Origin of the sequence: Kosakonia sp. CFBP8986 (assembly GCF_034044935.1) — a bacterium.
In the GTDB taxonomy this organism is placed as follows: domain Bacteria; phylum Pseudomonadota; class Gammaproteobacteria; order Enterobacterales; family Enterobacteriaceae; genus Kosakonia; species Kosakonia cowanii.
In genome coordinates this window covers 230,687-567,991 of record NZ_JAXCXB010000004.1, presented here as the reverse complement: position 1 = coordinate 567,991, position 337,305 = coordinate 230,687, and the positions used below count along the sequence as shown (strand labels likewise).

The window sequence follows — 337,305 nt, the reverse complement described above, 5'->3', positions numbered from 1 at the left end:
CCCCATGCCGAACTCAGAAGTGAAACGCCGTAGCGCCGATGGTAGTGTGGGGTCTCCCCATGCGAGAGTAGGGAACTGCCAGGCATCAAACAAAGCAGAAGGCCTCGTCAAAAGACGGGGCCTTTTGTCATTCTGGATCCAGCTAAACCCGACGATAAAAAAGGCCACCCATTGGGTAGCCTTAACAGGAAGCATGCGGCAATCAGTGAATAACCTGCGATAAAAACGCCCGCGTACGCTCTGATTTTGGCTGTGCAAAGAACTCATCGGGCGCTGCCTGCTCTACGATCTCACCGCGATCCATAAAGATCACCCGGTCCGCCACGGTGCGGGCAAAGCCCATCTCATGGGTCACGCACAGCATCGTCATACCCGACTGCGCAAGCCCAATCATGGTATCAAGCACCTCCTTCACCATCTCCGGATCCAGCGCCGAGGTGGGCTCATCGAAAAGCATAATTTTCGGCTTCATACAGAGTGAGCGCGCAATCGCGACGCGCTGCTGCTGGCCGCCCGAAATCTGCCCCGGGAACTTATGCGCATGCTCTGCAATACGTACCCGCTCCAGATAGTGCATTGCCAGCGCTTCCGCCTCTTTCTTCGGCATCTTGCGCACCCATATGGGTGCCAGCGTACAGTTCTGCAGAACCGTCAGATGGGGAAACAGATTGAAGTGCTGGAAAACCATCCCCACTTCCTGGCGGATCTTCTCGATATTGCGAATATCCTCATTCAGCTCAATACCGTCGACTACAATACGCCCCTGCTGATGCTCTTCCAGGTGATTGATACAGCGAATGGTGGTCGACTTTCCTGACCCCGACGGGCCACAAAGTACAATCCTTTCCCCTTGCTTCACATGCAAATTAATATCTTTCAACACATGGAATTGCCCGTACCACTTATTCACATTTTCGAGCGTGATCATCGCGTCGCCAGATTGCATTGTTGTATTACTCATCATCATCCTCAGTGCGGTGTACGCCCGGTGTTAAAGCGCTTCTCCAGATGCTGGCTGTAGCGCGACATGCTGAAACAGAAAATCCAATAAACTAACGCAGCAAACACATACCCTTCCGTCGACATCCCAAGCCAGGCGGGATCGACCGTCGCTTGCTGCACGCTGCTAAAGAGATCAAACAGGCCGATGATGATCACCAGGCTAGTATCTTTAAACAGCGCAATAATGGTGTTCACCAGCCCCGGGATCACCAGTTTTAACGCCTGCGGCAGGATCACCAGCCCCTGCGTTTTCCAGTAGCCCAGCGCCAGCGACTCGGCCGCTTCGTACTGCCCTTTCGGCAGGGCCTGTAAACCGCCGCGAACCACTTCCGCCACATAAGCAGACTGGAACAGGATCACTCCGACCAGCGCACGGATCAGCTTATCGATGGTGGTGCCTTCAGCCATAAACAGCGGCAGCATCACCGACGACATAAACAGCACGGTAATCAGCGGTACGCCGCGCCAGAACTCAATAAACATCACCGACAATATCCGCACTACCGGCATCGTCGAGCGTCGGCCCAGCGCCAGCAAAATTCCCAGCGGCAGGGCGCCGGCAATGCCGACCGAGGCGATAATTAGCGTCAGCGTCAGTCCACCCCACTGGCGGGTCTCAACGCGCTCCAGGCCAAGAAAGCCGCCAAACATCAGCCACCACACAACCAGCGGGTAGAGCACCGCCCAGCAGGCAATGTAGCGTCCGCGTCGCGGCATCCCTTTCCAGAACATCGGCAGGATAGAGAGCAGGCCAACAATCAGCGCCAGGTTGATTCGCCAGCGCTGATCGTGTGGGTAGAGCCCATACATAAACTGGCCGAAGCGTTGATGGATAAATACCCAGCAGGCGCCCGCTTTGGTGCAGTCCGCGCGAGTCGAGCCGACCCAGTTCGCCTGAAACAGCGCCCACTGCAGCAGCGGCGGAATAAGCTCCCACATCATCCACAGACAAAAGAGCGTCAGCAGCGAGTTTGACCAGCTTGAAAAGAGATTTTTACGCACCCACAGCAGCATGCCGTTATTTCCCGATGGCAGCGGGCGCGTGGAGGGCGACACAATAGCTTTTGTCATCATTGATCCTCAGCGCTCAATCAGGGCAATACGGCGGTTATAGATATTCATCAGCAGCGAAATGGAGAGGCTGATGAGCAGATAGACCGACATGGTAATGGCAATGGTTTCAATCGCCTGGCCGGTCTGGTTCAGCACCGTACCGGCAAACAGCGACACCATATCGGGGTAGCCAATTGCCGCCGCCAGCGATGAGTTCTTTGCAATATTGAGATATTGGCTGGTCAACGGTGGAATGATTACCCGCAGCGCCTGGGGAATAATCACCTGTCGCAACGTGACCGGATGAGGCAGTCCAAGTGAGCGCGCTGCTTCATGCTGCCCGTACGGCACCGACTGAATGCCGGCGCGAATAATCTCAGCAATAAACGCCGAGGTATAAACCGAGAGCGCGATAGTTAGCGCCGCCAGCTCCGGGATCAGCACCATGCCGCCGCGGAAGTTAAAACCGCGCAGTTGCGGAACTTCCCAATGCAGCGCCGCCCCGAACAGCGCATGCGCCATCAGCGGTAGCACAATGATCAGCCCCAGCGCAGTCGGCCAGGTTCGCCGCAACTGGCCGGTTTTAATCTGGTGTTTTTTATTGAAGCGGAACAGACCAACGATGAGTACCGCCGCCAGCACCAGCGCGCCGACAAAGGCAAACATTCCTTCACCCATTTGTGGCGAGGGGATATAGAGGCCACGGTTGCTGAGAAAGACCAGCTCCATGGCATTTACCGCCTGGCGCGGACCGGGAAGGTTGCGCAGCACCGCAAAGTACCAGAAGAAGATCTGCAACAGCGGGGGAATATTGCGGAACGTCTCGATATAGATTGTCGACAGCTTTCGCAGCAGCCAGTTTTCAGACAGCCTTGCAAGACCAAGGAAAAAGCCCAGCAGTGAGGCAAAGACAATACAGAGCGCCGAGACCAGCAGCGTATTGAGTAAACCGACCAGGAAGACCCGTCCGTAGGTGTCACCCTGCTCATAATCAATCAGATGCTGAACAATGCCAAAACCGGCCGCGCGGTCGAGGAAGGCGAAGCCGGAGGTAATACCCCGGTTGTTGAGGTTAGTCACCGCGTTATGGAGCAAATAAAGGGCAACAACAACCACGGCGATAATCGCCAGGATTTGAAACAGCCAGGCGCGAACCGCAGGGTTTGAAAGGGAGAGCGCGCCTTTCACGGTTGGGCGGCGATGGGGCATAGAGAAAACCTCAGTAACCATAATTCTGGACTGGGCGTCACCGCAGAGTGACGCCCGTTACGGCAGTAGCGGATTAACGCACCGGCGGAGCGTACTGAATCCCGCCGTTGTTCCAGAGGTTGTTCTGGCCACGTTTAATTTTCAGCGGGCTTTCAGAACCGACGTTACGTTCGAAGACTTCGGAGTAGTTACCGACCTTCTTAATAATGTTGTAAGCCCACTTGTTATCGAGTTTAAGATCTTTGCCGAAGTCGCCCTCTTTGCCGAGCAGGTGCGCCATATCTGGTGTTGCGGGGTTAGCCACTTTCTCATCGACGTTCTTCGAGGTAATGCCCATCTCTTCGGCATTGAGCATGGCGAAGAGCGTCCAGCGCACGATGGCGAACCAGTCATCATCACCGCGGCGAACCACCGGGCCGAGCGGCTCTTTGGAGATCACTTCCGGCAAGACGATCCACTCTGCCGGGTTGCTCAGCTTAATCCGCAGCGCATAGAGTTGAGACTGATCGGAAGCCAGCGTATCGCAGCGGCCGGATTCCAGCGCCTTCGCCGACTCGTCAGAGCGGTCAAACGTCACCGGGGTGTAGCTCATTTTGTTGGATTTAAAGTAATCTGCCACGTTCAGCTCGGTATCCGTCCCGGCCTGAATACAAACGGTTGCGCCATCAAGCTCTTTAGCGCTCTTCAGGCCCGCCTTGTTATGGGTCAGGAAGCCGATGCCGTCATAGTAGGTCACGCCGGTAAAGGAGAGCCCCATACCGCCATCACGCGAAGAGGTCCAGGTGGTATTGCGCGAGAGCATATCCACTTCGCCGGATTGCAGCGCTGTAAAGCGCTCTTTCGCCGTCAGCGGGGTATATTTCACTTTGCTGTCGTCGCCAAACAGGGCGGCAGCAACGCCACGGCAGATATCCACATCGATACCGGTAAATTTCCCGTTTGCATCCGCATAAGAGAAACCGGGCAGACCATCACTGATCCCGCACTGAACAAACCCTTTCTTTTTGACAGCATCAAGCGTTGTACCTGCGTGCGCCTGGCTGGCGACAGCAAACAGCACGCCGGCAGCGGCCAGGCTGGCGATCATCATCTTTTTCATAATGCATCCTGTGTGGCGAAAATTATCGTTATATGGGGCGTCCGGGTAACGCCTGAACCTGTCTGTGGCGAAGGCCGCAGTGGATATAGCAAAGGTGATGCCAGGTTGGTGTATGCAGGGTATTTAAGGAATCAAACAGGTTTCAGGATGAGTGTAGACAGGAATGTAGAGAAGCAATGCCCCAGGCTGGTGCAAAAATAGAACGCACTCCACAAAATGGAGCAAAACAGCGTCGTTAATTCGCTATTTCTGCCAGACAAGTTTCGCAGGTGAATATAAGCATTAAATACGATGGGGTTGATTTGTGAATGTAATCACGTAAGAGAAATAACAGCGTCGGAATAGCATTATGAAATATAAAAAAGTGATGCTTGTAACTGGAATTGATGCACGTTTTCGATAGCAAAAGTGGCGAAATGAAAATTTACTGCACCGTTATAAAGCAAAAGCGCGGAAAACCGCGCTTAAGAGAACTATTTAGTGAGGGCCACAATACCGAGCGTTAAGCCAGCCAGGGCGGCCGCACCGCCGGCAATCGCGCCTGCTGTTTCCCAGTTATCCTGCGTGGTGCCTTTCACACAGGTGTTGGTATGCACCAGGCGGCCCTGATCGTCATAGACCGGTACGCAAGGTGAGTCGTGTGCACAGCCCGCGAGGAAGGTTGCCAGCAGGGCGACGGAGATCATTTTTTTCATTGTAATTACCTCTATGTAACCGCGACTCTTGATATCAACAGTCGCAATGTCTGGTCAGTATCTATTGCTTGATTTTATCATTCAGCAAAACAGATTCATCGGGGCAATAATGTCCAGATATGTACTTTGTAAACTTGATGAAGTTAAAAAAGGTATTTAAGCGAAATCGTGCAGAAATTATGGAGGCGAGATAAATAAAAGTGAGATTCAGAAAAAAGGAAGACAAAAGCGCGCGTTAAAAAGCGTAAACAGCGCTTAAGGGCATGAGAATAATCTAATTTGTCACTGACGTAAAATAAAAGCGTCCGTAGACGCTTTTATTAAATCCTTAAAAATTCAGTTTACCGTTTCAGTGGGGGTGAGGTTTTTCTCCTGAGCAGTAATCGTTTCTGCACTCACTGGTTTCCCCAGGAGATACCCTTGCAGGGTATTGCAGCCCAGCTCGGTGAGAAATGCCTGCTGTTCTTCCGTCTCGACGCCCTCTGCCACCACTTTGAGGTTCAGCGTTCTGGCTAACGCGACGATCGCGGAAACAATCGTGGCATCTTCACCCTCCTGGCCCAGTTCGCGGACAAACGCGCGATCGATCTTCAGCTCGCACGCCGGCAGACGCTTAAGGTAAAGCAGGCTCGAATAACCGGTCCCGAAATCATCAATTGACGCTTTCACGCCCGCATCGCTCAGCTCGGTCAGCACCCGCACGCTCTCATCGGGGTTACTCATCGCGGTCGTTTCAGTTACTTCCAGAATTAGCTGCTCAGGCGGAACATTATGTCTGCTTAGTGTGCCCAGAATGGTTTCTACCAGCGCGCTATGCTCAAACTGTAACGTCGAAAGGTTAACGGCGATTGTCCAGTCCATGTGCCCCTGCTGGCGCCATTCGCTGAGCTGGCGGCAAGCCTCATCGATTACCCAGTCACCGAGCGGGACAATCAGGCCGGTTTTCTCCGCCAGCGGCAAAAAGAGGTCCGGACTCAGCACACCCTGCTGGGGATGATGCCAGCGCAACAGCGCTTCAAACCCGACAACCGGCCCGGAAGGCGCCTGGAATTTAGGTTGGTAAACGAGGCGGAACTCTTTACGCTCCAGCGCCATCCACAAATCATTCAGCAGCTGTAACTGGGTTTGCGCCAGCCGGTTCATCGAGGGCTGGAAAAAGTGATAGCCGTTACGACCCATATGCTTGGTGTGATACATCGCCGCATCGGCGTTGAACATCAATTCGCGCTCATTTTTGCCATCGTCAGGGTAGAGCGCGATACCGATACTGAGGGTCACCATCACATCATAGGGATCAATAGTAAAAGGGCGATCGACAGCGCGGATAAGCGAACTGGCGATCGTGGCGGCATCGTCCGGCGCGGCAATCTCAGCCAGCAGCACGAATTCGTCGCCACCAATGCGCGCCAGCGTATATTGCCCCTGCAGTTGCTGCGTGAGCCGCTCGGTCACCGCCACCAGTAACTTATCGCCGACATCATGTCCCCACGCGTCGTTGACCGTTTTAAAGCCGTCGAGATCCATAAACATCAAGGCAAACGCGCTCTCTTCACGGCGCGCTTTATTGATCGCCTGCTCGATGCGATCTTCCAGCAGGACGCGGTTTGGCAGACGCGTTAAGGTGTCGTGCAGTGCCAGCCTCGCCAGCTCGCGGTTTGCCGCCGCAAGCGACGTGGCCAGCAGCGACGTCCGCGCCTGTAAACGTGCGTCGAACATCGAAACCAGTAAGGTAATGCCGAGCACGGAAAAGGCCATCATGCTGACCAGCACGGCCAGCCAGTTGTTATTGAAGCCGTGATGCACCATTGCAATGTGATGGTGCTGGAAGGGGATCTGCGCTGCCATCATTCCGGTGTAGTGCATGCCGGTAATAGCCAGCCCCATTAAGATGGCTGCGCCAAAGCGCATAAGCGCAACCTGTGCCGCTTCGTGGCGCAGGCGGAAGGTGAGCCATAACGCAGCGAAAGAGGCCGCCAGGGCAATTACTATCGAGAGGGCGATCCAACCTTTATGCCAGATAATCGGCGGCGAAACCTGTAGCGCCGCCATACCGGTGTAATGCATCGCGGCAATGCCAAGCCCCATTACGACAGAGCCAGGAATAAGCCGACGCAGGTGCAGCTTCGGCGCGCTAACCAGCCACAGCGCAAACAGCGAGGAGCCAATGGCGATCGCCATCGATAAACCGGTGAGAACCGGCTCGTAGCGCATGTTCATCGACATATTCATCGCCAGCATGCCGATAAAGTGCATCGCCCAGATGCCGATGCCCATCGCCACGCCGCCGCCGCTCAGCCATACCCAGGATGAAGCACCGCTGCTGGTGGAGACGCGTCCGGCCATATTCAGGGCGGTATAAGAGGCCAAAATGGCTACAACAAACGAAACAACAACAAGGATATAGTCGTATTGGCTAACCAGCATGATGTCATCAACTCATTCACTAAGGGCGTTACGTATTGCTACGGTCGTAGAGGCGAAAAGGGCTGAGACATTATCACTGTCTGGGAAGGACTCAAATCGATTTAAATCCCTGCGTTAATCAGGGCGATCGCTGCATTTTTACCAAATATCGCAGCAAGCAACCACTTAGAGAGAATCGCAGTTAACCAGTTTGAGTGGATTGACGGAATTCATATTGCGGCATTTATTAATGTCAGTGATCAGATACTCGATCCACTGCATGATTAAGCCATCCAGCGCAAAGATCGAGAGAGCGAAAACCAGCAGCCACCCATATTTGCGAATCATTCCGTCTCTCCCTTTCTTGCAACCATTTGCGGAAAATATACACGATTTTGCGCTGAGGTAATGCCGATGAAAGCGCTCTTTTTAGCGTCATTTCAGGCAATAAAAAAGGCGCTTACCCATGCCGGTCAGCGCCTTTTTATCAATACCACTCACTGACGAATCAGTTCATGCCGTATTTTCAAAACCTACGTTTTACATGGTTCGTACTGGTTTAGTAGTGCTTACCCATCTTTATGATATGAAAGTAAAAATTATCTTTTTCTGCTCGCCTTTGTTCATTGTTGTTCATGGGGTAACATTGAGATGTGTAGTCAGTGGTGTAGTCAGTCCTGCGAATGAACTGAGGTTTTTATGGCTGGTGGTACGAACAAATTAAGCGATACATCGCTGCGTAAGATGGTCGGAAGGGAGAGTCCCGGCGACAACTTTTACGCTGATGGAGACGGCCTGAGCGTGAAAGTGTCGAAGGTTGGCATCATGACCTGGTATTACACGTACCGTATCGGCGGACGAACTACAGCGCCGCAGCGTATGAAGCTGGGTAATTACCCAGATCTGTCTCTAAAAGCAGCACGTGAAAAGCGGGAGCAGTGCCGCACATGGCTGGCCGAAGGTAAAAATCCGAAGCACCATCTCAACATCACCACTCAGGAAGCTTTAAAGCCGGTCACGGTAAAAGAAGCACTTGATTACTGGATCCGTGAGTATGCTTCCCGGCGGCGTGCGAACGTTAGTAAGCACGTTGAGCAACTCAATAAGCACATCTTTCCTTATATAGGCGATTACCCGCTTTCCATGTGCGAAACCCGGCACTGGCTGGAATGTTTTTCCCGCGTCAGCAAAGATGCACCGGTTGCCGCCGGCTACCTCTTGCAGATGTGCAAACAGGCGTTGAAATTCTGCCGTGTTCACCGCTACGCATCGAGCAATGCGCTAAGCGATCTGACCATTGATGATGTGGGTAAAAAGCAGGAGAAGCGCGACAGGGAGCATACCCGGCAGGAGCTTGCCGATATCTGGCGCGAGAGTACCGGCCTGAAATTCAAACCTTACTATGCCTCGCTGCTGCGCCTGCTGGTAGTGTTCGGCTGCCGCACCCAGGAACTTAGGTTATCAGCAATTAAGGAGTGGGATCTGCATGACTGGATCTGGACGGTTCCTAAAGAGCACAGCAAGGGCGGCGAGAAAATATTGCGACCGATACCAGGCGCCATGAGGCCATATATCACTTCTCTGATAGAGCAAAACCGGGATAGCGGCCTGCTGCTGGGCGAAATGAAGAAACCGGAAGCTGTCAGCCAGTGGGGGCGGGGTATCTATAAACGTCTTGGCCACGCCGAACCTTGGACGCTTCACGACCTGCGCCGGACTTTTGCCACCACGCTTAACAATATGGGGATTGCTCCACATGTAGTTGAGCAGCTGCTGGGGCATACGCTTGGCGGTGTCATGGCCGTATACAACCGTAGCCAGTATTTGCCGGAGAAGCTGGATGCGCTTAATAAATGGATGGAACGATTACACATTCTGTCTGACGAAAATTCGAATGTTGCTATTTTGAAGGTAAAAAAATGACCAAGAGAATAAAAAGCAAAAGAGATTTGCCGAAGGAATTCGACCTGAAAAAATATGAAGGTATTGAAAATTTATCTGATAAAGACCTTTTCAGGCAGATTTATTGGCGTATGGAATGGAAGGAAAAAACTTGGGGTGACGATCTCGCTACATATTTCTTAGAGCATGGTTGCCAGTTACCATTGTCTGATCATGATCCTTTTGGGGAAATTAAAAATGAATTGCCTTATGAATATTACGACCAGTTCAAGGGTGGTATGGATTTTGTCGATAGGTATCATAGCCATTTAAAGGAAAAGAAGAGACTATCAACAGGATATGGTATTGGTCTGCTAACACGCTTTGAGGTTATGCATATATCTCAGGCTTTAGACCAGAATGGAGATAGGAAAGGGAAACCATTCAGTATATCTGATGAAGAGGTTAATGAGTTATTAAAAGATGATATTGCAAACCATGGCAAGTTATCGTCTTATATCTCTGACCCTGTAAGCTTAATAATGGGTGGCGAACTTTATGTTTCAATTAATCTTGATGTGCCAGATGAAATTTTAATTTCCGATATGAAAAATCTATTACCTAAGTGGAGAAGTGAGTTAGGAATAGACGCAGAAGAAATACAGCTTAATAACTCTTGGTCCGTTATTAGAAAGAAAATTATTGAATATAACGTGCTGCCTTATATTGATTTGCATTTGTGGTCCAGCATAAAGGGAACTTCCATTCCCGGCGGTGTTCTTGCGGTATCTCTTTTCCCTGACGGAGACAAAGAGCAATTTGCTATTGCCCAGACCATCAGACCTTTTATAGACAGATTGATGAACTATGAATCCTTAGAGAAACTCAAAAGGGAAATCTCTAAAGAATAAAGCGCCTCGATCATTCCAACGTAGATTTGGAGATGTTTTTAAGCGGGTGTTTGTGCGATTTATTTAATTAAAGATGCTCTCGAACCTTAACGAACGAGAGTATTTTTTTATGAACCAATTTAAACAATCCCAACCCCCAGCCGAACGAGTGATCCGCGAGGCGGAGTGCCGCCAGTTAACCGGCATCTGCCGCACTACCCGCTACATGATGGAAAAAGAGGGAAAGTTTCCGGCCCGGCGTAAATTGGGTGGCCGTGCTGTTGGCTGGCTATTGTCCGAGGTTTCTGCCTGGCAGCAAAGTCGCAGCAAAGCAGCATAAGGGGTGGGCTATGTCAGATAAAACAAAGGCGGCCCCGCATGGCCGCCAATGCACTACAACGAAACAGGATCAGCATACCAGGCGTTGCGCTGGTGGTCAAAGCCTGACCGTTCATGCAAATACAGGAGCGCTTAACTTCCCCCAATGGAGTGAGTTATTGGGCATTGAAATTTCAGCCGATCCTAACGTCCTTTATTGGAGGGAGTTAGCCGGCGCCGAAATCTCAGAGATTATTGACTTACACCGCTGGTGGAAGTTACCGAGTAAACGTGTTGCAATTTTGCAACTCGCGGCTTGCATACGGCAGGGATATGCACCAGAGCCGCATACGCATCATGAGATTTCACCAATACTGGGGAGTTTGATTCTTAACCAAGAGCGGAATTCCGCCTGCCGGTACTTGGTATTTGGGTATCACTCCTTATCCGCTTTTTTGACCTTTTTACGCTGCTCTGCTTTTAGCTTGCGCCCGCAGGCATCCAGCACCCATGCGGAAAAATTAGCTCCAGAGTTTTCTACTTTCTCTCTTTCTACGCTGGCATCGATTTCCTCAATGAGTTCGTGGGGAAATCGGATGTGTTTTTTAGCCGACTTATTATTGGTATTACCCGTTGCCATAAGTGTCATCCTTAAATTAGGTGTGAACACACCATACACTAAAGAAATGGCAATTAAAACTATTGACATGGGTGCACACCAAAACGTATGGTGGGTGCACACCTTGTTTTGGTTAAGGTGTCTAAATAGCGAAGCCCGGCAGTGCGCTAACACTAACCGGGCCTCTTACCACATACCGTTATTCGAGGTAACAGTTATGGCTGACAATCAGTCTACCCAAACTCGCCCAAAATTTACATGGCGTTTTCTCGCGCTCAACCGCCACGACAAAAAATCCAGACCCTGCCGCCTGTCTGTCGAGGCTGCAAACGAACGTGAAGCCCGCAGCATTCTTTCCCCGCACTTTATCCTTTCACTGGCCGCACGTTTGCCAGCACCGGAGGTGCGCCATGGCTAAGCAGACCATAGAGAGCAATGTTCACTTCACTGAGTTATTGGCACGCTCCAGCCAGGTAGATGCGCTAATGGTGGCGCTTGAGATTGCCTGTAATGAAATGGAGTCGGGTGATATCGAAACAGCTATTGGTGGGATTCGCTCAATCGCTGCTGATATTTTCACGGCCATTCATGCCATGAAAGACGTGGAGGTGCGCAGTGCGTGATATCTACCACCAGCTGGTTAAGCATGCTCCTGATTTCAAAGGCCACAGTGATGAGGATTTATCGGAGTCCAGTGACGTTTATGGCGCAGGAGTCTTTGCCATAACCAGCGTTTTAACACTGATCGGCAATCTGACTCTCGATGCTGTGCAATCAGAGGACTATTCAGACGAAGACGCCCGGAGAGATTTAGTGCTGGTCGGTGATGCGCTGCGCCATCTTCCACGATTAGCCCAGGCGCTGGAGCAAAACAGCACGACGGTGAGTTATGTGCTCAGTAAGCGTCGCGGGGAGGCTCAGTCATGATCAGTAATGTCAAATTTAACGAGCTTGAAAAGCGCGTTGATCTGCTGGTGAACCGGGTGCTGGAACTTGAGCAGCATGTTCGCTCATTAACTGACAGCCAGGGCGGTGAGATCCCGCCGGGAATGACGCCTGTTGTCACGCTGGCGGCCGAGTTTGGAATATCGACCAAAAAAGCCGAGGAGCTGGCTAAAAACACTGGCGTGATGCTGGTCAAAATGAAAGCTGGTGGCTTCATTGCCCCTGATGAGAAATTCAGGGAGGCGGCGCGGCTGGTGCTTCGCAGTGCCAAACGTAAATACGGCTCAGCCTACTGGTTCCATCCTTTGCTTGGTAAGTTCCAGATGAGCGGAGGTATACCGCAATGACTGTTCAACTCGCAGCAATAGAAACAGTATCTGATGCCCTGTTTACCTGCTCCTATCTGTGGGCGCATGGACGAAACTATAGCCGCACGGATGCGGATAAAGCCATCCACCAGCATAAAGATCCGACAACCCGCTATGGCAAGCTGGCGGTGCGGTTAAAACAGATAGTTGAAATGCCGTATGAGGATCTGTGCGATGCCGGTTTTCTCGATACTGATCGAAAGCAGATGATTATCGCTCGCCGTTCTGTGCTTGCAGATGAGATCGGCGAGGACGAGATGAATGCCTGGCTGGCAGATATGCAGCGTATACAGCGCGCTTTTCCTGAGGCCACTACAAGTGAGCGACGTACTAAATTGCCTCTTACCCGTGGCTCTGAAGGATACAACGTCCGGCAGGACTATGTGATAAAGCATATGCTCCCGGCGCAGTCTCTGTGCAGCATATACGGCCCCAGCGGTTCATATAAGAGTTTCCTCGCTGTGTCCTGGGCTTGTCACATCGCTGCCGGCGCCGCCTGGTCCGGCCGGAAGGTAGAGCAGGGAGCCGTACTTTATGTGGTTGGTGAAGGTGGGGTGGGTGTACCGCGACGGATCAGGGCCTGGGAACAGGCGCACGGCCAGCAGGTGGATAACCTCTGGCTGGTGAATCGCCCGGTGTTCCCGGTACGTGAATCTGAGGTATCAGAGGTGGTTGTTGCCGCCAGGCAGATTACAGAGGATTGTGGTATGCCTGTTCGCCTGGTGGTGATCGACACGCTTGCCCGCTGTTTCGGTGGCAATGATGAAAACGATGCCCGCGATATGGGGGCGTTTATTGAGGGCTGCGACGTTATCAAACAGAGAACCGGAGCTACCGTACTGGTGGTTCATCACTCGGGCAAGGATGAGGCCAAAGGCGCGCGCGGTTCCAGTTCTTTCCGGGCAGCACTGGATGCTGAATTTAACGTGAAACGGGAGGGGGAAGGGCAGGCGCTGATCCTGTCATGTACCAAGATGAAGGATGCAGAAGAGCCGGAACGCCGTGCATATGATCTGCGCGCTGCTGAGTTGTACACCGATGAAGATGGAGAGATGGTTTGCTCGCTGGTGGTTCGGGATGTGGCCAGAGACGCCAGAGAAATTGATCCAGAACTGGTGGGGGTGGAAAAGCTCAGTGATAACCACATGGCACTGTGGCAGGCTATACGAAGCCGTATTGCCCGCAATGAGCACTGCAACCGGTCAGTCATCCGTGATGACCTCAAGGCGCTGGGAATTAATACCAAGCACTTCACTCGCTGGATGCAGAAGCTTATTGATGAGGGACTGGTAGTGCAGGATGGTGATTTGTTGTCAGTGCAGTCACTAAGGGAAGTGGGTAACTAAGTGGGGGGCTGGTGGGGAAGGTGGGGAGTTACCCTTATATTTCCCCACTTAGCACCCATATACATGGACGAAGTGGGGAAAAGTCGTGTAACCCACGTCATTACTGGTCTGCGCTCGTATTTATCAAAATACAATGGGTAGCAGGTGGGGAGTTCGTAAAGTGGGGAGGAAGTGGGTGTTATGAAAAAAAAAGATGTACAGGAAAGTAAAAGATTTTTTGATGGCTTCATGGATGCTTATCATCATGTGGCAGAAAAAAGTTCAGGAACCCTTGCTCTGGCCGTTATTCAGTGTGTGGTTACGGCTGCCAGTGTGTTAAAAGCTGGAAGCCTTGACGGTATAGAGAGTGTAATATTATGGGGGGTTGCGGTAATTTCATCTATAGGTTTTTTTGTAGGGGCATGCATAATTGCAGCTCTTATATTGGAGCAGACTTTAAGTAGTCGCATTGGGAAATTAACTTTGCTAGTATTGTTTCTTCCTGTATACACGGGTGTTCTACTCACAGCACTGCTAACCGTCAAATCACTTTGAAAGTAAAATATATGGGTGCTATGCTAACTTCTGAGTACCAGTCGGCCCTGGCTAAAGGAGCCTTGTTATGGATGGAATATCATAATTCTATTCTTAGCACCCTTTTAGACGAAACATTAGTAACAAACAAAAAGCAAGTTTTTACCTTGGTTGAACACCTATTCGAGTATAGGGATAAAATTCCTTATTCTACAACATGGATGAACAAAAGTTGACGTTGTATGGCCTGGTGGAATACCAGGCCATCTATTCAAAGTAAAGTTAACAATGCTGACGCACCAGCGCCAACGAGACTTGCAACAGTACTATTGTTTAATAATTCTTTAAGGATTGATTTAGCTTGAGGATCCTGCGATTGTGCTACCTTTTCAACAAGTTCAGTAATGCTAATATTAACTATCAGATGGTTCCGCTCTCCTATTTGGACTTGTGAACCTGAAACACTTCCAATGTTGAATGTATTTTGGCTATATGACTTAGATTTATGCTCATTAGTAGCTAAATTTTCTACTTTTAAGGTGAGCATATGAGGGTGGTTAGTGCCAGCCTTAAGCGTACCATCCGGTAAGAATGACATATCTAGGACTTTCAAAGATATTTCTCCTTTTCCTAGCTTTTGAGTAATCTCATCGCCAATGCTAATATCTGGTTCTTCGGTATACGGAATGAGCACTTTCTTTTGGGATGTGTCTCGACGACCTTTGTACTCAATACCTGCGATTGTGAATTTTTCAGGGTATGCCATGGCATCAAAATTCATCATTTAACTCCTTTAGATTGCTATATGATTTTCAATATATTAAATACATCTGTCATTAAAAATGGATGTCAATGTTTGATGTGTTTCATTGTCTATTAGCCTTTTAGATAAAGCGGCATCTAACATTTTTTTTGAGAGTGAAATAAGCTCCTTTTCACCAGAGGTTGCAATGATATTAAAAAAATCTATTAAATTTTTATTGTTAATGTTGTTGTTTGTGCCAAATTGAGCGTATTTACTATTAACGGTATCAATGTTGAATATTGTTTGGGTAGTCAGTGGTTTTTTCAATTTCTCTACTTCTGCATGTTCTATGATTTTTTGAGACATGCTTTCTATATGTTCGCTAACGTCCTTTTTTTCAGGGAATTTAAATCCATCACCTCTTAATAGCTGATCTGTTTCAGACATTTCGTGATAAATCCTTCGGACCATTACTAATAATAATGCCTTGGCTTCTTCAATGGATTCCTCTACTGGGAATTGGCATTCTATCGCTAATGCTGAGGTCTGCTCGAGTATATTTATTGAGTTGTTTTCGATATAAGGTTCTATAAATCCATTCCAAAAAACTTGAGCGGGAGAGCCTTTAAACGCCACGCCTTGATAGCAGATTTCCGAGCCATCATATGCCATTACTTTCATAGGCGGCCCTGCCTTGAGAAATCGCCACCTGTGAATGAGTTTTGTTAGTTTTTGATCAATATCTTGAACGGCTTTATATGTCCTTTTTAGCAAAGGAGAAGGAATCATACCTGGGACTGCAAGAATTTCTTTAGTCATTTGTATCGCCGCTGTTTGTACCATTGCTTTTTGTAAATTATTTGTTCGTTATACATCAAGCTCGTTCGGAGTAAAAATGCTTTATTTACATCGACAGTTTGATCCATATCTTAGTTTGTGGCACTCAGACGTGAGCCGCCACTTAGGCCATAAATCCGCCGCGCTTGGCACAGTGATTTTTGGCCTTCCCCTCTCCGCGCTGGTTTCACGTCTCAACGTTAATTGTTACGGAAACCACTCCATGAAGAAATTACTCGAATTACGCCAGCAGAAAGCCGCACTTAAAAGCCAGATGCGATCCATGCTGGAAAAAGCCGACAGCGAAAAGCGCAGCCTGAATGATGAAGAGGGTAAGCAGTTCGACGAATTCCGTGCCCGGGCTGATGCCCTTGAAGTAGACATTACCCGCCTTGAAGCCGTTGCAGATGATCAGCGTAATCTGCCTGGCACGTCTGTTGAAGGTAAAAGCGTGAGCAACAATGAACTGCGTCATTACATCATGACGGGTGATACCCGCTCTCTCAGTACGCTGGTTCCGGCTGATGGCGGTTATACCGTTATCCCCGAGTTGGACAAAGAGGTCATGCGCCAGCTGCAGGATGAAAGCGTTATGCGCTCCATCGCCACGGTGAAAACCACCAAAACCAACGAATACCAGAAGCTGGTTTCCGTGGGGGGCGCGGCGGTTAAACGTGGTAACGAAGGTGAAGAGCGCACCGAAACCGCCACGCCGAAACTTGAACGCGTTGATATCAAGCTGAACCCGATCTACGCCTACCCGAAAACCACTCAGGAGATCCTCGACTTCTCCGAAGTGGATATTCTGGGATGGCTGGCCTCGGAAGTGGCAGACACGTTCACCACTACCGAAGAAAGCGACTTTGTGAACGGCGATGGAGATAAAAAATCTAAAGGGTTCCTGTCCTATCCGCGTGCGGCCACCAGCGATAAAACCCGTCCGTTCGGCACGCTGGAGAAGATGGACGCTGCTACCGTTTCCTCTGATGGGCTGATCGACCTGCTTTATAAGCTGAAGGCCAAATATCGCAAAAATGCCGTATGGGTGATGAACTCCAATACTGCCGCCACGCTGCAAAAGCTGAAAAACGGCAACGGAGATTACATCTGGCGCGATCGTCTTGTCGCTGACTCCCCTGATACCCTTCTGGGCCGTCCTGTTCAGTATCTGGAAACCATGCCGGATGCGTTGCCCGGAAATGTATTCCTTGCCGTGGGCGACTTCAAACGCGGTTACTTCATTGTGGATCACACCACTGGTGTGCGTACCCGTCCCGATAACATTACCGAACCCGGTTTCTACAAAGTGCATACCGATAAATACCTGGGCGGTGGCGTGGTGGATTCCAGTGCCATTAAGGTGCTCGAGCTTTCCGGCTCCGGTTCCTGATGTCACGTTGAAGGGGCTCCGGCCCCTTTTTGCCCTCTGTGGAGTCCCGTAATGAAAACAATCGATTTTGAAATCCGCACGACCGATCTGAGCGCCAGCAACAAAAAGCTGGTGGGCTATGCCGTGCGCTGGAACAGCCTGTCAGAAGTTATCTGGGATGAGTTCCGCGAGCAGTTCGCGCCGGGGGCGTTTAAAGATAGCCTGGCATCCGGTAGTGATGTGCGTGCGCTGTACGAGCATAACTATACCCAACTGCTGGGGCGTACCAAATCCGGCACGCTGGTACTGTCAGAAGATGATACCGGGCTGCGCTTCGAGCTGACCCCGCCGAATACCCAGCTTGGCAACGATGTTCTGGAGCTGGTGGAGCGCGGGGATATCTCCGGCATGAGCTTTGGTTTCCGGGCGCTGAAAGAGGCGTGGGATATCGGCCAGTCTCCATACCTGCGCACAGTTACCTCTGCCGAATTGCGGGAGATTACCGTTACCTCTATGCCCGCTTATCCTGAGTCTGGCGTGGAAATTGCGCACCGTTCTCTGTTCTCCCAACATCCTGAACTGCGCCGCGCTGGTGATAACCGCCGACACTGGGCTGACTTAGCGGGGCTGTGATATGTGGAATATCTGGCCTTTTGGCCGTAAATCTGAGCCATCCGAACAGCGCAGCATGACGATTGATGAGTTTCTGGCGATGGCAGGGATTCCAAATACCGGATCAGGCGAATATGTGTCTGCTGGTACTGCGGAATCTTTGCCGGCGGTGATGAACGCCGTGTCAGTTATCAGTGAGGCAGTGGCAACAATGCCCTGCTATCTCTACCGCGTGCGCAACGATAACGGGCGTGAAGCACGGGAGTGGCTGAGTAATCATCCGGTAGATTTTCTCCTGAACGAGCAACCGAACGACTGCCAGACGCCTTACCAGTTCAAGCGCACGATGATGCGTCATTGCCTGCTGAATGGTAACGCCTATGCGGTGATCCAGTGGGGCCGTGACGGCCAGCCGCAATCCCTGCACCCATATGCGCCGGGGGCGGTTGTTCCTGAGCGTATCGGCCAGCATAAGTACAAATACACTGTTACTGAGCCGTTTACTGGAGCAGTGCGCACCTACCTGCAAGAAGAGATTCTGCACCTGCGTTACTCCACCGATGATGGTTTTCTGGGCCGCTCTCCTATCACTACCTGCCGTGAGGCGCTGGGGTTAGGTCTGGCCCAGCAGCGCCACGGTGCCAGCATTATGAAAGATGGCATGATGGCGGCGGGCGTAGTCACTACTGCTGAATGGCTTGATAGTGTGAAGGGTAAACAGGCGCTGGACGCGCTTGAGCGCTACAAAGGTGCCAGAAATGCCGGTAAAACGCCGATCCTTGAAGGTGGCATGGACTATAAGCAGCTTGGCATGAGCAATCAGGATGCTGAGTGGCTGGCCTCCCGGCGCTTCACCATCGAAGACATTGCCCGCATGTTCAACGTGTCGCCCATCTTCCTGCAGGAATACAGCAACAGCACCTACAGCAACTTCAGCGAAGCAAGCCGCGCCTTTCTCACCATGACTATGCGCCCGTGGCTCGCCAACTTTGAGCAGCAGATCAAATCCGCATTGCTGGTAGCGTCACCCGTACCGGGCATCCGCTATCAGGTGGAATTCGACTCTGCCGATCTTCTTCGAGCCACTCCAACCGAGCGTTACGCAACTTATGAGCGCGGTATCAAGAACGGGATCATGAACCCGAACGAAGCCCGCGAACGTGAAGGGATGCCGCCGCGTGAAGGTGGTGACGAATACAGCCAGGCATGGAAACAGGAAGTGAAGATCAGCAATGACAAAAAGGAAGGTGACGAATGAGAGTTGGAGGACTGAGAAACCGCGTCACGATCCTAACCTTCACTTCATTAAGATCACCTTCCGGACAGGTTATCCAGAAGTGGGAGAACGGGGAAACCATCTGGGCCGAGGTCAAAGGGATCAGCGGTCGTGAACTGGTGGCCGCTGGAGCTGAGATTGCCGAAGCCACTGTTCGTGTATGGGTTCGCTTTCGCCGGGATATCACCGCCGCTAACCGCCTGAAGGTGCTTACCGGCCCGCTTGCTGGCGCAACTCTCAACATCATCGGGCCACCTATCCCCGATTCTGGCATGACCCGCCTTGAAATTCTCTGCAAACAGGGGACTGAGAAATGACAACTGAAATTACCCTGGCTGAAGCAAAGCTGCATTGTCGTGTTGATGGTACTGATGAAGATGTGCTGATTCAGGCGTACATCGATGCAGCGCTGGAGGTCTGCCAGAAGCATATAGGTAAAAGGTTCGATAGTGGGCTGGAGTTCACCCCGGCGATCAAGATTGGTTGCCTGATGTACGTCTCTCAGTTGTACGAGTACCGCACGATGATTAGCGATGTGGAGGCGAAAGAGGTTCCCCTTGCTATCTCCGCGCTGTGGTCTGTCTATCGTGATGTGGGAGTGTACTGATGCCGTGGCAACCGTTACGCCGTTGCACTGAGCCGGGATGCAACAAGCGCGTGAAGTCTGGTAAATGCGATGAGCACAAGCGGGAAGTATGGCGGGCGCAGGATGCCAGACGCGGCCACCGTCGCGCTCGTGGTTACTCTGCTGCATGGGAGAAGTACCGCGCTCAGTATCTGAAACGCTATCCACTGTGCGTTGAGTGCCAGAAGCTGGGCCTCTATGTTCCCGCAAAGATTGTCGATCACATCGTCCCTATCAATGGTGGTGATGATGTTCTGTTCTGGCCTGAGTGGAATCACCAGCCGTTATGCCAGACGCATCATAACCAGAAGACCACGCAGCAAGACCCCATCACCAAAGCCAACCGCAAAGCGGGGATGTACAGCGAACAGGAAGAGCGGGCAGCACAGCGTAATAACTGGATGTATGAGAAAAATGATTTCATCTAAAAACTATTTTTAATGCAATCATTTAAATGATAATTATTATCATTTGGGGGTGGGGGGGATTTTCAGGACAAAACCCCGGGCGCGAGGCACCACCCGCCCCCTCAAATTTTTACGCACGGTGATTTTTTTGAAAATAAAACGCGACGGAAACGAGAAATTTTTATGGCAAGACCACCCAAACCGCCAGCTTACCTTGATGAGTTAGCCGCGCAGCAGTGGAAAGCGAAAGCGAAGCAACTGGCCGAGCGTGGCGATCTGACACCTGCCGACTGGAACAACCTTGAGCTTTTTTGCGTCAACTATTCGATGTACCGCAAAGCAGTGGAAGACCTTGCCAGCCGCGGGTTCAGCATTGTTAACAGTCAGGGTGGCGAGAGCCGGAATCCGGCACTGAGTGCAAAGGCCGATGCTGAAAAAATCATGATTAAAATGTCGTCACTGCTGGGCTTTGATCCGGTAAGCCGCCGCCGTAACCCGGTAGAAACGGAAGAGGAGGACGAGCTTGACCGTCTGGAATGAGTATGCAAATGCGATAAAAACGGGCGAAATTCCGGCCTGTAAGCGCGTAAAACAGGCCGTGGAAAGGTACTTTTCAGACCTGAATGACCCCCGATATGAGTTCGATACGGCGACCGTAGAGCGGTTTATTGCGTTTTCCCGGCTTTGCCCGCACGTCAAAGGGCCGCTGCGGGGGCTGCCAATCGAACTGGAGCCGTGGCAGCAGTTCGCCTTTGCTAACCTGATGGGGTTTAAAGTCAGGAAGTCAGGCCGTCGTAAGTACAGCAGCGCTTTTATAGAGGTGCCGCGCAAGAACGCCAAATCCACGGTGGCCGCCATGCTGGCTAACTGGTTCCTGGTGATGGAGAAAGGACAGCAGGATATCTATACGGCGGCAGTGAGCCGCGATCAGGCCCGCATCGTGTTCGACGATGCCCGCCAGATGTGTTTGCTGTCAAAACCGCTGAAAAAGCGCGTCAATATTCAGGCGCATAAAGTCATATTCCCGAAGAGCAACAGCCTGTTAAAGCCGCTGGCGGCGAAAGCGGCCACCATTGAGGGGACTAACCCCAGCCTGGCGATTGTCGATGAGTACCACCTTCACCCGGATAATGGCGTTTATTCCGCGCTTGAGCTGGGGATGGGGGCGCGTCCGGAGGCGATCCTGTTCGCCATAACTACCGCCGGGAGCAACGTTGTCTCCGCCTGTAAGCAACATTACGACTATTGCTGCCAGATTCTGGCCGGGGAAGAAAGCAACGATTCACTTTTTGTCCTGATCTACGAACTGGACGATGAAAGCGAGGTGGATCAGCCTGAGATGTGGATTAAGGCAAACCCTAACCTGCATGTGTCTGTTGACGCGGCGAAGCTGGAATCCACTATCCGGAAATCACGGGGTATACCCTCGCAGTGGGTGGAGATGCTGACCAAGCGTTTCAATATCTGGTGTCAGGGATCCACGCCGTGGATGGGGGCCGGTGCGTGGAATGCCTGTGCGCTCGACTATACCGAAGAAGACCTGGCCGGAATGGAGTGCTACGCCGGATTTGACCTGTCCTCAACCAGCGATATCACGAGTGTCAGTTACGCTTTCCCGTTCGACAGGGAGATCCGCCTCCTGACCCGTCACTATCTGCCGGAAGCCCAACTGCTTAACGTTGCCAACAAAAACCGCGCCATCTACCGGCAATGGGTGAAAGCGGGCTGGATTCGCACCACTCCCGGAGACTGTATCGACTATGACCGCATCCGTGACGATATACTGCGCGACGCTGAAACCTTCAATATCAGGCTGGTGGGCTTTGATACGTGGAACGCCACGCATCTGCGCACCCAGCTTCAGGGGGCGGGCCTTGATGTGGAGCCGTTCCCGCAAACCTATCTCAGGTTCAGCCCGGTAGCTAAATCCTTCGAGGTTTTCGTTAACCGCAGGGTGGTGCGCCATCGCAACGATCCGGTTCTGGCCTGGGCGATTGGTAACGTGGTGATGGAGTCTGACGCAAACGCCAACATCAAGCCCAACAAAAAGAAATCCTCCAACAAGATAGATCCGGCGGTATCAGCGCTGATGGCGTTTGGCACCTTCCAGGCAGAGCATCAGGATTTTGCTTTCGATATGAGCGAAAATCATAAAATAAGACTTGCTATGTTTAACGGTATTTGAGCTTCTTAAATTTTATTAGCGAGCATAAGCGTGATGGGTAATTACTTCACGCTTATCTATTATCTCGACGGATTTTTAGGTAGTGATTTGAGAAAAGCCTCTTTCGGTTTGCTTTTGTCTACCAGCGCTTTTAAAAAAGCCTTGTCGGTTGGAGCATAAGTGCTCTCTTCTAAAAGTAAGTTACCTAATTTTTGGAGTCTAAGGAACTGTCCTTCATCCTGAATTCTATGCCTGAGTGTGCTGTCATTTTTAATGGTTTCAACAAAAGCAGAAACTTTATTGATGTCGAAGTGCTCAAACATCTCAAGAATTAATGGGGCAGCGCCATTGGAATAGAAGTTCTTCCTGCTATAGTTATAACTTGAACCTGTCCTACCAACATATGTTTTTGTGATCGCAGAAACAAATTCTAAGACATTATCTTCCGGAATAAAGCCAGAAAAAGGCAACAAAGCTATAGTATATTTTTCTTCTTCGGCCCAAGAATCTAAAGAGTCACTAAGTAAATTTATAAGAGGTTCGATAATTACTTTTCTTGATGCTGGGCTAATATACATTAACCCGTCAACTAACAAAATAAATTGTTGAGCTTTCTCAATTTTATTATTGTTGCCTGATAGAAGGTATTTATCAAATTGCTGGCCCACTTTACTTTTATCTTCTTTAGGTAATAATACCCAAAGAATAGGTGCACAGAATTCAATGTTGCTTCTCAGTTCGCTTGATATATTAGCGGAGCAATACGTGCCAAAAAATCTATTGGAAAGTTCTGTTTTATAAACGGCTGGTAAGCTAGAAAACGCTTGTTTGACTGCCAGATCATTTTTATTGAAATCAGCAGAATCCATATCAGATAAATAAGTTGATATATCAATTATGCTAGGAGGGTATTCTTGTGAAAGAACATATCTATTACAATCATTTATAAGGTTTATAACTTTTATTAAGTCTGGCTCGCTACTTTGCGGGTGCCCCCCAAATAAATTTCGAGTTTCTCTTGCTTGATGTAAAAGTTTATGCCCTTCGCGATCGATTACTCCAATCTTGAATGCGCCATCAATGAGATCAAAGTCGATAACATGATCTTGAAAATCTTCATAAGTTTTTATCTCTTTCCTTTGTTTACATTCTTTATTAAAGAGATCTAGGCTACGATGCATAATCTTTTTTCTAAGATCATCAATGACTGCGTTCCAGTAAGCTGTTATTGCGCTCCTATAGCCTTTAACTGGTAATACTCTCATAGCTTCATGAATGTATGGGCAGTCAGTTACTTCTTCACGAACAGTGGATAAAGCTGCTTTTAGCAGGGTTACCTCTGTTGAGGAAAGAGGAACGGGAGGTGCCATTGGTAGGCTTATCTCTGTACGCTTCATCCAGGTTTTTTCCTAATTTTTTGTCTCTATAGCCTCACTTTATTTATTCTTCCAAAGATATCAAGTTTGTTCGTCACAGTACGTCAATGTTCAAATTTTTGTGTAGTCAATAGTGTAGTCAATCCAATAAAAAAGGCGCTTCCCCATGCCGAGTAGCGCCTTTTTAAACAAACACTTAACTGATTAGTATCAGTTCATGCCGTATTTTTTCAGTTTTTTACGCAGCGTACCGCGGTTGATGCCCATCATCAGCGCCGCGCGGGTCTGATTACCACGGGTGTATTGCATCACCATGTCCAACAGTGGCTGTTCTACTTCAGCCAGTACCAGCTCATAGAGGTCATTAACATCCTGACCGTTCAGTTGAGCAAAATAGTTCTTCAGTGCCTGTTTTACCGAGTCACGGAGCGGTTTTTGGGTTACCTGATCCTGAGAGTTAACGGTAGAAACGGTCAGTACGTCAGAATTTACGCGTTGTTCGAACATAGTTCTGTCAGCTCTTTATTTCTGTTTACGCAAAATTTTCGAAGTATGCCTCCAACGCCTCCAGCTGTTCGCTGGCATTCTCAATGGCGTTGAATGTGCGCCGAAACTGGTCATTCGGGGCGTGCTCCTGGAGATACCAGGAGACGTGTTTACGTGCAATTCGGTAACCTTTTGCCTGACCGTAAAAGTCATGCAGTTCCCGAACGTGCGCGCAAAGCAAGCGCTTAACCTCTGCCAGTGGCAGCGGAGCCAGCAGCTCCCCAGTGTCCAGATAGTGCTGGATTTCCCGAAAGATCCAGGGTCTTCCCTGAGCTGCGCGGCCTATCATCAGGGCATCCGCCCCCGTATAGTCGAGCACAGCTCTGGCTTTAAGCGGGTCAGTAATGTCGCCATTCGCGATAATCGGAATGGAAACTTTCTGCTTAACTGCCCGAATCGTGTCGTACTCAGCTTCTCCATTGAACAAACAGGCGCGGGTGCGTCCATGAATGGTCAGAGCCTGAATGCCACACTCTTCAGCCAGTTGGGCAATCTCTACGCAGTTACGGTGCTCAGGGGCCCAGCCTGTGCGAATCTTCAGAGTTACAGGAACATCCACTGCGCCAACCACCGCGGTGAGGATCGATTTCACCAAATCCGGGTGCTGCAACAGGGCGGAACCTGCAAGCTTGCGATTCACCTTTTTAGCCGGACAGCCCATATTGATATCAATAATTTGAGCGCCACTTTCCACGTTAATACGTGCGGCTTGGGCCATCTCTTCCGGGTCGCTGCCCGCAATTTGCACGGTGCGAATACCGGGCTCATCAATGTGCACCATCCGCAGTCGTGATTTGTCGCTTTCCCAAACCTGCGGGTTAGACGACATCATCTCGGATACGGTTAAACCGGCTCCCATCTCGTAGCACAGCGTCCGGAAAGGTCTGTCAGTAATGCCAGCCATGGGCGCTGCGATCAGGCGATTTCTAAGCTGGTGGTGTCCGATGCGCATGAGTTAAGAAATGACCATACTGTGACTGCAAGGCGGCGTATATTACGCATTTTTTGCACGAGATGAAAGGCCAAACTTTGAGCAATCCACTGTTGTAGATCAAGGAATAGCCAGTCCTGGCGAGGCAAACAGGCATTACATCATAATTTTCATTGGGTTATAGCAAAGCTAAAATTTTTAGCTTGCTGATAAATTCACGAGATTTATCGTTTTTAATGGGGCAATAAGCAGCATAACTGCTGATTTTTAAGCCAAAAAAAAGCGGATTTTGCGAACCCGCTCTCATTTTTATGCTGGTATTTACAGGCTGCTACTCGACGACCAGCCGGCCATACAGCTGCTGAGTAGGGCGGTTATTGGCGTGCCCGAGCGCAGATTTGAACGCGTCAAGTTGTTGGGGAGAGAGTGTCAGGGGCTGTTTCATTACCAGCCAGGTGACTCCTTCCGAACAGGGCGGTGTGGTTAGCGACCCGCTAAAGCGCCAGTAGGTCTTATCACGCGGCAGCAGCGCCGCCATATCGATGTTCTGCGCCGTTAGCGCTGTCGAGCCCCCGCGAGTAGGGAGATGCTGCCACAGCGACGCCAGCTCGCGGTTAGCCGCCCCCGTTTCAAACAGCACCGCGACAACGGTGATATCACCCTTTGCGGAGGTGTGAACCAGGTGCATCTCCAGCGGGGCATGTTTGCCATGCAGGGTATGCTCACTGGGAGCGTGGAAGTGGAACTGCTGCAAATGCGAGACAATACCTGCCAGCTCAATGGTATTGAGGTTATTGATAAAATTGGCTTGCAGCGTATGGCCGTTGTTTATCAGCAGCGCAGGGCTTTCGTGGTAGTGGTTGCTAAAGGGCGTGAGGTGAGCAGTGACGATATTATCAATATCAATTGGTGACTGGTTTTTACCACTCTGGCAGGTCTGAAACTCCTGACTTAACTCACCCCAATGTTCCGGCGAGGTTGCGCCTTGATAACTCCAGTGAGCGGAGCAGGCAAATAGAGGAAACAGGCTTGCCACAGCGAAGGCTGTTTTTACTATACGAAGTGACATAGTATTCATCCGATGAATATTTATAAATCAATGATTTACCATCCGTTGATACAGCGGCGGCTCATTATAAACTTCACGGGAAATAAATCACTACAAACGGCAGGGAAATAAAAAGCGTGGCCGGGAGGCCACGCTGTGGGGACTATTTTTTCTGACCCGTAATACGGCACCACTCCTCTTTTTCAACCACCGGATCGAGGTTGAACAGGTTGGTATAGGCTTCACAAACGCTCTCTGCCTGGCTGGCAAGGATGCCCGACAGCCCCAGTAGCCCGCCCGCAACGGGCAGAACGCTAATCAGCGGTGCCAGTTCGCGCAGCGGGCCGGCGAGGATATTCGCGACCACCACGTCGGCTTTCATCTCTGCGGGCTGATCGTCCGGCAGATAGAGTTCAAGGCGGTCTGAGACGCCATTGCGCTCGGCATTATCACGGCTCGCCTGGATCGCCTGCGGATCGATATCGATCCCGATCGCTTTCGCCGCGCCCAGCTTCAGTGCCGCGATCGCCAGAATGCCGGAGCCGCAGCCAAAATCGATCACCGTTTTGCCGTTAAGATCGAGGCCGTCGAGCCACTGCAGGCAGAGCGACGTTGTCGGATGGGTGCCGGTGCCGAATGCCAGGCCGGGATCGAGCATCACGTTAACGGCGGTTTCATCCGGCACATCGCGCCAGCTCGGGCAGATCCACAGCCGCTCGCCAAAGCGCATCGGGTGGAAGTTATCCATCCATTCGCGCTCCCAGTCTTTATCTTCCAGCTGCTCAATTTTATGCGCGAAGCCTTCGCCCAGCAGCGGGTGGGAGGCGAGTTGGGCAACCACGTCTGCCATCTCTGTTTCAGCATCGAACAGGCCGATCACATCGGTATCGCCCCACAGGCGAGTCTCGCCCGGCAGCGGCTCAAACACGGGCGTGTCGTGCGTGTCCTGGAAGGTAATGGAGACTGCGCCTGCTTCCATCAGAGCGTCGCTCAGATCTTCAGCATGCGCGCCGGTGGTGTTCAGTTTCAGTTGGATCCATGGCATGGCGTTACTCTTTATTGATTAGCAGAAAGGGAAGCAGCCTGCGGCACCGGGCGACCAAAACGGTTCCCGACCACAAAGGCTAACAAACTTAGCAGCAGCGAGGGCACAATCGGATGAAAGCCCAGGTACTGAATATTCAGGGTGGCGAGCACGGCATACAGCACGCCGCCGACAATCATGGCGCTAAGCGCGCCTGCGGCATTTGCGCGCTCCCAGTAAAGCCCCAGCACCAGCGGCCACAGGAATACGGCTTCAAGACCGCCGAACGCCAGCAGGTTCAGCCAGATGATCATCTCCGGCGGACGCCATGCGGCCAGCATCATCAGCACACCGAGAATGAGCGTGGTTGCCGTCGAAATACGCTTCAGACTCGGCTCATGACGAATTTTAGTTGGCTGGGCGCTGAGCCACAGATCTTTAATGATGGTGGCAGAAGCCTGTAACAGATGAGCGTTGACGTTAGACATGATCGCCGCCATCGGCGCGGCGAGAAACAGCCCGGCCGCCCACGGTGGCAGCACTTCCACCATTAAAGTTGGGATCACCTGATCCGGCACCGACAGATGCGGCAGCACCGCCCGGCCCAGCGCGCCCGCCAGGTGCATACCGAGCATCAATAGCGCAATCACAATGGTGCCGATAATAATGCCGCGATGCACCGATTTGCTGTCTTTATAAGAGATGCAGCGCACGGCGGTATGCGGCAGGCCAATCACGCCGAAGCAGACCAGCACCCAGAAGGAGGTCATAAAGGCCGGGGTGAGGATGTCGCTTGCGCCGTGCGGGCTGACCAGTTTCGGGTCGATCTGCCGCAGGGTATCAACCGCATGATGCAGGCCGCCCGCCGCGTGGATCACCCCCGCCAGCAGAACAAGCGTGCCGATCAACATCACCATTCCCTGCATGGTGTCGTTCAGTACGCTTGCGCGAAAACCGCCAAACGCGGTGTAGAGCGCAATGGTGATGCCGAAAATCAGCAGGCCAGATTCATACTTGATGCCCGCAGCGGTCTCCAGCAGCCGCGCGCCGCCGATAAACTGCACCGCAATCGCCCCGACAAAGGCCACCAGTAAACTGATGCTGGCAAGCCACACCACCGCCCGGCTCTGATAGCGGGCCATCAACATATCGTTGAGGGTAATGGCGTTATAGCGGCGGGCAAGAATGGCGAATTTTTTGCCAAGGATACCGAGCGACAGCCAGATGGTCGGCACCTGAATCATCGCCAGCAGCACCCAGCCGAGGCCGAATTTATAGGCAGCGCCAGGGCCGCCGATAAAGGAGCTGGCGCTGACATAGGTCGCCGTCAGGGTCATCGCCAGCACAAATCCGCCCATCGAGCGGCTGCCGAGGAAATACTCGCTCAGGAAGGTGCCGCTGCTGCGCTGACGCATAGCATAGAAAGAGAGGCCGAAAACGATGAACAGGTAGATCACCAGCACGGCAATAATTTCAGTTTGCATCCTTATCCTCCAGCGGGATATCACGGAAGATAAAACGCACCATCGCCCAGCAGAGCAGCACAAACACCAGCGGCGTTAACAGGCAGGCCATCTCGAACCAGTGGGGTAAACCGGTGATGCCCTGCGCTGAATCCGGTAGGTAAGCACACACTAACCAGGCAGCAAGATAGAGAAGGGTCAGCCACAGCGCCCAGCGGGCCTCAATGTGTGCCTGAACAAAACGGTTGTCCATTTTATTCCCTTGTGGATGAAGAAAGCGGGGATTGTACCTTAAGGAAAAGATGAGGGGAGAGAAAAAGAAAAAAGGCCGGAAGAACCGGCCTTTTGCGCGTAATCGCGATTATTTTTCCTGCAGACCGAGTTTCTTCTCCAGGTAGTGGATATTGGTTCCACCGTGCTGGAAGTTCTCGTCGGACATAATGCGCATCTGCAGATCAACGTTGGTTTTAATCCCGTCGATGATCAGCTCCTGCAGCGCATTCTTCATGCGTGCAATCGCCACATCACGGCTCTCGCCGTAGCAGATCAGCTTGCCAATCATGGAATCGTAATACGGCGGTACGGTATAACCGGCGTAGATATGCGATTCCCAGCGCACGCCAAAACCACCTGGCGCATGGAAGCGCGTGATTTTGCCCGGGCTCGGCAGGAAAGTGTTGGGATCTTCGGCGTTAATACGGCATTCGACCGCATGACCTTTGATCACCACCTCTTCCTGAGTGATGGAGAGCGGCTGACCGGCAGCGATACGCAGCTGCTCTTTGATCAGGTCAACGCCGGTGATCATTTCGGTTACCGGGTGCTCTACCTGAATACGGGTGTTCATCTCAATAAAGTAGAACTCGCCGTTCTCAAACAGGAACTCGAAGGTACCCGCGCCGCGATAGCCGATATCAACACAGGCTTTCGCACAACGCTCACCGATGTAGCGACGCAGTTCCGGCGTGATGCCCGGAGCCGGTGCCTCTTCAACCACTTTCTGGTGGCGGCGCTGCATGGAGCAGTCACGCTCGGCCAGATAGATCGCGTTACCCTGACCATCTGCCAGCACCTGGATCTCGACGTGGCGAGGATTTTCCAGGTACTTCTCCATGTAGACCATGTCGTTGTTGAACGCTGCTTTTGCTTCCGCGCGCGTCATGGCAATGGACTGCGCCAGGTCGGCGTCTTTGCGCACTACGCGCATACCGCGACCGCCGCCGCCGCCGGAGGCTTTGATGATAACCGGGTAGCCGATGCGTTTTGCATGGGCACGGTTAGCGTCAACGTCGTCGCCCAGCGGGCCGTCAGAACCCGGTACGCAAGGTACGCCCGCTTTCTTCATCGCGTTGATCGCGGACACTTTATCGCCCATCAGGCGAATGGTGTCGGCTTTCGGGCCGATAAAGATAAAGCCGGAGCGCTCAACCTGCTCAGCGAAGTTGGCGTTCTCAGAGAGGAAGCCATAACCCGGGTGAATCGCCACTGCGCCAGTGATTTCGGCCGCAGAGATGATCGCCGGGATATTCAGGTAACTTTTAACGGACGGTGCCGGACCGATACAGACCGTTTCGTCCGCCAGTAATACGTGTTTTAAATCGCGATCCGCCGTGGAGTGCACAGCGACGGTCTTAATGCCCAGCTCTTTACAGGCACGAAGGATTCGCAGTGCGATCTCGCCGCGGTTGGCGATAACAATTTTATCCAGCATGTGCGCCTCGTTACTCGATGACGACCAGCGGCTCGTCAAATTCAACCGGTTGGCCACTCTCGACCAGAATGGCTTTCACCACGCCTGATTTATCGGCTTCGATCTGGTTCATCATTTTCATCGCTTCAACGATGCAGAGGGTGTCGCCCACGTTAACTGTCTGGCCGATTTCGATAAAGGCTTTCGCATCCGGGCTCGGGGTGCGATAGAAGGTTCCGACCATCGGGGAACGTACGATGTGACCACTGATTTCTGCTGCGGCTGCCGGTGCTTCTACTGCGGCTGTCGTCGCGACAGCATTCGCCAGGGCAGGCTGTTGTTGCATCATCGGCGCGGCATAAGCCTGCTGCATCATCGGGAAACTTGCGGCAGGTGCACTGCGGCTAATGCGCACAGACTCTTCGCCTTCGGAGATTTCCAGTTCGGAGATGCCTGATTCTTCAACCAGCTCGATCAGTTTTTTAATCTTACGAATATCCATGAGTGGGTTCCGTACTCTTGTTTAGTGTGATTGTGACAGGCGTTTTACCGCCGTCTGTAAAGCGTATGAATAACCGTCCGCACCAAGCCCGCAGATAACGCCAACGGCAATATCCGAGAGATAGGAGTGGTGGCGGAACGGCTCCCGCGCATGTACATTGCTGAGGTGGATCTCGATAAACGGGATATTCACCGCCAGCAACGCATCACGGATAGCAACACTGGTGTGCGTAAACGCGGCCGGATTAATCAGGATGAAGTCAGTTACGTCTTTAGCCTGATGAATACGGTCGATGATTGCGTACTCCGCGTTAGACTGAAAATGTGCCAGTTCCACATTAAGTGCCGCGCTTTCTGTACTCAAAGAATTAACAATCTCCTCAAGTGTCAGGGTGCCGTACTTCTCCGGCTCTCGCGTACCGAGCATATTCAGGTTCGGTCCGTTCAAAACCAATACATGGAACTTATCAGCCATTATGCTGCTATCTCCTGCGATTCTTCGGCAAAAAACAAAATATACCTTCGATTCGCGCTTGTCACCTTTTCGGAGCTTAAAAAAGTCCGATAAGCGAACCAAAGTCGCACATTATAACCATTTCGTTGCTTTTGGCAGCTAAATACTGGTCTTATCTGAGAAGATTCTAATTCATGTTGCGGGAACGCGTCGCGAAAGGCGCTTTTTCTGCGGGGAACCGCGCAAAAACGGTGGCTAACGCCACCATTGGCGGAATTTTTTGTAACGCAACGCTAACAATACCAGCGCGGCAGCCGCGTAGATAATCGGCTGCGGGGAGAGAATCTTCACCGACCAGAGGTAGTGAACAGGTGCGAGGATCGCTACCAGATAGACGAAGTTGTGCAGAGTTTGCCAGCGTCTGCCCAGTTTACGCTGCGCCCACTGCGTCGATGTCGCAGCCAGCGCCAGTAAGATCAGCCAACTGATTGCGCCAAGGGTTAAATAAGGACGGGTGACAAGCTCTTGTCCGAGCAAAGCCAGGTTATTAATGCCCAGCTCCAGCAGCGTATAGCTCACCAGATGTAAGCTGGCCCATGCAAAGCACCACAGCCCAAGCAGCCGACGCGTACGGATCAGCAGTGGCTGCTTACCGTAGCGCGCCAGCGGAGTGATTAGCAGGCTGGCGAGCAGAAACTTCAGCGCCATTCGGCCGGTGAAATGTTGAATATCTTTTGCCGGATCGGCGCTGAAGTAGCCCTGGTTCGCCGCCCAGAAGAGCCAGAGCAGCGGCAGGAAACCGGCAAGATGTAGCGCAACTTTAAGCCAGGTGATCTGTTTTGCCGTTAACCGCACTTAGAAGTTCTCCCGCAAATCGAGACCGCGATAGAGGGAAGCGACCTCTTCACCGTAGCCATTAAACAGCAGCGTCGGCTGGCGCTTTACGTCCAGCGCGCCGCCCGAACCGATAAAACGTTCCGTCGCCTGCGACCAACGCGGGTGATCGACATGCGGGTTCACATTGGCATAAAAACCATACTCATTCGGTGCGGAGAGGTTCCACGTTGTCGGCGGACGCTGGCTGGTGAGCTTGATACTGACGATAGACTTAATGCCTTTAAAACCATATTTCCACGGCACGGTGAGGCGGATCGGCGCTCCGTTCTGCGGCGGCAGCGCTTTGCCATAGACCCCAACGGTGAGCAGCGTGAGCGGATGCATCGCTTCATCTATACGCAACCCTTCTACATAAGGGTAGGCCAGGCCGCCGCCAATAAAGCGATCCTTCTGACCCGGCATCTCATCGGGCGCATAACGTGTTTCAAAAGCGACATACTTCGCTTTGCTGGTCGGCTCCACCAGCGCCAGCAGTTTATGCAGCGGAAAACCAATCCACGGCACCACCATCGACCAGGCTTCGACGCAGCGCATGCGATAAATACGCTCTTCCAGCGGAAAGCGCGAGGTCAGCGCCGCATGATCGAGTGTCAGCGGTTTCGCCACTTCACCATCAATGGTCAACGTCCAGGGATCGGTCTTCATGCTGCCGGCATTGGCAGCAGGATCGGCTTTATCCAGCCCGAACTCGTAAAAGTTGTTGTAGCCGGTAACTTTCTCTTCCGGCGTCAACGGCAGCTTACTTTGCCATTCGGCAGGCTGGGTGAATGTCAGCGGTTTGCCAGCCGGCGCTTTTGGACGGTCATTGCCTTTAAACCAGTCCAGAAGATCGGCTTGCGCCACTGAAGGGAGTGTGGCGGCCGTTGCACCGATGCCGAGCATCTTTAATACCTGGCGGCGCTGCATAAAAAACACGGATTCAGCGGTGACATCTGCTTCGGTCAATTTTTTCTTCATTTACATCCTCTGAGGGGTGTCGCGGCTGGCGTAGGGAAAACTACGTTAACGCGAAGAAGAGCAAGTTAGCAATTAGTGAAAATTGCGTGTTAAAGACATTCTTTAAGCTTATTGATGATTGGAAAAAAATTTCTGAAGACTATACTCGCTGGGTGAAACGGTGTGCCATTTTCGGGCTTCACCGCAGTGCGCGCGCGTGTCGCGGCGAAGCTCAAAAGTTAGTGCTTACTATACAGACCTTCTTCAGGCGATATCGTTCTGTTCTTTACACGCGCGGAGTTAAATCAGGGATGCGATTAACGACGAAATTTAGTGCTTTTGTAACACTTCTGACCGGGCTGGCGATTTTCGTCACGCTCATCGGCTGCTCACTCAGCTTTTATAACGCCATACAAGATAAAGTCGCCAACCGCGTACAGGCCGTTGCTGCCGTTATCGATACCCGCCTGATCTCCACGCCGCTTCCGCGCCTCTCAACGCAGCTTGATGAGATGATGGTGCCGGTCGATATCACCTCGATTGCCATCAAGCAGGGCCGCCATACCCTTTTAAGCCATACGCGCAAAGGGAATTATCGCCCGGCGGGCAGTAACTACGCGATGCGCGAGATTGAGATGCCGTCGATGAAGATCCCCGGCGTGACCTTTACGCTGGTCTATCAGGATCCGATGGCCAACTACTTCCGCTCCATGATGACCACCGCGCCGCTGACAGTGGCGATTGGTTTTATGATAGTCATTATTTTCCTCGCGGTGCGCTGGCTGCGACGCCAACTCTCCGGCCAGGAGCTGCTGGAACTGCGGGCGACGCGCATCCTCAACGGCGAGCGCGGCGCGCAGGTGCGCGGCAGCATCTATGAGTGGCCGTCGCGCACCAGCAGCGCGCTGGACGTCTTACTCACCGATATTCAGTTTGCCAGCGATCAGCGCAGCCGCATGGATACGCTGATCCGCTCTTACGCGGCGCAGGACACGCGTACCGGCCTCAATAACCGCCTCTTTTTCGATAATCAACTGGCAACACTATTAGAAGATCAGGAAAAAGTCGGCTCGCACGGTGTGGTAATGATGATCCGCCTGCCCGATTTTGACCTGCTGCGCGACAGCGACGGGCTTGCCTCTGCCGCCGAAGAGTATCTCTTTACCCTCATCAACTTACTCTCCACCTTTATTATGCGTTACCCCGGCGCGCTGCTGGCGCGCTATCACCGCAGTGATTTTGCGGTACTGCTTCCGCACCGCACATTAAAAGAAGCGGAGAGTATCGCCGGGCAGATCCTGAAAGCGGTGGATGGTTTACCGCCGACCAAAATGTTGACCCGGGAAGACATTATGCATATCGGCATCTGCAGCTGGCGCGGCGGGCAGTCGACAAGACAAGTGATGGAGCACGCGGAGGCGGCGGCGCGCAACGCGGTGCTGCAGGGCACCAACAGTTGGTCAGTCTATGACGACTCGTTACCGGAGCAGGGGCGCGGCAATGTGCGCTGGCGCACGCTGATTGAGCAGATGCTGAATCGCGGTGGGCCGCGCGTCTACCAGAAACCGGCGGTTAACCGCGACGGGCAAGTGCACCACCGGGAGCTAATGTGCCGCATTTTCGACGGCGAGCAGGAGGTGATCGCTGAAGAGTATATGCAGATGGTGCTGCAATTTGGCCTGTCAGAGGAGTATGACCGGCTGCAGATCACGCGCTTAATGCCGTTCCTCGGCTACTGGCCGGAGGAGAACCTCGCCATTGAGGTCACCGTCGAGTCGCTGATCCGCCCGCGCTTCCAGCGCTGGCTGCGCGATACCTTGATGCAATGCGAAAAATCGCAACGCAAACGGATTATTTTTGAACTTGCAGAGGCCGATGTGTGTCAACACATCAGCCGATTGCAGTCGGTCGTGCGATTGATCAATGGATTAGGCGCGCGCGTGGCGGTGGTTCAGGCGGGTCTGACATTGGTCAGCACCAGTTGGATCAAAGCTCTGGATGTCGAGTTACTGAAGCTGCATCCGGGGTTGGTCAGGAACATTGAGAAGCGCACCGAAAACCAGCTGCTGGTACAGAGCCTTGTTGAAGCGTGTAAAGGCACACGAACCCGCGTCTTTGCGACCGGCGTTCGCACGCGCGGCGAATGGCAGATGCTGGTGGAGCGAGGCGTTGCGGGCGGACAGGGCGATTTCTTCGCGGCGTCTCAGCCGCTCGACACCAATGTGAAAAAATATTCACAAAGATACTCGGTTTGAACTGCTGTTTGAGTCGTTTTCACGTAGAATAACGCGCGCTGCCGTGGTCGGGGGGCGTGCGAGCCTGCCCGCCAGATTGTTGCAGTAAAAATGCCGGTTTGACCTTTGCCAGCTTGCAGGCGCAACGTGCCGGAACGACGGTTTTTTTACGCTTCCGGACAGAGTCATGTCGTTTTGCAACAAAGGAAACAAACTGCACTAATTTTCACCGTAGCTGAGACTTCTTGTGCCTTGTCGCTGCTGCGTGTGGTTGGTAAAGTAAGCGGATTTTTCTTTCCGCCCCAGCTTTCAGGATTATCCCTTAGTATGTTGAAAAAATTTCGTGGCATGTTTTCCAATGACCTGTCCATTGACCTGGGTACCGCGAATACCCTGATTTATGTAAAAGGACAAGGCATCGTACTGAATGAGCCTTCCGTAGTGGCCATTCGCCAGGATCGTGCCGGTTCACCGAAAAGCGTGGCCGCAGTCGGTCATGAAGCGAAGCAGATGCTTGGCCGTACGCCGGGCAATATCGCTGCAATCCGCCCGATGAAAGATGGCGTAATCGCGGACTTCTTCGTGACCGAAAAGATGCTGCAGCACTTTATCAAACAGGTACACAGCAACAGCTTTATGCGCCCAAGCCCGCGCGTACTGGTCTGTGTGCCGGTTGGCGCCACGCAGGTTGAGCGCCGCGCGATCCGTGAATCCGCGCAGGGCGCTGGCGCCCGTGAAGTCTTCCTGATTGAAGAGCCGATGGCCGCCGCGATTGGCGCGGGTCTGCCGGTTTCCGAAGCGACCGGTTCTATGGTCGTCGATATCGGTGGTGGTACCACCGAAGTCGCCGTTATCTCCTTAAACGGCGTGGTTTACTCCTCCTCTGTCCGCATCGGCGGCGACCGCTTCGACGAAGCGATCATTAATTATGTGCGCCGCAACTACGGCTCGCTGATTGGTGAAGCCACCGCAGAACGTATCAAACACGAAATCGGCTCTGCCTACCCGGGCGATGAAGTGCGCGAAATCGAAGTGCGCGGTCGTAACCTGGCAGAAGGTGTACCGCGCGGTTTCACCCTGAACTCCAACGAGATCCTTGAAGCCCTGCAGGAGCCGCTGACCGGCATCGTTAGCGCTGTCATGGTCGCGCTGGAGCAGTGCCCGCCGGAGCTGGCATCCGATATCTCCGAGCGCGGTATGGTTCTGACCGGCGGCGGCGCGCTGCTGCGCAACCTCGACCGTCTGCTGATGGAAGAGACGGGTATTCCTGTGGTAGTGGCAGAAGATCCCCTGACTTGCGTAGCGCGTGGCGGCGGCAAGGCGCTGGAAATGATCGATATGCACGGCGGCGACTTGTTCAGCGAAGAGTAATCCGCGTCAGATACGGGGCCTCGCGCTCCGTATCTGTCTGGCCTGAGAATACGCAAAGCCTATGAAGCCAATTTTTAGCCGTGGCCCGTCACTGCAGATTCGCCTGTTCCTGGCGGTTTTGGTGGCGCTTGGAGTCATCATCGCCGACAGCCGCCTCGGTACGTTCAGCCAGATCCGGACGTACATGGATACGGCCGTCAGCCCTTTCTATTTTATTTCCAATGGTCCCCGCGAATTATTAGACAGCGTGTCGCAAACGCTGGCTTCGCGCGATCAGCTCGAACTTGAAAACCGGGCGCTGCGCCAGGAGCTGTTGCTGAAAAACAGCGAGCTGCTGATGTTAGGGCAGTACAAGCAGGAGAACGCGCGGCTGCGCGAACTGCTCGGCTCGCCGCTGCGTCAGGATGAGCAAAAAATGGTCACCCAGGTGATCTCAACGGTTAACGATCCCTACAGCGATCAGGTGGTTATCGATAAAGGCAGCGTCAACGGCGTTTACGAAGGCCAGCCGGTGATCAGCGATAAAGGCGTTGTCGGCCAGGTGATTGCGGTTGCGAAAATGACCAGCCGCGTGCTGCTGATTTGCGATGCGACCCACGCGCTGCCGATCCAGGTGCTGCGTAACGATATCCGCGTCATTGCCGCCGGTAACGGCTGTACTGACGATCTGCAACTGGAACATCTGCCGGCGAATACCGATATTCGCGTGGGTGATGTGCTGGTGACCTCCGGTCTCGGCGGGCGTTTCCCGGAAGGCTACCCGGTTGCGGTGGTCTCCTCGGTGAAACTCGATACCCAGCGTGCGTACACGGTGATTCAGGCGCGTCCAACCGCCGGTCTGCAACGTTTACGTTACCTGCTGCTGCTCTGGGGCTCCGATCGCAACGGCGCTAACCCGCGCACGCCGGAAGATGTTCACCGCGTGGCGAACGAGCGTCTGCTGCAAATGATGCCGCAGGTCTTGCCTTCTCCGGATACCATGGGGCCGCCTGCACCGATGCCTGCGCCGGCGACCGGCTTAACCCAGCCGATGCCGCAACAATCGTCGGGAGGGCAGTAGTGGCAAGTTATCGTAGCCAGGGGCGCTGGGTCATCTGGCTCTCGTTTTTCATTGCGCTATTGCTTCAAATCATGCCCTGGCCGGATGACATCATCGTCTACCGGCCAAACTGGGTGCTGCTGATTCTGCTCTACTGGATCCTCGCTTTGCCGCACCGCGTAAATGTCGGTACGGGTTTTGCGATGGGTGCCATACTGGATCTCATTAGCGGATCCACCCTTGGCGTACGCGCGCTCTCCCTGAGCATCGTCGCCTATCTGGTCGCACTGAAATTTCAGTTATTCCGTAATCTGGCGCTCTGGCAACAAGCGCTGGTGGTAATGTTATTGTCGCTGGCAACAGAAGTGGTCGTCTTCTGGGCCGAGTTTTTGGTGATCAACGTCTCGTTCAAACCAGAAATTTTCTGGAGCAGCCTGGTCAATGGCGTGCTCTGGCCGTGGATCTTCCTGCTTATGCGTAAGATCCGTCAGCAGTTTGCGGTGCAATAAAGGTTGATATGACAGCTATCTGGCTTGCTTCTGGTTCTCCCCGCCGTCAGGAATTACTGACGCAGCTTGGGGTGTCGTTTGAGCGTATTGTTCCGGGTATTGAGGAGCAGCGGCAGGCCGGCGAGAGCGCCAGGCAGTACGTGGCGCGGCTGGCGCGGGAAAAAGCGCAGGCGGGCGTGGCGATGGCATCGCGCGATCTGCCGGTGCTGGGCGCCGATACCATTGTCATATTAAATGGGGAAGTGCTTGAAAAACCCCATGACTCCTCGCATGCTGCCACTATGCTGCGTCAACTCTCCGGGCAGACTCACCAGGTGATGACCGCCGTCGCTATTGCGGACCGCGAACAGGTGCTGGAGTGTCTGGTAGAAACCGAAGTGACCTTCAGAGCGTTATCAGAAAAGGATATTGCCGACTATGTAGCGAGCGGGGAACCGCTGGATAAAGCCGGTGCGTATGGTATTCAGGGGCTGGGCGGTTGCTTTGTCAGGAAAATTAACGGGAGTTATCACGCTGTCGTTGGCTTACCGCTAGTGGAAACCTTTGAATTGCTGAGCAATTTCAACGCAGTGCGTGAAGGAAGAGATAATCATGACGGCTGAATTACTGGTCAACGTTACACCATCGGAAACGCGTGTTGCCTATATTGACGGCGGCATTCTGCAGGAAATTCACATCGAGCGCGAAGCACGGCGCGGGATAGTAGGCAATATCTACAAAGGTCGGGTTAGCCGGGTGCTACCGGGTATGCAGGCGGCTTTTGTAGATATTGGTCTGGAAAAGGCGGCGTTTCTACACGCCTCCGACATTATGCCGCACACCGAATGCGTCGCCGGTGAAGAGCAGAAGAACTTTACCGTACGCGATATCTCCGAGCTGGTGCGCCAGGGCCAGGACCTGATGGTACAGGTGGTGAAAGATCCCCTCGGCACCAAAGGCGCGCGTCTGACTACCGACATCACTTTACCCTCCCGTTACCTGGTCTTTATGCCGGGCGCCGCGCACGTTGGCGTCTCTCAGCGTATTGAGAGCGAAGCCGAGCGCGATCGCCTGAAAAAGGTGGTGGCGAGCTACTGCGATGAGCAGGGCGGATTTATCATTCGTACCGCTGCGGAAGGGGTTTGCGAAGAGGATCTCGCCTCTGACGCGGCCTACCTGAAGCGCGTCTGGACGAAGGTAATGGAGCGCAAAAAGCGCCAGCAGACGCGTTATAAGCTCTACGGCGAGCTGGCGTTAGCCCAGCGCGTCCTGCGCGATTTTGCCGATGCCCATCTCGATCGCATCCGCGTTGACTCGCGCCTTACCTTTGAAGCGCTGCTGGAGTTTACCGCGGAGTACATCCCGGAGATGACCAGCAAGCTTGAGCACTACAGTGGCCGCCAGCCAATCTTCGATCTCTTTGATGTCGAAAACGAAATCCAGCGTGCACTGGAGCGCAAAGTGGAGCTGAAATCGGGCGGCTACCTGATTATCGATCAAACCGAAGCGATGACCACCGTCGACATCAACACCGGCGCGTTTGTCGGCCATCGCAATCTCGACGACACCATCTTCAATACCAACATTGAAGCCACCCAGGCGATCGCCCGCCAGCTGCGGCTGCGCAATCTCGGCGGCATTATCATCATCGACTTTATCGATATGAATAATGAGGATCACCGCCGCCGCGTGCTGCACTCGCTGGAGCAGGCGCTGAGCAAAGACCGGGTGAAAACCAGCATCAATGGTTTCTCCCAGCTTGGCCTGGTGGAGATGACCCGCAAACGCACCCGCGAAAGCGTTGAACATGTGTTGTGCAACGAGTGTCCGACCTGTCACGGGCGCGGCACGGTAAAGACGGTCGAAACGGTGTGCTATGAAATCATGCGCGAAATCGTGCGCGTGCATCACGCCTACGACTCCGATCGCTTCCTGGTCTACGCCTCTCCGGCCGTGGCGGAAGCGCTGAAGAGCGAAGAGTCCCATGCGCTGGCGGAGGTGGAGATCTTCGTCGGTAAGCAGGTCAAAGTACAAATCGAGCCGCTCTATAATCAGGAGCAGTTTGACGTAGTCATGATGTAATTCGCGGCCATGCTGCGAAACAAGCGGGTCTGATGGGTTTGACAAGGAGAGAGGCGTGAGGCGACTGCCGGGGATATTACTGCTTACAGGCGCGACGCTGATCGTTATCGCGGCGCTGCTGGTAAGCGGGCTGCGCCTTGTGTTACCCCACCTTAATGAGTGGCGTGAGCCAATTCTGGCGCGCATCTCTGCACAAACCGGGCTTCCGGTTAAGGCCAGCGAGTTTCAGGCGCGCTGGCAAACTTTCGGCCCGGAGCTGGAGGTTCGCGATATTCAGGCCACGCTGAAAGATGGCGGCAGCGTTGAGGTAAAGCGCGTTACTCTGGCGCTCGACGTCTGGCAGAGCCTGCTGCACCTGCGCTGGCAGTTCCGCGATCTCACCTTTTACCAACTCGCGGTTAACAGCAATACCCCCCTTGAGAGCAGTGAAGAGGGCAACACCCTCGGCAAGGATCGCATCAGCGATCTCTTTTTGCGCCAGTTCGATCACTTCGATCTGCGCGACAGCCGCGTCAGCTTTTTAACCCCCTCTGGTCAACGCGCCGAACTGGCGATCCCGCAGCTCACCTGGCTTAACGGCGACGATCGCCACCGTGCCGAAGGGCAGGTGAGCCTCACCAGCCTCACCGGGCAGCATGGCGTGATGCAGGTGCGTATGGATCTGCGCGATGATAACGGCCTGCTGAATAACGGCCGCGTCTGGCTACAAGCCGATGATATCGATGTCAAACCGTGGCTCAGCCAGTGGATGCAGGATAAGGTCGCGCTGACCTCCGCCCGCTTTAGCCTCGAAGGGTGGATGACGCTCAACAAGGGCGAAATTGAAAGCGGCGATGTGTGGCTGAAAAAAGGCGGTGCCAGCTGGCTGGGGAATAACACCACCCATCGCTTGACCGTCGACAACCTGACCACCCATATCAGCCGTCAGAAAGCGGGCTGGCAGTTTGACGTGCCGGTGACGCGCATTGCGATTGATGATAAACCCTGGCCGCAGGGGGCGCTCAGCTTCGCCTGGGTCCCGGCGCAGGAAGCGAAAGAGGCGAGCGATGAGCTTCGCGTTCGTGCCACCAACCTTGAATTGAATAGCCTCGACGGGCTGATGCCGATTGCGCAGAAAATTTCCCCGGCGATGTATGACATCTGGAACACTCTGCAACCGGCGGGCAAGCTTGCGCGGCTGGCGGTCGATATTCCATTAAAAACGCCGGAAAAGAGCCGCTTCCAGGCGCGCTGGCAGGATCTCAGCTGGCATCAATGGAAGCTGCTGCCCGGTATGGAGCACTTCGCCGGCACGCTTGATGGGAGCGTTGAAAACGGGCGCTTAACCGCCGATATTTCGCAGGCGAAGATGCCGTATGAGACGGTGTTTCGCGCGCCGCTGGAGATCGAAAAGGGCCTGGCCACGCTCAACTGGCAGAAGAACGAGCAGGGCTTCCAGCTGGACGGGCGCAATATTGATGTACAGGCCACCGGGCTGCACGCGCGCGGGGATTTCCGTTATCTGCAACCGGAAGGCAAAGCGCCGTGGCTCAGCATTCTGGCCGGAATTAACGTCTCCGACGCCGGGCAGGCGTGGCGTTACTTCCCGGAAAACTTGATGGGCAAAGCGCTGGTGGATTATCTCAGCGGTGCGATTAAAGGCGGGCAGACGGAAAACGCCACGCTGGTCTTCGCCGGTAACCCGAGCCTCTTCCCCTATAAGCATAATGAAGGGCAGTTTGAAGTGCTGGTGCCCCTGCGCAATGCCACCTTTGCCTTCCAGCCGGACTGGCCCGCGCTGCAAAACCTCGATATTAGCCTCGACTTCCTCAATGACGGCTTATGGATGAAGAGCGACAAAGTGATGCTCGGCGGCGTGACCGCCAGCAACCTGGCCGCCGCGATTCCGGATTACATCAAAGAGAAGCTGATCATTGATGCCGATATCAATGGGCCGGGCAAAGAGGTCGGCCCCTATTTTAAACAGACGCCGCTGCACGACTCGCTCGGCAGCGCGCTAGATGAGCTGCAAATTGATGGTGATGTGAGTGCTCGCTTACATCTCGATATTCCGCTGGATGGCGAGATGACGCTGGCCAAAGGCGAGGTCGCGCTGAAGAACAATTCGCTGTTTATCAAGCCCATCAGCAGTACGCTGAAAAACCTCAGCGGCAAATTCAGCTTTGAGAATGGCAACCTGAAGAGCGAGCCGCTGACCGCCACCTGGTTTAACCAACCGCTGAATGTCGACTTCACGACTACCGAGGGCGCTAAAGCCTACGAAGTGGCGGTGAATCTCAACGGCAACTGGCAGCCATCACGTACCGGCGTACTGCCGGAGCAGCTTAACGATGCACTGCGCGGAAATGTGACGTGGAAAGGGGATGTTGGCGTGACGCTCCCTTACCGCGGCGAAGCGAGCTATAAGGTCAACCTGGCAGGCGATCTCGGCAATATCGCCAGCACTTTACCGCCGCCGCTTGAAAAGCGGGCAGGCCAAGCGCTGCCGGTGAAGGTGAAAGTGGACGGCAACCTGCACAGCTTTGCGCTGACCGGTAACGCAGGCGCGGATAATCACTTTAACAGCCGCTGGCTGCTCGGCAGCAAGCTGGCGCTCGATCGCGGCATCTGGACCTCGGAGAGTAAAACCACGCCGCCGCTGCCGGAGCAGAGCGGGCTGGAGCTTAATCTGCCGCCGCTGGACGGCGCGCAGTGGCTGGCGCTGTTTAATCAGGGCGCAGCAAGCCATGTCAGCAGCAGCGCTTCGCTGCCCTCGCGCATCACGCTGCGTACGCCCGCCCTGACGCTCGGCGGGCAGCAGTGGAATAACATGAGCATCGTCTCGCAGCCGCAGTTTGCCGGCACCACTGTTGACGCGCAGGGCCGCGAGCTTAACGCGACGCTGAAAATCAATAAAAACGCGCCGTGGCAGGCCGATATTCGTTATCTCTACTACAACCCGGCGAGCGCCGCGAAGACGAAAGATATCACTTCGCCAACCACGCTTTTCAGCGAGAAGCAGCGCATTGATTTCAGCGGCTGGCCCGATCTGCAACTGCGCTGTAAAGAGTGCTGGCTGTGGGGGCAGAAATATGGCCGTATCGAGGGCGATTTCGCCATTAAAGGCGATACGCTGACGCTGGCAAATGGGCTGGTCGATAGCGGCGTGGCGCGCCTGACCGCCGACGGCGAGTGGGTCAACCGCGCGGGCGGCGAGCGCACGTCCATTAAGGGAATTCTGCGCGGCGATAAGCTCGATTCGGCGATGGGCTTCTTTGGGGTGCCGACGCCGGTGCGCGACGCGCCGTTCAACGTCAATTACGATCTGCACTGGCGCAGCGCGCCGTGGCAGCCGGAGGAAGCGTCGCTCAACGGTATTCTGCGCACGCGCCTCGGCAAAGGCAAAATCGATGATATCAGCACCGGTCATGCCGGGCAGATCCTGCGCCTCTTCAGCGTCGATTCCCTGCTGCGCAAGCTGCGCTTTGATTTCAGCGACACCTTCAGTAATGAGGGCTTCTGGTTTGACTCCATTCGCAGCACGGCGTGGATCAAAGATGGCGTGCTGCACACTGATGACACGCTGGTCGACGGGCTGGAAGCGGATATCGCGATGAAAGGCTCGGTGGATCTGGTGCGTCGCCAGCTTGATGTTGAAGCGGTGGTGGCACCAGAAATTTCCGCGACCGTTGGCGTGGCGGCGGCGTTTGCCGTTAACCCGATTGTTGGCGCGGCGGTGTTCGCGGCCAGTAAAGTGCTGGGTCCGCTGTGGAATAAAGTCTCCATTTTGCGCTACCGCATTACCGGCCCGGTAGACCAGCCGCAGATCAACGAAGTGATGCGCCAGCCGCGTACCGACAAAAAGCAATGATTTGACGGCATCAGCGAATTGCCTCAAGCTCCTTGTATCGCACTTTTTTATTGCCCGATGTGGCGGCAACGACGAGAAAACATGATGAGTCTTAATCTGGTGAGTGAACAACTGCTGGCAGCGAATGGCCTGAATCATCAGGATCTGTTTGCCATTCTCGGTCAACTGACCGCGCGTCGTCTTGACTACGGCGACCTCTATTTCCAGTCGAGCTATCACGAATCCTGGGTTTTAGAAGACCGCATCATCAAAGATGGTTCGTACAATATTGACCAGGGCGTGGGCGTGCGCGCCATCAGCGGCGAGAAAACCGGTTTTGCTTACGCAGACCAGATCAGCCTGCTGGCGTTAGAGCAGAGCGCGCAGGCCGCGCGCACCATCGTCCGCGAAGAGGGCGACGGTAAAGTCAAAACTCTCGGCGCGGTTGAGCATCAGAGCCTCTATACCAGCATCGATCCGCTGCAAAGCATGAGCCGCGAAGAGAAGCTCGATATCCTGCGTCGCGTCGATAAAGCGGCACGCGCTGCCGATAAGCGAGTGCAGGAAGTGACTGCCAGCCTGACCGGCGTCTACGAGCTGATTCTGGTGGCGGCGACGGACGGCACGCTGGCGGCCGATGTGCGCCCGCTGGTACGTCTCTCTGTCAGCGTACAGGTTGAAGATGACGGTAAACGTGAGCGCGGTGCCAGCGGTGGCGGCGGTCGTTTCGGTTACGAGTGGTTCCTGCAAGAGGTGGATGGTGAAGTTCGTGCCGACGCCTGGGCGCACGAAGCGGTGCGTATGGCGCTGGTCAATCTCTCTGCCGTTGCCGCGCCTGCGGGCACGCTGCCGGTAGTGCTGGGCGCAGGCTGGCCGGGCGTGCTGCTGCACGAAGCGGTCGGTCACGGCCTCGAAGGAGACTTCAACCGTCGCGGCACTTCCGTATTCAGCGGCCAGATGGGGCAATTGGTTGCCTCCGAGCTTTGCACCGTGGTCGATGATGGCACCATCGCCGATCGCCGTGGTTCAGTTGCCATTGACGATGAAGGGACGCCGGGCCAGTACAATACGCTGATCGAAAACGGCGTGCTGAAAGGCTATATGCAGGACAAGATGAACGCGCGCCTGATGGGCGTGAAACCGACCGGTAACGGCCGTCGTGAGTCTTATGCCCATCTGCCGATGCCGCGTATGACCAACACCTATATGCTGGCGGGCAAATCGACGCCGCAAGAGATTATCGAATCCGTGGAGTACGGCATCTATGCGCCGAACTTCGGCGGCGGCCAGGTAGACATTACCTCCGGCAAGTTCGTCTTCTCCACCTCTGAGGCGTACCTGATTGAAAAAGGCAAAGTGACCAAAGCGGTTAAAGGCGCGACCCTGATTGGCTCCGGCATCGAAGCGATGCAGCAGATCTCCATGGTCGGCAACGATCTGAAGCTTGATAACGGCGTTGGCGTCTGCGGCAAAGAGGGGCAGAGCCTGCCGGTTGGCGTGGGTCAACCGACGCTGAAGGTCGATAATCTGACTGTCGGCGGCACGGCCTAATCCTTACCGTTCACCCTCTTTCGCGCAAAGAGGGTGAATGCTTTCACACCCTGCGCCCCTGCATGCTCTGGTAGACCTTCGCCACCTCAATAAAGTAATCCGTCAAATAGTTGATACAGACCTGCACTTTCAACGGCAGCTTATCTTTCTGCGTGTAGAGCGCGTAAACCGGGCGCGGATCCGACTGGTAGCGCGGGAGCAGGATCTCAAGCTGACCGCTGTTGATCTCATCGATCACCCACATCAGCGGCACGTAGGCGATCCCTGCGCCGGCGGTTAACCAGCGGGTTAAGGTCATCGGATCGTTGGTGACAAACCGCCCCTGCGGGATCAGGCGCGTGGCGATCCCTTCCGGGGCCACCAGCTCAAACTCGTTATCCGGGCGCACGCTGTACTCCAGCCACGAGTGGTTCACCATATCGGCTGGTTTTTCCGGCGTGCCGTAGTGGGCGAGATAGTTTTTGGCCGCGCAGACCACCATCGGCATGGTGCCGAGGCGGCGGGAGAAGAGGCTGGAATCCTGCAATGCGCCCACGCGGATCACCACGTCCAGCCCGTCGGCGATAAGATCCGGCGCGGGGATGCCCGTCACCAGATTAACTGACAGCCCCGGATGCTCTTTCAGCATCTCGGCGGTCATTTTTGCCAGCACATTTTGCGCCATGGTTGAAGAGCTACCGATGCGCAGCGTGCCGATGGGCGTATTGTTAAAGGCGTAGAGCTGCTCGTGCACATTCTGCACCTCATGGAGCATCCTGCGACAGCCCTGATAGTAGATCTTTCCTGCTTCGGTCAGCCCAATGCTGCGCGTGCTGCGGTTCAGCAGCTTCACCTGCAATTCATCTTCCAGCTTCGCCACGGTCTGGCTGATGGACGAAACGCTCATTTGCAACTGACGTGCAGCGGCGGTAAAGGAGCCCAGTTCCACCACTTTGGCGAACACCGACATGCGTTTTAAACGTTCCATTATTCACTCTGACTTAAAAGTGATTTAGATCACATAATATAGATAACAGCATAACAGTTACGCTAATATACTATCTATCCATAATATTCACGTCACTCTCGCCTGGCTCTCCTTGCCCTTTCCTGCGGTGGCGTACGAACGATTTATCACCTGCAAGCGTAAAAAAACCAAGGTCAACATGAGTCTGTTTCCCGTCATCGTGGTGTTCGGTTTGTCGTTCCCACCGATTTTTTTCGAGCTGATTTTGTCGCTGGCGATTTTCTGGCTGGTGCGTCGGATGCTGATCCCGACCGGGATCTACGATTTTGTCTGGCATCCTGCGCTGTTTAACACCGCGCTCTATTGCTGCCTGTTTTACCTGCTGTCGCGTTTATTTGTTTGAGGTAGAAGTGAAAACACTAACAAGAAATATCACCCGTACCGCGATCACCGTGGCGCTTGTTATCCTGGCGTTTATCGCCATTTTCCGCGCCTGGGTTTACTATACCGAATCTCCCTGGACGCGTGATGCGCGCTTCACCGCCGACGTGGTAGCCATCGCCCCGGATGTCACCGGGCTGGTTACCAGCGTTGATGTTCACGATAACCAGTTGGTCAAACAGGGCCAGGTGCTCTTCACCATCGACCAGCCGCGCTACCAAAAAGCGCTCGAGCAGGATGAAGCCGATGTCGCCTATTACCAGGCGCTGGTCAATGAGAAGCGACGCGAAGCCGGTCGTCGTAACCAGTTAGGCGTTCAGGCAATGTCGCGTGAAGAGATTGATCAGGCGAATAACACCCTGCAAACCGAACTGCATCAGTTAGCGAAAGCGCAGGCGACGCGCGACCTGGCGAAGCTCGATCTGGAGCGCACCACTATTCGTGCCCCGGCCGATGGCTGGGTGACCAACCTCAACGTTTATGCCGGTGAGTTCATCACCCGCGGCTCTACCGCCGTGGCGCTGGTGAAACAGAACAGTTTCTATGTGCTGGCCTATATGGAAGAGACCAAGCTTGAGGGCGTGCGCGCCGGTTATCGCGCTGAGATCACGCCGTTAGGCAGCAATCAGGTGCTGAAAGGCACCGTCGACAGCGTCGCCGCCGGGGTGACTAACTCCAGCAGCACCAATGACAGCAAAGGGATGGCGACCGTCGACTCCAACCTCGAATGGGTTCGCCTGGCGCAGCGCGTACCGGTGCGCATTCGTCTGGACAAACAGCAGGGCAACCTGTGGCCGGCGGGCACCACCGCAACCGTCGTGGTTACCGGTAAAACCGATCGCGACGCCAGCCACGATTCGCTGTTTCGTAAAATCGCCCACCGTCTGCGTGAGCTGGGGTAATCGCTATGGGGCTGTTCTCTATCGCCAGCCAGCATCTGCGCTTTGCCTGCAAGCTTGCTGGCGCGGTAGTGCTGGCGCTGTTTGTCGGCTTTCACTTCCAGCTTGAAACACCGCGCTGGGCGGTGCTGACCGCGGCGATTGTTGCCGCCGGCCCCGCGTTTGCGGCAGGCGGTGAGCCTTATTCCGGCGCGATCCGCTACCGGGGTATGTTGCGTATCGCCGGGACCTTTATCGGCTGTATTGCCGGGCTGACCATCATCATTATGCTGATCCGCACGCCGCTGCTGATGCTGCTGGTAAGCTGTATCTGGGCGGGCTTTTGTACCTGGGTCTCTTCGCTGATACGCGTTGAGAACTCCTACGCCTGGGGGCTGGCGGGCTACACGGCGCTGATCATTGTTATCACCATTGAGCCCAACCCGCTGCTGGCACCGCAATATGCCGTGGAGCGCTGTAGTGAGATCGTGGTGGGGATTTTGTGCGCGATTGTCGCCGATCTGCTCTTCTCGCCGCGCTCGGTGAAGCAGGTGATCGACCAGGAGCTCGATAGTCTGCTGGTGGCGCACTACCAGTTGATGCAGCTCTGTATCAAGCATGGCGACAGCGAAGAGGTCGATGCCGCCTGGGCGGCACTGGTTCGCCGCACCGCCGGGCTGGATGGCATGCGCAGCAACCTGAAGATCGAATCCTCGCGCTGGGGGCTGGCAAACCGCCGTCTGAAGGTAATCAACACCCTCTCGCTGACGCTGATTACCCAGGCGTGCGAGACCTACCTGATTCAGAACACGCGCCCGGATCTGATCACCGATACCTTTCGCGAGCTGTTCGACGAGCCGGTCGAAACGGTGCAGGACGTGCACCGGCAGTTAAAACGTATGCGCCGGGTGATTATCTGGACCGGCGAGCGCGACACGCCGGTGACGCTCTACAGCTGGGTCGGGGCAGCGACGCGCTACCTGCTGCTTAAGCGCGGCGTGATTGGCAATACCAAAATCAGCGCCATCGAAGAGGAGGTGCTGCGGGGCGAAGCGGTGGTGAAAGCGGAGTCCGCCGAGCGCCACCACGCAATGATTAACTTCTGGCGCACCACGCTCTCCTGCGCCCTCGGTACGCTCTTCTGGCTGTGGACCGGCTGGACCTCCGGCAGCGGGGCGATGGTGATGATCGCCGTTGTCACCTCGCTGGCGATGCGGCTGCCTAACCCGATTATGGTGGCGAAAGATTTCGTCTACGGCATGCTGTGGGCGTTACCGATAGGCGCGCTCTACTTCCTGGTTATTCTGCCCGCCACCCAGCAAAGCATGCTGCTGCTCTGTATCAGCCTTGCGGTGCTGGCCTTTTTTATTGGCATCGAAGTGCAGAAACGGCGGCTGGGATCGATGGCGACGCTGGCAGGCACCATCAATATTCTGGTGCTGGATAACCCGATGACCTTCAAGTTCAGCTTCTTCCTCGATAGTGCCTTGGGGCAATTAGTGGGCGTGGTGCTGGCGATAACGGTGATCCTGCTGGTGCGCGATAACTCGCAGGCGCGCACCGGACGCGTGCTGCTTAACCAGTTTGTCTCGGCGGCGGTTTCGGCAATGACCACCAACACCGCCCGGCGTAAAGAGAACCATCTTCCGGCGCTCTATCAACAGCTCTTTCTGCTGCTGAATAAGTTTCCCGGCGATGTGGCGAAGTTCCGCCTCGCGTTAACGCTGATCATTGCCCACCAGCGGCTACGCGATGCGCCGGTGCCGATCAATGACGATCTCTCGGCGTTCCACCGGCAGTTGCGCCGCACCGCCTCTGAGGTGATCGCCGCCGGATCCGATACCAAACGGCGTCGCTACTTTACTCAGTTGCTTGAAGAGCTGGCGGTGTATCAGCAGAAACTGCGTGAGTGGAATGCCTCGCCGCAGGTGACGGAGCCGGTCGAGCGGTTAACCGGCATGCTACATAAGTATCAACACGCGCTAACCAGCAATTAATGACAAAGCCGACGCCCTAAGCGTCGGTTTTTTTATGACTATACTTCACTGGAGAATTAACACACCGCAGATCAGGAGAACTCATGAGCACGCAGGCATTGCAGGAGAGTGCGCTTTTTCAGACCGGTTATCTGGCCGATGGCGTCTGGAAAACCCTGGAGACCACCTTTGAGGTTCTGAACCCGGCCAGCGGCGAGGTGATCGCACACGTGGCGAAAGCGGGGAAAAAAGAGACCGAAGAGGCGATAGCCGCCGCGGCGCGCGCCTTTCCCGCCTGGCGGGCAAAAACCGCCAAAGAGCGCTCAACCATTCTCTATCGCTGGTATGAACTGATTATCGAGAACAAAAGCTGGCTGGGGCGTTTGATGACCAGCGAGCAGGGCAAGCCGTTGAAGGAGGCGGAAGGCGAAGTTGAATACGCCGCCAGCTTTATTCAGTGGTTTGCCGAGCAGGCAAAACGCGCCAACGGCGAGATCATTCCACCGGTTAAGCCAGGATCGCGCATTCTGGCGACCCGGGAACCTATCGGCGTGGTGGCGGCAATTACGCCGTGGAACTTCCCGATGGCAATGCTGACGCGCAAGCTCGGCCCGGCATTAGCCGCAGGCTGCACCGGGGTGATCAAACCCGCCAACAATACGCCGCTGAGCGCTTTTGCGCTGTTAACGCTGGCGAAAAAAGCGGGTGTCCCGGATGGCGTGCTGAATGCCGTCGCTGGCACAACCTCTGAGATCAGCGATGCCATTATGGCAAGCCCGGAGGTGCGCAAAATCTCCTTCACCGGCTCAACGGCGGTAGGCAAAACGCTGGTGCGTAACGCAGCCGAGACGATGAAAAAGGTCTCAATGGAGCTGGGCGGCAACGCGCCCTATATCGTCTTTGATGATGCGGATATTGATGCCGCAGTGCAGGGCGCGGTGGCGAACAAGTTCCGCAACGCAGGCCAGGTGTGCGTCAGCGTTAACCGCTTCTATATCCAGGAGGGTGTCTATGACGAGTTTACCCGCAAGCTGAGCGAGGCGGTTAAGGCGCTGAAAGTGGGTAATGGCATGGATGAGGGTGTGGTCGTTGGCCCGCTGATTGAGTCGTCCGCTGTCGATAAGGTGCGTGAGCATGTTGAAGATGCGGTAGCGAAAGGCGCGAAAGTGCTGACCGGCGGCGAACCGCACGCGCTGGGCGGTAACTTCTGGCAGCCGACGGTGCTCGGTGACTGTAGCGATGGCATGAAACTGGCGCAGGAAGAGACCTTCGGCCCGCTTGCCGCCTGCTTCCGCTTCACCAGCGAAGAGGAGGTGATCAAACGCGCCAATGCCACGCCGTTTGGGCTGGCGGCCTACTTCTATACGCAAAACCTGCAACGGGTGTTCCGCGTTTCGCAGGCGCTGGAGAGCGGCATGATCGGCGTGAACGAGTGCGCGGTATCGACCGAAGTTGCGCCCTTTGGCGGTGTGAAGGAGTCGGGTTTAGGCCGCGAAGGCTCCGTGCTGGGATTAGATGAGTTTATGGAAGTGAAAACGCTACATTTAGGCGGCTTATAAACAGTGGAACGGCAGATGATGGAGAGCATGAAAACCTACACCTTCGATTTCAAAGAGATCGCCGATCAGCGCGCCTTCTACCGCGATTTTTGTCGCCAGTTCGCCCTTGAAGAGGAGAAGGTGCACGATCTCGATTCGCTGTGGGATGCGGTAATGGGGGAAGCGTTACCGCTGCCGCTGGAGATTGCTTTTATCCACCTGCCGGAGAAGAAGCGCCGCCGTTTCGGGGCGCTGATCCTGCTGTTTGATGAAGCGGAAGAGGAGCTGGAGGGGGCGCTGCATTTTAATGTGCGCTAACCGCACTCTATTTTCGGAATATATAAATATCACACTGTGCTAGAGTTAATTCGCGGCAGGCAAAGAGCCTGTCGCGATAAATATAATCAGTAGGGGCTTATTACTATATTTTCAATGTAGAGCAATATTTTCTTCTATTACTAAACCAAAGGATGGTTGGTATGAAAAAAATATATTCGCTTGAAGTCACACTATCACTCTGTTTATCTCTCTTTTTCCCTTCCTGCGCACTGCATGCGAAAGCGCGCATTGTCCAACGCTCCGTAGCGAATGCCGATATTCCTTATCAGACCTATCGTGATTTCGCGACCAATAAGGGGGCGTTTTATCCGGGAGCCCGGGACGTGGCCATTTATAATAAATATGGCCAGACGGTTGGCCTGCTAAATCAGGCACCGATGCCCGATTTCAGCAGCGTAAATAACAGGTCGGGTATCGCTACACTTATTCACCCGCAATATGCAACGACGGTGCATCATAATCCCACGTCATATCTCAGAACCCTGGAATTTGGTCATTACCCTTATGAACTGGCGGACAGAGAGAGTATCCGGCTAAAGGACTTTAGCGTTATTCGTTTAAATAAAGTGGTCACGGAGGTGGCGCCCGCCGCGATCTCCCCCTTAAACATGCCGCTCAAAACCCTGCATGACGAGGCGCGTTTTCGTCTCTTTTACCGCATGGGATCCGGCAGACAAAAAGTGAGTGATGCCTCGGGTAAGCGGAGCGATATCCAGGGGGCGTATCGTTTTCTCACTGGTGGGACCATCGGGCAGCCGCGGATTAACCTTTACCAACTGTTAGTAATCAACTCCGGTGATGTTTTTGACCCTAAAAATGGTCCGCTGGCGAGCCACGGCGCACTGGGCGATAGCGGTTCTCCGCTCTACGCCTGGGATAGCCTGAACAACCAATGGATCGTGGTCGGTGCATTAAGCATGCTCTATCTGGGGCCAATTGAGCAGACCGCGTACACCTTTGTTGACCCACAATTCATTCAGCAGACAAGGGATAAATATGCCAGTGCGGCGATAGAAAACCGGCAACGCAATGCGCTGTTTTTCTGGCGATACGATGCGGCAACCGGGGCGGGCACGTTAACGCAGGGGAGCAACACTTATGCCATGCAGGGCAAGGGCCCAGAGGGTACCAGTAGCGGTAACGATCTGGTTTTTCGCGGCGCGAATGCTGTTTTGATGTTGCAGGATAGCGTCGATCAGGGCGCGGGAAGCTTAACCTTTTATGGCAACGCTAGCGTCTCGCCGATGGAGGCGCAGACGTGGATCGGCGGCGGCGTCAATGTCGCCGCTGGCGCAACGGTAAAATGGCTGGTGAACGGCACCGAAGGCGATAACTTGCATAAGGTGGGAAAAGGTACGCTGAGCGTTAACGCGCTGGGCATCAACCCTGGCGGGTTGAATATCGGTGACGGAACCGTGGTGCTCGCCCAGCGCCCCGATGCACAAGGCAGGGTGAAGGCATGCAGCGTGCTGCGCATCGCCAGCGGCAGGCCGTTAGTGGTGCTTCGCGATGGTCAGCAGGTCGATCCCGACTCGATTACGTGGGGCTTTCGCGGCGGCAGGCTGGACGTTAACGGCAATGCGCTCACCTTCCACCAGCTCAATGCCGAAGATTACGGGGCCGCGCTGATTAATCGTGCAGGAAAGCGGGCCGATATCCATCTACGTTATCAGCGCGCGATCGACGCCATCCCTGTCTACGAGTGGTCCTACTCGCGAACCGGGCAGGTCGGCGAGCTGTATGGGTACCGTAATTCCAATACCGGTACTAATGATTACTTCATTCTTAAAACGCCTGAGTATGACTGGTTCCCGGACAATCAGCACAGCAATGAACATTGGGAGTTTGTCGGTCACGATCATCAGCAGGCGATCCGCACCCGTTATGAGCGCCTTAAAGACGAAGACTATATCTATCACGGCCAACTGCGGGGAAATCTTAACTTCACTAACCGTGTCGCACCCGGAACGCGGGGCGCGTTGATTCTCGATGGCGCGGTCGACATAGCCGGCGATTTTACGCAGCAGTATGGCCGGCTGGTGTTTCAGGGACATCCTGTTATCCATGCCTATAACACGCCGGAGATTGTTGAAAAACTGCGTTCGCTGCGGGATTTCTCGCTGCGCAGCGAGCCGGTTTCGTTTACGCAGCCGGACTGGGAGCGCCGCATTTTCCACGTCAATCGTTTAGTGCTCGATTATGCCTCGTTCGATCTGGCGAGAAATGCGTCACTGCTTGGCAACATTGAGGCCAGAGGCTCGGCTATCACGTTGGGCAGTTCTACGCCTTATATCGATATTAATGATGGCAATGGCGTGGTGAACGTGCCGCGCAGGGGCAACTCAACGGGGGCGCTTGATGAGGAACTTAGCCGCTTCTGGGGTCACATTAACCTCTCCGCGCGCTCGACACTCGCCATTCGGGAGAAATTTACCGGCACGGTTTACGGACAGGATAGCCTGGTGACGGTTTCATCGCGGGATGCCACCCTGGACGGATTCAGCCAGTTCAGCCAAACCCCGCTCACCCTTCTGAAGAATGCGCGGCTGACCGCAACGGGCGGCTGGAGCAGTGACGCTACGGTGAGCGTTGGCCCTTCCGCCTCGTTACTGCTGGCGGCCAATCCTGTCGCGCCGGGGCGTGTTACTCCAACACTCTATGCGCTCAAGAGCAGTGCGACGTATGAACTTAATGATGAAAGCACGCTTAACGTGGCCCCCTTTGCCTCACTATGGGGACATATTCACGCCGTCGGCGAGGCGTTCATCCGCTTTGGTGAGAGTGATGTGCCGCGTCTTGTTCAGGGTGTGACACCCGGGCAGAAGGGGAGCGTGGCCAGGCTCTTTGGTTTTCAGAGCAGCTGGATTGGTTCACTCTCTGCGCCGCGCGCACGCTTAAGCCTCAATGCGACGCGGTGGCAGCTACGCCGCGATTCCGGGGTCGGCAGGCTCTCGGCTTCGCGCTCGCTGGTGGGGCTTTCCGCTGGAAGACATCGCTTTAACACCTTAAGAATTGGCGAGTTAGAGGCCAGTGAAACGGGGTTTGCCCTGCGTACGGATCTGCAAAGCAGCGATAAAATCGTGATCAGCCAGCATGCGACTGGGCGAAACAACGTTCTGTTTCTGGATGTGCTTAAGCTCTCACGACGCATCCAGGGGCTGCATCTTCCGTTGATTACGGCCCCGCGCGGCACGCCCGCCTCGCTCTTTACAGCGGCAAAAGCGGTGCGGGGATTTAGCAAACTTGAGCCGATTATCAAACGGCAAGAGGATGCGCTAAGCACGCAGTGGATCCTGACCGGATTCAGCCAGACGCCCGATCCCGCCGCTATTGCCAAGGCCAGACGCTTTTTTGCCATGAGTTATAAGCGGTTCATTACGGAAGTAAATAGCCTGAATAAACGCGCCGTGCAGTTGCGGGAAAGAGGCGGGGGTGAGGGGGCGTGGGCATTCACGCAACGCCATAACGGTACCGGCAAAGGGGGGAGCAGTCATCACGACGCCATGACCTGGTCGGGTATCGACAGAAAAAGCGCCTTACCCGGTGCCGATCTCTTTTCCGGCGTCTATATGAGTTACGCCACCCATCAGTTGAGCGGCGAGAGCATGCAGGGAAGCAGCCGCGATTTCGGCGCAGGCTACTACGCTACGTTGCTGAGCAAGTCCGGTTTCTATCTCGATGCTGGCGTGAAATATGTCCACTCATTCAATCATGATTGGCTGGCGTTTAGCGGTCTTAACGCACGGGATTACCACACCAACAGCTGGTTAGGCGGCGTTGAAGCGGGCTATCACTATCCGCTGACCCGGCATGCCTACATCGAGCCGCAGGCGCAGGTTGTGCTGGGCAAGCTCTCTGGTGCCACGTTTCACTGGCACGATCGTGGTCTCCCTCTCTCCCTGCATCGCCAGAGCGCGATCCCGTGGGTGGGGCGTACAGGGATCGTGGCGGGGGCGCACTTCTGCGATGATGATCGGGCGATTACGCTGCGGGCAGGGTGGCATTATGAGACGGAACTGCGGGCGGATGGCGATATCATCCTTCATGACGATGCAGGCAATATGCGGGTTAAGGCCGAACGTGACGGGCGCATACACTACCATGCCAGCGTTGATGGGCAGGTGAGCGACAACCTCCATCTTGAGCTTGATGTTGCGCACTCAAGGTTTGGCAACATGGATGCGGAGCAGGCTATCAACGCGCAGGTGCACTACTATTTCTGATAAAAAAAAGCCCCTGCCAGGGGAGGCAGGGGCAAGTCGTCGGACAGACGACGAGGGTTTATTTGTACAGTTCAGCCGTCACGTGGGTATGAGAACCGGTGCGGGCTTCAATAATGCGGTAGCTGCTTGCGCCAGCCTGGTCGGCTTTCGCAGAGAGTTCCTGGCGGATATCCATCGGTACACCGGCAATCTGTGAAACAGAGACGGTGCCTACGGATTGCAGGTTGCTGGCCTGATCGCTGTTAACCAGCGTTGCGGCACTTGCGCCGAATGAGATCAGGGAAGCAAGGCCAAGGGATGCGATAATCAGATTGCGTTTCATACTGTGTTCTCCGTAAGAGAGACTCAACGGCGAGAAGGGTTAAACGTCTTTTCTTATGCCTGGTGCCGTTGAGCGATTAATTCATAGGGTTTGGGGTAAAACTTATTTGTAGAGTTCTGCCGTCGCGTGCCAGCGGTCACCGCTGTGCGCTTCAATGATGCGGTAGGAGGATGCACCCTGCTCTTCCGCTTTTTTGCTCAGCTGCGCGTTCATGTCCATCGGTGAAGAGGCGATGGCGCCGACGGAGACGGTACCCAGAGACTGGCGGTCTTGCGCCTGGTCTGCATTGATCATGTCAGCGGCAAAGGCGCCGAATGAGAGTGCTGAGAGGATACCCATAGTTGCGATAGATGATTTGATATTCATAATGCTTACCTCGTCGTATTTTTTTCTTTGAATTTTTTCAGGGGCTCGTTTTGTGACCCCCATCACGAAATCAAGTATACACTAATCACGCGAATAATTAATACCAAGCTAATTATAACTACGCCGAATACATATAACGAAAGGCGCTTTTTATAACGTGTCGGCATAAAAATTTTGCTTAAGTCGAATAATTAGTTAACGAGGATTAATAAAATCAGCGAGATAGATTGCTTTGATTTTTTGTGCGGTGCTATCGGCTGCGGCAGGGTAATGAAACGAAAAATCGCACTATTTGTTAAATGATATGGGGTGAAAAGTTGCCTGAAAGGGGAGAAATGCCGAACATTCCCCCTCAGCGGGAACCGAGGGGAATGCGCGGTTAAAGCTCTTGTTCGAAGAGGACGAGGATCGCTTCGTAGAGATCTTTAACGGTAAAGCCGCGGGCTGGCGTGGTGAAGATGGTGTCGTCACCAGCGATGGTGCCGAGGATCCCCTCCGCTTTACCCAGCGAGTCGAGCAGACGCGCGATCAGCTGTGCGGCACCCGGACTGGTGTGGATGACCACTACCGCGTCGTTGTAGTCGATGTCCAGCACCAGGTTCTTCAGCGGGCTGGAGGTGGTCGGCACGCCCATCTCGATCGGCAGGCAGTAGACCATTTCCATCTTCGCATTGCGCGTGCGCACCGCGCCGAACTTGGTCAACATGCGTGAGACTTTGGACTGGTTGATATTGTCGAAGCCCTCTTCTTGTAAGGCCTGGACAATTTCACCCTGGGAACTGAATTTCTCTTCTTTTAAAAGCGCTTTAAACGCCTTCACTAATTCTTCTTGTTTAGCCGAGCTTCGCATAAGTCACCCGTAATATGGCTGTGAAAACGACATTATTATGCATATTAATGAATTTTTATGCAAACATTCTGCAGATAAATATGCTGAAAAGTTATGGGGAAGGGCGCGGAGTTTAGCAAATTCTTTCGTTAAGGACATCAGCATGTGGCTTACGTCGCAAATAAGAGTAAAAAGTAAATTAAATGTTATAAATATGATGTTATTTTGGTGAATTCTACAGCTATATTATAAACTCGTTAAGTTAGTTGCTTAGCTTGCCGATCTGACGGTCATATTTAACCCTTTTATAAAATCGCTACAGTGGGCTGTGCCGCGTTATTTTGGCGCACTTATTGTCATAATTAGCAGGGTGAATTAAGGTCGCCGCAGCGGAGTAACAATATATTTAGCTAACCATAATAAGGAGTTTAGGATGAAAGTCGCAGTCCTCGGCGCGGCCGGCGGTATCGGCCAGGCGCTTGCCCTACTACTGAAAACACAACTGCCTTCAGGTTCAGAACTCTCCCTCTACGACATCGCACCTGTCACTCCCGGTGTCGCTGTAGACCTCAGCCATATCCCGACCGATGTAAACATCAAAGGCTTCTCCGGTGAAGATGCGACGCCAGCGCTGGAAGGTGCCGACGTGGTGCTGATCTCCGCAGGGGTTGCGCGTAAGCCGGGTATGGATCGCTCTGACCTGTTTAACGTGAATGCCGGTATCGTGAAAAACCTGGTGGCGCAGGTGGCAAAAACCGCGCCGAAAGCCTGTATCGGTATCATTACTAACCCGGTCAACACCACCGTCGCGATTGCGGCTGAAGTGCTGAAAAAAGCGGGTGTCTATGACAAGAACAAACTGTTTGGCGTGACCACGCTGGACATCATTCGCTCCAATACTTTTGTTGCTGAGCTGAAAGGTAAGAAACCAGCAGAGATTGAAGTGCCGGTAATTGGCGGGCACTCTGGCGTGACGATCCTGCCGCTGCTGTCGCAGATCCCGGGCGTGACCTTCAGCGAGCAGGAAGTTGCCGACCTGACCAAACGTATTCAGAACGCGGGCACCGAAGTGGTGGAAGCGAAGGCGGGTGGCGGTTCAGCAACCCTCTCCATGGGCCAGGCGGCTGCACGCTTTGGTCTCTCGCTGGTTCGCGCCCTGCAGGGCGAGAGCGGCATCGTTGAGTGCGCCTATGTTGAAGGCGATGGCGAACATGCGCGTTTCTTCTCGCAGCCGCTGCTGCTGGGTAAAAACGGCGTAGAAGAGCGCAAGGCGATTGGCCAGCTCAGCGCCTTTGAACAGCAGTCGCTGGAAGGCATGCTGGATACGCTGAAAAAAGATATCGAACTTGGTGTCGACTTCGTCAACCGCTAAGCGCGGCTGAGATGAGAAACCGGAGCCTGTGCTCCGGTTTTTTTATGGCCGTCAGTTGGTGGCCGGGTACTCCTGAATCGTGACGTGCAGCGTCAGCTTTTTGTCGTCACGCATCACTTCAACCGGGATCTCTGAACCGGGGCGGATCTCTGCTACCTGGTCCATGGTTTCAAGCGCGGATACCGCCGGCTTGCCGTTCACCGAGGTGATCACGTCGTTGACCTGAATACCTGCCCGCGCCGCCGGGCCGTCTGGCGACACTTCATTAACCACAATCCCCTGAATCGGATCGATGCCGGTGCCCTGAGCGTGCAGCGGGGCAATCTCGCGTCCACCGATCCCGATATAACCGCGGATCACCCGCCCGTCGCGAATCAGCTTATCCATAATTTTTGTCGCCAGCTGGAACGGAATGGCGAAACCAATCCCCTCCGGCGTCTCGCCGTCGTTACTCTTATCAAACGACAGGGTATTGATGCCCATTAACTCGCCCAGCGAGTTGACCAGCGCACCACCGGAGTTACCGTGGTTGATAGAGGCATCGGTCTGTAGGAAGTTTTGTCGACCGCTGGGATTAAGGCCGATACGCCCCGTGGCGCTGATAATCCCCTGGGTAATGGTCTGCCCGAGGTTATAGGGGTTGCCGATCGCCAGCACCACATCGCCAATATGCGGCGTGCGCTTGGCATTAATCGGGATCACCGGCAGCCCGGAGTTAGCGTTCACTTTCAGCACCGCCAGATCCGTCAGGCTATCTGAGCCAACCAATAAAGCTTCAAAGACGCGTCCATCCTGCAGGGCGACGATAATCTGATCCGCATCGTTAATCACATGCTTGTTGGTGATGATATAGCCGCGCTGATCCATGATGACGCCGGAGCCGAGGGTGCGGATTTCGAGGCGATCGTGCGTGGAGCTGTTCAGGCTACGGTTATAGACGTTGACCACTGCGGGCGCGGCGCGGCGCACGGCCGGGTTATAGGACGCAGGTGTCTCATCGGCGCTGTCTAACTGATGCGTCGCGAGCGGGTTATTCTGACGTAGCGACGGCATAGCGGCGATGATCAGGCCACCGACGACAACACCGATTGCAATCGAACGTAAAAGCTTCACATACATGATGGGATAGTCGTTAAAAGAAGGACCGCAGCAGCATACCATGAGTTATCCGGACATCACACGCAGCGGTGATGCCCGGACGAGGAAAGGGTTAACGCAGCAGCAGATAGATGCTGTCGTTACCCCGCACAATGTGCAGTGCCATTATCGACGGCTTGGTCTCCAGCACTTTGCGCATCTCGGCGATGGACTGCACGCGGGCGCGGTTAACGCCGATGATCACATCATCTTTATGCAAGCCGGCCTGTGCCGCCGAACTGCCTTTCTCAACTTCACCGACCCGGATGCCTTTGGTGCCATCCTTCAGCTGCCCGTCGCTCAACTCTGCGCCCTGCAATGCCGGGGAGATCAGCTCTGCGCTGGCGGAAGCGGAGGTGCTCTTATCCAGCGTCACTTCAACGTCGAGCGGTTTACCGTCTCGCAGCAGCCCAAGCTTCACTTTCGCGCCCGGTTCAGTGGTGGCGATGCGCGAGCGCAGCTCCGCGAAGCTGTTCAGGGCCTTACCGTTGAGGCTGACAATCACATCCCCGGATTTAATTCCCGCTTTCGCCGAGCCGGAGTTGGGCAGCACTTCGCTGACAAACGCCCCACGCTGCACATTCAGATTAAAGGCTTTGGCGATATCCGCGCTCATCTCCGTACCTTTAATGCCGAGCAGGCCGCGCTTAATCTCACCAAACTGAATCAGCTGGTGAGAGAGGGTTTGCGCCATATTGCTGGGGATAGCAAAGCCGATACCGACGCTGCCGCCGCCGGGAGCGAGGATGGCGGTGTTAATGCCGATCAGCTCGCCGTTAAGATTGAGCAGCGCGCCGCCGGAGTTGCCGCGGTTAATCGAGGCATCGGTCTGGATAAAGTTCTCCAGACCTTCGAGGTTAAGGCCGCTGCGACCGAGCGCCGAGACAATCCCGGACGTTGCGGTCTGTCCGAGGCCAAACGGGTTACCAACCGCGACGACAAAGTCACCGACGCGCAGCTTATCGGAGTCCGCAATGGCGATTTGCGTCAGGTTGCTGGGGTTTTGCAGCTGCAGCAGTGCGATGTCGCTCTGGTCATCGCCGCCGATCAGTTTGGCGTCGAATTCACGGCCATCATTAAGCTGCACGCTGATTTTTTGCGCCTGGTTGATGACGTGATTATTGGTCAGGACGTAGCCCTTTGCGGCATCAATAATCACTCCGGAGCCCAGCCCTTCAAACGGCTGCGGCTGTTGCGGCTGGTCAGGCGCTTCTTCACCGAAGAATTTTTTTAGCTCTTCCGGGACCTTCTGGCCCTGGACTGCTGTGCCTTCAACCTGCACGCTGACCACGGCGGGAAGCACTTTTTCAAGAACCGGCGCAAGACTGGGTAACGCCCCCTGGCCAGGCACCTGTGACGGCATCGCCGCCGTTGCCAACGGTGCCGAGAGAGATAAGCCGACACTTAACGCGATTGCACTCAACAGCTGGGTTTGTTTCTTCATCGATGCTGGCTCTCAGTAACCTGAAGTGGAAGGATTGATGCCCAAAACAGAGTGATGTTATTGAAATTTCAACCGGGTAACAATGCGAAGAATGACTAAATGATAGCTGGAATGGGGAAGTTGCGACGGGCGCGGGGGACGCGCCCGTATAAATAAGGAGAGTGAGATGCCTTATTTGCGATTGGCGCGACCGCGCAGCAGACCCGATGCGCCTTCAGAGTAGTCACGCGGGATCTGTACCGGGGCCTGATCGTTATTCGCTTCAGACTCTGACAGACGGTTGCGGAACGGATTCTCTTCCGCAGACATTTCCGGCAGCAGGCTGGAGGAGCTCTTCGCCATATGCTGATAGAGCTGACGATAGTCGTCCGCCATGTTGTCCAGAAGTTCAGCGCTGCGGGCAAAGTGGCTCACCAGCTCTTCGCGGTACTCTTCCAGATCTGCTTTGTTTTTTTCCAGTTCATACTGCAAGGCCTGCTGTTGACGCAATTTCCGGTTTCCGAAACGCATGCCCACGGCACCAATAATAATGCCGACAACTAACCCAATTAGCGCGTATTCCCAGGTCATGACTTCTCCCATTGTTGTTCGATTCCGTAGGGGGTGGGCTGCAAGCTTCTTGCCTGCGCCGGAGAGTGCCACTATAACCGCTAAAGGTGCAGAAGTGGAATCCTGACGCTGCATCGCGTAGTGTAGAGCGGCCTTTTTTTCGTCAACCCTGTGGGGGCGGATCGATTTTCAAGGAACAACAATAACACCATGCAAAGCCTTTCCCCGACATCGCGATATCTTACTGCCCTGAAAGAGGGTAGCCATCAGCCGGACGATGTGCAAAAAGAAGCTGTCACCCGGCTGGATACGATTTATCAACAGTTGATTGCCGAACAGGAGCCCGCCGCACAGCAGAGCGGAGGCCTGATGGCGAAATTCAGCAAACTGCTGGGCAAACGCGACAGCGCATCGCGCGAACCGGTGCGCGGCCTCTATATGTGGGGCGGCGTCGGGCGAGGCAAAACCTGGCTGATGGATCTCTTCTATCACAGCCTGCCGGGCGAGCGTAAACAGCGGCTGCACTTTCACCGCTTTATGCTGCGTGTGCATGAAGAGTTAACCTCGCTGCAAGGGCAGAGCGATCCGCTGGAGATTGTCGCCGACCGTTTTAAGGCGCAAACCGACGTTCTCTGTTTCGACGAGTTTTTCGTTTCCGATATCACCGATGCGATGCTGCTTGGCGGATTAATGAAGGCGCTCTTCGCGCGCGGCATTACGCTGGTGGCGACATCGAACATTCCCCCGGACGAGCTCTATCGCAACGGTCTGCAACGCGCCCGTTTTCTGCCCGCCATTGAGGCGATCAAACAGTTTTGTGATGTGATGAATGTCGACGCCGGCATCGATTACCGCTTACGCACGCTGACCCAGGCGCATCTGTGGCTGTCGCCGCTTGGTGAAGAGACCGCGCAGCAGATGGATAAGCTGTGGCTGGCGCTGGCAGGCGCACCGCGCAGCCATGCGCCGGAGCTGGAGATTAACCATCGACCGCTGGCAACGCTCGGCGCGGAGAATCAAACCTTAGCCGTCTCCTTCGCTACATTATGTGTTGATGCGCGCAGCCAGCATGATTACATCGCGCTGTCGCGCCTTTTCCACACCGTGATGCTGTTTGAGGTGCCGGTGATGACCCGGCTGATGGAGAACGAGGCGCGCCGCTTTATTGCGCTGGTGGATGAATTTTATGAGCGCCACGTGAAGCTGGTGGTGAGCGCCGCCGCGCCGCTGCATGAGATTTATCAGGGCGAGCGGGTGAAGTTTGAGTTTCAGCGCTGTTTATCGCGCCTGCAGGAGATGCAGAGCGAGGAGTACCTGAAACGCGAGCATATGCCGTAATCCTTTTTTCATTGCCACCAGGCGCAGAAATCGAACAGCAAAAGACGAAAAGGGGTCGATCTTTGACCCCGACTTCTCTATAATCCTGCGACCCCACGTTACGGGAAAGTTTTTTTTCCCCAAAACTTTCTATGCGCCGGCATAGGCTATTCGAAGGGGTAGGTTTGCCGGACTTTGTCGTGTGAACCTCAACTGACAAACGTTTGGGTGTTCACCAACGTGAAACTAATTATTTGGGTAAGCTTTTAATGAAAACTTTTACAGCTAAACCAGAAACCGTAAAACGCGACTGGTATGTTGTTGACGCGACCGGTAAAACTCTGGGTCGTCTGGCTACCGAACTGGCTCGTCGCCTGCGCGGTAAGCACAAAGCGGAATACACTCCGCACGTTGATACTGGTGATTACATCATCGTTCTGAACGCTGAGAAAGTTGCTGTAACCGGCAACAAGCGTGAAGATAAAGTGTATTACCACCACACTGGCCACATCGGTGGTATCAAACAAGCGACCTTTGAAGAGATGATTGCCCGCCGTCCTGAGCGTGTGATTGAAATCGCGGTTAAAGGCATGCTGCCAAAAGGCCCGCTGGGTCGTGCTATGTACCGTAAACTGAAAGTTTACGCTGGCAACGAGCACAACCACGCGGCACAGCAACCGCAAGTTCTTGACATCTAATCGGGATTATAGGCAATGGCTGAAAATCAATACTACGGCACTGGTCGCCGCAAAAGCTCCGCCGCTCGCGTGTTTATCAAACCGGGCAACGGTAAAATCGTAATCAACCAGCGTTCGCTGGAACAGTACTTTGGTCGTGAAACTGCCCGCATGGTAGTTCGTCAGCCGCTGGAACTGGTCGACATGGTTGAGAAATTGGACCTGTACATCACCGTTAAAGGTGGTGGTATCTCCGGTCAGGCTGGTGCGATCCGTCACGGTATCACCCGCGCTCTGATGGAGTACGACGAGTCCCTGCGCGCTGAACTGCGTAAAGCTGGCTTCGTTACTCGTGACGCTCGTCAGGTTGAACGTAAGAAAGTCGGTCTGCGTAAAGCACGTCGTCGTCCGCAGTTCTCCAAACGTTAATTGTCCTCTGCTTCGGCAGAACGATTGGCGAAAAACCCGGTGCAAGCCGGGTTTTTTTATGGATAAAAATTGTGTTATCCACAGCAATCAATCGCTTATCTCCTCTTTTTCAGCATTTCCGGAATCCCCTCACCACAAAGCGCGCAAAATCTGGTAAACTATCATCCAATTTTCTGCCCAAATGGCTGGGATTGTTCGTTTTTTGTTTGTTTTTTGAACAAGAGAGACAGTGCGCGCGGGTAGCTAACTAACATCTGACCGGTCGATTAAGTCCGGTAGCAGTATTTCTGAATATACCTGGAGGTTTTCATGGCTGTCGCTGCCAACAAACGTTCGGTAATGACGCTGTTTTCTGGTCCTGTGGACATCTATAGTCATCAGGTCCGCATCGTGCTGGCCGAGAAGGGTGTCAGCTTTGAAATTGAGCACGTGGAAAAGGATAATCCTCCTCAGGATCTGATTGACCTCAACCCGAGTCAAAGCGTACCGACACTTGTAGATCGTGAACTCACCCTGTGGGAATCACGCATCATTATGGAATATCTGGACGAGCGTTTTCCGCACCCGCCATTAATGCCGGTTTATCCGGTGGCGCGCGGTGAAAGCCGTCTCTACATGCACCGCATCGAGAAAGACTGGTACTCGCTGATGAACGTCATCGAGAACAACAGCGGTGCGCAGGCCGATGCCGCCCGTAAACAGCTGCGTGAAGAGCTGCTGGCGATTGGCCCGCTGTTTACCCAGAAGCCTTACTTCCTGAATGACGAATTCAGCCTGGTTGACTGCTACCTCGCGCCGCTGCTGTGGCGTCTGCCGGTACTGGGCATCGAGCTGAGCGGCACAGGCGCGAAAGAGCTGAAAGGGTACATGACGCGCGTCTTCGAACGTGATTCTTTCCTTGCCTCTCTGACAGAAGCCGAGCGCGAAATGCGCCTTGGTCGGGGTTAATCATGGATTTGTCGCAACTGTCTCCACGCCGCCCGTATTTACTGCGGGCCTTTTACGAATGGCTGCTGGATAACCAGCTGACGCCGCATCTGGTTGTTGATGTGACGTTGCCGGGCGTACGCGTGCCGATGGAGTATGCGCGTGACGGCCAGATCGTATTAAACATCGCACCGCGTGCGGTGGGCAACCTGGAGCTGGGCAACGACGAAGTGCGCTTCAACGCGCGTTTCGGCGGTGTGCCGCGTCAGGTAGAAGTGCCGATGGCTGCCGTACTGGCCGTTTATGCCCGTGAAAACGGTGCCGGCACCATGTTTGAGCCAGAAACCGCCTACGACGAAGAGCTCGTCAGTCTCAACGATGATGGTGAGATGCCCGAGCAGGAGAACGAGACGGTGATGTCGGTTATCGACGGTGATAAACCCGATCATGCAGTGGATCAGGATAACGATCCGGATGACGATCCGCCGCCGCGCGGTGGGCGTCCATCGCTGCGTGTGGTGAAATAACCTGAGAAAAGCAGAACCCCGGTTCTGCTTTTTTATTGCCCGCAGAATATAAAAAAGGAGGCCGCAGCCTCCTTTTCATCGTTTTCGCAAGATCACACTTCGAGATAGTTGAGGATGCCGTCCGCGGCTTTACGCCCTTCGGCAATCGCTGTCACGACCAGGTCGGAACCGCGAACGATATCGCCACCGGCGAAGATTTTCGGGTTGCTGGTCTGGAACGCGTTATCGCTCCCTTCCGGGGCAATCACGCGGCCCTGCGAATCGAGCTCAACGCTGTGCTTCGCCAGCCACTCCATGCTGTGTGGACGGAAACCAAACGCCATTACCACCGCATCAGCCGGAACAACGTGTTCAGAGCCGGCAACGATCTCGGCGCGGCGACGGCCTTTCTCATCCGGTGCACCCATTTCGGTGCGCGCCATCTTCACGCCGCTCACTTTACCGTTGGCATTCACTTCAATTCCCAGCGGCTGTACGTTGAACTGGAACTCAACGCCCTCTTCACGCGCGTTTTTCACTTCGCGGCGTGAGCCAGGCATGTTCTCTTCGTCACGACGATAGGCGCAGATTACGTGAGTTGCCCCCTGGCGCACCGAGGTACGCACGCAGTCCATCGCGGTATCGCCACCGCCCAGCACCACAACGCGTTTGCCTTCCATACTGATATAGGGTTCTGACGGCGTTTCGCCATAGCCCATGATCTGCTTGGTATTGGCAATCAGGAACGGCAGCGCATCAAACACGCCCTGCGCATCTTCGTTTTCGAGACCACCACGCATCGACTGATAGGTGCCGACGCCGAGGAACACGGCGTCGTACTCTTTCAGCAGATCGTCAATCTGCACATCGCGGCCCACTTCGGTGTTGAGCTGGAACTCAATGCCCATGCCGGTAAAGATCTCACGGCGACGCGTCATCACCTCTTTTTCCAGCTTGAAGGCCGGAATACCGAAGGTCAGCAGGCCGCCAATCTCCGGGTGACGGTCATAGACCACCGCTTTCACGCCGTTACGGGTCAGCACATCCGCGCACGCCAGACCAGCCGGGCCCGCGCCGATAATCGCCACGCGTTTGTCGGTCTGCTTCACGCCGGTCAAATCGGGACGCCAGCCCATCTCGAAGGCTTTATCGTTGATATAGCGCTCGATATTGCCGATAGTCACCGCGCCGAACTCGTCGTTTAGCGTACAGGAGCCTTCACACAGGCGATCCTGCGGGCAGACACGCCCGCACACTTCCGGCAGGGTATTGGTCTGATGCGACAGTTCTGCCGCCTCAAAAATACGCCCTTCATTTGCCAGCTTCAGCCAGTTCGGAATGTAGTTATGAACCGGGCACTTCCACTCGCAGTAGGGGTTGCCGCAGGCGAGACAGCGGTCAGCCTGCGCTTTCGCTTGCCCTTCCGAGAAGGGCTCGTAGATCTCGACAAAGGCAATCTTACGCAGCTTCAGCGGTTTCTTTGCCGGATCGACACGCTGTAAGTCGATAAATTGGTAAACGTTCTGACTCATCTCAATTCCTTACTGCGCCTGCACGCGCAACTCTGCCGCGCTACGACTACGGTGACCCAACAGCGCTTTCACATCGCTGGACTTCGGCTTAACCAGGGCAAATTTGGCGGCAAACGTCGGCCAGTTGGCCAGCATCTCTTCACCGCGCTGCGAACCGGTGTGCTGCACATGCTCGGTAATCAAACCGCGCAGATGCTCTTCGTGGATCGCCAGATCGTCGACGCTCAGCACTTCCACCAGCTCCGGGTTCACGCGCTTACGGAACTCGCCATCTTCATCCAGCACGTAGGCGAAGCCGCCGGTCATGCCCGCGCCAAAGTTGACGCCGGTTTTGCCGAGTACGCAGACGATACCGCCCGTCATATATTCACAGCCGTTATCACCAATGCCTTCAACCACGGTGATCGCACCGGAGTTACGCACGGCGAAACGCTCGCCCGCGCGGCCTGCGGCATACAGGCGACCGCCGGTTGCGCCATAGAGGCAGGTGTTACCGATAATGCTCGCTTCGTGGCTACGGAACGCCGAACCGACCGGAGGACGTACCGCCAGCAGACCGCCCGCCATGCCTTTACCGACATAGTCGTTGGCATCGCCGGTGAGGTAAAGCTCAACGCCGCCCGCGTTCCAGACGCCAAAGCTCTGGCCTGCGGTACCGCTGAAGTAGGCTTTAACCGGATCCGATGCCAGACCCTGATCGCCATGCGTCTGGGCGATATAACCAGAGAGCAGCGCGCCAACCGAGCGGTCAGTGTTGCGGATATCAAACCAGAAGGTTTTGCTCTGGCGCTCATCAACAAACGGTTTCGCCTGCTGCAACAGCTGGGCATTCAGCACGCCATTGTCGAACGGCGGGTTGCTCTCGGTGCAGTAGAGCGCTTTGCCGGCATGCGGTTCAGCGGTCTCCAGCAGTTTGGAGAGATCCAGCTTCTGCTGACGCGCGGTAAAGCCATCAAGCTCTTTCAGCAAATCGGTGCGGCCAATCAGATCCACCAGGCGTTTCACGCCCAGCTGCGCCATCAGCTCGCGGGTTTCACGGGCGATAAATTCAAAGTAGTTGGTCACTTTGAACGGCAGGCCGTGGTAGTGATTCTTACGCAGCTTCTCATCCTGGGTTGCAACACCGGTTGCGCAGTTGTTGAGGTGACAAATACGCAGGTATTTACAGCCCAGCGCCACCATCGGGCCGGTACCGAAACCGAAGCTCTCTGCACCCAGAATCGCCGCTTTGATAATGTCCTGGCCAGTTTTCAGACCACCATCGACCTGCAAGCGAATCTTATGACGCAGACCGTTCGCCACCAGCGCCTGCTGGGTTTCCACCAGGCCAAGCTCCCACGGGCAGCCCGCATATTTTACGGAGGAGAGCGGGCTTGCGCCGGTACCGCCGTCGTAACCGGCAATGGTGATCAGATCGGCATAGGCTTTCGCCACGCCGGTCGCGATGGTGCCGACGCCCGGTTCGGAAACCAGTTTGACGGAGATCAGCGCCTTCGGGTTGACCTGTTTCAGGTCGAAAATCAGCTGCGCCAGATCCTCGATCGAGTAGATATCGTGGTGCGGCGGCGGCGAAATCAGCGTCACGCCCGGCACGGAGTAACGCAATTTGGCGATGTACGGGGTCACTTTATCACCCGGCAACTGACCGCCTTCGCCCGGCTTCGCGCCCTGCGCCACTTTAATCTGGATAACATCGGCGTTCACCAGGTAGGCTGGGGTTACGCCAAAGCGACCGGAAGCAACCTGCTTGATACGCGACACTTTGTTGGTGCCGTAGCGCGCCGGATCTTCGCCGCCTTCGCCGGAGTTGGAGAAGCCGCCGAGGCTGTTCATCGCTTCCGCCAGCGCTTCGTGTGCTTCCGGGCTGAGCGCGCCGATAGACATCGCCGCCGTATCGAAGCGTTTAAACAGCTCCGTCGCCGGTTCAACGTCGTTAAGACTTACCGCGTCACTGCCCGGCGTAATGGCCAGCAGATCGCGCAGCGTTGCCGCCGGACGCTCGTTAACCAGCTTCGCATACTGCTGATAGTCGCTGTAGTCGCCGCTCTCAACCGCTTTTTGCAGCGTGCGCACCACGTCCGGGTTATAGGCATGGTATTCACCGCCGTGAACGTACTTCAGCAAGCCGCCTTGCTCCAGCGGTTTGCGCGCCAGCCAGGCACGTTTGGAGAGGTTCAACAGATCCTGCTGGAAGTCCGGGAAGCTGGCGCCGCCGATACGGCTGACCACGCCCTGGAAGCAGAGCGCTGTGACATCATCGTGCAGGCCAACCGCTTCAAACAGTTTTGAGCAGCGGTAAGAAGCGATAGTCGAGATGCCCATTTTGGACATGATCTTGTACAGCCCTTTGTTGATGCCGTTGCGGTAGTTCAGCATCACCGTGCGGTAATCTTTCTCAATCGCTTTGCTGTCGATAAGCTTCGCCAGCGTTTCATACGCCAGGTAGGGGTAGATCGCCGTCGCGCCGAAGCCCAGCAGCACCGCAAAGTGGTGCGGATCGCGGGCGCTGGCGGTTTCAACAATGATGTTGGCGTCGCAGCGCAGATTCTTATCCACCAGGCGTGCCTGAATTGCACCCACTGCCATCGGTGCCGGAACCGGCAGGCGGTTTTTGGCAATATTGCGATCGGAGAGCACCAGCAGAACGGTACCGGCACGCACCATCGCTTCCGCTTTGTCGCACAGCGCTTTAATGGTCTCTTCCAGCGTCGTTGCCGTGGCGTCGAAGGTAATATCGAGCGTATCCGCGCGATAGTGCTCCTCGGTCATGGTGGTGAGCTGTTTGAAATCGGAGTAGAGCAGAATCGGCGATTTGAAGCTCAGACGGTGCGCCTGGCCTTCCGCTTCGCAGAAGACGTTCATTTCACGGCCGATGCTGGTCGCCAGCGACATCACATGCGCTTCGCGCAGTGGATCGATAGGCGGGTTGGTGACCTGCGCAAACTGCTGGCGGAAGTAGTCATAAATGATGCGCGGCTGGCTGGAGAGCACGGCGAACGGCGTATCATCGCCCATCGAGCCGACCGCTTCCTGGCCGTTCTCGCCCAGCACGCGGATCACCGAGTCCAGCTCTTCAAAGCTGTAGTTAAACTGCTTCTGGTAGCTGGTGAGCAGATCGTCATCCATCTCGCGGATGCCGACTTCGTCGTCGGAGAGATCTTCAAACGGCACCAGGCGACGGACGTTTTTCTCCATCCACTCTTTATACGGGTGGCGGCTTTTCAGATCGTCATCGGTCTCGGCAGAGTGCAGGATGCGCCCGCCGCGGGTATCGATAACCATCAGTTCGCCTGGCCCGACGCGGCCTTTCTCAACCACTTCATCCGGCTGATAATCCCAGATGCCCACTTCAGAAGCGCAGGTGATGAGCTTATCTTTGGTGATGACGTAGCGCGCCGGACGCAGACCGTTACGGTCGAGGTTACAGGCGGCAAAGCGCCCATCGGACATGACGATGCCCGCCGGGCCGTCCCACGGCTCCATATGCATGGAGTTAAAGTCGAAGAAGCTGCGCAGATCCGGATCCATCTCCGGGTTGTTCTGCCAGGCTGGCGGCACCAGGAGACGCATGGCGCGCACAATATCCATCCCGCCCGCTAACAGCAACTCCAGCATGTTATCCATTGAACTGGAGTCAGAGCCAGTTTCGTTGACGAACGGCGCAGCATCATGCAGATCGGGGATCAGCGGCGTCTGGAATTTGTAGGTACGCGCGCGCGCCCACTGGCGGTTACCGGTAATGGTGTTGATTTCACCGTTGTGCGCCAGGTAGCGGAAAGGCTGCGCCAGCGGCCAGCGCGGCACGGTGTTGGTGGAGAAGCGCTGGTGGAACAGGCAGATGGCCGATTCCAGACGCAGATCCGCCAGGTCCAGGTAGAAGCGCGGCAGATCCGCCGGCATACAGAGACCTTTATAGATGTTGACGAGGTTAGAGAGGCTACAGACGTAGAACTCTTTATCCTCCTGTAAACGCTTTTCAATGCGGCGACGGGCAATAAAGAGACGGCGCTCCATATCGCGCGGACGCCAGCCGGCCGGGGCGTTAACGAAAACTTGCTCAATACGAGGCAGTGAGGAGAGGGCGATTTCACCGAGTACGCCTTCGTTGGTCGGCACGTCGCGCCAGCCAACGAGCGAGAGAGTCTCACGCTGAAGTTCTTCTTCTACAACACGACGCGATGCAGCCGCTTTTTCCGGATCCTGATTGAGGAATAGCATGCCGACGGCGTAGTTTTTGGCTAAGCGCCAGCCGCGCTCTTCGGCGACGATGCGGAAGAAACGGTCAGGTTTTTGCAACAGCAGGCCGCAACCGTCGCCGGTTTTACCATCGGCAAGGATCGCGCCGCGGTGCTGCATGCGGGCCAGTGCGTGAATAGCGGTACGCACTACCTTGTGGCTAGGTTCGCCTTCTATGTGGGCGATCAGGCCGAAACCACAGTTATCTCTCTCAAGAGATTTATCGTACAACATATCAGTGAACCTCCCCAGGCTCTGCGAGAGCCCTCCCGATCGTTACGCACAGGCGCAGAAAGAGCATGGCGACGGGGCAATGGCCTCGTATGTCGCCCTCTTCTATTTCCTTTTCGCATCGATTCACAAGTGTTGAGGACTTGCTTAAGAGGGAATCTCAATTACTGCATAAATATGATGAGCAGACTGCTCATCCAGAAAGCTTCCAGCGGATTTCCAACTTATCGGGAATCCGCACACAGGTCAAATGCCGAGCTTATTTATCCAAAAATGTGCTAACAGCTATTCATCCAATTGATTTAAAAGGATGTTTAATCAGTTTTACATTCAGTTATGGTTGCATATTGCAGGGGGAGAGTGTGATCTGACTCACTATAGTTATGCGCTGTTTCCGCTCTTCTGTTCTGACCTGACTTTTATTAGCAGATTATTATCCTGCTTGTGTGGCTGGCGCCGCATAATCCCACTGTTTTTGAGATGGAGACCTATTTCTGCAAATTTACCTTTCAGCATAAGGAAAAGTAATCACCCGGAGGGTGAATGAAATAGCGGTTATGTTGACTGATTATGCAATGGATAAAGCCTTCCCGGGCGATTGATCCAGGTCATCGCCGATGAAAGCTAATAGTGGCAGGCTACGCCCTTTGATTTGGGCGGCCTTTCAGATTATGCAGTTACAGAAATTAGTCAATATGTTTGGTGGGGATCTTGCCCGACGCTATGGCGAAAAAGTTCATAAGCTGACCCTGCACGGCGGCTTTAGCTGCCCAAACCGCGATGGCACGCTGGGCCGCGGCGGCTGTACTTTCTGCAACGTCGCCTCTTTTGCCGATGAGGCGCAGCAGTACCGTTCAATTGCGGTGCAGCTTGCCGAACAGGCGCAGCGCGTTAACCGCGCCCGGCGCTATCTTGCCTATTTTCAGGCCTATACCAGCACATGGGCGGAAGTGCAGGTGCTGCGCGAGATGTACCAGCAGGCGCTGAGCCAGGCCAATATGGTTGGGTTGTGTGTCGGAACGCGTCCCGACTGTGTGCCGGACGCGGTGCTGGATCTGCTGTGTGAATACCGCCAGCAGGGCTTTGAGGTGTGGCTGGAGCTGGGGTTACAAACCGCGCACGATAAAACCCTGCACCGCATCAATCGCGGCCACGATTTCGCCTGCTATCAAAACACCACGCGGCTCGCCCGCGAACGCGGCCTGAAGGTCTGTACCCATCTGATTGCTGGCCTGCCGGGCGAGCGGCTGCCGGATTGCATGGCGACGCTTGAGCGCGTGGTCGAAACTGGCGTCGACGGCATCAAGCTGCACCCACTGCATATTGTGAAAGGCAGCATTATGGCAAAAGCCTGGGAAGCGGGGCGCCTTAACGCCATCGGGCTTGAGGAGTACACCGCCATTGCGGGCGAGATGATCCGCCACACGCCGCCAGAGATCATCTACCACCGCGTTTCTGCAAGCGCTCGTCGTCCGACCCTGCTGGCGCCGCTGTGGTGCGAAAACCGCTGGACCGGCATGGTCGAAATTAATACCTACCTTAATGCACACGGCGGCCAGGGCTCGGCGCTCGGTCGCTGCTGGACACCACCCGCCTGAACCTGGGTCAACCACACATTATTGCCGCATTTTTCGCACAAGCTTCAACGCCTTGCTCAGAATTGAGTATTATTGAGCGGACTTGTTTAAGGAAAACGCTATGAAGCAAATCCGTTTACTGGCGCAATATTACGTCGACCTAATGATGAAGCTGGGTCTGGTGCGCTTTTCCATGCTGTTGGCGCTGGCGCTGGTGGTGCTGGCCATTGTGGTGCAAATGGCGGTCACGATGGTGTTGCAGGGGCAGGTTGAGCGTATTGACGTGATCCGCTCTATCTTCTTTGGTCTGCTGATCACCCCCTGGGCGGTCTACTTCTTATCGGTAGTGGTTGAGCAACTTGAGGAGTCACGCCAGCGCTTATCGCGGCTGGTAGAGAAGCTGGAAGAGATGCGCGAGCGCGATCTTAAGCTCAACGTGAAGCTTAAAGACAACATCATGCAGCTTAATCAGGAGATCAGCGATCGCGAAAAAGCCGAAGCGGAGCGACAGGCAACGTTTGAGCGGCTGAAGATTGAGATGCAGGAGCGCGAGCAGACGCAGATCCAGCTCGAACAGCAATCCTCTTTTTTGCGCTCTTTCCTTGATGCTTCCCCCGACCTTGTCTTCTATCGCAATGAAGATAAAGAGTTTTCTGGCTGCAACCGCGCTATGGAGCTGCTGACCGGCAAAAGCGAAAAGCAGCTGATTCACCTCAAACCGCAGGATGTTTACTCGCCGGAAGCGGCGCAAAAAGTGATTGAGACCGACGAGAAAGTGTTTCGTCACAATGTCTCGCTCACCTATGAGCAGTGGCTCGATTACCCCGACGGGCGCAAAGCCTGCTTCGAAATCCGCAAAGTTCCCTATTATGACCGCGTCGGTAAACGCCACGGGCTGATGGGCTTCGGGCGCGATATTACCGAGCGTAAGCGCTATCAGGACGCGCTGGAGCGTGCCAGCCGGGACAAGACCACCTTTATCTCTACCATCAGCCACGAACTGCGTACGCCGCTTAACGGCATCGTCGGTTTAAGCCGCATCCTGCTTGATACCGACCTCGCGCCTGAACAGGAAAAATACCTCAAAACGATCCATGTCTCTGCGGTGACGCTGGGCAATATCTTCAACGATATTATCGATATGGATAAGATGGAGCGACGCAAAGTACAGCTCGATAACCAGCCACTCGACTTCACCAGCTTCCTTGCGGATCTGGAGAACCTCTCCGGGCTGCAGGCGCATCAAAAAGGGCTGCGCTTCGAGCTGGAGCCGACGCTGCCGCTGCCACACCAGGTGATCACCGACGGCACCCGTTTGCGGCAGATCCTCTGGAACCTGATCAGCAACGCCGTGAAATTTACCCGCGAAGGGCAGGTGACGGTGCGTGTGCGCTATGACGAAGGTGAGATCCTCCACTTCGAAGTGCAGGACTCCGGGATCGGGATTCCGCGCGATGAGCAGGACAAAATCTTCGCCATGTATTATCAGGTGAAGGATAGCCACGGCGGCAAACCGGCCACCGGTACCGGCATCGGGCTTGCGGTCTCGCGCCGTCTGGCGAAAAGCATGGGCGGCGATATCACCGTCAGCAGCCAGCCTGGCAGCGGCTCGCTCTTTACGTTGACCGTCCATGCCCCTGCGGTGGCGGAGGAGGTTGACGACGCTTTCGAAGAGGATGAGATGCCTTTACCGGCGCTACATGTGCTGCTGGTAGAAGATATCGAACTCAACGTGATTGTCGCGCGCTCGGTGCTGGAGAAACTTGGTAACAGCGTCGATGTGGCGATGACCGGCGGTGAGGCGCTGGAGATGTTTGCGCCGGGCGAATATGACCTGGTGCTGCTCGATATTCAGCTGCCGGATATGACCGGGCTGGATATTTCGCGCGCGCTCACCAGCCGCTATTCGCGCGACGAACTGCCGCCGCTGGTGGCGCTGACCGCAAACGTGCTGAAAGATAAGCAGGAGTATCTGGATGCCGGCATGGATGATGTTTTAAGCAAACCGCTGGCAGTGCCGGCATTAACGGCAATGATCAAAAAGTTTTGGGACGCCGGAGATGAGGAGGAGGAACAGGTGGCAACGATAGACAACGACAAAGCGCAAACTCTGCTGGATACCGCCATGCTTGAGCAGTATCTCGAACTGGTTGGGCCGAAGCTGATTACCGATGGGCTGGCGGTGTTTGAGAAGATGATGCCGGGCTACCTGAGCGTGCTGGAGTCGAACCTCACCGCGCGCGACCAGAAAGGGATTGTTGAAGAGGGGCACAAAATTAAGGGCGCTGCCGGATCCGTCGGCCTGCGCCATCTGCAGCAGTTAGGCCAGCAGATCCAGTCCCCGGATCTTCCCGCCTGGTGGGATAATGTCGGCGAATGGGTGGAAGAGATGAAGCAGGAGTGGCGCAATGATGTCGCCGTGCTCAAAGCCTGGGTGGCAGACGCTGCAAAAAAATGACCCCGGATTAACCGGGGTGCGCGAATACTGCGCCAACACCAGGGAAACCGTGGCTGCGCCGTAATTTTTGGTTTTAATTGCAAGGGCGCAGTCTATTAAAATTCGACCACACGCACATAAGATAGCAAATCTTAAATGATTTGTTACAGCAATCAGTGAAATGTGTGAAGCAAGGCTTCCTTATCAAAATTTTTAGTTATTGACCGCAATTCGCAGAAAGGATGTTTGGCATGAAAAGAGTCGGCGTTGTTCTTAGTGGGTCTGGTGTGTATGACGGTTCCGAGATCCACGAAGCGGTAATTACCCTGCTGGCGCTTGCCCGCAACGGTGCAGAGGCCGTCTGTTTTGCGCCCGATAAAGCGCAAAGTGATGTCATCAATCACCTCACCGGCGAAAGCATGGCGGAAAGCCGCAACGTGCTGGTTGAGGCCGCCCGCATTACTCGCGGCAAGATCGCGCCACTGGCGCAGGCATCAGTAAACGATCTGGATGCGCTGATTGTCCCCGGCGGCTTTGGCGCGGCGAAAAACCTCAGCAGCTTTGCCAGCCTCGGCGGCGACTGCGAAGTGGATAGTGATCTGAAAAGCCTCGCGCTGGCGATGCACGAGGCTGGAAAACCGCTCGGTTTTATGTGCATTGCGCCGGCGACGCTACCGAAGATTTTCGACTTCCCGCTGCGTCTCACTATCGGAACCGATGTCGACACTGCCGAAGTTTTGGAAGAGATGGGCGCGGAGCACGTGCCGTGTCCGGTGGACGATATTGTTGTCGATGAAGAGAACAAAGTGGTGACCACACCGGCTTATATGCTGGCGGAAGATATTGCCCAGGCGGCAACAGGAATTGAGAAGCTGGTGACGCGCGTGCTGGTATTGTGCGAATGAAGCGAGGCGGAGGCGGTAAGCTGAAGGCCGCGCTAAAACGTCTTCTTCTGCGTGTTCTGTTAGTGCTGGTGGCCTTCTGGGGCGGCGGTATTCTGCTTTTCAGCTTCTTACCCGTGCCGTTTTCCGCAGTGATGGTTGAGCGGCAACTGAGCGCGTGGCTGACGGGGGATTTTAGCTATGTCGCCCACTCGGATTGGGTCAGCATGGATGAGATCTCACCGTGGATGGCGCTGGCGGTGGTTGCCGCTGAAGATCAGCGCTTCCCCGATCACTGGGGATTAGATGTGGAGGCGATCGAAAAAGCGCTCTCACATAATGAAAAGCATGAGAACCGCATTCGCGGCGCCTCGACACTGTCGCAACAGACGGTGAAAAACCTCTTTTTGTGGGACGGTAAAAGCTGGCTGCGAAAAGGGCTGGAGGCGGGGCTGACGGTAACAACGGAAGCGGTATGGACGAAACGGCGCATCCTGACGGTCTATCTGAATATTGCGGAGTTTGGTGACGGCATATTTGGTGTGGAAGAGGCGTCGCAGCGCTATTTTCATAAACCCGCGAGCCGGCTGACGATGTCGGAAGCCGCGCTGCTGGCGGCGGTGCTGCCGAACCCGATTCGTTATAAAGCGGCAGCGCCTTCAGGTTATGTGCGTAACCGTCAGGCGTGGATCATGCGCCAGATGCAACAGCTGGGTGGCGAAGGCTTTTTGCAGAGTAACAACCTGCACTGATTACTCTTCGTCGAACCCGGCGATAAACAGCGCCACCACCGCGGCCAGCGCTTCCTCTTCCTGAGGGCCGCTGGCTTCGACTTCAATCTGTCGGCCTTTGGCGGAATCCAGCATCAGCAGAGCGATCACGCTGCTGGCTTCCGCTTCGGTTCCCTCTTCATTACGCAGCAGCACTTCCGCGTCAAAGCCCTGCACCAGTTCAAACAGTTTCATCGCCGGGCGCGCGTGCATGCCCAGCTTATTGGTGATCTCAACGGTTTGTTTTACGGTCATGTTTTGCGTTTTTCCAGCGTACGGTGACGGGACTGCACGTTTTTGCCGCGCGAGCGGAAGTAGTCCGCCAGCTGTTCGGCGATATAAACAGAGCGGTGTTTACCCCCGGTACAGCCGATGGCAACCGTCAGGTAGCTACGGTTGTTGGTCTCCAGCATCGGCAACCACAGCTCGAGGTAACTGCGCGTCTGGTAGATGAAGTTATGTACTTCGGTATGCCTGTCGAGGAATGCGGCGACGGGCTTATCAAGGCCGGTCATCGGGCGCAGCTTCGGATCCCAGTGCGGGTTCGGCAGGAAGCGCACGTCAAAGACGTAATCGGCATCGATTGGAATGCCGTGCTTGAAGCCGAAGGATTCGAAGACCATGGTCAGTTCGCGCTCGCGTTTGCCCAGCAGACGCGTGCGCAGCATCTCTGCCAGCTCATGCACCGACATCTCTGAGGTATCAACAATCAGATCGGCACGCGAACGCAGCGGCTCAAGCAGATTGCTCTCTTCATCGATGGCGCTCTCCAGCGACAGGTTTTTGCTTGAGAGCGGGTGCAGGCGGCGCGTGTCGCTGTAGCGGCGGATCAGGGTGTTGCGATCCGCATCTAAAAAGAGCAGCTGCGGCGAAAACGCCTCCGGCAGGTTGCTCATCGCCTGCTCAAAGATCTCCGGCGACTCCGGCATGTTGCGCACATCGATACTGACGGCGGCAGAGATCTGGCGATCGGCGAGGGTTTGCGCCAGTTCCGGCAACAGCACAACCGGCAGGTTATCAACACAGTAGAAACCCATATCTTCCAGTGCGCGTAGCGCCACGGATTTCCCTGAACCCGAACGACCACTGACGATCATCAGGACCATGGGTCATTTCTCCTCAGAACGACTGACAAAAAGAGTCTTTCCCGGTTACGCATCGCCGCGCTCGCCTTCTGTCTGCGTGATGATCTCATAGAGCTCTTCATCACTCTGCGCGCCGCGCAGGCGTCGACAAATGGTTTTATCTGCCAGCCGTTTGGCGACCAGCGAAAGGGTGTGCAGATGCGTTTTGGTTTGATCTGCCGGCACCAGCAGGGCAAAGAGCAGATCGACGGGTTGATTATCGATAGCGTCGAAGGCAATCGGCGTTTCGAGTTGCACAAACACGCCGACGGCGCGCAGTGTATCTTCCTCGAGCTTGCCGTGGGGAATGGCGATACCGTTACCAATGCCGGTACTGCCCATTTTTTCACGCGTAAGAACCGCTTCGAAGACCACCTGCGGCGGCAGACCTAACTGTTTCGCCGCCAGCTCGCTGATAATTTCCAGCGCGCGTTTTTTACTCTGGCAGTGAACGCCGCTACGGGTACATTCCTGGTTAAGCACTGTGCTCAGTTGAAGAGCCGAATCGTTATTCATCATAATTTCACCTAAGCGACGCCGGAGCCAGCACCCAACCGGGTTGCGGTCGGGTGCAACGCGCCAGACGGACGCCCGGACAATTAGTGTTGTTTCAGTTTATCTTTATGCTTCGTGAGCTGCCGCGCCAGTTTATCAATTAAACCGTCAATAGCAGCATACATATCTTGTCCTTCCGCACTGGCATGCAGTTCGCCTCCATTCACATGCAGCGTGGCATCTGAAATGTGCGTCACCTTTTCCACTTTCAACACAACATAAACCTGATTAATCCTGTCGAAATAGTGCTCCAGCTTGGCGAATTTGCTGTTTAAAAACTCGCGCAGGGCATCGGTAATCTCAACGTTTTGTCCGGTGATGTTTAGCTGCATAGTGTCTTCCTTATCGGTTGGGTCACACCAGCTGTTTACGCTGGTTAGACGGCGGAATGGATAAAGATTCTCGATACTTCGCAACGGTTCGCCGCGCGACCATGATTCCCTGATTGGAAAGCAGCGTCGTCAGCTTACTGTCGCTCAGCGGTTTTGCAGGGTTTTCAGCGGCGATCAACTTCTTCACCAGTGCGCGGATGGCCGTGGAGGAGGCTTCGCCGCCGCCTTCGGTATTCACATGGCTGGAGAAGAAATACTTCAGTTCAAAAATGCCGCGAGGACTGTGCAGGTACTTCTGGGTCGTAACACGAGAGATAGTGGACTCGTGCATCTCGACGGCCTGGGCGATATCCGCCAGCACCATCGGTTTCATAAATTCTTCGCCCTGCTCAAAGAACGCCTGCTGCTGCTCGACGATGCAGCGGCTGACGCGCAGCAGCGTGTCATTGCGGCTCTCCAGGCTTTTGATCAACCACTTCGCTTCCTGCAAATTACTGCGAATGAACTGTGTATCGGCGTCGTTACGCCCGCCGCTGCCCATCGCTGCATATTGCTGGTTGATCTTAAGACGCGGAATGCTGTCGGCGTTAAGCTCCACCGTCCAGCGGCCGTTGTGTTTGCGCACCAGCACATCGGGGATCACATACTCCGGCTCGCTGGTCTGGATCGACTGCCCGGGACGCGGATCGAGGGACTGGATCAGATTGACCGCCTCTTTCAGCACATCCTCTTTCAGGCGCGTCACGCGCATCAGCGAGCGGAAGTCATGATTGGCCAGCAGATCGAGATGATCGCAGATAATAAGCCGGGCCTCTTCACACCACGGTGTCGCTTTGGCGAACTGGGAGAGCTGAACCAGCAGGCAGTCGCGCAGATCGCGCGCCGCAACGCCAACGGGATCAAAACGCTGAACGCGCTTTAGCACCGCTTCGACTTCATCCATGCCGATCTCGTCGTTCCCCATGCTCTCGAGGATCTCCTCAAGCGTCACGGTGAGATAGCCAGTTTCGTCCACGGCATCAACGATCGAGGTCGCAATGGCGCGATCCGTATCGGAGAAGGGGGTCAGCTCAACCTGCCACATCAGGTAATCCTGTAGCGACTGGGTGGTTTCGCCCTGATAGATCGGCAGTTCATCATCAATGTAATCGTTACTGCTGCCTGACGGCGTGCCGGCGGTATAGATCTCATCCCAGCTGGCATCCAGCGGCAGTTCGTCAGGCATCTCTTTCTGTTCGAGTGCATCCGCGGTGTCCAGGCCATCTTTTTCCTGAACCTGTTCGCTATCCACTTCTTCGTGAAGATCGGTTTGTTCCAGCAGTGGGTTGCTCTCCAGCGCCTGCTGAAGTTCCTGCTGAAGTTCCAACGTGGACAACTGCAAAAGGCGAATGGCCTGTTGCAGTTGCGGCGTCATGGCTAGCTGTTGGCTAAGCCGTAGTTGCAAACCTTGCTTCATATTCAGAGCAGCACTCTCCGACAAAAAATGTCAATAAACCTTACCCTATCAGAGTCTGAAGTCTTCCCCAAGATATACGCGCTTAACATGTTCGTCTTCAAGGATTTGCTGCGGCGTGCCGTGGGCGATGAGATGCCCCTGGCTGACAATATAGGCGCGCTCACATACGGCCAGCGTTTCGCGCACGTTATGGTCGGTAATCAGCACCCCAAGCCCGCTGTCACGCAGATGCTCGATAATGCGTTTGATGTCGATAACCGAGATTGGGTCAACGCCCGCAAAGGGTTCATCGAGCAGGATAAATTTCGGGTTTGCCGCCAGCGCGCGGGCAATCTCGACGCGGCGACGTTCACCGCCGGAGAGCGCCTGGCCCATGCTGTCGCGCAGGTGATCGATATGGAACTCTTCCATCAGCTCGTTGGCGCGATCTTCACGCTGTTCCGTGGTGAGATCGTCACGAATCTGCAGCACTGCCATCAGGTTGTCATAGACGCTGAGGCGACGGAAGATCGAGGCTTCCTGCGGTAAATAGCCGATGCCGCGACGCGCGCGCGCATGCAGCGGCAACAGGCTGATATCTTCATCATCAATAATGATGTTGCCGGCATCGCGCGCAACAATCCCGACCACCATATAGAAGGTGGTGGTTTTCCCTGCGCCGTTAGGGCCAAGCAAGCCGACGATTTCACCGGAGTTAACGGTCAGACTGACGTCTTCGACCACGCGACGGCCTTTATAAGCCTTGGCGAGATTCTTTGCAGTTAATGTTGCCATAACGGATTAGTTACTCTTCTTTTGCGCCGGGGCCGGGGCGGATTTATTGCTCTTGTCCTGTAACTGCGACGGTACCAGCACAGTAGTCACGCGCTTACCTTTGTCGCTGAACGCCTGCATCTTCTGCTCTTTCACCAGGTAGGTGATTTTGTCACCAGCAATATTGCTGTCCAACTGCTCGAGATAGGCGTTGCCGGTCAGGATGACGAAATCTTTTTCCAGTTCGTAGTGCATCTGCGAGGCGTGGCCTTTAACCGGCTTGCCGTTGTCTTGCATCTGGTAGAAAGTGGCCGGATTGCCGTAACCGTCGATGATCTCTCTGCCTTGCTGGCCGCCCGGACGGGTGACCACCACCTTATCGGCGTTGATCTTAATCGTCCCCTGCGTCACGACGACATTGCCGGTGAAGGTGACAACATTCCCCTGCATATCCAGCGACTGCTGATCGGAGTCGATGTGGATCGGCTGGTCGGTATCCCCGGTCACAGCGAGCGCCGGAAGCGCGGCAGCGAAGAGCGTACTCGCCAGGAGAAGATTAAGGCTGCGTTTGTTTGTTTTGAATTTCATAGGAGCTTCTAACCTTTTCAATCAGCTCGGCGTTTTTGCTGCGTAAATTGCCGCGCATTTTCAGGCCGGTGGAATTAAATGTTGTTCCGTATAACGTAACCTGATCGTCTGAGAAAACATCCTGGGTGACCAGGTTGATCCGGGCGTTATCCGTGGTGATTCTGCGTAATTGTGCGTCCGCAGTCAGCGCGTTAACTTCGACATGTCCATAGAGGTAAAGCATTTTGTCGTCGGTGAGCTTTGCTTTATCCGACTTGATAGACCAGGTCGGAACTTTGTTCTCATCGAAGGTGGTTAACACCGGTTTGGCAAACCAGCTAACGCTATCGGCGGAGTAGTACTCCACATTCTGCGCGATCAGACGATAGTTCAGCGCGCCTTCCGGGCTGTAAACGACAGTATCCGTATGTTGGCTTTTATAAGTCGGATCGGAATTGTTCGCTGCGCTCTGTTCCGGCGCATCCTGAGTGGTGAAGTTAATACCAATCAGAACCAGTGCGACCAGCGCCAGCAGAATAATGACCCAACGTCTGGTTTTACTCATATTGATTGCCCTTTGGCTTCATCCAGCTTGCCCTGTGCCAGCAGCAGTAAGTCACACACTTCACGCACCGCGCCGCGACCGCCGTTAATCCGCGTCACGTAATCGGCGCGCGCGCTGAGCAGCGGGTGCGCATCTGCAACGGCCACGCTCAGGCCAATCTCCGCCATCACCGGCCAGTCAATCAAATCGTCGCCGATATAGGCGACCTGATCCGCCGTCAAATCAAGGCGGGCGAGCAGCTCCCGATAGGCGATCATTTTGTCTGATTGCCCCTGGTAGAGATGGGTGATGCCCAGCGTTTCGCAGCGATCTTCTACCAGTTTAGCGTTACGCCCGGTAATGATCGCCATCTCGATACCGGAGGTGAGGGCGCTGCGAATGCCATAACCGTCGCGAACATTGAACGCTTTTAGCTCTTCACCATTATTGCCCATATAGATGAGCCCGTCGGACAGCACGCCATCCACATCGAGGATCAGCAGGCGAATCTTCGCGGCTTTCTCCATGACTTGCGTGCTTACCGGCCCATAGCAGGTAGCAAGCGACGCGCCAGCATTACTCATTCTTATGTCCTTCTTTACACCACGCCCGCGCGCAGTAAGTCATGCATATGTAACACACCCAGTAACTGCTCACCATCGGCAACCAGTACGCAGGTAATGTGACGGGATTGCATCAGGTTAAGGGCATCGACTGCCAGCGTATTGGGCCGCACGCGCACACCGCCTGGCGTCATCACATCGGCGATGCCAAGGCTGCGCACATCGGCGCCCATATCAAACACGCGACGCAGGTCACCATCGGTAAAGATACCTTCGATCTTCATCAGATCGTCGCAGATCACCGTCATACCTAAATTCTTACGCGTGATCTCCAGTAACGCATCACGCAGGCTGGCTTCTTTGCTGACGTGCGGGATCTCATCCCCGGTGTGCATGATGTCATTCACACGCAGCAGCAGTTTGCGGCCCAGCGCGCCGCCCGGATGGGAGAGGGCAAAATCTTCGGCGGTAAAGCCGCGCGCTTTCAGCAGCGCCACGGCCAGCGCATCGCCCATTACCAGCGCTGCGGTGGTGCTGGAGGTCGGCGCCAGCCCCAGCGGGCAGGCCTCTTTCGGCACTTTTACGCATAAATGGATATCCGCCGCGCGCGCCATGCTGCTCTCAGGGCGGCTGGTCATGCAAATCAGCGCGACCTTGAGGCGCTTCAGCACCGGGATGAGCGCGAGGATCTCATTGGACTCACCGGAGTTCGACAGCGCAATCACGACATCCTGCGGGCTGACCATACCCAGGTCGCCGTGCGCGGCTTCGCCGGGGTGGACGAAAAAGGCGGGCGTGCCGGTGCTGGCGAAGGTTGCCGCCATTTTCCGGCCGATATGGCCCGATTTGCCCATGCCCATCACTACGACTTTGCCAGCACAATAAGCGATGCTTTCGCATGCGCGGGTGAAATCTTCATTAATGTACTGATCCAGCTGTGCGAGGCCTTCACGTTCAATCGCCAGAACTTCTTTGCCGGCTTGTTGAAAGTCAAAACCCGGCTGCAAATCTATTTGCGACATAGTGCGTATCCGATTATCCCGTCAAAAGCGGCGACAGCCAGTAGAGCATCGCCAGCCATATGATAAACCCACCGAACAACAGCCCCCCGACAGCACGACTGATCTGCTTGCGTCGCCAGCAGATCAGCGCGAAAAGGGCGCTGACCAGCACCATTACCCCGTAATCGCGCGTGAACGCCATCGGGTTAAAGCTGCCTGGCGCAATCAGTGCCGGCAAGCCAAGCACGATCGCGATATTAAAAATGTTGGAGCCGATAAGGTTGCCGATGGCGATATCGTCTTCCCCTTTGCGCGCGCCCGCGATGGCGGTGGCAAGCTCAGGAAGGCCGGTACCGATGGCGATAACCGTCAGGCCGATAGTCAGTTCGCTGATAGCGAAGAAGTTCGCCACCACCGTGGCGTTATCCACCACCATGCGTGTCGCCATCGGCATGATAATCAGCGCGACGCCCAGCCAGAGGCAGGCAACCGACACACTTCCCTCTCGCGGCAGCTCGGCCAGCTGCTCGCGCGTCAGGCTATCATTACCCTGGCGTTCGGCCAGACGGGCGATTTTAACAATGAACACCAGCCATAGCACGGCTAATAACAGTAAAAAGATGCCGTCTATGGGCGTAAGCCGCCCATCATACAGTACGACGCCCGCCAGCAGGCTAGCTACTAAGGTTAACGGCAATTCACGGCGCAGAATATCGGAATGCACGGTAAAAGGGTGTAATAGCGCGGCAACGCCGAGGATCAGCAGGATATTGGTGATGTTCGATCCGATGGCGGTGCCGATAGCGAGATCGAGCTGGCCATGCAGCGAGGCGGCGACAGAGGTGATGATTTCCGGCAACGAGGTGCCAATACTGACCACCGTCATGCCAATAATTAATGGCGGAATACCAAGAGCGCGGCAAAGAATGGAGGCGGCAAACACCAGACGATCGGCACTGTAGACCACAAGAAGTAAACCAATTATCAATAGCGCCGTCGCTAAGAGCATCTAACGTCCTTTCTTCAGGTATAATTTCGCCGTTTCGCAGGCCGCTATACCGGGTTAAAACCGGAACTTCCGCGTAGCGTAATGATTCCTAATTTTGACTTTATGCGGCTCAAAAGTAAAACAAATGCCAGCTTTCGCTAACTTGGGCGGGTAATATTCTGTAAAAATGCTGGGTTCGTGATGATATCAAGCGTAATGCTTGCAGCCCACAGGGTGATAAGGAAGAGGAAATGAGCCAGACAGTGGCGAATTTGGTCGATGTTCGTGGCGTCAGCTTCTCCCGAGGTAGCCGCCCGATCTTCGACAATATTTCACTGACCGTGCCGCGCGGGAAAATCACCGCCATTATGGGGCCGTCAGGGATCGGTAAAACCACCTTACTGCGCCTGATTGGCGGGCAGATCCCGCCCGATAGCGGCGAAATCTTATTTGATGGCGAAAACGTGCCGGCAATGTCGCGTTCGCGCCTCTTCACCGTGCGCAAAAGAATGAGCATGCTCTTTCAGTCCGGCGCACTCTTCACCGATATGAATGTGTTCGATAACGTCGCCTATCCGCTGCGCGAACATACCACTTTGCCACCGGCGCTATTGCACAGCACGGTGATGATGAAGCTCGAAGCGGTCGGGCTGCGCGGTGCGGCAAAATTGATGCCCTCCGAGCTCTCTGGTGGTATGGCGCGGCGTGCGGCGCTGGCGCGCGCGATTGCGCTGGAACCGGATCTGATCATGTTTGATGAGCCTTTCGTTGGCCAGGATCCCATAACCATGGGGGTGCTGGTGAAGCTTATCTCTGAGCTGAATAACGCGCTGGGCGTCACCTGTATCGTTGTTTCCCATGATGTGCCGGAGGTGTTGAGCATCGCGGATTACGCCTATATTGTGGCGGACCGGAAAATTGTCGCCCACGGCAGCGCGCAGGGGCTGCAGGATAATAGCGATCCTCGCGTCCGTCAGTTCCTTGATGGCATCGCCGACGGGCCGGTTCCGTTCCGCTATCCTGCTGGTGATTACCAGCGCGATCTTTTAGAAACAGGGAGTTAATACACTCATGCTGTTAAATGCACTGGCTGCGCTTGGCCATCGTGGGATCAAAACGATCGCGACGTTCGGGCGTGCCGGGTTAATGCTGTTCAACGCCCTGGTTGGCAAGCCGGAGTTTCGCAAACACGCGCCGCTGCTGATCCGCCAGCTCTATAACGTCGGTGTGCTGTCGATGGTCATTATCCTCGTCTCCGGCGTCTTTATCGGCATGGTGCTGGGATTGCAGGGCTACCTGGTGCTGACGACTTACAGCGCGGAGACGAGCCTCGGCATGCTGGTGGCGCTATCGTTGCTACGCGAATTAGGCCCGGTAGTTGCCGCGCTGCTGTTTGCCGGACGCGCAGGCTCGGCGCTCACCGCAGAGATTGGCTTGATGCGCGCCACCGAGCAGCTCTCCAGCCTCGAGATGATGGCGGTCGATCCTTTACGTCGGGTCATTTCGCCGCGTTTCTGGGCGGGCGTCATCTCTCTGCCGCTGCTGACGGTTATGTTTGTCGCGGTTGGTATCTGGGGCGGCTCGCTGGTGGGCGTTAACTGGAAAGGCATCGACAGTGGTTTCTTCTGGACTGCGATGCAGAACGCCGTCGACCTGCGAATGGATCTGGTTAACTGTCTGATTAAAAGCGTGGTCTTTGCCATCACCGTGACCTGGATTGCGCTGTTTAACGGTTACGATGCGATCCCGACTTCGGCCGGGATCAGCCGCGCGACAACACGCACCGTTGTGCACTCCTCGCTGGCCGTTCTCGGTCTGGATTTTGTGCTCACCGCATTGATGTTTGGGAATTGAGTTCATGCAAACGAAAAAAAGTGAAATTTGGGTCGGCCTGTTTCTTCTGCTGGCATTACTGGCGGGGCTCTTTATCTGCCTGAAAGCGGCAGATGTCGCCTCGATGCGTACAGAACCGACGTACCGCGTTTATGCCACCTTTGACAATATCGGCGGCCTGAAAGCCAATTCGCCGGTGCGTATCGGCGGGGTGGTGATTGGGCGCGTATCGGATATCTCTCTCGACCCGAAAACTTATCTGCCGCGCGTGACGCTGGATATCGAAGAGCGTTACAACCAGATCCCGGATACCAGCTCGCTGGCGATCCGCACATCAGGCCTGCTGGGCGAACAATATCTGGCATTAAACGTCGGGTTTGACGATCCCGAGATGGGAACATCTATGCTTAAGGAAGGCAGCACGATTCAGGACACCAAGTCCGCAATGGTGCTGGAAGATCTCATTGGTCAGTTCCTTTACAACAGTAAAGGTGGCGACAATAAGAATTCAGGCGATGCGGCGGCGCAAAATGAAGGGAATACTCAACCTGCGCCGTCTGCGGATCAGACGCATTAACGAGGAGAAGTGACGCAATGTTTAAACGTCTCATGATGGTTGCTCTGCTGGTCGTTGCACCGTTGAGCTCGGCTTTGGCTGTTGATCAAAGCAACCCTTACACCGCAATGCAGGGGGCGGCGAAACAGACTTTCGATCGCCTCAAAAATGAACAACCGAAAATCCGCGCGAACCCGGATTACCTGCGCGAGGTGGTCGATCAGGAGCTGCTGCCCTACGTCCAGGTGAAATATGCCGGCGCGCTGGTGCTGGGCCGTTATTACAAAGAAGCGACCCCTGCGCAGCGTGATGCCTACTTCAAGGCGTTCCGCGAATATCTGAAACAGGCATACGGTCAGGCGCTGGCGCTCTACCATGGCCAGACTTACCAGATCGCCCCGGAACAGCCGCTGGGCGATGCCACTATCGTGCCGATTCGCGTCACCATCGTCGATCCGAACGGTCGTCCGCCGGTACGCCTCGATTTCCAGTGGCGTAAAAACAGCCAGACCGGTAACTGGCAGGCTTATGACATGATCGCTGAAGGCGTAAGCATGATCACCACCAAACAGAATGAGTGGAGCGATCTGCTGCGTACTAAAGGTATTGATGGCCTGACCGCTGAGCTGCAGTCTATCTCCCGCCAGAAAATTACCCTGGACGAGAAGAAGCAATGACCCAGCAGCTAAGCTGGTCGCGTGACGGTGAACGCCTGGTGTTGCTGGGCGAGCTGGATCAGGACGTGTTAAATCCTTTATGGGATGCGCGCGCAGAGGCGATGAAAGGGGTAACCATCATCGATCTACAGGGCGTAACACGGGTTGATACCGCAGGCGTCGCGCTGCTGGTTCATCTGGTTGAACTCGGTAAAAAGCAGGGCACGGATGTGACGCTTCTGGGCGTAAGTGAGAATGTGAGCACCCTTGCGGCGCTCTATAACTTGCCGCAAAGTGCCTTGCCACGCTAATTTTTTCAATACGTTACTATTTAAAGCCCCGTCCAGAGAGTGGATGGGGCTTTTTGCTTATTTAAGACCGTCGCACTTTCCTCTAAGATGTGTGACTGTTTTCACTTTTAGATGATATTTACGCCCATGGAAAATCATGAAATCCAGACCGTGCTGATGGAAGCACTCTCTCTCCAGGAAGCCCACGTCACTGGCGATGGCAGCCATTTTCAGGTTGTCGCTGTGGGTGAAGTTTTTGACGGCATGAGCCGGGTCAAGAAGCAGCAAACCATCTATGGCCCGCTGATGGAGTACATCGCGGATAACCGCATTCATGCCCTGTCGATCAAAGCGTATACGCCGCAAGAATGGGCGCGCGATCGCAAACTTAACGGCTTTTGAGCGCTGGCGGTATGACCCGCCGCGCGTGTGAATTCTTAACAGAGATCAGATAAATGGATAAGTTTCGTGTACAGGGGCCAACGCGTCTCCAGGGCGAAGTGACAATTTCAGGTGCCAAAAACGCCGCACTGCCGATTCTTTTCGCCGCGCTGCTGGCTGAAGAGCCGGTCGAAATCCGCAACGTGCCGAAACTGAAAGATATCGACACGACCATCAAGCTGCTGAGCCAGCTCGGCACCAAAATTGAGCGTAATGGCTCGGTATGGATCGATGCCAGCAAGGTGAACGTCTTCTGTGCGCCGTACGACCTGGTGAAAACCATGCGCGCTTCGATTTGGGCGCTGGGTCCGCTGGTTGCCCGTTTCGGCCAGGGGCAGGTTTCACTACCGGGCGGTTGCGCGATTGGCGCGCGTCCGGTCGATCTGCATATCACCGGTCTTGAGCAACTGGGCGCGGAGATTAAGCTGGAAGAGGGCTACGTTAAAGCCTCTGTCGACGGCCGTCTGAAGGGCGCGCACATTGTGATGGACAAAGTGAGCGTTGGCGCGACGGTGACGATTATGTCCGCTGCGACGCTGGCTGAAGGCACCACCATTATCGAAAACGCCGCGCGCGAGCCGGAAATTGTCGATACCGCCAACTTCCTCAATACGCTCGGTGCCAAAATTACCGGCATGGGCACTGACCGCATCACCATCGAGGGCGTTGAGCGCCTTGGCGGCGGCGTTTATCGCGTGCTGCCGGACCGCATCGAAACCGGGACCTTCCTGGTGGCAGCCGCTATCTCCGGTGGAAAAATTGTTTGCCGCAATGCCCAGCCGGATACGCTGGATGCCGTGCTGGCTAAACTGCGTGACGCGGGTGCTGATATTGAACTGGGCGAAGACTGGATTAGCCTCGATATGCACGGTAAACGTCCGAAAGCCGTTAACGTGCGTACCGCGCCGCATCCGGGCTTCCCGACAGATATGCAGGCGCAGTTCACGCTGCTGAACCTGGTGGCCGAAGGTACCGGTGTGATCACTGAAACCATCTTCGAGAACCGCTTCATGCACATCCCTGAGCTGATTCGTATGGGTGCTCATGCAGAGATTGAGAGCAACACCGCGATTTGCCACGGCGTAGAAACGCTCTCCGGCGCGCAGGTGATGGCGACCGATCTGCGTGCATCGGCGAGCCTCGTGCTGGCTGGCTGTATTGCGGAAGGGACGACCTATGTCGATCGCATCTACCACATCGATCGTGGTTATGAGCGTATCGAAGATAAGCTCAGCGCGCTGGGCGCGAAGATTGAGCGTGTGAAGGGCGAATAACCTCGACACCATTAAAAAAGGGAGCGAAAGCTCCCTTTTTTTATCTGCAACATTTTACGCTTCACTACGTTTTTTCCTGATGAATTTGGTTTTATCAAGAAACGCGTGCGTGATGGGATCGTGGTAACGCGAAGGCCATATAACCCAGGGATCGGTATCCAGCGCCCGGGCAATAATCAACTCTCCCTTCGGCCAGGGTCGGGTCAGTGCATTGGCGAGGGTGGAGGAACTCAAGCCATTTTTTCGAGATTCAGCCGCCAGCGACGTACCCTTTTTTCGCAGCCCGGCAATGATATCGGCTTGATGCCAGTCGGTATATTTCGTTTCCATAACATCTCCCTGATGAGAATCGGTTTCAACCATTGTTCGCCAACAACGCAGATCACTATACGCATATGGGAATATTTGTTCTAAAAAGTTCAGGGCGATTGTTATGTTTTCAGATTATGCCAAGGCTTGCGCAGCAAGGATTCGGCGCCTGAAAAAGGATGTTATAAGAGCTTATTGGAACTTTCCCGCGATAAATCGCGGGAAACAGAGAGATTAACGATCGCGCTGAACGGCGATGTGGGCAAGCGCAATGAGCGCATCGCGCCACTCAGAGTGCGGGAGAACCTGCAGCGCGGCGATGGCTTTATCCGCCTCTTCTTCAGCACGGCGGCGCGTCCACTCCAGCGACCCGCACTGCGCCATTGCTTCCAGAACCGGTTCCAGAAGATGGCGTCCGCTTCCCTGTTCAATCGCTTCGCGGATCATCTGCGCCTGCTCAGGGGTACCGTTATGCATCGCATGCAGCAGCGGCAGCGTCGGTTTGCCTTCGTTAAGGTCATCGCCGGTATTTTTACCCAGCGTTTCGCCATCGGCGCTGTAATCGAGCAGATCGTCAATCAGCTGGAATGCAGTGCCCAGGTAGCGGCCATAATCCTGCAGCCCCTTCTCCTGTGCTTCTGAACAGCCCGCCAGTAAACCAGAACACTGGGCGGCCGCTTCGAACAGGCGCGCGGTTTTGCTGTAAATCACGCGCATGTAGTTCTCTTCGGTAATGTTCGGGTCGTTGACGTTCATCAATTGCAGCACTTCGCCTTCTGCAATCACGTTCACCGCTTCTGACATCACCTCCAGCACCTTCAGCGAGCCGAGGCTGGTCATCATCTGGAATGCACGGGTATAGATAAAATCCCCGACCAGTACGCTGGCGGCATTACCAAAGGCGGCGTTCGCCGTTGCCTTGCCGCGGCGCATATCTGATTCATCCACAACGTCGTCGTGGAGGAGGGTTGCTGTGTGGATAAATTCGATTAATGCAGCGATGGTGACATGCGCGTTGCCTTCATAGCCAACTGCGCGCGCCGCCAGTACAGCGATCATCGGACGTATGCGTTTGCCGCCGCCGCTTACGATGTAATAACCCAACTGGTTGATTAATTTCACATCCGAGTTGAGTTGTTGCAGAATCGTCGCGTTCACACCCGCCATATCTTGCGCGGTTAACTCATTGATTTTTTCTAAATTCATCGCAAAAGCCGGGCTTTCAGTCCTGTTTACCACATATCAAAAGTGGGATAACAAAGGGTTACGGGTTTGAATAGTATTGTCGATTGTACTGAAAAAACGCGCCAGATAAACGTTACCTTACACGTTGTGTTTTTTTTCTGCGAGGAGTGACGATCACACTTGTCAACGGCTCGCAATTTGCGTAATATTCGCGCCCTATTGTGAATATTTATAGCGCCCTCTGAATTAATCAGGATAGGTGCGCGGAAGCGGAGTTTTATATGTACGCGGTTTTCCAAAGTGGTGGTAAACAACACCGAGTAAGCGAAGGTCAGACCGTTCGCCTGGAAAAGCTGGACATCGCAACTGGTGAATCTGTTGAATTCGCTGAAGTTCTGATGATCGCAAACGGTGAAGAAGTCAAAATCGGCGTTCCTTTCGTTGATGGCGGCGTAATCAAAGCTGAAGTTGTTGCTCATGGTCGTGGCGAGAAAGTTAAAATCGTTAAGTTTCGTCGTCGTAAACACTACCGTAAGCAGCAGGGCCATCGTCAGTGGTTCACTGATGTGAAAATTACTGGCATCAGCGCCTAAGACCTGAGGAGAGATTTAAATGGCACATAAAAAGGCTGGCGGCTCAACTCGTAACGGTCGCGATTCAGAAGCTAAACGTCTGGGCGTAAAACGCTTCGGCGGTGAAGCAGTTCTGGCAGGTAGCATCATCGTTCGTCAACGTGGTACTAAATTCCACGCTGGTTCCAACGTAGGTTGCGGCCGTGACCACACTCTGTTCGCTTTGACTGACGGTAAAGTTAAGTTCGAAGTTAAAGGCCCGAAAAACCGTAAATTCATCAGCATCGTTGCTGAATAAGTTTTTCGCGTCCCGGTAACGGAAGAAAGCCCCGCAACACGTTGCGGGGCTTTTTACATTAGAAGCCCGGCAAAATTCGGGCAGGGAAGAAGCATGAAACAGCAGGCGGGCATCGGTATTCTCCTGGCGCTGACAACAGCGATGTGCTGGGGAGCGTTGCCGATTGCAATGAAGCAGGTGCTGGAAGTGATGGAGCCGCCAACGGTGGTCTTCTATCGCTTTTTAATGGCGGGCATTGGTCTCGGTCTGATCCTGACCTGGAAACGAAAACTGCCGCCACTGCGTATTTTCCGCAAGCCTCGCTGGCTGCTGCTGCTGGCAATTGCCACCGGCGGGTTGTTTGGCAACTTCATATTGTTCAGCTCTTCTCTGCAGTATGTCAGCCCGACCGCGTCGCAGGTGATCGGCCAGCTCTCGCCCGTCGGTATGATGGTCGCCAGCGTCTTTATCCTTAAAGAGAAGATGCGTATCACGCAGGTGATTGGCGCGCTGATGCTGATAAGCGGTCTGGTGATGTTTTTTAACACCAGCCTGATTGAGATTTTTACCCGGCTGACGGATTACACCTGGGGCGTTATCTTCGGCGTCGGTGCGGCGACGGTGTGGGTGAGCTACGGCGTGGCGCAAAAAGTCCTTCTGCGTCGTCTGGCCTCCCAGCAGATCCTCTTTTTGCTGTACACTTTATGTACGCTTGCGCTGCTGCCACTGGCGAAACCCGCCGTGGTGTTCCAGCTGAGTGACTGGCAACTGGCCTGTCTGGTTTTTTGCGGGCTCAACACGCTGGTTGGCTACGGCGCGCTGGCGGAAGCGATGGCGCGCTGGCAGGCGGCGCAGGTAAGCGCGTTAATTACCTTAACGCCGCTGTTTACACTGTTTTTCTCAGATTTGTTATCAATGGCCTGGCCCGATGTTTTCGCCAGACCGATGTTAAACCTTGTCGGTTATCTCGGTGCGTTTGTCGTGGTTGCGGGCGCGATGTTTTCCGCTATTGGCCATCGTCTTTTGGGACGCAGGCGTAGTCGTGAAGTGGTCGTCACTGTGCCCCGCTCAGGCGAATGAGTTACGGAGAGTAAAATGAAGTTTGTAGATGAAGCTACGATTCTGGTCGTAGCGGGTGATGGCGGTAATGGCTGCGTAAGCTTCCGCCGCGAAAAGTATATCCCGAAAGGCGGCCCTGATGGCGGTGACGGTGGCGACGGTGGTGATGTCTGGCTGGAAGCGGACGAGAACCTGAATACCCTGATTGACTACCGTTTTGAAAAATCCTTCCGTGCAGAACGTGGGCAGAACGGCCAGAGCCGTGATTGCACCGGCAAACGCGGGAAAGATATTACGGTGAAAGTGCCGGTTGGTACGCGTGTGATCGACCAGGGCACCGGCGAAACCATGGGCGATATGACCAAACATGGTCAGCGCCTGATGGTCGCGAAAGGCGGCTGGCACGGTCTTGGTAACACCCGTTTCAAATCCTCGGTAAACCGTACTCCGCGTCAGAAAACGATGGGTACGCCGGGCGATAAGCGCGATCTGCAGCTGGAGCTGATGCTGCTGGCAGATGTCGGGATGCTGGGGATGCCGAATGCCGGTAAATCCACCTTTATCCGCGCCGTCTCTGCAGCGAAACCAAAAGTGGCGGATTATCCGTTTACCACGCTGGTCCCGAGCCTGGGCGTTGTTCGTATGGACAATGAGAAGAGCTTCGTGGTTGCCGATATTCCAGGGCTGATTGAGGGTGCGGCTGATGGCGCTGGCCTCGGTATCCGCTTCCTGAAACACCTTGAGCGTTGCCGCGTGCTGCTGCACCTCATCGACCTCGATCCGATCGACGGTTCCGATCCGGCAGAAAACGCCCGTATCATCGTCGGCGAGCTGGAAAAATACAGCGAGAAGCTGGCTGCCAAGCCGCGCTGGCTGGTATTTAACAAGATCGACCTGATGGATAAAGACGAAGCAGAAGCGAAAGCGAAAGCGATCGCCGAAGCGCTGGGCTGGGAAGATAAGTTCTACCTGATCTCTGCTGCCAGCCAGCAGGGCGTCAAAGACCTGTGCTGGGATGTGATGACCTTTATCATCGAAAACCCGATTGCGCAGGCGCAGGAAGAGCAGCAGCCGGAGAAAGTCGAGTTCATGTGGGATGATTATCATCGCCAGCAGCTCGAAGAGGCCGAAGCGACAGAAGAAGATGACGAAGAGTGGGATGACGACTGGGACGAAGACGACGAAGAGGGTGTCGAGTTCATCTACAAACGTTAATCTCTGCTTCCTCCCCGCTCAGGCGGGGAGAAGAGATAAAAAAATGCCGGGTCAGCATGATGCTTCCCGGCATTTTTTATTAGTTGTTCTGATAGATATCTTTGTAGAGCCGGCTTTCGAAACGCACCAGCGGAATACGGCGATTGCGCTGATCGGCCGGTTCAACCGCATACCCCGAGAGATACTGCACAAACGCCATTCGCTGACCGCTGGCGGTGGTGATAAACCCTGCCAGGTTATAAACACCCTGCAGCGAGCCTGTTTTGGCTGATACCTTACCGTCGACGCCCGCTTCGTGCAGCCCTGCGCGGTATTGCAGCGAGCCGTCATAGCCTGCCAGCGGCAACATTGAGATAAAGTTAAGCTCGGTATCATGCTGGGCGATATATTGCAGCACCTGCATCATGGTTGCCGGTGCGAGCAGGTTATGGCGCGAGAGGCCGGAACCATCCGCAATAATGGTGTTGCCCAGATCGACCCCGGCCTGCTGGCGCAGGATCTGCCTGACCGCATCCGAACCCGCTCGCCAGGTGCCCGGCACGCCAAAGCGCGCATGGCCAATCATGCGAAAGACGGTATCCGCAATCATGTTGTCGGACTTCTTCAGCATGATCTTCAGCAGATCGTGTAACGGCGCGGATTGTTTACTGGCGATAACGGTACCGGGCTGATTGACCTGCGTCTGGCGCAGCAGCGTGCCGGTATAGGTAATGCCCGCCTGCGTTAGCTCCTGCTTGAGAATAGCCCCTGCATAGCTGGCACCATCCTGCACGGCGAAGGCGAGCGGCAACGGATCGGCGCGCTGAGGCAAACAGCCTGTTAACGTGAACCGATTGAGATCGCCCGGCACCACATCCAGTTCGCAATATTGTGCTTCCGACGACCCGCGCGCCAGCGTGCGTACCTGGCTGAACATGTTCACTGGATAGTAAGAGGCGACCCGGATGTAGGCCAAATCACCCGCGTTTTGCGCGCTATACAGCGAAATGGAAAAACAGTTGCGATCGATGATGGCAGCGGCGGGCGGCGCACTAAAGCACTGCGTCATATCGTTCCACGGCCAGCCCGGTGCTTTGTCATGACTGGCGAAGATCGAGGTATCGATCAGCACGTTGCCATCGATTTTTTGCACGCCTGATTTTTTAAGCGTTGCGACCATATTGCGAATATCCTGACGTTTTAGCGTCGGATCGCCACCAAATCGTGCAACTAAGTCGCCTTTTAGCATACCGTCGTCGACAGAACCTTTGCTTTCCAATGTGGTTGTAAAGCGAAAGTCCGGCCCCAGTTGTAGGAGTGCAGCCAGCGCGGTGATCACTTTCTGGGTGCTCGCCGGCAACGCCATCTGTTTGGCGTGATAATCAATTTCGGGAGCCTCGGCGCCGACCTTCTGTACCATCAACGCCAGGTTGGCACCATCCGGAAGCTGGTTGATGTACTCGTCGACATTCGCGGCCTGAACATTCAGGGCTATACTGGTGGACAATCCGATGATAAAGCTGGGAAATCGCATAATCTCGCGCTAACAAGCTGGAAACAGGCCGACATACTACGGCGCATCGACCCGGAAAGTAAACGATGACCCACGGTGAACTTCCGGTTAAAATACGTATCAAATTGAAAAATTGCGCTGACCTGGGGCTTTGTCTCCGGGTCAGTTTTCTTTTGCTCCTGCCCGGCTGTTTACGCCTGAATGCGGGGAGGTAACGCTGACGGGGTGGGGGACTACTCCTAACAGGAATGTTTAAGAGGTATAACAAATGCAAGCTATTCCGATGACCCTACGTGGTGCAGAAAAACTGCGCGAAGAACTGGAGTTTTTAAAAACCGTTCGTCGCCCTGAAATCATCGCCGCTATTGCGGACGCCCGCGAGCATGGCGATCTCAAAGAGAACGCTGAATACCACGCCGCGCGTGAGCAGCAGGGCTTTTGTGAAGGCCGCATTAAAGATATCGAAGCGAAACTGTCGAATGCGCAGGTTATCGATATCTCCAAAATGCCAAAAAATGGCCGCGTCATTTTCGGTTCCACGGTCACCGTGCTGAACCTGGATAACGACGAAGAGCAGACTTACCGCATCGTTGGCGATGACGAAGCCGACTTTAAGCAGAATCTTATCTCGGTGAACTCGCCTATCGCACGAGGCCTGGTGGGGAAAGAGCAGGATGATGTGGTTGTCATTCGCACCCCTGGCGGCGAAGTGGAATATGAAATCATCAAGGTGGAATATCTTTGATTGCAGCGTCAGCGTTAATTGTTGACAGATTGTAAAGATAAGAAAAAGGCCGCATTGCGGCCTTTTATGAACTCCAGGAGCGTGGCATTTTGCTCATCTGCTGGCGGAAACCCCTCGTTTTACACTGATTTTGTGTTCAACTCAGGATATCCTTTAGCGCGGCAGCGAAATTTTACGCTCTGCGGTCGGGCGATAAAGCACCAGCGTTTTGCCGATGACCTGGACATTACAGGCACCGGTTTCGCGAACGATAGCTTCCACGATCAAGGTTTTAGTTTCTCTCTCTTCAGAGGCGATCTTCACCTTGATAAGTTCATGGTGCACAAGCGCTTGTTCAATCTCGGCCAGTACCCCTTCGGTCAAACCATTGTTGCCAAGCATAACTACCGGCTTGAGCGGATGTGCCAGACCTTTCAGGTGCTGTTTTTGTTTAGTACTCAGATTCATCGTATATTTTGCTTACGTTGGGATTGAAAACGGGTCATTCTACCGCCATCTCCTCTGTATCGCCAAATTGCGCGTCGAAATTTCTCGGTGTCGCCGATGAAACCGGATGGAAAGTTAAATGACAGGTAAAAAGCGTTCTGCCAGTTCAAGCCGCTGGCTTCAGGAACACTTTAGCGATAAATATGTTCAACAGGCGCAGAAAAAAGGGTTACGTTCCCGTGCCTGGTTTAAACTTGATGAAATACAGCAAAGTGACAAGATTTTTAAACCGGGGATGACCGTGGTTGACCTGGGTGCTGCACCCGGTGGATGGTCGCAGTATGCGGTCACACAGATTGGTGGGAACGGGCGCATCATCGCGTGCGATCTTTTACCGATGGATCCAATCGTCGGCGTAGACTTCCTTCAGGGCGATTTTCGTGATGAATTAGTTCTGAAAGCGTTACTGGAACGTGTTGGTGACAGTAAAGTTCAGGTTGTCATGTCAGATATGGCGCCTAATATGAGCGGAACGCCAGCGGTTGATATTCCCCGCTCTATGTATCTGGTAGAGCTGGCGCTGGAGATGTGCCGCGATGTGTTAGCGCCAGGCGGTAATTTTTTAGTGAAAGTGTTCCAGGGCGAAGGTTTCGATGAGTACCTTACGGAAATTCGCTCCCTGTTTACGAAGGTTAAAGTGCGTAAACCGGACTCTTCGCGTGCTCGTTCGCGCGAAGTGTATATTGTAGCGACCGGGCGAAAATGATACCCCGTTGATTTCGGCCTTCGGTTTGAATGAAACGGGATATGTTGTATCCTGCCGCTGTTTTTAACACAGTTGTAATATGAGGTTAATCCCTTGAGTGACATGGCGAAAAACCTAATACTCTGGCTGGTCATTGCCGTCGTGCTGATGTCAGTATTCCAGAGCTTTGGGCCCAGCGAGTCAAATGGCCGTAAGGTGGATTACTCTACCTTCCTGCAAGAGGTCAACCAGGACCAGGTTCGCGAAGCGCGTATCAACGGACGTGAGATCAACGTTACCAAGAAAGATAGTAACCGTTACACGACTTACATCCCGGTCAACGATCCTAAACTGCTCGACAACCTGCTGACCAAAAACGTCAAGGTTGTGGGTGAACCACCTGAAGAGCCGAGCCTGCTTGGTAACATCTTCATCTCCTGGTTCCCGATGCTGTTGCTGATTGGGGTATGGATTTTCTTCATGCGCCAGATGCAGGGCGGCGGTGGCAAAGGCGCCATGTCGTTCGGTAAGAGCAAAGCGCGCATGCTGACTGAAGATCAGATCAAAACCACTTTTGCCGACGTCGCGGGCTGCGATGAAGCGAAAGAGGAAGTGGGCGAGCTGGTTGAATATCTGCGTGAGCCGAGCCGTTTCCAGAAACTGGGCGGTAAAATCCCAAAAGGCGTCCTGATGGTCGGCCCTCCGGGTACCGGTAAAACGCTGCTGGCGAAAGCGATCGCTGGCGAAGCGAAAGTGCCGTTCTTTACGATTTCCGGTTCTGACTTTGTTGAAATGTTTGTCGGCGTGGGTGCATCCCGCGTACGCGACATGTTTGAACAAGCCAAGAAAGCTGCACCGTGCATCATCTTTATCGATGAGATTGACGCCGTTGGCCGTCAGCGTGGCGCAGGTTTAGGCGGTGGTCACGATGAACGTGAGCAGACCCTGAACCAGATGCTGGTTGAGATGGATGGTTTCGAAGGCAATGAAGGCATCATCGTTATTGCTGCGACTAACCGTCCGGACGTACTGGACCCGGCGCTGCTGCGTCCAGGCCGTTTCGACCGTCAGGTTGTCGTTGGGTTGCCGGACGTTCGCGGCCGCGAGCAGATCCTGAAAGTCCATATGCGCCGTGTACCGCTGTCGCCGGATATTGACGCTGCGATCATCGCGCGTGGTACTCCGGGCTTCTCCGGTGCGGATCTGGCCAACCTGGTCAACGAAGCTGCGCTGTTTGCTGCGCGCGGTAACAAACGCGTTGTCTCGATGGTTGAGTTCGAAAAAGCGAAAGACAAAATCATGATGGGTGCGGAACGTCGCTCCATGGTGATGACGGAAGCGCAGAAAGAGTCTACCGCGTATCACGAAGCGGGCCATGCGATTATCGGTCGTCTGGTGCCGGAACACGATCCGGTACATAAAGTGACGATTATTCCGCGCGGTCGTGCGTTGGGCGTAACCTTCTTCCTGCCGGAAGGGGATGCGATTAGCGCCAGCCGTCAGAAGCTGGAGAGCCAAATCTCTACGCTGTATGGCGGCCGTCTCGCAGAAGAGATCATCTATGGTGTTGAGCATGTTTCTACCGGTGCGTCGAACGATATTAAAGTCGCGACCAACCTGGCACGTAACATGGTGACGCAGTGGGGCTTCTCGGACAAACTGGGTCCGCTGCTCTACGCCGAAGAAGAGGGCGAAGTGTTCCTCGGACGTTCTGTCGCGAAAGCGAAACATATGTCTGATGAAACTGCGCGTATTATCGACCAGGAAGTGAAAGCGCTGATTGAACGTAACTACAATCGTGCGCGTCAGATCCTGAACGAGAACATGGATATTCTCCATGCGATGAAAGATGCTCTGATGAAATATGAGACCATCGACGCACCGCAGATTGATGACCTGATGTCTCGTCGTGATGTACGTCCGCCAGCGGGCTGGGAAGATCCAGGCGCGAATAACTCTGACAGTAACGGTACCCCACGCGCGCCGCGTCCGGTTGATGAACCGCGTACGCCGAACCCGGGCAATACCATGTCAGAGCAGTTTGGCGACAAATAAGCTTTCTGCAGTTGATGAACTGTTTGTAACGAAACCCTGGGGCCTGCTCCGGGGTTTTTCTTTTCTGTTCAACCGTAATACCTTCAGGGACTTCAGTCATGAAACTTCATGCCCAGGGCTCCACACTTGAGCTGTCTCATCCCCACGTGATGGGGATCCTCAACGTCACGCCGGACTCCTTTTCTGACGGCGGCAGCCACAACACGCTGATTGAGGCGGTCAAACACGCCAACCTGATGATTAACGCAGGGGCGACCATTGTGGATATCGGCGGTGAATCTACGCGGCCCGGTGCCGCTGAAGTGAGTGTTGATGAGGAGCTGGCGCGCGTTATCCCGGTTGTGGAAGCGATAGCGCAGCGCTTTGAAGTGTGGATCTCAGTTGATACCTCGAAGCCTGAAGTGATCCGGGAAGCGGCGCGGGCGGGCGCGCACATCATCAATGATATACGCTCTTTGACGGAGCCCGGCGCGCTTGAAGCAGCGGCACAAACCGGATTGCCTGTCTGCCTGATGCATATGCAGGGTCAACCGAAGACGATGCAGGAAGCGCCAAAATATGAGGACGTCTTTGCCGACGTAAACCGCTTTTTTGTGAAAAATATTGCGCGCTGCGAACGTGCAGGGATCGCAAAAGAAAAATTGTTGCTCGACCCTGGGTTCGGTTTCGGTAAGAATCTCTCCCACAATTATGCGCTGCTTGCCCGATTAGGCGAGTTTCACCACTTCGGTTTGCCGTTGTTGGCAGGAATGTCGCGTAAGACGATGATCGGCCAGTTATTAAATGTCGGGCCCACAGAGCGGTTAAGCGGCAGTCTGGCATGTGCAGTGATTGCTGCGATGCAGGGTGCGCAGATTATTCGTGTCCATGACGTAAAAGAAACGGTAGAAGCTATGCGGGTGGTGGAAGCCACACTGTCAGCGAAGGAAAATAAACGCTATGAGTAATCGTAAATATTTTGGCACTGATGGCATTCGTGGCCGTGTTGGCGACGCACCTATCACCCCGGATTTCGTTCTGAAACTGGGCTGGGCGGCAGGCAAGGTGCTGGCGCGTCACGGCTCACGTAAAATTATTATCGGCAAAGATACCCGCATCTCGGGCTATATGCTGGAATCGGCACTGGAAGCCGGGCTGGCCGCAGCCGGTCTCTCTGCTTCCTTTACCGGTCCGATGCCGACCCCTGCTGTCGCTTACCTGACACGTACTTTCCGCGCGGAAGCGGGGATTGTGATTTCTGCTTCCCATAACCCGTTCTATGACAACGGGATCAAGTTCTTCTCCATTGACGGCACTAAACTGCCGGACGCTGTTGAAGAGGCGATTGAAGCGGAGATGGAGAAAGAACTGACCTGTGTTGACTCTGCCGAATTAGGTAAAGCGAGCCGTATCGTCGATGCCGCTGGCCGTTATATTGAGTTCTGCAAAGCGACCTTTCCGAATGAGCTAAGCCTCAACAGCCTGAAAATTGTGGTGGATTGTGCCAATGGCGCGACATACCACATCGCCCCGAATGTCTTCCGCGAACTGGGTGCTAAAGTCATTGCGATTGGCTGCGATCCGGATGGCGTCAACATCAATGAAAAATGTGGTGCGACGGATGTGAAAGCGCTGCAAGATCGTGTTCTGGCAGAGAAGGCAGATCTGGGCATCGCTTTTGACGGCGACGGCGATCGCGTGATCATGGTTGACCACGAAGGTAATAAAGTCGATGGCGACCAGATTATGTATATCATCGCGCGTGAAGGCCTGCGTCAGGGGCAGTTGCGCGGCGGTGCTGTCGGTACGCTGATGAGCAACATGGGTCTCGAACTGGCGCTCAAGCAACTGGGCATCCCGTTTGCGCGCGCGAAAGTGGGCGACCGCTATGTGCTGGAAAAAATGCAGGAGAAAGGGTGGCGCATCGGTGCAGAAAACTCAGGCCATGTGATCCTGCTGGATAAAACCACCACGGGTGACGGGATTGTTGCCGGGTTGCAGGTAGTTGCGGCAATGGTGCGTAACCATATGACGCTGCACGACCTTTGCAGCGGCATGAAGATGTTCCCGCAGGTTCTGGTGAATGTGCGCTTTACCGCCGGTAATGGCGATCCGCTGGAAGATGAGAACGTTAAAGCCGTGATGGCAGAGGTTGAAGCGACGCTGGGGAACCGTGGTCGCGTGCTGCTGCGTAAGTCCGGCACTGAGCCATTAATCCGCGTGATGGTCGAAGGCGAAGATGAAGCGCAAGTTACCGCGCTGGCAAATCGCATCGCCGATGCGGTTAAAGCGGTTTAACGATTCGGTAAGTGGCTAAAAAGGCAGCTTTTGCTGCCTCTTTCTTCACCATAATGCACGCTTTTGCTGTTTTTTTCCGCACTTGATAAAAAGCGTCAAAATTGCCCTTGCGAAGGTCATTCGCTTTGGTTAGTATTCACACCCGCTTCAGTGGGAAAGCATGAAACATCCCGCGTTATTGGTTTGAAGCATTGGCTGCGGCAACCCCGCAAGGAACAGGTTGATTATGTACGAAGCTCTTTTAGTAGTTTTCCTTATTGTGGCTCTGGCTCTTGTAGCTCTGATTATGCTGCAGCAAGGTAAAGGCGCTGACATGGGAGCCTCCTTTGGCGCTGGCGCGTCCGGTACGCTGTTCGGTTCAAGTGGTTCTGGTAACTTCATGACTCGTGCAACTGCTGTGCTGGCAACACTGTTCTTTATTATTAGCCTTGTGCTGGGCAACATTAACAGCAATAAAACCAATAAGGGAAGCGAGTGGGAAAACCTGAGCGCACCGGCCAAGAGTGAACAGACTCAGCCAGCAGCGCCGGCGAAGCCGACCAGCGATATCCCGCAGTAAGTTGTGAAGAAGTAAGTCGTGCCGAGGTGGTGGAATTGGTAGACACGCTACCTTGAGGTGGTAGTGCCCAATAGGGCTTACGGGTTCAAGTCCCGTCCTCGGTACCAATATTCCGAAAGAAAGACATCGAAAGATGTCTTTTTTTTCGTCTGTCGTTTATGTGCCTGAATGGTTTGGCTACTCAACCGACAATAAAAAAGCGCCCGCAGGCGCTTTTTGTATTTCAGTGGCGGCGATTATTTCTTATCGCTGTGCTCCAGGTTTTCAACCTGCGGCAGGCCATTACCTGCGGTGGTGGAGATCAGGCCAGTCTGTACATAGTTGAAGAGCTTGGCGCGAGTATCGGTGATGTCGAGGTTACGCATCGTCAGCTGACCAATACGATCGTCCGGCGAGAATACCGAGTCGCCTTTCTCCATGGTCAGACGCTCTGCCTGGTAGGTCAGATTATCGGAAACCGTATTGAGGATTGAGTAGTCATTCCCGCGACGCAGCTCAAGCGTCACTTCGCCAGTAATAGCACTTGCCACCCAACGTTGCAGAGCATCACGCAGCATCAGCGCCTGCGGATCGAACCAGCGACCCTGATAGAGCAGGCGTCCAAGCTGACGACCGTGAGCATGATACTGCTCAATGGTGTCTTCGTTATGAATGCCGGTCAGCAGACGCTCGTAGGCGATATGCAGCAGCGCCATTCCCGGAGCTTCATAGATGCCGCGGCTTTTCGCTTCGATAATACGGTTTTCAATCTGATCGCTCATGCCCAGACCGTGACGGCCACCAATACGGTTGGCTTCCATCATCAGTTCGACATCGTCACTGAAGGTTTTGCCATTCAGCGCGACAGGGTGGCCCTGTTCAAAACGTACGGTAACTTCCTCAGCCGGAATCTTCACGCTCTCATCCCAGAATTTCACGCCCATAATCGGGTTAACGATTTTGACGCTGGAGTTGAGGAACTCGAGATCCTTCGCTTCGTGGGTGGCACCCAGCATATTGGAGTCCGTCGAGTAGGCTTTTTCGGCCGACATTTTGTAGTCGAAGCCCGACGCGGTCATGAATTCGGACATTTCCTGACGACCGCCCAGCTCGTCGATAAAGTCAGTATCGAGCCACGGTTTGTAGATCTTCAGCTCGGCATTGGTCAGCAGGCCATAACGATAGAAACGTTCGATATCGTTGCCTTTATAGGTGCTGCCGTCACCCCAGATATTGACACCATCCTCTTTCATGGCCGCAACCAGCATGGTGCCGGTTACTGCACGACCGAGTGGGGTGGTATTGAAATAGGTTAAACCGCCGGTAGTGTTATGGAACGCCCCGCACTGAATAGCCGCGATGCCCTCAGCGACCAGCTGTTTACGACAATCGATCAGGCGAGCATTTTCTGCACCGTACTCTTTCGCGCGACGCGGGATCGCCTCATAGTCATCCTCGTCAGGCTGGCCCAGGTTGGCAGTATATGCATAAGGAACTGCGCCTTTCTGACGCATCCACAGCAGCGCTGCGCTGGTGTCCAGACCGCCTGAAAAAGCGATACCAATACGTTGACCTGCGGGAAGATGCTTGAGAATCGTTGTCATAAAAAAATCCCTGCTTGATAGACTGATGGTGAGAGACTTAACAGCCACGCCACGCTATTTGTACCACTCATTCTTACATCTTTAGTGAATGGTTATGCAAAATAAATGAGTTTTCATTTAATCATCTTTTGGCGCGGACCGGAAGAGAGAAGCGCAATTTTCATTGTATAACTGAAAGAAAAAGCGGCATCTGTGCATAAAAACTCTCTTAATAATATGCAACAACGGCGGAGCATGTGATGCTATAGATGAGCGGTTGACACAACGCGATGTTTTTCAATATACTGCAAGCCGGTTTTACGTCCCGTCTTCGGTACCAAATCCCAGCATTATTTGCAAGTTGACGCTCAATCGAGTAAAATTTGCCACGTTTCAGGCGCGGGGTGGAGCAGCCTGGTAGCTCGTCGGGCTCATAACCCGAAGGTCGTCGGTTCAAATCCGGCCCCCGCAACCACTTTCCCTTAGTGTTCTTTTTCAAATATACTGTGAAGACTTAACGCCTTCTTTAGCGGGATTTGAAAAGAGTTCTTCCGGAAGGTTATCCAGGCCGCAGTTGCGGCTATAGGGTTCAGTTATTTAAAGCCCCGATTTATCGGGGTTTTTTGTTATCTGAGTACGAAATAACTGGGCTATATGCCCTTTTTTTATGTCTTGGGGGTGGACTTGTCCACATTAGAGCAAAAATTAACAGAGATGATTACGGCGCCGGTTGAAGCACTGGGCTACGAACTGGTCGGTATCGAATTTGTGCGTGGTCGCACATCTACGCTGCGCATCTATATTGATAGTGAAGATGGCATCAATGTTGATGATTGCGCTGATGTCAGCCACCAGGTCAGTGCGGTACTGGATGTCGAAGATCCCATTACCGTTGCGTATAACCTGGAAGTTTCCTCACCAGGTCTTGAGCGACCTTTGTTTACGGCTGAGCACTACGCGCGCTTTAAGGGCGACGAAGTTTCGCTGGTGCTGCGGATGGCGGTGCAGAACCGTCGTAAGTGGCAGGGCATCATTAAAGATGTCGATGGCGAAATGATCACCGTTACGGTCGAAGGTAAAGATGAAGTGTTCGCCTTGAGCAATATTCAAAAAGCGAACCTGGTCCCCCACTTTTAACAGTCTGGATTGAGGTGAAAGGCCCCCAATGAACAAAGAAATTTTGGCTGTTGTTGAAGCTGTTTCTAACGAAAAGTCGCTTCCGCGTGAAAAAATCTTTGAAGCGCTGGAAAGTGCTCTGGCTACAGCAACCAAGAAAAAATATGAGCAAGAGATTGATGTGCGTGTAAGCATCGATCGTAAAAGCGGTGATTTCGACACATTCCGTCGCTGGCTAATCGTTGAAGAAGTGACGCAGCCGACGCGTGAAATCACTCTCGAAGCGGCACGTTACGAAGATGAGAGCCTGAACCTCGACGATTACGTTGAAGATCAGATTGAATCCGTGACGTTTGACCGTATCACCACCCAAACCGCGAAGCAGGTTATCGTACAGAAAGTACGTGAAGCAGAGCGCGCAATGGTTGTCGATCAGTTCCGCGAACACGAAGGTGAAATCATCACCGGCGTGGTGAAAAAAGTGAACCGCGACAACATCACGCTGGATCTGGGCAGCAACGCTGAAGCCGTGATCCTGCGCGAAGATATGCTGCCGCGTGAAAACTTCCGTCCGGGCGACCGCATTCGCGGCGTGCTGTACGCAGTGCGCCCAGAAGCGCGCGGTGCGCAGCTGTTCGTTACGCGTTCCAAGCCGGAAATGCTGATTGAACTGTTCCGTATTGAAGTACCAGAAATCGGCGAAGAAGTTATCGAGATTAAAGCCGCAGCCCGCGATCCGGGTTCTCGCGCCAAAATTGCGGTGAAAACCAACGACAAGCGTATTGACCCGGTTGGGGCATGCGTTGGTATGCGTGGTGCCCGCGTTCAGGCCGTTTCTACCGAACTCGGCGGCGAACGTATCGATATCGTACTGTGGGACGACAACCCGGCCCAGTTCGTTATCAACGCAATGGCACCGGCTGATGTTGCTTCTATCGTGGTGGATGAAGATAAGCACACCATGGATATCGCTGTTGAAGCGGGCAACCTGGCGCAGGCGATTGGCCGTAACGGTCAGAACGTGCGTCTCGCGTCTCAGCTGAGCGGCTGGGAACTCAACGTTATGACCGTTGAAGATCTGCAGTCCAAGCATCAGGCTGAGGCTCACGCAGCGATTGATACCTTCACCCGTTATCTGGACATTGACGAAGATTTCGCCACTGTTCTGGTCGAAGAGGGTTTCTCAACGCTGGAAGAACTGGCCTATGTGCCAATCAAAGAGCTGCTGGAAATCGATGGCCTGGATGAAGACACCGTCGAAGCGCTGCGTGATCGTGCGAAAAGCGCACTGACTACTCTGGCGCTGGCGCAGGAAGAAAGCCTGGGGAATAAAGAACCGGCTGAAGACCTGCTGAACCTGGACGGTCTGGATCGTGCACTGGCTTTCAAACTGGCTGCTCGTGGTGTTTGTACGCTGGAAGACCTCGCCGAGCAAGGTGTGGATGACCTGAGCGATATCGAAGGGTTAACTGCCGACAAAGCCGGTGAGCTCATCATGGCCGCGCGTAATATTTGCTGGTTTGGTGACGAAGCGTAATAAACTGTAGCAGGAAGGAACAGCATGACAGATGTAACCGTAAAAACGCTGGCCGCTGAGATTCAAACCTCTGTGGACCGCCTGGTACAGCAATTTGCTGATGCAGGGATCCGCAAGTCTGCTGATGATTCAGTGACGGCGCAGGAAAAACAGACGCTGTTAGCGCATCTGAACCGTGAACACGGTTCTGCGCCTGATAAGCTGACGTTGCAGCGCAAAACGCGCAGCACATTAAATATTCAGGGCACCGGTGGGAAAAGTAAATCGGTGCAGATCGAAGTCCGTAAAAAGCGCACCTTTGTAAAACGCGATCCACAAGAGGCTGAACGTCTCGCTGCGGAAGAAGAGGCGATGCGTGAAGCGGAGGAGAAGGCCCGTCGTGAAGCAGAGGAAGCCGCTGAGCGAGAAGCCGAGGAAAAAGCCAAGCGTGAAGCCGAAGTGCGTCTGAAACGTGAAGCTGAAGAAAAAGCTAAACGTGAAAATGCCGAAAGCACGAAACGCGAAGCTGCGGAAAATAGCAAAGTGAGCAACCATCAAACTGACGAAGTGACCAGGGCAGCCCAGACGGAAAAAGCCCGTCGTGAATCCGAAGCGCAGGAACTTAAGCGTAAAGCGGAAGAAGAGGCTCGTCGTAAACTGGAAGAAAATGCACGTCGCGTAGCGGAAGAAGCCCGTCGAATGGCAGAACAGAACGAAGCAACCTGGACGGCAACGCCAGGCGAAGAAGAAGAGACGACCGGCGATTATCACGTCACCACCTCCCAGCATGCACGTCAGGCTGAAGATGATAACGATCGTGAAGTCGAAGGTGGCCGTAGCCGTACCCGTACCGCTAAAGCCCCGCGTCCGAAGAAAGGCAACAAGCACTCTGAAAGCAAAGCTGACCGAGAAGAAGCGCGCGCCGCGGTTCGCGGTGGTAAAGGCGGCCGTCAGCGTAAAGGCTCTGCACTGCAGCAGGGCTTCAACAAACCGGCCCAGGCCGTTAACCGTGACGTTGTGATCGGTGAAACCCTGACCGTCGGCGAGCTGGCTAACAAAATGGCAGTTAAAGGCTCTCAGGTCATCAAAGCGATGATGAAACTGGGCGCCATGGCAACCATCAACCAGGTCATCGACCAGGAAACCGCACAGCTGGTTGCGGAAGAGATGGGCCACAAAGTTATCCTGCGTCGTGAAAACGAGCTGGAAGAAGCGGTAATGAGCGACCGTGACACAGGTGCTGCGGTTGAACCGCGCGCGCCGGTCGTGACCATCATGGGTCACGTTGACCACGGTAAAACCTCGCTGCTGGACTACATTCGTTCAACGAAAGTGGCATCCGCTGAAGCGGGTGGCATTACCCAGCACATCGGTGCTTACCACGTTGAAACCGACAACGGCATGATCACCTTCCTGGATACCCCAGGCCACGCCGCGTTTACCGCAATGCGTGCCCGTGGTGCTCAGGCAACGGATATCGTTGTTCTGGTTGTTGCAGCAGACGATGGCGTGATGCCGCAGACTATCGAAGCTATTCAGCACGCGAAAGCGGCGAAAGTGCCGGTAGTTGTTGCAGTGAACAAAATCGATAAGCCGGAAGCCGATCCGGATCGTGTTAAAAACGAACTCTCTCAGTACGGGATCATTCCGGAAGAGTGGGGCGGCGAAAGCCAGTTCGTACACGTCTCCGCGAAAGCCGGTACCGGTATCGACGACCTGCTGGATGCAATCCTGCTGCAGGCCGAAGTTCTGGAACTGCACGCTGTCCGTAACGGCATGGCGAGCGGTGTTGTTATCGAATCCTTCCTTGATAAAGGTCGTGGTCCGGTAGCTTCCGTCCTGGTGCGTGAAGGTACGCTGCATAAAGGCGACATCGTACTCTGCGGCTTCGAATATGGCCGTGTCCGTGCGATGCGTGACGAGCTGGGTCGTGAAGTGACCGAAGCGGGTCCGTCCATTCCGGTAGAAATCCTTGGCCTCTCCGGTGTTCCGGCGGCGGGTGATGAAGCCACCGTGGTACGTGACGAGAAGAAAGCGCGTGAAGTTGCGCTCTATCGTCAGGGCAAATTCCGCGAAGTTAAACTGGCTCGCCAGCAGAAATCTAAGCTGGAGAACATGTTTGCCAACATGACCGAAGGCGAAGTGCACGAAGTGAACATCGTGCTGAAAGCTGACGTTCAGGGCTCTGTGGAAGCTATCTCCGACTCGCTGCTGAAACTCTCTACTGAAGAAGTGAAAGTGAAGATTGTTGGCTCTGGCGTAGGTGGTATCACCGAAACCGACGCCACGCTTGCAGCTGCGTCTAACGCTATCCTGGTTGGCTTCAACGTTCGTGCCGATGCCTCTGCGCGTCGCGTGATCGAAGCGGAAGGTCTGGATCTGCGTTACTACTCCGTCATCTATAACCTGATCGACGAAGTGAAAGCGGCGATGAGCGGTATGCTCTCACCTGAGCTGAAACAGCAGATCATCGGTCTGGCTGAAGTGCGCGATGTGTTCAAATCGCCGAAATTCGGCGCGGTTGCTGGCTGTATGGTTACCGAAGGCGTCGTCAAACGTCACAACCCGATCCGCGTCCTGCGCGACAACGTGGTTATCTATGAAGGCGAGCTGGAATCCCTGCGCCGCTTCAAAGATGACGTTAACGAAGTCCGTAACGGCATGGAGTGTGGTATCGGCGTTAAGAACTACAATGACGTACGTACCGGCGATATGATCGAAGTCTTCGAAATTATCGAAATTAAGCGCTCTATCGAATAATCGACGCATTAGCGCAACGTAGGCCGGGAGCGAAGCGCCACCCGGCAAGAGATATCTAAAGGGGCTACGGCCCCTTTTTAGTCTGGAGAAGTAATATGGCGAAAGAATTTGGTCGCCCGCAGCGCGTCGCTCAGGAGTTGCAAAAAGAGATTGCTACTATCCTGCAGCGTGAAATCAAAGATCCGCGCCTGGGCATGATGACCACCGTATCCGGTGTCGAAGTCTCCCGCGATCTGGCGTATGCCAAAGTGTTCGTGACTTTCCTGAATGACAAAGATGAAGAGTCGATCAAAGCGGGCATTAAAGCCCTGCACGACGCTTCCGGTTTTATCCGCTCCCTGCTGGGGAAAGCGATGCGTCTGCGTATCGTGCCGGAACTGACATTCTTCTACGACAACTCGCTGGTTGAAGGGATGCGCATGTCCAACCTGGTCACCAGCGTGGTGAAGCACGATGATGAACGTCGTGTGAACCCGGACGACAGCAAGGAGGACTGATGAGTCGTCCTCGTCGTCGCGGTCGCGACGTGCATGGCGTGCTGCTGCTGGATAAGCAGCAGGGCGCATCAAGCAATGATGTCCTGCAGAAAGTAAAACGTCTCTATAACGCCAACCGTGCGGGTCACACCGGCGCGCTGGATCCGCTGGCAACCGGCATGCTGCCGATCTGCCTCGGTGAGGCGACAAAATTTTCTCAGTATCTGCTGGATTCCGATAAGCGCTACCGGGTAATTGCCCGCCTTGGCCAACGCACTGATACATCGGATGCCGATGGCCAGGTCGTTGAAGAGCGCCCGGTGACCTTTACGGCCACAGAGCTGGCGAGCGCACTGGAGAGCTTTCGCGGTAACACGCAGCAAATCCCTTCGATGTACTCGGCTCTGAAGTACCAGGGTAAGAAGCTTTACGAGTATGCGCGTCAGGGCATTGAAGTGCCGCGTGAAGCGCGCCCCATAACCGTGTATGAACTGCTGTTTATTCGCCATGAAGGGGATGAACTGGAGCTGGAAATCCACTGCTCAAAAGGGACGTACATTCGCACCATTATTGACGATCTGGGCGAGAAGCTGGGCTGTGGCGCGCATGTTATCTATTTGCGTCGTCTGGCGGTCAGCCGCTATCCGATTGAGCGGATGGTTACGCTTGAGCAGTTGCAGGAGTTAGTCCAGCAGGCCGAGCAGCAGGATGTTCCTGCGGCAGAGCTGCTTGATCCGCTGTTGATGCCGATGGATAGCCCGGCGTCCGATTTCCCTGTTGTAAACATCCCCACCGTGGTTGCTGCCTATTTCAAAAACGGCCAACCGGTGCGCGCTTCCACTACGCCGGCCGAAGGGCTGGTTCGCGTGACGGAAGGCGAAGAGGGCAAGTTTATCGGCATGGGCGAAATTGATGAGCAGGGGCGAGTTGCGCCGCGTCGTCTGGTTGTTGAGTATCCTGCTGACTGACGGGCTTACCTTGCGGGAATGCCCGACTACGAGTAGAATATTGCCGCTTAACGCCGGGCTATGTATTTAACATACCCGGCGTTAAATCTGGGGGAGCTGAATTAGAGATCGGCACCCTGTCATTCTTATATCACTGGAGTTGAAAATGTCTCTAAGCGTTGAAGCTAAAGCAAAAATCGTTTCCGAGTTTGGTCGTGGTTCTAACGACAGCGGTTCTACCGAAGTTCAGGTTGCACTGCTGACTGCTCAGATTAACCACCTGCAGGGTCACTTTGCAGAGCACAAAAAAGATCACCACAGCCGTCGTGGTCTGCTGCGTATGGTTTCTCAGCGTCGTAAACTGCTCGACTACCTGAAACGTAAAGACGTTGCACGCTACACCGCGCTGATCGAGCGTCTGGGTCTGCGTCGCTAAGTCTGGCGAGTTTCAAGAAGGGGCCTTTACGGCCCCTTTTTTCAACCAGGCGGCAGCAATTGGCACTAAACTGATGTATTGTTGCCAGGTATGATCTTCATTGCAGAGGTTCGCGCGGCTAATGAGAGGCTTTATCCGTAATGGGCGGGTTAAGGTTGTCATTAGTCGCGAGGATGCAAGAAGGTCCGGTTTAATTATCAGCACGCCCTGGGTGTGCTGATGTTCATTAAGAAAGGATAGAATTTTGCTGAATCCGATCATTCGTAAATTCCAATATGGTCAACACACCGTCACGCTGGAAACCGGCATGATGGCCCGTCAGGCAACCGCTGCCGTGATGGTAAGCATGGACGACACCGCGGTATTCGTTACCGTTGTTGGCCAGAAAAAAGCAAAACCAGGTCAGGACTTTTTCCCGCTGACCGTTAACTACCAGGAGCGTACTTACGCTGCCGGTAAAATCCCGGGTGGCTTCTTCCGTCGTGAAGGCCGTCCAAGCGAAGGCGAAACCCTGATCGCGCGTCTGATTGACCGCCCGGTTCGCCCGCTGTTCCCGGAAGGTTTCGTCAACGAAGTCCAGGTTATCGCGACCGTGGTTTCCGTTAACCCGCAGGTTAACCCTGATATCGTGGCGATGATTGGTGCTTCTGCTGCACTTTCTCTCTCTGGTATTCCGTTCAACGGCCCGATCGGCGCCGCGCGCGTTGGTTACATCAACGACCAGTATGTGCTGAACCCGACTCAGGAAGAGCTGAAATCCAGCAAACTGGATCTGGTTGTTGCCGGTACCGAAGCAGCTGTGCTGATGGTTGAATCCGAAGCAGAACTGCTGAGCGAAGATCAGATGCTGGGCGCGGTGGTTTATGGCCATGAGCAGCAGCAGATTGTTATCCAGAACATCAACGATCTGGTGAAAGAAGCGGGTAAACCGCGCTGGGACTGGCAGCCGGAAGCGGTCAACGAAGCGCTGAACGCGCGCGTTGCAGCGCTGGCAGAATCCCGTCTGAGCGATGCTTACCGCATCACCGACAAACAGGAGCGTTACGCTCAGGTTGACGTGATCAAATCTGAAACCATCGCGACGCTGGTTGCAGAAGATGAGTCCCTGGACGCTAACGAGCTGGGCGAAATCCTGCACGCTATCGAGAAAAACGTTGTTCGTAGCCGCGTACTGGCAGGCGAACCGCGTATCGATGGCCGTGAAAAAGATATGATTCGTGGTCTGGACGTTCGTACCGGCGTTCTGCCGCGTACTCACGGCTCCGCACTCTTTACCCGTGGTGAAACGCAGGCGCTGGTAACAGCAACCCTGGGTACCGCACGTGACGCGCAGAACATCGACGAACTGATGGGCGAGCGCACTGACAGCTTCCTGTTCCACTACAACTTCCCTCCGTACTCCGTAGGTGAGACCGGTATGGTCGGTTCGCCGAAGCGTCGTGAAATTGGTCACGGTCGTCTGGCGAAACGCGGCGTGCTGGCTGTTATGCCGGAAGCTGATAAATTCCCGTACACCGTGCGTGTGGTTTCTGAAATCACCGAATCCAACGGTTCCTCTTCCATGGCTTCCGTGTGCGGCGCATCGCTGGCACTGATGGATGCAGGCGTACCGGTGAAAGCCGCTGTTGCCGGTATCGCAATGGGCCTGGTGAAAGAGGGCGAAAACTTTGTCGTTCTGTCTGACATCCTCGGCGATGAAGATCACCTGGGTGACATGGACTTTAAAGTAGCTGGTTCCCGCGACGGTATCTCTGCGCTGCAGATGGATATCAAAATCGAAGGCATCACCAAAGAGATCATGCAGGTTGCGCTGAACCAGGCGAAAGGTGCACGTCTGCATATCCTCGGCGTGATGGAGCAGGCGATTAACGCGCCGCGTGGCGATATCTCTGAGTTCGCGCCGCGTATCCACACCATCAAGATCAACCCGGACAAGATCAAAGACGTTATCGGTAAAGGCGGCTCCGTTATCCGTGCCCTGACCGAAGAGACCGGCACGACCATCGAAATCGAAGATGACGGTACCGTGAAAATCGCGGCAACCGACGGCGACAAAGCGAAATTCGCGATTCGTCGTATCGAAGAGATCACCGCTGAGATCGAAGTGGGCCGTATCTACAACGGTAAAGTCACCCGTATCGTCGACTTTGGTGCGTTTGTTGCCATCGGTGGCGGTAAAGAGGGCCTGGTGCACATTTCTCAGATCGCCGATAAGCGCGTAGAGAAAGTGACCGACTACCTGCAGATGGGTCAGGAAGTGCCGGTGAAAGTTCTGGAAGTTGACCGCCAGGGCCGTATTCGTCTAAGCATTAAAGAAGCAACTGAACAAACTCAGCCTGTTGAAGCGTCAGAAGCGCCGCAAGCAGAACTGGGCGAGTAAGGTTTGCCTTTGCCCTCCGCGCAGGCGGAGGGCGTATTCTCAGGCAGGACGCCATGTTTGCAGCCGGGGGACAGGACGTTCATCCAATTGTTGTCTTCGGGAGTAGGAAATGAAGCCTTTTTTGCGCTGGTGTTTCGTTGCGACAGCTCTAACGCTGGCAGGATGCAGCAACTCTGCCTGGCGTAAGAGCGAAGTCCTCGCGGTGCCATTGCAACCGACTTTGCAGCAAGAAGTGATTCTGGCACGCATGGAACAAATTCTTGCCAGTCGGGCTTTATCCGATGATGAACGCGCACAGCTTTTATATGAGCGCGGAGTATTGTATGATAGTCTTGGTTTGAGGGCGTTGGCGCGGAATGATTTTTCACAAGCGCTGGCCATCCGACCCGATATGCCTGAAGTATTCAATTACTTAGGCATTTATTTAACGCAGGCAGGCAATTTTGATGCTGCCTATGAAGCGTTTGATTCTGTACTTGAGCTTGATCCAACTTACAACTACGCGCACTTAAACCGCGGCATCGCTCTGCACTATGGCGGTCGTGATAAGTTAGCGCAAGATGATCTGCTGGCGTTTTATCAAGACGATCCTAATGATCCTTTCCGTAGCCTGTGGCTTTACATCGTTGAGCGGAAGCTCGATGAGCACAAGGCGAAAGAAGCACTGAAACAGCGCTTCGAAAAATCGGACAAGGAACAATGGGGATGGAATATTGTCGAGTTCTACCTCGGTGACATTAGCGAATCTGAGCTAATGGATCGCCTGAAGGCGGACGCAACGGATAACACCTCGCTCGCTGAGCATCTCAGTGAAACCAACTTCTATTTAGGTAAGTACTACCTAAGTCTGGGGGATAAGGACAGCGCTACGGCACTGTTCAAATTAGCGGTTGCTAACAACGTCCACAACTTCGTTGAGCACCGTTATGCATTGTTGGAATTATCGCTCTTGGGCCAGGAGCAAGACGACCTGGCAGAATCGGACCAGCAATAGCTGACGACATAAACATCAGCCCGTAATCTTTTTTGATTGCCATCACCTTAACTGGTGAGGGCGTTGTTGTTCGTCAATACACCTACTTTGAGCCGGTTCACACTTTTCAATGAAAATTGCCAAATATTTTCACGATGAGTTATGTAGACTGGCCGCCAATGACATAGAGGCACTTGTACTACATGGCTGAATTCGAAACCACTTTTGCAGATCTGGGCCTGAAGGCTCCTATCCTTGAAGCCCTTAACGATCTCGGTTACGAAAAACCATCTCCGATCCAGGCTGAGTGCATTCCGCACCTGCTGAACGGTCGTGACGTGCTGGGCATGGCCCAGACTGGTAGCGGGAAAACCGCAGCGTTTTCTCTTCCGCTGCTCCATAACATCGATCCGGACCTGCGTGCGCCGCAGATCCTCGTGCTTGCTCCGACCCGCGAACTGGCGGTTCAGGTAGCTGAAGCGATGACCGATTTCTCTAAACACATGCATGGCGTGAACGTGGTTGCTCTTTACGGTGGCCAGCGTTATGACGTGCAATTACGCGCCCTGCGTCAGGGCCCGCAGATCGTTGTCGGTACGCCGGGACGTCTGCTGGATCACCTGAAACGCGGCACCCTGGACCTCTCCAAACTGAGCGGTCTGGTGCTGGATGAAGCCGACGAAATGCTGCGCATGGGCTTTATCGAAGACGTAGAAACTATCATGGCGCAGATCCCGGAAGGTCACCAGACCGCTCTGTTCTCCGCCACCATGCCGGAAGCGATCCGTCGCATTACCCGCCGCTTTATGAAAGAGCCGCAGGAAGTGCGCATTCAGTCCAGCGTGACAACTCGCCCGGACATCAGCCAGAGCTACTGGTCTGTCTACGGCATGCGTAAAAACGAAGCGCTGGTTCGCTTCCTTGAAGCAGAAGATTTTGATGCCGCGATCATCTTCGTGCGCACCAAAAACGCGACCCTTGAAGTGGCTGAAGCGCTGGAGCGCAACGGTTACAACAGCGCCGCGCTGAACGGTGACATGAACCAGGCCCTGCGTGAGCAGACTCTGGAGCGTCTGAAAGATGGTCGTCTGGACATCCTGATTGCAACCGACGTTGCGGCCCGTGGCCTGGACGTTGAGCGCATCAGCCTGGTTGTTAACTATGACATCCCGATGGACTCCGAGTCTTACGTTCACCGTATCGGCCGTACCGGTCGTGCGGGTCGTGCTGGCCGCGCCCTGCTGTTCGTTGAGAACCGCGAGCGTCGTCTGCTGCGCAACATCGAACGTACGATGAAGCTGACCATTCCGGAAGTAGAGCTGCCGAACGCAGAACTGCTGGGCACACGCCGTCTGGAAAAATTCGCCGCGAAAGTACAGCAGCAGCTGGAAAGCAGCGATCTGGACCAGTACCGCGCGCTGCTGGCGAAAATCCAGCCCTCTTCTGAAGAAGAGATGGATATCGAAACGCTGGCTGCCGCACTGCTGAAAATGGCACAGGGCGAACGTCCGCTGATCCTGCCGCCGGATGCACCGATGCGTCCTAAGCGTGAGTTCCGCGAGCGTGATGAGCGTTTCGAACGCCGTGGCGATCGTAACGACCGCAATGACCGTGGTCCGCGTACCGAACGTGCCGGTGAAGACCGTCCGCGTCGTGAGCGTCGCGATGTTGGTGATATGGAACTGTACCGTATTGAAGTGGGCCGTGATGACGGTGTTGAAGTTCGTCATATCGTTGGTGCCATCGCCAACGAAGGCGACATCAGCAGCCGCTACATTGGTAACATCAAGCTGTTCGGTTCGCACTCCACCATCGAGCTGCCGAAAGGCATGCCGGGCGAGGTTCTGCAGCACTTTACCCGCACGCGTATTCTCAACAAACCGATGAATATGCAGCTGCTGGGCGATGCACAGCCGCGTGAGCGCAGCGAACGCCGTCCTGGCGGCGGTGAGCGTCGTAGCTTCGGCGGCGGCGAGCGTCGTGAAGGTGGCCGCGGTCCGCGTCGTGATGGTGCAGCACCGGCTGGTGCAGGCCGTTTCAGCGGTGAGCGTCGTGAAAATCGTGGCCCGCGCCGCGAAGAAGGCACGACCCGTCGTCGTGACGCGTAAACCTTACGCTTCAAACGTAAAGTAATAGATACAGCCCCGATCGAAAAGATTGGGGCTTTTTTTATCTGCAATGTACTCCTGTACTGGTACAATGCATCGGCTTTACTTTCGGCATAGCGCCATTACAGGAGAACGTTTCAGATGTCGACACTGACAACCACCCAGGCTTCCCCTTCGCTGTTCGGCGGAGTGGTGATTATCGGCGGCACAATTATCGGCGCAGGCATGTTTTCCCTGCCGGTGGTGATGTCCGGCGCGTGGTTCTTCTGGTCGCTTCTGGCACTGGTGTTTACCTGGTTCTGTATGCTGCACTCGGGCCTGATGATCCTTGAGGCCAACCTCAACTACCGCAGCGGCGCGAGCTTCGACACCATCACCAAAGATCTGCTGGGCAAAGGGTGGAACCTGATTAACGGGCTCTCTATCGCCTTTGTGCTCTACATCCTGACCTACGCCTACATCTCGGCGAGCGGCTCGATCCTGCACCACACCTTTGCTGAAATGTCGCTGGATGTGCCGCCACGGCTGGCAGGGCTGGGGTTTGCGCTGCTGGTAGCGTTTATCGTCTGGCTCTCAACCCACGCGGTCAGCCGCATGACGGCGATTGTGCTGGGCGCCAAAGTGATCACCTTCTTCCTCACCTTCGGTAGCCTGCTCGGGCATGTGCAGCCGGCAACGCTGTTTAACGTGGCGCAGAGCGACGCCTCTTACACGCCCTACCTGCTGATGACGTTGCCGTTCTGTCTCGCCTCCTTCGGCTACCACGGCAATGTGCCGAGCCTGATGAAATATTACGGCAAGGATCCACGCGTGATTACCCGCTGCCTGGTCTACGGTACGCTGCTGGCGCTCGGGCTGTATGTGATTTGGTTACTGGTGACGATGGGGAATATTGCCCGTCCGGCGTTTATCGATATCGCGGCTAAAGGCGGCAATATCGATGTGCTGGTGCAGGCGTTGAGCGGCGTGCTGAACAGCCGCAGCCTCGATCTGCTGCTGGTGATCTTCTCCAACTTTGCCGTTGCCAGCTCTTTCCTCGGCGTGACGCTCGGGCTGTTTGATTACTTGGCCGATCTCTTTAAGTTTGATGATGCGCCGTTGGGGCGTTTTAAGACTGCGCTGCTGACATTCCTGCCGCCGATTATTGGGGGGCTGCTGTGGCCGAACGGCTTTTTATACGCCATTGGTTATGCGGGTTTAGCCGCCACGATCTGGGCCGCGATTGTGCCAGCGCTGCTGGCGAATGCTTCACGTAAACGCTTCGGCAGCCCGGCGTTTCGCGTCTGGGGCGGTAAGCCGATGATTGTTTTGATCCTGCTTTTCGGCGCAGGCAACGCGGTGGTGCATCTGTTATCGAGCTTTGACCTGCTGCCGGTCTATCACTAATCAAACCCGGCCTGCACAATTATGTAGGCCGGATAAGCGCAGCACCATCCGGCATAAAGACCGCACGATCCCCGTAGGCCGGATAAGCGCCAGCGCCATCCGGCATAAACACCGCACGATCCCCGTAGGCCGGATAAGCGTCAGCGCCATCCGGCATAAAGACCGCACGATCCCCGTAGGCCGGATAAGCGCCAGCGCCATCCGGCATAAAAGCCGGGCAACGTTCTAACCGAACAACTCCTCTTTCACCTGCATCGCCAGCTCAAACGAGTGCAGCCGCGCCTGGTGATCGAAAATCTGCCCGTTAACCATAATCTCATCCGCCTCGGTTTCCCGCAGGATCGATTCAAGACCGTGGCGCACTTTCGCTTTATCACCCACCAGCGACATGCTCAGCGCCTGCTGCACGCCGTACTTTTCAGACGGCGACCAGAAGTGATCCATATTCTCAATCGGCGGCGGAAGCTGGCTCGTCTCACCACGGCGCAGCTTCACAAACGCCTGCTGCATCGAGGTAAAGAGATACTCCGCATCGCGGTTGCTATCGGCGGCAACAATATTGATACACACCATCGCATAGGGTTTTTCCAGTCGCGCGGAGGGCTTGAACTGGGTGCGATAGAGATGCAGCGCCTGGAACAGCATATCCGGCGCAAAGTGTGAGGCGAAGGCAAACGGCAGACCCAATTGGGCGGCAAGCTGCGCACTGTAAAGGCTGGAGCCTAACAGCCACACCGGGATCTTCTCACCGTAACCCGGCACCGGGCGCACGTGCGGGTTCGGATCGTTGGCGTCAAACCAGTCGACCAGCTCCTTCACATCGCGCGGGAAATTATCAACATCGCCGCTCATATGGCGGCGCAGCGCCATCATCGTGCGCTGATCGCTGCCCGGCGCGCGGCCAAGCCCGAGATCGATACGTCCCGGATAGAGCGTATTCAGCGTACCGAACTGCTCGGCAATTACCAGCGGAGCGTGGTTCGGCAGCATCACGCCGCCAGAGCCGAGACGCAGGGTTTGCGTATTCGCTGCCAGGTAACCGATCAACACCGACGTCGCCGCGCTGGCGATCCCGGTCATGTTGTGGTGCTCCGCCAGCCAGAAGCGATCGTAACCGCGCTTCTCTGCCAGCTTCGCCAGATCGAGGGAATGGGTAAACGCGTCACGCGCGCTTGAGTTTTGTGGAATCGGCGCTAAATCCAGCACCGAAAACGCAACGGTTTTCTCAGACATAAACACTCACTTTGCTACAGCATCGTCATCAGATTGAAGGTCTTCTTCCAGCCTGGCGCATGGAGCCGCGTCAGGCCAGAAAAGCTGCAACTTTCATACTGCATGAACGGGCGACGATTGCTGTTAACAAAGCGAGCCTTTTACGCCTCGAGCATCAGCCCCGGCAGCCTGCGCCAGTAGCCATTGCAGTCGCTGTTCGACGCCAGCGGCAGTGGCGCGCTGCCGGTTTCATTCGCTTTAAACGCCTCCAGCATGGTGAAGGTTTCACTCCCCATCGGCGAGAGCCGTACCACATCGACCAGCCCCTGCATCGAAGTCAGCTCATTACCGAGGTTGTAGACATAACCGCTCATGGTCTGAATGCCGTTGAGCACGAAGACCTGCTGATCCTCCTGGGAACGCATGCTGCGCCCGGTCGGGTATTTAATGCAGCAGGTTTCGCACTCATCTTTTGCTCGATTCTCCGAGCGCGCGGTAAAGCAGCGGGCAGAGTAGGCGAGAGGCAGATGGCCGTAGCTCAACACTTCGACTTCAAACTGCTGGCGAATACCGAGCGTGTCGCACTGATCGAGCAGGTTTACCAGCCAGTCGCGGGAGAGCTCCACCGGCATGCACCAGCGCACCATTCCCTGTTTCAGCAGCAAGCGCAAGGTAACGGCGTTATAACAGTTGAGGGCATGCCCGGCGACAAACGGTAGCTTGCGCTCGGCGCACAGATTCACCACCCCGAGATCGCTCGCCTCCAGCAGAAACTCGCCGTTATCGACATAGCGCTTCAGTTCGTTGAGTTCCGATGAGGCCTGCACCAGCGCCAGCGTCGAAATCACCACCTGTTTGCCGCTGTCGGCCAGCGCTTTCGCCATCGCCAGCCAGTCACCCACTTTGGTGGCGCGGCGTTTGCTGCACACCGCTTCGCCGAGATAGACCACATCAGCGCGGCTGTTTGCCGCCTGCTGATAAAAGTCCTCAAGCGTCTCTTTTGACCAGTAGTAAAGCACCGGCCCTAATGAATATTTCATGGTTTACCTACTGCCATTTACGGTGATACGCGCCGAGGGTGGTCTGGGTGCCTTCTGACATGGCACCGAGTGTCTCCATCCACGCCGGTTGCGGCACAAAATCCTGCGGGGAGGCGATGCAGCGATCGATCGCCTGTCGCCACACCTTTGCCACCTGGCTGACATACGCCGGGCTGCGCTGGCGTCCTTCAATCTTCACCGAGGCGATATTCGCCGCCAGCAGATCCGGCAGCAGCTCAAGCGTATTGAGGCTGGTCGGCTCCTCCAGCGCGTGGTAGCGCTCGCCATCCACCCGATAACGCCCTTTGCACAGCGTCGGGTAACCGGCGTTTTCCCCCTCCTGATAGCGATCGATCAGCACATCGTTGAGGCGAGATTCCAGCCCCTGCGGCGTCTGCTGCCAGCGCACAAAGCGCGCCGGAGAGCAGGCACCAACGGTATTCGGCGACTCGCCGGTCAGGTAAGAGGAGAGGTAACAGCGCCCCTCGGCCATGATGCAGAGGCTGCCGAAGGCAAACACTTCCAGCGGCACCGGCGTCACGCGGGCAAGCTGTTTGACCTGATGAATGGAGAGTACGCGCGGCAGCACCACGCGGGCGACATCAAAGTGACGGTGATAGAAGCGGATCGCCTCTTCGTTGGTCGCCGAGGCCTGTACGGAGACGTGGCGCTCGATGTGCGGATAGCGCGCGGCGGCATACTCCAGCATTGCGATGTCGGCCAGAATCAGCGCGTCCGCACCAATCTGCGCCGCCATATCCACCGCACGCTCCCAGCGCTGATAGCCATCCGGGTGCGCAAAGGTGTTGATAGCAATATGCAGCTTGCGGCGGTGCTGGTGGACGAAACTGACCGCTTCCTGCAGCTTCTTCTCGGTAAAGTTGAGTCCGGCAAAATGGCGGGCGTTTGTGTCATCTTTCAGGCCGATATACACCGCATCGGCACCGTTTTCGATGGCCGCTTTCAGTGCCGGTAGGTTCCCGGCAGGGCAGAGCAACTCCATAGTCTTTCCTGCAATCAGGGGCGCAGTGGCCCGGGCGTACCCCGAAGGGTCACTGAATTGTTAATGAACTGGGATTCTAGTTAACCTGTCAGCGACAATTTTTGATTTGAGGCAGTTAAATGCGTATTGATGACGGCAATAATCGTTGCCCATTTATTCCGTAATTGTTGATGTGCGCCGTTATGCACATTGCTGATTGTGGCAAAATAGCCCGCATTATCACTTCAGGGAGTCATCGTCGTGTTGGAAAAATTGCGCTCACAGCTTGTTCATCTTGGCCCGTCACTGCTTGCTTTTCCGGTGAAGCTGACGCCGTTTGTGCTTAAACGTCAGGTACTTGAGCAAGTGCTGCGCTGGCAGTTCCAACAGGCGCTGGCGGAGGGTGAGCTTGAGTTTCTCGAAGGGCGCTGGTTAAGTATTCAGGTACGTGATATTGGCCTGACGTGGTATACCTCTGTTGAGGATGGGCAGATGATCGTACGTGAATCTGCCGACGCGGATGTCAGCTTTAGCGCCGATGCCAGCGATTTACTGATGATTGCCGCGCGAAAACAGGATCCGGATACGCTTTTCTTCCAGCGTCGCCTGCTTATTGAAGGGGACACGGAACTGGGGCTGTATGTTAAAAACCTGATGGACGCCATTGAGCTGGAGCAGATGCCAAAACCCCTGCGGGTGATGCTGCTACAGCTGGCGGATTTTGTTGAGGCGGGCCTGAAAGCGCCGCCTGCAACGACACAACCTTCTGTAGGTGAGCCATGCTGATTAGAGTTGAAATTCCCATTGATGCACCCGGTATTGATGCCCTGCTGCGCCGCAGTTTTAACGGCGAGGCTGAAGCGTCACTGGTGCACGATCTGCGTGAAGACGGGTTGATCACGCTGGGATGCGTTGCCACGGACGATGAAGGGCAGGTAGTGGGCTATGTGGCATTTAGCCCGGTCGCTGTCGCAGGTGAGGAGTTACAGTGGGTCGCGCTTGCGCCGCTGGCGGTAGACGAGGCTTACCGTGGTCAGGGCATCGCCCGCCAGCTCGTCTATGAAGGGCTGGATTCCCTCAACGAATTTGGCTACGCCGCTGCGGTAACGCTCGGCGATCCTGATTTCTACCAGCGTTTGGGCTTTGAGCGCGCCTCGCAGTACGATTTACGCTGCGCCTGGTCGCAAAGCGAAGCCGCATTCCTGGTACATCGCCTTGCTGACGATGCCTTCAATGGCGTCAGTGGTCTGGTGGAGTACAGCGATCACTTCAATCGCTTTTAACCGCTGACGTCAGTAGCGTTTCCCGTAGCGCCTCGAAGATGCCCTCTCCGGCAACGAGGCGCTCTTTCTGGTGCTTGGTCAACTGCTTAATGCGGTACTCAAGGCGTAGCGCCAGCGAACGCTCACCAACCTGCGCCGAAAAGACCAGTTCCAGCGCGCCCTTACCGCGCAACGCTTTTGCTCCCTTTCCCGTTTGATGCTGCGTAAAACGCCGTGCAACATCGGTCGTAATACCGGTGTAGAGCAGGTTGTCGCGCGTGCGGATGAGATAGAGAAACCAGGGCGTCATGGCAATCTTCGCTGTGTTAAGGTGGGCGAAAAATAGCATGAGAAGGAGAAAAAATGGAGTCCCTTGCGGCGATTAACCGCTGGCTGGCAAAGCAGCATGTCGTGACCTGGTGCGTGGCAAAAGAGGGCGAACTCTGGTGCGCCAATGCGTTTTATATCTACGATCCGCAGGCCGTCGCCTTCTATGTGCTGAGCGAAGATAAAACGCGCCATTCACAGATGACAGGCATACAGGCTAAGGTTGCCGGTACGGTTAACGGGCAGCCGAAAAGCGTTGCCTTGATTCGCGGCGTGCAGTTTTCCGGTGAGATAAAACGGCTGGAAGAGGCGGAAAGCGCGGTGCTGCGCGAACGCTACAACCGACGCTTTCCGATAGCCCGCGCGCTGTCAGCCCCGATGTGGGAGGTTCGCCTTCGCGAAATCAAATTCACCGACAACACGCTGGGGTTTGGCAAAAAATTTCACTGGTTACGCGACTCAGGCACCGAGTAGACGCAGCGCTTCGCGGTTAAATGCCGGTAAGTCGTCAGGCGTACGGCTGGTGACCAGCTGATCGTTATCGATTACCACTTCCTGGTCGAAGAACTCCGCACCCGCGTTTTTCACATCAATCACAATCGGTTTCACCGCCGTCAGCTTGCGACCGCGAATAACATCAGCGCTAATCAGCAGCTGTGGGCCATGGCAGATGGCGAATACGGGTTTACCGGAGTTAACAAACTCGCGGGTAAAGGTGACAAAGCGATCATCGCCGCGCAGGGAGTCAGGGGAGTGGCCGCCTGGTAGCAGCAGGGCGTCAAATTCATCCGGGCTCACCTCATCAATGGCTTTATCGATCTTAACTTTTGCCTCGCCCTGTTTGCCGGTGACGGTTTTTCCGGCCTCTTTCTCAATCGTCACAACCTCATGCCCGGCCTTGCGATACGCTTCTGCCGGAGAGGTGAATTCTGAATCTTCAAACTCGTCGGTGATCAAGACCGCTATTTTCTTGCTCATACTTCCTCCGTTGTTTTGGCTTCAGAAAGGGAGTTATCCATACTGTAACTCACCAGTAACCGTAAGCCTGGTTCACGAGGCTGACATTGCAAGGCAGATTCGTCTGTAAAGGGGAAAGGATGGAACGGGTATTAATCACCGGTGCGACCGGTTTAGTGGGTGGGCATCTGCTGCGGTTGCTGATGGCGGAACCGGGCGTCGACGCCATCTTTGCGCCAACGCGTCGCCCACTGCAAAGTGCCGAAGGCGTCATTAATCCGCATGATCCGCAACTCAGCGATGCGCTGGCGCAGGTCACCGAACCGGTTGATACGGTCTTCTGCTGCCTGGGCACCACGCGGCGCGAAGCGGGCAGCAAAGAGGCGTTTGTGCTGGCCGATTACACGCTGGTGGTGGACACGGCGTTAACCGGCCAGCGGCTGGGTGCCAGACAGCTGCTGGTGGTGAGTTCAATGGGCGCTAATGCACATTCGCCCTTTTTCTATAACCGGGTGAAAGGGGAGATGGAGGCGGCGCTTACCGCTCAACAGTGGCCATCGTTGACGCTGGCGCGCCCGTCGATGCTGCTTGGGGAACGTGAGAAAAAGCGCGCTAACGAATCATTGCTGGCACCGCTTTTTCGCCTGCTGCCGGGTAACTGGAAGTCGATTGCTGCGCAGGATGTCGCCCGCGCGCTGCTGGCCGCTGCGCGTTCTGGCGACAATCGCGGCGTTGAGATTATCGAATCGGCCCAGCTGCGGGCGATGGCCGCTCAGAGCCCGTTTGCAAAATAGCAATTCAGGCGTACTATGCCGGGGCTAAAAACTACACTATCCCCGGGGCATGTTATGGCTGGTCAGTCTTCACCTCATGCGGCGACACCGATCCAATGGTGGAAACCCGCGCTGTTCTTTCTTGTTGTTATTGTTGGTCTCTGGTTCGTGAAATGGCAGCCTTATTACGGCAAAGCCTTCACCGCCGCCGAGACGCACAGCATTGGTAAATCGATTCTTGCCCAGGCTGATGCCAGCCCGTTTAAGGCGGCGCTGGATTACGCCATGGTCTATTTCCTCGCCGTCTGGAAAGCCGCCGTGCTTGGCGTGCTGCTCGGCTCGCTGATTCAGGTGCTGATCCCGCGTGATTGGCTGCTGCGCACGCTCGGACAGCAGCGCTTTCGCGGCACGCTGCTCGGCACGCTCTTCTCTTTACCGGGCATGATGTGCTCCTGCTGCGCGGCACCCGTCGCGGCCGGTATGCGTCGCCAGCGTGTTTCGATGGGCGGTGCGCTCGCCTTCTGGATGGGTAACCCGCTGCTTAACCCGGCCACGCTGGTGTTTATGGGCTTTGTCCTCGGCTGGCACTTCGCCGCCATTCGCCTGGTGGCAGGGTTGGTGACGGTGCTTGGTGTGGCGATGATTGTGCAGAGCGTGGTTAAAGAGAGCCCGCAGCAGGCGGAAGCCGTGGATATCACGCTGCCGGAGCCGCAGGGCAGCTTTATGGCTCGCTGGGGCCGGGCGCTATGGCAGCTCTTCTGGAGCACCATCCCGGTCTATATTCTTGCGGTGCTGGTACTTGGCGCAGCGCGCGTCTGGCTCTTCCCCCATGCCGATGGCGCAGTGGATAACACGGTATTGTGGGTGGTGGCGATGGCGATTGCCGGCTGTCTGTTTGTCATTCCAACGGCGGCCGAGATCCCGATTGTGCAGACTATGATGCTGGCAGGGATGGGCATGGCGCCTGCGCTGGCGCTGCTGATTACGCTGCCGGCGGTAAGCCTGCCGTCGCTGGTGATGCTGCGCAAATCCTTCCCGGCAAAAGCCCTGTGGCTGACCGCCGCGCTGGTGGCGGTGTGCGGAATGTTGACCGGCTTTGTCGCGCTGGTGTAACGCGTGAAGTGAAAGAAAAAAGCCCGGTTGATACCGGGCTTTTTCATTATTTGAGCAGGGTAAAGGCGGTGGTGACGTGCTTGACGCCGCTGACGCGGCTGGCGATATCCGCCGCGGCCTGGCCTTCACGCGCGGTCACCAGACCCATCAGGAACACTTCGCCGTTCTCGGTGGTGACTTTCACGTTAGAGGATTTCACCTGGTCGCTGCCAAGCAGCTGCGAGCGCACTTTGGTGGTGATCCAGGTATCGGACGAAGCCGTTCCCAGACCAATCGGCTGGCCCGGACGGATCTCGTTAAAGACTTCCGTTGCGCCTTCCACGCCGATGGCAATCTGTTTCGCCCGTGAAGAGAGTTCGGTATTCGGCGCCTGGCCGGTCAACAGCACTTTCCCCTGATAGGCGGTGACGTTAACACGCGCCTCTTTCTTCAACTGCTGATCTTTAGACAGTGCGCTGTTGACGCGCAGCTCCAGGGTGCCGTCATCCACCTGGGTGCCCACGGTGCGGGGATCCGTCGCGGCTTTGGTGCCAACGGCGGCAGACCCGACCACCACTGCGCCAACGCAACCCTGTAGCAGCAGTGCGGAAATAAGGACTGCGAGGGGCGTAAATGCCTTCATGTGTACTCCTTAATCATCCTGGTGAGGAAAAAGCGTGTTATCAATCAAATCGCACAAGCAATTCACCGTCAGCATGTGCATCTCCTGGATGCGCGCGCTGCGGTGAGAAGGAATACGAATTTCCACATCCTGCGGGCCCAGCAGGCCAGCCAGCTCGCCGCCGTCATAACCGGTCAGCGCGATGATCGACATATCGCGCGTCACGGCCGCTTCCACGGCTTTTACGATATCGCGGCTGTTACCCCGGGTGGAGATCGCCAGCAAAATGTCGCCGTTATGGCCCAGGGCGCGCACCTGCTTGGCATAGATCTCGTCATGCAGACGGTCATTCGCTATCGCGGTTAAGACCACATTATCGGTATTAAGTGCAATGGCAGGTAAACTGGGGCGCTCTGTTTCGAAACGGTTGATCATGCTGGCAGCAAAATGCTGTGCGTTGGCGGCGGAGGTGCCGTTGCCACAACAGAGGATTTTGTTGCCGTTGAGCAGGGAGTGCACCATTGTCATGGCTGCGCGGGAAATCGCATCGGGCAGCGCTTCCGCAGCTGCAATTTGAGTTTGAATGCTTTCCGTAAAGCAGACTTTAATTCGTTCGAGCACGGTAATCCCTATGATTGAGCAATTATGCGTGGCCGCCAAAGGCGTTCTGTAGCCACTCAACGTCATTTCCGGTGAAGGCTACCACATCAAACCGGCAATCCACAGTATCAAAACTCCCATTGTGCCGGGCAAGCCACAAATGGGCGGTATGCAGCAGTTTGCGCTGCTTGGCGAGGGTTACGCTGCTTGCCGCGCCGCCAAAACGCGCCGAGGCGCGGTAGCGCACCTCGACGAAGACGGTGGTGCTACCGTGGCGCATAATCAGGTCGATTTCGCCGCCGCGCTCGCGCACGTTGGCGGCGATAAAACGCAATCCCTTGCTCTGCAGAAAACGGCGAGCCTCCATCTCCCAGGCGTCGCCGCTCTGTTTGCGGGTTAGTTTGCCGGGACGATCTGCCCCTGCTGGTATTTGAGCCATGACAACTTCCTGTTGATCACGCAATCCTGGGTGGCGGTGAGGTCGCCGGTGTTGCCGTTCAGCTCAAAGCCCGGCACCTGACGCATTTGCGAGAAGTTATTCGCCAGCGACCATGCATCCGCGCCCATCGCGTAGAGACGCGCCAGCGAGTAGTCGTTATTCACACTGCGCAGCGCTTGCTGCATCAGGGAAGGATTCGCGCCTGCGAGCATCGGGATCTCATTGTATTGCAGCCCTTCCATCTCAAGGCGGAAGTCCGGCCCTGCGCCGCCCTGCGCGCTGCGCGAGCTGGCGTAGAGCATCACACCGCTCTGGCTGCCGGTGCGTAGGGTGATCATCGGTTTGATCAGCGCAATTTCATCCTGCGTCGCCAAAATATAGACCGCATCAACTTTGCCGCCGCCGCTAATCTGCGCATCGCTCGGCGGTGCCGGAATATTGAGGCCGCCAATGGTTACGCCCTGCTGCTGTGGCAGGCTAGCGGAGACCGGGCTGCCGGTCATTGAGATGCCGGAGCGGCCGTTCAGCCCCATACGCAGCTCGGCGGTGGAACCAAATTTCTGCGCCAGCACAACGCCGCCGCCGATTTTCTGCCACTCGTCAGCAAACGCGGTGCTGACGCGATCGCCCAGCGCACTGCGCGGGATCAGCAGCAGCGGTGCCTGACGCCCCTGATCGTGAATATGGCGCGCCGCGTCGCGGGCTTCATCTTCCGGCGACAGGGCGAAGTAGCAGATGTTCGGGCGGTTCTCGACCTGCTCCGGCTGGTTAAGCGCCAGCACATTGAGCGTGGTATGGCTGCGCATCAACTCTTCAACATGGTTTTTCAACAGCGGGCCGACGACGATGCTTGCGCCATCCTGCTGCACCTGGTTAAGAATCTGATCCATCGGCTGCGCGCTGGTGTCATAGATTTTCAGCTCCGCTCCCGAGTTAGATTGGGCGGTAACGGCGACGGGCTGAGATGGCGTGGTTTGTGGTGCCGTCGCCGCAGGCGTTTGCTGCGCGCTTTCAGCAGGCTGCTCGTTATTGGCGGCTGGCTGCTGTGCATTTTCCGCAGGCTGCGTTTCATCGGCAGGGGCGCTTTGCGCCGCGCTATCCGGTGCCTGTACCGGCTGGGCAGTCGGTACAGCAACGTTCGGCTGTGCCTCGCCACTGGTCAGGTCGGCAACATTCGCCTGCGAAGGGCTTACCACGTCAGAGGTGGCCGCTTGCGCTACCTGCTGTGGAACAGCCGGGCCGGAGACCGGCGAAGCGCCATTTTTCGCCGCTTCAAAACCCTGCTGAATAGCGCGACCAAACACCGCCGCCTGGCCGTTTAACGGCAGCAGCAGGGCAATTTTACTGGTCGATGCCGGTTTGAAATTTTGCAAATTGGAGAGCTGAGTCGGCAGCATTTTCGCCGCCGGGTTCTGCGGGTAGCGGGTCTGCCAGTCGCTGATACCGGCTTTCAGCATTTTGGCATCGTTGCGGTTGTCGAACCACATACGCTGCAGATCGAGCCAGCCCTGTAGTGTCACTTCATCGGCGTTGATCACCAGCGTTCTCGCCTGATCCTGGGTCATGGAGGAGAGCGCCTGCCAGGTGGCATCAATATTTTTCTGCTGCTCTTCCGGCGTCGTCAGCAGCGGCTGGCGGGCGATAAGAGCGCGCAGCAGCGTCAGGGAGGGTTTACCCTGTGCGGCGGCAATGGCGATCTGCCAGTAACGCGCCTGCTGATTCTTCTCAAGCTCAGCGGGATCGATCTTATCAAGCAGCGCCTGCGCACCAGCTACATCACGCTGCGCCAGCTTCATTTCGGCGGCGAGCAGCGCGTACTCTTTACGCTGCGTATCGTTCAGATCCTGCGGCAACTGACCAAACAGCTCGTCGGCGTGCTGGGTTTTGCCCTCTTTGAGCAGTGCACGAATGGCGAGTAATTGCCAGTTGGTCTTGCTATCATCTGTGCTTTGCTGCATCTGATGCAGGTAGTAGGCAGAATCAGCCTGCGCTGAGCCCTCCATATGCGAGGTGCTCTGGTCTGTTGACTGTGTGCCGCAGCCCGCGAACAGCAGGGCGGCCAGCACCACAGGCAGGCAGCGCGTGGCTTTCGAACGAAGAAATTTTGACGGTAGCATACTGTATCCAGTGATATTTTTTACGCAGTGCTCAATATTAAATCGGCAATACGGATGAAACAATGAAACAACACGAATCGGCGGAGAATTCTCAAGGTCAGCTTTACATTGTACCTACTCCCATCGGGAATTTGGCTGATATTACCCAACGCGCATTAACCGTGTTGCAAGACGTTGATTTGATTGCCGCTGAGGATACCCGCCACACCGGTTTACTGCTGCAACATTTCGCCATCAACGCGCGGATGTTTGCCCTTCACGACCATAACGAGCAGCAAAAAGCGCAAATGCTGGTGGCGAAGCTGAAAGAGGGACAGAACATTGCCCTCGTCTCGGATGCGGGCACGCCGCTGATTAACGATCCCGGCTATCACCTGGTGCGTACCTGCCGCGAAGCCGGCATTCGCGTTGTGCCCCTGCCTGGCCCCTGCGCGGCGATTGCCGCCCTCAGTGCGGCAGGGTTGCCCTCCGATCGCTTCTGTTATGAAGGCTTTCTCCCGGCGAAATCTAAAGGTCGCCGCGACGCGCTTAAAGCGATTGAGGCCGAGCCACGCACGCTGATTTTCTACGAATCGACCCATCGCCTGCTGGAGAGCCTGGAGGATATGGTTGCGGTTTGGGGCCCCTCCCGTTACGTGGTGCTGGCGCGCGAGCTGACCAAAACCTGGGAGAGCATTCAGGGCGCGCCGGTTGGCGAGCTGCTGGCATGGGTGAAAGAGGATGAGAACCGCCGCAAAGGCGAGATGGTGCTGATTGTCGAAGGCCATAAAGCGCAGGAGGACGCACTACCCGCCGATGCGCTGCGCACGCTGGCGCTGCTGCAAGCCGAACTGCCGCTGAAAAAAGCCGCCGCGCTGGCCGCAGAAATCCACGGCGTGAAGAAAAACGCCCTCTATAAGTACGCACTGGCTAACCAGGGGTAACACCGATGAGCCGCTATGTGCCTCCCTTTACCATCACCGCCGCGATCCTCAATCAGGTCGTTGAGATCGCGGAGTTGCTGGGGCACTGGGCGGCGCAATCCGGGCGCTCTTCACCACTACTGCGCAAGAATAACCGAATTCGTACTATTCAGGCTTCGCTGGCGATTGAGCATAACAGCCTGACGACAGAGCAGGTTACCGCTGTGCTGGAAGGGAAGCGCGTGCTGGCACCGGCAAAAGATATTCAGGAAGTGCGCAATGCGATAAACGCCTATGAGTCCATGACTCGCTGGAAAAGCGGACGTGTTGCCGACTTGCTGGAAGCGCATCGCCTGCTTACGTTTGGTCTTGTGGATAATCCCGGCCATTTTCGGCGCGGCAATGTCGGTATCTATCGTGAAACGCAGTTAATCCATATGGCGCCGCCCGCCTCACGGGTTGCGCACCTTATGGATGAGCTTCTGGAATGGCACGCCACCACGGATTTGCATCCGTTAGTCGCCAGTTCAGTTTTCCATTACGAATTTGAATTTATTCACCCCTTTGCCGATGGTAATGGACGCATGGGCCGTTTATGGCAGACGCTTATCCTTAGCGAGTGGCGCTCCGAACTGGCCTGGCTGCCGGTAGAAACCATCATTCATTACCAGCAAGACCGCTATTACCAGGTGCTCGGAGAGTGCGATAAAGCCAGTGACTGTACGGCGTTCGTCGCCTTTATGCTCTCGGCGGTCAACGCGGCGTTGATCGAGGGGCTTAATCCGTCATTTACCTTGTCGGATAACGTGTCGGAAGAGATGTCGGAACAAATTTTATCCTGCAGCGAGGCGGAGCGCGCGGTATTAAGCCTGCTTAACAGACGGCCTGATCTCTCTGCAAAGGCGCTCGCCAGCGAACTGGCGGTGAGCGCACGCACGGTGGAGCGCTACCTGCAATCGTTACAGCAAAAGGGAAAGCTGCTACGTGTCGGTGCGAAGAAAGGGGGCTACTGGCAGGTAACGTGACAGCAGCCCGCTTGCAACGCCAGCAGGGTATTAAACCACCCGAAGTTCCTTACCCAGTTTTCGTAAAGCCGCTTTCTCTTTCTCACCAATCCCCTCGTCGGTGATCACGCAGTCGATCTTCTCCATTGGCAGTACCTGATTAAAGCCGCGGCGGTTAAATTTGCTGGCGTCCACCACTGCCACAACCTTATGCGCCGCCGCTGCCATGACACTGCTGATGGAGTAGCCTTCATTAAAGGTGGTGATGCCATGGGTCGGATCGATGCCATCTGCACCGACAAACATGATATCGGCGCTGATACCCTGTAGCGATCGCTCTGCAATCGTGCCGTGCATCGAATGGGTTTTATGCCGCAAGGTGCCGCCACACACTACCAGTGTGATGTCCTTGTTTTCCGACAGGGCAAACGCGGCGGGGAGGTTATTGGTAATAACGGTGATATTGCTTTTTTTCGCCAACGCTTCGGCAATCAGCATGGTGGTGCTGCCGCTGTCGAGGATAATCGTCATCCCCTCATCGATCATCGCCGCCGCTGCCTGAGCGATACGCTTCTTCGGATCGCTCGCCAGTTTGTAGCGATCTTCCAGCACCACTTCCTGATTTTCGCTGTCGAGCATGTAGCTGCCCGGTTTCGCTGCGCCGCCGTGAAAGCGCGTCACCAGACCTTTCTCTTCCAGCAGCCGGAGATCGGCGCGGATAGTGACTTCTGAAATCCCAAAGCTATTCGAGAGGTCAATGACCAGCACACTTCCCTGCGCATTCACCAGATCGACGATCTTATTCCTTCGTTCAAATGAGTTCATTTTGATTTGCCTGCGAATTAACTCCCCGTAGTGTAATCGAAGGTTTGTGAAACGTGAACGTTAACTTTCGAAAGGAAATGTGAGCCAGCGCAGGTTGCTGGCTCTGTCGTTTAATCAAGGCGCAGCAGTATTTTTCCCTGCATCGGTTTGCCATTCAGCGCCTGTACCGCGCGCGCGTAGCTTTCGGGGTCACCACGATGAGCAATCAGCGGCTCGAGGGCGAGACGTTTTTCCGTGAGCAGGCGCGCCGCGGTATGCCACTCCTCCCCAGGCCAGGGGCCAGAGTAGTTCATCCAGCTGCCGATAAGCGTCAACTCTTTACGCAAAATCAGCCCAAATACTGTAGCAGTAAGCGTGAGTTCGTCATGCAGCGTCCCTACCAGCGCTACCTGCGCACGCGGCCCGGCAATTTCGATGGCCAGCGAAACCGTTTGTGGTGTGCCAGCCGTTTCCAGCACAAGCTGATCGAAGCACTCTGCCTCCAGCCCGGCGAGTATGTCAGCCGCGCTCTGCTCGCGGCTGTTAAAGGTGCGGGTGGCACCAAGCGCAGAAGCCAGCGCTAATTTGTCAGGGTTGATATCAATGGCGGTGACGCTTTTCGCCCCTAAGGCTCGTGCACACTGCATTGCCAGCAGCCCGATAGTGCCAGCCCCGACGATCACCACGTTTTTATCTTTACAGCCAGCGGCGAGGTGAAACGCGTGCAGGCCAACGGTTATCGGTTCAATAAACGCCCCATCTTCAATGGGCAGATCCGCAGGTAAGCGAACCAGGTTGGGCCGCTTAACGACAATGTATTCGGCATTGCCGCCGTCGCAGCGCGAGCCGATAAACTGATAGCGTTTGCACAGCGAGTAGTAATCCCGGCGGCAGGCAGGGCAGTCAAAGCAGGGCAGCAACGGCACGCAGGCCACGGCGTCGCCAGCGTGCAGATCGGTGACCGCCGGGCCACAGGCTTCGACATAACCGCTGAACTCATGCCCAAGGGTAATGGGGTAGAAATGCGCGCCGTTAGCGAAGATGCGCGGAATATCTGAGCCGCACAGGCCGGAGCTGACTACTCTCACCTTCACTTCATCCTCATGCTGCAACTGAGGTTCGGGGCGATCTTCAACGCAGACGTTGCCCTCAGCATGAATAACCACTGATTTCATAACACTCTCCAGGATGTAACAGGGGAGCGAACGCTCCCCAACGATCACGATGCGGGCTGGCTTTCCGGCGTGGCTGCCGCTTTCTCTGCCGCTTTAAAGTGGCGCGCTCTGCGCCAGGTAAGCAGGACACCGGTCAGGTAAATCGCGGCGATAACCACGAAACCGACCAGATTTTGCCAGGTAAAGAGTTGAATGAGCAGCCAGGTGACCGGAGAACCGCCCTGGTCCATCGAGGCCACCATCCCGCCCGCTTTTAGCGCGCCAGCGTTGGCGGCCAGCTGCGTATGCAGGCCGATGGTTTGCGTGGCGATCCATAGGGTCATGCTCATAATAATGACTCCGGAGATCAGCGTGCGGAACAGGTTGCCCTGATGCACCGCAACAGCCATCGCCACAAAGAAACCAATGGTCGCCAGGTCACCGAATGGCAGCACCTGGTTACCCGGCACCAGCACCGCAATCAGAATGCTCAGGGGGATAAAGATCAGGCTGGCGGAGACCACCGAGGTATGGCCCAGCAGCAGCGCCGGATCGAGGCCGATCAAGAACTCCTGGGTGCCGAACTTCGCCTGCAGACGTTTACGCGCCTGTTTCGCGATTGGCGTCAGGCCATCCATAATCGGTTTGATCACTCGCGGCATTAGCAGCATCACGGCCGCGGTTTTGACTGCCAGTTGCAGTACGCCTTTCAGGTCATAACCGGCCAGCAGCCCAATCACAATCCCCATTACAAAACCGACGGTGACCGGTTCACCGAACGGCCCAAAGCGTTTCTGAATATCATCGGCGCTGAAATGAATACGCCTGAGGCCCGGGATTTTATCAATGAGGGTGTCCACCAGCACGGCAACCGGCCCCAGCCAGGCAGAGGTGCCATGGGGAATGGCGATGCCTTCGAGGCCAAAGAAGTCCCGCGTATCTTTGGCAAACCAGTCGCCCAGTTTATAGACGAACGCCGCGTGCGCCGTCACGCCAAGGATGCCAATCCAGTAAGAGCCAGTGGCGAGATGCAGCATCGCGCCGGTAAAGGTCATGTGCCAGATATTCCAGATATCCACGTTGACCACGCGCGTCATGCGCGTTACCAGCATGATGATATTCACGGCGATAGCGACAGGGATGGCAACCAGCGCAATTTGCGATGCCCATGTCATCGGTGACGATCCGGGCCAGCCAACATCAATGACCTGAAGGTTGATCTGGAAATGCTCCGCCATGGCTTTAGCCGCTGGGCCGATTGAGTCGAGCATCAGACCGATCACCAGGCCAATGCCGACAAAGCCGATGCCAATATGCAGACCGGATTTAAAGCAGTCGCCGAGTTTCATTCCCAGCAGCTTCGAGAAAATAATGATCACCACCGGCAGCATAACGGTAGGACCTAAGTCGAGGATATAGCGCATTATTTCGCTAAACATAGCGTTACCCCACGAGAATGGTCAGGATTTTTTGCTGTAGCGCCTCAATGCCCACTCCCGAAACGAAGGGCATACCGTGCACAACAGGAATATCGCCGAAGGCGCGATCCACTTTTGCGGTGGTGCAGATGAGATCCGCGCCGTCCATATAGGTTTCGATCTCATTTACCCGACACTGCACAAGATCGAGTTCGATGTGGTGCGTATCGCACAGCTCTTTGATCTCTTCTGCCGCCATCGTGGAGGTGGCGACCGCACCGCCGCAGGCGACAATCACTTTACGTTTCATAGGGTACTCCTTTTTATTATCAGTATGTTATTAAGCCTGTCCGCACGTTTCAGGCTCCAGGATCGTCTCCCGAAAACATCTCGCCAGATCGTCATCCGCGGCGTTCAGCAGTGCGTCCAGCGTGTTCGGGTTTTGTAGCTCACTAAACAGTTTTCTCAGTAGCGTCAGCTGCGCCGCCGGGTTTTCAACAATCAGGGCAATAATCAGCGATGCGGCAACGTCGCCATCATCATCAGCCTGTTGAAAAAAAATAGGTTTGCGCGGACGAATCAGATAGAGCGCCGGTGAGAGGGCGTGGCTCGCCTCGCAGTGGGGAATGGCGATCCCATGACGCTCCAGCGCGATGCCGGTTGGGTAGTTTTCCTCGCGCGCCAGCAGCGCGGCGGGGTAGCTTTCATGGACGACGCCTTTTGCCAGCATCTCCTCGCCAATGTGTGCCAGCAGTTGCTGGCGCGAGGTAAAATCCACTCCGGTTCGGACAAACAGTTGGCTCATACACACTCCGCTTAACAGGCAGTTTCAGGGGCGCATCCGTAGCGATAGACACGCAATACGTCCTGTATTTTGTCAATAATCAAGCTGCGTGGCGTTGTGACTATCTCGTTTAGCGACGCGCGTTCCAGTTGTAGAGGCATAAACTGGCTAATCAGCCCCAGCGGCAGCCTGACGGTGTCGAGATTCGCGAGCAGTTTTTCCACCGCCTGGCGGATGCGCGGGTGGGGCCAGTAGTAGCGGATGCGGTCAGAGAGACTGAAGTGGATATCGACCATCGCCTGGCTCCAGGTGGGGTGGTAATACTTCTTCCAGTAGTCCGGCTCGTTGAGCATCACTTCGTCAATCACCTCCAGCACCCGGCTACGACTCTCTGGAGCAATCAGCTCGTTTTCCATCTGCGCGAGGGCGAAAATCGCTTCGCGCAGGGCAAAGGTCAGCGCCGGGCCAACTTTCAGGATGGCGAAATGATCGCGTACCAGCGCGCGATAGGCGTGGCGGGACTGGTAATCCGTCGAGTGGGCCTCATAGACCATTGGCGTCTGACGGATCCAGCCGGAAAGCGCTTCGGCGGCCTGAGGCTGATAATGAATCACCTGCGTATGATCGAACTCCACGCCGGGCTGAACCACAATGGCGATAACCCGCTTCATCGCTGCTTCCAGCCCCAGCGCCTTGAAGGCGACACGGTGAGTTTCCAGCGTGCGCGCGGCATCTTCCACATGGGTAACGTGCACCGCGCTGATGCTGCTGGCCTCGCCGCCCGGCACCGGTACTTCCGTGCCGATGACATAGGTCAGCGCCTTTTTCTGCGCCTCGCTTGCCGTCTGCTCCGCAGCCAGACACAGGCGCGCGGCGCGCTCTGCCACCACCTGCGGATCCAGCGGAACGGGATCGTCCGCGCAGGACATTGAGGCATCAAGGTGGATCTTGCTAAACCCGGCGGCAACGTAAGCTTCGATCAGCGCGATCGCTTTCTCCATCGCCGCGTCGGCATGCTCGTTCTGCCAGCAGTTAGGCCCGAGATGATCGCCACCGAGGATCAGCCGCTCCAGCGGGAAGCCGACCTCGTGGGCAATGGCATAGACAAAGTCGCGGAAATCGGCCGGCTGCATGCCGGTATAGCCGCCAAACTGGTTAACCTGGTTGGATGTCGCTTCGATCAGCACGCTGTTATTCGTATGCAAATCGAAGCGCAGCGCGGCTTCAATCACTAACGGATGGGCCGAGCAGACGGAACAGATACCAAGGTGCTCTCCCGCTTTATGGCGGGCAATAATCTCTTTCACGTGATTCTCCGGTTAAATGGGTGGGCTTACAGCTTCCCTTCACAGCCGCAATCGTGGATGACTTTGCGTACCACCTCTTTCATGGCGGCTTTGGCCGGAACCATGTAGTGGCGCGGATCGCTGGCATTCGGGTGCGAGAGCAGGTACGCCTTAAGCGCATCGGAAAAGGCGATTTTGAGTTCGGTGGCGACGTTGACCTTGCAGACGCCAAGGCCGATAGCGCGGCGAATATCGGCCGCAGGCAGGCCGGAAGCACCGTGTAACACCAGCGGAACCTCGACGGCCTGGCGAATCTCCGCCAGCCGATCGAAGTCGAGCTTTGGCTCCTCACTGTAGAGGCCGTGCGCGGTACCGATCGCCACCGCAAGTGAGTCGATACCCGTCTTTTCGATAAAATCCTGCGCCTGCTGCGGATTGGTAAAGCGCGTGTCTTTGGCGTCGACGATCAGATCGTCCTCCTGACCGCCAAGACGCCCCAGCTCCGCCTCAACGCTGACGTCATAGCGATGGCAGAAGTCGGTAACGGCTTTTACCACTGCCACATTTTCCGCGTAAGGGAGATACGAACCGTCGATCATCACCGAGCGCACGCCGGCGTGTACTTTGCGCTCAATATCGGCAAGCTCTTCATGGTGATCGAGGTGGATCGCCAGCGGTTGGTTGTAGGTTTTTGCCAGATCGGCGGCAATGGCAACAATATTGCCGATCCCGGCGTAGCTAAAGGTCCCTGGTGTACCCGCTACAATCAGCGGTGAGCGCAACTCGGCGGCAGTCTCAACGACAACCTGAAGCGTTTCGAGGTTATGGATATTAAAAGCAGGCACCGCGTAGCCTTCGCGCTGCGCCTTACTGAGCATGGTTTTGGTGGAAATGATAAACATCCTGCCTCCGAACCCTTTCGTTTATTTTCTTCGAAAGAAGATATAGTCTTTCGGAATGCTTTTTTGTGATTTGAATCGTAAAAGCGAAACTTTCGAAAGGGAGGGAAAGAGAATGAAAGGGAGAGGGGCAAAAAAAAGCATGGCCGGAGCCATGCTAAGGGTGAGGTTTATACATCTTCTTGCGAGGATCAGGTGACCGGCGCCGGGTTAAACACTGCCAGCTGGTTATGCAATCCCCATTGATCGGAAAAGGTTTTTTTACGCCCGCTGGCGACATCGAGAATAAAGTGGAACAGCTTCCAGCCCACCTCTTCAATGCTCTCTTCGCCGGTGGCAATGGTGCCCGCATTAATATCCATTAAGTCATACCAGCGGTTTGCCAGCTCGGTACGGGTCGCCATTTTGATCACCGGTACCGCCATCAGCCCATAGGGTGTGCCGCGACCGGTGGTAAAGACCTGCACGGTAATGCCGGAGGCAACCTGCTGGGTGCCGCACACGAAATCACTGGCCGGCGTGGCGGCGTAGATCAGGCCGCGTTTAGTCGGGCGCTGGCCGGGGGAGAGCACCTCGGAGATGGCGCTCTTGCCTGATTTGGCAATCGAGCCCAGCGCTTTTTCCACCACGTTAGCCAGCCCGCCCTTTTTGTTTCCGGGCGACGGGTTAGCGCTGCGGTCGGTTTTGCCAAGGTCGAGGTAGTTATCGTACCAGGCCATCTCTTCAAGCAGGCGTTTGCCCACCTCTTCGTTGATAGCGCGGGGGGTGAGCAGGTGGATCGCGTCGCGCACTTCCGTCACTTCCGAGAACATCACCGTGCCGCCGCAGCGGATCAGCAGATCGGAAGCAAAGCCCACCGCCGGGTTAGCGGTCACGCCGGAGAAGGCGTCGCTGCCGCCGCACTGCATGCCGACTACCAGTTCCGACGCCGGGCAGGTTTCGCGTTTACGCTGGTTGAGTTTGATCAGATGCCGCTCGGCGACTTGCAGAATGTCATCCACCATCGAGCGGAAGCCCACATGGTGCTCATCCTGCAAACGTACAATGCTGGTGCCGTCAGCCGGGATTGCCTGCACATCATCCGTCCCCTGTAGCAGCCGTTCCGGCTGTAATTTTTCACAGCCGAGGCCAATCACCATCACTTCACCGCCGAAGTTCGGGTTGAGGGAGATGTTGTGAATAGTGCGAATTGGGATCACCGCCGCCGGGGCGTTAATCGCCACGCCGCAGCCGTAAAGGTGATTAAGGCCAACCACGCCGTCGACATTCGGGTATTTTGGCAGCAGATCGCGCTCAATCAGCTTCACCACATAATCCACCACGCCAGCGACGCAGTGCACGCTGGTGGTTAAGCCGAGCAGGTTTTTTGTGCCGACGCTGCCATCCGCATTGCGGTAGCCTTCGAAGGTGTACCCCTCCAGTGGCGGCAAGGGTTCGGGAACTTTGGTTGCCAGCGGCAGGGTGTTGAGCGGAGGGGCCGTCGGCAGCTCAACGAGGGATTCATCGATCCAGCTGCCGCGCGGGATCGGGCGCACGGCGTAGCCGATCACTTCGCCATAGCGCACGATCTCGCCGTGATGAGGAATATCGACCAGCGCGACTTTATGCCCCTGCGGAATATGCTCAATCAACTCCAGACCATCCGGGAAACGGGTGCCGGCTTTTAAGCCGTTGTCGTTAACGATAATCGCGACATTATCGGTGTCGTGAACCTTAATATAAAATGCGCCAGGCACTTGCTCTCTTATTTCAATGTCGGACATTATTAATTTATCTCCCGCTCACTGTACGCTGCATCACTCACAATAGAGAAACCCGTTCTTTACTCTGGAATTAATATCAGCAAGAAAATTCTTGTTTACTGGAAATAAGAATGTCAGGTGTTCAATCATTAAAATGTGACACATATCACTTATTAACGCCGGGCCGCACCCTGCGCGGCGGCATAATGCAAGAAGTGTGCATCAGCGCCCAGCTTTATGGGCATATGCTCAAAATATTCTTTTGGAATAGTTAAAAAATTGAGCAAGATTACAATGTGTGCTCTCCCGGCGCTGCTTATACTGAGGGCTAATTAAATCTCTGTATCTGTTATCTGAATTAACTCTAAGTCGTTAAATACCATCAGATAAACCACCCAAATAAATATATTTAAAAGTTAGCGGTGTCCGAGGAAATTAAAATGGCTATTGAACAAACCGTCGAAGCAAAACGGGCGATTCCTACCCGTTATTTAATTTTGCTGATTATATTTATTGTCACCGCAGTCAACTACGCTGACCGTGCCACGCTCTCTATTGCCGGAACCGATGTCGCCAAAGAGCTACAACTCGATTCCGTCTCGATGGGTTACATCTTCTCCGCCTTCGGCTGGGCCTACCTGCTGATGCAGATCCCCGGCGGCTGGCTGCTCGACCGCTTCGGCTCCAAACGCGTCTACACCTACAGCCTCTTTTTCTGGTCGCTCTTCACTTTCTTGCAGGGTTTCGTCGATGTATTCCCCCTCGCCTGGGCCGGGGTGTCGATGTTTATCATGCGCTTTATGCTCGGTTTTTCTGAAGCGCCCTCCTTTCCGGCGAATGCGCGCATCGTTGCGGCATGGTTTCCGGCGAAGGAGCGCGGCACCGCCTCGGCACTCTTCAACTCGGCGCAATACTTCTCGCTGGCACTCTTCTCGCCGCTGCTCGGCTGGCTGACCTACGCCTGGGGCTGGGAGCACGTCTTTACCGTCATGGGCGGGATCGGTTTTGTGTTGACCTTCGCGTGGGTGAAATTTGTGCATAACCCAACCGACCATCCGCGTATGACCCGCGAAGAGCTGGAATACATTGCGGCGAACGGCGCGGTGGTTGATATGGACCACAAAAAAGCGGGCGACGACAAGAAAGCCGGGCCGAAGCTCGATTACATCAAGCAGTTGCTGAGCAACCGTATGATGCTGGGCATCTTCTTTGGTCAGTACTTCCTCAACACTATTACCTGGTTCTTCCTCACCTGGTTTCCCATCTACCTGGTGCAGGAGAAGGGGATGTCGATCCTCAAAGTGGGCTTTGTGGCTTCCATCCCGGCGTTGTGCGGCTTTGTCGGCGGCGTGTTGGGCGGGCTCTTCTCCGATTACCTGATTAAACGTGGCTCATCCCTGACCGTGGCGCGTAAAGTGCCAATCGTGATGGGGATGCTGCTCGCCTCCAGCATTATCCTCTGTAACTACACCGACAATACCGCGCTGGTGGTCGCGCTGATGGCGCTGGCCTTCTTCGGCAAAGGTTTTGGTGCGCTCGGCTGGCCGGTGATTTCCGACGTTGCGCCAAAAGAGATTGTCGGCCTGTGCGGCGGCGTGTTTAACGTCTTTGGTAATGTGGCCTCTATCGCGACGCCGCTGGTTATCGGCTACATGGTAAAAGAGTTGCACTCCTTCAACGGTGCGCTGGTATTCGTCGGCTGTTCAGCCCTGATGATGATGGTCTGTTACCTGTTTGTCGTCGGCGACATCAAACGTATGGAACTGAAGAAATAAGCACCAACACATTTAAGGTACAAAAGATGACTAACGATATCTTCCCTAACAAATTCAAGGCCGCCCTGGCCGCGCAGCAGGTTCAGATTGGCTGCTGGTCCGCGCTGGGTAGCCATATCAGCACGGAAGTGCTGGGGCTGGCGGGTTTCGACTGGCTGCTGCTCGACGGCGAACACGCGCCCAATGACGTGCTCACTTTTGTACCGCAGCTGATGGCGCTCAAAGGCAGCGTCAGCGCGCCGGTTGTGCGCGTGCCGACCAACGATGCGGTGATCATTAAGCGCCTGCTCGATATCGGTTTCTATAACTTCCTGATTCCCTTCGTCGAGAGTGAAGAGGATGCGTTGCTGGCCGTAGCGGCGACCCGCTATCCGCCGGAAGGCATTCGCGGCGTCTCCGTATCGCACCGCGCCAATATGTTCGGCACCGTGCCGGACTACTTCCGTCAGTCCAACGCCAATATCTCGATTCTGGTGCAGATAGAGAGCCAGGCGGGCGTCGATAACCTCGACGCGATCCTCTCGACCGACGGTGTGGACGGCGTGTTTGTCGGGCCAAGCGACCTTGCGGCGACACTCGGTTACCTCGGCAACGCTGCGCACCCGGAAGTGCAGCGCACGATTCAGCATATTTTCGCCCGCGCGAAGGCGCACAACAAACCGAGTGGCATTCTGGCGCCGGCTGAGGCAGACGCGCGTCGTTACCTGGAGTGGGGCGCGACCGTGGTTGCCGTCGGCAGCGATCTGGGCGTATTCCGTGCGGCGACGCAGAGACTCGCCGACGCCTTTAAAAAATAACCTCACCACCTTAAAGAGAGAGACGCAATTATGACGATGAAAGTCGGTTTCATTGGCCTCGGCATCATGGGTAAACCCATGAGTAAAAACCTCATCAAAGCCGGTTACTCACTGGTGGTCGTCGACCGCAACAGTGACGCGGTGGGCGAGCTGGTCGCCGCCGGAGCAGAAACCGCGAGCAATGCCAAAGCCATCGCCGAGCAGTGTGATGTCATCATCACCATGCTGCCGAACTCGCCGCATGTAAAAGAGGTGGCACTGGGTGAAGGCGGCATTATTGAAGGGGCGAGAGCGGGCACGGTGCTGATCGACATGAGCTCCATTGCGCCGTTGGCAAGCCGTGAAATCAGCGAAGCGCTGAAAGCGAAAGGCGTGGAGATGCTGGATGCGCCGGTCAGTGGGGGCGAACCCAAAGCGATCGACGGCACGCTCTCCGTGATGGTTGGCGGCGATAAAGCCGTGTTTGATAAGCACTACGACCTGATGAAAGCGATGGCGGGATCGGTGGTGCATACCGGTGATATTGGCGCGGGGAACGTCACCAAACTGGCAAACCAGGTGATTGTGGCGCTCAATATTGCCGCGATGTCGGAAGCCTTAACCCTGGCGACCAAAGCGGGCGTTAACCCGGATCTGGTCTTCCAGGCGATCCGCGGTGGCCTTGCGGGCAGCACGGTGCTGGAGGCGAAAGCGCCGATGGTGATGGATCGCAACTTCAAACCGGGTTTCCGTATCGATCTGCATATCAAAGATCTGGCAAATGCGCTGGATACCTCCCACGGCGTGGGCGCGCAGCTGCCGCTGACCGCCGCGGTGATGGAGATGATGCAGGCGCTGCGTGCAGACGGCATGGGCACCTCCGATCACAGCGCGCTGGCGTGCTACTACGAGAAACTGGCGAAAGTCGAAGTCACTCGTTAATCAGAAAGGGCGCAGGCGCGCCCTTGCTTCTCTTGATATCCACTTCTGCAGGCTTCCTTTCGCGTGCAGGGTGACGTGCGCGGCTTGACCAGGCTCACCACTATGAAAATCGTAATCGCCCCAGACTCTTATAAAGAAAGCCTCTCTGCGACGCAGGTCGCGCAGGCAATAGAAAAAGGATTTCGGGAGATCTTTCCCGATGCGCACTATGTCTCTGTTCCTGTCGCGGATGGCGGTGAAGGTACCGTTGAAGCCATGATCGCCGCCACGCAGGGCGCTATGCATACCGCCCGCGTGACCGGCCCGCTGGGCGAGCCGGTTGAGGCCTGCTGGGGAAGCTCGGGCGATGGCGCGACCGCTTTTATTGAGATGGCGGCGGCAAGCGGGCTGGCACTGGTCGCGCCTCAATTACGTAATCCGTTAATTACCACGTCGCGCGGCACCGGGGAGCTTATTTTGCAGGCGCTGAATAAGGGCGCGAGCAACATTATCATCGGCATCGGCGGCAGCGCCACTAACGACGGCGGGGCCGGTATGGTGCAGGCACTGGGTGCGCGTCTTATGGATGCCAACGGCAAAGAGATTGGTCACGGCGGCGGTAGCCTGATCGGCCTCAATCATATTGATCTCTCTGGCCTCGATCCGCGCTTGCGGGAGTGTACGATCCGCGTGGCCTGCGATGTGACCAACCCGCTCACCGGCGAGAGCGGCGCATCGCGTATATTCGGCCCGCAAAAGGGGGCGACAGAAGCGATGATCGTCGAACTGGAGCGCAGCCTGGATCACTTTGCCGAGGTGATCAAAAAAGATCTGCATATCGATGTGAAGCGTGTTCCGGGATCGGGCGCGGCGGGCGGTATGGGGGCGGCGCTGATGGCGTTTCTCGGTGCGGAACTGCGCAGTGGCATTGAGATTGTTACCCAGGCGCTCAATCTGGAGGAGCATATCCACGACTGCACGCTGGTAGTGACGGGCGAAGGGCGCATCGACAGCCAGAGCATTCACGGCAAAGTGCCGGTGGGCGTGGCGCAAGTAGCGAAAAAATACCATAAGCCGGTGATTGGTATCGCCGGCAGTTTGACCAGCGATGTCGGCGTGGTGCATCAGTACGGTATCGACGCGGTGTTCAGTGTGTTGACCACGATTGGCACGCTGGAGGAGGCGTTTCGCGGCGCGTTTGACAACATTTACCGTGCCTCGCGAAATATCGCGGCGACGCTGGCGGTGGGAATGTCGATGGAAGGGTGACACGCGGGCGCAAACCCTCTATACTGCGCGCCGAAGCTGACCAGACAGTCGCCGCTTCGTCGTCGTCCTCTTCGGGGGAGACGGGCGGAGGGGAGGAAAGTCCGGGCTCCATAGGGCAGGGTGCCAGGTAACGCCTGGGAGGCGCAAGCCTACGACCAGTGCAACAGAGAGCAAACCGCCGATGGCCCGCGCAAGCGGGATCAGGTAAGGGTGAAAGGGTGCGGTAAGAGCGCACCGCGCGTCTGGCAACAGTTCGCGGCACGGTAAACTCCACCCGGAGCAAGGCCAAATAGGGGTTCACAAGGTACGGCCCGTACTGAACCCGGGTAGGCTGCTTGAGCCAGTGAGCGATTGCTGGCCTAGATGAATGACTGTCCACGACAGAACCCGGCTTATCGGTCAGTTTCACCTCTTAAAAAACCCCGCCTCGGCGGGGTTTTTGCTTTTCCTCGCCAACAACGACAACTGATCCCGGTATTTGCGTAGGCCGGATAAGGCGAGAGCCGCCATCCGGCGATGGATGCAAATGCCTGATGGCGCTGCGCTTATCAGGCCAACAACGACAACTGATCCCGGTATTTGCGTAGGCCGGATAAGGCGCGAGCCGCCATCCGGCAATGGGGGCAGATGCCTGATGGCGCTGCGCTTATCAGGCCTACAAATTGCGCTTATCAGGCCTACAAACGGCTTCGATGCTGGGCTATTTTCACGCTCTCTACGCTAATTCTGTCTAATTCATAAACAATTAATCGATCAACCTCGCGGCGAAACGCGCTACCCTGTCTGGCACATGTCTATTTTTTCGCCACGGGAGGCGTTGCTGTTATGGAACAAAAATCGATTTTGATTCTCCAGATGGGGAACGCTCCACAGACCATGCGCGACGCGCACGGCGATGTGCCACTCTGGTTTTGCCAACTGCTGGGATGTGAGCTTGATGATGTCGAGGTGATCCGCGTGTTCGAAGGCGAAGCGCTGCCGACACCGGATCCGCGTCGGGCGGCGATCATCACCGGATCCTGGGCGATGGTCACGGACAGATTGCCCTGGAGCGAGCAGACCGCTGCGTGGATCCGCAAGGCGATGGCGATGGAAATGCCGCTGTTTGGCGTCTGCTATGGTCATCAACTGATGGCCTGGGCGCTGGGCGGCGATGTGCAGTATCACAAGGATGGCCGTGAAGCGGGAACCAAAACCGTTTATCTCAATGCCGCCGCCGCTCACGATCCGCTGCTTGCGCATCTTGAAGAGAGCTTTCCCGCGCACCTGACCCATCGACAGACGGTTACCCGTTTACCCATTGGCGCTACGGTGCTCGGTGCCTCGGTTCACGATCCGCATCAGATCGTGCGTTACGGGCCGAATGCGTTTTCGGTGCAGTTTCACCCCGAAATGCGACCGGAGATCGCTACAGATCTGCTACGGCTTAACCGTCCCCATATCGAAAAAGAGGGTGGCGATACCGACAGCTTAATCGCTGGCGTCATACCCGCGCCGGATGCGGCGGAGATTTTACGGCGGTTTATGCAGGAGGCATTCAGACAGGAGAGGGCGCTTTCACTGCGCGCGGCCTCATAAAGGCAGGAACAGAACCCCGGCGTGCGCCGGGGCTGGCAATCAGGCGGCTTCTTCTTCCTCAGCAAGACGGACAACGGCTTCTTCGACGATCACTTCCAGCTCCGTCAGCATCTCTTCAAACCCGAACGCCTGGTTTGCGGCGGCGGAACTCTCCTGGCTCGTGGTGACACGATCGAACGAACTGTACATAGTGCGGATACTCATTTACTCACCTGATAAAAAATGTTCATTACACCGGTAAATCAACCAACAGCGCGCGAAGCGGCGTGTCGGCGACCAGCGTGATAGTGGCTTCATCACGAATGAAAGCGCCATCACCGCAGGTGAGGGCTTCTTGCTCTTTGTGATGGGTGACGGCATGCACCGTCCCGTGAATGGACTGCAGATAGGCTCGCGGTCCGTGTAATTCGATTTTCAGCTCTTCGCCTTTATTAAGCGAAATATGGTGCAGCCACACCTGCTGACGCAGCTGCATGCTACCTTTATCGCCATCGGGCGAGGCCAGCAACTGGCAGGTACCATCAGCAATGGGCAGCTTCTGCACCGGCGCGTTTTCCCGCTCCGGGCAGGCATCCAGCCATAGCTGCATGCGCGTTAGCGACTTGTCTTTACTCAGATTGTGCTCACTGTAACTGATGCCTGGCTGGGTTGCGATAAGCAGCGCTTCACCCGCTTTTGCCTGCACATGGTGGCCTTCGCTGTCGCGGTACTCCGCTTCACCTTCCAGAATCAGATTCAAAATATCCACTTTCGGATAGGCGCGCGGCTGCAAAGAAGCCCCTGGTGCGAGCACTTCCTGGTTCAGCACGCGCAGTGATGCATAACCCAGCAGTTTGGGATCAAAGTAGTGTCCAAAGGAGAAGGTGTAGCGAGCTTTAAGCCAGCCGAAGTCAGCTTGTCCGCACTGTTTTGCCGTTCGGGTAGTAATCATTATTCTTGACCTCTCTTTACTTAAAACAATGTTAAAGGGATGGACGCTGCATTGTTAGCCAGATATTCTGCCCGGTATGTTCAAATTTCCTGAATGAGAACACCTATGGCCAAAGAAAGGGCACTGACGCTGGAAGCACTGCGCGTGATGGATGCAATTGACCGCCGCGGTAGCTTTGCCGCCGCTGCGGATGAACTGGGACGCGTCCCCTCCGCGCTCAGCTACACCATGCAAAAACTTGAAGAAGAGCTGGATGTGGTGCTGTTTGACCGCTCCGGCCACCGCACCAAATTCACCAATGTCGGACGTATGCTGCTGGAGCGCGGGCGCGTTCTGCTGGAAGCGGCTGATAAATTAACGACCGACGCCGAAGCGCTGGCGCGCGGCTGGGAAACCCATTTAACGCTGGTGACGGAAGCGCTTGTACCAACGGTGGAGCTGTTTCCGCTGGTGGAGAGGCTGGCGGCGAAAGCCACCACCCAACTATCGATTATCACCGAAGTGCTGGCGGGAGCCTGGGAGCGGCTGGAGCAGGGGCGGGCGGATATTGTTATCGCGCCGGATATGCACTTTCGCTCCTCATCGGAGATCAACTCCCGCAAGCTCTATACCGTGATGAACGTCTATGTCGCCGCGCCGCAGCACCCGATTCATCAGGAGCCGGAGCCACTCTCCGAAGTGACGCGCGTGAAGTATCGCGGCGTGGCGGTAGCAGATACCGCCCGCGAACGCCCGGTACTTACGGTTCAGCTGCTGGATAAACAGCCGAGGCTGACGGTCAGTACAATTGAAGATAAACGTCAGGCGCTACTCGCCGGGCTGGGCGTCGCCACCATGCCCTATCCGCTGGTTGAGCGTGATATTGCGGAGGGCCGCCTGCGCGTGGTCAGCCCGGAATACACCAGCGAGGTGGATATTATTATGGCCTGGCGCCGCGACAGCATGGGCGAGGGCAAATCGTGGTGCCTGCGCGAGATACCCAAGCTTTTTGCCGGTAAATAACGCTACGCGCCGCGCTCGGTCGCATGCACTATTTGCGGGAAGGGCTGCGGTTCCGGGCCGAATTCGTTCTCCTGCGGCGTGCCGCGCTGGCTATAAAACGCGAGCAGCACCAGCGAGCCAAACAGCGGAATAATCATCAGCAGCAGCCAGCGCCAGCTGCGATTGGTGTCATGCAGGCGGCGCACCTGTACCGCCAGCGTCGGCACCAGCATCAGCAGGGCGTAAACAAGGCTTAAGATATGGTGCCAGCCCACGATACGGTCAATCACATTCAGCACGCCGAACAGGATGATGTTAACGAGTGTGAACATCCAGAATTCGCGGCGATGGGCGCGTCCGTGGAAAGTGGCGTAATTACGAAGTACCCAGAAATACCAGTCCATTTTTACCTCGGTCAACGGTCAATCCGTTGTTTTAACAACGATAAGAGTAAGAATAGACGGCAAATTTACAAAGGGATAAGTCGGGCGGGGAATTATTTGGGCGCGATGTGACGCGCCCGAAAGTTCAGGAAAAACGGCTGTCACGACCGTGCGGTTCATCAAGATCCTGCCACGGGCCGATAGAGATAATCCCTGTCGGGTTCAGCGTTTTATGGCTGCGATAGTAGTGATTGCGGATATGCGCAAAATCAACCGTCTCGGCAATGCCCGGCATCTGGTAGAGGTCGCGCAGGAAACCATGCAGGTTAAGGTAATCACTGATGCGGCGCTTATCGCATTTAAAGTGCGTCACATAGACCGGATCGAAGCGCACCAGCGTTGTCCATAAACGGATATCCGCTTCGGTCAGGCGATCGCCCGTCAAATAGCGGTGCCGCCCAAGGATCTGCTCCAGGCGCTCCAGCGCACTAAACACCCCGGTTACCGCTTCATCATAGGCCTGCTGGCTGGTGGCGAAACCGGCTTTGTAGACGCCGTTATTCACATTGTCGTAGATCCAGCCATTCAGCTCGTCAATCTTCTCGCGCAGCTCAGGCGGGTAGTAATCCCCGGCTTTAGCACCCAGCCCATCAAATGCGGTATTGAACATGCGAATAATATCCGCCGATTCATTGCTGACGATGGTGTGGTTCTTCTTATCCCACACCACAGGCACCGTTACGCGCCCGGTATAGTGCGGATCGGCATGCAGATAGAGTTGATAGAGAAACTCATGCTGATAGAGGGTATCGCCCGTCGCGGCGGGAAAATCATCGCCAAAGGTCCAGCCATTTTCCAGCATCAGCGGATGCACCACCGAAACCGGTAAAAAAGGCTCCAGACCTTTCAGCTTACGCAAAATCAGCGTGCGGTGGGCCCAGGGGCAGGCGAGCGAAACATAGAGATGGTAGCGATCTTTTTCAGCGGCAAACCCGCCTTCGCCAGAGGGGCCGGCAGCGCCATCGGCGGTCAGCCAGTTGCGAAACGCCGATTCTGAACGTTTAAAGCGCCCGCCGGTGGATTTGGTGTCATACCAGGTGTCGTGCCAGACGCCGTCAATCAGTTGTCCCATTGCTGCTTCTCCTTCTGATAGCAAAAGCGAGGAGTGGACTCCTCGCTTTGGTGTATTCAGTCAGTATAGAGCGCTTACCACTTTTTATTCAGTACGCGGTCGATGCTGAACGCGCCCGGACCGGTGATGCCCAGCAGCAGGTAGCCGCCAGCGATGGTCAGGTTTTTCATGAACATAATGGAGTTCGCGCCTTCCGCAAAGTTGTTGTGGAAGATAAACGCCGTCAGCAGCGTAAAGCCAGCGGTGAACAGCGCGGTGGTGCGGGTCAGGAAGCCGAACAGAATGGCCAGACCGCCGCCAAACTCAAGCAGGATGGTCAGCGGCAGAAAGAAGCCCGGTACGCCCATCGATTCCATATATTGCTGAGTACCTGCATAACCGGTGATTTTGCCCCAGCCTGCAACGATAAACAGGATTGGCATCAGGATACGAGCAACCAGGAAACCAACATCGTCTAATTTTTTCATCTTTCTCTCCAGGAACCACATAGGCGTTATGCAGTAAAAATTGTGTAAGAAACGGCGTATGCCGCGGGCTTGCAGTTGATGGAGAGGATATTAATCGCGGAGGGAAAATATTGTTAGCTAGGAAAACTGTCGAAATCTTTCAAAAAAATTGCCCAAGCACAAAAGCAAACGGGCGATCCCAGGATCGCCCGTGTTAGCAAGCAAGTGACGCTTTAGCGCTGCGCATTAACGGTGGATTTCACCAGCCGCCACATGCTCCAGGCACCGAAACCGCGTCTGGCCCAGCGCACCAGCATATTAGGATGGCGAACGCTCCAGATAGCCATTGCGCTACTGCCTACCAGCGCCCATGAGCGCAGGCTTAACAGCGTGTTCCAGCCGCGATCGTAAGCGCCGGTGGCTTCAAGCCAGTCCCGGCGTCCGGCGGTGAGATCCAGACGTTGCTGCTGGATCATGCTGAGCAATTGCGCTTTACGCTTCAGACGTTCGGCTTTGCTGCTCACGATTTATCGTCCTCCAGCAAGGCGCGATCGTTCGACAACTCCTGGCGTGTGTGACGCAGCAGTGTCGAGGCCCGCGCTTTACGCAGTGTCGAAATGCCGCCTATCAGCGCCAGCACCAGTAACACTACGGTGGTTGCAATCATCACATTCAAGCGATATTGCGGATCGACGGCCCAAATAATTAGCACCATCAGACTCATCAGGCCAAATGCGGCGAAAAGCATGGTCAGCCCCACCATCAGGAGCAGCTGGAATAAGTTGGCTTTCTCTTCTTCAAGCTCAACAACCGCCAGCCGCAGGCGGGTCTCAACCATTTCAACCAGAATGGTCAGCATACGCTGACCAATCCCGAGCGCGCTTTTGCCAGGCCCTTGCGCGTATCGTGAATCCGCCATATCAGCGACGCGACATCAGAACGCCTAACACCACGCCGATTGCGGCGCCGATGCCAACGCTGGCCCACGGATTATCACGCACGTACTCGTCGGTACGGGCAGCGGCTTCGCGGGTCTGACGAGCAATAACATCGCCGGTATCGCCCAGGCGGTCGCGGCTGTTACGCAGCGCTTTTTCCGCTTTGGTACGCAGCTTGCTCAGCTCTTCTTTCGATTTTTCACCAGAATTACCCAGCACTTCTTCCAGGGTGTCCGCCAGCGATTTCAACTCAGCGCGCAGATGGTCAGCATTATCTTTCGACATAATTCTCTCCAGGTGAGTGTGTGGTCATTTCCATTTAATCAGTAGTCACGCGCTTCAAGAGATTTCAGCTCCTGCTGAGCCTCTTTCAGCTTGTGCTCTCGCTTGTGAATCTTGTCCGCATCGCCTTTCTCTTTCGCTTCGCTCAGGTCACGACGGCGCTCGGCAATCTCTTCTTTCTGTTTAGCGATTTTCTTCTGATGCGCAGCACGCAGCTTCTCATCAGAACAGTTGGCGCGAACTTCGCGCAGGGCTTTATTCAACCCGTCAATACGGCTCTGATTGTTATGCTTTTCGGCATAGCTGATTTCGCGTTGGATCTCATGCTCTTTTTCCTGACACGGTGAAGCAGCATGGGAAAAAGCGCTAACAGAAAAAAGAGCCAGCGCCATAGCGATGCGGTTTTTCATAATCGATAACCTTCCGTTGTTAGCTGGCGAAACAGGGTACGCCAGCATCCAGTTACGTAATGTGAACCCTGGTCCCGTTACTCAAGCATAGTTAAGTAACGGCTAAACACCAAAGTTAGTGAAAAGATTCAGAATCCTGGAGAGGTTAGCCGAATCTGTGTGTGCTGTTGCGCAGGCGGTTAAGCCACGCAGAAGTTTGGGTGTCGGCATCATCCTGAGCGGCAATGACATACCCCTGGGGGAGAGTGCGATCCAGCACGGCCTTGGCGGCGGCGCTCTGCTCGCTGGAGTCGAATTTAATCAGCAGGGTGTCATCCTGCGGGGTGATGCTTTTAAAGTGAATGCCGTTGGCGTCGAGATGATGCCAGATGGAGAATCCATCCGGCACGGTAATGTTTTGCGTCAGCGGGCGGATCGCAAGCGTCGACTCGCGATTTTGCACCGCCGTCCAGGCGAGAAACAGCACGCAAAAGAGCGCCGCAGCAGTGAGGCTTGTAAATACCCAGCGCAGAAAAGGCGCACGCAGTTCCATTGTCTTTTAGCTCCGATTGCTATGTTTTTTCTTCCACAACACCACCAGCGAGCCCACCAGGCCAATCACCAGCAGCACCACCGGAAGCAGCATCAAACAGGACATCAACGCATCTTCATACTTTTTAAACACCGGCGTGATGCCCAACAGGTAACCCAGCGTTGTCAGGATCAGCACCCACAGCAGGCCGCTCATCCAGTTGAAAAATTGAAAACGCGTATTGCTCAGACCAGAGAGTCCGGCAATAGTTGGCAGCAATGTGCGAACAAATGCGATAAAGCGCCCGACTAACAGCGCCGACAGCCCATGTTTATGGAACAGATGGTGCGCGCGCTGGTGGTAGTGTGCCGGAAGATGAGAGAGCCATTTCTGCACCAGCCGCGTGTTGCCAAGCCAGCGCCCCTGAATGTAGCTCAGCCAGCAGCCTGTACTTGCAGCGACGGTAAGCAGTAACAGAGTTTGCGGATAGCCCAGCGCACCTTTGGCAATCAATACGCCAACCAGCACCAGCAGGCTATCACCGGGCAGAAACGCCGCCGGCAGCAAACCGTTTTCCAGAAATAAAATGACAAATAAAACGAAATAGAGCATGCCGATCATGCCAGGCTGCGACAGCGTCTCAAAATCCTGGCTCCAAAGGGCGTGAAGTAACTGGCTTAAAAGTTCCATTCGGTGTTCCTGGTACATCGGTTTACGTCACGTCTGCTACGTACGAAACAGCACGGCGATACGTTCTCATACATTATGGTCGCTCGTGGCACATCCGGTGCAGGGGTCATCCTGGTGAGGCGCTGTGAGCAAGCGCTGACTCACACAGAAGCGAAATGCATCCAATTGTAACAAAGGCTGAGGTAATGCGTCAGTCAGAAAAGCGCTCAGAAGTGATTTTGCCGGGGGAAGGCGGAAAGAGGCGAGGGTATTTACACACGCTGACACTCTATACTTTTCACTTACCCAAAATTCTTACAGGCGCGGTGTAAGTGCGCGCCTGTAGAGGATTTTTTATTTCGTGCCGTTAGCCGCCGTATCGAGATGAACGACCGGGTTATCGGCGAAGAGGTAGCGGTCGGCATTGAACTCAAAGTCGTCGCTGGTTTCGTTAAACAGCATCTGTTTGGTGTTCTCCAGGTGCTGCCACATCGCCAGCTTCGCGCCGTGGGGATCTTTACGGATCAGCGCTTTCAGGATCTGGTCATGATCGTCACACCAGTTATCAACGGTGCGCAGATCGATATGGTCGTGCAGTTTCTTCCAGTAGGGGTTGTGCACGCGCTGTGTCCACATCTTTTCAACGATAGCGGCCAGGGCCGTATTCTGCGTTGCCAGCGCCACCTGTACGTGGAACTGCAAATCCCATTCAGAGTCGCGAAAACACTTCTCTTTGCGGGCTTTGTCCTGGATCTCCATCAGCTTCATGATGTCCTGCTTCGTCACCTGCGTAGCAGCGAACTCCGCGATATTGCTCTCAATCAGCTGGCGCGCCTGCAGCAGCTCAAAAGGACCGTAGCTGGCGAACTCAAGATTCTCATCCGGCGCTTGTGTATGGCGCGCCTGGTTGGAGATAACGTGAATGCCGGAGCCTTTACGCACTTCGACATACCCCTCCACTTCGAGCATGATGATCGCTTCACGCACCACGGTCCGGCTGACGCTTTTCTCATCGGCGATAAAGCGTTCGGCGGGCAGCTTCTCTCCCACAAGATAAACGCCTTGCTCAATCCGGCTTTTAAGCTCGGCGGCAAGTTGCTGGTAGAGACGTCGTGGTTCGGAGATTTCCATACAAGCTCCAGAGGAGAGGGCAATAATGGGATTTGTTATACCACTTTTAGTGCCTTCTCACCATTGTCAATAACGAAAAAGCCGCCCTCAGGCGGCTTTAAATAGTTTTAAAAAAAGCGGGGCTAACTTTGTGCGGCGGGCGAGCCGACAGCCTGCTCTTTTGCTACCTCTTCGGCAGATTTGTTTTTCAGCACCGTCCAGATGAGCACCGCGCCCATCAGGTCAAACAGCGCCAGTACCGCGAACAGCGGGCTAAAGCCGATGGTATCTGCCAGCGCACCCACTACCAGGGCGAACATGGTGCTTGCCATCCATGCCGCCATCCCGGTCAGACCGTTGGCAGTTGCCACTTCGTTACGACCAAACACGTCGGAAGAGAGCGTAATCAGCGCGCCGGAGAGAGACTGGTGCGCAAAGCCGCCGATACAGAGCAGGCCAATCGCCACATACGGGCTGGTGAAGAGACCAATCATGCCTGGGCCAATCATCAGCAGCGCGCCCATGGTGACCACCATTTTACGCGAGACAATCAGGTTCACGCCGAAGATGCGCTGGAACAGCGGCGGCAGATAACCGCCCACAATACAACCGAGATCCGCGAACAGCATCGGCATCCAGGCGAACATCGCAATCTCTTTCAGGTTAAAGCCATACACTTTGAACATGAACAGCGGGATCCAGGCGTTAAAGGTACCCCAGGCTGGTTCAGCCAGAAAACGCGGCAGCGCGATACCCCAGAACTGGCGGGTGCCAAGGATCTGGCGAACGGACATTTTCTTGCCGTTGTTGGTCTGGTGCTGTGCTTCCTGACCGCCAATGATGTATTCACGCTCCTCTTCGCTCAATTTTTTCTGATCGCGCGGGTGCTTATAGAAGATGAGCCAGGCCATCGCCCAGATAAAGCTCAGTACGCCAGAGATAACGAACGCCATCTCCCAACTGTGCATAACGATTGCCCATACCACCAGCGGCGGCGCAATCATCGCGCCAATCGATGAACCGACGTTGAAGTAGCCGACGGCGATGGAGCGCTCTTTTGCCGGGAACCATTCGGAAGCCGCTTTCAGGCCTGCCGGGATCATCGCCGCTTCAGCTGCGCCCACGGCGCCGCGTGCCAGTGCCAGACCGCCCCAGCTGCCTGCCAGTGCGGTGGCACCGCAGAAGATAGCCCAGGTAATTGCGAAAAAGGCGTAACCAATTTTGGTGCCCAGAATGTCGAGGACGTAGCCCGCAACCGGCTGCATGATGGTGTAGGCCGCAGAATAGGCCGCGATGATATACGAATATTGCTGAGTCGAGATGTGTAACTCTTCCATCAACGTCGGAGCGGCTGCCGCTATGGTGTTACGTGTCAGGTAGCCAAGCACGGTGCCGACCGTCACCAGTGCTATCATGTACCAACGTAATCCTTTGATTTTACGCATGTAAACCTCATCGTTATGTTATTACCGCTTGCGCGGACACCCTTCGCTCGCATCGGAGGGTGGAAACGGGAGGGCGTAAACGGAAAGAGGTTCCGCTACGGCCCAAGTCTGCCATCAGTAAACGTTCTGTTTGTAAGTCGGCGTCCGTACCGTTAATTCCGATTAACGTCTTATCGGGAATGCATTCCGTCGGGTTATCAATTCGACGGCAGCAAGATAACTTGTCATACAACTTGAAAAGGTGAGTGACATCACAAAAGTGTTTTTCTTTGTGTGGTCTTTAGCTCCGGCGCGGAGAGCCAGATTTGGCGCGGCCTGGCGGGCGGTTTAACCAATTAGCGTGTCAGTTTTTGTCTGCTTTTATTGATCCAACTCACGAAAATACCTTCGGTCTATAGAAATTGGTGTGATAACTTTGACAGCATTAAGGTAGACATCAGACGCACTCGTTGAGAGGAAGACGATAATGACCCCGTTTATGACCGAAGATTTCCTGCTAGATACCGAATTTGCCCGCCGTCTGTACCACGACTACGCCAAAGACCAGCCGATTTTCGACTACCACTGCCACCTGCCGCCGCAGCAGATCGCGGAAGATTACCGTTTCAAAAACCTGTATGACATCTGGTTGAAAGGTGACCACTACAAGTGGCGTGCGATGCGCACTAACGGCGTGCCGGAGCGTCTCTGCACCGGCGATGCGTCGGATCGTGAGAAGTTTGACGCCTGGGCGGCGACCGTACCGCACACTATTGGCAACCCGTTATACCACTGGACGCATCTTGAGCTGCGCCGCCCGTTTGGTATTACAGGTAAGCTGCTGTCGCCTGCTACGGCTGATGAGATCTGGGAGCGTGGTAACGCACTGCTGGCGCAGGATAGCTTCTCCGCACGCGGCATCATGCAGCAGATGAACGTCAAAATGGTCGGCACCACCGATGACCCGATTGACTCCCTGGAGCACCACGCGGCCATCGCCAAAGAGACGACTTTCAGCACCAAAGTGCTGCCGAGCTGGCGTCCGGATAAAGCCTTCAATATTGAACAGGCGACCTTTAACGACTACATGGCGAAACTGGGTGAAGTCTCTGATACCGAGATTCGCCGCTTTACCGATCTGCAAACCGCGCTGACCAAACGCCTCGATCACTTTGCCGCGCATGGCTGTAAAGTCTCTGACCACGCGCTGGACGTGGTGCTGTTTGCCGAAGCATCTGAATCAGAGCTGGACGCCATTCTGGCGCGTCGCCTGGCGGGTGAAACGCTGAGCGAAAAAGAGGTGGCGCAGTTTAAAACTGCGGTGCTGGTATGGCTCGGCGCGGAGTATGCCCGTCGCGAATGGGTACAGCAGTACCACATCGGCGCGCTGCGTAATAACAACCAGCGTCAGTTCAAACTGCTCGGCCCGGATGTCGGCTTCGACTCCATCAATGACCGTCCGCTGGCGGAAGAGCTATCCAAACTGCTGAGCAAGCAGAATGAAGATAACCTGCTGCCGAAAACCATCCTTTACTGCCTGAACCCGCGCGATAACGAAGTGCTGGGTACGATGATCGGTAACTTCCAGGGGGAAGGCATGCCGGGCAAAATGCAGTTCGGCTCCGGCTGGTGGTTTAACGATCAGAAAGATGGCATGGAGCGTCAGATGACCCAGCTTGCGCAGCTTGGCCTGCTGAGCCGCTTTGTCGGCATGCTGACCGACAGCCGCAGCTTCCTCTCCTACACCCGTCATGAATATTTCCGCCGCATCCTCTGCCAGATGATTGGCCGCTGGGTTGAAGCGGGCGAAGCTCCGGCTGACATTCAGCTGCTGGGTGAAATGGTGAAAAACATCTGCTTTAACAATGCGCGTGATTACTTCGCGATTGAACTGAACTAGGGCCGTTTGAGGTTGATATGCAATACATCAAGATCCATTCGCTGGATAACGTCGCAGTAGCGCTGGCCGATCTTGCTGAAGGCGCGGAAGTCGTTATCGACAACCAGACCGTACAGCTGCGCCAGGCCGTATCGCGCGGGCATAAGTTTGCGCTGCACACCATTAAGCAGGGCGAAAACATTGTTAAATATGGTCTGCCGATTGGTCATGCGACGTCAGATATCGCGTCGGGCGAGTATATCCATTCCCACAATGCGCGAACGAACCTCAGCGATCTGGACGAGTATAGCTATCAACCTGATTTTCAGGATGAGGGCAGTCAGGCGGGCGATCGTGACGTGCAGATCTACCGCCGGGCAAATGGGGAAGTAGGGATCCGTAATGAGTTGTGGATCCTGCCGACGGTCGGCTGCGTGAATGGCATCGCCCGTCAGATCCAGAACCGCTTTCTGAAAGAGACCCATGACGCCGAAGATATCGACGGCGTTTACCTCTTCAGCCACACCTACGGCTGTTCACAGCTGGGCGACGACCACATCAATACGCGCACCATGCTGCAAAACATGGTGCGTCATCCGAATGCGGGCGCGGTGCTGGTGATTGGCCTTGGGTGTGAAAACAACCAGGTTGACGCTTTCCGTCAGACGCTGGGTGAATTTGATGCTGACCGCGTCCACTTTATGGTCTGCCAACATCAGGACGACGAAGTGGAAGCGGGGCTTGAGCATCTGCATGCGCTCTATGAGGCGATGCGTAACGATAAGCGCGAGCCGGGTAAACTGAGCGAGCTGAAGTTTGGGCTGGAGTGTGGCGGCTCTGACGGGCTTTCCGGTATTACCGCCAACCCGATGCTCGGCCGCTTTTCTGATTATGTGATTGGCAACGGCGGCACCACGGTGCTGACCGAAGTGCCGGAGATGTTCGGCGCTGAGCGCATTCTGATGAGCCATTGCCGTGACGAAAGTACCTTTGAGAAGACCGTGACCATGGTTAACGACTTCAAACAGTACTTTATTGCCCACAATCAGCCGATCTATGAAAACCCGTCACCGGGCAACAAAGCGGGCGGTATCACGACGCTGGAAGAGAAGTCACTGGGCTGTACGCAGAAAGCGGGTGCCAGCCAGGTGGTTGATGTGCTGCGCTACGGCGAGCGTCTGCAAACCCACGGCCTCAATCTGCTGAGCGCGCCGGGCAACGATGCGGTCGCGACCAGCGCGTTAGCCGGTGCCGGCTGCCATATGGTGCTGTTCAGCACCGGTCGTGGGACGCCCTACGGCGGTTTTGTGCCGACAGTGAAAATCGCCACCAACAGTGAGCTGGCGGCGAAAAAGAAACACTGGATCGATTTTGATGCAGGTCAGTTGATCCACGGCAAAGCAATGCCGCAGCTTCTGGAGGAGTTTGTCGATGTGATTGTTGATATCGCTAACGGCAAACAGACCTGCAACGAGAAAAATGATTTCCGTGAGTTAGCCATCTTCAAAAGTGGTGTAACTTTATAAATCGCACTGAGGTGCACTAAGCAAAGCGGCGCTACCCTGACAGCGCCGCTTTTTTTTGCCTCTCCGCCGCTTAACTACGCAGCGCGTTCTTTACCAGACGCTCATCTTCCGCCTGACACACCGCAGCGCTAAACAGCACATCGGTTGAGGAGTTAAGCGCGGTTTCGCAGGAGTCCTGCAACACGCCGATGATAAAGCCGACCGCCACCACCTGCATCGCGACATCGTTGGAGATACCGAACATGTTGCAGGCCAGCGGGATCAGCAGCAGCGAGCCGCCCGCCACACCGGATGCACCGCAAGCACAGAGGGACGCCACCACGCTCAGCAGCAGCGCCGTCGGCAGATCGACCGTAATGCCCAGCGTATGCACTGCCGCCAGCGCCAGCACGGTAATGGTGATCGCTGCGCCCGCCATATTAATGGTTGCTCCCAGCGGGATGGAGACGGAGTAGGTGTCGCGATCGAGATTGAGCTTTTCACATAGCGTCATATTGACCGGGATATTCGCCGCCGAGCTGCGGGTGAAAAAGGCCGTTACGCCGCTTTCGCGCAGGCAGGTAAAGACCAGCGGGTAGGGGTTGCGCCGGATCTTCCAGTAGACCAGCAGCGGGTTAATGACCAGTGCGACAAATGCCATGCAGCCCACCAGTACCACCAGCAGTTGCGCATAGCCTAACAGCGCGCCGAAACCCGACGTGGCAAGGGTCGAGGAGACGAGACCGAAAATGCCAATCGGCGCAAAACGAATCACGATCCGCACCATAAAGGTGACGGCGCCCGACATATCCTGCACCATTTTTTTCGTCGTCTCACTGCTGTGACGCAGGGCAAAACCCAGCCCGACGGCCCACACCAGGATACCGATATAGTTTGCTTCCATAATTGCCGTCACCGGGTTGGCGATCATGCTGGTCAGCAAGCCGCGCAGCACCTCAATAATGCCGGAGGGCGGCGTAATATCGCTGGCGCCGGGTACTAACTGCAAAGTGGAGGGGAAGAGGAAACTGGCTAGCACGGCGGTAAGTGCAGCGGTAAAGGTACCTAATAAATAGAGCACCAGTACCGGACGAAGGTGAGTGCGCTGGCCCTGCTGGTGTCCGGCAATAGAAGCCATCACCAGCATCAATACCAGCACCGGCGCAACGGCTTTTAAGGCGCTGACAAATAGCGTACCGAGAATACCGGTGGCGATGGCGGCGGGCGTTGAGATCCACGCCAGTAAAATCCCGAGAATAAGGCCAAGAAGAATCTGTTTCACCAGGCTGCCATCAACGAAACGCTGTAGCAACCCCGCGGAGCGGTGTGTTGTCATGCCATTTTCCTTTCATGTTGTGGAATCACACCCCGCTGCTCTTTTAAACAGAGCTTTGTCAGGATGTAACAATTGTTTGCTGAAAGGAGTATATGAACTCTGCGAGAACAGGGAAGAGAGAGATTTCTACTTTTACGCTCTGGCGCGTCTTTTTCATTTTTGCTGTCGGCATTTTGTGACCAGCACGACAGGGCGTGGTAAATCGCCGCTCGCCGGGGTGGCAGAGCGGCGATTTACGGCTTACGCGCGATTTTTCTTGTCGTTCTGGTAGTTGACCCAGCTATTAATCAGCAGCGTCAGCACCAGAATACCGCCCACCACGCCAAGGGAGATGGCAATCGGGATATGGAAGAAATCGACGATTAGCATCTTAATACCGATAAACACCAGAATTACCGACAGTCCATATTTAAGCATTGAGAAGCGCTCCGCCACGCCTGCCAGCAGGAAGTACATCGCGCGCAACCCCAGAATGGCAAACAGATTAGAGGTAAGGACGATAAAGGGATCGGTGGTGACGGCGAAGATCGCCGGGATGCTGTCGACGGCAAAGATCACATCGCTCAGCTCCACCAGAATCAGCACCAGCAGCAGCGGTGTGGCATACAGCAGACCGTTTTTGCGCACAAAGAAGTGCTCACTTTCGATGCTGTCGGTCATGCGCAGATGGCTACGTAGCCAGCGCACCACCGGTTTATCGCCAATGCCCTTCTCATCCTCTTTCGCCAGCGCCATCTTCACGCCGGTAAAGAGCAGGAAAGCACCAAAAACGTAGAGCAGCCATGAGAACTGGGTAATCAGCCAGCTACCGGCGAAGATCATGATGGTACGCAGCACGATCGCCCCAAGCACGCCGTAGATCAGTACCCGGCGTTGCAACGCCGCAGGGACGGCAAAGTAACTAAACAGCATCAGCCAGACGAAGACGTTATCTACCGCCAGGGCTTTTTCAATCAGATAACCGGTCAAGAACGCCAGCGCCTGGGTATCTGCGACCGCGCGCCCTTCGGTTTGCGTCAGATACCACCAGAAGGCGGCATTAAACAGCAGCGACAGGCTAACCCACACCACTGACCACACGGCCGCCTGCTTCATGGTCATCGTATGCGCGCCGCGACGCCCCTGAAGCAGAAGGTCGATCGCCAGCATCATTACCACGGCAACGGCGAAAACGCCCCATAACATCGGTGTGCCAACACTATTCATCAGCAGATCCTCACGCAAACAAAAACGGCCAACGTCAGAAGACGTTAGCCGCTTGCCTGGTGCAGGGGGATCTCGCCTTCCGGCAAGGTCTCACTTACGTCGATAACGACGCCCGGCGACCGGGTGCTTAACGCACCGTAATGACGACCCACCGGCGAAGAAGTTACTCCCCTTTGCTGGTAACAAATTATGTCAACACATTGAGCTGGTCAATGTGTCGCCAGCGCTTCTTACGAAGCTTTACGCAGGGAGCTGGGCGCTGACATCATCGGCCGGGAAGACGACGCCGGTCTGGCGGCGGATCTCCGTTTGCAGTTTCGCTGTAATGCGGCTGACGGCAAGTCCCGGGTGATTCACCTCATTCTCCTCCACCAGCCGCGCGAAGGTTTCGGCTTCATACAGCATGGTGTTGATATGCTGCGGCTGGGTCAGCTCCTGCGCTTTGCCGCCGCGCGGGATAAAGGCGAGCTTCTGGCACTCGGAAATCTTTTCAATCACCAGCGAACCCGCTTCGCCCTGAATCTCACTCGCCAGCACCGAATCGCTCACTTTCGAGTGTTGCAGCGTGACGCTGAAATCGCCGTAATTCATCACTACAACGCCGTGTGCATCGACACCGCTTGCGAGCAGGCTCGCTGAAGCCTGCACGCTGTGCGGTTCGCCCCACAGTGCTACCGCCGAGGCGAGGCAGTAAAAGCCGATATCCATAATCGACCCATTAGAGAACGCAGGGTTGAAGGTGTTGGGGTTTTCGCCGTCGAGAAAACGCTGATAGCGCGACGAGTACTGACAGTAGTTAATAAAGGCTTTACGCAGCTTGCCCGCTTTCGCCAGCGACTGTTTCAGCACCAGGAAGTTCGGCAGGCTGGCGGTTTTGAAGGCTTCAAACAGCACCACCTGATTTTCACGGGCGCAGGCGATGGCGGCTTCCACTTCACGCAGGTTTGAGGCCAACGGTTTTTCGCAGATCACATGCTTTTTATGGCTGAGAAACAGCTGCGTCTGGGAAAAGTGGAGGGAGTTGGGGCTGGCAATATAGACCGCGTCAATTGCATCGCTCTGCGCCATCTCTTCAAGTGAGGTAAAGAGATGCTCGACAGGGTAGTCGGTAGCGAAGGTTTGCGCCTGTTCAAGGCTGCGGGAATAGACGGCGGTAAGTCTGTATTTGCCCGTTTCATGGGCGGCATCGACAAACTGGCGCGAGATCCAGTTCGTCCCTATGACAGCGAAACGTATCATAAAGGCGCTACTTCTCCGTTAAAGGGTTCCGCTGTCACTCTAGCACGTCAACATGACAAAACCAGTGCGCTGGCGCGCATGCTTAGCGTAAGGCGAGATGGGTCAACCACAGCCTGGTATCGAACTCAAGCTGGTGGTACTGCGGCTCCATATGGCAGCAGAGCTGATAAAAGGCTTTGTTATGCTCTTTCTCGCGCAGGTGCGCCAGTTCATGCACCACAATCATGCGCAGAAAGGCTTCCGGCGCATCGCGGAAAACGGTGGCGACGCGAATCTCCGCTTTCGCTTTCAGCTTGCCGCCCTGCACGCGGGAAATGGCGGTGTGCAGGCCAAGGGCATTATTGAGCACATGAATTTTACTGTCATACATCACTTTATTGATCGGCGCGGCGTTACGCAGGAACTGGTTTTTCATCTCTTGCGTGTAGTGATAGAGCGCTTTATCGGTCGTTACACCGTGGCTGTCGGGGTAGCGTTTTGCCAGCACCCCGCCCAGACGGTTCTGCTCAATCAGCGTATGTACCTGCGCCAGCAGGGATTCAGGATAGCCCTGAAGATAGGTGAGGGTCTTCATGGTGAAATGTGTTTACATCCTTACGTAATTGAGCGATAAAACGCGCGAATTTTAGCATTGCGGAGGGTCGATGAGCCAGGTTGAGTTAAACGGACAGTCATTCACTTTAGACAGATTCCCTGTCGGCGTGGAAGAGGCGTCGCTACAGGCGTGGGATGCAGCAGATGAGTATCTTCTGCAACAGGTGGATGCGGTCGATGGCCCGGTTCTGATCTTCAACGACAGCTTCGGCGCGCTGGCCTGTGCGCTGGCGGCCCATCATCCGGTGTCGATTAACGACTCCTTTATTGCCGAGCTGGCAACGCAGCATAACCTGCGCATTAACGATCTGGATGAAGAGGCGGTCATCTTTCAGGATTGCCTCAGCCCGCTACCGGCCAATCCGGCTTTAGTGCTGATTAAAATACCCAAACAGCTGGCGCTGCTTGAACAGCAGCTGCGCGCCCTGCGCGAGGTGGTTACGCCGCAGACGCGGATTATCGCCGGTGCGAAAACCCGTGATATTCACAATTCGACGATGGCGCTGTTTGAAAAGATCCTCGGCCCGACTACCACTACGCTGGCATGGCGCAAAGCGCGCCTGATCAACTGCACCTTTAACGCTCCCGCGCCTGTTGAAACCTCGCTGCTGGCAAGCTGGAAGCTGGATGGTACGCCCTGGACCATTCATAACCATGCGAATGTTTTTTCCCGCAGCGGGCTGGATATCGGCGCACGCTTTTTCCTGCAACATCTGCCGGAAAATGTCGAGGGCGAAATGGTCGATCTCGGCTGCGGCAATGGCGTGATTGGCCTGCAACTGCTGGCCAGCAACCCGCAGGCGCAGGTGCTGTTTGTTGATGAGTCGGCCATGGCGGTCGCCTCTTCGCGTCTGAACGTGGAGAGCAACCTGCCGGAGGATGTGGAGCGCTGCGAGTTTATGATCAACAACGCGCTCTCCGGCATTGAGCCGGATCGCTTTGCGGCGGTGCTCTGTAACCCGCCGTTTCATCAGCAGAGCGCCATCACCGATCACATTGCCTGGCAGATGTTTAACGATGCGCGCCGCTGCCTGAAGTATGGCGGTGAATTACGTATTGTCGGCAATCGCCATCTCGACTATTTCCGCAAGCTCAAACGCGTGTTTGGCAATTGCGAAACCGTGGCGACCAACAATAAGTTCGTGATCCTCAAATCGGTTAAAGTGCGCAAAAAGCGCTAACCGACCGTGCCATCAGGCGCCTTGCCGGATGGCGGCTCACGCCTTATCCGGCCTACAACGTCTCAGAATCTGTAGGCCTGATAAGCGCAGCGCCATCAGGCGCTTTGCCGGATGGCGGCCTACAACGTCTCAAACCCCGTAGGCCTGATAAGCGTAGCGCCATCAGGCATTTTTTAAATGGTTAACGCCAGTTGCGTGCCCTGGGCTATCGCCCGGCGGGCATCCAGCTCCATCGCCACATCGCAACCGCCAATCAAATGCACCGGTTTACCGGCTTCGCGCAGCGGTTCGGCCAGCTCGCGCCGCGGCTCCTGTCCGGCGCAGATCACCACATTATCCACCGCCAGCACCTGCGGCTCGCCGCCGACCAGAATATGTAAACCCTCATCGTCGATCTTCTGATAGCTCACCGCCGGGATCATCTTCACACCGCGCGACAGCAGCGTGGCGCGGTGGATCCAGCCGGTGGTTTTCCCCAGCCCATCGCCCGGCTTGCTGGCTTTGCGTTGCAGCATCACAATCTGCCGCGGGCTTTTCGGCAATTGCGGCCCTTCCGGACGCAAGCCGCCGACCTCATTCAGGCTGGTATCGATGCCCCACTCAACGCAGAATTCAGCGATATTCTGGCTGGTCGACTCCCCCGGCTGGCTTAAATAGACCGCGGTATCAAAGCCGATCCCGCCGCAGCCGACGATCGCCACGCGTTCACCGACTGGCGCTTTATCGCGCAGCACGTCGAGATAGTTCAGCACCTTCGGATGATCGATGCCGTCGATAAGCGGCATGCGCGGCTCAATGCCGCAGGCGAGGATCACCTCATCAAACAGCGTCAGCATACCGGGATCGACACGTTGATTGAGGCAAAGTGCGACGCCGGTTTTGTCGATCATTCGCCGGTAGTAACGCAAGGTTTCATAAAACTCCTCTTTACCGGGGATCTGTTTGGCGACGTTAAACTGCCCGCCGATCTCTGCCTGCGCATCAAACAGCGTTACGCTGTGCCCGCGCGCGGCGGCATTCACTGCAAAAGCCAGCCCGGCAGGGCCTGCGCCAACCACCGCGAGGTTTTTTTTCTGCTCTGCCGGGAAGATCGGCATCAGCGTTTCATGGCAGGCACGCGGGTTGACCAGGCAGGAGGTCACTTTGCCGTAAAAGATCTGATCCAGACACGCCTGGTTGCAGCCAATACAGGTGTTGATCTCCTCTTCCCGGCCGCTCTGCGCTTTGCTTAACAGCTCCGCGTCGGCGAGGAAAGGGCGCGCCATCGACACCATATCGGCATCGTCACGCGCAAGGATCGCTTCGGCCACCTGCGGATCGTTAATGCGGTTGGTGGTGATCAGCGGGACGTTGACTTTGCCTTTCAGCTTGCGCGTCACCCAGCTAAACGCCCCGCGCGGCACCGGTGTGGCAATGGTTGGGATCCGCGCTTCATGCCAGCCGATCCCGGTATTGATAAGCGTGGAGCCCGCCGCTTCAACGGCCTGTGCCAGCGCAATGGTCTCATCCAGCGTGCCGCCGCCCTCCACCAGATCGAGCATCGACAGGCGATAAATCAGGATGAAGTTCTCCCCGACGCGCTCGCGGATCGCCCGCACCACCTCGAGGGGAAAACGCATTCGGCGAGCGTAATCACCGCCCCATTCATCTTCACGCTGGTTGGTACGCGCGGCGAGAAACTGGTTAATCAGATAACCTTCCGAACCCATCACCTCGACACCGTCGTAACCGGCCTGTTGTGCCAGGTGCGCGCAGCGGGCGAAATCCTCAATCAGGCTTAGAATTTCATCATGGCTTAGTTCGTGAGGTTTGAAGCGATTGATCGGCGCCTGAATGGCGGAAGGGGCGACCAGGTTGGGCTGAAAACTGTAGCGCCCGGTATGCAGGATCTGCAGTGCGATTTTGCCCCCCTCCTGATGCACCGCATCGGTAATGTGCCGATGGTGCGGCAGTTGGCTGATATCGTTCAGCACCGCGGCACCCTCCATTGTCACGCCGGAAAGAGCGGGGGAGATGCCGCCCGTGACAATCAGCGCCACGCCATGACGGGCGCGCTCGGCATAGAAGGCCGCCAGCCGCTCTGGGCCGTCCGGGCGCTCCTCCAGACCGGTGTGCATCGACCCCATCAGTACACGGTTTTTAAGCTGGGTAAAACCCAGATCCAGCGGGGCGAACAGTGACGGGTAGTGGCTCATGCTCTCTTCCAATGTAAAATTATTGTTATGTGGTCGGATGAGTTCTACTGTAGCCGCCGCGACAACAGAAGGGAAAAGCGGGAGCGAATGATTGTGATGGGATTCAAAAAAGTGCGGGCAGAGGACATGCCGGATGGCAGCTACGCCTTATCCGGCCTACGGTGAGTGCGGTTTGTCGGTGCGGTAAGCGAAGCGCCATCGGGCATAAGGCCGGATGGCGGCTGGCGCCTTATCCGGCCTACGGTGAGTGCAGTTTGTAGGCCCGATAAGCGAAGCACCATCGGGCAAAAGGCCGGATGGCGGCTACGCCTTACCCGGCCTACGGTGAGTGTGGTTTGTAGGCCCGATAAGCGAAGCGCCATCGGGCAAAAGGCCGGATGGCGGCTACGCCTTATCCGGCCTACGGTGAGTGTGGTTTGTAGGCCCGATAAGCGAAGCGCCATCGGGCAGAGTGTTACACCGGCTCTACTGAAACGCGCAGCGCGGACAACGCTTCGCCTGCGGCGCGCAGCACCTGCTCGCACTGTTCAATGGTGAGCGTCAGCGGCGGCTCAATACGAATGGTTTTCGCATTATTGAGCGTACCGGCCACCAGCACGCGCTGGCGGAACATCTGGCTGGCAAAGTTGTACCCCGTCTCGTTATTCACAAACTCCAGCGCCATCAGCATGCCGCGCCCGCGCACATCCTGTACCAGATCGGGATACTGACGCGCCAGCGCACGGAAGCCATCCAGCAGCATGTCGCCTTTCTGCTCCGCCTGCGCCGGCAGGTTCTCTTCCAGCAGCACATTGATGGTCGCCAGCGCCGCCGCACAGGCCAGCGGATTACCGCCGAAAGTAGTGGTGTGCAGGAACGGATTATCAAACAGCACCGAGAAGACCTCTTCGGTCGCGATGGTCGCGCCAATCGGCATCACGCCGCCGCCGAGAGCTTTAGCTAAACACATAATGTCCGGCTGCACATTTTCATGCTCGCAAGCGAACATCTTGCCAGTGCGCCCCATACCGGTTTGCACTTCGTCGAAAATAAGCAGCGCGCCAAACTCATCGCACAGCTTACGCACCGCAGGCAGATAGCCCGGCGGAGGCAGGATCACGCCCCCTTCACCCTGAATCGGCTCCAGAATCACCGCCGCAACGTCATCCCCGGTTTTCTGCCCTTCGCTGAGGGCCGTGCGCATGGCATCGATATCGCCAAACGGCACATGGTGAAAGCCCGGCAGCAGCGGCATAAAGGGTTTACGAAAGGTTGACTTCGCCGTCGCCGAGAGCGAGCCAAGAGATTTACCGTGGAACGCGCCGCTGGTGGCGATAAAGGAGAATTTCCCGCGTGGAGATTGATAGGCTTTCGCCAGTTTCAGCGCCGCTTCGACGGACTCCGTGCCGCTGTTGCTAAAGAAGCTGTATTTGAGTTTGCCGGGCGCGAGCGCCGCCAGCGTTTTTGCCAGCATCGCCCGTAGCGGGTCGAGAAGCTCCTGGCTATGCAGAGGTTGTTTGGCGAGTTGGTTCTGTACGGCGGAAACGACAACTGGATTACGGTGCCCCACATTGAAAATACCAAATCCACCCAGGCAATCTAAAAACTCCACTCCCTGGGTGTCGACAAGCGTATTCAGACTGCCTGCTTGCCACTCTACGGCTCCGTAATCCCCGCCGGCAGTTACAGATTTTCGATACTCTAAAAACCCCGGGTTAACATGCTCTTTAAAGTAATCCACCACCTCTCGGTTTAAAGCTTTCATCTCCTCATGATCAAGCGTTCGCTTCTCAATGAGATTCAGGGCGTGAGCGCTGCACGCTAAAGCGGATGCGCTGGAAGGTAACCTGTTCAAAATAAGCTCCAGGAGTCGCGTATCACGTGATACTGATTAAAGTATTGCAGGGATTACGCCACTTCGGCGGCGGGCAGAGAAATCGGGATAAACGCCAGGTGAAAGCCAAATCGTACAAGATTTAATCATGCCGTCTGGGCAAAAAATAGGTTACAGCATTGTTAAAAAGCGCGAGGCGAGGGGGTGAAAAGGCGCTTTGCGCCAAAAAAGTGCGTCGAATGCATGAAAATGGGGCATAACCCGTTAGCACAACTAAGTGTTTTCAGGCTGAAACTATTAAAATCAATATCTTAACAAACCTATCAAAATCAGGGTTTTCTGCGGATTTGCGATCTAAATCAAATTTAACAACTAAAGATAAATTCATTATCGCCGAAATAACATTCGCAATAATTTTTTCACGGCAATATAACCTGCACAGGACGCAACCATGTCTTCTCCTCTTTATGTCAGCCAGCGCAACTTCCCGCTGGACGATGACACTACGCTGATGTCCACCACTGATACGCAGAGCTACATCACTCACGCTAACGATGCGTTTATTCATGCCAGCGGCTATCACCTCAATGAGTTAAGCGGCCAACCGCACAATGTTGTGCGCCATCCAGATATGCCGAAAGCGGCATTTGCCGATATGTGGTTCACCCTGAAACAGGGCGAGCCGTGGAGCGGTATTGTGAAAAACCGCCGTAAAAATGGCGATCACTACTGGGTGCGTGCCAATGCCATTCCGATGGTGCGTAACGGCGAAGTGACCGGCTATATGTCGATCCGCACCCGCGCGACGGAGCAGGAGATCGCGGCAGTTGAGCCGCTCTACAGCGCATTAAATGAAGGGCGCAGCAAAAAGCGCCTGCATAAAGGTCTTGTACTGGGTAAAGGCTTATTTGGGAAAGTGGCCACGCTTCCGCTGCGCTGGCGGGCGCGCGGCGTCATGACGCTGCTGTGGGTCGCACAGCTGGCAGCGCTATGGTTCACCGGCGCGCATCCTGTTTCGATGCTGGTCAGTACGCTGGTGACGCTGCTGGGCGCGCTGGCGTTTGAGTGGCAGATTGTTCGCCCGGTCGAGAATGTGGCAAAGCAGGCGCTAAGTGTGGCAACGGGCGATCGTAACAGCGTCGATTTCCTCAACCGCAGCGATGAAGTGGGGCTGATCCTGCGCTCGGTCGGTCAGTTGGGGCTGATGTGCCGCTGGCTGATAAACGATGTCTCTGGTCAGGTGAGCAGCGTGCTTAACGGCAGCGAAACGCTGGCGAAGGGCAACGACGACTTGAATGAGCGTACGCGCCAGACGGTGGTTAACGTGCAGCAGACCGTAGCGACAATGGGCCAGATGGCCGCGTCGGTACAGAGCAACTCGGAAACGGCGTCTGCGGCAGATAAGCTCTCCAGTTCCGCCAGCAACGCCGCCGCTCACGGCGGTAAAGCGATGGAAACGGTGGTGAAAACCATGGATGAGATTGCCGACAGCACGCAGCGTATCGGCTCCATCACTGCGCTGATTAACGATATCGCTTTCCAGACCAATATCCTGGCGCTGAACGCCGCAGTTGAAGCAGCGCGGGCAGGGGAGCAGGGCAAAGGCTTCGCGGTGGTTGCCGGGGAAGTTCGTCACCTGGCAAGCCGCAGCGCGAACGCGGCGAATGATATCCGTAAACTGATTGATGCCAGCGCCAGTAAAGTGCAGTCCGGCTCCGACCAGGTTCACGCAGCAGGCCGCACGATGGACGATATTGTGGCCCAGGTTAAAGATGTCACCGCCCTGATTGCCCAGATTAGCCAGTCCACCTCTGAGCAGGCGACGGGGCTTGCGGATCTGACGCGCGCCGTGGCGGAGCTGGATGCGATTACGCAGAAAAACGCCGGGCTGGTTGAACAGAGCGCGGAGGTGTCGTCAATGGTGAAACAGCGCGCAGGTCGGCTACAGGACGCAGTTTCCGTATTACATTAAGAGATATTTAATTAAAAAAACCGCCGCCTCTGCTGGCGGTTTTTTTATTTCTGCTAATCCATCTTCATGTTAATAATTTTTTCTAAATTGTTACTTTTTTATTAATTGTTATTTTGTTAGTGCCGGGATCAATAAATTAGTTAGCTTGAAATTTAATTTCCCATTAACTCTAGTTAACTCCCATTAATATATTCGTGAAATAATAAGAAAACGAAACAAATAACGATCAATGACGCTAAATTGATAGTTCCTGACTATCCAGTGGCCAATTAATTTAATAAAAAAACGATCAAACTCATAAAGTTAGCATTTACGTTACCGATAACGTCTGGTGGCGACAGGGTTTCCATTCGCGCCGGGGACTTAAGCGTGCCTTCTGAATTAGGGTTCAAAGCTTTTGTCAGCAAGACATTCAAATCCACGGAGAAGATATGTTTTTACATGATGTAAAAATCGGTACGAAATTATTTCTGGCATTCGGATTCTTTATTATATTGATGGTGGTGAGTTCCTGTTTCTCGCTTTTCAGCCTTAATCGTGCCAACAACGGTATGCAAGAAATTGTGCATGAGGATTATCCCACGACCGTAAAAGCAAACGAGCTGATTGATAATTTCCAGACGTTCGTCAGTACGCAACAATTAATGCTGCTGGATACGGACGGCAAATGGTCGGCTGATTCCCAGAAACAACTGGCGGCTATTAGCTCGCGTATCTCTGCCTTACTGGCCGATCTCTCGAAAAACTTGCGCGACGAGCAGTCGCAGCAAATCCTTGCTGAGATCCGCACCGTGCGCCAACAGTACCTCGACTCCCGTTTTCGCATCCTCGATGCGGTAAAGCGCAACGATCGCCCGGCCGCCATTCAGGAGATGATGACCAAGACCATCACTGTCCAGAAGGCCTATAAAGCGAAAGTGCAGGAGCTGATTGCCATCCAGGATCAGCAGATGCGTGACGCAGGTCAGCAGGTGCAGAAGGACTTTGGCTCCAACCGCCTGCTTCTGATTGCGCTGGCGGCGATCAGTATTGCCCTCGGAAGCCTGATTGGCGTGGTGATCGCGCGAATGATCACTCGTCCGCTTCGCGAAGCAGTCACTTTTGCGGAAGCGATCGCCGATGGCGACTTAACCCGCTCCATTGACTCTCGTCATCATGATGAGACCGGAACGCTGTTGCGTGCGCTGATGGAGATGAAAAATCGCCTGGTGGAGATTGTGCATCAGGTGCAAAACGGCTCTGAAAATATCTCCAGCGCGGCGGCGCAAATTGTTGCCGGTAACCAGGATCTGGCGGCGCGCACGGAAGAGCAGGCAAGTTCCGTTGAGCAGACTGCGGCATCCATGGAGCAGATCACGGCAACCGTGAAGAACACAGCCGATCACACCTCTGAAGCTACAACGCTGTCGGCGGATGCCGCGACGGTGGTGAAGAGTAATGGCGAGATGATGATGCAGGTCACCGAGAAGATGCGGGTTATCAACGACACCTCTAATCGCATGTCCGACATCATCAACCTGATTGATGCGATTGCTTTCCAGACCAACATTCTGGCGTTGAACGCCGCGGTTGAAGCGGCGCGTGCCGGTGAGCATGGCCGTGGTTTTGCCGTGGTGGCCGGTGAAGTGCGTCAACTGGCGCAGAAAAGCGCCTCGTCGGCGAATGATATTCGCCATCTGATCGAGAGCTCAGCCAGCCAGACCCGTGAAGGGATGGCGCTGGTGGAGAAAGCCAGCGCGCTGATTAACGGTATGGTGACCAACGTCGAAGAGATGGATGTGATCCTGCGTGAAATCGGCCAGGCGAGCCGCGAGCAGACCGATGGCATTTCGCAGATCAACAGCGCTATCGGCCTGATTGACTCCACCACCCAGCAGAACTCAAGCCTGGTGGAAGAGTCCGTTGCGGCAGCCGCGTCACTGAACGATCAGGCGCTGCATCTGCGCGAACTGGTGAAGGTCTTCCGCCTGCGTGAAGCGCCAATGCCAGCTTAATCCAGCTGGGATATCTCCAGCGCCGCGCGGTCGATAATGCCAATTATCTGTTTAAGCTGCGCGGCGCTAAGCGCCTGCTGATTCACGCGCAGATCGAGCACGGCTTTAAAGTTCGCCAGCGCCCGCTTCATCTGTGGATCTCTGCGTAACTGATAGCCGACATTACGCGCTTTAACCCGTTCCAGAATTTGCGTCAGCTGCTGCTGGCTCTCATCCAGCCACTGCTGGCCGTGGCGGGTTATCGCAATCACCCTGCGCCCACTCTCCTCATCGCTGATAGTAATCAACTGCTGATCGCGCAACAGATCGAGAGTCGGGTAGATCACGCCGGGGCTGGGGGTGTAGTTTCCCTCGGTCAGCGTTTCAATGGCTTTGATAAGCTCATAGCCGTGGCTGGCGCTATCGCGCAGCAGATGCAGCAGCACCAGGCGTAACTCCCCGTGGCCAAAAAAGCGCTGGCGACGGCCGCCGTGGTGTTCGTTATCGTGACTGTCGTGTGAATGGCGCATCCTACTCTCCGTGTTAATTCGATATATCTAATCTATATCTAAACTCTGTCTGGTAACAGGCTGGTTTAATTAATTGTTTTTATCTTACTGATAATAAAGATTTTAAATGGTGATTTTGTCAGCGCGTGCTCTTAGCTGTAGCTATATCTTAAAAAGATCTTGCCTTCCCTACAAACAACAATCATTATCATTTGCACAAAATTTAGATATATCTATTTCACATTCAGTAGGGCCGATTATGACCACAACTTCTTCACGCTATCCGCAGCGCGTGCGCAATGAGCTGCGTTTTCGCCAGTTAACCGTTTTGCGCGTTGAGCGGGCAAGCGAGGGCTTCCAGCGCATTGTGCTTGGCGGCGAGCAGCTTGATGGCTTTAGCTCACGCGGTTTCGATGACCACACCAAAGTTTTCTTCCCGCAGGAGGGCGCTCCTTTTGTTCCGCCAGAGGTAACGGATGAGGGCATTAACTGGGGCGATGGGCCGCGTCCGCTGTCGCGCGACTATACGCCGCTCTTTGATGCCAGCCGCAATGAATTGACTCTCGATTTTTACATTCACGATGGCGGCGTGGCGAGCAACTGGGCGCTTCACGCGCAGGCCGGGGATCTGCTGACTATCGGCGGGCCGCGCGGTTCGCTGGTGGTGCCGGAAGATTACGCCTGGCAACTCTACGTGTGCGATGAGTCCGGTATGCCGGCATTGCGCCGTCGGCTGGAGGCGATAAGCCAGCTTGCGCGGCGTCCGCAGGTGAAGGCGCTGGTAACCATCGACAATGCCGCTTATCAGGATTACCTCGCGCATCTGGAGGGCTTTGATATTGAGTATGTGATTGGGCATCAACCGCAGAAGGTGGCGGAAAAGCTGGCGGCGCTAACTGTACCAGGTGAGGACTATTTTATCTGGCTGACCGGGGAGGGGGAGGTGGTGAAATCGCTGAAGGCGCGGTTTGAAACGGACGCTATCGATCAGCAGTGCGTTCGCGCGCAGGCTTACTGGCATAAAAAGTAATTGCGGCCCGGCAGAGCGCCGGGCACATATCAGGCAACTTCGTCGTATTCGGCTTCGTTAACCTGCTGCTCAAGGGATTCACGGATCTCAGCCAGCGCTTTCTCCTGCTGGCGGAAATAGGTTTCCCGATCGCCAAGGGAAGAGACCAACTGCCAGGTCTCCTCTTTATCCAGCGTCATTAACTCTTCAATCAGCGTGGCGATGTGCTGCTTCACTTCCACAATGCGCTGACGCAGACGCTGGACGTCGTTCAGCCTGTCGCTGGCCATTAGCGGCTCCAGCCCTTTTTGCAGGCGGCTGAGCATGGATCGAATCGCGCTCAGATCGCCGCGTTGACGGGCCTGATTGAGCTGCACCATCATGCTATTGGCATCGTTTTTCATCTCGCTGTCGACCAGATCGGGGTGACAGAGTTTACTCGCCTGTCGCCAGAGGCGCTTCAGCTCATGGCGCTCCTCTTCCGACATCTTCTGCTCGAAGCTGAAGCGTTTTTCTGCGTCGTGCTGCTGCTCTTGATAGCTTTCGTACTCCTGACGCGCTTCGTCGCGCGCCTGGCGCGTCGGCTCCTCTTCACGCGTCAGACCGCGCTCCAGCTCCTGCGCCTCTGCCAGCAGGGAGGCGATCAGCTCGCTTTGCTGCTGGAGATGTTTACGCGCTTCAGCCGCCTGCATCGAGTGCGGCGGCATGCTCTGCCAGCGCTGCGTGAGCGTCACCAGCACATTCACCGCCTGCGAGAGGTATTTCTGGCAGCGCAGATAATCAGCTTCGCGGCGACGTGCTTCCGCTTCCTGGCGACGTACTGCGGCTTCAGCCAGCATTTTACGCAGGCGCAGGATCTGCGACATCAGCGGCCCAAGGCGGGTTAAGTAGAGATCGTTAAATTCGTCCAGTTGCTGAATGCGCGCATTGCGCTTATCGATAAGCTCGCGGAGCTGCTCCTCCAGCGCTTTGAGTTCCAGCTTGCTGGCGGAAACCTGCGGATCTTGCCAACTGACGACCGAGCGCTGGCTCTGTAGCCACGCCGTAATGGCGCGCATCGCATCGCTGTAGTTCTTCTCTTCGAGCGCGTGAACAATAAACGCTAACTCCGGGTCGGTCACTTCCGTTTTCAGCAAAGGAAGCTGGCTGAGGATGATGCTGTCATCCTCCAGTTCAATGGCGTATTTGATGATTTCAAGCCGTTTTATTGGTTTGTTCATGGCGTTTCGTCAAAGCGCTTAATGAGTCTGTTAAGGGGAGTCGTTATTCATCAAATCTGGACCACGAAGGCGAAAGTCGCAATAGCCCGGCCTCATATTACATGGGCACATTTCAATGCGTTAGTCTTTCTATGAAAATTGCGCTTATGGCGGTGTAATTCGGTGAAATGAGGGCGAAAACGCCCTTAAGAGGACGGGTAAATAGCTCTGAAAACGTCGCAACGCTCCTGTCTGGGTAAGGCGTAACCGCGTCCTGTAAGCGCAAGGAGGCTTACGCCTCTCTCAACACTTGTACCGTCTCTTTTTTGGTGTAGTAGAGATTATTATCAGGAATATCTTTATTCACGAATGTCATCGCGCCGATTTTTACGTTATCGCCGATACGGATATCGTCAGATATGATGCAGCAATTAGCGCCAAGAACGACATCATCACCAATAGTGATTCTGTAATCTTCATCTTTTTTTCCTGGGGTCTTGATACCGATGGTGGTATTTTGCCGTATCAGGAAGTTCTTGCCGATATCGCAATATAACGAAACCACAATGCCATTATAATGAGCGACGAAGAGTCCAGGTTGGATTTTTGCACCCAGACCAATCTCAGTATTATATTTTTTCATTAATCTACGATTAAGGAAGTGTGCGAATTTCTTGCATCTTTTTCCTTTTTTATCATGCAGATAAGATGCAATTCTCCACCAGAAAAGAAACCGGCGCTTTGGCTGACGCCATGCGTGTCGCAAGGCTCTTCCCCATGAGAATTTTTTATCTTTTCCGCCAATGACTTCTACTCGCAAACACTCTTTCAAAAATTCCATATTTACCCGGTCGTTCATAATAAATATATCAAAAGGCATGTAGGACTATTTAAATATTTTTTTATTATTTTTTATAATTGATACCAGTGGCAGTTCACAACAAAACATTTATAAAAGATAATTTGTATTAGGCTGCGTATTTTTAATACAAATAATTTAGATAAGAAATGACTTATCAAGCGCATTGTTATTAATTTTGCTCGAGAATCTAACTCGGATTATTCCCAATGTCAACATAAGTGTGACAAAGTGTGACTGAAATCTGCGTGTTGTTTAGAGGCAGTTTATATCGCAGGTTTCAGCAGCTTATGGGGAATGGCATTCAGGAAGTGTGAGTACATACTAGCTTCCTTGCGGGCTGCGAATCGCGACAGGTTTAAGTAATGTCGTGGGCCAACTGCAACGATGAGCGATTATTATGATTCGATATGAACGCGGCGATCTACTTCAATCTCAGACGGTTTCACTGGTCAATGTGGTGAATTGTCATGGAGTAATGGGCAAAAGCATTGCCTACCCGTTTAAGGAGGCTTTTCCTGAAAACGATAAGATCTATCGTGAGGCCTGCAAAAGTAGCGCATTCAAAAATGGATCTATTCTCACCGTGGAAGAGAACAATAAGCCGATCATCAACTTTCCCACCAAAGATCACTGGTGGCAGAAGTCGCAGTATGATTGTGTCGAGGATACATTTAACGTGCTCGCCTGAGCAACGACAATCGTGCGCTTCACGTAACGAAGAATATATGTCTCATTGCTTTGTAGCTTTATCTTTTGATTTAGCAGCGGCCTATTATTCCCCTCGGACTTAATTATCGTATTGAGAATAGAGCTAAGTATGATTTTAGATGAATGCCATTGAGGTTTTTCACATCAGACATATCTCTTTCGAAGCAGAAGATAAGCGCTATTGTGGTTATTTTTTGCTCAACTTCATGCCTGGTTAATATCTCTAATTCACTCAAACAGCTTTGTTATATGTTTTATATGATTAAGTTAAATCTGAAGCTTGTGCTCTTTGTTAGCCCTTTATTGTTAAGGATTTTCTTGTATTCAGCGTCGCCCAAGGTATGATTTTGCTATCCCGACGCTTACCGGATGGGGCTTTCTGCTTGAATCAGCCTTTTCGCGGTGAGGTCTCTTTTTGAATTTAGCATCGTCAGTAATAAACATGGCTTGCTGATACATACAGAACGATCGCAAGCGACATAACTTTTATTCCTGTCAGGTGTTGGAACCAGAAGTTTTGGTAAGTTCTGGTTATCCTTTTGCTGATGATCTACAGGGTTTGATATGGCGGAATACTCTTCTTCACTCGATGGTGAATCCAAAGAATATATTCTCAAGTCGCTTGAGGATATGCGGCGCAAATTGTTGGATTTGACCTCGCGAAACAGGTTATTAAATTTTCCAATTAATCAAAAACACTCTTCGCTGCGTATCATCAACGCGCTACCCGATCAGCTTTTTCAAACCCTCAAATCAGAACAGGTTATGCAGTTTGCTCCTGTTCCGGATCCAACCAAAGCGCAGTTACAACAGTTTGGTTATCTGGATAAAAACGTGCCTTCAGCCGAGGAAAAAGCGACAAAACCTATGCCCGATGCGAAAACGTGGGCGGGTAAGCTGGGCATCAATACCGACTATGAATTACCGAGCGGCGCGCAGAGTACTATTTCCCCGGAAGATTATGAACTGGTGGTTAAAGCGCGCGATCTTATTCTCATCCACTTGAAGGAAAACGGCGGCTCTTTGGCCGGCGTCAGGAATACGGAGGCTAAATCCGGCCTTCCTGCTGAGCGTCTGGACTCGCTACTTATCCAGCTTGGCTACAAAGATATTGGTGAGTTTGAGCGCGATACGAAAGCGGGCAAGCCGTTGCGTAAGCCATTAGTGCAGGAGACTGAAGCGAATAATGAAATACAGACGCTTTATTACCCGGCCGATCTGGAAGCCGTACTGCGCTCTATCCACGGTAAAGCGCAGGTAGCGATTGAAGAGACTGGTGCGGGTATTCTCTATCTGTCCCTTGGCTTTCTTGAATGGTATGAAAGTGATGATTCAGATAAGCCCCGCCTTGCTCCGCTCTTTACCGTTCCCGTAACGCTGGAGAAAGGTAAACTCGATCCACAAGCGGGTCTCTATCGCTACCACCTGCGTTATACCGGGGAAGATATTATCCCTAACCTGTCGTTGCAGGAGAAATTGCAGGCTGATTTTGGTTTTGCACTACCTGGGCTGGATGAGGAGACGTTACCGGAAACCTATTTCCAGCAAATAGAGGCGATTACCGAAACGAACAAGCCGCGTTGGAAAGTGCGCCGCTATGGGGCATTGAGCTTATTAAACTTCAGCAAGATGCTGATGTATCTCGATCTTGATCCAGAGCGCTGGCCACAGGGCGGTAAAAACTTACTGGATCATGAGGTGATCAAACGTCTTTTTACTTCGCAGACGGGAGAACATTCCGGTTCAGAAAGTCTATCAAGCGAATATCACATCGATACTCTCGATAATATTCATCAGCAATTTCCGCTTATTTTTGATGCGGATAGCTCACAACATAGCGCACTGATTGATGCGGTAAATGGCGAGAATCTGGTTATCGAAGGCCCTCCAGGCACGGGCAAATCACAAACCATTACCAACCTGATTGCCGCGGCAATGCTGAATGGCAAGAAGGTGCTTTTTGTTGCAGAAAAGCTTGCGGCATTAGAGGTTGTTAAACACCGACTCGATAAAGCAGGGCTGGGTGATTTTTGCCTTGAGCTGCACAGCCATAAATCGCACAAGCGTAAGGTATTAGAAGACATCCAAAAACGGCTGCATAACCCGGCTTTGCAAAAAATGCCGGCGCAAATTGATGCCGAGATTTCTCGCTATGAAGATTTAAAGAATCAGTTAAACAGCTACGCTCAGGAAATTAATGAGAGCTGGAAGCTTACCGGGCTGACTATTCACCAAATTTTGACCGGCGCGACGCGTTATCGACGCGAGCTGGGCATCGATCCCACACTGCTACATATAGAAAACCTGTCTGGTCAAAAACTGGATCGCGTGGCGCAGTTAAGGCTACGTGACCAGATCAAAGAGTTTAAAGACGTTGTCGTGGAGTTTCGTCAGCAGGTCGGTCAGCAAGCGGAGCTGTGGGAGCACCCCTGGTATGGCGTTAATAACACTGATATCCAGCTTTTCGACAGTGAAAGAGTTGTTTCACTGCTTAAGGAGTGGAATGAGGCGCTAATTGCCTGGCAGCAGGCACTTGCAGGTTTTCTCACCAGGTATTCGATTACTGCTTCGCATTGTGACGAATTAAGCTGGCAAACACAGCTGGTGGCGCTGTGCGACCAACTTCCGGAACTTCCTGCAGAAGCTGATTTCCAGGCTTATACCCGGCTTGATAGCAACAACATTGAGAGTCTGAAAAGCTGGTTAAATGATTTCAGTGCCGTTCAGGCGGATTACCATCAGGTAGCAGGCGATTTAATGCCTGAAAAACTGCGTTTCCTCGAAGAAGGAAATCCAGTCCCGGACTTTCCGGATATCACCAAAATCTTTGGTCTGGATGGGGCAACAACGCTTGCGGATGTGGTTCTCCTGATTCGTGGTTTAGCGCAACTGCAAACTGCCTTTGCTGCTGACAAAGAGCATCTCGCCCCATTACTGGAATCATTGCCTTCTGCTGTTGCTGATAGATTCTCAATAACGCCTGCGGGTCTGCAGCAAATAGCCACGTTCATTCATGTCGCCTCCAAATTGCCGAGCGAACTGGTGAGATACAGACATGACAGGTTTGATGATGAAGATATCGAGCCACACATTGAAGATCTCAATCAGCGGCTGGTCTCGTTGCATGCACTGCGCGACCAACTCAAGGCACGCTTTACGCTGAATAAAGTGGCAGATGATGAGCAGCTAAAAACGATCGAAAACATCCTGCACAACTCGGGCCTGTTTAGCTGGTTAAGCGGCTCATGGCGCGAAGCGAAAAATACGCTGATCGGTTTATCCAGCGAGCCTAATGCAAAATGGAAAACGCTGTATGACGAATTGCCGATCCTCCGCCAGTATGTGCAGGAACGCGATGAGTTTGAGGCGCGCAATTTTGAGCAGATCTTCGGCGAGCTCTATCGAGGGCTGGAGACCGATCCGAGCCAGCTCCGGCAGATTCGGGAGTGGTACAGCGAAGTGCGCAGCGTCTGGGGGATCGGCTTCGGTGCTAACGTTGCCATTGGTGGCGCTCTATTGACGCTGGATAGCCAGATACTAAAAGGAATACAGCAACTTAAGCAGCAGGGTGTCGATGCGCAGATTTCTCAACATCTTGATAAGTTAAAAAGCTACGAGGAAACCTTCGCTTCAGCACACTTTGACTCTGAAGGTGAGCAAAGCCTTGCGGGCGAAAAGAGTGTCTTACTGCCGCTTATTGAGAAACTGACCGCGGCCTTGACGCCCATTCAGCAGTGGTTCAGCACTGAGCAGCTTGCGCTGAATACGGTAAATGAAAAGATAACCGTGTTGCGTCAGATACATAACCGACAGGCTCGCTTATCTGTTGATCGGTTGCCCGGCACCATTTTTTCAGCGGCGGATTCACTCCTGTTTGGCGCAGATAAAGATAATGCGCACACGCTCAAGGTCATGGGCAATACCCTTACTTTTGCAGAACAGATGGGGGAAAACGTTCAGGATGCTGATTTGGTTGCGGCCATCCAACGGTTACCCGGCGCAGATGAGTACCGCGAACTGCAACACTCTCTTCGTGCTCTTCAGCAGAAGTGGCAGCTGCAAACTGACCGTCAGAGTCACTTTGCGCAGGAAACGCAGCTTAATAGCGAGCAGTGGCATCAACGGTGTGAAAATCTTCTCTCTGCATTAATCGCCTGCAACGAAGAGGCGATCGCTAAGCCCCGCTGGCTAAATGGCTGGCTTAACTTCATTCGTATCTCTCAGGATATTGAAAATAGCGGGCTGCAGCGTATTCGTGACGCAATCATGAGCCATACGCTGACTATTGAGGATATCGATACCGGCCTGGAAGTCGCTATTTTCGATCAGCTCGCCCGCGAAATCGCGACTGAACGTCCGCATCTCCTCCGGGTGTCTGGTAATAGCCGCAGCGCGATGCAAAAAACTTTTCGTGACTATGACCGGGCGCTACAGCGCTTGCAGCGTGAGCGCATCGCGGCGGTTATTGCGAGCAATCCCGTTCCCCCCGGCGCGTCAGGAGGACGAAAAGCCGACTATACCGAAATGGCGCTTATCCTGAATGAGACGGGTAAGAAGATGCGTCATATTCCGATTCGCCAACTGATTAATCGCGCCGGCCGGGCCCTGCTTCAGCTGAAGCCTTGCTTTATGATGGGGCCAATGTCGGCGGCTAATTATCTTCAGCCTGGCGATATCGAGTTTGATCTTGTGGTGATGGATGAAGCCTCACAGGTTAAGCCGGAAGATGCGTTGGGCGTTATCGCGCGCGGTAAGCAAATTATCGTGGTGGGTGACCCGAAACAGCTGCCGCCAACGAGCTTCTTTGATCGCGCGGGCATTGATGATGACGATGATGACACGGCCGCGGTCAGCCAAACGGACAGTATTCTTGATGCCTCTTTACCTCTGTTCAAAATGCGCCGTTTGAGATGGCACTATCGCTCTCAACATGAGAGCCTGATTGCTTACTCCAATCGCCATTTTTATAACAGCGATTTGGTGGTTTTCCCTTCCCCGAACGCTCATGCCCCGGAGTATGGCGTTAAGTTCAGCTTCGTTAAAAATGGTCGCTTCATTAACCAGCACAATATTGAAGAAGCGCGCGTTATCGCCAGGGCTGTGGCTTTACATGCGACCAATTCGCCTGACGAATCCTTAGGCATCGTGGCGATGAACTCAAAGCAGCGTGAACAGATTGAACGGTCGATTGATGAAATATGCCGTGAAGATACGCAAGCTGAGGCCGCGATTGATCGGTTAAGAACGAAAAGCGATGCGCTGTTTATTAAAAACCTGGAGAACGTTCAGGGTGATGAACGCGACGTTATTTTCATCTCCTTCACTTATGGGCCGGGCGAGGTCGATGGCAAAGTGTACCAACGCTTTGGCCCGATCAACTCCGATGTTGGCTGGCGTCGCCTGAACGTACTCTTCACGCGTTCCAAAAAGCGGATGCATGTGTTCAGCTCAATGCGCTCGGAGGATATCCAGGTAACAGAGACATCTAAGCGCGGTGTGCAGGCGCTGCGTGGCTTTTTGCACTTTGCTGAAAAAGGCAATATGGACGGGCTTGCACACCACACGGGTAAAGCGCCGGACAGTGATTTCGAAGTCTCTGTTATTACAGCGCTGGAGAATGCTGGTTTTCGCTGTGAACCCCAGGTTGGCGTAGCCGGGTTCTTTATTGATATTGCGGTGCGCGATCCCGGTAAGCAGGGGCGCTATTTGATGGGTATTGAGTGTGATGGTGCGACCTATCACTCTGCTAAGTCAGCTCGTGACAGAGATCGCCTGCGTCAGGACGTGCTGGAGGGCTTAGGGTGGAGAATTCGTCGTATCTGGTCCACAGACTGGTTCTGCAATCCTGATGAGATCCTGGAGCCCATCGTTCGTGAGTTAAATCGGTTAAAAACCACGGTTGCGGAAGAGGAGTACTCTGAAGAGCACGCTATCGCACAGCTGGTTGTTGAAGGGCAAACTGCAAGTAACAATATTGCGGATTTTAGCGACCATAGTGAGCCACTCAGATTACGTCTTGAAAGATTTGCCCGCGAGGTCATTGATGTTGAGTGCCCCTATATTGCCGATGAGAGCAAGTTGCTGCGTCCTGCAATGATTGAAGCATTGGTCGAGCATCAACCGCTTTCTCGCTCTGAGTTTGTTGAACGTATTCCGAAATACCTGCGTGAGGCAACGGAAAGCAAGATGAGTAAAACCTATCTGGACAGGGTGCTGGCGATTATCGATGGAGATGAATTCGCTTAAGCGGGTTTTTCGGTGCATAACTCATCATCGATATCAGGGGGTTACGTTCTAACGTGGCCCCCTTTTACATTCCAGATAAGTAAAAGGGCAAACCATGGCAGGATGTGGTTCCGCAGGCGGGACTTGAGGGGACAAAACGGGGACAGCAAGCATAGAGAACAAAAAAGCCACTTTGTTATAAGTGGCTTAATTATATGATTTTAAACCTAAAATTTGGTGGCCCCTGTTGGGTTTGAACCAACGACCAAGCGATTATGAGTTCCTATAAGAACAATAGGAAATCAATAGTTTGCTTTATTTATCATTGACATAGATTGTCATTGTTTGCCAAAAAATCACGATTTTTTGCCTTCTACATCGCCATTCTATCGCCATTCAATGTAAATATGTGTGAAGCTGAACCAATGACCTTGAACTGACTATAGCTTCTCAAAATTTCACAGCCGTTGAAAAAAAGTTTTTGCAAAAAACTGGCAGCAAAAAAGCTCTATGTGCTCGAGTCTGTAATTAACATTGTCTAATTTATATCACATTTTTATAATACCACTCTATGATTTTTACGAGCTTGGAAATATGCTCTTCTGTTTTTTCATATGGTTGTGGTGCAATTGTATGTGCTATTGCGTTTCTGTCAGAATAAGCGGATTTAAGATCATCAATCATTGGTGGTGGAAGAATATATCCGTAAGATGGTAATAATAGTTTCGCTCTATTCATAAACGTTTCTGACTTGATTTTATTTTGCGCTGTCGATATATTTCCATGTTCCTTGAATAGAACTATTTCAAAAAAAGTACGCTCGACAGCAGAAATGGCAGATGTCAACGCTATTTCATGAAAGCCATCTTCTAAAAGTAATTTTGATTTATAGATGGCTTTGATAACATTTCTACATTCCCATGTGGCTGGAGCTATATCCCATGAACCAAGATGATTTCCCGGATCATAAAGTTTATCATCAAGCCATGTATATCGCTCGCCATGCTGAATTGAGCGGACTTGTAACATTGCATCAATGTTATGGTTAGCCGAGTTAATCCATACAAAAACAGAATTAATTAATTGATTATGACCAAAAGGCCAACCCGCAAAGCGAGGGCCAGTAATTGAATTAATAGCTTCCAGATATTTTGATACTAGCTTATCTCTGGATTCGTTATCAAATAGACCATGGAATATCCTGAAATCATTATCTGTTGCTTCGGTTCCGGCAAGGCTACTAAGTCGTTCATCTGGTAATGTGAATAATGCTGTTTTATCATAAACAATAACTCCAGGTAAATGATCCCAGAATGTCATGACATCAGTCTTGGATTTTTCCTTTTTAATGGCCGATACACCCCAACTATTATAAGGATCATGTGAACGATTCAGGTAGAAGTCTGAGGGGTAGTAGTGAATGTCACTCCCAAAATCTCCCTCACCATCAATGGCGAAACTATATGGGGAAAAATGGAATGACATCCCCAGAAAATGGCTACCACCAGGTCTACTTAACCAACAATCGGGAAAATCATCTGGAAAGGTTTCGTTTATGTTCCACATGGCATCAGGATGTTGCCATTTTCCTGAAATTGAGTCCCAACAAGTCATTGAATGATCCTTTATTGATTTATCACAGTTGCGTAGATGGTAAAGATGCCGTCAATTTAATTATTAATAATTCGCAATTTTTATATAACCAAAGCCATCACTGAAATGAAGTTGAGTAAGGAGGTGTTGTATGTTTCTAGGCGTTTTCAGTGTAATGTGGCTAGGGTTATCATTTAACATATCTTCTTGTCGTTCTAGATAATAATCATAATCCATCCTCCGGAGATAATTATAAAAATCAAATTGTTCAGCAAATTCTAAAAGAAAGGCTTGTATGTAGAGAGCAGTTACTCTTGTAGCGGAGATCAAAAGACTATATAAAACATGCCACATCTCGGCTGAACCGTAGTACTCAGGTATGAGATTTATAGGAATGGTTCCATGAGCGATGAAATTCCTGACATTTCGAACTATATGAAGGCCATGACACTTATGATTTTTTGGGTAAGTTTTTATAGTACTTATTTTAGGTTTGTATTCTTGTATATACTTATCAAATTTTATGAATAAATTTCCACAATAATGATGGAAGCCTTCAGGTAGATTATTATCATCTATTTTTTCAAATAAAAGAACGCTTTTCTTGCTTTCAGTGAATTCCCTTTTATTTTTTATCTCTTTTGAAGATGGTTTGTAATAAGTGCTGACGAAACGGTATGTTTCTTCTAGTGCGTTAGATACATATAGAAAACGAGTTAGCGCTGTAGAGTATTTACTATAATGTATTCGCTCAGCCTCATAGGTATCAGCAGCAGGTCTACACCATATCAAATCAGAACCGGCATATTTTTCAGGTTTAATTCTAACTTCATCCAGAAAGGATGACAGTTTAAGCCACTCAGCTATATTGGAGAAATTGTTGTATTTCCTTGAAGTAAAGTATTCACAAACAATAGATAATTCATAAAGGTGATCATCTAGTCTGCTAAGTTTTTCGCACTGGGAACACTTTTTCATTGTTTATCCTTAAATACATTTAAAGGATTAAGTTTTACCGCATCTTCTAAATGATCGGGGGCGAAGTGCGCATACCGCATAGTCATTTTTATGTCGGTATGGCCGAGCACGCGCTGCAAGACCAAAATATTACCACCATTCATCATAAAGTGGCTGGCAAAGGTGTGGCGCAAAACGTGAGTGAGTTGTCCTGCAGGCAGTTCGATGCCTGTTCTTTCTAGAGCAGACCGAAATGCGCCATAACAATCACTAAACAGCCGACTCTTTTTATCAACAAGAAGAGACTCGTACAGCTCTTCACTGATTGGGACGGTGCGGTTTTTTCTGCCTTTCGTGTTGGTGTATGTGATTTTGTATTTCGCGAGCTGACTTTTTCTCAGGCTCTCAGCCTCTGACCACCGTGCGCCAGTGGCCAGGCAAATTCTTACCACAGTTTCCAAGTCTGCGTGGTCATGCCGTTTGCACTCTCCGAGCAGTAGCGTAATCTGGTCGTGAGTTAGCCAGGCCATTTCCATTTCTTCTGTGCGGAAAGGGCGCATATTTTTTAGCGGATTTTCACCCTTCCATTCCCCGAGGCGGTTTAGCTCATTGAACACTGCGCGAAAGTAGGCCAGCTCAAGATTAAGCGTGCGGGGTGATACTTCTTTAACCCTGTTTGAGCGGGCATATTCACCCTTTAGCCTCTTTTCACGGTAGCGGGAAAACATCTGCGCATCGAAATCGCGTGCAAGAGGTTCGCCCATACACTCAAAAGCATGGTGCATAGCTAACTGGCGTTTAAGGCCGTCTTTCAGGGTAATGCCATGTGCGCTATACCATGAGTCAACCAGCTCTTTTAACGTGCGCCTGTCTTCCTTTTCTTCCTGCCACGGGTTTTGAACGGTGTACTGTTCAAATGCCAGCGCCTCACCTTTGGTGGCGAATTTCTTTCTTATACGTTTGCCTTTTGCACCGTTTGGATAAAGCTCGCAAATCCAGCCGCCAGCAGGATTTTTACGGACAGTCATCAATTAACCTCGCTGTATACACCCACCACTCGACCAATCATTTTGATGTCATCAATTCCGCATTCAAAAGGCACTTTACCACCGGCTACATGTAATTTTTTGCCGGGCAATACAGTAATTTCCCTAAGGCTCAATGCACCTTCAATATCTACTAACCAAAGGCCATCAGACAAAGAGGATTCCTGCTCAATCACATAGGTGCTGTTATCACTTTTCACAGATGCACCCTTTTTCGGCTGCTTAGTGAAAAGCTGTTGGTCAAACGAAAGAGTACCAATATTGGTTAGCTCCCCTTCACTTAATTCGAACAAAGGAAGCTCCGTTGAGTGTTGAGGCTCTTTAGCAGATGAGTTTTTTTCTCCCTCACCAGTCATTAGCCATTTAAGGCTTACGCCTGTTTCAAGCGCGCAATGCACCGCAAAGTCGTACGACATGTTGCCCCGCGTATAGCGGTTCTGTAAGGAACTGGCTGCGATTTTGAAGTGATTAGCGAGTTGAATTTTTTGAGTAAAACCATAAACCTCGCAGATTCTGTTTAGTAACGCTTCGTTATTAAAATTGGTCTCAATCATTAAAATTAGCATTCCTATGTTGCGAGATACTAAAATTAATATTAGTATCGCTATGAACGGTAGCAGTGAGTGGCAAACGTCGGCAAAAACTATGCACTCATTGTCTGAATGTTATCAATTTAGGAATCATGCAATATGGCTTCTGAAATCGCAATCATCAAAATCCCCGCACCTATCGTTACTCTCCAGCAGTTTGCGGAGTTAGAGGGTGTTTCTGAGCGCACCGCGTATCGCTGGACAACTGGCGACAACCCATGCGTACCAATCGAACAGCGTGTTATCCGCAAAGGCTGCAAAAAAGCCGGTGGCCCGATTCGTATCTACTACGCACGCTGGAAAGAAGAACAAATGCGTAAAGCGTTGGGTCATTCCCGTTTTCAGCTCGTCATTGGCGCTTAATTCACTTTAAGTGAATTATAAGGATGAGACATGTTTGATTTTCAGGTTTCCAAACATCCCCATTATGACGAAGCGTGCCGGGCTTTTTCACAGCGTCACAACATGGCGAAGCTGGCCGAGCGTGCAGATATGAACGTTCAAACGTTACGTAACAAGCTTAACCCGGAACAACCTCACCAGTTCACGCCGCCTGAATTGTGGCTACTGACTGACCTGACCGAAGACTCAACCCTCGTTGATGGTTTTCTTGCGCAGATTCATTGCCTGCCATGCGTGCCGGTTAATGAGCTGGCTAAAGACAAATTGCAGTCTTATGTAATGCGCGCAATGCGTGAACTCGGAGAACTGGCGAGCGGTGCAGTATCTGATGAACGTCTGACCTCTGCCCGTAAGCACAACATGATTGAAAGCGTTAATGCTGGTATTCGCATGTTGTCGTTGTCGGCGCTGGCGCTGCATGCGCGTCTGCAGACTAATCCCGCTATGTCGAGCGTGGTCGATACCATGAGCGGTATTGGCGCATCCTTCGGGCTGATTTGAGGTGCGTATGCTGAAAAGTGAACCGTCATTCGCGTCTCTGCTCGTTAAGCAAAGCCCCGGCATGCACTACGGCCACGGCTGGATCGCAGCAGGTAAGGACGGCAAGCGTTGGCACCCGAGCCGCTCACAGACTGATTTACTGGCTGGCCTCTCTACTCAAAAGCAGGGGGAATCATGGCTATCGAAGCTGTTTCCGCGACTGTTCCGCTAAAAGCGGGAGAACGTCTGGCCGGTCTCAATCATGTGGCTGAATTGCGCGCGAGATATTGGGGCGATAGCTGGAAAGAGGTTGAGCGTTTTGTCGATGATATGCGCGATAAACGTGACCCACAATTTGAAGAAAATAATCGGGCGCTGGCTGCTATTTTCTTTCTGGCAAAAATACCGGCGGCTCGTCATGAGCTCGAATTAAGTGAGCTGACTACTGACCAGAAAAAGGCGCTTATTACAGCGATGAATCATTTTCGTGTAGTGGTGAGTTTATTTCCCAAACGGCTAACCATGCCGAATTAATCCAAACAGAAATTCAATGGCGTAAACCCGCCGGGCTTCTTATTGCCCGAAATCAGGAGAGTTAATTATGCGTAATACCGAAATCCGTAGTTTTAACACTGATAGTGATGCGCTGGGCGTATTGCTGACCGAGGCAAAAAAAGAAGAGCGCAAAGACCGTGCGCTCGCAGTTTCAATCCGCCTTGAGGCGCTGGCGATTCATATCACCAAAGAGGGTATGAGCGGTACCGAAGCTGCCGAACTACTGCGCCGTGAAGCCACCCGATTTGAGAACGAATCAAAGGAGCTGCACTAATGGCCGACGCAATGGATTTAGCACAACTGCGCGAGCAGGAAGACCGCGAACGCCACATCAGCAACGCGCGTAGCCGTACCCCTTCGCCTCCCCGTTTTCTCTGTGAAGAATGTGACGCGCCAATTCCGGAAGCGCGCCGTATTGCTATTCCGGGCGTGGCCTTTTGCGTGACCTGTCAGGAGGTCACGGAGCTGAAATCTAAACATTATTGGGGGGGATAAATGAGCCAGGCAACGCAGGTCATTGCAGTCTCTGATATTTCGGCAAAAGTCAGGGAAATAGAAACTGCTTATCGCAATTATCTCGATGTTTTCCGTATACCAGAAGACCACAGAATTGTAGTTAATTATTCAGCGGGCAAAGATAGCACTGCAACACTGGCCGTGGCGAATGCGCTGTTTGGTCGTCGCGTACAGGCTGTGATGGCCGATACTGACAATGAGCATGAGCTGACGATTGATTTCGCCAGGACTATCCATGAGCAGATTGGATGTCACCCGGTTCAGATTGTGAAGCGCAACTACAGCGAGGCAGATTTTGCTCGCCGACGTGCCTATATGAAAAAGAACTGGTCGAAGAAGCAGGCTATCCGCATGGGTGCTTACCGGGGTGTCATTATGCCTTCACTGGCCCGGGCAGATACCCCATTTGGTCGGGTATGGCAGAAGACGGCTAAGCGCTGGGGTATCAACTTTGAAACTGCTTTAGATGCTGCCTTGTCAGTGATGCATCCGAGCGGAAACAGTTTCCTCGATACGGCTCTTCTACATGGCAAATTCCCGATGCTCCGTGACCGGTTCTGCACCGACGAGCTCAAGATACAGATTGCCTATGATGCGGCAATTCGTCCGATGCTGGATGAAGGGGAGGTTGTGGTTCAGTGGTCAGGCGTCCGTAGTGATGAGTCATCCAAACGTGCCGGTTATGACCGCTTCGCAGTCGATATGCGCGATGAAGGTTGTCTCTACAACTTCCTGCCAATTCATCAGTGGACGGCTGCGGATGTATTTGCCCTGCATAGATATTTGGGTATTAAGCCAAATCCACTGTATTTGCAGGGGGCTTCTCGTGTCGGTTGCATGAACTGCGTGCTTTGCAACAAAGAGGAAATTTCAGAAACCGCTACCCGCTGGCCGGAGCATATTGAAAAACATCACCAGTGGGAGATGAAGGTTCGCCTGGCTTCCCGCTGGGTGCACTGGATGAGTACCGGTACGGTGAGTCAAGCATGGGTCAACTCAATAATCGGTTCCCGCGAGATAACAAACCGACGTGGCGAAACAGTGAAAGTCAGGCGTCTTCTGGGGGACGTGCCGCGTCTTTATGGTCTTGATACGGAAGTTCAGCATCTCGACTGGTCCGGGTTTTATGGGCCGCGTGGCGGAATGGGTGCACCGTCGGTACCCGAGGTTGTGGAATGGGCCAAGACAGGTCGGGGCGGCAAAGTCTATGACCTTGTTAAGGCAAGCCTCAATACTGCCACCTGCTCATCACGATATGGCCTGTGCGAATGAGCGATGTCTTCTTTGCTTACCCGTGGAATGCTCCCCGGTCGGCAATCGCCAGCCCCTATCTGACCTATGACCAACAGCATCGCCGCGATCGTATGTTCGCGGCTTTGCTGCGTGCGAGAAAGGTGCTTTCTCTCCAGCCTGAGTGCGTGCGTTTTGATGTATATCGCACAGCTGCGGTGCTGGAGCAAAATCAGGATAGTCAACGAGCCAATGCCTTTTTAATCAGCTTCTGCAAAAAGGCATTGCCACGTCTTGAACTGGTCGCAAAAAAATACGAGTGTGCAGGTATCAATAGCAATGTATCAGCCGCTGTTTTCGGTGGCCATTTTGATACCGAGCTTTTGCAATATCTGGCATCACGCATGGTCAATATAGTCGCCAGATTTAACCGCCTTCCGGATATGTCGCGGGCCGATATTGACCTGCTGGCCGCTGATATCGCAAATTTCATTCGCGCTGAACTGGCTGACATTGATGACAGCGGATTTAGCGAGCTTAAAACGCTGTACACCTGGTACATGCGCGCCGGTTTTATTTCCCTGCAATTCAACGCTACCCCGCCGCATTGGGAGCGGGTGACAAAGAAATACGTTGGTGAGGACGAAATCGCCCCAGCTATCACCCGCATGTTTAATGAGGTTTGGTGGCGCGGCCGCTTGCGGCGCATTGCTGCTGCATGGCGCGAACATCTGCAGATTGCAGTCGGCAACGTCAGCAAAAAACGACACACATACGCGAGTAAAAACTGCGTGACCGACTGGCGCGAGCAGAAGCGCCGCACGCGTGAATTTCTCAAGGGGCTTGATCTCGAAGACGAAGATGGCAACCGCATTAGTCTGATTGAAAAATATGACGGTTCGGTCGCTAACCCCGCAATACGCCGCTGCGAGCTGATGACTCGCATCCGTGGGTTTGAAAATATCTGCCATGAGCTCGGTTATGTCGGGGAGTTTTATACCCTGACCACGCCGTCTAAATATCACGCCACAACTAAAGCAGGCTACCGTAACAGCAAATGGAACGGAGCCAGTCCATCGGACACGCAGAGTTATCTCACCGGACTTTGGGCGCGCATTCGTGCCAAGTTACATCGGGAAGAAATCCGCATTTTCGGCATACGTGTTGCCGAGCCTCATCACGACGGGACGCCCCACTGGCACATGCTTATGTTCATGCTGCCAGAAGACGTCGAGCGTGTGCGTCTCATCATTCGCGATTATGCGTGGGAGGAAGACCGTCACGAACTGAGAAGCGACAAAGCCAAAAAGGCACGCTTCCATTCCGAGGCCATTGACCCGCAAAAGGGCAGCGCTACAGGTTATGTTGCTAAATATATTTCTAAAAATATTGACGGCTATGCTCTCGATGGCGAAACCGATGACGAAAGCGGTGAGCTCCTGAAAGATTCAGCTCCCGCCGTTTCTGCATGGGCGGCACGTTGGCACATCCGTCAGTTTCAGTTTATCGGCGGTGCGCCGGTGACGGTCTACCGTGAGTTACGTCGTCTCGCTGATACCGAGACCGCGCACGGCCTTAGCGTTGAGTTTGCTGCTGTTCATGATGCTGCCGACGCTGGTGACTGGGCTGGTTACGTTAATGCGCAAGGTGGTCCGTTTGTCCGTCGTGATGATTTACAGGTACGCACGCTGTATGAGCCGCGCCCGGAGTTTAACCAGTATGGCGAGGAAACTGTCTGCATCCGTGGCGTGTACGATTCCACTGTCGGTGCTGGTACTCCGATTTTAACCCGGCTGACTCAATGGAAAATTGTGCCGAAGCGTGCCGTTGATTTGGCCGTTGACTTTAAGGGCGCTCCTGCGCCCTCTCGGAGTTCTGTCAATAACTGTACGGGAAGCGAATGCGAGTCCCCAGAACTGAATTTATCAAAACCACTTAGCCGACGAGAAAGACGAGAGCTGACGAACCGGCTCAGGGGTAAAAAACCGGCTAGGCGGCGCGATTTTGTGAACGGAACGGAAGAGCAAAGCGAAGCGATAGCTAGAACAATAGATAAAGTTCAGATGAATACCGGCGTTATGATTAGCCGAGGCGAAGCTCTGCATTTGATGGTTGGTGGAAAGAGTCGGTTTAACGATAAATGGGTTAGTGGCTCATCCACTGGGGAAGTCTTTAGGGCTACGCCATCTCACGAACATAACTCCAGAAAAATACTCGGTCGTGTTGCTCGATTGGCTTCAGCTACTAAGTTAAGCGCTTAACTAAATCGCTTCATTTCATGTACATACGTTAGCGGAACTGCCAAATTTTTTCTTCCCATTTTTTAGAACAATATGATACTGTTTATTTATACAGTATCTCGAATGGGAGGGCGCGTGGATAGAGAGCTGAGCAAGAATATCATGCTTGAGAGGGTGGAACTGATTGCACGTCTGACAACAGAGGGTGTTTGTCAGGAAAGAGATCGTGAAATTGCATTGAATTTAATAGCTGAACTGGCGCAAGAGAACTTGTTGAAAAGTGACTCTTATTCTGTGGTTGTTTCAGGCAGGCCGTGTAAACAACGATTAAAAAGAGAAAATGAAGTGAGAATACACATCACGTTGGATAAAACACAAAACATGGGGGCAGCAGCTGGTTGAGGCCTTCGATAGCGAGCTTAATCGCAGAGTTAAAAACACATTTCCTTTCTCTCAAGTCACGGTCAAAAAAGACTCAATGACCGGGGTCGAAATTGTGGGTTTCCCTGACGACTCAGGCGGGGAGCGCCTGGTTTGGATCACCAAAGAAGTGTGGGAAGGTGAGAGCTGGCATTAAATAGCAAATCCCGCTGATTCGAAAACTGGCTTTTCGCATCGGCGGGTTTGAACAACGTGATTAATCAATCAGCTGCAAAAAATTGCTCGCTTTGACATTTATCATTTACGGCACGAATTATTTAGATATAGGATTAGCTCAGGCTGACAGGAACATGAATTTATAAGTCATTAATTATTATCTAATTTGTGAATATTTAAAGGTGTAATGATGTCAAAATTCGATGAGCTGTGCGTGGCATACAAAAACTTTAGGTCTGAATATTCATCTGTAAGGGAGGATGCAATTAATTTTTCAAGCTGGCTAGTTGCACAATATCTATCATATTTGGGGATAGACAGCAGCTCACCCGTATTCAGGCTGATACCTTTAGTGGGTGAGGAAAAGGTCAATTCAACATACAGTCCTTTCGGCGCAACACATCTTGGCGATGATGGCTACTGGTGTATGGGGATTAGGCTTACAATATACGAGCAGAAAAATATGCACCCTCAACTCCCTTTGCAAATCGGGATCAAGTTCCTTCGCAAAGTTGATGGTTCTCATACTGTAGGTCTCTTGGGCTCGGACTCAACATTTAAGGTATCGCATGATGATGACGGGCGCGAATTGAATGTCTTCTTCGATTCGATACAAAAAGAAATCCAGAAAGTCCTTACAGCTCAGACGGATTTTTTGCATGGAAAAAATAATATAAAGAGCACCATCGGATTTATACAGCAACAAGTTGATGATGATCTTAAAGCAGAAAGTAGCGGGAATAATGAGTTTTAGCTGGCCTTTTTGGGGCCAGCTTTTCACTTTTAGTGTCAAAGATAGCTGCGCATGAATCAGGTGCATTAGATTGCATGCGATTAGGATATTTATTAATGGCATGTAGCCCCAGTGCTGGCGTGGGTCGGCTCTTCTGTTGCACCTGCATGAAAAGAGACACACCAAGCGGGCAGGCGAGGCGGGGAAAGCACTGCGCGCCGCGGGCATAAATAAATTATTTACTCACAGCATCCGTGCTGCGCTGAGACGAAGGTAGGGGGTGTAGGTTTGTGTTGGTGTCAACTAAGCAGAGTGTTATTAAATGCGCGTTAGTCTTACGCGATGCAGGTCAGCATTGAGCGAGTAGATGGCATTTCGACATTGAACCTGAGTGTAATAACATGTGGTTGGAAGCAGTGCGCCAATGCATGTACAGTACCTGTTTCTGTCTCCAGGGTATCATTACTATGACTTCTTCAGGCTCTCCTGATTTGAGCGACATCAAACAAAATGACTGGGTCGACCGCTGGTTCTCACCCGTACTGAGACCCTATCTCAGACTGGCTCGCGTCGATCGCCCTGTAGGTATATGGCTAGTCTTATTCCCGTGTATGGCAGCCCTGTTTCAGGCTTCGAACGGATGGCCTGCAGTAAAAGAAACGCTTATTTTCTGTCTGGGCGCTTTTCTGATGAGAAGCGCCGGTTCTACAGTCAATGACATTGCAGATCGTAACTTCGATGCGCATGTGGAAAGGACGCGTTTCCGTCCTCTGGCAAGTGGACACATATCCACACGTAAAGCACTGTTTTTCTTTGTCTCACAGTTGTTATGTGCTGCATCATTGCTTTATTTCCTTTCGCCGTTTACCCGCATTTTAGCTTTAGCTGTCGTTCCGCTGGTTATCATTTATCCTTTCTGTAAGCGCTTTACCTACTGGCCCCAGGCTGTTCTCGGTGCTGCTTTCAACTGGGGCATGCTGATGGCATGGGCAGAAATTCAGGGGGAAATACCTTTTGGCGCAGTTTTAATCTGGCTGGGTGCGGTGGCATGGCAGATCGGATATGACACTGTTTATGCCTACGTTGATGCAAAAGATGATGTACGGATAGGCATTCGCTCGACTGCACTGCTGTTTGGTCAGCATGGAAAGGGTATCATTATGTCTTTCTACGCCGCTACCGTTCTGCTGTGGACATATGGCGGCTATCTAATTGAAATGAAAACTCCTTATATCCTCGTCATGGGGCTGATCGCGGTGCATCTGTTCTGGCAGACGTGGCGGCTTGATTTAAAACAGCCTTCCCTGAGCTTCAATCTTTTCCTTCATAACATCTTTACTGGTGTTTTACTTGCGGTTGCTGCAATCGCGGGCACAATCTGAAAACATAACTCAGCAGGCCAGGCTGGAGTCATCTTTGGTGGTTTAAGTCTGTGCCTGTTCCTGATCGTCATACTGATTATTCAGGCGTGAGAGCGTCAGGCGAGAGGTGCGTTCACGTCTGATGCGGAGCCATGAAAAAGCCGCCCGTAGGCGGCTGAGGTGGATTATTCGTTGTCGCCGTCGAGGCTGTATTTCTGGAACCTGACGATCTCCTCGCCTGCCCACTCGTTAAGCTCCATAAAACGCGACTGCAACGGAATCAGCTCGTTACGCACAAACACCTTTGCCACTTTCTCAACATCCCCGACAGAGCCCGCATTTTCAGGCTTGCAGCCCATCAGCTGAAACGGGATGCGGTGGGCATCGAGCAGGTCGGCCGCACTCACCTTTTTGATATTGAAAAAATCGTCTTTCGTGGCGACCTCGCTCAGCGGCACAATTTTAATGCCGTCGGCCTTTCCGTTCGGCGCGTAGAAAAACAGGTTCTTAAAATTGCCGAGCCCTTTCGAATCACGCATGGCCTTGCGGAGCGCTTCAACGTCCGTACTGCTTTGCGCTGCGTCGGTCACGTACATGATGTAACCGGCGTGCGCGCCGTTCTGGTAATACTTGCGACGAAACAAGGTCGCGCTCTCGTTGAGCCAGGCCGAGTTAAGCGCGCTCAGATATTCCGGCACACCGTAAAGCTCCTGATTAATATCCGGCTCAAGCAGATGAAACATCGAACCCGGCGCAAACTGATGTGGCTTTGTGAAGTTCTGAATATACCAGTAGGTGTCCTGTTCGACGCCGCGCCGGGTGTATTTAGCCGGGGAGGTTTCATACTTCACCGGCTTACCTGTGACGCTCAGACGCTCCTCAATAAACGCATTCCCGAACACCATGTAATCGAGCGCGAAGCGACTGAAATCCTGTCGGGAAAGACGCGGGTGCGGGATATAGGTCGACACCAGAATATTACGCTTCACGTAAATCGGCGAGCTGTGGTGAACGGCGGCGCGCATGCTTTTCGCCAGCCCGGAGAAGCTGACCGGCGGCTCGTACCACTGACCGTTATCGATGCACTCCACATAATCCAGAATATCACGCTTATCGAGCACCGGCACCGGTTCGCCGAAGGTAAATGCCTCCATACTCTGCGCAGGTGCGGCGGTGTTCTGGCGCGGTTTCGGTGTGTATTTCTTTTTATTTTTGCTCATCAGTTGAAGTCCAGAATGGAGGATGACGGCTGGCCGGTTGCGGCGGTCAGCGGTTCGTTAATCAGTACGTGCATGGTTGCCCAGGCTAAATCTGCGTGGCTGGCTTCCTCGGTGCGACTCGCCTCGTAGGTGGCGCTGCGTCCGCTGCTGGTCATGGTTTTACGAATGGACATAAACGACTGTGTGATGTCGGTTGCGCTGACGTCATATTCCAGGCAACCGCGCGTGATGGTGTCCTTGGCCTTGAGCACCATTGCGGTTTTCATTTCCGGGGTGTAGCGGATATCGCGCGCCGCCGGGTAGAACGAGCGCACAAGCTGGAACACGCCCTGACCGAGCCCGGTCGAGTCGATGCCGATGTATTCCACGTTATATTTCTGCGTCAGGGCGCGGATGGATTCGGCCTGGGTGGCAAAGTCCATGCCTTTCCACTGGTGGCGCTCCAGTATACGGAACTTGCCTCCGGCGACCACCGGCGGCGCGATAACCACGCATCCGGCACTGTCGCCCCGGTGCGACGGGTCGTAACCAATCCACACCACGCGATGCCCGAATGGCCGGTCGGCAAACGGCGCGTAGTCCTCCCACTCCTCCATGCTGTCGACCATGCAGCGTTGCAGCTCCTCGAACGGGAACACCGAGGCCTTGTCGTCGACAAACTCACACATAAACAGATTGCGGAAGTCGTCCGCGCTGTTTTCCCGGCGCAGCGTGTCCAGGTCAAACAGGGTACAGCCCCCGGCGAGTGCGTCCTCGATGGTCACAATCTGCCGCCACTGACCATCTGCACACGCCACACCGTGCGCGAGTGCGGCGTGACTGATATCAATCTCGACCCGCTCGCTGGCGCTGGCGCGCCCGCGGTTAAACAGGTCGCCTGACCAGAACGGGTAGGCACCGTGACCGAGTGAGGACGGTGTCGAAAAATAGGTCGTGCGCAGGTGTTTTTGTGACGCCATGCCCGAGGCAACTTTGCGTAATTTCTGGAAGTTGGGTATCCAGAAAATCTCGTCGACATACAGGTCGCCGTTATGACTCTGCGCGGTGTTGCTGTTGGTGCCGAGGAAAAGCAGCTCTGCGCCGTTATTGCCGATGACAATCGGGTCGCCGCTCAGGTCAACGTCAACCAGCCTCGCAAACGCGATGATGTATTTGCGGAACACATACGCCTGTGTTTTCGATGCCGATAAAAATATCTGGTTCTGACCGGTCGCAAGGGCGCGCAGCAGCGCCTCGCGGGCAAAATAAAATGTCGCGCCAATCTGGCGGGATTTCAGGATATGGCGAATACGGTGCTCAAGCCCCGCCTTGTGCCAGTTGAGCTGATACTCAAATGACTGGTCGAAAAAAATCTCCTGTAATTTCTCTATCGCCTCCTCGCTGAAATAGTTCTTTTTCGGCTTCTTACGCTCACCCCTGTTGCGGTTCGCCACCCTGGGATTGAGATCTGCCTCGTTGCCGGTCTGGCCGTAACGGTTGATGCGGGCGAAGCGCTCCAGCTGGCGCGCCAGAAAATCAGCAACCTTGAAATCATGCGCAGTGAGGTCGGGCTTGGCGTAGAGCTGAATCAGGCGCGCCTCGAGCGTGTTCCCCACCCGGTCTAGCGGGGCGGTCTCGTCCCATCCGTCGCGCTGTTTCCAGCTCTGCACCGTCGGGCGTTTGGTCTGCAACATTTCCGCGATTTGCGGCACGGAAAACCCCTGCCAGTAAAGCAGCGCGGCCTGCCGTCGCGGGTCGTTTAAGATTGTGGTGTCGGTGGTGATGGTCATGCGTGCCTCGCCGTAATCAGTTCAGGGCAAGGCTACTGAAGCGCGGGCAGCGATTCGCTACGGGGCTGATGTGCAGGCGGCAAGCCATCTGTGACTGATGGCGAACCAGCGGACGAGCCGGGAAACTACACCCCGACAAAACGCAATCCTTCACACAATCAGGACTCCTGACGATGGCAAAAAAAGTATCAAAATTCTTTCGTATCGGCGTCGAGGGCGACACATGCGACGGGCGTGTAATCAGCGCGACGGATATTCAGGAAATGGCCGATTCATTCGACCCGCGCGTCTACGGTTGCCGCATCAACCTTGAGCATCTGCGCGGGCTTCTGCCGGATGGCGCGTTTGCCCGTTACGGCGATGTGATCGAGCTGAAAGCGGAGACAATCGAGGACGACTCCGCGCTTAACGGCAAGCTGGCGCTCTACGGCAAAATCGCGCCACTCGATACCCTGGTCGATATGGTGACGAAAGGCCAGAAGGTTTACACCTCCATGGAAATTCAGCCGAACTTTGCCAACAGCGGCAAGTGCTATCTGGTCGGCCTGGCCGTCACTGATGACCCGGCAAGCCTCGGCACCGAGTATCTGGAGTTCTGCAGCAAGGCGAAACACAACCCGCTACAGCGATTCAAGATGAGTCCGGAGAATCTCTTCTCTGTCGCCTCCCTGGCCGAGCTGGAGTTTGAGGACGTGCCCGACACCCTCCTTAACAAACTGACCGACTCGGTTAAATCCATTTTCAGCCGCAAACAGACCTGCGACGACGCGCGTTTCAGCGACGTGCATGAAGCGGTTACCACCATCGCCGAGCGTGTGCAGACCAGCACCGACAGCGCAGAGACGCGCTTTTCATCTCTCGAAAGCGAAATCGCCACGCTGAATCAGCGCCTGACTGACCAGGCAACCACAACCGGCGCGAAGCTCAGTGCGATCACCGCCACCCTGGACAAAACCCCGGATGGGACGCAGCCGCGCCGTACGCTCAGCACCGGCGGCGAAGGGGCATCCGTCACCCTGACCGACTGCTAATCCGACCAATTTCACAACAGGAAAATACCATGCGTAAAGAGACACGTTTCAAGTTTAACCAGTACCTGACCCGCCTCGCCGAGCTGAACGGCATCGGGGTTGAAGACCTGAATAAAAAATTCAGCGTTGAGCCGTCAGTAACGCAGACGCTGTTTGAAAAAATCCAGCAGTCGTCCTCCTTTCTGCAACAGATCAACATGGTGGTGGTGCGCGAGCTGACCGAAGAAAAAGTCGGCATTGATGTTAACGGCACCATTGCCAGCACCGCCGACACCGACAACGGTGTTAAGCGCCAGACCGCCGATTTTTCGAAGATGGACGCCTATCGCTATTTCTGTAAGCCGGTGAACTTCGATTACCACCTGAAATATAACAAGCTCGATTTGTGGGCGCGCTTTCAGGACTTCCAGACCCGCATCCGCGACGCGATCGTCAAACGTCAGGCGCTGGATTACATCACCATCGGCTTTAACGGCGTGAGCCGGGCGGCAACCTCTGACCGCCAGAAGAATCCGCTTCTTCAGGATGTGGCGGTCGGCTGGTTGCAGAAATACCGCAACGACGCGCCAGACCGCGTGATGAGCAGCGTCACCGATGAAACCGGTAAGGTGATTTCCCCGACCATCAAAGTTGGCAAAGCCGGTCATTACAAAAATCTCGACGCGCTGGTTATGGATGCGCATGAGTCGCTGATTGCTGAAATCCACCGTGAAAACCCGGATATGGTCGTGATTTGTGGTCGCCGTATTCTGACCGACAAATATTTCCCGATGATCAACAAATTCCAGCCCAACAGCGAGCAGCTCGCCGGTGAGCTGATTATCGGCCAGAAGACTATCGGCCAGTTGCAGGCCGTACGCGCGCCGTTCTTCCCGGCGAACAGCATTTTCATTACCACGCTGGATAACATTTCCATCTATCTCTACGAGGACGGTCACCGCCGCCACCTCATTGAAAACCCGCAGCTCGACCAGGTGGAAAACTACGAGCAGGTCAAAGTCGATTTCGTGATTGAGGATTACGAAGCCGGGTGCCTGATTGAGAACATCGAAGTTCTCGAGCCGGAAGAGAGCCACACCCCGGAAGCGGACGCGGCGAAAGTTTTCGCGCAGGAGCTGGCTCTTGCCATGAAAGCACTGACATCCGGTGACGCCACTGCCGCCCCTGCAACCGGTGAAGGAGCGTAAACCGTGACGACCCCTGCGCAGCGCCATGCGATGCGGGTCTCGGCCATCCAGGCTGCGCAGCGGGATAACGCCCCGCTGCGTCATGCCACGCCTTACGAGCAGATGCTCGTCAAACTGGCCGCAGACCGCAGAACGCTCAAAGAAATCCACTCGAAAGAGACCAAGGCAGAGAAAAAGCGCCAATTGCTGCCGTCTTACCTGCCGTGGGTAACCGCCGTGCTGGAGAACGGCACCGGCGCGCAGGATGACATTCTGGTGACGGTGATGCTGTGGCGTCTCGATGCCGGTGATCTCCCCGGCGCGCTGGAAATCGCCCGCTACGCCCTGCGCTATAGCCTCTCGATGCCGGAAAAACACGCCCGCACCGTGCCTTACATGCTGGCCGAAGAGGTGGCGCTCGCCGCACTGCGTGCCCGCGATGCCGGTCAGCCGGTGAGCGCGGCGATCCTGCTGGAGACCCTCAGCCTGACGGCGCAGTCGGATATGCCTGATGAGGTACGCGCCCGCCTGCATAAAGTCACCGGCCTGACGCTGCGTGATGCGGGTCAGCTTCATGACGCGATGACCCATTTGCAGCGCGCCGTACAGCTCGACCGCAATGCCGGAGTGAGGAAAGACATTGAGCGGCTCACGCGGGAATTAAATCCGAAGCCCGCCGCCGCAAAGCCCGCGCCGAAAGCGCCCGCGAAAGCTGCACAAGCAAAAAAAACAACGACACCGGTGAAACGGGGGCGGGGTCGCCCGCGCAAGGTCACCGGTTAAAAGAATGCGCCCCGCGCCAGGGCGGCACGCCGGTCAATGAGGGATTTTCCCTTCTGCGACCGGCGTCCACCGCCCACCCTTTCTGAGGTAGTCATGACGACGCTGATTATTAAAAACGATGTACCGCAGCCGGGCAGGACGGTTGTTATCCCGCCGAACACGGACAGCGAGCCGGTGATTGAAAACACCTTTTTCTTTCCAGCCATCGACCCGAAGCGCGTGCGCGAACTGATGCGCCTTGAGCAGACCATCGCCCCGGCACGGCTGCGCAATGCCATCAAAACCGGCATCGCCGAGACCAACGCGGAGCTTTACGACTGGCGCGAAAACCAGATTAAGGCCGGGTTTGCCCGCCTCGCGGATGTGCCGTCGGACTCGCTAGACGGTGAAAGCGTGCGTGTTTTCCATTACGAGCGCGCCGTGTGTGCGATGGCAACCGCCACGCTGTACGAGCGTTATCGCGGTGTGGATGCGAGCGCCCGTGGTGACAAGAAAGCCGACAGCATCGACACCACGGTCGATGAGCTGTGGCGGGACATGCGCTGGTCAGTGGCACGCATCCAGGACAAACCCCGCTGCATCGTGGGGCAGATCTGATGAAAGCCATCGCGCACCAGGGCGACACGCTCGATGTTATCTGCGCCCGGTATTACGGGCGCACGGCGGGAATCGTCGAAACCGTCCTCGCGGTTAATCCGGGTCTGGCAGAGCTCGGGGCTGTGCTGCCGCACGGCACACCCGTCGAGTTGCCGGACATTCACACTTCATCTGTCGCGGAGGCCGTCAACCTGTGGGACTGAATATGGAACGCATCACCTCTTTTATCGCCTACTGGCTGAGTGCCGCACTGGCGGCGTTTGGCGCGGTCACCCCGCAGGATTTCGCGGCTTACGCCGGTGTGATCGGCGTGGCGCTGACGGTGGGCGTCAACTGGTATTACCGCCGGAAAAGTTATGCCCTTCTGGCTCAGCTCGGACAACGCCCCCTCAGCGGTAAGGAGATCGGTAATGTCATCAGTCGTTAAGCGTTGCAGTGTGGCCGCCGTGCTGTTACTGGCGGTACTGGTGCCGGATTTTCGTCTGCTTCACACCTCGCAGGACGGTCTCGCCCTGCTGGCTGACCTTGAGGGGTGTCGCCTGCGTCCCTACCAGTGCAGCGCCGGGATGTGGACGTCAGGCATCGGACACACTGCCGGGGTCACGCCCGCGCGTGACATTACCGAACGGGAGGCGGCGACAAACCTTGTCGCGGATGTGCTCGGCACCGAGCGCCGTCTCGCGGTCTGTGCGCCGGTTGAGATGCCTCAGCACGTTTATGACGCTGTGGTCAGCTTTGCCTTTAACGTCGGCACCGGCGCGGCGTGCCGGTCAACACTGGTGTATTTCCTCAACGAAAAAAAATGGAAACAGGCATGTGACCAGCTCCCGCGCTGGGTCTATGTCAGGGGCGTGAAAATCACCGGGCTCGAAAACCGGCGACAGCGCGAGCGCGAATACTGCCTGAAGGGGGCGCAATGAAAACACTGATTATTTTGCTGGTTCTGGCTGTGACCGGGTTGCTGTGGATACGCCAGGAAAACAACACGCTGCGCGGGTCGTTCGAGCGCGCAAACCGGGTTGCCGGTGAGCAAAAAAACACGATCGGGATGCTGAAAATTCAGCTCAGTGTCGCCCGTGACCGGGCGGACAAAAACGAACGGGCGCAGGTGGATTTGCGCCAGAAGCTTGACGCTGCCAGCGTGCGGGAAGCCCGCCGCGAGCAGACCATAACGAGGTTACTCAATGAAAATGACGCCTTTCGCCGCTGGTACAGCGCTGACCTGCCTGATGCTGTGCGCCGGTTGCACCACCGCGCCGCCTGCGCCAGTGCCGGTGACTGTTTACAACGCCTGCCCGAAAGTCAGCCTCTGCCCGATGCCGGGAAGTGATCCGCAGACCAACGGCGACTTAAGCGCTGATATACGCAACCTTGAGCGCGCGCTGGAAAACTGCGCGCTCCAGGTCGAAACCATCAAACACTGTCAGGACGATATTGATGCTGAAACCCGAGAGCCTGCGAAAAGCCCTGGCTGATGCCGTGCCGGTGCTGGCAACAAACCCGGAAATGCTGCGCCTGTATGTGGATGGCGGTAATATCGCCGCCACGCTGGCGAGCTCGTTATCCTTCGAAAAGCAGTACAGCCTGAATGTGGTGGTGACCGATTTTGCCGGCGATTTTGACCTGATCCTCGTCCCGGTGCTGGCGTGGCTGCGCGAGCATCAACCGGATATTCTCAGCACCGACACCGGGCAGAAAAAGGGCTTTACCTTTGAGGCAGATATCAACAACGACAGCAGTTTCGATATCAGCATCAGCCTGTTAATGACCGAGCGCACGCTGGTCAGGGAGGTGGGCGCAGCGCTGCATGTGGAGAACATCCCCGAACCGCCGCCACCGGAGCCGGTGACACGCCCGGTCGAGCTTTATGTGCACGGCGAGCTGGTGAGTAAGTGGGATGAGTGAATTTAAGCCGTTCGAGGAGAAGCTGAAAGGCCTGCTCGATGCGATGTCACCCGCCGCTCGTCGCCGTCTGGCTGTGGATATTGCGAAGAGGCTGCGCCAGAGTCAGCAGCAGCGCATTAAATCGCAGAAAGCACCCGACGGTACGGCGTATGCTCCGCGCAAACCCCAGCGCATCAGAGAAAAAAAAGGACGGGTGAAGCGGCAAATGTTCGCAAAGCTGCGAACCGCCCGCTACATGAAAGCCAGTGGTAATGACAGCGCTGCGGTGGTGGAATTTAACGGGAAGGTACAGCGTATCGCGCGGGTGCATCAGTATGGCTTGAAAGATAAACTTGGCTCTAATAGCACTATGGTGGAGTATCCTGAGCGTGAATTACTAGGATACTCCGATAGTGATATTTCTTTAATAAAAGATATTCTAACTAAACACTTTTATCTACGGGATTGACCTTAAGTTGTTTCTCTTTTATCGATTAGCATCTTCTTTGAATTGGCAGAGAATATTGTTGGTTCTGAAATACTGAGCGTAAGATACACACCCAAGAAAAACAACAAAAAGAATAATCACAAGCAATGAAAATAAAACTATTGCTCCCGTGTTATTGCTTTCGATTGCATTATTCAGTTCGTCATGAGCGTCTGCATCATCTGTAGTAATGAAACGGCAGGATGATTTTATTATTGAGGGTGAGTCTATGGGCAACTGTCTGCACTCTCGTTTGGTGATGTAGCTTTTAAGTTTTGGATTGTATATCTTATTTTTAGATACAAGGACTTGGTTGTCGCCTTCACTGAAAATTGCGTAACCGTATTTGTTTCCTTGAAGGGTTGAGGCAATATTGAACGACACGATGAACATAGCCAAAAGAAACAATGTTAACGGGAGTAATTCAATTTTGCTTCTTTTGTATTTCCCTATTGCAGGGCTGAAAGATAGAAATCGAAAATCTTTCTTTGTGAGTACGTTTTGAGTTATGGCGAGCTGCACTAACTCCGCATCTTGCTTTGTCTCAACATTTATACCATGAAAAAGACGTAGGAGTTGGAGGTCAAACAATTCGGTATCGAGCTTGCTTAGTTTTGCATTTGTTATTTTTATTTTTAATGGTGTTAGGATTATTTTAAACATAACACCTATTCCTCCTGAAAATAAAATATACAGAAATACACTCACGCCAATCATTTTATTTGAGCTTTCGATTATTGTATCCAGTGAGTTAAACATGGTAGCTCCTTTTTGACAGTGTTAGCCCATACCTCATCATTTTTACAAAGAGGTTGGTTAGTGGCTCAGCCAATGCCTTTGCTTTGATCGCCGATTAATAAAATAACATCATCATGTCCATGAACATACCAGCAAACATCAATGAACTTGCCCGCGTACTCCGCAACATGGTACGCACCGGCATTGTGGTCGAAACCGATCTCATTACCGGGCGCTGCCGTGTGCAGACCGGCGGCATCGTTACCGACTGGCTCCAGTGGCTGACGCAGCGCGCCGGTCGCGCCCGCACATGGTGGGCACCGTCCATCGGCGAGCAGGTGCTTATTCTGGCCGTGGGCGGCGAGCTCGATACCGCCTTTGTGCTGCCGGGCATTTTTTCCGACGGCAACCCCGCCCCGTCTGCCTCAGCAGATGCGTGGCATGTTGCATTCCCCGATGGCGCGGTAATTGAGTACGAACCCAAAACCAGCGCCCTGACCGTCAGCGGCATCAAAACCGCCACGGTAACCGCCTCTGAATCCCTTACCGCGACGGTGCCTGTGGTGACCGTTAAAGCGTCCTCGCGCATCACGCTCGATACGCCGGAAGTGGTCTGCACCAACAAGATGATCACCGGCTCGCTGGAAGTGCAGCTGGGCGGCACCCTGCGCGGCAACATCGAGCACACCGGCGGCGCGCTCTCCTCTAACGGTAAGGTACTGCACACCCATAAACACCCCGGCGACAGCGGCGGAACAACCGGAGCGCCACTATGACCGCGCGTTATATCGGTATTAGCCGCAGCACCGGCAGGGCGCTGACGGATGCGGAACACATCAGCCAGAGCCTCAGCGATATCCTGCGCACGCCTGTAGGCTCGCGGGTGATGCGCCGTGATTACGGCTCGCTGTTGTCCTCCCTGATTGACCAGCCCCAGACCCCGGCGCTTGAGCTGCAAATTAAGGTGGCCTGCTATTTTGCCGTGCTGAAGTGGGAGCCGCGTATCACGCTAAGCGCGGTGACGACCGAGCGTCATTTTGATGGCCGTATGGTGGTCAGCCTGACCGGCGAGATTGCCACCACCGGCGAACCCCTTTCGTTAACCATCCCTGTGAGCTAACCCATGCCGATTGTTGATTTAAGCCAGCTCCCCGCGCCTGATGTGGTCGAGCAGCTCGATTACGAAAGCATTCTGACTGAGCGCAAGGCGACGCTTGTCTCGTTGTTTCCGGCAGAGCAACAGGAGGCGGTCGCCCGCACGCTGGCGCTCGAATCGGAGCCGCTGACCAAATTCCTTGAGGAAAATGCCTACCGGGAAGTTATCTGGCGTCAGCGTGTTAACGAGGCCGCGCGCGCAACCATGCTCGCCTTCGCTGCCGGTAACGACCTGGATGTGATCGGGGCGAATTACAACGTCTCGCGTCTGGTGATCACCCCGGCAGATGAAGAGGCATTCCCGCCCGTGGCGGCGGTGCTGGAATCCGACAGCGATTTTCGTCTGCGCATCCAGCAGGCGCTCGAAGGGCTTAGCGTGGCCGGGTCTGTCGGCGCGTATGAGTTTCACGGGCGCAGCGCTGACGGGCGGGTCGCTGATATCTCTGTGACCAGCCCGCAAGCGGCCTGTGTCACGGTCTCGGTGCTATCCCGCGAGGGCAACGGCGCGGCCTCTGAGGAACTCCTGACCGTGGTGCGTAATGCACTCAACGACGAGGACGTCAGGCCGGTGGCTGACCGCGTGACGGTACAGTCGGCCAGCATTGTCGATTACCGGATTAACGCCACCCTTTATCTCTACCCTGGCCCCGAAAGTGAGCCGGTGCGCAGCGCCGCCGAAGCAAAGCTCGGCGCATACATCACCGCGCAGCACCGGCTCGGGCGCGATATCCGCAAATCCGCCATTTATGCCGCCCTGCACGTTGAGGGGGTGCAGCGGGTCGAGCTCGCCGCGCCGGTTTCTGACATTGTGCTCGACAGCACCCAGGCCTCTTACTGCACGGATTATCAGATTGTGATCGGGGGCTCTGATGAGTGAGTCGCGCCTGTTGCCGGTGGGCTCGTCCCCGCTTGAGGTGGCGGCGGCGCGTGCCTGTGCCGATATCGAAAACACCCCGATACCGTTGCGGCGTCTGTGGAATCCCGACACCTGCCCGGTGCAGCTCCTGCCGTGGCTGGCCTGGGCGTTTTCGGTCGACCGGTGGGACGAGCACTGGCCGGAAGAAACGAAACGGGATGTGATCCGCAGCGCGTATTTCATCCACTGCCACAAGGGGACCATCGGCGCTGTGCGTCGTGTCGTTGAGCCGCTCGGCTATGTCATCAATGTTATCGAGTGGTGGGAAAACAACGACCCGCCGGGAACATTCCGGCTTGATATCGGCGTCCTAGAGACCGGGATTACGGAGGAAATGTTTCAGGAGATGGAGCGGCTTATTGCCGATGCGAAACCGGCGAGCCGCCATCTTATCGGGCTCAATATTATTCAGGATATTGCGGGATATCTCTTTGCCGGCGGGACGCAATACAGCGGCGACATTACAACGGTTTATCCGGGTTAAGCGAGAAGAACATGGCAACGAAATACAGAACGGTGGTCACCACCGTAGGCGCGGCAAAATTTGCCGCCGCGCTCACACCGGGCGGTAAAAAAGTCAATATCACCGCGATGGCCGTTGGCGACGGCGGCGGCAAGCTTCCCGAGCCCGCTGCCAGTCAGACGAAACTGATTAATGAGGTCTGGCGCGGAAAATTAAACAGGATCAGCCAGGACAACAAACACAAGAATTACATCATGGCCGAGCTGATTATCCCGCCGGAAACGGGCGGCTTCTGGCTGCGTGAAATGGGGCTTTATGACGATACCGGTACGCTGGTTGCCGTCAGCAATATGGCCGAAAGCTACAAGCCAAAGCTTGAAGAGGGTTCCGGGCGGGCGCAGACCCTGCGCATGGTTATCATCCTGTCAGATCTGACCTCCGTTGAGCTGAGTATCGATGCAACAACCGTGCTTGCCTCGCAGGATTATGTCGACAGTAAGCTCCTGGAGCATGAGCAGTCGCGCCGCCACCCTGACGCGACGCTCAGCGCGAAAGGCTTTACGCAGCTCAGCAGCGCCACCGACAGCACATCGGAGACGTTCGCAGCAACCCCGAAAGCCGTTAAAGCAGTGTTTGACCTCGCCAGCGCCAAATACAGCGCGCAGGACGCCACCACAGGGCGCAAAGGTATTGTGCAGCTCAGCAGCGCCACTGACAGCACCGCTGAGACGACCGCTGCGACACCGAAAGCTGTTAAGGCGGCGTATGATCTCGCCAGCGCCAAATACACCGCACAGGACGCCACCACGGCGCGCAAAGGTATTGTGCAGCTCAGCAGTGCAACCGACAGCGTGTCAGAAGTATTTGCCGCGACACCCAAAGCAGTCAGGGCGGTAAATGATAATGCCAACAGCCGGGTAAGCCGCGCGGGCGATAACATGACAGGCCAGCTTAAAATCGGCGGTGTGCCTGATGCGCTGCGTATTTATGATGCTTCTTACGGCGTCATTTTCAGACGGTCAGAGGATAATTTCTATCTCATCCCGACCGCCGAGAATCAGGGAGAAAAAGGTCCCATAGGACAATTACGCCCTTTCTATCTCAATATGAGAAGTGGTCAGGTCTCATTAGGGAATGGCGCAATCATCACCGGTGGTCTTGGTCTGGGAACGAGCAACGCACTCGGTGGAAACTCCATCTGTTTTGGTGATAACGATACAGGCATTAAACAGAATGGCGATGGCGTGCTCGACGTGTATGCAAACAGCGGGCATGTATTCCGTTTTCAGAAAGAAAAAGTTGAGAGCAAAAGCCCGCTGACGGTTACAGGTGATATCGACACTAACGCAGAAGTCAGGGCGAATGGCTTTTGTCTCAACAGCTACTCAGGCAGCTGGATCAGTATGCGCGACCAGAAAGTCATGTATGGCGGGAGTAAGGTGGCTAACAACAACGCACAGGCTTTGTTGAGACAGGATCACGCTGACCGCCAGTTTTTCCTCGGTGGCCTGGGTAATGCTCAGTTCGGCATGTATATGATTAATAATGCCAGAACCGTAAACAGCACTGACGGGCACGCGTATCTCGACACCAGTGGTAACTGGCAGTGCAGCGCTCAGATGCTTCCAACCAGCTATGCGAACTTTGACGCCCGCTACCAGTTGAGGGGGAGTTACACCCCCGCAGGCCAGGCCTACACAAAAGCGGAATCAAATGCGCTTTTCCAGTCAAAAAACACGGCGGCAAAGGCGGTTAACGGCTGGTTTAAAGATGCATCGACGGGAATGATCACGCAGTGGGGGCGGTACAACAGCAAAGCTGCCGGATATTCAAACCTCTCATTCCCGATCGCTTTCCCGTCTGCCTGCGTGAGTATTTCATGTACCGTAGACCGGACGGGAATGGGTGCCGGGGATGGCAACCTTTCATCAGTGAGAAGCGTATCAAGAACGGGTTTTCAGGCGGGTACTGACCTGAATGGTTGTTACTGGATAGCGATAGGGTATTAATCATGCAGGAAAATATTAATTACTTTTACAGCGCGGGCACCAACTCCTTTTATCCGGTTATGCTCAGGCCGGATTATGAGGCGGCGGATTCATGGCCGTCCGATGCAACGCCTGTTTCCGATCGCTGGTATGAGCATCTGCTCGCCGGACAAGCGGAAGGAAAATGTATAGCCGCTAATGAATACGGTCAGCCTGTTCTTGCCGACCCCGCGCCCCCGACCATAGCGGAGCGGATGAAGCAGGCGGAGGAAGAAAAGCAGACGCGGCTACGCACGGTCAGGGAAAAAACGCAGCTATGGCAGACGCAGCTTTCACTCGGGATTATCAGCGATGCGGATAAGCAGCGCCTGACCGACTGGATGCGGTATGCACAGGCAGTTGATGCTGTCGTGACTGATAGCCTGCCGGATTCATGGCCGGAGCAACCTGAATAGCCAGGCTGGTCATAACCCACACTTTTAACGTCTCCGGAAGGTAAGCGCAAAAAAAGCCCTCCATCGTGAGGGCAATGTTTTTGCGCGTGTCTTATTATAATCGCGATATTGCACGTCATCGGGCTCATCCGTGAGCATTTTACCCTGGGTTGGGCGGGTATCTTCTCGGGTTAATTAAGCATGGCCTGGCGCTCATCAACAACAAGCGCAGCAGTACGATATATTTTTCTTGTCCGTTGTTGTCCAGCACGGCACCCATCCCGGATAAATAGCCCCGCCCCCGCACACCCTGGAAAATAGCACTCACCCCAACACCACGGAGTTAAACGGATGAGTGATTATCATCACGGCGTGCAGGTTGTCGAAATCAACGACGGCACGCGCGTTATTTCCACCGTCTCAACGGCCATTGTCGGCATGGTCTGCACGGCAGACGATGCTGACCCGGCAACATTCCCCCTCAATGAGCCGGTACTGATTACCAGCGTCCAGAGCGCCATCGCTAAGGCCGGAAAAAAAGGCACCCTTGCCGCCTCGCTACAGGCCATCGCCGACCAGTCAAAACCGGTGATTGTCGTCGTGCGCGTAGCCGAGGGCACCGACGACGATGAGGAGGCCGCTTTCGCGCAGACCCTTTCCAACATCATCGGCACCACGGATGAGAACGGGAAGTACACCGGGCTGAAAGCCCTGCTGACCGCCGAAGCGGTGACCGGCGTCAAACCGCGTATTCTTGGCGTGCCGGGTTACGACACGCAGGAGGTGGCGACCGCCCTTGCGCCTGTCTGCCAGAAGCTGCGCGCGTTTGGCTACATCAGCGCGTGGGGCTGTAAAACGGTCTCGGAGGCCATTAAATACCGCGATAACTTCAGCCAGCGCGAGCTGATGATTATCTGGCCGGATTTTCTCGCCTGGGACACCGTGACCAGCACTACCGCCACGGCTTACGCTACCGCCCGCGCGCTCGGCCTGCGCGCCGCTATCGACCAGTCTGTCGGCTGGCATAAAACCCTCTCTAACGTTGGCGTGAACGGCGTCACCGGCATCAGCGCAAGCGTGTTCTGGGATTTGCAGGAGCCCGGCACCGATGCCGACCTGCTCAACGAGGCGGGCATCACGACGCTTGTCCGCAAGGATGGTTTCCGCTTCTGGGGTAACCGCACCTGCTCTGACGATCCGTTATTCCTTTTTGAGAACTATACCCGCACCGCACAGGTTATCGCTGACACGATGGCGGCGGCGCATATGTGGGCGGTCGACAAGCCGATCACCGCGACGCTCATCCGCGACATCGTTGATGGCATCAATGCCAGATTCCGCGAGCTGAAAACCAACGGTTACATCATCGATGCGACCTGCTGGTTTGACGAGGAAGCCAACGACAAGGAGACCCTCAAGGCCGGAAAACTGTATATCGATTATGACTATACGCCGGTTCCCCCTCTCGAAAATCTGACCCTGCGCCAGCGCATCACCGATAAATATCTGGCGACGCTGGTCTCGGCCGTCAACAGCAAATAAGGAGCCTGATTAAATGGCCATGCCGCGCAAGCTCAAATACATGAATGTGTTTCTGAATGGCTTCAGCTATCAGGGGATCGCCAAATCCATCACCCTGCCGAAGCTCACCCGCAAGCTGGAAAACTATCGCGGGGCGGGGATGAACGGCGTCGCGCCGGTTGATATGGGGCTCGATGATGATGCGCTCTCGATGGAGTGGTCGCTCGGTGGCTTCCCCGATTCCGCTATCTGGGAGCTCTACGGCGCAACCGGCGTTGATGCTGTGCCGATCCGTTTTGCGGGCTCCTACCAGCGTGACGACACCGGCGAAACCGTGGCCGTTGAGGTGGTTATGCGGGGGCGTCAGAAGGAAATCGACACCGGCGAGGGCAAGCAGGGCGAAGACACCGAGTCAAAAATCTCGGTTATCTGCACCTATTTCCGCCTGACGATGGACGGTAAAGAACTCATCGAAATCGACACCCTCAATATGGTCGAGAAGGTGAACGGCACCGACCGCCTCGAACAGCACCGCCGCAATATCGGCCTGTAATCCTCACCCGGTCAGCGCCGCTGGCCGGTTAACCCTGAAACCTGATTAGGACGAGAACACCATGACAAACGACAACGTAATCACCCTGGAAAACCCGGTTAAACGCGGCGAGCAGGTTATCGAGCAGGTCACCCTGATGAAGCCCACCGCCGGGACGCTGCGCGGCGTCAGTCTGGCCTCGGTGGCAAACTCTGACGTCGATGCACTGATTAAGGTGCTGCCGCGCGTGACGTCCCCGTCGCTGACCGAGCATGAGGTCGCGTCGCTGGAGCTGCCTGACCTTGTGGCACTGGCCGGTAAGGTGATCGGTTTTTTGTCGCCGAGTTCGGTGCAGTAACCTTCCCGAAAAATCTGTCGGTTGATGACCTGATGGCGGATATCGCGGTGATCTTTCACTGGCCGCCATCAGAGCTTTATCCCATGAGCCTGACCGAGCTCACCACATGGCGCGAAAAAGCGCTCCAGCGAAGCGGAAACACCAATGAGTGATGTAAAACTTCAGGTATTGCTCAAGGCCGTTGACCAGGCGACCCGCCCGTTTAAAGCCGTACAGGACGCCAGCCGCACGCTGGCGGGAAATATCCGCACCTCACAGGGTGAGTTACGGGAGCTGAATGCGCAGGCCGGGCGCATTGAGGGCTTTCGTAAGACCAGCGGTCAGCTGGCTGTCACCGGTCACGCCATGAAAAAAGCGCAGGAGGATGTCGCCAGACTGGCCGCAGAGATGCGCAGCACAGCCAGCCCGACACGCGCACAGGTTAAGGCGTTTGAGGAGGCCAGACGCAGCGCCGCCGCATTAAAAACTAAATATGACAGCCTCAAAGAATCCGCACACCGCCAGCGTACCGCGCTGAGGGATGCCGGTATTGATACGCGTAATTTATCCGGTGCCGAGCGAAGCCTGCGCAACGATATTGCCCGCACCACTGCGACGATGGAGCAACAGCGCGCGGAGCTTATCCGGGTCAGCCGTCAGCAGGAGAAACTCAACGCCGTAAGTAAGCGGTACGAGCGCGGGAAAGCGATCGCGGCGGGCGTGAGAAACACCGGCGCGGCGGCATTCGGTATCGGAACGGCGAGCCTGTACGCGGGCAGTCGCATGATGGCACCGGTCGTGGAAACACAGAAAAGCGGCACGCTGATAGCCGCGCGGCAGGGAGAAAGCGCCGAACAGGGGAAGCAGTACACGCACATTATTCAGGACATTAACGGCTCGGGCGTCAGCGATAACATCGAGCAAATCACCGAGGCGCTGTCAGCGGTGCGCAGCACCCTCGGCACATTCGGTGCAACCGGTGAGGCAGAGCTCAGCCGCATTACCCGTAAGGCACTGGATATGCAGACGACTTTCGGTAATGACGTGCCCGAGAGCATCCAGATAGCGGCGATCATGATGAAAAATGGTCTCGCTCCAAACAGCGATGAGGCGATGGATTTGCTTGTCTCGGGCATGCAGAAAGTCTCTGCGCAAATGCGTGGTGAACTGCCGGAAATCCTTCACGAATATTCGACCCATTTCCGCAGCATGGGCTTTACCGGCGCGGAGGCGATGTCGCTGCTTGTTGATATGTCCCGCCAGGGTAAGTTTGCCCTCGATAAAACCGGTGATGCGATTAAAGAGTTCAGTATTCGCGGCTCGGATATGTCAAAAAACAGCGTCGAGGCTTACAAGAAAATTGGCCTGAATGCGGCAAAAATGTCGACAGCCATCGCCAGCGGCGGAGAAAAAGCACGTCAGGCGATGCAGAAGACGGCGAAGGGGTTGTTAAAAATCAAAGACCCGGCAGAGCGGGCAAACACCGCCATCATGCTTTTTGGCACGCCGATAGAAGATTTGTCCGTTGACCAGATACCGAAGTTTCTTTCGGCACTGGCCGGGACACGCAACGAGCTCGGGGAGGTCAGCGGTGCCGCTGAAAGAATGGGCGGCACCCTGCGCGACAACCTGTCGGGCGATGTGGCGAAACTCCAGGGCGAATTTGCTCACCTGCGTTTTCAGGTGTTCGCGGAAATGGACAAGAGTGTCCGCAAACTGACGCAGGCCGTCACCGGATGGCTGGGAAAATTAAATGCCTGGGTAGGCAAAAACCCCGAACTGGTGACAAAAATCGTCATGCTGACCGGCGCGGTTGCCGGTGTGATAGCGGTGCTCGGTGGTATCGGTCTTGTCGTCTGGCCGGTGATTACCGGCATTAATGCCATCGTTGCCACAGCGGGCGTGCTGGGGACAGTGTTCAGTGTGGTCGGCGGCGCGATCATGACGGTACTCGGCGCGCTCACCTGGCCGATTGTCGCCATTGGTGTTGCCATCGTCGCCGGGGCGCTGCTCATCCGCAAATACTGGGAGCCTATTTCCGCCTTTTTCGGGGGAGTGATGGAGGGGCTTAAGGCTGCATTCGCTCCGGTCGGGGAACTGTTTTCCCCCCTTAAACCGATGTTTGACTGGCTGGGCGAAAAGCTTAAGGCCGCATGGGACTGGTTTAAAAACCTGCTTGAGCCGGTGAAGTCCTCGCAGGAGCAGCTCAACTCCTGCCGGGATGCGGGGGTGCGGTTCGGGCAGGCGCTGGCGGATTCGCTGATGCTGCCACTCAGGGCATTTAACAAGCTGAAAGCGGGCATAGACTGGGTGCTTGAAAAGCTCGGCGTGATTAACAAGGAGTCGGGCACGATTGACCAGACAGCCGGGAAAGTCAGCGCTGCCCGCGCGGGGGAAACTGCCGGTGCAGTAAATACGGGAAGCGCCTATGTACCGGCGACCGCGAACTATGGCGGGTATCAGGCTTATCAGCCGGTGACCGCGCCGGGCGGGAAATCTTACGTCGACAACCGTCAGAGCAATTACACCATCACGATGAATAACGGCGGCGCGCCGGGTGGCGATCTCGGGCGGCAGTTGCAGGACGCCATCGAGAAAGCCGACCGGGACAAGCGCGCCCGTGACCGCTCCAGCATGCGACACGATGGATAAGGAGGACAAATAACATGATGCTCGCACTCGGGTTTTTCGTATTCATGCGCCAGACGCTGCCCTTTCAGAGCATGCAGCGGGACGCGGAATATCGCTGGCCGTCAAACAGCCGCATCGGCAAGCGTGACGCCTTTCAGTTTCTCGGCGTCGGGGAGGAGAAAATCACCCTCAGCGGTGAGCTTTACCCGGAGATCACCGGCGGCAAACTGACCCTGACGGCGGTCAGGCTGATGGCTGAAGAGGGGCGGGCGTGGCCTCTCCTGTCGGGCAACGGGATGATTTACGGGATGTACGTTATCAACAGCGTCAGCGAGACCGGCGCGGAGTTTTTCACGGACGGCTCGCCGCGAAAAATCACGTTTAATCTGGCGCTCACGCGTGTTGATGAGTCGCTCGCGGCCATCTATGGCGACCTGAATAAACAGGCCGGTGAACTGGCCGGCAAGGCCAAAGACGCCGCAACCAAAATCACATCGTCGCTGGGGTTCTGATGACTGATGCCCTTTACAGCTCGCCGGGGAGCACGCTCACCCCGGCCTATATGCTGAAAATCGAGAGCAAGGATATTACCGGCAACATCAGCGATCGCCTGATAAGCCTGACCATGACCGACAACCGGGGCTTTGAGGCTGACCAGCTCGACCTTGAGCTCAACGACGCCGACGGGCGGGTCGTGCTGCCGGTGCGCGGTGCAGTGCTGTCACTCTGGCTCGGGTGGAAAGGGTCGGCGCTTATTGAGAAAGGCCGGTTTACCGTGGATGAGGTAGAGCACCGGGGCGCACCTGATACGGTGACCATCCGCGCCCGCAGCGCGGATTTTCGGGGCTCGCTCAATTCGCGGCGTGAGCAGTCATGGCATGATAAAACCCTCGGCATGATTGTCGGAGCCATCGCGGCGCGTAACAAACTGGAGGCGGCTGTCGCACCCGAGCTTGCCCGGATTGCGATCCCGCATATCGACCAGTCGCAGGAGTCGGATATCAAATTTCTGACGCGGCTCGCTGACCGGAACGGCGGCGAGGTGTCGGTTAAATCCGGGAAACTGTTATTCCTCCAGGCCGGAAAGGCGCTCACCGCGAGCGGGAAACCCATTCCGCAGGTCACCATCGTCCGCAGTGATGGCGACCGGCATCAGTTTTCCATCGCTGACCGGGGCGCTTACACCGGCGTAACGGCTCAGTGGCTGCACACCAAAGAGCCGAAGCCGAAAAAAGTGAAGGTGAAGCGCAAGCCAAAGGAGCAGCAGGCGGGCACCCCGAAGCATCCGAACGCAAAAAAGAAGGAAGAGAAAGAGCCTGAAGCACGCCAGGGCGAATATATGGCCGGGGAGGCAGATAACGTCTTTGCCCTGACGACCGTTTTCTCAACAAAAGCGCAGGCGATGCGCGCGGCGCAGGCGAAATGGGACAAGTTACAGCGCGGCGTGGCGGAGTTTTCCATCACGCTGGCGCTTGGCCGTGCCGATCTTTATCCCGAGACACCGGTTGCGGTATCAGGATTCAAAAGCATCATTGACGATCAGGCGTGGATAATTACTAAAGTGACCCATGCGCTTAATAGCAATGGTTACACCACATCTCTAGAGCTTGAGGTAAGGGTTTCCGATATCGATTATGACGCAAATGATATAGATAGTTAAATCAACGCGCCCAGAATAGTTAATCTTGTTCCTTGGGCGTTTTATCTACATAGCAAACGACGTAAACTATATGCTAGGCATTAGTAAAGTTGTCCGCATTGATAAAAGGGATCTTGTTGATTAATCTAAGAGTTGCAGAACATGGAAATAATAGTAATGTTTGAGCTGATGTGTATTTTAACTATTTTTTAATAAAGCGAGTGAATTATGCCAACTAAAGAAATATTAGACTGGATAACACAGCACGGAATTTTGCAGTCCATTTCAATTTTAGCAATTTTGATGGGCTTCAGGATAGTTTATATCTGGTTTACAAAGGCAGAGCCATTACTAATTATGCAAGCTTTAATGAATTACAAGACTAAGCGGCTAGAAAGCATGCTAAAACTTAGTTACCTTCCGGAAGAGACCTTAGCAAGGGTGCGACTTGAGCTTGTACAACGTCATCATACAAGACTTACTGGTGTAACAGAAACACGCCTCGCTGAAGCGCTTGTTGCAATAACAATAAAACGACGTTTACCAGCCAATTACTTTAAACCATGGCGAGCATGGTTGCGCGAAGTTGACAATAAGATCGAACTGAATATGGCAAGTTATAAAAGAGCTTGGCGGCTCTTTGCTTGGTTTAATGTACCAGTAAGTTGTACGGCCATGATGCTGATGACTGAACTCTTTGCAGCGAGCTTTGGGCAACATGTTTTCGCTCCGGTATTGCTTGGCAATATCATTTTCTGGTGGTTTCCTTGGCTGATGCTAACTTCAGTTCCGTCACCCCGTTATACAGATAAGATGCTTCCACATCTTGTATGAATAAAACCATTTTTGTCGAAGGTTACTATATGTTGGATGTCCTCATGCGCTAAGTTGCTACGAAATAATTAACTAAAAGTTTTCAATTTTATTATTGTTATGTTTGGCTGAGTGCCAAATGCAAGATAATATTCTTCTACTTCTTTTTGAAGCAAATTTATAACAACACATTATAAGCAAGACGGATTATTTGTTTAATTCTTTGTCACTAAAGTTAAGTGTTTTTGGTGCATGGTTTTAATTCCCAAAAAGTGAACTTTTGTATATAATTAATTCACTTTTAGAGGTGAAGGGATGGTTTATGTTTCATTGTCCGAAATGCAAGCACGCTGCTCATGCACGCACGAGCCGTTATCTCAGTGAAAACACTAAAGAGCGTTACCACCAGTGCACAAATATCAATTGCAGTTGCACCTTTGTGACGATGGAGTCGATAGAGCGTTATATCGTGACACCCGGTAAAATTGACCCTGCACCACCACACCCAACACTGACAGGACAGCGCCAGTTATGGATGTGAGATCACACACTTGAGTGGGTCTTTTGTGGCCTTTTTCAATATATGCTAAAAACCCACCGCCATTTTATCGCCACTCGAAAAATGAGAAACAAAAAAGCCACTCTCTCGAGTGGCTTAATTATATGATTTTAAAGCTAAAATTTGGTGGCCCCTGTTGGGTTTGAACCAACGACCAAGCGATTATGAGTCGCCTGCTCTAACCACTGAGCTAAGGGGCCGTGGCGGTGAATTATAGAGTAACTTACCCTCGCAATCCAGCAGGAATCGCCCGGCTGATGTTTTTATAAACAGCGCATTTTCAATCTCTTATACTTAAGTTTATCGTTTCTAATCGGGAGTAAAGCATGATCCACGATATTCTGGCGCCGGGGCTGCGCGTCGTGTTTTGTGGCATTAATCCGGGGAAGTCCTCAGCCCATACGGGGTTTCATTTTGCGCATCCGGGAAATCGCTTCTGGAAAGTGATTCATCAGGCCGGCTTTACCGACCAGCAGTTGCGCCCTGAGGATGAGCATCATCTGCTGGATACGCGCTGCGGCATTACCATGCTGGTGCAGCGTCCGACGGTGCAGGCGACGGAAGTCGGGCTGCATGAGCTGCGTACCGGCGGCAGGGATCTGGTACATAAAATAGAGGAGTATCAGCCCGCCGCGCTGGCGGTGCTTGGCAAACAGGCGTTTGAGCAGGCTTTTAGCGTGCGCGGTGCGAAGTGGGGGAGGCAGGAGATGAGCATTGGCGTGACGCAAATCTGGGTGCTGCCCAATCCCAGCGGCCTGAACCGCGCATCGTTAGAGAAACTGGTTGAAGCCTATCGCGAGCTGGATGAGGCGCTGGCATCGCGCGGCTTGTAAATAACAGGCGAAAAAAAAGCTCCCGTCGGGGAGCTTTTTTGTCTGGCGTGACGATTAATCGTCGAGGAAGCTACGCAGCACTTCAGAGCGGCTCGGGTGGCGCAGTTTGCGCAGTGCCTTCGCTTCGATCTGACGGATACGTTCGCGGGTAACGTCGAACTGTTTACCCACCTCTTCCAGCGTATGGTCGGTATTCATGTCGATACCGAAACGCATGCGCAGCACCTTCGCTTCACGGGCGGTAAGGCCAGCCAGCACATCGTGCGTTGCAGCGCGCAGGCTCTCGGTGGTCGCCGAGTCCAGCGGCAGCTCGAGGGTGGTATCCTCGATAAAATCACCCAGATGCGAATCTTCATCATCGCCAATCGGCGTTTCCATGGAGATTGGCTCTTTGGCGATTTTCAACACTTTGCGGATCTTATCTTCCGGCATCAGCATACGCTCAGCCAGCTCTTCCGGCGTCGGCTCGCGGCCCATCTCCTGCAGCATCTGGCGAGAGATACGGTTGAGCTTGTTGATTGTCTCAATCATATGCACCGGAATACGGATGGTGCGCGCCTGATCCGCGATAGAGCGGGTGATTGCCTGACGGATCCACCAGGTTGCATAAGTCGAGAACTTGTAACCACGGCGATATTCAAACTTATCAACCGCTTTCATCAGGCCGATGTTCCCTTCCTGAATCAGATCGAGGAACTGCAGACCACGGTTGGTATATTTCTTGGCGATAGAGATAACCAGACGCAAGTTCGCTTCAACCATCTCCTTCTTCGCACGACGCGCTTTCGCTTCGCCGATAGACATACGACGGTTGATATCTTTAACCTGCTCAATCGTCAGGCCGGTCTCTTCTTCAATCTGCTGCAGCTTCATCAGGCCGCGTTGCACTTCTTCAGTCACATCTTTCAGCTTCTCAGACCACGGTTTGTTCATGGCCAGCGCGGCGTTGAACCAGGTTTCGCTGGTTTCATTACCGGTGAAGAGGGTGATGAAGTTTTTCTTCGGCATTTTGCACTGTTCAACGCACAGCTTCATGATGATGCGTTCCTGGGTACGTACGCGATCCATCATCACGCGCATGCTGTTTACCAGGTAGTCGAACTGCTTCGGCACCAGACGGAACTGCTTGAAGACTTCAGACAGCTTAAGGATCTCTTCCTGTGCGGCAGCGTGGCTGCGTCCTTTTGCTTTGATTGTGTCGCGAGCCAGCTCGTACTGCGTGCGCAGTTCAGCGAATTTCTCACGCGCCAGCTCAGGGTCGATGCTGTTGTCATCGTCGCTGTCGTCATCGCTGTCGTCTTCTTCTTCATCTTCATCGTCGTCCATCTCTTCGCTGGAGAGCTCAGAGCCGACGTGGGTCGCCGTTGGCGCCATATCTTCTTCGGCGTTCGGATCGACGAAACCGGTGATCAGATCGGAGAGACGAGCCTGCTCTGCTTCAACACGGTCGTACTGTTCCAGCAGGTAGGTGATAGCTTCCGGATACTCGGCAACGGAGCACTGAACCTGGTTAATCCCGTCTTCAATACGTTTGGCGATGTCGATTTCGCCTTCACGGGTCAGCAGTTCAACGGTGCCCATTTCGCGCATGTACATGCGCACCGGGTCGGTAGTTCGTCCGATTTCAGACTCTACGCTGGACAGAACTTGTGCAGCGGCTTCTTCAGCATCTTCGTCTGTGTTGTTGGAGTTTTCAGCCAGCAACAGATCATCAGCATCCGGCGCTTCTTCCATCACCTGGATGCCCATGTCGTTGATCATTTGGATGATGTCTTCGATCTGATCGGAGTCGACGATATCTTCCGGCAGATGGTCATTGACCTCGGCATAGGTCAGATAGCCTTGCTCCTTACCACGGGTAACAAGAAGCTTCAGCTGTGACTGCGGGTTTTGCTCCATAAGACGGTATCCACACTTAAATTCATGAGGTTGGTGTCGGTTAGCGAAATAAACCGCCAACATTTAACGCGAGGGTGTATTTATATTTTTGCCGCTGGCCCTCGTCGCGGCTGTCGGGATCAACCCGAACGATTATCGGCACTTAAGCCGTTGAATTTATTTTTTAGCCAGCTCCTGGTTCAACTGCCAGAGCTCCCGGCGTTCTTCGCTGCTTAGACCGTGCGTGCGATCGCGAGCTATCAACTCTTCTTGTCGCCGTTCAAGCATCGAATCAAACATATGATTGAGCGCGTCGGTAAAGGTTTTTTCAGCGATGTCCTTATCTGCTATATCGTCCCACATTGACAGTTTTTCAAGGGTTGCGGCCTCATTCGTGCCGCGATAATGTTCCAGTAACTGCCCAGTTGTCAGACCAGGTTGAGACAAACAAGTGTTGACCAGTTCTGCAAATAAGCCAAGTCCGGGCAGTCTGGATTGATCAAGACCGGCCAGCGAAGGCACTTTTGGTGCAAGCTCCGGATTTTGGATCAACAACCCTATCAGTATACGCATGGTTGTGCGTTTTAGCTGAGGGGCAGGGCGCGCCGCCGCGCTCTCCACCTGCTTTGGCATTAATCGATCGAGCTGTGCATCGTCGAAAATGCCAATCTTGTTGCCGAGGATCTGGCGTAACTGAATACGCAGCGTCTCGCCCGGCACCTGGTTGATCAACGGCAGTGCCAGCGCGGCAAGCTGCGTTGTCCCATCCGGCGTGGTGAGATCCGCCTTCGGCAACAGGCTGTTAAACAGAAACGTGGAGAGAGGCTGAGCCTGCTCCATCCGCGCTTCGAACGCCTCTTTGCCCTCTTTACGCACCAGCGTATCCGGATCTTCGCCATCCGGCAGAAACATAAAACGCAGCTGACGCCCGTCGCTCATATAGGGCAGCGCGGTTTCCAGCGCCCGCCATGCGGCTTCGCGGCCGGCACGGTCGCCGTCGTAACAGCAGATGACGTTTTTGGTCACCCGGAACAGCAGTTGAATATGATCCGCCGTCGTGGAGGTGCCAAGCGATGCAACGGCATAGTTAATGCCATATTGCGCCAGCGCCACCACGTCCATGTACCCTTCGACAACTAACAGCCGCTGCGGTTCATCCTTATCCTGCTGCGCTTCATAGAGGCCATATAGCTGGCGGCCCTTATGAAAAATATCCGTTTCCGGGGAGTTCAGGTATTTGGGCGTATCGTTGCCCAGCACGCGTCCACCAAAACCAATCACCCGGCCGCGCTTGTCGCGAATCGGAAACATCACCCGCTCGCGGAAGCGATCGTAACTGCGTCCTTGATCGTTTGTGACCAGCATGCCTGCATCGATCAGCGACTTGCGGTTTTCGCTATTGTTGCCGAAACGCTTTAAAACGTTGTCCCAACCGGGCGGCGCGTAACCAATAGCGAATCGCGTAATGACTTCACTGCTCAAACCACGCCTGGAGAGGTACTGACGAGCAGGCTCTGCGGCGGATTGGGTCAGCGACTGCTGATAAAAAGCATTCAGCCCGTCCATCAATTGATAGAGTGTTTGCCGTTGATGGCGCTCTATCAGGCTCGGTCCGCTGCCTGCTTCGAACGGCACTTCGAGGTTGTGCATTGCCGCCAGCTCTTCGACGCTTTCGACGAACTCGAGCTTGTCGTAGTTCATTAAAAAGTCGAGGGCGTTGCCGTGCGCGCCACAACCAAAGCAGTGGTAAAACTGTTTTTCACCGTTCACGGTGAAAGAGGGGGTTTTCTCGTTATGGAATGGACAGCACGCGTGGTAGTTCTTGCCCTGCTTTTTTAGCTTTACGCGCGCGTCGATAAGATCGACGATGTCGGTACGTGCCAGCAGGTCATTGATAAAAACACGTGGGATTCGTCCAGCCATAGGCCCCGTTTTGATCTTATATAGTTTTCGTTATGCTCATCAGCGGTAAGTTGCTGAAAAGGCGAAAATTATATCAGGTTATAAACGAAAATAAGCCGCGCATTCCTTTCGGAAGCACGGCCTTACAACTACAACTCGGTCTAACACAGAGGGCGCTCGCCCTCAGTAATTAGTACAGACGAGTACGGCGTGCGTTTTCGCGAGCCAGTTTCTTCGCGTGACGTTTCACAGCGGATGCTTTAGCGCGTTTACGTTCGGTAGTCGGTTTTTCATAGAACTCACGACGACGAACTTCCGCCAGAACACCTGCTTTCTCGCAGGAACGCTTGAAGCGACGCAGAGCTACGTCGAACGGCTCGTTTTCACGTACTTTAATTACCGGCATGTGCCTCTCACCTTTGATTAAATCGGTTTGCCGCTGGCGTTCACGCCAGCTTATTTCAAAATGGTGCGGAATTTTACTGCAACTGGTGCTGCTTTGTAAAGCACCGCCGCCCTTTTTGAAAGGGGACTTTTGTAAGGGTGAGGAGTATACACGAACTCAGCTGCACAAGTGAGCAAAGTTTTACATCGCCCCCCATTCGCCCTACACTGCGCGCTATTGCAAAGAGGTAAACAGAGCCATGCGCGTACTGGGTATTGAAACATCCTGCGATGAAACCGGCATCGCTATCTATGACGACCAGAAAGGTCTTCTCGCTAACCAACTCTATAGTCAGGTAAAACTGCACGCCGATTACGGCGGCGTGGTGCCGGAGCTTGCCTCCCGCGACCACGTGCGCAAAACCGTGCCGCTGATTCAGGCCGCCATAAAAGAGGCCGGATTAACGGCCAAACAGATTGATGCAGTGGCCTATACCGCGGGGCCAGGCCTTGTCGGCGCGCTGCTGGTTGGTGCAACCATTGGTCGTTCGCTGGCCTTCGCCTGGAATGTTCCGGCGATTGCCGTACACCATATGGAAGGGCACCTGCTGGCACCGATGCTGGAAGAGAACCCGCCTGCGTTTCCGTTTGTCGCGCTGCTGGTTTCCGGCGGTCACACGCAGCTTATTAGCGTGACCGGCATTGGTCATTATGAACTGCTTGGCGAGTCTATAGATGATGCTGCCGGCGAAGCGTTCGACAAAACGGCCAAACTGCTGGGTCTTGATTACCCGGGCGGACCGATGCTGTCGAAAATGGCGGCGCAAGGCACAGAGGGGCGCTTTGTCTTCCCGCGTCCGATGACCGATCGACCGGGGCTTGATTTCAGCTTCTCCGGCCTGAAGACCTTTGCTGCCAACACTATTCGTAATAGTGGCAATGACGATCAGACCCGGGCAGATATCGCGCGCGCCTTTGAGGATGCGGTGGTCGATACGCTGATGATTAAGTGCAAGCGCGCGCTGGATCAAACTGGTTTTACCCGGCTGGTGATGGCGGGCGGCGTCAGCGCTAACCGTACGCTGCGTGCGAAACTGGGGCAGATGATGGAAAAACGTCGCGGTGAAGTGTTCTATGCGCGCCCGGAATTTTGTACCGATAACGGGGCGATGATCGCTTATGCGGGCATGGTGCGCCTGAAAGCGGGTCATGATGTCGGGCTTGGCGTGACGGTGCGTCCGCGCTGGCCGCTGGCGGAACTTCCCGCCGCGTAAGTTGCTGTTGCCCGGTGTTTTCACGCGCCGGGCAAGTTTACGCTTTATCCTGCCGCTTCTTCCTTTTCAGCTTCGTCCAGATTTTGCTCTCCTGATGCCGCCATAAACGCTGAATATTGTCATGATGACGCAGCAGGATCAGGCATGAGAGCATCGCCACTGGAAAGGTGAACTGCGGTTTAAACCACCAGACATAGAATGGCGCAATCAGCGCGCTGACAATTGCGCCCAGCGACGAGTAGCCGCTTAACAGCACCGTCAGCAGCCAGGTACCTGCCATTACGCCCGTTAAATCCCAGCCAATCGGCGCAATCGCGCCAAACGCGGTGGCCACGCCTTTACCGCCTTTAAATTTAAAGAATACCGGCCAGATATGGCCCAGACAGGCGGCGATAGCGATAAGGCCCAGCCAGAAGGGCGTAACGCCAAGCGCATAGGCGCCCCAGACCGGCAGCATCCCTTTTAAAACATCAAAAATCAGTACCGCTGCGGCTGCGCCCTTGCCGCCAATACGTAATACGTTGGTAGCACCGGGATTACCGGAGCCACTCTCCCGCGGGTCAGGGAAACCTGCAAGGCGGCAGACCAGGATGGCGCTGGAGATTGAGCCACAAAGGTACGCAAGGAAGATCATCCCAGGCGCGATTGCACTCATAACGCTGTTCCGTTTTGAAAATGTCGTTTTATTCTCTGCATCCATGGATAATACGCATAAATTTTGCAAAGTGGTATCCGGGTTTAGTGCAAATTCTGAAAGATAACCACTCAATTAGCGGCCTGGCGGCAGTAGTCCAGGCGCAAATAAGCAGGCGGAGAAAAATGGACATTGTATTTATCGAACAGCTTTCTGTGATCACCACCATTGGTGTTTACGACTGGGAACAGACCATTGAACAGCAGTTGATGTTCGATATCGAAATGGCGTGGGATAACCGCCAGGCGGCAAAGAGTGATGATGTTCAAGACTGCCTGAGTTATGCGGATATTGCCGATACCGTCGTCGGGCATGTCGAAGGCGCGCGCTTTGCGCTGGTCGAACGCGTCGCGGAAGAGGTGGCAGATCTGCTGCTTGCGCGCTTTAACTCCCCCTGGGTGCGCATCAAATTGAGCAAACCTGGCGCGGTAGCGCGGGCAAAAAATGTGGGTGTGATCATCGAGCGTGGCCTAAATCCGAAAAAAAGTTTTTAAATTCATCATCGTTAAACCAAACGCTAGTATTCAGGTCATAGATACGGCTTTTCGCGGCTTCTCCATTGGATGAGCCGTTTTTTATATCTTTTTAGGGGTTTATTTGATGAGCGATATGCACTCCCTGCTGGTGGCGGCCATTCTTGGTGTCGTTGAGGGGCTTACCGAGTTTCTTCCCGTCTCAAGTACGGGTCATATGATTATCGTCGGGCATCTGTTGGGCTTTGAAGGCGATACTGCAAAAACCTTCGAAGTGGTGATCCAGCTCGGCTCGATCCTCGCCGTGGTGGTAATGTTCTGGCGACGCCTTTTTGGCCTTATCGGCATCCATTTTGGCAAACCGCCGCGCCATGAAGGCACCGGCAGCGGGCGCTTGTCGCTGATCCATATTCTGCTCGGGATGATCCCGGCGGTGGTAATTGGCCTGGTGTTCCACGATGCGATCAAAACACTCTTCAACCCGAAAAATGTCGCCTATGCCTTAGTGGTTGGCGGCGTGCTGCTGATTGCAGCCGAGCTGCTAAAGCCGAAAGTGCCGCGCGCGCAGGGCGTTGATGATATGACCTACCGCCAGGCGTTTTTAATTGGCTGCTTCCAGTGTCTGGCGCTGTGGCCGGGCTTTTCCCGCTCTGGTGCGACCATCTCCGGCGGTATGCTGGTGGGCGTCAGCCGTTACGCGGCTTCGGAGTTCTCGTTCCTGCTGGCGGTGCCGATGATGATGGGCGCGACGGCGCTGGATCTCTATAAGAGCATCGGTTTTCTCACCACTGGCGATATCCCGATGTTCGCCGTCGGTTTTGTGACGGCGTTTATCGTCGCGCTGATCGCGATCAAAACCTTCCTGGAGCTGATTAAACACATCTCCTTTATTCCGTTCGCGATCTACCGCTTTATCGTCGCCGCAGCGGTCTACGTCGTCTTCTTCTAAGCGTTATCGCCCTCAGGCTTCGGGCTGAGGGCAGTGCTCTGCTTTCCACTGCGCAACCGCCGCAATACGTCGGCGGGTCAACTCTTCACGCACTGCCGCACCGGTAAAACCGGCTTCAATCACCGCTTTTGTCGGCACCGCGCGCGCTACTTCCCAGGCCGCACGCAGTAAGCGCCCCTGCGAGTAATCAATGGCTTCAAAGCCGGTACGCCCGCGCACATCCGCTTCGCTGGTCAGCGCGATTTGCTCGACCCGCTGCGGTTTGCGCCAGGCATCAATGGAGTCGAACAGCTTGACGATGGTTTTCGGCTGCAAAACAGGGAAGGTGTGGATCAGATCGTGGTACTCGGCCACCAGCTTCGCTAAATCGCGTAGCTCATTCGGCACGCGCAGGCGCTGGCACAACCCCTCAACCAGCCGGACACCCGCCGGGCCGTGGCCGTGATGGCGCGGCCAGAGCGCAGGGGGGGTCAGCCCTTTGCCGAGATCGTGGCACAGCGTGGCGAAACGCACATCCACCTCCGGGCTGAGCATCGCTGCCATTGATACCGTCATCAGCGTGTGAATACCGGTATCAATCTCCGGGTGCCATTTCGCCGGGGCCGGTACGCCAAACAGCGCATCGATCTCCGGGAAGAGTACCTTCAGCGCACCGCAGTCACGCAAAACCTGAAAGTAGACCTGCGGATTACGGGTGCGCAGCGCGCTCTCCGTCTCTTTCCATACTCGCTCAGGCGTCAGGTGCGCCAGCTCGCCGGCCTCGGTCATGTCGCGCATCAGCGTCATGGTTTCATCGGCAATACGGAAGCTGAGATGGGCGTAACGGGCGGCGAAACGCGCCACGCGCAGCACACGGAGCGGATCTTCATTAAACGCAGGGGAGACATGGCGCAGAATGCGCTGACGCAGATCCTGCTGACCATTAAACGGGTCGATAATCGTGCCGTTTTCATCCTGCGCCAGCGCGTTAACCGTTAAATCACGGCGCAGCAGATCCTGTTCAAGGGTGACATCGGGGGCGGCATAGCAGGTAAAACCGGTATAGCCGGAGCCGGACTTCCGCTCGGTGCGCGCCAGGGCGTACTCTTCGCGGCTTTGCGGATGGAGGAACACAGGAAAATCGCGGCCTACCTGCTGGTAGCCCGCGTCGAGCATCTCTTGCGGCGTGGCGCCGACCACTACCCAATCTCTGTCTTTGACCGGCAGACCCAACAATGTATCGCGTACTGCACCACCGACCAGATAACTCTTCACCCGCCACTCTCCTCTACACATTTGTCGTCAGATAATACGTAAGTGTAGAGAAGATGGCGAATCTGCTTAGTTCATCCAGCGATCTTTGCGTTTACGTGTCGGGATCATGTGCGGCAGTAACAGGCCGAGCAGCAGACCCGCGCCCAGCACGCCACCGCCATACATAAACCACTGCATAATGATGGTGCGCTGCTTGTCATCAAGCTGCAGGTTAGCGGCGTTGACCTTCTTCTGCGCGACGATCAGCTCATTTTTGAGCTTCTGGTTCTCATCTTTCAGACCGTTAATCACCCCGTCGCTGCGCGCCACTTTCTGCTGCATATCCGCAGTGCGCTGGTTCCAGGTGTTGTCGATATTGGTCAGTTTATCGGTCAACGTTTTCACCTGGTTTTCCAGTTCCGGCACGCGGGTGCGCAGGCTTGGCTGGGTGTTAAGCTGCTTAAGCGGGATCCAGGCAGTACGGCCGCTGCTGTCACGCACCTGGCCATACTCATTATTTTGTTGCAGTAGCGCGACCTCTTCACCGGCGTTTACCGTGCCAACAAGGCGGTAATTATCGCCGGGGCCGCTGCGGACCCAGGTGCTCAATTCGTCCGAAACATACCGCTTCTCTTCAGCGTGGGTGCCGACAGAGACGCTAAGCGCGAAAAGGGTTATTCCAATCAGGCGTAAATTTGGCATCAGGCAATCATTATTTTCTTTGAATGTGAATGGTAAACAGTGGCGACAGTCTGACGACACCCGGCAGGTACCATCAATCGGAATCTTCCAGATCAAACTGCGCACTGATGCGAACATTTGCACCCGCCAGATTGCGCATTCATGGCAATTTGGCAAAAAATACTATCTACTGACAAACCGAGGGCGCGTTAGTTCGCCAAAAATTTTCACTGATGTGACATAACCATAAGTGCAAGGCCATGGCTCAGGAAATTGAATTAAAGTTTATCGTGAAGAGCGACTGCGTGGAAACGCTTCGTCAACATCTTCATACGCTGACCGACGAACATATCGCGTCCAGCCAGTTACTCAACATCTATTACGAAACGCCTGACAACTGGCTACGCAGCCATGATATGGGTCTGCGTATTCGCGGTGTGAACGGCCAATATGAGATGACGATGAAAATCGCCGGTCGCGTGATTGGCGGTTTACATCAGCGCCCGGAATACAATATTCCCCTTGATAAGGCCGAACTTGACCTTTCGCGCTTTCCCGCTGAAGTGTGGCCCGAAGGCGGCCTGCCGGACGACCTGCAATCGCGCGCGCAGCCGCTGTTCAGCACCGATTTTTACCGCGAAAAGTGGCTGGTTAACGTCGGCGACAGCCGCATTGAGATTGGCCTCGATTTAGGCGAAGTGAAAGCGGGTGAGCTCGCCGAGCCGATTTGCGAACTGGAGCTGGAGCTGCTGAGCGGCGATGCGGCGGATATTCTCAAGCTGGCGCGCCAGCTGGCGACGCTCTCCTGCCTGCGTCAGGGCAGCCTGAGCAAAGCCGCGCGCGGGTATCATCTCGCGCAGGGCAACGCGCCGCGCGAACTTCGCCCGACCCCCTTTTTGCAGGCCGCGCCGAAAGCGACCGTCGAGCAGGCGTTTGCCAGCGCGCTGGAGCTGGCCCTCTCCCAGTGGCAGTACCATGAAGAGCTGTGGGTGCGCGGTAATGACGCGGCACGGCCTGAAGTGCTGCGCGCCATTGCGCTTCTACGCCACGCCTTTACGCTGTTTGGCGGTATTGTGCCGCGTAAAGCGAGCGCTCACTTACGTGACCTGCTGACCCAGGCGGAAGCGACGCTGACCTCTGCCGTCTCCGCTGAAACGGCGGTGTGGGATGTGCCGTCGGCAATGGCGAAACTGCTGTTAACGGAGTGGCTGGTGACTCAGGGTTGGCGCGCCTTTCTTGACGGAAAAGCGCAGGCGAAATTTGCCGACTCCTTCAAGCGCTTTGCCGATATCCACCTCTCGCGCACCGCCTCTGAACTGAAAAAGACCTTTGCTCACCATCTTGGCGACAGCTATCGCGATCAGCTGCCGCGCCTGGCGCGTGATATTGACAGCACGCTGCTGCTGGCAGGCTATTACGACCGGGCGCTGGCGAATGCGTGGCTGGAGAACTGGCAGGGGCTCTACCACGCGATTGAAACGCGTCAGAAAATCGAGATTGAGCATTTCCGTAATACCGCCATTAACGAGGAGCCATTCTGGCTACACAGCGGGAAACGCTAACGTAAGGACGTTTTGAATGCAGCACGCATCCCTCTTATCGCAACAGTGGCAAACGGTGCTTTCCCGCTTGCCGGAGGCGCTGACCGCCCGGCCGCTTAGCGCGCAGGCGCAGTCAGTGCTCACGTTCAGTGATTTCGTCCAGCAGAGCCTGGCCGCTTATCCCGAGTGGCTGGCAGAGCTGGAGAGCGCGCCGCCCACGGCTGATGAGTGGCAGCACTATGCGACGTGGCTGGATGCGCTGCTGCAAACCGTCACCGATGAAGCCTCACTAATGCGCGCGCTGCGGCAGTTTCGCCGCCGCATCATGGTGCGTATCGCCTGGGCGCAGGCGCTGCGACTCATCAGCGACGAGGCGGTGCTGCAGCAGTTAAGCGTGCTGGCGGAAACCGTGATCGTTGCCGCGCGGGAGTGGCTCTACAGCGCCTGCTGCCGCGAATGGGGAACGCCGTGCAACGCGCAGGGCGTTCCGCAGCCGATGCTGGTGCTCGGCATGGGCAAGCTCGGCGGCGGCGAGCTTAACTTCTCTTCCGATATCGATCTGATCTTCGCCTGGCCGGAAAATGGCGTGACGCAGGGCGGCAGGCGCGAGCTTGATAACGCCCAGTTTTTCACCCGCCTTGGACAGCGGCTGATCAAAGTGCTCGACCAACCGACGCAGGATGGGTTTGTCTACCGTGTCGACATGCGCCTGCGCCCGTTTGGCGAGAGCGGCCCGCTGGTGCTGAGCTTTGCCGCGCTGGAGGATTATTACCAGGAGCAGGGGCGTGACTGGGAGCGCTACGCAATGGTAAAAGCGCGCATCATGGGCGATGACGAGGGTGCGCATGCCAGCGAACTGCGCGCCATGCTGCGCCCGTTTGTCTTCCGCCGCTATATCGACTTCAGCGTCATCCAGTCCCTGCGCAATATGAAAGGGATGATTGCCCGTGAAGTTCGCCGCCGCGGCTTGAAAGACAACATCAAGCTCGGCGCGGGCGGTATTCGCGAAATCGAATTTATCGTGCAGGTGTTCCAGCTGATTCGCGGCGGGCGTGAACCGGCGCTGCAATCCCGCTCGCTGCTGCCGACCTTAGCAGCTATCGATCGGCTGCATCTGCTGCCGGAGGGCGATGCGGAGAAACTGCGCGCCGCCTATCTCTGGCTGCGGCGGCTGGAAAACCTGCTGCAAAGCATTAATGACGAGCAGACACAGACGCTGCCGGGCGATGAACTAAACCGTGCGCGTCTTGCCTGGGGCATGGGCGTGGAGAGCTGGGATGCGCTCAGCAGCCAGCTTGAGGCGCATATGGCCGCCGTGCGGCGTATCTTTAATGAACTGATTGGCGATGATGACGCGGAGTCCGCCGACGAGGCGCTCTCTGAGCAGTGGCGCGAACTGTGGCAGGACGCGTTGCAGGAGGAGGACAGCACGCCGGGGATTGCGCATTTAAGCGATGAGGATCGCCGTCGCGTGGTGGCGCTGATCGCCGATTTCCGCCAGGAGCTTGATAAGCGCCCCATCGGCCAGCGCGGTCGCCAGGTGCTCGATCACCTGATGCCGCACCTGTTAAGCGATGTCTGCTCGCGCGAGGATGCGCCGGTGCCGTTATCGCGCCTGACGCCGCTGCTTACCGGAATCGTGACCCGCACCACCTATCTTGAGTTATTGAGTGAATTTCCCGGCGCGCTGAAACACCTCATCTCGCTCTGTGCCGCTTCACCGATGGTAGCGAGCCAGCTGGCGCGCTACCCGATTCTGCTCGACGAACTGCTCGATCCCGCCACGCTCTACCAACCGACGGCGATGAATGCCTATCGCGATGAGCTGCGCCAGTATCTGCTGCGCGTGCCGGAAGAGGATGAAGAGCAGCAACTGGAAGCGCTGCGCCAGTTCAAGCAGGCACAGCTGCTACGCGTTGCGGCGGCGGATATCGCCGGCACGCTGCCGGTGATGAAAGTGAGCGATCACTTAACCTGGCTGGCAGAGGCGATTATCGATGCCGTAGTCCAGCAAGCCTGGGGGCAGATGGTGAAGCGTTACGGCCAGCCTGCGCATCTGCACGATCGCGAAGGGCGCGGCTTTGCGGTGGTCGGCTACGGCAAGCTGGGCGGCTGGGAGCTGGGTTACAGCTCCGATCTCGATCTGGTCTTTTTGCATGACTGCCCAATGGATGTGATGACTGACGGCGAGCGTGAGATCGATGGCCGTCAGTTCTACCTGCGGCTGGCGCAACGCATTATGCACCTCTTCAGCACACGCACCTCTTCCGGCATCCTCTATGAAGTGGATGCGCGCCTGCGCCCCTCCGGCGCGGCAGGCATGTTAGTGACGACCGCCGAGGCCTTCGCCGATTACCAGAAGAACGAAGCCTGGACTTGGGAACATCAGGCGCTGGCCCGTGCGCGCGTGGTCTATGGCGACCCGCAATTGACGGTGCAGTTCGACGCTATTCGCCGCGATATTCTGCTGACGCCGCGCGATGGCGCGACGCTGCAAACCGAAGTGCGCGAGATGCGCGAGAAGATGCGCGCCCATCTTGGCAATAAGCAGAAAGATCGCTTTGACCTGAAAACCGATGAGGGCGGTATTACCGACATTGAGTTTATCGCGCAATATCTGGTGCTGCGTTACGCCCACGATAAGCCGAAGCTGACGCGCTGGTCAGACAATGTGCGCATTCTGGAAGGGCTGGCGCAGAACGGCATTATGGAGGAGCAGGAGGCGCTGGCGCTGACCCATGCTTACACCACGCTGCGCGATGAGTTGCACCATCTGGCGCTGCAGGAGCTGCCGGGAAATGTGCCGCTCTCCTGCTTTGTCGCGGAACGAGAGCTGATCAAAACCAGCTGGGTGAAGTGGCTGGTGGAACCGTGCGCCCCGGCGTAAGTGTGATATCATCGCGCGCAAATTTTGTATCTCTCAGGAGACAGGAATGAAAGTTACGCTGCCAGAGTTTAAACAAGCCGGTGTGATGGTGGTGGGCGATGTGATGCTGGATCGTTACTGGTACGGTCCAACCAGCCGCATCTCCCCGGAAGCGCCGGTGCCGGTGGTCAAAGTCGACACCATTGAAGAGCGTCCGGGCGGCGCGGCGAACGTGGCGATGAACATCGCCTCGCTGGGTGCCTCCGCGCGCCTGGTCGGCCTGACCGGCATTGATGATGCGGCGCGCGCGCTGAGCAAAGCGCTGGCGGACGTTAACGTCAATTGCGACTTCGTTTCTGTTCCGACTCACCCAACCATCACCAAGCTGCGTGTGCTGTCACGCAACCAGCAGTTGATCCGCCTCGATTTTGAAGAGGGGTTTGATGGTGTCGATCCGCAGCCAATGCATGAGCGTATCAACCAGGCGCTGGGCTCGATTGGCGCGCTGGTGCTCTCCGATTACGCCAAAGGCGCGCTCAACAGCGTTCAGCAGATGATTGCGCTGGCGCGGAAAGCCGGTGTGCCGGTGCTGATCGATCCGAAAGGGACCGATTTTGAGCGCTACCGTGGTGCGACGCTGCTGACGCCGAATCTCTCCGAATTTGAAGCGGTGGCGGGCAAATGTAAGAGTGAAGAGGAGATCGTTGAGCGCGGCATGAAAGTGATCGCTGATTACGATCTCTCGGCGCTGCTGGTGACCCGCTCCGAGCAGGGGATGACGCTGCTGCAACCGGGCAAAGCGCCGCTGCATATGCCGACCCAGGCGCAGGAAGTGTATGACGTGACGGGCGCAGGTGACACGGTGATTGGCGTGCTGGCGGCAACGCTTGCGGCGGGTAATTCGCTGGAAGAAGCCTGCTTCTTTGCCAATGCTGCCGCCGGTGTGGTGGTTGGTAAACTCGGCACCTCAACCGTTTCGCCCATCGAGCTGGAGAATGCCGTGCGCGGTCGTGCGGAAACCGGCTTCGGCGTGATGAGCGAAGAGGAGCTGAAAGTGGCCGTTGCCGCTGCGCGTAAACGCGGTGAAAAAGTGGTGATGACCAACGGTGTCTTCGACATTCTCCATGCCGGGCATGTCTCTTACCTGGCGAACGCGCGCAAGCTCGGCGACCGCCTGATTGTTGCCGTCAACAGCGATGCTTCTACCAAACGCCTGAAAGGCGAAACGCGCCCGGTCAACCCGCTTGAGCAGCGCATGATTGTGCTGAGCGCGCTGGAAGCCGTGGACTGGGTGGTATCGTTTGAAGAGGATACGCCACAGCGTCTGATTGCCGGCGTTCTGCCGGATAAGCTGGTGAAAGGCGGGGATTATAAACCGGATCAAATCGCTGGCAGCGAAGAGGTGTGGGCGAACGGCGGTGAAGTGCTGGTGCTCAACTTCGAAGATGGTTGCTCGACGACGAATATCATCAAAAAGATCCAGAAAAACAGCCAGTAAGCGGCTGTTAACTCTGTAAAGCAGAACGGGCCTTGCGGCCCGTTTTTTATTACGGCGTATCGTCCACAGGCGGGATCGCCGGTGCCGGTTTTATCTCCGTCACCTCAGAGGCCACAACAGGCGCAGGAGCCGGTTGCGCGCTGGCAGCGGTGGAACCGCGGTTTTCCAGATCGTTCAGACGCTGCTCCAGCAGCGCCAGCTTTTCGCGGGTGCGCAGCAGAACCTGCGTCTGCACATCGAACTCTTCCCGGCTGACCAAATCAAGGCGGGTTAACTGCCCCTGCAAGGCCTGGCGAATCTTCTTCTCAACGTCTTCGCCAAGCTCACGGATCCCTTTCGGCATGGATTCGTGAACCTGTCGTGCAATCTGTTCAATTTTCTTCGGATCAATCATTTTCGGTTCCCTGCTCGGATGGGCTCAGCTAATTATTGTAGTGTGATAACCGCAGGTGATAAACCAGAATTGTTTGAAGCTTATGCATTGCCCGCCGTTATCATTGGCGTTATAGTTATCGCGCTTATTCTCAGGGCGGGGCGAAATTCCCCACCGGCGGTAAATCAGCGTACGCTGAAAGCCCGCGAGCGCTTCAGACTTCGGTTTGAAGGTCAGCAGATCCGGTGTAATTCCGGGGCCGACGGTTAAAGTCCGGATGGGAGAGAGTAACGATTCTGCCGGGCAAAGGTGCCCGCTCGCGTTATTTTTGGTCGTTTAATGACACTCCTAAGACTGCCCTGATTCTGGTAACCATAATCTTATTGAGGTCTTTTACCATGAATCAGACGCTACTTTCCTCTTTTGGCACCGCTTTCGATCGCGTTGAACAGGCGCTTGCCGCCCTGCGCGAAGGGCGTGGTGTGATGGTTCTCGATGATGAGAGCCGTGAGAACGAAGGCGATATGATCTTCGCCGCCGAAACCATGACCGTTGAGCAGATGGCGCTCACTATCCGTCACGGTAGCGGCATTGTTTGCCTCTGCCTGACCGACGAGCGTCGTAAACAGCTCGACCTGCCGATGATGGTGGAGAACAACACCAGCGCCTTCGGCACCGGTTTTACCGTCACCATCGAAGCGGCACACGGCGTTACCACCGGCGTTTCCGCCGCTGACCGCCTGACCACCGTGCGTGCTGCGATTGCTGACGACGCCAAACCGTCCGACCTGCACCGTCCTGGCCACGTCTTCCCGCTGCGCGCGCAGAAGGGCGGCGTACTGACCCGTGGCGGCCACACCGAAGCAACCATCGACTTAGTGTCGCTGGCGGGCTTTAAACCGGCCGGCGTACTGTGCGAGTTAACCAATGATGATGGCTCAATGGCGCGCGCGCCGGAGTGCATCGCCTTTGCGAAGCAGCACAATATGGCCGTCGTAACGATTGAAGATCTGGTGGCTTACCGCCAGGATCTGGAGCGCAAAGCCAGCTAACGGCGAGTGCTCAGCAGAGAAAATCCGATGCCAGCGGCGTCGGATTTTTTTTTGCCTGCGCCAGGTCAAAGTTTGGTGTGCTTACAGGACTTCCGCATTGCTATTAACCCTCTCTACTTATAAAGTGGTAGTCGCTGTGGCACGGAAATGCTGCGGCTAACCTATTATTTTTTCGAAGGTTTATTTGCGGAGGCGCCGTGTTTATTTCCTGGTATTGGTTACTGCTCGTGGTAGTGCTGGTGGTTGGTTATGTTCACGCCCTAAGACGCCGTTACAAGGCCTGCCGCCACGAGCGCGATGCCGTTTACGAGGGCTATCAGCGCGCGCAGGCGGAGCTGAAAAGGTTTCAGCGCGCAGGCCAGACCAAATAGCGCAGCCGTTAACCGCCGAAGCCCATCGCCTGTAGGGCGACCAGGCTTAAGCCCATCACCGACATGCCGCACAGCACGCCATAGCTTGGGTTGTTGTTGGGATCGATCTCCTTTGCCAGCGGCATTAACTCATCCACCGACAGCGCGACCATAATCCCCGCGACCGCCGCCATAATCGCCGCCATCACCACCGGCGAGACCAGGCTGCCGAGAATCAGCCACGCCAGCACGCCGCCCAGAATCTCCGCTAAGCCGGAAATACCGGCCCACATCACCGCGCTGCGCTTTGAACCCGTCGCCGCGTAGACCGGGCCTGCGACCGCCAGTCCTTCAGGAATATTGTGTAAAGCCACGGCAAAAGCGATGCCGAAGCCCAGCTCCAGATCGTTGCTGGCGGTGACATAAGTGGCGATCCCCTCCGGGAAGTTGTGCAAACTGATACCGAGCGTCAGCAGAATAGCGGTACGGCGGATGCCGCGCGGCAACGCCTCCTGCGAGCCCTGCATTAAATCCTGCGCATGGGCATGGGGCAGCAGGCGATCCAGCGCGAAGTAGCCGAGCAACCCCACGACAAACATGCCGTAACCGAGCATCGGCGGCATACTTTCGGTTGCTAGCGCGGCGGGGAGCATCTCCATTAACGAGATAAGCAGCATGATCCCGGCGGCAAAGCCGAGCGAAAACGCCAGTACGCGGTTGGAAGGTTTCTGGCCGATAACGCCCAGAATGGCGCCAATAAACGTGGCGGCGCCCGCCAGGATGGTCAGAATCAACGGGACTGACATACATCGCTCCTTTATGATAATCATTCTCATTAATGTAAGATTTCGTCCGCGGAAAAGCGAGGCAGCCACGGCACTTTTACGTATTCCTTACATTCAAAATTACTGACGATCTTCATCATGCTTATCTGAGTTCATCGCCCTGAGAAAAAGCGTAACCTGCTTTCATCATATTGGCATCTTCTGTAAGGATTTCCTCATGTCTGCACCTCGTATGCCCGCGCTGTTTCTGGGGCACGGCAACCCAATGAATGCGCTGCAGGATAACGTTTATACCCGCGCCTGGGGGAAACTGGGCGATACCTTGCCGCGTCCGAAAGCGATTGTGGCGATCTCCGCGCACTGGTTTACGCGCGGCACTGGCGTAACGGCGATGGAGACACCGCAAACGATCCATGATTTCGGCGGTTTCCCGCAGGCGCTGCACGACGTGCATTACCCCGCGCCCGGTTCGCCCGCGCTGGCACAGCGGCTGGTGGATCTGCTCTCACCGCTGCCGGTGACGCTCGATCATGAAGCCTGGGGATTCGATCATGGCTCCTGGGGTGTGCTGATCAAGATGTACCCCAATGCGGATATTCCCATGGTGCAGCTCAGTATCGACAGCACCAAACCGGCGGCGTGGCATATGGAGATGGGGCGCAAACTCGCCGCGCTGCGCGATGAAGGGGTGATGATTGTCGCCAGCGGCAACGTGGTGCACAACCTGCGCACGGCGCGCTGGCACGGTGACACCACGCCTTTTCCGTGGGCAGTCGGCTTCAACGATTTTGTGAAGCAGAATCTGACGTGGCAGGGGCCGGTTGAGCAGCATCCGCTGGTCAACTACCTCGAACATGATAGCGGTTCGCTCGCCAATCCAACGCCGGAACACTTCCTGCCGCTGCTCTATGTGCTTGGCGCATGGGATGGCAACGAGCCGCTGTCGATTCCCGTTGAGGGGATGGAGATGGCTTCCATCAGCATGTTGTCGGTGCAGGTGGGGTAAAAACGATGGCGCGCAATGCGCCATTTTTTTTGCGCCAGGATCGCGGAAACCGGAGAAAGATCGCAAAAAAACGCCGCTGAACCGGGGTTTTTATGAAAATAAAAAGATCTGTTCTGCAAAAATGAAACGCTGTGCTGAATTTGGTGTTTTTTTGTGAACCCCATCGTCGCGCAAATTCTCACCAGTAACTACTCTTCTGATTGTCCTGTTCTCATACCCATAACCACTCTCGACTCCCAGCCACGTGCTTTCTGCTCGCGGCAGTTTTGACTGTGCCAAAAATTAAACCTCTGGAGATCCGGCAATATGAACGCTGCACAACGTTTTCTGACTCTTTCGATCGGTTCCGCTCTGCTCTTTATGTCGCATACCGCGCTCGCACAAACGTTTCGCGCCGCCGATGTCCACCCGGCGGATTACCCCAATGTCGTGGCGGTAAAACATATGGGTGAGAAATTAAGTAAAGCTACCGATGGCCGGCTGGAAATTAAAACCTTTCCCGGCGGCGTATTAGGCGATGAGAAACAGGTGATTGAGCAGGCGCAAATCGGCGCTATCGATATCATTCGCGTTTCGATGACGCCGGTGGCGGCGATATTGCCGGAGATTAACGTTTTCACGCTGCCCTATATCTTTCGCGATGAAGATCATATGCACAAAGTGCTCGACGGCATGATTGGCCAGGAGATTGGCAACCGGCTCTCTGCGAGCAGCAAATCGCGGCTAATTTTCCTCGGCTGGATGGATGCCGGCACGCGCAACCTGATTACCAAAGCGCCAGTCACTAAAGCGGAAGATTTGAAGGGGATGAAAATCCGCGTTCAGGGCAGCCCGATTGCCCTTGATACTCTGAAAGCGATGGGGGCGAACTCAGTGGCGATGGGGGTGAGTGAAGTCTTCAGCGGCATGCAAACCGGGGTGATTGACGGCACGGAGAACAACCCGCCGACCTTTGTGGCGCACAACTATTTGCCGGTGGTGAAGAACTATACCTGGAGCAAACACTTCATTATTCCCGAGCTGTTTCTCTTCTCAAAAGCCAAGTGGGACAAGCTGAAAAAAGAGGATCAGGAGTTGATCCTTAAACTGGCGAAAGAGGCGCAGGCGGAGCAGCGTAAGCTGTGGAAAGCCTATAACGAGAAGTCGCTGCAGGCGATGAAAGCGGGCGGTGTGCAGTTCCACGATATCGACACCAAAGCCTTCTATGATGCCACGCAGTCGGTACGCGATAAGTACGGTAATGCGCACCAGGATCTGATTAAGCGTATTCAGGACGTGCAGTAAGCTGGCCGGGCAGGTTCGCCTGCCCGTTTGCGACTTCTACCGGGAAAACCGTTATGGCAGAACGCTATTCGTTGTTAATGGATATTCTCTATCGCCTCTCTATGTGGGTGGCCGGTCTGGCGCTGTTGGTGATGGTGGCGATTATCCCCGTAGGGATTTTCGCCCGCTATGTGTTGAACAGCGCGCTCTCCTGGCCGGAGCCGATGGCGATCATCTGTATGGTGACCTTTACCTTTATCGGCGCTGCCGTGAGCTACCGTGCCGGATCGCATATCGCCGTCAGCATGATGACCGACCGCTTAAGCGAACCGTTGCGTAAGCTCTGTTTCCTGCTGGCGGATCTGATGCTGATGGCGATCAGCCTCTTTATCCTCTGGTACAGCGCGACGCTGTGCGCCGAATTGTGGGAGCAGCCGGTGGCAGAGTTCCCGCTCTTTACCGCCGGAGAGAGCTATTTACCGCTGCCGATAGGCTCTGCGATCACCCTTCTGTTTATTGTTGAGAAGATGCTTTTTGGCGCGCAGTACCACCGTCCGGTGGTGATGCTCGGCTCGTCGAGCTGACTCCGGTAAGGAACCTTTATGGATGCATTTATTCTGGTCTTTACGCTCGCCATTATGTTGGCGATTGGCGTGCCGGTCGCCTATGCGGTCGGCATCAGCGCGGTACTCGGCGCGTGGTATATCGATATTCCGCTGGAAGCGGTGATGATCCAGCTGACCAACGGCGTGAATAAATTCTCACTGCTGGCGATCCCGTTCTTTATTCTGGCCGGGGCGATTATGGCGGAGGGCGGCATTGCCCGCAGGCTGGTCAACTTTGCCTATATCTTTGTCGGCTTTATCCGCGGCGGCCTGTCGCTGGTTAATATCGTCGCTTCGACCTTTTTCGGTGCCATTTCGGGATCGTCGGTGGCAGATACCGCCTCGATTGGCTCGGTGATGATCCCGGAGATGGATAAAAAGGGTTACCCGCGCGATTTCGCTGCCGCCGTCACCGCCAGCGGATCGGTGCAGGCGATCCTCACACCGCCCAGCCACAACTCGGTGATCTACTCACTGGCAACGGGCGGTACCGTCTCCATCGCGGCGCTGTTTATCGCCGGGATTTTGCCGGGCCTGCTGCTCAGTTTTACCCTGATGGTGATGTGCGTGGTCTTTGCCCATAAGCGCGGCTATCCGAAAGGGGAGCGGGTGCCGTTTCGCCAGGCGTTGAAGATCTTTGCCGATACGCTGTGGGGGCTGATGACGGTGGTGATCATCATGGGCGGCATTCTCTCCGGCATCTTCACCGCCACCGAATCAGCGGCGATCGCCTGTCTGTGGGCCTTCTTCGTCACCATGTTTATCTATCGTGACTACAAATGGTCCGAACTGCCGAAGCTGATGTACCGCACGGTGAAAACCGTCACTATCGTGATGATCCTGATTGGCTTTGCCTCGGCTTTTGGCGCGGTGATGACCTATATGCAGTTGCCGGGCCGCATCACCGAGGCGTTTACCCAGCTTTCTGACAACAAGTATGTGATTCTGATGTGCATTAACATCATGTTGCTGCTGCTCGGCACGCTGATGGATATGGCACCGTTAATCCTGATCCTGACGCCGGTACTGCTGCCGGTGACCAATGCGCTGGGCATTGATCCGGTACACTTCGGTATGATCATGCTGGTCAACCTGGGGATTGGGTTGATTACGCCGCCGGTGGGATCGGTGCTGTTTGTCGCCAGCGCGGTGAGTAAACAGAAGATCGAGCAGGTGGTAAAGGCGATGCTGCCTTTCTACGCCATCCTGTTCGTGGTGCTGATGCTGGTGACCTATATTCCGGCCATCTCGCTCTTCCTGCCGAAGCTGTTTGGCGTAATGTAAGCTGGGCCTGAGAGAATAAAAAACCCGGCGCTGATGGCCGGGTTTTTACTTATTCGACAAAGACATGTGGATAGAAGCGGGAGAGATCCTGGGTGATCAGCGCCCGATCTTCGCGGATGCCGATACCGGCAGGCTGATCGTTAATAAGCCAGCTGCCAATCAGCGTATAGCTGTCGCCAAATTTCGGCAGCGGGTAGAACTCCTGCACGATCATCCCTTCTTCGCCGTACGGGCCTTCCACCGACTCGACGGTTTTGCCGTTCTCAACGATCGAGACATTGGCACCTTCGCGGGAGAAGATCGGTTTCACCACATACTTCTCCATCGGCGGATGATCTTCATCGGCAAACCAGGCTGGCAGCAGATTGGGATGATTCGGGAACATCTGCCACAGCATCGGCAGCAGCGCCTTGTTGGAGATGATGCTCTTCCAGGCCGGCTCCAGCCAGCGCACGCCGGCATCTTCCAGCTTGGTGGAGAACATTTCCCGCAGCATGTATTCCCACGGATAGAGCTTAAAGAGGTTGCCGATCACCTGATCCTGCAGATCGGAAAACTGCCCCTTTTCACCAAGGCCAATATCTTCGATATAGAGAAACTCGGAGGCCAGCTCCGCTTCGGCCGCGCAATCCTGGAGATACTGCACCGTACCGCGATCTTCTACCGTATCGCGGCAGCAAGTGAAGTGCAGCAGCTGGAAGCCGTGCTGCTCGCGCAGCTCTGCAAAGCGTGCGATGAGCTTCTCCTGCAGGCTGTTGAACTGATCGCTGCCCTGCGGCAGGTTGCCGGCGTTGAGCTGATCTTCGAGCCAGATCCACTGAAAGAAGGCCGCTTCATACAGCGAGGTCGGCGTGTCGGCGTTATTTTCCAGCAGCTTAGGTTCACCGACGCCATCCCAGGCGAGATCGAGACGTGAATAGAGCGAAGGCTGACGCGTGGCCCACGACTGGCGCACAAAGCCCCAGGTGTGTTTTGGAATGCGGAATTTGGTCATCAGCTCATCGCTGGCAACGACCTTCTCTACCACCTGCAGGCACATCTGGTGCAGCTCGGCGGTGACATCCTCCAGCTTCTCAACCTGCGCAAGCGTCAGTTTGTAGTAGGCATCTTCACACCAGTAAGGCTCGCCATACATGGTGTGAAAATTAAAACCGTACTCCGCCGCTTTTTCGCGCCAGTCCGGGCGCTCGCTAATGCTGATTCTTTCCATCGACGTCAGCCACCCATTGAACGGCTGGAGGTGCCGGAGGCGCTGCTGCGCTGCATGGTGTTCTGTTTGGCGACCGATTCACCAAAGCCGCCGCGGGTTACGGTGGTAGTGGTGGCCGGTTTCGGTGCCATCGCGGTTTTAGGAACCGTTGCGGTACGGCCCGGCTGCGCTGTGCCATAACCTTTACCCGAGGCGTCGGTGTACTGACCGTAAGCCGGGCTTGCCGGGTTACGCGAGCTAAAGAGCGGCTGCTGAGCAAAGCCCGCGCCGCCGCCCATTAAGCGGCCCATCATGTAACCGGCCATCAACGGCATCCAGAAGCTGCCGCTGGACTGGTTCTGCGCCTGGTTTTCTGTGCCCGCCGCACCTACGCCTGCCTGTGCTGGCGCCTGCTGGCACTGGCCTTCACCAAACTCCGCCACACAATCTTCGCGCGAGGCGTATTTCGGCGCGGTACGTTCAGCTTCTTTTAAGGCATTGTTGTACGCGGCTTTACACTCCGCGCTTTTACCCGGATTCGCCGAGGAGCAGTCGTCGGCGTTCTGGTACATGGAAACCGTTTCGTCATTTTGTTCACAGGCTGCCAGCATAAACACGGCGGAGACCGCCAGCGCGACAGGCGTTAAATGACGTGCGCTCCAGCTTTTGCGGAACGTCGCATGATTAATATTTTTTGTCCGTTTCATTGTTATCTTCCTGTGGACCCAAAGGCATGAATAAAACAATCAGGATAGAGGATGGGGGGGCGAAGTTAAAGCGAGGCGAGAAGGCCTTTACGTTGCCTTACGTAAAAACGGGGGCTGTGTGCCCCCGTGATGTATTGCGGGTGTTTAACGGGTCAGGCCGGTGCGTGCGGCGGCAGGTTGTGCACCCGCGCCGAAGTTCTCAACCTTAGCCTGCTGCTCCGGGTTCTCCGGTGCCACGCTCTCTGGCGCAGTAGAGATGGATTTGCCCAGCGCACCGTTAAGCGCAACCAGATCCTGCTCATTCAGCGTACCGAGCGCCTGCTTAATATTAAGCTGGTTAATCAGGTAGTTATAACGAGCGCTTGAGAGCTGCTGCTTCGCGTTGTAGAGCGTCGTGGTGGCATCCAGCACGTCAACAATGGTGCGTGTACCGACCGAGTAGCCCGCTTCCATCGCATCAAGGGAGCTCTGCGCAGAGACCACCGCCTGTTTGTAGGCGTTGATGCTGCTGATCGAGGCGTTGACGTTATTAAAGGAGGAGCGAACGTTCTGCACTACGCTGCGGTGCGCGCTCTCCAGTTGCTCGCTGGCACCCACGAAGTTAAATTGCGCCTGTTTGACCTGCGAGTTTACCTGACCACCCTGGTAGAGTGGCAGTGAGAAGCTCAGGCCAACTTTGTTCTGACCGACGTCGGAGTCGCTGAACTGCGAGTTGTTACGCGTTCTGGAACCGCTGTAAGAGGAGTTCGACACGCCGGTAGAGGCAGTCAAATCCAGGGTCGGTAAGTGACCATCCTGCGCCTGGCGAATCTGCTCACGCGCCAGATCCTGGCTCAAACGCGCCTGCAACAGCGTCAGGTTGCGGTTTTCCGCTTCTTTCAGCAGGTTGTTCACCGGCTGCGGTTTGTCGGTCTTAAAGCTCTGGACGTTCAGCGACGCCAGTTCCGGGTAGTAGTTACCGGTCACCTGGCGCAGCGTCTCTACGGCGTTATCCAGTGCGTTACGCGCCGAAACTTCGTTCGCCAGCACGGTGTCATACTGTGAGCGGGCGTTCTGCACATCGGTGATGGCCACCAGGCCAACGTTAAAACGCTGGGTGGTTTGATCTAACTGGCGATAGATAGACTGCTTCTGCGCTTCGGTGTAGGAGAGCGTATCGATGGCGCTCAGCACGTTGAAGTAGGCGGTTGCGGTGTTCAGCATCAGCGTCTGCTGGTCGGTCTGCCAGGTGACATCCTGAATCCCGGCTGTTTTTTCTTGTAAAGTCAGCGCGCGCCATTTCGACATATCAAAAATGGTCTGCGTTAATTGCAGTGAACCGCTGGTCACGTTGGAATCGACGCCCTGGCTATCGCGGAAGCCGTTGGTATAGGTGTAGTCTGCCCCCAAACCAAGCTGAGGCAGTAACGGGCTACGCGCTTCATTGATCTTTTCGAAGGCGGCATCGCGGTCGGCGGCGGATTTACGCAGATCCGGGTTGCTTAAACGCGCCTGCTGATAAACCTGTAACAGGTTTTCTGCCTGGCTCATCGCACTGAAACCGGTCAGGCTCAGGCCGATAAAGAGGGGGAGCAATTTCTTCATTTGCATTCCTTGTTGTGAAGCAGTACTAGCGCTGATCTAAATTGGAAAAATAATCGCAGATTCTACCAGAAGTACGCACCGCGAAAGCTTGGCGTAACGTGCCATCGGCATAAATTTGCATCAATCTAACACATAGCGCTTGAAACACGCGTAAAACAGGCTTGAAAATCCACCGATTTATCATCACTTCATATGAGATGCCGCCAATGAATAAGCCAGACTCATCCATCGTCACTTTCACAAAAAATGATGTAGAAATTATTGCACGGGAAACGCTCTACACCGGTTTTTTTTCGCTTGTTCGCTATCGTTTTCGCCATCGTCTTTTTAATGGCGGAATGAGTGGCGAAGTGCAGCGTGAAATTTTTGAACGCGGTCACGCCGCAGTCTTGCTACCCTATGACCCTGTGCGCGACGAAGTCGTGCTGATCGAACAGATTCGCATTGCAGCTTTTGATACCAGCGACACGCCGTGGCTGCTGGAGATGGTTGCCGGCATGATCGAAGTAGGCGAGTCTGACGAAGAGGTCGCACGGCGTGAAGCGGATGAAGAGGCCGGTTTAGCGGTCGGACGCGTAAAAAGGATGCTGAGCTACCTGGCAAGCCCGGGCGGTACCAGCGAGCGCACTGCCGTACTGGTTGGTGAAGTGGATGCCACACAGGCCTCAGGTATTCATGGCCTTGTGGATGAAAACGAAGATATTCGTGTTCATGTGGTGAGCCGGGAACAGGCTTACCAGTGGGTAGAAGAGGGGACAATTGACAACGCAGCGTCTGTCATCGCCTTGCAATGGCTGCAGCTGCATTATGAGAGCTTACAAAACGAGTGGAAAAAATGAAGCGTTACACACCTGACTTCCCAGAAATGATGCGCCTGTGCGAAACCAATTTCGCCCAGCTGCGCCGCCTGCTACCGCGAAATGATGAGGCGGGCGAAGCGGTAAGTTATCAGGTGACCAATGCGCAGTACCGATTAACGATTGTTGAATCCACCCGCTACACTACGCTTGTGGAGATTGAACAGACCGCGCCTGCCGTCAGCTACTGGAGCCTGCCCTCAATGACAGTGCGCCTGTATCACGATGCGATGGTGGCCGAAGTGTGTTCGAGCCAGCAGATCTTTCGATTTAAAGCGCGGTATGATTACCCCAATAAAAAGTTGCATCAACGCGACGAAAAGCATCAAATTAATCAGTTTCTGGCCGACTGGCTGCGTTACTGTTTAGCACATGGAGCAATGGCGATTCCGGTTTGTTAGCGTCGTGAAACCTAAGGACACCATTTGGAAAGCCTGTTAAACCTCTCTCTGGGGAGTGAGTCCAGAGTCAGGGTATTACAAATAACCGATTCTCACCTGTTCGCCAAAAAGCATGAAACGCTGTTAGGAGTAAACACCTGGGAGAGCTATCAGGCGGTACTGAATGCGATCCGGGCTCAGCAGCGTTCGTGCGATCTGATCGTCGCCACCGGCGATTTGGCGCAGGATCATACCGCTGCGGCTTATCAGCACTTTGCTGAAGGTATCGCAAGCTTCGACGCACCCTGCGTCTGGCTGCCGGGCAATCACGATTTTCAACCTGCCATGTACAGCGCGCTGCAGGATGCGGGGATCTCCTCCGCGAAACGTGTTTTTGTCGGTGAGCAGTGGCAAATCCTGCTGCTCGACAGCCAGGTGTTTGGCGTTCCGCACGGTGAGCTAAGCGAATTTCAGCTCGACTGGCTGGAGAAAAAACTCGCCGACAGTCCGCAGCGTCATACGTTACTGCTTCTGCATCACCACCCGCTGCCGTCCGGCTGCAGCTGGCTCGATCAGCACAGCCTGCGCAACGCCGCGGAGCTGGATAACGTGCTGCAACGCTTTCCTCAGGTGCGCACGCTGCTCTGCGGGCATATCCACCAGGAACTCGATCTCGACTGGAATGGCCGCCGCCTGCTGGCGACGCCGTCGACCTGCGTGCAGTTTAAGCCGCACTGCGCCAGCTTCACGCTGGATACCATCGCGCCAGGCTGGCGCTGGCTGGATCTCTACCCCGACGGAACGCTGCACACTGAAGTGTGCCGCCTGGCGGGGAGTGAATTCAGGCCTGATACCGCTTCAGAAGGCTATTGATGTCAACGCTTCTTTATCTCCATGGTTTCAACAGTTCGCCCAGCTCCGGCAAAGCGACGCAGCTGGCGCAATGGGTCGCACAGCATCATCCACATATTGAAATGGTGGTGCCGCAGCTGCCGCCCTATCCGGCCGAAGCCGCAGAAATGCTGGAGTCGCTGGTGCTTGCACGGGGCGGAAAAACGCTCGGTATTGTCGGCTCTTCGCTCGGCGGTTATCTGGCGACCTGGCTCTCGCAATGCTTTATGCTGCCGGCGGTGGTGGTCAATCCTGCGGTACGGCCGTTTGAATTGCTGGCGGATTATCTTGGCCCTAACGAGAACCCCTACACAGGGCAGCAATATGTGCTAGAGTCTCGCCATATTTACGAGCTCAAAGTGATGCAAGTTGACCCGCTTGAGGCGCCGGATCTGATCTGGCTGCTGCAACAAACCGGGGACGAAGTGCTCGATTACCGCCAGGCGGTGGCCTATTACGATGCCTGCCGCCAGACAGTTGAAGAGGGCGGAAATCACGCCTTCACGGGCTTTGAGAAACATTTCACACAGATTATCGATTTCCTTGGGCTTGAATAAGCCGCCGGAAACGATGCGATCACTATCTACGAATACACCATGACGCAATCCTATAACGCTGATGCCATAGAGGTACTCACCGGGCTTGAGCCGGTTCGCCGCCGTCCGGGGATGTATACCGATACCACGCGCCCTAACCATCTGGGGCAGGAAGTTATTGATAACAGCGTGGATGAAGCGCTGGCGGGCCACGCGAAGCGCGTAGAGGTCATTCTTCACGCCGATCAGTCGCTGGAAGTTATCGACGACGGGCGCGGCATGCCGGTGGATATCCACCCGGAAGAGGGCGTTCCTGCCGTCGAACTGATCCTCTGCCGCCTGCACGCGGGCGGGAAGTTCTCCAACAAAAACTACCAGTTCTCAGGCGGCCTGCACGGCGTCGGCATTTCGGTGGTTAACGCCCTGTCACGCCGCGTAGAAGTGACCGTCAAACGCGACGGCCAGGTCTACAGCATCGCCTTCGAGAATGGCGACAAGGTGCAGGATCTGAAAGTGATCGGCACCTGCGGTAAGCGCAATACCGGCACCAGCGTGCACTTCTGGCCCGATGAATCCTTCTTCGACAGCCCGCGCTTCTCCGTCTCCCGCCTGATGCATCTGCTGAAAGCGAAAGCGGTGCTCTGCCCGGGCGTTGAGATTGTCTTTAAAGACAATGTGAATAATGCCGAGCAGCGCTGGTGCTATCAGGATGGTCTGAACGACTACCTGAGCGAAGCGGTAAATGGCCTGCCGACGCTGCCGGAAAAGCCGTTTATCGGCAACTTCTCCGCCGAAACGGAAGCGGTGGACTGGGCGCTGCTCTGGCTGCCGGAAGGCGGCGAGCTGCTGACCGAAAGCTACGTCAACCTGATCCCGACTATGCAGGGCGGCACCCACGTTAACGGACTGCGCCAGGGCCTGCTTGATGCGATGCGCGAATTCTGCGAATACCGCAATATCCTGCCGCGCGGCGTGAAGCTCTCGGCGGAAGATATCTGGGATCGCTGTGCTTACGTGCTGTCGGTCAAAATGCAGGATCCGCAGTTTGCCGGGCAGACCAAAGAGCGTCTCTCCTCCCGTCAGTGCGCGGCGTTCGTCTCCGGCGTGGTGAAAGATGCCTTCAGCCTGTGGCTGAACCAGAATATTCAGACTGCGGAAATGCTGGCGGAGATGGCGATCTCCAGCGCTCAGCGCCGCATGCGCGCCGCCAAAAAAGTGGTGCGTAAAAAGCTCACCAGCGGCCCGGCGTTGCCCGGTAAGCTGGCGGATTGCACCGCGCAGGATCTCTCGCGCACCGAACTCTTCCTGGTGGAAGGGGACTCCGCGGGCGGATCGGCGAAACAGGCGCGCGATCGCGAGTTTCAGGCGATCATGCCGCTGAAGGGGAAGATCCTTAACACTTGGGAAGTCTCCTCCGATGAAGTGCTGGCCTCGCAGGAGGTGCATGATATTTCGGTGGCGATCGGTATCGATCCGGACAGCGAAGATCTCAGCCAGCTGCGCTACGGCAAGATCTGTATCCTGGCGGATGCGGACTCCGACGGGCTGCACATCGCCACGCTGCTCTGCGCGCTGTTTGTGAAACATTTCCGTACGCTTGTGAAAAACGGTCACGTCTACGTTGCGCTGCCCCCGCTCTACCGTATCGATCTCGGCAAAGAGGTCTATTACGCGTTAACGGAAGAGGAAAAAACCGGCGTGCTGGAGCAGTTGAAACGCAAAAAGGGCAAACCGAACGTACAGCGCTTTAAAGGGCTGGGCGAGATGAACCCGATGCAGCTGCGTGAAACCACGCTCGATCCGAATACGCGCCGCCTGGTGCAGCTCATCATCAGCGATGAAGATGACAAGCAGACCGACGCCATGATGGATATGTTGCTGGCTAAGAAGCGCTCAGAAGATCGACGCAACTGGCTGCAAGAGAAGGGCGATACGGCGGAGATCGAAGCCTGATCCCTGTGCCCGGTGGCGCTCCGCTTGCCGGGCTGGTCAACGCTTTCAGGTTTTATGTAGGCCGGATAAGGCGCAAGCCGCCATCCGGCATGTTGTGCATCTTATCTGAAGCGTGTGGCTGTGTAGATCTCATCGTTCTCGCGTTTGCCCACACCGATCACCGTCACGGTGATGATCTCCTCTTCGACTTTATAGACCAGCCGGTATCCCGCACCGCGTAGCTTAATTTTGTACTGATCTTTGCGCCCACGGAGCTGTGCTGCCGGGACGCGCGGGTTTTCGAGCCGCTCCTGAAGCTTCTTTTTGAACTGTTCGCGAACGGTGCTTCCCAGCTTCTTCCACTCCTTTAATGCCGATACGTTGAACGCCAACTTATAGGTCATCAAGCTTGACCTCGATGGTGGGCTCATCAGCACGCTCGTCCGCAATGCGCCCCAGCTCTTCGTCTTCAAGCATCTCCATCAGGCGTGCATAGAGCGCGGGCGGGACGCAGTAGAACGCGGGTTCATTGCGATTAAGAATGGCAACCGGCGCGCCTTCACCGGCATTAAATGTCCCCATCGGGTCACGTTTCAGTTCGGTGATGCTGGCTGCGGTGGTCGTCAGAATCTGGAATGGCATGATCGTTCTCCTGTCAAAGAGAGGCCATTATGGTGCATTAAAAAGTGCTTTTAAAGGTGCTTTTTAAGGGCGTGTTCGTTGCGATGGTTCTTCCTGTACTGCAGCGGCGTTTCGCCGATGCCGCGTTTAAACGCGCTAATAAAATAGGTCACATCGGAAAACCCGACATCAAGGGCGATCTCGCGGATGCTGAGCGGTGTGTGAAGCAGCGAGTCGCACGCTTTGCGCAGACGCAGGGTGTTTAAATATTGATGGATCGGCTCGCCGGTCTCGAAATGAAAGCGGCGCGAGACATAGCTGCGCGACTTACCAAGATCCCCGGCGAGCCGTTGCAGGCTAAACTTCTGCCGGTAATTCTCTTGTAGCCAGAACATTACTGGCGTGGCGATCCCGCTCTGCTCTTCCGGTAATTTCTCAATATCCTCCGGCAACATACTTAACAGATTCAGCAGCAGGCAGGCGACCTGCTCGACATTCAGGCTGCGGTTCTCCGCCAGCTTCCCATAACAGCTAAACAGATGATCGATATGGGGATGGATATCGGCCGCGTCCATCACCACCGCCGCGCCGCCGCGTAAGGAGAGGCGCTGTAAACGCTGGTGATTATGTGGAAAATCGCGCAGGTGTTTCAGCACCACATGGTGATCGACATGGATAATGGTGCGGCGATAACAATCTTGCGCCTGCTCATCCACCATCACCCGGTGCAGCGTAAAAGGCGGAAAGAAAAAGAGCCTGCCGGGCCGCATGGTGTAGTGGCGATTATCAACAATCACCACGCCAAAACCCTCTTCGACATAAAGCACTTCCAGGCATTGATGCCAGTGGTGGTACCGCACGGTATTGGCGTAAAGGCGACTAAACGACACGATCGCGTCGTTGAGGGTAATCAGTTCCAGCCGCTCTGCCTGCAAGCCTGAAGTCATGGTGCAATCAATCTCAATTTTTACTTCCCTGTAGCCATTTATAAACCACGGTTTTAAATTTTCTCAATAACGGGTTCAGAGAAGTTACGGCGGTGTGACAGAGGTAACATTTCACCGCGCTGTTCATTAACTATTCTTCTGCCACACATCAGGGGAGGAAAGGTTATGCAGGCGGCGCACGAGAAAAAATCAAATCCATTGTCATCCCGCGACGAGGTGGTCAGCGCGCTGACTACCATGCTCGACGCGCTGGATAAACAATTTCCGGCCGGTGCGGCGCAATTCTCCCTCGGTGCTACCAGCGCCCACTACAGCGATGAGATTGCTGAAATGGAGGGGCTCTCCCGTGCGCTGTGGGGGCTGTTCCCGCTGATGGCGGGCGGCGATGCACAACCCTTCAGCGAGAAATATCTGGCGGCGATCAAGCGCGGCACCGATCCGCAGGATAGCGGCTACTGGGGCGACACCGTGGCATACGATCAGCGGCTGGTGGAGATGGCGGCCTACGGTCTCGGGCTGGCACTGCTGGGTGATAAATTCACGCTGAACTTCAGTGCGCAGGAAACCGAAAACCTCTACCGCTGGCTTAACCAGATCACCGAAGCGGAAATGCCCGACAGCAACTGGAACTTCTTCGCCATCATGGTGCAACTGGGCTTCAAACGCGCCGGTTTGCCGTGGGATGCGCAGGCGATTAAACGCCGCTTTGCGATGATGGATGCCTACTATCTTGGCGAGGGTTGGTACTCCGACGGCCCCGGCCGACCAAAAGATTACTACATCTCGATGGCGTTTCATTTTTACGGCCTGATCTACGCCACGCTGAATGGCGAAGAGGACGCACCGCGCGCGGCAACCATTCGCGAGCGCGCCAGCCTGTTTGCCGAGGACTTTATCTATATGTCAGCGGCAGAAGGGGAGTCAGTGCCGTTTGGCCGCAGCCTCACCTATCGCTTTGCGATGATCGCCTTCTGGAGCGCCGTCGCCTTTGCTGACCTGCCGGTCTTGACGCCGAGCGTGGTAAAAGGCGTGATCCTGCGCCACCTGCGCTGGTGGCTTAAACAACCCATCTTCGATCGCGACGGCATTCTGACGCTCGGTTTTGCCTACCCGAACCTGGCGATGTGCGAGGATTACAACTCACCCGGCTCGCCCTACTGGGCGCTGAAGGTTTTCTTGATCCTCGCGCTGCCCGCCTCTCACCCCTTCTGGCACGCCGAAGAGCAGCCGTTACCGCGGCTCGACGCGCAGCGCGTAATTGCCCCTGCCGGGCAGCTTATCGTGCACAGCGAAGAGTCAAAGCATGTCTGGATGCTGACCGCAGGACAGCTGGAGTTGAACAACTACGTCAATACCGAAGCGAAATACACCAAATTTGCCTACTCCAGCCGCTTTGGTTTCACCATTGAGCGCGGGCGCTACGGCATCAAGCATGCCGCCTGCGACTCAATGCTGCTGCTGAGTGAAGGGGATAACTACTTTCGTGGCCGCCGCGAGTGCGACGAAGTGGTGATAAGCGAGCAGGCGATCTTCTCCCGCTGGTCGCCGTGGCATGACGTACAGATCGCCACCTGGCTCATCCCCTGCGGCGAGTGGCACCTTCGCGTTCACCGCATCGACACCGCCCGCGCGCTGACCAGCGTGGAAGGGGGCTTTGCGGTGCTGAAAGCGCCCCATCGCTCTGAGCAGCACGGCAGCCTGGTGGTTGCTGAAAACGGCGTCAGCGGCATTTTCAACCTGCTTGCCGATGTCCCGCGCGAGGCGGATAGCGTCATCACGCCGCCTAACAGCAGCATCATGTTTTCGCCCTGCGCCTCCATTCCGGTGCTGCGCACCGAGATTGCTGCAGGCCAGCAGTGGCTGGCGTGTGCCGTGCAGGCGGCAACCTGCGAACTGGCATTTAACCCGCTCTTACCGGAACTGCTTATCAACAATAACGCGCTGGTGATCCATCAACCGGGGCAGAAAAACCGTATCGAGATTGCACTTTGATGCCCGGCGCTGGCCGGGAAATAACGCTGAACCCTACATGCTTTCGTCGAGGATAGTATGGAAAAAATCACCATAAATAATAAAACTGAATATTACAAAATCAGCACCTTTATCTTTCTCTACTTTTTTACCTGGTCGGCGAGCATTGGTTTGCTGGCGATCTGGCTGGGACAAAAAGCCAATTTAAGCGGGACGGTGATCGGCACGGTCTTTGCCGTTAACGGTATCTTCTCCGTTATTCTGAAACCGATTTATGGCTATATCCTGGATAAAATCGGCATGAGCAAATACCTGCTCTATTTTGTCGTGCTGATGTCCGCCTTAATGGCACCGTTCTTTATCTATGTCTATCAGCCGCTATTAATGTCCAACACCCTGGTCGGGATTATTGTTGGCGCTATCTATTTAAGCTTCGCGTGGTATGCGGGCGTGGCGGCGTGCGAATCCTATACCGACCGTTACAGCCGCTTAAACGGCATGGAGTTTGGGCAGATCCGCATGTGGGGATCGCTGGGCTGGGCGGTGGCTTCCTCTTTCTCCGGCCTGCTGTTTAACCTCTCTCCGGCCTATAACTTCATCATGGGTTCTGTGGCGTCGCTGATCATGCTGGCAGTGCTGCTGAGCCTGAAAGTGAATGTCCACTCCGCCCATGCGGGCGAAGTGCTAACCAAAGAGAAGATCGCGCCTGCCGACGTCTATGCGCTGCTGCGTAACCGCAAATTCTGGGCCTTCTGCCTCTATGTCGCCGGTGTCGCGTGGATGATGTTTATCGCCGAACAGCAGTTCTCACGCTACTTCGTCACCTTCTTTGACGATGTGCATGAAGGCAATGCGGTGTTTGGTTATCTGGGCACGGTGCAGTCGGGCATGAAATTTGTCATGTATATGGTCATCCCGCTGTTTGTGAACTTTATTGGTGCCAAGCGCGGATTATTAATTGTCGGCCTGATTGTCGGCGCGCGGTTAATTATCTCCGGGCTGTGCGAATCGCATCTGCTTATTTCGATCCTCAAACCGCTCTACGGTCTCGAAATCTGTTTGCTGCTGGTGTCGGTATTTAAATATATCGCCGAGCATTTCGATAAACGCGTTAATGCCACCATGTATCTGCTGGGCTACCAGGCGATGCTCTACGTCGGCAATGTGGTGGTCTCGTCGCCCGCCGGGATTTTGTATGACCGCATCGGCTTTGAACACACCTACATCATCATGGGCGCGATTGCGCTGACCTTTACCTTTATCTCCCTGTTTACCCTGTCTGCCTGCCAGAGCAAATGGCGGCAAGCCCGCACGCTGGATGCGAAAACTGCAGGGTAATGGCTATCCGATTATCGAACAGAGAAGGAACCGAACAATGTTAAGTAAAATCAACGAGGAAACGTTACGCCCATGCCCGGCTGCGCCCGATGCGCAGACCTTTAAAGATGAGCTGGACTCTGCGCGTAGCCACACCCTTGAACTGATTCGCCGTCATTTAACCGAGTTCGGTGAGCAGTTCCCGGCGGAGACCTGCGTCGACGGCTTTTACCCGCTGACCGGCAACGTCGAGTGGACCACCAGCTTCTGGACCGGGCAGCTGTGGCTGGCATGGGAGATGAGCGGCGACGAAGCGTTTCGCGCGCTGGCTGAGCGCCACGTGCGCTCCTTTGGCCTGCGCATCGCCGGACGCGAAGACACCAACACCCACGATCTCGGCTTTTTATACACGCTCTCCTGCGTGGCGGCCTGGCGCTTAACCGGCAACCGCGACGCGCGCGGCTTTGGGCTACTGGCGGCCGAGGCACTGCTGGAGCGCTTTCATGAAAAAGCGCAGATCATCCAGGCGTGGGGCGATCTTAACGATCCTGCCCAGGCCGGGCGGATGATCATCGACTGCAATATGAACCTGCCGCTGCTCTACTGGGCGACGGAGCAAACCGGCGACCGGCGCTTTGCCGATGCCGCCGAAGCCCACGTGCGCCAGGCGGCGAAATACCTTATCCGCGAAGATGCCTCGACCTTTCACACCTACTATATGGATGTGCAGACCGGCGCGCCGCGTTATGGCAATACCCAGCAGGGCTACGCCGATGATTCCTGCTGGTCGCGAGGCCAGGCGTGGGGCATTTACGGCTTCCTGCTGAGCTATATCTATACCGGCGATAAAGAGATGGTGGCGCTGTCAAAACGGCTGGCGAACTACTTCCTCAACCGCCTGCCGGAAGATGCGGTCTGCCACTGGGATCTGGCGCTGGTGGGCACCGATGCGCTGCGCGACTCCTCGTCGGCGGCGATTGCGGTCTGCGGCTTGCTGGAGCTGGTTAAGCAGTTACCGGTGACCGACCCGGATCGCGCCCATTACCAGCAGTGGGCAATGCGTATTATGTCATCGCTGAGTAAGCACTATCTGGCGGGCAAGCAGGAGGCGACCAACGGCCTGCTTAAGCACTCGGTCTACCATCTGTCGAGCAATAAAGGGGTGGATGAGTGTGCAAGCTGGGGGGATTACTTCTATGTCGAAGCGCTGGCGCGTTTCTCGCTGAGCTGGAAGTTGTACTGGTAAACAAAGGGCCGGCAAGCGCCGGCCTGAGTATTCTCCCCCCGCCTGGCGGTGAGGGGAAGGCTGTTACAGACCCGATTCGAGAATACGGATATGGGTCTCGAGGACATCGCCTTTTACTGCTTCGCTCCACGCTTTCATGTGGGGCGTTTGCAGGTGCGCTTCAAGATGCGCCACGCTTTCCCAACGCTCAACCATTGTGATGGAATCCGGCGCGGTCGTCTGGAAGCTGACGCCAGCGGCGTGGTCGATCAGCGGCTCATAGCCGTGGCAGCCTGCTTCTTGCAGCACAACCGGTACAATTTTCGCGAACTCATCAAGCACGGCCTGGCGATGGTGCTGCCCCGGGCGAGTGCGGATCTCTGCTACTACTGTCAACATGGTTTACTCCTTTTAAGTCCAGCTACAGTTAAGCAAAAATCTCCGCCAGATGCTTGCGATATTCTGCAATATAACGCGGGACGTCCGGCATTTTGATCACGTCATTAGCGATAAATGTCGGCAATGCGTCCATGCCGAGGAACTGGTTCGCTTTATGGAACGGCAGGTAAACACCGTCAACACCGACGCCGTGGAAGAACTGCTCTTTATCGGTAAAGGCGTCGATTGGCGCGTTCCAGGTGAGCGACAGCATGTAGGTTTTGCCCTGGATTAATCCGCCGGAGCCATACTTCTTCGCCGCGTCGGAGCGGGTACGACCATCGCTGGCATACAGTGAACCGTGGCCTTCGGTAAAGACATCATCCATATACTTTTTCACCGTCCACGGTGCGCCCATCCACCAGCCCGGCATCTGCCAGATCACCGTGTCGGCCCACAGGAAGTTCTCCACTTCCGCTTTAACGTCGTACTCGCCGTCGGTACGCACGGTTTTCACTTCGTGCCCGGCATCGCGCAGGAAGCTGGCCGCAACGTCGGTCAGGGTATCGTTCAGTTCGCCATTGGAGTGCGCGAATTTCTTCGCGCCGTTGATAATCAGAATGTTGCTCATTTTTTGTTCCCGCATAAATACGTTTGTCGGCGATTCTATCCGTATCAACGGGGCGATTAAATTGGCAATAATGGCAAAGACTTTTGCGCAATAAGCAATAATCCCTCTACCAGCGCAGAGTAACGATAAAACCGCCCTCCGGATGATTAGCAAAGGTGGCCTGCATCTGATGCAGAGCGGCAATACGCTGGACAATCGATAACCCCAGCCCGCTGCCGGTTTCACTCTGCCCCGGCGGGCGATAGAAGCGCTCGCCAATCCGCGCCAGCGCCTCGTCGCTGACGCCTGGGCCATTATCCCGCACGCTCAGGCCGTTGGCTTCAAGGGTGACATCCACCACGCTGCCCGGCGGGCTGTAGCGGATGGCGTTATCAAGCAGGTTGCGCACCAGCAGGCTGAGCAGCAGCGGCTGGCCCTGGCGGCGCACGCCGTGGGCATTCAGATGCAGGCGGATATCCATTCCCGCCTGCTGCGCGCTGTGGTAGGTCTCCATCACTGCCGATTGCAGCAGCGCATCCAGCTCCAGCGTCTCGACATCCTCCATATGCTCCAGCGAATCGAGGCGCGAAAGGGTTAACAGCTGATCGACCAGCCGGGTCGCGCGGTCGATCCCAAGATGTAACTGGCTTAGCGCTCTGGCGCGCGCGGTGGGATCGTCATCGAAGAGCTGTGCGACTTCCGTTTGCACTTTCAGCGCCGCCAGCGGGCTGCGCAGCTCATGGGCGGCGTCGGAGGTAAAGCGCCGCTCGCGCAGCATCATGGTATGCGTACGGGCAAAGAGTTGGTTGAGGGCATCCAGCAGCGGGCGCACTTCGCCGGGCACGCCGCGGGTTTCCAGCGCATCGGCGCGATCCGGGGCGCGCGTACGCAGCGCCAGCGCTACCTTTTTCAATGGTCGCAGTTCACGGGTCAGCAGGGCGATTAACAGTAACAACATTAACGGCAGCGCCACCAGCCACGGCGTCAGCTGTGAGGTGATGATCTCCAGCGCCATCTCCTGGCGATACTCCCACTCCTGACCAACCACAATGCGGTACTCGCCGCCGGGGGCGGTCAGCCACAAAAAGCGCCACTTATCGTCATCATCGCGCAGTTGCCCATCATCAAAGCCATCGCGACGCCAGGCGTAGGGGATATCACGCCCGTTGTCGCCATCGTGCAGCAGCAGTTTGCCGTCGGTGGAGTAGATGGCGAAGGCCAGCACGTCATCATCAAGATGGCCATGCTTAATCTTCTTTTTAGTGACCTGCGGCGCGGCGCTTTGCAACTGGTCCAGCTTCATCACGCTCAGGCGTTTGGCAAACAGCATCTGCTGGGTATCAAACAGCTTGTCGAGTTTGTCGCGCGTCTGCTGCCAGGCAACGACGCTGGCGCAGAGCCAGGCCGCCAGCGAAAGCAGCAAAAAGAGCAGCGTCAGACGCAGCCGCAGGCTATGGGGAAACGTAAATTTCATGCCTCTCCTAAGGTGTAGCCGATGCCGTGCACAGTGCGGATAAAGTCGCTGCCGAGCTTGCGGCGCAGATGGTGCACATGCACCTCCACCGCGTTGCTGGAGACATCCCCATCCCAGCTGTAGAGCTTCTCTTCAATCGCTTTGCGCGGCAGCACGCGCCCGACGTTGCGCAGCAGGAGCTCCAGCAGGGCGAACTCTTTCGGTTTCAGCACCAGCGTCTCGTTATGAAAGGTGGCGACCAGGCTTACCGGGTCGAGGGTGACCTGGCCGTGGCGCAGCAGGCTTTGCGCCTGGCCGTGGGTGCGGCGAATCAGCGCCTCCAGCCGGGCGGCCACTTCCACCAGCGCAAAGGGTTTGCAGAGATAGTCATCAGCGCCGAGCCGCAGCCCTTCGACCCGCTGCTCAATGGCGTCACGGGCGGTAAGGATCAGCACCGGCTCGCTGCGCTTCTGCTCACGCCAGTCGCGCAGGATGGTTAACCCATCAAGTCCCGGCAGCGTTAAGTCGAGGATCACCGCGTCATAAGGTGCGGCAAACAGCGCCGCTTTGCCTAGCTTGCCGTCGGTAAACCAGTCGACGGTGAAGCCTTTTTTGCCAAGGCCAGCCTTCAGACCGTCGCCAATCAGCGCATCATCTTCTATCAGCAGAATTCGCATACTCTCTCCGTGTACTCAGGCCTGGAGGCAGTTAACCCGCTCGCAGCGGGCGTTGTACAGCGAAAAATAATCTTTTTACGCCTTAAGAAGTTGTTAAGAAGTGGCTGGCTTAATGGAGCCTTACCAACAAAAAGGGAGAGATAAGATGAAAAAGTTTGCTGCTATCACCGCTGTTCTCGCACTCTGCGCCGCGCCGGCATTTGCTGCTAATCAGGGCGGTTTTACCGGCCCGGGGGCGGCACAACAACAAACCACCTCTCAGCAGGGCGGCGGCTTTACCGGGCCAAACGGCAGTAAAGCGACCGTTGAGAGCGCAAAATCCCTGCGCGATGATGCCTGGGTTACGCTTAGCGGGAACATCGTTGAGCGCATCTCGGATGATACCTACTCCTTCAAAGATGCCACCGGCACCATCAATGTCGATATTGACCAGAAACGCTGGAAAGGGCTGAGCGTCGGACCGCAGGATAAGGTCGAAATCCAGGGTGAAGTGGACAAAGACTGGAACTCCGTTGAGATCGACGTAAAAGAGATCCGCAAAGTCGGTCAGTAAGCGCTGACCGCGCGTGAAAAAATCGCTCATCGCTATGACTCCTCGCCGCAGATAGGGTAGTATCTGCGGCAATATTGCCGCCGAAAAGGTGGGCGCATACGTTGAGGAATCACGATTAATGAGCGATATGGCAGAGCGCCTTGCGCTGCATGAATTTACGGAAAACGCATACCTGAACTACTCCATGTACGTCATCATGGATCGTGCGTTGCCGTTTATCGGTGATGGCCTGAAACCCGTTCAGCGTCGCATCGTCTACGCAATGTCTGAACTGGGGCTGAGCGCCAGCGCGAAGTTCAAGAAATCCGCCCGTACCGTGGGCGACGTTCTGGGTAAATACCACCCGCACGGCGACAGCGCCTGCTATGAAGCGATGGTGCTGATGGCGCAGCCCTTCTCCTATCGCTACCCGCTGGTCGACGGCCAGGGGAACTGGGGGGCACCGGACGATCCGAAGTCCTTTGCCGCCATGCGTTATACCGAATCCCGCCTGTCGAAATATGCCGAGCTGCTGCTGAGCGAGCTGGGGCAGGGCACCGTTGAGTGGGTGCCGAACTTCGACGGTACGCTGCAGGAGCCGAAAATGCTGCCTGCCCGCCTGCCGAATATTTTGCTGAACGGCACCACCGGGATTGCAGTCGGTATGGCGACGGACATTCCGCCGCACAACCTGCGCGAAGTCGCCAACGCGGCGATGGCGCTGATTGACCAGCCAAAAACCACCCTCGATGAGCTGCTGGATATTGTCCAGGGGCCGGACTACCCGACCGAAGCAGAGATCATCACTTCACGTGCTGAAATCCGCAAAATCTACCAGAACGGTCGCGGCTCCGTGCGTATGCGCGCGGTGTGGAAAAAAGAGGATGGCGCCGTGGTGATCACCGCGCTGCCGCACCAGGTCTCCGGTGCGCGTGTGCTGGAGCAGATCGCAAGCCAGATGCGCAATAAAAAATTGCCGATGGTCGACGACCTGCGCGATGAGTCGGACCACGAAAACCCGACCCGCCTGGTGGTAGTGCCGCGCTCCAACCGCGTCGATATGGATCAGGTGATGAACCACCTCTTCGCCACCACCGATCTGGAGAAGAGCTACCGCATCAACCTCAATATGATTGGCCTCGATGGTCGTCCGGCGGTGAAAAACCTGCTGGAGATCCTCACCGAATGGCTGACCTTCCGCCGCGATACGGTGCGCCGCCGCCTGAATCACCGCCTGGAGAAAGTGCTCAAGCGCCTGCATATCCTTGAAGGTTTGCTGGTGGCGTTCCTCAATATCGACGAAGTGATTGAGATTATCCGCGGCGAAGATGAGCCGAAGCCGGTGCTGATGTCGCGTTTCGGCATCAGCGAGACCCAGGCAGAAGCCATTCTTGAGTTAAAACTGCGCCATCTCGCCAAACTGGAAGAGATGAAGATCCGCGGCGAGCAGAGCGAGCTGGAAAAAGAGCGCGATCAGCTGCAAGCCATCCTCGCTTCCGAGCGCAAAATGAACACCCTGCTGAAAAAAGAGCTGCAGGCCGATGCCACCGCTTTCGGCGACGATCGCCGCTCACCGCTGCACGAGCGCGAAGAGGCCAAAGCGATGAGCGAGCACGATATGCTGCCGTCAGAGCCGGTGACGATTGTGCTGTCGCAGATGGGCTGGGTGCGCAGCGCCAAAGGGCATGACATTGACGCGCAGGGGCTGAGCTACAAAGCGGGCGACAGCTGGAAAGCGTCGGCGAAGGGCAAGAGCAACCAGCCGGTGGTATTTATCGATACCACCGGGCGCAGCTATGCCGTCGACCCGATTTCGCTGCCGTCGGCGCGCGGGCAGGGCGAGCCGATCACTGGCAAGCTGACGCTGCCGCCGGGCGCGACGGTTGAGCATATGATGATGAGCAATGAAGATCAGAAACTGCTGATGGCCTCCGATGCCGGTTACGGTTTCGTCTGTACCTTCAATGACTTAATTGCCCGTAACCGTGCCGGTAAAGCGCTGATCAACCTGCCGGAGAACGCGCGTGTGATGGCACCGATTGCCATCGAGCACGACGACGATATGCTGCTGGCGATCACCGCCGCCGGCCGCATGCTGATGTTCCCGGTCAGCGATCTGCCGCAGCTCTCGAAAGGCAAAGGCAACAAAATCATCGGCATTCCTTCCGCTGAAGCGGCGAAAGGCAGCGACGCGCTGGCGCACCTCTACCTGCTGCCTCCGCAGAGCACGCTGACGCTCCACGTCGGCAAACGCAAGATCAAACTGCGTCCGGAAGAGCTGCAAAAAGTGCATGGCGAGCGCGGACGTCGCGGTACGCTGATGCGCGGTTTGCAGAAGATTGACCGCATAGAGATCGACTCGCCGACCCGTCCGGGCGCGGGCGATAGCGAAGAGTAATCTTCATCATCCTCTCCCCGCCGCGTGCGGGGAGATATTTCTTAGAAATTTCCCGTAAAGACGTTGTTTATTCGCAGATTGCGATTAACAATACGTTCTTTTTAAAGGCCGCATAACACAAGCCCGGACCGCATGGCGGTCAGCGAGGCGCAGCCAGCATCAGCGGATTTACGCTGGCGTGTATATAATGCTCAGGGTATGGGCTTCAGAGGTCGCTATGTTATTTATTTTTCGTGTCATCATCATCGTTATCTACTCCATTCTTGTCTCGATATTCGGCTCGATTTACTGCCTGTTCAGTCCAAGAAACCCAAAACATGTTGCCACCTTCGGCCATCTTTTTGGTCGCCTTGCGCCGGTGTGTGGGCTGAAAGTGGAAAGACGCCTGCCGCCGGGCGCGGATAAGTTCGGCAACGCCATCTATATTGCTAACCACCAGAACAACTACGATATGGTCACCGCCTCCAGCATTGTGCTGCCGCCGACGGTTACCGTGGGTAAAAAGAGCCTGCTGTGGATCCCGTTTTTTGGTCAACTCTACTGGCTGACCGGCAACCTGCTGATTGACCGCGATAACCGCGCCAAAGCGCACGGCACCATCGCGCAGGTGGTGAAGCAGATCCAGAAACGTAACATCTCGGTCTGGATGTTCCCGGAAGGGACGCGCAGCCGTGGTCGCGGCCTGCTGCCATTTAAAACCGGTGCGTTCCACGCCGCGATTGCAGCCGGTGTGCCGATTATTCCGGTCTGCGTCTCCACCACCTCGAATAAAGTGAATCTCAACCGCCTGAAGAATGGGCTGGTGATTGTTGAAATGCTGCCGCCGGTGGATGTTACGCAGTTCGGTAAAGATCAGGTTCGCCAGTTAGCGACCCACTGCCGCGAACTGATGGCGGCAAAAATCGAAGAGCTCGATAAAGAAGTGGCAGAACGCGAAGCCGCCGGTCGGGTATAAACGTCAGTTGTGAGCAAACCCGGAGGCACCCAGCCTCTGGCGTATTAAGTCAGTGTTACTCGGAGCAAATATGTCACTCAGTCGGCGTCAGTTTCTTCAGGCTTCCGGCCTTGCGCTATGTACCAGCGCAGTGCCGCTGAGGGCGAATGCTGCCGGGCAGCAACCGCCGCTGCCCGTTCCGCCGCTGCTGGAATCGCGGCGCGGACAGCCGCTTTTTATGACGCTCCAGCGCGCGCACTGGTCCTTTGTTAAAGGCACCCGCGCGCCAGTTTCCGGCATCAACGGTCGCTATCTCGGGCCGACCATCCGCGTGTGGAATGGCGATGACGTAAAGCTGATTTACAGCAACCGGCTGACGGAAAGCGTGGCGATGACCGTGAGCGGCCTGCAGGTGCCAGGCCCGCTGATGGGCGGCGCCGCGCGCATGATGAGCGCCAGCAATGACTGGGCACCAGTGCTGCCAATTCGCCAGAGCGCCGCGACATTGTGGTATCACGCCAACACGCCGAACCGCACCGCTGAGCAGGTCTATAGCGGCCTGGCGGGGATGTGGCTGGTGGAAGATGAGATCAGCAAAGCGCTGCCGATCCCCAATCACTACGGCGTGGATGACTTTCCGATCATCATTCAGGATAAGCGGCTGGATAACTTCGGTACGCCGGAGTACAGCGAGCCGGGCAGCGGTGGGTTTGTCGGCGATACGCTGATGGTCAACGGCGCGCAAAGCCCCTTTGTCGAAGTCTCCCGCGGCTGGGTGCGCCTGCGTCTGCTCAATGCCTCCAACTCCCGACGCTATCTGTTGCAGATGAGCGACGGCCGCGCCCTGCATGTAATCGCCGGTGATCAGGGCTTTCTGCCTGCGCCGGTGTCGGTCAAACAGCTCTCGCTGGCACCCGGTGAGCGGCGCGAAGTGCTGGTCGATATGACCAACGGGGATGAAGTTTCGATTACCTGCGGCGAAGCGGCGGGGATCATGGATCGGCTGCGCGGCCTGTTTGAGCCGTCTAGCATCCTTATCTCCACGCTGGTACTGACGTTGCGTCCTACCGGTCTGCTGCCGCTGGTGACGGATACCCTGCCGATGCGTCTGCTGCCGGCAGATCTGATGGCCGGTTCGCCGTCGCGCAGCCGGGACATGACCCTCGGTAGCGATCCGGGTATCAATGGCCAGCTGTGGGATCCACAGCGCATCGATGTGACCGCCCAGCAGGGCACCTGGGAGCGCTGGACGGTGCGCGCAGAGATGCCGCAGTCGTTCCATATTGAAGGCGCAATGTTTATGCTGCGCAGCGTCAACGGCGCACTGCCGTTCCCGGAAGATCGCGGCTGGAAAGATACCGTCTGGATCGACGGCCAGGTGGAACTGCTGGTGTGGTTTGGTCAACCTTCGTGGCCGCACTTCCCGTTCCAGTTCCAGAGCCAGACGCTGGAGATGGCCGATCGCGGCTCAGTCGGCCAGCTGCTGGTCAACCCCGCGCCGTAATTTCCTCCAACCCGGCGGCGCTCTGCCTGCCGGGTGCTGAAAAAACCTCCTTCTATTCCCCTACAAAGAGGGCGTATAATCGCCGCCCTTTGACTCCCTTTTTACCTTTTCTGGAAGCACGATGAGCGCACTCTCCCTGATCCAGCCGGATCGCGATCTTTTCTCTTGGCCGCAGTACTGGGCGGCCTGCTTCGGCCCCGCGCCTTTTCTGCCGATGTCGCGCGAAGAGATGGATGAACTCGGCTGGGACAGCTGCGACATCATCCTCGTGACCGGCGACGCCTATGTCGATCACCCGAGCTTCGGCATGGCGATCTGCGGAAGAATGCTGGAAGCGCAGGGCTTTCGCGTCGGTATCATCGCCCAGCCGGACTGGAGCAGCAAAACGGACTTTATGCGCCTCGGCAAACCGAACCTCTTTTTCGGCGTCACCGCCGGCAATATGGATTCGATGATCAACCGCTACACCGCCGATCGTAAGCTGCGCCACGACGATGCTTATACGCCGGATAACGTGGCCGGCAAGCGCCCGGATCGCGCGACGCTGGTTTATACCCAGCGCTGCAAAGAGGCGTGGAGAGAGGTGCCGGTGATCCTCGGCGGGATTGAGGCCAGCCTGCGCCGCACCGCCCATTATGACTACTGGTCTGATACCGTGCGCCGCTCGGTGTTGGTCGATTCGAAGGCGGATATGCTGATGTTCGGCAACGGCGAGCGCCCGCTGGTGGAAGTCGCGCACCGCCTTGCCGCCGGTGAGCCGATTGGCCAGATCCGCGATGTGCGCAATACGGCGATCATGGTGAAAGAAGCGCTGCCAGGCTGGAGCGGGGTGGATTCCACCCGCCTCGACACGCCGGGGAAGATCGATCCGATCCCCCATCCGTATGGCGAGGATCTGCCCTGTGCTGATAATAAACCCGTTGAGCCGCAGGCCGCGAAACGCGTGACCGTGCAGCCGCCGCGCCCGAAGCCGTGGGAAAAAACCTATGTGCTGCTCCCCTCTTACGAGAAGGTGAAAGCGGACAAAGTGCTCTATGCCCATGCGTCGCGCATTCTGCATCACGAAACTAACCCCGGCTGTGCCCGCGCGCTGCTGCAAAAGCATGGCGATCGCTATATCTGGATCAACCCGCCGGCCATTCCGCTCTCCACCGAAGAGATGGACAGCGTCTTTGCGCTGCCTTACCAGCGCGTGCCGCACCCGGCCTATGGCGAGAGCCGCATTCCGGCCTACGACATGATCCGCTTCTCGATTAACATTATGCGCGGCTGTTTCGGCGGTTGCTCCTTCTGCTCCATCACCGAGCATGAAGGGCGCATTATTCAGAGCCGCTCCGAGGATTCGATCATCAATGAGATCGAAGCGATTCGCGACACGGTGCCCGGTTTTACCGGGGTGATCTCCGATCTGGGCGGGCCAACGGCCAATATGTATATGCTGCGCTGCACCTCGCCGCGCGCCGAGCAGACCTGTCGACGCCTCTCCTGTGTCTATCCGGAGATCTGCCCGCATATGGACACCAACCATCAGCCGACCATCGATCTCTACCGGCGCGCCCGCGATCTGCGCGGCATCAAGAAGATCCTGATCGCCTCCGGCGTGCGGTACGACCTGGCGGTGGAAGATCCGCGCTATGTCAAAGAGCTGGCGACGCACCACGTTGGCGGCTATCTGAAGATAGCGCCGGAACATACTGAAGCGGGGCCGCTGTCGAAGATGATGAAGCCGGGTATGGGCAGCTATGACCGCTTTAAGCAGCTTTTCGACACCTACTCGAAGCAAGCGGGCAAAGAGCAGTATCTGATCCCCTACTTTATCTCTGCGCACCCCGGCACGCGTGATGAGGATATGGTGAACCTGGCGCTGTGGCTGAAGCGCCACCGTTTCCGTCTCGACCAGGTGCAGAACTTCTACCCGTCGCCGCTGGCCAACTCGACAACCATGTATTACACCGGCAAAAACCCGCTGTCGAAGATCGATTACAAAAGTGAAGAGGTGGTGGTGCCGAGAGGGGAGAAGCAGCGCCGCCTGCATAAAGCGCTGCTGCGCTACCACGATCCGGCCAACTGGCCGCTGCTGCGCCAGGCGCTTGAGGCGATGGGGAAAAAGCACCTGATTGGTTCCCGCCGCGAGTGCCTGGTGCCTGCGCCAACGATGGAGGAGATGCGCGAAGCGCGTCGCCAGAGCCGCAGCGCGCGACCGGCATTAACCAAACATACGCCGATTGCGCACCAGAGAAAAAAAGCGACGCGTTAAGATGGCCGGATGACCTCGTAGGCCGGATAAGGCGGAGCCGCCATCCGGCATCGGCGGTGAGAGTGCCGGATGGCGCTGGCGCTTATCCGGCCTACGCGTACTACTTAATTACCGGTCAACACTCTTTTAACCGCCGAACTGATCCGGGTCTGGCCCGAGGCGTTTGCCCTCGTCCAGTTTGGCGATTTCGCTCAGTTCATCTTTATCGAGGCGGAAATCCCAGACGTCGAAGTTCTCAACGATGCGCGCAGGGGTGACCGATTTCGGGATCACCACCAGACCGCTGTCGAGATGCCAGCGAATAACGATCTGCGCCGGGGTTTTGCCATATTTATCCGCCAGATCGCGAATGATTTTCTGATCGAAAACGCCTTCACCACCCTGTGCCAGCGGGCTCCAGGACTCAGTCTGGATCTTGTGCGTCGCGTTCCAGGCATGTAGCTGGCGCTGTTGCAGCAGCGGATGGAGTTCAATCTGGTTAATCACCGGAATGACGCTGGTTTCATCAATGAGCTTTTGCAGATGGTGGGTCTGGAAATTACAGACGCCGATACTCTTAATCAGTCCCTGCTGTTGCAGCTCAATCATCCCTTTCCAGGCCCCGACATAGTGATCGATTGCCGGAACCGGCCAGTGCATCAGATAGAGATCGACATAGTCGAGCTGAAGCTTCTCCAGGCTCTCTTTAAAGGCCTCGGCCGGACGTTTCTGATCGTCATTCCACAGCTTGGTGGTGATGAACAGCTCTTCACGCGGCACGCCCGCGCTGGCTAAGGCTTTACCAACACCCTCTTCGTTCTTGTAAGCCGCGGCGGTATCGATAGAGCGATAACCCACTTCCAGAGCTTTATGGATGGCGGTAACCACTTCCTCGTTGCTCGCTTTCCACACGCCAAGACCCAGTTGCGGCATCAGATTGCCGTCAGCGAGTTTAATCACCGTTGGATGTGTCATGCATTTCTCCTTTCGCTAGGCTTACTGGGACAGGCCCGGTAAGCTGGTTTGCATTAAGTGTGGTCGAAAAACCCAAAAACGAAAGCCGGGGTGGAGAAGCGCTTAGCGCGCGGCTTCGTAGATGCGGCGGCTCACATCCAGCGTAATATCCTGATGCTCGCCCAGCGCCGTCATGCCGTGCTCTTCCAGTTTAGCCAACAGCGCCGGAATGGAGCTGCCATCAAGGCCGTAGCCGGAAAGACGCGTCGGCACGCCCATACGCTCGAAGAAGTCGCGCGTGGCGGTAATTGCCGCGTCAATGCGCTCATCGTCGCTGCCTTCGGTGATATTCCATACGCGTGCGGCGTATTGCAGCAGTTTTTCGCGTTTGGTGTCGCGCTTCTCATTCCACAGCGCAGGCAGTACCACCGCCAGCGTTTGTGCGTGGTCCAGCCCGTGCATCGCCGTCAACTCATGGCCCAGCATATGGGTAGCCCAATCCTGCGGCACGCCCGCGCCAATCAGGCCGTTCAGCGCCTGGGTCGCCGCCCACATAACGTTGGCGCGCACGTTGTAATTCTCCGGCTCCTGCAACGCTTTCGGGCCATCTTCAACCAGCGTCAGCAGAATGCCTTCGGCGAAGCGATCCTGAATTTTGCCATCTACCGGATAAGTGACGTACTGCTCTACAGTATGGACAAAGGCGTCAACTACGCCATTCGCCACCTGACGCGGGGGCAGGGTGTAGGTGTAAACCGGATCGAGCACCGCGAAGACCGGCTGCACGAACGGAGAGTGGAACGCCTGCTTATCGCCGGTCGCTTTACGGGAAACCACCGCACCGGCGTTGGATTCAGAGCCGGTGGCCGGCAGCGTCAGCACGGAGCCCATCGGAATGGCGCTTTTGATCTCGCTACCGCGGGTTTGCAGGATATGCCAAGGATCGACGCCCTCGGCGTAGTGGGCAGCGGCTGCGATAAATTTGGTGCCATCCAGCACTGAACCGCCACCGACCGCCAGCAGGAAGGTGATCTGCTCATCGCGCACCAGCTGCACCGCTTTCATCAGCGTTTCGTAGGTCGGGTTCGGTTCAATACCGCTGAACTCGCGCACGTCCATTCCGTCCAGCGCGCTGTAAACCTGGTCAAGCACGCCGTTTTTCTTCACGCTGCCGCCGCCATAAGTGATCAGCACGCGGGCGTTGTCAGGGAGTTGCGCGCGCAGTTCGGCAATTGCGCCTTTGCCAAAAAGAATGCGGGTTGGGGTATGCAGATTAAAGTTATTCATTGCTCGTTCCCTTCTGATGAGGTGAAAAATCTGAGGCGGCAGGCCGCCCGATGCCGATCATTGTGGGCGCGGGGCTGCGCAGGCTCAATGCACATTCCTGCCGATGTCTTGCCTGTTTCTCTATCCGGCTGGAGAAATGTCACAAAAGTTTGCACACTAGAGCCGTTGAAACTGGCCGCCGGAGTGGCAAACCATGAACCGTGAAGCGATCTGCCTGCATCTGACTGAAAAAGTTAAGAGACTGAAAAATAATGAAAATAGATTGAGCGCGCTGCTGCCGGATATCCGCCTGCTCTATGGCACGCAGCCCGGCACCCGGACGCCGGTGATGTACCAGCCGGGGATCGTGTTTCTCTTTTCTGGCCATAAAATCGGGTATATCAACGAGCGCGTCTTTCGCTATGACACCAACGAATATCTGCTATTAACGGTGCCGCTGCCCTTCGAGTGTGAAACCTTTGCCACGCCGGAGGTGCCGCTGGCGGGCATTCGTCTTAATGTCGACATTTTGCAGTTGCAGGAGCTGCTGATGGATATTGGCGAAGATGAGCATTTTCGCCCGGAGAACGCCGCCAGCGGTATTAACTCGGCGGTGTTATCAGAGGAGATCCTCTGCGCGGCGGAGCGCCTGCTGGATGTGATGGAGCGCCCGCTGGATGCGCGCATTCTGGGCAAACAGATTATCCGCGAGATGCTTTACCACGTGCTGACCGGCCCGCGCGGCGGTGCGCTGCTGGCGCTGGTGAGCCGTCAGACCCACTTCAGCCTGATTAGCCGCGTCTTAAAGCGCATTGAGAGCCAGTACACCGAAAACCTCAGCGTCGACCAGTTAGCGGCAGAAGCGAACATGAGCGTCTCGGCGTTTCACCATAACTTCAAATCGGTGACCAGCACTTCGCCGCTGCAATACCTGAAAACCTACCGCTTGCATAAAGCGCGGATGCTGATGGTGCACGATGGCATGAAAGCGAGCGCGGCGGCGATGCGTGTCGGCTATGAGAGCCCATCGCAGTTTAGCCGCGAATTTAAGCGTTACTTCGGCGTGACGCCGGGAGAGGATTTGGCGCGCATTCGCACCATGCAGGGGGCATAACGGAGGCCCTCTTCGCGCGAAGAGGGCGGTAACTCAGGCGTTGCTGAACTTCTTCTTTAGCACGACAGTAACGGCGCCAATCAGGCCCACCACCAGCAGGAACAGCGGCAGCACCATTAAAAAGGTCATCACCTGGTCTTCGTGGCGTTTCACAAATGGGATCATGCTAATCGCGTAGCCGAGCGAGATCACCACGCCGACCCACAGCAGCGCGCTCAGCCAGTTGAAGAGCTGAAAGCGGCGGTTCGACAGGCCGGAGATACCGGCCATCGTTGGCAACAGGGTGCGGATAAAGGCCAGAAAACGCCCGGCCAGCAGCGCCAGCAGGCCGTGACGGTCAAACATGCAGGTGGCGCGCTCGTGATACTTCACCGGCAGCTGCGCCAGCCAGCTTTTCACAATACGCGTATTGCCCAGCCAGCGCCCCTGAACATAGCTCAGCCAGCAGCCGAGACTGGCGGCGGAGGTGAGGATCAGCAGCGTTGAGACAAAGTCCATGCAGCCGCGCGCAATCAGCGCCCCGGCGAGCAGCAGTAAGCTGTCGCCCGGTAAAAACGAGGCAGGAAGCAGGCCGTTCTCTAAAAAGAGCGTGGCAAACATCACGAGATAGACAACGCCGACAACGTGCGGATCGGCCAGCGCAGCAAAGTCGTGATGCCAGAGCGCAGCAATAATATCTTGAATAACAGCCATGGGCTTTCCTGTGGAACCGCGTAGAGGAGGCTATTGTACTCCACTTCGCCAAAAAGACCTCGATCCGGGGCGCAACAAAGGGAGAATAATCTTACTTTTTGCCCCGTTAATCATGGTTTACACGATGCGCTGAAAGCCTGCCACTAAATCACCGATAAGATCATCAACGTTTTCTAAACCAATGTGCAATCGGATCAGCGTGCCGTCGAAGTCGACACGGCCTTCCGGGCGAATAGCGGCGATGTGCTCAGGCTGGTTGGCGAGGATCAGTGATTCAAACCCGCCCCACGAATAGGCCATGCTGAAGAGCGAGAAATTATCGAGATAGTTGGCCAACTCTTCATTGTTTAAACGCTTGTTGAGCACAAAGGAGAAGAGGCCGCTGCTGCCGCTGAAATCCCGCTTCCAGTACTCATGCCCCTTACTGCCTGGCAGCGCCGGATGATTGACCTGCGCCACCTGCGGATGCGCCGCCAGCCATTCGGCGATCTTCAAGCTGCTTTCGTGATGCTGGCGTAAACGCACCCCCAGTGTGCGCAGGCCGCGGCTGGTCATATAGGCGGTATCCGCATCCAGCATCTGCCCCATCAGATAGGCGTTTTCCCGCAGTTGCTCCCAACAGCGGGCGTTTGCTACGGCGGTGCCGACCATCGCATCGGAGTGACCAATCAGATATTTGGTGCCCGCCTGAATGGAGATATCGATATCAAAATCCAGCGCCTTAAACAGCACGCCCGCCGCCCAGGTGTTGTCGATCATAATGATGGCCTCCGGCGCGACGCTACGCACCGCCTGCACGATGGCGGGAACATCATGCACTTCCATGGTGATGGAGCCGGGCGATTCGAGGAACACCACTTTGGTATTGGGTTGCACCAATTGCACGATGCTTGAGCCAATTAGCGGATCAAACCAGCTGGTGGTAACGCCCAGTTTAGCGAGGATTTTGGTGCTGAAATCTTGCGTCGGTTCGTAGGCGGTATTGGTCATCAATACATGATCGCCCTGTTCGACAAAGGCCAGGATGGTGTTTGCCACCGCTGCCGCGCCGCAGGGGAAGAGCGCACAACCGGCACCACCTTCCAGTTCACACATCGCCTCTTGCAGCGAGAAGTGGGTTAGCGTCCCGCGCCGTCCATAGAAAAGCTCGCCGTTGGCGCGGTTGCGCGTGGCGTGCTTTTTCGCTTCCACCGTTTCGAACACCAGGGAGGAGGCGCGCTGAATCACCGTATTCACCGAACCCTGAGTATACTTTTTGCTCCGCCCGGCGTTTACCAGCGCGGTATCAAGATGTTTCGCCGTCATGTCTGCTCAACCTGTTTTTATACGTCTGGATGTCCAGACTACCATGATTGCGAAATGATGCATCAGAGGCGGTGAATTTTTCTATAAAACCAGCAGACGCGCCGGTTTACTGCGTCAACGCAAGGAAATAGCCGGTTGTGTTGTGCACTATGTAAATACTAATGAGAACTACTATCAATTCGACGACTTTTTGCTATTATGGCGCAGTGTTTTTTGTGATTTGCGTCCCGGAGAAACAGAGTGGGTAATAATTTGATGCAGACGGATCTTTCCGTATGGGGTATGTATCAGCACGCCGATATCGTGGTGAAAATCGTGATGATCGGTCTGATTCTGGCGTCAGTCGTCACCTGGGCGCTTTTCTTCAGTAAAAGCGTTGAGATCCTCGGGCAAAAGCGCCGTCTCAAGCGTGAACAGCAGCAGCTGGCCGATGCCGGCTCGCTGGATCAGGCGACTGAGATTGCCTCGACATTCCACGCCCGCAGCCTGAGCGCGATGTTGATCAACGAAGCGCAGAACGAGCTGGAACTCTCCGCAGGCAGCGAAGATAACGAAGGCATTAAAGAGCGCACCGGTTTCCGCCTTGAGCGTCGCGTAGCGGCAACGGGCCGTCATATGGGGCGCGGCAATGGTTTCCTCGCCACCATCGGCGCGATTTCGCCCTTTATTGGTCTGTTTGGTACCGTCTGGGGCATCATGAACAGCTTTATCGGCATTGCGCAGACGCAAACCACTAACCTCGCGGTTGTCGCGCCGGGCATCGCTGAAGCGCTGCTGGCAACGGCTATCGGCCTGGTCGCCGCTATCCCGGCGGTCGTTATCTACAACATCTTTGCACGCATGATCGGTAACTATAAAGCCAACCTCGGCGATGTTGCTGCTCAGGTGCTGCTGCTGCAAAGCCGCGATCTGGATCTGGCTGCCAGCAACGCGCAGCCGGTTCGTACCACCCAGAAATTACGCGTAGGTTGATTGGCTATGGCAATGCGTCTTAATGAAAACCTCGACGATAATGGCGAAATGCACGAAATCAACGTCACGCCGTTTATCGACGTGATGCTGGTGCTGCTGATTATCTTTATGGTGGCCGCGCCGCTTGCTACCGTTGACGTTAAGGTCAATCTGCCTGCCTCTTCCAGCCAGCCGCAGCCGCGCCCGGAAAAACCGATTTATCTCTCCGTGAAGGCAGATAACAGCATGTTTATCGGCAACGATCCGGTGACGGAAGAGACGATGATCAACCAGCTGAACGCGGTGACCGAAGGGAAAAAGGATACCACCATCTTCTTCCGCGCTGATAAGACCGTTGATTACGAGACGATGATGAAAGTGATGGACAGCCTGCATCAGGCGGGCTATCTGAAGATCGGTCTGGTAGGGGAAGAGGTCGCGAAAGCGAAGTAACCCGCGAACGAGATAAAAAAAAGCTGGCCGGAGCCAGCTTTTTTTATGCCTGCTTAACTCAGGTGCTCACCACCCGTCACGCCATGCACTTCAGCGGTGACATAGCTCGACTCCTGGCTTGCCAGATAGACATAAACAGGTGCCAGCTCGGCTGGCTGACCGGCGCGTTTAAGCGGCGTCTGCTGGCCGAACTCCGGCAGTTTCTCCTGCGGCTGACCGCCGGAAATCTGCAGCGCGGTCCAGATTGGCCCTGGCGCAACACTGTTCACGCGAATGCCTTTCTCAGCGACCTGTTTCGCCAGCCCGCGGGTGTAGTTGAGAATAGCCGCTTTGGTCGAGGCGTAATCAAGCAGATGGGTGCTTGGTTGATAAGCCTGAATCGAAGAGGTAGTAATAATGCTACCCCCGCGCGGCATCAGCGGAATCGCCTCCTGGGTGATCCAGAAGAGCGCGAAAACGTTGACCTTATAGGTATAGATAAACTGCTCGCTGCTGAGGTCTGCAATATCCTCAATCGCGGTTTGCGTACCCGCTACCAGCGTCAGCACATCCAGGCCGCCAAGCTGCTCTTTCGCTGTATGCGGCAGAGAACGGGCAAATTCTTCATCGCTCAAATCGCCCGGGATCAGCACGGCTTTACGCCCGGCTGCTTCAATCTGCTCTTTCACCTGCTGCGCATCTTCCTCTTCGGCAGGAAGATAGTTGATAGCGACATCTGCGCCTTCGCGGGCATAGGCAATCGCCGCCGCGCGACCAATACCGGAGTCGCCGCCGGTCACTAACGCTTTACGACCTTTCAGCCGCCCGCTGCCGACATAGCTCTTTTCACCGCAATCGGGAACCGGTTCCATTTTCGCCTGCACGCCGGGGAAGGGCTGCTTCTGCTTAGGATATTCACCGGTGTAGTACTGGGTGGTCGGATCCTGGATTTTTGTCTGGTCAGTTGCCATTAAGTATCCTCCATATCGGTTGCTTAGACCTTAAGGATAGAAGTTCACGCTGACTTCGCAGGCAAATTCAGGATTTTCTTTATCGCGGAGGGTTACTTCCCTTTGCTGCTCGCTTTGGCTGGCTTTTCTTTCACCGCAACTGCCACCGCCTGCACCGTCGAGGTGCGGTATATGCCTTCGCTCAGTTTGCGGCTCCAGCGCAGTGTCGCGCTCTCACGGCTCACCAGGTGCTGATAGTTCGCCTCAAGCCGGCCCATGATCTTTTCGCGCAGCTCAGGGTGCTGTTCGATAATGGCGGCAATGGCAGCGCCGTAAATCTCCTCTTTCACCTGCAGGGGGTAGATTTCACGGCGGTTTTGCCACTTCAACCGCACCAGTGCCGCCGGAATAGAAACTAAATCCTGGGCAATGCGTTGAATCGTCTCGTTTTTACTCTGCACCAGCGCATCGATATTTTGCTTTAAGATAAATTCGTCGCTTTTGCTTTCGCTGTAATTGATATAGACGTTATTATTTTCAATTTCAGCCACGTTATTCATCCCCAAGTTTATAAAAGATTGGCTCATCTTTTTCGCGGGTAATCAGATTAAGCCAAATCTCATTACCAGCGTCGTTAATAGTTTGCGTCTTATCGGAAATTATTTTGCTCAGAGTCTGAGCATCAATCTCACCTTCGGCTTGCAAATCATTAAGTAAACGCGCAAAGGTTTCAATTTTCACGACCCGGAATAGGCGCTCTTTAATATGACGATCGTGCTCTTCAAGCAGCATATTACGCGATTGGCCGCTGCGGCTGGCGTTGGCTAATATATTTTGCGCATGCTCAGAAAGTGGGCCGATATCCTGAGGAAAATCAGGCTCTTTTCCCTCTGGTGCTGCCCCGGTTTCAACGGCAGAAAGATGAAAGCGTGCCGGGACAAGGTTCTCGGGAAGCATTTCTATTATCCTTTACTATTTAACAGGGGAGAGAATATTAAGGGGCGAGGTTCGTTGACAATATCATGAGGCAATTTTAAAATCAAAAAAAAGGAGTCTGCCGATGGACAGTATTTTGTATTCTGTTATTACTTTATTGCTGCTAACGGGCGGCGTTTTATTATTGATGCATGAGTACAATAAAAAGACTCCCCTTAGTGAAATTAATGAGCAAGCACCACAGTTAACGCCGCTGTCAAAAGAAGAGGGCGAAGATCATTTTTCGACGTTAATGAACGCGATTACCCCAGAGTGGTACTGGCGCGTTAACCATGAATATATCGATTTTTTGCAAGCGACGATTAAGCGCATGAAGATGGCGGAGATAAATAACACGCCCGGTTTATTTGAAGCGCAGCGTCGTTGCAGCGATCTCAATTCCGCCGTGTATAAGTATTACGACAACATTAAAAAACGCTGCGTCAATGGCGAAAAAGTCTCGCCGAGCGATCTGGATGTGCTCAACCTGCGCCAGTGTTTCCATGAGTTCAGCACCGAAGCTTACCCTGCGCTGGTTGTGCTGATTTGGCCGGAGAACCAGCGTCCGTGGGTTAACCCCGCCGAGGTGTAGTTAAGTCAGCCGGAGTGTTGCAAAAGGCTGACGGTGTCAGGCTATACTGAGCGCCGGTTTAGCTATCTGACGAGACACTACGGAACATGGAACGCTTTCTGGAAAACGCAATGTACGCTTCGCGCTGGTTGCTCGCCCCGGTCTACTTTGGCCTCTCTCTTGCTCTCCTGGCGCTGGCCATCAAATTCTTCCAGGAGATTATTCACGTTATTCCTAACATCTTCTCGCTGGCAGAAGCGGATCTGATCCTCACGCTGCTGTCGCTGGTGGATATGACGCTGGTCGGCGGTCTGTTGGTGATGGTGATGTTTTCCGGCTATGAAAACTTTGTTTCGCAGCTGGATATTGGCCCGCACAAAGAGAAGCTGAGCTGGCTGGGGAAAATGGATGCCACCTCGTTGAAAAACAAAGTGGCGGCGTCGATTGTCGCCATCTCGTCGATTCACCTGCTGCGCGTCTTTATGGATGCGAGGAACGTGCCGGATAACAAACTGATGTGGTACGTGATTATCCACCTGACGTTTGTGCTCTCCGCGTTTGTGATGGGCTATCTGGATCGTTTAACCCGCGGCAAGCATTGATTTTTGGTGGAGCCTGGGCCGGATAAGCGCAGCGCCCTCCGGCAAACTGCGCCTCCCGCACGTCACTTCTATTTATCCGATGATGCCTGCCACAGGTTCAGCTCCCCGTCGGCCACATGCTTATCAATTTGCGCCAGCTCATCGGCGCTAAAGCTCAGGTTATTTAACGCCTGCACATTCTCCTCCAGCTGCTCCGGGCGGCTGGCACCAATCAATACCGATGTCACTCGGCTATCTTTCAACAGCCAGCTTAACGCCATCTGCGCCATTGACTGCCCACGGCGTTCGGCCATCTCATTAAGCAGACGCAGGCTGGCGAGATTACTCTCGGTCAGCATCTTCTCCGTCAGGCCGCGCACTTTTTTGCCTTCGCGCTGCATGCGCGACCCTTCAGGAATACCGTTGAGATATTTGCCCGTCAGCAAACCCTGTGCCAGCGGCGTAAAGGCGATACAGCCGACGCCGTTCTCCTCAAGCGCGTCTAAAAGCCCGGTGTTATCGACCCAGCGATTGAGGATGTTGTAAGAGGGTTGATGGATAAGCAGCGGCACTTTCCACTCGCGCAGTAGCGCGGCCATCTGCTGCGTACGCTCTGTCGAATAGGAGGATATGCCAACGTAGAGCGCTTTGCCACTCTGCACCGCCTGCGCGAGCGCGGCAGCGGTCTCCTCCATCGGTGTTTTCTCATCCACGCGGTGGGAATAGAAGATATCGACATAGTCGACGCCCAGACGCTTAAGGCTCTGATCGAGGCTGGCGAGCAGATACTTGCGCGAGCCGCCGGAGCCATACGGGCCAGGCCACATATCGTAGCCCGCTTTGGTGGAGATAATCAGTTCATCGCGGTAGGGGGCAAAATCGTCGCGCAGCAGGCGACCAAAATTCTCCTCCGCGCTGCCGGCAGGCGGCCCATAGTTATTGGCTAAATCGAAGTGGGTGATTCCCAGGTCGAACGCTTTACGCAGCAGCGCGCGCTGCGCATCCAGTGCGTTGACGTGACCAAAGCTGTGCCACAAACCGAGCGACAGGGCGGGCAGTTGCAGACCGCTCTTGCCGCAGTAACGATACTGCATCTGTTCATAACGCTGAGGGTTGGCGAAGCCGGGCATGATCTCTCCTCTCGTATCTGGCGGTGCCTGATGGTTTTGAAACGACGTTTCTATCTTACGTGCGATAGCCTGTCAGCAAAAGCTTCGCTGAGCGGAAGGTAAACAGAGGCCACAAATAATGTTCTGTGTGAGCCTTACACTGCTGCTTAATTCTCTTCATGCGTGGCTTAAATCTGCGAAAATTCCTGGAGAGCGAGGGTAAAAAGCCGCAACCCTTTTTCCTGCCAGCATCGCCAAAAGGCGGTGAAATATAAGAAGAAGCGATGGCATTACGCGTAATAAAAATGAGCTTAGTATCACGACGGTCAGCCCGCGTGACGGCAGGGCGCATGGTTATTAGGTTTTTGCGTTGATAACGGCGCGTAAAGTCTTGCGGGCAGGGTTCTCAAATAAGCACCTCAAAACGCACTGTTATTAATTGTTGAGTGCTTTTATGAGGCGAGTTAAATAAATTAAATTCGTCGAGAGTTGTTGGTTTTTCGTTATTAATAATTTTATAAAATTATGGGTTTTAATATTTTAAGCAAACAAATTTTTATTTTTATACCAATAAATTCAAACTGTGTCAGCTATCCCCTTTATTCTTATTTTTCATATTATCTCTTTTTGATCAAGGACTTAGATTTGTTGTGTAAACGCGTTTGCGCAACAAAAAGTTAGCAGAATAACCATTTAATAGGTGACAAAATTTGTGATGGCCATAAAAAAAAGAGGCCTCTTTTTTACATAAATATTTTAAACCGACCATACAACTTCCCAAACGCGTGCCGATAAAAGTGATAACTCTCGCCCGCAGGCGAGGGTCTACCTTCACCGCAAGGATTAAAATTATGAATATGCTTCGTAACTTCACTATACGCGCCGTGTTGCTGGTGATCCTCGGGATCTTCAGCGTGCTGTGGTCTGGCGTCGGTCTGTATAGCGTTTCTTCTTTGTCAAAAGTTGCCGACGGTAATGAAGTCGACCGCCAGTTGGTGACGCAAATGACGCTTCTGAGCCAGGGCAATGATCAATACTTTCGCTTTGTGACACGGCTCAGCCGCGTGATGGAGGCCAAAGCGGCGGGGGGAACGCCGGACATGGCACCCGCGCAGCAGGCGCTGGATAACATGGCAAAACGCCTTGCTGACTTCAAAGCCGTTTCGCCTGGGCCGATGGATCCGAAAGTCTCCGAACAGGTGATCGCTGGCTGGCAGGCGCTGCTGGAGCAGGGCATCAACCCGCAGATGCAGCTGGCGCAGCAGGGCTCACCGGAAGCCTACCGTGCGCAGGCCAATAACGTTACGCCTGGTCTGAGCCGCAACTTTGGCGTCGCGACCGAGAGCTTCAATAAAGCCGCTGGCGTAATGCTGGATGAGACCCGCGTAATGGTCGATCACCAGACCAGCACCACCCGCGCAGCAATCATCGTTGCGATGGTACTGGGCCTGCTGATCCTGCTGTTTACGGATCGCTACCTGGTGACCATGCTGGTCAAACCGCTGAACCGTATTCGCGCGCACTTCAAACTGATGGCGCAGGGCGATCTCAGCCAGCCGCTGGAAGATATGGGGCGCAACTGCGTAGGCCAGGTGATCCCACTGCTGTTAGCGATGCAGGATAGCCTGCGCGAAGCGGTAAGCAGTATCCGCCACGGCAGTGAAAACATCTGGCGTGGCGCGACCGAGATCTCCACCGGCAATAACGACCTCTCCTCGCGTACCGAAGAGCAGGCCGCCGCGCTGGAAGAGACCGCCGCCAGTATGGAAGAGTTGACCGCCACGGTGAAACTGAACGCCGATAACGCCAGTCAGGCGAGCGAGCTGGCGGAAGTCGCCTCGGTCACCGCCAGCAAAGGCGGCGCGCTGGTGAAAGAGGTGATCAGCACGATGGATGGTATCTCCGGCAGTTCGAAGAAGATTGCCGAAATCACCACCGTGATTAACAGCATCGCTTTCCAGACCAATATTCTCGCCCTTAACGCGGCGGTAGAAGCGGCACGTGCCGGTGAACAGGGCCGTGGTTTTGCGGTGGTGGCTGGCGAAGTGCGTAACCTCGCCAGCCGCAGTGCCGGCGCGGCAAAAGAGATTGAAACCCTGATTGCCGACTCCGTCTCGCGCGTTGAGAAAGGGGCGAGGCTGGTTAACGACACCGGTACCACGATGGAAGGCATTCTGCGCGCCGTGCGTGAAGTGACCACCATTATGAAAGAGATTGCCGCCGCCTCTGCCGAGCAGAGCAAAGGGATCTCGCAGGTGGGCGTGGCCATCACGCAGATGGATAACGTTACCCAGCAGAACGCCTCGCTGGTTGAGCAGGTATCGGCTGCCGCCGCTGCGCTGGAGCGTCAGACCGAAGAGTTGCAGCGTTCGGTACAGCAGTTCCGTTTGACCCGTGAAGAGGAGCATAAACCCACCGCTGCCAAACTGGTGAAACCCGATATGAGCCGTGGCACTGCCCGCAAACCCGGCGCATCGTCCGATGAGTGGGTCGCGTTCTAATCCTGTAACAGCGCGCCTCAGGGATGGGGCGCGTCAGTGATCATCTGCGTCACCAGGGAAAGGTTACCGATGCTGGCTTCGCTGGCACGGTAAAACTTACTCTTATCAATCAGTAACAGCGACTGCTGCGCCCGGCGCAGCAGTGCCGATTTAAACGCCGCGTTATGGCGTGTGGAATCCCACATCTCACCGTTGCCATCAATCCCCTCGCAGGAAAAGATAAACAGATCGATCTCCAGCGGTTTAAGCAGGCTGGCGAGTGCCGGATTAACGTAGCAGCGCTCACCGCGCGCCAGCCGACCGCCGGAGCAGATAAGCTCGCTGTGCTGGCGACGGGCCATCACTTCGCATACCGGCAAACTGTTGGTAAACACCGTCAGCGGAATATCCGGAAGTTGTCGCGCCAGGTGAAAGCAGGTTGAACTGGCATCCAGTGCCAGGGTCATGCCAGCCTCCACCCAGTTCAGCGCATGACGGGCGATATCGGCTTTATCCGCATAGTGGCTTTTTAAGCGAGCACGAAAGGGTTCGCTGCCGTCTGCCAGCGTGCGTGCGCGACCGTGTCGGCGAATGATTTTGCCCTGCATCTGCAGGGCATTGAGATCGCGGCGAATGGTCTCCACGCTGACGGCAAGCTCAGCGGCGAGCGCGGCGGTAGTGACCGACTGCTGGCTCTTCAGAAGCTGCACAATCACCTGCTGGCGTGCCGTCTTTATCATTCCCTTACGCGCCGCGTTTATCTTCGGTTTGCGTATCAAAGTCGCTGGCGTCGTGGCGCTCATGCAGCTGCTCATTCGCCGGGCCGAAGGTGCGGTTAACCATGCGGCCGCGCTTCACTGCCGGGCGTTCAGCGATCGCTTTCGCCCAGCGCTGGACGTTTTTGTAGCTGCCCGCGTCAAGGAACTCCGCCGCATCATAGACATTGCCCAGCACCACGTTGCCGTACCATGGCCAGATCGCCATATCGGCAATGGTGTACTCATCGCCCGCGACAAATTGATGTTCCGCCAGCTGCTTATCCAGCACGTCGAGCTGGCGCTTGGCCTCCATGGTGAAGCGGTTGATAGCGTATTCGATCTTCACCGGCGCATAGCTATAGAAGTGACCAAAGCCGCCGCCGAGGAACGGCGCGGAGCCCTGCAACCAAAAGAGCCAGTTCAGCGTTTCGGTACGTGCGGCGAGATCGCGCGGCAGAAAATGACCAAACTTCTCTGCCAGATAGAGCAGGATATTGCCCGATTCAAACACGCGGGTCGGCGGGGTGGTGCTGTGGTCGAGCAGCGCCGGGATTTTCGAGTTCGGGTTCACCTCGACGAAACCGCTGGAGAATTGATCCCCTTCACCGATGCGGATCAGCCACGCGTCATACTCCGCTTCAGAGACGCCTTTCGCCAGCAGCTCTTCAAGCATAATCGTCACTTTCTGGCCGTTTGGCGTACCGAGGGAGTAGAGCTGCAACGGATGTTTGCCCGTCGGCAGCGCCTTTTCATGGGTGGCACCGGAAACCGGGCGGTTGATATTGGCAAACGCGCCGCCGCCGGATTGATCCCACGTCCACACCTTCGGGGGTTGATAGTTGTCTGACATAGCGTTTCCCTCTCTGTGATGTTTGATGTTGTCGGGCTACATGCCTTGCAGTGTAGCAGTCGCCTTTCGCGAGGATACACCACAATCCGGGCGGAAAAGAGTGGCCATTATTGTGGTTATCGGCCGCGCTATCTTTCACTGGTTGTCTGCAAAAGTTTTATTTAAATGCACTGACTTAAAATCGATTCATTATTATTTCGTCTCTTTAAGTAAAATTCTTATTGTATTAAATAAGTCTTTTCTTATTTTTAAAATGTCTATAATTAAGCTACTGTTACCATTATTTCTTATTAATTTGTTTTCTCAGGCTGACGATAAACGTTATAGGGATATTTTTTTCGACTCATCCTGGAAGAGTCATCAGCTAATTATCTGTTAACTACACGCGGAGAGAATTATGCAGGAAATTCAGGCTATTCAGGCAAGCCCTCCGCTTGCCAACACACATGAGCACGCCACCCATAAAGCGGCGATGACCACCTCTACAGAGGATGTCAAAGAGGCTCACACCTATCAGGATGAGAGCATAAAAGTGACCCTTTCCAGCAAAGCGGAGAGCCATAAAGAGAGTAAAGAGGTAAAAGCCGAAGAGCCGGTGCGTCAAAAGAAACGAGTGGAAAATCAAGAGATTGATTATGCCCTTGAGATGTCCGGTATTCCCCAATTTGGCGGGCGACTGGTAACCGTAGTGAAATATCCCGATGGGCGAACCGAAATGGTTGATGCCTTTACCGGGAGAAAAGTGACGCAGGAGCAGCTAGCGCGTGCCCAGGAGCTTGAGGCACTTAACAAAACGGCCCAGCAGAGCAAAATAAAACAGGCGCAGCAGATTGCACCCGGCGAATCTACCCCGACGGATATGCAATAACGCTTCGCCGTTTTAGTTAATATATTTTATATTCTCAGTGAGTTAATTAAGAAATAACTCAAAAAAAATTATTCTATTTGGCTTAAGGTAAGGCAAGCAAGATTGATTATAAGCAGGCATTCGGCTGAGAATTACTGCCGCCTGTTTTCCAGGCGGCAGTAGATATCAGAAGAGAACCGAATAATTTACGCCGAATGTCCGACCACGTCCTTTGTAGGTATATAACCCCGGCGCGCCATAGGTTGGGCTATATAATCCCGGCGCACGCTGGCCCCAGGTGGTGGTGTACTCCTCATCCAGCAGGTTTTCCACACTAAAGCTCACTTTGCCCACCGGCAGGGCATAACTGCCAAGTATATCAATCGTGTTATAGCCATCGATGCGCTTACCGTCGGCATCTGAGAGATCAAAGGTCTGCGTGCTCTGCAGGCGCAGCGTCCAGTCGCCCGGCGCCCAGTTGATCCACGCGCTCACTTTCGACGGGCTGGCGCTGTCGATGCTTAGTTTCTCCCACTTACCGTTCGCCTGCGTCTCGGATTTGATGGCGTTGAAGTTGGCACCGGTGCTCCACTCGCTGTCGGTAAAGAAGTAATCCACCTGACCCTCGACGCCATAAATGCGGCGCTTACCCTCATCAACAACGATAGACATGTCGCTCTTGTTGATCTTGATAGTCTTATCAGAGAGTGAATAGTAGCCTGCAATCTGCGTGCGCAGGTTGTCGCCGGTGTAGCGCCAGCCCAGTTCGTAGGCGTTAACTTTTACGCCATCCAGCTTCAACTCGTTCATGTTGACGCTGTTCAGCAAACGGTAGTGACCATCAACTAACTGATAGGTGCCCGCGCCGTAATACTTAGCAGGGTCAGGGATCTCAAAACCTTGCGAGAAGTTGAACCACAGCTGCTGGCGGTCGCTCAGATGACCGAGGATTCCGGCGTTAAACAGCAGATTGTTGTAATCCGTTTTCCCGCCTGGTACGGCATCAGCTGAAGTGGCTCTGCCGCTGGCAATGGCCTGCTGCTGGGAATAACCGACAAAATCGTCGATGCGGTTTTCCATGTACTGGTAACGCACGCCGCCGCTCAGGGTGATGGCGTCAATGTCGTAACTGCTTTGCAGGAACGGCGCGATATTGGTGATGCTGTAGCCCGGATAGCGCTCAACCTTAAAGGTTTTATCGAGCTGCATGCCTCCGCTGGCTGCGGCGCTGTTCAGATTGAAGAACTGCTGGTTGGCGTCGAAGGTTTCATGTTCAGCATCGATCCCCCAGGTCAGCGTCAGGGCATCAACCGGTTTGCTGTTGATGGTCAACTTGCCGCCATAAAAGTCGGTCTTCTGCTGCGACGCACCAATGCTGGTGACCCGGCCGCTTGAGAGGGTTGGGAATGGGTAAAACGCCAGGCTCTCATCGCGGTAGTAGATCTGCGCTACCACATCCTGGCCCCAGAAATCGGTGTTCGAGTATTGCAGATTGATCAGGTGGCGCTCGGTGCCCGGGATACGGTCGGCATCAAGGTTGCCTTTGTTGTAGGCCGTAGCGGAGCCGGTGACTGCCGAGAAGTTTTCGCCCAGAAAGAGGCCATGTTTCTCGTCAGACTCGCTCTTAAAATACTGAGTGGTAAGTTGCAGTTGCTGGTGCTCGTCGATATTGAGCGTGCCGGTGCCCATCACGTCCAGCCGGTCAGAATATTGCAGGCCGGTCTGGGTGTTATCAATGAGTACCTCATCGCCTTTGCCATCATACCAGCCGCCGTAGCGCTGATAAGCAACCGACAGTCGCCCGGAGGCCTTATCATTACCGCCACTCACCGAGGCCGCAACGTTGTCATCATGATCGTTATGGCTGTTAAAACCGCTTTTGGTACCGGTCTGGAACTCGACTTCCGTCTCCGGCTGCCCCTTTTTAGTGACGATATTGAGCAGGCCGCCGGTGCTGCCGCCGCCATAGAGCGAGGTCGCGCCGGAGATAATCTCAATACGCGCGATATTAAAGGGATCGATCGAATCGAGCTGGCGGCTGTCAGTGCGCGATGAGTTGAGGCGCACGCCGTCGACCATCACCATCATTGAGCGCCCGCGCATATTCATGCCGTAGTTGGTGCGTCCCTGGCTGCTGACATCCATTCCCGGAATAAGCTGCGCCAGCACCTCTTTTAACTCTTTACCACCCTGAACCTGCTGCTCAATTTCAGCCTGCTCAATGACCCAGGTGGTTTGCGCCATATCGGCGACGCTGTGATTGGCACGGCTTGCGGCCACCACCAGCGTCTCCTCTTTTGCGTCTTGTGCCGCGGCCTGCGCGGATAACATCATCAACAAACAGGGGTTAATAGCCCAAAGGTAACGATTTTTCATTCTTATAACGTTCCTGATTATGCAGGTGAAGACGACCTTAACCGGTCGGGGTAAACACCGCTCTCAAGTTGAGAGTAATTATCAAGATGATATGAATTATCGTTACCAAGTAAACAACTTGTGTAAAAAAATTATGCCTAAGCTTGTGATTTAACTACTAATTTTAAGAGGTTGTTTCTTGGGGAATTAATGACGTGCGCGAAGAGACCGGCGCGAACGGTAATGTCGCCCGGTATTATGTGTGCTCTAAGATTTAATTACAGGAGTAAACGCGGGGCATAAAAGCGTATTTGCAGGTTTATCAGCGCCTGTTTTTGTTATTTTTTTCTTTAAAATCCGCAATCGCCTGGTTGATGTTTTCCGTAGCGAAGGTGTCAACTTTTTCACCGTCCAAAAAGACTTCGTAATGTCCGGAAACATATTTAAAGGTAAACATCTTATCCTGGTAGCGTAGACGTTTTTCCTTTACTGATAAGCCCCTGATGCGCATAGCGACGCGGGCCATCGTGTCTATCTTTTTATTTTTCATGATTATTTTACTTACCGTTGCAGGTTGAGTCCGCGTTCAAATATTAAAACCACGTCGGGCAATGTTAATTTTTTACCCACTCAAAGGGAAGCAAAGGTTGCCAGAAAAGCACTCCTGAGGCCAGGTAAAATAGCTTCTTATGATTTAAGGCGTTTTTAGTCAATTAATCAACCTGCTGCCATATATAGCTGCGTTCAGAAACAACCTATGCCAGCGGGAATAATTTCTCTTTTTTATCGTGATAATAGTTTTGATTCTCGTTTGAGTAATGGACGTCATAAGTTTGAGTTTGATCTCAAAACAGCGTTTTAAAATGCGCAAAGGCTTTTTACTGGCCTATGCTCTCGTAAAAAAATAAAAGCATTACAGCCCGTTAAGCCGACTCTCCTTACTGACTTTGGACAGAGGCCGCTATTTGCCAGTAGCAGATCCCGATGGAACCGGCGCGCAGCGCTGGCAACGCGTCATATTTGGCAGATCTGCGCCCTGCTGCATGAACTGCCTTTGCCCAAAAAACGACCAAGGAGAGAACAATGAAAACCCTGCACTGCTCCGCACTGCTGCTGATCTGCCTGAGCGCCAGCGCGCAGGCAGCCGAGTGGAACGCCGTGGTATCGCCGACGCCGCAGGCTGGTGAATTTTCCACTATCGGCCAGGCGCTCGACGCCGCGCCTCAGAGCGGCACGCCGTGGCGCATTCTGATTAAAGAGGGGCGCTGGCATGAGCGGCTGGTCATTGAAAAGCCCGTCACACTGATTGGGGAATCGACGGCAGGCACGGTGATTGAGGCCAATACCCCCGCAGGTGCGCTGGATGAGCAGGGAGAGAAGCTCGGCACCGGGCGCACCAGCACGGTAGAGATCCGCGCCAGCGGCGTGACGCTGGAGAATCTCACCATTCGTAATACTTTTGATTTCCCCGCCAACGCCGCGCTGCCGGAAGGCGATGCGAAGAAGCTGAAAGATACCCAGGCGGTGGCGCTGATGGTGGCGGAAGGGGCAGACAGAGCGCGCTTTCGTCACGTTCGCCTTGAGGGTTATCAGGACACTTTTTACAGCAAGCAGGGCAGCCGCAGCTACTTCACCGACTGCGCCATCAGCGGCCATGTCGATTTTATCTTCGGCCCCGGTATCGCGGTGTTCGATCGCTGCGAAATCATTGCCCGCAACCGTGATGACACCGCTCCGCCATACGGTTATCTCACCGCGCCTGCCACCCAGGCCGGGGAGCGGTTTGGCCTGTTTATTATCAACAGTACGTTGAGCAAAGAGCCGGGCGTGCCGGCGAAAAGCTTTGCGCTGGGCCGCCCGTGGCACCCGACCACCCAGTTTAGCGACGGTCGCTATGCCGACCCGAACGCCATTGGACTGGCGGCGATTATCAATAGCGAGATTGATGACCATATCTACGGCTGGGACAAGATGTCCGGCAAAGATAAGCACGGCGACAAAATTTGGTTCTACCCGCAGGACAGCCGCTTTTATGAAGCCAATAACCGTGGGCCAGGCGCCGGGCAGGGCGGTGAGCGCTATCAGCTCAGCGAGGCGGACGCCGCGCAGTATAACGTGGCAGCCATTTTCGACGGCTGGGAGAGCACCCTTCTGCAATAAGTGATGTTGCCCCCGCGCCGGGGGCTTTTATTTAGCCTGGCCAAATAAATAATTTCATCTGCTAACGAAGAACTTTCATTTTTATCGCGCTTTTGACTTTTATTAATATGATCCTTTTGGAGTATAAAAAGTAGCACGAAATAGGTTTGTGAAGATTTATCTTATCAACTTTAAATAACATTTATAAAAAATAGTCGATATTTTTTAAAACAGGTATATGCTATGCAACATATGCTTTTCCCCCTCCCGGCGACAACAGTGGCTGAGATAAAAAGAGGATGAAATATGCAACGCATTACCATACCCGCGAATTATGTCCACACCCGCACCACGCCGTTCTGGACAAAAGAGACCGCGCCGGCCTCCATCTGGAAACGCCATCTTGATGCCGGTACGCGGCAGGGTGTTTACCCGCGTTTAAGCGTGCAGCGCGGCGCGATCCGCTATTACGGCTATGCCGATGAGACCAGCCCGCAGCCGGTGGAAACCCTGACCATCCACGCCGGTGAGTTCGGCGTCTTCCCGCCTGAAAAATGGCACAACATTGAGGCGCTCAGTGACGACACAGTATTCAGCGTCGATTTCTATGTTGATCCCCAAATTCTGATTGAAGGTTGAGGTAGCAATTATGGATACAGAAAACAGAGGTTACTCACTCTCAGTTTCCCATCGGGAAAGCGGTAAAGCAGAGCAGAAAGTTTATTTAAAGCCGATGTCGCTCTACCTTCCTGATATTGCGAACCAGGCCGTTTCTGAACTGGTTGCGACATTAAATTTGCCTCTCGATAATGATGGGGAATATGCGCTGACTGTCACCAATAATAATAATGGCGTCTCGGTCGATAAAGATTTTACCCGCCTCAGTGAGCTGACCGATCCCCTTATTGCCGCCGACGCGGTAAAAGATCTGATTAATATCGTCCGCGGCTACGAATCGGATGAAGAGACCAACGTATGCGGCTGGTAACCGGAGGCTAACAATGACGCAGCTTGTTCCACTCCATTTTCGCCACACCCGCTCGACGCCCTTCTGGACCAAAGAGACGGTGCCGCAGGCACTTTTGACGCACCACAACACCAAAAAGGGGGTCTATGGCCGCCTGTCGGTGATGCAGGGCGCGGTGAAATATCTCGGTTTTGCCAGCGAGCATGACACCACTCCTGAGCGAGAAGTGGTGATCGAAGCAGGGCAGTTTGGCATCAGCCCGCCTGAGTACTGGCACCGGGTTGAACTGCTGACCGATGACACTTACTTCAACCTCGATTTCTTCGCCGATCCTGATGCCGCCCTTGATGGCAAAGGCATCGGACAAGTGGTCAATACCCACCGCCGTTAAACGCTTAGCGCCCGATCCTCCGGGCGCTTAAAAGTGATCGATAAACCGCCTGACCGCCGGTGAGCGCTCGAACTTGCGCCACGCCAGCGCCACATCGGTTTTCAAGGTGTTTCCCGCCACCGAATGAAACGTCACCATCGGATGCCCAAAGCAGGCCATCGACTGCGGAATGATGGCAAAGCCGAAACCGGCCGCCACCATGCTCAGGGATGAAGAGAACTGCGAGGCCTGATGGGCGTTATCCATCTCCACACCGGCACGCAGGCAGGCGTTGTAGATCAGCTCATACAGCCCTGGCGACACCGCTTGCGGAAAGATAATCAGCGGCGTGTTCTGCAATTCGCTGAGGGCGATATCCGCCTTCGCCGACAGCGGATGGGTGCGGTGCAGGGCAATCAGCATCGGCTCCTCGTCCACCAGTTTCAGGCTAAAGGTTTTGCTGCTTTCGCACGGCAGGCGCACGAACGCCACGTCAATCAGCCCCTCATCCAGGCCGTGGATCAGCGTCGCCATATTGTCCTCTTTCTGATAGAGCGCCACCTTCGGGTAGTCACGCTGAAACTGGCGCAGCACCGAGAAGAAGTGGGTATGGAAAGCGTTGGAGCTGGTCACGCCAAGGTTGAGCTTGCCGTTAATCCCCCGGGCGATGCCCTTCGCTTTTTCCAGCGCCGCATCGCTCATGGCGAGGATATGGCAGGCATCTTCATAGAAGGCCTCGCCGGCCTCGGTGAGCGTGACGCCACGCGTCAGGCGATGGAACAGCGGGGTGCCCACTTCCTGCTCAAGTCGGCGGATCTGTTGGCTTAATGGCGGCTGCGACATACCGAGCATTTCGGCTGCCCGCGTGAAGTGTTGCGTCTGGGCAACGGCGACAAAATAACGTAAATAACGAAGTTCCATATCTAAAACATCTTAAACCCTCATGTTTTCTATATTGGAATCCCCCGCTGAAACGAGTCAATATTTAATCAGCTTTTCTAATCGTCTCTACAGTGGGGGAAAAGATGATGGGTAACGCAACTGATTGTTCTTGCGAAGAAAATCTACGAAACACAATTCGTGCTTTTTCTGAAAGCAAGCCAAACGGCGTGATATATCAAACATCGCTAATGAGTGCGCTACTTAGCGGAGTTTATGAAGGAAATACCACGATTAAGGATCTACTTAATCATGGTGATTTTGGTCTGGGTACATTTAATGAGCTTGATGGCGAATTAATTGCCTTTAATAGCGAAGTGTACCAATTACGTTCCGATGGTAGTGCCCGCGCCGCGCAGCCGGAGCAGAAAACCCCCTTTGCGGTGATGACCTGGTTTAAACCGCAATACCGGCACGTGTTTGAGGAGCCGATCAGCCGCCAGGCGCTGCATGAGGTGATTGACCGGCAGATCCCGTCCGACAACCTGTTTTGCGCCCTGCGCATCGACGGCCATTTCCGCCATGCGCACACCCGCACCGTGCCGCGCCAGACGCCGCCCTATCGCGCCATGACCGATGTGCTCGACGATCAGCCCGTCTTCCGCTTTAACGGCCGCGACGGCGTGCTGGTCGGTTTCCGCACCCCGCAATATATGCAGGGGATCAATGTGGCGGGTTACCACGAGCATTTTATTACCGACGATCGCCACGGTGGCGGTCATCTCCTCGACTACCAGCTGGATCACGGCACGCTGACCTTTGGTGAAATCCATCAACTGATGATCGATCTCCCTGCCGATGAAGCCTTCCTGAAAGCGGATCTGCACCCGGATAATCTGGACGCCGCCATCCGTTCGGTTGAGAACTAAGTGATGTAAAGGAGTAGTGTATGAGCAACGAACGCCATACCCAGATGTGGGCCCACGGTGCCGACATGGTGGTGGGGCAACTGGAAGCGCAGGGTGTCAAACATGTCTTCGGCATCCCCGGCGCGAAAATCGATAAAGTGTTTGATTCTCTTCTCGATTCCTCAATTGAACTTATTCCGGTACGCCACGAAGCGAACGCCGCGTTTATGGCGGCGGCGGTCGGGCGTATCACCGGCAAAGCAGGCGTAGCGCTGGTGACCTCGGGTCCTGGCTGCTCCAACCTGATTACCGGCATGGCGACCGCCAACAGCGAAGGCGACCCGGTGGTCGCACTCGGTGGGGCAGTGAAACGCGCCGATAAAGCCAAGCTGGTGCACCAGAGCATGGACACGGTCGCCATGTTCCAGCCGGTGACCAAATATTCCGTTGAGATCTCCTCCCCGGATGCCATCTCCGAAGTGGTTTCGAACGCCTTCCGCGCCGCCGAACAGGGCCGCCCGGGGAGCGCGTTTGTCAGCATTCCGCAGGATATCTCCGACCAGCCGGCCAGCGGCAATATTCTGCCCTCTAACGCCGTGCCGCAGCTCGGTTCAGCGCCTGACAAGATGATTGATGAGGTGGCGAAGCTGATTGCCGGGGCGAAAAACCCCATCTTCCTGCTCGGCCTGATGGCCAGCCGGGAAGAGAATATCGCCGCGCTGCATCACCTGCTGGAGAAAACCCATATTCCGGTGACCAGCACCTACCAGGCGGCGGGCGCGGTTAATCAGGAGCACTTCACCCGCTTTGCCGGGCGTGTGGGCCTCTTCAATAACCAGGCAGGCGACCGGCTGCTGCACCTGGCGGACCTGGTGATCTGTATCGGCTACAGCCCGGTGGAGTACGAACCGGCCATGTGGAACACCGGTGATGCGAAGCTGGTACATATTGATGTGCTGCCCGCGTATGAAGAGCGCAACTACTCGCCGAGCGTTGAGCTGATTGGCGATATCGGCAGCACGCTCGATAAGCTGGCACATAAGATTGCCGAACCGCTGGTGCTCTCGCCGCGCGCGTCGGAAATCCTTATCGATCGTCGCAACCAGCGCGAACTGCTCAGCCGTAAAGGCGCGCAGCTTAATCAGTTTGCTATTCACCCGCTGCGCATTGTCCGCGCGATGCAGGATATCGTGAATAATGACGTCACCCTGACGGTGGATATGGGCAGCTTCCATATCTGGATTGCCCGCTACCTCTATAGCTTCCGCGCGCGCCAGGTGATGATCTCCAATGGCCAGCAGACGATGGGCGTTGCCCTGCCGTGGGCGATTGGCGCATGGCTGGTCAATCCGGGGCGCAAAGTGGTCTCGGTCTCCGGCGACGGCGGATTTTTACAATCCAGCATGGAGCTGGAAACCGCCGTGCGTCTCGGTGCCAATATCCTGCACATCATCTGGGTGGATAACGCCTACAACATGGTGGCGATTCAGGAAGAGAAGAAATATCAGCGCCTCTCCGGAGTCAACTTCGGCCCCGTCGATTTTAAAGCCTATGCCGAATCCTTCGGCGCGAAAGGGTTTGCCGTTGAAAGCACCGCCGCGCTCGAACCGACGCTGCGCGCAGCGATGGACACGCAAGGCCCGGCGGTGGTCGCCATTCCGGTGGACTACAGCGATAACCCGCTGTTGATGGGCCAGCTGCACCTCAGCCAGATTCTGTAAAAACTAAGGAGTCGTTATGAAAAAAGTCGCATTTGTTACCGGTGCCGGCCAGGGTATTGGTCGCGCCATCGCCCTGCGTCTGGCAAAAGATGGTTTTGCCATCGCCGTTGCCGACTACAACAGTGAGACCGCAAAAGCGGTGGCCGAGGAGATCAACGCCAGCAACGGCAGCGCGATTGCCGTCACCGTTGACGTTTCCAACCGCGAGCAGGTGTTTGCTGCCGTCGAAGAGACGCGCAAAAAACTGAACGGCTTTGACGTGATCGTCAACAACGCCGGGGTTGCGCCTTCAACACCGATTGAGTCCATCACCGAGGAGGTGATCGACAAGGTCTATAACATCAACGTGAAAGGCGTGATTTGGGGCATGCAGGCGGCGATTCAGGCCTTCAAAGCGGAAAAACACGGCGGCAAAATTATCAATGCCTGTTCACAGGCCGGTCACGTCGGTAACCCGGAACTGGCGGTTTACAGTTCAAGCAAATTCGCGGTACGCGGCTTAACCCAGACCGCCGCACGCGATCTGGCCCCGCTGGGCATTACCGTTAACGGCTTCTGCCCGGGGATCGTTAAAACCCCAATGTGGGCCGAGATTGACCGCCAGGTCTCTGAAGCGGCGGGTAAACCGATCGGTTACGGCACCGAAGAGTTCGCGAAACGCATTACGCTTGGCCGCCTGTCAGAGCCGGAAGATGTCGCGGCGTGCGTCTCCTACCTCGCTGGCCCGGATTCGGACTACATGACCGGGCAATCTCTGCTGATTGATGGCGGTATGGTATTTAACTAGTTTTACGGCTCGGACATGGCCTTGCCTCTGCCTTCGCGCAGGGGCTTTTTTTATCTACACCTTTTGCGTTTTTCGGTAAACGAGCGAAGAAATTGTCGTTTTGGTTGCGCAGCAAAGTGCGTTTTACTGACAGCATCAACCCTCTGCTGGAGTACGTGCTGATGAAACAACGGTTGCAACAATGGCTTTCACGCCTCACCCCACCGCTGAGTGTGCCGGTAGAGGAGGGGGAGTTTGATTCCGGGCGCCATGTCGCGCTGCTTATCCCTTTTGGCCTGCTCTACGGTCTCGACTACCACCCCTCAATGTGGATTTACGATGAAAAGTGAGCGCTTCCACCTCGTCATGCGCTACAGCTACTGGAATGAACTGTGCGCGCTAACGCACGGCCCGTCAGCGGCGGGCTCTCTTCTCTTATTGATTGATGAACAGGTACACCCCCTCTTTTTCCGCACCGCTTGAGGTCATCAGTGCTGATGCACGTCAGGCGCAATAAACTCAGCGCTGCCTCGCATTTTTTGACTTTTTAAGCCCCTCTACGCGTTATTTTTCCCGGCTTATAACGAAGCTCACAATTTCATCACTTCATCTTGTATGGTAGTAGACTTGAAATCATCAGCAGAGATAACGTGGGTGCCGTGAAGCATGCGTCCTCAATCTGGCTGCGCAAAACAGCGGCCAGCGGTTAACGCGATAATCCTTATATGGGGTTTTTATGTCTCTGATAACTAAAATGATTAATCAAAATGCGGGAGGGGATGATGAGTCGTAAACAGCGTAAAGTCACCATCCCTGTCAGCATTGGCTACGGCATGACGGATATTATGGGCGGCGGTGCCTTTACGGTGATCGGTGCCTGGCTGCTCTTCTACTACACCACCTTTGTCGGCCTGTCACCGCTGCAAGCCGCCTCTATTGTGGCCATTGCCCGCATCGTTGACGCCATCGTCAGCCTGTTTATGGGCAGCTTTACCGACCACTTCTATAAAAATGCCTTAGGCAAAAAGTTTGGCCGCCGCCGCTTCTTTCTGCTGATTGGCGCGCCGCTAATGCTGGTCTATATCCTGCTCTGGCTCAACGGCATGAACTTCTGGTTCTATCTCGCCGTCTATCTCGCTTTTGAGATCATCGCCGCGATGGTGCTGATCCCGTGGGAGACGCTGCCATCAGAGATGACGAAAGATTTTAACGATCGCACCAAGCTCTCAACCTGCCGCATGTTTCTTTCCGCGTCCGGCACCTTTCTCGCCACCTTTATCCCGGGCTTGCTGATTGGCTGGCTGGGCGAGAAGAATGCTGATGCGTATCTCATCAACGGCATTGTCTTCGCGGTGCTGTTTATGGTCTGCGTCTTTATCTCCTGGCGCGTCACCTGGGAGCGCGAGTTAACGCCGGAGATGCTGGCCGAGATGGAGAAAGCGGCGCAGAAGCGCAGCATGGCGCAGACGCTCTCCGGCATTGGCGCGCTGTTTAAAGATTATGCCTCTACGCTTAAAATCCGTGCCTTTCGTAAACATCTGGCGATCTACCTCTTCTCCTTTACCGCAAAAGATGTCTACAACACGGTGTTCGTTTTCTTCTGCGTCTACTGCCTGAATGTCTCGTCATCACTGGCGGGCACGCTGCTGTCGATGAGCATTGTCGGCCTGCCGGTGACGCTGGCGGCAGGGGTGGCGATCATCAAATTTGGCCCTTCGCGCCTCTATGTTTTCGCCTATAGCCTGATGATGATCTGCCTGGCGGGCTTCTTCCTGGTCTATCAATTCCCGACTGAGCACAAAGTGCTGATGCTGGTGATCCTCGCCGGAGTCTATCAGGTGGGGCGCTGCGTGCTGGAGTTCACGCCGTGGAACGTCTTCCCGTTTATTCCTGATATTGACGAAATGGTGACGCGCCAGCGCCGCGAAGGGCTGTTCGCCGCGGTGATGACCTTCTCACGCAAAACCACGGTGGCCATCGCAACCTTTGCGGTGGGGCTGCTGCTGCAAAGCGGTGGTTTCGTAAAAGGCAGCCAGGTGCAGCCGCAGGAAGCGATCAACACCATTGTGATGCTGCTGTTTGTCGGCACCGTTGGTCTGCTGCTGGTGGCGCTATGGCAGGCACTGACCTTCCATCTCAATAAGCGCACGCACCGCATCTTCGTCGAAGAGCTCGATCGCCTGAAGGCGGGCGGCCTGAAGCAAAACGTGACGCCACAAGCGCGCCATATTGTTGAGGATCTCACCGGCCACGCTTACGACACCCTGTGGAGCGACGTACCGCAACCCGCATTAAAATCAGCCACACCCACCTCCTCGCTGAGCTAACGTTACCGCTCATCAAGGCCATGCTTGTCAGCGTGGCCTTTTTTATTTCCTGCTCCCAACGTAATCAAATAATTTAATCCTAAAAGCACTAAGGGAAGAATATTATTCTTTCGTCTTTTATAACGAATAAGTAATAACTTCTTAATATTATTAGAGAGCGATCACATCAGTCGATTTTTTTAAATGAAACTGCAGTGGTGGAGAATTATATTGGCTCTGCACGCACTGCTATTTTATTTATTTGCAGAGTTTTCTCGTTATTAATGTAATTAACGGCGTCGATCTTTCTGTTTTCGGATAATTATTTACAGGGAGTTGCTATGACCACTATAGAAAATAGATCGCTGTTTTCACGAATGATGTTATGGGTAAATGAACGTTTTCCATTAACCAATACCCCGCTCTTTTTTATTCTCTGGTTTTTATCTTTTTCAGTCGCAATACCCGCACAAGAGAGTATTAGCCCGGTAAAAATTGCTCTCGGTTGCCTGCTGTCACTCTCCTTTTTTCTGCTGCTCCGCGTGCTGGATGAACATAAAGATTATGCCGATGACTGCCTTCACCACCCGCAGAGAGTATTGCAGCAGGGCATTATCAGCCTCACTCACCTGAAGTGCCTCGGCGCGCTCTGCGTGCTGATCCAGCTGGGCGGCATCGCGCTGCTCAGCGAGGGCGAGCCGCAGATATGGCTAAGTTGGGGGCTGCTGCTCTGCTGGACCCTCCTGATGACAAAAGAGTTTTTCGTCGCCGAGTGGCTTAAACAGCACTTCTCCCTCTATGCGCTCTCCCACACGCTGGTGATGCCGTTTGTTATCGGCTGGCTGGCGACCCTCGCCTCGCCTGCGGCAACGCTTAATCTGCCGCTTATTTTGCTGATGCTGCTCGCCTTCTTATGCGGATTAAGTTTTGAAATTACCCGGAAATGTAAAGGGCCGGACGAGGATCGCGAAGAGGTCACTAGCTGGTCGCAATTATATGGTCGCCCCCTGTCGGTATTGATGATTATCGGCCTGCTGATATTGATGGTCATCGTGCAGTATTTTCTTATTTTGTGCAAAACCGGTGCGGTATCAATCTGGTTTTATGCGGCAAGTGCTTTTATTAATTTCTTCACCATAAGCCAGGTGCTGATTTTTCTGATTAATGCCAATCAACAGAACAGAAAAAGAAATGAAACGATGGTCGGAATGGCAATGCTGACAGGATATTTGCTGTGTATTGTTGAAATATATTTGTAGCGCAAGGGAAGGGAATAATGATGATGGAATCGTTAATTACGGCGACAATTGTCGATATACGCCCGGCTGAGTTTACACTCTTATTTGAAAGCGAAGATCGCTGTAATGCCTTTATCACGGACCCGCAGCGCGCGTTATCTCTCTACGATCGGGCGGTGCAGCTCCCGGCGCTAAAAATCCTGCATAAAGAGCGTCAGCAGAGCGGGCAGTGGCTGGCGACATTAACCTGCCGCTCGCCGCAGGAGAATAAACAGTGCTACTGGCAGCTCAAGCTGTGCCGCCCGCACGAAGAAACCCCTGAAAGTGCCGCCACCTTACCCCGCCGCCATCTCTACGACTGGAGCGAGAAGGCGCGGCAAACGAGGCTGGCCTGGCTGCGTCAGCACACCGGCCACGCTTTAAACCAGATCGCTACCACCCGCCTGCAGGCGGAAAAGCTGCAAAGCCATCTTGAGGGGTTTATCGGCTCGGTTGAAGTTCCCGTCGGCATTGCCGGTCCGCTGCTGATCAACGGCTGGCGCGCGAAAGGGATCTTTTACGCGCCGCTGGCGACCAGCGAAGGGGCGCTGGTGGCCTCCGTTTCGCGCGGTGCCAGCGCCATCACCCACAGCGGCGGGGCGACAGCGCGCGTCACCGGTCAACGGATGATGCGTTCGCCGCGCTTCGAATTTCCCTCAGTGCGCGACGCGCTCGCGTTCTGTGCCTGGGCCGAAGACTATTTCACCGACATCAGCGACATTGTGCGCCAGCACTCGCGTTTTGCGCGCCTCACCAGCCTGACGCCGCGCATCATCGGTAATGCCGTGCATCTGACCTTTACCTATCACACCGCCGATGCCGCCGGGCAGAATATGACCACCACCTGCACCTGGCAGGCGTGCCGCTGGATCCTCGCGCACCTTCCGCTGGCGTTAACTCCCCAGCGCTACATTCTGGAAAGCAACCTCTCCAGCGATAAGAAAAGCTCGTGGAGCAGCTTTGCGCAGGGCAGGGGAACCCAGGTTATCGCCGAGGCAACGCTCACCGCTGCCGCCTGCCGCAGCCGTCTGCGCATTGAGCCAGCGCAACTGGTCGGGGCGTTTCAGGGCTTTTGTGAAGGCTCCGTCGCTGCCGGCATGACCGGGGTAAATATTAATACCGCCAACGTCATCGCGGCGATGTTTACCGCGCTCGGCCAGGATATCGCCTGTAGCCATGAATCCTCCCTCTCGCAGCTGCAAATGCGCCTCACGCCCGAGGGCAACGTCTATTGCAGCATGACGCTTCCGGCGCTGGTGATTGGCACCGTCGGCGGCGGGACCACGCTTCCCGACCAGGCTGAGTGCCTGCAAATGCTGGGCTGCCAGGGTGCCAACGGCAGCGAAAGGCTGGCGGAGATCATCGCCTCATTTTGCCTGGCGCTCGATATCTCAACCCTCAGCGCGTTGGCGAGCGACGAATTTGCCAATTCCCATGAGCGGCTTGGGCGGCAGCGGCGTACCGCGCCGCCGGGCAGGAGGGGAGGCGATCCGCTGCACCGCTGCTTTCAGTACGCCCGCTATACCGCTGCGTGGGGCGAACAACCACCTGCACACATCGCTCCGATGCGCTGGCAGGGAAACCAGGACAGTATTTTGACGGCGCTCAGTTCGCATAGCGCGACGCTGCCCGTCGGCCTGTTTGCCTATCGACTTCAGCGTGAAGATGGCACACAGGTGGCGGCGCTACTGAAGCACAAACCGCCAACCGATGCGATAACCCAACTGCTGCACTCGCTGGCGGCAGGCTGCACGCCCGAGCTTGCCGAACTGCTTGCACGTCTGCTCCCTGCCAGCGAGTTCAGCCACGCGCGGGAAAGGGAGATGGCGCTTATCACGCAAAGCGATCCCGCCTTTACCCGCCATGTGCCGACGCTCTACGGCACCTACGAAGAGGGACAACAGAGCGTCATCATTGAGGAGTTGCTCGGGGAAGAAGTGCTGCTTAACAGCCTCTCCAGCGGCGTGCGCTGGCAGCAGCCGCAGATCGATGCCGCGCTGCGGGGCATCGCCGATATCCATGCGCTCTGGTATCGCCGCCATGATGACCTGCAAACCACCTTTTGCCATATCGATTTCCCCTCGGTCGACACCATCAACAGCATGGTGCCGCTCTGGCAGGCCATCGCCGCCTTCAGCCATCGCACTGCGCCACAGCTTTTCACCACATCGCTGCTGCATCACTGGCTGGACTGCGCCGAAAACAGCGCGGCGCAGTGGCGCGAACTGGCGACGCTGCCGAGAACGCTGGTGCATAACGACTTCAGCCCGCGCAACATCGCGCTGCGCCGGGAGGATTCGCGGCTGTGCTGCTGGGACTGGGAGCTGGCGACGCTGCATGTCCCGCAACGCGATCTGGCTGAGCTATTAACGTGGACGCTCGATGAGCGCACCACGCTGCAAACGCTGTTACATCACGTGGCGTTTCACCGCAGCCAGCTGGCGAGGCGGCTGGGCATCGCTATCGATGCCGGGGAGTGGTATCGCGGTTTCTGCCTCGCCCTGCGCGACTTCGGCCTGCGCCGGTTGTCGTTTTACCTGATGCTTCATCACGTCAAGCCACGGCCCTGGTTCCCCGCCCTTTTGCGCACATGGGGGCATCTGGTCGAGCTTAGCCAACAACGGATCTAAAAGGAGTTACCGTGAACTATCTCTACTCTGCCGCAGAGGCGGCTACCCACGATGAGCAGCAACTGGGCGGCAAGGCAGCCAACCTGTTGTGGCTCACTGCCCACGGCTATCCGGTACCGAACTGGTGGGTGATCCCCGCCAGCGCGATGGATGAGATGCTGCGTTGTGATGCAAAAGCTGCGCAGTTGATAGCGCAACTCTCACCACTGATGCCCGCCGATCAGGTTGAAACCCTTGCCGGGAAAATCAGCGCGCGCCTTGCCCGGCTGCCGCTGCCGGAACCGCTGATGCAGGCGCTCGACGCCCTTGATGGCGAGATGCTCTGGGCGGTGCGATCTTCCTGCAGCGACGAAGATGCCCGCCAGGCCTCGTTTGCCGGGCAGATGGACAGCTTTCTGTTTCAGCGCGGCAAGCAGCAGCTGGTCGATGCGGTAAAAGGGGTGATGATGTCGACATGGAGCGCGCGCGCCATGGCCTACCGCCTGCGCAAAGGGCTGGCGCTAAGCGCGATCCACTGTTCGGTCATTATTCAGGAGATGGTCGAAGGCGAGGTGTCAGGCGTGCTGTTTACCGCGCACCCGGTCAGCGGGTCGCGCCGGACGATGCTTATCTCCGCCGCCTGGGGCAGCGGGGAGGGGATCGTCTCCGGGCAGTGCAGCACCGACGAATTTAGCGTGCCGCTAGAGGGCAATAGCTTCACGCAATCCCTCAGCGAGAAAACCACCGCGGTGGTCTTTGACCGCAAGCGCGGCAACGGCACCCGCGAGGTGGAGCTTGCTGCCGACCAGGCGGCGGCATCCTCACTGACGGCGGCGCAGATCCTCGCTCTGCGCGATATGGGCGCCGCCATCGCCCGGGCGCTGCGCGCGCCGCAGGACATTGAGTGGACGCTCAAAGATAACCATCTCTATCTGCTGCAAACCCGCCCCATCACCCATCTGCCGAAAGATAGCAGCTGCGTGAGCGAGATGCTGATCTGTGACAATGCCAATATTCAGGAGTCTTACTGCGGGTTGACGACGCCGCTCACCTTCTCCTTTGCCCGCGCCGCTTACGCCACCGTATATGAGCAGACCCTGCAACTGGTGGGTTGCTCTGCCAGGGAGCGCGACCAGCGCCGGGCCATCACCGACAATATGCTCAGCCTGGTGCGCGGGCGGGTCTACTACAACATCCAGAACTGGTATCGCGCCCTGCTGCTGCTGCCGTCGTTCAGGATGAATAAGCGTGATATGGAAGCGATGATGGGGCTGGAGGAGCCGGTCGACACCATCAGGGATAAGCAGCTCTCCACCCGTGAAAAGGTCGCCGCACTGCCAGCAATGCTAAAGATGGGCGCACGGGTTGGCTGGGCGCTCTTCACCCTTGAACCGCGCATCCGTGACTTTTTGCATAACTACACCCTTGCGCAGAGTTATATCGATCGCGACGCTCTCCACACCCTCTCCCCGGCGGAGCTTATCGCCCGGCTTAAATACCTTGATCAACACCTGCTGGCGCGCTGGACCGCGCCGATTGTGAATGACTTTTACGTGGCCCGTTACAACGGCAACGTACAGGCGCTGCTGCGCGAACTCTGGCCCGATGAGCATCAGCAAATGAGTGGCGATCTGCTGGCGGACGAGGGGCAACTTATCAGCACGGAGCCGACCCGGCACCTGCTGGCGCTGAGCCAGTATGCTCGCCAACGCCCGCAGCTGGCGGCGCTTATTCAGAGCGATGCCAGCGCCCATCTGCTTATTCGCCTGAAAGCGCTGGACGAGCACTTTTACCAGCAGTGTCTCGACTACATCGAACGCTACGGCGATCGCACCATTGGCGAACTCAAGCTGGAAACTATCACGCTACGCCAGGATCCCCGTTTTCTGTTTGACGTACTGCGTAACTACCTGAACAGCGAAACCGTGCACGCAAAGCCGACGGGCACGCTGCGGGCCGCAGCGGAAGAGAGAGTCTTCTGCCGTTTGCAGCAGACGCGCGGCAAACGCGCGCTGGCGCGCTTCAAGCGCGATCTCAGCAGGCTGAGGCGTGCGATCCACCACCGCGAAACGATGCGCTTCACCCGCACAAAAATGTTTGCCCTCTACCGCGATATCTATCTTCAACTGGGGCACCAGCTGGCACTTGAAGGTGTGCTGGAGAGCGATCGGGATATCTTCTGGCTGACACGGGAGGAGATCTACCAGGGGCTAGAGGGAACGGCGGTGCAAACGGGCTTAACCACACTTATCGCCCAGCGCCGCGCCGAATATGCGGGCTATCAGCAGGAGGAGGAGCCGGCTAACCGCCTCTCTCTTACCCAGACGCTGTACCAGCAGCAAACCTTACACGCCGCGCAGCAGCCGACGGCAGAGATTACGCAACTGCAAGGCACCGGCTGCTACCCCGGCACGGTGGAAGCGCCGGTGAGCCTGGTGCTCTCGCCGGAGGAGGCAGCCAGGCTGGACGGCACCATCCTCTGCACCGTGCGCACCGATCCGGGCTGGGCACCGCTCTTTCCGGGTCTTAGCGGATTGATTGTCGAGCGCGGATCGACGCTATCGCACTCCGCCATCGTCGCCCGCGAGATGGGCATTCCGGCGATTGTTGGCGTACCCGGCGTGACCCGCCAGCTTCAGCAGGGCGAGGTGATCCGCATGGATGGCGCGAGCGGGCAGATTACGCGCGGCACAGAGAGAGGGAGAGGGGAAAATGAACCGACCGTTGATTGAACAGGAGTGGCAGGCAGGCGATACGCTGGATAAGGGCTTTCTGGCGATTGCACCCCACATCTATGCCCATGATCCTTACTGGCCGGGCGAAGATGAGGCTGAGATGGCGCGTCAGTTCAGCGCCGCCAATCCCTTTATGCAGCAGGGCCGCGTCTGGACCGGCTACATTCGCGACTGCGCGCGCTTAGCGGGCTTCGCCACCCTCAACGCCGCCGGGGAAACGGTGGTCAACTTTGGTTTCTGGGAGACCATCAATAACCGCATTCCCAACCATCGCCTGTTTCGCGCCCTGATGCGCTGGGCAAAAGCGCAGGGGGCCTCACGGCTTATCGGCCCGATTAATTTCAGCACTTTAGGGAAATTTCGCCTGCGGCTGGATACGCCGACCTGCGCGCCGTTTGCCGGTGAGCCCTATAACCCACCCTGGTATCAACACCTGCTGGGGCAGATGGGGTTTCAGCCGCTGGCGCGCTACTTCTCGCTGTTTGAAGATGCGGACGTGGTGCGCCAGCTATCCCTTCCCGCAGAGGATATCGGGCGCTGGCGCACCGCTGACTTTTCCCTCCAGCCGCTGACGCCCGCGCTGTGGCAGGCGCACCGGCAGGCGCTGTATGCGCTCATCACCCGGCACTTTGCTAACAATATCGGCTGGAGCATCAGCAGCGAGGCGCTCTTCGACTGGCACTTTAACGCCGATACGCTGCAACCCTACTGCCAGGCACCCGGCTCCTGTCTCGCCTTTGGCCCGCAGGGCGATGTCGCCGGGCTGCTGTTTACGCTGGCGGATAAGCGCCAGCGGGCGGGGATCTTCAAAACCATCATGATTGTGCCGCGCTACCGCCGCTCTCTGCTCTACGCCACGCTGGTGCGCCGCTTTCTCTTCAGCTTCGATGCCCAGTGGCCGCGCCTCGGTGCGGCACTGCTTAACTGGAAAGGGCCGACAACCGCCACCGCGCTGCGCGCCTGTTGCAGCCCGAACAAGGTTTTTCACCACTATGGACTCTACTACAGGGATGTGCGCCATGAACTTCTGTGACTTTTTGCTGCAACAGCCCCCTTCGCTGCCCGCGCTCTGTGCCGGGCCTGAAACTGTCACCTATGCCGAGCTTCTCTCCCGTGCGGCGGTGTATCAACGCAGGCTGGAGAGCAGCGGGCTGCATACGGGCCAACGCGTGCTGCTGCTGATGACGCCGGGCATCGAGTTTTACCTGCTGCTCTACGCGATGCTGGGAGCCGGGCTGATTCCGGTGCTGGTGCAAAAAGAGATGGCGCGCCAACAGCTGCGCAGCTGTCTGAAGCAGGCGCGTCTGAGCGCCATGATCGTGGCGCAGAGCGCCGGAAAAGGGTGGTGTCTGCTGCCGGAGCTGTGGATGATTCGCCGCTTTACGATCGATACGCCGCGGATCTTTACCGCCCCTTTAGCGCAGGCAGAGCCGGAGGGCGTTAACACCGCTTTTCGCGTTGAGGCCCTTGATGACGAGGCGACCGCGCTGCTGACCTTTACCAGCGGATCGACGGGCACGCCAAAAGGCGTGGTGCGCTCCCACCACTCGCTGCGGGCGCAGTGTCAGGCGATGAGCCACTTCTTTCCACACCGCCAGCAGCGGGATGTGACCTCTTTTCCGATCCTGACACTGTTCAGCCATTTTCACGCGGGCTGCTGCTCCCTGCTGCCCGGTTTTGATGAGCAGGGCCGCCTGCCGGTGCAGATGATTGCCGACGCGATTAACGCCCAACAGATCACGCGCCTGAGCGTCTCGCCCGCCTGGCTAAGAGAGCTTGTCGCCTATGCCGAAGTTCAGCAGTGCACCTTTGCGTCGGTAAGAGAGGTGATTATTGGCGGCGCGCCGGTAACGCGGGCGTTGTTACTGGCTGCCCGCAGCTATTTCCCCAAAGCCGCCTGCGCGGTTAATTATGGCGCGTCGGAAGCCGATCCCATCAGCAATGTTAGTGTCGACGAGCTTCTTGACGCCTGGGATCGGCAGCCAGGCTACCTTGTCGGGCGACCGGGGCCGCAAACCGCGATCCTGATTGCGCGCGAGCGGGTTCCTCAGCCTGTGGGGGAGGAGGGGGAGATTCTGGTCTGCGGGCCGCAGGTGCTGACCCGCTATCTCGATAACCCGCAGGCGGAGCAGCGCACGAAAATCCGCGATCCCGAGGGGCGCATCTGGCACCGCACCGGAGACAGCGGCTTTCTCGACGCGCAGCAGCGCCTCTGGTTGACGGGCAGGATCGCCGACCAACTGCGTACGCCGTCGGGCTTAACGCTCTCGCCCTATGCGGTGGAAAAGCAGCTTAATGGGCTGCCGGGGATCGCCGACAGCGCGGTGGTGCAGGGGCCGCAGGGGGAGATTTGCGTGGTGCTGCAACAGGCGGCGCAGTGCCGCACCGCCGCGCCATTGCTGGCAACTCTCTTTCCCGACGAGACGGTCCGCTTCTGGCTCTGCGCGAAGCTACCCGTTGATGCACGCCATCACAGCCGTATCGACCGCGCGCGGCTGCGTTGCCTGATAGCACGGCGAAAGCTGAAAGCGTTTTTTCCGGAGGTGCAAGGATGAACTATCCCTTTATCTGCCGTCTGTCGCTGCCGGATTGCCTGACGCTGACGGGCATGGTTATCGCCCTTGGCGGGATCGGTGCCGCCTTGTCCGGTGCTCTCTGGCTCAGTATCAGCCTGCTTTACCTTGCGATGCTGGCCGATGCGCTGGATGGCAAACTGGCGCGCTGGCTCGGCTGTGAGCGCCCCTTTGGCCGCTACCTTGATGGCTTTTGCGATCTGCTGCTCTACCTGGTGGCACCCGCGCTGATTTTTTACCTCAGCGGCTATCGCGGCGGTAGCGCCTTTTTTCTCGCCCTGATGGTAGTGTGCGGCGCGCTTCGCCTCTCCCGGTTCAATGAAAGCGGCAATATCACCCACCATGCCGCACTGGCGTATCTGGGCATGCCGGTCTTCTGGAGCCTCTTTATCCTTAGCGGCTGGGCGCTGCTGGCCCTCGTTTTGCCGCCGCTGATCTGCGCCCGGCTGCTGAGCGTGGCATTAACGCTCTTCAGCCTGGCGATGCTTCTCAACCGCCCCTTCCCGAAGTTCTCCTCACTGATGACGTTGATAACGCTCTGCCTTAGCGGCGCGGCGCTGTTTGGCTTGCTGCATCTCGGAGGCGTGCATGGATAATCCCACCCTGTGGGCGCTCTGGCAGCTGCTGCTGCCGGTGTTTATTGCTGGCTGCGTGCATATGGCGGTGGTGACCTGCAACGCGCTGCCCTGGCTTGCGGTGCCGCTCAATGCACGTCTGTTTGGCGGCAACAAAACCTGGCGAGGGATGGTGATTGTGCCGTTTATCAGCATGCTGGTGGCCCCCTTCTGCCTGGCAAATGAGATGGAGAACCCGTGGCTGCTGGGTGCGGCAACGGGGCTGGGCTATATGCTTGGCGAGCTGCCGAACTCGGCGCTGAAACGGGCGCTGGGGATTGCGCCGGGCACGCTGCCCGCGCGCCGCCGATGGCTGTTTCACTTTCTTGATCAGGCGGACTCCGGCCTCGGTGTGGCGCTGGCATGCGGCTGGCTGCTGGCGCTGGATGCGTGCCAGTTTCTGCTTCTGCTGGCGCTCTTTATCCTCAGCGTGCCGGCCATCAAGTTAACGCTCTTTTCGCTCGGCCTTAAAAAGAGCCGCTTCTGACGCAGAGATAAAAAAAACCGCCCTGCAGGCGGTTTTTTTACTCCACGGAAATTACTTCTCTTTGGCTATCCAGTCGCGGATCAGCGGCCCGGCCTGCTGCAACGCCTGCGGGCTGAACATACCGTCATGAGTGCAGGGCAGGGTGTGGATAGCGATTCTCCCCTCGACAAAGGGTGCCCACAGCTGCGCATCGAAACCCTCTTCGCCGTCGCGCCGCGTTGCCGCGCGCAGGAAGAGGATATCCCCCTGAAAGCGCGACGGCGTGAAGGCTGCCAGCAGGCGCGGCGCCTCGCGAAACTCCGCAAGGATACGCTCAAATACCACTGGCTCCATCACCGCCAGCGGATGCTCCTGCGTCACTAAACGGCGGCGCAGCGCCTCGACGGTAAGCGCACTCTCTGCGGGCACGCTGCCGGTTAAGGCTTCAAACAGCGCCGAGAGGCTCTCGCTGTCTTGCCGCTCCCTGTCGCGGTAGCGCTCGCCCAGCGGGTAGCCATCAAGCAGGATCAGCGTGCTGACAACCTGCCCGGCCTGCTGCAACAGGGTGGCGATTTCTTGGGCCAGATGGCAGCCAAATGACCAGCCGAGCAGGGCATAGGGGCCGTGTGGCTGCACCTTCACTATCTCCGCGAGGTAACTTTTTGCCAGCGCGTTAACCGAGGGTAACGACACCCCGCTGCTCAGCCGGTGCGATTGCAGGCCAAACAGCGGTTGCGTGTCGCCAAGCCAGGGAATAAGCCCGGCGTAGGACCAGCTCAACCCGCCGCCGGGCGGCAGGCAGAAGAGGGGCGTTTTCTCCCCGTGCGGTTGCAGAGGCAGCATCACATCCAGCACGTTGCTGCGGTGGTTGCTCTGAAGCCGCTGCGCCAGCAGCGCCACCGTCGGGTACTCAAACAGATCGCGCAGCGTCAGTTTCACCTGCCACGTTTTGTCGATAGCGTTAATCAGCCGCGCCGCCAGTAATGAGTGGCCGCCAAGGGCAAAAAAGCTGCTGTCGACGGTGACGGTTTCCACATTGAGCAGTTCGCAAAACCGCGCAGCCAGCCAGCTTTCCCGCTCGTTTTGCGGTGCGCGCCCTGGCTCAATATGGAAATCGGGCTTCGGTAAATCCGCAAGTGCCAGCTTACCGTTGGCGTTAAGCGGCAGCGCCGCCAGCAGCACAATCGCCGCGGGCACCATAAAGTCCGGCAGGCGCTCGCGCGCAAACTGTTGTAGCGCTGCGCTGAGATCGGTCTCCGGCACAGAGGGCACCACATAGGCGACAAGCTGCTTATTGCCGCTGCGATCCTCAAGGGCTACTACTGCCGCCTGCTGAACCGCAGCGTGCTGTTTCAGCACCATCTCCACTTCACCGGGTTCAATGCGGAAACCGCGAATTTTCACCTGCTGATCGCGGCGGCTGACAAAACAGAGCGCGCCATCGCGCCGCCATTTGACGATATCGCCGGTGCGGTACATCCGGCTTCCTGTGGGGCCAAAGGGATCGGCGACAAAGTGTGCCGCGCTCAGCGTCGGGTGGTTGATATAGCCGCGTGCCACCCCGCGTCCGGCGATATAGAGCTCTGCCGCCACGCCCGGTGGCACCGGCTGCAGATGGCTATCAAGCACGTAGAGTCGGGTGTTATCGAACGCTCTGCCAATCGGCACGTCAAGGTAGGGCGCATCGGCCTGAGTGATGGGGTAGTCCGTCGCATAGGTGGTGATCTCCGTCGGGCCATAAATATTCAGCAGTTCGAGATGCGGCCAGCGCTCACGCACCGCCTGAACCGCGCTGGCGGAGATCGTCTCCCCGCCGGTATAAACCCGGCGTAAGCCTGCAAGGCAGTCGCTCGCCTCCTCGGCGATCAGGCGGAACAGCCCGGAGGTTAAAAAGGCGGTCGTAACCTCACCCGCCACAAGCGTGTCGGCAAGCAGGGGCAGATCCAGCGTTTCACCGGGGACGATCACAGCATGGTGGCCATTAAGCAGCGTTCCCCACAGCTCCCAGGTGGAGGCGTCAAACGCATAGGCCGAGTGCAGCAGAATGCGCTGGCAGGCCTCCGCTCGCCAGCGGCGGTCGCGTGCCAACGCCAGCACGTTATCCTGAGTGGTGGCAATGCCCTTCGGTTTGCCTGTCGAGCCGGAGGTGAACATCACATAAGCCAGATGGTGCGGCGTGACCGTTGTTGCAACGCCCTCTGCCGTGGCGCGGGTTGCCGCCTCATCGACGATAAGCCGCGCAATGCCCGGTGGCAGCGCCGCCTGGCGGTGGATCTCATCCAGCAGCACGATGCGCAGATCCAGCTCATCAATACAATGTTGCCAGCGCTCTGCGGGATCGCTCGCCCGCAGCGGCACATAGAAACCGCCCGCTTTCACCACCGCGAGAAGGGCAATCACCAGCGAAAGTGAGCGTGTCATCAGCACCGCCACGCCCTGCTCGCTGTTTACGCCCTGCTGTTGCAGGTGCTGCGCGAGGGCACTGGCGCAGGCATCCAGTTGCTGGTAGCTCAGCTGCTCCTGCCCGCAGCTGACGGCGATACGCTGCGGCGTGGCGGCGACCTGGCGGGCAAACTGCGCGGCCAGGGTGGCGGGCGGCACGTCGCAACGGGTCTCATTCCATACTTCGAGCATCTCGTTACGCTGCCGGTCAGTGAGCAGCGGCAGCGTCATCACCGCACTCTCCGGCTCCTCCACCATGGCCTGCAACAGGTGTATGAAGTAGTCCGCCAGCGCAGCGATGGTCTGCCCATCAAAGCGATCGACCGGGTAGTCAATTTGCACCTCCAGCGCGCTGACGTCGCCGCGCTCGCCGTAAACCTGCTCAACGTTGAAGGTCAAATCAAATTTGGTGGTCACCAGTCCGACAGGCTGCGGCAAAAGCGTCAGATCCGCGAACTCCGGGGGCGTGGCGTCGTTATTTTGCAGCACCATCATCACCTGGAAGAGCGGATGCCTGCCAGAGACGCGCTCGGGGTTAAGGCTTTTCACCACCCAGTCGAAGGGAACCTCCTGGTTAACCCAGGCGGAGAGCATAAACTCGCGCACCTGGGCCAGCGCCTCAGTCACCGTGGGTTTCGCCGCCAGATAAACGCGAAGTACCAGGGTATTGACGAAGAAGCCGACGAGATCGCGCATCGCCTCATCTGATCGCCCGGCGACGGCGGTGCCGAGCGTAATATCCTCCCCGGCGCCCATGCGGCCAAAGAGGATCGCGGCGGCGGTTTGCAGCACCATAAAGGGCGTTGCCCCCTCATGGCGCGCCAGCTGTGTAATTTGCTGATAAAGCTTCTCATCAATGCGCAGCCTGACCTGCTCGCCAACGTAACTCGTCTCGGTCGTCGGGTGACGATCGACGGGCAACGTCATCGCTTCCGGCACGCCGGAAAGGGCTTCACGCCAGAAGGCGACCTGCTCTGCGGCAGTCTCGCTCTGGTTCTCAATGTCGCCCAGCCTCTCGCGCTGCCAGAGGGCGTAATCGGCGTACTGCACTGGCAGCGGCGTCCACTGCGGGGCTTGCATGGCGCAGCGCGCGGTATAGGCGCAGGCGAGATCGCGAAACAGCGGTGCCAGCGAGCCACCATCGCAGGCGATATGGTGGATAACCAGCAGCAGCACATGCTGCCGGGTTTGCGAAAGATGGAACAGGCTGGCGCGCAGCGGGATCTCTTCTGCCAGCTCAAACGGGTAGGCTGCGGCGTGATTAAGGGCATCGGTAAGCGACGAAGCCGCGATATCGCTCACCTCAAACGTCACTTCAAACGCATCGGGAGCGAGGATCTCCTGCCAGGGCTGCCCCTGGTGGAGCGGGTAGCGCGTGCGCAGGATCTCATGACGTTCAACCACATCCCGCACGGCTTCACGCAGTGCGGCGTCGTTCAGCTCCCCCTGTAAGCGGATGGCGAGCGGCATATTGTAAGCCGCATGGTTGTTATCGAGGTTTTTCAAAAGCCACATCCGCTGCTGGGCAAAAGAGAGCGGCAGCCTGGCGCTGCGTGGCCGTGGGCAGAGGGGCTCAGCAGGCTGGCTTCCCTGTTTCGTCAGTTGCCCGGCAAGCTGCGCGACCGTTGGATAATCAAACAGCGTGCGGATCGGCACCTCGACCTCCAGCACGCGGGTGATACGGCTCACCAGACGCATCGCCAGCAGCGAATGGCCGCCGAGGGCAAAGAAGTCGTCATCAATACCGGGGGCGTCTGACTGCAACACCTCGGTAAACAGCCCCAGCAGAATCTCCTCCTGCACGCTGCGCGGTGCGCGTCGTGCGCTTCCGGCACTCAGATCGGGGCGCGGCAGGGCGCGTTTATCCAGCTTGCCGTTGAGGGTCAGCGGGAACTGTTCAATCTGCATAATCGCGCTCGGCACCATGTAGCCCGGCAGTTTCGCTGCCGCCAGGCTGCGCAGCGCGGCAATATCGAGCGGCGCATGCGTGTCGGCGGTGACGTAGGCCACTAGCTGCGGCTGAGTGTCGGCATCAAGCAGCACCACTTCTGCATGGGTAACCTGCGGGGCGCTTCGCAGGACGGCGGCAATTTCGCCCAGCTCAATACGAAACCCGCGCAGTTTCACCTGCTGATCCGCGCGCCCCAGGTAGTGCAGGTCTCCCTCTGTGCTCCTGACGGCGATATCGCCGGAGCGATACATGCGCGAGCCCGGCGCACCCCAGGGATCGGCAACAAAGCGTTGGCTGGAGAGTTCGACCCGGTTTAGATAGCCGCGCGCCAGCCCGGCACCGCTGATATACATTTCGCCCTCAACGCCTGGTGGCACCGGACGCAGCGCATCATCCAGCAGATGGATATGCAGATCGGGGATCGCCACGCCGATAAGGCTGCCTGTCGCCTCGCGCGCCCGCGCCGCGGTTAACGGCTGATAGCTCACATGCACGGTGGTTTCCGTGATGCCGTACATATTGATAAGTTCGGGAGCCGTATCCGGGTGGCGTTGATACCAGCGCTCGAGTTGGCTGAGATCCAGCGCTTCGCCACCAAATATCACCTTGCGCAGCGCCAGCGGCAGTTCGTCGTGCTCAAGATCGCGCTCGGCTTCAATCAACTGATAAAAAGCGGACGGCGTCTGGTTAAGGATGGTCACTTTTTTCTCGCTTAACAGCCGCAAAAAGGCCTGCGCATCGCGGCTGACCATAAAGGGCACCACCACCAGCTCGCCGCCATAGAGCAATGCGCCCCATATTTCCCAGACCGAGAAATCAAACGAGCAGGAGTGAAACAGCGTCCAGATATCGTGGCGCGAGAAGTTGAACCACGCCTCTGTCGCGGCGAAAAGACGCAGCACATTGCTGTGCGGGATCATCACCCCCTTTGGATTGCCGGTGGAGCCAGAGGTGTAAATGATATAGGCGAGGTTGTGCGCATGCACCGGGCGCAGCCGCTCGCTTTGCTGGAGATCCGCGCCGCTCTGCTGCGCCAGCCGTTGCTGGCTTTCAGCGCTATCAAGGAGCAGCAGCTGCGATTCATCAAACATCTCCGCGTGCGCCTGGAGTGACACGATTAGCGCCGGTCTGGCGTCGGAGAGAATGTAGGCCAGCCGCTCCGGCGGGTTATGCACATCCAGCGGCAGCCAGGCCGCGCCCGCTTTCAGCACCGCAAGAATAGCCACCAGCGCCTCAAGCGTGCGCGGCAGCGCCAGCGCCACAATCTCTTCGCTGCCGATGCCGCAGCTCACCAGATGACGGGCAAGTTGGTTCGCCCGCTGGTTAAGCTCGGCGTAGCAAAGCGTCTTTTCGCCAAGCGAGAGGGCAGTGGCATCCGGGTAGTGCGCGGCGCACTGTTCAAACACCTCGTGCAGCGTGGTTTGCGTCCTCTTATCGAACGATGACGGTGTGGGAAGCAGCGCCTGCGCCTCCTGCGGCAGTAACAGCGAAGCGTGGCCGATAAGGCTGTCAGGGCGGTCAATCATGGTGTAAAGCAGATGCAGGAAGCGATCCGCCAGCCGCTCAACCTCCTCATCGGGGAAGATATCGGCCAGCGCGCTAAAGCGCAGCGCGAGCGATTCGCCGGGAACAGCGATAAGCCCCAGCGGGTAGTGGGAGGCATCGCCGCCGCGGTGTGAGGCGAGCGAAACCGTTAATTTTTCGCTCATTTCGGCGCTTGCGCTCTGCGGGTAGTTCTCAAACACCATCAGCGTATCAAACAGCGCCTCGCCGCCAGCGTCAGCCTGGATGGTGGTGAGATCGAGATACTGGCTGTCGAGCAGGCGCGTCTGCTCCGCCTGTAGCCGTTGCAGCAGCGTGGCAAAACTCTCCTCCATGCGCCAGCTGAGGCGAAGCGGCAGCGTGTTGATCAGTAACCCGACCATCCTTTCGATACCGCTAAGCTCCGCCGGTCTGCCGGAAACAGTAATGCCGAAAACCACGTCGCAGCGCCCGGTAAGCGCGCCAAGCAGCATGCCCCAGGCGCACTGCAACAGCGTATTGACCGTTACGCCAAGCTCGCGGGCGCAGCGGTTAAGCTGCCGGGTACGGTCGGCATCCACCGTTCTGTGGAGCAGGTGCGGCTGCAAATTGTCGGTGGTGCGCCCTTTGGCGAGATGGGTAGGGCCTTGCAGGCCGCGTAACGCCTCGCGCCAGGCCTCGCGCATCTTCTCGGTGTCACGCTCGGCAAGCCAATACAAATAGTCGCGATAGGATACGGCGGGCGGCAACGGCTCCGCGAGGTATAAGCGAAACAGCTCATCGAGCAGAACCGGAATCGACCAGCCATCCAGCAGCAGGTGGTGATTGGTAAAGATCAGCTTATGCTGCGTCGGCGAGCACTTCACGAGGGTAAAGCGCAGCAGAGGCGGCGTGTCGGCGGCGAAGCGGGTGTTGTAGTCCGTTTCCAGCAACGCACCATAAGCGGACGCCTGCTGCGACGTTGACAGGATACTTAGATCGATCTCCTGCCAGGGGAGCGGCAGGCCAGAGAGGATCAACTGAACCGGCGTGTCGACCTCTTCATACTCAAACCCGGCGCAGAGGTGGGGATGACGTGCCAGCAGCTGCCCGACGGCCTGCCTGAGCCTGGCGACATCCAGCTCCCCCTCAAGTTGATAAACCTGTTGCACCTGATAGGCATCGCTGCCGCGCGTATCAAGCAGCATATGGAACAGCAGACCTTTCTGTAACGGGGATAACGGCAGTATCTCTTTAATATCCATACTCATTTTTTCTTCGTCCATTTTGCCTGAAGTTTTGACAGCCCCGCCTGTTGCAGCGCCACCAGGGGCACATCTGAAGGGGTGAAACCGCCGATATCGTCGACCTGCGTAAGCTGCGACAGCGCTTTCAGCCAGCTAAACCACCCCGTAGCCAGGCGGCTGACGCGATCTTCAGCATAAAGCTCAGTCGCCCAACTCCAGTTCGCCACCAGCACCGGGCCGCTTGCACGCGCTTCCACCACGGCATTGAGCGAGAGGGCATGCGGCAGCGCGAAGCTGTCGTGTGCGCGGGTATCAAGCAGGCGGGCCTCAGCCGCAAGCTGCCAGTCCCGCGCCTCTTCAACGCTGAGGCGGCCCAGATAGTTAAAGCCGATTTGCGGCTGTGGCAGCGCGGCAAGTTGCGGGCGCGTTTGCGGATTGAGATAGCGCAGCAGGCCGTAACCCAGCCCGTTGCCCGGCACCTGGCGCAACTGCTCTTTGACGCTCTTCAGCGCGCTACTCAGCGAGTGGGGATGGGTTAACTGTGCGCGACCCGGAGCAAGACGCACCGGGTAGAGCGTGGTAAACCAGCCAACGGTGTTCGACAGCGCGGTTCCCGCCAGCTCTTCGCGCCCGTGCCCTTCGACATCCAGCAGCACATCCGTTTGCCCATCCTCGCGCCATGCCGTGATGGCCAGCGCCAGGGCGCAGAGCAGCACATCGTTGATACCGGCGTGAAAGCGCGCGGGCAGGGTGGCCAGCAGAGGCTGGGTAAATTCGCTGCCAAGCTCCATCTGCAAAGAGGCGCTGGTGGCGAGGGTGTCCCGCGTGCCTGCAAGAGGTCGTGTGGTTAACAGCCCATCCGGCTGGCTGAGCACGCTCTGCCAGTGCGCCAGCTCATCACCCCGGCGTTGCGCTTCCTGCTCAAGGCGCAGCGCCCAGGCGCGAAAGCAGGTGCCTGCGTCGGTCAGCTGCGCGTTTCTCCCCGCAGCACGGGCGCGCCAGAGGGCAAGCAGGTCGGCAGCGAGTATCCGCCAGGAGACGCCGTCCACCACCAGGTGGTGCAACACCAGCATCAGCTGGCCCGGTTCGCCGCAGGCGGCGCGGAACCAGACGGCCTGCACCATCTTGCCGCGCGCCGGGTCGAGCCGCTGTTTCGCCCGGCGACACGCCTCTTCTATCTGCTGCTGCCGCTGCTCAGGCGAGAGCGGCAGGCAGTCAACAATCTCCAGCATCTCACTCTCATCCATGGCAGTCGGCACAGCGAGATGGATCTCGCCGTTGGCCTCGCGGCGGGCAGTTAAGCGCAGCGCATCATGGTGCCTGAGCAGCTCGGCGAGCAGCTCGCGCAGGGTTTGCGCATCCAGTTCTGCGGGCGTGTGCAGCAGCGTTGCCTGGCAAAAGGCGTTGATATCGCCGGGGTTCTCCATCAACCAGTGGATGATCGGGGTCGCGGGCAGGTCGCCGACGGCAGCAACCTGCGGGGCGGTATCCTGCTCTGCAACGGCGGTCATGATGCCAGCCAGCCCGGCGACCGATTTATGCTCAAACACATCGCGCGGGGTGAATAGCCAGCCCGCCTGACGGGCGCGCGCGACCAGCTGTATCGCCGTGATGCTGTCGCCGCCCAGCTCGAAGAAGCTTGTCGTGCGGTCGACCTCCGCCAGGTTGAGCAACTCGGCGAACAGGGTGCTGAGCAGCTGCTCCTGCGCGTTACGCGGTGGGGTGTGCTGGGTGCGGGTAAACTGCGGCGCAGGCAGCGCGCGGCGGTCGACTTTGCCGTTTGGCGTGACCGGTATCGCCGGTAGCAGAACCACGGCAACCGGCACCATATAGTCCGGCAGAAAGTCGCGTAAAAAGTCGCGGATCTCCCCGCCCTGCGCCTGCTCATCGCGGGCAACGGCGTAAGCCACCAGCTGGCGCAGTCCGGGCTTATCCTCGCGGACAATCACCGTCGCCTGCGTGATCTGCGGATGTTTTCGCAGCTGGGATTCAATCTCGCCCAGCTCAATACGAAAACCGCGGATTTTGACCTGGTGATCGACGCGCCCGGCGAACATCAGCTCGCCCTCACGGCTCCAGCTTGCCATATCGCCGGTGCGGTACATCCGGCTGCCTGGTGCGCCAAAGGGGTTGGCGACGAAGCGTTCTGCCGTTAAATCAGGCCGTTTCAGGTAGCCGCGCGCCAGGCTTTCACCGGCAATATAGAGTTCGCCTTTTACCCCCGGCGGAACGGGTTGCAGATGCGCGTCCAGCACATAAGCCTGCATGTTGAAAATTGGGCTGCCAATCGGCGGCAGGCGGTCGGCCTGCAACGGCTGGCTGATGGTGGCGCAAACGGTCGATTCGCTCGGTCCATAGGCATTAATCATTCGCCGCCCGGTGCCCCAGAAGGCGATCAGTTCCGGCGGGCAGGCCTCGCCAGCGACAATAAGCGTTGCCAGGGCGGGCAGCGGTTCGCGTGGCATAACCGCCAGCCCAACCGGTGGCAGCGTGGCATGGGTAACCGCGCGATCGTGCATCAGGGTATAAAGCGGTTTGCCAGGGGTTAGCGCCTCTTTTGCCGCCACGACCAGCGCCGCGCCGCTCAGCAGTGCCATGCTGATATCCCAGAATGAGGCGTCGAAGCTTGGCGAGGCGAACTGCAATACGCGGCTTTGCGGCGTCACGTGCAGGCGCTCAACCATGCTGGCGACCAGATGACCAATCCCCCGATGGGTGACGACGACCCCTTTTGGCGCGCCGGTCGAGCCAGAGGTGTAGATAAGGTAGGCGGCGTTATCGCACTGCAACCTGCGCGGCAGCGTAATCGCTTCGGCACTGTGGTCGGCAAGCAGCCCGCGCAGGGCCGGGTGGTCAAGGCGCAGCGCGGCATACTCCGATGCCAGCCGGTCGGCGAATGCCGCCTGGCTTATCACCAGCCCTGGCTGCGCGTGGCTTAACATATACGCCACCCGCTCGGGTGGGTAATCAGGATCGAGAGGCAGATAGGCGGCGCCCGTTTTCATCGTGGCAATGATGGACACGATAAGGGCAACGGATCGCGGCAGCGCGATGGCGACAATCTGCTCGGCGCCAATTCCCCGCGCCAGCATCAGGTTTGCCAGGCGGTTTGCCCGCTGATCCAGCTGCGCGTAGGTCAATGTCTCCTCGTCGCCAATCAGGGCTATTGCCTGCGGCGTTGCGCGCACGATGGCTTCAAACTGTTCGGCAAAGGTCGCGGCGGGAACCTCGCGCGCGCTGTTGTTCCACGTCTGCATTATTTCGTGCCGCTCAGCGTCGCTGAAGATCGGCAGTTCGCTCACGCGACGCGAGGCATCGGTGGCGATGCCCGCCAGCAGGTGGGTGAAGTAGCCCGCCATGCGCCCGACGGTCGCCTCGTCAAACAGATCCACGGCGTACTCCACCATGCCGCACAGCCCCTCCGGCGTCTCTTCGAGGTTAAAGGTGAGATCAAATTTCGCCACCGGCAACGACGGCATCTCGACCACGGTTTCCAACTCATCGAAGAGGGCATCACTGCGCGCGACGTTTTGCAGCACCAGCATCACCTGGAAGAGCGGATGGCGCGCCAGCGAGCGGGCGGGATTTAACGCCTCGACCAGGCTCTCGAACGGGATATCCTGGTGCTCCCAGGCCGCCAGCGCGCCCTCGCGAACGCGCTCAAGCAGTGCCACAAATGAGGGATTGCCGCTGAGATCGGTCCGCATCACCAGGGTGTTGATAAAAAAGCCGACCAGCGGTTCGAGTGCCTCGTCGCTACGCCCCTCGACCGCCGTGCCGATCGGGATATCCTCGCCCGCGCCGCAGCGGCAAAGCAGCACCGCCAGCGCCGCCTGTAACAGCATAAACAGGCTGGCGTTATGCTGCCGTGCCAGCGCCCCTAATGCTGCGGTTGTGCGGGCATCAATGGCGAAGTGGCACTGTTTACCCACATAGCTGGCGCGCAGCGGGCGCGGCCGGTCAGTGGGCAACTGAAGTTCGTCGGGCAGGTCATGCAGCGTATTGCGCCACCAGGCCAGCTGGCGGTTGAAGAGGCTGTCGTTCTCGTCCGACGCACCGAGCAGCGCCTGCTGCCACAGCGTGTAGTCGGCATACTGCACCGCAAGCGGTCTCCAGGCGGGCACTCGGTTCTGCGCGCGGGCGTTGTAGGCCTCTGCCAGATCGTGCAGCAGCGGGGCAATCGATCCGCCATCGCTGGCGATATGGTGCATCAGAATGAGTAACAGATGGTGGTCATCATCCACCTTAAACAACCAGGCGCGACAGGGATCTTCCTGCGCCAGATCGAAGGTGTATTGTGCGGCGGTCTGCACGGCGTGGGGCAGGTCGTCGGCGGAAACCGTGAGCAGGGTCAGCGGGCAACAGGCTATCGAGGCCGGGGTGATCCTCTGGCAAACCGTCCCATCGTTAAGCTCATGAAAGCGCGTGCGTAAGCTTTCATGGCGCAGCACGATATCGTCGAGTGCCGTCATCAGCGCGGAGACGACGATATCCCCCCGTAAGGTGAGCGTGACGGGCATATTGTAGGTGTATTTACCCTGCTCAATGCGGTCGATCATCCAGAGACGGCGCTGCGGTGAAGAGAGCGGCAGAAGCGGTGGCCGCTCGCCCTGGCACAGGCGCGGGCGCGTCGGTTGGTGGCCCTGCAACCGCCCGGCAAACTGCGCCACCGTCGGGGCTTCAAACAGGTCGCGGATCGCCGGATTGAGATTGAGCACCCGGCGAATTTTGCTCACCAGGCGGGAGGCCATCAGCGAGTGGCCGCCGAGGGCAAAGAAGTCATCATCAATTCCAACCTCCGGCACGCCCAATACCGCGGCGAAGAGCGTACAGAGGGTGCGCTCAAGGTCATTGCGCGGCGTACGGTGCGCGACGCTGGCAACCTGCGGTGCGGGCAGGGCGCGCTGATCGACTTTGCCGTTCGCGGTCAGAGGGAAGTGCTCAAGGGGAACAATCATTGCCGGCACCATAAAGTCCGGCAACTGGGCGCCCAGCGCCCGGCGCAGCGCGTCGGCATCGCAGGTTGCGCCAGGTTTTGCCGTCACCCACGCAATCAGTTGCCTGTTCCCTTGGTTGTTCTCGCGAGCGCTCACCAGCGCCTGAGCCACCGCTGCTTGCTTTCGCAGGGCCGCTTCCACTTCTGCCAGCTCAATGCGGAAGCCGCGAATTTTGACCTGCTGATCGCCACGGTTCAGGTACTCCAGCACGCCATCCTCGCGCCAGCGCACCTGGTCGCCGGAGCGATACATGCGCTCGCCGTGCACTGAAAATGGGTTCGCAACAAAATGCGCCGCGGTCAGGCAGGGGTTGCGGTGATATCCGCGCGCCAGCCCGATCCCGGCAATATAGAGTTCACCGGGCATGCCGACCGGCAGCGGGTTGAGGTAAGCATCAAGGACATAAAGCTGCGTATTGTCGAGCGGCGTGCCGACAGGCACCGTCACGCCCTCCGGGATCTGCACCATGGGCCATGTGGTGGCGAAGGTGGTGGTTTCCGTCGGCCCGTAGCCGTTCATCATCACAAGCGCGGGGTTATGCGTCATCACCTCGCGAATGGCGTGTATGGAGAGCACATCCCCGCCCGCAATCAGTAAACGCACGCCCTTCAGCGCCTCAGGATGCACCTCTGCCATCAGGTGAAATAGCCCGGCGGTGAGCCACAGCGCGGTGACCTTTTCATCGACGATACTCTGCGCCAGCGTATCGATATCCAGCTCGCCCGACGGCGCGACGATAACGGTGCCGCCGCCCAGCAACGGCACCCACAGCTCATAAGTTGAGGCATCAAAGGCCGACGGAGAGTGCAGCAGCACCCGCTGATGATCCTCTGCCCGCCAGCGGCGATCCAGCGCCAGCGCCGCCACACTCTGCTGCTCGACCGCAATCCCTTTCGGCTTACCGGTCGAACCGGAGGTGAACATGATATAGGCCAGGCTGCCGGGCGCAGAGATAAGTGGCGGATTGCTTAGCGGCCAGTCGCCCGCAGGTTCCTCACTGATAAACACGACATTGTCGACCGTAGGCAGCGGTAAGGTGGCATCGGCCAGCAGTAGCGTGGCGCCGGCCTCGTTCACCATTAACTGCTGGCGCTCCAGCGGATCGGTGATGCGCAGCGGCAGGTAAGCACCGCCAGCCTTGATAACGGCGAGCACGGCGATAACTTCGTTCATCGAGTGCTGCATCAGTAACCCGGCGCAGAACGGTGCGCCCCCGGTCTGCGTCATCAGGCGGTGCGCAAGCCGGTTTGCTGCCTCATTGAGGTGGCGATAGCTCAGCCTTTTCTCGCCCTCTTTCACCGCAATGGCATCGGGCGAGCGCTGCACCTGCGTTTCAAACAGCCCGGCCAGCGACAGCGGCGGCAACGTCACATCCGTTGCGTTCCAGCGCTTTAGCACGGTTTCACGCTGCGCGGCGCTTAACAGCGGGATCTGCGCAAGGCGGGCTTCGGGACGCTGCGCGATAGTTTCGATAACCCGGATTAACTGTTCGGCAAAGCCCGCAACCGTGCGGCCATCATAGAGGGCGGTGGCATATTCAATATGCCCGCTCAGGCGTTGCTGCGCGTCATCAACATCAAAATGAAACAGCAGATCGAATTTGGCGGTGGTGGTCGGGAGCTGGCGTTGTGCCACCGTCACTTGCGGGAAGGTGACCGCCTGCGGCCACGGTGTATCGACCACCATCATCACCTGAAAGAGCGGATGACGGGCTAAGGTGCGACCGGGTGCCAGCGCCTCGACGACCTGCTCAAAGGGGAGATCCTGATGCTGGTTGGCTTCCAGCACCGCCGATTTCGCCTGGGCGACAATGTCGCTTAGCGTCGGGTTGCCTCCCATATCCGTTCGCAGCACCGCCGTATTGGCGAAATAGCCGATCAGCGGCAGCAGGGCGGCGTCGCTGCGGGCGTAAAGCGGCGTACCGATTACGATGTCATCACCCGCGCCGAGGCGATGCAGCAGCGTTGCCAGCGCCGCATGCAGCAGCATAAACAGGCTCACGCCCATCTCATCGCCCCGTTTTTTCAGGCGCGATAACAGCTCATCGGAGAGCGCGAAGTCGACGCGGTCGCCACGGTAATCCGCCTGCGCGGGGCGAGGCCGGTCGGCGGGCAGCGTCACCTCTTCCGGCACGTCCGCCAGCTGTTGACACCAGTAGTCCAGCTGCTGGCTATGGCGCGGCGCTTCGCTCAGCAACGCGCGCTGCCAGAGCGCGTAATCGGCGTACTGGACGGTCAGCGGCTGCAACTGCGGGTGTTGGCCTGCGGCACGCGCCTGCCAGCAGAGACGCAAATCCTCCAGTAGCGGCAGCAGGGAGCCACCATCCCCGGCGGTATGGTGAATGAGCAGCAGCAGAACATGTTGCTCTGCTGCCAGTTGATAGAGCCAGGCTTTAACCGGCAGTTCACTATCCAACGCAAAGAGATGCTGGCACTCCATTACCAACTGCGCTTCAAGGTGCTCGGGCGCGATGGCGAGGGTCGGCAGCGCAAACTTCACGTCGTGAGCCGCAAGGATCTGCTGGCAGGGCATCTCTTCCTGCTGAGTTAACAGCGTGCGCAGGCTCTCGTGGCGGGCGATAACGTCAGAGAGCGCCTGCGCCAGCACTGCCGTATCCAGCGGGCCGCTCAGCGTCAGCGCCAGCGGCATATTGTAGGCGCTGCTGGGGGCGATTTGCTGCTGCAACCATAAGCGCTGCTGGGCAAACGACATCGGCAGCTGCGGCGGGCGCGGTTGTGCGACCAGCGCAGGGCGTGCGGTCTGGCCGTGCGCCGCCGCTATCTGCATACTCAGTTCGGCAACGGTCGGGGCATCAAACAGGGTTTTCAGCGACAGCTCCACGCCGAAACTCTGGCGCAGGCGGCTGAGTAATTGCAGGGCTAACAGCGAGTGCCCGCCGAGGCTAAAAAAGTTGTCATCAATACCGGGCGGGTCGATGGCCAGGCACTCGGCAAACAGCTGGCACAGCTCCCGCTGCTGCGCAGTAGCGGGCGGCACCGGGGCGAGGGAGGTAAAAGTCGGTTGCGGCAGCGCCCGGCGGTCGATTTTGCCATTCGCCGTCAGGGGGAAGTGTGCCAGCACCATCACCCGCGCGGGCACCATATAGTCCGGTAGTTTTTGCGCCGATGCCGCGCGCAGCGCGTCCGGGCTACAGGCTGCATCATCGTGCGCCACGACGTACGCCACCAGCCGTTTCTGCCCGCTCTTTTTCTCCTCATGGGCGACGACCAGCGCCTGTTTAACGTCGGGAAGGGCGTTGAGCGCGTTTTCAATCTCCCCGAGTTCAATGCGATAGCCGCGGATCTTGACCTGATTGTCCACCCGGCCAAGGAAAACGATCGTCTGCTCTTCACTCCAGCAAGCCATATCGCCGGTGCGATACATCCGCTTACCCTCCTCATCAAAGGGGCTGGCAACAAAGCGCTCGCTGGTTAAATCTGCGCGGTTGAGATAGCCGAGCGCCAGCCCGTCACCAGCGATATAGAGTTCGCCAGGCTGCCCAACCGGCACCGGTTTCAGTGCGTCATCAAGGATATGGATGCGGGTATTAAAGAGCGGTTTACCGATAACCGACGGCGAGGGGTGCGCGGCGCTCAGCTCGCTTAAGGTCGACCAGATAGTGGTTTCGGTGGGGCCATAGAGCTGAATGACGCGCTCAGAGAGGGCGATCATACGCTCCGCAAGCGTTTGGGATAGCGCATCGCCGCCGACCAGCGCCGTCAGGCCAGACAGCGAATCGGGCTGATAGGCCACTAACCCATGCCACAGCGCGGGCGTACCCTGCATATGGGTGATCTGATGTTCAGCGATCGCCTGCGCCAGCAGACGCGGGTCGCGCGCGCACTCACGTGAGGCGATAGTGACCGACGCGCCGGTCATCAGCGGCAATAAGAGCTCCAGCGCGGCGATATCAAAACTAAGGGTGGTCACGGCTAACAGCCGATGCTGCGCCGTCAGCTGCACGGTGTGCTGCATGGCGGTGAGGAAATTCGTTAACGCGCCGTGAGAGACCAGTACCCCTTTCGGCGCGCCGGTGGAGCCGGAGGTAAAGAGCACATACGCTGGCTGCTGCGGTTGTGGCAGCGTGGTCAGGTTATCGTCGTGCTGTGCCGCAATAGCCGCCACCGCCGCGTCACTGTCGATCTGCTGCTGGCGATAACCGGTAACGACCCCCGCCGTTTGCGACGAGGAGAGGATCAGCGTCGGTTGGGCGGTGGCGAGAATATGCTGCAGGCGCTCCGCCGGATGATCGGCATCAAGGGGCAGGTAAATGGCCTGCGCCTTGGCGACTGCCAGCATGGCGATGACCATCTCCACCGTGCGCGGCAGGAGCAGCGCGACGCTGTCGCCTGGGCGCACACCCTGCGCCTGTAGATAGCGGCTAAGCCGGTTCGCCTGGCGGTTAAGCTGGCTGTAGCTCAGCTGGGTGTGCCGATCGTTAAGCGCAGGCGCGTGCGGCGTGCTTCTGGCCTGGCGTTCAAACAGCGCCGCAAAGGAGAGGGGCGGCACGGGCGCGCAGGTATCATTGGCGCGGGCAAAAAGCTGCTCCTCTTCTGCGCTCAGCAGCGAGGGGGCACCAATCGCGGCGTGCGGTTGGTCGATTAACGCGCTAAACAGCGCCAGCATGCGCTGGTGATGGGCGGCTAAACTCTCTGGGCTGTAGAGCGCGCTATTAGCATCAAAGCCGACGACCAGCGTGTGTTCGTCGCCGTAACCAAAGAAGAAGATCGCCAGATCGTCAACCGGCCCGTTGCTGGTATTCACCGGGAAAGTTTTCGCGCCGTTGAAGGCCAGATCGTCGCCAAATAACTCGACGTTGATGGTGGTGTGGTAGAGCGGGCGGTCGAGTTTAAGATCGCGGGTTAACGCTTCATGGGGATACTGCTGGTGACGTAACGCGGACATCATCTCTTTTGCGACCAGCACCAGCACATCATCAAGGGTCAGCGCGGGCGAAAGCGGCAGGCGTATTGGCATGATGTTGGACATCATCGCAGGCGTGGTGCGCTGCACTCGCCCGACGCGTGCCGCCATCGGTAGCCCAATCACCACCTCTTGCTGACCGGTCATGCGGTAGAGGTAAACGGCGGTTAACGCCGTAAGCAGCTGCGGGAGCGTGCAGCCTGCGGCTTCGGCATGGCGATGCAGGGCCTGATGCAGGGCTAAATCGATATTGTTGCGCTGGCGGACGATCGGCGCATCCGGCGCGCTGCGGCCCGCCAGGCTTGCGGGCGCTGGCGTATCCTGAAAGCGCGCCATCCAGTATTCGCGATCGCGAAGAAAGCGGTGTGAGTTTCTGTAGGCGGTATCTTCTGCAATCAAGACGCGAAAGTTGCCGAACGGCGTCGGCGCGATAGGTTTATCCATCACCAGCGCATTGTAGATATCGACCGTGCGGCGAAGGATCAGCGAAGCGCCAAAACCGTCCAGCAGGATATGGTGGCAGCAGTGGTAATAGAGGAATCTCTTCGGGCTGAGCTTAATGAGACAAAAGATAAATGCGTTCCCTCGTGTAAGGGAGAAGCGTTGATTTGTCTGCTCGCTCATAAAGGCCAGTGCGGCTTCCCAGGCATCCGGGCGCGCACTGAAATCGTAAAAGGCAGCATCATAATTATCGATGGCGGGCAACTGCTGCTTTACCGTGTTGTCTGTTTGAAAAAAACGGCCGTGCATTGTTTCGGCTTCAGCAATCATTTTTTTGACTGCCGCTTTAAATAATATTGGGCTTACTTCGCCATCAATAATTAAATATTCGCTGATTGTATTATTTCCCGGATTCAGGGCGACTTCATTCGCTAACCACATTCCCATTTGTGCGGATGTTAAAGCGACGTACTCCATGTCAATTAGCGCGGACATAAGCAAAACCTCAATATTAGAAAGCGGCAGAGGAAAAGAGTGATGGATACAACTAAATGTTTTGCAGGCTTTTCGGCTTGATATCCTGCCAGTTCTCCTCAATGTAGTGCAGGCATTCAGCCCGGCTTGCTGGCCCATATACCGGCTCCCAGCCATCCGGAGCCGGAATAAACTCTGGCCATAACGAGTGTTGGTTCTCCTGATTCACTAATACGATGAATATAAGGTTCTCATTGTCGAAGGGGTTGCTCATCTCTTTATCCTGTTCATAGGGGTGAGGCTTTTTTTTCTATAGAAGATTCTCTGTTAAAGCAATGAAGATGATTTCGCTTTTGCGTTTTTAAGAATTTGAATGCTGAGCTCAGGCTGTTTGTAAATATTATTATTTATTGGGGGTTATAAAAGGCTGAGTATTTAAAGGTGTGGGTGAATATTATTGTGGTAATTGATATTTAATTGCGGGGAATTAACGGCAGTTAAAAATAGAGGAGATAAGAGAGGCAAGGCGGCGTGTGATAAGCGGTGTTTGCCCGCCTCTGCTGAGCAATGAAGCAGAGGCAAAGCAGTGCTTATCCCTCAGGCAATAAGCGTGATGAGGTGATCCTCTGCAAGGGTGTAGTAACCCGTCAGTTGGCTTCCCGGCGTTCTCTCTGCCGTCAGAGGTTGCGTCAGTTCAAGGGTGATGCGCTGCGTTGCGGTATCAAGCTGACAAACCCGCGCGGCATCGAAGTCAAAAAAGCGCCGCACTTCGGGGTAGAGGGCTTTGAACAGGCTCTCTTTGGCGGAGAAAGCGATCAGTAGCGCACTCTCATAAGGCAGCGCGCAGCCCGCAAGTAGCGCCTGCTCCTGCGCTGAGGTGAACATATCAGCGGTTTCGCGCATGGTCTCTGGTGCCAGCATCTCAATATCTACGCCCGGCGTCAGGCCTGCGCCGCTGGGCGCGATAACGGCTATCGCCCGGTCATGGGTATGGGAAAGGCTGCCGCACCAGCCCGCAGGCCAGATGGGGGAGCGATCCACCGCCGAGCCAACGCTGGCGTCGCAGCCGTGGTGCGCAAGCAGCAGCTTTGCGCCGTAGCGCGCCGCCAGGTACTCTGCCCGACGCTTCACGCCCGCCGCGTGCAGGCGCGCGGGAAACGGGATCGCGTAGTGGTCAAACAGCTCGTCCTGCCAGGCGTGGCGATCAAAACAGAGCTGGCAGTAGGCGAGCCCCGGAATGGCCGCTATCGTGCCCATCTCAAGATGGGAGATAAAAGGCGGCCGTGCGTGATGGGTCAATGGAGTTAACATGTTGCTCACTCTCAACTGGTAAAAAAAACCGCCATTACGGCGGTTTTATCAACATAACGTTCAATCCGCTCAGTGGCTCTCAAGCCAGCGCTCAATCACCGGGCCGATGCTTTTCAACGCCTCCGGGCTGAACATACCGTTATGGGTGCCCGGCACAGGGTGGACGATGATATTGCCATCAACATAGTTTGCCCAGAGCTGAGGATCGAAATCCTCTTCCCCGGCATCACGCTGCGTCGCTTTGAAGAAGAGCATATCACCGCGATAGCATCCCGGTGTGGTGGCGGCCAGCAGCAGCGGCGCATCGCGAAGCTCAGCAAAGATACGCTCGAAAATCACCGGCTCCACGTCCGCGAGAGGGTGTTCCATCGCCTGCAACTCTCGCCGCAGCCCCTCAACAGAGAAGAGCGCCTGGTCATCAGGAACGGCACCCACCAGTGCTTCGAACAGCACCTTCAGCCCCTCTTCATCGCTCATTATCGTCTCAAGATAACGCTCCCCGAGCGGATAGCCATCCACCAGCACCAGCGTGCTGACCTGATGCCCCTCTTTTTGTAGCAGCGTGGCGACTTCATGGGCCAGATGGCAGCCAAAAGACCAGCCGAGGAGAGCATAAGGGCCTTCTGGCTGGACGTTATAGATCTCCGCCAGATAGGTTTTCGCCAGCGCCTCTACCGAGGCCGCTGCCTCACCGGTGCTGATCCTGCTCGCTTGCAGACCGTAGATCGGCTGCTGCTCGCCGAGGTAGCCAATAAGCCCGGAGTATGACCAGCTCAGGCCGCCGCCTGGAGGCAGGCAGAACAGCGCGGCTTTATTGCCCAGCGGTTGCAGTGGCAGCATCACATCCAGCATGCTGCTGCGCCGGTTGCTCTCCAGCCGCTGCGCCAGCATCGCAACCGTTGGCGATTCAAACAGATCGCGGATAGTCAGCTTCACCTGCAATTCGCGGTCAATCTGCGTAATCAGGCGCGCCGCCAGCAGAGAGTGGCCGCCCATGGCGAAGAAGCTGCTGTCTATGCTGACGTTCTCAACCTTGAGCAGCGTGCTGAATTTCTCTGCCAGCCAGATCTCCCGCTCGCTTTGCGGTTGACGCCCGGCCTGGGTGCTGAAATCAGGCTTCGGCAGCGACCTAATCGCCAGTTTACCGTTGGCGTTGAGCGGCAACGCCTCCAGCAGCACCACCGCAGCAGGCACCATAAAGTCCGGGAGACGTTCACGGGCAAACTGTTGCAGCGCTTCAGGCAATGCCGGGGGCGCATCGCTTGCCACCACATAGGCAACCAGCTGTTTATGGCCCGCCGCATCTTCAAGCGGAATAACCGCCACCTGCTGCACGGCCTCATGCTGCTTGAGCACGATCTCGATTTCACCTGGCTCGATTCGGAAGCCGCGAATTTTCACCTGCTGATCGCCACGGCTGACAAAGCTGATGGCGCCGTCGCGGCGGCGTTTAACTCTATCGCCGGTGCGGTACATACGGCTTCCCGCAGGCCCGTAAGGATCGGCGACAAAGTGCGCCGCGCTAAGCCCCGGATGGTTCACGTAGCCGCGCGCCAGCCCGCGCCCGGCGATGTAAAGCTCGCCTGCAACGCCCTCCGGCTGCGGTTGTAAGTACTCATCCAGCACATACAAGCAGGTGTTATCCATCGCGTAGCCGATCGGCACATCCAGATAGGGCGCATCCGCCTGCGTAATCGGGTAATCCGTGGCGTAAGTCGTCGTCTCTGTCGGGCCGTAGATGTTCATCAGCTCGAGATCCGGCAAGTGCTCGCGCACGGACTGTACCGCGCTTGGGGAGATCTTCTCGCCGCCGGTATAGACTTTGCTGAGCCCCGCCAGGCACTGCCACGCCTCTTCGGCAATCAGGCGGAACAGCCCGGAGGTTAAAAACACCGCGGTGACGTTGCGATCGGTAATGGTCGAGGTGATCACCGCCAGATCCAGCGCTTCCCCCGGCACAATCACCGCCTGGTGACCGTTGAGCAGCGCCGCCCAGATCTCATAGGTTGAGGCATCAAAGGCATACGGCGAGTGCAGCAGAATGCGCTGATGATGTTCTCCCTGCCAGCGGCGATCCCGCGCCAGCGCAACGACGTTATCCTGGGTAATGGCAATCCCTTTCGGTTGACCGGTGGAGCCGGAGGTAAACATCACGTAAGCGATATGGTCAGGCTTGAGCGGCGTGGCGATAGTCGGCGCCTCTTCTTGCGTATGGGCATTATTGACCGTCAGCACGGCAATACCCTCCGGTAGAGGCGTCGCGCTGTGCTGCTCATCCACCACCGCGATGCGCACATCCAGCGTATGGGTAATATGCTGCCAGCGCTCAAACGGATCGCTGGTGCGCAGCGGCACATAGAAGCCGCCCGCTTTCACCACGGCGAGCACGCCAATCACCAGCGAGAGTGAACGCTCCAGCAGTAACGCCACGCCCTGTTCCGCTTTCACGCCCTGCTGTTGCAGGCTGTGCGCTAAGGCATTGGCGCGCGCATCCAGCTCCTGGTAGGTCAACTGCTCGTCGCCACAGCTGATGGCGATGTGGTGCGGGGTTTTTACCACCTGGCGGGCAAACTCCTGCGCTAATGTGGCCGGCGGCAGATCCACAAAGGTGTCATTGCCGATATGAATAAGCGCGTCGCGCTGTTCGCCGCTCAGTAACGGCAGGTTTTTCACCGGCCGATCCGGAGAGGCGACCGCCGTCTGCAACAGCTGCACAAAGTAACCGGCCAGCGCAGTCACCGTTGAGCGATCAAACAGCTCGACCGGGAAGTCGATTTGCGCATCAAGCGCGCAGGCTTCGCCGTTTTCGCCGCTAATCTCGTCAAAGTTAAACAGCAGATCAAACTTGGTCGTCACCAGACCGACCGGCTGGTGGGCTGCCTGCACATCCACCAACTGCGGCGGCGTATTGGCGTTGTTTTGCAACACCATCATCACCTGGAAGAGGGGATGTCTGGCGGAGGAGCGCCCCGGATTCAACGCTTTTACCACCCAGTCGAATGGCACATCCTGATTGACGTAGGCGGAGAGCATATATTCGCGAACGCTGGCAAGCGCTGCGCGGAAGCTGGGGTTAGCCGCCAGATCGACGCGCAGTACCAGCGTATTGACGAAAAAGCCCACCAGATCGCCGATGGCTTCATCCGAGCGTCCCGCTGCGGCGGTACCAAGCGTAATATCATCGCCCGCGCCCATGCGGCTAAAGAGGATAGCGGCGGTCGCCTGTAGGAGCATAAAGGGCGTTACCCCTTCCTGTTGCGTCAGGGCTTTGATCCGCTGATAGAGCGCCTCGTCGATCCGGAAATGGACCCGCTCGCCCACGTAGCTCGGTGATGCCGGATGCGGACGGTCGACGGGCAGCAGCATCTCTTCAGGTGCGTCCGCCAGCGCGCTGCGCCAGAAGGCGATCTGCTGGGCGCAGAGCGGCGTGTTCTCCTCGATTTCGCCGAGCAGGCTGCGCTGCCAGAGCGCATAGTCGGCGTACTGCACCGCAAGCGGCGTCCACGTCGGCACCTGCTGCTGGCAGCGCGCGTTGTAAGCGCAGGAGATATCGTGGAACAGCGGCGCCAGCGAGCCGCCATCGCAGGCGATATGGTGAATGACAATCAGCAACACCTGCTCATGGGTCTGCGGCAAACGGAACAGCGTACAGCGCAGCGGAATTTCCCGCGCCAGGTCAAAGGCGTAGCCTGACGCCTCATCCAGCGCGCCGGCGAGCGCATCTTCAGTGACTGACTTCACCGCCAGCGTCATCTCGACCGAATCAGCGGCAAGAATATGCTGGTAAGGCTGCTCCTGATGGAGGGGGTAGAGGGTGCGCAATACTTCATGGCGCGCCACCACATCACGCAGTGCCTGGCCCAGCGCCGCTTCATTCAGCGGCCCGCTGAAGCGCACGGCGAGCGGCATGTTATAGGCCGCGTGGTTATCGTCGAGGTTCTTCAGTAACCACATGCGCTGCTGGGCAAAGGAGAGCGGCAGATACTCGCCACGCGGCTGTGGGGTCAGCGCCACTTTCGGGGCGATATCCGCCTGCGCCAGCTGGCTGGCGAGCTGTGCCACGGTGGGGTAGTCAAACAGCGTACGGATGGGCACATTTTTGCCCAGCTCGCTGCTGATGCGGCTTATCAGACGCATCGCTAACAGCGAATGGCCGCCGAGCATAAAGAAGTTGTCATCACTGCCCGGCGCGTCCAGCTGCAACACCTCGGCGAAGAGGCCCGCTAACATCTCCTCCTGGGCGTTGCGCGGCTGGCGACGGGTCGCGCTCTGCATCATGCTCGGTTTCGGCAAGGCGCGTTTATCCAGCTTGCCGTTAATGGTCAGCGGGAATTTCTCCATCTGCACAATCGCCGCTGGCACCATATATTCCGGCAGTTTATCTGCCGCATGATGGCGCAGCGCCGCCATGTCGACAGGGCTGGAACCGTCACTGATGATATAACCCACCAGCTGCGGGTTGCCGGGGTTATCGTTTTGCAGGATCACCTCGGCCTGGGTCACCTGCGGATAGCTCGCCAGCGCGGCGGCAATCTCGCCCAGCTCAATGCGGAACCCGCGCAGTTTTACCTGCTGATCGGCGCGGCCTAAGTAGTTCAGCTCGCCTTTACGGGTGCGGATCGCCACATCGCCAGAGCGGTACATGCGCGCACCGGGTTCGCCATAGGGGTCGGCAACAAAGCGTTCACTGCTTAGCGCCACACGGTTCAGGTAGCCGCGCGCGAGGCCTGCGCCGCTGATATACATCTCCCCCTCTACGCCTGGCGGAACAGGTTGCAGCGCATCGTCTAACAGATGGATATGCAGATCGGGGATCGCCACGCCAATCAGGCTACCGGAGGCGTTGCGCGCGCCCTCTGCCGTCAGCGGCTGATAGCTCACATGGACGGTGGTTTCGGTGATGCCGTACATGTTGATCAGCTCCGGCGCAGCGTCGTCATGGCGCTGATACCAGCGCTCAAGCTGGCTCAGATCGAGCGCTTCTCCGCCAAACACCACTTTGCGCAGCGCTAATGGGTAGCTTGCTGGCGCAACGGCGTTTTCCGCTTCAATCAGCTGATAGAAGGCGGAAGGGGTCTGGTTGAGGATAGTGACGCGCTTGTCGCTTAGCAGCTGCAAAAAGGCCTGCGGATCGCGGCTGACGATAAACGGCACCACCACCAGTTCGCCGCCGTAGAGCAGCGGGCCCCAGATCTCCCAGACGGAGAAGTCGAAGGAGCAGGAGTGGAACAGCGTCCAGATGTCGGTGCGAGCAAAGTCAAACCAGCCCTCGGTGGCCGCAAAGAGGCGCAGCACATTGCTGTGGTGGATCATCACCCCTTTCGGTTTACCGGTGGAGCCGGAGGTGTAGATGATGTACGCCAGGCTCTCCGGGGTGACGGGGCGCAGGCGCTCGTCGTCCCTGAGATCGTCGGCGCTCAGCCCTGCAAGCAGCTGCTGGCACTGCGGCGTATCGAGCAGCAGTTCGGGTAGCGTGCTGCTTAGCGTACCGGCATACTCCGCGAGGGTGATAATCAGCGCCGGTCTGGCGTCGTCAACAATGTAGGCCAGACGATCTGCCGGGTTATGCACATCCAGCGGCAGGTAGGCCGCGCCCGCTTTGACGATGGCGAGTAACGCCACCAGCGTCTCCATGGTGCGCGGCAGCGCCAGCGCGACGCTATCTTCCGTGCCGATACCGCGGCTTACCAGATAGCGTGCCAGCTGGTTAGCGCGCTGGTTCAGCTCGCCATAGCTCAACGTCTCATCGCCGAGGCTCAGCGCCGTTGCCTGCGGTGTTTCACGCACCCGCTGTTCGAAAACCTCATGCAGCGTGGCGTCAGCCCACTGGTTAAAAGCGGTGCAGACCGGCACGGCGGCCTGGTACTCCTCCGCCAGCAGCAGCGGAACGCTGCCAACGCGCCGTTGCGGCTCTGCCATCACGGCATGCAGAACCAGCACGAAACGCTCGGCCAGCGCTTCGGCGGTGGCATCATCAAACAGATCGGTGGCGTATTCGAGAATGCCGTTAAGCGTCGTGGGCGTCTCTTCGATATTAAAGGTCAGATCGAACTTCGCCACTGGCAGCAGCGGTGTGGCAACGTTGGTTTGCAGATGGTCAAAGCGCGCCTCGCTGTAGGCCATATTTTGCAGTACCAGCATCACCTGGAAGAGGGGATGGCGCGCCAGTGAACGCTCAGGGTTTAACGCTTCGACCAGGTTATCAAAGGGGAGATCCTGGTGTTCGTAGGCTTGCAGCGCATAGTCGCGAACCTTCTCCAGCAGGGCGCTGAAGGTGAGGTTGTCATCAATCGTCGTGCGCATCACCAGCGTGTTGATAAAGAAGCCGACCAGCGGTTCAAGCGCCTCATCGCTGCGCCCGGCAATGGCGGTACCGACGGGAATGTCGTCACCTGCGCCCATGCGGTGCAGCAGCACGGCCAGCGCCGCCTGCAACACCATAAACAGGCTGGCGTTGTGCCCTTTCGCCACCTCCAGCAGGCGCGCGTGCAGCGCTTCATCGATGATAAAGCGACACTGCTTGCCTCTGTAACTTGCGCGCGCCGGTCGCGGACGGTCGAGGGGCAGCTTCAGCTCGTCAGGGAGAGCGGCGAGGGTGTTGCGCCACCAGGCAAGCTGGCGGCCCGCCAGAGTGTCAGCGGCGTTGAGTTCGCCCAGCCAGTCGTTCTGCCAGAGCGCATAATCGCCATAGTTCACCGCAAGCGGCGCAAAGGCCGGAGCCTGACCCTGCGCGCGGGCATTATAGGCCGCAGCCAGATCATGGAGGAGCGGAGAGAGCGAACTGCCATCGCTGGCGATATGGTGCATTAAAAACAGCAGCAGATGGCGCTCTTCATTGACGGTAAAGAGCCACGCACGGCAGGGATCTTCCCCGGCTAAATCGAAGGTGTATTGCGCGGCGCTCAGCATCCGGCTTTGCAGATCGTCAGACGCAACGTGTTCGGTAATCAGGGTGCAGGCTGCCTCCTCAATCCCGGTAACGTGCTGATAAACGCTGCCGTCGGGCTGCTGTAAAAAGCGCGTGCGCAGCGTTTCGTGGCGCAGCTTCACATCGTTGAGTGCCGCCGCCAGCGCCGCCACGTTTACTTCGCCCGTAAGCTCCAGCGTCAGCGGCATATTGTAGGTAGCGGTTTGTCCCTCGATACGATCGATCATCCACAGCCGACGCTGCGCAGCGGAAAGCGGCAGATGGGCCGGTTTTTCACGCGCCTGTAGCAGCAAACGCGAAGGCGCGGCGGCGTGCAAACGCTCGGCAAACTGTGCCACCGTTGGCGCTTCAAAGAGATCGCGGATCGCAGGATCAACTCGCATTTCACGGCGCACCTTACTGACCAGACGCGATGCCAGCAGTGAGTGGCCGCCGAGGGCAAAGAAGTTGTCGTCAATGCCAATATCGTCCAGGCCGAGCACTTCGGCGAAGAGTGCGCAGAGCGTGCTCTCCCGCTCATTGCGTGCGCCACGATGCTGCGCGGCGGTAAAGTGCGGCGCGGGCAGGGCGCGCATATCCACTTTGCCGTTGGCGTTTAGCGGGAAGGTCTCCAGCGGGATAATCATTGCCGGCACCATAAAGTCCGGTAACTGCGCGCTCAGCGCCGCGCGCAGTTGTTCCGCATCGAACTCCACCTCTTTGCGCGGGATAACATAGGCGACAATCTGCTTATTGCCTGCGTTTGGTTCGACGATGCAGGCCAGCGCCTGCGCCACGGCAGGCTGCTGTTGCAGCGCGGTTTCCACTTCCGCCAGCTCAATACGGAAGCCGCGAATTTTCACCTGCTGATCGCCGCGGCTGAGGTATTCGAGCACGCCATCTTCACGCCAGCGCGCCCAGTCCCCGGAGCGGTACATGCGCTCGCCGGGCTGCGCAAAGGGGTTGGCGACAAAGTGCGTTGCCGTCAGCACCGGCTGGTTCTGGTAGCCGCGCGCCAGACCGAGACCGGCGATATATAACTCGCCAGGAACGCCGACCGGCACCGGATTAAGATAGCCATCCAGCACGTAGGTCTGCATGTTATCGATCGGCGCGCCGATGGGCACCGTCATCTCCGTCGGGATACCCGGCATCAGGTGCGTGGTGGTAAAGGTAGTGGTTTCCGTCGGGCCGTAGCCGTTCATCATTTTTAGCGCAGGGCACTGCGTCATGACCTTTCTGATCGCCGCCACCGGCAGCACATCACCCCCGGCAATCAGCAGCCGCACCGCATTCAGGGCGCTGGCATGCTCCTCGGCCATCAGGCGGAACAGACCGGCGGTGAGCCACAGCGCGGTCACGTTTTCCGTCATGACGATCTGTGCCAGCGCATCGATATCCAGCTCACCGGCTGGAGCGACAATCAGCTGACCGCCGCACAGCAGCGGCACCCACAGTTCATAGGTGGAGGCATCAAAAGCTGACGGGGAGTGCAGCAAGACGCGCTGATGATCCTCCGCCGACCAGCGGCGGTCGAGGGCAAGGGCCGCCACGCTCTGTTGATTGACGGCAATCCCCTTCGGTTTCCCGGTCGAACCGGAGGTGTACATGATGTAGGCCAGACTCTGCGCCGCACTTGCTACTGCCGGGTTGGTCTCTGTTCCGGCCTGCTGCACGTCGTCTGCCGGGTGAATGATATGCGCGGCATCCGGTAACGGCAGACCCGCGTCGGCGATCAGCAGCGTGGCACCTGCGTCATCCAGCATCATCTGCTGGCGCTCAAGGGGGTCGCGCGGGCGCAGCGGCAGGTAAGCGCCGCCTGCTTTGATCACCGCAAGCGTGGCAATCACTTCATCAATGGAGTGCTGCATCAGCAGCCCGGCGCAGAAGGTTTTCCCGCCGTTCAGCGCCATCAGCCGGTGCGCCAGACGGTTGGCCGCCTGGTTTAGCTGGCTGTAGGTCACCGTTTTGCTGCCTTGCTTGACGGCAATAGCGTCCGGCGTGCGCAGCACCTGCTGTTCAAACAGCGCGGCTATACGCACTTCAGGCAGCGCGACACGGGTGGCATTCCAGCCGCTAAGCAGCGTTTCGCGCTGGGCAGAGGTCAATAGCGCCAGCTCGCCAACGCGGGTAGTTGGCGCGCTCACCAGCGTCTCAATCACATTAACTACGCGTTCGGCAACGCCCTCGATGGTGCGCGCGTTATAGAGATCGGTAGCGTATTCGATATACCCGCTTACGCGTCCGTGCTGCTCATCAATGTTGAAATTAAACAGCAGATCAAATTTCGCGCTGCTGGTGGGCAGCTCCAGCTGTTCAAGCTGTAACCCTTCGAAGCTGACAGCCTGCGGCCACGGCGTATCGACTGCCAGCATTACCTGGAACAGCGGATGTTTCGCCAGCGAGCGGTCCGGTGCCAGGGCTTCGACAAGGCGCTCGAAGGGGAGATCCTGGTGTTCATTGGCCTCCAGCACTGCGCTACGCGCCAGCTCAATGAGCGTGCGTAATTCCGGGTTGCCGGAGGCTTGGGTGCGCAGCACCGCGGTGTTGGCGAAGTAGCCAATCATCGGGATCTGCGCGATATCGGTACGGCCATAGATCGGCGTGCCGATGGCAATGTCGTCGCCCGCGCCCATGCGGTGCAGCAGCGCCACCAGGCCTGCGTGCAGCAGCATAAAGAGGCTGGCACCCGTTTGCGCGCTCAGCGCTGCAAGCTTTGCAAACACCCCATCCGGCAGCGTAAAGGCGACGCGATCGCCCGCCGAGGTGGCGCGTGCCGGACGGGGGCGATCGCCTGCCAGTGTAATCTCTTCCGGCAGCCCCTGTAGCTGATTGCGCCAGTAGGTCATCTGCCGGGCGAAGAGGGCGTTTTCATCCTGCTCTTCACTGAGCAGCGCGCGTTGCCAGAGGGCGTAATCCGCATACTGCACCGCAAGCGGCGTAAGATCGGGGGCGTGGCCTGCCTGGCGTGCCTGCCAGCAGAGGCTCATATCCTGCAATAGCGGGAAGAGGGAGCCGCCGTCGCCTGCGGTGTGGTGGATCACCAGCAGCAGAACATGCTGCTCTGGCGCAAGTTGATAGAGCCAGCCTTTGATCGGCAGCTCGCGATCGAGGGCAAATACATGCGCGCTGTGCTGCATCAGCTGGGCGTTCAGATCGTCTGGCGCAATGACCTGTTGTTGCAGGGTAAATGCCGCCTCTTGCGGCGTCAGCACCTGCTGGCAAGGCGTATCCTCCTGCTGGGTTAAGCGCGTACGCAGGCTTTCATGACGGGCGATAACATCCGCCAGCGCCTGCATCAGCATTGCGGCATCCAGTTTACCGGTAAGCCTGATGGCGAGCGGCATATTGTAAGCGCTGCCCGGCGCGATCTGCTCCTGTAGCCACAGGCGCTGCTGGGCAAACGACATCGGCAGCAGGGCGGGGCGCGGTTGCGCCACCAGCGCAGGGCGCACGGGCGCGCCGCTTCCGGCCTCAATCAGCGCGCTCAGCTCCGCGACGGTTGGCGCGTCGAAGATCGCTTTCAGCGAGATCTCGCTGTTGAACGCTTCGCGGATGCGGCTCAGCAGTTTCAGCGCCAGCAGCGAATGGCCGCCAAGGCTGAAGAAGTTGTCATTGATTCCCGGTAACGCACTGTCCAGGCACTCGGCAAAGAGCTGACACAGTTTTTCCTGCTGCGGCGTGGAAGGCAGCACGCGGGCGGGCGCGGTGAAAGCCGGTACGGGCAGCGCGCGGCGGTCAATTTTGCCATTCGCCGTGAGGGGGAACTGCTCCAGCACCATCATCACTGACGGCACCATATAATCCGGCAGTTGTTTGCCTAAGTCGGCGCGCAGCGTTTCCGGTGAGCAGTGCGCGCCATCGTGCGGCACCACGTAAGCCACCAGCCGCTTTTGCCCGGAGGCTTTTTCATCATGCGCGAGCACCAGCGCCTGCTTAATCGCCTTTGATCCCAGCAGCGCATTTTCGATATCGCCGAGCTCAATGCGGTAACCGCGGATCTTCACCTGGTTATCCGCACGCCCGAGGAAGCCGATCTGCATATCCTGCTCCCAGAAGGCGATATCCCCGGTGCGGTACATGCGCGACCCCTCAGGGCCAAAGGGGTTAGCGATAAAGCGCTCGCTGGTGAGATCGGCGCGTTTCAGGTAGCCAAACGCCAGGCCGTCGCCAGCGATATAGAGCTCGCCTGCCTGGCCGACCGGCACCGGTTGCAGCGCGCTGTCGAGGATATAAACCTGGGTGTTGTTGATCGGCAGACCGATGATGGAAGGGGCCACGCGATCGGCGGTCAGCTCGCGGAGGGTTGACCAGATCGTCGTTTCCGTTGGCCCGTAAACCTGAATCACTCGCGATGCCAGCGTCACCATCTGTTCGGCCAGATTGGCTGCCAGCGCGTCACCGCCCACCAGCGCGGTGAGACCTGTCAGCGCCTGCGGTTGATAGCTGACCAAGCCCTGCCACAACGCGGGTGTGCCCTGCAGATGGGTGATGTTCCAGCGATGGATCTCATTTGCCAGCAGGTGCGGGTCGCGCGCCGCATCGCGTGAAGCAAGCACCACCGCCGCGCCGTTGAGCAGCGGCAGGAAAAGCTCCAGCGCGGCAATATCAAACCCGACCGTGGTGACGGCCATTAAACGGTGCTCTGCCGAGAGCTGAACGTGCTGCTGCATCGCCACCATAAAATTGGTCAATGCATGATGGGGGATCAGCACCCCTTTCGGCGCACCGGTCGAGCCGGAGGTGAAGAGCACATACGCCGCCTGCTGCCGCTGGGCGGGGGTTGTCACAGGGTCGGTTTCTGGCTGCGAGATAATGTCAGCAATAATGGCGTTATCATCTATTTGATATTGCGGGAATTGTGCAACCAGGTGCGACGTTCCGGAGGTGGTTAACAGGCAGGTCGGCGCGGCGGTGGCGAGGATATGTTTTATCCGCTCGCCGGGGTGATCGGGATCTAAGGGCATATAGACCGCACCGGCTTTCATAATCGCCAGCATGGCGATCACCAGATTATCCGTGCGCGGCAGCAGCAGCCCGACAATGTCGCCCGGCCGTACCCCCTGCTGGCGTAAATAGTGGCTCATTTGGTTGACCAGGCTATTTAGCTGCCCATAGCTCAGCACGCTCTCCTCGTAAAAGATGGCCGGAGCATCGGGTGTAAGCTGAACCTGTTTTTCAAAGCACTCCGCAAGCGTAAGGGAAGGTGTCGACGCGGCGGTTTTCTCATTCAGCAGGGCAATCTGCTGGTGCTCACTGGCGCTCAGTAACGCGGGGATGCCAATGGCCATCTCAGGGTTAGCTATCAGTTCACTGAATAGCGCCGTCATTCTTTCATAATGGGCAAGCAGCTGTTGCTCGCTATAGAGCGCACTGTTGGCATCGAAGCCCAGCACGATGGTGCGCTCACCGCCATAGCCAAAGAAGAAGATGCTCAAATCTTCCACCGGGCCGTTGGAGAGATTCACGGAAAAGGTTTCCGCCCCGGTCAGCGCGAGGCTTTCGCCGAAGAGTTCAACGTTAATCGCCGTGTTAAACAGCGGGCGCGTGACGTTAAGCTCGCGAAGCAGATCTTCATGACGGTATTGCTGATGGCGTAAAGAGGAGATCATCTCTTTCATCGCCTGCGCCATCACGTCGTTGAGGGTAAGTGCCGGCGATAAGTTTAAGCGCAGCGGCATGATATTGGACATTAAGCCGGGAATGCTGCGCTGCGCTCGCCCAACGCGTGCCGCCATTGGAAAACCAATCACCAAATCTTCATTACCGGTAATGCGGTAGAGATAGATCGCGCTCAGGGCGGTGAGCAGCTGCGGCAGCGTAAAGCCGGAGTCGCTTGCCCGCTGCATGATGGCGTCATGAAACGGTTTCTCCAGCGGGATGCGCTGGCGGATTAGCTGGTCGCAGGGGGCGGCGCGCCCGGCGAGACTCACCGGCTCCGGCAGATCGCTAAAGCGCGACACCCAGTAGTCTCTGTCGCGTGCGAAACGCTTTGAGTGGCGATACTCGGCATCGTCGGCCATCAATGTTTTAAAGCTGCCGAAAGGTGAGGGGGAGACCGGCTTGTCGGCGATTAAGTCGTTGTAGATTTCAATGGCGCGGCTGAGGAGGAGCGCGGCGCCAAAACCGTCGGTAAGAATGTGATGGCTGCACTGGTAATAGAGATGTTTGTTTTCGGCAATCTTAATCAGGAAAAAGGTAAACAGATGCTTTTCAGAGAGCGAATATGCTCTGTTTGTCTGC

General features: G+C 55.7%; 306 protein-coding genes, 3 tRNA genes, 1 rRNA gene, 1 other RNA gene, 1 pseudogene and 1 riboswitch (1 of these 313 running past the window's edge). Of the genes and pseudogenes, 181 read left to right on the top strand and 131 right to left on the bottom strand.

What is annotated here, in order from left to right; genetic code table 11:
* A 5S ribosomal RNA gene (gene rrf, locus SOM48_RS22760) occupies positions 1-84 on the top strand; the annotation flags it as partial.
* Positions 85-202: 118 nt separating this feature from the next.
* Here rrf and SOM48_RS12295 read toward each other — a convergent pair.
* The 7 genes from SOM48_RS12295 to SOM48_RS12265 all read right to left on the bottom strand — a co-directional run bounded on the left by SOM48_RS12295 (position 203) and on the right by SOM48_RS12265 (position 7,809).
* On the bottom strand, positions 203-961 hold the full coding sequence (locus SOM48_RS12295) for an amino acid ABC transporter ATP-binding protein (protein WP_054803019.1): 759 nt from the start codon (positions 959-961) through the stop codon (positions 203-205).
* Positions 962-969: 8 nt separating this feature from the next.
* Entirely contained in the window at positions 970-2,016 is a 1,047-nt protein-coding gene (locus SOM48_RS12290; RefSeq protein ID WP_369811789.1) for an amino acid ABC transporter permease, read from the bottom strand.
* A 66-nt stretch (positions 2,017-2,082) separates the two neighbouring features.
* A complete protein-coding gene (locus SOM48_RS12285; protein ID WP_320512035.1) occupies positions 2,083-3,264 on the bottom strand; it encodes an amino acid ABC transporter permease in 1,182 nt (393 codons plus the stop codon).
* 73 nt (positions 3,265-3,337) lie between these two features.
* On the bottom strand, positions 3,338-4,363 hold the full coding sequence (locus SOM48_RS12280; protein ID WP_023480752.1) for an amino acid ABC transporter substrate-binding protein: 1,026 nt from the start codon (positions 4,361-4,363) through the stop codon (positions 3,338-3,340).
* A 473-nt stretch (positions 4,364-4,836) separates the two neighbouring features.
* The gene (locus SOM48_RS12275; RefSeq protein WP_023480815.1) at positions 4,837-5,058 is read right to left on the bottom strand and encodes a lipoprotein; all 222 of its coding nucleotides are present in this window, start codon (positions 5,056-5,058) and stop codon (positions 4,837-4,839) included.
* A 336-nt stretch (positions 5,059-5,394) separates the two neighbouring features.
* Positions 5,395-7,482 carry a putative bifunctional diguanylate cyclase/phosphodiesterase gene (locus tag SOM48_RS12270; protein WP_320512034.1) on the bottom strand — a complete coding sequence of 696 codons (2,088 nt, stop codon included), beginning with the start codon at positions 7,480-7,482 and terminating at the stop codon, positions 5,395-5,397.
* Positions 7,483-7,647: 165 nt separating this feature from the next.
* Positions 7,648-7,809 (bottom strand): DUF2556 family protein, encoded by a 162-nt coding sequence (locus SOM48_RS12265; RefSeq protein ID WP_042713125.1) that lies wholly within the window; start codon positions 7,807-7,809, stop codon positions 7,648-7,650.
* A 351-nt stretch (positions 7,810-8,160) separates the two neighbouring features.
* Here SOM48_RS12265 and SOM48_RS12260 point away from each other — a divergent pair, with 351 nt between their 5' ends.
* The 3 genes from SOM48_RS12260 to SOM48_RS12250 all read left to right on the top strand — a co-directional run bounded on the left by SOM48_RS12260 (position 8,161) and on the right by SOM48_RS12250 (position 10,572).
* Positions 8,161-9,384: a tyrosine-type recombinase/integrase gene (locus SOM48_RS12260; protein WP_320512033.1), complete on the top strand. Its 1,224-nt coding sequence runs from the start codon at positions 8,161-8,163 to the stop codon at positions 9,382-9,384.
* Positions 9,381-10,253, top strand: a complete 873-nt coding sequence (locus SOM48_RS12255) for a DUF6387 family protein (RefSeq protein ID WP_320512032.1) — start codon at positions 9,381-9,383, stop codon at positions 10,251-10,253. Before SOM48_RS12260 ends, SOM48_RS12255 begins: the two co-directional genes overlap by 4 nt.
* A gap of 109 nt (positions 10,254-10,362) precedes the next feature.
* Positions 10,363-10,572: a helix-turn-helix transcriptional regulator gene (locus SOM48_RS12250; protein WP_320512031.1), complete on the top strand. Its 210-nt coding sequence runs from the start codon at positions 10,363-10,365 to the stop codon at positions 10,570-10,572.
* A 414-nt stretch (positions 10,573-10,986) separates the two neighbouring features.
* On the opposite strand, the gene SOM48_RS12245 is transcribed toward SOM48_RS12250, so the two are convergent.
* Positions 10,987-11,190, bottom strand: a complete 204-nt coding sequence (locus SOM48_RS12245) for a YlcI/YnfO family protein (protein ID WP_320512030.1) — start codon at positions 11,188-11,190, stop codon at positions 10,987-10,989.
* Here SOM48_RS12245 and SOM48_RS12240 point away from each other — a divergent pair.
* The 6 genes from SOM48_RS12240 (at position 11,126) to SOM48_RS12215 (ending at position 14,362) form a co-directional block, all read left to right on the top strand.
* Entirely contained in the window at positions 11,126-11,587 is a 462-nt protein-coding gene (locus SOM48_RS12240) for a host cell division inhibitor Icd-like protein (RefSeq protein ID WP_320512029.1), read from the top strand. The two genes, SOM48_RS12245 and SOM48_RS12240, sit on opposite strands and share 65 nt — an antisense overlap.
* Positions 11,580-11,792 (top strand): hypothetical protein, encoded by a 213-nt coding sequence (locus SOM48_RS12235; RefSeq protein WP_320512028.1) that lies wholly within the window; start codon positions 11,580-11,582, stop codon positions 11,790-11,792. Before SOM48_RS12240 ends, SOM48_RS12235 begins: the two co-directional genes overlap by 8 nt.
* Complete coding sequence (locus tag SOM48_RS12230) at positions 11,785-12,096, top strand: hypothetical protein (RefSeq protein WP_320512027.1); 312 nt, start codon at positions 11,785-11,787, stop codon at positions 12,094-12,096. The genes SOM48_RS12235 and SOM48_RS12230 overlap by 8 nt, the downstream gene beginning before the upstream one ends.
* On the top strand, positions 12,093-12,461 hold the full coding sequence (locus SOM48_RS12225; RefSeq protein ID WP_216296058.1) for a hypothetical protein: 369 nt from the start codon (positions 12,093-12,095) through the stop codon (positions 12,459-12,461). Before SOM48_RS12230 ends, SOM48_RS12225 begins: the two co-directional genes overlap by 4 nt.
* Positions 12,458-13,828, top strand: coding sequence for a helicase RepA family protein (locus tag SOM48_RS12220; protein WP_320512026.1), 1,371 nt, complete (start codon positions 12,458-12,460; stop codon positions 13,826-13,828). Before SOM48_RS12225 ends, SOM48_RS12220 begins: the two co-directional genes overlap by 4 nt.
* A 180-nt stretch (positions 13,829-14,008) precedes the next feature.
* Complete coding sequence (locus SOM48_RS12215) at positions 14,009-14,362, top strand: hypothetical protein (protein ID WP_320512025.1); 354 nt, start codon at positions 14,009-14,011, stop codon at positions 14,360-14,362.
* A 250-nt stretch (positions 14,363-14,612) separates the two neighbouring features.
* Here the strand turns inward: SOM48_RS12215 and SOM48_RS12210 are convergent, their stop codons facing one another.
* Entirely contained in the window at positions 14,613-15,122 is a 510-nt protein-coding gene (locus tag SOM48_RS12210) for a hypothetical protein (protein ID WP_320512041.1), read from the bottom strand.
* Between the two features lie 39 nt (positions 15,123-15,161).
* On the bottom strand, positions 15,162-15,905 hold the full coding sequence (locus SOM48_RS12205) for a hypothetical protein (protein ID WP_320512024.1): 744 nt from the start codon (positions 15,903-15,905) through the stop codon (positions 15,162-15,164).
* Positions 15,906-16,146: 241 nt separating this feature from the next.
* Between SOM48_RS12205 and SOM48_RS12200 the strand changes: the two genes are divergently transcribed.
* From SOM48_RS12200 to SOM48_RS12165, 8 genes are all read left to right on the top strand, one after another.
* Positions 16,147-17,313: a phage major capsid protein gene (locus SOM48_RS12200; RefSeq protein WP_320512023.1), complete on the top strand. Its 1,167-nt coding sequence runs from the start codon at positions 16,147-16,149 to the stop codon at positions 17,311-17,313.
* Between the two features lie 51 nt (positions 17,314-17,364).
* The gene (locus SOM48_RS12195) at positions 17,365-17,925 is read left to right on the top strand and encodes an HK97 family phage prohead protease (protein WP_320512022.1); all 561 of its coding nucleotides are present in this window, start codon (positions 17,365-17,367) and stop codon (positions 17,923-17,925) included.
* A gap of 1 nt (position 17,926) precedes the next feature.
* Positions 17,927-19,162, top strand: coding sequence for a phage portal protein (locus SOM48_RS12190; protein ID WP_320512021.1), 1,236 nt, complete (start codon positions 17,927-17,929; stop codon positions 19,160-19,162).
* The gene (locus SOM48_RS12185; RefSeq protein WP_320512020.1) at positions 19,159-19,497 is read left to right on the top strand and encodes a phage head closure protein; all 339 of its coding nucleotides are present in this window, start codon (positions 19,159-19,161) and stop codon (positions 19,495-19,497) included. Before SOM48_RS12190 ends, SOM48_RS12185 begins: the two co-directional genes overlap by 4 nt.
* Positions 19,494-19,787 (top strand): head-tail connector protein, encoded by a 294-nt coding sequence (locus SOM48_RS12180; RefSeq protein WP_032422840.1) that lies wholly within the window; start codon positions 19,494-19,496, stop codon positions 19,785-19,787. The genes SOM48_RS12185 and SOM48_RS12180 overlap by 4 nt, the downstream gene beginning before the upstream one ends.
* The gene (locus SOM48_RS12175; protein ID WP_320512019.1) at positions 19,787-20,233 is read left to right on the top strand and encodes an HNH endonuclease signature motif containing protein; all 447 of its coding nucleotides are present in this window, start codon (positions 19,787-19,789) and stop codon (positions 20,231-20,233) included. The genes SOM48_RS12180 and SOM48_RS12175 overlap by 1 nt, the downstream gene beginning before the upstream one ends.
* Before the next feature lie 162 nt (positions 20,234-20,395).
* The gene (locus SOM48_RS12170) at positions 20,396-20,752 is read left to right on the top strand and encodes a phage terminase small subunit P27 family (protein WP_000113647.1); all 357 of its coding nucleotides are present in this window, start codon (positions 20,396-20,398) and stop codon (positions 20,750-20,752) included.
* Entirely contained in the window at positions 20,736-22,397 is a 1,662-nt protein-coding gene (locus SOM48_RS12165; RefSeq protein ID WP_032980620.1) for a terminase large subunit, read from the top strand. The genes SOM48_RS12170 and SOM48_RS12165 overlap by 17 nt, the downstream gene beginning before the upstream one ends.
* 59 nt (positions 22,398-22,456) lie before the next feature.
* On the opposite strand, the gene SOM48_RS12160 is transcribed toward SOM48_RS12165, so the two are convergent.
* The 12 genes from SOM48_RS12160 to msrP form a co-directional block, all read right to left on the bottom strand.
* The gene (locus SOM48_RS12160; RefSeq protein ID WP_043056437.1) at positions 22,457-23,773 is read right to left on the bottom strand and encodes a hypothetical protein; all 1,317 of its coding nucleotides are present in this window, start codon (positions 23,771-23,773) and stop codon (positions 22,457-22,459) included.
* A gap of 189 nt (positions 23,774-23,962) precedes the next feature.
* Positions 23,963-24,259, bottom strand: a complete 297-nt coding sequence (gene fis / locus SOM48_RS12155) for a DNA-binding transcriptional regulator Fis (RefSeq protein WP_000462905.1) — start codon at positions 24,257-24,259, stop codon at positions 23,963-23,965.
* A 25-nt stretch (positions 24,260-24,284) separates the two neighbouring features.
* Entirely contained in the window at positions 24,285-25,250 is a 966-nt protein-coding gene (gene dusB, locus SOM48_RS12150; RefSeq protein WP_034813628.1) for a tRNA dihydrouridine synthase DusB, read from the bottom strand.
* 310 nt (positions 25,251-25,560) lie between these two features.
* The gene (locus tag SOM48_RS12145) at positions 25,561-26,298 is read right to left on the bottom strand and encodes a carbonic anhydrase (protein WP_320512018.1); all 738 of its coding nucleotides are present in this window, start codon (positions 26,296-26,298) and stop codon (positions 25,561-25,563) included.
* 142 nt (positions 26,299-26,440) lie between these two features.
* Positions 26,441-27,322 (bottom strand): 50S ribosomal protein L11 methyltransferase, encoded by an 882-nt coding sequence (gene prmA / locus SOM48_RS12140; protein WP_042713123.1) that lies wholly within the window; start codon positions 27,320-27,322, stop codon positions 26,441-26,443.
* Between the two features lie 11 nt (positions 27,323-27,333).
* The gene (panF, locus tag SOM48_RS12135; RefSeq protein ID WP_023480847.1) at positions 27,334-28,785 is read right to left on the bottom strand and encodes a sodium/pantothenate symporter; all 1,452 of its coding nucleotides are present in this window, start codon (positions 28,783-28,785) and stop codon (positions 27,334-27,336) included.
* On the bottom strand, positions 28,775-29,017 hold the full coding sequence (locus SOM48_RS12130) for a YhdT family protein (RefSeq protein WP_023481056.1): 243 nt from the start codon (positions 29,015-29,017) through the stop codon (positions 28,775-28,777). The genes panF and SOM48_RS12130 overlap by 11 nt, the downstream gene beginning before the upstream one ends.
* 108 nt (positions 29,018-29,125) lie before the next feature.
* Positions 29,126-30,475 (bottom strand): acetyl-CoA carboxylase biotin carboxylase subunit, encoded by a 1,350-nt coding sequence (gene accC, locus SOM48_RS12125; RefSeq protein WP_023480919.1) that lies wholly within the window; start codon positions 30,473-30,475, stop codon positions 29,126-29,128.
* A 10-nt stretch (positions 30,476-30,485) separates the two neighbouring features.
* On the bottom strand, positions 30,486-30,956 hold the full coding sequence (gene accB / locus SOM48_RS12120) for an acetyl-CoA carboxylase biotin carboxyl carrier protein (RefSeq protein WP_320512017.1): 471 nt from the start codon (positions 30,954-30,956) through the stop codon (positions 30,486-30,488).
* A gap of 21 nt (positions 30,957-30,977) precedes the next feature.
* Entirely contained in the window at positions 30,978-31,430 is a 453-nt protein-coding gene (gene aroQ / locus SOM48_RS12115; protein WP_042713122.1) for a type II 3-dehydroquinate dehydratase, read from the bottom strand.
* Between the two features lie 234 nt (positions 31,431-31,664).
* Positions 31,665-32,264, bottom strand: a complete 600-nt coding sequence (gene msrQ, locus SOM48_RS12110; RefSeq protein ID WP_076769267.1) for a protein-methionine-sulfoxide reductase heme-binding subunit MsrQ — start codon at positions 32,262-32,264, stop codon at positions 31,665-31,667.
* Complete coding sequence (gene msrP / locus SOM48_RS12105; protein ID WP_320512016.1) at positions 32,265-33,263, bottom strand: protein-methionine-sulfoxide reductase catalytic subunit MsrP; 999 nt, start codon at positions 33,261-33,263, stop codon at positions 32,265-32,267.
* 290 nt (positions 33,264-33,553) lie between these two features.
* Between msrP and csrD the strand changes: the two genes are divergently transcribed.
* The 8 genes from csrD (at position 33,554) to tldD (ending at position 45,836) form a co-directional block, all read left to right on the top strand.
* Positions 33,554-35,497 carry an RNase E specificity factor CsrD gene (csrD, locus tag SOM48_RS12100; protein ID WP_076769265.1) on the top strand — a complete coding sequence of 648 codons (1,944 nt, stop codon included), beginning with the start codon at positions 33,554-33,556 and terminating at the stop codon, positions 35,495-35,497.
* Between the two features lie 306 nt (positions 35,498-35,803).
* The gene (gene mreB / locus SOM48_RS12095; RefSeq protein ID WP_006818047.1) at positions 35,804-36,847 is read left to right on the top strand and encodes a rod shape-determining protein MreB; all 1,044 of its coding nucleotides are present in this window, start codon (positions 35,804-35,806) and stop codon (positions 36,845-36,847) included.
* 61 nt (positions 36,848-36,908) lie between these two features.
* Positions 36,909-37,907, top strand: coding sequence for a rod shape-determining protein MreC (gene mreC, locus SOM48_RS12090; protein WP_023480946.1), 999 nt, complete (start codon positions 36,909-36,911; stop codon positions 37,905-37,907).
* Positions 37,907-38,395 carry a rod shape-determining protein MreD gene (gene mreD / locus SOM48_RS12085; protein ID WP_023480801.1) on the top strand — a complete coding sequence of 163 codons (489 nt, stop codon included), beginning with the start codon at positions 37,907-37,909 and terminating at the stop codon, positions 38,393-38,395. Before mreC ends, mreD begins: the two co-directional genes overlap by 1 nt.
* An 8-nt stretch (positions 38,396-38,403) precedes the next feature.
* On the top strand, positions 38,404-38,997 hold the full coding sequence (locus SOM48_RS12080; protein ID WP_054802958.1) for a Maf family protein: 594 nt from the start codon (positions 38,404-38,406) through the stop codon (positions 38,995-38,997).
* Positions 38,987-40,456, top strand: a complete 1,470-nt coding sequence (gene rng / locus SOM48_RS12075) for a ribonuclease G (RefSeq protein WP_076769264.1) — start codon at positions 38,987-38,989, stop codon at positions 40,454-40,456. Before SOM48_RS12080 ends, rng begins: the two co-directional genes overlap by 11 nt.
* A 55-nt stretch (positions 40,457-40,511) precedes the next feature.
* Positions 40,512-44,306 carry an AsmA2 domain-containing protein YhdP gene (yhdP, locus tag SOM48_RS12070; protein WP_320512015.1) on the top strand — a complete coding sequence of 1,265 codons (3,795 nt, stop codon included), beginning with the start codon at positions 40,512-40,514 and terminating at the stop codon, positions 44,304-44,306.
* 84 nt (positions 44,307-44,390) lie between these two features.
* Positions 44,391-45,836 carry a metalloprotease TldD gene (gene tldD, locus SOM48_RS12065; RefSeq protein WP_054802959.1) on the top strand — a complete coding sequence of 482 codons (1,446 nt, stop codon included), beginning with the start codon at positions 44,391-44,393 and terminating at the stop codon, positions 45,834-45,836.
* Between the two features lie 43 nt (positions 45,837-45,879).
* On the opposite strand, the gene aaeR is transcribed toward tldD, so the two are convergent.
* A complete protein-coding gene (aaeR, locus tag SOM48_RS12060; RefSeq protein WP_320512014.1) occupies positions 45,880-46,803 on the bottom strand; it encodes an HTH-type transcriptional activator AaeR in 924 nt (307 codons plus the stop codon).
* A gap of 178 nt (positions 46,804-46,981) precedes the next feature.
* Here aaeR and aaeX point away from each other — a divergent pair, with 178 nt between their 5' ends.
* From aaeX to SOM48_RS12030, 6 genes are all read left to right on the top strand, one after another.
* Positions 46,982-47,185, top strand: a complete 204-nt coding sequence (gene aaeX / locus SOM48_RS12055) for a p-hydroxybenzoic acid efflux pump operon protein AaeX (protein WP_023480966.1) — start codon at positions 46,982-46,984, stop codon at positions 47,183-47,185.
* A gap of 7 nt (positions 47,186-47,192) precedes the next feature.
* Positions 47,193-48,125 carry a p-hydroxybenzoic acid efflux pump subunit AaeA gene (gene aaeA, locus SOM48_RS12050; RefSeq protein ID WP_320512013.1) on the top strand — a complete coding sequence of 311 codons (933 nt, stop codon included), beginning with the start codon at positions 47,193-47,195 and terminating at the stop codon, positions 48,123-48,125.
* A 5-nt stretch (positions 48,126-48,130) separates the two neighbouring features.
* Entirely contained in the window at positions 48,131-50,098 is a 1,968-nt protein-coding gene (gene aaeB / locus SOM48_RS12045; protein ID WP_094422280.1) for a p-hydroxybenzoic acid efflux pump subunit AaeB, read from the top strand.
* A gap of 83 nt (positions 50,099-50,181) precedes the next feature.
* Complete coding sequence (locus tag SOM48_RS12040; protein WP_320512012.1) at positions 50,182-51,636, top strand: NAD-dependent succinate-semialdehyde dehydrogenase; 1,455 nt, start codon at positions 50,182-50,184, stop codon at positions 51,634-51,636.
* Positions 51,637-51,663: 27 nt separating this feature from the next.
* Positions 51,664-51,933 carry a barstar family protein gene (locus SOM48_RS12035; protein WP_054803020.1) on the top strand — a complete coding sequence of 90 codons (270 nt, stop codon included), beginning with the start codon at positions 51,664-51,666 and terminating at the stop codon, positions 51,931-51,933.
* Positions 51,934-52,094: 161 nt separating this feature from the next.
* The gene (locus SOM48_RS12030; RefSeq protein WP_320512010.1) at positions 52,095-56,177 is read left to right on the top strand and encodes a S6 family peptidase; all 4,083 of its coding nucleotides are present in this window, start codon (positions 52,095-52,097) and stop codon (positions 56,175-56,177) included.
* Positions 56,178-56,235: 58 nt separating this feature from the next.
* Here SOM48_RS12030 and yhcN (SOM48_RS12025) read toward each other — a convergent pair whose 3' ends face one another.
* The 3 genes from yhcN (SOM48_RS12025) to argR all read right to left on the bottom strand — a co-directional run bounded on the left by yhcN (SOM48_RS12025) (position 56,236) and on the right by argR (position 57,715).
* Positions 56,236-56,499 (bottom strand): peroxide/acid stress response protein YhcN, encoded by a 264-nt coding sequence (gene yhcN, locus SOM48_RS12025; RefSeq protein WP_054802963.1) that lies wholly within the window; start codon positions 56,497-56,499, stop codon positions 56,236-56,238.
* 102 nt (positions 56,500-56,601) lie between these two features.
* Positions 56,602-56,865: a peroxide/acid stress response protein YhcN gene (yhcN, locus tag SOM48_RS12020; RefSeq protein WP_023480826.1), complete on the bottom strand. Its 264-nt coding sequence runs from the start codon at positions 56,863-56,865 to the stop codon at positions 56,602-56,604.
* 379 nt (positions 56,866-57,244) lie between these two features.
* Positions 57,245-57,715, bottom strand: a complete 471-nt coding sequence (gene argR, locus SOM48_RS12015; protein ID WP_023480960.1) for a transcriptional regulator ArgR — start codon at positions 57,713-57,715, stop codon at positions 57,245-57,247.
* 412 nt (positions 57,716-58,127) lie between these two features.
* Between argR and mdh the strand changes: the two genes are divergently transcribed.
* The gene (gene mdh, locus SOM48_RS12010; protein WP_042715833.1) at positions 58,128-59,066 is read left to right on the top strand and encodes a malate dehydrogenase; all 939 of its coding nucleotides are present in this window, start codon (positions 58,128-58,130) and stop codon (positions 59,064-59,066) included.
* Positions 59,067-59,117: 51 nt separating this feature from the next.
* On the opposite strand, the gene degS is transcribed toward mdh, so the two are convergent.
* The 3 genes from degS to zapG form a co-directional block, all read right to left on the bottom strand.
* On the bottom strand, positions 59,118-60,185 hold the full coding sequence (gene degS / locus SOM48_RS12005) for an outer membrane-stress sensor serine endopeptidase DegS (protein ID WP_023480784.1): 1,068 nt from the start codon (positions 60,183-60,185) through the stop codon (positions 59,118-59,120).
* 91 nt (positions 60,186-60,276) lie between these two features.
* Entirely contained in the window at positions 60,277-61,647 is a 1,371-nt protein-coding gene (degQ, locus tag SOM48_RS12000) for a serine endoprotease DegQ (protein ID WP_076769259.1), read from the bottom strand.
* 171 nt (positions 61,648-61,818) lie between these two features.
* Positions 61,819-62,217 (bottom strand): Z-ring associated protein ZapG, encoded by a 399-nt coding sequence (zapG, locus tag SOM48_RS11995; protein WP_042715830.1) that lies wholly within the window; start codon positions 62,215-62,217, stop codon positions 61,819-61,821.
* Positions 62,218-62,406: 189 nt separating this feature from the next.
* On the opposite strand from zapG, the gene zapE reads away from it, so the two are divergent.
* The 5 genes from zapE to sspB all read left to right on the top strand — a co-directional run bounded on the left by zapE (position 62,407) and on the right by sspB (position 66,073).
* Positions 62,407-63,534 (top strand): cell division protein ZapE, encoded by a 1,128-nt coding sequence (zapE, locus tag SOM48_RS11990; protein ID WP_139966852.1) that lies wholly within the window; start codon positions 62,407-62,409, stop codon positions 63,532-63,534.
* Positions 63,535-63,782: 248 nt separating this feature from the next.
* Positions 63,783-64,211 (top strand): 50S ribosomal protein L13, encoded by a 429-nt coding sequence (gene rplM / locus SOM48_RS11985; protein WP_023480976.1) that lies wholly within the window; start codon positions 63,783-63,785, stop codon positions 64,209-64,211.
* A gap of 15 nt (positions 64,212-64,226) precedes the next feature.
* Positions 64,227-64,619 (top strand): 30S ribosomal protein S9, encoded by a 393-nt coding sequence (gene rpsI / locus SOM48_RS11980; protein WP_023480836.1) that lies wholly within the window; start codon positions 64,227-64,229, stop codon positions 64,617-64,619.
* Between the two features lie 309 nt (positions 64,620-64,928).
* Positions 64,929-65,567 (top strand): stringent starvation protein SspA, encoded by a 639-nt coding sequence (sspA, locus tag SOM48_RS11975; RefSeq protein WP_023480809.1) that lies wholly within the window; start codon positions 64,929-64,931, stop codon positions 65,565-65,567.
* 2 nt (positions 65,568-65,569) lie between these two features.
* Complete coding sequence (gene sspB, locus SOM48_RS11970; RefSeq protein WP_023481029.1) at positions 65,570-66,073, top strand: ClpXP protease specificity-enhancing factor; 504 nt, start codon at positions 65,570-65,572, stop codon at positions 66,071-66,073.
* A 92-nt stretch (positions 66,074-66,165) separates the two neighbouring features.
* Here the strand turns inward: sspB and SOM48_RS11965 are convergent, their stop codons facing one another.
* The gene (locus SOM48_RS11965; RefSeq protein ID WP_124967172.1) at positions 66,166-67,584 is read right to left on the bottom strand and encodes a glutamate synthase small subunit; all 1,419 of its coding nucleotides are present in this window, start codon (positions 67,582-67,584) and stop codon (positions 66,166-66,168) included.
* Between the two features lie 9 nt (positions 67,585-67,593).
* The gene (gene gltB / locus SOM48_RS11960; protein ID WP_320512009.1) at positions 67,594-72,054 is read right to left on the bottom strand and encodes a glutamate synthase large subunit; all 4,461 of its coding nucleotides are present in this window, start codon (positions 72,052-72,054) and stop codon (positions 67,594-67,596) included.
* 668 nt (positions 72,055-72,722) lie between these two features.
* Between gltB and mnmL the strand changes: the two genes are divergently transcribed.
* From mnmL to mtgA, 4 genes are all read left to right on the top strand, one after another.
* On the top strand, positions 72,723-73,649 hold the full coding sequence (gene mnmL, locus SOM48_RS11955; RefSeq protein ID WP_128482028.1) for a tRNA modification radical SAM protein MnmL/YtqA: 927 nt from the start codon (positions 72,723-72,725) through the stop codon (positions 73,647-73,649).
* A 100-nt stretch (positions 73,650-73,749) separates the two neighbouring features.
* Positions 73,750-76,086, top strand: a complete 2,337-nt coding sequence (gene arcB / locus SOM48_RS11950; protein ID WP_042715680.1) for an aerobic respiration two-component sensor histidine kinase ArcB — start codon at positions 73,750-73,752, stop codon at positions 76,084-76,086.
* 230 nt (positions 76,087-76,316) lie between these two features.
* Positions 76,317-76,970, top strand: a complete 654-nt coding sequence (gene elbB, locus SOM48_RS11945; protein WP_094422264.1) for an isoprenoid biosynthesis glyoxalase ElbB — start codon at positions 76,317-76,319, stop codon at positions 76,968-76,970.
* Complete coding sequence (gene mtgA / locus SOM48_RS11940) at positions 76,967-77,698, top strand: monofunctional biosynthetic peptidoglycan transglycosylase (RefSeq protein WP_054802968.1); 732 nt, start codon at positions 76,967-76,969, stop codon at positions 77,696-77,698. Before elbB ends, mtgA begins: the two co-directional genes overlap by 4 nt.
* Here mtgA and npr read toward each other — a convergent pair whose 3' ends face one another.
* The 11 genes from npr to SOM48_RS11885 all read right to left on the bottom strand — a co-directional run bounded on the left by npr (position 77,699) and on the right by SOM48_RS11885 (position 85,620).
* Positions 77,699-77,971, bottom strand: coding sequence for a PTS phosphocarrier protein NPr (npr, locus tag SOM48_RS11935; protein ID WP_023481048.1), 273 nt, complete (start codon positions 77,969-77,971; stop codon positions 77,699-77,701).
* Positions 77,968-78,822, bottom strand: a complete 855-nt coding sequence (gene rapZ / locus SOM48_RS11930) for an RNase adapter RapZ (RefSeq protein WP_023480906.1) — start codon at positions 78,820-78,822, stop codon at positions 77,968-77,970. Before rapZ ends, npr begins: the two co-directional genes overlap by 4 nt.
* 45 nt (positions 78,823-78,867) lie before the next feature.
* Positions 78,868-79,359, bottom strand: coding sequence for a PTS IIA-like nitrogen regulatory protein PtsN (gene ptsN / locus SOM48_RS11925; RefSeq protein ID WP_023480947.1), 492 nt, complete (start codon positions 79,357-79,359; stop codon positions 78,868-78,870).
* Between the two features lie 80 nt (positions 79,360-79,439).
* Complete coding sequence (gene hpf / locus SOM48_RS11920; protein ID WP_054802969.1) at positions 79,440-79,727, bottom strand: ribosome hibernation promoting factor; 288 nt, start codon at positions 79,725-79,727, stop codon at positions 79,440-79,442.
* A 22-nt stretch (positions 79,728-79,749) separates the two neighbouring features.
* Complete coding sequence (gene rpoN, locus SOM48_RS11915; protein WP_034813638.1) at positions 79,750-81,183, bottom strand: RNA polymerase factor sigma-54; 1,434 nt, start codon at positions 81,181-81,183, stop codon at positions 79,750-79,752.
* A gap of 48 nt (positions 81,184-81,231) precedes the next feature.
* Positions 81,232-81,957 carry an LPS export ABC transporter ATP-binding protein gene (gene lptB, locus SOM48_RS11910; protein WP_076769257.1) on the bottom strand — a complete coding sequence of 242 codons (726 nt, stop codon included), beginning with the start codon at positions 81,955-81,957 and terminating at the stop codon, positions 81,232-81,234.
* A 6-nt stretch (positions 81,958-81,963) separates the two neighbouring features.
* The gene (gene lptA / locus SOM48_RS11905; protein ID WP_042713870.1) at positions 81,964-82,524 is read right to left on the bottom strand and encodes a lipopolysaccharide ABC transporter substrate-binding protein LptA; all 561 of its coding nucleotides are present in this window, start codon (positions 82,522-82,524) and stop codon (positions 81,964-81,966) included.
* The gene (lptC, locus tag SOM48_RS11900; protein ID WP_042713872.1) at positions 82,493-83,068 is read right to left on the bottom strand and encodes an LPS export ABC transporter periplasmic protein LptC; all 576 of its coding nucleotides are present in this window, start codon (positions 83,066-83,068) and stop codon (positions 82,493-82,495) included. Before lptC ends, lptA begins: the two co-directional genes overlap by 32 nt.
* The gene (kdsC, locus tag SOM48_RS11895) at positions 83,065-83,631 is read right to left on the bottom strand and encodes a 3-deoxy-manno-octulosonate-8-phosphatase KdsC (RefSeq protein WP_023480796.1); all 567 of its coding nucleotides are present in this window, start codon (positions 83,629-83,631) and stop codon (positions 83,065-83,067) included. Before kdsC ends, lptC begins: the two co-directional genes overlap by 4 nt.
* A 14-nt stretch (positions 83,632-83,645) precedes the next feature.
* Positions 83,646-84,632 carry an arabinose-5-phosphate isomerase KdsD gene (gene kdsD, locus SOM48_RS11890; protein WP_023481006.1) on the bottom strand — a complete coding sequence of 329 codons (987 nt, stop codon included), beginning with the start codon at positions 84,630-84,632 and terminating at the stop codon, positions 83,646-83,648.
* 13 nt (positions 84,633-84,645) lie between these two features.
* Complete coding sequence (locus tag SOM48_RS11885; protein ID WP_042713876.1) at positions 84,646-85,620, bottom strand: calcium/sodium antiporter; 975 nt, start codon at positions 85,618-85,620, stop codon at positions 84,646-84,648.
* Positions 85,621-85,850: 230 nt separating this feature from the next.
* Between SOM48_RS11885 and mlaF the strand changes: the two genes are divergently transcribed.
* From mlaF to murA, 7 genes are all read left to right on the top strand, one after another.
* Positions 85,851-86,663: a phospholipid ABC transporter ATP-binding protein MlaF gene (gene mlaF / locus SOM48_RS11880; RefSeq protein ID WP_054802970.1), complete on the top strand. Its 813-nt coding sequence runs from the start codon at positions 85,851-85,853 to the stop codon at positions 86,661-86,663.
* 7 nt (positions 86,664-86,670) lie between these two features.
* Positions 86,671-87,453 carry a lipid asymmetry maintenance ABC transporter permease subunit MlaE gene (gene mlaE / locus SOM48_RS11875; protein ID WP_023480856.1) on the top strand — a complete coding sequence of 261 codons (783 nt, stop codon included), beginning with the start codon at positions 86,671-86,673 and terminating at the stop codon, positions 87,451-87,453.
* A 4-nt stretch (positions 87,454-87,457) separates the two neighbouring features.
* Positions 87,458-88,009, top strand: a complete 552-nt coding sequence (gene mlaD, locus SOM48_RS11870; RefSeq protein ID WP_023480973.1) for an outer membrane lipid asymmetry maintenance protein MlaD — start codon at positions 87,458-87,460, stop codon at positions 88,007-88,009.
* 17 nt (positions 88,010-88,026) lie between these two features.
* Complete coding sequence (gene mlaC / locus SOM48_RS11865; RefSeq protein ID WP_023481036.1) at positions 88,027-88,665, top strand: phospholipid-binding protein MlaC; 639 nt, start codon at positions 88,027-88,029, stop codon at positions 88,663-88,665.
* Positions 88,662-88,955, top strand: coding sequence for a lipid asymmetry maintenance protein MlaB (gene mlaB, locus SOM48_RS11860; protein ID WP_139567387.1), 294 nt, complete (start codon positions 88,662-88,664; stop codon positions 88,953-88,955). Before mlaC ends, mlaB begins: the two co-directional genes overlap by 4 nt.
* Before the next feature lie 126 nt (positions 88,956-89,081).
* Entirely contained in the window at positions 89,082-89,336 is a 255-nt protein-coding gene (gene ibaG / locus SOM48_RS11855; RefSeq protein WP_023480818.1) for a BolA family iron metabolism protein IbaG, read from the top strand.
* A 53-nt stretch (positions 89,337-89,389) separates the two neighbouring features.
* Entirely contained in the window at positions 89,390-90,649 is a 1,260-nt protein-coding gene (gene murA / locus SOM48_RS11850; RefSeq protein ID WP_054802972.1) for a UDP-N-acetylglucosamine 1-carboxyvinyltransferase, read from the top strand.
* Between the two features lie 54 nt (positions 90,650-90,703).
* On the opposite strand, the gene sfsB is transcribed toward murA, so the two are convergent.
* Together sfsB and ispB are read right to left on the bottom strand one after the other, a co-directional pair.
* Positions 90,704-90,979, bottom strand: coding sequence for a DNA-binding transcriptional regulator SfsB (sfsB, locus tag SOM48_RS11845; protein ID WP_023481038.1), 276 nt, complete (start codon positions 90,977-90,979; stop codon positions 90,704-90,706).
* Positions 90,980-91,192: 213 nt separating this feature from the next.
* Positions 91,193-92,164: an octaprenyl diphosphate synthase gene (ispB, locus tag SOM48_RS11840; RefSeq protein ID WP_023481026.1), complete on the bottom strand. Its 972-nt coding sequence runs from the start codon at positions 92,162-92,164 to the stop codon at positions 91,193-91,195.
* A gap of 260 nt (positions 92,165-92,424) precedes the next feature.
* On the opposite strand from ispB, the gene rplU reads away from it, so the two are divergent.
* From rplU to cgtA, 4 genes are all read left to right on the top strand, one after another.
* Positions 92,425-92,736, top strand: coding sequence for a 50S ribosomal protein L21 (gene rplU / locus SOM48_RS11835; protein WP_003025032.1), 312 nt, complete (start codon positions 92,425-92,427; stop codon positions 92,734-92,736).
* Positions 92,737-92,755: 19 nt separating this feature from the next.
* Positions 92,756-93,013: a 50S ribosomal protein L27 gene (rpmA, locus tag SOM48_RS11830; RefSeq protein WP_017457338.1), complete on the top strand. Its 258-nt coding sequence runs from the start codon at positions 92,756-92,758 to the stop codon at positions 93,011-93,013.
* A 93-nt stretch (positions 93,014-93,106) separates the two neighbouring features.
* Positions 93,107-94,072 carry a DMT family transporter gene (locus SOM48_RS11825; RefSeq protein WP_023480720.1) on the top strand — a complete coding sequence of 322 codons (966 nt, stop codon included), beginning with the start codon at positions 93,107-93,109 and terminating at the stop codon, positions 94,070-94,072.
* Between the two features lie 15 nt (positions 94,073-94,087).
* Positions 94,088-95,266 carry an Obg family GTPase CgtA gene (cgtA, locus tag SOM48_RS11820; RefSeq protein WP_124967184.1) on the top strand — a complete coding sequence of 393 codons (1,179 nt, stop codon included), beginning with the start codon at positions 94,088-94,090 and terminating at the stop codon, positions 95,264-95,266.
* Positions 95,267-95,345: 79 nt separating this feature from the next.
* Here cgtA and dacB read toward each other — a convergent pair whose 3' ends face one another.
* The gene (gene dacB, locus SOM48_RS11815) at positions 95,346-96,779 is read right to left on the bottom strand and encodes a serine-type D-Ala-D-Ala carboxypeptidase (protein ID WP_320511994.1); all 1,434 of its coding nucleotides are present in this window, start codon (positions 96,777-96,779) and stop codon (positions 95,346-95,348) included.
* Between the two features lie 247 nt (positions 96,780-97,026).
* Here dacB and greA point away from each other — a divergent pair, with 247 nt between their 5' ends.
* Positions 97,027-97,503, top strand: coding sequence for a transcription elongation factor GreA (gene greA, locus SOM48_RS11810; RefSeq protein ID WP_023480955.1), 477 nt, complete (start codon positions 97,027-97,029; stop codon positions 97,501-97,503).
* Positions 97,504-97,656: 153 nt separating this feature from the next.
* Here greA and yhbY read toward each other — a convergent pair whose 3' ends face one another.
* Positions 97,657-97,950: a ribosome assembly RNA-binding protein YhbY gene (gene yhbY, locus SOM48_RS11805; RefSeq protein ID WP_042712846.1), complete on the bottom strand. Its 294-nt coding sequence runs from the start codon at positions 97,948-97,950 to the stop codon at positions 97,657-97,659.
* Between the two features lie 118 nt (positions 97,951-98,068).
* Here yhbY and rlmE point away from each other — a divergent pair, with 118 nt between their 5' ends.
* The 6 genes from rlmE (at position 98,069) to SOM48_RS11775 (ending at position 103,672) form a co-directional block, all read left to right on the top strand.
* The gene (gene rlmE / locus SOM48_RS11800) at positions 98,069-98,695 is read left to right on the top strand and encodes a 23S rRNA (uridine(2552)-2'-O)-methyltransferase RlmE (RefSeq protein ID WP_076769254.1); all 627 of its coding nucleotides are present in this window, start codon (positions 98,069-98,071) and stop codon (positions 98,693-98,695) included.
* Positions 98,696-98,797: 102 nt separating this feature from the next.
* On the top strand, positions 98,798-100,729 hold the full coding sequence (gene ftsH, locus SOM48_RS11795; protein WP_054802973.1) for an ATP-dependent zinc metalloprotease FtsH: 1,932 nt from the start codon (positions 98,798-98,800) through the stop codon (positions 100,727-100,729).
* Between the two features lie 98 nt (positions 100,730-100,827).
* Complete coding sequence (gene folP, locus SOM48_RS11790; protein WP_320511993.1) at positions 100,828-101,676, top strand: dihydropteroate synthase; 849 nt, start codon at positions 100,828-100,830, stop codon at positions 101,674-101,676.
* On the top strand, positions 101,669-103,006 hold the full coding sequence (glmM, locus tag SOM48_RS11785) for a phosphoglucosamine mutase (RefSeq protein WP_054802975.1): 1,338 nt from the start codon (positions 101,669-101,671) through the stop codon (positions 103,004-103,006). Before folP ends, glmM begins: the two co-directional genes overlap by 8 nt.
* Before the next feature lie 226 nt (positions 103,007-103,232).
* Positions 103,233-103,565: a preprotein translocase subunit SecG gene (gene secG / locus SOM48_RS11780; protein WP_054802976.1), complete on the top strand. Its 333-nt coding sequence runs from the start codon at positions 103,233-103,235 to the stop codon at positions 103,563-103,565.
* A 20-nt stretch (positions 103,566-103,585) separates the two neighbouring features.
* Positions 103,586-103,672: transfer RNA gene (locus tag SOM48_RS11775), tRNA-Leu, on the top strand.
* A 129-nt stretch (positions 103,673-103,801) separates the two neighbouring features.
* On the opposite strand, the gene argG is transcribed toward SOM48_RS11775, so the two are convergent.
* Entirely contained in the window at positions 103,802-105,148 is a 1,347-nt protein-coding gene (gene argG, locus SOM48_RS11770; RefSeq protein WP_023481007.1) for an argininosuccinate synthase, read from the bottom strand.
* A gap of 377 nt (positions 105,149-105,525) precedes the next feature.
* On the opposite strand from argG, the gene SOM48_RS11765 reads away from it, so the two are divergent.
* The 12 genes from SOM48_RS11765 to mtr all read left to right on the top strand — a co-directional run bounded on the left by SOM48_RS11765 (position 105,526) and on the right by mtr (position 119,225).
* A tRNA-Met gene (locus tag SOM48_RS11765) sits at positions 105,526-105,602 on the top strand.
* Positions 105,603-105,811: 209 nt separating this feature from the next.
* Positions 105,812-106,264 (top strand): ribosome maturation factor RimP, encoded by a 453-nt coding sequence (gene rimP / locus SOM48_RS11760; protein ID WP_017457352.1) that lies wholly within the window; start codon positions 105,812-105,814, stop codon positions 106,262-106,264.
* A gap of 28 nt (positions 106,265-106,292) precedes the next feature.
* A complete protein-coding gene (nusA, locus tag SOM48_RS11755) occupies positions 106,293-107,780 on the top strand; it encodes a transcription termination factor NusA (RefSeq protein ID WP_023480893.1) in 1,488 nt (495 codons plus the stop codon).
* A 24-nt stretch (positions 107,781-107,804) separates the two neighbouring features.
* Positions 107,805-110,519 (top strand): translation initiation factor IF-2, encoded by a 2,715-nt coding sequence (gene infB / locus SOM48_RS11750; RefSeq protein WP_128482036.1) that lies wholly within the window; start codon positions 107,805-107,807, stop codon positions 110,517-110,519.
* 95 nt (positions 110,520-110,614) lie between these two features.
* Complete coding sequence (gene rbfA / locus SOM48_RS11745) at positions 110,615-111,016, top strand: 30S ribosome-binding factor RbfA (protein ID WP_023480926.1); 402 nt, start codon at positions 110,615-110,617, stop codon at positions 111,014-111,016.
* A complete protein-coding gene (gene truB, locus SOM48_RS11740; RefSeq protein WP_139567381.1) occupies positions 111,016-111,963 on the top strand; it encodes a tRNA pseudouridine(55) synthase TruB in 948 nt (315 codons plus the stop codon). Before rbfA ends, truB begins: the two co-directional genes overlap by 1 nt.
* Before the next feature lie 145 nt (positions 111,964-112,108).
* Positions 112,109-112,378, top strand: a complete 270-nt coding sequence (gene rpsO / locus SOM48_RS11735) for a 30S ribosomal protein S15 (protein WP_017457357.1) — start codon at positions 112,109-112,111, stop codon at positions 112,376-112,378.
* A 244-nt stretch (positions 112,379-112,622) separates the two neighbouring features.
* A complete protein-coding gene (gene pnp / locus SOM48_RS11730; RefSeq protein ID WP_076769249.1) occupies positions 112,623-114,758 on the top strand; it encodes a polyribonucleotide nucleotidyltransferase in 2,136 nt (711 codons plus the stop codon).
* 109 nt (positions 114,759-114,867) lie between these two features.
* Positions 114,868-115,752, top strand: a complete 885-nt coding sequence (nlpI, locus tag SOM48_RS11725) for a lipoprotein NlpI (protein WP_023481039.1) — start codon at positions 114,868-114,870, stop codon at positions 115,750-115,752.
* Between the two features lie 109 nt (positions 115,753-115,861).
* The gene (yrbN, locus tag SOM48_RS22685; protein WP_124971232.1) at positions 115,862-115,942 is read left to right on the top strand and encodes a protein YrbN; all 81 of its coding nucleotides are present in this window, start codon (positions 115,862-115,864) and stop codon (positions 115,940-115,942) included.
* Positions 115,935-117,839, top strand: a complete 1,905-nt coding sequence (locus tag SOM48_RS11720; protein WP_094422235.1) for a DEAD/DEAH family ATP-dependent RNA helicase — start codon at positions 115,935-115,937, stop codon at positions 117,837-117,839. The genes yrbN and SOM48_RS11720 overlap by 8 nt, the downstream gene beginning before the upstream one ends.
* 141 nt (positions 117,840-117,980) lie before the next feature.
* The gene (gene mtr, locus SOM48_RS11715) at positions 117,981-119,225 is read left to right on the top strand and encodes a tryptophan permease (protein WP_313278520.1); all 1,245 of its coding nucleotides are present in this window, start codon (positions 117,981-117,983) and stop codon (positions 119,223-119,225) included.
* Positions 119,226-119,244: 19 nt separating this feature from the next.
* On the opposite strand, the gene SOM48_RS11710 is transcribed toward mtr, so the two are convergent.
* The 4 genes from SOM48_RS11710 to ubiU form a co-directional block, all read right to left on the bottom strand.
* Complete coding sequence (locus tag SOM48_RS11710; protein WP_320511992.1) at positions 119,245-119,433, bottom strand: hypothetical protein; 189 nt, start codon at positions 119,431-119,433, stop codon at positions 119,245-119,247.
* A gap of 17 nt (positions 119,434-119,450) precedes the next feature.
* A complete protein-coding gene (locus SOM48_RS11705; protein ID WP_139567378.1) occupies positions 119,451-120,458 on the bottom strand; it encodes a luciferase-like monooxygenase in 1,008 nt (335 codons plus the stop codon).
* Positions 120,459-120,598: 140 nt separating this feature from the next.
* The gene (locus tag SOM48_RS11700) at positions 120,599-121,477 is read right to left on the bottom strand and encodes a U32 family peptidase (protein ID WP_288881020.1); all 879 of its coding nucleotides are present in this window, start codon (positions 121,475-121,477) and stop codon (positions 120,599-120,601) included.
* Positions 121,478-121,484: 7 nt separating this feature from the next.
* A complete protein-coding gene (gene ubiU, locus SOM48_RS11695) occupies positions 121,485-122,480 on the bottom strand; it encodes a ubiquinone anaerobic biosynthesis protein UbiU (RefSeq protein WP_054802981.1) in 996 nt (331 codons plus the stop codon).
* Between the two features lie 240 nt (positions 122,481-122,720).
* Between ubiU and ubiT the strand changes: the two genes are divergently transcribed.
* Positions 122,721-123,245: a ubiquinone anaerobic biosynthesis accessory factor UbiT gene (ubiT, locus tag SOM48_RS11690; protein WP_023480822.1), complete on the top strand. Its 525-nt coding sequence runs from the start codon at positions 122,721-122,723 to the stop codon at positions 123,243-123,245.
* The gene (locus SOM48_RS11685; protein ID WP_023481033.1) at positions 123,239-123,742 is read left to right on the top strand and encodes a GNAT family N-acetyltransferase; all 504 of its coding nucleotides are present in this window, start codon (positions 123,239-123,241) and stop codon (positions 123,740-123,742) included. Before ubiT ends, SOM48_RS11685 begins: the two co-directional genes overlap by 7 nt.
* Here the strand turns inward: SOM48_RS11685 and SOM48_RS11680 are convergent.
* Positions 123,729-124,070: a GIY-YIG nuclease family protein gene (locus tag SOM48_RS11680; RefSeq protein WP_076769244.1), complete on the bottom strand. Its 342-nt coding sequence runs from the start codon at positions 124,068-124,070 to the stop codon at positions 123,729-123,731. The genes SOM48_RS11685 and SOM48_RS11680 overlap by 14 nt on opposite strands.
* Positions 124,071-124,084: 14 nt before the next feature.
* On the opposite strand from SOM48_RS11680, the gene SOM48_RS11675 reads away from it, so the two are divergent.
* Entirely contained in the window at positions 124,085-124,522 is a 438-nt protein-coding gene (locus SOM48_RS11675) for a YhbP family protein (protein ID WP_320511991.1), read from the top strand.
* On the opposite strand, the gene SOM48_RS11670 is transcribed toward SOM48_RS11675, so the two are convergent.
* A complete protein-coding gene (locus tag SOM48_RS11670) occupies positions 124,508-125,026 on the bottom strand; it encodes a type 1 glutamine amidotransferase domain-containing protein (protein ID WP_312202867.1) in 519 nt (172 codons plus the stop codon). The genes SOM48_RS11675 and SOM48_RS11670 overlap by 15 nt on opposite strands.
* A gap of 119 nt (positions 125,027-125,145) precedes the next feature.
* Here SOM48_RS11670 and SOM48_RS11665 point away from each other — a divergent pair, with 119 nt between their 5' ends.
* Both SOM48_RS11665 and SOM48_RS11660 read left to right on the top strand, forming a co-directional pair.
* A complete protein-coding gene (locus SOM48_RS11665; RefSeq protein ID WP_320511990.1) occupies positions 125,146-125,799 on the top strand; it encodes an NAD(P)H-binding protein in 654 nt (217 codons plus the stop codon).
* 54 nt (positions 125,800-125,853) lie between these two features.
* Positions 125,854-126,891 carry a permease gene (locus tag SOM48_RS11660; RefSeq protein WP_076769242.1) on the top strand — a complete coding sequence of 346 codons (1,038 nt, stop codon included), beginning with the start codon at positions 125,854-125,856 and terminating at the stop codon, positions 126,889-126,891.
* 46 nt (positions 126,892-126,937) lie between these two features.
* On the opposite strand, the gene dolP is transcribed toward SOM48_RS11660, so the two are convergent.
* From dolP to SOM48_RS11640, 4 genes are read right to left on the bottom strand one after another with little or no spacing between them, the layout of a single operon-like run.
* Positions 126,938-127,513 (bottom strand): division/outer membrane stress-associated lipid-binding lipoprotein, encoded by a 576-nt coding sequence (dolP, locus tag SOM48_RS11655; RefSeq protein ID WP_023480922.1) that lies wholly within the window; start codon positions 127,511-127,513, stop codon positions 126,938-126,940.
* Between the two features lie 9 nt (positions 127,514-127,522).
* On the bottom strand, positions 127,523-128,113 hold the full coding sequence (gene diaA / locus SOM48_RS11650; RefSeq protein ID WP_023481027.1) for a DnaA initiator-associating protein DiaA: 591 nt from the start codon (positions 128,111-128,113) through the stop codon (positions 127,523-127,525).
* A gap of 22 nt (positions 128,114-128,135) precedes the next feature.
* Positions 128,136-128,531 (bottom strand): YraN family protein, encoded by a 396-nt coding sequence (locus tag SOM48_RS11645; protein WP_023480805.1) that lies wholly within the window; start codon positions 128,529-128,531, stop codon positions 128,136-128,138.
* Positions 128,489-130,648, bottom strand: coding sequence for a penicillin-binding protein activator (locus SOM48_RS11640; RefSeq protein ID WP_320511989.1), 2,160 nt, complete (start codon positions 130,646-130,648; stop codon positions 128,489-128,491). The genes SOM48_RS11645 and SOM48_RS11640 overlap by 43 nt, the downstream gene beginning before the upstream one ends.
* Before the next feature lie 62 nt (positions 130,649-130,710).
* Between SOM48_RS11640 and rsmI the strand changes: the two genes are divergently transcribed.
* Entirely contained in the window at positions 130,711-131,571 is an 861-nt protein-coding gene (gene rsmI / locus SOM48_RS11635) for a 16S rRNA (cytidine(1402)-2'-O)-methyltransferase (RefSeq protein ID WP_320511988.1), read from the top strand.
* Between the two features lie 5 nt (positions 131,572-131,576).
* Positions 131,577-132,575, top strand: coding sequence for a Fic family protein (locus tag SOM48_RS11630; RefSeq protein WP_320511987.1), 999 nt, complete (start codon positions 131,577-131,579; stop codon positions 132,573-132,575).
* Positions 132,576-132,605: 30 nt separating this feature from the next.
* On the opposite strand, the gene SOM48_RS11625 is transcribed toward SOM48_RS11630, so the two are convergent.
* From SOM48_RS11625 to garD, 8 genes are all read right to left on the bottom strand, one after another.
* The gene (locus SOM48_RS11625) at positions 132,606-133,379 is read right to left on the bottom strand and encodes a DeoR/GlpR family DNA-binding transcription regulator (protein WP_139567370.1); all 774 of its coding nucleotides are present in this window, start codon (positions 133,377-133,379) and stop codon (positions 132,606-132,608) included.
* 110 nt (positions 133,380-133,489) lie between these two features.
* Complete coding sequence (gatD, locus tag SOM48_RS11620; RefSeq protein ID WP_320511986.1) at positions 133,490-134,533, bottom strand: galactitol-1-phosphate 5-dehydrogenase; 1,044 nt, start codon at positions 134,531-134,533, stop codon at positions 133,490-133,492.
* Positions 134,534-134,577: 44 nt separating this feature from the next.
* Entirely contained in the window at positions 134,578-135,951 is a 1,374-nt protein-coding gene (locus SOM48_RS11615; protein WP_320511985.1) for a PTS galactitol transporter subunit IIC, read from the bottom strand.
* A 4-nt stretch (positions 135,952-135,955) separates the two neighbouring features.
* Positions 135,956-136,240, bottom strand: coding sequence for a PTS galactitol transporter subunit IIB (gatB, locus tag SOM48_RS11610; protein WP_023481001.1), 285 nt, complete (start codon positions 136,238-136,240; stop codon positions 135,956-135,958).
* Positions 136,241-136,270: 30 nt separating this feature from the next.
* The gene (gene gatA / locus SOM48_RS11605) at positions 136,271-136,735 is read right to left on the bottom strand and encodes a PTS galactitol transporter subunit IIA (protein WP_312202878.1); all 465 of its coding nucleotides are present in this window, start codon (positions 136,733-136,735) and stop codon (positions 136,271-136,273) included.
* An 11-nt stretch (positions 136,736-136,746) separates the two neighbouring features.
* A complete protein-coding gene (gatZ, locus tag SOM48_RS11600) occupies positions 136,747-138,021 on the bottom strand; it encodes a tagatose-bisphosphate aldolase subunit GatZ (RefSeq protein ID WP_320511984.1) in 1,275 nt (424 codons plus the stop codon).
* A gap of 26 nt (positions 138,022-138,047) precedes the next feature.
* The gene (locus SOM48_RS11595; RefSeq protein ID WP_320511983.1) at positions 138,048-138,902 is read right to left on the bottom strand and encodes a tagatose bisphosphate family class II aldolase; all 855 of its coding nucleotides are present in this window, start codon (positions 138,900-138,902) and stop codon (positions 138,048-138,050) included.
* 188 nt (positions 138,903-139,090) lie between these two features.
* Positions 139,091-140,662, bottom strand: coding sequence for a galactarate dehydratase (gene garD, locus SOM48_RS11590; protein ID WP_320511982.1), 1,572 nt, complete (start codon positions 140,660-140,662; stop codon positions 139,091-139,093).
* Between the two features lie 419 nt (positions 140,663-141,081).
* Between garD and SOM48_RS11585 the strand changes: the two genes are divergently transcribed.
* The 6 genes from SOM48_RS11585 to SOM48_RS11560 all read left to right on the top strand — a co-directional run bounded on the left by SOM48_RS11585 (position 141,082) and on the right by SOM48_RS11560 (position 146,960).
* Complete coding sequence (locus SOM48_RS11585; protein ID WP_042715451.1) at positions 141,082-142,416, top strand: MFS transporter; 1,335 nt, start codon at positions 141,082-141,084, stop codon at positions 142,414-142,416.
* Between the two features lie 26 nt (positions 142,417-142,442).
* Positions 142,443-143,213 carry a 2-dehydro-3-deoxyglucarate aldolase gene (gene garL / locus SOM48_RS11580; RefSeq protein WP_320511981.1) on the top strand — a complete coding sequence of 257 codons (771 nt, stop codon included), beginning with the start codon at positions 142,443-142,445 and terminating at the stop codon, positions 143,211-143,213.
* Positions 143,214-143,243: 30 nt separating this feature from the next.
* On the top strand, positions 143,244-144,134 hold the full coding sequence (gene garR / locus SOM48_RS11575; RefSeq protein ID WP_023480910.1) for a 2-hydroxy-3-oxopropionate reductase: 891 nt from the start codon (positions 143,244-143,246) through the stop codon (positions 144,132-144,134).
* 102 nt (positions 144,135-144,236) lie between these two features.
* Positions 144,237-145,382: a glycerate 2-kinase gene (garK, locus tag SOM48_RS11570; protein WP_320511980.1), complete on the top strand. Its 1,146-nt coding sequence runs from the start codon at positions 144,237-144,239 to the stop codon at positions 145,380-145,382.
* A gap of 32 nt (positions 145,383-145,414) precedes the next feature.
* An RNA gene (gene rnpB, locus SOM48_RS11565) (RNase P RNA component class A) lies at positions 145,415-145,793 on the top strand.
* A gap of 414 nt (positions 145,794-146,207) precedes the next feature.
* On the top strand, positions 146,208-146,960 hold the full coding sequence (locus SOM48_RS11560) for a glutamine amidotransferase (protein ID WP_320511979.1): 753 nt from the start codon (positions 146,208-146,210) through the stop codon (positions 146,958-146,960).
* A 39-nt stretch (positions 146,961-146,999) separates the two neighbouring features.
* Here SOM48_RS11560 and SOM48_RS11555 read toward each other — a convergent pair whose 3' ends face one another.
* Both SOM48_RS11555 and SOM48_RS11550 read right to left on the bottom strand, forming a co-directional pair.
* Positions 147,000-147,164: a hypothetical protein gene (locus SOM48_RS11555; protein ID WP_023480931.1), complete on the bottom strand. Its 165-nt coding sequence runs from the start codon at positions 147,162-147,164 to the stop codon at positions 147,000-147,002.
* A 25-nt stretch (positions 147,165-147,189) separates the two neighbouring features.
* On the bottom strand, positions 147,190-147,891 hold the full coding sequence (locus tag SOM48_RS11550) for a pirin family protein (RefSeq protein WP_312203759.1): 702 nt from the start codon (positions 147,889-147,891) through the stop codon (positions 147,190-147,192).
* A 105-nt stretch (positions 147,892-147,996) separates the two neighbouring features.
* On the opposite strand from SOM48_RS11550, the gene SOM48_RS11545 reads away from it, so the two are divergent.
* Positions 147,997-148,893: a LysR family transcriptional regulator gene (locus tag SOM48_RS11545; RefSeq protein WP_042715458.1), complete on the top strand. Its 897-nt coding sequence runs from the start codon at positions 147,997-147,999 to the stop codon at positions 148,891-148,893.
* A 2-nt stretch (positions 148,894-148,895) separates the two neighbouring features.
* On the opposite strand, the gene SOM48_RS11540 is transcribed toward SOM48_RS11545, so the two are convergent.
* The 11 genes from SOM48_RS11540 to SOM48_RS11490 form a co-directional block, all read right to left on the bottom strand.
* Positions 148,896-149,276, bottom strand: coding sequence for a DUF805 domain-containing protein (locus SOM48_RS11540; RefSeq protein WP_289745384.1), 381 nt, complete (start codon positions 149,274-149,276; stop codon positions 148,896-148,898).
* Between the two features lie 124 nt (positions 149,277-149,400).
* Positions 149,401-150,387, bottom strand: coding sequence for a glutathione S-transferase family protein (locus tag SOM48_RS11535; protein ID WP_054802993.1), 987 nt, complete (start codon positions 150,385-150,387; stop codon positions 149,401-149,403).
* Between the two features lie 74 nt (positions 150,388-150,461).
* Positions 150,462-150,854, bottom strand: a complete 393-nt coding sequence (locus SOM48_RS11530) for a DoxX family protein (protein ID WP_042715462.1) — start codon at positions 150,852-150,854, stop codon at positions 150,462-150,464.
* A gap of 212 nt (positions 150,855-151,066) precedes the next feature.
* Positions 151,067-151,357: a YqjK-like family protein gene (locus SOM48_RS11525; protein ID WP_042715463.1), complete on the bottom strand. Its 291-nt coding sequence runs from the start codon at positions 151,355-151,357 to the stop codon at positions 151,067-151,069.
* Positions 151,354-151,752: a phage holin family protein gene (locus tag SOM48_RS11520; protein ID WP_034813644.1), complete on the bottom strand. Its 399-nt coding sequence runs from the start codon at positions 151,750-151,752 to the stop codon at positions 151,354-151,356. Before SOM48_RS11520 ends, SOM48_RS11525 begins: the two co-directional genes overlap by 4 nt.
* A gap of 1 nt (position 151,753) precedes the next feature.
* Positions 151,754-152,056 (bottom strand): ElaB/YgaM/YqjD family protein, encoded by a 303-nt coding sequence (locus SOM48_RS11515; RefSeq protein ID WP_023480772.1) that lies wholly within the window; start codon positions 152,054-152,056, stop codon positions 151,754-151,756.
* Between the two features lie 38 nt (positions 152,057-152,094).
* Positions 152,095-152,463 carry a DUF1090 domain-containing protein gene (locus SOM48_RS11510; protein WP_313162026.1) on the bottom strand — a complete coding sequence of 123 codons (369 nt, stop codon included), beginning with the start codon at positions 152,461-152,463 and terminating at the stop codon, positions 152,095-152,097.
* 145 nt (positions 152,464-152,608) lie between these two features.
* Positions 152,609-152,995, bottom strand: coding sequence for an EnvZ/OmpR regulon moderator MzrA (gene mzrA / locus SOM48_RS11505; protein ID WP_023480845.1), 387 nt, complete (start codon positions 152,993-152,995; stop codon positions 152,609-152,611).
* Positions 152,996-153,001: 6 nt separating this feature from the next.
* On the bottom strand, positions 153,002-153,664 hold the full coding sequence (gene yqjA / locus SOM48_RS11500) for a DedA family general envelope maintenance protein YqjA (protein ID WP_023481014.1): 663 nt from the start codon (positions 153,662-153,664) through the stop codon (positions 153,002-153,004).
* Positions 153,665-153,997: 333 nt separating this feature from the next.
* Positions 153,998-154,774: a transcriptional regulator ExuR gene (gene exuR / locus SOM48_RS11495; RefSeq protein ID WP_042715469.1), complete on the bottom strand. Its 777-nt coding sequence runs from the start codon at positions 154,772-154,774 to the stop codon at positions 153,998-154,000.
* 122 nt (positions 154,775-154,896) lie between these two features.
* Complete coding sequence (locus SOM48_RS11490) at positions 154,897-156,198, bottom strand: MFS transporter (protein ID WP_042715470.1); 1,302 nt, start codon at positions 156,196-156,198, stop codon at positions 154,897-154,899.
* A 466-nt stretch (positions 156,199-156,664) separates the two neighbouring features.
* Between SOM48_RS11490 and uxaC the strand changes: the two genes are divergently transcribed.
* Together uxaC and SOM48_RS11480 are read left to right on the top strand one after the other, a co-directional pair.
* Complete coding sequence (gene uxaC / locus SOM48_RS11485) at positions 156,665-158,077, top strand: glucuronate isomerase (RefSeq protein ID WP_042715472.1); 1,413 nt, start codon at positions 156,665-156,667, stop codon at positions 158,075-158,077.
* Positions 158,078-158,094: 17 nt separating this feature from the next.
* Positions 158,095-159,582 (top strand): UxaA family hydrolase, encoded by a 1,488-nt coding sequence (locus SOM48_RS11480; protein WP_320511978.1) that lies wholly within the window; start codon positions 158,095-158,097, stop codon positions 159,580-159,582.
* Positions 159,583-159,652: 70 nt separating this feature from the next.
* Here SOM48_RS11480 and sstT read toward each other — a convergent pair whose 3' ends face one another.
* The 4 genes from sstT to SOM48_RS11460 form a co-directional block, all read right to left on the bottom strand.
* Positions 159,653-160,897 carry a serine/threonine transporter SstT gene (gene sstT / locus SOM48_RS11475; RefSeq protein ID WP_320511977.1) on the bottom strand — a complete coding sequence of 415 codons (1,245 nt, stop codon included), beginning with the start codon at positions 160,895-160,897 and terminating at the stop codon, positions 159,653-159,655.
* Between the two features lie 240 nt (positions 160,898-161,137).
* Positions 161,138-162,103 (bottom strand): TerC family protein, encoded by a 966-nt coding sequence (locus tag SOM48_RS11470; RefSeq protein WP_094422183.1) that lies wholly within the window; start codon positions 162,101-162,103, stop codon positions 161,138-161,140.
* 240 nt (positions 162,104-162,343) lie between these two features.
* Positions 162,344-163,342 (bottom strand): Gfo/Idh/MocA family protein, encoded by a 999-nt coding sequence (locus SOM48_RS11465; protein ID WP_320511976.1) that lies wholly within the window; start codon positions 163,340-163,342, stop codon positions 162,344-162,346.
* A gap of 82 nt (positions 163,343-163,424) precedes the next feature.
* Positions 163,425-163,916: a M48 metallopeptidase family protein gene (locus tag SOM48_RS11460; protein WP_320511975.1), complete on the bottom strand. Its 492-nt coding sequence runs from the start codon at positions 163,914-163,916 to the stop codon at positions 163,425-163,427.
* 70 nt (positions 163,917-163,986) lie between these two features.
* Between SOM48_RS11460 and rlmG the strand changes: the two genes are divergently transcribed.
* Entirely contained in the window at positions 163,987-165,117 is a 1,131-nt protein-coding gene (gene rlmG, locus SOM48_RS11455) for a 23S rRNA (guanine(1835)-N(2))-methyltransferase RlmG (protein ID WP_313162022.1), read from the top strand.
* Positions 165,118-165,290: 173 nt separating this feature from the next.
* Here rlmG and SOM48_RS11450 read toward each other — a convergent pair whose 3' ends face one another.
* Complete coding sequence (locus SOM48_RS11450; protein ID WP_320511974.1) at positions 165,291-167,312, bottom strand: NADPH-dependent 2,4-dienoyl-CoA reductase; 2,022 nt, start codon at positions 167,310-167,312, stop codon at positions 165,291-165,293.
* Between the two features lie 454 nt (positions 167,313-167,766).
* On the bottom strand, positions 167,767-169,146 hold the full coding sequence (gene ygjG, locus SOM48_RS11445; protein ID WP_320511973.1) for a putrescine aminotransferase: 1,380 nt from the start codon (positions 169,144-169,146) through the stop codon (positions 167,767-167,769).
* A 430-nt stretch (positions 169,147-169,576) separates the two neighbouring features.
* On the opposite strand from ygjG, the gene SOM48_RS11440 reads away from it, so the two are divergent.
* The gene (locus SOM48_RS11440; RefSeq protein ID WP_139965633.1) at positions 169,577-171,097 is read left to right on the top strand and encodes a methyl-accepting chemotaxis protein; all 1,521 of its coding nucleotides are present in this window, start codon (positions 169,577-169,579) and stop codon (positions 171,095-171,097) included.
* A gap of 431 nt (positions 171,098-171,528) precedes the next feature.
* Entirely contained in the window at positions 171,529-173,091 is a 1,563-nt protein-coding gene (locus tag SOM48_RS11435) for a methyl-accepting chemotaxis protein (RefSeq protein WP_320511972.1), read from the top strand.
* On the opposite strand, the gene SOM48_RS11430 is transcribed toward SOM48_RS11435, so the two are convergent.
* Positions 173,088-173,600: a PadR family transcriptional regulator gene (locus SOM48_RS11430; protein ID WP_313162020.1), complete on the bottom strand. Its 513-nt coding sequence runs from the start codon at positions 173,598-173,600 to the stop codon at positions 173,088-173,090. The genes SOM48_RS11435 and SOM48_RS11430 overlap by 4 nt on opposite strands.
* A 238-nt stretch (positions 173,601-173,838) precedes the next feature.
* Here SOM48_RS11430 and SOM48_RS11425 point away from each other — a divergent pair, with 238 nt between their 5' ends.
* A complete protein-coding gene (locus SOM48_RS11425; RefSeq protein ID WP_312203121.1) occupies positions 173,839-174,609 on the top strand; it encodes a siderophore-interacting protein in 771 nt (256 codons plus the stop codon).
* Positions 174,610-174,638: 29 nt separating this feature from the next.
* Here SOM48_RS11425 and SOM48_RS11420 read toward each other — a convergent pair whose 3' ends face one another.
* Positions 174,639-175,808 (bottom strand): coiled-coil domain-containing protein, encoded by a 1,170-nt coding sequence (locus SOM48_RS11420; protein ID WP_042715491.1) that lies wholly within the window; start codon positions 175,806-175,808, stop codon positions 174,639-174,641.
* Positions 175,809-176,079: 271 nt separating this feature from the next.
* A complete protein-coding gene (locus SOM48_RS11415) occupies positions 176,080-176,628 on the bottom strand; it encodes a serine acetyltransferase (RefSeq protein WP_241658791.1) in 549 nt (182 codons plus the stop codon).
* 418 nt (positions 176,629-177,046) lie between these two features.
* Here SOM48_RS11415 and SOM48_RS11410 point away from each other — a divergent pair, with 418 nt between their 5' ends.
* Together SOM48_RS11410 and hhe are read left to right on the top strand one after the other, a co-directional pair.
* On the top strand, positions 177,047-177,337 hold the full coding sequence (locus SOM48_RS11410; protein WP_320511971.1) for a macro domain-containing protein: 291 nt from the start codon (positions 177,047-177,049) through the stop codon (positions 177,335-177,337).
* 584 nt (positions 177,338-177,921) lie between these two features.
* Positions 177,922-183,603 (top strand): DUF4011 domain-containing anti-phage protein Hhe, encoded by a 5,682-nt coding sequence (gene hhe / locus SOM48_RS11405; RefSeq protein WP_320511970.1) that lies wholly within the window; start codon positions 177,922-177,924, stop codon positions 183,601-183,603.
* A gap of 522 nt (positions 183,604-184,125) precedes the next feature.
* On the opposite strand, the gene SOM48_RS11400 is transcribed toward hhe, so the two are convergent.
* The 4 genes from SOM48_RS11400 to SOM48_RS11385 form a co-directional block, all read right to left on the bottom strand.
* Positions 184,126-185,196, bottom strand: coding sequence for a hypothetical protein (locus SOM48_RS11400; protein ID WP_320511969.1), 1,071 nt, complete (start codon positions 185,194-185,196; stop codon positions 184,126-184,128).
* Positions 185,197-185,259: 63 nt separating this feature from the next.
* Complete coding sequence (locus tag SOM48_RS11395) at positions 185,260-186,153, bottom strand: hypothetical protein (RefSeq protein WP_320511968.1); 894 nt, start codon at positions 186,151-186,153, stop codon at positions 185,260-185,262.
* Positions 186,150-187,160 carry a phage integrase gene (locus SOM48_RS11390; RefSeq protein ID WP_320511967.1) on the bottom strand — a complete coding sequence of 337 codons (1,011 nt, stop codon included), beginning with the start codon at positions 187,158-187,160 and terminating at the stop codon, positions 186,150-186,152. Before SOM48_RS11390 ends, SOM48_RS11395 begins: the two co-directional genes overlap by 4 nt.
* A complete protein-coding gene (locus SOM48_RS11385) occupies positions 187,160-187,732 on the bottom strand; it encodes a phage repressor protein CI (RefSeq protein WP_320511966.1) in 573 nt (190 codons plus the stop codon). Before SOM48_RS11385 ends, SOM48_RS11390 begins: the two co-directional genes overlap by 1 nt.
* A 135-nt stretch (positions 187,733-187,867) precedes the next feature.
* Here SOM48_RS11385 and SOM48_RS11380 point away from each other — a divergent pair, with 135 nt between their 5' ends.
* The 11 genes and pseudogenes from SOM48_RS11380 (at position 187,868) to ubiA (ending at position 195,903) form a co-directional block, all read left to right on the top strand.
* Positions 187,868-188,131, top strand: a complete 264-nt coding sequence (locus SOM48_RS11380; protein WP_210694451.1) for a hypothetical protein — start codon at positions 187,868-187,870, stop codon at positions 188,129-188,131.
* Between the two features lie 30 nt (positions 188,132-188,161).
* Positions 188,162-188,671, top strand: a complete 510-nt coding sequence (locus SOM48_RS11375; protein ID WP_320511965.1) for a phage regulatory CII family protein — start codon at positions 188,162-188,164, stop codon at positions 188,669-188,671.
* 7 nt (positions 188,672-188,678) lie between these two features.
* Positions 188,679-188,882 (top strand): phage filamentation protein Fil family protein, encoded by a 204-nt coding sequence (locus tag SOM48_RS11370; RefSeq protein ID WP_320511964.1) that lies wholly within the window; start codon positions 188,679-188,681, stop codon positions 188,880-188,882.
* The gene (locus SOM48_RS11365) at positions 188,846-189,184 is read left to right on the top strand and encodes a DUF5347 domain-containing protein (protein ID WP_320511963.1); all 339 of its coding nucleotides are present in this window, start codon (positions 188,846-188,848) and stop codon (positions 189,182-189,184) included. Before SOM48_RS11370 ends, SOM48_RS11365 begins: the two co-directional genes overlap by 37 nt.
* A 67-nt stretch (positions 189,185-189,251) precedes the next feature.
* Positions 189,252-189,479 (top strand): DUF2732 domain-containing protein, encoded by a 228-nt coding sequence (locus tag SOM48_RS11360; protein ID WP_320511962.1) that lies wholly within the window; start codon positions 189,252-189,254, stop codon positions 189,477-189,479.
* On the top strand, positions 189,479-189,700 hold the full coding sequence (locus tag SOM48_RS11355; RefSeq protein WP_320511961.1) for a TraR/DksA family transcriptional regulator: 222 nt from the start codon (positions 189,479-189,481) through the stop codon (positions 189,698-189,700). Before SOM48_RS11360 ends, SOM48_RS11355 begins: the two co-directional genes overlap by 1 nt.
* On the top strand, positions 189,701-190,993 hold the full coding sequence (locus tag SOM48_RS11350) for a phosphoadenosine phosphosulfate reductase family protein (RefSeq protein ID WP_320511960.1): 1,293 nt from the start codon (positions 189,701-189,703) through the stop codon (positions 190,991-190,993). It abuts the gene before it with no gap.
* Entirely contained in the window at positions 190,990-193,212 is a 2,223-nt protein-coding gene (locus tag SOM48_RS11345; RefSeq protein ID WP_320511959.1) for a replication endonuclease, read from the top strand. Before SOM48_RS11350 ends, SOM48_RS11345 begins: the two co-directional genes overlap by 4 nt.
* A 72-nt stretch (positions 193,213-193,284) precedes the next feature.
* Positions 193,285-193,768, top strand: a pseudogene (locus SOM48_RS11340) (DinI-like family protein).
* A gap of 234 nt (positions 193,769-194,002) precedes the next feature.
* On the top strand, positions 194,003-194,542 hold the full coding sequence (locus SOM48_RS11335) for a hypothetical protein (RefSeq protein ID WP_320511958.1): 540 nt from the start codon (positions 194,003-194,005) through the stop codon (positions 194,540-194,542).
* A gap of 446 nt (positions 194,543-194,988) precedes the next feature.
* Positions 194,989-195,903 (top strand): 4-hydroxybenzoate octaprenyltransferase, encoded by a 915-nt coding sequence (ubiA, locus tag SOM48_RS11330; RefSeq protein ID WP_320511957.1) that lies wholly within the window; start codon positions 194,989-194,991, stop codon positions 195,901-195,903.
* 164 nt (positions 195,904-196,067) lie between these two features.
* Here ubiA and SOM48_RS11325 read toward each other — a convergent pair whose 3' ends face one another.
* Positions 196,068-197,102 carry a phage portal protein gene (locus SOM48_RS11325; protein WP_320511956.1) on the bottom strand — a complete coding sequence of 345 codons (1,035 nt, stop codon included), beginning with the start codon at positions 197,100-197,102 and terminating at the stop codon, positions 196,068-196,070.
* The gene (locus SOM48_RS11320; protein ID WP_320511955.1) at positions 197,102-198,871 is read right to left on the bottom strand and encodes a terminase ATPase subunit family protein; all 1,770 of its coding nucleotides are present in this window, start codon (positions 198,869-198,871) and stop codon (positions 197,102-197,104) included. Before SOM48_RS11320 ends, SOM48_RS11325 begins: the two co-directional genes overlap by 1 nt.
* 173 nt (positions 198,872-199,044) lie before the next feature.
* Here SOM48_RS11320 and SOM48_RS11315 point away from each other — a divergent pair, with 173 nt between their 5' ends.
* The 11 genes from SOM48_RS11315 (at position 199,045) to SOM48_RS11265 (ending at position 204,801) form a co-directional block, all read left to right on the top strand.
* Complete coding sequence (locus tag SOM48_RS11315) at positions 199,045-199,902, top strand: GPO family capsid scaffolding protein (protein WP_320511954.1); 858 nt, start codon at positions 199,045-199,047, stop codon at positions 199,900-199,902.
* Between the two features lie 29 nt (positions 199,903-199,931).
* Positions 199,932-201,089, top strand: a complete 1,158-nt coding sequence (locus tag SOM48_RS11310) for a phage major capsid protein, P2 family (RefSeq protein WP_320511953.1) — start codon at positions 199,932-199,934, stop codon at positions 201,087-201,089.
* Positions 201,090-201,092: 3 nt separating this feature from the next.
* Entirely contained in the window at positions 201,093-201,851 is a 759-nt protein-coding gene (locus SOM48_RS11305; RefSeq protein WP_320511952.1) for a phage terminase small subunit, read from the top strand.
* A gap of 93 nt (positions 201,852-201,944) precedes the next feature.
* Positions 201,945-202,448: a head completion/stabilization protein gene (locus SOM48_RS11300; protein ID WP_320511951.1), complete on the top strand. Its 504-nt coding sequence runs from the start codon at positions 201,945-201,947 to the stop codon at positions 202,446-202,448.
* On the top strand, positions 202,448-202,651 hold the full coding sequence (locus tag SOM48_RS11295; RefSeq protein ID WP_320511950.1) for a tail protein X: 204 nt from the start codon (positions 202,448-202,450) through the stop codon (positions 202,649-202,651). Before SOM48_RS11300 ends, SOM48_RS11295 begins: the two co-directional genes overlap by 1 nt.
* Positions 202,642-202,875, top strand: a complete 234-nt coding sequence (locus SOM48_RS11290; protein WP_042715536.1) for an HP1 family phage holin — start codon at positions 202,642-202,644, stop codon at positions 202,873-202,875. Before SOM48_RS11295 ends, SOM48_RS11290 begins: the two co-directional genes overlap by 10 nt.
* Complete coding sequence (locus tag SOM48_RS11285) at positions 202,859-203,368, top strand: lysozyme (protein WP_320511949.1); 510 nt, start codon at positions 202,859-202,861, stop codon at positions 203,366-203,368. Before SOM48_RS11290 ends, SOM48_RS11285 begins: the two co-directional genes overlap by 17 nt.
* Positions 203,365-203,778, top strand: a complete 414-nt coding sequence (gene lysB / locus SOM48_RS11280) for an Rz-like lysis system protein LysB (protein ID WP_320511948.1) — start codon at positions 203,365-203,367, stop codon at positions 203,776-203,778. Before SOM48_RS11285 ends, lysB begins: the two co-directional genes overlap by 4 nt.
* Positions 203,678-203,923 carry an Rz1-like lysis system protein LysC gene (gene lysC / locus SOM48_RS11275; protein WP_234467196.1) on the top strand — a complete coding sequence of 82 codons (246 nt, stop codon included), beginning with the start codon at positions 203,678-203,680 and terminating at the stop codon, positions 203,921-203,923. The genes lysB and lysC overlap by 101 nt, the downstream gene beginning before the upstream one ends.
* Entirely contained in the window at positions 203,886-204,353 is a 468-nt protein-coding gene (locus SOM48_RS11270; protein WP_320511947.1) for a phage tail protein, read from the top strand. Before lysC ends, SOM48_RS11270 begins: the two co-directional genes overlap by 38 nt.
* Positions 204,346-204,801 (top strand): phage virion morphogenesis protein, encoded by a 456-nt coding sequence (locus tag SOM48_RS11265; protein WP_320511946.1) that lies wholly within the window; start codon positions 204,346-204,348, stop codon positions 204,799-204,801. Before SOM48_RS11270 ends, SOM48_RS11265 begins: the two co-directional genes overlap by 8 nt.
* 18 nt (positions 204,802-204,819) lie before the next feature.
* Here the strand turns inward: SOM48_RS11265 and SOM48_RS11260 are convergent, their stop codons facing one another.
* Positions 204,820-205,578, bottom strand: coding sequence for a hypothetical protein (locus SOM48_RS11260; RefSeq protein ID WP_320511945.1), 759 nt, complete (start codon positions 205,576-205,578; stop codon positions 204,820-204,822).
* A gap of 119 nt (positions 205,579-205,697) precedes the next feature.
* Between SOM48_RS11260 and SOM48_RS11255 the strand changes: the two genes are divergently transcribed.
* The 15 genes from SOM48_RS11255 to SOM48_RS11185 all read left to right on the top strand — a co-directional run bounded on the left by SOM48_RS11255 (position 205,698) and on the right by SOM48_RS11185 (position 218,527).
* Entirely contained in the window at positions 205,698-206,333 is a 636-nt protein-coding gene (locus SOM48_RS11255; protein WP_320511944.1) for a phage baseplate assembly protein V, read from the top strand.
* Positions 206,330-206,677 (top strand): GPW/gp25 family protein, encoded by a 348-nt coding sequence (locus SOM48_RS11250; protein ID WP_320511943.1) that lies wholly within the window; start codon positions 206,330-206,332, stop codon positions 206,675-206,677. The genes SOM48_RS11255 and SOM48_RS11250 overlap by 4 nt, the downstream gene beginning before the upstream one ends.
* Before the next feature lie 3 nt (positions 206,678-206,680).
* The gene (locus SOM48_RS11245; RefSeq protein ID WP_320511942.1) at positions 206,681-207,589 is read left to right on the top strand and encodes a baseplate assembly protein; all 909 of its coding nucleotides are present in this window, start codon (positions 206,681-206,683) and stop codon (positions 207,587-207,589) included.
* Positions 207,582-208,112: a phage tail protein I gene (locus SOM48_RS11240; protein WP_320511941.1), complete on the top strand. Its 531-nt coding sequence runs from the start codon at positions 207,582-207,584 to the stop codon at positions 208,110-208,112. Before SOM48_RS11245 ends, SOM48_RS11240 begins: the two co-directional genes overlap by 8 nt.
* 11 nt (positions 208,113-208,123) lie before the next feature.
* A complete protein-coding gene (locus tag SOM48_RS11235) occupies positions 208,124-210,100 on the top strand; it encodes a phage tail-collar fiber domain-containing protein (RefSeq protein ID WP_320511940.1) in 1,977 nt (658 codons plus the stop codon).
* 2 nt (positions 210,101-210,102) lie between these two features.
* The gene (locus tag SOM48_RS11230) at positions 210,103-210,534 is read left to right on the top strand and encodes a tail fiber assembly protein (RefSeq protein ID WP_320511939.1); all 432 of its coding nucleotides are present in this window, start codon (positions 210,103-210,105) and stop codon (positions 210,532-210,534) included.
* 330 nt (positions 210,535-210,864) lie between these two features.
* Positions 210,865-212,055, top strand: a complete 1,191-nt coding sequence (locus SOM48_RS11225) for a phage tail sheath protein (RefSeq protein WP_320511938.1) — start codon at positions 210,865-210,867, stop codon at positions 212,053-212,055.
* Positions 212,056-212,068: 13 nt separating this feature from the next.
* Positions 212,069-212,587, top strand: coding sequence for a phage major tail tube protein (locus tag SOM48_RS11220; protein ID WP_042715557.1), 519 nt, complete (start codon positions 212,069-212,071; stop codon positions 212,585-212,587).
* Positions 212,588-212,648: 61 nt separating this feature from the next.
* On the top strand, positions 212,649-212,924 hold the full coding sequence (locus tag SOM48_RS11215; protein ID WP_320511937.1) for a phage tail assembly protein: 276 nt from the start codon (positions 212,649-212,651) through the stop codon (positions 212,922-212,924).
* A 32-nt stretch (positions 212,925-212,956) separates the two neighbouring features.
* Complete coding sequence (locus SOM48_RS11210; protein WP_014343413.1) at positions 212,957-213,076, top strand: GpE family phage tail protein; 120 nt, start codon at positions 212,957-212,959, stop codon at positions 213,074-213,076.
* On the top strand, positions 213,069-215,555 hold the full coding sequence (locus SOM48_RS11205) for a phage tail tape measure protein (RefSeq protein WP_320511936.1): 2,487 nt from the start codon (positions 213,069-213,071) through the stop codon (positions 215,553-215,555). Before SOM48_RS11210 ends, SOM48_RS11205 begins: the two co-directional genes overlap by 8 nt.
* 14 nt (positions 215,556-215,569) lie before the next feature.
* Positions 215,570-216,046: a phage tail protein gene (locus tag SOM48_RS11200; RefSeq protein ID WP_139567155.1), complete on the top strand. Its 477-nt coding sequence runs from the start codon at positions 215,570-215,572 to the stop codon at positions 216,044-216,046.
* Entirely contained in the window at positions 216,046-217,194 is a 1,149-nt protein-coding gene (locus tag SOM48_RS11195; protein WP_320511935.1) for a phage late control D family protein, read from the top strand. The genes SOM48_RS11200 and SOM48_RS11195 overlap by 1 nt, the downstream gene beginning before the upstream one ends.
* A 207-nt stretch (positions 217,195-217,401) precedes the next feature.
* Positions 217,402-218,007, top strand: a complete 606-nt coding sequence (locus SOM48_RS11190) for a hypothetical protein (RefSeq protein WP_320511934.1) — start codon at positions 217,402-217,404, stop codon at positions 218,005-218,007.
* Positions 218,008-218,308: 301 nt separating this feature from the next.
* The gene (locus SOM48_RS11185) at positions 218,309-218,527 is read left to right on the top strand and encodes a DNA-binding transcriptional regulator (RefSeq protein ID WP_320511933.1); all 219 of its coding nucleotides are present in this window, start codon (positions 218,309-218,311) and stop codon (positions 218,525-218,527) included.
* 142 nt (positions 218,528-218,669) lie between these two features.
* On the opposite strand, the gene SOM48_RS11180 is transcribed toward SOM48_RS11185, so the two are convergent.
* Positions 218,670-218,745: transfer RNA gene (locus SOM48_RS11180), tRNA-Ile, on the bottom strand.
* 126 nt (positions 218,746-218,871) lie between these two features.
* Here SOM48_RS11180 and mug point away from each other — a divergent pair.
* Positions 218,872-219,378, top strand: a complete 507-nt coding sequence (gene mug / locus SOM48_RS11175) for a G/U mismatch-specific DNA glycosylase (protein ID WP_139965638.1) — start codon at positions 218,872-218,874, stop codon at positions 219,376-219,378.
* Between the two features lie 54 nt (positions 219,379-219,432).
* Here the strand turns inward: mug and rpoD are convergent, their stop codons facing one another.
* The 3 genes from rpoD to rpsU form a co-directional block, all read right to left on the bottom strand.
* Positions 219,433-221,277, bottom strand: a complete 1,845-nt coding sequence (rpoD, locus tag SOM48_RS11170) for an RNA polymerase sigma factor RpoD (protein ID WP_042715572.1) — start codon at positions 221,275-221,277, stop codon at positions 219,433-219,435.
* Between the two features lie 156 nt (positions 221,278-221,433).
* Positions 221,434-223,179, bottom strand: a complete 1,746-nt coding sequence (gene dnaG / locus SOM48_RS11165; protein ID WP_023481053.1) for a DNA primase — start codon at positions 223,177-223,179, stop codon at positions 221,434-221,436.
* A 169-nt stretch (positions 223,180-223,348) separates the two neighbouring features.
* Positions 223,349-223,564: a 30S ribosomal protein S21 gene (gene rpsU, locus SOM48_RS11160; RefSeq protein WP_001144069.1), complete on the bottom strand. Its 216-nt coding sequence runs from the start codon at positions 223,562-223,564 to the stop codon at positions 223,349-223,351.
* A 238-nt stretch (positions 223,565-223,802) separates the two neighbouring features.
* On the opposite strand from rpsU, the gene tsaD reads away from it, so the two are divergent.
* Complete coding sequence (gene tsaD / locus SOM48_RS11155) at positions 223,803-224,816, top strand: tRNA (adenosine(37)-N6)-threonylcarbamoyltransferase complex transferase subunit TsaD (RefSeq protein WP_320511932.1); 1,014 nt, start codon at positions 223,803-223,805, stop codon at positions 224,814-224,816.
* Between the two features lie 37 nt (positions 224,817-224,853).
* Here tsaD and plsY read toward each other — a convergent pair whose 3' ends face one another.
* A complete protein-coding gene (gene plsY, locus SOM48_RS11150) occupies positions 224,854-225,471 on the bottom strand; it encodes a glycerol-3-phosphate 1-O-acyltransferase PlsY (protein WP_023480785.1) in 618 nt (205 codons plus the stop codon).
* Positions 225,472-225,635: 164 nt separating this feature from the next.
* On the opposite strand from plsY, the gene folB reads away from it, so the two are divergent.
* Both folB and bacA read left to right on the top strand, forming a co-directional pair.
* Positions 225,636-226,004 (top strand): bifunctional dihydroneopterin aldolase/7,8-dihydroneopterin epimerase, encoded by a 369-nt coding sequence (gene folB, locus SOM48_RS11145; RefSeq protein ID WP_042717959.1) that lies wholly within the window; start codon positions 225,636-225,638, stop codon positions 226,002-226,004.
* Positions 226,005-226,110: 106 nt separating this feature from the next.
* A complete protein-coding gene (gene bacA / locus SOM48_RS11140) occupies positions 226,111-226,932 on the top strand; it encodes an undecaprenyl-diphosphate phosphatase (protein ID WP_023480824.1) in 822 nt (273 codons plus the stop codon).
* A gap of 12 nt (positions 226,933-226,944) precedes the next feature.
* Here bacA and SOM48_RS11135 read toward each other — a convergent pair whose 3' ends face one another.
* On the bottom strand, positions 226,945-228,186 hold the full coding sequence (locus SOM48_RS11135) for a multifunctional CCA addition/repair protein (RefSeq protein ID WP_054803009.1): 1,242 nt from the start codon (positions 228,184-228,186) through the stop codon (positions 226,945-226,947).
* 66 nt (positions 228,187-228,252) lie between these two features.
* Positions 228,253-228,867: a TIGR04211 family SH3 domain-containing protein gene (locus SOM48_RS11130; protein ID WP_023480821.1), complete on the bottom strand. Its 615-nt coding sequence runs from the start codon at positions 228,865-228,867 to the stop codon at positions 228,253-228,255.
* A gap of 239 nt (positions 228,868-229,106) precedes the next feature.
* Between SOM48_RS11130 and SOM48_RS11125 the strand changes: the two genes are divergently transcribed.
* From SOM48_RS11125 to hldE, 3 genes are read left to right on the top strand one after another with little or no spacing between them, the layout of a single operon-like run.
* Positions 229,107-230,408 (top strand): CYTH domain-containing protein, encoded by a 1,302-nt coding sequence (locus tag SOM48_RS11125; protein WP_320511931.1) that lies wholly within the window; start codon positions 229,107-229,109, stop codon positions 230,406-230,408.
* Positions 230,409-230,424: 16 nt separating this feature from the next.
* Positions 230,425-233,274, top strand: coding sequence for a bifunctional [glutamate--ammonia ligase]-adenylyl-L-tyrosine phosphorylase/[glutamate--ammonia-ligase] adenylyltransferase (glnE, locus tag SOM48_RS11120; RefSeq protein WP_139965640.1), 2,850 nt, complete (start codon positions 230,425-230,427; stop codon positions 233,272-233,274).
* A gap of 46 nt (positions 233,275-233,320) precedes the next feature.
* Positions 233,321-234,751 carry a bifunctional D-glycero-beta-D-manno-heptose-7-phosphate kinase/D-glycero-beta-D-manno-heptose 1-phosphate adenylyltransferase HldE gene (gene hldE / locus SOM48_RS11115; protein ID WP_023480735.1) on the top strand — a complete coding sequence of 477 codons (1,431 nt, stop codon included), beginning with the start codon at positions 233,321-233,323 and terminating at the stop codon, positions 234,749-234,751.
* A gap of 49 nt (positions 234,752-234,800) precedes the next feature.
* Here hldE and ubiK read toward each other — a convergent pair whose 3' ends face one another.
* A complete protein-coding gene (ubiK, locus tag SOM48_RS11110) occupies positions 234,801-235,145 on the bottom strand; it encodes a ubiquinone biosynthesis accessory factor UbiK (protein WP_054803012.1) in 345 nt (114 codons plus the stop codon).
* 122 nt (positions 235,146-235,267) lie between these two features.
* Positions 235,268-235,417, top strand: a riboswitch (FMN riboswitch).
* Positions 235,418-235,522: 105 nt separating this feature from the next.
* Here ubiK and ribB point away from each other — a divergent pair.
* Entirely contained in the window at positions 235,523-236,176 is a 654-nt protein-coding gene (gene ribB, locus SOM48_RS11105; RefSeq protein ID WP_023480747.1) for a 3,4-dihydroxy-2-butanone-4-phosphate synthase, read from the top strand.
* A gap of 197 nt (positions 236,177-236,373) precedes the next feature.
* The gene (locus SOM48_RS11100; protein WP_042717974.1) at positions 236,374-236,547 is read left to right on the top strand and encodes a hypothetical protein; all 174 of its coding nucleotides are present in this window, start codon (positions 236,374-236,376) and stop codon (positions 236,545-236,547) included.
* Positions 236,548-236,555: 8 nt separating this feature from the next.
* Here SOM48_RS11100 and zupT read toward each other — a convergent pair whose 3' ends face one another.
* On the bottom strand, positions 236,556-237,332 hold the full coding sequence (gene zupT / locus SOM48_RS11095; protein WP_023481018.1) for a zinc transporter ZupT: 777 nt from the start codon (positions 237,330-237,332) through the stop codon (positions 236,556-236,558).
* Positions 237,333-237,528: 196 nt separating this feature from the next.
* Between zupT and ygiD the strand changes: the two genes are divergently transcribed.
* The 4 genes from ygiD to SOM48_RS11075 all read left to right on the top strand — a co-directional run bounded on the left by ygiD (position 237,529) and on the right by SOM48_RS11075 (position 241,469).
* On the top strand, positions 237,529-238,317 hold the full coding sequence (gene ygiD, locus SOM48_RS11090) for a 4,5-DOPA-extradiol-dioxygenase (RefSeq protein ID WP_054803014.1): 789 nt from the start codon (positions 237,529-237,531) through the stop codon (positions 238,315-238,317).
* 306 nt (positions 238,318-238,623) lie between these two features.
* Positions 238,624-239,601 carry a TRAP transporter substrate-binding protein gene (locus tag SOM48_RS11085; protein ID WP_320511930.1) on the top strand — a complete coding sequence of 326 codons (978 nt, stop codon included), beginning with the start codon at positions 238,624-238,626 and terminating at the stop codon, positions 239,599-239,601.
* A 53-nt stretch (positions 239,602-239,654) separates the two neighbouring features.
* The gene (locus SOM48_RS11080) at positions 239,655-240,164 is read left to right on the top strand and encodes a TRAP transporter small permease (protein ID WP_320511928.1); all 510 of its coding nucleotides are present in this window, start codon (positions 239,655-239,657) and stop codon (positions 240,162-240,164) included.
* A gap of 18 nt (positions 240,165-240,182) precedes the next feature.
* A complete protein-coding gene (locus SOM48_RS11075) occupies positions 240,183-241,469 on the top strand; it encodes a TRAP transporter large permease (protein ID WP_042717980.1) in 1,287 nt (428 codons plus the stop codon).
* Between the two features lie 49 nt (positions 241,470-241,518).
* On the opposite strand, the gene SOM48_RS11070 is transcribed toward SOM48_RS11075, so the two are convergent.
* The 3 genes from SOM48_RS11070 to tolC all read right to left on the bottom strand — a co-directional run bounded on the left by SOM48_RS11070 (position 241,519) and on the right by tolC (position 244,949).
* Positions 241,519-242,679, bottom strand: coding sequence for a glutathionylspermidine synthase family protein (locus SOM48_RS11070; RefSeq protein WP_312199197.1), 1,161 nt, complete (start codon positions 242,677-242,679; stop codon positions 241,519-241,521).
* Positions 242,680-242,684: 5 nt separating this feature from the next.
* A complete protein-coding gene (locus SOM48_RS11065) occupies positions 242,685-243,365 on the bottom strand; it encodes a DUF1190 family protein (protein WP_320511927.1) in 681 nt (226 codons plus the stop codon).
* 144 nt (positions 243,366-243,509) lie between these two features.
* Entirely contained in the window at positions 243,510-244,949 is a 1,440-nt protein-coding gene (gene tolC / locus SOM48_RS11060) for an outer membrane channel protein TolC (RefSeq protein WP_263753919.1), read from the bottom strand.
* Positions 244,950-245,155: 206 nt separating this feature from the next.
* Between tolC and nudF the strand changes: the two genes are divergently transcribed.
* From nudF to parE, 5 genes are read left to right on the top strand one after another with little or no spacing between them, the layout of a single operon-like run.
* Entirely contained in the window at positions 245,156-245,788 is a 633-nt protein-coding gene (gene nudF, locus SOM48_RS11055) for an ADP-ribose diphosphatase (RefSeq protein WP_023480789.1), read from the top strand.
* A complete protein-coding gene (locus tag SOM48_RS11050) occupies positions 245,785-246,207 on the top strand; it encodes a DUF1249 family protein (RefSeq protein WP_023480711.1) in 423 nt (140 codons plus the stop codon). Before nudF ends, SOM48_RS11050 begins: the two co-directional genes overlap by 4 nt.
* 24 nt (positions 246,208-246,231) lie before the next feature.
* Positions 246,232-247,059, top strand: coding sequence for a 3',5'-cyclic-AMP phosphodiesterase (cpdA, locus tag SOM48_RS11045; RefSeq protein ID WP_076769222.1), 828 nt, complete (start codon positions 246,232-246,234; stop codon positions 247,057-247,059).
* Positions 247,059-247,634: an esterase YqiA gene (gene yqiA, locus SOM48_RS11040; RefSeq protein ID WP_023480978.1), complete on the top strand. Its 576-nt coding sequence runs from the start codon at positions 247,059-247,061 to the stop codon at positions 247,632-247,634. The genes cpdA and yqiA overlap by 1 nt, the downstream gene beginning before the upstream one ends.
* Positions 247,635-247,673: 39 nt before the next feature.
* Positions 247,674-249,566 (top strand): DNA topoisomerase IV subunit B, encoded by a 1,893-nt coding sequence (gene parE, locus SOM48_RS11035; protein WP_042717986.1) that lies wholly within the window; start codon positions 247,674-247,676, stop codon positions 249,564-249,566.
* A 101-nt stretch (positions 249,567-249,667) separates the two neighbouring features.
* Here parE and SOM48_RS11030 read toward each other — a convergent pair whose 3' ends face one another.
* Genes SOM48_RS11030 through SOM48_RS11020 form a run of 3 tightly spaced genes read right to left on the bottom strand, consistent with a single transcriptional unit; the run spans position 249,668 to position 251,113 of the window.
* Positions 249,668-249,949, bottom strand: a complete 282-nt coding sequence (locus SOM48_RS11030) for a type II toxin-antitoxin system RelE family toxin (protein WP_139567164.1) — start codon at positions 249,947-249,949, stop codon at positions 249,668-249,670.
* On the bottom strand, positions 249,939-250,187 hold the full coding sequence (locus SOM48_RS11025) for a type II toxin-antitoxin system Phd/YefM family antitoxin (protein WP_042717989.1): 249 nt from the start codon (positions 250,185-250,187) through the stop codon (positions 249,939-249,941). The genes SOM48_RS11030 and SOM48_RS11025 overlap by 11 nt, the downstream gene beginning before the upstream one ends.
* A 50-nt stretch (positions 250,188-250,237) precedes the next feature.
* On the bottom strand, positions 250,238-251,113 hold the full coding sequence (locus tag SOM48_RS11020; RefSeq protein ID WP_054803377.1) for a helix-turn-helix transcriptional regulator: 876 nt from the start codon (positions 251,111-251,113) through the stop codon (positions 250,238-250,240).
* Between the two features lie 165 nt (positions 251,114-251,278).
* Between SOM48_RS11020 and SOM48_RS11015 the strand changes: the two genes are divergently transcribed.
* From SOM48_RS11015 to SOM48_RS11005, 3 genes are read left to right on the top strand one after another with little or no spacing between them, the layout of a single operon-like run.
* Positions 251,279-253,105 (top strand): DUF2264 domain-containing protein, encoded by a 1,827-nt coding sequence (locus tag SOM48_RS11015; protein ID WP_320511926.1) that lies wholly within the window; start codon positions 251,279-251,281, stop codon positions 253,103-253,105.
* A 57-nt stretch (positions 253,106-253,162) separates the two neighbouring features.
* Positions 253,163-254,422, top strand: a complete 1,260-nt coding sequence (locus SOM48_RS11010) for an oligosaccharide MFS transporter (protein WP_320511925.1) — start codon at positions 253,163-253,165, stop codon at positions 254,420-254,422.
* Positions 254,423-254,459: 37 nt separating this feature from the next.
* On the top strand, positions 254,460-255,647 hold the full coding sequence (locus SOM48_RS11005) for a glycoside hydrolase family 88 protein (RefSeq protein ID WP_076769220.1): 1,188 nt from the start codon (positions 254,460-254,462) through the stop codon (positions 255,645-255,647).
* Positions 255,648-255,710: 63 nt separating this feature from the next.
* Here SOM48_RS11005 and SOM48_RS11000 read toward each other — a convergent pair whose 3' ends face one another.
* The 4 genes from SOM48_RS11000 to qseB all read right to left on the bottom strand — a co-directional run bounded on the left by SOM48_RS11000 (position 255,711) and on the right by qseB (position 258,744).
* On the bottom strand, positions 255,711-256,025 hold the full coding sequence (locus SOM48_RS11000; RefSeq protein WP_023480887.1) for a putative quinol monooxygenase: 315 nt from the start codon (positions 256,023-256,025) through the stop codon (positions 255,711-255,713).
* A gap of 28 nt (positions 256,026-256,053) precedes the next feature.
* On the bottom strand, positions 256,054-256,635 hold the full coding sequence (locus SOM48_RS10995; protein WP_023480904.1) for an NAD(P)H-dependent oxidoreductase: 582 nt from the start codon (positions 256,633-256,635) through the stop codon (positions 256,054-256,056).
* A 106-nt stretch (positions 256,636-256,741) separates the two neighbouring features.
* Entirely contained in the window at positions 256,742-258,088 is a 1,347-nt protein-coding gene (gene qseC / locus SOM48_RS10990) for a quorum sensing histidine kinase QseC (protein ID WP_320511924.1), read from the bottom strand.
* Positions 258,085-258,744: a quorum sensing response regulator transcription factor QseB gene (gene qseB / locus SOM48_RS10985; RefSeq protein WP_042717998.1), complete on the bottom strand. Its 660-nt coding sequence runs from the start codon at positions 258,742-258,744 to the stop codon at positions 258,085-258,087. Before qseB ends, qseC begins: the two co-directional genes overlap by 4 nt.
* Positions 258,745-258,889: 145 nt before the next feature.
* Here qseB and SOM48_RS10980 point away from each other — a divergent pair, with 145 nt between their 5' ends.
* From SOM48_RS10980 to SOM48_RS10960, 5 genes are all read left to right on the top strand, one after another.
* On the top strand, positions 258,890-259,297 hold the full coding sequence (locus SOM48_RS10980) for a YgiW/YdeI family stress tolerance OB fold protein (RefSeq protein WP_054803380.1): 408 nt from the start codon (positions 258,890-258,892) through the stop codon (positions 259,295-259,297).
* Between the two features lie 118 nt (positions 259,298-259,415).
* Positions 259,416-261,674, top strand: a complete 2,259-nt coding sequence (gene parC, locus SOM48_RS10975) for a DNA topoisomerase IV subunit A (RefSeq protein ID WP_076769219.1) — start codon at positions 259,416-259,418, stop codon at positions 261,672-261,674.
* Between the two features lie 217 nt (positions 261,675-261,891).
* Entirely contained in the window at positions 261,892-262,629 is a 738-nt protein-coding gene (locus tag SOM48_RS10970) for a 1-acylglycerol-3-phosphate O-acyltransferase (protein ID WP_128482093.1), read from the top strand.
* A gap of 70 nt (positions 262,630-262,699) precedes the next feature.
* The gene (gene ftsP, locus SOM48_RS10965) at positions 262,700-264,112 is read left to right on the top strand and encodes a cell division protein FtsP (protein ID WP_042718004.1); all 1,413 of its coding nucleotides are present in this window, start codon (positions 262,700-262,702) and stop codon (positions 264,110-264,112) included.
* Between the two features lie 121 nt (positions 264,113-264,233).
* Positions 264,234-266,369, top strand: a complete 2,136-nt coding sequence (locus tag SOM48_RS10960; RefSeq protein WP_312199220.1) for a YgiQ family radical SAM protein — start codon at positions 264,234-264,236, stop codon at positions 266,367-266,369.
* Between the two features lie 126 nt (positions 266,370-266,495).
* Here the strand turns inward: SOM48_RS10960 and dkgA are convergent, their stop codons facing one another.
* Positions 266,496-267,323, bottom strand: coding sequence for a 2,5-didehydrogluconate reductase DkgA (dkgA, locus tag SOM48_RS10955; RefSeq protein WP_320511923.1), 828 nt, complete (start codon positions 267,321-267,323; stop codon positions 266,496-266,498).
* 102 nt (positions 267,324-267,425) lie between these two features.
* Complete coding sequence (yqhD, locus tag SOM48_RS10950) at positions 267,426-268,589, bottom strand: alcohol dehydrogenase (protein WP_094422117.1); 1,164 nt, start codon at positions 268,587-268,589, stop codon at positions 267,426-267,428.
* A 193-nt stretch (positions 268,590-268,782) separates the two neighbouring features.
* Between yqhD and SOM48_RS10945 the strand changes: the two genes are divergently transcribed.
* Positions 268,783-269,682, top strand: coding sequence for an AraC family transcriptional regulator (locus SOM48_RS10945; RefSeq protein ID WP_023480896.1), 900 nt, complete (start codon positions 268,783-268,785; stop codon positions 269,680-269,682).
* Between the two features lie 33 nt (positions 269,683-269,715).
* Here the strand turns inward: SOM48_RS10945 and SOM48_RS10940 are convergent, their stop codons facing one another.
* Together SOM48_RS10940 and metC are read right to left on the bottom strand one after the other, a co-directional pair.
* A complete protein-coding gene (locus SOM48_RS10940; RefSeq protein WP_042718012.1) occupies positions 269,716-270,375 on the bottom strand; it encodes a DedA family protein in 660 nt (219 codons plus the stop codon).
* Positions 270,376-270,492: 117 nt separating this feature from the next.
* On the bottom strand, positions 270,493-271,680 hold the full coding sequence (metC, locus tag SOM48_RS10935) for a cystathionine beta-lyase (protein WP_054803384.1): 1,188 nt from the start codon (positions 271,678-271,680) through the stop codon (positions 270,493-270,495).
* Between the two features lie 240 nt (positions 271,681-271,920).
* Between metC and exbB the strand changes: the two genes are divergently transcribed.
* Both exbB and exbD read left to right on the top strand, forming a co-directional pair.
* Positions 271,921-272,652: a tol-pal system-associated acyl-CoA thioesterase gene (gene exbB, locus SOM48_RS10930; RefSeq protein ID WP_320511922.1), complete on the top strand. Its 732-nt coding sequence runs from the start codon at positions 271,921-271,923 to the stop codon at positions 272,650-272,652.
* Positions 272,653-272,658: 6 nt separating this feature from the next.
* Entirely contained in the window at positions 272,659-273,084 is a 426-nt protein-coding gene (exbD, locus tag SOM48_RS10925) for a TonB system transport protein ExbD (RefSeq protein WP_042718016.1), read from the top strand.
* A 53-nt stretch (positions 273,085-273,137) separates the two neighbouring features.
* On the opposite strand, the gene SOM48_RS10920 is transcribed toward exbD, so the two are convergent.
* The 3 genes from SOM48_RS10920 to SOM48_RS10910 form a co-directional block, all read right to left on the bottom strand.
* Positions 273,138-274,034 (bottom strand): SDR family oxidoreductase, encoded by an 897-nt coding sequence (locus tag SOM48_RS10920; protein ID WP_076769217.1) that lies wholly within the window; start codon positions 274,032-274,034, stop codon positions 273,138-273,140.
* A gap of 92 nt (positions 274,035-274,126) precedes the next feature.
* Positions 274,127-274,564, bottom strand: a complete 438-nt coding sequence (locus tag SOM48_RS10915; protein WP_258185146.1) for a cytoplasmic protein — start codon at positions 274,562-274,564, stop codon at positions 274,127-274,129.
* 1 nt (position 274,565) lies between these two features.
* Complete coding sequence (locus SOM48_RS10910) at positions 274,566-274,970, bottom strand: hypothetical protein (RefSeq protein ID WP_094422107.1); 405 nt, start codon at positions 274,968-274,970, stop codon at positions 274,566-274,568.
* 103 nt (positions 274,971-275,073) lie between these two features.
* Between SOM48_RS10910 and SOM48_RS10905 the strand changes: the two genes are divergently transcribed.
* Together SOM48_RS10905 and SOM48_RS10900 are read left to right on the top strand one after the other, a co-directional pair.
* Complete coding sequence (locus SOM48_RS10905; protein ID WP_042718021.1) at positions 275,074-275,580, top strand: ESA_00282 family adhesion-associated protein; 507 nt, start codon at positions 275,074-275,076, stop codon at positions 275,578-275,580.
* Between the two features lie 86 nt (positions 275,581-275,666).
* Positions 275,667-276,161 carry a TIGR00645 family protein gene (locus tag SOM48_RS10900; protein WP_023480998.1) on the top strand — a complete coding sequence of 165 codons (495 nt, stop codon included), beginning with the start codon at positions 275,667-275,669 and terminating at the stop codon, positions 276,159-276,161.
* A 68-nt stretch (positions 276,162-276,229) separates the two neighbouring features.
* Here SOM48_RS10900 and SOM48_RS10895 read toward each other — a convergent pair whose 3' ends face one another.
* Positions 276,230-277,270 carry an aldo/keto reductase gene (locus SOM48_RS10895; protein WP_023480944.1) on the bottom strand — a complete coding sequence of 347 codons (1,041 nt, stop codon included), beginning with the start codon at positions 277,268-277,270 and terminating at the stop codon, positions 276,230-276,232.
* An 830-nt stretch (positions 277,271-278,100) separates the two neighbouring features.
* On the opposite strand from SOM48_RS10895, the gene SOM48_RS10890 reads away from it, so the two are divergent.
* Positions 278,101-279,750, top strand: a complete 1,650-nt coding sequence (locus SOM48_RS10890) for a methyl-accepting chemotaxis protein (RefSeq protein WP_139567175.1) — start codon at positions 278,101-278,103, stop codon at positions 279,748-279,750.
* A gap of 17 nt (positions 279,751-279,767) precedes the next feature.
* On the opposite strand, the gene fucR is transcribed toward SOM48_RS10890, so the two are convergent.
* Together fucR and yghU are read right to left on the bottom strand one after the other, a co-directional pair.
* Positions 279,768-280,466: an L-fucose operon activator gene (fucR, locus tag SOM48_RS10885; protein ID WP_289743912.1), complete on the bottom strand. Its 699-nt coding sequence runs from the start codon at positions 280,464-280,466 to the stop codon at positions 279,768-279,770.
* Positions 280,467-280,473: 7 nt separating this feature from the next.
* Positions 280,474-281,337 (bottom strand): glutathione-dependent disulfide-bond oxidoreductase, encoded by an 864-nt coding sequence (yghU, locus tag SOM48_RS10880; protein ID WP_289743714.1) that lies wholly within the window; start codon positions 281,335-281,337, stop codon positions 280,474-280,476.
* 397 nt (positions 281,338-281,734) lie between these two features.
* Between yghU and SOM48_RS10875 the strand changes: the two genes are divergently transcribed.
* Positions 281,735-282,205: a hypothetical protein gene (locus tag SOM48_RS10875; RefSeq protein WP_312199233.1), complete on the top strand. Its 471-nt coding sequence runs from the start codon at positions 281,735-281,737 to the stop codon at positions 282,203-282,205.
* Positions 282,206-282,370: 165 nt separating this feature from the next.
* On the opposite strand, the gene SOM48_RS10870 is transcribed toward SOM48_RS10875, so the two are convergent.
* Positions 282,371-284,560, bottom strand: a complete 2,190-nt coding sequence (locus tag SOM48_RS10870) for a TonB-dependent siderophore receptor (RefSeq protein ID WP_320511921.1) — start codon at positions 284,558-284,560, stop codon at positions 282,371-282,373.
* A 301-nt stretch (positions 284,561-284,861) separates the two neighbouring features.
* On the bottom strand, positions 284,862-285,089 hold the full coding sequence (locus SOM48_RS10865; RefSeq protein ID WP_042718032.1) for a hypothetical protein: 228 nt from the start codon (positions 285,087-285,089) through the stop codon (positions 284,862-284,864).
* A 533-nt stretch (positions 285,090-285,622) separates the two neighbouring features.
* Here SOM48_RS10865 and SOM48_RS10860 point away from each other — a divergent pair.
* The 4 genes from SOM48_RS10860 to SOM48_RS10845 all read left to right on the top strand — a co-directional run bounded on the left by SOM48_RS10860 (position 285,623) and on the right by SOM48_RS10845 (position 288,036).
* The gene (locus SOM48_RS10860; RefSeq protein ID WP_312199237.1) at positions 285,623-286,699 is read left to right on the top strand and encodes a pectinesterase family protein; all 1,077 of its coding nucleotides are present in this window, start codon (positions 285,623-285,625) and stop codon (positions 286,697-286,699) included.
* 285 nt (positions 286,700-286,984) lie between these two features.
* Positions 286,985-287,317 carry a TehB family protein gene (locus SOM48_RS10855; RefSeq protein WP_094422095.1) on the top strand — a complete coding sequence of 111 codons (333 nt, stop codon included), beginning with the start codon at positions 286,985-286,987 and terminating at the stop codon, positions 287,315-287,317.
* A 10-nt stretch (positions 287,318-287,327) separates the two neighbouring features.
* The gene (locus SOM48_RS10850) at positions 287,328-287,666 is read left to right on the top strand and encodes a DUF1869 domain-containing protein (RefSeq protein ID WP_320511920.1); all 339 of its coding nucleotides are present in this window, start codon (positions 287,328-287,330) and stop codon (positions 287,664-287,666) included.
* Positions 287,667-287,679: 13 nt separating this feature from the next.
* Positions 287,680-288,036, top strand: a complete 357-nt coding sequence (locus SOM48_RS10845; RefSeq protein WP_320511919.1) for a TehB family protein — start codon at positions 287,680-287,682, stop codon at positions 288,034-288,036.
* Between the two features lie 27 nt (positions 288,037-288,063).
* Here SOM48_RS10845 and SOM48_RS10840 read toward each other — a convergent pair whose 3' ends face one another.
* Positions 288,064-288,936, bottom strand: a complete 873-nt coding sequence (locus tag SOM48_RS10840; protein ID WP_023480780.1) for a LysR family transcriptional regulator — start codon at positions 288,934-288,936, stop codon at positions 288,064-288,066.
* A gap of 107 nt (positions 288,937-289,043) precedes the next feature.
* On the opposite strand from SOM48_RS10840, the gene budA reads away from it, so the two are divergent.
* The 13 genes from budA (at position 289,044) to SOM48_RS10775 (ending at position 304,890) form a co-directional block, all read left to right on the top strand.
* Positions 289,044-289,823, top strand: a complete 780-nt coding sequence (gene budA / locus SOM48_RS10835) for an acetolactate decarboxylase (RefSeq protein WP_042718039.1) — start codon at positions 289,044-289,046, stop codon at positions 289,821-289,823.
* Positions 289,824-289,843: 20 nt separating this feature from the next.
* Entirely contained in the window at positions 289,844-291,523 is a 1,680-nt protein-coding gene (alsS, locus tag SOM48_RS10830) for an acetolactate synthase AlsS (RefSeq protein ID WP_312199241.1), read from the top strand.
* Between the two features lie 16 nt (positions 291,524-291,539).
* On the top strand, positions 291,540-292,310 hold the full coding sequence (locus SOM48_RS10825) for a (S)-acetoin forming diacetyl reductase (protein WP_076769211.1): 771 nt from the start codon (positions 291,540-291,542) through the stop codon (positions 292,308-292,310).
* Positions 292,311-292,402: 92 nt separating this feature from the next.
* Positions 292,403-292,639: a hypothetical protein gene (locus SOM48_RS10820; protein WP_139569024.1), complete on the top strand. Its 237-nt coding sequence runs from the start codon at positions 292,403-292,405 to the stop codon at positions 292,637-292,639.
* Positions 292,629-292,772, top strand: a complete 144-nt coding sequence (locus tag SOM48_RS10815; RefSeq protein ID WP_232045211.1) for a hypothetical protein — start codon at positions 292,629-292,631, stop codon at positions 292,770-292,772. Before SOM48_RS10820 ends, SOM48_RS10815 begins: the two co-directional genes overlap by 11 nt.
* A 299-nt stretch (positions 292,773-293,071) precedes the next feature.
* Positions 293,072-294,616: an MFS transporter gene (locus tag SOM48_RS10810; protein WP_139569032.1), complete on the top strand. Its 1,545-nt coding sequence runs from the start codon at positions 293,072-293,074 to the stop codon at positions 294,614-294,616.
* A gap of 320 nt (positions 294,617-294,936) precedes the next feature.
* Positions 294,937-295,854, top strand: coding sequence for a UbiA prenyltransferase family protein (locus tag SOM48_RS10805; RefSeq protein ID WP_320511918.1), 918 nt, complete (start codon positions 294,937-294,939; stop codon positions 295,852-295,854).
* 17 nt (positions 295,855-295,871) lie between these two features.
* Entirely contained in the window at positions 295,872-298,502 is a 2,631-nt protein-coding gene (locus SOM48_RS10800; protein ID WP_320511917.1) for a phosphotransferase, read from the top strand.
* A gap of 11 nt (positions 298,503-298,513) precedes the next feature.
* Positions 298,514-301,213 carry a phosphoenolpyruvate synthase gene (locus SOM48_RS10795; RefSeq protein WP_320511916.1) on the top strand — a complete coding sequence of 900 codons (2,700 nt, stop codon included), beginning with the start codon at positions 298,514-298,516 and terminating at the stop codon, positions 301,211-301,213.
* Entirely contained in the window at positions 301,194-302,249 is a 1,056-nt protein-coding gene (locus tag SOM48_RS10790; protein WP_320511915.1) for a hypothetical protein, read from the top strand. The genes SOM48_RS10795 and SOM48_RS10790 overlap by 20 nt, the downstream gene beginning before the upstream one ends.
* Positions 302,236-303,771 (top strand): AMP-binding protein, encoded by a 1,536-nt coding sequence (locus tag SOM48_RS10785; protein WP_320511914.1) that lies wholly within the window; start codon positions 302,236-302,238, stop codon positions 303,769-303,771. Before SOM48_RS10790 ends, SOM48_RS10785 begins: the two co-directional genes overlap by 14 nt.
* Positions 303,768-304,385 (top strand): CDP-alcohol phosphatidyltransferase family protein, encoded by a 618-nt coding sequence (locus SOM48_RS10780; protein ID WP_139569014.1) that lies wholly within the window; start codon positions 303,768-303,770, stop codon positions 304,383-304,385. Before SOM48_RS10785 ends, SOM48_RS10780 begins: the two co-directional genes overlap by 4 nt.
* A complete protein-coding gene (locus SOM48_RS10775; protein ID WP_320511913.1) occupies positions 304,378-304,890 on the top strand; it encodes a cytidylyltransferase family protein in 513 nt (170 codons plus the stop codon). The genes SOM48_RS10780 and SOM48_RS10775 overlap by 8 nt, the downstream gene beginning before the upstream one ends.
* Before the next feature lie 51 nt (positions 304,891-304,941).
* On the opposite strand, the gene SOM48_RS10770 is transcribed toward SOM48_RS10775, so the two are convergent.
* The 5 genes from SOM48_RS10770 to SOM48_RS10750 all read right to left on the bottom strand — a co-directional run.
* Positions 304,942-312,033, bottom strand: a complete 7,092-nt coding sequence (locus SOM48_RS10770; protein ID WP_320511912.1) for a non-ribosomal peptide synthetase — start codon at positions 312,031-312,033, stop codon at positions 304,942-304,944.
* A complete protein-coding gene (locus SOM48_RS10765) occupies positions 312,030-322,847 on the bottom strand; it encodes a non-ribosomal peptide synthetase (RefSeq protein ID WP_320512040.1) in 10,818 nt (3,605 codons plus the stop codon). Before SOM48_RS10765 ends, SOM48_RS10770 begins: the two co-directional genes overlap by 4 nt.
* A 70-nt stretch (positions 322,848-322,917) precedes the next feature.
* Positions 322,918-323,118, bottom strand: a complete 201-nt coding sequence (locus tag SOM48_RS10760) for an MbtH family protein (protein ID WP_320511910.1) — start codon at positions 323,116-323,118, stop codon at positions 322,918-322,920.
* Between the two features lie 323 nt (positions 323,119-323,441).
* Positions 323,442-324,155 carry a 4'-phosphopantetheinyl transferase family protein gene (locus SOM48_RS10755; protein WP_320511909.1) on the bottom strand — a complete coding sequence of 238 codons (714 nt, stop codon included), beginning with the start codon at positions 324,153-324,155 and terminating at the stop codon, positions 323,442-323,444.
* Between the two features lie 69 nt (positions 324,156-324,224).
* Positions 324,225-337,305, bottom strand: the 3' portion of a protein-coding gene (locus SOM48_RS10750; protein WP_320512039.1) for a non-ribosomal peptide synthetase. Its footprint extends 302 nt past the window's final position; only the last 13,081 of its 13,383 coding nucleotides appear in the window; the start codon falls outside the window, past its right edge; the stop codon is at positions 324,225-324,227.

What these genes read in the sequence shown, in the direction of transcription:
- SOM48_RS12295 (WP_054803019.1), bottom strand. Translation starts at nt 961, where the DNA reads ATGAGTAATACAACAATGCAATCTGGCGACGCGATGATCACGCTCGAA.
- SOM48_RS12290 (WP_369811789.1), bottom strand. Translation starts at nt 2,016, where the DNA reads ATGCTGCTGTGGGTGCGTAAAAATCTCTTTTCAAGCTGGTCAAACTCG.
- SOM48_RS12285 (WP_320512035.1), bottom strand. Translation starts at nt 3,264, where the DNA reads ATGCCCCATCGCCGCCCAACCGTGAAAGGCGCGCTCTCCCTTTCAAAC.
- SOM48_RS12280 (WP_023480752.1), bottom strand. Translation starts at nt 4,363, where the DNA reads ATGAAAAAGATGATGATCGCCAGCCTGGCCGCTGCCGGCGTGCTGTTT.
- SOM48_RS12275 (WP_023480815.1), bottom strand. Translation starts at nt 5,058, where the DNA reads ATGAAAAAAATGATCTCCGTCGCCCTGCTGGCAACCTTCCTCGCGGGC.
- SOM48_RS12270 (WP_320512034.1), bottom strand. Translation starts at nt 7,482, where the DNA reads ATGCTGGTTAGCCAATACGACTATATCCTTGTTGTTGTTTCGTTTGTT.
- SOM48_RS12265 (WP_042713125.1), bottom strand. Translation starts at nt 7,809, where the DNA reads ATGATTCGCAAATATGGGTGGCTGCTGGTTTTCGCTCTCTCGATCTTT.
- SOM48_RS12260 (WP_320512033.1), top strand. Translation starts at nt 8,161, where the DNA reads ATGGCTGGTGGTACGAACAAATTAAGCGATACATCGCTGCGTAAGATG.
- SOM48_RS12255 (WP_320512032.1), top strand. Translation starts at nt 9,381, where the DNA reads ATGACCAAGAGAATAAAAAGCAAAAGAGATTTGCCGAAGGAATTCGAC.
- SOM48_RS12250 (WP_320512031.1), top strand. Translation starts at nt 10,363, where the DNA reads ATGAACCAATTTAAACAATCCCAACCCCCAGCCGAACGAGTGATCCGC.
- SOM48_RS12240 (WP_320512029.1), top strand. Translation starts at nt 11,126, where the DNA reads ATGAGTTCGTGGGGAAATCGGATGTGTTTTTTAGCCGACTTATTATTG.
- SOM48_RS12245 (WP_320512030.1), bottom strand. Translation starts at nt 11,190, where the DNA reads ATGGCAACGGGTAATACCAATAATAAGTCGGCTAAAAAACACATCCGA.
- SOM48_RS12235 (WP_320512028.1), top strand. Translation starts at nt 11,580, where the DNA reads ATGGCTAAGCAGACCATAGAGAGCAATGTTCACTTCACTGAGTTATTG.
- SOM48_RS12225 (WP_216296058.1), top strand. Translation starts at nt 12,093, where the DNA reads ATGATCAGTAATGTCAAATTTAACGAGCTTGAAAAGCGCGTTGATCTG.
- SOM48_RS12220 (WP_320512026.1), top strand. Translation starts at nt 12,458, where the DNA reads ATGACTGTTCAACTCGCAGCAATAGAAACAGTATCTGATGCCCTGTTT.
- SOM48_RS12215 (WP_320512025.1), top strand. Translation starts at nt 14,009, where the DNA reads ATGAAAAAAAAAGATGTACAGGAAAGTAAAAGATTTTTTGATGGCTTC.
- SOM48_RS12210 (WP_320512041.1), bottom strand. Translation starts at nt 15,122, where the DNA reads ATGAATTTTGATGCCATGGCATACCCTGAAAAATTCACAATCGCAGGT.
- SOM48_RS12205 (WP_320512024.1), bottom strand. Translation starts at nt 15,905, where the DNA reads ATGACTAAAGAAATTCTTGCAGTCCCAGGTATGATTCCTTCTCCTTTG.
- SOM48_RS12200 (WP_320512023.1), top strand. Translation starts at nt 16,147, where the DNA reads ATGAAGAAATTACTCGAATTACGCCAGCAGAAAGCCGCACTTAAAAGC.
- SOM48_RS12195 (WP_320512022.1), top strand. Translation starts at nt 17,365, where the DNA reads ATGAAAACAATCGATTTTGAAATCCGCACGACCGATCTGAGCGCCAGC.
- SOM48_RS12190 (WP_320512021.1), top strand. Translation starts at nt 17,927, where the DNA reads ATGTGGAATATCTGGCCTTTTGGCCGTAAATCTGAGCCATCCGAACAG.
- SOM48_RS12185 (WP_320512020.1), top strand. Translation starts at nt 19,159, where the DNA reads ATGAGAGTTGGAGGACTGAGAAACCGCGTCACGATCCTAACCTTCACT.
- SOM48_RS12180 (WP_032422840.1), top strand. Translation starts at nt 19,494, where the DNA reads ATGACAACTGAAATTACCCTGGCTGAAGCAAAGCTGCATTGTCGTGTT.
- SOM48_RS12175 (WP_320512019.1), top strand. Translation starts at nt 19,787, where the DNA reads ATGCCGTGGCAACCGTTACGCCGTTGCACTGAGCCGGGATGCAACAAG.
- SOM48_RS12170 (WP_000113647.1), top strand. Translation starts at nt 20,396, where the DNA reads ATGGCAAGACCACCCAAACCGCCAGCTTACCTTGATGAGTTAGCCGCG.
- SOM48_RS12160 (WP_043056437.1), bottom strand. Translation starts at nt 23,773, where the DNA reads ATGAAGCGTACAGAGATAAGCCTACCAATGGCACCTCCCGTTCCTCTT.
- fis (WP_000462905.1), bottom strand. Translation starts at nt 24,259, where the DNA reads ATGTTCGAACAACGCGTAAATTCTGACGTACTGACCGTTTCTACCGTT.
- dusB (WP_034813628.1), bottom strand. Translation starts at nt 25,250, where the DNA reads ATGCGCATCGGACACCACCAGCTTAGAAATCGCCTGATCGCAGCGCCC.
- SOM48_RS12145 (WP_320512018.1), bottom strand. Translation starts at nt 26,298, where the DNA reads ATGTCACTTCGTATAGTAAAAACAGCCTTCGCTGTGGCAAGCCTGTTT.
- prmA (WP_042713123.1), bottom strand. Translation starts at nt 27,322, where the DNA reads ATGCCATGGATCCAACTGAAACTGAACACCACCGGCGCGCATGCTGAA.
- panF (WP_023480847.1), bottom strand. Translation starts at nt 28,785, where the DNA reads ATGCAAACTGAAATTATTGCCGTGCTGGTGATCTACCTGTTCATCGTT.
- SOM48_RS12130 (WP_023481056.1), bottom strand. Translation starts at nt 29,017, where the DNA reads ATGGACAACCGTTTTGTTCAGGCACACATTGAGGCCCGCTGGGCGCTG.
- accC (WP_023480919.1), bottom strand. Translation starts at nt 30,475, where the DNA reads ATGCTGGATAAAATTGTTATCGCCAACCGCGGCGAGATCGCACTGCGA.
- accB (WP_320512017.1), bottom strand. Translation starts at nt 30,956, where the DNA reads ATGGATATTCGTAAGATTAAAAAACTGATCGAGCTGGTTGAAGAATCA.
- aroQ (WP_042713122.1), bottom strand. Translation starts at nt 31,430, where the DNA reads ATGGCTGATAAGTTCCATGTATTGGTTTTGAACGGACCGAACCTGAAT.
- msrP (WP_320512016.1), bottom strand. Translation starts at nt 33,263, where the DNA reads ATGAAGAAAAAATTGACCGAAGCAGATGTCACCGCTGAATCCGTGTTT.
- csrD (WP_076769265.1), top strand. Translation starts at nt 33,554, where the DNA reads ATGCGATTAACGACGAAATTTAGTGCTTTTGTAACACTTCTGACCGGG.
- mreB (WP_006818047.1), top strand. Translation starts at nt 35,804, where the DNA reads ATGTTGAAAAAATTTCGTGGCATGTTTTCCAATGACCTGTCCATTGAC.
- mreC (WP_023480946.1), top strand. Translation starts at nt 36,909, where the DNA reads ATGAAGCCAATTTTTAGCCGTGGCCCGTCACTGCAGATTCGCCTGTTC.
- SOM48_RS12080 (WP_054802958.1), top strand. Translation starts at nt 38,404, where the DNA reads ATGACAGCTATCTGGCTTGCTTCTGGTTCTCCCCGCCGTCAGGAATTA.
- rng (WP_076769264.1), top strand. Translation starts at nt 38,987, where the DNA reads ATGACGGCTGAATTACTGGTCAACGTTACACCATCGGAAACGCGTGTT.
- tldD (WP_054802959.1), top strand. Translation starts at nt 44,391, where the DNA reads ATGAGTCTTAATCTGGTGAGTGAACAACTGCTGGCAGCGAATGGCCTG.
- aaeR (WP_320512014.1), bottom strand. Translation starts at nt 46,803, where the DNA reads ATGGAACGTTTAAAACGCATGTCGGTGTTCGCCAAAGTGGTGGAACTG.
- aaeX (WP_023480966.1), top strand. Translation starts at nt 46,982, where the DNA reads ATGAGTCTGTTTCCCGTCATCGTGGTGTTCGGTTTGTCGTTCCCACCG.
- aaeB (WP_094422280.1), top strand. Translation starts at nt 48,131, where the DNA reads ATGGGGCTGTTCTCTATCGCCAGCCAGCATCTGCGCTTTGCCTGCAAG.
- SOM48_RS12040 (WP_320512012.1), top strand. Translation starts at nt 50,182, where the DNA reads ATGAGCACGCAGGCATTGCAGGAGAGTGCGCTTTTTCAGACCGGTTAT.
- SOM48_RS12035 (WP_054803020.1), top strand. Translation starts at nt 51,664, where the DNA reads ATGAAAACCTACACCTTCGATTTCAAAGAGATCGCCGATCAGCGCGCC.
- SOM48_RS12030 (WP_320512010.1), top strand. Translation starts at nt 52,095, where the DNA reads ATGAAAAAAATATATTCGCTTGAAGTCACACTATCACTCTGTTTATCT.
- yhcN (WP_054802963.1), bottom strand. Translation starts at nt 56,499, where the DNA reads ATGAAACGCAATCTGATTATCGCATCCCTTGGCCTTGCTTCCCTGATC.
- yhcN (WP_023480826.1), bottom strand. Translation starts at nt 56,865, where the DNA reads ATGAATATCAAATCATCTATCGCAACTATGGGTATCCTCTCAGCACTC.
- argR (WP_023480960.1), bottom strand. Translation starts at nt 57,715, where the DNA reads ATGCGAAGCTCGGCTAAACAAGAAGAATTAGTGAAGGCGTTTAAAGCG.
- mdh (WP_042715833.1), top strand. Translation starts at nt 58,128, where the DNA reads ATGAAAGTCGCAGTCCTCGGCGCGGCCGGCGGTATCGGCCAGGCGCTT.
- degS (WP_023480784.1), bottom strand. Translation starts at nt 60,185, where the DNA reads ATGTATGTGAAGCTTTTACGTTCGATTGCAATCGGTGTTGTCGTCGGT.
- degQ (WP_076769259.1), bottom strand. Translation starts at nt 61,647, where the DNA reads ATGAAGAAACAAACCCAGCTGTTGAGTGCAATCGCGTTAAGTGTCGGC.
- zapG (WP_042715830.1), bottom strand. Translation starts at nt 62,217, where the DNA reads ATGACCTGGGAATACGCGCTAATTGGGTTAGTTGTCGGCATTATTATT.
- zapE (WP_139966852.1), top strand. Translation starts at nt 62,407, where the DNA reads ATGCAAAGCCTTTCCCCGACATCGCGATATCTTACTGCCCTGAAAGAG.
- rplM (WP_023480976.1), top strand. Translation starts at nt 63,783, where the DNA reads ATGAAAACTTTTACAGCTAAACCAGAAACCGTAAAACGCGACTGGTAT.
- rpsI (WP_023480836.1), top strand. Translation starts at nt 64,227, where the DNA reads ATGGCTGAAAATCAATACTACGGCACTGGTCGCCGCAAAAGCTCCGCC.
- sspA (WP_023480809.1), top strand. Translation starts at nt 64,929, where the DNA reads ATGGCTGTCGCTGCCAACAAACGTTCGGTAATGACGCTGTTTTCTGGT.
- sspB (WP_023481029.1), top strand. Translation starts at nt 65,570, where the DNA reads ATGGATTTGTCGCAACTGTCTCCACGCCGCCCGTATTTACTGCGGGCC.
- SOM48_RS11965 (WP_124967172.1), bottom strand. Translation starts at nt 67,584, where the DNA reads ATGAGTCAGAACGTTTACCAATTTATCGACTTACAGCGTGTCGATCCG.
- gltB (WP_320512009.1), bottom strand. Translation starts at nt 72,054, where the DNA reads ATGTTGTACGATAAATCTCTTGAGAGAGATAACTGTGGTTTCGGCCTG.
- mnmL (WP_128482028.1), top strand. Translation starts at nt 72,723, where the DNA reads ATGCAGTTACAGAAATTAGTCAATATGTTTGGTGGGGATCTTGCCCGA.
- arcB (WP_042715680.1), top strand. Translation starts at nt 73,750, where the DNA reads ATGAAGCAAATCCGTTTACTGGCGCAATATTACGTCGACCTAATGATG.
- elbB (WP_094422264.1), top strand. Translation starts at nt 76,317, where the DNA reads ATGAAAAGAGTCGGCGTTGTTCTTAGTGGGTCTGGTGTGTATGACGGT.
- mtgA (WP_054802968.1), top strand. Translation starts at nt 76,967, where the DNA reads ATGAAGCGAGGCGGAGGCGGTAAGCTGAAGGCCGCGCTAAAACGTCTT.
- npr (WP_023481048.1), bottom strand. Translation starts at nt 77,971, where the DNA reads ATGACCGTAAAACAAACCGTTGAGATCACCAATAAGCTGGGCATGCAC.
- rapZ (WP_023480906.1), bottom strand. Translation starts at nt 78,822, where the DNA reads ATGGTCCTGATGATCGTCAGTGGTCGTTCGGGTTCAGGGAAATCCGTG.
- ptsN (WP_023480947.1), bottom strand. Translation starts at nt 79,359, where the DNA reads ATGATGAATAACGATTCGGCTCTTCAACTGAGCACAGTGCTTAACCAG.
- hpf (WP_054802969.1), bottom strand. Translation starts at nt 79,727, where the DNA reads ATGCAGCTAAACATCACCGGACAAAACGTTGAGATTACCGATGCCCTG.
- rpoN (WP_034813638.1), bottom strand. Translation starts at nt 81,183, where the DNA reads ATGAAGCAAGGTTTGCAACTACGGCTTAGCCAACAGCTAGCCATGACG.
- lptB (WP_076769257.1), bottom strand. Translation starts at nt 81,957, where the DNA reads ATGGCAACATTAACTGCAAAGAATCTCGCCAAGGCTTATAAAGGCCGT.
- lptA (WP_042713870.1), bottom strand. Translation starts at nt 82,524, where the DNA reads ATGAAATTCAAAACAAACAAACGCAGCCTTAATCTTCTCCTGGCGAGT.
- lptC (WP_042713872.1), bottom strand. Translation starts at nt 83,068, where the DNA reads ATGAGTAAAACCAGACGTTGGGTCATTATTCTGCTGGCGCTGGTCGCA.
- kdsC (WP_023480796.1), bottom strand. Translation starts at nt 83,631, where the DNA reads ATGAGTAATGCTGGCGCGTCGCTTGCTACCTGCTATGGGCCGGTAAGC.
- kdsD (WP_023481006.1), bottom strand. Translation starts at nt 84,632, where the DNA reads ATGTCGCAAATAGATTTGCAGCCGGGTTTTGACTTTCAACAAGCCGGC.
- SOM48_RS11885 (WP_042713876.1), bottom strand. Translation starts at nt 85,620, where the DNA reads ATGCTCTTAGCGACGGCGCTATTGATAATTGGTTTACTTCTTGTGGTC.
- mlaF (WP_054802970.1), top strand. Translation starts at nt 85,851, where the DNA reads ATGAGCCAGACAGTGGCGAATTTGGTCGATGTTCGTGGCGTCAGCTTC.
- mlaE (WP_023480856.1), top strand. Translation starts at nt 86,671, where the DNA reads ATGCTGTTAAATGCACTGGCTGCGCTTGGCCATCGTGGGATCAAAACG.
- mlaD (WP_023480973.1), top strand. Translation starts at nt 87,458, where the DNA reads ATGCAAACGAAAAAAAGTGAAATTTGGGTCGGCCTGTTTCTTCTGCTG.
- mlaC (WP_023481036.1), top strand. Translation starts at nt 88,027, where the DNA reads ATGTTTAAACGTCTCATGATGGTTGCTCTGCTGGTCGTTGCACCGTTG.
- mlaB (WP_139567387.1), top strand. Translation starts at nt 88,662, where the DNA reads ATGACCCAGCAGCTAAGCTGGTCGCGTGACGGTGAACGCCTGGTGTTG.
- ibaG (WP_023480818.1), top strand. Translation starts at nt 89,082, where the DNA reads ATGGAAAATCATGAAATCCAGACCGTGCTGATGGAAGCACTCTCTCTC.
- murA (WP_054802972.1), top strand. Translation starts at nt 89,390, where the DNA reads ATGGATAAGTTTCGTGTACAGGGGCCAACGCGTCTCCAGGGCGAAGTG.
- sfsB (WP_023481038.1), bottom strand. Translation starts at nt 90,979, where the DNA reads ATGGAAACGAAATATACCGACTGGCATCAAGCCGATATCATTGCCGGG.
- ispB (WP_023481026.1), bottom strand. Translation starts at nt 92,164, where the DNA reads ATGAATTTAGAAAAAATCAATGAGTTAACCGCGCAAGATATGGCGGGT.
- rplU (WP_003025032.1), top strand. Translation starts at nt 92,425, where the DNA reads ATGTACGCGGTTTTCCAAAGTGGTGGTAAACAACACCGAGTAAGCGAA.
- rpmA (WP_017457338.1), top strand. Translation starts at nt 92,756, where the DNA reads ATGGCACATAAAAAGGCTGGCGGCTCAACTCGTAACGGTCGCGATTCA.
- SOM48_RS11825 (WP_023480720.1), top strand. Translation starts at nt 93,107, where the DNA reads ATGAAACAGCAGGCGGGCATCGGTATTCTCCTGGCGCTGACAACAGCG.
- cgtA (WP_124967184.1), top strand. Translation starts at nt 94,088, where the DNA reads ATGAAGTTTGTAGATGAAGCTACGATTCTGGTCGTAGCGGGTGATGGC.
- dacB (WP_320511994.1), bottom strand. Translation starts at nt 96,779, where the DNA reads ATGCGATTTCCCAGCTTTATCATCGGATTGTCCACCAGTATAGCCCTG.
- greA (WP_023480955.1), top strand. Translation starts at nt 97,027, where the DNA reads ATGCAAGCTATTCCGATGACCCTACGTGGTGCAGAAAAACTGCGCGAA.
- yhbY (WP_042712846.1), bottom strand. Translation starts at nt 97,950, where the DNA reads ATGAATCTGAGTACTAAACAAAAACAGCACCTGAAAGGTCTGGCACAT.
- rlmE (WP_076769254.1), top strand. Translation starts at nt 98,069, where the DNA reads ATGACAGGTAAAAAGCGTTCTGCCAGTTCAAGCCGCTGGCTTCAGGAA.
- ftsH (WP_054802973.1), top strand. Translation starts at nt 98,798, where the DNA reads ATGGCGAAAAACCTAATACTCTGGCTGGTCATTGCCGTCGTGCTGATG.
- folP (WP_320511993.1), top strand. Translation starts at nt 100,828, where the DNA reads ATGAAACTTCATGCCCAGGGCTCCACACTTGAGCTGTCTCATCCCCAC.
- glmM (WP_054802975.1), top strand. Translation starts at nt 101,669, where the DNA reads ATGAGTAATCGTAAATATTTTGGCACTGATGGCATTCGTGGCCGTGTT.
- secG (WP_054802976.1), top strand. Translation starts at nt 103,233, where the DNA reads ATGTACGAAGCTCTTTTAGTAGTTTTCCTTATTGTGGCTCTGGCTCTT.
- argG (WP_023481007.1), bottom strand. Translation starts at nt 105,148, where the DNA reads ATGACAACGATTCTCAAGCATCTTCCCGCAGGTCAACGTATTGGTATC.
- nusA (WP_023480893.1), top strand. Translation starts at nt 106,293, where the DNA reads ATGAACAAAGAAATTTTGGCTGTTGTTGAAGCTGTTTCTAACGAAAAG.
- infB (WP_128482036.1), top strand. Translation starts at nt 107,805, where the DNA reads ATGACAGATGTAACCGTAAAAACGCTGGCCGCTGAGATTCAAACCTCT.
- rbfA (WP_023480926.1), top strand. Translation starts at nt 110,615, where the DNA reads ATGGCGAAAGAATTTGGTCGCCCGCAGCGCGTCGCTCAGGAGTTGCAA.
- truB (WP_139567381.1), top strand. Translation starts at nt 111,016, where the DNA reads ATGAGTCGTCCTCGTCGTCGCGGTCGCGACGTGCATGGCGTGCTGCTG.
- rpsO (WP_017457357.1), top strand. Translation starts at nt 112,109, where the DNA reads ATGTCTCTAAGCGTTGAAGCTAAAGCAAAAATCGTTTCCGAGTTTGGT.
- nlpI (WP_023481039.1), top strand. Translation starts at nt 114,868, where the DNA reads ATGAAGCCTTTTTTGCGCTGGTGTTTCGTTGCGACAGCTCTAACGCTG.
- yrbN (WP_124971232.1), top strand. Translation starts at nt 115,862, where the DNA reads ATGAAAATTGCCAAATATTTTCACGATGAGTTATGTAGACTGGCCGCC.
- SOM48_RS11720 (WP_094422235.1), top strand. Translation starts at nt 115,935, where the DNA reads ATGGCTGAATTCGAAACCACTTTTGCAGATCTGGGCCTGAAGGCTCCT.
- mtr (WP_313278520.1), top strand. Translation starts at nt 117,981, where the DNA reads ATGTCGACACTGACAACCACCCAGGCTTCCCCTTCGCTGTTCGGCGGA.
- SOM48_RS11710 (WP_320511992.1), bottom strand. Translation starts at nt 119,433, where the DNA reads ATGCCGGATGGCGCTGGCGCTTATCCGGCCTACGGGGATCGTGCGGTC.
- SOM48_RS11705 (WP_139567378.1), bottom strand. Translation starts at nt 120,458, where the DNA reads ATGTCTGAGAAAACCGTTGCGTTTTCGGTGCTGGATTTAGCGCCGATT.
- SOM48_RS11700 (WP_288881020.1), bottom strand. Translation starts at nt 121,477, where the DNA reads ATGAAATATTCATTAGGGCCGGTGCTTTACTACTGGTCAAAAGAGACG.
- ubiU (WP_054802981.1), bottom strand. Translation starts at nt 122,480, where the DNA reads ATGGAGTTGCTCTGCCCTGCCGGGAACCTACCGGCACTGAAAGCGGCC.
- SOM48_RS11685 (WP_023481033.1), top strand. Translation starts at nt 123,239, where the DNA reads ATGCTGATTAGAGTTGAAATTCCCATTGATGCACCCGGTATTGATGCC.
- SOM48_RS11680 (WP_076769244.1), bottom strand. Translation starts at nt 124,070, where the DNA reads ATGCTATTTTTCGCCCACCTTAACACAGCGAAGATTGCCATGACGCCC.
- SOM48_RS11675 (WP_320511991.1), top strand. Translation starts at nt 124,085, where the DNA reads ATGGAGTCCCTTGCGGCGATTAACCGCTGGCTGGCAAAGCAGCATGTC.
- SOM48_RS11670 (WP_312202867.1), bottom strand. Translation starts at nt 125,026, where the DNA reads ATGAGCAAGAAAATAGCGGTCTTGATCACCGACGAGTTTGAAGATTCA.
- SOM48_RS11665 (WP_320511990.1), top strand. Translation starts at nt 125,146, where the DNA reads ATGGAACGGGTATTAATCACCGGTGCGACCGGTTTAGTGGGTGGGCAT.
- SOM48_RS11660 (WP_076769242.1), top strand. Translation starts at nt 125,854, where the DNA reads ATGGCTGGTCAGTCTTCACCTCATGCGGCGACACCGATCCAATGGTGG.
- dolP (WP_023480922.1), bottom strand. Translation starts at nt 127,513, where the DNA reads ATGAAGGCATTTACGCCCCTCGCAGTCCTTATTTCCGCACTGCTGCTA.
- SOM48_RS11645 (WP_023480805.1), bottom strand. Translation starts at nt 128,531, where the DNA reads ATGGCTCAAATACCAGCAGGGGCAGATCGTCCCGGCAAACTAACCCGC.
- SOM48_RS11640 (WP_320511989.1), bottom strand. Translation starts at nt 130,648, where the DNA reads ATGCTACCGTCAAAATTTCTTCGTTCGAAAGCCACGCGCTGCCTGCCT.
- rsmI (WP_320511988.1), top strand. Translation starts at nt 130,711, where the DNA reads ATGAAACAACACGAATCGGCGGAGAATTCTCAAGGTCAGCTTTACATT.
- SOM48_RS11630 (WP_320511987.1), top strand. Translation starts at nt 131,577, where the DNA reads ATGAGCCGCTATGTGCCTCCCTTTACCATCACCGCCGCGATCCTCAAT.
- SOM48_RS11625 (WP_139567370.1), bottom strand. Translation starts at nt 133,379, where the DNA reads ATGAACTCATTTGAACGAAGGAATAAGATCGTCGATCTGGTGAATGCG.
- gatD (WP_320511986.1), bottom strand. Translation starts at nt 134,533, where the DNA reads ATGAAATCAGTGGTTATTCATGCTGAGGGCAACGTCTGCGTTGAAGAT.
- SOM48_RS11615 (WP_320511985.1), bottom strand. Translation starts at nt 135,951, where the DNA reads ATGTTTAGCGAAATAATGCGCTATATCCTCGACTTAGGTCCTACCGTT.
- gatB (WP_023481001.1), bottom strand. Translation starts at nt 136,240, where the DNA reads ATGAAACGTAAAGTGATTGTCGCCTGCGGCGGTGCGGTCGCCACCTCC.
- gatA (WP_312202878.1), bottom strand. Translation starts at nt 136,735, where the DNA reads ATGAGCCAACTGTTTGTCCGAACCGGAGTGGATTTTACCTCGCGCCAG.
- SOM48_RS11595 (WP_320511983.1), bottom strand. Translation starts at nt 138,902, where the DNA reads ATGTTTATCATTTCCACCAAAACCATGCTCAGTAAGGCGCAGCGCGAA.
- garD (WP_320511982.1), bottom strand. Translation starts at nt 140,662, where the DNA reads ATGTCCGACATTGAAATAAGAGAGCAAGTGCCTGGCGCATTTTATATT.
- SOM48_RS11585 (WP_042715451.1), top strand. Translation starts at nt 141,082, where the DNA reads ATGGCTATTGAACAAACCGTCGAAGCAAAACGGGCGATTCCTACCCGT.
- garL (WP_320511981.1), top strand. Translation starts at nt 142,443, where the DNA reads ATGACTAACGATATCTTCCCTAACAAATTCAAGGCCGCCCTGGCCGCG.
- garR (WP_023480910.1), top strand. Translation starts at nt 143,244, where the DNA reads ATGACGATGAAAGTCGGTTTCATTGGCCTCGGCATCATGGGTAAACCC.
- garK (WP_320511980.1), top strand. Translation starts at nt 144,237, where the DNA reads ATGAAAATCGTAATCGCCCCAGACTCTTATAAAGAAAGCCTCTCTGCG.
- SOM48_RS11560 (WP_320511979.1), top strand. Translation starts at nt 146,208, where the DNA reads ATGGAACAAAAATCGATTTTGATTCTCCAGATGGGGAACGCTCCACAG.
- SOM48_RS11555 (WP_023480931.1), bottom strand. Translation starts at nt 147,164, where the DNA reads ATGAGTATCCGCACTATGTACAGTTCGTTCGATCGTGTCACCACGAGC.
- SOM48_RS11550 (WP_312203759.1), bottom strand. Translation starts at nt 147,891, where the DNA reads ATGATTACTACCCGAACGGCAAAACAGTGCGGACAAGCTGACTTCGGC.
- SOM48_RS11545 (WP_042715458.1), top strand. Translation starts at nt 147,997, where the DNA reads ATGGCCAAAGAAAGGGCACTGACGCTGGAAGCACTGCGCGTGATGGAT.
- SOM48_RS11540 (WP_289745384.1), bottom strand. Translation starts at nt 149,276, where the DNA reads ATGGACTGGTATTTCTGGGTACTTCGTAATTACGCCACTTTCCACGGA.
- SOM48_RS11535 (WP_054802993.1), bottom strand. Translation starts at nt 150,387, where the DNA reads ATGGGACAACTGATTGACGGCGTCTGGCACGACACCTGGTATGACACC.
- SOM48_RS11530 (WP_042715462.1), bottom strand. Translation starts at nt 150,854, where the DNA reads ATGAAAAAATTAGACGATGTTGGTTTCCTGGTTGCTCGTATCCTGATG.
- SOM48_RS11520 (WP_034813644.1), bottom strand. Translation starts at nt 151,752, where the DNA reads ATGGCGGATTCACGATACGCGCAAGGGCCTGGCAAAAGCGCGCTCGGG.
- SOM48_RS11515 (WP_023480772.1), bottom strand. Translation starts at nt 152,056, where the DNA reads ATGTCGAAAGATAATGCTGACCATCTGCGCGCTGAGTTGAAATCGCTG.
- SOM48_RS11510 (WP_313162026.1), bottom strand. Translation starts at nt 152,463, where the DNA reads ATGAAAAACCGCATCGCTATGGCGCTGGCTCTTTTTTCTGTTAGCGCT.
- mzrA (WP_023480845.1), bottom strand. Translation starts at nt 152,995, where the DNA reads ATGGAACTGCGTGCGCCTTTTCTGCGCTGGGTATTTACAAGCCTCACT.
- yqjA (WP_023481014.1), bottom strand. Translation starts at nt 153,664, where the DNA reads ATGGAACTTTTAAGCCAGTTACTTCACGCCCTTTGGAGCCAGGATTTT.
- exuR (WP_042715469.1), bottom strand. Translation starts at nt 154,774, where the DNA reads ATGGAAATCTCCGAACCACGACGTCTCTACCAGCAACTTGCCGCCGAG.
- SOM48_RS11490 (WP_042715470.1), bottom strand. Translation starts at nt 156,198, where the DNA reads ATGCGTAAAATCAAAGGATTACGTTGGTACATGATAGCACTGGTGACG.
- uxaC (WP_042715472.1), top strand. Translation starts at nt 156,665, where the DNA reads ATGACCCCGTTTATGACCGAAGATTTCCTGCTAGATACCGAATTTGCC.
- SOM48_RS11480 (WP_320511978.1), top strand. Translation starts at nt 158,095, where the DNA reads ATGCAATACATCAAGATCCATTCGCTGGATAACGTCGCAGTAGCGCTG.
- sstT (WP_320511977.1), bottom strand. Translation starts at nt 160,897, where the DNA reads ATGACAACACACCGCTCCGCGGGGTTGCTACAGCGTTTCGTTGATGGC.
- SOM48_RS11470 (WP_094422183.1), bottom strand. Translation starts at nt 162,103, where the DNA reads ATGAATAGTGTTGGCACACCGATGTTATGGGGCGTTTTCGCCGTTGCC.
- SOM48_RS11465 (WP_320511976.1), bottom strand. Translation starts at nt 163,342, where the DNA reads ATGATACGTTTCGCTGTCATAGGGACGAACTGGATCTCGCGCCAGTTT.
- SOM48_RS11460 (WP_320511975.1), bottom strand. Translation starts at nt 163,916, where the DNA reads ATGAAGACCCTCACCTATCTTCAGGGCTATCCTGAATCCCTGCTGGCG.
- rlmG (WP_313162022.1), top strand. Translation starts at nt 163,987, where the DNA reads ATGAGCCAGGTTGAGTTAAACGGACAGTCATTCACTTTAGACAGATTC.
- SOM48_RS11450 (WP_320511974.1), bottom strand. Translation starts at nt 167,312, where the DNA reads ATGAGCCACTACCCGTCACTGTTCGCCCCGCTGGATCTGGGTTTTACC.
- SOM48_RS11440 (WP_139965633.1), top strand. Translation starts at nt 169,577, where the DNA reads ATGTCTTCTCCTCTTTATGTCAGCCAGCGCAACTTCCCGCTGGACGAT.
- SOM48_RS11435 (WP_320511972.1), top strand. Translation starts at nt 171,529, where the DNA reads ATGTTTTTACATGATGTAAAAATCGGTACGAAATTATTTCTGGCATTC.
- SOM48_RS11430 (WP_313162020.1), bottom strand. Translation starts at nt 173,600, where the DNA reads ATGCGCCATTCACACGACAGTCACGATAACGAACACCACGGCGGCCGT.
- SOM48_RS11425 (WP_312203121.1), top strand. Translation starts at nt 173,839, where the DNA reads ATGACCACAACTTCTTCACGCTATCCGCAGCGCGTGCGCAATGAGCTG.
- SOM48_RS11420 (WP_042715491.1), bottom strand. Translation starts at nt 175,808, where the DNA reads ATGAACAAACCAATAAAACGGCTTGAAATCATCAAATACGCCATTGAA.
- SOM48_RS11415 (WP_241658791.1), bottom strand. Translation starts at nt 176,628, where the DNA reads ATGGAATTTTTGAAAGAGTGTTTGCGAGTAGAAGTCATTGGCGGAAAA.
- SOM48_RS11410 (WP_320511971.1), top strand. Translation starts at nt 177,047, where the DNA reads ATGATTCGATATGAACGCGGCGATCTACTTCAATCTCAGACGGTTTCA.
- hhe (WP_320511970.1), top strand. Translation starts at nt 177,922, where the DNA reads ATGGCGGAATACTCTTCTTCACTCGATGGTGAATCCAAAGAATATATT.
- SOM48_RS11400 (WP_320511969.1), bottom strand. Translation starts at nt 185,196, where the DNA reads ATGACTTGTTGGGACTCAATTTCAGGAAAATGGCAACATCCTGATGCC.
- SOM48_RS11395 (WP_320511968.1), bottom strand. Translation starts at nt 186,153, where the DNA reads ATGAAAAAGTGTTCCCAGTGCGAAAAACTTAGCAGACTAGATGATCAC.
- SOM48_RS11390 (WP_320511967.1), bottom strand. Translation starts at nt 187,160, where the DNA reads ATGACTGTCCGTAAAAATCCTGCTGGCGGCTGGATTTGCGAGCTTTAT.
- SOM48_RS11385 (WP_320511966.1), bottom strand. Translation starts at nt 187,732, where the DNA reads ATGATTGAGACCAATTTTAATAACGAAGCGTTACTAAACAGAATCTGC.
- SOM48_RS11380 (WP_210694451.1), top strand. Translation starts at nt 187,868, where the DNA reads ATGGCTTCTGAAATCGCAATCATCAAAATCCCCGCACCTATCGTTACT.
- SOM48_RS11375 (WP_320511965.1), top strand. Translation starts at nt 188,162, where the DNA reads ATGTTTGATTTTCAGGTTTCCAAACATCCCCATTATGACGAAGCGTGC.
- SOM48_RS11370 (WP_320511964.1), top strand. Translation starts at nt 188,679, where the DNA reads ATGCTGAAAAGTGAACCGTCATTCGCGTCTCTGCTCGTTAAGCAAAGC.
- SOM48_RS11365 (WP_320511963.1), top strand. Translation starts at nt 188,846, where the DNA reads ATGGCTATCGAAGCTGTTTCCGCGACTGTTCCGCTAAAAGCGGGAGAA.
- SOM48_RS11360 (WP_320511962.1), top strand. Translation starts at nt 189,252, where the DNA reads ATGCGTAATACCGAAATCCGTAGTTTTAACACTGATAGTGATGCGCTG.
- SOM48_RS11355 (WP_320511961.1), top strand. Translation starts at nt 189,479, where the DNA reads ATGGCCGACGCAATGGATTTAGCACAACTGCGCGAGCAGGAAGACCGC.
- SOM48_RS11350 (WP_320511960.1), top strand. Translation starts at nt 189,701, where the DNA reads ATGAGCCAGGCAACGCAGGTCATTGCAGTCTCTGATATTTCGGCAAAA.
- SOM48_RS11345 (WP_320511959.1), top strand. Translation starts at nt 190,990, where the DNA reads ATGAGCGATGTCTTCTTTGCTTACCCGTGGAATGCTCCCCGGTCGGCA.
- ubiA (WP_320511957.1), top strand. Translation starts at nt 194,989, where the DNA reads ATGACTTCTTCAGGCTCTCCTGATTTGAGCGACATCAAACAAAATGAC.
- SOM48_RS11325 (WP_320511956.1), bottom strand. Translation starts at nt 197,102, where the DNA reads ATGAGCAAAAATAAAAAGAAATACACACCGAAACCGCGCCAGAACACC.
- SOM48_RS11320 (WP_320511955.1), bottom strand. Translation starts at nt 198,871, where the DNA reads ATGACCATCACCACCGACACCACAATCTTAAACGACCCGCGACGGCAG.
- SOM48_RS11315 (WP_320511954.1), top strand. Translation starts at nt 199,045, where the DNA reads ATGGCAAAAAAAGTATCAAAATTCTTTCGTATCGGCGTCGAGGGCGAC.
- SOM48_RS11310 (WP_320511953.1), top strand. Translation starts at nt 199,932, where the DNA reads ATGCGTAAAGAGACACGTTTCAAGTTTAACCAGTACCTGACCCGCCTC.
- SOM48_RS11300 (WP_320511951.1), top strand. Translation starts at nt 201,945, where the DNA reads ATGACGACGCTGATTATTAAAAACGATGTACCGCAGCCGGGCAGGACG.
- SOM48_RS11295 (WP_320511950.1), top strand. Translation starts at nt 202,448, where the DNA reads ATGAAAGCCATCGCGCACCAGGGCGACACGCTCGATGTTATCTGCGCC.
- SOM48_RS11285 (WP_320511949.1), top strand. Translation starts at nt 202,859, where the DNA reads ATGTCATCAGTCGTTAAGCGTTGCAGTGTGGCCGCCGTGCTGTTACTG.
- lysB (WP_320511948.1), top strand. Translation starts at nt 203,365, where the DNA reads ATGAAAACACTGATTATTTTGCTGGTTCTGGCTGTGACCGGGTTGCTG.
- lysC (WP_234467196.1), top strand. Translation starts at nt 203,678, where the DNA reads ATGCTGTGCGCCGGTTGCACCACCGCGCCGCCTGCGCCAGTGCCGGTG.
- SOM48_RS11270 (WP_320511947.1), top strand. Translation starts at nt 203,886, where the DNA reads ATGCTGAAACCCGAGAGCCTGCGAAAAGCCCTGGCTGATGCCGTGCCG.
- SOM48_RS11265 (WP_320511946.1), top strand. Translation starts at nt 204,346, where the DNA reads ATGAGTGAATTTAAGCCGTTCGAGGAGAAGCTGAAAGGCCTGCTCGAT.
- SOM48_RS11260 (WP_320511945.1), bottom strand. Translation starts at nt 205,578, where the DNA reads ATGTTTAACTCACTGGATACAATAATCGAAAGCTCAAATAAAATGATT.
- SOM48_RS11255 (WP_320511944.1), top strand. Translation starts at nt 205,698, where the DNA reads ATGAACATACCAGCAAACATCAATGAACTTGCCCGCGTACTCCGCAAC.
- SOM48_RS11250 (WP_320511943.1), top strand. Translation starts at nt 206,330, where the DNA reads ATGACCGCGCGTTATATCGGTATTAGCCGCAGCACCGGCAGGGCGCTG.
- SOM48_RS11245 (WP_320511942.1), top strand. Translation starts at nt 206,681, where the DNA reads ATGCCGATTGTTGATTTAAGCCAGCTCCCCGCGCCTGATGTGGTCGAG.
- SOM48_RS11240 (WP_320511941.1), top strand. Translation starts at nt 207,582, where the DNA reads ATGAGTGAGTCGCGCCTGTTGCCGGTGGGCTCGTCCCCGCTTGAGGTG.
- SOM48_RS11235 (WP_320511940.1), top strand. Translation starts at nt 208,124, where the DNA reads ATGGCAACGAAATACAGAACGGTGGTCACCACCGTAGGCGCGGCAAAA.
- SOM48_RS11230 (WP_320511939.1), top strand. Translation starts at nt 210,103, where the DNA reads ATGCAGGAAAATATTAATTACTTTTACAGCGCGGGCACCAACTCCTTT.
- SOM48_RS11225 (WP_320511938.1), top strand. Translation starts at nt 210,865, where the DNA reads ATGAGTGATTATCATCACGGCGTGCAGGTTGTCGAAATCAACGACGGC.
- SOM48_RS11220 (WP_042715557.1), top strand. Translation starts at nt 212,069, where the DNA reads ATGGCCATGCCGCGCAAGCTCAAATACATGAATGTGTTTCTGAATGGC.
- SOM48_RS11215 (WP_320511937.1), top strand. Translation starts at nt 212,649, where the DNA reads ATGACAAACGACAACGTAATCACCCTGGAAAACCCGGTTAAACGCGGC.
- SOM48_RS11210 (WP_014343413.1), top strand. Translation starts at nt 212,957, where the DNA reads ATGGCGGATATCGCGGTGATCTTTCACTGGCCGCCATCAGAGCTTTAT.
- SOM48_RS11205 (WP_320511936.1), top strand. Translation starts at nt 213,069, where the DNA reads ATGAGTGATGTAAAACTTCAGGTATTGCTCAAGGCCGTTGACCAGGCG.
- SOM48_RS11200 (WP_139567155.1), top strand. Translation starts at nt 215,570, where the DNA reads ATGATGCTCGCACTCGGGTTTTTCGTATTCATGCGCCAGACGCTGCCC.
- SOM48_RS11195 (WP_320511935.1), top strand. Translation starts at nt 216,046, where the DNA reads ATGACTGATGCCCTTTACAGCTCGCCGGGGAGCACGCTCACCCCGGCC.
- SOM48_RS11190 (WP_320511934.1), top strand. Translation starts at nt 217,402, where the DNA reads ATGCCAACTAAAGAAATATTAGACTGGATAACACAGCACGGAATTTTG.
- SOM48_RS11185 (WP_320511933.1), top strand. Translation starts at nt 218,309, where the DNA reads ATGTTTCATTGTCCGAAATGCAAGCACGCTGCTCATGCACGCACGAGC.
- mug (WP_139965638.1), top strand. Translation starts at nt 218,872, where the DNA reads ATGATCCACGATATTCTGGCGCCGGGGCTGCGCGTCGTGTTTTGTGGC.
- rpoD (WP_042715572.1), bottom strand. Translation starts at nt 221,277, where the DNA reads ATGGAGCAAAACCCGCAGTCACAGCTGAAGCTTCTTGTTACCCGTGGT.
- dnaG (WP_023481053.1), bottom strand. Translation starts at nt 223,179, where the DNA reads ATGGCTGGACGAATCCCACGTGTTTTTATCAATGACCTGCTGGCACGT.
- rpsU (WP_001144069.1), bottom strand. Translation starts at nt 223,564, where the DNA reads ATGCCGGTAATTAAAGTACGTGAAAACGAGCCGTTCGACGTAGCTCTG.
- tsaD (WP_320511932.1), top strand. Translation starts at nt 223,803, where the DNA reads ATGCGCGTACTGGGTATTGAAACATCCTGCGATGAAACCGGCATCGCT.
- plsY (WP_023480785.1), bottom strand. Translation starts at nt 225,471, where the DNA reads ATGAGTGCAATCGCGCCTGGGATGATCTTCCTTGCGTACCTTTGTGGC.
- folB (WP_042717959.1), top strand. Translation starts at nt 225,636, where the DNA reads ATGGACATTGTATTTATCGAACAGCTTTCTGTGATCACCACCATTGGT.
- bacA (WP_023480824.1), top strand. Translation starts at nt 226,111, where the DNA reads ATGAGCGATATGCACTCCCTGCTGGTGGCGGCCATTCTTGGTGTCGTT.
- SOM48_RS11130 (WP_023480821.1), bottom strand. Translation starts at nt 228,867, where the DNA reads ATGCCAAATTTACGCCTGATTGGAATAACCCTTTTCGCGCTTAGCGTC.
- SOM48_RS11125 (WP_320511931.1), top strand. Translation starts at nt 229,107, where the DNA reads ATGGCTCAGGAAATTGAATTAAAGTTTATCGTGAAGAGCGACTGCGTG.
- glnE (WP_139965640.1), top strand. Translation starts at nt 230,425, where the DNA reads ATGCAGCACGCATCCCTCTTATCGCAACAGTGGCAAACGGTGCTTTCC.
- hldE (WP_023480735.1), top strand. Translation starts at nt 233,321, where the DNA reads ATGAAAGTTACGCTGCCAGAGTTTAAACAAGCCGGTGTGATGGTGGTG.
- ubiK (WP_054803012.1), bottom strand. Translation starts at nt 235,145, where the DNA reads ATGATTGATCCGAAGAAAATTGAACAGATTGCACGACAGGTTCACGAA.
- ribB (WP_023480747.1), top strand. Translation starts at nt 235,523, where the DNA reads ATGAATCAGACGCTACTTTCCTCTTTTGGCACCGCTTTCGATCGCGTT.
- zupT (WP_023481018.1), bottom strand. Translation starts at nt 237,332, where the DNA reads ATGTCAGTCCCGTTGATTCTGACCATCCTGGCGGGCGCCGCCACGTTT.
- ygiD (WP_054803014.1), top strand. Translation starts at nt 237,529, where the DNA reads ATGTCTGCACCTCGTATGCCCGCGCTGTTTCTGGGGCACGGCAACCCA.
- SOM48_RS11085 (WP_320511930.1), top strand. Translation starts at nt 238,624, where the DNA reads ATGAACGCTGCACAACGTTTTCTGACTCTTTCGATCGGTTCCGCTCTG.
- SOM48_RS11080 (WP_320511928.1), top strand. Translation starts at nt 239,655, where the DNA reads ATGGCAGAACGCTATTCGTTGTTAATGGATATTCTCTATCGCCTCTCT.
- SOM48_RS11075 (WP_042717980.1), top strand. Translation starts at nt 240,183, where the DNA reads ATGGATGCATTTATTCTGGTCTTTACGCTCGCCATTATGTTGGCGATT.
- SOM48_RS11070 (WP_312199197.1), bottom strand. Translation starts at nt 242,679, where the DNA reads ATGGAAAGAATCAGCATTAGCGAGCGCCCGGACTGGCGCGAAAAAGCG.
- SOM48_RS11065 (WP_320511927.1), bottom strand. Translation starts at nt 243,365, where the DNA reads ATGAAACGGACAAAAAATATTAATCATGCGACGTTCCGCAAAAGCTGG.
- tolC (WP_263753919.1), bottom strand. Translation starts at nt 244,949, where the DNA reads ATGAAGAAATTGCTCCCCCTCTTTATCGGCCTGAGCCTGACCGGTTTC.
- nudF (WP_023480789.1), top strand. Translation starts at nt 245,156, where the DNA reads ATGAATAAGCCAGACTCATCCATCGTCACTTTCACAAAAAATGATGTA.
- SOM48_RS11050 (WP_023480711.1), top strand. Translation starts at nt 245,785, where the DNA reads ATGAAGCGTTACACACCTGACTTCCCAGAAATGATGCGCCTGTGCGAA.
- yqiA (WP_023480978.1), top strand. Translation starts at nt 247,059, where the DNA reads ATGTCAACGCTTCTTTATCTCCATGGTTTCAACAGTTCGCCCAGCTCC.
- parE (WP_042717986.1), top strand. Translation starts at nt 247,674, where the DNA reads ATGACGCAATCCTATAACGCTGATGCCATAGAGGTACTCACCGGGCTT.
- SOM48_RS11030 (WP_139567164.1), bottom strand. Translation starts at nt 249,949, where the DNA reads ATGACCTATAAGTTGGCGTTCAACGTATCGGCATTAAAGGAGTGGAAG.
- SOM48_RS11025 (WP_042717989.1), bottom strand. Translation starts at nt 250,187, where the DNA reads ATGCCATTCCAGATTCTGACGACCACCGCAGCCAGCATCACCGAACTG.
- SOM48_RS11020 (WP_054803377.1), bottom strand. Translation starts at nt 251,113, where the DNA reads ATGACTTCAGGCTTGCAGGCAGAGCGGCTGGAACTGATTACCCTCAAC.
- SOM48_RS11015 (WP_320511926.1), top strand. Translation starts at nt 251,279, where the DNA reads ATGCAGGCGGCGCACGAGAAAAAATCAAATCCATTGTCATCCCGCGAC.
- SOM48_RS11010 (WP_320511925.1), top strand. Translation starts at nt 253,163, where the DNA reads ATGGAAAAAATCACCATAAATAATAAAACTGAATATTACAAAATCAGC.
- SOM48_RS11005 (WP_076769220.1), top strand. Translation starts at nt 254,460, where the DNA reads ATGTTAAGTAAAATCAACGAGGAAACGTTACGCCCATGCCCGGCTGCG.
- SOM48_RS11000 (WP_023480887.1), bottom strand. Translation starts at nt 256,025, where the DNA reads ATGTTGACAGTAGTAGCAGAGATCCGCACTCGCCCGGGGCAGCACCAT.
- SOM48_RS10995 (WP_023480904.1), bottom strand. Translation starts at nt 256,635, where the DNA reads ATGAGCAACATTCTGATTATCAACGGCGCGAAGAAATTCGCGCACTCC.
- qseC (WP_320511924.1), bottom strand. Translation starts at nt 258,088, where the DNA reads ATGAAATTTACGTTTCCCCATAGCCTGCGGCTGCGTCTGACGCTGCTC.
- qseB (WP_042717998.1), bottom strand. Translation starts at nt 258,744, where the DNA reads ATGCGAATTCTGCTGATAGAAGATGATGCGCTGATTGGCGACGGTCTG.
- SOM48_RS10980 (WP_054803380.1), top strand. Translation starts at nt 258,890, where the DNA reads ATGAAAAAGTTTGCTGCTATCACCGCTGTTCTCGCACTCTGCGCCGCG.
- parC (WP_076769219.1), top strand. Translation starts at nt 259,416, where the DNA reads ATGAGCGATATGGCAGAGCGCCTTGCGCTGCATGAATTTACGGAAAAC.
- SOM48_RS10970 (WP_128482093.1), top strand. Translation starts at nt 261,892, where the DNA reads ATGTTATTTATTTTTCGTGTCATCATCATCGTTATCTACTCCATTCTT.
- ftsP (WP_042718004.1), top strand. Translation starts at nt 262,700, where the DNA reads ATGTCACTCAGTCGGCGTCAGTTTCTTCAGGCTTCCGGCCTTGCGCTA.
- SOM48_RS10960 (WP_312199220.1), top strand. Translation starts at nt 264,234, where the DNA reads ATGAGCGCACTCTCCCTGATCCAGCCGGATCGCGATCTTTTCTCTTGG.
- dkgA (WP_320511923.1), bottom strand. Translation starts at nt 267,323, where the DNA reads ATGACACATCCAACGGTGATTAAACTCGCTGACGGCAATCTGATGCCG.
- yqhD (WP_094422117.1), bottom strand. Translation starts at nt 268,589, where the DNA reads ATGAATAACTTTAATCTGCATACCCCAACCCGCATTCTTTTTGGCAAA.
- SOM48_RS10945 (WP_023480896.1), top strand. Translation starts at nt 268,783, where the DNA reads ATGAACCGTGAAGCGATCTGCCTGCATCTGACTGAAAAAGTTAAGAGA.
- SOM48_RS10940 (WP_042718012.1), bottom strand. Translation starts at nt 270,375, where the DNA reads ATGGCTGTTATTCAAGATATTATTGCTGCGCTCTGGCATCACGACTTT.
- metC (WP_054803384.1), bottom strand. Translation starts at nt 271,680, where the DNA reads ATGACGGCGAAACATCTTGATACCGCGCTGGTAAACGCCGGGCGGAGC.
- exbD (WP_042718016.1), top strand. Translation starts at nt 272,659, where the DNA reads ATGGCAATGCGTCTTAATGAAAACCTCGACGATAATGGCGAAATGCAC.
- SOM48_RS10920 (WP_076769217.1), bottom strand. Translation starts at nt 274,034, where the DNA reads ATGGCAACTGACCAGACAAAAATCCAGGATCCGACCACCCAGTACTAC.
- SOM48_RS10910 (WP_094422107.1), bottom strand. Translation starts at nt 274,970, where the DNA reads ATGCTTCCCGAGAACCTTGTCCCGGCACGCTTTCATCTTTCTGCCGTT.
- SOM48_RS10905 (WP_042718021.1), top strand. Translation starts at nt 275,074, where the DNA reads ATGGACAGTATTTTGTATTCTGTTATTACTTTATTGCTGCTAACGGGC.
- SOM48_RS10900 (WP_023480998.1), top strand. Translation starts at nt 275,667, where the DNA reads ATGGAACGCTTTCTGGAAAACGCAATGTACGCTTCGCGCTGGTTGCTC.
- SOM48_RS10895 (WP_023480944.1), bottom strand. Translation starts at nt 277,270, where the DNA reads ATGCCCGGCTTCGCCAACCCTCAGCGTTATGAACAGATGCAGTATCGT.
- SOM48_RS10890 (WP_139567175.1), top strand. Translation starts at nt 278,101, where the DNA reads ATGAATATGCTTCGTAACTTCACTATACGCGCCGTGTTGCTGGTGATC.
- yghU (WP_289743714.1), bottom strand. Translation starts at nt 281,337, where the DNA reads ATGTCAGACAACTATCAACCCCCGAAGGTGTGGACGTGGGATCAATCC.
- SOM48_RS10875 (WP_312199233.1), top strand. Translation starts at nt 281,735, where the DNA reads ATGCAGGAAATTCAGGCTATTCAGGCAAGCCCTCCGCTTGCCAACACA.
- SOM48_RS10870 (WP_320511921.1), bottom strand. Translation starts at nt 284,560, where the DNA reads ATGAAAAATCGTTACCTTTGGGCTATTAACCCCTGTTTGTTGATGATG.
- SOM48_RS10865 (WP_042718032.1), bottom strand. Translation starts at nt 285,089, where the DNA reads ATGAAAAATAAAAAGATAGACACGATGGCCCGCGTCGCTATGCGCATC.
- SOM48_RS10860 (WP_312199237.1), top strand. Translation starts at nt 285,623, where the DNA reads ATGAAAACCCTGCACTGCTCCGCACTGCTGCTGATCTGCCTGAGCGCC.
- SOM48_RS10855 (WP_094422095.1), top strand. Translation starts at nt 286,985, where the DNA reads ATGCAACGCATTACCATACCCGCGAATTATGTCCACACCCGCACCACG.
- SOM48_RS10850 (WP_320511920.1), top strand. Translation starts at nt 287,328, where the DNA reads ATGGATACAGAAAACAGAGGTTACTCACTCTCAGTTTCCCATCGGGAA.
- SOM48_RS10845 (WP_320511919.1), top strand. Translation starts at nt 287,680, where the DNA reads ATGACGCAGCTTGTTCCACTCCATTTTCGCCACACCCGCTCGACGCCC.
- SOM48_RS10840 (WP_023480780.1), bottom strand. Translation starts at nt 288,936, where the DNA reads ATGGAACTTCGTTATTTACGTTATTTTGTCGCCGTTGCCCAGACGCAA.
- budA (WP_042718039.1), top strand. Translation starts at nt 289,044, where the DNA reads ATGGGTAACGCAACTGATTGTTCTTGCGAAGAAAATCTACGAAACACA.
- alsS (WP_312199241.1), top strand. Translation starts at nt 289,844, where the DNA reads ATGAGCAACGAACGCCATACCCAGATGTGGGCCCACGGTGCCGACATG.
- SOM48_RS10825 (WP_076769211.1), top strand. Translation starts at nt 291,540, where the DNA reads ATGAAAAAAGTCGCATTTGTTACCGGTGCCGGCCAGGGTATTGGTCGC.
- SOM48_RS10815 (WP_232045211.1), top strand. Translation starts at nt 292,629, where the DNA reads ATGAAAAGTGAGCGCTTCCACCTCGTCATGCGCTACAGCTACTGGAAT.
- SOM48_RS10810 (WP_139569032.1), top strand. Translation starts at nt 293,072, where the DNA reads ATGAGTCGTAAACAGCGTAAAGTCACCATCCCTGTCAGCATTGGCTAC.
- SOM48_RS10805 (WP_320511918.1), top strand. Translation starts at nt 294,937, where the DNA reads ATGACCACTATAGAAAATAGATCGCTGTTTTCACGAATGATGTTATGG.
- SOM48_RS10800 (WP_320511917.1), top strand. Translation starts at nt 295,872, where the DNA reads ATGATGATGGAATCGTTAATTACGGCGACAATTGTCGATATACGCCCG.
- SOM48_RS10790 (WP_320511915.1), top strand. Translation starts at nt 301,194, where the DNA reads ATGAACCGACCGTTGATTGAACAGGAGTGGCAGGCAGGCGATACGCTG.
- SOM48_RS10785 (WP_320511914.1), top strand. Translation starts at nt 302,236, where the DNA reads ATGAACTTCTGTGACTTTTTGCTGCAACAGCCCCCTTCGCTGCCCGCG.
- SOM48_RS10780 (WP_139569014.1), top strand. Translation starts at nt 303,768, where the DNA reads ATGAACTATCCCTTTATCTGCCGTCTGTCGCTGCCGGATTGCCTGACG.
- SOM48_RS10775 (WP_320511913.1), top strand. Translation starts at nt 304,378, where the DNA reads ATGGATAATCCCACCCTGTGGGCGCTCTGGCAGCTGCTGCTGCCGGTG.
- SOM48_RS10770 (WP_320511912.1), bottom strand. Translation starts at nt 312,033, where the DNA reads ATGAGTATGGATATTAAAGAGATACTGCCGTTATCCCCGTTACAGAAA.
- SOM48_RS10765 (WP_320512040.1), bottom strand. Translation starts at nt 322,847, where the DNA reads ATGGAGTACGTCGCTTTAACATCCGCACAAATGGGAATGTGGTTAGCG.
- SOM48_RS10760 (WP_320511910.1), bottom strand. Translation starts at nt 323,118, where the DNA reads ATGAGCAACCCCTTCGACAATGAGAACCTTATATTCATCGTATTAGTG.
- SOM48_RS10755 (WP_320511909.1), bottom strand. Translation starts at nt 324,155, where the DNA reads ATGTTAACTCCATTGACCCATCACGCACGGCCGCCTTTTATCTCCCAT.